Source organism: Roseateles oligotrophus (assembly GCF_025717515.1).
GTDB classification, from domain to species: Bacteria; Pseudomonadota; Gammaproteobacteria; order Burkholderiales; family Burkholderiaceae_C; genus Paucibacter_A; species Paucibacter_A oligotrophus.
On record NZ_JAJIRN010000005.1, the window covers coordinates 1 to 461,373 of the forward strand.

Below are 461,373 nucleotides of genomic sequence, written 5' to 3' on the forward strand. Positions count from 1 at the left end.
GCGACCAGCATCTCGTTGACGACGCCCAGGACTTGCTCGGCGAGCTTGTGCTTTTCCAAGCGATGGCGGAATCGCAAAATGGTGGACTCATCGGGCAGGCGACCCCACGCATCCAGCTTGGCAAACTCACGATAGATCGGGGTATCGAAGAAGGCCTCTTCCATGGCCAAGTCGCTCAAGGTGAACCACTGCTGCATGAAATGGGTACGCAGCATGGCCTCCAAGGAAAACGGCGGCCGGCCGGTGCGACCTTCGGGGTAGAACGGGGCGATCAAGTCGACCAGCGCCTGCCACGGAACAACCAATTCCATCTGTCCAAGGAACTCGGATTTACGAGTTCTCTTGACGCTGAGGTTCATGTCAAAAGAGGCCTGTTTCATGGGGAGAATTTTGCCTCTGTGGGCTTACGTCTACCTCACAACTCAGGGAGTTATGCAGGATTTCCTAAGCGCTTCGACTTGATCCATGGCTACAATCCGCGCATCAGCAACGAACAAGGGCGAGAAAGGCATCATGGTTATGACACCGCGAACTACGACCACACCCCGACCTGGGTTTAGTCGGCCGCGCCTCGTCACGACTTAAAACTTTTTCCCCTTCTCAATTAAAGCGCGGCACTGTCCGCGTTTTTTTTCGACCTCGAACATCGTCCCGCCGCATTCTTCAGGAGTTTCTTCATGATCGCTATTCAATTGCCCGATGGCTCCAAGCGTGAGTTTCCGCAAGCCGTCACCGTGGCCGAAGTGGCTGCCTCGATCGGCGCCGGTCTGGCCAAGGCGGCGCTGGCCGGTCGTGTCGGCGCTGGCGCGGATGCCAAGTTGGTCGACACCAGCTACCTGATGGAGGCCGATACACAGCTGGCCATCATCACCGACAAGGATGCCGATGGTCTCGAGGTCATTCGTCACTCGACCGCCCACTTGCTCGCCTATGCGGTGAAGGAGTTGTTCCCCGAGGCTCAGGTCACCATAGGCCCGGTGATCGAAAACGGCTTCTTCTACGACTTTGCCTACAAGCGCCCGTTCACGCCCGAGGATCTGGCCGCGATCGAGTCCAAGATGAGCGAGTTGGCCAAGAAGGATGAGCGCGTCACGCGCACCGTCTTGCCGCGCGATGAGGCGGTTAGCTATTTCAAGAGTCTGGGCGAAGCCTACAAGGCCGAGATCATCGAAAGCATCCCGGCGGATCAGGATGTGTCTTTGTACGCCGAGGGCAAGTTCACCGATCTGTGCCGCGGCCCGCATGTGCCGTCGACGGGCAAGTTGAAGCATTTCAAGCTGATGAAGGTGGCCGGCGCCTATTGGCGCGGTGACCACCGTAATGAGCAATTGCAACGCATCTACGGCACGGCCTGGGCCAGCAAGGATGATCTGCAAAAGTATCTGATCCGACTGGAAGAAGCCGAGAAGCGCGACCACCGCAAGCTCGGCCGCGAGCTCGACCTGTTCCACATGGAAGAGAACGCGCCGGGCTTGGTGTTCTGGCACCCCAAGGGTTGGACGGTCTGGCAGCAGCTTGAGCAATACATGCGCGCTGTCTATCGCGACAACGGCTATCTGGAGGTCAAGGGCCCGCAAATTCTCGACAAACATCTGTGGGAGAAGACCGGCCATTGGGACAACTACCGTGACAATATGTTCACGACCGAGTCGGAGAAGCGTGAGTACGCGCTCAAGCCGATGAATTGCCCCGGCCATGTGTTGATCTTCAACCAGGGCATCAAGAGCTACCGCGATCTGCCGCTGCGCTTTGGTGAGTTCGGCCAATGCCACCGCAATGAGCCGAGCGGCTCGCTGCACGGCATCATGCGCGTGCGCGGCTTCACCCAGGATGATGGTCACATCTTCTGTACCGAAGATCAGATCCTTGAGGAATGCATCGCCTACACGCAATTGCTGCGCAAGGTTTATGCCGATTTTGGCTTCACCGACATCATCTACAAGGTGGCAACGCGGCCCGAAAAGCGCGTCGGCTCCGATGCGCTGTGGGACAAGGCCGAATTCGCGGTGATGGAGTCGCTGCGCCGCTCGGGCTGCGAGTTCATCGTCTCGCCCGGCGATGGTGCGTTCTACGGGCCGAAGATCGAGTACACGCTGAAGGATGCGCTGGGTCGGCAGTGGCAATGCGGCACTATGCAGGTCGACTTCAATACCGCCGAGCGTCTGGGTGGCGAATACGTAACCGATGCCAGCGAGCGCGCGCACCCGGTGATGTTGCACCGCGCCATCGTCGGCAGCCTAGAGCGTTTCATCGGAATTTTGATCGAGCAGCATGCCGGCGCCTTGCCGGTTTGGCTGGCGCCGACGCAGGTGGTGATTGCCAATATCACCGACGCGCAGGCTGATTACGTCGCCGAAATCGTGAAATCTCTGCAGAAACAAGGGCTTAGGGTCCACGCAGATTTGCGAAACGAGAAAATCACGTATAAAATCCGTGAGCATTCTTTGCAAAAGGTTCCATATATCCTGGTCGTAGGCGACAAGGAGAAGGCAAATGGAGCCGTTGCGGTGCGCGCCCGTGGCAACCAAGATCTGGGTGTGATGGCCTTGGAAGACTTCATTGCGAAGATTTCCGCCGACATCACCCAAAAGGCTTGAGATCGCTGCACAGGGCGCGCTTTTGTTTTGTTTGGGCTCCTCGCCTTGGGGCTCGCTGAAAGGTATGCACCATCGCTACATTTGCTGACCGTCGAGCCATTCCTGAGCGCAAGCATCGGCTGAATCGCGAAATCTTGGCTCCCGAAGTCCGTTTGAACGGCCAAGAAAACGAGCCGCTCGGAATTGTGAGCATCCACGAAGCGCTCCGCATGGCGGGCGAGTTGGATGTGGACGTTGTCGAAATCTCCGCCACGGCCGTCCCTCCGGTCTGCCGTTTGATGGACTACGGCAAGTTCAAGTACATCGAGCAAAAGCGCGCTGCCGAGGCGAAGTCCAAGCAGAAGGTCATCGAGATTAAGGAAGTTAAATTCCGCCCGGGTACGGACGAAGGTGACTACCAGATCAAGATGCGCAATCTGCGCCGCTTTATTGCCGAGGATGGTGACAAAGGCAAGGTGACCTTGCGTTACCGTGGTCGTGAAATTACTCACCAAGACATCGGTATGCGTCTGCTGGAGCGAATCCGCGACGAGTTGTCCGATGTGGCCGTGGTTGAGAACATGCCCAAGCTGGAAGGCCGGCAAATGATCATGGTCCTGGCGCCAAAGAAGCGCTAAGACCGCAAAATTGACGCTACTGAAAACGTAGCGAGGAAGGCCAACTGCTAGGCGCACGGCGCGCAGCGACCGAAACATACTTTGGGTATGTTGAGGAAGCGAGCACCGCGCAACAACGCAGATGGCCTCCGCAGTAGTTTTCAATTCAGCCCGCTGATTTGGTCGTTAGCGGGCTTATTAGCCTCCAGAGGCCCCCAAGTTCTGCATGAGTAATGCAGACGCCCCTGGAAGCGTTCACAAGAAGGAGCAATCATGCCCAAAATGAAGACCAAGAGCAGCGCGAAGAAACGTTTTCGCGTTCGTCCGGGTGGCACCGTTAAGCGCGGCCAGGCGTTCAAGCGCCACATCCTCACGAAGAAGTCCACGAAGAACAAGCGCCACTTGCGTGGCACTACCGGCGTGCACGAGACCAACATGGGCCATATGGCTCAAATGTTGCCCGGCGCTGGCCTCTGATCGACTTCTGAAGGAGAAATACTATGCCTCGCGTTAAACGTGGTGTTACCGCACGTGCCCGTCACAAGAAGGTCCTGGCTTTAGCCAAGGGCTATCGTGGTCGTCGTAAGAATGTCTTCCGCATTGCCAAACAGGCAGTGATGAAGGCAGGCCAATACGCCTACCGTGACCGTCGTGCCAAGAAGCGTGTGTTCCGCGCACTCTGGATTGCCCGTATCAATGCGGCTTCCCGTGAGTTGGGCCTGACATACAGCAAGTTTGTGGCTGGCCTGAAGAAGGCTCAGATCGACATCGACCGCAAGGTCCTGGCCGATCTGGCTGTGCGTGATCCTGCTGGTTTTGCCAGCATCTTCGCCAAGGTCAAGGCCGCTCTCGCTTAATGCCCCTCTGCCGCCGCAAGGCGGTAGGTGGCAACCCCAAACCGGCTTGCTGGTTTGGGGTCAGCACCCAAAGGCCGCGCTCACTGCTCGGCCTTTTTTTTGCCCCCAAATTTTTCCCCTCAAGACTTGCTTGATGAAAACGGCTCCGCGATGAACGACCTCGATCAATTGCTGCAAACGGCTCAAGGCGAATTCGCCGCCGCGACCACGCCCGCCGACTTGGAAAATGCCAAGGCACGCTTCCTCGGCAAAACCGGTCGCGTGACCGAGTTGCTCAAGGGCATGGCCGCCTTATCGGTCGAAGAGAAGAAGACCCGCGGCGCCGAGATCAATGTCTTGAAGTCCGGCATCGAAGCCGCTTTGACGGCGCGCCGCCAGGCCCTGGCCGATGCCGAGTTGGCCTTGCAGCTGAAGGCCGAGGCCTTGGACGTCACATTGCCCGGGCGCCAGCGCGGCACGGGTGGCCTGCACCCGATCACGCGCGCGATGGAGCGCATCGAAGGCATCTTCGGTTCGATGGGTTTCGACGTGGCCGACGGCCCCGAGATCGAGAACGACTGGTTCAACTTCACCGCGCTGAACACGCCGGAAGATCACCCGGCCCGTTCGATGCACGACACCTTCTACGTTGAAGGGGGCCATGTGCTGCGCACCCACACCAGCCCGATGCAGATCCGCTACGCGGTCCAGCATGTCAAGCGGCACCGCGCCTTGATCGATGCCGGCCAGCCCATGCCCGAGATCCGCGTGATTGCGCCGGGCCGCACCTATCGGGTCGATAGTGATGCGACCCACTCACCGATGTTTCATCAGGTCGAAGGCCTGTGGGTCGGCGAGAACATCAGCTTCAAGGATTTGAAGTCGGTCTATGTGAACTTCCTGCAGCAGTTCTTTGAGACCACTGAAATGGATATCCGTTTCCGGCCCAGCTATTTCCCCTTCACCGAGCCGAGCGCCGAAATCGACATGATGTTCGCCTCCGGCCCGCTGAAAGGCCGCTGGCTCGAGGTGTCCGGCTCCGGCCAAGTGCATCCCCAGGTGATTCGCAATATGGGTCTGGACCCTGAGCGTTATATCGGCTTCGCCTTTGGCTCCGGCATCGACCGTCTGGCCATGCTCCGCTATGGCGTGGGCGATCTGCGCCAGTTCTTTGATGGCGATCTGCGCTTTCTGTCCCAGTTCAAGTGAACCACCCGTAGCTCGAGAGATATCCCATGCAATTCCCTGAATCCTGGCTGCGGGCCTTTTGTAACCCTGAGCTGAATACCCAAGAACTGGCCGAGCTGCTGACCATGTCGGGCCTGGAAGTGGAAGAACTCCGCCCGGTCGCGCCGCCTTTCCACGGCATCGTGGTGGCCGAAATTCTGACCGCCGAGCAGCACCCTAACGCCGACAAGCTGCGCATCTGCAGCGTCAATGCGGGTGGTCCGGAACCGCTGCAGATCGTCTGCGGTGCGCCGAACGCACGCGTCGGCATCAAGGTTCCTTTGGCGACCGTCGGTGCCGAACTGCCGCCTGGCGAAGATGGCAAACCTTTCAAGATCAATGTCGGCAAGCTGCGTGGCGTCGAGAGCTTCGGCATGCTCTGCTCGGCACGCGAACTCAAGCTCAGTGAAGAGCATGGTGGTCTGCTGGAGTTGGCGGCCGACGCGCAAATCGGCCAAGATATCCGCGCTCACCTGAATCTGGACGACACGCTGTTCACCCTCAAGCTGACGCCGAACTTGGCCCATGCCTTGAGCGTGTACGGCATTGCACGTGAAGTTTCGGCCTTGACCGGTGCACCGCTGCAAATGCCCGTTATTGCTCCGGTTGCGGCGGCGATCGACGACAAGCTGCCGGTGCGCATCGAGGCGGCCGATCTGTGTGGACGCTTCTCAGGCCGCATCATTCGCGGCGTCAACACCCAGGTGCAAACCCCTGCCTGGATGGTGGACCGACTGGCCCGCTGTGGTCAGCGTTCGGTCTCGCCCTTGGTCGACATCTCCAACTATGTGATGTTCGAGTTTGGCCGGCCATCCCACATCTTTGATCTGGACAAGATCCATGACGAGTTGGTGGTGCGCTGGGCCAAGCCGGGCGAAAGCCTCAAGCTCTTGAACGGCAACACCGTCGCGCTGGACGAGACGGTGGGCGTTGTTGCCGACTCTCAAGGCGTCGAGTCGCTTGCAGGCATCATGGGCGGCGATGCCACCGCAGTGTCGGACGACACCGTCAATATCTATGTTGAAGCGGCGTTCTGGTGGCCCAAGGCGGTGATGGGGCGCTCGCGCAAGTTCAACTTTTCCACCGACGCCGGCCACCGCTTCGAGCGCGGCGTTGACCCGGCCTTGACGGCCCAGCATGTCGAGCGCATCACGCAGTTGATTCTCGACATCTGCGGCGGTGCGGACACGGTTTGCGGCCCGCTCGACGATCAGACGACGCAGTTGCCGGCGCGCACGCCGGTCAGCCTGCGCGTGGCGCGAGCGTCCAAGATCATCGGCATGCCGGTGACCCAGGAAGACTGCGCCCGCGTCTTCACGCGGCTCGGGTTGCAGTTCGAGCAATCGCCAGGTGTGCTGACCGTGACACCGCCGAGCTGGCGTTTCGATATGCAGATCGAAGAAGATCTGATCGAAGAAGTCATCCGCGTGATTGGCTATCCGAACTTGCCGTCGACGCCGCCATTGGCGCCAGTGGTCGGCAAAGTCGCGTCGGAAGCGCGACGCTCGGTGCATGCCTTGCGCCATGCGGTCGCGGCTCGCGACTATTTCGAGACCATCAATTTCAGCTTTGTCGAAGCCCGTTGGGAGCGCGAGTTAGCCGGCAACGAACAGCCAATTCAGGTCTTGAATCCGATCGCCGCACCGCTGGCGGTGATGCGTACCAGCTTGCTGGGCAGCCTCATCAATACCTTGCGCTACAACCTGGCGCGCCGGGCCACGCGCGTGCGCTTGTTCGAAATTGGCCGCGTGTTTTTGCGTGACGCTTCGGTGCTCGAGAGCGACGCCAGCATTGCCGGTGTCGCGCAACCGATGCGCTTGTCGGGTCTGGCCTACGGTCCGGCCGAACAGCAGCAATGGAGTCAGCGTGACCGCAATGTCGACTTCTTTGACGTCAAGGGCGATCTGGAAGCGCTGTTTGCGCCGCGCCAGTTGCGCTTCGTGCCGGCCGAGCATGCGGCCTTGCACCCGGGGCGCAGTGCGCGCATCGAGTTGGATGGCCAGGACATCGGCGTGATCGGCGAGTTGCATCCCAAATGGCGCCAGTCTTATGACTTGCCGCAGGGCGGTGGTGCGCCGATTTTGTTTGAGCTTGATCTGGCGGCGACCCTGCAGCGCGTGTTGCCAGCCGCTCAAGCGATCCCGCGTCAACAAGCCGTGCTGCGCGATCTGGCGGTTATTGTGGGAGACAGCGTCAGCCACGACGGCCTGATGGAAGCGATCGCCAGCGCCCATGATGGCTTGATTCGTTCCGCCAAGTTGTTCGACGTCTTCAAACCGGCGCAAGCGAACGCCGACATGAAGGATGGCGAACGCAGCTTGGCCGTGCGCCTGGAGTTGCTGGATGACGAGGTGACGCTGACCGAAGAGCGTATCGAGCAAACGGTGGCCGCGGTGATCGAAGCCTTGAGTCAACGTTTGGGTGCGCGTCTGCGCGGCTGAGGGCAGGGCGATGAGTGACGACGACTCGGGCGGCAAAGACCAAGGGCCGGCGGCGCTGATGCTGCTGGCCAGCCTAGATACGCCGACCCTGACCAAGGCCGAACTGGCCGACCTGCTGTTCGACAAGCTGGGTCTGAACAAACGCGAATCGAAGGATATGGTCGAGGCCTTCTTCGACATCATTCACGGCAGCTTGGTGCGTGGCGACGAGGTCAAGCTGACCGGCTTTGGTAACTTCACGATCCGACGCAAAGCGCCGCGGCCGGGGCGCAATCCGCGCACCGGAGAAGCTATCCCGATCAAGGCTCGGGATGTGGTGACTTTTCACGCCAGCAACAAACTGAAAGCTTTGGTGCAAGGCGAGGTGTGTGCCGAGGATGACATCGAGTAGAGTCTGAGATCCCCACCTGAAGCCCTTGATTTCAATGGAAAATTCGCTGCCAGCGATACCAGCAAAGCGCTATTTCACCATCGGTGAAGTGAGTGATCTATGTGGCGTGAAGCCCTATGTGCTGCGCTATTGGGAGCAGGAGTTTACCCAGCTCAAGCCGATGAAGCGGCGCGGTAATCGGCGCTACTACCAGCATCATGAAGTGCTGTTGATTCGCCGCATTAGGGGGCTCCTTTACGACCAGGGTTTCACGATCAGTGGTGCCCGGAATCAGTTGGTGGATGGATCATCTGGGCCGAGAGCTTCCGAACAAAATACGGATGAAGCGGAGGAGTCGATTCTTTTCGATGCGTCGATCGAAGACGAAGACATCGGTTTGAATGATCTTGAGTTGCGAGCTCCGGTTGCGAGCGATCTGACTCCGCTCTCGCTTGATCAAGTTCGAGCCGAGTTGCTTTCAATTCGAGAAACGCTTTTTGCCTGATGGTTGAAATCTAGGCTATAATTTTAGGCTTAGTCGGGGCGTAGCGCAGCCTGGTAGCGCACTTGTCTGGGGGACAAGGGGTCGCAGGTTCGAATCCTGCCGTTCCGACCATATGAACAAGATTGGAATCAAAGGGTTAGCTCATTTCTGAGCTAACCCTTTCGGCTTTCTGGGGTGCCCGCGTGCTACGGGCGTCCTAGAAAAATTCAGGTGCTAGATCCATCGATCAAATGTGGCAGGTCGATCTCGACGAGTCCGCCCCCGAAACGCTTCGCGTGCCAATCCATGGCCATGGGGCTCACTTGACCTTCTCCAGCGCGACGCGGAACTCTTCCAGTCTGGCCTGGTAGTCGGCCGCGTCGCCATAGTCGAGAAAGCGGTTGTAGCGCCCATGCGTGCCGAGGATCTTGTGCGCATGTTTGATCGGGCAGAAGTATTGTTCGGTGCGGGCCAGAATCTCGCGCACATAGCTCATCAAGCCATTGCCGTATTCGCAGTAGGTGCAATGAAACTTCTCGATGACATTGAGGTAGGCGAGTTGGCTGCGGTCGAACACGAGGTAGTCGCCGCGCCGCACCTTGACGATGCCGTAGATCGGGAAGCAGGCCCATTGATAGAAGCTGACGCATAAATCCAGCATCAGCAGCGGAATGATCATGCTGTAGATGATCGGGCCGGTGATCAGATTTTGCGGCCGGTTGGCGATGAGCCAACGGAAGAGGTTTGTCTTCAGCTTGCGATGAGCGGCCTTCACCGACTGTTCGAACTCCACCCTTTTGCCCTTGATCTGGAAGAACATCCGGCTTTCCTGTTGGTGGACGGCCTGACGCAGTTCGTCCTCAAGCGCGGCCATGCGGGCCAGAATCTGGTTGATGTTCTCGTTCATGGAACTCCCGCGCAGTCGTCTTGAAGGTTCGCGCATTGTGACCAGTTTGTGCTTGAAGTTTGCGCGTTAGGGCTGCGGCGACCTGATCAATGACTGCGAGGGCATCGGGGCACGGATGCCTGAATCCTCCTCGGTGCCCCTGACCGGCGGCCAACGACTTCAAGGATGCAGCTTGCGATAGGTTCCGACAAGCTCGGCCTGGGCCAGCACATGACCCTTCATCGCCTGCTCCACCGCCGCCTTGGTGGGCCGCTGCAGCGCCGGCAGCCAGGTATCCAGCGCGTACAGTTTGAAAAAGTAACGATGCCGCCCGACGGGTGGGCAAGGTCCGCCGTAGCCGGTGCGTTGCCAGTCGTTCAGGCCGGAGCGGGCGCCGGGCGGCAGCGGCCGCCCGCCTGCCGGCAAGCCGGTGGTCGTGGGCGCAAGATCGACGATCACCCAGTGGACCCAGGTTCGCACCGGCGCCGCCGGATCGGGCGCATCCGGGTCGTCGACGATCAGCGCCAGGCTCTTTGCTTCGGGCGGAACACCGCTCCAGCGCAGCGGCGGAGCGCTGTCTTCGCCCTCGCAAGTATGCCGGCGCGGGATCTCGCCCTGGGCAGAGAAGGCCGGCGAGTTCAGTTCCATCAAACACTCCTCGAATGGGCTTTCGCGGGTCATGCCGAGGCCGGAAGACCCACCGTCTGCGCGAGCGCAATGCGCTGCTGACTCGACAGCCCCAGCGCCTTGGCCAAGCGCTGGCGGTCGATCAGTCCGCGCACCACCGAGGCGAGGCCGGCGACGGCACAAAGCAAGTACACGTTTTGCGCGATGCAGCCGGCATCGGCACCGGCCAGGAACTCGCGCTCCTCGGGTCGCGCGCCGGACATGCGCGTGAAATCGGCGACATACACGAGGTTCAGCGGTGCGTCGGCGACGAAGTCCTGCGTGCCGCTGGCGCCGCGAAGGTCTTCGGCCTTCACGAGCAGCAGCCGGTGGGCCTGCGGGTCATAGCGGTAGGCCCCTTCGCGAAGCACCACGAAGACATCGATCTCCTGCCAGTTGTGCGCCGAGGGCGCGGTGCGGCCAGCGCTGTCGCGTCGGTTGATGCCGAAGGCAGCCCACAGCAAGGCCGACAACTGCTCCAGCGTCAGCGCGTCGGGCAAGAAGTCGCGCGAGCTGCGACGGCGCTTCAGCGCCTGCTCGAGCGAGGCCGTGGGCGGCAGCTTGGGCGCAGGCAGCGCGACCATATCGGTTTCCAGATTGAGCGCGATGGTGGACATGAAATTCTCCGGCAGCATCGTCAACATTCGATCGCGGCCCCGGGTGCGCGGCATCCGTAGCGCAGCGCAAGCCGAAGATCCTGTTGCTGCGCAATCTTTGCCCATCGAGCGATTACGCGGATTGACCCGGCTCAACGCCGCATCGTGACACCGGCGCGGTCGACAGGAGCTCCAAACCCCAGGCTAGCTATTGCGCTAGACCACGGCAGGCTGCCGTCAAACTTCCTCCAGCAGGGGCGGCATCTGCCCTTCATTGGCATGCGCGCCCTGCGCGTCGGGTCGGCTCCAGGCATCGCACGCGTCGTGAACGAGTTGAAGGTCGAGACCTGAGTGCGCCGGACAAATCGGTGAGGAGCAAAGGGTGCAAGTCCTTCACAACAAAGACGCAGCGATTCATATTGTCCCCGAGTCATGCGTGACGTGCCGAGAAGTGCGCCGCGTGGTGCGTGGCGGAGCGTTGCCAGGGTTACGTACAGGCCAGTCATTGAGCCGCGATAGTCTTGATATTTCGGGTGCCGACGCTATTCAGGTGGCGGAAGGCAAAACATCCGAGCGCGCAATCGCAAGTGCATGTATGACCCGGCGTGGTCGTGGAACTAGGCACTTGGCACTTGGCACTTACGCACGCTCCTTGCACCCTCCGGGAGCAGCGAAATGCCGCAGCCCGCGCTCTGCGCAATCGCCGGCCCACGCCTGTTTCACCTTGACCCTGCCACCACCGCCGATGCCGTTAACGGGGGAATGCAGCCGCAATACACATCCCATCAATTCCCCATCCGGACATCACAATCGAATCGGGGCCCTCATCGGACCCTCATGAACGACAGGGCGCTTCGGCGCAACCGGGGTACTCCATTGACATCAATAAATGTCGGGACTGAGTCCGGGCGCTGCGTTTTTGGCCACGGTCTTTTTCGGCGCAATCGCAACCATGCAATTGGTGGTGAGTACCAGACTTGCAATCGAGGCCGCATTCTGCAAGGCCAGCCGGGTCACTTTGGCGGGATCAATAACGCCCATTTCCAACAGATCGCCGTATTCGCGCGTGGCCGCGTTGTAGCCGAAGTTGCGCGACTCCGCCTGATCAAGTCGGTCCAGCACGATGGACGGCTCATCCGCCGCATTCAGAACGATTTGGCGCAAGGGTTCTTCAAGCGCGCGCTGAACGATCTTGATGCCGGAATCCTGATCCAGGTTCTGCGCCTTCAGCGTCAACAAGGCCTTGCGTGAACGCAGCAGCGCCACGCCGCCGCCGGGCACGATGCCTTCCTCCACCGCCGCACGGGTGGCATGCAGCGCATCTTCGACCCGCAACTTGCGCTCCTTGAGTTCGGTTTCCGTGGCTGCCCCGACCTTGATCAAGGCGACCCCGCCCGACAGCCTGGCGATTCGTTCGTCCAGTTGCTTGCGCTCATATTCAGCGCCCAAGGACTCGCGTTCTCTTCTGAGGGCGGCGACTCGCTCCTTGATCGCTTCGGCATTGCCGGCCCCGCCAATCAGCATCGAGCTGTCTCTATTCACCTCGACGCGCCGGGCACGCCCCAAATGTTCCGGCGTGGCCTTGGCCAATGTGAGGCCCAGATCACCGGTGATCACCGTCGCGCCGGTCAGCACGGCGATGTCCTGCAGCATCGCCTTGCGGCGGTCGCCAAAGCCGGGCGATTTGACCGCGCAGGTCTTGATCACGCCGCGCACGCTGTTGATGACCAGCGTTGCCAAGGCCTCCGCATCGACATCTTCGGCGATCACCAGCAAGGGCCGGCCGGCCTTGGCCGTGGCCTCCAGCAGCGGCACCAGATCGGCGACCTTGGACAGCTTCTGCTCGCACAGCAAAATGGCCGCATCCTCCAGCACCGCAGCCTGCTTCTCGCCGTTGTTGATGAAGTAGGAGGAGAGGTAGCCGCGGTCGAACTGCAGGCCCTCGACGACCTCGAGTTCGCTGACCAGACCGGAGCCATCCTCGATCGAAATGGCGCCTTCCCGGCCAACCTTCTCCATTGCCGCGGCCAGCAGTTCGCCGATGGCGCGGTCGTTATTGGCCGAGATGGAGGCGACATGGGCAATCTCCTGGGCGCTCGTCAAAGGCTGGGCGATCCGCTTGATTTCCTTCACCAGCAAATCAACAGCCAGGTCTATGCCTCGCTTCAAATCCATCGGGTTCATGCCGGCCGCAAGATACTTCAAGCCCTCCTGAATCATCGCGTGCGCGAGCACGGTGGCCGTGGTGGTGCCGTCGCCCGCCATCTCGCTGGTGCGGGCCGCCACCTCGCGTAGCAGTTGTGCGCCCATGTTCTCGAACGGGTCTTCCAATTCGATCGCGCGGGCCACCACGACGCCGGAGTTGACGATCTGCGGCGGGCCGAATTCACGCTCAAGAATGACCGTTCGGCCACGCGGCCCAAGCGTCACCTTGACGGCATCCGCCAGCGCATCAACGCCGCGCCGAATCTTGTCTCGCGCTTCATCGCGAAAAAGCAATTGTTTGGCTGTCATGGCGACTCCCTATGCGCTATGCCTTCGAGGCTTCAGCGAACCATAGTCAAGCCTGGCCAAGCCGCATTGAGCATGAGCAAAGAGCCAAGGTGGAAGCACGATCATTGGCAACATCTCGGGCGTCAGGCACACCGCCACGGACAGGGCGAACAGAAAAGCCTCGAACCAGTCGCCTTTGCTCAGCCCGTTGATCAACATCACGATGGGCACCATCACGGCGGCAAAGCGGATCAGCAAGCAGCTCACGCTGTTGATGCCCGCCTGGAAGGCATTCGGAGCAAAGTCGACCGCAGTCACCCGCTCGGCGAGTGCACCGAAGTAGGTACTCGGGCCCGTGTTGACCACCAACACCGTGGCAGAGCCTGAGACGACATTCGTGCCCATGAAAACGAGGTTGCTTTGCTCGAACGGCCCCGTGCCTTCTGCTCGCCATTCCGCAAATTTCTCCACCGGCAGTGATTCGCCGGTCATTGAGGCCTGCGCGATGAAAATGTCGCGTGCGCCGAGTACTCGGCAGTCGGCCGGAATCATGTCTCCGGCCGAGAGCAAGACCAGATCGCCTGGCACCAACTTGGCGAAGGGGATATCCCGCTGCGCTTGGCGGAGCACGGTCGCGGTGTTGCTTACCAGCGCTTTCAGGCTCTCGGCAGCGCGGTTTGAACGATGCTCATGAGCGAAACGGATGGCGGTACTCAGGGCGACCATCATGCCGATGACGACGGTCGCCCTTGCGTCATTGCTCGAGTATGAAACGATGGCCAAGACGGTCAGCAAAAGATTGAACGGGTCCTTGTAGCAGTGCCATAGATGCTGCCACCAGGGCAGCGGCTTCTGATGTTCGACAAGGTTGGGCCCATGCCGAGCCAGTCGGGCTGCGGCCTCGCGCTTGCTCAAGCCCTCTGGGTGCGACTTCATCCGCGTGATGGCGGCATCCGGGTCATCACGCGCAATCAGCAGCAGGTTTTGGGCCACATCGGTATGGCCTGTGGTCTTGGCGCCATGGCCGGCGAAAGCATCCTGCAGAGGATGGCGGCTGAAATGCCTGAAGCGGCGGCTTCGCCGCAGAAAATGACTGAAAGCATGCGTCAAGCCATGCGGCATGGAGAGTCTCCTCTGCGGCCCGACCTTGATCCCAGGCTTCTTGCGTGGCTCACCCAATCATTGCGCGGGGCATCCCGGAGACAAGATCCCCGCGACAAGGCTTCGACCAAAAAAAGTGATCACGGTAACGATTGCGCCAGTGACCAATGCCCCGAGAAAATAGCCCCGCGTGGCACGCAACTTAGCTCCATCGAGTCGATCTTGGAAGGCGGCGTTCGGCAGCGCGTCGCCCTTGCCCTCGGCCAAGATGCTTGCCGTACCAGTCGTGATGCCAGCGGGATCAGTCGAAGGGGGCCACGCTCCTTTCAGTCCGGGGCTTTGTCTTCACCATCGAATGGTGGGCTGGCCAGTTCTTGCACATGCAGCTTGACTTGACCGCGGCGTCGGCGGACATAGTCCTCCAATTTGCGGCCCACCGCATCAAAAGCACCCCGCACAGCCAGCTCTATGCTTTCGTCCGCGTGATGCGCGCCGGCAAAGACCTCGGCCCCGGGCAGGCGCAGGTCAATCTTGACGCTGTAGATATGCCCCTGATGGTGCCGGTTACCCTCAGCCTCGACGGCAACGTGGCAACTCATCAAATTCGGCGCCAAACGCTCAAGTCGCTGAATACGCCGGCGGATATCACCCTCCAGCGAAGGCAATGGCACCAAGTCTCGAAAGACCACTTGAACCGGTAGTTTCATGGTGTGCTCTTCAGCAAGATGCGGGCAAGCTGGAGGATAGATCATCCAACCCGCCCGGGGCCTTGTTTCAGGCGGCAACCTTCAACTCATTGATGACGCTGGTGATGCCGGGGGCCGACCATGCTGCCGTGTCGGCGGCCGACCGTTCGGCCCAGGAATGCACATTGCCTCGCAGCGTCGCCGTCTTGCCGGAGATGATGACATCGATCTTTTTGGCTTCATCGTCCGCATGTCGAACCAGCGCCGCCTTGATGCGCGTAGCCACATCGCTCAACATCGCTGCCGGCTTCAAGGTGATGCTGTTCGTCACTCCGACAACGCCGGTCAGACTGCGTGTGGTGCGTTCGGCGTTATCGCGCTGGTAGTCCCAGTCGACCTCGCCCTTCAAGGTGACCCAGCCCTTCTCGCAGACGACCTGAATGCGATCGGCCGGTATCAAGGCATGCCATTTGAAGGCCGTTTCTGCCGCTGCAGCAATCTCTGAGTCACTGCGTTTGTGGCCGGGGTCCAGTTTGACATCAAGCTCCAATGCAATGGCTCGCACACCCGAGACCCGCATCACGGCTTTTTTTGCCGCCGACTTCTCTGCATAACTGTCCAAATGCCCGGTCAATGTCACTACGCCATCTTTGACCGCCACACCAATCTGCGTGGCGTTGATCGAGGGGGCAAACTCGAGTTCGGCATTGACATCTTTCTTCAGTTGCAAATCGGTTTTCATGGCCTGTCTTCCTTTCGTTTATGAAATGGTCAAGCTAAGAGGCACTGGCTATGCCACGGCGCCAGTCTAGGATTGACAAAAGGGCAGCAATTGAGCCGGCGCAACGACAGGCCGGCAAGCCGATTCGATGGCAATTGACCAAGGGCAATCGAGAGCGGAAGCCGCGGCCTATGTTTGGGGGCGCGTTGCTGCTCATTTTCGAGCTGCCCGTCGCAGGAGCCACAAGATGCCTCATTTCATACTCTTGACCCGGCTGACGCCGGAATCCTTGCAGCAAACCAAGTCGATCAAGACGCTGGAGCACCGCGTGGTCGACCAATTGCAAAGCCATTGCCCGGAGGTGGTCTGGCTCAGCAGCTACGCTTTGCTCGGCCCTTGGGACTATCTGGATGTCTTCGAAGCCCCCGACATCACGGTGGCCACCCGCGTAGCCGTTCTGGTACGGAGTTATGGTCAGGCGCATGCCGAAATTTGGCCGGCCATGGCTTGGCCTGATTTCAAGTCCATGCTGGACGAGCTGCCCAAACATCAAGGCAGCTGGGCAGCCAGGCGGGCGCTGATGGTCCGGCATATCCCGGTGCGCGACCCGCAGGCCGATTGAACTGTGATGGCAGAGCCCGAGCGGGCAGGACCGAGCCCACCGTCCCAAGATCTCGAATCGCCTCACCTTGGCGGCGCGCGCATTGCCGCCGCTCAATTGGCCTTGGCTTGCTTGGCTCGACGATCCACTGCAAGCCGGCGTTCGGCTGGCGTGTTTCAAATTTCACCAAGGAGTGCAGACATGAGCGACTGTCAGACAGAAGGCCGCTGGCTTGCCGGGCCAGACGAATTCGCAGAGGTGGGATCATGACTGCGGTGCTGGAACAATTGAAACATGGTGCCGAGCAGGCTTGGGCCTCGGTGTCGGACGGCTGGCATGACTTGAGGGCTCGTGCCAGTGGCGCCTTGACCCGGTTCCGCCATGACGACTCACAGTCTGAGCAGACCAATGCCGGCGTGGCGCGTTCGGCCTGGGGTTTAATGGCCGCCGACATCGTGGTTGAGGACGAACGCCTCATCGTCCGCATCGAGGCGCCCGGCATGAGCAGCGAGGACATGCAGCTCGATGTCAGCCGCGACCGGCTCAGTGTCCGGGGTCACAAACGCGTTGATCAGGCTTGGGATGACGGGCGCTACCGCCTGCTGCAATGCTGCTACGGCAGCTTTCAGCGTGAGCTGCCCTTGCCGCTGCCGGTCGACGCCGAGCGGGCCAAGGCGAGCTATCGGGACGGCGTGCTTCGGGTCGAGCTAGCCCGGCTTGAACGCGGCCGGCCGCATCACATCATGGTGCAAGGATCTTGAGGTGAATACAGGCACCGTGCCGGGCCGTGGTGCGGCCTTCGGCGCCTTGCTGACCGACTTCTATCAGCTGACGATGCTCGAGGCCTATCTGGCGCAAGGCATGCATGAGCCGGCGGTGTTCGAGCTGTTTGTGCGCCGCCTGCCGCCTGGTCGAAATTTTCTGCTTGCGGCCGGCTTGGAGCAGGCGCTCGACTATCTTGAGGCGCTGTCCTTCAGCCAGGCCGAAATTGATTGGCTTGACCGGCAGGGGTGCTTTTCAAAGCAATTGCTCGACCATCTGCAGACGCTGCGCTTCAGCGGTGATGTGCATGCGCTGGAGGAAGGCACGCCCTTCTTTGCCTCGGAGCCGCTGCTGCGGCTAACTGCTCCGCTGCCGCAGGCGCAGTTGGTAGAAAGCCGGCTCTTGAACATCTTGCATTACCAGACATTGGTGGCCTCGAAGGCGGCAAGGGTGGTGCTGGCGGCGCCCCACTCCACGCTGGTCGACTTCGGGATGCGGCGAGCCCATGGGGAGCAAGCGGCATTGTTTGCCGCCAGGGCGTCCTTCCTTGCAGGCTTTAGCGGGACGGCGACGGTCGAGGCCGGGCGCCGCTTCGGCATCCCGCTGTTTGGCACCATGGCCCATTCCTTCATTCAGGCCCATGACAGCGAAGCCGCCGCCTTTGAATCGTTCTTGCGTGTGCGAGGGCAAGAGCGAGAGCGACGGCAAGGCGCAACGACATTGCTGCTCGACACCTATGACAGCGAGGCCGCTGCGGCCAAGGCGATTGAACTGGCGCGCCGCTTGGCCCCGCAAGGCCTGCAATTGACCGGAGTCCGACTGGATAGCGGGGATCTGGCCGCGCAAGCCCGGCTGATACGCCGCATGTTTGATCAAGCCGGCTTGCCGCAGCTGACGATTTTTGCCAGCGGCGATCTGGATGAGCAGCGCATCGCCGACCTGCTTGCCGCAGGGGCGCCCATTGACGGCTTCGGCATCGGCACCGCGCTCAGCACCTCCAGTGATGTGCCGTCGCTTGACGCTGTCTACAAGTTGCAGAGTTATGCCGGACAGCCACGCCGCAAGCGATCGCAGGGCAAGGCCACTTGGCCGGGCATCAAGCAGTTGTACCGAAGGAGTTCGGAGCAAGGCATGATGAGCGGCGACTTGGTGGCGCTGGAGAGCGAAGGCGCGGGCGAAATCAACGGTGGCCGGGCCTTGTTGCAAGCCGTCATGCAGGGCGGCCGGCGTCTTGCCCCGGCGCCGAGCTTGGCTGACTTGCGCAGCCGGCAGGCCGCCGCCCGGCAAAGTTTGCCGCCCGAGCTATGTTCGCTGCAAGCTGCGGCCACGCCCTATCCGGTCGTGATTTCAGCCGGCCTGCGCTCGCTCGCCGAGGCTTTGGACCGGGCGAAGGTCTGACTCCTATCGCTCGACGTCGATCTGCGCACCCGCATCGCGCATCTTCTGCAGGGCCTGTTCGGCATCGCCGGGTTGGACATTCAGCGCCGCCACGGCAGCGCTCAAGAGCCGCACCGCAAAGCCGCGCTGCAATGCGTCGAGCACGCTGTTCAACACGCAATACTCGAGCGCCAGCCCGGCGACGCAAAGGCGGCGCACGGCTTGTTGGCGCAGGCTTTGTTCGAGCTCCGTACCTTCGAACGCAGAGTAGGCTTCGGCGTCTTGCGCTTGTCCTTTCGACACGACGATCGTTGCGGTGGGCAGTTGCAGATCTTTGGCGAAAGCCGCGCCCGGCGTGCCGGCCACACAGTGAATAGGCCAAGGACCACCTTGTTCGTGAAACGAAAAATGATGCGGTGGATGCCAGTCTCGCGATGCGTAGATTGGCAAGCCGGCTCGCCTGAAGCGCTCGATCCAGGCTTTCACATGGGGCAAGATATCTGCCCCTTGCGGCACTGCCAGACTGCCGCCCGGCAGAAAGTCGCGCTGCATATCAACCAGCAGCAAAGCATCGCCTGGCTGCGGACTCGCCGCGCTCACCTGCGGCGCCAATGCGTCGGCACAGCGGCTCTTGCTGGATAAGGTCTGATCCATGCTGATGGTCCTGTTCGTCCGGGCCGCTCAATGCTCAAGAAAATCAGTCCGAACTGCTGCCGAAATGACTCCCGGTGTCCGCGCTAAACGGCTTGGCGAGGCGATTTTGTGCAAGTCCCAACGAGAAAGCCCGCCATTCCTTGCGAATTGGCGGGCTTTGGTGAAGCTTCCCACTTTGCCGCTTTTGACCTGCAAAGGGTCTGAGATAGGCTCCATCCCCTATGGTCTTGCAACAACATAGACGCCATATTGCAGACGATCTCACCTTTACACCCCGATTCGGACATTTGCCCTATATCGAAGGGTGAAATCAGTTTAGCTAATGGATTATTTGTTGCCTTGCGTTTTGGCAATCAAGTGCAAATTGAGCAAAACCGGCTTGTTTGCTTGCCTGCCGACTTGGCATTTTCGGGCATCTAGCCCCATCAAGCAGTCGCCACAGTAGCGCGCAAAATTTCTCCTGTACTCGGGTCTTGTAGCGGGCATTGCAGTTCCCGGACGCCTTCTCGGCTCGGCGGTCCGACGATGAAGCCGAGCTTTAGGCCCAGCTTCAACATGGCCTTGTTCTCCGCCAGCACCGTCGCCAACAGGCGCTGGGTGCTGCGCTCACGCAGCGTACGCATCAGCTTGCGCAGCAGCAGCTCACCCAGCCCATGGCCTTTCTGGTCGGAGCGGACGATGAGGCCGAACTCGGCGTCGTGGTTGTCGGGGTCGGCGGTGGCGCGCACCACGCCCAGGGTCTGCTCAACGCCGTCGCCACCGCTGACCACGGCCACGATCGCGGTCTCACGTTCATAGTCGATCTGGGTCAGCCTGGCCAGTTCGCTGCGCTCGATGCTGCGCCGGCTGTAGAACACCCGCAGGCGCACATCCTCGGGGTCTAGATGAGCCAGGAAGTCCAAGTGCTGACCTTCATCCTCAGGCTTGATCGGCCGCAGGGTCAAGCGCCGGCCTTGCCAAGTGACGGTTTCGATCAGGTGAGCCGGGTAGGGCCGGATGGCGAAGTTCGAGATGCCGCCGGGCTTGGCGGCGCTCAGGCGGACGCGCGCATCAAGCGCGATCAAACCCTGGGCATCGAGCAGCAAGGGGTTGATGTCCAACTCGGCGAGTTCGGGGATATCGGCCAGCATCTGTGCGACCGTGATCAAGAGCCGGTGCAGCGATTCCTGGTCGGCGGCCGGCGTGTGGCGATAGCCGCCGAGCAGCCGCGCCACCCGGGTGCGCTGCACCAAGCTGCGCGCCAGCACGGTGTTCAGCGGCGGCAGCGCCACGGCGCGGTCGGCCACCACCTCGGCGGCGGTGCCGCCTTGGCCGAACAGGATCACCGGCCCAAAGACGCTGTCGATGCTGGCGCCGACGATCAACTCATGGGCCTGGTTGCGGCGCTCCATCTTCTGCACCGAAAAACCGTCGATGCGTGCGCCCGGCTGGGTCTGGGCAAGGCGTGCCAGCATCGCCTGCGCGGCGCCCCGCACATCGGCCGCATTGTCCAGGTCCAGCGTCACCCCACCGACATCGGACTTGTGGGTAATTTCGGCCGACACAATCTTCAGCGCGACCGGATAGCCGAGCTGGTCCGCCGCGCTGGCCGCCTGCGCCGGATTCGGCCCGACGGCGCGGGTGGCCACCACCGGGATGCGATAGGCGCTGAGCAGCGCCTTGGCCTCGGGTTCGGTCAGTAGCGCCCGGCCCTGGGCCAGCGCCTGAGCGACCAGCGCGCGCGCCGCGTCGACATCGGCGGGCTGCTGTGCGGACATTTGCTCGGCCGGCGGTGCCTGCATCAGCTGCGCTTGGTTGCGGCGGTAGATCTGCAACATCGAAAAGGCCCGCACCGCTTCCTCGGGGCTGGCGAAACCGGCAATGCCGGCATGCTGAAAAATCCGCCGCGCCTCCTCGACCGCGCCTTCTCCGAGCCAGCAACTCAGCAGCCTTGGCGGTCCGCTGGCCGCCTGCGCCGCCAGCGCGGTGGCGATCTCGGCGCTCGGCACAATCGCGGTCGGCGCATGAATGAGCAGCACGGCGCCGGTGCGCGGGTCGTCGGCGAGCAAGCGCATGGCCTGCACATAACGCTCTACCGGCGCGTCGCCGATGATGTCGACCGGGTTGCCTCGCGACCAGTTGGCCGGCAACACCTCGTCCAGACGCTTGAGCATCTGCTCGCTGAGATCGGCCAGCTTCACGCCCGCATGCGAGGCCGCGTCGGCCGCCATCACGCCGGCACCGCCGCCATTGGTCAGAATAGTCAGCTCTTCGGAGCGGTTGCTTTGAAAACGGCTCAAGGTCTCGGCGGCCAGGAACAACTGCTGCAGGGTGTTCACCCGCAGCATGCCGGCGCGTGCGATGGCGGCCTCGTAGACCAGATCGGAGCCGGCCAGGGCGCCGGTGTGCGAGGCGGCGGCGCGCTGGCCTTGGCGGGAGCGCCCGGCCTTGACCACGATGACCGGCTTGTTGCGCGCCGCGGCACGCGCCGCCGACATGAATTTGCGCGGCGACTCGACCGACTCGATATAGAGCAGGATGGCCCGGGTGCGGAAGTCGCTGGCCAGAAAGTCCAGCATGTCGCCGAAGTCCACATCGGCATGCTCGCCCAGCGAGACGATGTGAGAAAAGCCAATCGCACGCGAGCGCGCCCAGTCCAGCATGGCCGTCAGCAGCGCGCCCGACTGCGACACGAAGGCGAGTTCGCCGGCCAGCGCATCGGTGTGGGCAAAGCTGGCATTCAGACCGATATGCGGCGCCAGCAGGCCGATGCAGTTGGGGCCGAGGATGCGCAGCAGATGGGGCTTGGCGGCGGCCAGCATGGCGGCGTTTTGCTCGGGGCTCAGGCCGGCGCTCAGCACGATGGCGGCGCGCGTGCCCAGCGCACCCAGCTCCGAGATCAGTCCGGCCACGCTGGCGGGCGGCGTGCAGATCAGGGCCAGTTCGGGCACCAGCGGCAGATCGGCCGCCCGGGCAAAAACCGCCTGCCCGTCGAGCTCTTGATGTTTGGGGTTGACCGCCAGCAGCCGGCCCTTGAAACCGCCGCAGCGCAGATTGCGCCAGACCGTGGCGCCGACGCTGAAGGGCCGCGCCGACGCGCCGAACACGGCGATGGAGGCCGGGTCGAACAAGGAATCGAGATTGCGGATGCTCATAGGCTGGGCCGAGCCGGGGGCTTCACCACCGGGCGCCGGTCAGCACGCAGCCGCGCTGACTCAGGAAAAGACGGCATCAAACTTGCGCCCGTCGCTGAGTTCGCATTGCCCCTGGCCGCCCGCGCCCATGCCCTTGGCGGGTGCCTTCAGGTGCAGCACGCAGCGCATGCGCAAGTCGCCCGGCCCTTGCAGGCGCGCAATCACCCGGCCCGAGTAATGCGTGACCAGGTCGGTGCCGTTACCTGCCGGACCCCAGGCCGGCCAATCTCGCCAGCCATGGCGCCAGCCTACCCAATAGGGGTCGAAGTGACGAAGATGGGTTTCCCGCGTGACCTGCATGAAGGGCCCGCTGAAGTTGGCGCCGTTGTCCAGCGTGGCGCTGAGGGTGCCGGTGACGCCGCCATCCTCGCTGGTCCAGGCGAAATTGATGGTCTTGCCTTCGCTGGTTGAAACGCTGTCGGTCATCCGGTGCCCGAGACCCGCGCCGCTGGAAGTTGTTGCGCAACCCTGTAGCAGCATCGCAGCCAGAGCGAGCGTCATCAGCAGAACCGCTGCGCGCCCTCCGCAGCAGATGAAATCCGAATTCGACGTTTGCATCAGGATCTCCGGTAGTCGTTGGCTAGCCATGTTGGCGGCTCGGCCCGTACCGACGATGAGTTAGCTCAATAAAGCCGCCGCAGCACGGTATCTGACAGGCTGCTGAAATACATCACGCGACCACCACGAGTGCGCTTCAAATAGGCCTTGTCAACTGAGTCGTTCGCATTCCAATACTCACTGCGCTGCGGGCAACTTCACCGGAAACCTGCTGCAGGAGATGTTTCAACAGGTGCTCTATAGCGTGCACGCAGAGCGCCAATTGGCATGGATCTATTGCTGCGTCGTGGTCACTGTCGCTGAAGAGCGATAGGTCAAAGTCGGCGCCGACAAAGGCCGTGACGGGAGGCGGGATGCGTCAAGTGTTGGTGCGAGGACTGAACGACGAATATTTCGAATTGCAAAGATGAGGAGGTCTCGGGTTCCCAATATTCCCGAATTGGAAATTCGCAGCTCGTTTCAACATTTCAAGAAAATCCTTGCGCACCCACCAAAAAGCAGGCTAGAATAGTTGTCTTAGTCGGGGCGTAGCGCAGCCTGGTAGCGCATCTGCTTTGGGAGCAGAGGGTCGTGAGTTCGAATCCCACCGCCCCGACCAAGAACTTTTTAAAAGTTAGTTGATTTACCATTTTGAATGGCCTGTTGCGAGTTGAATTGCAGCAGGTTTTTTAATCTCAGTCGGGGCGTAGCGCAGCCTGGTAGCGCATCTGCTTTGGGAGCAGAGGGTCGTGAGTTCGAATCCCACCGCCCCGACCAAGAATATTTAAAGAAACCCGTTGCAAGCTTGCTTGCGGCGGGTTTTTTTATTTCAGAAACGATTTGCTTCATCCCTTGAGGTGCCCTGGGTATCCTCGGCTATTCCTGGGCGCGTCGTGCGGACAAAATCCGCAGCATTGGGCAACACCATGCCCGCAACCCATTTCTCTTTCCTCATGGCTATCCAACAACTGACCGACGAGCAGATACGCACCTGGACCCGGGCGCAAAAAGACGAATGGTGGTTCACAAATGTCTACCGAGGCAGCATGCCGCAGCTGACCTTGCGTGCCGCCTTGACCGGATTTCTACTCGGCGCAATTTTGGCCGCGACCTCGCTCTATATCGGTGGCAAAACCGGCATCGGCATCGGCGTCGGCTTGACCTCGGTCATTTTGTCTTTCGCACTCTTTCGTGCCTTGCACGCCGCGGGTCTGGCGGAGGACTACACCATTCTTGAGAACAACTGTACTCAGTCGATCGCAACGGCCGCAGGCTATGTGGTGATGCCGCTGTTCTCCAGTTTGGCGGCCTATATGTTGATCACCGGTCGCATCATCCCCTGGTGGCAGATGATGATCTGGATGGTGGTGATCTCCATCCTCGGCGTCTTGGTGGCCTTCCCGATGAAGCGGCGTTTCATCAACGAGGACCAGTTGCCTTTCCCTGAGGGGCGGGCCAGCGGCGTGGTACTTGATTCGCTCTATACCGGCGATGCCGCCGAGGGTGTCTATAAAGCGCGCTTGTTGGGCTTGGTTGCGGGCGCTACTGCCCTCTATCAGGCGATAGTCAGTGATGGGTGGATGAAGCTCTTGCAGTTCAAGATTCTGCGCATGGACCAATGGGCCGGTATGAAGGAGCCATGGCATCTGCATGAGCGAATGGACACCTACTACTACCAGGTTGCAGCCAAGGCTGAGCTATGGATGCCCAAGATCATGGGTGTGGATTTCCGCGTGCTGGGTCTGCGCTTTACGCTGGACGCCGCCATGCTGGGCGTCGGTGGCTTGATGGGGATTGCGGTCGCCAGCAGTTGCATGCTGGGCTCCTTCATCAATTTTGTGATTCTGGCACCCATCATGATCAATGCCGGCGAGATCGCTCAGCGCGTGTCGCCGACCGGCGCGATGGTGGCGATTTCGCGTGCCGAGATTGTCAACCAGTGGTCCCTCTGGTGGGGTGTGACGATGATGGTCACCGGTTCCATCGTCAGCTTGCTGGCCAAGCCGGAACTCTTCATGAGCATCTTCAAGTCATGGGGCAAGAAGACCGACGTGGCTCCTCAAGGCCCAGATCTTTTGGCGCATATCGAGGTGCCGCTGTGGATTTCTTATATCGGTGTGCCGGTTTTCGGCTTCTTGGGAGCTTGGGTCACCCATGTGTTTTTTGATGTGCCTATGTTCTTGGCCCTGGTTTCGCTGCCGCTGATCTTTGTGCTGACCATCATTTGCACCAATGCAATGGCTTTGACCTCATGGACGCCGACCGGCGCGCTGTCAAAGATCACTCAATTCACCATGGGTGCGATTGATCGCAGCAACCCCGCCAGCAATTTGTTGCCGGCCGGTATGACGTCCGAGATCGCCTCCAATGCCGCCAACCTGCTTTCCGACATCAAGCCTGGCTATATGTTGGGCGGCAAGCCCAGGCACCAGGCGATTGGCCATGTCATCGGTATTCTGGCTGGTGTGATTGCCTGCGTGCCCCTGTACTTCTTGCTGTTTTTGCCGGCCGACGCGAATGGGGTCAGGTCAACCGCCACCTTGGTGTCCGAGCAGTTTGCGATGCCGGCCGCTTTGCAGTGGAAGGGCGTGGCCGAGTTGATCGCCAAAGGCTTGCAGGGCCTGCCGGCTTCGGCCTTGGTGGCGATGTTTGTTGCCTTTGTCAGCGCAGTTGCGATCGAGGTGATGCGCATCATCACCAAGGGTCGCTTCCCGCTCTCGTCGGTCTCGATCGGCTTGGGCGTTGTGTTGCCACCTGAGTCCGTCTTCGCAATGTGGATCGGCGCATTATTGTTCTGGTTCATGGGCCGTAAATACAAGGCGGCCGGAACGCCGGGCAATCGCCTTTGGGTCGATGGTTGTGAGCCCATCTGCGCCGGGCTGATTTCGGGCGCAGCCCTGATGGGCATTGGCAATGCGATCGTCAACGTGTTGTTGAATTAAGCGCCTTGTTCGCTTGTGTGACAGGAGCGGGCATCAAATAGGGTCCAGCTCATGTCACAATCGCGGCCCTATTGAGCTGCAAGCAGTTCATGCCCGACCATAGCTCAACCGGATAGAGCACCCGCCTTCTAAGCGGGCGGTTGCAGGTTCGATTCCTGCTGGTCGGACCAATCAGACGACTGATGGTTCGGCGCGCACTGAAATGCTGTTTTTGATTCGAAGTGGGGCAATCGTTCTCACGTCAACATTGCTTTTTATCTGAGTCAAGCGGTGAAAGCACCGGTTCAGCCCCAGTCGTGGCCGAGTGTGTTGGCCGTGGTCGCATTTCGAGTCCCGGAAAAACGGAAAAACGAGTTCTGTGATCGCCTCAGTCTGCGCTTTCAACCCGCAGATTCAAAGGGGGTCGAACTGTCTGGAAGGCGGGTCACCCTATGGTCTTGTGAGCTTTTGAGTCCGCTTCACAGCGACTTTCTGGCCAAGCCAAGAGCCGCAACCATGTACTGGAAATGGCCTTTTTGTGTGACCCGCAAAAGTTGACCTTGAAGGCGCGCCTGCGACTGTGTCCAGTGTTTGAGAGAAGGGATCGCGCGTCGCAAATGCTGGTCTACGAATAGGGGAGCCGCTCTACATCAGCGAGCGTGACTTCGAATTCACACGGCTTGGACTTGATCGTCTCAATCCGCTGTTGCCAGGGCAAGCGATGGCAGAGGAGTCTCTATCGCAGTCGAGGGCGGATCATCGAACCTTGATCGGTCCAAGCCGCTGATTTGCGTTCAATCAATGCCGTCTATATTGCTTCTCTCCGAATAGATTTTCTCTCGCTTTTTCGTCGGTAAGTGGCTTGTGTTGTTCGGACATAACCCCCAGGCCACGCAGCACCGCTGGGCGGGCTGAAATTTCGTCGAACCACCCCTTCAAATGCGGGTAGTCGCTCAACTCGACGCCCTGATTTTTCCAGGATCTGAGCCATGGAAACACGGCAATATCGGCAATGCTGTAGTGGCTTCCGCCTAGATAGGTTGAGCCGGCCAGGCGCGTATTCATCACCTTGTAAAGACGCTGTGCTTCACTGCTGTATCGATCAATGGCGTATTTGATTTTTTCGGGCGCGTAGATACGAAAGTGGTGGGTCTGCCCGAGCATGGGGCCGACAGCTCCAATTTGAAACATCAGCCATTGCAAGACTTCGTACTTGCCTGCGGTGTCGCTAGGCAAGAACTTGCCCGTCTTGCCGGCCAAATACAGCAGAATGGCCCCAGATTCGAACAAGGAGATCGGTTTGTTGTCCGGCCCTGCGGGGTCGATCAGCGCAGGAATCTTGTTATTTGGACTGATGGAGAGGAATTTATGCTCGAATTGGGCGCCACTGCTTATGTCCACGGGGATCACCCGATATGGCAAACCGCATTCTTCCAACATGATGTGAACCTTGTGGCCGTTAGGAGTAGGCCATGAATACACTTCGATCATTTTGTTCTCCACCGGTCAAAGGAGGCGCGGTTTGCGTCTTCACCGTTCAGCGCATTGTCCTAGCTCATGTTTTTTAAGCAAGTAAAACACTGGTTTGTTGCTCGTGCGAGTTCGGCTCGCTGGCGACCCATTCACGACTGGGCGGAAAGCCGCAATGCGCATTTCCGTATCGCCAAGGACGGGCGAGGTTTCTTGATCGAGCAGCCCAAGGCCTTGCCCGGCAGTCTGCGCATCGAGTGGGGGCCGTCGCAGCGCGCTTACATCGAGGGCAATGAGTTGCGTATGCGCTGTGAGTTGCGCTTGCACGGCGATTTGCAGATGATGGTCTTGTGCCGGACTTTGATGGATCAGTTGGAGTCGGCGGTGTTTGAGGCCTATACCGACACCCTCAAGACCCGCGTCGACACCGACACGCCCGAGGAAATGCGTTGGTTGGTGATGTTCCCGAAGTTCACTCAAATCAGCTCCAAGCTGGTGCGCCAACGCTTTGGTGCCGTCGGCGTGAACAAGGAGTTGGTTGCAGCTTGGTTGGAGGGCGATTTGAGCGAAGTTCTGGCTCAGGCGAGCCAAGACTTGCTGCCCGAGGGCCAGCCATTTGTGTTGATGACAATGCGCGGCAATGCCTACTTGCGCACGGCCATGGCCGTGCCTTCTCTGCAGAGTATCCAGGGCCTGGTCAAGGTGCTGGAGTTGGCGTGTCGAGAGTTGCAGAAGGTGAACGAGAAGCTGACCGACCGCGGACCGTGGCCGACCACCACATCTATTGCTTGGCAGAGTTCGCGTCCGGACGAAGATCCGGCTCAGGCTTGACCAAGCGCCGAGCGAATACCCAGGCCAATTCCGCCAGCGGTTTGGCGCCCGCAGCCGCAGCGCGTGCCTGATCGCTTGAGGCCGTGCCGGCGCTGATTCGTTTGCCAATGCCTTGCAAAATTGCCGCGATGCGGAACAAGTTGTAAGCCAAATAGAAGTTCCAGTCCTGCTCTATCAGGGCAATGTCGGCTCGACCCGTTCGCTCGCAATAACGGCGTACATAGTCGGTTTCGGCCGGGATTCCCAGAGTGGCCAAGTCCAAGCCACCGAGTCCGCGGGCTGCGGCCGAGCTTTGAATATGCCAAGTCATGCAGTGGTAGCTGAAGTCGGCCAAAGGATGGCCCAGGGTCGATAGCTCCCAATCCAGCACCGCGATCACGCGCGCTTGTTCGGGGTGAAAGACCAAGTTATCTAATCTGAAATCGCCATGCACTATGGCGACCTCGCGCTCATCAAGGGCCGAGGCCGGAATATTGCCGGGGAGCCAGTCCATCAACTTGTCCATGGCTTCGATGGGTTCGGTCACCGATGCCAGATATTGCTTGCTCCAGCGGCTGATTTGCCGTTCAAAGTAGTTGCCGGGTTTGCCGTAGTTGGCCAGACCAATGGCTTGCGGGTCGACCCGGTGCAGGGCCGCGATCACTCGGTTCATTTCGTCAAAAATGGCCGCACGCTCTTGCGTACTCATGCCCGGCAAGGCGGGATCCCAAAGCACTCGGCCGGGCATGAACTCCATGATGTAGAACGCCCGGCCGATGACCGACTCGTCTTCGCAGAGCGCCAACATGGCGGGCACCGGTACCTCGCTGCCCGCCAGCGCTGACATGACCTTGAACTCGCGCTCGATGGCATGAGCAGAAGGCAAGAGCTTGACCATCGGTGCGGGCTTGGCGCGCATCACATAGGCTTGGCTTGGTGTATTCAGCTTGTAGGTGGGATTGGATTGGCCGCCTTTGAATTGCTCGATGCTCAATGGGCCTGTAAAGCCGGCAATATGCATCTTGAGCCAAGCGCTGAGCGCCTCGTTGTCAATGGCTTGTGTTGGTGCTCGGGTTCCGCTGAATTCGTCCATGAATCTCTTTAAAATTGATTGCAGAAATGGCCGGCACCGGTCAAGCGTAGATCAGCTATCGATTGGCGATGGCCATCAGCTTTTCTTTGCTCAGCACGACCAAGCGGGTGGGTTCGACGCGAACCGCCCCGTCGCGCTCGAAGGCCTTCAATTCTTGATTGACACGCTGCCGAGAGGCGCCCAGCAACTGCGCCAAATCCTCTTGCGCCAGTTGCAGGCCGATGCGGATTTCGTCGCCCTGCAATACGCCGTAGGAGCGCGCTAGCAGCAAGATTTGTTTGGCCAGACGCGAAGCGAGGGGCAGGGTGTTGAGATCCTCGATTGCATCGAACATCAGACGCAAACGTCGGCAATTCAGGCGCAGCAAGGCCTCGTAGAGTTCGGTGTGAAGCTGCAGCAATTCCCTGAAGTCCGGCTTGCGCACAATCAGCAGCGTGGTGTCTCCGTGGGTGGTCGCATCGTGGGTACGGGGCATGCCGTCGAATAGCGAAATGTCGCCAAACCATGTTCCGGGCTCCACATAAGTCAAAGACACTTGTTTGCCGGCCAATGAGACCGAGCTGATACGGACGGCGCCTTTGGCTACGCCCACCCATTCTTCGGCAGCTTCACCTCGGTAAGACAGTAAAGCGCCATCGTCCAATCGGCGCACCGTTGCGCGTGACAAAATATCGTTGCGCAAGGGCTCCGATAATCTGGCAAACCAAGAACCCGCATCAATCTTGCTGCGTTCGGTGAGTGTAAGAACAGTGCTATTCATGCTTTGTCGCTGACGTGACAACAGGGAGGTTGCCATCTTGCCGGCCATTGTCCATGAGCTGCGCGGCCTTCGCTTTGTGGGCAGTGATGGATGGGCCTCAAAGCGCTCACCTGCCTGGACCGGCTTGGCTGGGCGCTGTGTGCGGGCACATATACAACGTCGGTCTTTATGGCACGATTGAAGCCCGGCCAGCCATGCTAGAGTCAGCCGAAATAACATTGGCCCCCCCCGGCATGGACCGAGACACCGTAGCGCCCCCTTTCTTTTTGCGCGCCTCCAGCTTGGGCGTCTGCTTGCTGAGTACCTTGGCATTTGGCTTCATGGGCAACGCCCATGCGCTAGGTATGGGTCGCCCGCAAGTGCAGTCTGCGCTGGGTCGGCCGCTCTTGCTTTCGCTCCCGCTCAGCCTCAGCTCAGGCGAATCTTTGTCGATGGACTGCGTGTTTGTCGAGGTCACGGCCGGCACGAAAAAATTGCCGGGCAACTCGGTCAGTGTGCGACTTGAGGGCGAGAGCGAAAACACCCTGCGCTCGATCCTGGTGCTGAGTTCGGTGCCGATTGAGGAGCCCATTCTCAATGTGTCTTTGAGCTTGGGTTGCCCGGTGCGGTTGACTCGGCAGTTCAGCGCCTTGATGGATCCGCCGTTGGGGCATGACCAGACTGCGGCTGATGCTCGTTCTGTGGTTGCGAGCCCTAGAGCCCTGTCGCCGGCCTTGCGGGCGGCATTGGCCACTTCTGATGCCAAGCCCGAGGCCTTGATGGGTGCAGGACTGTCAGGCAAGGTTGGCCAAGAGCGTTTGATCTCCTCCAAAGAGTCGGCTCCGCAGATCGCCAAAGGGTCGAAGCAGCAGGCCAATAAGCAAGCAGACCCGCCAGCAAGCGGGGACGCCAATTCGCTTGACTCCGTCGGCTCGCGTAGTGCCCGCCATGTCAAAGCGGCTAGGCCGGCTTTGAAAGTGGCGACAGGCTTAAAAGCTAACGAATCGTTCGAACAGGTATCTGTTCCTTTGGCTGCGCCCAAAGATTCGGCACAGCCACAGCTGCGCTTGGAGTCCGTGGATGCAAGCCAAGCTCCGGCAGGCAGCTCGGCCTCGGAGGCTGAGGCGGCCATGGCCCGCTTACGAACAGTCGAGTCCGGTCTAATCAGCATGCAAGCCGAATTCCGTAGCAATGCTCAGAAGTTGATCGCATTGAAGGACGAGAGTTCCGGTGCAAGGACCGCTCACGGCAATGAAGAACTCAAGGTTTTGCCATGGGGCTTGGCTGCCTTGGCCCTTCTGTTTGGAGGTGGCTTGGGCTATCGTTTGCGTGGCCGAGGTGGCGAGCAGCGTGGGCAGGACCGCAACTGGTGGGGGCAGGAATCAAATGAAGCTGTGCCCGAGGGGGCAAAAGCCGGTGCGCTGCTTGTGGCCAGCAACGCACGACAGGAGCGTCAAGCCCTGGTTGAAGGGCAGCCCGGCGCAGACGATGGCAGCAAACCGGCCGAAGCGGATTTTGGCCCGGCCCGCACAGTCTCAATGGAAGAACATACGATTGCCTTGCCGCACAATGTCGATGCCGAGCCGGCTTTTGTACATAGTGCGTTGATGGCCGAGTTGCCGGACAAAGAGGTATCCGGCTTGGTGCGGATTTCCCAGTTGATGGGCAGTGAATTGAGCCTTGAGCCGCTGAGTGTGCAGTTCATTGACCCGGCGGCCCCCAAGGCTGTGGCGATCCAGGCTGGAATAGCTGAGCCGGGCAAGGCGCCGTCAAAAGGGCCGCATCTGGTCAGCGTCGAGGAGTTGATTGATCTGGAGCAGCAAGTCGACTTCTTCTTGGTCTTGGGCCAAGACGAGGCGGCGGTCGATTTGTTGCAGGCTCAATTGAAAAATGATGTCGCCGCTGGAGGCGGATCGGCCTTGCCTTATTTGAAGCTGATGGAGATCTGTCAGCAGCGCGGTGACGCGTTGGCATTTGCCGATATCGCGGGCCAATATGCGGTCCAGTTCAAGGCGCGGCCGCCGGCTTGGGATCTCGATTTGGAGCAGGGTCGTGGGCTGGAGGCTTATGACGATGTGATTCAGGGTTTGCAAGCGCGCTGGGCCGATAGCAGCGCCAGCATGTCAAGCCTGCAAAAGCTGTTGTCGTCCCGGGACGAGCGCTCGGCTTGCTTTGACCTGCCGGCGCTACGTGACCTCTTGTTGCTGTACAGCGTGGCCCGTGATCGCTCCGAACACGAGGTAAGAGGCGAGGAAATTGACCTCTTTTTGCCCTTGGACGCAAACGACGTGGCCGGCAATCCGACCGGCTTTGATCTGATGGCCACCATGGTGTGGCAGGGAAAAGCGGGCGCTAGCGCGCCGCCGGCGGACGTGGACATCTTGCTGGATGACTCGCGGGCCGGCTTGAGCTCGACGATTGCCAGCTCAGACAAGCCCTGATGCGGGCTTGAAAAAGTTCAAATTTCGAAAAGCCTGGCCATCGACAAAGAAGCTCGATTACAGGCTGTAATCACTGGCGTCGCCGTTCATGGCTCGCTCCAGCAAGTGGCGGTTCAGACGATCGGACAGCAACTCCGCAAAACTGTAGACATAGTTGCGCAGATAGGCGCCTCGCTTGAAGGCAATTCGGGTGACGTTTTGCCCGAAAAGGTGGCCCAGCGGACGAGACAGCAGATCCCCGCCCGGCGGATCTTCGCGCACCGCCATTTCGGCCACGATGCCAATGCCCATGCCCAAGCGAACATAGGTTTTGATCACATCGGAGTCGATCGCTTCCAATACGAAATTGGGGTGCAAATTGCGCGCGGCAAAGGCCTTGTCGATGCGCGTACGCCCGGTAAAACTGGGGTGATACGAGACGATCGGCTCGCCGGCCAATTGCTCCAATGTAGGGCGCTCAACTTGCGCCAGTGGATGGTGCTCGGGCACCACCAAAACATGCTGCCACTCATAGCAGGGGAGACTGACCAACTCATCGATATGGGCCAGTGATTCTGTCGCCAGCCCGACATCGGCGCTGTCATCCAGCAGCATGCGGACGACTTGATCCGGTGTGCCTTGATGCAAGCTGACCCGGACCAGCGGCAATTGGCGCCGCAGTTGTGCCACCGGCCCTGGCAAGACATAACGCGCTTGCGTGTGGGTGGTGGCAATCGAAAGGGTGCCGCTGTCCTGCTTTGAAAATTCCTCGCCAATGCGCTTCAAATTGCCGACTTCGCGCATGATGATTTCTATCGCCGCCAGCACCTGCTGGCCGGGCTCTGTGATGCGGCGCAGGCGCTTGCCATGGCGCGAGAAAATGTCGATGCCCAGCTCTTCTTCCAGCTCCAAAATTGCCTTTGAAACGCCGGGCTGCGAGGTGAATAAGGCCTTGGCCGTCTCGGTCAGGTTGAGGTTTCTCCGCGCGGCCTCCTGTACAAATCTGAACTGGTGCAGATTCATTCCTAGCCTTCGGACTCACGGCCAAGCCAAGCCAGACTCGACTCGGTCATCGCTTGAAGAACGGCTTCTTGTTCCCCAAGGGCCGTGTGCAACTGCCAGTCCACCGACGTACCAAAGTCGGCTCGCAGCCGCTCGAGCATGGGCGGGATATCGCGCCTCACATGACCGCCGGTGCCCAGGAACATTGGCACAATATGAATCCGCCGGCAGCCACGTGCAACGAGTGCGCGCGCCGCGGCTTCCAGCTCGGGCTGCATGAACTCAAGGTAGGCCAAGGCCAGCGGCAGTTGGGGGCGACTGAGCGCAATTCGCCGCGCCACCTCCTCGAAGGGCCTAGCCCATTCGGGGTCACGTGCGCCATGAGCAAAGAGTAGTAAACCGTCCATAAATTGTGTTTTCAGCGGTAACGCACCAGCCAGCCGAAGGCCGCCAATGACAGGGCAAGATAGAAGAGACTAGGCCCGGTAGCCACGATCCATGGCACCCAGTTTTGCAATATGCCGACATGGCCTGCAACGTTGTTGAGCAAGATAAAACTAATGCCCAGCATGATGCCGCCAAAAACCTTCAAGCTGATGCCACCGGCACGGCCGTGCAAATAGGCAAAAGGCAGCGCCAGTGCCACCATCACAAAGCAGGCAAAGGGGTAGATCGCTTTGCGCCAAAACTGAATCTTGTGCGCTTGCGCGGATTGCTCCTGCGCCGATAAATGCTGGGTATAACGGTAAAGCTCCAGTGTCGACATCGAGGTGGCTGGAAGCACTGCCGCCGCGATCACGCCGGCATGCAGTGAACTCTTCCAGTTCAATTCGTCCAGCTTGGTTTCGCGCACGACGCGCCTTGCATCAATGCCTCCGCCCATGCCGCCCTTGATGTCGCTTGAGTCGCTGGTTTGCTTGGCCGCTAACCAATCAGTTTGAGTGACGTCAGATAGCCTCCAGTAGCCCTTGGCATCAACGACCGCTTGTTTGGCGGCCAACCGAGAAACCAATCCCCCCGCGTCATCGAACTCGAAAATTCGCACACCTTGCAATCGGCCCGACGCGTCGGCTTGACTCACGTTGATCGAAAAACTCCGCTCTTGCCCGGCGATAAGTTGATGGTCTTTCAACCAGGCGCCACGGCTTCCTTGCGCCGATGCACCGACGAAACGAGTTCGCATGAGGTCGGCTTGAAGGTCGAAGTAGGGCACCACAAAGTCGCCGACGAAGAAGGTCAGCGCCGCAAAGGCGGTGGCCAGATAGGCGAGCAAGCCAAGCGCGCGTCCCGGCCCCAACCCACCTGTGCGCAAAATCGTGAACTCGCTTGACTGCGCCAGTCTGGCCAAGGAGAAGATGCTGCCGATCAAGACGGCAATCGGAAACAGCTGATAAAAATGACCAGGGATGTCCGTCAAGGCCAGCAGCGCAGCCTTTAAGGCGCCGGCCTCGATTCGACCAATGTTGTCGAGTTCATCAACAAAGTCGATGAAGAAGAACAGCGAAAGAAAAGCCAGCGAAACAAAAAACACCGCCCCGACGATGTCCCGGTACAACAGGCGGCGAACCGTTCTCATGCCCCCACTCCTGCGGGTTTGCGTCGAAAGAAGCCGATGCAATTGCCCCGGTCGCGCAACCACATCACCGCCAAGGCCAGCAGGAATATGCCGCCGTGGACCGCCAGCAAAGTCGTCCCCATGCTGCTTCGCCCATTGCTGACCCAGCCTTGACTCAGACCGATCAGGTTGAAATAGACCACAAAGCTAAGAAGCGCAAACAGCAGGTTCCAGTTGTTGGCCCGGCGCGGATTGGTGGCCGCCATGCCTATGCCCAAAAACATCATGTTGAAGCAAGCCAGGCTCATGCCAAAGCGCCATGTCAATTCGGCGTTATTGGCAGCGGAGGGCGCACGGAGCAGGTCCAGCGTGGGTGTCGCCTTGGGCTTTAATTTGTCAGCGCTGCGCAAGACTTGGCTGTCGGCCAAGATCCTGTATTGTTCAAATTTTGCAAGTGATCGCTCACCGGTCAACGCATTGGCTTCATTGCGCTGACCCTGGTTCAGCACCAGAAAGCGGTCGGTGTCGGTCAATTCAATGTGGCCCTTGGAGGCGGTGGTCACTGATTCGGTTTTGTCTTTGTTGGACAAGATGAATACATTGCGCCCGGTACGCTCGTCCTGGCTGTCGCGCTCGATGAAAAATACACTGTTGCCGTCGCGCGATGATTGAAATTGCCCTGGTGCCACTCGCGAGAGGTCGCTGCGCTTTTGATAGCGTTCACGCAGTTGAGCGCTGTTCTGATTGCCCCAAGGCCAGACAATCAACTGCAACACAATCACCACCAACAAGACCGGAAGGCTCATGCGCAACACCGGTTTGACGAAGCGGCTCAGACCAATGCCGCTGGAAAACCAGATAGTCATCTCAGACTCGCGGTACATGCGGCCCAAGGACGCCACGACGGCGATGAATAGCGACAGGGTCAGCATCGTGGGCAGATGAGACAGCGAGGCGTAGGCCATCAACAGCATCACGTCTTGTGGGGCGACATTGCCGCCAGCGGCTTGACCGAGGGTGCGAATCAACATCATCGTGAGCACGATGGTGAGGATCACCACAAAGGTGACACCGAAGCTGCGGGCAAGTTCTGATCGTACTGAGGAATCGAATAACATCCGGGCACTTTATCTATTCGGCGACATTATGGACTTTCGTACACAGACTGCCTCCTTCGACGCACTGGCCGGCATCAATGCTGATGCCTTGATCTTGTTGATTGCCGGTGAGGATTTGCCCTCCGGCATGGACGCCGCAATGGCCGCGCTCACCAAGGATGCGCTGAAGTTGGGTGACTTTGAGCTCAAGGCCGGCAAGGCGATTGTTTTGCAGCGCCCGGCGGGTGTCAAAGCGCCTCGCTTGATTTTGGCGGCAGCCGGCAAGCCAACTTTGAAGGCCGCCCGCGCTGCGCTTCAGTTGGCTTTGGCTCAGTTGAAGGGGCGCGGTGCCGTGCATGCGGCGGTCGCCTTTGTCGGCTTTGATGCAATGACCGAGAGTCTGGCCGAGCAATTCGTGTTGGCGGCCAGTGATTCGGCCTATTTGTATCGTCATACCAAGCCAAGCGCGCCCGCTTCGGGCAAATTGGACAAGCTGACTTTAATCATTGACAAGGCCGATGCTGCGGCAGCCAAGGTGAGCAAGATTGGCCTTGCGCGCGGTCAGGCGATCGGTGCCGGCATTGAATTGGCGCGCGAATGCGCCAATCGCCCCGGCAACTACGCCACGCCGACCTTTCTCGGCGAGCAAGTCAAGGCCTTGGGGCGCACGCATGGACTGAAGGTCGAAGTGCTGGATCAGAAGGCGGTCGAGAAGCTCGGCATGGGCTCCTTCTTGTCGGTGGCGCAGGGTTCGGACGAGCCACTTCGCTTCATCGTCGCGCGCTATGAAGGCGCGGCCAAAACTCAGGCGCCGGTGGTGTTGGTCGGCAAGGGCATTACCTTTGATTCGGGCGGCATCTCCTTGAAACCAGGCGCCGAAATGGACGAAATGAAATTCGACATGGGCGGTGCGGCGAGTGTCATCGGCGCGCTCCGTGCCGTCGCGGAACTCAAGCCCAAGCTGAATCTGGTGGCCATCATCGCCGCTTGCGAAAACATGCCCAGTGGCCGCGCGCTCAAGCCGGGCGATGTGGTGACTTCGATGTCGGGTCAAACCATCGAGATCTTGAATACCGATGCGGAAGGGCGTTTGGTCTTGTGCGATGCGCTCACTTATGCCGAGCGCTTCAAGCCGGCGGTGGTGGTGGATGTGGCAACCCTGACCGGCGCATGCGTGATTGCGCTGGGCGGCGTGCGCAGCGGCATGTATGCGAGTGACGACGAGTTGGCGGCCTCGCTGTCGGCTGCCGGCGAGGCCGCTTTGGATCCTTGCTGGCGCATGCCTTTGGATGATGAGTACGAAGAAGGCCTGAAGAGCAACTTTGCCGACGTGGCCAACGTCGGCTCGCGCGCCGGCGGTTCAATCACGGCGGCCAAGTTCTTGCAGCGTTTTGCGGGCAAGTTCCGCTGGGGCCATTTGGACATCGCTGGCACCGCCTGGAAGGGCGGCGCGGCCAAGGGCGGCACCGGCCGTCCGGTGGGCTTGCTGACCCACTTTGTGCTCTCACAAGCACGCTGATCTGGCTGCTTGCGATCTCGGCTGAAACGATGACTCAGGTGAGTTTCTACACCGGCGTGCCCGATCGACTGGCCTATGTTTGCCGACTGCTGCGCAAGGCGCAACAGTCGGGAGCAAGGGTCGGCGTTTGCGGCCCGCCGGCTTCTTTGCGACGATTGGATGCTGCCTTATGGGTATTCGAGCCGGCCGAGTTCGTGCCCCATTTGAACTTGTCGGCGGCCGCTGCCGACCCCATGGTGGCGGCGGCAACACCCATCTTGTTGATCGAACATGCTCTGAACCTCGGCCACCGTGAAGTCTTGTTGAACTTGGGGCTGGAAATGCCGCAAGGGTTTGATCAGTTCCAGCGCCTGCTTGAGGTGGTTTCCCAAGACGCTGAGCAGGTCCAAGCCGGGCGCCGACGCTATCGGCTCTATGAGGAACTTGGGATCAGCGTAAACCATCACAAGGTGTCTGCTTGACGCCCCCGCTGGCTCGCTTGGTTCCGACTCTGACCGAGGTGCTCGATGAAGCCGCCTTGCAGTTGCTTGAGCGACCCAAGGGTGAGGATCCGAAGCTTGAAGTTTTGGCCGAGGCTGATGTGGCCGATATGGTTGATTTGGCGGATGTCGCCGAAGCGACGGACTTGACCCTCAATGCAGCTTGCCAGAGCTTGTTGTCGGAGCTTGCGTCCCCAGTCGAAGCCGACATTGGGATTGACGGGCCGGTCAGATTAGAGCCGGACGATCGACTTAGGATGGAACTCCTCAACGCTGTTGATGCGGCCATCGATGATTTTCGTATTCAACTGCTCGCGCGGATCGAATCGGCGCTGAACAAGCCCTTGTACAAACCCATGGTCAAGCGGTCAGAGTGAACTTGAAATCACGGCAAAGCGGGTCAGTCTTTTTGCTCTGATGACAACAAGCCACAACGGACGCAGGAAGTCTTTGGTTTCCCATGGTTTCCCCATATAGGTTGACGCAGATTTTGGGGTATGTTCTGCGGGTTGAGAATTCAACAGCAAAAAGCTCTTCTTCTTCCTATCCGGAGGTAATTCATGCAAGTCAAGTTGAATGTTGTTGTGGGCGCTGTGGCGCTGCTGCTGAGCGGTACCGCTATGTCGCAAGACGTGCTCGTCGTAAAGATTGGCCACGTGGGCCCTACCAGTGGCGCCATCGCCCACTTGGGCAAGGACAATGAGTTAGGTGCTCGTATGGCGATTGCCGAACTGAATGCCAAAGGCATGACGATCGGTGGCAAAAAGGCCAAATTTGAATTGCTGGCTGAAGACGACGCCGGAGATCCAAAGCAAGGTACGGCAGCCGCTCAAAAGCTGGTTGACTCCAAAGTCAACGGCGTGATCGGTCACCTGAACTCAGGTACTTCGATCCCTGCGTCCAAGGTCTATAGCGATGCGGGCATTCCGCAGATTTCGCCATCGGCCACTAACCCTAAGTTCACCCGCAATGGTTATAAGACCACGTTCCGCGTGGTGGCAGATGACGTCCATTTGGGCGGCACGCTCGGCCGTTACTCGGTCAAGGAACTGAAGGGCCAGTCGATCGCCGTCATCGATGACCGCACGGCCTATGGTCAAGGTGTGGCTGACGAGTTCGAAAAAGGCGTCAAGGCTGCCGGCGGCAAGATTGCCGGCCGTGAATTCACCAACGACAAGGCAACCGATTTCACCGCCATCCTGACCTCCTTGAAGGCCAAGAAGCCTGATGTAATCTTCTTTGGCGGCATGGATGCCGTGGCCGGCCCGATGTTGCGTCAGATGAAGCAATTGGGCATTGAAGCCAAGTTCGTCGGTGGCGACGGCATCTGCTCGGGTGAGTTGCCGAAGTTGTCGGCAGGCACGATGGGTGACAACCAAGTCTATTGCGCCGAAGCCGGTGGTGTTGAAGAAGGCGAAGGCCGCAAGGTCTCGGATGCCTTCAAGGCCAAGTTCAAGGAGCAGTACAAGGTCGATGTGCAGATCTACGCGCCTTATGTGTATGACGCTGTCAACGTGATGGCTGCAGCCATGAAGAAGGCTGAGTCGTCTGATCCGGCCAAATATTTGCCGGTGTTGGCAAAGACCGAAGGCTACAAGGGCGTGACGGGTACTATTACCTTTGACCCCAAGGGTGACATCAAGAATGGTGCTTTGACAATGTACACATACAAGGGTGGTGAAAAATCACAGATCGCTGTGGTGCGTTAAGCACATAGGGCATCGCTTCGATCCGAAGCCTTTAGTCGAAGTTCCCCAAAAGCCCGCTCTAGCGGGCTTTTTTTTGCCACCTTGGTATTGCCTGGGTCGATTTGTTCGCCGTTTTCGCATGGAGCGGTCTTCGCGCAACCTCATTCAGTCATTCCCAGCGTGGAATACGCACGATAGCCAGGGACTAGCATCTGAAACATAGGCCAAACCTGAGCTCTACTCTTGGCTTGAATCATGGCTCAAGCGCTAAATAGCTCGGTGTTTAGGTCATGACTCTGACTTTTACACTTCGGCCCCCCCTTCAAATGGGGGGCTTTCAAGACGCTCTTGTGCAGGCATCATGTGCCCGCGATCGAGATGCGTTTGGATATGTTGGTGCGAGTCCTGAATTGAGCTCGGTTTTCGTAACAGGTGTTGCGACTCAGTTGCTCAATCTAGGAAGGTGCGGGGGGGGGCTTCTAGTCAGCCGCCGATCGGGCAGTGCATTGAATCTTTGGGATCGGGGAATGAAATGGTACGAATCTTTAGCCACTACTTGCATAGACAGACATTGCTTCACGTCTTGTTCGACCTTGGGTTGATCCTGTTTGCCGTGGTTGCCGTCGTGCTGAGTCAAGGTGATTCGGCTTCGTCGGTTATTCCCTTTGTGGCGTCACATGGTCTTTCGCTCGCCGGCTGCATGTTCGTCATCAATTCGGCCAGTGGCCTCTACCAGCATGTGCACAATCGGTCCATCACCGAGTCTTGTGCCCGTGCTTTGCTGGGTTTGATGTTTGGCTTGCCCTTGGCATATGCTATTTTCAGTTTGTTGCCGCTGGCGACGGGTCATCGTGAATTGGTCACCATGGCCGCTATGGCTGCTGTGGCTGCGGTGATGGTGCATCGGGTCTATGCGGCTCATTCCGGCGCCCAGTCTCGGCTGCGTACGCGCATTCTGATTTTTGGCTCCGGTGCTGTTGCCCGCACGGTTGGTCAAACCTTGAAAGAAGCGGATCCACACGCGCAGATCGTTGGCTATTTGGCTGGCCCCAATGAAGAGAATCCAGAGGTGCCATTGGCCGAGATGATCGACTCACGTGGATCTTTGACCGAAACGGCTCGCAGCCTTGGCGTCGATGAAATCGTGGTGGCCTTGTCCGAGCGGCGTGGTGGTTCGATGCCGTTGCGGCAACTGCTTGACTGCAAGCTTTATGGCATTCGAGTGGTGGACATTGCAACCCACTTCGAGAAGACCTTGGCTCAGATCAAGATTAGCCATGTCAATGCGGGTTGGCTGATCTTCGGTGACGGGTTCAATCAAGGCAGCATTCGCACTGCGATCAAGCGGGTGTTTGACATTGTGTTCTCGGCAGCTATTTTTATAGTCTCGCTGCCTATCATGGTCGTTGCCGCAATCATGATCAAGATGGAGTCCGCCGGTCCGGTGTTCTACCGGCAAGAGCGTGTGGGCTTGAACGGCAAAACTTTCAAGGTCATCAAATTTCGCAGCATGCGAACCGATGCTGAAAAAGACGGCAAGCCACGTTGGGCGACCGTCAATGATGACCGGATCACGCGCGTGGGCCGTTTCATTCGCAAGGTCCGCATCGATGAATTGCCCCAGTTACTGAATGTGTTGGTTGGCGATATGAGCTTGGTTGGGCCGAGGCCAGAGCGGCAGTACTTTGTCGATGACCTGGTCAGCAAGATCCCCTATTTCGCCGTTCGTCACAGCGTCAAGCCGGGTGTCACGGGCTGGGCGCAGGTCCGCTGCGAGTACGGATCAACGGTCGAAGAATCGATTGAGAAGCTGCAATACGATCTGTATTACGTCAAAAACAATTCGCTCTTTCTTGATATGTTGATCATGTTCGAGACGGTGGCCGTGGTTTTGACGGGCAAGGGCGCGCGCTGAAATAGCAAGCTCAATTGAACATATAAAAAATCGGCGTTATTGCCGATTTTTTGTTTTGCGCGACCGTGGTTCAATGCGCGATGAACTTTGGTGTATTGAAACTGAATTTGTTGGGTGATGGCTTGGCGGCGCTGGCCTATATGGCGTTCGCACTCTATTTCGCGTCGCGCGTGTGGTTGCGCCGCACGTCGCCCGCCAACTTACTCTCCTTTGTATTCTTGGCCGCCTTGGTCGGCAGTGCTTTGTGGGCCAGCTTCAGCGCGGCGGCAAAGTTGCATTTGTGGCCGGTGGCGGCCGACTGGTTGATCCCGGCGGCTGATTGGTTGCGTTATGCCTGCTGGTTCTGGTTTGTATTGTTGCTGTTGCAGCCCAAGCAGGACCAGGGCAGCGCATGGCGGCCGCCTCGTTTTGCCGATCTGGCCTACGCATCACTCGCCGGCTCCTTGCTGATGCTGGTGCTGCGTGAATTCAATAGCGATTTGAGCGTGAACCTGGCGCGAGCATCGGCCTTCACGGCACTCGGGCTCGCGGTCGTCGGTTTGATATTGGTGGAGCAATTGCTGCGTAATTCCTCGGGCGATTCGCGCTGGAATGCCAAGCCGGTGTGCCTCGGGCTTGCCGCTATCTTCGCCTTTGACGTCTTTGTCTACTCACAAGCGGCTTTGTTTCACGAGTTCGACGGAGACGCCTTGAGCGTGCGAACGCTGGCCCATTGCGCGGCCTTGCCCTTGCTGTTTTTGGCCTCCCGGCGCCATACCGATTGGCTGGAGAAGTTGCATGTCTCACGCACGGCGGTTTTCCACTCGGCCACTTTGATGCTGGTGGGCTTGTACCTGCTGCTGATATCCGCTTTGGGTTATTACGTCCGCTATACCGGCGGGGAATGGGGTAGGGCGCTTCAAATGGCGCTGGTGTTCGTGGCGTTGATAGGTTTGGCCCTGCTGGTGTTTTCGGGCTCTATCCGGTCGCAGTTGAAGGTCTATATCGGCAAGAACTTCTTCAGCTATCGCTATGACTACCGGGAGGAGTGGCTGCGCTTCACCGCGACCTTGTCATCCGGCGCATCGCCCCAGTTGATGGGGGAAACAGTGGTCCGGTCCTTGGCCAACCTGGTCGAGAGCCCGGCGGGAGCGCTGTGGCTGCAACAAGGGAGCAGCGGCGAGTTTTCCCAGGCAGCGCGCTGGAACGCCCCTCCCTTCGGCGGCGTGGAAGCGATGGCGGCAGGTTTTTGCAATTTCTTGCAGGAGCGGACCTGGATCATCGATCTAGACCAAGTGCGGCAGGGTGCATCCGACTACAAGGGTTTCGCCGCCCCCGCGTGGCTGCTTGAAGACAAACGTTATTGCTGGCTTATTCCGCTTATGGTGGGGGATAGCATCCTGGGTTTCGTATTGCTGGGCCGGCCCAGGGCCGATATTGAACTCGACTGGGAAGTGCGCGATCTATTGAAAACGGCCAGCAGTCAGGCCTCCGGCTACCTCGCTCAGATGCAGGCGGCCGAGGCTCTTTTGGAGGCTAAAAAGTTCGAGGCCTTCAACCGTATGTCGGCTTTTGTTGTACACGATCTGAAGAATATCGTCACTCAACTCTCGCTGATGATGAAGAACGCAAAGCGGCTCAAAGATAACCCCGAATTCCAGCAGGATATGCTGGATACTGTGGAGAATTCTTTGGAGAAAATGCGCCAGCTGATGCTGCAGTTGCGCGATGGAGAGAAACCTCACGGCATGTCTAGCGGCGTTGATCTTGAGGTCATTGCCAAACGGCTCGCCACTGCAGCCATCAGCAAGGGGCGTCAGCTTGATCTGCGGCTGAGTTCACCGCTCAGCACCAGGGGGCATGATGAGCGCATCGAGCGGGTTATCGGGCATGTTGTGCAAAATGCCTTTGATGCGTCGGAGGCCGACAGCGCGGTGGTGCTGAGTTTGGAGCGGGTCGGCAGTCATGCACAGGTTGAGGTTGCCGACAGCGGTTGCGGGATGAGCGAGGAGTTTATTCAACAGCGTTTGTTCAAACCGTTTCAAACGACCAAGGCGAGCGGGATGGGGATTGGGGCTTATGAGAGCTACCAATATTTACAGGAACTCGGGGGCAAGATCACTGTTGACAGCAAGCCGGATAGAGGCACAACGGTCAGGATTCTGTTGCCCTTGTTCCACGCCACAGACGGATTACGGTAGCGAATATTGAATGAGCAGTAGTAGTAGCAATACCAACAACAATAGTGGCAGCAGCGGCCTGGAGCGTCAGCAACCCTTGCTGATAGTTGAGGACGACCTGGCCCTGCAAAAGCAGTTGAAATGGTCGCTGGATCGCTTTGAGTCGGTTGTGGCCGACGATGTCGCCAGCGCTGTCTTGCAGTTTCGTCGCCACAGCCCGGCGGTAGTCACCATGGACTTGGGGCTGCCGCCCGATCAGGATTCGGTGACCGAGGGTTTCAAATGCCTGGAGAAGTTGCTTGAGCTTGATCCTGGCGTGAAGGTCATCGTATTGACCGGGCAGAACGATCAAGACAATGCCTTGCGGGCCATCCGCATGGGCGCTTACGATTTTTTGGCCAAGCCGGTTGATCCGGATGTGTTGAGCTTGTCCGTTGAGCGCGCCTACCGTCTATACGAGCTGCAAAAAGAAAATCAACGGCTGCAAAACCTGCACCGAAGCGATGCGTTGGGCGGTTTGATCACACGCGATGCCGGCATGTTGAAAATCTGCCGAACCATCGAGAAGGTGGCACCCAGCGACGCGACTGTGCTGTTACTTGGCGAGAGTGGCACCGGCAAGGAGGTGCTGGCGCAAGGGCTGCATGAAGCGTCAAAGCGCAAAGGGCGTTTTGTGGCGATCAACTGCGCGGCCATTCCCGAGAACTTGCTGGAAAGCGAGTTGTTCGGCTATGAAAAAGGTGCTTTCACCGGCGCCAGCAAAACCACCCTCGGAAAAATCGAAACGGCCAATGGCGGCACCTTGATGCTGGACGAAATTGGCGACCTTCCTATGAGTTTGCAGGCCAAGCTCTTGCGATTCTTGCAAGAGCGCACGATCGAGCGCGTAGGCGGCAGGCAAGAAATCCCGATTGATGTGCGGATCGTCGGGGCGACACATCAAGATCTAAAAGGTCAGATCAGTGAAGGCCGGTTTCGGGAGGATTTGTATTACCGATTGGCGGAGATTGTTGTGGATATCCCGCCATTGCGCGAGCGCACCGGAGATGCAGTGCTTTTGGCGCATGCTTTTTTGCGGCGCTACGCGGGCGAACAACGTCGCTCCGTTTTCACCCTGGCAACTGATGCCTTGCACGCGATTGAGGCTCATTCTTGGCCAGGCAATGTGCGTGAGTTACAGAACTTGCTCAAGCGGGCCTGCATCATGGCCGATGGTGAGCGTGTGAGCGCGGCAGATTTGGGCTTGAGGGTCAATGCCGAAAAGGTTGATGAGGAAGCGAATTCACTGGATTTACGTTTGGTGCGAGAACAGGCGGAGCGACTGGCTGTGGTGACTGCATTGGCCCGCGTCGATGGCAGTATTGCCAAGGCGGCAGATTTGTTGGGAGTTAGTCGCCCGACCCTCTATGATTTGCTCGAAAAACTTAAAATTAAGTAGTGTAAAAAACTGCATTCGTTTGTGTTTTGAAATTTTTCTGAATGCTGTGATGAACTTGTGGCCGCATTTTCAAAAAAACAGATGGGTTCAGTTTTATAAGAGGCGGTGGTGAAATGAGTGAAATTAAAAGGCGTAGTTTTAAAAAATTAATTCACCAATATACACGTTTGTTGTTCGGAAAGCTGCCGACGGATTTTAGATATCCACTGTATCGCCGGATGGTGGATTTCGATCCGGTTCCGGATATGCGGCTGGAATTGAAGATCGCCGAAACTAAAGAAGAATTGACTGGTTGTTTCCGAATTCTGCATGATGCCTATGTTTCCAGCGGCTTTATGCAACCTCATCCTTCGGGGATGAGGATAACAAAATATCATGCGCTGCCCACGACAACAACCATTTGTGCGAAATACGATGGGAAGATCGTGGGCACGATTTCAATGATTAGAGAGGGTGTTTTTGGATTTCCATTGCAGTCCGTTTTTGATTTGGCAAAAGTTAGGGCCAAGGGCGGGCGGATTGCAGAAATATCTGCGTTGGCGGTTCATCCGGATTTTCGGAAAACCGGTGGTGCCATATTTTTCCCCTTGATGAAGTTCATGCGAGAATATTGCGTTAATTTCTTTGAAACGCGACATCTGGTTATTGCGGTTAATCCGAATAAGATTGAATTTTACGAATCTATATTGTATTTTACGAGGTTGCAGGAGTCTGCGGTTGAGGAATACGATTTTGCCAATGGCGCTCCTGCGGTGGGTGCTACTTTGGATTTGAGGGAGTTGCCCGGATTCCTTCTGCAAGGTTTTAAGGGGCGGCCAAAAAGAAAAAATCTTTATGCTTACTTCTATGAAATAGTATTTAAAAACATAAAATGGCCTGAAAGAAAATATCACATCACCAATGATCCGGTCATGACGCCGGAGTTGTTGGATTATTTTTTCAATACTGAATCATCCGTTTTTAATGATTTGGATGATAGAAATAAAACGCTGTTGTGGTCGATTTATGATTTGGCGGAGTATCGGGGAATATTGCCGATGCTAAAAGGCTCGGTTGACCACGGGCATCCTTTGCGTAAGCACCAACGGTATTCGATTCGCTGCCCGGGAAGCTTGACTATCACGGTGGCCGGCGAGAAAAGAAACTTCGTTATTGAAGTCATTGAAATTTCAATATCGGGCTTCCAGGCGGAGTGTAAATTGCAGTTGCCCTTGGAGATTGACGGTATTGCCGAAATTGATCTGGGTTTACTGGAGCGTTCGACCGTCAAGGTCAGGTCTGTTCGAGTTCGGGAATCAGAGGCCGGTACTTTTTATGGCTTCAAGGTGAATGATTCCGATAGTACTTGGCGACAATGCGTCGCTTCCTTGGAAGTTGGTATCACGACCGGGGATCTCAGGTGAGAAAACACCGCGGGTTAGAATTTCTTGGTTTTGTGGTGTTTGGCTGCTTGTTGGCGTTGATAACCGCACAAGTGCGGGCGGCCAATTTCGAAAATATACCCGAGCTGATTCGCAGGGTTAAGCCATCGGTGGTGTTGGTGGGAACTTACGGCGAATTGGACAGTCCGCGCTTTACTTTCCGTGGCACGGGTTTTGCGGTCGCCGATGGCAGGCGAATTGTTACCAATGCGCATGTTATTCCGGATACGGACAGTAGCGGAGCGAGAGTTCTGGTTATCCGTATCAAAGGTGAATCGGGTGATTGGGTCAGCCGCAAAGTTGAGCATGTAAGTCTTGATAGGCCTAGTGATTTGGCTGTGATGGATATTGCGGGTGCGCCCTTGAATCCTCTGCCTTTGAAAGCGGTGGTTGTTCCTGAGGGGACGGCGGTTGTGTTCATGGGTTTTCCCATTGCCGGCGCTTTGGGGTTTTCTCATGTTGCGCACCGTGCGATGGTTTCTGCGCTGACGCCGGTGGCCTTGCCGGCCCCGACGGGCAGCAGCTTGAATGCCAGAAATATTTCACAAATACGTTCCGGTACATTCAATATCATGCAATTGGATGGCACGGCCTATCCAGGCAATAGTGGTGGGCCGGTATTTGACATCGAGACCGGCGAGGTGGTTGGCGTTATAAATATGGTGTTGTTAAAGGGCACGAAGGAGTCGGTGTTGAGCCACCCATCGGGTATCAGCTACGCGATCCCCGCTGCTGCCGTGATTCGACTGCTTGGGCCTTGAATTCGCTTGCCTGCGGCACAGAACTTGTGCGGTACCCGAGCCAAGTTTTGAAAAATTGTTTTGAGTAGAATTTAGTGAAAAAAATACTTTTTGTCGCAGAAGCTGTTTCGCTCGCGCATGTGGCTCGGCCAAGTATTTTGGCCCGGTCGCTCGACCGGGAAAAATACGAAGTTGTTTTCGCCAGTAACGAGCAGTTCAAGATATGCACCGAAAACTCCGACTGGCAAACTTATCCGGTGGAGAGTATCTCGCCGGAGCTTTTTATGCAGCGATTGGCGAAAGGTCAACCGGTTTATACGGAGCATGAGTTGGCGGCCTATGTGGCGGCGGACATCAGAATGTTGGAAGCGGTTCGGCCGGATGCCGTCGTGGGGGATTTCAGGCTCTCCTTGGCAATTGCCGCGCGCCTGCTGAAGGTTCCTTTGTTCATCATTTGCAACGCCTATTGGAGTGCGTTTGCGGCGGACCAGCGTATGCATGCGCCGGACCTGCCGGCGGCAAAAATTATTGGCTTTCCCATTTTTGATCGAGTGTTCCGCTTGGTTTGGCCGTTCGCGAGTCGGCTCCACTGCATCCCCATTAACCGGGTGCGGAAGAAATATGGCTTCAAACCTTATCGCTCGATACGCGAGTATTACGGGGATGGGGATGTGGTGATGTATTCGGATACGCCGGGCTTGGTGCCTGCGACGGCCAATCTTCCGCCGACGCATCATTACATCGGGCCAATCGTTTGGTCGCCGTCAATGGCGCTGCCGGCTTGGTGGGCCGAGGCCATGGCGATTGAGCGGCCGAGAGCCTATATCACCTTGGGTTCAACCGGGAGTGTTGATCTTTTACCCGAAATCGTGGCGGCCTGCCTGGAGGAGGGGTTGCTTTGCCTGGTGGCCACGGCCGGCAGGGGGCAATATACCAGCGATTCACCCTGGGTATTCACGGCGCCATTTTTGCCCGGCGACTTGGCCGCTGCGGCGGCTAGTCTGGTCATTTGCAATGGTGGCAGCCCGACGACACATCAAGCGCTGCAACAAGGGGTGCCGGTTCTCGGTATTTGCTCCAACCTTGATCAGGTGATGAATATGAGTGGAATTAAGCGGAGCGGTGCGGGTATTGGCATGCGGGCGGGGGAGTTCTCGCGATCTGGAGCTAGAAAGGTAATTTCGATTCTCCAAGGTGGGAGCTATTTTAAATTTAAAACTTCAGCACTGGCACTCGATTTCAATTTGCTAAACTCCGCTCAACAGTTTACTCAATTGCTTGCCAGGTATACCGCTTAGGTGATTGAAGTGAAAAGATTTTGGGGCCTTTTCAAGAAAACCCTAGGCCCATTTAAATGTTAAAAATACAAGGACTGTAACGTGCGAAATTTTTTTCTTGTTGTCGCTATTTTTCTTTCGGCATGTACCGGGGCAAGTGAGCAGGAGTTGATTGCTTCAGCTAGAAAGAGCTACGGTCAAGAAAAATATTCTGAAGCGGTTATTAAAACCAAAAACGTACTTCAAACAAACAAAAATTCTGCAGAGGCACGCTATTTGTTGGGCGCCTCTCTGTACGCAACCGGAGATTTAATTTCAGCGGAGATTGAATTGCGCAAGGCTATGGATTTGGCTCACCCTGACAGCGAGGTTGTTCCGGCGCTTGCCAAAGCTATGTTTGATATGCGCAATTTTAGACGTTTGACCGATGAATTTGGGAGTCTTCAACTTGCTGATGCTTTGGCCGCGAATAATTTGAAATCAACGTTGGCGATGGCTTACGCAGCACAGAACGACAATGTACGGGCCAATGACTTAATTGAGTCAATATTGCTTAAGACACCTGATTTTATTCCTGCGCTATTGGTGAAGGCCAGAATTTTGGCGGGGGAGGAGAAATTCGAAGAATCCGAGCATTTGATTGATTCGATATTGCTGAAAAATCCTGGTGATGCGGATGCGATGTTGATCAAGGCCGAAATAAGCCCTTACTTATCTAAAGACATAAGTATTTCAGAGGCGTTATACCGGGATGTTCTTAAGTTAAGAAAAAATGATATGACGGCGAACGATGCTTTAATGGCTATTTACTTTAGTCAAAATAACATTGTGGCTGCAAAGAAACATTTTTCGGATTTGATGAAGGTCGCACCCAATAGGTTCCAGACGAAATTTTATTCGGCTCAATTTGCATTTATTGAAGAGAATTACAAGAGTGCCAGGGAACAAATTTCGGCGTTATTAAGAATTTGGCCAGATAGCACGAAATTATTGCAGTTTGCCGGTGCAGTAGAAATGAAACTTGGCTCATTGTCAGAAGCAGAAGCACATTTTTTAAAAGCGCTTAGCTTGAACCCTGATTCGCCCAGCGTGCGCAGGACTTTGGCTCAGGTGTATCTTCGTTCGGGTCGAGCTTCGAAGTCGCTTGATGTCTTGAAGCCATTGCTTGCTCAATCCCCGGTTGCCGCCGAAACGATGTCGCTGGCGGCAGAAGCCTATGTTCAGCAAGGCGATCAAATCAGGGCGGAAGAATTTTTCCAGCAGGCAAACATGACCAAGCCTGGGGACGTAAAGATCATGACGGCCCTTGCGATGACGCGCTTGGGCGGGAAAAAAGAGAGCTTAGGTTTTGAGGACTTGAGTTCGATCGCCGCGAGCGACAAGGGTGAATTCGCGGATTTGGCTCTGATTAATGCCAGACTTGGGCGGAAAGAATGGGCGCTTGCGCTGGAGGCAATTGGTAATTATGAGCGAAAAATGCCGGACCGCCCGACGCCGCCTGCATTGCGTGGCAAGGTTCAGGAACGACAAGGTGACCTGGGTGCGGCGCGCAAGAGTTTCGAGCTCGCGCTGACTAAAGACAAATATTATTATCCTGCCATTGCGGCGCTGACTGACATGGAGTTGCGGGGCGGAGAACTCAAACATGCGGTTGAACGACTGGAAAGATTTACCAACGCCAATCCAAAGCATGTCATGGCGTTATTGTCATTGGCAAACCTAAAGAAACTACAGGGGGCTTCGGATGATGTTGTGACCGCAGTACTCAATGACGCTGTGCGTGGTAATCCATCGGACCCAGTTGCCAGAGTGGCCTTGATTTCAAATCTGAGAATGAAAAATGATTTCAAAGGCGCGTTAGCTGCTGCTCAGGCCGGTGTAGTAGCGGTGCCCGATAGCTTGGAACTTTTGGATACTTTGGGCTTTGCGCAAATGAATATGTCTGAGTGGAATCAGTCCTTGAGTACCTTCAAGAAGCTGGCAAGTTTGCAGCCGCAGTCTGTAAAACCGTATCTCCGCATGGCTGACGTGTATTCGGCGATGAAGGAAAACGATTCAGTCAAGAAAGTTTTGAAGAGCGCTCTGGAGGTTGATCCTAAAAATTTGGATGCAAGAATTGGATTGATTACGGTGGCAATGAGGGAAAACCAGCCGGCTGATGCGCTCCAAAGCGCTAGAGAGGTCCAGCGGCAGTTGCCCGGTGAAGCTATTGGTTTCTTGCTGGAGGGTGATATTTTTGTTGTGCAGAAAAAATACTCTGAAGCAATTGCAATCTACAAGGTTGGATTGAAGAAAAGTAATACTTCCCGCTTACCTAAGGCCTTGGTCGAAGCGTACGGGCAGGCAAATCGCATTGAGGATCAACAGAGCTTTGTGCTTGGATGGGTCAATGATCATCCGAAAGATCTGGCATTCTTGATCTTTGCTGGTGACCAAGCACTGATGCGAGGGGGGTTTTCTGAGGCGGAAGGGCTTTATCGCAAAGCTCTGGCCATAGACGCCAAAAATTTTCAGGTGATGAATAATATTGCGTGGTTAATGCTGCAACAAAAAAAGGGGGGGGCGGCCGCTATGGCGGCAACAGCCGTGGCTTTGGCTCCGAAGCATTCGGCCAGTTTGGATACCTATGCATTGGCTTTGCTTGATGAGCGCAAATATAAAGAAGCCTTAGCGGCTGAAAACTCGGCGATTGCACTGTCTCCAAATATCCCGGAATATCGATTGAATTTGGCAAAAATTTACATGGCCATGAATGATAAGAAGAAGGCTGTTGTCGAGCTTGAGAAGTTGAAGAGTTTGGGTGATCGGTATGGCAATCAGGCAGAGGTGGCGGGGCTTTTGCGTGTGGCCACCCAATAGTCGGTCGATCTTGTTGAAATTTCTGCTTAGCGCGAGCAGTTCGGCAATGCCGCTTGAGCGCAGCCTTGATCACCTCATCTGGCTGGATAGGGCGAGGGCGGGTTCTCGCTCGTTAGGGGTAAATGCGTAACCAAGGGCTTGCGAAAACTGGCGGCAAAGTGTCGGAATTCTTTACAGATGATGTCGTTGTGTTCTGCTCTCGACGCGAGTCTTTTGTGTTTTTGTTTTTTTTATTCTTATGAAACAACGACTTAGATAAATTTCATCTTCAATTGGCATGGTTGTTGCTTGCATGGAATCGTAGGGCCTTTTTCATTTCTCCAATACTTAGGAGTAGTTTTATGTTTAAACGTACTTTGGTTTCTTTGGCTGCAGTTGCTGCCACGTTTGTTGGTGGGTCTGCTTCGGCAGCTGTGTCGTTTGCCATGGGCGCTGGTGGCAGCAACATTTCTTTCACCGATATGGTCTGGCAGGCTGGTAACGCTGTGATCATTGACGCACAGTCAACGATGGCAAATCGGACCTTTGTGCCGATTGGGACAAACCCTGATGGCAGTACAAAATATGGCCAATTGCTGCATACGGTGGCTCAGGCTAGGTTGTCGGCTTTTACGCTCACTGATGGCTCAAACGCTTCGTATTCGGGTCAGCGCGAAATTACCTATCAAGCAGACTTCTGGGAAGTGGCCACGGGTATCGGCACGGCTAGCGCTGCGTTTTCGCTGGCGCCAGCGAGTTTGGGATTGAAAAGCACGATCAATTTTTACTACCAGGACGCAACAACGGGTCCTGGTTTGGGATTTTACGGCAACAACAACACTGGGGCTAACTATGGCACTGAAGGTGGCGCCACTCTGATTCTTTCGGGTGATCTGACCCGTTTGGATGGCTCGTTTAACGACACGACCATCGCAAATGGTTCCCCGCTGACGAATTTGGATACCAGTGCCGGCAATGATACTGCTCCTGGCACTAAGACACATCAAGGTACTGGTAATAATAATATCGATGTTGATGTTACGTATCAGAATAACGCATTCTTTTTGAGTAATGTGTCTGGTTTGACCTTGGATATGAATCAGAATGTGGGCGTCGGCGCTCCTTTTAATGTTGGTAACCCTTGGTCCCAGGTTGTTGGCCATGTTCCTCGTTTCACACTCGAGGCTGGCAACAAGCGGGTTAATATGTCGACTGGTTCCTCAACGACTGGCCCTTGTAATTTGGGTGGCCAGACTCAGGCTGGTGTGACAACTTTAGGGCATTGCGACATCTTGTTGCAAACTACCGGTTTGACCTCGTTTGTAGCTGCTGTGCCTGAGCCAGGTTCGCTGGCTTTGGTTGGTTTCGCTTTGGCCGGTGTTGGCTTTACAGCGCGTCGTCGTAAGGCTGCCTAAGAAGGCTTCGTTGCTTGCATACGGGTGGTAATTCGCTCGTTTGACGGAACTTAGGGAGAAGGGGCAAATGCCCCTTCTCCCTTTTTACGTTGAACTGAAGTCCTGGTTGCAATAAACAGGGCGCTATGTCCGCCATGAAGTCATGCTGCCCTGCGACCGCTGGCGCTTGGAAGCGGTTCTATGGCAAATATCAAGTCGTGACTTTGCCCGCTTGGTCAAGCGCAGCATTTTGGATTCCCTGAGAACTATGAAGCAACTGAACACGCAAGTGGACGTCAATGCCCCAATCTCGCAGGTCTGGGAGGCTTTGCTTGATCTGTCTAAATACGGAGAATGGAATCCATTTATCTATCAAGTCGACGGGTCATGCCGATTGAATGAAGTGGTGACGGTGCACATGCATATTTCCGGCAAGGGTTTCCAGCAGTACCGTGTCAAGCTTACGAAGATTGATGAGGCAGCAAAAGCTTTTTACTGGCTCGGCCATTTTCATGTGCGTGGATTGATCGATGGCGATCATCGTTTCGAGTTGCTCAGGCTACCGGACGGGCGAACCCGTGTGCGCCAGTACGAACTATTCCGCGGTATCTTGGTGCCGCTAGTCTGGAATAGCTATATCGTGCGCCATCTGTTGCCTTGTTTTGAGGCGTTAAATGAGAATTTGAAGGCCTGGTGCGAACATGCGCCACTGCCACATGCGCTAGCCAGACCTTAAGGTGGCCAGGCGGCGCGCTGCAATTTTTTGTCAAACGGTAGGTGCGGTCTGGCTGCCGGTCAAAAGGTGTGCGACCCGCAAGGCGTTTGCGGCGATGGTGAGTGACGGGTTGGTGCCGCCGCTGGACGGGAAGAACGAAGCATCAACCACAAACAGATTATCTAAACCGTGAGCCCGGTTGCTAGCATCCAACACACTATCTTGCTCGGAATTGCCGAAGCGAAGCGTGCCGCAGACATGGGCCAATCTCTGATTGTTGTTGGCCTGCTTGAGCAGGCGGTAGGGCATGGATTTGAAGCTTGTAGCGAGCAAGCGGCGCCATTCAGCCACTCGGCGCAGTTCGTGTGGCTTCAGTTGGTACTGGATCTGTAAGGTGCCATCGGACGAAGTGGTGATTCGATTGTCTGAGTAGGGCAGGTCTTCCATTGTCGAGGCCAGGATCAAGCTGTGTTGCTCCAAACCTGTCAGAGTTGACCTGAGCAAGGGCTTGGCAAGCGCGACGAGGGGCGCCGCTGCAGCGAAGGGGCTGTGTCGTATATCGTCGAGCAGGGATGCAAATAGCATGCGAACAGGCGGCAGGCGACCGAAGGACTGGACTGACCCGAGTTTGCGGCCAGTACTATCTGAATAGAAATCATTGAATGCCAGGACTTTCTGGCTATTGTTGGCGTCTGCGTCAGCCAAGTCTGGCGGGGTAATGGCATAGAGATCAATGCAATGCCGCATCAGATTGCGTCCGACCAGCCCCGACTTATTTGCTAAACCTGAGGGCCATTCGGGGGAGCTGGAGTCTAGTAGCAGTGCCGGAGACGACATGGCCCCCGCCGCCAGTGCAACGATATCGCCACGCAGCGTGCGCGTACTGCCATCAGGCAGTTTGCAGACTACCCCGGTAACCCGAGTGTTTGAGGCTTCCAGTCGCGTAACGCGGCAGTTGGCCAATAGTTGGGCGGCATGCTTGGACAATGCGGGCGTGATGCATATTCGGGCGCTGTCGTTCTTGCATGCGCGCGGGCAAAGATAGCCCTGGCAAGATTGGCAGCCGGGAACGAAGTCACAGGCCATTGGCAAGCGATAGGGGCTAAGGCCTGCAGCAGAAAGCCGCGCTTTCAGCCATTCATGCCCTGCAGACAGTGGTGGGGCCGAAGGTAATGGGCTTCTTTGCTCAAAGTTTGCTCGCAATGTATCAATTGCGCCGCGCACGCGGTAGAGCGACTCCGCCTCGGAATACCAAGGTCCTAGTTCCTCGTAACTTATTGGCCATGCCTCAGGCAAGGTGTTGTTAGCTGCATTTGGGAAATTTTTTCGAGGCTCAAAATCGCTGGGGAAAAAACGCTCCATGGCCATCCCGTACAAGGCACTTGATCCGCCGACACCGGACCCAATAAAGGGCAAGAAACGATGGGTGTGCTTTGGGCCAACATCGTCGAGGGCGTCGATACATCGTCCACCGCGCTGCAGTAGATTTAAATCTGCGGGCTTATGGCTTGCGATCGCATTGGACATCGATTCTTCAGGATAGCCCCCAACCAGCGACGGACTGGTTATAACTGGGTCTGACTGGAAAGCTGGCCCGCGCTCGCAGAACAGTACGCGACGGCCGGCTTGGGCCATGGCTAGGCCGAAAGTTCCACCGCCAATGCCGGTACCAACCACGATCACATCCCATGTTTGGTTAGCAGCGTCATCAAGTGAGATCAGTCCCGTGCTCATCAGTAAAACCCTGTCTGTTTGCTCGAGTCGAAGCTTTCAAGTGAGTGCTTTAGCAAGTGGAACTCCAATCTTGGTATGCGGGGGGGATTTCACTCAAGTGTCGAGTGCATGAGCAATTCTTCGAGTGGCCGCCTCACCGAGCGCGCGGTCGGTGGCTTGCCTGCACCGACTCGTCCCATGAAGACGGTACAAGCGGCCGCCGGCTCCCCAACTAAATTGTCCATCTGGTCGCGTACTTGAGTCGCCATGGCCAAATGCTTGGGGTCGGCAGCAAACCGCAGACCTTCTCTCGCGTACCTGCTGAAGACGAGGGGGGTCACTTCGGGTTGCAGCATCAAGCCCAGATGAGTGGCCGTCAGCCAGAAACGCTGCATGGCTCGGCCTGCGGCGACGTAGTCATCGATCGTGCGCGCGGGGGCCGTCGCCTTCAGAAAAAAATGTGCGGCGCAGGCGACGCTGGGAATGAAATCGAGTTGAATTCTCGGTGTCCAGGTGCCAGCGAGATACCGGTTGAAAATCTCAACCCGCGACCAGCTGTGCATGACAAAGCGCATCAAACGGGTCGTCAATGGGTCGGTGCCCAGGGCTTGATCCGGCACGCGGTCAATGCTGAATTGAGCATTCCATTCGATGATCTGCTTGTGAACCAGATAAGCCTCTGGCATGACGAGCCTTAACTTTGCCGAATGAAACAGCATTTTTGCGGTGCGCAGGCGTTCACCAAGGCTTGCAAGCCAGGTGACGGTGAATCCTTCGCCCATGCAAGTCTCTAATCTGCTTCGCTCGTCATCGCTTAAGGCGCGTGTTTGCAAGGGCCGGCGCTGCACGCTACGGCGCTTGATGCTGTCCACCAATGGGTCTCGGATGATGGAAGAATCGACGCTGAATCTCAAGTCGAACCATGGTTTGGTGTCGGCGTTTTCAAGCCGGCGGGTCGTAGACAGGCGGAGTCCGTGTGCGCTGGCCGCAATCGAGACAGTTTCAATTAGGCCGCCTATGGCGATTTGGCTCGGGTGACCATCCAAATCGTAGACGCAATGATCTCGGGTATCGAAGCCATGAACGATGACATGCAGTGGGTCAATAATTTCGAATCGCCAAGGTTGAGTGTTGTCGCCACTTGGCGCCCAGCGCGCTAGGTCGAGGATTTGTCTGACGATTTCTGTCGTGCTCATTCGGGCGACTTTCGGTATTGTTGAGGCTGAGGCATCTGGGCTGCTTGATCGGCAGGGCGGCGATGGGGTGGGGCAGTTCTAGCTTGGTTTACCCGCTTCGCTTGCGGCATGATGCGTGTAGTTGTGATTTTTGCTGCTCAAACAAAGGGTGTGATTTTGGATGCAAACACGAATTTTGATTATGACCGTGCATTTTCAAGAAATATCGGTTGGGTCACCGCAGCCGAGCAAGAAAAACTGCGCGGTGCGCGAGTAGCCATTGCGGGTCTAGGCGGTGTGGGCGGCGCGCACCTGCTAACTCTGGCTCGGCTCGGCGTCGGTAACTTCAATATCGCCGATTTTGATGATTTTGAGGTGCATAACTTCAATCGGCAGGTTGGGGCATTTATGTCTACGCTGGGCCGCCCCAAGGCAGTGGTGTTGAAGGAGCAAGCGCTGGATATCAACCCCGAGGCGGATGTTCGGGCCTTTGGCGACGGCGTAACGGCCGCGAATCTCGACGAGTTCCTGCGGGATGTAGATGTTTATGTCGACGGCATAGATTTCTTCGCGATCGAGGCGCGGCGCATGCTGTTTCGGGCTTGCCATGAGCGTGGCATTCCGGCGTTGACCGCGGCTCCTTTGGGCATGGGCGTGTCATTTCTGTACTTTCGCCCCGGGGGTATGAGCTTCGAGCAATATTTCCGCGTTGAGGGTCGCAGCCAACAGGAGCAATATGCACGCTTCATCGCGGGGTTGTCACCGTCTGCCTTGCACCGGGGCTATTTGGTTGCGCCGGAGGCGGTGAATTTCAAGGAAAAACGAGGTCCTTCCACCATGATGTCTTGCGATTTGTGCGCGGGGGTGATGGGCACTTCGGTGTTGAAGGTGCTGCTGAATCGGGGCTCGCTTCGTGCCGCACCTTGGGCAATGCAGTTCGACGCCTACAAGCAAAAACTCAGTTTTACATGGCGCCCGTTTGGCAATGCGAATCCGCTGCAGCAGCTATTGATGGCCTTGATTCGGCCGATGCTGAAAGGCTGAACTTTTGAGTTCCTTTTTGGGTGGCTCGCCGGCGCGTAGCCAAGTTGGCAAATATTCACGTCTCACCCGCATTTCTCGCCAATCCCCCTCAATTGAGGCGGCTAATATGCCGATGCTTTGTGGCATGATCCAGCCGCGCTTGAAGGGGCGGCTTATGGCGTTTTTCCGCGTGCATATGGCTCCGGCCCGAAGCGCCAGAATTTATTGACAATTGAGGAGTTGCCTTGAACAAGAGCATTCGTTTTATCTCGCAAAAGCTAGGCTTTGCCCTGTGTGCGGTAGCCGTGGTTTTGCTGCAAGGCTGTGCCAGTTCCTCAGCTAAGTTCCCGCCGGCGCCAACCGCCGCCGCCGCTCAAGACTACAGCTACATCGTCGGTGCCGGCGACAACATCAACATCATCGTCTGGCGCAATCCGGAGTTGTCGATGTCGGTGCCGGTGCGGCCTGATGGAAAGATCGCGACACCCTTGATCGACGAGTTGGTGGCGCAGGGCAAGAATCCGATCGAATTGGCGCGGGAAATCGAAAAACAACTCGGCAAATATGTTCGTGACCCGGTGGTGACGGTCATCGTTACGGGTTTTGTCGGCCCCTATAGCGAGCAAATTCGCGTGATCGGCGAGGCAGCCAAGCCGCAGGCGCTGCCGTACAAGCTCAATATGACCATCTTGGATGTGATGATCGCGGTGGGGGGCTTGACCGACTTCGCAGCCGGCAACGACGCAACGATTCTTCGCTCATCCGACGGTGGTAAGCAGTACACCGTGCGCTTGAAGGATTTGATCAAGCGAGGTGATGTTTCTGCCAATGTTGAAATGCGTCCGGGCGATGTGTTGATCATTCCGCAGAGCTTCTTCTGATTCGATTTTCCGCTGAATGCCGTATTGCTTGCCTCGCAAGTTCGCGCCCTAAGAACCTACTATTTTGTTGGCAATCTGAATCTTGATTGCCTGAACCTCACGAGATCACCCACAGATGGATTTACTGATTGCCCAGGCTCTTGCCATTGCCAAGCGAAGTTGGAAATACCGATGGCCAGGTTTGGCGATTGCTTGGCTACTTGGCATCGTCGGGTCGGTGGTGGTGATGGTGTTGCCTGACCGCTATGAGGCCAGCGCGCGGATATTTGTCGATACGCAATCGATTTTGAAGCCCTTGATGTCGGGGTTGGCGATTCAGCCGAATATTGAACAGCAAGTGGTGATGTTGAGCCGCACCTTGATCAGCCGCCCCAATGTTGAAAAACTGGTGCGTATGGCCGATCTGGATTTGAAGAATCAATCCAAGGCGCAGCAAGAGGCGTTGATCGAAACGGTGACCAAGAATCTATCGATTCAAAGCACGGCCCGTGACAACCTCTATACCTTGTCATACCGGGACTCAGACAAGGAAAGCGCCAAGCGGGTGGTGCAATCCTTTGTATCTATCTTCGTGGAGTCGAGCCTCGGTTCGAGTCGTAAAGATACGGCTACAGCGGCGACCTTCATTAACGAACAGATCAAAAATTACGAGGGCAAGCTGGAAGAGGCCGAGGGTCGCCTGAAGGAGTTCCGCCTGCGCAATCTCCAAACCATGAATGCAGACGGCAAGGATTCGGCTTCGCGTCTGCGCGAGATGAGTGCCGAGTTGGACCGTGCTCGGCTTGAGTATCGGGAGGCCGTCAATGGCCGGGATGCGGCCAAGGCGCAATTGGACGCGGAGCGCAAGGGCGTTTCGAGCACCACGCAGAGCTTGCTGCAAGAGTCGGCAATGAATTTGTCAACACCGGAATTGGATGCGCGTTTGGATGCGCAAAGGCGCAACTTGGACTCCTTGCTGCAGCGCTATACCGAACAGCATCCGGATGTTATTAGCGCGCGCAAGTCGATTGCCGACATCGAGGACGAGAAGCGTTTGAAGGTGAAGGAGTTGCGCAAGGCGGCCTTGGCTTCACCAACTTCGGCGGGTGGGGTGAATGGAAGCATTGCCGCGCAAGAAATGAGCCGCTTGTTAGCCTCGAGTGAGGTCCAGGTGGCCACTTTGAAAGCGCGGGTCGATGAGTATTCCGCCCGCTATGGGCAGGCCTTGGCGGGAGTGCGGACCGCGCCTCAGCTTGATGCCGAAGCGGCGCAGCTGAACCGGGATTACGCCATTCACAAGAAGAACTACGAGGACTTGGTGTCTCGGCGCGAGTCGGCCTCCATGTCGGGCGAACTCGACCTGGCTTCGGGCGTGGCTGACTTCCGCCTGATTGACCCTCCGCGTGTTTCTCCGAAGCCGGTCGCACCGAATCGCCTCTTGCTGTTGGCGGGTGTGATGGTTGTGTCGCTATTGGCCGGGGTGGCGAGTGCCTTCCTGGTGAGTCTGCTGCGGCCGGTATTTCATGATGCGCTTGAGCTGCGTGCGAGGATTGAGTTGCCAATACTTGGTGTCGTGACGCGACTGATTTCGGATGCCGAAGTGAAGCGCCAACGCAAGGATCTGCTTCGATTCGGTGCGGCGTCTGGAAGTTTGGTCGGGCTTTTTGTTTTGGGCCTTTCGGTAATGGCATTTTTGATGACAAGGCAGGTGGCTTGAAATGACTAGCTTGATCGAACAAGCCGCCAGAAGACTCGAACAGTTGCGCCAGGCCGGGGTAGTGCTACCCGACGAGCCGGCGGTCAGCGCGCCAGCCACAGCGGCGCTTACATCATTCGGGGACAAGACCATTCCCGAGGTCGAGTCGGCCCTCAAGGCTGCTGAAACGATTGCGGCCCCGAAAATAGCCGCTGCCGAAACACCTAACTCGTCTTCAAAGCGTGTCGAGTTGGACTTGGACGCCTTGGCTGCCCAGGGCTACCTCACGCCCAATGCCGAGCGTTCGCAGTTGGCCGACCAATATCGCGTGATCAAGCGGCCCTTGATCAAAAACGCGATGGGCAAGGGCGCTGCGTCCTTGAATCATGGCAACCTCATCATGGTGACCAGCGCCTTGGCCGGCGAGGGCAAGAGTTTCACTTCATTGAACTTGGCTTTGAGCATTGCCGCCGAGTTGGACAACACGGTGATGTTGGTCGATGCCGATGTGGCTCGCCCGTCGATGCTGCGCATGTTGGGTTTGCCTCAAGGACCGGGCTTGCTCGATGTGCTCGAGCAAAAAATTGATATGGCCGACGTGATGCTGCGGACTAATGTGGATAAGTTGACCTTGCTTCCCAGCGGAAGCCCGCATCAGCGTGCCACGGAGTTGCTGGCCAGCGATGCGATGATCAAGTTGCTGGACGATATGGCGAGGCGCTATCCAGATCGGATCATTATTTTTGACTCGCCGCCCTTGTTGTTGACCACCGAGTCTCGCGTGCTTGCTTCGCATATGGGGCAGATCGTCGTGGTTGTTCGAGCCGAGAGCACGTCTCAAAGCGCGGTGCAGCAAGCCTTGGCGACGATTGAATCTTGTCCGCTCAAGATGATGTTGTTGAATCAGGCCAGCGGGAATGCATCCGGCAGCTATGGTTATGGCACCGGGGCCGGTTACGGTTATGGCTATGGTTATGGCTATGGGGACAGCAGTGAAGCTGCCAAGGGCTGAGTTTGTGTCGGGTACGGGTTCAGCTGGCTTCAACTTCGGCACCGCAGTCTCACGTCTTGCTCTGATGGCTTTGGCTTTGACCCATGGGGCGAGCATTGCCCAGTTGACGGGTCTTGGTATCGGTATTGGCGCCGTCGGCGGGGGTGAAGCGGGTGGCGTAAGTTCCGGGCCCGGATTTCGGGTTCAACCTCGTATCAGTCTGACGCAAACCTGGACCGACAATTTGAGTCTGAATGACGCGGCCAAAGACGCAGCCCTGATCACGGTGCTCGCGCCAGGGATCAGCGTCAGCAGCAGTGCGGGGCGCTTGCGCGGCAGTCTTGACTACTCGCTCAATGGCCTGCTTTACACAAAGACCGATCTGCCGAACGACCACCACCATTCCTTGTCGGCAAATGGCACGCTTGAGTTGATCGAGCGCAGCTTTTTCGTCGATGCACGGGCAAGTTACGGCCAGCAGCAACAATCTGCCTTTGGCCAGCAAACCTCGGCTGAAAATGCGATTCGAAACCCGAACAGCTCGGACACGGCGTCCTTGTCGGTTTCGCCGCGCCTGCTTGGGCGCTTGGGCAACATTGCTACCTATCAATTGAGTGGCAATGTGACCGAGACCAAGGTCAAAGACTCGATTGCCGGGGACTCCCGCATAACAAGTATTTCTTTGAACTCGCAAGGCTTGGCATCGGGCCCTTTGAACTGGACTGCGTCGGCGACGACACAGAATTCGAGCTTTGATTCAGGTAAGGAAAACAGCAGGTCTTCGGCTACGGCCGGCTTGAGCTATCGGCCCGACGTGGATTTGACGTTTTCGGGCAATGCCGGTATGGAGCGAAGCGATTTGCAGACCGGGTCCAGGCAAGCCGGTCCGACCTACGGCTTGAACGCGCAGTGGACGCCAACGCCACGCACTTCGGTGCAAGGTAACTACCAAGGTCACGACTACGGTGATAGCCACACGATCAGTTTCAATCATCGTTTTCAACGCTCGTCGATTCGCTTTTCGGATACCAGCAATGTTTCCCAGGGCTTCAACAGCCAAGGCGGGCAGCAAACCAATTACAGCCTGTTCTTCTTTCAATTCGAGAGCAAAGAACCCGACCCGGTCAAACGCGACTTGTTGGTGCGGCAGTTTTTGCTGGAAAACGGCCTCAACCCGAATGCTGCAGCGAACTCCGGATTTGTATCCTCCTCCCCTTCCTTGCAACGGCGCCAAGAGTTGTCAGGCTCTTGGCAGGGCCTGCGCACCACGGTGACCACGACCCTATCGCAGAGTCGCAACAGTCGTATCGGGGCGCAGGTTCCTGGGTCGGGCGATTTGTCGCAGTCATCGCTGGTCCAAGAGCGCAACGCGAGCGCCACCTTGGCCTATCGTCTGACGCCGACAAGTTCGACCAATTTGACCGTGTCGGGGCGCCAAATCCGGGGCCAACTTGCCAGTCAGTCGAGTACTTTGCGTACCATCAATGCAAGTTGGAACGGTCGTTTGGGCAACCGGGGCTCGGTCAGCGTCGGTACGCGTTATTCCTTGTTTGAAGGCCCGCGCCCTTATCGTGAAAACGCTGTTTTTGCAACCTTGGTTCACCAGTTTTAATCCATGTATGAAGCGTTTTACGGCCTGAGCAGCAAGCCTTTTCAGCTCAGCCCAGACCCCAATTTCTATTTCGGCAGCAAGCAGCATCGCCGCGCCAAGGCGTATTTGGACTATGGCGTGCTGCGCAATGATGGTTTCATCGTCATTACCGGCGAAATCGGCGCCGGCAAAACCACCTTGCTGCGCGGTCTCCTGGACAGTCTGAACCGCAGCAATGTGGTGATCGGCAATTTGGTCACGACTCAGTTGGATGCGGAGGACACGCTGCGCATGGTGGGTTCGGCTTTCGGTGTGCGGGTGAAGGACCTGCCCAAGTCCGAGGTCTTGATGACCTTGGAGGCGTTTTTCGTCAGTCAAACCAGTCAGGGTAAGCGCTGCCTGTTGATTGTTGACGAGGCGCAGAACTTGACCTCCCGTGCGGTCGAAGAACTGCGCATGTTGTCAAACTTCCAGTTCAGCAATCAGTCCCTGCTGCAGACCTTTTTGGTGGGTCAGCCTGAGTTTCGCGGCATTTTGCAGCGCCCCGAAATGGAGCAATTTCGTCAACGCGTGGCGGCAACCTGCCATATCGGACCCCTCGACGAAGACGAGACGCAGCGCTATATCGAACATCGCTTGAAGTGCGCAGGCAGTACGGGTAAGCCGTCTTTTGCGTCCGATGCGTTTCCAGCTATTTTCAAAGCCAGCCAAGGCATACCACGGCGTATCAATTCGCTTTGCGACCGTTTGCTGTTGCTCGGCTTCATGGGCAACAAGACTCATTTGGGCCTGCTTGATGTGGAAGAGGCGCTGAGCGATATTGCCAAAGAAAGCGCTATTCCAACCAAACTCAGTGGTGCAGCCGGTGAGATGCTGACCGCGGCTGGCGAAGACCAAAGCTATGATTTGTCCCGTCTGCGACTGAGCACAGAGGAGGTCAGCAGCTTGTCAAATGACTTGGCTAATCTGAGTCTCGGGCAGCAAGGTGATCGACTGCAGCGCCTTGAATCCAGCCTGATGAGGTTGGAGCGGATCAATCTGCAAACCTTGGCGTTGATGCAAAAGTTGGTCGAGTCGATCAAGCAAGAGTGAGTCGGCCCGTCCGCCAGCTCGTCGGCACTCAACAATCCGTAGACATAACCTATTACGCCACGCTTTCCAGATGCTGATGCCAAGCCCCATCCCTCCGCTGCGCAATGCGATGACCATAGACGTGGAGGACTATTTCCAGGTCTCGGCATTTGCGCCCTATATTGCCCGGGGTGACTGGGATAAGTGTGAGTGTCGCGTGGAGCGCAATGTGGACAGGCTATTGGCGCTATTGGCGCAAAAGGACAGCAAGGCGACCTTCTTTACCCTCGGATGGGTGGCGGAGCGCTATCCACAAATGGTGCGAAGAATCGTTGAGCAAGGCCATGAATTGGCCAGCCATGGTTACGGGCATCAACGCGTCAGCGATCTGACGCCGGAGGATTTTCTGCAAGACATCGTGCGCACCAAGCACCTGCTGGAGGATCTCGGTGGCCATCAAGTCTTGGGTTATCGGGCACCGAGTTTCTCGATTGGTGCGGGCAATTTGTGGGCCTTTGATACCTTGCTCGAGGCCGGCTATCGCTACAGTTCCAGCGTGTATCCGATTCAACATGACCATTACGGCATGCCGGACTCGCCGCGCTTCGCTTATGCGGTGCGCGACGGCTTGCTGGAGGTGCCGGTGACGACGCTGCGTCTGTTCAACAAGAATTTGCCGTCCAGTGGCGGCGGCTATTTCCGCTTGCTGCCCTATGCCTTGTCGCGCTGGATGATTGGCAAGGTCAATAGCGTCGATCAACAGTCGGCGGTGTTCTATTGCCACCCCTGGGAAATCGATAGCGAGCAGCCGCGTGTGGCCGGCATTGACGGCAAGACCCGTTTTCGGCATTACGTCAATATTGATCGGACCCATGACCGCATTGCCCGTTTGCTGGGTGACTTCGCCTGGGGCCGGATGGATGAGATTTTTCTGGGTCGCCGCGCCGAGGCCTTGTCGTCCGTGTCCGCCGCAACGACAGCCTGAGCCCGCATGACGACCTCTGTACAGATCAAGCGCCTGAGCGCGCAGGACCCGGTCGCAGCCCAGCGTTGGGACGCCTTTGTGATGGCTTGCCCGCAGGCCACTTTCTTTCACCGTGCCGGCTGGCTGCGGATGGTCGAGCAGGTGTTCCGCCACCGGGGTTTTTTCCTTTACGCCGAACGCGATGGCCGGATCGAGGGCGTCCTGCCTTTGGCGCAGGTCAAGAGCTTGCTGTTCGGGCACTCGCTGGTGGCGCTGCCATTTGCTGTCTATGGCGGTGTGGCGGCCGAGTCGGAGGAGGCCGGCGCAGCGCTTGAGCAAGAGGCGCAAGCCATCGCCAAGCAACTGGGCGTCGATCACCTGGAGTTTCGCAATGTTCAGCCGCGTCATGCCGACTGGCCGGCGCAGGACTTGTACGTGACCTTCCGCAAGGAGATCCTTGCCGACGAAGAGGCCAATATGCTGGCCATTCCGCGCAAGGCTCGGGCGGTGGTACGCAAGGGGCTAAAGAATGAGTTGATCAGTCACATCGATTCCGACGTTAGTCGGTTTTTTGAACTCTATGCCAGCAATACCCACAGACATGGCACTCCCGCCATGCCCAAGCGTTATTTCGCGGCGCTGCTGGAAGAATTCGGCCCCGATGCCGAGGTCTTGACCGTGACGGATGCGCAGGGCCGGCCACTCAGTTCGGTGCTGAGTTTCTACTTCCGCGACGAGGTCTTGCCCTATTACGCCGGTGACGAAGAAGCCGCCCGCGACTTGGCCGCGAACGACTTCAAGTACTGGGAGTTGATGCGCCGCGCCTGCGCCCGTGGGCTCAAGGTGTTTGACTATGGACGCAGCAAGCAGGGCACCGGTTCCTACTCATTCAAGAAGAACTGGGGTTTTGAGCCCACGCCGCTGCATTACGAGTACTGCCTCTATAAGCGCGATGCCGTGCCGCAGAACAATCCGGCCAACGCCAAGTACCAGCTCTTGATCAAAACTTGGCGCAAGCTCCCCATCGGTGTGGCCAATTGGCTGGGCCCGATGATTGTGCGCAATCTGGGCTGAGCATATGCGACTGCACTCAACAATGAATGCGCGTATGAGTTTGCCAAAGTCTTGGAAGACCGCATTGCCTGGTTTTTTCCTGGCACTGCTCGCGACTCTTTTTCTTTATCGGCAGACCGGTCTGGCGATGGTCGATATATGGAATCGCTCCGAGACCTTTGCACATGCGTTTGTGGTGCCGCCGATCAGCTTGTGGCTGATCTGGCGTCAGCGAGCCGTCTTGGCCACGCTCAGCCCAAGCCCATCACCCTGGTTTTTGTTGCCCCTGTTGGCGATGGCTTTTTTATGGCTGCTTGGCGATTTGGCGGCCGTCAATGCGGCCACGCAACTGGCCCTGACAGCGATGCTGGTTTTGGTGGTGCCGGCCGCGCTCGGGTGGCCCGTGGCGAAGGCGATTGCCTTCCCCTTGGGTTTCTTGTTCTTTGCCGTACCCATCGGTGAGTTCATGACGCCGAAATTGATGGAATGGACGGCCGATTTCACCGTTGCCGCCGTTCGCTCCAGCGGCATTCCGGTGTTCCGTGAAGGCCAGCAATTCGTTATACCGAGCGGTAATTGGTCGGTGGTCGAGGCCTGCAGCGGGATTCGCTATTTGATGGCCTCGGTCATGGTGGGCACCTTGTTCGCCTATCTGAATTACCGGTCCTTGACGCGCCGCTGGATATTTGTCGGCGTCGCTTTCGTCTTGCCCTTGGTGGCCAACTGGGTGCGTGCCTACATCATTGTTATGTTGGGGCATTTCTCGGGTAACAAAATTGCCACCGGCGCCGATCACCTCGTTTATGGCTGGGTGTTTTTCGGTATCGTCATGATGATGATGTTCATGATTGGCGCGCGCTGGTCCGAGCCGGATGCTGAGCCGCCACAGGCTGTTGATGCCGCCACTTTGGCCTTGTCGGCCTGGGGTGTGCCGGCTTGGCTGTTCTCTTGGGCCGCAATCCTGCTTGTTTTGCTGACGCCGCATCTGGCGCTCAGGTCACTATTGTTGTCTGATGGTCCGGCCGAATTTTCCTTGGCTGCGCCGTTGATGGGCAATGGCTCTTGGCAGGTCGGGGCTACCGTCACGCCGAAATTCAAGCCGGTGATTGAAAACCCAAGTGCCGAGTGGCAGGGTAGTTTTCAACGGGTCGCCGCAGATAGCTCGCTTGTCCAGGCCAGCCCGGTAGGTCTGTATGTGGCGTACTTCCGCCAGCAGAACTATCAACGCAAGTTGATCAGCTCCACCCATGAGTTGGTCAAGTCCAATGATCTTGTTTGGGCCTTGGTCGGTCAAGAGCATCGCAGCCAGTTGGTGAACGGTGTGGCTTTGCCTATGCAAGCCGCCGAGTTGCGTCACTCGGGCGGAGCCAGTTTGGGCGATGAAAGTTCGGTCAATGATCGACTCAAGGTTTGGAGGATTTATTGGATTAACGGGCGCCCGATGATCAGTGAATGGCAGGCCAAGGCTTATGGCGCCTTCTATCGCTTGATTGGGCGGGGCGATGATGCTGCGATGTTGGTGTTCTACGCCGATAAGCTGGGCGGTGAGGCGCTGTTGACTTCCTTCTTGCAAGACAACTGGACCAGCCTAGACGCATGGCTGCGCAGCACCCGCGAGGCGGCCCGAGCCGGAACGGTGGCGCCGGCCGCAGCGGCAATGCCTGCAATGTCCTCTAGCGTGCCCGCCAGCCAGCCATGACGACCGATTCGCGCCCTCTGGTACTCCATGTGGTGTACCGCTTCGACACCGGTGGCCTAGAGAACGGGGTGGTCAATTTGATCAACCATATGCCGGCCGACGTTTATCGGCATGTGGTGCTGGCATTGACCGAGGTGACGGACTTTCGGCTGCGTATTGCTCGCGACGATGTTGAATTCATCGCGCTGAACAAGCCGCCGGGCCACGGGGTTTGGTTGTATCCGCGTCTGTATCAATTGTTCAAGCGCTTGCGCCCGGCCATCGTGCACAGCCGCAATTTGGCCGCGCTGGAGGTGCAGATGCCTGCTTGGGCGGCCGGGGTGCCGGTGCGCATACACGGCGAGCACGGCCGCGATATGGGCGATCTTGATGGCTCCAACCGCAAGCTGCAGCGGGTGCGCCGCGTGTACCGTCCCTTTGTCCATCACTATGTCGCCTTGTCGAGTGATTTGGGCGCCTATCTACAAGACGCGGTCCATGTGCCGCCCGCGCAAATCACCCAAGCCTGCAACGGCGTGGACACGGCTCGTTTTGCCCCGGGCGCGGCGGGCCCCGAGCGTTTGCCCGGCTGTCCGTTTGATCCGGCACAGCATTGGCTGGTCGGCACCGTCGGCCGCATGTCGACGGTCAAGGATCAGCTGATGCTGGCGCAGGCCTTCCTCTCGGCGCAGCGCCAAGCCCCAGCCCTGCGTGAGCGGCTGCGTTTGGTGATGGTGGGCGAGGGTCCGCTGCGTGCTCAGGCGCAAACGCTGCTGGCCGAGGCGGGGCTCGCCGATCTGGCTTGGTTGCCGGGTGAGCGGACCGATGTACCCCAAATCATGCGAACACTGCACTGCTATGCCTTGCCTTCATTGGCCGAGGGCATCTCCAATACCATCCTGGAGGCGATGGCCAGCGCTTTGCCGGTCTTGGCGACCGAGGTGGGCGGCAACGCGGAGTTGATCGTGCAAGGGCAGACAGGGCTGCTGGTGCCCGCCGCGGCACCCGAGGCGATGGCGCAAGCCTTGCTTTTCTTGGCTTCAGATCCCGACGCTGCACGCAAAATGGGCGAGCAGGGCAGGGCGCGGGTTGAAGCCAGGTTCAGTTTGCCTGCGATGATCCGCACCTATCAAAATCTGTACGACCAACAATTGAATCAACGTCGGCCGGCCCGAGTCGCGGCCAAGGAAGGCGTTCAAGTTGAGCGTTCAAAGTAGCAATCTAGGTCATCACTGAAGCTATGTGCGGAATAACCGGAATTTTTGACACCCGCGGCGAGCGCGAACTGAGTCGCGAGGTCTTGCAGCGCATGAACGACTCGCAGCTGCACCGCGGCCCCGACGAAGGCAGCCTGCATCTCGAGCCCGGTGTGGGCTTGGGTCACAGGCGTTTGTCCATCATCGACATTGCCACCGGCCAGCAGCCGCTGTTCAATGAGGATCACTCGGTCGTGATTGTCTTCAACGGTGAGATCTACAACTTCCAGTCCCTGGTGCCCGAGTTGGAGGCGCTGGGCCATGTTTTCCGCACCAAGAGCGACACCGAAGTCATCGTTCACGCCTGGGAAGCTTGGGGCGAGGCCTGCGTGCAACGCCTGCGCGGCATGTTCGCCTTCACGCTGTGGGACCGCAACAAGCAGACCCTGTTCATGGCGCGTGACCGGCTCGGCGTCAAGCCGATGTATTGGTCGCTGCTGGATGACGGCCTGCTGCTGTTCGGCTCGGAGCTAAAGTCCTTGCTTGCCTACGACGATGGCCGTGGCGGCATGAAGCGTGAAATCGATCCGCATGCGGTGGAAGAATACTTCTCGCTCGGTTATGTGGCTGAACCGCGCTGCATTTTCAAGCAGGCGAAGAAGCTCGCGCCGGGGCACAGCCTGTGCATTCGCCGTGGCGAGCCTATCCCTGAGCCCAAGCAGTTCTGGGATGTGCGCTTTACGCTTGACAACAAGGTCAACGAGCAAGACGCTTGTGCCGAGCTTCAAGCACGCGTGAAAGAATCGGTGCGGCTGCGCATGGTTGCCGAGGTGCCGCTGGGCGCCTTCTTGTCCGGTGGGGTGGATTCGAGCGCCGTTGTCGCGGTGATGGCCGGTATGTCGAAGGAGCCCGTCAATACCTGTTCCATAGGTTTTGATGACCCATCGTTCAATGAGTCGGCATTTGCTCAAACCGTGGCCGATCGCTACAAAACCAATCACCGGCTGGAGATCGTCAAGAGCGACGACTTCGATTTGATTGATATGTTGGCTCGCCTCTACGACGAGCCCTATGCCGACAGCTCGGCCATCCCCACTTACCGCGTCTGCCAATTGGCGCGCAAGCATGTCACGGTGGCTTTGTCGGGTGATGGCGGCGACGAGACCTTTGGGGGCTACCGCCGCTACCGCATGCACCTGATGGAAGAGCGCATGCGTTCGGCAGTGCCCGAAGGGCTGCGCAAGCCGGTCTTTGGCACGCTGGGACGGTTCTATCCCAAGGCCGACTGGGCGCCACGCATGTTCCGTGCCAAGACCACGTTCGAAGGTATTGCACGCAGTTCGGTCGAGGCCTACTTTCATTCCGTCTCGATCCTGCGCGGCCCTATGCGGGCGCAACTCTTCAGCCCCAAGTTCAAGTCCGAGTTGGCCGGCTACGATGCCCAGCAGGTGTTCAATCGCCACGCCGCCAAGGCGGGTACCGATGACCCCTTGGCCTTGATTCAGTATTTGGATATCAAGACCTATCTGGTCGGCGACATCAACACCAAGGTCGACCGCGCCAGCATGGCCCATTCGCTTGAGGTGCGTGAGCCGCTGATGGATCACGAGTTGGTCGAATGGTTGGCTACGTTGCCGTCTAACCTCAAGGTCAAGGGGCAAGAAGGCAAGTACCTGCTGAAAAAAGCAATGGAGCCGATGCTCTCGGACGACATCTTGTACCGACCCAAAATGGGCTTTTCCGTGCCCTTGGCGCGCTGGTTCCGCGGGCCCTTGAAGCAGCGTGTGCGTGATGCAATTCTGGGCGAACGCCTGGCGTCCACGGGTTGGTTCAACCCGGTCTATCTGCGTCACCTGGTCGACGCGCATCAAAGCGGCGCCAGCGACTACAGCGCGCCGCTCTGGACCCTGCTGATGTTCGAGGCCTTCCTGCGCCAGGTGGTGGATGGCGACAACAGCACATTGAGCCAAGCGGCTCGCTCCGCGGAAGCGGTGGCTTCGATATGAGCCTACGCATTGTTCATGTGCTTGACCACTCACTTCCCTTGCACAGCGGCTATAGCTTCCGCACCGCCTCGATTCTGCGCGAACAGCGCGCGTTGGGCTGGACGACTTTTCAGCTTACGTCACCCAAGCAAGGTCACGGCCCGGCGCAGGCTGAGGAAGCTGGCGGGTGGCATTTTCATCGCACGCCCAGCAAGCCTGGTACTGGTCTGATACAGCAGATGCAACTGACAGCAATACGACTGCGTGAGTTGGTGCTGGCCGAAAGTCCAGACCTGATTCACGTGCATTCCCCCATGCTCAATGCCTTGCCCAGCTTATGGGTCGGCCGGCGGCTACGCATCCCAGTGGTGTACGAGATGCGCGCCTCCTGGGAGGACGCGGCGGTCGACCATGGCACCACCACCGAAGGCAGCCTGCGCTACCGCGTTTCCAGGGCTTTGGAGAGTTTTGCGCTAGCGCAAGCCGATCAGATCACGACGATTTGCGAGGGTCTGCGCGGCGATATTTGCTCCCGTGGCATCGCCGCCGACCGCATCACCGTGATCCCCAATGCGGTCGACGCCGAGCTGTTCCAGTTTGGCGTCACGCCCGACCCCGCGCTGCGTACTCAGTTGGGCCTAGACGGAGCGACGGTGCTCGGTTTTGCCGGCTCGTTCTATGGCTACGAGGGCCTGCATTTGCTGCTCGATGCCAGCGCTAAGCTGCTGGCGGGTCACCCGCAGCTGCGCGTCCTGCTGGTGGGCGGGGGGCCGCAGGAAGATGCGCTGAAGGCCCAGGCGCAGCGGCTCGGCTTGCAGCGACAGGTGATTTTCACCGGTCGGGTGCCGCATGCCGATGTGCAGCGCTATTACGAGCTGATCGATGTGCTGGCCTATCCCCGTTTGCCAATTCGCTTGACCGAAATGGTCACGCCTCTGAAGCCGCTGGAGGCGATGGCACAGGGCCGCATGTTCGTGGCATCGGATGTCGGTGGGCACAAGGAACTGGTGCGTCACGGCGAGACCGGCCATTTGTTCAAGGCCGGCGATGTTGACGCTCTGGTCCGCGCCATCAATGACTTGCTGGCGCGGCGCGAGAGCTGGCCGGTGATTGCGGCGCAGGCGCGCCGCTTTGTCGAGTCCGAGCGCACCTGGGCCAGCAGCGTTGCGCGCTACAGGGAGGTTTACCGCCGGGCGCTGAGCCACTTTGGGCGCACGCTTCCCACTTCTTCCTGAGGCCCAGATTCCTATGTGTGGCATACACGGTATTTATCGCTTGGACGGCGCTCCGGTCGAGTCGGCGCATTTGAGCCTGATGGGCAATATCACTCAGCATCGAGGGCCCGATGACGAGGGTCAGCATATTGATGGCGACTGCGGCATTGCGATGCGGCGCTTGTCCATCATTGACTTGGCCGGCGGCCACCAGCCGCTGTCGAACCGGGACGGCAGCCTCTGGCTGGTCTGCAACGGCGAGATCTACAACTACCGCGAGTTACGTGCCGAGTTGCAGGCCAAGGGCTATCAATTCAAGACCGGCTCGGACAGCGAGGTGTTGCTGCACCTTTACGACGCAGAGGGTGACGACTTCGTGCTGCGCTTGAACGGCATGTTCGACTTCGCGCTCTGGGACGCACGGCGCCGGCGTCTGCTGATCGGGCGCGACCGCGTCGGCGTCAAGCCGCTCTATGTGATGCAAGACGGCCAGCGCCTGGCCTTTGCCACCGAGGCCAAGGCCTTGCTGGCCTTGCCCGGTGTGACCGCAGCCCTCGACCCCACCGTGGTGGCCAGCTATTTGCAACTCGGCTATGTGGCCGCGCCCGGCTGTATTTTCAAAGGCATACGAAAATTGCCACCGGCGACGCTATTGGCGGTCGAGAATGGCAAGATTCGTGAATGGCGTTACTGGCGCATCGCGCCGACGATACGCCATGACTGGAACGAGGCGCAGTGGATAGACCAGGTGCGAACCAGCCTGCAACGTGCAGTCAGTATGCAGATGGTCAGCGATGTGCCGATCGGCGCCTTCTTGTCTGGCGGCGTCGATTCGAGCGCGGTGGTGGCCTATATGGCGCGCACTTCGTCGGCACCGATTCGCACCTATGCGATCGGTTTCGAGGGTGGCGAGGCCGAGGCGCTCTATAACGAGCTGCCCTATGCGCGTCAGGTCTCCAAGCTGTTCGGTACCCAGCACCGGGAAATCCTGGTCAAGCCCGATGTGGTTGGCCTCTTGCCGCAACTGCTCTGGCATATGGACGAGCCGCTGGCCGACACCGCCTTCATTACCACCTATCTGGTCTCACAGTTCGCGCGGCAGGATGTGAAAGTGATCCTGTCGGGCGTCGGCGGCGACGAGCTGTTCGGAGGCTACCGCCGCTATATGGGCGGTCATTACGCGCGACGCTTTCAGGCGCTGCCGGGCTGGTTGCAGTCCGCCGTCGGTTTCGCCGCCGACCGCTTGCCGGCCGACCGCCATTCCGGCCTGCTCAATACCTTGCGGCTGGCCAAGGGCTTTGTCGCCTCGGCGGGCATGGCGCCCGACGCCCGCTACACCAGCTATTTGCAGGTGCTGGGCCAGGATCTGATCGCCAAGCTGATGCTGGGCGAGCAAGGCTGTGGCCAGCATCCGCTGGCTCAGGCCTTCGCCGACGCCGGCCATGAGGACGAGCTCAACCGCATGCTGGCGGTCGACGCCGAGACCCAGCTGCCGGATGACTTGCTGATGCTGACCGACAAGATGAGCATGGCGGTGTCCTTGGAATGCCGCGTGCCCTTCCTTGATCACGAGCTGCTGGAGTTGGCCGCGTCCATGCCTTCTGCCATCAAGATCCGCGACGGCCGGCTCAAGCATGTGCTCAAGCAAGCACTCAGCGATGTGCTGCCCGATGATATTTTGAACCGCAAGAAACGCGGCTTTGGCACGCCGATGGGCGCCTGGCTGAAGCGCGAACTGGCGCCTTTGCTGCGCCGCTTGCTCAGCTCCGAGGTGGTGAAAGCGCGCGGTCTTTTTGTGCCGGCCGTGGTGTCCGGTCTGATCGCCGACCACGAAGCCAATCGCATGGACGGCACCGACGCCTTGCTGTCGCTGATGAATCTGGAAATCTGGAGCCGGGTCTACTTGGACGGGCGCAGCAGCGACGATGTGGCGCTGGAGCTGAAGTCCTATCTCGCCTGAGCCCCCGAAGCTATGAAAATTCTCTATATCTGCCACCGCTTCCCGTTCCCGCCCAAGCGCGGCGGCAAGATCCGCCCCTTCAATATGATTCGGCACCTGAGCGCGGCCGGGCACAAGATAACCGTCTGTTCGCTGGTCCGCGCCGACGATGAAGGTGTGGAAGGGGAGGGCATCGCGCCGTATTGCGAAGCATTCCATATGGCTCGCGTGCACAACCCTGTGCAGGCGCTGCGCATGGTGGCGCGCCTGCCGCTGCGCACGCCTTCGTCGATGGGTTTCTTTTACTCGCCGGAGCTGCGCCGCAAGATCGACGGCTTGCTGGTCAGCGAGCGCTACGACTTGATCTTTGTCCACTGCTCCTCGGTGGCTCAATATGTCGAGCATGTGGACCATATCCCGAAGATCCTGGACTTCGGTGATATGGACTCGCAAAAATGGCTGGAGTATGCGGACGCCAAGCCTTTTCCGCTGTCCCTGGGCTACCGGCTCGAAGGCTACAAGATGCTGGCGGCCGAGAAGCGCTTGGCGAGGCGCTTTGATCTCTGCACGGCTACCACCCGGGCCGAATGGGAAACCCTCAATAGCTATGGCACCGGCGCGCGCACCGACTGGTTCCCCAATGGTGTCGATGCCGACTACTTTAGCCCCGATGGCTCGGCCTATGACCCGGACACAATCAGCTTCATCGGTCGCATGGACTACTACCCCAACCAGGAGTGCATGGCGCGCTTCTGCGTCGAGACTTGGCCGCTGATCAAGGCCCGGCGGCCGCAGATGAAGCTGACCATCGTCGGGGCCGACCCGTCGCTGGCCATGCGCAAGCTGGGCGAGATCGACGGGGTGACGGTGACCGGCTCGGTGCCGCATGTGCAACCCTATGTGCGCGGCTCGGCGCTGATGGTGGCGCCGCTGGCAATAGCTCGCGGCACCCAGAATAAGATTCTCGAAGCGATGGCGATGGGCGTGCCGGTGGTGACCAGCAGCATCGCCGCCGGCGGCGTCGACGCCGAGGCCGAGGCGCATTTGCTGGTGGCTGACACGCCGCAGCAATGTGCCGACGCGGTGTTGCGCATTGTTGAAAATCCGGCAGAGCGCGAGCGGCTGTCGGCCGCCGGCCGCGCCCGCATGCTCAGCCATCATGCGTGGCCGCGCTCGATGGAGCGACTGGACAAGATAATTGCCCAGGTACGCGACAACGTATCATCAAAAAAACAGGTAGGAATCGTATGAAGATCAGCATATTTGGTTTGGGTTATGTCGGCGCGGTGTCGCTTGCCTGCCTGTCAAGAGACGGCCACGATGTGGTCGGTGTCGACATCGAGCAGGCCAAGCTGGAGTTGATCAAGAGCGGCAAGACACCGGTGGTCGAGGAGGGCATGGTCGAGTTGATGGCGCAGGTCGCCGCCAGCGGCCATGTCAGCGTCACCACGGATGCCATGCAGGCGGTGCAGGAGACCGAGATTTCGCTGGTCTGCGTGGGCACTCCGTCAGCCGCCAACGGCAGCCAGGACCAGGGCGCGGTGCTGCGCCTGGCCGAGCAAATCGGCCTAGCGCTGGCAAAAAAGAGTGCCGTCCATGTGGTGGTGTTCCGCTCTACCCTTGTGCCGGGCACGGTCGAGGCTGTGCTGCGGCCCATCATTGAGCGCGCCTCGGGCAAGAAGGACGGGGTCGATTTCCACCTCTGCTTCCAGCCCGAGTTCCTGCGCGAGGGCAGCTCGATCCGCGATTACGACAAGCCGCCGTTCACCATCATCGGTGCTAACCACGACTATCCCATTGAGCGCCTGCAGGCTTTGTTCGGCCATCTGCCCTGCAAGTTCATCAAGACCTCGGTGCGCTCGGCCGAGATGATGAAGTACAGCTGCAACAACTTCCATGCGCTGAAGATCACCTTCGCAAACGAGACCGCCCGGCTCTGCGATGCGCTCGGTGTCGACCCTTTCGAGGTGATGGACTTGGTCTGCCAAGACACGCAGCTAAACATCTCGCGCGCCTATCTGCGCCCGGGCTTTGCCTTCGGCGGCTCCTGCTTGCCCAAGGATCTGCGCGCCACCACCTATCTTGCCAAGACCCATGATCTCGAGCTGCCGATGCTGGCCGGCATCCTGCCGTCCAACCGCCAGCATCTGGACCAGGCGCTCAACAAGCTGCTGGCCCAGGGCAAACGCAAGGTCGGATTCATCGGCCTGTCTTTCAAGACTGGCACCGACGACTTGCGCGAAAGCCCGCTGGTGACCCTGGCCGAGCAACTGATCGGCAAGGGCATGCAGCTCTCTGTCTATGACCCTGAGGTACATCTCGCGAGCCTGCTGGGCGCCAACCGCAGCTTTGTGCAAAAACACTTGCCGCATATCGGCGAGATGCTCAAGGCCGATCTGGCCGAGGTGGTGCAGGACTCTGAGCTCTTGGTCATGGGGCTGTCCGGCGCCGAGATCGCTAGAGCCGTGGCCGAATTGGCCGGTCCTCAGCACTATGTGCTTGACCTGGTGCGGGTGCCTAATCCCGGCTCCTTCAAGGCCAAGCTGGAAGGGCTTAGCTGGTGACTCAGCAGTCATCGGCGTCGGGCTGGCGCTGGTGTTGGCGCCTGAGTTTGCTGGCCTTGCTGGTCGGCCTTGGCCTGATCGCACCTTACCTGGGTAGCGCCACCGAATTGGTGCGCCTGCGCAATGCTTGGCTGCTGAACACGCAGTTCGACCCGCTGAAGCCCTGGACGCCAGCGGCCGTGCCGCCGGCATTTCTGAGCGAAAAGGCTGCGGCAACGCCCGAGATGGTGAGGCTTGTCGAATCGCTGGGCGTTGCCACGGCAGCCGACGATTGGGCGCGCGCTCGCCTGATCAGCCAGCACTTGCTGGGCAGTAGCTCAAAACTCAATGGCGGGGCGATCCAGGCAGACCTGCAGACCACCTACCGCCGCATCGTCGAGCAGGGCGATGGTTATTGCGCCGATTTTGTCCAGACCTTTGAGGCCCTGGCTTATGCGGCCGGCCTTTTCAGCCGCTCTTGGGCCTTCTCTTTCGATGGCTATGGCGGCCACGGTCATGTGTTCGCCGAGATCTGGAACCGCCAAGCCAGTCGCTGGCAGTTGCTGGACGTCTTCAATAACTACTACTTCAGCCTTGGTGAAGACGGTGTACCGCTTTCGGCGTTGGAGTTCCGTGCTGCGCTGCTGCGTCGCGACCCGGCGTTGCGCTTGCATGCGCTGCATGAAGCGGCGCGGCCGGGCTTTGTCATCGAAGCCAAGGCCTGGGACTATTTCCAACGCGGCGTCGGCCAGTGGTATCTGTGGCTGGGCAACAATGGATTGAGTTATGACCGGCAGCCAGTGGTTCATGCGCTGGGTCGGATCTCCGTGCATGCCGAGCAGCTGGCAGCGATCAGCCTAGGCCTGCAGCCTCAGCTCGCGATCCCGAGCAATGGCAGCCCGCCGGAGCCAATAGCCCGCTTGCAGCAATTGCAACAGCGCCTACTGCTACTGGCCTGGCTGATGCCGGCGGCGCTGCTGCTGTTCCTTGTCAGCCATGGGCGCTTGCGCAAACTGGGCAAGATGCGCATCCGGGGGCAGGCCACTGGCGCGCCGACAGGTCCCATCCTGATCGTCGGGCCGCTGCCACCACCGGCCGGTGGCATGGCCAATCAGTGTGAGCAGCTGCTGCGCCTGCTGCGCGCCGAAGGCCTGGACGTGCGGCTGTTGCGCACCAATGCGCCCTATAGGCCTTCCTTTGCCGGTAAGCTGCCGGTCGTGCGGGCCCTGGTGCGCCTGCTGCCCTATCTGCTGCAGGCGCGCCGCCAACTGCGCGAGGCGGCGGTCGTTCACATCTTGGCCAATTCCGGCTGGGCCTGGCATCTGTTTGTTCTGCCGGTGGCATATATGGCGCGTCGCCGAGGCGTTCCTTTCATCATCAACTATCGGGGTGGCCTGGCCGACGAGTTCTTCAGCCAGGGGCCGGCTCATGTGCGCCGGCTGCTGGGGCAGGCGACGCTGCGAGTCACGCCCTCGGCCTTTTTGCAACGCGTCTTTGCCAAGCATGGGCTGACGGCCGAGATCATCCCCAATATCGTCGATCTGTCGCGCTTTGAAGCACGGCCGCAGCGCGATTTCGGCTCGGCGCCGTGCTTGCTGGTGGCGCGCAATCTCGAGGCCATCTACGATAACGCCACTGCGATTCGCGCCTTTGCGTTGGTGCGTGATCGGTATCCGCTGGCCACCCTGGTCGTCGCCGGTGAAGGGCCGCAGCGTGCCGAGCTGCTGGGGTTGGCGGCTCAGCTGAGCCTGGGTGAATCGGTCGAGTTTGTCGGCCGGGTTGACAATGCTGGCATGCCGCGTTGGTATGCGCAGGCCGATTGCGCCCTGAATGCCAGCACCGTCGACAATATGCCGATCTCGATCTTGGAGGCCTTTGCCAGCGGTGTTCCGATGGTCAGCACCAACGCCGGTGGCATACCCGATCTGCTGGAAGATGGCCAGACCGGTTTGCTTGTGCCTATCGGCGACCACCGGCGCATGGCTGACAGCGTGCTGCGCCTGCTGGCCGGCCGTGAATTGGCGCAGAAGCTGAGTGCTGCGGCCCTGCTGCAGGCGCAGCGCTACGCCTGGCCGCAGGTCCGGCCGCTGTGGCTGGACGCCTACCGACGCGCCATCAATTCGCGAGAAACGATATCTTGAGTAGCCTCTACACCGCTTTGTGCTCACACCTGCTTTTCCCGCTGCATGAGGTGGTCAAGGGCCATGCGAGCGTCGCCGTGCGAAAACGCCTGGAGCGCAGCCAGTGGCTGAGCCCGGCAGCGCTGACGGACGAGCAACTGAACCGGCTGCGGGCCTTCCTGAGTCAGGTCGGCCGCAGCGTCCCCTACTACCGGTCGTTGTTCGAGGCCCATGGTTTCGATCCGCAAGGCCTGAGCTCGGTGGCCGAGCTGGCCCACCTGCCGCTGCTGGACAAGACTCTGATTCGCCGCCATACCGAAGCGCTGAAGGCCGAAGGCCATGGGCCACTGACGCGCTACAACACCGGGGGCTCTTCCGGCGAGCCGCTGATCTTCTTCATGGGCAAGGCGCGCAAAAGCCATGATGTCGGCGCCAAGTGGCGGGCCACCCGCTGGTGGGGCGTGGACATCGGCGACCCCGAGCTGGTGGTCTGGGGCAGCCCGGTCGAGCTCGGTGCGCAGGACCGGGTGCGGCAGTTGCGTGACGCGGTGATGCGCAGCAGCCTGCTGCCTGCCTTCGAGATGTCCGAGGGCAATTTGGATCGATTTGTCGCCGAGATCGTGAGCAAGCGGCCGGCGATGCTGTTCGGCTATCCGTCCAGCCTGTCCCTGATCGCCGCCCATGCGGACAAGCGCGGTATCGCGCTCGGCGGATTGGGCATCAAGGTCGTGTTCGTGACCTCCGAGCGCCTCTACGATGACCAGCGCCAGACCCTAGAGCGGGCTTTTGCCTGCCCGGTGGCCAATGGCTACGGTGCCCGCGACGCGGGCTTCATCGCCCATCAATGCCCCAGCGGCAAGCTGCATATCAGCGCCGAGGACATCGTCGTCGAAATCGTCCGCGCCGATGGCACGCCGGCCGGCGCCGGTGAGCTCGGCGAGATCGTTGTCACCCATATGGCCACGGCGGACTTCCCTTTCATCCGCTACCGTACCGGCGATGTCGGCCGCCTGGGTCAGCAGGCCTGCGCATGCGGCCGCGGCCTGCCGGTCCTGGAGGAGGTGCAGGGCCGCACGACCGACTTCGTCTACGCCAAGGACGGCACCGTGATGCATGGCCTGGCGCTGATCTATGTGTTGCGCGATCTGCCGACCGTACAGCGCTTTCGCATCGAGCAGCTGAGCCTGGACGAGACCGTGGTGCAAGTGGTGCCAGGCGCCGGCTTTGACCAGGGGCTGATCGCACAGATCCAGCAAGCCTTCCAGCGTCGCCTCGGCGCCGATGTACGGGTGCGGGTCGACTGCGTGGACGAGATCCCGGCCGAGGCCTCGGGTAAGTTCCGCTATGTGGTCAGCCGGGTCAAGCCCGAACAGCAGGCCGAGAGGACCGCCGATGCGTGATATTGCCCTGCTGGCCGTCTTCCTGGCTGCCCTGCCATATGCCTTCCGCCACACCTGGGTCGGTGTGCTGCTGTGGACCTGGGTCAGCATCATGAACCCGCATAAGCTGGCCTTCGGTTTCGCTCAAAATATGCCCTTCGCTGCGATCGCGGCGGGCGTCACCCTGGTTTCCGTACTGGTGAACCGCGACAAGCTGAAGTTGGACTTCACGCCGCCGATCAAGGTGTTGTGCGTGTTTATCTTCTGGATGTGTCTGACCACGGCCTTCTCTGTGCACTTCGATCCTTCCCTAGACTATCTGAAGAAGGTGATGAAGATACAGTTGATGACGTTGATCGCAGCTGCTGCGCTGCGCGAACGCAAGCACATCGAGCTGTTCATCTGGGTCAATGCGATGTCAATCGGTTTCTACGGCTTAAAGGGTGGGCTATTCACGATCCGAAGCGGCGGCGGCGAACGGGTCTGGGGCCCTCCGGGCGGTTTTATCGAAGGCAATAACGAGCTGGCGCTGGCGCTGGTGATGACGATCCCGCTGATCAACTACCTGCGCATGGTGGCCACCGGCAAGCGCCTCCGGCTGGGCTTGTTGGTGCTGATTGGCCTGTGCGCGATCGCAGCGCTGGGCAGTCAGTCGCGCGGTGCCTTGCTGGCCATCGCGGCGATGGGCCTGGTGCTGTGGACCCGCTCGGACAAGAAGTTCGCGATGGCCGCCGTGCTGCTGTTGGCCGGTTTTCTGTTGTTGAGCTTCATGCCGGAATCCTGGTCGACTCGGATGAATACCATCAAAACCTATGAAGAGGACGGTTCGGCACTGGGGCGCATCAACGCTTGGTGGTTTGCCTTCAATCTCGCCAATGACCGCCCTCTCGGCGCCGGATTTCAAACAGCGACGTCCGAGCTTTTCAGTCTCTATGCACCTGACCCGACGGTGCCAAGGGCGGCCCATAGCATTTACTTTTCTGTGTTGGGTGAGCATGGCTGGGGCGGACTGATGTTGTTCCTGCTGCTGTGGATTTTTCTTTGGAAAATGGGCGCGGCGATACGCAAGCAGGCCAAGGATGAGCCGGAGCTGAGTTGGCTTTACCATCTGGCCGGCATGTGTCAGGTCTCCATAGCCGGCTACTTAGTCGGAGGTGCGTTTCTTAGCTTGGCCTATTTCGATCTCCCGTACAACATCGCCGTCATTTTGTCGACCAGCTATGTGTGGATGAAGGCCAAGCGCTGGCAGACCGACAAGCAGGGAGCCCTTGGCGCTGGCGCGCCGGTCAGCCAGATCCGCACCGCAGCGATAAAGAGGGCTCAGACTTGGTAATGAAAACCGCGTTCACGATGCTGTCGCCGCCAGGCGTGCGGGCACGGCTGTCTATCCTGATCTTTCACCGGGTGCTGCCGGCGCGGGATTCGATCTTTCCGGGGGAAGTTGACGCAACGCGCTTCAATGAGATCTGCTCCTGGCTGAAGGGCTGGGCCGAGGTGCTGCCGCTGGACGAGGCCGCCGCCCGGCTGGCTAGCGGCAGCTTGCCGGCGCGGGCCTGCGCGATCACCTTCGACGATGGTTACGAGGACAACCGCTCGGTGGCCCTGCCCATTCTGCAAAAGCATGGGCTCAGTGCCACCTTCTTCATCGCCACCGGCTTCCTGGATAGCGGGCGAATGTGGAATGATCGTGTGATCGAGGCCATCCGGCGCGCCCCGGATGGCATGTTGGACTGCCGCGAACTGCTAGGGAAGGAGGGCGCCAGCTTTGCGCTGGCCGGACCGGACAGCCGCCGCGCGGCCATCGAGACCATCCTGACCGCGATCAAGTACCGACCGATGGATGAGCGCCTCTCGCTGGCCTGTGAACTCGAGCGCAGGGTAGGCGTGCCCGAGTCGCTGCGCCTGATGATGGACGACAGCCAAGTCCGTGAATTGCGCCAGGCCGGCATGCAGATCGGCGCTCATACCTGCTCGCACCCAATATTGGCGACGCTCGACAGGACCCAGGCCCGCCGCGAGATCGGTGACAGCAAGCGCTATCTGGAGGATCTGTTGCGCGAACCGGTGTCGCTGTTTGCCTACCCCAATGGCAAGCCGGGTCGCGACTATTCGCCCGAGAGTGTCGACATCGTCAAAGAGCTGGGTTTCGAGACGGCTGTCAGCACCGCCTGGGGGGCTGCCTCGGGCCGCAGCGATCGTCTTCAGCTGCCGCGCTTCTCGCCCTGGGACCACACGCGCCTGCGCTGGCGTGCCCGCCTGCTCGGCAATCTGCGGAGGGGTTGAGCATGGCTGGGTCATTCCGTTGGGTCGCGGTGCGATGCCTGGCCTTGCTGATCGGTCTGGCATCGACGCTGAGCGCGGGCGCCATGCCGGAGGGCTTCGAACTAGGCGATGGATCGGTGGGCCCGACCTGTGCCAACTACCTCGGCATGGGGCCGATGGCCTGGCGCCAGCGCGGCGGTGATTGGGTCGATGCCAAGGGGCAGCCGCACGGCCAGCGTCCGTTCTCAACCATGGACGTGGCGCGCGGCCAAGGTAGGCCCTTTGTCGAGATGGATCTGACGCCGCTGCTGCGTGCCTGGCAGGCGCAACCGCGCCTCCCCCATATCGTCGTGCTGCGCAGCGTAGGCCAGTCCGCGGCCGGCAGCGATGTTATCGAATTTCATAGCCGTGAATCCAGTGATATAACGGCCCGCCCCCTGCTCAAGGTGACGCTCAAGGGTGGGAGCCGCCTGCGTTTAACGCCCGCGGCCGACACCTTCCTGGATTGCAGCTCGCTGAGCAGCCTCGGGCGCCGTGCGGAGCTCAAGACCGGTGGTGACCGCAGTGTGCTGCTGCGCTTCGAACTGCCGAAGAACCTGGCCGAGATCGAATCGGCCGCGCTCTTGCTGAGTAGCGACAAGCAGTACGGCGCCTCGGCCCAAACCATTGGTAGCTTCGCGCTTAAGCCTGCATTTTCCGAGGCCCATGAACCCCGGCAAGGCTTGGCGGCCGCAGCACCGGCCGACCGCGGACTGGAGGGCCATCCCGATGTCTTGTTCACCGCTGGTTTTGAGGAGTCGGCCTGGTTGGCGCGCTTCGGCGAACTGACTTTGCGCGGCGATGCTGAGAGCATCGATGCCGACAAGGCGGGTGGCTTTGTGTCCCTGTTCGGGCGTGCGCTCAAGGTGACGATGCGTCGCGGCAAGAACCTGGGCCTGGATCTGCGCTACCGCTTTGCTCGCCATGGCCAGGCGGAGCCGCAAGAACTCTACTTCCGCTACTACCTGCGCTTCGCCAAAGATTGGAACCCCAGTGGCGACGGCGGCAAGCTGCCCGGCATTGCCGGCACCTATGGCAAAGCGGGCTGGGGCATGCGCAAGCCCGATGGTTTCAATGGCTGGTCGGTGCGCGGCGGCTTCGCGCGCCGGCCCGCCGACGATCCCACGGTGACTCGGCTGAGCGGGCTGGTGTCCTATGCTTACCATGTTGACCAGAGCGACAACTCCGGTGCCGTCTTCGGCTGGGGCGAAGGACTGTCGGGTGTGCTCAGCAATGAGCGATGGTACTGTGTCGAGCAGTTCGTCCGGCTCAACGATCCTGGGCAGCGCAACGGCATCGTGCGCGCTTGGGTGGATGGCAGCCAGGTGCTGGAGCAGGGCGGCTTGCGCTTTCGCGACACCGACAAACTTGCCATCGAAGAGGTATGGCTAGATGTTTACCATGGCGGCGTCGCACCGGCCCCGCATGACCTGACCCTGTACATCGATAATGTGGTGATAGCCCGCCGCTACATCGGACCTACTATGGCCGTTTCGGCACACTGATCTAATTAGAACCTGAAACCCTGAAGAGACCAGCCTGACTTCACCTACTCAGGCGACAACTTGCTTGACAGTCGCCGCTAGCCACATCAAGCCACATCCATCGGATTGCTACAAGGGGTGAGGGCTTAAGCTCGGTGGATTGGTGCATACCCCCGACTCAAGGGGGGCGCAAGAAACGAAAGCTAGATAAAATCCGGATGCTGTTGGCGCAAGCACATCGGTTTGCTGCATTCCAGAATTTGCGAATTCCGGCATTCCAGCGAGCTGGAATTGTTTGATCATCAGTATTTGGTAGTTTTTGGATGGTGCACAGGGATAATTGAAAATATCCATGAGTTCAGAGTGAGTACTCGCGGATCCAGTAACTGCATTATTCTTCCAGTTTGTTTACGTATCATCACCCATGAATATCCCCTCCCAACTGCAATTCTGTCATTTGCTCCAATGGCCAAAGGGTGTTCTGCGCGGCGCTCCTGCGCTAGTGTTGGCGCTTGGCCTTACTGCGTGCGGAGGAGGAGGCACCGAAAAAGCCGATGGTATTTCGAAGATAGCTAGCGCGGAGGTTGACGTCTCCGGCAAACTTGCAGTCGGACTGAAAGATGAGCCGTATTCTGCGCAACTCGGCACTGAAGACAATGTTGCGCCTCATGATTATTCGATCGTGGACGGCGATTTGCCGCCGGGTTTGAGATTGGATACCGCGACAGGATCGATCACTGGCCGGCCGGCGCGAGTTGGTGAATACAGTTTCAATGTCCGCTCGCAAGACGCCACTGGGTTGGTGAAAATGCAACGGTTCACTATTTTCATCGATGAATCAGCGGGCTCAGCCAGCACCGCACCGGGATTGGCGCCTAAGCCGGCTGTTATAGATCGGGCAAAGCGCTTGTCCGCGCTTACCCCCGCCCCTACTGCGGCACCCGACGTCTCCGGACTGCTTACGATTGTTGCCGGCATGGCCGAAGGCGAGTGGCGTCGAGTGAACCTGAACGCGTACTCGTCAGTGTGGACGCCTGCAAACTTGCGTCCTTTGTTCGGATCAAGTAACCCTGATCCTTCAAAAATTATTCTCTCCTGGAGCGGATTTGCCTGGGATTCCAACCGCGCTGCGCTGCTGCTATATGGCGGCGGCCATGCCAATTACGGTGGGAACGACGTTTACATGTGGCGTGCCAGTACGCAGATGTGGGAGCGCGCCTCTCTGCCGAGCATGATGGTAAAAAATTCGCTGGGCCATATGAACGCGATCGACGGCGCGGCCAAAGCGCCGGCATCCGCTCACACCTACGACAACAATATTTTTCTGCCGATTCTTGACCGTATGCTGGTGTTGGGTGGCGCCGCAGACCCAAATGGCGGGCACTACCTCACTCAAGCAGCCGACTCATCTCAGCGTGTCACTGGGCCCTACCTTTTTGACCCGAGTCGGGCGCACTCTGACAAGGTGGGAGGAAGCACGGGTTCGCATGTCCAACGTGTGGCGCCGTACCCTGAAATTCTGGGCGGCGATATGTGGTCGAACCGCGAGTCGTGGCTCAACGGGTCGACAACTTCGAAGCCTCCCGTTGAATCCCTGGTCAATGGCTGTACGGGCTATTCCAAGGAGGCGGACCGTGACGTAGTGTATGTACGTACCGCGTACCGTCTTTATCGCTATGAAATAGGAGACCTGGGTAACCCTGCATCAGATGTTTGGAAACAGGTTGGTCAATACTACTATGGCGGGTCCGGTGGACAGAGCACCTGCGGTTATGACCCAGTGCGCAAGATATTCTTGTCGACGCACCTCAAGACGCCCTTCATCTTTTGGAATCTGGCCAATCCTGGAGTCGTGGTTCGGGACACGTTAGTAACACCAACCGACCCTAGCGGAGAATTTTCGACGCTACTGTCGAGCGGAGCTATATCGATGTCCAAGTGCGGTCTGGAGTTTGACCCCGTGCGCAGCAACTTTAAGCTTTGGTGCGGCGATGGCCGTGTCTGGACCGTGACACCTCCGCCGACGGCCACTGCTAGCGGCTGGACTATTGTCAAGGCGCCGCTGCTGGCGAGTGCGGTACCAACCGAAGGTACGGGCACCGGCATCCTTGGCAAGTGGAAATATGTGCCGAACCTCGATGTTTTCATGGGTCTAGCCGATGCAGTTCAGGGCAATATATGGATATACAAGCCGCTTGGCTGGGTGAATCCGGCCGGAACCGCTAATTTGCCGCCTTCGGTGTCGATCACCGCACCTGTCAATGGTGCAAATTTCACGGTGGGGGCACCAATTTCGATATCGGGCGCTGCAGCTGATGGCGACGGGAGTGTCGCCAAAGTTGAGTTTTTTGCCAACGGCACCAAGATCGGAGAAAGTCAGTCTGCACCGTTCGGCATGGTTTGGTCTGGCGCGATGGTTGGCATACAGACAATTACTGCAATTGCCACAGACAATGCGGGTGCCACCAAGACCTCGTCCTCGGTTGCGGTCACGGTCAACCCGGAAGTCGTGTTAAATAACCCACCTACCGTACTGTTGCTTCGGCCCTCTGTTGGTGCCACCATACCCTTTGGAACACCCATTCCGCTTGAAGCGTCTGCAGGAGACAGTGATGGCAGCGTGGTGCGCGTTGAGTTCTTTGCTGGAGCCAGCAAAATAGGCGAGGCCACCAACGCACCTTTCACGTTGGTCTGGACCTCTCCACCATTGGGCTCAAGCGCACTTTCCGCAGTTGCCACCGATGACAAGGGTGCGAGCACCGGTTCGGCAACGATTTCGATTAACGTAGTACCCGCTCAAGGCACCGGGACTGTCACGCTGCAACGCGGCTCTGGGCAGTCTGTTGTAGCCGATACCTACCTGTCAAATTACCACCAAACCTTGAACTTCGGGTCAACAACCAATGTCCAGGACCAGTCCAGCAATTACTCGTCGCTTGTCCGTTTCGCGATATTCGAGTCAGAAGGCGGTCCTGTTCCGAATACCGCGCGCATTACGTCTGCGACGCTTTCGTTGTATAAATTCTCGTCGTACGACGTGGTTTTTTCCTTGCACCGGGTGTTGCAGGACTGGTCGGAGAGTTCTTCCACTTGGATTTCTAGAAAACCGGGGATAGCTTGGTCGACTCCAGGCGCCAACGGCTTAGATAGGGATATCGCTTCGGTGCCCGACGCTTCGGCGGCCACTAATTTCGACCCAGGTTGGATTAATTTTGATGTAACTTCCAGTGTGAAGGATATGAGCATGGCAACAGCGCTCGACAACTACGGTTGGCGACTGAAGGCTGTGAGCGGCTACACAACTGCGATCAAGAAGATTTACTCGAGCGAGTTCACGGGCACGCCGTCACTTCGTCCGAAACTGCAAATCACTTATGAGTGAAGATGAGCGATTCACAATTGCCGAGTTAGTCGTATCAGCCATTTGCTAAAGTTCTGCAGTGCTTACGGCCGAGCTTGCCTTGAGTCCGTGCCGAGGGTTGCTCAGGCCATCCTGTATAGGTAGGCTCAGTCTGTTGTGTCGTTACTTGATTCCGGTGCATGACATGCTTTAGCAGCGGAGCCCTAAGCGATAATCTAACGGCGGGTTTCCCGCTTAAGGCCAAATTCTCAACGATACTTTCGCTTAAAACACGAGGGGACTTGGCATTGGCAAAGGGCGTGAGGCAGCGTTGGGCGCATCCTTTACGTTGGCTCGCAACCTAGGGTCAAGTTGGTGAGCGTCTTCGACAGGAGTTCTTCCGCGTTAAGGTATTCGATAGTTCGGGCTGTGCGCGCGCAACCATTGTTCAAGCATCATCAGTATCCATATTTTCTCGCCATAGTAGCCTGAATGCTCTAAAAGTCGTTCTTTCAGCAAAGAGTCGATGAATACTCGGTTGACAATGCCCCGTTGTGACAAGGTCTGAACTGAATCGCTGGCCAGTTCAAATAGTTTTGGGCTGCGAGTCAACCACACCCCAAATGGCAAACCAAAGCCTTGTTTCTTTTTGACCAAAATTTCGTCCGGCAAAAAGCCCCGTAGCGCTTCCTTGAAAAACCAGCGAAGTTTTAATCCGCGTAGTTTGTAGTCGTCAGGCAAGGTCAAAGAGAAGTCAAGCAGGGCTGTATCCAACATCGGAAAGCCAACACTGACACCGGCCATGCGAGTGGTCTCGCGTACCTTTGGCAAGTCACTCTCACCCAAGGTATATCGCCAGTCGAAAGCCAAGGTCGTGTTCAATTCGCTGGCAGGGCCAATCGAGTCCCAGACGCTTTGCTGGTGCTGGGCTGGGCCATTGACATTCACCTGATTCAAAAACTCGGGGGCCAGGACTTCGTCAATACCGAGGCGTAGCAGCAAGTTGTACATCTGCAAGCGGGCAGGCATGGCGACCTTGGCCTGTTCTACATAGCTATGGCCCTTTTTCAACAAATGAGTCCGCCCGGCCCAAGCGCTTTCAAGAATCGGTTCGAGCAAGCCCCTCCGCAGTGAACTCGGTACGTTTTGCCACCAGCCGAATACTCGTTGCTTGGCATAGCGGCTGTTGCCACCAAAAAGCTCGTCTCCCCCATCGCCGGCGAGAATCCGTGTGACACCATCTTGCTTGGCTTTTAAGGCGCAGTAATAGGCGGGCAAGGCGGAGGAGTTTCCGAATGGTTGGTCGTAATGTGCTGCAACCGAGGGAATGCTACGAACCAAGTCATCAGGTGTTACGTAATACTCGTGGTGCTCACTGCCAAAATGTTTGGCCGCCAATCGGGCATAGGACATTTCGTCATAGCCTTCGGCTTCAAAACCGATGGAATAGCTGGCCGCGCCTTGGCCGGTGGCTTCACGAATCATCCCCGCGACGGTTGAACTATCGGTGCCGCCGCTGAGGAAGCAGGCGGGCTTGCTGCCGTCGAGTTGGCGTTCAACCGAATCCTTCAGGATTTGGCGAAATTGGCCGCTAGCTTCGTTAAAATTTTTCGCACTTTCTGACTTGAAATTCGTCCGCCAATACTGAGCTACAGTCAGCTCACCATTTTTGAACGAGACATAGTGACCAGGCGGAATGCGATAGACGTTTTTATATATGGTCCGCGGCGACGGAATGCAATGGAAATAGATGTAGTCGAAAATTGCTTGCGGATCAATTTCACTGTTTGCTACAGCCAACGCACCTGCTGATGTGGCAAAACAGATTTGCCCATCGTCTATGTAATAGCACATTGTTTGGATGGCGAAACGATCTACGGCTGCGACTTGACTGCCATCCGGGAGAGTCACAGCAAACGCGAAGTCTCCGTCAACTTCTGTGAGTTTGTCGACACCTCCGTTCAGCAAAAACTGCTGCCATGTCCCTGTTGCACTGATCTTGTGGGCGGCCGCCAAGGCTGCGTTGCGGTAACGGGGGGCGCCGACGGCCCACTCGGAATTTTGAATGTGCATGGTTGCTGTCACTGTCAGACGATTGGGGTTAGCTTGAAATGCTGTGGATGGCATTATTTTTTGAGCGAAGACTCTCAAGAAAAGTATTGCCACGTTCCTAGGCGATAAATTTTCCAAGAAAATTCTTGAGGAGGCGGCGTAGCTCTGTGGCTAAAGGGTGTTTAGTCAAAAATACCGCACCGACGGCACAAGCGAGCCCGCAGGTGCCCAACGCCAGAAGGGTTAGCAATTGACTTTGGTGCAGGTGTTGAAAGTGGAAATACATGAGTGCAATGGGCAATGCCATGGCCAATATAGTTGTGATGGCACTCTGGCACAGGACGCCAAACAGTTCTTTCCAGCAAACTCCAAGAGTTTTACGTACGCTGAAGGCCCAGATAGCGGTGCTGCATAGTGATGCTAGCGCTATTAGCTGCCCCAAGGTCTCCAGGCTACTCATTGTGCCAACAAGCATTGCTGCGACCGTGATGCATCCCGAAAGGAAGGTTGCGCGCATCAGTAAATCGGATCGACCTGCCGCGGTACTGCCGATTTCGAACAGTACAACAGGTGCGCCCAGGGCGCAGCTGAGCGCTAACCATCGCGTTAGGTTCACGCTCTCTCCCCATTGATTCCCATACAGCACAACTGTGATCGGTAATGCGAGCAAGGCCAACAAGGCACAGAACATCCAGTTCAGCACGATGATATAGCTCATGGCCTTGAGTAATGCGGGTTTCATATCCTGCCCGGCGCGGCGCTGCTGCGAAAAAAGACTGAGGGCAACGCCTTGAACGGCGTCCATGATAAGTCTCGAAAACATTGAAACAAGGCCATTACTTCGCGAGTACAAACCGGCAGCATGCATGTCTTGAAATTTGCCGAGCAAGAAATCTGGCGTTGAAACTACTATCGTAGTAATCACTGAAGTGCCTGCTAAACGCCCGCTAAAGCCAATTACCTCGGGAATCCCCTTCACGCTCAAACCCCACGGCGTGCCTGTAGGCCGCATCCATAGAGCAACCAGCGCATTGGCGACTGTGGCAGCAAGACTGCCCCAGGCTAAGCTCATGACGCCATGACCGTAATAGGCCAAGCCTGTGGAAACGACGGCGCTAGACAGGGCTGCGGCAAGGCGCATCAACGCGACTCGTTCGAAGCGCATTTCACGCATCAATAATGCATAGGTGATGGAGCCGAACGGGTTGATTAGGTAGCCAACTGACATCACCACGAGAACACCGCTGATTTTCGGCTCTTGATAAAAGGCGGCGGCGGGTACGGCGATGGCGGCTGTCAGGATTGCCAATGCAGCGCCAATTCCAAGCTGAATGGTCCAAACGGCAGAAATGCCTTCGGACGTGAGTTGCTTGACTTGCACGATGTACTGGCCGGCCCCCATGTCGCGAACGGTATTGGCCAGCAGTAGCAACGCCATGCCAACCGAAAAAATCCCCATTTCACTAGGCGGCAACAAGCGCGCGATCGCCATGGAGGCGGCGATCGAAATGATCAATCCACAGTACCGATCCAGGAAGGAAAATAGCAGCGCCCGACGGGTGCTCACTTGCTTGCACCTTGGTGTGCCAAATCGTCTAGGAGTTTGGCCAAGATTGCGGTTCGACCTTTCCGCGATGATTCTTCAACAGCTTGCTGGGAGGCCATGGAAAGTAGTGGGTCTAAATTTGGAGCAACGACACTTAGCAATAGGTCGGCGATTTTGGATGCGTCATCCAGCGGCGCCAACGTTCGAATGTCGGCCGCAAACAGGGTGGCAGCCGTGTCTCCTTCGGGGTCTGTTAAACAGACGAGAGGGCGCCGAGCACGGAGATATTCGTACAACTTGGCCGGGATTTGTGCGTTGCAGTTGCGCGCTTGAAGAATCAACAGCCCATCTGCTCTTAGCATCTCGGATAGTGCTTGTTGATAGGGAACCGCAGGTAGCACTTGGAGGTACGCTGATACGCCATTTTCAATCGCTAAGCGATGGAGCATGTCTTCTGCGACGGCGGCACGAAAGCGCAGCTTAAGGCGGTCGGGATGGATGCGTCCGGCCTTATGTAGCAACGCAAGCGCCTGAATCAGTTGGGTCGGATCGCGCTCGCTGGGATAGACAATGCCGCTGTGCAGCAATGTAAAGGCTCCAGGATTGAGTGGGGTTTTGTCCGCCGAAGCCTCGGCTCGACTGAACGTCTCTTCGTCATAGCCATTCTCGAGCAGGCTAATTCTATGGGCCGCTTCAGGGTAGCGCTGTTGATACTCTTTACTCGCGCTGGGCGTTGTGAAAGTGCATCGAGCGGCCTTGGAAATCGCTAGGGTTTCAATACGCTTGAACGCATGCCAAGTCAAAGGATCTTCCGGGTAGCCGTTTTGCGCCATCGGGTCACGAAAGTCAGCGACCCAAGGCAGACCTGATCGTCGCTGCAGTTCAGCTCCGATCAAGTGGGCCGTGGCGATTGGGTAGGTACTCCAGAGTACATCTGGTCGGAACTCCTTGATCATTTTCATACCGACGCGTACGGCATCAAATTTCCAACTCGCCCAACGATCTGGTCTGGCCATTGCGCCAAAATAGCGGCCACCTATTGCCAAGTGGCGAGCGGCGTCTAGGGCTAGTGCTCTACGCACAATACTACCACTCGGTATCTCCTGGCTTAGGTCGTCGCTGGTTCTTTCATACGCAGTTGTTCTTGCCGTTAGAACCAGTGGCTGCCAACCTAGCATAGGGAGGTGTTGCGCGAATCGCAGCGTGCGTTGTATGCCGCTGCTGCCAGCCAGAGGCGGAAAATGAAAAGCCACCATCAAAACGCGTTTGTGTTTATTCACGACGAAATTATATATATGTTTGGCGTAAAGAACAGGTGAGTCTATGGTCAGGTGGCGTTGTGTTAATTGTCCGAAGGTGCTTGGTATGCTTCAAATAGAGGTGAATTCGCGCATTTTGCAAAGGAAAAGCTTTTTTTTTGTGATTTTTTTTTTGAATAGAATCGCCTCTGAATGAAGATCTGGCTATGGTGAAGGGGAGCGTTCGTCCGTCATTTTGGGTTCTGAGTTGCCAGAATCATTGCTGCTCGCAGTTGGTTCGTCCTCGTTCCATTCTCCTGCTGCTTCCAGACGTTTTCTTAAGCCGGTGTTTTTGAATCCTAGTGAAGATGCGCGGTGAGCTTGTTTAAGTGCCATTTTGAACTCACCAAGATCGGCATATATCATGCCAAGATTGTAGAGCGTAAATGGGTTGTCGTTGGTTTGTGCTAGGATTATATCTAAATGCTGAAGAGCTTCAGATTTGCGTTTATTTTTACCTAAATAGCCTGCGTAAATCATTCTTACAATATTGTCGTCGGGGCGAAAACGAATGGCTCTGTCTAGCCAACACTCAACGGTGTAGATCGAGCCGATCGGCTTGTCCCTTTTCTCGCGCTCGCCTAGCCGAATCATAGCGAGAAGAGCCTTTGGTTGATTTGGGATGGCACGCAGGGTATAGCCAATATCCGCACCGAAAGAGCTGGTCATGCTTTTTGTTAGAGATTCCACGGCAGGACTAAAGTGGTAATTGTATACTACCTGTAATTTGCCTAAATCGCTACGAACATCCCAGGGTCCGTAGCCATTTTCCAATTCACCGCACATGGATGTGTTTGCTTGGGTCGCTGGTGAGAGGGTGATCAATATTGAAAATATGGTTGATATGGTCGCAGTGGTGGAAGGTATTTTCATGTTTGGGGCGTGTTTCGTTGCTATTTGTTTCGACGGGGTAATGATATTTAATTGAATAAAAATTAATAATCTATATATTCGTCGGTTGTCAATATGATATATATTAATTGTTGATTTTGAATTAATAATTTAATCAAAATTCTGGATTTGCGTTGGGAATTTTATAGTAATTATCTGATCTTTGTATTTTATTGCGTGGCGTTATGTTTTTGATCATGGTGCCGCGTATGTGGGTCTATAATTTTTGATTGGTATAAATCAAGTTTTTAAACCTGCTTAGGGTATTTTACTTGGTTTTCATTTTAATCATGTTTTTATTGGAATTTTCAACTCAATACTTGGCGTCTGAGTCTTCGATAAAGTGATGTAAGGCAACTTGCGCCCCGGTAGTAATGCAATTTGCAGTGACCCCCATCTGAGAAAACTACAGGTTCCAATATGCACGGCGCCTAATCTTTCATGTGATTGAATTGACGCCGGATTGAAAATCGAAATTCTACTGAAGGTCCAAGAAATATTATTTTCCAGAAGATGCTTGTTGACCGTATCCCACAGAGTCTTGGCAACCCTAGTGAGGCGAAAATTTGGCGCGACATAGACGTCGTAGTCCCATACTCCCTGTGCGTTGTCTGGGAGGGTGAACTTGCAGTGAACTTCGTCTTCGTCGTAGTATTTAAATGCTAGCCATATATGTCCTGCGAAGCTTTCTTTCACAGTGGCGGCGAAGCAGACGTGACCTCTGGAAAAGCGACCGTTGTTGACTAGGTCATTTCTCGGAAATTGACTTGAAAGTGGGTTTGATGCATTAATCTTCTTGACTTCCGTTTTGTTGCTGGGATGCGGAAGAAGGTTGTTTTTTTTAATGGGTTGGGCACAAAGAAGATATACCTGAAAAATTGCCCGCCCATTCGTGCAGATTGATATCGCTCGGCTTATCCAATAAAGTAGCTTTGCCGAGCGACTTGCGGCCAATTTTGTCATTGGAAGCTTGGTTGCTGTTGCTAGCATTTTTCCGGAATTCAGCATGTCAATGTTTGTGACTCGTTAAATTATCATTAAGCCAAGATTGTATTTTTGTAATAATTTTCTCTTTTTCTGCGGAGGACGAAAATGTATGGTCGGCCGCTAGGGGATCTATGCGGCTTAATGTTGATTTAGATGAAAATCTTCTGGCACCTTTTGATGAGTTTGAGTATTCAATAAATTCTTTGGCTGTGTAGTCCTGTCCACTAAGTATTAATAAGATACTCAGCTTGTCGTTCGATAAGGCACGCGCCATGCGGGTTTGAAAGGAAGTATGCGCTATTGCTGGCGAAGATGAGGCTCGAGACGCTTGCTTAATATTTTCGCCTAAACCGCTGATGGCAGATGCCGGAACCTTTCCGCTGAATAGCTTGCGCCAGAACTCTGGCTGCCGAAGTCGTTGTAAATAGTAATATTTGACTTGCGTGCGTGCTAGGCTCTCTGCTGAACGCACCCAAGGATTGACGATTATTACGTTTTTGACTCGATCATCTAGGGTGTCATCGAAATATAGCAGGCTTGCGGAAGCGCCATCACAAAGGCCCCAAAGAGTGATTTGATTTAAATGAGGCTGGGCCTTCATTAATGCGTCAATTGCCGCCTTAATGTCGGGGGTAACCGCTAGAAAGTCACGAGCCAATCCACTGCTGTCTCCCATACCCCGGTAGTCAAAGCGCAGGGTGGCAAAACCTTTGCTCGCAAGCGACCGCGCTAGCTGCACGAAGAGTCGGTGGCTACCTGCTCGGTACTGCGGCCCCCCAACTACGATCACGACGCCAAGGTCGTTACTTGGGTGCGTAGGCTTTGGTGTAGACACAATGCCGAGTAAATTTTCTCCTTCGCAGTGAAAGTTAAGTACACTTTCAACATATGGTCGATTCATATCCTTGTAGCCCTATTTTTTTCAGATATTTCACTCTCAGTTAAGAAGGCGGCGCAAGTCGCTGTGACCAGTGCCGGGGCGTCTTCGATTTCTTGGGTCTGCCAAAACGAAGGGCCTTGAATCAGCTGGATTTGGCCAGCGAAATCCGCAGCGGCCCATTTCTTTAGGTGTTGCTGGTTAGCGGGCGTGGGTTCTGCGTCTTCGCGGCTGCTCAATTCAAACCACGCCAATCTGAAACTGTCAATGCTGTCGGCGGCACGGGTGGAAGGGGGCAGCAATGCCGCCTGTTCCAGACCTCGAGCCAATGCAGCCGACAAAGCGTAGCCGGCAATCTCCAGCGATTGCCCCTGCGCCAAAGCCAGTTTCATCTCATCCATCAAACCCTTGCTATTGCCGCTTAACATATCGGCGGCCAACTTGATCCGCAAGAATTGCTGCAGGATCAGTTTTCCGGATATCGCGGGCTGCCAAAAGCAGAAGTGACTCGGCTCGTTCAATTTGGCCGCAGCATCGACTGCGACCAAACACCCGGCGCGCAGACCCCATAGCCACAAAGGCGCATTGGCATGTGCCTCGTCACGTTCTGTCAACCAGTCGACCGCCTTCACCACATCGTTGACCCAGCCGTCCCAACTGGCGTCGCCAAAGTCACCCGAACTGTCGCCGCAGCCGTGCAAATCGATTTGCAAAACACTGAACCCGGCCGCGGCCAGTGCGCGCGATTGAATCGCGGCCATTCGGCGGGACTTGTTCATCTCTTCCGCAAATGGGTGCACATAGACCACTCGCCCGAGCACAGTGCCACCTTGCGAGGCGTGGAAGATACAGAAACGCTGGCCTGTGGAGGGCGGCGCTGCGGGCAAAAAGAAGGCGTGTGGCGCTTGGGTCACGGCAGAAGTTTGTTTCTCGTCTTTTCTAAGGATAGCTTGGTCAAGCAGCCAACTTGGCGGTCACGAAGTCGGTCAAGGAGCCTACGGTGCCAAAGGTTTCTCCGTCGATTTCGTCGTCATCGACCATGATGCCGAGTTGATCTTCTAGGCTGGTGATCAGGTTCACTACGGCCATTGAGTCAAGCTCGGGGATGGCTCCTAGCAAATGAGTGCTTCTATCAAAGCCGGCGCTTCGGCCGCCCAGGCTCAAGACATCATCCAAAATCCGTAGTATTTGCTGTTGCGTATCCATATATTGCTTGAAGTCCTGTTGTTGCTCGCTCGCAAAAAAACGTTGCGGGCAGGGCACACCAAACAAGTCGGGTGCCCATGAGAAGAGATTCGGCATCTTATCTGCTGCGCTGAAGTTTACGTGGGCAGTATTGCCGCCGCAGTTCGGTGAAATCTCACACGTTTTCATGCTTGTCGCGTCAATAGCCAGGGCAAATCGGTGTGCGATACTTTTCCGTCAAATTGTGCCCACTTCATATTCCACATCAGCATGCCCGAATCGATTCGTTTGAATGAGCTCTTGTCCTGCGCGGCGGAGCGATTTGCCGATGCGCCGGCGCTGCAATACGGCCAGAATCGGCAGAGCTATGCAGAGCTGAATGCCGAGGTCGATGCTTTTGCCTCCGGCTTGATGGCGCTGGGCGTGCAGCGGGGCGAAAGAGTTGCGATCTACCTGGAAAAGCGCTTCGAGACGGTGATCGCCAGTTTTGGTGCGCCGGCGGCAGGCGCGGTGTTCGTGCCGCTGAACCCCTTGCTCAAAGCCGAGCAAGTCGCATTCATCATGCAGGACTGTGATGTGCGGGTGCTGCTGACATCGCCCGAGCGCTACGCCTTGCTGGGCGAAACCTTGCAGACTTGCCCGGCGCTGCGCCATGTGGTGCTGACCGAGGGCGCGCAGAAGCCCGAAGCAGGGCAGGGTCATGGCCTGATTGGCTGGAGCGAGTTGCTGGCTGCGCCTGCATGTGCCGGCCACCGCGTCATCGACACCGATATGGCCGCGATTCTCTACACATCGGGTTCGACCGGCCGGCCCAAGGGCGTGGTGCTGTCGCATCGCAATATGGTGGCCGGCGCCAAGAGTGTGGCGTCCTATCTTGAGAACAATGCGCGGGACACCTTGCTGGCCGCTTTGCCTTTGTCCTTTGATGCCGGTTTCAGTCAATTGACCACCGCTTTTCATAGCGGCGCGCGGGTGGTGCTCTTGAATTACCTGATGCCTCGCGATGTGTTGAAGGCGATGGAGCGCGAGAAGGTCACCGGCCTGACCGCCGTGCCGCCGCTCTATATCCAGTTGGCGCAACTGGAGTGGCCGGCCCCCATCAAGGAGAACCTGCGCTACTTTGCCAACACCGGCGGGCGCATGCCGCGCGAGACCTTGGATAGGCTGCGCGCTCATGTGCCGGCGGCCAAGCCGTTTTTGATGTACGGCCTGACCGAAGCCTTTCGCTCGACCTATTTGCCGCCGACCGAGGTGGACCGCCGGCCCGACTCCATTGGCAAGGCCATTCCTAACGCCGAAATTCTGGTGCTGCGCGAGGACGGCAGCCCTTGCGAGGCGGAGGAGCCGGGCGAGTTGGTGCACCGCGGCGCCTTGGTCGGCATGGGCTATTGGAACGACGCCGAAAAGACGGCCGAGCGCTACAAGCTCTTGCCGGCAGGGGCTCCGGGTCGGCATTCCGGGCTGCAACTGCCCGAATATGCGGTGTTCTCCGGCGACACCGTGCGCCGGGATGCCGAAGGGTATTTGTACTTCATCGGTCGGCGCGACGAGATGATGAAGACCTCGGGCTACCGGGTTAGCCCGACGGAGGTTGAAGAGATTCTGTACGCCAGCAAGTTGGTTGGTGAATGCGTCGCCTTCGGTGTTGATCACCCCACTTTGGGTCAGGCGATCCAGGTGATCGCCACGGCGCCAAGCGGGGCGGCCGAGCTGGACATGGCCGCGCTGCAAGCGGCGTGCCGCCAGCACATGCCAGCCTATATGGTGCCGGCCGGCATCGAGGTGCAGGTGGGGCCCTTGCCGCGCAACCCCAACGGCAAAATCGATCGCAAGCTGCTGTCTACCGCGTGGGTAGAACGCCACCTCGCCTCCTGAATACTTTAGAGATACCCCAAGCCATGTCTGATGCAATTGCAGTGAAGCGTGCACCGATCCACGCGCCGATGGCGCAGTTCCAAGTTGAAGCAAGCGGCGAACTACGGGTCGGCGACCAGAACTTGTCCGTGCTGGCCGAGCGGGTCGGCCAAACACCGTTCTTCGCCTATGACCGCGAGCTCTTGCGGGCCCGTGTGGCTCAGTTGCGCGAGGCTTTGCCGGCGCAGGTGAAGCTGCATTTTGCGATGAAGGCCAACCCGATGCCGGCGGTGGTCGGCTTGATGGCGGGCCTGGTGGACGGTATCGATGTGGCTTCGGCCGGCGAGTTGAAGGTGGCCTTGGACGCCGGCGCCGACCCAGCCGAGATCAGCTTTGCCGGCCCCGGTAAGCGGGACATCGAGTTGCGGCAGGCGGTGGCGGCGGGTGTGCTGATCAATGTGGAATCGGCCCGTGAGTTGCCGGTGCTGGCCGAGGCGTCGGCGCGCTTGGGGCTACCCGCGCGGGTGGCGATCCGCGTCAATCCGGACTTCGAGTTGAAGGGCTCGGGCATGAAGATGGGCGGCGGCCCCAAGCAGTTCGGCATCGATACCGAGCAAATGCCCGAGTTGCTGGCCGAGGTGGGGCGCTTAGGGCTGGCCTTTGAAGGTTTCCATCTGTTTGCGGGCTCGCAAAACCTGCGTCCCGAGTCGATTTGCGAGGCGCAGCAGAAGTCCTACGAGTTGGCGCTGCGCTTGGCCGCACTCGCGCCGTCGCCGGTCAAGTTCCTGAATCTCGGCGGCGGCTTCGGCATCCCCTATTTCCCCGGCGAGCAGCCGCTTGACTTGGCGCCGATTTCGGCCAATCTGCAGGCCTTGGTGGCGCGCGCCGCGACCGAGTTACCGGAGGCTTCGCTGGTCATCGAGCTAGGGCGTTACCTGGTCGGTGAGGCGGGCATCTATGTCACAAAAATTGTTGACCGCAAAACCTCGCGTGGCCAGGTTTACCTGGTCACCGATGGCGGCCTCAACCACCATCTGGCGGCCTCGGGCAATTTCGGCCAGGTGATCCGCAAGAACTACCCGGTCACGATTGGCAACAAGGCCGGCAGCGTCGAGCGCGAATCGGTGTCGGTGGTCGGGCCGCTGTGTACGCCCTTGGATCTGCTGGCCGACCGGATGGATCTGCCGGCGGCAGAGATTGGCGATTTGGTGGTCGTGTTTCAGTCCGGCGCCTATGGTCGCAGTGCCAGCCCCGAGGGCTTTTTGGGGCATCCGGCCAGTGTTGAGGTGCTGGTGTAGTTCGGGCCCATCGCCACCGAGGGCATTCCTTGCCTGCAAGCCGCTCGCTTAGCTGATTGCCCGGGGCGGCAAGGGCCGCTGTGCGTGCGACACGGCGCGGCTCAAAGGAGCCCCAGCGCTTGAACCCTCTTTGTCCGGCAGCGATGCAGCCCTCGCACGCCATTCTGCTGATCGACGACGATGCCCGCAGCATCCGTCTCTTGTCCGAGATGCTGCGCAGCGAGGGTTATCGTCTGTTTGCCGCGCTCGGCGGTCGGGCCGGCTTTGATCAGGCCATGCAGATGCAGATGCCGTCTGTTCAAGGCCACACCTCGTCTGGCCGCCATCCCCATCATTTTCTTGACCGGTTCGGGCCGGCTTGCTCGTTCATCTGCGCCTGGCGCATCGGTCGGGAAGCGACTTGCGGGCCGAGGAGGATCGGAGCCCAGGTGCCGATGCCCTGGCGCAGAGCGAGGAACCTCAGCCACACGCCCACGCTGAGGGAATTGGCCCATGCCGTCGCGAGCAATGAACGCAGCCTGAGCGAGGTATTCCATCAGAACACGGGGCTGTCGGTATTCGAATTTTTGCGGCTAGAACGTTTTCGCGCCGCTTGCGATCTGCTGCTGCACAAGCGCGATGCCCATGAACCATATCGGCGAGGCGCTTGGCTTCAAGACCCAGACCTCGTTCTCGCAGGCGTTTCGCGCCCAAAGCGGTATGAGCCCGAAGGAATACCGCCTGAGTGCCGGGCTCTTGCCTGACATTGACCCTGTTCAAGACAACGAGCCGTCCAGCGAGCAAACGCGGTGAATTTTGCGACGCTCCCGCCCGCTCAAATAGAAGCCCGCACGAGGCCGTATTGGGCGCAAGCGCTGGCGGCGATATTGGGCTGAGTCGTGCTGGCCGGCTTGTTGGGTTGGCTGGGTCATGGCATGCAGGGCGTCGAGCGGCCGCCACTGAGCAGCTCGGTTGAATTGGCCGAGCTCAGCTTGTGCTGCCGGCAGCCGCGGACGGCAAGGCGGCCGAGCGCCCGCGCTTGAGCCCCGCCCAGGCGCTGGCCAGTGCCGATTGGCAGCTCCACTCACAGCCCGGTTTTCAGCCGGGCTCACAACAGGTCTAGCTGGACTGGACGCCGAAGCGCGTCTGGGCGCGGCTGGACATGCGCAACCGCAGCGCGCAGCCCTAGTCGCTCTGGCTCGAGGTCAAACCCTCAAACTTGAGCGAGGCCATTCTGCACAGCTAGTCGAGCGATGCTCAGCGGAGCAGCCTGTGCCGCGGTAACGGCGTGAGCGTGGCAAAGCGGCCGCTGAATCTGACCGGCTGGGCCTTCCATCTCGGACTGACCATGGGGGCGCCTTTTTTCTCTTGCTTCGGTAACCCAGCGGCCAGAGAAAACAGGTATGACAAGGCAAAAGGCCGCAGGTGCTGCCGTTCTCAGCCGAATTTTGAGTGCAGGGCTGCCAATCTCCGGCCGCAAATCGGCGATGACCTTCATAAGCCCGATGGGGGCTGGGACCACTTCGGCTCGATCTTTCCCCCTGCAATAGCCTCTTAACGCATCGTTCGGTCAAGCCCAAAAAAGGAACTGAAATCGGTGCTTATTGCGGGATCGATGGAAACCCTAGCCCGAAATACTCGATCTTGCGTTTTTGCAGCCGATTGAAGGCCCTCCCCGGGCAGTCGTAGCTTGCTAAGCGTGCCATTCAAGCAAGACCTTGCCAACCCTTGGAGTCCATTCATGAGTCATCAATCCAAATTTGCCTGGGCGCCCTCCAGACAGGCCGGACAAACGGGGGCCGAATACGCGGCACTTCCCTGCAAAGTCAGCAACAAAGGCTGCCGATCGATGTTCAAGAAAAGCCAATTCCTTGCCTGCCTGAGCGCTTGCTTTAGCGCCGGTTTGGCCATAGCTCAAACGCCGGGAGCCGCCAATCTACCCAGCGGCGCGCAAGTGGTTGCGGGCCAAGCGCAGGTCCACAGTGCGGGCAATGTGTTGACGGTGCAACAAAGCAGCACTCTGCTGGCGACCAACTGGCAAAGTTTCAATATTGGTGCGGGCCACACGGTCAATTTCGTTCAGCCCTCGGCCAATTCTGTGGCATTGAACCGCGTGGTGGGCAACGAGGTGTCGCGAATCCAAGGTGCTTTGAATGCCAATGGGCAGGTCTTTTTGCTCAATCCCAACGGCGTTCTGTTCACGCCGACCGCGCAAGTCAATGTCGGGTCCCTCGTTGCCAGTACCTTGAAGCTGGACAATAACGACTTTCTTGCCGGGCGCTACCATTTTGCGGGCGAAAGTAGCAACGCCATCATCAATCAAGGGCGAATTTCGGCAGCCTCCGGTGGCGCCGTGGCCCTGATTGCCGCCAAGATCAGCAATAGCGGCAGCATTAACGCCCCGGGCGGCCAGGTGCTGATGGGCGCGGGCTCCAAGGTCGTTATGGATCTGGGTGGCCCGGTGAAGCTGAAGGTGGCCAATGAACTCCTCGAAACGCTGATCGACAACGGCGGCGCAATCCGCGCAGACGGCGGTCAGGTCTGGCTGAGCTCGCAGGCCGCGAAAGTTCTGGCCAGCAGCGTGATCAACCACAGCGGTGTGATCGAGGCGCAAAGTCTAAGCAGTGGCGCGACCGGTAATGTGGTGCTGTTTGCCCATGGCGGCCAACTCAATCTGGCTGGCAGCATTCAAGCCCCAGGAGGCTTTGTAGAAACCTCGGGTGAGCATTTCTCGATGAGCGCGGCGGCCCGCGTGGCCGCCGGTCACTGGTTGATTGACCCGGTGGATGTCAATATCGATGCCTCGCTGGCGAGCAATATCGTCAGCGCATTGAGCGGTGGCGACGTGAGCATCACCACCAGTGGCAGCAACACGCCCAGTACCAGCAGCGGGGAAAGCGCCGGCAGCGGTGACATCAATGTCAACGCCCCTATCGCCTGGAGCAGCAACCGCACGCTGACGCTTTCGGCTCACAACAATATCAACGTCAACGCCAATATCAGTTCGTCCAACAGCTCGGCCGGCGGCGCGATCTTTCTGTTCGGGCAAGGCGCCGCCGGCGGTGGCAGCAGTGCCTACACGCAGGACTCGGCGGCCTCCGTCACCGGGTGGTCGCAACAATGGCGCAAGGGGAGCGATGCGAACAGCCTGCGCTACGCCAGCGTCAACGGCGACCTGTTCCTGGGCAACCAATATATCGAGATCGGCATCAGCAAGGCCCAAGGCGGCAAGTTCGGCTCCACCATCAAGCCCAGCCTGTTCTTCGGGCGCAAGACCGGCTTGTCGGGCGTGGGCATGGTCGGCGATGCCGACGGCTTTGGCGTGGGCACCGATCTGCGCATCGACTATTTCTTGCCTGGTTCTCCCGAGGAGCGCTTCACGGCCGGCTATGACATCGCTGGCGCCGCGAGCTCCGGCGCCAACTTCGCTACCACAGTTAATGGCGCCGTCTACCGTTTGTTGGGCATAGGCAGCGACAACGTGGCCAGCGCCCAGGTGAGCGCCACCTTGGCGAGCAAACTGAAGGTGACACAAACACTCAAGCTAGCCGCAGGTGAGAAGTACTTCACCAACGATGTAGGGCTGGAAAATGTCGGCAGCGTTGCCCTGGACAACGTCACCTTCATCCGCAGCTTTGACCCCGACAACACCGTGGACCGAGGCGGTAGCTACAACACTACCCAAACCATTGACCACACGCGAGCCGCCGGCGACGAGTTCAATGTAGTGTCGGCCACCAGCGCGGCGGGCGATGCCTACGCCACGCTGTCGGGCGGCAGCACGGCGAAGATCTTCTACTACTCTACCAATGCAAATTCCAGCGTTGGATTTGGAGGACAGTTCTTTGGTGGCACCTTGGCCAATATGGTGACCCGGGCTGCCACACAGGTCAAAGGCAATACCGAGACGGCCGATACTGGTATGGGCATACTCTTCAAGCCTGGGACCATTGCGCCAGCCGCCAGCGCGGGATTCACCTTCGCCACCGGGCTGGACAATCGCCCACTTTCCGTCGCGGTGGGAGGCATTACGCCGCCCAGCACTACTGCAATCAGCTACACCCTCTCGCCGCTTAGCGTCGTCTACAAAGGCAGCGCCTACGATTTGTACTCACTATGGTCTCCGAGCCTTATGTTCGGAAGCGGCTACACCGGCTGGACGGCAGGAACCGACTACCAGTTCAAACTTGGCGGCACCGTGGTCTCGAGCATCACATTGGCCGGCAACTACACGGGTTTGTCGGTGGAAGTGCTGAAATCGGGCTACACCACGGCAAGCTCCGGCAACACGCTGGGCAGCCTGTTGATCAGCCCTGCACCACTGACCATCTCGGCCAGCAATGTTCGTAAAACCTATGACGGCGTGGCCTTCAGCGGAGGCAGCGGCGTCAGCTACAGCGGCTTGGTGGGTGGCGAGACTGCTGGCGTACTTTCGGGCTCGCTCAGCTACACGGGTAGCAGTCAAGGCGCCATCAACGCCGGCAGCAGCTATGTCCTGCGGCCTCAGGGCCTGAGCAGCACCAACTACACCATTCAATACGCAGATGGAAGCCTGGCCATCGACCCTCGCCCCATCACTATTGCAGCGGACGCCAAGAGCAAGGTCTACGGCAATACCGACCCGGCTTTGACTTGGCAAGTCAGCAGCGGCAGCTTGGTCGGCGAAGACACCCTGTCGGGTGCGCTGACGCGGGCGGCCGGCAGCAATGTTGGCAGCTATGCGATCGATGCCTCGGCGCTGGCTAACAGCAACTACGCGATCACCGCCAACAACGGCACGCTGACAATCTCGCCCCGACCCCTCACCGTCACCGCCGACGCCAAGAGCAAGGTTTACGGCAATACCGACCCGGCCTTGACTTGGCAAGTCAGCGACGGCAGCTTGGTCGGCGAAGACACGCTGTCGGGTGCGCTGACGCGGGCGGCCGGCAGCAATGCCGGCAGCTATGCGATCGATGCCTCGGCGCTGGCCAACAGCAACTACGCGATCACCGCCAACAACGGCACGCTGACAATCTCGCCCCGCCCACTCACCGTCGCCGCCGACGCCAAGAGCAAGGTCTACGGTAATACCGACCCGGCCTTGACTTGGCAAGTCAGCGACGGCAACTTGGTCGGCGAAGACACGCTGTCGGGTGCGCTGACTCGGGCGGCCGGCAGCAATGCCGGCAGCTATGCGATCGATGCCTCGGCGCTGGCCAACAGCAACTACGCGATAACCGCCAACAACGGCTCGCTGACAATCTCGCCCCGCCCACTCACGGTCACCGCCGACGCCAAGAGCAAGGTCTACGGTAATACCGACCCGGCCTTGACTTGGCAAGTCAGCAACGGCAGTCTGGTCGGCGAAGACACGCTGTCGGGTGCGCTGACGCGGGCGGCCGGCAGCAATGTTGGCAGCTATGCGATCGATGCCTCGGCGCTGGCCAATGCCAACTACGCAATCACGCCGGTCAGTGGCGCCTTCAGCATTACGCCGCGTCCTATCATCGTCACGGCAGACAACAAGACCAAGACCTACGGAAATATCGATCCCTCCCTCAGCTACCAAGTCAGCGGCGGCAGTCTTGTGGGTAGCGACAGCCTTGGCGGCGCCCTCACTCGTGCCAGCGGCGAAAACATCGGCAGCCATGTCATCAGCGCGCAGGACCTGAGCAACAGCAATTACGCCATTACCGCGATCAATGGAGACCTCAGCATCACACCGGCCGTCAACGCCAACGTGATTGCCGGCAACACCCCCTCTGCCACCGCCGTCGTGGCAAGCACCCCTCCGGTAAGCGTAGTCAACTTTGGTGCCGGCGCGTTTGTCATGGTCGATGTCCCGGCCGTGCCAGCCGCCAATTCAAGCAGCGACCCTGCCGGCGCGCCCAAGCAAACGGCTGCGGCTACGCCCCCGGCCGGCGACATGGGTAGCTCGATTGGATCGACCGGCGTCTTGCGAATGCTGGTAGTCGCGGGAGGCATTCGATTGCCGGACTTGCGCGCCGTCGTCCCAAATGCTGTCCCAAATACCGTTCAAGAAGGCGGGAAAGAACAATGAATCAGGCCATGAATCATCAACACAACCTCACCACCGAGCCTCAAACCATGACGCCAGCTGAACCGCATGTCCTGCGCCTTGTGAGCATCGCCAGCCTGACCTTGATTGCCAGCATGGCAAGTTTGAGCGCTCACGCACAGACTCTGCCGGACGCCGGGCAACTGTCGCAAGAGCTCAGGCGGCAGCCGGAGCCGCAGCGCCAAGCCCCTCGACTCACGATGCCCACCCCCAGCACAGATCTTGTGTTGCCCGGAGGCCGGTTGGTGCAGCTCAACTCGGTGCAGATCGGCGGCAATACGGTCATTGACAGCGCGGCACTGGAGGGTCTGCTGGCAGATGCACAGGGCAAAAAGTTCGATTTGGCTGGCCTGCGCAGCTTGGCCGAACGGGTCGGCGAGTTCTACCAGCAGCGCGGCTTTCTGTTTGCGCGCGCCTACTTGCCGCCGCAAGATGTCAGCGAAGGCATCTTGCGCATCCAGGTGCTGGAGGGGGAGTACGGGCAAATCCGGGCGAATAGCAACAACCCTTCTTGGGCGGCACAGGCCGAACAGTTCTTGAGCTCGCTCCAGCCCGGCTCCGTCATCGCAAGCGCACCGCTGGAGCGCGCGACTTTGATTCTGGGTGATCAACCGGGGGTACTGGCCGTACCCTTGATGCAACCAGGCAGCAAGGTCGGGAGCGGCGATCTTGAGGTGGAAGTCACTCGCGCCAACACGCTGGTCGGGAGTGTCGGACTGGATAACCACGGCAACCGCTACAGCGGCCGAAATCGCTTGCAAGTCAATCTGGACTGGAACAGCCCCATGCGTTTGGGCGACCAAATCAGCCTGCGCAGCCTCGTAAGCGATGAAAAACTCTGGTTGGGTAGCCTGGCCTACAGCACACCGCTGGGCAGCCGAGGCCTGCGTGCCACTGTCAGCTATGCCCACACCGACTACCAATTGGGCAAGGAGTTTGCCAGCGCCGATGCGACCGGCACCGCCAAGGTCAGCAATATTGGGCTGAACTACCCCTTGCTACGCACAAACAATGCCAATCTGAAAGCCTCGACCAGCTATCAACACAAGCGCCTGCAGGATTCGAAAGCTGGCATTAGCGAAGGGAAAACCAGCGATGCCTTGGTGCTGACATTCGATTTCGACCGCCGAGACAACTTTGGACAGGGCGGCATCAGTTTTGGCAGCCTCAGCATGACGCCCGGCACGCTCAAGTTGGCCGAGTCCCTGGCTGCGGCAGACCACAACCGCACGGCAGGACGTTTCGCCAAAATCAACCTTGACATCGTGCGCATGCAAAATTTGACGACGGATTTGAGCTTTTTTGGCCGCTTCAGCGCTCAAATGGCGGACAAGAATCTGGACTCTAGTGAGCGCATCACGCTGGGTGGCGCGGGCGGTGTGCGCAGCTTCCCCAATGGCGAAGCCACTGGAGATCAGGGTTGGCTTACTCAAATGGAGTTGCGCTATGCAGCAGGGGCTATTCGACCTTACGCCTTTGCTGATATTGGCAAGGTGCAAATCAACAAAGCGCCGACGCCACAAACCGTACTGAACAGTCGCAAGTTGAGTGGCGCTGGCCTTGGCGTCCGGATGCAACTGAAGGCCTTGGAGTTGGATGGCGCTTTGGCTTGGCGAGGCAAGGGTGGTCCCCCGCAGGCGGATACCAGCACGGAGAAAAAACCGCTAGCCTGGGTCAGCGTAATCTACCGAATGTAGAAAGTTAACGGGGTTTACAGCCCTTCGTTTGAAGCGTGCCTGCACCCGGTGCCTCGGGGTGCAGAGCTTGCTTGGCGGGGTATAAGTGATCTTGTGATTGGCAAACGGCCCTCAAGCGCATGGCGACAAGGCACCGTACACACTTTCGGCAAAAGAAAACCTCGTGTGGTCAAACGGTGAAATTCCCTGGACAAGGTGTCGGTTCTGCCAACCCGTCTTGAGTACGCCGGTGCTGTTCAGGTGGGCCTCTCAGCCGGTACCCACCGGTGAGGCAGCATTTCCTCAAAGCGTTTGGCCGGCAAGGTCGGTAGTTTTCTCAGCAGCCGACTCGAAGAGTTGTTGCCACATTGTTTTGGACAGCCCCGCTCGAAGCTGCGTAATCCATAGCCTCGACTGCTGTCAAGAATGTGTTGGCTGGGGGGGCACAGCGCAACGTGTGATTCGTGTGAACAAAATTTTTCTGCTTAGCGAAGCAGAACAGGCTTTCGGCGAAGGTGTCGGCGCCTCGCATGAGTGTTGGAAGGTGATGGAAGTAGTGGGTAACGCCTGTTTTAATTGTGCTCGCGATGGTGTGAGGTTTTGCGGAAGGGGCGGTCGACTGCATCATCAAGCCTTTTCGGCCAAGGGGTCGGCCTCCCTTGCGAGTTCATCTGCCCCGGGAGCATCAGCCGGGCAATGACTTGCAGGTCGATGAGGCTGGACACTCAAACGTGCACCCGGTTGCGCAGCGTGAACTTCAGACCCGCTTGGCGCTTGGCAAGGTAATAGGGCAGGGTCATTTAATTGGCGAGTTCAAAGTGAGGCGCGCGCAATGGCACATGTGCCATTGCGCGCGTTGCGCTTTCACCGCCCTTTGTGCCTTCTTCAGTCGACCGACTTCATCAGATGAGACACCTGCGCCTTGAACTCGGGCGACTCGCGCAGCTTGCCCTGCAGGCGCCAGACATCGCGGGCCGTCTGCCCATATTGGGCAAAGAAGGGCTTGGAAAATATCGTGTAGTAGGCCTTCTCGACCAAGGGCGGCGAAACCCGCTCAACCTTGGCTTGCAAGGCCGGTAGGCTGGACAGAGAGTTGTCGGCCTCGGTGGTCTGCAGAGCCGCCGCCAAGTAGCGGCCGGACGCGACGCGGCCAAGCAGCTCATCTGCCGTTGGCGAGCTGTCTTCCACCTTGGCGCCCAGCTGTTTGAGTTGCGCGACGATCGAGAAGCCGGTTTGAGCCCCGATGGTGCCGCTGGCAGTCAAGGCCTTGCCGTCCCAGCTCAGAGCAGTGCCCTTGCCCTTGTACAGGGCATAGGTGGCGCGGTACATGCGTTTGGTGGCATCGGCTTCGCCGTCCAGCTTCAGCGGATATTGCGCAAATTCGGCTCGCTCGGCGTTGAAGCTGGCGTTCATCGCGCCGTCAACCTTGCCGGCCTTCAGATCGGCCAGACATTGCTTCCAGGGCATCGGCATTAGCTTGATCGGAATGCTGATTTGCTTTTCAAGCTGAGTCATCATGATCTGGCTGTAGCCGGGCTTGTCCTTCAGCAGCCAGGGAAAAGCGTCCTCGTTTTCATGGCAAACCCGGATGGCTTCGGGGTTCGCCTGAGCCTGCACGCTGGCGTTGCACAATAGAGTCAGGCTGCTCAGCAGCAAAAGTGGGGTGATCGTGATACGCATACTGTTCGGGTCTTTCCTGGGGTTTGTTGGAATACCAAATCGAGCAATCGGCTGCACTTCAACTGCATACCCGCAGCCCGGCTAGTCAGTGGCATGAGCTAAAAATTCATATTAATAGATCGCTCTATCGGTGCAGCGATCTATCAAGCTGACCTTTTCCCCTGTTTTTGCCGCTTGACGAATTGCTCGGGCTCAAATATGCGGCGGCGGGCTTGATGCTCCATGCTCGGTTTCAAGCACCTGTAGCAGCGCCGGGGGGGGCAGATTCGTCGAGCTGATAGAGTCGGCTGTTGCCCGCCTTTGGCAGGGCTTCAGCCAGAGGATCCCACGTTGACAGCTACACCTAGCCAAGCCGAGATTGCAGCCTTCTTGGCCGCCAGTTTCCCTCAAACCAAGTGCCGGGTGGAGTCTGTGTCCGCGGGTACGGCCACTGTCCGCCATCCGGTCGGTGAGGCCGAATTGCGCCCCGGCGGCACGGTGTCCGGCCCGGTGTTGATGACGGTGGCGGATGTGGCGCTGTATGTGGCCTTGTTGGGTCAGATCGGCATCATGCCGCTGGCCGTCACGACCAGCCTGAATATCAATTTCCTGCGCAAGCCGTCTGCGGACAGAGATATTTTGGGCGTCTGCCGAATGAAGAAGATTGGCCAGACACTGGCGGTCGGCGAGGTAGACCTGTTCTCCGAAGGCGAGTTGGAGCCGGTGGCGCATGCGGTCGGCACCTACGCGATTCCGCGGCCCTGAGTTCCGTTCTTTTTTAGATGTGGTTTCGCGCGTTACGAAGAGTAACTTGCTAATTCAAGCCAAGTCGAGTTAACCGCGAAGGGTTAAAGTCGCGCCATGCGGCTTGACCTCACCTCCCTCAACCTTGTGCTCGCGATTGAGCAAACGCGCTCGATCACGCGCGGCGCGCAGCAGGAGCATCTGGCGCTGGCGGCGGCGAGCAAGCGGGTGTCGGATCTGGAGGCCCGGCTGGGCGTGCAGTTGTTTGAGCGGCGCTCACGCGGCGTCGAGCCGACCGAGGCCTGCCGGGCGCTGGTGCGCCATATCCGCTCGCTGCATGCTTCGCTGCATGCGCTGGAGAGCGAGGTGGTGGAGTTTGCGCGCGGCATCAAGGGCCATTTGCGGATTGCCGCCAACAGTGGCGCGATTGCCGAATGTCTGCCGCCCGATCTGGCTGCTTTCAGCCAAGCGCACTCGCAGATTCGTATCAGCCTTGAGGACTTGACCAGCGCCGAGGTGCAGGCGGCGGTGGCCGAAGGGCGCGCCGATGTCGGCGTGTTCACCAGTCCCTTGCTGGACAACCGCTTGCAGGTTTGGCCCTACCGCAGCAGCCGCTTGGGCGTGTTGATCCCGAAGCGCCATGCCTTGGCCGGTCGCGCCTCGGTCAGCTTCAAGGACCTGCTGGACTTCGATCTGGTCGGCCTGCATGCCGGCGCGTCGGCGCAGCAGTTGATGCGCGAGCAGGCTTTGCTGCTGGGCCGTACGCTGAATGCGCGCTTGGCGGTGCGCGGCTTTGATGCGATTGCCCAGTTGGTCGAAGCCGGCCTGGGTGTGGCGGTCTTGCCGGCCGTGCCGGCGGAGCGCTTTTCGCGCGTCTTTGAAGTCAGCCTGCTGAGGCTGGATGAGCCCTGGGCCGAACGGGAATATTGCTTGGGTGTCGCCGCCCAAGAACGCCTGCCCGCCGTGGTGCAGCATTTTGTTGAAGCGCTGTGCCCGCAATCTATGAAAATTGAGAAGCTGAAAGGAATATCGCAATGACCGCTCGCACGCTCTACGACAAGCTCTGGGATGAACATGTCGTCCACACCGAGGAAGACGGCACCGCCACCCTCTATATCGACCGTCATCTGCTGCATGAGGTGACCAGCCCGCAGGCGTTTGAGGGCCTGGATCTGGCTCATCGCAAGGTCTGGCGCCTGTCCGCGAACTTGGCGGTCAGTGACCACAATGTGCCGACCACCGACCGCAGCGAAGGCATTGCCGACCCGGTCTCCAAGCTGCAAGTGGACACGCTGGATCAGAACTGCGACCGCCACCAAGTGACGCAGTTCAAGATGAACGACAAGCGCCAAGGCATCGTCCATGTGATCGGCCCGGAGCAGGGCGCCACGCTGCCCGGCATGACCGTCGTTTGCGGCGACAGCCACACCTCCACACATGGCGCGTTTGGCGCCTTGGCGCATGGCATCGGCACCTCCGAGGTCGAGCATGTGCTGGCGACGCAAACGCTGCTCGCGCGCAAGGCGAAGAACTTGCTGGTTCGGGTGGAAGGTATGCTGCCCGCAGGCTGTGGCGCCAAGGACATCGTCTTGGCCATCATCGGCAAGATCGGCACCGCCGGTGGCACCGGCTTCACGATCGAGTTTGGCGGCTCAGCTATCCGTGCCTTGAGCATGGAAGGGCGCATGACGGTCTGCAATATGGCGATCGAGGCGGGTGCACGCGCCGGCCTGATCGCGGTGGATGACACCACCATCAACTACTGCAAGGGCCGGCCTTTCTCGCCGACGGGTCATGAGTGGGAACAAGCCGTTAGCTACTGGCGTGGCCTGCATTCGGATGCCGGCGCCAAGTTCGACTTGGTGGTGGACCTGGACGCGGCGCAGATTCGCCCGCAAGTCACCTGGGGCACCTCGCCCGAGATGGTGTTGGGCGTGGACGAGCGTGTGCCCGACCCCGACAAGGAGAAAGACGCCGTCAAGCGCGGCGCGATCGAGCGGGCGCTGCAATACATGAACCTGGAGCCGAACAAGGCGATCTCCGACATCCACATCGACAAGGTTTTTATCGGCTCATGCACCAATAGCCGCATCGAGGACATGCGTGAGGCCGCCGCTGTCGTGCGGCGCATCGGTGGGCGATTGGCAGCCAATGTTAGATTGGCGATGGTGGTACCGGGTTCGGGCCTGGTCAAGGCGCAGGCCGAAGCAGAAGGGCTGGACGTGATCTTCAAGGCGGCCGGCTTTGAGTGGCGCGAGCCGGGTTGCTCGATGTGCTTGGCGATGAATGCCGACCGCCTGGAGGCGGGCGAGCGCTGCGCTTCGACCAGCAACCGCAATTTCGAAGGCCGCCAGGGCGCTGGTGGCCGCACCCATCTGGTCAGCCCGGCGATGGCCGCCGCGGCTGCGATGCAAGGGCATTTTGTCGATGTTCGTCGTTTGGTTTAACCGCAGGAGTTGATATGAAAAAGCTCGCAATTCTGTTCATGGGCTTGGCATTTTTGGCCGGCTGCAACACCGTCAACGGTTTCGGACGCGATCTGCAAAAGGTCGGCGAGAAGATCGAAGACACGGCCAAGAAGAAATAGACCGCAAGGACTTCACTATGCAGAAATTCACCCTCCACAAGGGCTTGGTCGCGCCGATGGACCGCGACAACGTCGACACCGACGCGATCATCCCCAAGCAATTCCTGAAGTCGATCAAGCGCAGCGGCTTCGGCCCTAACTTGTTTGACGAATGGCGCTATCTGGATGCCGGCGAACCGGGGCAAGATCCCGCCACGCGCCGGCCTAACCCGGACTTTGTGCTGAACCAGCCGCGTTATGCCGGTGCCTCGGTCTTGCTGGCTCGCAGCAATTTTGGTTGCGGCTCAAGCCGTGAGCATGCGCCCTGGGCGCTTGAGCAATATGGCTTCAGAGCCCTGATTGCACCGAGCTTTGCCGACATCTTCTTCAACAACTGCTTCAAGAACGGCATCCTGCCGATCCAATTGCCTGAAGCTCAGGTAGCGCAGCTGTTCGACGAGGTGCATGCCTTCCCCGGCTACCAATTGACCATCGATCTGGAGCGCCAGCGGGTGATCAAGGCCGACGGCAGCGAGTTGCCGTTCGAGATTCAGTCCTTCCGCAAGTTCTGCTTGTTGGGCGGTTTTGATGACATTGGCCTCACGCTGCGCCACGCCGACAAGATCAAGGCCTTTGAGGCCGAGCGAATGGCCAGCAAGCCATGGTTGAACAACCGCTTGATTGCCTGAGGAATCACCCCAAATGAAAATTGCAATTCTTCCCGGCGATGGCATCGGCAGTGAGATCGTCGCCGAGGCGGTCAAGGTCTTGAACGTGCTGGAGCTTCCTTTCGAGATGGAATCCGCCCCGGTTGGTGGCGCCGCTTACGAGGCCCACGGCCACCCGTTGCCCGACTCGACGCTGCAACTGGCCAAGGACGCCGACGCGATCCTGTTCGGCGCCGTCGGTGATTGGAAGTACGACAAGCTGGACCGCCCGCTGCGCCCCGAGCAGGCCATCCTGGGCCTGCGCAAACATCTGGGCCTGTTCGCCAACTTCCGCCCGGCGATTTGCTATGAGCAGCTGACTCATGCGTCCAGCCTGAAGCCCGAATTGGTGGCGGGTCTGGACATCCTGATCATCCGTGAGTTGACCGGCGACATCTATTTCGGCCAGCCGCGCGGGCGCCGCACCGCCGTGGACGGGCATTTCCCGGGCAGCGAAGAAGCGTTCGACACCATGCGCTATTCGCGCCCCGAGATCGAGCGCATCGCCCATGTGGCCTTCCAGGCGGCACGCAAGCGCGGCAAGCGTGTGACCTCGGTCGACAAGGCCAATGTCCTGGAGACCTTCCAGTTCTGGAAGGATGTGATGATCGAGGTGCACGCCGACTATCCGGATGTGGAGCTCGACCATATGTATGTCGACAACGCGGCGATGCAGCTGGTCAAGGCGCCGAAGCGTTTCGACGTGATGGTGACAGGCAATATGTTCGGCGATATCTTGTCCGACGCAGCGGCGATGCTGACCGGCTCGATCGGTATGCTGCCTTCGGCCTCGCTGGACAAGAACAACAAGGGGTTATACGAGCCCAGCCACGGCAGCGCGCCCGACATTGCAGGCAAGGGTATCGCCAATCCTTTGGCTACAATCCTCTCCGCTGCCATGATGCTCAAGTTCTCCCTCAACCAACCAGAAGCAGCCGCTCGAATCGAAGCGGCTGTTGGATCGGTGTTGTCCCAAGGTCTGCGTACGGCAGACATTTGGAGCGAGGGCACCCAAAAAGTGGGCACGCGCGAGATGGGTGATGCGGTCGTCAAGGCCATCACCACGATGAAAACCATTATCAAGGGCTAGTTCAGCTCCGGTTTGTCTCGCCCCTATCCCCCCGGCGACACAAGCCGGGGGAGAACAAGCTCAAACAGTAGTTCCAAACTCGGTTGAGATAGATAGAGGACGCAAGAAATGACAACACTAGTTGGATTGGTAGGCTGGCGCGGCATGGTCGGCTCGGTGCTGATGGACCGCATGGCGGCAGAGCGTGATTTCGACCTGATCGAGCCGCTGTTCTTCAGCACCTCGAACGCCGGCGGCGCTGCTCCCGCATTTGCCAAGAACGAAACCAAGCTGCAAAACGCTTTTGATATCGAGCAGCTCAAGCGCTGCGAAATCATCATCACCGCGCAGGGCGGCGACTACACCTCCGAAGTTTTCCCCAAGCTGCGCGCGGCCGGCTGGAATGGCCATTGGATCGACGCCGCCTCGACGCTGCGCATGGAGTCGGATGCCGTCATCATTTTGGACCCGGTGAATCTGCCCGTTATCGAGAACGCGCTGGCCAAGGGTGGCAAGAACTGGGTCGGCGGCAATTGCACGGTGTCCTGCATGTTGATGGGCGTGGGCGCGCTCTACAAGGCCGGTCTGGTCGAGTGGATGAGCACACAAACCTATCAAGCCGCATCGGGCGGTGGCGCTCAGCATATGCGCGAGCTGCTGACGCAATACGGCACGCTGAACGCCGAGGTTCGCAGCCTGTTGGATGATCCCAAGAGCGCGATTCTGGAAATCGATCGCAAGGTGATCGCCAAGCAGCGCGCCTTGACTGCAGCCGAGACAGCCAACTTTGGCGTGCCTCTGGGCGGCTCGCTGATCCCTTGGATCGACAAGGACTTGGGTAATGGCATGTCCAAGGAAGAATGGAAGGGCATGGCCGAGACCAACAAGATCATGGGTCTGGGCGAGGGCTTTGGCTCGGCGCCGATTCCGGTGGATGGCTTTTGCGTGCGCGTGGGTGCGATGCGCTGCCACAGCCAGGCGCTGACCTTCAAGCTGAAGAAGGATGTGCCGGTGGCCGACATCGAAGCGATGATTGCCGCCGACAACGAGTGGGTCAAGCTGGTGCCCAACAACCGCGAAGCGACGGTGCAAGACCTGACCCCGGTGGCGGTGTCGGGCACGATGACCATCCCTGTGGGCCGTGTGCGCAAGCTAGCCATGGGCCCCGAATATGTGGGTGCCTTCACGATTGGCGATCAGTTGTTGTGGGGCGCGGCCGAACCGCTGCGTCGCATGTTGCGGATCCTGTTGGCCCGGTGATGGCTCTCATCCCGTTGCCAGCACGCGACAAGCTTGTAACGGGGTGAATCAGAGCGGTGTCTATAGAGCTATTCAGCCTTTGCCTGAGCTTCTTAGCGTATATGCTTGCCGCTATTGATATTTCGATCGAAAGTGCGCATGTGGATGGCATCGTGAGCGCGGTTGAACTGAGAGTTAACATCGTCAAAAGAGGCGGACACCTTGTGGTGCCCGCCTTGTCGCTTTGGGGAACGCTTTGAAAAAATACATCAGCGCAGTGAATGACACGGACAGTGCCTCACCCAGCCTCCCCCAGAACGGTGTACAGGCATCGGCGTTGCGGCGCTTTGCCTTGTCCCGCACTGCGTTTTCCCGCTTCACTTTGTCGCATATCGCGGCGGCCGTGCTGCTTGTCTCCAGTAGCGGAGCCTGGGCCTTGGGGCTGGGGCGTTTGTCGGTGCAATCGGCCTTGGGCGAAACGCTGAAGGCGGAAATCGATATCACCAGTCTGAGTGCCGACGAGGCGGGTTCCTTGAAGGTGCGCATCGCGCCGCCGGAGTCCTATCGTGCCACCGGGGTTGAATACAACTCGGTGTTGACTAGTACTCAGGTGCAAGTCGTTAAAAAAGACGGCCGGACCTTTCTGCGCGTCAGCAGTGACCGTGCGGTGCAAGAGCCTTTTGTCGATGTGATCCTCGAGTTGACCTGGGCGAATGGCCGCCTGGTGCGCGAGTACACCTTGCTGTTTGATCCGCCGACCGCGACCCGGCCGAATGCTATTGCTGCTGCCACTCCTGTGGTGACGGCAGCGCCGGTGATTTCACAAGCTCCTGCCGCGCAAACCGAGGCCGTGCCTGCGCCAGCACCGGCGATGGCTGTGCCAATCCCGCCCAGCCCAAGCCCGGCTCCAGCGCCAATTGCGGTGGTGAAGGCTGCGCGTGAAGCGCCAGCGCCTACGCCAGCAGTGCCCGCTCCGCGCGCTGCTTCGGCGCCAGCGGCGGCGGCTTCCGCAGCCTCTGAGTACAAGGTCAAGCCGGGCGACAATTTGTCGCGCATTGCCAGCAAGACCCAAGTCGAGGGCATCTCCCTCGACCAGATGTTGGTGGGCTTGTTCCGAAATAATCCAGACGCCTTTCTTGATGGCAATATGAACCGCTTGCGCGCTGGCACGGTGTTGCAAGTGCCGTCCAGTGAGGTTTTGGCTGGCTTGCCGACCGCCGATGCGCGCCAGGTGATTCGAGCCCAAAGTGCCGATTTCAGCGCCTACCGTTTGCGCTTGAGCAGTGCGGCGCCAACCCTGCAGCAGGATCAAAGCCAGCGTCAGGCCAAGGGCAAGGTCGAAGCTGCGGTTGAAGACCGCAAGCCTGCGCCGGCGCCCACACCGGACAAGCTGACGCTTAGCAAGGCCGCCAGCGCGAACGCCGATGCCAAGCTGGCGCAAGCGTCCAAGGATGCCGAAAAGAAGGACGCGGCGGCTCGGATGGCCGAGTTGACGCGCAACGTCGAAGAACTGAAAAAAATCTCCAGCGCGGCCAAGCCACCCGCCGTTGCATCGGCTCCGATCAGCCCTCCGGCAGTCGCGCCGGTTGCAGTGGCTCCCGCACCAGCCCCGGCACCGGCACCGGCCGCTTCGGTGTCGGGCTTGCCGACCACCGTGGCTTCGGCTGCACAGCCCAAACCTGCCGCTCGGGTCGCTTCGGCCGCGAGTGCCGCTGCGCTGCCGGAAAAGGCCGAGCCGGGCTTGTTGGATCAAATACTCGAGAACCCTTTGTCCCTGCCTTTGGGCGCCGCCTTGTTGGCCGCTCTGGGCGGGCTGAGTTGGTATCGCTTGCGTGGTCGCAAGGCGGCAGCCAAGGCTGACACCGGTTTCCATGAAAGTCGTTTGCAGCCCGATTCATTTTTCGGTGCGACAGGTGGGCAACGAGTCGATACGCGCGACGCTACCGGCGCAGCGTCGTCGATGAATTATTCGCTCAGCCAGCTGGACGCGATCGGTGATGTGGATCCGGTGGCCGAGGCGGATGTGTATCTGGCCTATGGTCGTGACCTGCAGGCCGAAGAGATTCTCAAAGAGGCGCTGCGTGCCACGCCCGAGCGCATGGCGATCCGGCTCAAGCTGCTTGAGGTTTACGCCAAACGCCGTGACACCAAGGGCTTTGAGCAATTGGCAATTCAGCTCTATGCCGATACCCATGGCAGCGGAGAAGATTGGACCCGTGCGCAAGAACTGGGCCGGCAGATCGACCCCGAAAATCCGCTCTATCAACCCGGTGGTATACCTGGTCAGCAAAGCGATGGCCGTGAAGTGCATCCCGAACCCATGGGTGCTAGCACGATGCCGCATACGGTTGGCCATCTGGCAACCGAACCGGTCGGGCGCAATAGCGCCGCCGATGGCGCGCCTATGAGTGGTTTTGATCTGGATCTTGACCTCGACTTGGGTGCGCCGGCTGCGGTGCCAGCGCCGTCGCCAATCGCGATGGAGGCGACACAGGCGATGACGACGACGATTGAACAAGCCCCGTTCTCGATGGACTTCGATTTGTCGGAGCCGCCTGTTGCGCCAACTACTGAGGCCTCACCGGCCAGCACCGATCTTGAGTTCGATCTGGATGATTTCGGTAATTTGGACGACGTACCGCTGAACAGTCCCCCGCCTGCCGATGCCGGCAACGCGCTTGATTTCGACCTTGGTTCAATCGATTTGTCCTTGCCTGAGTTGCCTGATGCAGCGCAGGCCGAGACGCCTCTGCCGGTGGCCGAATCGGTCACGACGGATGATGGTTTCGGGGCCGAATTTGATGAATTGCTGAAGGCCGGGGAGACCATCGAGCCGGCTGCCGAGCCTTTGGCCGAGGCCTTCGATCTGATGGATGAGGGCGGCGATCCCTTGATGCGTCAGCTGGAGTTGGCCGATGAGTTCCGCCAGATCGGCGACACCGAAGGCGCTCGTGAAGTCTTGCAAGAGCTGATCTCCAAGTCCAGCGGCCCTCTACGCGACAAGGCGCAGGCGATGCTGAACGATTTGCGCTGATTGTTGCGAGACAATGCAAAGCGCCCGGCCTGGCCCGGGCGCTTTTTTTAATTGGGATGCGAACATTGAGTGCAGTGACATGCGTGTAGTCCTGGGGGTCAGTTACCGTGGTGGGGGCTATCACGGCTGGCAAGCCCAAGCCGACCGGCAAACCGTGCAGGATGTGCTGGAGGCCGCGTTGCAGAAGTTCAGCGCCACCAGCATTCGCACCGTTTGCGCCGGGCGCACCGACGCCGGCGTCCACGGCCTCAATCAGGTCGTGCACTTTGATACCGAGGTGATCCGCGATGCCGCCTCCTGGGTGCGCGGCACGAATTGCTTTTTGCCCGTTGATGTGGCGATCCAATGGTGCCGGTTCGCGGAGGAGCCCTTCCACGCACGCTTTGCCGCTCACGGTCGCCGTTACACCTATGTCTTGCTGGAGTCGCCGGTGCGGCCGGCGATCGAGTCCGGCTCGGTGGGCTGGGTCCATTACAAACTGAATGGCGAGGCCATGCGTGAAGCCGCCGAGATGCTCTTGGGTGAGCATGATTTCAGCGCCTTTCGGTCCTCTGAATGCCAGGCCGCCTCGCCGGTCAAGACCATGCGCAGCATCTCGATTGCCAAGCAAGGCGACTACTGGCGCTTTGACTTTGACGGCTCGGCCTTTTTGCACCATATGGTGCGGAACTTGATGGGCAGCTTGTTGGCCGTGGGCCGCATCGGGCGGGGCGGGCGCGATTTGGCCTGGTTTGCCTCGGTGCTGGCGGGCAAAGATCGCAAGTTCGCTGCACCTACCTTTCCTGCCGATGGTCTTTATTTCGTCGGTCCCTATTACTCGGCCGAATTTCAAATTCCAAGCCGAACTTCGGCGATGAGTTGGTTGCCGGGTGTGGAGCCCAAGCGATGAGTCGAACCCGCATCAAAATTTGTGGCCTGACCCGCGAGGCCGATGTGTTGGCGGCGGTCGAGGCGGGTGCCGACGCCATCGGCTTTGTCTTCTATGCCAAAAGTGCCCGTTATGTCAGCCCGGCGCGGGCCGCCGAGTTGGCCAGGCTGCTGCCGCCTTTTGTCACGCCGGTGGGCCTGTTCGTCAACGCGAGCGAGGCCGAGATCGAGGCCGGCTTGAAGGTGCTGCCGAATATGCTCTTGCAGTTCCATGGTGATGAGTCGCCGCAGGACTGCGAGCGGCCGGGCCGACCCTTTCTGCGTGCCGCGCGCATGGAGCCGGGCTTTGATTTGTTAGACTACGCCCAACAATATTCAGCCGCCCAGGCAATCTTGCTCGACGCCCATGTCGAGGGTTACGGCGGTGGTGGAAAGGTCTTCGATTGGTCTCTCATTCCAAAAAACCTGGGCTCTCCCCTCGTTTTGTCTGGTGGGTTGCATGCCGGAAATGTGCTGGCTGGGATCACGCAGGCGCGGCCCTGGGCCGTTGACGTCAGCTCGGGCGTAGAGGCGCAAGGACGCGGCCTCAAATGCGCCCGGTTGATGCGTGAGTTCTGTGAGGCGGTCGCTCAAGCCGATGCGCTCACAGCCAGCAATCCCGAAATCTGAGAGTTCCCCATGAATAGCTATTCCCAACCCGATGCCCAAGGGCATTTCGGTCCGGTCAAGGGCCAGACCTATGGCGGCAGTTTTGTCGCCGAGACCCTGGTCCATGCGCTTGATGAGTTGAACAGCGCCTACGCGCATTACAGCCAGGACCCGGACTTCATTGCCGAGTACAAAAAAGAGCTGGCCCATTTTGTTGGCCGCCCGAGCCCGATCTATTACGCCGACCGGCTCAGCCGCGAACTCGGCGGCGCGCAGATTTTTCTGAAGCGTGAAGACCTCAATCACACCGGCGCGCACAAGATCAACAACACCATTGGCCAGGCGCTATTGGCCAAGCGCATGGGCAAAAAGCGCGTGATCGCCGAAACCGGCGCCGGCCAACATGGCGTCGCCACGGCCACCATCTGCGCGCGCTACGGCATGGAATGCGTGGTCTATATGGGCAGCGAGGACATCAAGCGCCAGTCGCCCAATGTCTACCGCATGCATTTGCTCGGCGCGCGAGTGGTGGCGGTGGAGTCCGGCAGCAAGACCTTGAAGGATGCGCTGAACGAGGCGATGCGCGACTGGGTCACCAACGTCGAGTCGACCTTCTACATCATCGGCACCGTGGCCGGCCCTCATCCCTATCCGATGATGGTGCGCGATTTTCAGCGCGTCATCGGCGATGAATGTCTGGTTCAAATGCCCGAAATGATTGGTCGCCAGCCCGATGCGGTGATCGCCTGCGTGGGCGGCGGCAGCAACGCGATGGGGATTTTCTACCCCTATATCCAGCATGCCGGCACGCGCCTGATCGGCGTCGAAGCGGCCGGTGAGGGGATTGAGACCGGCAAGCATGCGGCCACGCTGTCGGTCGGCAGCCCCGGTGTCTTGCATGGCAACCGCACCTATTTGCTGCAGGACGAAAACGGCCAGATCATCGAGACCCATTCGATCTCGGCCGGCCTGGATTACCCCGGCGTCGGCCCCGAGCATGCCTATTTGAAGGACATCGGCCGGGCCGAATATGTCGGCATCACCGACGCCGAGGCCTTGGCGGCTTTTCACCGCCTGTGCCGCACCGAGGGCATCATCCCGGCGCTGGAGTCCAGCCATGCGCTGGCCTATGCAATGAAACTGGCGCCGACGCTGCCGGCTGAGCAGCAGTTGCTGGTCAACCTTTCGGGGCGCGGAGACAAAGACATCGGCACCGTGGCCGATTTGTCGCAGGCCGAGTTCTTCTGCCGTCCGTCCTGTAAAGGCCAGTCCGTCAAAGGCGGAGATGCTGTTGTGGCGATGCCGTCGAAAGGAGGCCAGCCATGAGCCGCATCCAAGCGACCTTTGCTCGCCTTGCCGCCGAGGGCCGCAAGGCCTTGATTCCCTTCGTCACCGCCGGTGACCCATTTCCGGACGTGACCGTCGAGCTGATGCTGGCGATGGCCGAGGCCGGCGCCGATGTGATTGAACTTGGCGTGCCCTTTTCCGACCCGATGGCCGACGGCCCGGTGATTCAGCGCGCCGCCGAGCGCGCCGTCAAGGCCGGTGTTGGGCTGAAACATGTGCTGGCGGATGTGCAGGCGTTCCGTGAAAAGAACCAAACCACGCCCGTGGTCTTGATGGGTTATGCCAACCCGATCGAGCGTTACGGCGTGGATCGCTTTGTGCTCGACGCCAAAGCGGCCGGCGTGGACGGCGTCCTAGTGGTCGACTATCCGCCCGAGGAATGCGAGCGCTTCGCCGCCTTGCTCAAAGCGCAGGAGATGGACCCGATCTTCTTGCTCGCGCCGACCTCGACCGATGCGCGCATGCAGCGTGTCGGCCAGGTCGCCAGCGGCTATGTCTACTATGTTTCGCTGAAGGGCGTGACCGGCGCCGGCCACCTGAACACGGCGGCGGTGGCCGAGATGATTCCGCGCATTCGCCGCCATGTTGCGGTGCCGGTCGGGGTCGGTTTCGGCATCCGTGATGCGGCCACGGCGCGCGCGGTGGCCGATGTCTCGGACGCGGTCGTCATCGGTTCACGTCTGGTCGAGTTGCTGGAGGTCCAGTCGCGCGATAATGTCGCGTTGACGGGTGCTCAGTTCATCCGCGAAATTCGCAGTGCTTTGGACGCTTAGGGTGTTCAAAACGCTAGCTATCTTTTAGTTAAAAGGAGTCTGCTTGTGAGTTGGCTTGAAAAACTTCTGCCGCCGAAGATGCAGCAAACCGACCCGACCGAGCGTCGCATGGTGCCGGAAGGTTTGTGGATCAAGTGCCCGTCTTGCGAGACGGTCTTGTACAAGACCGACCTGGAGCAAAACGTCAATGTTTGCCCCAAGTGCAGTCACCACCACCGCATCGGCGCGCGCGCGAGGCTGAACGCCTTTCTCGACGGCGAAGGCCGTTACGAGATCGGCCAGGAGGTCTTGCCGGTGGACGCCTTGAAGTTCAAGGACAGCAAGAAGTACCCCGACCGGCTCAAGGATGCGCTGGAGCAAACCGGCGAGACCGACGCGCTGGTGGTGGTGGGCGGCGCCTTGATGACCATCCCGGTGGTGGCGGCCTGTTTCGAGTTCAACTTCATGGGCGGCTCGATGGGTTCGGTGGTCGGCGAGCGCTTTGTGCGCGGCGTCGAGACGGCGATCGAACAAAAGACGGCCTTCATTTGTTTCACCGCGACCGGCGGTGCGCGCATGCAAGAGGGCTTGTTGAGTCTGATGCAGATGGCCAAGACCAATGCGTCCTTGACCCGCTTGGCCAAGGCCAAACTGCCCTTCATCAGCATCTTGACCGACCCGACCATGGGCGGCGTGTCGGCCAGCTTTGCCTTTGTCGGCGATGTGGTGCTGGCCGAGCCCAAGGCCTTGATCGGCTTTGCCGGCCCGCGGGTGATCGAGAACACCGTGCGCGAGAAGTTGCCGCCGGGTTTCCAGCGCGCCGAATTCTTGCTCGAAAAGGGCGCGGTGGACATGATTGTCGACCGGCGCCAGTTGCGCGAAACCGTGGCTCGCCAACTGGCGATGCTGCAGCGCATGAGCTCGGACGCGGTTGCCTGAAAAGCCTGCTGATCTTGCGATAGAACCACAGCGGCCAGGCCCACAAGGTCTGGCCGTCTTGTTTTGCGGAAAACAAATGTTGCCCAGTAACCTAGACGAATGGCTTGCTCACTGCGAGCGCCTGCACCCCAAGACCATAGACATGACGCTGGACCGCGTCATCACGCTGCGCGACCGGCTGGGCCTGAAGTTTGAGCCGCCGGTGGTGATGGTGGCCGGTACCAATGGCAAGGGTTCGACCTGCGCGATGCTGGAGTCGATTGCGCTGCAGGCCGGCTACCGGGTCGGCCTCTACATCAAACCGCATCTGGTGCATTTTCAGGAACGCTGCCGGGTGGGCGGCGAGCCGGTTTCGGCGGCCTCCTTGCTGCCCTATTTCGAGGAGGTCGAGGCGGCGCGGGGCGAGTTGACGCTGTCCTATTTCGAGTTCACAACGCTGGCCATCATGCTGCGTTTGGCGGCCGAGCCGCTTGATCTGGTGATCCTGGAGGTTGGCCTCGGCGGGCGCCTGGATGCCGTCAATGTGATCGATGCCGATTGCGCCGTCATCACCAGCATCGATCTGGATCACACCGAATATCTGGGGCCGGACCGCGAGTCGGTCGGGCGCGAGAAGGCCGGCATCATGCGTGCCGGCCGCAGCGTGGTTGTCAGTGACCCAATGCCGCCCGCTTCGTTGGCTGCCAGGGCCGCCGAGATCGGCGCCGATTTGCGTCAACTTGGACGCGACTTCACCTACAGCGGCGACCGCCAGCAATGGCAATGGTCGGGCCGCGAGCGGCGCTTCAGCGGCATGGCTTATCCGGCGCTGCGTGGCGTCAACCAGCTGCTCAATGCGGCCGGCGTGCTCGCAGCATTTGAGGTCTTGTACGAGCGCTTGCCGATCAGCGCACAGGCGGTGCGCAACGGCTTGGCAATGGTCGAGTTGCCGGGGCGCTTTCAGGTCGTGGCCGGCCAGCCCAATCTGGTGCTGGACGTCGCGCACAACCCGCACGCGGTGGCCGCGCTGGCGCAGAACCTTGATCAAATGGGATTCTTCCCACGTACCCATGCGGTCTTCGGCGCAATGGCGGACAAGGACTTGGCCGGGATATTCCAGAAAATGGCGCCTTTGGTCGACAGCTGGCATTTCTGTGATCTTGAACTGCCTCGCGCGGCCAAGTCCGAATCCTTGCTGGCGGAATTTGAGGCGCTGAGGGCGGCCGCAGGCGTGAAGCCGCCAATGGAGCTGAGCTTGCATGTGCATGCGAGCCCCGCCGAGGCGCTGGCCGCAGCGACGGTCGCGGCCGACCCCGCTGATAGAATTCTGGTCTTCGGTTCATTCTTCACCGTTGGGGGTGTGCTCAAGAATGGTGTGCCGCGTTTGCAGGCCGGCAAGCCGCCTCAAACAAGCCGCTCTTTGTCTTGAATTCAGGGCTTCGGATTCGAAGCCTTTCACCTGTTACACGCCGGCTCACGCTGCCATTCTTGCCATGGGTCTGTTGTCTTTCTTCAAACGCGGTGAAGCCAATTCAGCCGCCAGTTCGAACGTCAAGTCCGGAGCCAAATCCGGCGCCAAGCCGGTCGCCGACGCCGCCGACGCGGTGCAACATTTGCGTTTGCGCGCGCGTCACCGCCTGATCGGCGCGGCGCTCTTGGTCGGGGTGGGCGTGATCGGTTTCCCCTTGCTGTTCGAGACCCAGCCGCGGCCGATCCCGGTCGATCTGCCGATCAATATTCCCAGCAAAGAGGCCTTGCCGCCGCTGCAGGTGCCGGCGCAGTCTCAAGGGCAATCGCAAGCGCAGTTGCAAGCACCGGTCTTGCCGCCCTTGGCTGCTGCCGAGGAGGTCGTGACTGAAAAGTCGCCTGCGCCTGCCAGCGCCCAAAAAGCCGAAACGGCCGCCACTGCCGCAGCGCCAGTGCAGCCACCGGCTATTGTGGCCAAGGCCGAAACCGCAAAACAGGAGCCCAAGCCGGTCGCAAAACCCGGCGAAAAGCCGGCCGAAAAGAAGGCCGTTGAACATCACCCGGATAGGCCCGCGTTGCAGCAAGAGGCCGCCCGTGTGCAGTCGTTGCTGGAGGGCAAGCCCGCTCAAGCCAAGGCCGCTGACTCGGGGCTGCGCGCGATTGTTCAAGTGGGCGCCTACGCCGATGCGAACGCCGCTCAGGAAGTTCGGCTGAAGGTCGAGAAGCTCGGTCTCAAAACTTATACGCAGGTGCTTGAAACGCCAGCCGGCAAGCGCGTACGGGTTCGCGTTGGGCCCTTCGCCAGCAAGGAAGAGGCCGATAAGGCCGCCGCAAAATTGCGTGCCAGCGGCCTGTCGCCGGCTGTGTTGACGCTTTGATTGATGCCTGGCTTGAATCGCGGTGGTCTTGTTTGAGTAACGTGACGAGTTGGCTTGACTGGGTATTGCTGGTCTTGCTGGTCGGCTCGGCCTTGCTGGGGCTATGGCGAGGCCTGGTGTTCGAACTTTTGTCGATCGCCGGTTGGTTGATTGCTTACTTTGGGGCCCCGGTCTTGGCGCCGCTGGTGGAGGCCTGGCTGCCGCAGCAACGTTTTGAAGCCGGTCTGCTGCATGTGCTGGGCCTGAGCTTGAGTTTCATATTGATCTTGCTGGTTTGGAGTTTGGGGGCGAAGCTGGTGCGGGCCTTGCTCCATGCCACCCCCTTGAGCGTGATCGATCGTTTGGCCGGTTGTGTGTTCGGGTTTTTGCGTGGCTTGCTGGTGTGTTTGATCTTGGCGGTCTTGGTCGGCATGACGCCGGCCAAGGACTGGTCAACTTGGCAAGAGTCGCATTTGGCCTCCGGCTTGCAAAAAGTTCTGCATGAAATTCGTCCGGTGCTGCCGGATGAGTTATTGAAATTGATCCCGGCCTGAGCATCCGCTCGGGCCTTGAATTTTGTTCTGTCCCTTCAAGACAAGGAAATACCATGTGCGGCATCGTCGGCGTGATCTCTCGCTCACCGGTTAATCAACTGATTTATGACGGCCTGCTGCTCTTGCAGCATCGCGGTCAAGATGCCGCCGGCATCGTCACCATGCAAGGCAATAAATGCTTTATGCACAAGGCCCGCGGCATGGTGCGCGACGTTTTCCGCACCCGCAACATGCGTGCCCTGCCGGGCAGCATTGGCCTGGGTCAAACGCGCTATCCCACCGCCGGCAATGCCTATAACGAGGAAGAGGCGCAGCCCTTCTACGTCAATGCGCCGTTTGGTCTGGTCTTGGTCCACAACGGCAATCTGACCAATGCGCAAAGCCTGAAGACCGAGCTGTACGACATCGACCGCCGCCACATCAACACCGAGAGCGACTCCGAAGTGTTGTTGAACGTGCTGGCCCATGAAATCGAGCAGGTGGTCCGGGATGCGCCGCTCAGCCCCGAGGGTATGTTCAAGGCCGTCGCCGCCGTGCACAAGCGCATCAAGGGTTCTTACGCTGTGATTGCCTTGATCGCCGGCCACGGTATGTTGGCGTTCCGCGACCCCTTCGGCATTCGTCCTTTGTGCTTCGGTCAGGCGGCGGATGGCGAGTACATGGTGGCCAGCGAGAGCGTCGCGCTCGAAGGCACCGGCTTCAAGTTGCTGCGTGACGTCGCCCCCGGCGAAGCTCTGTTCATCGACATGAGCGGCAAGCTGCACACCCAGCAATGCGCCGAGAACCCGACCCTGAACCCTTGCATGTTCGAGTTCGTCTACCTGGCGCGCCCGGACTCGGTGATGGACGGCATTTCGGTCTATCAGGCGCGCTTGAATATGGGCGAAACGCTGGCTCAGCGCTTGATCTCGACCATGCCGCCGAGCGATATCGATGTGGTGATTCCGATACCGGAATCCAGTCGACCGTCCGCCATGCAGTTGGCGCATCGGATCGGCAAGCCGTACCGCGAAGGCTTTGTGAAGAATCGCTATGTCGGCCGGACCTTCATCATGCCGGGCCAGGGTGAGCGTAAAAAATCGGTGCGTCAAAAGCTCAATGCGATCGGGCTTGAGTTCAAGAATCGCAATGTCTTGCTGGTGGACGATTCGATCGTGCGCGGCACCACCTCGAAAGAGATCGTGCAGATGGCTCGCGAGGCCGGTGCACGCAAGGTCTATCTGGCCTCCGCCGCGCCGCCGGTGCGCTACCGCAATGTCTACGGCATTGACATGCCGACCAGCGAAGAGCTGATCGCGCACAACCGCAGCAATGAAGAAATTCGCCAATTCATCGGCGCCGATGCCTTGATCTATCAAGACGTTGATGCGATGAAGCGGGTCGTCGCGGCCTTGCAGCCGGCCTTGCATGGTTTCGAGGCTTCTTGCTTTGACGGCGTTTATGTGACCGGCGACGTCAGCGCCGAGGACTTTGCCAAGCTCGAGGCGCAGCGGCGCAGCCAGGGCGAAGAAGAAGACGGCCCGGCGCGCACTCGCCTGGCTCTGCAAAGCGGAGGTGATGGCCAATGAGTAGCAAGGAAGAGGCCCGTCGCCTTTCTCGCGCTCAACTTCCGGACGGACTGCGGCCCGAGACCTTGGCCGTGCGCATGGCGCTGGCGCCTAGCCAGCATGGCGAGAATTCCGAAGCGCTGTTTCTGACCAGCGCCTATGTTCAACCCGATGCCGAAACTTCGGCGCAGCGCTTTGCCGCGTCGGAGGACTTCACCTACTCGCGCACCAGCAATCCAACCGTGCGCAGCTTGGAGTTACGCCTAGCCGCAATGGAAGGCACGGAGGCCGCGATCGCCACTTCGACCGGCATGAGCGCCATCCTCCTGCTCTGCATGGGGCTGCTCAAGGCGGGCGACCATGTGGTCTGCTCGCGCTCGGTGTTCGGCTCGACGATCAATCTGTTCGCCAAAGAATTCGGCAAGTTCGGTGTCGAGACCAGCTTTGTTTCGCAAACCGATCTGCAGGAATGGCGCGAGGCCATCCGGCCGACCACGCGCATCTTCTTCGCCGAAACGCCGACCAATCCGCTCACCGAGATCTGCGACATCCGCGCGCTGGCCGATATGGCGCATGAGTCCGGCGCCTTGCTGGTGGTCGACAACACCTATTCCACGCCCGCCTTGCAGCAGCCGGCCAAGCTCGGTGCCGATCTGGTCATGCATTCGGCGACCAAATACATGGACGGGCAAGGTCGGGTGATGGCGGGAGCTTTGTGCGGCCCTAGCCATTTGATCAAGGATGTTTTCGGCCCGGTCCTGCGCACCGTCGGCATGACGCTGGCGCCCTTCAATGCCTGGGTGATTCTCAAAGGCCTCGAGACCTTGAGCCTGCGCATGAAGGCGCAGAGCGAGCAGGCGCTGGCCGTGGCGCGCTGGCTGGAGGCGCGTCCCGAAGTGGCCCGTGTCTATTGCCCGTCACTGCCTTCGCACCCTCAGCATGAGTTGGCAATGCGCCAGCAGTCGGGGCAGGGCGGGGCGGTGCTGTCGTTCGAACTGCGTGCGCCAACGCCCGAGGCGGCGCGTGCGGCAGCGTTTCACGTCATCGACAGCACGCGTGTGCTCAGCATCGCCACCAATCTGGGCGACACCAAATCCATCATCACGCATCCAGCCACGACCTCGCATGGTCGTCTCAGCGAAGCCCAGCGCCAAGCCGCCGGCATCAGCCAAGGCCTGATTCGTCTGGCCGTCGGGCTGGAGCATGTTGATGACATCACCGACGACCTGCTGCGCGGACTTTCTACCTTGCCATCCCTATGAGTCAGAACCCAACTACCCCCGTCCGCACCCGTATCGCGCCTTCGCCCACCGGCTTCCTGCATCTGGGTACCGCCCGTACGGCCTTGTTCTCCTGGGCTTATGCGCGCCACTTTGGCGGCAAGTTTGTGCTTCGAATTGAAGACACCGACGTTGCCCGCTCGACCCAGGACTCGGTCGAACAAATCTTGGCTTCGATGAATTGGTTGGGCCTGGACTATGACGAGGGTCCGATATATCAAATGCAACGCCTGGAGCGATACAGCGCCGTTGTTGAACAACTGATCAATGAAGGCAAGGCCTACCGCTGCTACTGCTCGCCGGCCGAGTTGGACGAGATGCGCGAAGCGCAGCGTGCGCGCGGTGAAAAGACTCACTACGACCGCCGTTGGCGGCCGGAGCCGGGCAAGGTCTTGCCGGCTGCCCCCGAAGGCGTGCAGCCGGTCGTGCGTTTCAAGAATCCGCTCGAGGGTGATGTGACTTGGGTCGATGTGGTCAAGGGTTCGATCACCATCAATAACCGCGAGATCGATGACCTGATCATCGTTCGGCCGGATGGCGTGCCGACCTATAACTTCTGCGTGGTGGTGGACGACTGGGATATGGCGATCAGCCATGTCTTCCGCGGTGATGAGCATGTCAACAACACGCCTTGGCAGATCAATATCTTCAACGCGCTTGGCGCACCCTTGCCGCAGTTTGGCCATGTGCCGGTGATTCTGGGTGATGACGGTCAAAAGCTGTCCAAGCGCCGCGGCGCGGTCAGCGTGACCGCCTATGAAGAAGCCGGCTATTTGCCCGAGGCGATGTTGAACTATCTGTCGCGCCTGGGCTGGAGCCATGGGGATGAAGAGCTGTTCTCGCGCGAGCAATTGGTGGCCTGGTTTGATGGCTCGCACCTGAGCAAGAGCCCGGCGCAATGGGATCCGGCCAAGCTGGAGTGGGTCAATAGTCAGTACATCAAGCAAGCCGATGATGAGCGACTGGCTGTTCTTGTTGCTGCCCAGTTAGTCAAGCGAGGCTTGAAAGTCGATGCGGCGACCTTGGTGCCGATGTGTGCGCTGTTCAAGGATCGTTGCGCGACAACGGTCGCCCTGACGGATTGGCTGAGCATGTACTTCGCGCCGGTGGCAGCATCAGCGGAAGACTTGGCGGCGCATGTGACCGAGGCGGTCAAGCCGGCTCTGCAAACCCTGGCCGCGAAGCTTAGCGAGGCGGAATGGAACAAGGTCGGTATTGCCGCCGCGATCAAGGAAACCATCACCGCCCATGGCATCAAGATGCCTTTGCTGGCCATGCCGGTGCGTGCTTTGGTGTGCGGACGGGTGCAAACACCGAGTGTCGACGCCGTGTTGGCATTGTTTCCAAAAGAAATTGTGATCGAACGCTTGCGCAATACATGAAATCCGTACTACAATCTACGTCTTGCTTGAACAGCGCAAAACAACAAGGTTGGGCGAATAGCCGGGCTTTGTGGTTTTAAGGGGGTATAGCTCAGCTGGGAGAGCGCTTGCATGGCATGCAAGAGGTCAACGGTTCGATCCCGTTTATCTCCACCAAATTTTAGTAGTAGAATATTAATAGCAAGAAATATTAATATAATTTGGTTGGCGCGCGGTTCAAGAAAGTAGAAGCAAGAAAGAAGGATTAGTCCCCTTCGTCTAGAGGCCTAGGACACCACCCTTTCACGGTGACTACAGGGGTTCGAATCCCCTAGGGGACGCCAAGTTTTACAAAGCTTGGCAGTTGTTGAATATTTTAAACAACTGCAAATTTGTTGAGTATATATGTGATAAACTTATATGCATGGAGTGGTAGTTCAGTTGGTTAGAATACCGGCCTGTCACGCCGGGGGTCGCGGGTTCGAGTCCCGTCCACTCCGCCAATATTATGACGTTCAGCAATATGCTGAATTGGTTTTTTAAGCAGTTATTTATAACTTGCTGGGTTTTGCCAGAGGCGGCCAAGAAATTGGCCGCTTGCTTTTGAGAGTTTCATGATTGAGTAATCAAGCTTGAACAGCGCGATGCCCGGAATTTGGGGGTATAGCTCAGCTGGGAGAGCGCTTGCATGGCATGCAAGAGGTCAACGGTTCGATCCCGTTTATCTCCACCATTGACTTTAGAGTTGATGTTTGGCGCGCGGTTCAAGTTGTTTTTAAATAGAAGGTTTAGTCCCCTTCGTCTAGAGGCCTAGGACACCACCCTTTCACGGTGACTACAGGGGTTCGAATCCCCTAGGGGACGCCAAGTTTGACAATGCTTGGTATTCATCGGATAGATGAATACAAATTTTGTTCGGTGCAGTGAAGTGATTCATTGCATTTGGAGTGGTAGTTCAGTTGGTTAGAATACCGGCCTGTCACGCCGGGGGTCGCGGGTTCGAGTCCCGTCCACTCCGCCAATATTAAAAGCCCCGAGAACGCGAGTTATCGGGGCTTTTTCTTGTGCGCCTTGAAATCAACCTTGGTAGATACCTATTATTACCTCGCCATGCAGCGTAACTTGCTCAGGCAAGGTTTACTCCTTCGTTAAGTCGAGTTTGTATGGAGTGCAAACTCGGGGCGAAAACTACTCAAAGAAACATCTGGTTTCTGATCAAACCAACCGCCAGGCCCTCAAGTGTGAAGTTCTCGTCGCCTGACTTGATCAGAATAGGCTCGAACTCGGGATTCTCCGGCAAGAGTTCGATCCCGCTGCGACTACGCTTGAATCGCTTGACCGTCACCTCATCTCCAATCCGGGCAACCACAATCTGCCCATTGCTGGCCTCGCTGGTTCTTTTTACGGCCAGCAAATCGCCGTCCATGATGCCAATGTCCTTCATGCTCATGCCGCGGACCTTGAGCAGAAAATCAGGTTGACGAGCGAACATATTTGCCTCGACGGTATAACTTTGCTCGATATGTTCCTCCGCCAGGATGGGGTGCCCTGCCGCCACCCGGCCGACCAAAGGCAAGGTCAGTTGCGCCAGACTCGCGAGTGGGAGGCTGAATTGTTTGCCGAGTTGTTTGGCAAGAGAAGCCGAAGTTTGCTTGGCCTCATGAACCTCACGCGCATCGCGGGCCTCATTCAAGGCGCGCAATGTGTCAGACTTCAGCCTGATACCTCTCGAGGTGCCGCCGACCAATTCGATCACACCCTTGCGTGCCAAGGCTTGCAAATGTTCTTCGGCAGCATTGGCTGAGCGGAATCCAAGTTCTCGGGCGATTTCTGCGCGAGTTGGTGGTGCTCCTGTTTGCTCAACGGCCTTGCGCACCAAGTCGAGAATTTGCTGCTGGCGGGCGGTGAGTTTGGGGCTGACATCCATGGCTTATCCTCTATTGCTTGACTGAACGTTTATCCAGTAACTGTATTTTCATCCAGGTTGACGAAAATTGCAAAACACAAATGAATCTATTCGAATCTTGAGCGCGCCAAACAGCGCGGACTTGGTGGTCATTCTGGGCACCGGCGGCACGATTGCCGGCACCGCTGAGGAAGCGACGGACAACGTTGGCTATCGTGCCGCGCAACTCGGTGTCGCGCAGTTGCTGCAAGCGATTCCGCCGCTCGGAGCGCGTCGGCTTGAAACCGAACAAGTGGCGCAACTCGATAGCAAGGACATGGACTTTGCGACCTGGCGCCAACTTGCCGGACGCGTGGCTGCTCATTTGGCCAGACCCGAAGTCGCCGGCATCGTGATCACGCATGGCACCGACACGCTGGAGGAGACGGCCTACTTTTTGCAGCGAGTGCTGGCGCCGACAAAGCCGGTTGTGTTGACCGCGGCGATGCGGCCCGCCACGGCCCTGCAAACGGACGGACCACAAAATCTGTTGGACGCCGTCAATGTGGCGAGTGATGCGGCTGCCAGCGGCGTGTTGGTCGTCTTTGCCGGGGTGGTGCATTCCGCCGAGCAGGTGCGCAAGGTGCACAGCTACCGGGTGGATGCCTTCGCCTCCGTGGACGGAGCAAGGCTGGCGGTGGTGGAGGAGGGGATGATCCGTTGGTTGGCTGCGCCCGGTTCACGCCCCGCTGGCATGGGTCTGACTTTGCTGGATCGGCCGCTGGGGCAGTGGCCGCGGGTGCACATCGTGATGAATTACGTCGGCGCCGACGCTGCGGTGGTCGACGCCCTATTGAGCCAAGGCGTCGACGGTTTGGTGCTTGCCGGCACCGGCAATGGCAGTTTGTCGCAGGGTCTGGAGTCCGCATTGCGTGCCGCCCAGTCGCAAGGCGTGGCGGTGCTGCGTAGCACGCGCTGCGATGCCGGCCCCGTGACCGAATCGGCCGAGGCATTGCCCAGCGCCGGCGCCTTGAGCCCGGTCAAGGCGCGGGTCGAGTTGCTGTTGAAACTACTGGCGGCGTAAGCGTAGCCGCCTTTTGTCTTTCTGACCCTTAGACCAGGGTCAAGGTCACATCGATATTGCCGCGGGTGGCGTTCGAGTAGGGGCAGACCTGATGGGCGGCTTGCACCAGTTGCTCGGCCGCCGCGCGCTCCATGCCAGGGATGCTGATATTCAGCGCCACCTGGATGCCGAAGCCCGCGGGGATCGGGCCGATGCTTACATCGGCCGTGATGGACAAGTCATCCGGCAGCGCCAGTTTTGTCTTGCCGGCCACCGCCTTCATCGCACCGATGAAGCAGGCGGAATAGCCCGCCGCAAACAGTTGCTCGGGGTTGGTGCCGGGGCCGCCGGCGCCGCCCAATTCCTTGGGCGTTGACAAGGTGACGCTGAGGGCGCCGTCGGGGGTGGCCGACTTGCCTTCGCGGCCGCCGGTCGAAGTGGCGTGGGCGGTGTAGAGAACTTTATCGAGAGCCATTTTTGGGTCTTTCTTCATGGGTTGGTGGGAAGGTCGGTCGTCAAACTGAGCTGCTCGCGCAGTTGATGTAGTCGCTGTGTCAGCGAATGGATTTCTTCCATAGAGCAGGCGGTCGCACAGGCGATCTGTGGCGGAATCTTGCGAGCCTCTTCACGCAGCGCTTGACCCGCTGCGCTCAGGAAAATGTCAACCCGGCGTTCGTCATCGGCGGCGCGGCGCCGGCTGATCAAGGCGTTAGCCTCCAGGCGTTTGAGCAGCGGCGTCAAGGTGCCGGAGTCGAGCGACAAGCGCTGGCCCAGGCTGGAAACACTGACGCCGTCCTGCTCCCACAACAGCAACATCACCAAATACTGCGGGTAAGTCAGGCCCAGCGCCGCAAGCAAGGGTTTGTATTGCTTGGTCATGGCCAAAGAACTGGCATAAAGCGCAAAGCAGAGTTGCCGATCCAGACGCAGCCATTCGTCGGGGGCTGAGGGCGTGGGTTTTGGGCTTGATTTGCGAGTTCGCATGGGCTGAAGTATGGCTCACAATTAAATTGCACACAATCAATGTGGCTATTTTAGTGATGGAGGAAGACTCAATGACGATGATCGCCAATGCATTGCTGGCCCTGGTGGCCGCCTTGCACATCTACTTTCTGGTGTTGGAGATGTTTTTGTGGACCAAGCCCTTGGGGCTCAAAACCTTCCGCTTGACGCCGGAGTTTGCCCAGGCCAGCAAGGCGCTGGCCGCCAACCAGGGGCTCTATAACGGTTTCCTGGCCGCGGGCCTGCTCTGGGGTTTGAGCCAAGGCGTGGCGGGCCAGGCGGTGCAGCTGTTCTTCTTGGGCTGCGTGGTGGTGGCGGGCCTTTTTGGCGCCGCCACCGTTAGCCGCAAGATTGCTTTTATCCAGGCGCTGCCGGCCGCTTTGGGAATGGCGGCCGTGCTGCTGAGTGCCTGACTTAGTTCGCGGCGTGCAGCGCGTCGACCTCCGCGCTCAGCTCCAGCCAGCGCAGCTCGGCCGCCGCGAGTTCGTCGTGGATGGCCTTCAGGCGCCGGCCCGACTCGGCGATTTGAGCCGGCGAAGCGGTGCCCGCACCGAGTTGCGCCTCGACCGCCGTGCGCTCGTCCGCCAGCTTGTTCAGCGTGGCGTCAATGGCATCCATCTCGCGGCGCAGCGGCTTCGTTAGCTCGGCCAGTTTTTGACGCGCTTGGCCGCTGATCTTGCGATCCATAGGCGCTGCTGCTGCCACCGGCGCAGCCGCCGCCGCCACCGCCACCGGAGCGACAGGTTTAGCGGCCTGCTTTCCGAAGCTCTTGGCCGCAGCCTTGGCGGCTTCCTTGGCGGCCTTAGCAGCCTCCTTGGATTGCTCCAGCAGCCATTTCTGGTAGTCGTCCAGATCGCCATCAAACGGCGCGACCACGCCCTTGGCCACCAGCCAGAACTCGTCGCAGACCTCGCGCAGCAAGGCGCGGTCATGGCTGACCAGCATCACCGTGCCCTCGAACTCGTTCAGCGCCATTGACAGCGCCTCACGGGTGTTCAAGTCCAGATGGTTGGTAGGCTCGTCCAGCAGCAGTAAGTTGGGGCGCTGCCAGACCAGCATCGCCAGCACCAGGCGCGCCTTTTCGCCGCCGGATAAGCTGCCGACCTCCTGATTCACCATCGCGCCGACAAAGCGGAATTGGCCCAAAAAGTCGCGCAGCTCCTGCTCGCGCGCGCCGCCGCCGCCGTTGGCTGCCATGTCTTTGGCCAGCCTGACCATATGCGAGAGCGGGCCCTCGTCGGGACGCAAGACGTCCATTTCCTGCTGCGCGAAATAGCCAATCGTCAGGCCCTTGCCTTCGGTGATCTTGCCGCCCATCGCGCGCTGAGCGCGGGCGACGGTCTTCACCAGGGTCGACTTGCCCTGGCCGTTGGCGCCCAAGATACCGATGCGTTGGCCTGCTAGCACCGAGCGGTTGATGCCGCGCACGATCACGTTTTCGCCCTCGTCGGTGTCGTAACCGCAAGCGACCTCATCGAACATTAGCATCGGATTCGGCAGGTTCAAAGGCTCGCGGAACTCGAATGAGAAGTCGGCTGACGCCAGCACTGGCGCCAAACGCTCCATCCGCTCCAGCGCCTTGACCCGGCTTTGCGCCTGCTTGGCCTTGCTGGCCTTGGCCTTGAACCGGTCAATGAACTTTTGCAGATGTTCGATGCGGTCTTGCTGCTTGCCGAAGGCGGCCGCCTGCAAGACCATGCGCTCGGCGCGCATCGACTCGAAGGCGGTGTAGTTGCCGCCGTAACGCATCAGCTTGGCTTCGTCCAGATGCAGGGTTACTTTGGTGATCGCGTCGAGGAATTCGCGGTCATGGCTGATCACGATCAGCGTGCCTTCATAGCGCATCAGCCAGGCTTCCAGCCAGACCAAGGCGTCCAAGTCCAGGTGGTTGGTCGGCTCGTCCAGCAGCATCAGCTCGGCCGGGCACATCAAAGCGCGCGCTAGCTGTAGACGCATTCTCCAACCGCCCGAGAAGCTGTTCACCGGGGCGTCAACCTGTGCCCCCTTGAAGCCCAGGCCCATCAGCAAGGCTTGTGCACGCGGACGCGCGTCGAACGCGCCGGCGTCGCTGAGCATCGCGTGGGCATCGGCCATCGCGTGGCCATCTTCGGCGGCTTCGGCCGCGTCCAAGGCCATGCGCGCTTCCATCAGGCGGCGGTCGCCTTCCAGCACATAGTCTGTGGCCGGCATTTCTGTCTCGGGCATGTCCTGGGCAACTTCGCCGACCGACCATTGGCGCGGAATGTCGACCTCGCCCTTGTCGTTCTGCAGGCGATGGGTCAGCATCGCAAAAAGGCTGGACTTGCCCGCGCCATTGCGGCCGACCAGGCCGATCTTTTCACCCGGTTGCAGGGTGACGGAGGCGTCGTCGAGGACAACCTTGGTGCCGCGCCGCAGCGTGATATTGCGTAGCGTGATCATGATGCGAGTAGGGCCTTTTCTTTTCTCAATGCTGCAGGGGTAACGATTAACACTTGATAGTCTCCGGCCGATGTTGCCATCCAAGCCACTTCGAGCTGCGGGAATGCCGCGTAGAAATACTCGCACTCATTGCCGATTTCCAGCACCAGCAGGCCGTTCTCGGTTAAATGCTCGGCGGCTTGGCTGAGCAAGCGGCGCACAAAATCCATGCCGTCCGCGCCACCCGCCAAGGCCAGCTCCGGCTCGGCGCGGTACTCGGCCGGCAGCGTCGCCATCGCGTCCGCGTTGACATAGGGCGGGTTGCACAAAATCAGGTCGTAACGCGTACCTTCGGCGGTGGCTGGGGCCAGCCCATCTCCTTGCAGCAAGCGTATGCGCTCGCCCAGACCATGCTTGTCCACGTTGATCCGTGCCACGGCAAGAGCGTCGGCGCTGAGGTCGATCGCATCGACTTGCACTTCGGGCCAAGCCATCGCAGCGAGCACGGCCAGCGAGCCGTTGCCGGTGCACAGATCCAGCACCCGTCGGGTTTTATCCGACAACCAGGAATCGATCGCCTCATCGGCGATCAACTCGGCGATCAGGCTGCGCGGCACGATGGCGCGCTCGTCGATGTAGAAGGGCACGCCTTGCAACCAGGCTTCCTGGGTCAGGTAGGCGGCCGGCTTGCGGGTGGCGATGCGCTGCGCAAGCAGCGCGTCTGTCTTCGTCATCTCTGCCGGGGTCAAGTCTTGCTCGGCGTGTTCGTCCAGGCTGTCCAGCGGCAAGCCGCAGCTCCACAGCACCAACCAGGCGGCTTCATCAAAGGCATTCATGGTGCCATGTCCAAATGAAACGCCCGCTTCGGTCAAGCGGGCGGCGCTTTGTTCAATACAGTCAATCAGCTTCACAGCAGTAAGTTCTCCAGCGTCAAGCGGTAAATATTTTTCAGCGGCTCCAGGCTGTCGGCGGGTAAATACTCGTCGATCTTGTGGATGCTGGCGTTGATCGGGCCAAACTCGATCACCTGGGGGCAGATCTTGGCGATGAAGCGCCCGTCCGAGGTGCCGCCAGTGGTGGAGAGCTGAGCGTTCAGGCCGGTCTCTTGGCGAATCGCCGCGCAGACGGCCTCGCTCAAGGTTCCGACCGGCGTCAAAAACGGCTCGCCGCCCAGCGTCCAGTCCAACGCATATTCGAGACCATGGCGCTCCAACAAAGCCAGGACGCGGGCCTTCAGACCTTCGGGTGTCGATTCGGTCGAGAAGCGGAAATTGAAGTCCAAGACCATCTCGCCCGGGATCACGTTCGTGGCGCCGGTGCCGGCGCTGATGTTGGAAATCTGGAAGGTGGTGGCGGGAAAGTAGGCGTTACCTGCATCCCAGACCATGTTCGCCAACTCGGCCAGGGCCGGTGCGGCCTGGTGGACCGGGTTGCGTGCCAATTGCGGGTAGGCGACATGACCTTGAATGCCCTTGACCCTGAGCTTGCCACTCAGCGTGCCGCGGCGGCCGTTCTTCAGCATGTCGCCGACGCTGTCGACCGAGGTCGGCTCACCGACGATGCAGTAGTCCAGCCTCTGCCCGCGTGCTTGCAAGACCTGGCAGCAGACCTTGGTGCCGTCGATCGACGGGCCTTCCTCGTCGCTGGTCAGCAAGAAGGCAAGGCTGCCCGCATGGTCGGGATGGGTGGCGACGAATTCTTCGGCCGCCACCACCATTGCCGCGACCGAGCCCTTCATATCGGCGGCGCCGCGTCCGTAGATGCGGCCGTCGCGGTAGCTTGGCACAAAAGGGTCGCTGGCCCAGGCATCCAGCCGGCCGGGTGGCACTACATCGGTGTGGCCGGCGAACATCAGCACCGGTCCATCCGATCGGCCACGCTTGATTGCCCATAGATTGCTAACGCGGAAACTCTCCGGGCCGCTGTCCATGCCTTCAATCTCGAAACCGATCGCGGTCAAGCGGGCGGCAATCAGCTCTTGGCAGCCGGCATCGAGCGGCGTGACGGACGGACGCGCGATCAGCGCCTCCAGCAGGGCAAGGGTGTCGGACATGTTTATGTTCTTCTGAATGCGGCGTCTTCAGTCCTGGCGCACGTCCAGGGTGATCTCGGTAAAGCTGGCTTCGTTGCTGGGCGTGGCTTCTGGCTGTTTGGCCGAAGGTTTGTGGGCGCCGGGTGCATCGTTTTGCAAGCGCCAGAGCAGATTGGTTGGCGAGTCGGCAAAGGCGAGACCTTCTTCGCGGGTGATGGTGCCGTCGACGATCAGCTTGGCGAAATGCTCTTCGTAAGTCTGCGAGCCTTCGGCCATGGACTTTTCCATCGCCTCCTTGACGCCGGCAAAGTCGCCATGCTCGATCAGCTCCGAGATCAGCTTGGTGTTGAGCAAGATCTCGATGACCGGAATACGCCCGCCGGCCGAGGCCCGCACCAGACGTTGCGAAACGATAGACTTCAAGCCGGCCGCCAAGTCATTCAACAGGGCCGGGCGCGACTCCGGCGTGTAGAAAGACAGAATCCGGTTCAGCGCGTGATAGCTGTTATTGCCGTGCAAGGTGGCCAGCACCAAATGACCCGACAAGGCATAGGAGATCGCCGCCGTCATGGTCTCGCGGTCGCGGATCTCGCCGATCAAAATGCAGTCCGGGGCCTGGCGCAGCGCGTTCTTCAACGCGATTTGCAGCGAGGCGGTATCGCGCCCGACCTCGCGCTGGTTGACGACCGAGCGCTTGTTGGTAAACAGGTACTCCAGCGGATCCTCGATGGTCAGGATATGGCCGCTCATGCTCTGATTGCGCTGCTCCAGCATTGACGCCAGCGTGGTGCTTTTGCCAGTGCCAGTGGCGCCCACCATCAAGATCAGGCCGCGCTTTTCCTGCACCAGCTTGCCCAAGACCGGCGGCAGGTTGAGGCTTTCCAGCGAAGGGATGTTGTGCGGAATATGACGGAACACGCCGGCAATGCTGCCCCGTTGGCGAAAGCCCGAGAGCCGGAAACTCCCGACCTTGCTGACCGCCACGGCCATGTTCAACTCACCCGTGGCATCCAGTTCGGCCAGCTGCGCCGGCTCCACCACCTCGGCGATCAACTGACGCGGTTGGGTATGCGTGAGCACCTGATCGGACAGCTGCACGATCTGCCCGTTCAGGCGGATCAAGACCGGCATATTGGCCGACAGATAAACGTCAGACGCGCCTTTGTCGGCCATCAGCCGCAGGATGCGCTCCATGTTTCCGGACATTTTTAGCTTTCGCTCGCTTCGCGACTAATCAGGCGCGCAAGAGGTCATTGATGCTGGTCTTGGCGCGTGTGCCGGCGTCGACCTTCTTGACGATGATGGCGGCATACAAGCTGTATTTGCCATCGTTCTTGGGCAGGCTGCCGCTGATTACGACCGAGCCGGCCGGCACGCGGCCGTAAGTGACGGTGTCGAGTTCGCGGTCATAGATCGGCGTGCTCTGGCCGATATAGACGCCCATCGAGATGACCGAGTTTTCTTCGACGATGACGCCCTCGACCACTTCGGAGCGGGCGCCGATGAAGCAGTTGTCTTCGATGATGGTCGGGTTGCCTTGCAGCGGCTCCAGCACGCCGCCGATGCCGACGCCGCCGCTCAGGTGCACGTTCTTGCCGATCTGTGCGCAGCTGCCCACCGTCGCCCAGGTGTCCACCATCGTGCCTTCATCGACATAGGCGCCGATGTTCACGTAAGACGGCATCAGGATCACGTTCTTGGCCAAAAAGCTGCCGCGCCGAGCGACGGCCGGCGGCACCACGCGCACGCCCATCGCGCGGATCGCATCTTCGGACAAGCCGCCGAACTTGGTCGGCACCTTGTCGAAGAAGGTCATGTCTCCGGCACCCATCAGGCGGTTGTCGTTCAGGCGGAAGGACAGCAAGACCGCCTTCTTGACCCACTGATGCACAACCCATTGACCGACGGATTGACGCTCGGCAACGCGCAGGCGGCCGGCGTCCAACTCGGCCATCACCTGCTCAACGGCTTCGCGCACCTCGGGTGCATTGGCAGCATTGATGGAGGCGCGACCTTCCCAGGCCAGATCGATGGTGGATTGCAATTGTGTGGTCATGAATCAGCTCGAAAGAAGTCGGGGAAATTAGGTGGAGAAGAAATTCAGGGTTCGGCCTTGAAGGACTGCACGAAGGCTGCGATACGCTCGGCCGCCTCCATGCATTCGCTCTGCTCTGCCACCAGGGCCAGGCGGATTCGACCGGCCCCGGGGTTGATGCCATGCGCCTCGCGCGCAAGCAAACTGCCCGGCAGCACCGCGACATTGTATTGAGCCAACAGGGCTTGGGCGAAAGCGACATCGTCGCCGGCGTGAATATGGGCTGGAACCTCGGCCCAGAGATAGAAGCCCGCGTCGGGCAAAGCGACCTTCATATGCGCCGCCAGCAAGGGCGTCACCTGGGCGAACTTGGCGCGGTACTGCGCCCGGTTGGCGATCACATGGGCCTCATCGTTCCAGGCCGCCACGCTGGCCGCTTGCACGATGGGGTTCATCGCGCTGCCGTGATAGGTGCGGTAGAGCAAGAAGCGTTTGATGAGGCGGGCATCGCCGGCTACAAAGCCCGAGCGCAGGCCCGGCACATTGGAGCGCTTGGACAGGCTGGTGAAGGCGATCAGATTGCGGTAGTCGCTGCGGCCCAGTTTGGCCGCCGCTTCCAGCCCGCCCAAGGGCGCGGATTGCGGGCCTTCCTCGCCAAAGTAAATCTCCGAGTAGCACTCGTCCGAGGCGATCACAAAGCCATGCTGGTCAGACAGCTCGAACAACGTCTGCCATTCGCTCAGCGGCATCACCGCACCCGTCGGATTGCCGGGCGAGCAGACATAGAGCAGCTGGGTCTTTGCCCATGTCGCTTCGTCAATTTCGCTCCAGTTGGGGGCGAAATTTCGTGCCGGGTCGCTGTTGGCAAAAGCGGTCTGCGCGCCGGCCAGAAGCGCCGCGCCTTCGTAGATTTGATAGAAGGGATTCGGGCAAACCACCGTCGCGCCGGGCCGGCTGGGGTCGATCACCGTTTGCGCCAAGGCAAACAAGGCCTCGCGCGAGCCGTTGACCGGCAGGACCTGTGTCGCCGCATCTAACTGCAAACCATAGCGGCGCAGCAACCAGGCGCAGATCGCTTCGCGCAAGACCGGCTGCCCGGCCGTGGCGGGGTAGGCCGACAAACCCTTCAGGCTGGCCATCAGCGCGTCTTCGATCAGCTTGGGCGCCGGGTGTTTGGGCTCGCCAATGCCAAGGCTGATGGGGCGGTAGGCAGGGTTGGGCTGGATGCCCGCGTTCAAGGCATTCAGGCGCTCGAAGGGGTAGGGGTGGAGCTTGTCCAGCAGCGGGTTGTGAGTTGCGGTTTTCATCTTGTCGGAACTTGTTCGACCCCTGTGGGGCGCTAAAACTAAAGCCAGCCGCTGCAGCCCGGCTGCGCGCAGCGACAGGCCAATCGGCCTTCATGGTGGGTGGCGCCATAGGCCACGGTGATCTCGTCGCCGACGGCCAGGTCGCGCAGCGCAAAGAACTCGATGGCCCCGTCTTGCACCTGTATGCGGGCATTCGGCGAACAGGAATGGTTGGTGAAGCGCATCGCGTCCGCCGAGCGGGTGGCGTCAATTGCGCGACTGGCCGACAACTCCACCAGCATGATGCGCTGCCGCCCCTGCGCGCGGCGCCTGGCCTCGGCCACGCTGATCGCCTCGCCGGTCAAGGCGCCGAGTTTGGCGCCCAGCGCTATCGCCTCATCCGCAAACACGCCGTAGCCGTCGATGCGGCTGCGTTTGACCCTGACGGCCCGGTCTTGATTGCTGCAGTTGGTGGCGAAGGACATCGGCCGAATCAGGCCAACAAGCCGGACTGAAAGCCATGCGCCGGCAGGTCCACGCGCGGCAGTGGCGCCCAGCCCTTTTGGCGGTGCTCGACCACCACATTGGTGTAGATGCCGCCGCGCACATACCATTTGGCGGTGATGCGGATGAAGCGCGGATCGGTGACCTTGACGATGTCGTTCAGGATCGTGTTGGTGACCTTCTCGTGGAAGGCGCCTTCGTGGCGATAGCTCCAGAAATACATCTTCAGGCTCTTCAGCTCGACGCATTGCCGGTCGGCAATCATGTCGATGGTGAAGTGGGCGAAGTCGGGTTGGCCGGTCAGCGGGCAGTGGCAGGTGAACTCGGGCACCTGGAACTGGATCACATAGTCACGCTCGGGCGCAGGGTTAGGAAAAACATGCAGCTCCTTGCTCGGCCGCGAAGGCGGGTTCGGCGGCATCTCGCGTTGCTTGGGCGCCATCGCCATGCTGACGGCCGGGGCCTTGCTGGTCTTGACCGCTTTGGTGGCCGGCTTCGCGGGTTTCGGCTCCATTTTCAGCACCTTGCGGGTCTTGGCCTCGAGCTCAAGCGTTTGGCGGGCCTTGCCGCTGGACTTGAGGCCGGGTTTGGCGCTGGACTTGACGGCGGACTTGGAGGGAGGGCTGATCTTGGCCATGGATTCAATGCGACGCGGGCCGCCCAAGTGCCGAAGCTCCAGGATGCGCGCGTATCTGAGTAGAAGGGGGAGGGCGCGATGGTATCATCCAGGCCCGATAAAGTGCCCGTTTGTGGCGCTTTTGTTTAAATAAATCAACGGCTTAGCAGTGGTTTTCGAAGTTCGCGCTGGTTTGCTTGGCGCGCTTTTGAGGCTTGCTGTGGTGTTTTCGCGTCCATGCGTCTGAATTCCATCAAGCTTGCGGGCTTCAAGTCCTTTGCCGATCCGACGGTGTTCCAACTGCCCGGGCAGTTGGTGGGCGTGGTCGGGCCCAATGGTTGCGGCAAGTCCAACATCATGGATGCCGTGCGCTGGGTGCTGGGCGAAAGCAAGGCCTCCGAGCTGCGCGGCGAGTCGATGCAGGACGTCATTTTCAATGGCTCCGGTAACCGCAAACCGGCCAGCCGCGCCAGCGTCGAGCTGGTGTTCTCGAACGAAGACGCGCGTGCGGGCGGGCAGTGGAACCAGTTCGCTGAAATCGCCGTCAAGCGTGTGCTGACGCGCGACGGCAGCTCCAGCTACTACATCAACAACCAGCCGGTGCGCCGCCGCGATGTGCAGGACGTGTTCCTGGGTACAGGCTTAGGGCCGCGTGCCTACGCCATCATCGGCCAGGGCACGATCAGCCGCCTGATCGAGAGCAAGCCCGAAGAGATGCGGATGTTTCTGGAGGAAGCCGCCGGCGTCTCCAAGTACAAGGAGCGGCGCCGCGAGACCGAGAGCCGGCTGCGCGACACGCGCGAGAACCTGACCCGCGTCGATGACATCCTGCGCGAGCTGAACAACAACCTCGAGAAGCTGGAAAAGCAGGCCGAAGTGGCGGCCAGTTACCGCGGGCTGCAAGACGCCGGCACGCTCAAGCTGCATCAGCTGTGGTTCTTGAAGCAGCGCGACGCCGCCGCCGAGCAGGGCCGCGTCAAGGCCGAGCATCTGGAGGCCACCAATGCGCTGGAGTCGCGGCTGGCCGAGCTGCGCCATGTCGAGGCCGAACTCGAGACGGTGCGCCAGGCGCATTACGCGGCCGGCGATGAGTTGCATGCTTCGCAAGGCCGCTTTGCCGAGGCGCAGCTGGAGGTCAGCCGGCTGGAGGAGCGCATCCGCTATGTGGTCGAGGGCCGGCGGCGTGTCGAGGCGCGCTTGATCGAGCTGCAGGCGCAAAACCAGCAATGGGAGGAGCGGGCGCTGCAATCCAAGGACGAGCTGGAAACGATTGCCGAGCAGATCGCTGCCGCCGAAGAGCAAAGCGAAATCCTGGCCGCGCAGGCCGAAGAGCAGGGGGGCAATCTGCCCAATGCCGAGGACGGCGTGCGGGCCGCGCAGGCGCGTGCTAATGAGCAGCGCGCCTTGGTGGTGCAGGTGCAGCAGCAGATCCAGGTCTTGGCGGCCGAAAGCCGCAGCGTCGAGGAACAGACGCGTCAGCTGCGCACGCGGCGCGAGCGCCTGGCTGCCGAGCGCCAAGGCCTGGTCGCACCCGATCAAGACAAGCTGGCCGAACTCAAGCGCAATAGCGAGGCTGCAGATGAGGCCCGCGATATGGCCGACGCGCGTCTGCATGAGCTGGGCGAGCAGGTGCCCCAGTTCGAGGAGGCCAGGCGGGCCGCGCAGACCGATGCCAATCAGCAATTGGCCAAGCAATCGACGCTGTCGGCGCGTTTGGACGCGTTGCGCGCCTTGCAAGAGAAGGTCCAGACCGAGGGCAAGTTGAAGCCTTGGCTGGCCAAGCATGGGCTGGACGGGCTGGCCGGTTTGTGGACCCGTTTGCACATCAAGCCGGGTTGGGAGAATGCGCTCGAGGCCTCGCTGCGCGAGCGCATGACGTCGCTGGAAGTGGGCCGCCTGGAGACGGTGCGCGCCTTCGAACAAGACGCGCCGCCGGCCCGCTTGGCTTTTTATTCGCCGGCGGCCGGCGCTATCGCCAATAGTCATCACACCTTGGCGCGCTTGAGCGATTTGCTACGCCTGGATAACGCGGGCCTCAGTGCCTTGCTGAACGATTGGCTGGAGGGCGTCTACACCGCCGCTTCGTTGGATGAGGCGCTGGCCTTGCGGCCTCAGCTGAGCCATGGCGAGCTGATCATGACGGCCCAGGGCCATGCGGTCAGCCAGTTCGCGGTGAGTTTTTATGCGCCCGACTCCGAGCAGGCCGGCATGTTGGCGCGGGCGCAGGAGATCGAGCAACTGGTGCTTGAGCTGCGTGCCCAGCAACTGATTGCCGAGGAGGCTAAATCGACGCTGGTGCGCGCCGAGGCCGCTTATACCGAAGCGTCACAGCGCCTCTTGGGCCTGCGCCGCGAGGCAGGTGAGACGCAAAACCGCGCCCACCAACTGCATGTCGAGTTACTTCGGCTGACCGGTCAGGCCGAAGCCGCCAGCAGCCGCCGCACGCAGCTGGAAGATGAGCTGTTCGAGATCGACGCCCAGGCCGAAGAACTGCAAGAGCGCCGGATGACCGGCGAGGCGCGTTTCGAAGAACTCGATATGCAGCTGGCGACGACGCAGGAGCGCCATGCCGAGCTGGAGGATGCGACGCTGCTGGCCGAACGCCGCCTGGGCGAGGCGCGCGAGCAGTTGCGCGGCCTCGAGCGGCGTGCGCAAGAGGCTCAGTACAGCGCCCGTGCGCTGGCCTCGCGCCGAGCCGAGTTGCAGCGCGCGATCGAAACCGCCGCGCAGCAGCTGCAGACCAACCAGCAGTCGATGGAAAGTCTGCAGCGCGAGATGGACGCGCTCAATGACGCGGCCGCTCAGGCCGGTCTGCAAGATGCCTTGGCGCTGAAGATGGAGCGCGAGCAGGCGCTGGCAGCGGTGCGCAGCGGCTATGACGACTTGAGCCTGCGTCTGCGCCAGATGGATGAGCAACGCCTGGCATTCGAGCGCAGCCTGGACCCCTTGCGCGAGCGCCTGACCAAGCTGCAACTGGAAGAGCAGGCCGCGCAGCTCGGGGGCGCGCAATATCTGGAGCAGTTGATCGCCGCCGCCGTCGACATGGAGGCGCTGGCGCAAGGCATAGAGGCGGGTCAAGTCAAGCTTTACGGCCTGCAGGGCGAGATCGACCGCATCAATCGCGAAATCGCGGCACTCGGCGCGGTCAATCTGGCCGCCCTTGACGAGCTGACTTCGGCGCGCGAGCGCAAGACCTTCCTCGATTCGCAATGCGCGGATCTGATGTCGGCGATGGCCACGCTGGAGGACGCCATCCACAAGATCGATCTCGAAACGCGCGATCTGCTGTCGGCCACCTTCGAGCAGGTGAATATGCATTTCGGCCGCATGTTCCCGATTCTGTTCGGTGGCGGGCAGGCCAAGCTGATGATGACCGGCGACGAGATTCTCGACGCCGGCGTGCAGGTGATGGCGCAGCCGCCGGGCAAGAAGAACAGCACGATTCACCTGCTTTCGGGTGGCGAAAAGGCGCTGACGGCGATCGCGCTGGTGTTCGCCATCTTTCAACTCAACCCCGCCCCGTTCTGTCTATTGGACGAGGTGGACGCACCACTGGACGACGCCAACACCGAGCGCTATGCCAAACTGGTGGCCGAGATGAGCAGCGGAACCCAGTTCCTTTTCATCTCACATAACAAGATCGCAATGGAAATGGCAGAACAATTGATTGGTGTGACCATGCAAGAGCAGGGCGTTTCACGCATCGTGGCGGTGGATATGGACAAGGCTCTGGCCCTTGCGGAGCTGACATGACTTTGACTGAAATGCTGGCGGTGGCTGGTGGCGTGGTCTTGGCCGGCGTCGTCGCTCATGGTGCCTGGACCGCCCGCAAGGCCGGCCCGCGCCGTGCCGATGCGCAGTTGGAGCCGATGATGGACGGCGCCAGGCAGGAGCCCGGCCTGGATGCCTCGCCTCTTGATGGCGAAGTCACCTCGCTGGACGCGACGATGCCTGCCGTTGGGCGGGTGCCGCGCCCACCGCGCAAACCCTCCGCCCGTATCGATGCCTTGATCGATGCGATCGCCACCATCACGCTGGACGCCCCGGTGAGCGGCGAAATGGCGCAATCGCATTTGCCCGGCAGCCGGCGCGCCGGCACCAAGCCTTTTCATATTGAAGGCATGAATGCCGAAAGCGGCGAGTGGGAGCTGCCCGCGCCGGGTCAGCGTTATGGTGAATTCCAGGCCGGCGTGCAAATGGCCAATCGCAACGGTGCGATGAACGAGATCGAATACTCCGAGTTCGTGCAAAAAGTGCAGGGTTTCGCCGACGGTGTCGGCGCGTTTGTGCAGTTCCCCGACATGCTGGATGTGGTCGGACGCGCGCGCGAGCTGGACCATTTTGCCGGCGACCATGACGCGCAATTGGCGGTGGTTTTGCGGGCCAAGTCTGCCGCCTGGACCTTGGGTTATGTGCAGCAGGTGGCGGCTCGCCATGGCTTTGTGCCGGGCGCCATGCCGGGCCGCCTGGTGCTGGCCTCCGAGGAAGAGGGCGCGCCGCCCATCCTGGCCTTGAGTTTCGAGGCGCAGGCGGCGCTGGCCGAGAACCCGCAGCAATCCTCCTTGCGTGAGCTGTCGCTGTCCTTGGATGTGGCGCAGACGCCGGAATCACTGGAGCCGTTTGCGTCCTGGCAAGAGGCGGCGCGTGGTTTGGCGCGCGACATCGAGGCCGATGTCTGTGACGATCGGGGTCAGGTCTTGAATTTGCATGCCTTTGCATCGATTGGGCAGGACCTCACCACGCTCTACCGCGCCTTGGCCTCGCGCGACTTGGCGGCTGGCACTCTGGTCGCTAGGCGACTGTTCAGCTAAAGGGGAACTCCATTGACCACCAGCTTGTTGCTGATTGCCGCCCTGATCACCGCCAGCGCTTTCTTTTCGATTGCGGAATTGGCGCTGGCCGCTTCTCGCCGGCTCAAGCTGCAGCAGCTGGCCGATGAGGGCGATGCGCGCGCCGAGCGGGTGCTGGCGGTGCAAGAGCAGCCGGGTCATTACTTCACCGTGGTGCAGATCGGCGTCAACACGGTCGCGATTCTGGGCGGCTTTGTCGGTGAGGGCGCCTTGACGCCGCATTTTGAAGCGGCCTTGGGCCTGGTGATGAGCGCCGAGCAGGCCCATTCGATCGGTTTTGGTTTGTCGTTTTTGACCATCATCAGCTTGTTCATCGTGCTCGCCGATCTGGTGCCCAAACGCTTGTCGATGAACGAGCCCGAGCGCATGGCCTTGGTGGTGATTGGCCCGATGCAGGCGCTGGTGACCTTGCTCAAGCCCCTGGCCTGGGCCTTCAGCGCGATGACCGAGGCCTTGATTCGCTTGATGGGCCGGCCCGCGCAGCGCGACAACTCGATCACCCATCTGGATATTCTGGCGCTCGCCGAGGCCGGCAATCTGGCCGGCGTGGTAGCCGATGCCGAGCAGCAGATGATTGAAAACGTCTTCGAGTTGGATACGCGCCGGGTTGAAAGCACGATGACCACCCGCGAGCACATCGTGTTCTTCTCGATCGAAGACGATGACGCCCTGATTCGCAACCGGATTGCCGAAGAGCCGCATTCCACCTATCTGGTCTGTGACGGTGATATCGACAAGATAGTCGGTTATGTCGACGCCACCGATCTGTTTCAAGCGGTGTTGCGCGGCGAGGCCATTGACCTGCGCGCGACGCTGTCCGCCGGCCTGTTGAAAAAGGTCTTGATCGTGCCGGACCGGCTGACGCTGTCCGAGGTCTTGGTTCAATTCAGGCAGGTGCATGAAGACTTTGCCGTCATCGTCAATGAGTACAGCCTGGTGGTCGGCGTCATCACCCTCAATGATGTGATGAGCACGGTGATGGGTAGCCGCGCCGTGTCGGCCGAGGAGGAGCAGATCGTGCGGCGCGACGACGGCTCTTTCCTGGCCGACGGCATCACGCCTATTCTTGATGTGCAGCGCGCCTTGGAGTTGGAGACCTGGCCCCATGCCGGTCAATACGATACCTTGGCCGGCTTTTTGATGGTGATGTTGCGCCGCATCCCCAAACGCACCGACCAGGTGGTTTGGGAAAACTGGCGCTTCGAGGTGGTTGACGTCGATAGCCACCGGGTTGATCAGGTGATGATTACCCGAGTGCTGGTGCCGAGCGGCGAGACGGTCCCAAGTTGAACGAACGCATGAGTCAGACCGATATTTTTGCCGGCGCCGAATTGCCCAATAGCCAAGAAGCGTTCAAGCGCGCGGCCGAGTTGCGCGCCAGCCTGAACCATCATGCCCATTTGTACTATGTGCTGGACGCGCCGACGCTGCCGGACGCCGAGTACGACCGGATGTTCCGAGAGTTGCAGGCGCTGGAGGCGGCCTACCCGGAGTTGCTAACGCCTGACTCCCCGACCCAGCGCGTGCTCGGCAAGGTGCTCGAGGGCTTCACGCCGGTGCGCCATGCGGTACCGATGCTGAGCATTCGCACCGAGACCGACACCGAGCCGACCGGTGCGCTCAGCTTTGATCAGCGCGTGCGCAAGCAATTGGAATTGGCGGACGATGCGCCGCCGGTCGAATACGCGGCCGAGCTGAAGTTCGACGGCCTAGCCATCAATCTGCGCTACGAGCATGGTGTGCTGAAGCAGGCCGCCACACGCGGTGACGGCGAGACCGGCGAAGACGTCACGCAGAACATCAAGACCATCGGTCAAATTCCCTTGCGCTTGATTGGTGTAAGCGCACCGGTGATCGAGGTGCGCGGCGAGGTCTATATGCGCCGCGATGATTTTGAAGCCTTGAACGAGCGCCAACGCCAAGCGGGCGAAAAGACCTTCGTCAACCCACGCAATACGGCGGCCGGCGCGGTGCGGCAGCTTGACCCGTCTTTGGCCGCGCAACGTCCCTTGAGCTTTTATGCCTATGGCCTGGGCGAGGTTCAGGGCTGGGAGCTGCCGCCCACGCACAGCGCCCTGCTGGATGCCTTGGCCAAGATGGGTCTGCCCGTCTGCGCCGACCGTACGGTCGCGCTTGGCGCGGCCGGCCTGGTGGCTTTTCATCAAGCGATGGGTGCCAAGCGCGACAGCCTGCCTTTTGATATCGACGGCATCGTCTACAAGGTCAATAGCCTGGCTTTGCAGCAACGCCTGGGTTTTGTCAGCCGCGAGCCGCGTTGGGCGGTGGCGCATAAATACCCGGCGCAGGAAATGATCACAAGGCTCAATGCGATCGAAATTCAGGTCGGCCGCACCGGCAAGCTGACGCCGGTGGCCAAGCTGGAGCCGGTGTTTGTCGGTGGCACGACGGTCTCCAATGCGACGCTGCATAACGTCTTCGAGCTGCGGCGCAAGGGCGTGCGGGTTGGCGACCAGGTGATCGTGCGGCGTGCCGGTGATGTGATCCCCGAGGTGGTGGGGCGCGTGGCTGAACCTAGGGCGGCCTATGTCCCGAATTTCCGCATGCCGCGCGAATGCCCGGCTTGTGGCAGCGCGGTCGTGCGTGACAAGGGCAGCGTCAGTCACAGTTGCAGTGGCGGCTTGTTCTGCCCGGCCCAGCGCAAGCAGGCCTTGCTGCATTTTGCCGGCCGACGGGCGCTGGACATCGAGGGGCTGGGCGATAGGCTGGTGGATCAACTGGTCGACGAAGGTCTGGTCACCAGCTTGGCCGGCCTGTACAAATTGGGCGTGGCCAAGCTGTCGGCGCTGGAGCGCATGGCCGACCGCAGCGCCTTGAACTTGCTTGACTCGCTGGAGAAAAGCAAGCAAACCACCTTGGCGCGTTTCCTTTTTGGACTGGGCATACGCCAGGTCGGCGAGGCGACGGCGAAGGAGTTGGCTCGCCATTTCGGCAGTCTTGATGCCTTGATGGATGCCAGCGTCGAACAGCTCTTGCAGGTGCGCGACGTTGGGCCTGTCGTGGCGAAGAGCATTCATACTTTTTTCGCTCAGGCGCATAACCGCGAGGTGATTGAGCAGTTGCGCGCGGTCGGCTTCAAGTGGGCGGAGGGCGGCGGGGCGGCGGCCGAACAGGGGCCTCAGCCCTTGCTGGGCAAGACCTTGGTGCTGACCGGCACGCTGCCGACGCTGTCGCGCGATGCGGCCAAGGATCTGATCGAAGCGGCCGGCGGCAAGGTCAGCGGGTCGGTGTCCAAAAAGACCCATTACGTGGTCGCCGGCGAGGAGGCCGGCTCCAAGCTGGACAAGGCGCGGGAGCTGGGTGTGACGGTGTTGGACGAAGCGGGGCTGCAGGCCTTGCTGGCCGGAGCGGCTTAATTAAGGCAATAAGGCCAGAATGTCGCTGGCCATACGCGCGGCCGCGCCGCGGTGTGCGGCGGCAAACTGGCGAGCATGTTCGGCGCGTTGACCGCTGGGCTCTTTACAAATAATCAACGCCTGCGCCAGACCTTGTCTGATATCGGTCACTCGAATCGCCGCACCGGCCGCCTCGGCCAACTCGGCCGCCTCCGCAAAATTGAAGGTATGCGGCCCCATCACGACCGGGCAGCCGCAGGCAGCTGCCTCGATCAGATTCTGGCCGCCGAGTGGCGCGAAGCTGCCGCCCAGCAGCGCGACATCGGCAGCGGCGTAATACAGCGCCATCTCACGCATCGAGTCACCGAGCCAGACCTGAGCTTGCAAGTCTTGTTCGGACGGCTGTTCGGTCCAGCCGCTGCGGCGGGCCAGCGTCAGGCCGGCTTTCTCGACCAAGGCCGCCACCTCATCGAAGCGCTGCGGGTGGCGCGGCACGATGAGCAGCAGGGGCAGGTCTTGCGGCTTGAGCTGGCCCCAGGCCTGCAAGAGCATCGCCTCTTCGCCCTCGCGCGTCACGGCGGCCAAGAGCAGCGGCCGGCCTAAGGCTTCGCGCCAACGGTGCCCTTGCGCCAGCAAGCCGGCATCCATCTGCATATCAAACTTCAAATTCCCCTGCACCAGCACCTTGGGTGCGGCGCTGGCCCTCAGGCGCTCGGCATCGGCCTCTGTCTGCGCCAAGGCAAGCGCCAAACGCCGGCCGGCCGGGTGCAGCAAGGCCTTGAAGCGCTCACCCCGGCGCTGGCTGCGCGCGGACAGGCGCGCATTGGCCAAGACCATGGGAATCTGCCGACGCGCCGCTTCGAATTGCAATTGCGGCCAGATCTCGGTTTCCATCAAGACGCCGACGGCCGGCCGCCATTGGCGCATGAAGCGCCGCACGGCGCCCGGCGTGTCGTAAGGCAGCCAGGCCTGCGCATCGCCCGGCTGCAAGAGGCCCAAGCCGGCGGCACGGCCGGTGGCCGTGCTGTGGGTCAGCAGCAGGCGGGTGTTAGGCCGCTGCAGTCGCAGCTGATCGATCAGCGCGGCTGCCGCACGGGTTTCGCCGAGCGACACCGCATGCACCCAAACCCAGCCACTCGATCTGGGAGTCGAGCCATAGAAACCCAGGCGCTGCAACATCCATTGGCGATACAGCGGCTCGGCCTTGCCGCGCCGCCACAGACGCAGCAGGTAGAAGGGCGTCAGCAGCCGCAACAGGCTTGTATAGGCCCAGCGGCTGAGTCGCTCAGACCATGTCTCCGGGCTGGTCAATCAATGCCCGGCCGCAAAGGTGGCGTCGGGCTTGACGCGCTTGAGTTGGGCCAGCACGTCATGCTGGATGCGTTCGAGCGCCTCGGGCGTGTGACCTTCAAAGCGCAGCACCAGGACCGGCGTGGTGTTGCTTGCCCGCACCAGACCGAAGCCGTCTTCGTACTCGACGCGCAAGCCGTCGATGGTGACGATCTCTTTCGAACCTGGGAACTCGGCCACTTCGAGCAGCTTCTTGACCACCGCATGGTGCTCGCCCTCGGCGCAAGGCACATTGATCTCGGGCGTGTTGAAGCTGGTCGGCAGCGCGTGCAGCACGGCGCTCGGGTCGCTGCTGCGCGAGAGGATTTCCAGCAGGCGGGCGGCGGTATACATCGCGTCGTCAAAGCCGTACCAGCGCTCCTTGAAGAAGATATGGCCCGACAACTCGCCGGCCAGCGGTGCGCCGGTTTCGCGCAGCTTGGCCTTGGCCAGGGAATGGCCGGTCATCCACATCAGCGGCTTGCCGCCATGCTCGCGAATCCACGGTGCCAGGCGCTGCGTGCACTTGACGTCGAAGATGATTTCGGCGCCGGGCTTGCGCTTCAGAATGTCGGCGGCGAACAGCATGATCTGGCGGTCCGGCATGATCATGACTCCGTCCTTGGTGACCACGCCGAGGCGGTCGCCGTCGCCGTCGAAGGCTAGGCCTAACTCCGCATCGCATGCATGGACGATGCGCTTGAGGTCTTCCAGATTCTCGGGCCGTGATGGATCGGGATGGTGGTTGGGGAAGTCACCGTCGACCTTGGAATAGATGTCTATCACCTCGCAGCCAAGTGCGCGCAGGATCGCCGGTGCGGTGGCGCCGGGGATGCCGTTGCCGGAGTCGACGACGATCTTCATCGGGCGCTTGAGCTTGCAGTCCTTGACGATGCGCTGGCTGTACTCGGCCACGATGTCCATCGCGGCCGCGCGACCCTGGCCGGTCTTGTAGTCCTCGGCTTCGATGCGGCGGCGCAGACCCTGGATCTGCTCGCCATAAACGGCCGCGCCCTTGAGCACCATCTTGAAGCCGTTGTAGTCCTTGGGGTTGTGGCTGCCCGTGACCATGATGCCACTGCGGCAGCCATGTTTGGCGCGGGTGGCGGCGACGTAATACAGCATCGGCGTGGTGACGGCGCCGAGGTCGACTACGTCCAGGCCGGTCGACTGCAAGCCGCGAATCAAGGCAGCCACCAGGCCGGGGCCGGAGATGCGGCCGTCGCGGCCGACGGCAACCGCCTTCTCGCCCAGAGCGCGGGCCTCGGTGCCGAAGGCGCGGCCGAGGTGCTCGGCCAGCTCTTCGTTCAATGTGGTGCCGACCACACCGCGAATGTCATAGGCCTTGAAGATGGATGCGTGAACTTGCATGTGGAAATCCCTGGAGTAAACAAGCTAAAACTTAGGCGCGATTGTAGGCAAGGGATTTGACGCTTCATCGCACCGGCTGTTGATTCGTCGAAGCTGCGGGACTTGGCAATGCCGGCCTTGCCTACACTGCGGCGCATGGATAAGTTCAAAACCGAATTGCGGCAGGCTTGGCGCTCCTACCAAACACTGAAGAAACACCGGAGTGAGAAGGCCTGGGCGCGCTTGTTGATCAGTGCGGGCATCGGTTTGGCCTTTGCGCTGGGCTTCAGTCTGATCGGCGGTTTGGTGAGTGGCCAACTTCTCAATGCGTCCGTGATGTTGAACGCGCTGCAAGCCAATTTATTGATCAGCATGAGCGTGTCTTTTTCGATTCACGGCTTGTTTCGCGGCCTTGAGTTGCTGCTGCCGCAAGCCCGAGTTGACGAGATCAGCGGCTGGCGGGATTGGCGTTCCGGTAGTTTCTTTGGCGGCGTCGCCATCGCCGGCACCTTGATCGGATTTGCGGTCGGCTTGTTGCTGGTCGGGCAGGTTTTTGCCTTTGATGCCTTGAGCAAGTTCGGTGGCGACCCTCGCATTCAGCTCAGCTTCGTGGTGATTACCTTGGTGATCACGGCGGTCAACTGGATTTGGTTCAAGTGGCGCTGGAAGCAGCAAGCGCTGCAGCTGAGTGCGACCGAAGCGCGGCTGAGCTTGTTGCAGGCGCAGATAGAACCGCATTTCTTGTTCAATACACTGGCCAATGTGCAAAGCCTGATCGATGTGGATGCACCGCGGGCCAAGCAGATGCTGGAGGCCTTCACCGACTATTTACGGGCCAGCCTGGGGCAGTTGCGCCAAGCCGATGCCAGCGTGGCGACCGAACTGGCGATGGCGCAGAGTTATCTGCAGCTGATGCAGATCCGCATGGGTGAGCGGTTGAGTTTTGAGATCGAGGCCAGCGACGAGGCGCGCAGCGCGGTGCTGCCGCCTTTGCTGCTGCAGCCCTTGATCGAAAACGCCATCCATCACGGCTTGGAGCCCAAGCTTGAGGGTGGCCATATTCGGGTCAGGGCTTGGGTCGAGCAGAGCAGGCTCAGGCTGGTGGTGGAGGACAACGGGCTGGGTCTGGATGCGCGGCGCCGGCCGGGCAGAAAGGGTGGCGCCGGCATGGCCCTGGAGAATATCCGCGCACGCCTAGCCAGTCGTTACCCGGACAATGCAAGCTTGAACCTAACGCCGCAAGAGATCGGCACCACGGTGAGTCTAGACTTGCCCTATATCTTGAAACGAGAAACGCCCACATCATGACCATGACCCGTGCCCTGATTGCCGATGACGAGCCCCATCTGGCTCAATATCTGAAGCAGCAGCTCGCTGAATGCTGGCCGGAGCTGCAGATTGTTGCGGTCGCCAAGAACGGCATTGAGGCGGCCGAGCAGATCAATGCGCTGCAGCCGGACATCGCTTTTTTGGATATCCAAATGCCTGGCCTGACGGGGCTGGAGGTGGCCCAAGGCATAGAGGGCGACACGCGGGTGGTGTTCGTGACTGCCTATGACGAATATGCGGTCGAAGCCTTCGATGCGGCGGCGCTCGACTATTTGCTCAAACCGCTGAAGACCGAGCGCCTGAAGAATTGCGTGGCTCGCATCAAGGCCGCGCTGGACAAACCGCCGGCCGCCGATCCATCTCGTCTGCTTGAAGCCATACAGCGCTTGATGCCGGGCGCAAGAGAAACTACACAGCCAAGATTGCGCTTTATTCGCGCTACCAGCGGCGATCTGATGCATCAAGTTCCGGTGGGGGACGTGCTGTTTTTCTACGCCGACGACAAGTACACGGTCGTGAAAACGGCGAATGGCGAGCATCTGATCCGCACCACCATCACCGATCTGGCGGCGCAACTCGACCCCGAGCAGTTCTGGCAGGTGCACCGATCGACGCTGATCAATTTGGCACATCTGGCCGGCACCAGGCGCGATGAGTTGAGCCGCTTGTTTGTGCGCATCAAGGGCCATGCGCAAGAGCTGCCGGTCAGCCGCGCCTATGTGCATTTGTTCAAGGCGATGTAGAGTCGGTGGCAAATCAGGGGGCTGACAACAATCCATACAGGCCCGATCATGAGTTCTATCTCGCGTATAAGCCGAGGGCGTTCGCCCTGGCTTTTGGTGCCCACAATGTTCTCAGCGCTGCTGATCTCAAACGCGGCAAGAGCCGCCCCGCTGGAGTGGCTGGCAGGGGAGTTGCCGCCCTTCGTCTGGCAAAGCCATGACGGCCCGCAAGGTTTGGCATATGAGTTGGCGGCGCAAATGTCGGCCAAGGTCGGCCGCCCCATGGCCTTGTCGTTTTACCCCTGGGCGCGGGCGGTTCGTATGACAGAAGGTGGCCCGAACTACGGTGTGTTTCCGCTTGCCCGCACGCCGGATCGGGAAGCTCAATTCAAATGGCTGATCCCGTTGGCGCATGTGAACTACACCTTCTTTGGCCGCAGTGGGAGCAGCGTTGACCTGGATGATTTGAATGCCTTGCGCGCGCAACGCGTGGGTGTCTTGCGCGGCTCGCCCATCATCAATAACTTGCAGGCCGAGAGGTTCCAGCATGTTGTGCAAGCCAAAGACTACAAGGAGCTTCTTCGCCTCTTGGCTGAAGGCATCGTTGCTGCGGCCTATGCGGGTGAGCCGATGCTGCGCGCCGCGATTGATGAGTTCAACTTCAAGCCGCAGGACTTTCGTTCGGGGCTCAGCCTCAAGTCCGCCGAGCTGTATATGGCGACTTCATTGACCCTAGATCCTGCGGAAGAAGAGCGTTGGCTGCAGGCCTACCGGGCGCTGCAATTGGACGGTACGGTGGCACGCTTGCAGAAGAAATACTTGCAGCGGGAGCGCTGAGGCTTTGGCAGGCATTGCGAGCGCATTGCAAGAAGTCCAATACCCTCCGATGGCGCAAGTGTTGGCGGGCATTATGCTCAGGCTTCCCTCCGTGAATGCGCTTGATGAAAACCTTTGACCTTGCCGAACTGACCCTGCTGGCCGCGATTTGGGGCGCCTCGTTTCTATTCATGCGACTCGGTGCGCATGAATTCGGACCGGTGGCGATGGCCGCCTTGCGAGTGGGCGGTGCCAGTCTGATGCTGCTGCCGCTGTTGGCCGCACGACAGGGGATGGCGGAATTGCGCCGTGAATGGCGGGCTCTGGCCATCATCGGTCTGTTGAACAGTGCATTGCCTTTTGCCCTTTTCAGCTTCGCGGCGCTATCGATTTCGGCCGGTTTGTCCAGTATCGTCAACGCGACCACGCCCTTGTGGGGCGCCGTGATCGCCTGGGTCTGGCTGGCTCAACGCCTCAACCGCCTGCGCATTGTCGGCCTGGCTCTGGGCTTTGCCGGCGTGCTGTATCTGGCCTGGGACAAGGCCTCGTTCAAGCCCGGAGCCGATCACAGCGCGGTCTGGGCGATGGTGGCTTGTTTGACTGCGACCTTTTGCTACGGGCTTGCGGCCAATTTCAGCAAACGCTATACGGCGCATATTGCGCCGCTGACGGTGGCTACCGGCAGCCAGGTCTATGCCGCGCTGATGTTGGCCGTGCCGGCGCTGATCTTTTGGCCGACCGTGGCGCCCAGCGGCCAAGCCTGGGCGGCGGTCACGGCCTTGTCGCTGCTGTGTTCGGCGATTGCGTACATCTTGTACTTCCGCCTGATGAGTCGAATCGGCCCGACCAACACGATTGCCGTGACCTTCTTGATCCCGGTCTTCGCGGTGCTGTGGGGCTTTCTATTCCTGGGCGAAGTGTTCACATCGAAGATGCTTGCCGGCTGCGCCGTGGTGCTATTTGGCACGGCACTGTCCCTCGGTCTGCTTAGACGCCCGCTTGCCTGAGTCTGACAAGACCAGTGGCCCGAGCCTTCAGTTCACTGCGGGAGCCGGCACGTCTTTGAGCTTGCGGTACAAGGTGCTGCGGCCAATGCCCAGCTGCCTGGCCGCTAATGCCAGGTTGCCTCGGCAGTTCAGCACCGCCGCCTGAATGGCTTGCAGTTCGGTCTGGCGCAGCGTCGCGGCTTCAAGCAAGGCATTGCTGTCGGTCTTGGCGAGTGGCTGGGGCGCGCTAAGCAACTGGCTTCGCTGGCTTGCGTTGACAAGCGCATCGGTGCTTGTGGTGAGCGCGGCTGCATGCTCCAGGGCCGCGCTTGCTGCCGCTACAGCCTGAACATTCGGCCCAATTGCAGCCAAGCGTTCGGGCGCAGCCTGCGCAAGCCGATTGAATGAAGGTGCGACTGAAGGGTTGGATGCTTGCCCAAGGCTCAGTACGCCGTGCAGACATTGCGCGGGCGCCTTGCCGCCGGCCTCGACATGGGCCGCAACCAATAGCTCACCGATGCCCTTGGCCCCTGCGGACTGCGAAGCCTTGGGCAGCGCCAATTGCAGCGGCTGATTGGGATGACCATGGGTGTGCTCAAGCATGCCGGCCAAATCGATGCCAAACAAAGCGGGCAGGGCGCTACGCCTCAGCTGTGTCGCGGTCTGCCCCAATATTTCTATCGCACTGCGGTTGACGCCGACCACTCGGCCTGTTTCATCGAGCGCCAAGACGCCTTCGCGCAAGGTGCCCAAGTTGGCCGAGCTGGGGTGGATATGCAGACGCAGGCTTTGCCGAAACAGGTCGTTGAACCATTGCGTCTCGACCATGCGCGCGGCCATCAACGCCAGGGCCAGCGTGTGTGGGTGATAGGTGCGGCGATCGCCGGACACATTGATCACCCCCAGCAAGGCGCCTTTGTGGTCAAAGATAGGCGCGGCCGAGCAGGTCAGAAAATGGAATTCGCGCAGATAGTGGTCTTGCCCGTTGACCAGGGTCGGGGCCTCGGTCATCAAGGCGGTGCCGACGGCATTGGTCCCTTTGACGGCCTCGGACCATACCGCACCGGGTGTCAAAGCGACGCGCTGGGCGCGCTCCAGAAATGCCGGGTCACCCAGCGCATGCATGACCACGCCGCTGGCATCGGTCAACAGAACCATGCTGTGAGCATGGATCAGTTGCTCGTAAAGCATCTCCATGATCGGTAATGCCTGCGCGCATAACCTCGCATTGCGCTGCAGTACTTCGACCAGGCTGGCTTGGCTGAGGCAGCTCATGTCGGCGCGCTGCTGGGGCGAGAGTCCGAATACCTGGCAGCGTTCGTGGGAGCTCAACATCGAGCGCTGGTGCTCTGCCATTCGCTCCGCTTGCCGATCGGGCGGTGGAATAGCCTTCGCGTGCGACCCAATCGATGGACCGCTACGCTGCGTGTAGTTCGTTGTTATCAATCCTGCCCCCCTGCTGTTTTATGACAGCCTAACATTGGGCTTAGGCCAATCGGACCTTGGAGTTAGGGATGGGAGGGTCAGGATTTGCCCTAGTTGTGCAACTTGCTGAAAACTCCTCGCGCTGCCTTCAAATAACCTTATCAGGCGCCATCAGGCGTTGCTGGTAGCTCGAACCTCACTCATGGTAGTGACGCCTTGCAGGACCTTGGCGATGCCGTCCTGACGCAGCGATCGCATGCCCTCAGCGAGCGCGGTTTGCAGCAACTCTTCGGCCCGCGCGCCGGTTTGTATCTGGCGGCGCAAGGTCTTGGACATCATCAGCAATTCGTGCAGGCCGGCGCGGCCCTTGAAGCCGCTTTGATCGCAGGCCTCACAACCGGGGCTGTGAAATTTCATCAGACGGCCGTTGTCACCGAAGTTGCCCAGCCAGTCGCTCAGCACCGCTTCACGCGAGGGCCGCTGTTCGGGGTCGAATACATGCAGGTAATCATCCAGCCACTCGTCTTGCTCGGCTTCGGTCAGCGCGCTGCTGACCCGGCACTGCGGGCACATGCGTCGTACCAGGCGTTGCGCCAGCACGGCCAGCAAAGAGTCGGCAAAGTTGAACGGGTCCATGCCCATGTCCAAGAGTCGGGTGACCGTCTCGGCCGCGCTATTGGTGTGCAGCGTCGACATCACCATATGTCCGGTCAGCGAGGCCTCGACGGCAATCTCGGCGGTTTCTTCATCGCGGATTTCTCCGACCATGATGACGTCCGGGTCGGCCCGCAAGAAGGCCCGCAAAGCCTTGGCAAAGGTCCATTCGATGCGCGGATTCATCTGCACCTGGCGCAGACCGGCTTGGGTGATTTCGATCGGATCTTCGGCCGTCCAGATCTTGCGATCTGGCGTGTTGATCTGGCTTAGGGCCGAGTGCAGGGTCGTTGTCTTGCCCGAACCGGTGGGGCCCACGCACAGCACCATGCCGTAGGGCCGGCTGATCGCATATTTCAAATTCTTCAAATTGTTGGGCGACAGGCCGAGCTTCTCCAATGGGATCGGCTTTGACGAAGACAATAAACGCATCACCACATCTTCCAGACCATTATTGGTCGGGATGGTTGCAACCCGCAGCTCCAATCTGTGTTGCGGCGAAAAGCGTGCAAAATTAATCTTGCCGTCCTGCGGTTTTCGGCGTTCGGAGATATCAAGATCACACATGATCTTGATGCGCGCAATCATGGCGTTGCGGTAGGTGTTCGGTAACTCCAGATAGGGCTTCATCACGCCGTCACGGCGGAAGCGGATCTTCAGCTTCTCGGTGCCGGGGTGCGTTTCGATATGGATGTCGGAGACGCCTTGCGCGCTGGCGTCGATGATCATGGTGTTGATCAGTCGAACCAGCGAGTTATCGCTTTGCTCGATTGGCGGGCCTTCGTCGCGCTGGCTCTGCTCCAGGCCTTCGCGCTCCAGGGTCTCCATCAATTGATCGGCCTTGTCGAGCGAGAAGTCGGCTTGCAAGGACGGTAGATTCAATTCACTGCGAGCCACCGAGTCACCGCCCAGGCGCTCATAGGCTTCCGGAATGGCGAACTGCAGCGAACCAATCTTGGTCAGCGTTGGCGTGACCTTGAGTTGGGAGATGAACTCGATTTCGTCCAGGGCATCGCGCCGGGTCGGGTCTTCCATCGCCACGATCAAACGGCCATCACGCAGCAACAGTGGCAATACCTCTAGCCGTTTGGCCACGGCAAAGGGCAGCTTTCGAATGGCCTCGGGCTCGATCGAAAAGTTCTCGACATCGACCAGCGGATAGCCCATCTTGCGCGCCAACGCCGACTGCAGCGCTTGGCGAGTCACCACCCCATTGCGCACCAGCAACTCGCCCAGCGGCACGGAGCGGTCGGCTCTTTGCAGCTCAAGCGCTTGGTCCAGTTGGGCCGGCGAAATCAGCTCCAGCGCCAATAGCGCCTCACCGATGCGGACCATGGGCATCCGCGCCTGCTGTTCTATCGCCAACATCAGTTGATCGGCGCTGACGATATGTTGAGACACCAGAATGTCGCCAACGCGGCGTGAGCGCAGGCCCTTTTGCTCGGTCGCGGCCGCGTTGATCTGATCCGCAGTGGCCAACTTCTCCTTCAGCAACAAGTCGCCTATGCGCTCGCCAATATCAAAGTGCGCCAGCACCTCGCGCGGGATGAAGAGGCGAAAGACAGAGTCATCGGTATCACTCAGCGGCTCAAACAAGAACAGGCCCAACTCGTCTTGGCTATGCCCAATCGTCACCCCTTGCAATTCGCCGCCGCCGGCAAAGTAGAGCTTGAACTCGCTGCGTGGACGTTGATCGAGTTGCAATAGATCGGCTGAGTCAGCGACATCAACGCTTGATGGCTCGACAATGATGGGCCGCAGCAGCTTCAGTAGTCTGAACTGAGCAAACTTCAAGGGCATCGCATTGCGAGCCGGCGGCACCAGGATTTGCGCCAAGCGTTCATGTTCGGCTAACGAAACCAATTGGCCGGCACTGCGGCGATTGTTGAGGCCAAGAATTTCACAAGGCTCCGCCGAAGTTGGGGGTTGCTGGCGCGGGTAGGCAGCATAGGGCGGCACCGGCCAGCAGAATTCACGCGGTCTAGCACCGTCTTCCCCAACCGATTCAACAGGCGACAAAGGGCCGTCTTGCTGGGGCCAGCTCAGTGGGGTGGACAGATCGATCATGCATTTCTCCGAATTCGATTGAGCAGGCCTGGACCAGAGGGGCCGCAGCGTCTCATTGAATGCATGCTACGCGTTCGCGAGTCACGCCAAAGTGCAGAAATGAGCGAGGCAGACCCGGCAGTTGTGCGGCTACGTGTTAGAAACGCCCTTTATGGTGAAGGGGCGGCCTGCCCGCGCAACTGTTGGCTCACCCGTAGGCACATTAGGAAGCTTGGATGAAGACAATTTTACTGACCGGGTTTGAACCGTTTGGCGGAGAGTGCATCAACCCCTCTTGGGAGATTGCGCGTGCATTGGATGGACAACTGATAGGCGACGCGCGCATCGTCGCCAAGTGCTTGCCCTGTGTGTTTGGCGGCGCATTGACGAGTATGCGCGAGGCCTTGCATCAATTGAAACCCTGCTTGGTGTTGGCATTAGGCCAGGCCGGAGGGCGCGCCGAGCTTTCGCTGGAGCGCGTGGCCGTCAATATTGATGACGCCCGCATCTCCGATAACGCTGGCCACAAGCCTATTGACGAAGCCGTGATCGAGGGTGCGCCGGTGGCATATTTTTCGAGCCTGCCAATCAAGGCAATGGCAGCAGGGCTGCGCGAAGCAGGCTTTCCAGTCGGCATCTCTCAAACGGCCGGCACGTTTGTCTGCAACCATGTGTACTTCGGGTTGCAACATTATTTACGTGACAGCCCGGTGCGCAGCGGTTTTATGCATATTCCCTTGTTGCCGGAGCAGGCGGCAAAGTTCCCGGGTCAAGCCAGCATGGCACTCGCCACCATGGTGGACGGTGTCCGAGTGGCGCTGAATATTGCCCTCCATTCGGGCGCCGATTTGCGCGAGTCCGGGGGCACTATTTGTTGAGGCCGCAGAGGCTGCAAGCGTCGTCAGTCTTCGGAGTAATTTCGCCAGCGCCTACTTGCCTTGTTCATCAGCGCGACTTGCTTGCCGAAGTTGGTGCAAGCCTTGCAGATCAACCAATGCGCCCGAACGATGAGCCGTTCATTGAGGCTGAGCCGGCGCTCTTGTCCCTCCAGCACGATTCGGGTGATGCCCTTGCATTTCGGTAGCGATATCACGCTGTATCTCCCGCCTGCTCGGCTCGATCGTTGAATGTATTTGGTCGTAGGCAGTCAGATTTTCACCTGACTGCCTTGCAAACTTCTGAGCTATTCGTCGGGTTGATGTTCAATTCCTTACAGAATTTTTCCAGACTCGAAGCTTGGCAGTTGCGCATTACAAAGTAGAAGCGCGTTCCGCCGGTTGGGGCGCTGTGCGCGCAGTCTGTTGAGCTGGACCGCAGGGCTGTCACGGCTTCTTTCAATTGGAGCGAATATTTTTGCGCGCCATGTAAGGAATCAAGCTTGACTTGCGACCGAAGGGAGTCAACGGCATGATGCTTTGGCTTCAAGCTATCTGCTTGAGGTCTTTTCGAACCGCTGTTCTACTTTTGATCACTTTTAAACCGTCGGAGTCATTCATGAAATCAAGCTATCTCGTTTCTTCCGCAGTCGCCGCAGCTCTGGCCATGGGCTTGGTGGGTCAAGTGGCCGCCCAGGACAAGGCCGCCAAGGAGAAATGTTTCGGAATCGCCAAGGCCGGCGAGAACGACTGCGCAAATCTCAGCGGCAGCCATTCTTGCGCCGGACAGTCCAAGGTCGATATGGGCGTTGACGAGTGGAAATTCGTTGCCAAGGGCAGTTGCAAGGGCATGTCGGGCATGAGCGCCGAAGAGGCCAAAGCAAAGATGAAGAAGTAAGACCAACGTGATGCAGTTGGGTCAAGCGGAGTAGGTGCAGCGTATGACTGGGAATATGGCAGGGAACGTGGTGGGCAGCACGGCTGCGAGCATGGCGTCAAGACAACAGTCGATACAGGCGCAGCTTGGTATTGGCTGGCGCCAGCCTCATTACGATTTGCTGCTGCAGACGCTGCCTCCGCTTGGCTTTCTCGAATTGCATTCGGAGAATTTTTTCGCCGATGGCGGCGCGCCTTTGGCCGTGCTGATGGCCGGGCGCGAGCATTACCCCATCAGCCTGCATGGGGTCGGCCTGTCGCTGGGTTCGGCCTGCGGCCTTGACCCCTGGCATCTTGACCGGCTGGCCGCTTTGGTCGAGCGAGTCGAACCGGTTCGTGTGTCTGATCATGCCAGCTTTGCCAGGGTGGCTGGTGCAGGTGCACGCACCGATGTCCATGCCAGCGATTTGCTGCCGATCGAGTTCAATCGATCTAGTTTGGATGTCATGGTCAGCCATGTGCAGCAGGTGCAAGAGAGACTGAATCGACAGATTTTGGTGGAAAACCTCAGCGCCTATATTGGCTGGGACGCCGATGACATGTCCGAGCCCGAGTTTTTCAATCAACTGACCCAGCGCAGTGGCTGCGGCTTGCTGCTGGATGTGAATAACCTGGTCGTCAATGCGCGCAACCGTGGCGCCAACAAGGGCGAAGCCGCGCAGCAAGCACAGACCTGGGTCGATGCTGTTCGAGTCGGCAGCGTTGGTGAGCTGCATTTGGCGGGTCATGCCGAGTTGCCCGGCATCGTTATTGATGACCACGGCAGCCGTGTCTCCGCAGAGGTGTGGCGCGTGTTTGCCCATGCTGTACGCCGGTTTGGGCCGCAGCCGACTTTGATCGAATGGGATACCGATGTTCCAGCGCTGGAGGTTTTGCTGGGCGAGGCCGACTTGGCTCGTCAAGTGATGCTTGATAGCTTGGATCCGGTGGCTGCATGAGTGCCGCCTTGATAGCGCGCCAGCGGGCCTTGCTTGAGGCGCTGCTGGGGCGGGCCGATGCGTCTTCTATCGGCCTGCTCGGCTTGCCCGGTGTGCGAGATGAGCAGGGTGGGGCGGCCGCGCAGCGCGGGCTGCGCGCCTATCGTCTGAACGCGCAGGTCTTGGCGGCCAAGACGCTGGGGGCCGTGTTCGGGCGCATTCAGCAGGTCTTGGGTGATGAGTCCTTTGCAGCCATGGCTTGGTCTTTTTGGCGCCGTAGCCCGCCCGAGCGGGGCGACTTGGGGCTGTGGGGCGAGCGTCTGCCGGAGTTCTTGGCCGGGCAGGACAGCATGGATTTGTGGCTCTGCGATCTGGCTCGACTCGAATGGGCCGCGCATATCGCCGAGCGCGCTGCGGACAGCGAGCTCGACGCCGCATCGTTGACGCTATTGAGCGAACAAGAGCCGGAACGTTTGAGTTTGCGCATGCGGCCCGGCCTGCAGTTGCTGCGGGTGCAGTCGACGGCCTGGGCCTTGTGGTCGGGCAGCGATGACGCAGAGGATGACGCAGAGGATTGCGGAGCAACGGTGACGGTTGTCATGGCCCGTAAAGCATGGCGAGCCGAAGGGTTTTGCCTGCCGCTGGGCGCCTCGGCACTGATGGACGCTTTGCTTGGCGGGGCGAATTTGGATCAAGCCGTGCAACAGGCGTTTGTTGCCGAGGCTGATTTTGATTTTTCGGCATGGCTGCAGTCAGCCCTGCTGAATGGTTGGCTGCAAGGCGCCGAGCATCGAATCTGATGGTCTCGATTCAGACATTTTGAGACGTTTGAACTTGGCATTAGCCCGGTTCGCAAACAAGGAATATCGCAATGAAATCAATCGCCGGACTCGCTCTGCGAGCTTTTACCGACCCTGGCCAGAGCGCCAACCAAAAGTCGAGTTTTCCACCGCAGTTAGTCGCAATGTTGGAGCATGCGCAATCCTTGGCCTTGTTGTTGGCCAGGCTCTATGTTGCGCAGGCCTTTTTTCTGTCCGGCTTGACCAAGTTGCGCGATTGGTCAACGACGCTGGCGCTGTTCGAATCCGAGTACATGACGCCCTTCTTGTCGCCCGAAGTAGCGGCTTGGATGGGCACCGGTGGCGAATTGCTGCTGCCGGTTTTGCTGGTTTTTGGCTTGGGCGGGCGCTTCGCCGCCTTGGGGCTGTCCGTCGTCAACGTGATGGCGGTGCTCAGCCTGAGTGAAATCGCGCCAGCGGCGCTGGCAGGCCATCATCTCTGGGCTGTGTTGCTGTTGGCGGTGGCGCTATGGGGCGTGGGCCGCTGGTCGCTCGACGCCTGGCTACAGCGCAGACTCACTCCAAGGGCTGGAAGCTAATCACCAAAACCGGCGGCACCCGGCCGTCAACATCGCGCGGCAGGGTTTCGGTCTTGTCGACCGCCCGCAGCACCGCCTTGTCCCATTCGGTATCGCCGCTGGGCTTGACGAGCTTGCGCGAGATGATGGTGCCGTCGGGGGCTACACGCACCTCAACTTCCGCCACCGGGTTGCCGCTTGGAGTGTCGGTGAAGATGATGTTAGGGCGTATGCGTGCCTTGATGCGCCCGCCGTAAGTTGCCGATGGCCCCGAGCTTTTCAGGGCAGTGCCGGTCGCATTGGGTGCGCCATTGGCGCCGGCCATGCCTTGAATGCGGCGCAGGTTTTCCTGTCGTTGAGCGTCAAGCTTGGCGTCGGCTTCCTTCTCCAGCTTGAGTTGCTTGTCTTTCTTGTCTTTGTCGAGCTTGGCTTGCTTGAGTTTGTCTTCCTTGCGCTTCTCGTCTTTGAGCTTCTCGTCCTTCAGTTCCTGCTCCAGTTTTTCCTTGGCGAGCAAGGCTTCGCGCTTCTTGCGCTCGGACTCCAACTCGGCTGCGCGTTTCTTTTTTTGCTCGCGGGCGATGGCGATCTCCGCGTCGCGCTCCGCTTGCGCCGTCTCTTCAACTGGCTTTTGTACCGGCTTGGGCTCGGGTTTTTTGAAGACCTCGGGTTCCGGTTCGGGCGCGGGCGGTATGACTTCCTTGGGTGCCGCAGCCTGCGGCACGGCCGACCATAATTCGGCCTCAAACACTGGCGGCGCCTTGGTGCGCCAGTTCACCCCGGCACTCAGCGCGGCCACCAGCGCGGCATGGGCAATGATGGCGAACACGAGGCCGCGTCCCATCAGCGGCGTTTCGGGTGGCCGTAGCGGATCGGTAGGGCGCAAGAACAAAGCCGACATCGCTGCTGCTTCAGTTGCCGGCGCTGCCGGAGTTGCGCACGGCCAAGCCGACCCGGGCCACCCCGGCGGTCTGCAAGACATCCATCACCTTGACCACCGCCTCGTACTTGACGTTCTTGTCGCCCGAGATCACCACCGGTGTCGTCGCCTCACCTGCTTGCGCCTGTTTGACCTGCTCGGCAAGCCGGTTCAGGGTCAGCGGACGTGCCTCTTCCTTGTCCAGCTTGATCTTGATCTTTTCGTCCGAGCCAACGATGACATGAATCACATGTTCGGGTTGCGCACGGCTTTTTCCCACGCTGGGCAGATCGACGAGGCCGGTCGTGATCATCGGTGCGCTGACCATGAAGATGATCAAGAGCACCAACATCACGTCGATGAAGGGCACCATATTGATTTCGTTGATGGTGCGGCGGCGGCGCGAGCCGCGTGCGCTGATGGCAGCCATTGCTCAGCGCCCCTTCAACGGCCGGCCGGGCCTGCCGGGGCAGGTTGGGCGGCGTTGCGTTGCAAGATGTTGGAGAACTCTTCGATGAAGGACTCCAGCGTGATCGCGCTGCGGTCGATCTGGCGGGCGAAGCGGTTATAGGCCAACACCGCAGGTATCGCCGCAAAGAGGCCGATGGCCGTCGCCACCAAGGCTTCGGCGATGCCGGGTGCCACGGTGGCCAGCGTCACTTGCTGCACATTGGACAGGCCGACGAAGGCGTGCATGATGCCCCAGATGGTGCCGAACAGGCCGACATAGGGCGACACCGAGCCGACCGAGGCCAGGAACGACAGATTGCTTTCCATCGCATCCAGCTCGCGTTGAAAGCTCGCCCGCATGGCGCGGCGGGCGCCGTCCAGCAAGGCGCTGGCCTCGGTGACGCGGCGCTCGCGTGACTTCAAGAATTCGCGCATGCCGGAGGCAAAAATACGCTCCAGCGGCGCGCCGTCGGGCTTGGTCGAGACCGCGCCGAACAGTTCGTTGAGGTTCTTGCCGGACCAGAACTCCTGCTCGAATGCCTCGTTACTTGACTTGATGCGAGAGAGCGAAATCAGCTTGCTGAAGATCACACTCCAGCTCGCCAGCGAAACCAGCAGCAGCGCGGCAATCACCAGCTGCACGGTCAGGCTGGCGTGGGCAATCAAGGAAACAATCGAGAGGTCTTGATTCATGGGTGGAATGGTTCAGGGGTTCAAAGGTTCAAGGGCCCGCGTCAAGGCGGCCGGCATCCGGGTGGGCAGCAAATCGCTATGCTGAGCGCTGCCGCTTTGGCTTTTCACGCAGGCAATGCGGATCTCGCCCTCGGCCAGCAAACGTTCGCCGCAAAAAGCCTGCTGAAATAGCAGCATGCTGGCGCGGCCCATTTCGCGCAGCTCGACGCTGACCTGCAGCAGGTCGTCCAGTCGAGCCGGGCGCAGGTAGCGGGTCTGGGTGCTACCGACGACGAACATCACGCCGTCTTGCAAGCGCATCAGCTCTTGCGAGAAGCCGAGCTCGCGCAGCCATTCGGTGCGTGCGCGTTCGAAAAATTTCAGGTAGTTGGCATAGAACACCACGCCGCCGGCGTCGGTGTCCTCCCAGTAGATTCGCATCTCGCGTTTGAAGACGGTTGTCATTTGCGCTCGGCCAAAAAGGCCGCCATCCGGGCCACCGCTTCTTGCAAATCGGCCATGCTGCTGGCGAATGACAAACGCATCCATGACTCGGTGCCGGCGCGGCCAAAATCGCGCCCCGGCGTCAAGGCGATTTGCGCCTTGCTCATCAACTCGAAGGCGAAGTCCCAGCTGTTGGCGCAGACCGCCGAGCAGTCAAACCAGACATAGAAAGCCCCATCCGGCAGCACCGGTACCTTGAAGCCGAGTGCTTGCAAGGCCGGCACGATGTAGTCACGTCGCTCACGCAAGGTCTCGCGGCGGCGCTCGAACTCGGTGATAGCGTCCGGCTCAAAACAGGCCAGTGCCGCGTATTGGGCGATGCTGGAGGCGCAGATAAAAAGGTTCTGGGTCAGCTTCTCGATCGGGGCGACCAAGTCGGGCGGCAACACCAGCCAACCCAGGCGCCAACCGGTCATGCCGAAGTATTTTGAAAAGCTATTGACCGAAATGACGTCGTCGCCGAACTCCAGCGCGCTGCGCTGAAAGCGTGCGTCGAAACTCAGGCCCAGGTAGATCTCGTCAACGATGGTGACGCCGCCGCGCGCACGGACGGCAAGGGCGATCGCCTGCAATTCATCCGGGGCGATCGAGGTGCCGGTCGGGTTGCTGGGTGAGGCCAGCAAAACGGCGCGGGTATTGGCGTCCCAAGCTTCATCGACTTGCGCGGCGCTGGGCTGAAAACGCTGTTCCGGCCCACAAGGCAGCAGCACCGGCAGGGCGTCGGCGGCGGCCACAAAATGGCGGTTGCAGGGGTAGCTGGGGTCGGGCATCAGCACCCGGTCGCCACGCTCGAACAGGGCCAGGCAAACAAGTTGGAGGGCGGCCGAAGCGCCAGCGGTGATGACGATGCGCTCGGCCGCAATGCTCAGACCAAAGCGTTGCAAATACCAAGTCGACAAGGCCTGGCGCAAGGCCGGCAAACCGGTGGCGGCGGTGTATTGGGTCAGGCCGGCTTTGATGCAGGCTTGGCCCGCTGCTTGCACGGCGGGAGGTGCGACGAAATCGGGTTCCCCAATATTGAGGTAGATCATCTTCCGCCCGCCCAGGGCGATATCGCAGAGCGGGCCGCGGGCAATCTCCGCGGCCGTCTTGGCGCACTCCATCACATAGAAAGGCTCGATCCGGTCGAGCCGACCCGCCAGTTTCATTTCGTCGAGTCGGGCGCCGACGCTGGGCTGCTGCGATTGGAGTTGCGGGCCGCCACTTCGACCGGGCGGAGGTCGCCGGCAGAACGGTCGAGCACACCGTTGACATATTTGTGACCGTCGGTGCCGCCAAATGACTTGGCCAACTCGACCGCTTCGTTGATGACGACGCGGTAGGGAATGTCCATGCAATGCTTGAGCTCGTAAGCGCCAATCATCAGCACGCCATGTTCGATCGGCGACAGCTCGGTGGTCTTGCGATCAACATGACGGGCCAGCACGGCATCGAGATCGCCGGCTTCGAGAATGCAGCCATTCAGCAAGGCATCGAAGTGGGCACGGTCAACCTTGTCGAACTCATCCAGCTCACGCATATGGGCGTCGATGGTGGCCACATCGTCGCCGGTCACCAACCATTGGTAGAGGCCTTGCAAGGCGGCTTCGCGCGAGCGCCGACGGGCCGATTTCGGCTGAGGCCTTTTGGCGGTGGTTTTGGTGCTGGTTTTGGTGGCGCTTGATGTTGCAGCGGCTTCGGTCTTGGCGTTGTCGTTGTTGCTCACTGCAGTTCTTCCATCAAATTGGCCATCTCGACCGCCACACGTGCCGCGTCGCGGCCTTTTTCCTCGGCGCGCGCCCAGGCTTGATCTTCGTTCTCGACCGTCAAGATCGCATTGGCAATCGGAACTTGATTGTCCAGTGAGACGCGGGTGACGGCCGCGCCACTCTCGTTGGCGACCAACTCGAAGTGATAGGTTTCACCCCGAATGATGCAGCCGAGGGCGATCAAGGCGTCATAGTCTTCGCTATCGGCCATCGCGTTCAGGGCGATGGGGATCTCCAGCGCGCCGGGCACGGTGACATGGCGGATATGCTGTTCGCTAACGCCCATTTGCAGCAGCTCTGCAATACAAGCCTCGGCCAAGCGGCTGGTGATGGCGTTGTTGAAGCGCGCTTGCACGATGCCGATGCGCAGATCTTGGCCATTCATATCGGCCAGCGATTTGGCCGATCCCTTGTCGGATGCTTGCATGAGTTCGAGTCCTTAGTTCTTATTGTTCGGGGCCAGGAAGCCGGTGACCTCAAGGCCATAGCCGGTCATGCTGGGCATGCGCCTGGGGCTGCCAAGCAAACGCATTTTTTGTACGCCCAGATCACGCAGAATTTGGGCGCCGACCCCGTAGGTACGTAGATCCATCACCTTGGGTGCGGCCTCCAAGGGCGCCGCATTCAAGCGAGCCAACAAGCCGGCGGCCTGTTCACCGCAGTTGAGCAGAACGGCGACACCTTGTGGCGCCTGCTTGAGCTCGGCCAAGGCGGCTGGCAGCGGCCATGCGTGATCGCTGCTGCCGACATCCAGCAGGTCCAGCACCGACAGCGGCTCATGCACGCGCACCAGCACGTCATCGTTGGCGCTCCAGCTGCCATGCGTCAGCGCCAGATGGACGCCACCGGTGCGGTCGCTGTAGACGGTGCACATGAACTCGCCTTGCGCCGTCAGCAGCGGGCGCTGCGACTGGCGGGTGACCAGTGACTCATTGCGGCTGCGATGTTCGATCAGCGCGGCAATGGTGCCGATTTTCAGGCCATGTTCCTTGGCAAACTCGATCAGATCCGGCAGGCGCGCCATGGTGCCGTCGTCCTTCATGATCTCGCAGATCACGGCGGCCGGCTCCAAGCCTGCCATGCGGGCGAAATCGCAGCCGGCCTCGGTGTGACCGGCTCGCATCAAGACCCCGCCGTCCTGCGCCTGCAGGGGGAAGATGTGACCGGGTTGCACCAGATCGCGCGCCTCGGCACCGCGCGCCACGGCCGCTTGCACGGTGCGCGCGCGGTCGGCGGCCGAAATGCCAGTGGTGACGCCGGTGGCCGCCTCGATCGAGACGGTGAAGGCGGTGGCGTGTTTGGTGCCATTGCGGCTGGCCATCGGCGGCAGCTGCAGGCGTTCGCAGCGTTCTCGCGTCAGGGTCAGGCAAATCAGGCCGCGGCCAAACTTGGCCATGAAGTTGATGGCTTCGGGGGTGACGTGCTCGGCGGCCAAAACAAGGTCACCCTCGTTTTCGCGATCTTCTTCGTCAACCAGGATAACCATGCGGCCGGCGGCCATCTCGGCAACCAGCTCTGAAACAGGTGATATGGGCATAAGCCCGATTGTAAAGGGCGCCGAGGAACTCGTCGGTAATCTCAGGGGGTGAGAAATTTTGCAGCGAGCGGCCGGCAGGCTAGGCGGGCGGGGCGCAGGAACGGAACGTACTCCATGTACGTGAGGATTGCGAACACTCGACCAACAACGCCTGGCGGTCGCGCAGTAAAAAGTTCTCACCCTCTCAGCGCGGCCGGGCGCGCAGTCGCAAGTCTTCACCGATCAGGCCGCAGTCTTGCCAGCGCCAAGTCAGCGCCTGCTCGAGTGACTCGAACGGCCCGAGTGAAGCCATCTCAAGCCCCGCTCCCAGCATTTTGGGCGCCATATAGATCAGCAATTCGTCGACCAATCCTTCCCGCAGCCAGGAGCCGTTGAGCTTGTGGCCGGCCTCGATATGCAATTCGTTGATGCCGCGTCGGCCCAAGTCGCTCAGCACGGCGGCGAGATCCACTTTGGCCTTTGGCCCGGCCAGATGCATCAGCTCCGCCCCCTGGGCACGCAAGGCCTCAGCCTGGGCTTGCGCATGCTCGGCTTGTGGCTCCATCGCGCAGTAAATCAGGACCTGGCCGGGCGGCGCTAACAGCCGCGCGTCGGGCGGTGTTTCCAGTCGCGAGTCAATCACCACCCGCAGTGGTTGCAGCACCGTCGGCAGCAGCCGCACATCGAGCCGGGGATTGTCATCCTTGACGGTGCCGATGCCGGTCAAGACGGCGCCGGCGCGGCGGCGCCAAGCGTGGCCATCGGTGCGCGCCGGGCTGCCGGTGATCCACTGGCTGACGCCGTTCAGCAAGGCGGTACGACCGTCCATGGAGGCGGCAATCTTCATGCGCACAAAGGGCCGGCCGGTCTGCATGCGCGAGAAGAAACCAATATTCAATTCGCGCGCCTCGTCGGCCAACAACCCTAGGCTGGTCTGGATGCCGGCCGCCGCCATGCGTGCGATCCCTTGTCCGGCAACCAATGGGTTGGGGTCCGCAATCGCCGCCACGACGCGGCCCAGGCCAGCGGCGATCAATGCATCGCAGCAGGGCGCTGTGCGGCCCTGATGGGCGCAGGGTTCGAGCGTGACGAATGCGGTCGCGCCGCGTACCGACTCGCCACGCGCATGAGCATCGCGCAGTGCCATCACCTCGGCGTGAGCAAGACCCGCCGCCTGCGTGTGGCCGCTGCCCAGCAGCCGCCCGCCGGGAGTCGCGATTACGCAGCCGACCCTCGGATTTGGGTCGCTCAAGCCAATTGCGCGCTCGGCCAAGGCCAGCGCGTGGCGCATGGCGCTCAAGTCATCCGCAAAATTGGCGGGGCTTGGGTCGGGCATCAGAGTCAATCCCAAGGAGCGGGTTCGGCCGATCCGGCGGTGGCCGGCTGTGCTTCATTTGCTGGCCGCGTCGCCACGGCGGGCAGCTCGGCCAAGGCGGCACCGGCCGCCAAAAAGTCATGCTCGCCGCCCAAACCATCGATCAAGTCGGGGATCAACTTGCACAGCTCACCGGTTGCAATGGCGGCGTCGGCGTCAAACGCTTCGTCCTTGTCGCTGGAGTCGCGGCCTTCGAAGACGACATCCAAGAAGCTGATCTTCTTGATCTGCAAGGTATCGGTGAGCATGAAGGAGACGCGGTCGCGCCAGGTCATGGCCAGCCGAGTGGGCGACTTGCCGCCGCTCAGGTGCTGCCTGACTTCTTCGATGTCGAGCGAATGGCGGGCATAACGCACCACCGACTTCATTTCGTCGACGCTTTTGAGCTCGCATTCGCGGTCTATCGTGAAGCCTTCGGGCGGCACGCCGTCCATCAACCAAGCGGCCATGCAAGTGGCGGGCGCCTCGGCGGTTTGAATCAAATGCAGATTCAGCCCGGGCAATTCCTTGATCAACAAGGTCACCACTTCTTCGGCGCGGCTGGCACTGCCGGCATCGATCATCAACAGCCGCTGGGCCGGCGCAATCCAGACCCGAATCGCCGACTGCTTGGTGAAGGCCATCGGCAGCAACTCCAGCGTCGCTTGCTCTTTGAGGTCCTTGGTCTGCTTTTTACCGGGCTTGCGGCCGGTTTCGGCCTCGATCCGTTCGGCCATCTCGTCGGTGCGGCGCTTGACGACCGAACTGGGCAGCACGCGCTGCTCAATCATCAGCTTGAGCAACCAATGGCCACCAATGTCTTCGATCAGCGGTGCATGCTCTATACCGCGTGGTGGCGCCCAACCCATTGATTGCTGCTGGGTGGCGCCGGTTTCGACGAAGGTCGTCTTGGCCAGGCTGTCTTCGATTTGTTCGACCGTGGGCTGCCACTCCTGCCCGACGCGGTACACCATCAAGTTCTTGAACACTGCAGGCAATCCTTGTTCGCTAGGCCCGCTGTCAGAGTCGAGCGGGCAAAAGCGTAGATTGTCTCATTCAGGCGAGATCAAATTTGCCAGACTTAGGGTTGATGTTGGACGGTGGCTGTATTGGTGAAAAAACCAGCCGCTGGGTCGACGGCATGGCCGGCCGGGCAGCTCTCGGCCGCGTTGATGACGAGGAAATTTTGCCGAGCCAAGGCGCCACCAACGTTGACGTAGCTTGCCGGGTGTTCGGCATTGGAGATGGCGCCGTTGCCGTCATAGTCGGCCGAGTAGCGGCAAATCATGCGCGGATTGGGGTCGCCGGCAGCGAGCGAAATGCCTGCAAGATTGAGGCGAGCAGACCAGACCGCCGGTACTGCATTGTTCGGGTAAACAATGCAGTAATAGCTGATGGTGGATCCCGACGCCGCCGTGACTTGGGCGCTATCGTCGTAGCATTCATGCGCTGGCGGCATGTCTATGAGTCCGACGTCTAGCGCCAGGGCTGCACTGTTTGGCGAACTCGAATCGGGAGGTGAGGTGAACGAGAATCGCACGAAACCGCTGAGTAAATAGCCAAAGGCGTTGTTGCTGCAGGAGAGCACATCGGTCGGTGTCAATCCTGCCGCCAAGGTCCCCGTAGCCACCGTGCATTTCCCGACGATGATGCCGCTCAGATTGTTGAATACCCAGGCCACGGTGTCGATGCTCGTGGGCACAAACACGCTGCGGCCATTGCCTAGATCCTTGGCGCCAACCGGAATAGAGGATTCACGCCCGGCCGGGCGATGAACGGTGAGGGATGTGGGCGGCACCGTCAAGGCGGCACTCAAACCCGGGTCGGCTCGGGAGATGACGCTGTCTATCATTACGAACTGAGGGCCTGCGGCCCGGTCCAGCCAGTCAACGCGCACCCGCACCGCGGTTTGTGGCGACTGATCTTGTGGCCAAGGGCTTACCGAGCGCGTGAGGGCGAAGACAGCATTGCTGTTGGGGTCACCGGCATCGGCGTTGGACTGAGAGGCAATGTCCGCAAAAGCCAATACGCCTGCCACCGGATTGACGGGGTCCGGATGGGTCAGCACCGAATAGGCGCGCAGGGTTTCCATCTCTTTTTGGGCCAACCGAATCGCTTCACCACGCTGCTTTGAGAGGTCGGCGCCGCGCCTCAAATTGCCCTGCAGTCCGACCAAGGCCAACATCCCGAAAGCCAAAATCAACAGGGCGACCAAGGCTTCGATCAAGGCGACACCGTTACTGGCATGCCTTTCGCCGGGAGACTTGGACCGGTCGGCCTTCATCTCAGTTCCACCAACTTCCCTGAACACGCACAAAACTGCCGGTCCGGTTCTTCAATTCGTCCATCACATTGGGTTGGTACAAGATGTCGACGGTGCCGCCAATCGTCAGATTTCCGTCCACCAGCAATGCGCCCTTCAATAAACCGGGTGCACCCGTGCTATTGCTCCACTCGGTATTGCCCATGACATAGAGCAAGCCTGTCATCTGCAGGTCCCCGTCAACGCGAACCGCGCCGCTGGCGATGACCAGCATCGGGCTGGTGTCCGCACCCAGCACGGTGGTGCTGAAAATGTTGAGCGGCCCATCGACCCAAACCATCCTGGCCCCAATGGCATAGGCCGCCGCCAGCGTCGGCCCGCAGTCGCCGTTGCAAGTCACCTTGCGGATGGCTGGCTGATTCAAGTAGCGAGCCGGCGACATGCCGAAGAACATTGCAAACATCTTCTCCGAGGAAGCGCCCAAACCGGTATCGCCCAAGACCAAAGCCTGTTGAACCGGAGTGCCGGGCAAGGTGTCCAGCCTTGTCTCCACCAAATTGGGCACGACCGCGGCGGTGGTCAATAAAAGAAGACCATGGCTGAGCGGGTCGCTGTTATGCAGGCCGACACCGTTAACACCCAAGTTGATGGCACCCTTGACGGTCAACGGTGTTGCGGGCGGGACCTTCAAGGCGCTCAGCAAAGCAGCGTCGAGTTGAACGACCGAGCGGGACAAGGCCATATCGCTGGATGTCGCGTCGTCTTCGCATTGCGAAACCACGCTGCCGGTACAACCGACAGATTCAATGCGCAAATTGCCGGCTCGATTGCCTACCGGCGAAATCAGACTGACTCTAAAACTTGGCTGCATATTGGCCGCCGCAGCCGGCGCAGGCGAGGCCGTCCAGGCGCCGGTCGGGCAATTGCAGACCCAGCGCCCCTGAGCCTCTGAATGCACACAATCGGCGACGATGGCCTTGTTAGCGGTATTGGGCTTAATCACCATGCCGGCGGGGACGATCTCTCGGCTTGTCGCCGAGATGCTCAAGTAGCGCTCGCGAAAACGGTTGGTGACGGGACCATCGGCCAAGCAAGATTGATTGATGTCGAGCCCATTGAGCATGCCTAGCGCCCACTCCGTGCCTGCTTCTGCAGTTTCCAGTGACACACCGGAGCGGTAGTAATTGCCCCCGGTTCGCTGCTCAAACACCATATTCCGATTGGCGTAAGCGGCCATCATGGCCATGATCAGAAACAGCACCATCACCACCACCAAGGTCACCGCACCGCGCTCGGCCCGATGCAATGTCGAGTTCACGAGCAGGGCCCCAGCAGTTGGTCATTGCGGATGCGACTCGTGACCTTGATGGTGCGCTGAACCCTGGCGTCATGGGCAGCGCGGCCCGTCAATGCAATGTCAAATCGGCGCAGCAATTGACGGGGAGGGCTGCTTGCACTGCCTGCTGGACAAGCAACGCCATATAAATCGTCCAAGGGAATCTGCTGCTCCTTCAACTGGACATCGAAGGCCGTAATGATCAAGACCTCCTTGTCCGTCAGCGGCTGCCATCTGTCGCCGATTCGGAACTTCAATATGCCGCCATCCTCGATTTTGAATCCGAATTTCTCTGTGCTCGAGCTCATGATGTTGTCTTCAGCATCGGCGATCGGGGTGGCGCCGGTGGATCTGCCTCGATCTTTGTGACGTGAATAGCTGTATTCAAGGATCGAGCTGCCATGCGCTGCCGTTAAAGCCGTATCGGCATAGTCATTCACCATAGGTGCCGCTGCGGCGCCGGGCGACCAAACACCATTCTGGGGAACTGCCCAAGAGCCCGCACGGCGCAGATCGCGCAGCATCAAATCGGCCGCCGTCCGCAAATCTTGCTGCACCTGAGTCTCCAATGTCAGTCGCCTATGTTCGGCCAATTGACTGGTCATCATGACGCTGGCTCCGGCCACGACAATCATGCCGACGGCAATGCCCACCATCAACTCGATCAGGCTGGTGCCTCGGTTTTTCTTGCGGGAATAGTGTGTCATGGTGACGGACATGCAAAAACAGCACTGAAAATGCCATCTGTCGGTGCGCAGCTTGTGACTCGCCCAATGGCATTGAATTGAACCTGTAATTCGCAAGGTCCCAGGCCCTCCATCGCAACGGGGAAGCCTTCCGGCATGGTGTTAGTCACGCGCGGTGCTGCAAGCGAAAATTCGTTTGGCTGGCCCGCAACGCTCTTGGTCATGCTCGCACCCACGCGGCCGGGCATTTGCAATGGCTCCAGTTTCGTGTCGCGGCAAGCAGTTCCGGACGGGCTACTGCAAAGACAGATATCAAGCCCTGCGGTGACGCCGATCTTGTAATAAACCATGTTTGCGGGCCGAGAAAATTCGACAAGGACAGCTTCATTCCTGCCCAAGTCGGCTCCAGCCCGGGCTATCGAAACTCCACCATCACTTTTGTCAAAGTGATGCCAGGTTCCATTTGCTGATTTATCTGGGCCAACATTGCGCAGAGCTGTCTTGGTTTGCATGGTCTTTGGCCTCATAAATGATCTTGCCGCCGTCGACTCGTATAGACATTTCTTTGCACTCGTCGTCACCAGTTTGCAGGCTGAGCGAGTCCGGGACGGCCTTGGCAATGAAGCCAAAATTGAAGCTGGCTGGATTCCTAATACCGCTGAGACTCAAGTTGTAGTGTTTGTGTTCAGACTGCGTACTCAAGATCAACTCGGTGTCCAAGTCGGACGCATAAGCGACGCGATTGCTACGCCAGCGTTCCTGCGCCTGCAAGATCACTGAAAGGGCAGAGATCGCATCGGCGCGCCGCCCCTTGGTCATTTGCTTTTGAAAGGCCGGCAGAGCAATCATGGCCAGAATTGCAACAATGATCGCCACAATCATCAATTCGATCAAAGTGAATCCCTCCACGAATGACGGTAGGGCTCGTGGCTTGAAGTCAGCAAAGGGCGTAGGAGAATATTCCGAACTCATCTTGCCATTATGGGAATTTGGTACTCCCACCCGGTTGCTTTGTGCTGCCGTCTGTCGGTCGAGGAAAACCTTTGATCGCGTCCCCGTAATCAGGGGGTGGCGAGTCAGCAGCGTGGAAATCCGTGCATTTCTGCGCTCGGCGAGCAAGACCTTACGCGGCCGACAATGCTGACCACGTGGCGTATGGTGTCCCCATTGGTCGAGCTGATGTCTATGCTGCCGGTGCTGGTTACTGCTCCTTGGCGCGCTTGGAAACTCATATTGGCGACGTTGGCTCGGACGGAAATATTTTGAGCCGATGGTATCCACTCGAGCTTCAAAATCCGTTCGGTCGAATCACAAGCCGCTTGACCATCTGCTTCGCAATGACATTGTCCAGACGCTCCCGTATGCAGGATGTAGCAACTGCCATTCGGGTGGCGGCTGAATCTCAGCTGTACGGCATCTGCACGGCTGACGGCTTCGCTGCGCGCTTGCTGCAGATTTGCCATCACGGTTTGAGCAACCAGTTCAAGGCGTTGGCGCTGCTTGAGTTGGTCAAAGGACGGCAAGGCGATGGACATCAGCACGGCGATGATGGCGATGCAGACACAAAGCTCGACCAAGCTGCAGCCGCGGGAATTCGAAGTGAAGTTGAACATGGCGGGCTTTCATGTATTCAGTGAGGGCTGAATACAATTTAGGCCGAAAGCCCTGCATCTTCTGTCCCACTCGTGGGGGCAGTACCCCCCCATAAGAGGGATAGGGCTAAATTTCCCGAATCAACTGCCTGAACTCATCCACATCTTCAAAGCTGCGGTAGACCGATGCAAAGCGCACATAGGCCACTTTGTCGATCCGTTTAAGCTCACGCATGACCAGCTCACCCAGGCGGGTGGAGGGCAACTCACGAGCACCACTGGTGAGCAGCGTTTCTTCAATTTTGGCCAATGCGGCGTCAATCTGTTCAATGCTCACGGGTCGTTTGCGCAGGGCCAGTTGCATTGAAGCGCGCACCTTTTTCGGATCGAAATCGGCGCGCGTACCATCCTTCTTCACCACCACAGGCAGGGCTATTTCAGCTCTTTCATAGGTGGTGAAGCGCTTGTCACAGCCCAGGCAACGTCGCCTGCGACGCACCACATCGCCCTCGTCGGACTCCCGGGTCTCGGCGACCTGGGTCTCGGCATGGCTACAAAATGGGCATCGCATCGGTTGTGCAGGCGGCGCTATTTATCAACGAAATATCAACGGTAGACGGGGAAGTCGCGGGCAAGCGCGGCAACCTTGGCCCGCACCGCATCCAGATTGGCTTCGTCCGTTGGGTTGTCAAGCACATCGGCGATCAAGTTGGCGGTCATGCGAACCTGCTCTTCCTTGAAACCACGCGTGGTCATGGCCGGCGTACCCAAGCGAATACCGCTGGTGACCATAGGCTTTTGCGGGTCGTTAGGAATACCGTTCTTGTTGCAAGTCATATGGGCGCGGCCCAAGACGGCTTCGGCTTCCTTGCCTGTCATGTTTTTAGGGCGCAGATCGACCAGCATCACGTGGCTCTCGGTACGGCCGGAAACAATCCGCAGACCACGCTTGATCAGTTCCTCGGCCAATACCACCGCATTCTTCAAAACCTGCTCTTGGTAGGCCTTGAACTCGGGCGTCAAGGCTTCCTTGAAAGCTACCGCCTTGCCCGCGATCACATGCATCAAGGGACCACCTTGGATGCCAGGGAAGATGGCGCTGTTGATTTGCTTGGCGACGTGATCCTTCATCAGGATGATGCCGCCGCGCGGCCCGCGCAGGCTCTTGTGGGTGGTGGAAGTCACCACGTCGGCGTGGGGCACCGGGTTGGGGTAGACACCGGCGGCGATCAATCCGGCGTAGTGCGCCATGTCGACCATGAAATATGCGCCGATTTCCTTGGCGATCTTGGCAAAACGTTCAAAGTCGATACGCAGGCTGTACGCCGAGGCGCCGGCGATGATCAACTTGGGCTTGTGCTCGCGCGCCGTGCGCTCCATGGCTTCGTAATCAATGGCTTCGTTGGCATCCAGGCCGTAGCTGACGACCTTGAACCACTTGCCGCTCATATTCAGCGGCATGCCGTGGGTCAGATGGCCGCCTTCGGACAAGCTCATGCCCATGATGGTGTCACCCGGCTGCAGCAAGGCAAAGAACACACCTTGATTCGCTTGTGAGCCGGAGTTCGGCTGCACATTGGCATTCTCGGCACCGAACAATTGCTTGATGCGGTCAATCGCCAGTTGTTCGACCACATCAACATATTCGCAGCCGCCGTAATAGCGCTTGCCAGGGTAGCCTTCGGCGTACTTATTGGTCAGTTGGCTGCCTTGCGCCTGCATGACTGCCGGCGAGGTGTAATTCTCCGAGGCAATCAGCTCGATATGGTCTTCTTGGCGCTGGTTTTCATTTTGAACGGCGGCCCACAATTCGGGGTCGACAAGCGCGAGGGTGGAGGTGCTTCGATCAAACATAAATGGGTGCAATGCTCAAAAAGTGGAGTCCCGGTCTTGACTGGCCTGGATTAGGCTGACGGACCAGGTTGCCCAGGCGAACGGCTGAAAGCAGCTTCAGGAGACCCAAAGCAGTCCGCGCTTCCAGGTGGTCCACCACCTCGGGATGCCCCTATTTTGGAGAACTTTGCTCAGCAGCAAAGCACCGTTTTAGGTGCGCAACCTTGATCGCCAGTTGCGCGGAATTGGGAGTGTAGCGGTTGCCGGAGTTAGGCCGGTGAAGCGCAAGTAATTCGGCCGGTGTGGCAAATGAGGTCGAATTGATCAGCGGGCCAGTGCGACTCGCTCGTTCAAGGTTGTGGGCTCTAGCTCTGCCGGCGCGTTTTTCGTTGGCGTGCTGTCCCTCAGCGGCTTGTCGATGGGCTTGCGGCCGGCGGCAACGGCTTTCATTTGCTCATGCATCGCCAGCACCCGCTGGGCGTAGCCGCCGTCGTCTGGAAGATTGGCCGCGCCCACATAGTGCTTGAGACCCTCGTCGACGCTTCCGGCTCGCTGAATGTTCTCCTTGAGCACTTGAACACCAACCCGCAGATTTGTGATGGGGTCAAAGGCAGCGAGATTTCCGCCGAAAGCCTTGTATTTGTCGTTATGCACGCTGGTCAGAACCTGCATCAAGCCTTGTGCCCCTACCGAGCTTTGGGCAAATGGATTGAAGCTGGATTCAATCGCCATGATGGCCAAAATCAAGGTTGGCTCTACCTGTGCGCGTTGGCCCACGGACCAAGCTTCTTGGACTAGGCGGCTGATCGGCTCCGGTGCGACCCGGTACTTGCCGGCCAGCCAATGAGCAATGGCGGCTTGTTGCCGAGGCAAGTCTTTTGGGTCCGAGGCAGTTGCCCGGTTCACCGCATCAGGCTCGTTGCTGCCGAACAGGGTATTGCCTTCGGCCAAGGCGCGGGCTTCTTCGCGGTCATGCAACCAACCCAAAGCATGACCTTCTAGGCGCTGCTGCAAGTCGACCTGGCTGGCAAAGGTGAAAACAAGGGCAACTACGGCCAATCCGACGAGGGCGAGGGTGTTATGGCTTACAACCAGCAATCCTTGGCCGATGTCGCGAGCAAACAAAGACATTGCGGCACCGGTATTGCGTGCCAGGGAAATAATTTCTAGACGCGCTGTCATGCGACTCCTTTGTTCTCATCCACATGCAAGCCATGCGCTGGTGCGCGAGGACTGCCTGCGGAAGTGATAATGGGCCGGCCCAAATGTTGTTGAAGCGACCTGGGTCGCCTCTTGCATCGGATTGCCGTCCATTGGCAGCGGGGCGCCTTCGCCCTCCCTAGGCAAAGACACGGGTTTACCCTGGACTAACAGGGCAGTCGGATTCTAAGGTCCAAAGATAACCCGTCAAGCCTGTAAATCGATTTTTAAATTACTTTTAGTTATGAAGTACCGTGATCTACGTGAATTCATTCACGGTCTGGAGGCTATGGGCCAGCTTAGACGTATTGCCGAGCCGGTTTCTCCCATTTTGGAAATGACGGCCTTGAGTGATCGCGTCTTGCGCGCCAGCGGTCCAGCGCTTCTGTTTGAGAGCCCTGCAGGTCATAAGACGCCGGTACTGACGAATTTATTCGGTACGACGGAGCGTGTCGCGCTGGGCATGGGCGCACAGAGCCTGCAGGACTTGCGCAATGTCGGGCATGTGCTGGCCAATTTGAAGGAGCCCGAGCCGCCGAAGGGAATCAAAGATGCGGGGCGCTTGCTGCATATGGTCAAGTCGCTTTGGGATATGAAACCATCCGTGGTTCGCAAGGCCGCCTGCCAGCAAGAGGTGCTTGAGGGGGCTGAAGTCGATTTGAAGGCGTTGCCGATTCAAACCTGTTGGCCCGGCGACATCGGCCCGTTGATCACCTGGGGCTTGGTGGTCACGCGCGGCCCGCAGAACATCGCGCAAGCAAGGCAGCGGCAGAATTTGGGGATCTATCGGCAGCAACTGATAGGGCGCAATCAGTTGATCATGCGCTGGTTGGCGCACCGTGGTGGCGCCTTGGACTTTCGGGATTTTGCGTTGGCCAATCCGGGGCAGCCATTTCCGCTGGTGGTCGCACTTGGTGCCGACCCGGCGACGATTCTGGGTGCGGTGACACCCGTACCGGACTCGTTGTCCGAATATCAGTTTGCGGGTCTGCTGCGGGGCTCGCGCACCGAGCTGGTAAACAGTGGTGCGGGTCAGGATGGGCGAATGTTGCAGGTGCCTGCCAGTGCCGAGATTGTTCTTGAAGGCTGCATACCAGTGGCAGCCGAAGGCTATCGCGGCGTGAGTGATGACGGCGTACGCTTGATGGAAAAGGGTGGCTATTTGCATGCGCTTGAGGGCCCGTTTGGGGATCACACAGGCTATTACAACGAGCAGGATTGGTTCCCTGTTTTCGAGGTTAGCCGTTTAACGCAGCGCACCGACCCGATCTACCACTCGACCTACACAGGCAAGCCGCCGGATGAACCCGCCATACTCGGCGTGGCCTTGAATGAGGTGTTCGTGCCGATCTTGCAGAAGCAATTCAGCGAGATTGTCGATTTCTACTTGCCACCCGAAGGTTGCAGCTACCGCATGGCCGTGATCTCGATCAAAAAGGCCTATCCGGGTCATGCCAAGCGTGTGATGTTTGGACTGTGGAGCTATCTGCGCCAGTTCATGTACACCAAGTTCATCGTGGTGGTTGACGATGACATCAACATTCGCGATTGGAAGGAAGTGGTCTGGGCGATCACGACCCGAATGGACCCGGTTCGCGATACGACCTTGGTCGACAGCACGCCGATTGACTATTTGGACTTTGCCTCGCCGGTGAGTGGATTGGGTGGAAAGATGGGTTTAGATGCGACCAATAAATGGCCAGGCGAGTCCACGCGGGAATGGGGCTTGCCTATCGTCATGTCGGCCGAGGTGCAAATGCGAGCCGATCTGTTGTTCGAGCAACTGTTCAAAACGACAGATTCGGGTTTGTCTGGGGCTTGAAAGCTTGCCGAGCGTCGCCTAGAGTTGCACTGCCTGTTTAAGGCATAACCTCTGGCGCAATATTTGCGCGCCAGGAGCCCTTCGGCAAATTGCCTTAGAGCCCCAAAGGTGGCGTAAGCCACCCACCCTCCGCCGCCTTCGGGCTCCGGAGGGTTTCTCGTTTTGGGCGGCTATTTTTTTGAAGTTAGGCGTCGAGTCGCACAAGCTAAAGCAGTCTTACTTGATGTCGGTGCGGCGGCTCAGGATTGGTAGATAGGCCTTTTGGGCAATGTCGCCTAGGCCGATCACGGTTAAGCGCAAAGATGAGGCTCTTCAAAAACTGGAGTTTGGTCAGCGTGACAGCTAGTTCGATCAGGGCTTACTTAGAACTGCTCGCGGCAGCCAGTCCGTTGTCAAAATGCTCGCGCATCAAACGCGCCGCGTCCTCGCCACGGCGCTGTGACAAGGCGGTCATCAGCGCCCGGTGTTCCTGGAGCGACTCATCCAGTCGCCCTTGCTTGAACAGCGAATGGTGGCGATTGAGCTTCATCACCCGGCGCAGATCGGTGACGATTTGCTGGCGCCAGCGGTTGCCCTCAATCTCCAGCAGTCGCAGATGGAACTGCTCATTGGCGGCAAAGAAGGCATCGCGCTCGCCGGCTTGGCGTTCCAGCGCCTGATGCAGCAACTGCAATTCGGCGAGCTCGCTTTCTTCGGCGCCGCTGGCCACCCGCGCCGCCGCATCGCTCTCCAATAGTGCCAATAGTTGGTAAGCCTCGCGCACATCGCGCTCGCTCATCTCGGTCACATAGGCGCCGCGCCGCACCTTCATCGTGACCAGGCCTTCGGCGGCCAGAACCTTTAATGCCTCGCGCAGCGGCGTGCGACTGATGCCCAGTTCGGCGCAAAGTTTGAGCTCGTCGATCCAGGCGCCGGGCTCCAACTCGCGGCCGAAGATTTGTTGGCGCAAACGCTCCGCCACCTCTTGATACAAGGCGCGTGGGGCGAGCGTGAGCGGGGCGGACATGTCGAAAAGTGACTTTAGCTTGTCAGTGTAGCGTCAATTTTGAATTTATAATTATGAATGATTGGCGCGCTATCATGCGGCGTCTGCAGGAGTTTGCCCCATGTCTGAAGCGTCAAAAAATGAATTTCCATCGGCCTCCATGGCTGACTGGACGAAGGCGGCCGCCAAGTCCGCTCCCGGTGGCGATCTGTCCGCCTTGAATTGGCTCACGCCCGAGGGCCTGACCGTCAAGCCGCTGTACACGGCGGCCGACACGGCGAACCTGCCGCATGCCGACACCTTGCCCGGTTTCGAGCCCTATCTGCGCGGTCCGCAGGCGACGATGTATGCGGTGCGTCCTTGGACGATTCGCCAATACGCGGGCTTTTCAACCGCCGAAGAAAGCAATGCCTTTTATCGCAAGGCCTTGGCCGCCGGCGGGCAGGGTGTGTCGGTGGCGTTTGATTTGGCCACCCACCGCGGCTATGACAGCGATCACCCGCGCGTGACCGGCGACGTCGGCAAGGCGGGGGTGGCGATCGATTCGGTCGAGGACATGAAGATCCTCTTCAACGAGATTCCGCTCGACAAGGTCTCGGTCTCTATGACGATGAACGGCGCGGTGCTGCCGGTCTTGGCCGGCTATGTGGTGGCGGCCGAAGAGCAGGGCGTTAGCCAGGATAAGTTGAGCGGCACGATCCAGAACGACATCCTCAAGGAGTTCATGGTCCGCAATACCTACATCTACCCGCCCGAGTCGTCGATGCGCATCATCGGCGACATCATCGAGTACACCGCGCAAAACTGCCCCAAGTTCAACTCGATCAGCATCAGCGGTTATCACATGCAAGAAGCCGGCGCGAATCAAGCGTTGGAGTTGGCCTTCACGCTGGCCGACGGCAAGGAATATGTAAAGACCGCGCTGGCCAAGGGTTTGAACGTCGATGAGTTCGCGCCGCGCCTGAGTTTCTTCTGGGCGGTGGGCATGAACTTCTATCTGGAGATTGCCAAGATGCGGGCCGCGCGCCTGCTCTGGTGCCGCATCATGAAGGGCTTTGACGCCAAGAACCCCAAGAGCTTGATGCTGCGCACGCACAGCCAGACTTCGGGCTGGAGTCTGACCGAGCAAGACCCGTACAACAACGTCGTTAGAACCACGATCGAGGCGATGGCGGCGGTGTTTGGCGGGACGCAATCGCTGCACACCAACTCGCTCGACGAGGCGATCGCCTTGCCGACCGAGTTTTCCTCCCGCATCGCCCGCAATACGCAGTTGATCATCCAGGAGGAGACGCATATCACCAGCGTGATCGACCCCTGGGCCGGCAGCTACATGATGGAGTCGCTGACGCAGGACATGGCCGACAAGGCCTGGTCCATCATCGAAGAGGTCGAGGCGATGGGCGGCATGGTCAAGGCGGTGGACTCGGGTTGGGCCAAGCTCAAGATCGAAGCCAGCGCGGCCGAGAAGCAGGCGGCAATAGATTCCGGCCGCGATGTGATCGTCGGCGTCAACAAGTACAAGCTGGCCAAGGAAGATGCGATCGAGATCCTGGATGTCGACAATGTGCGCGTGCGTGACGGCCAAATCGAGCGGCTGCAAGCCATCAAGGCGAGCCGCGACTCGGCGGCCGTGCAAGCCGCCTTGAACGCGCTGACCGAGGCCGCGCGCTCGGGCGCGGGCAATCTGCTGGATCTGAGCATCAAGGCGATGCGCTTGCGTGCGACGGTCGGTGAAATCAGCGACGCGCTGGAGCTGGTCTATGGCCGCCACCGGGCCGACACACAAAAAGTCTCGGGCGTCTATGCGGCGGCCTATGACTCGGCCGAGGGCTGGGCCAAGTTGCAGGAAGAGATCGCCGCCTTTGCGGTGGAGCAGGGCCGCCGGCCACGCGTGATGGTTGCCAAGTTGGGGCAGGACGGCCATGACAGGGGCGCCAAGGTCGTGGCCACCGCCTATGCCGACCTGGGCTTTGATGTCGACATCGGCCCCTTGTTCCAAACGCCCGAGGAATGCGCGCGCCAGGCGATCGAGAACGATGTGCATGCGGTCGGCATTTCGACGCTCGCCGCCGGGCACAAGACCCTGGTGCCGGCCATCATCCAGGCGCTGAAAGCGCAGGGCGCCGATGACATCATCGTGTTTGTCGGTGGCGTGATCCCGGCGCAGGATTACGACATGCTCTATGAAGCCGGGGTCAAAGGCATTTACGGGCCCGGCACGCCGATCCCCGCCAGCGCCAAGGATGTGCTGGAGCAGATTCGCTTGAGTTTGGGATGAGCAACTTTAGTTTCCAGCCGGTGCAGGCCGAAGATTTTGAAGCGATGCTTGCACTGCGCATGACGGCCTTGCGCGAGAGCCTGGAGCGGCTGGGGCGGTTTGATCTGCAGCGCGGGCGCGAGCGTTTTCAGGCCGCGTTCGCGCCCGAGTTCATGCAGCACATCTGCTGCGGCGCCGAGCGCATCGGCTTCATGACCTTGAAACCCGACGGTGCCATGCTCAAGCTTGAGCAGTTGTATGTGGCGCCTGAGCGGCAAGACCAGCGCGTCGGCGCCTGGGTGATCAGCTGGGTCAAGGACCGCGCCCGCGCGGCGGGGCAAGACGTGACGCTGTCGGCGCTCAAGCAGAGTGACGCCAATCGTTTCTATCTGCGCCATGGTTTTAAACAAGTGGGCGAAAGCGATTTCGATATCGACTATCGCTGGACATGTGAGGTTGCGCGGTGAGCTTGGCCGCCGCTCTTTTGGCCGGCCCCGGTGCGCCACAACGCCGTGCGATGGCCAAGGCGATCACGCTTTTGGAGTCCACGCGGCCTGACCATCGCGTGCAAGCGGACGCCTTGCTGACCGAGCTGCTGCCGCATACTGGTAAATCGTTTCGCCTGGGTATTTCCGGCGTGCCCGGCGTGGGAAAAAGCACCTTCATCGAGGCGCTGGGCCTGTTCTTGATAGAGCGCGGCCACCGCGTTGCGGTGCTGGCGGTGGACCCGTCCAGCAGCCTCTCGGGCGGCTCCATCCTGGGTGACAAGACCCGCATGGAGCGCTTGTCCATGGATGAGCGCGCCTATATTCGCCCCAGCCCCAGTAGCGGTACCTTGGGCGGGGTTGCAGACAAGACCCGCGAAGCGATGCTGGTCTGCGAGGCGGCCGGCTTTGACATCGTCATCGTCGAGACCGTCGGCGTCGGCCAGAGCGAGACGGCGGTGGCCGGCATGACGGATATGTATGTGTTGCTGCAACTGCCCAATGCCGGCGACGATTTGCAGGCGATCAAGAAGGGCGTGATGGAGCTGGCCGATCTGGTCGTCATCAACAAGGCCGATCTGGACTGGGCCGCGGCCACCCGCGCGCAGGCGCAGATCGGCTCCAGCCTGCGCCATTATGGACACTCGGGCCAGCAGGCCAGTCATCCGCGCGTGTTACAAGTTAGCGCGCTGAAGGCCTCGGGACTCGACGAATTCTGGTCGGCGGTGGAGTTGTATCGCAAGGAGCAGGCCTCGAGTGGCGGGCTTGAGGCAAAGCGCCGGGCCCAAGCGCAGGACTGGATGTGGGAACGCATCCACAGCGGCCTGCGCCAGCAGTTCGCCGAGTCGCCGGCGGTGCGAGACTTGCTGCCCGAGGTCACCGGCCAGGTTTTGCAAGGCCAAATGGCGGCATCGACCGCCGCCCGCCAGTTACTGAATCGATTTTCTGGAAAGGTTTGAATATGCATGACATCCAACAACGGCTGGAAGAGAAACGTGCCCAGGCCCGCCTCGGCGGCGGCGAGAAGCGCATTGCCGCGCAGCACGCCAAGGGCAAGCTGACCGCGCGCGAGCGGCTCGAGCTGCTGTTTGACGAGGGCACTTTCGAGGAATGGGATATGTTCGTCGAACACCGCTGCGTCGACTTCGGCATGCAAGACAACAAGATCCCCGGTGACGGTGTGGTCACCGGTTACGGCATGATCAATGGCCGCCTGGCCTTCAGCTTCAGCCAGGACTTCACCGTCTTCGGCGGAGCCTTGAGCGAGTCGCATGCGGAGAAGATCTGCAAGGTGATGGACCAGGCGATGAAGGTCGGCGCGCCGGTGATCGGCCTCAACGACTCGGGCGGCGCGCGCATTCAGGAGGGTGTGGCCTCGCTGGGTGGCTATGCCGATGTGTTTCAAAAAAATGTGCTGGCCAGCGGCGTGATCCCGCAGATCAGCATGATCATGGGGCCTTGCGCGGGCGGCGCGGTCTATTCGCCGGCGATGACGGATTTCATCTTCATGGTGAAGGACTCGAGCTATATGTTCGTCACCGGCCCCGAGGTGGTGAAGACGGTCACGCATGAGGAAGTGACGGCCGAGGAGTTGGGCGGTGCCGCCACCCACACCAGCAAGAGCGGCGTGGCCGATCTCAGCTTCGAGAATGATGTCGAGGCGATTCTGATGTTGCGGCGCTTCTTCAACTATCTGCCCTTGAACAACCGCGAGAAGGCGCCGACGCGCCCCAGTGGCGACCCCGGCGGCCGGCTCGATCATTCACTCGACACCTTGGTGCCGGACAACGCCAACAAGCCCTACGACATGAAGGAGCTGATCCTCAAGGTGGTTGACGACGGCGACTTCTTCGAGCTGCAGCCCGAGTATGCGAAGAACATCCTGACCGGCTTTGCCCGCATGGAAGGCCAGACGGTCGGCATCGTCGCCAATCAGCCGCTGGTGCTGGCCGGTTGCCTGGACATCAAGAGTTCCATCAAGGCGGCGCGCTTTGTGCGCTTTTGCGATGCTTTCAATATCCCGGTGATCACCTTTGTCGATGTGCCCGGCTTCATGCCCGGAACGTCACAGGAGTACGGCGGCATCATCAAGCATGGCGCCAAGCTGCTTTACGCCTATGCCGAATGCACGGTGCCCAAGGTCACCGTCATAACGCGCAAGGCTTACGGCGGCGCCTATGACGTGATGAGCTCCAAGCATCTGCGCGGCGACGTCAACTTCGCCTGGCCTAATGCCGAAATCGCGGTGATGGGGGCCAAGGGCGCGGTCGAAATCATCTTCCGCGAGGACAAGGGCGACCCGGCCAAGCTGGCTGCCAAAGAAGCCGAGTACAAGGCACGCTTTGCCAACCCCTTTGTGGCAGGAGCGCGCGGCTTTATCGACGATGTGATCCAGCCGCATGAGACCCGCAAGCGCATCTGCCGCAGCCTGGTGATGCTCAAAGACAAGAAGCTGGAGAACCCGTGGCGCAAACACGGCAATATCCCTTTGTGAAGGCTTTGGCCTTGTCCGCGCTCTTGATCACGATGCCTGCGCTTGCCCAAATAGTCGATTGCGCGGCCGAGCATGAGCTGGCCGGCGAGCAGGGCAGGGCCGGTGAGCAGGATCAAGATGCCGCCGACGCCAAGGGCAAGCAAGAGGCCAAGGCCGCGTTTGAGCGCTGCGCGCTGCTTCGCTATGGGCCAAAGAGTGCGCCCTACATCGAAGCCTGCGAGGCCGATTTGTTCAGCCTGCCGGTGATCTTGCTGTTCCGTGTGGATGGCCAGTCACGCTCGGAAGCAATGGCTGATTTGAAGCGAGAAGATGCGCATGAGGACGCAAGGGCTAAAGCGATGTTGGCCTTCGCCTACCAGGGTCGCGGCCCGGCCAAGAGCCAGGGGCCGGTCTGGATGGCAGAGCGGGTCAAGGAATGGACCGATCGCTGCCTGTCGGGGCGGCTACGTTTTTCTCAGAATTGAAGCGGGAGTTCAAGCATGTTTACAAAGATCCTCATTGCCAACTGCGGGGAAAAGGGCCGCCCAGCGGGCCTTTCGGCGAAGCCAACTCGCCTGGTGAACGAAGTGAACGGCGATCGAGCCGCGGGAGTACGGTGATGTTTACAAAGATCCTGATTGCCAACCGCGGCGAGATCGCCTGCCGAGTCATCAAGACGGCCCGCAAGATGGGCATCAAGACGGTGGCCGTGTACTCCGAGGCCGACAAGGATGCGCTGCATGTCGAGTTGGCCGATGAGGCCGTGCTCTTGGGTCCAGCACCCAGCCGCGAGTCCTATTTGGTGGCGGACAAGATCATCAAAGCCGCGCTGCAGACTGGCGCGCAGGCGATCCACCCCGGTTATGGTTTCCTGAGCGAGAACGAGGACTTCGCTCGCCGGGTCGAGGAAGCGGGCATCGCTTTCATTGGCCCCAAAGCGCATTCGATTGCTGCGATGGGCGACAAGATCGCGTCCAAAAAGCTGGCGAATGCCGCGCAGGTCAATACGATCCCCGGCCACAACGAGCCTATCCTGTCGGCCGAAGAGGCAGTGCAGATCGCCGCGGGCATCGGCTATCCGGTGATGATCAAGGCCAGCGCCGGCGGCGGCAAGGGCCTCCGAGTCGCCTTCAACGACAAGGAATGCTTCGAGGGCTTCACCAGCTGCCGCAATGAGGCGCGCAACAGCTTTGGCGATGACCGCGTCTTCATGGAAAAGTTCGTCGAGGAGCCGCGCCATATCGAGATCCAGGTCTTGGGCGACAGCCAGGGCAACGTGCTCTATCTGTGGGAACGCGAATGCTCGATCCAGCGCCGCCACCAGAAGGTGATCGAAGAAGCGCCGTCGCCGTTCATCTCCGAGACGACCCGCAAGGCGATGGGCGAGCAGGCGGTCGCGCTGGCCAAAGCGGTCAAGTACCAAAGCGCCGGGACGGTCGAGTTTGTCGTCGGCAAGGACCAGAGTTTTTACTTCCTGGAGATGAACACAAGGCTGCAGGTCGAGCATCCGGTCACCGAATGCATCACCGGGCTGGACCTGGTCGAGCAGATGATTCGCGTCGCCGCCGGTGAGGCCCTGGCCTTCACGCAGAGCGACTTGAAGCGCGAGGGCTGGGCGATCGAATGCCGCATCAATGCCGAAGATCCGTTTCGGAATTTCCTGCCCTCCACGGGGCGCCTGGTCAAATACCAGCCGCCGGTGGCGACCATGGCCTCTGCTGACGATGCGCGTTACGGCGTGCGCGTCGACACCGGCGTGACCGAGGGCGGCGAGATCCCGATGTTCTATGACTCGATGATCGCCAAGCTGATCGTGCATGGCAAAGACCGCCCCGAGGCGATCGCCAAGATGCGCGAGGCACTGAATGGTTTTGTGATCCGCGGCATCTCCAGCAATATCCCCTTCCAGTCGGCGCTGCTGGCGCATGCCGACTTCCAGGCCGGCAACTTCAATACCGGCTTCATCGCCCAGCACTATGCTGCCGGCTTCAGGGCCGAGGATGTGCCGCATGCCGACCCGCTGTTCCTGGTCGCGCTGGCCGGCTTCATCCGCCGCAAGGCGCGCGAGCGCGAGGCCGGCATCACCGGGCAATTGCCGGGCCATGAGGTGCGCATCGAGCATGATTACGTGGCCCTGGTCAGCGAAGGATTGCTTGGCGAGCAGTCCCGCCACGAACTGCATATCTCCGAGTTCGTCGGCCATCTGGGCGAGGCGCTGGTGCGTGTCGGTGAGCAGAGTTTTCGCATCGTCTGCAACTCGCGCCTCAACGATATTCGCCTAACGGGCACCGTCAACGGACAGCCCTTCGTGGCGCAAGCCGAGCGCGGCGCCCTTCGCCAGCCGCTGGCCTACCGTTTGCAGCACAACGGCTATGCGATCGTCGTCAATATCTTGTCGCCTCGTGCGGCCGAGTTGCAGGCCTTGATGCCCTACAAGGCGCCGCCCGACACCAGCAAGTATTTGCTTTCTCCGATGCCGGGCTTGCTGGTGCAGATTGCTGCCGAACCGGGCCAAGTGGTGCTGGCCGGCGAGCGGCTGGCGGTGATTGAGGCGATGAAGATGGAGAATATCCTCTTGGCCGAGCGCGATGTGAAGATCGCCGAGGTGCTGGCCAAGACAGGCGAGAGCCTGGCGGTGGATCAGCTGATTTTGAGATTCGAATGATGAATAGCGCCAAGCCTTACCGCATCCTCGGCATCCAGCAAATCGCCATCGGCGGCCCGGACAAACAGGCACTTCGCCGGCTCTGGGTCGATGTGCTGGGCCTGACGGTCACCGGCAACTTTGTCTCCGAGCGCGAAAACGTTGATGAGGACATCTGCGCGATCGGGACCGGCCCGCACAAGATCGAGGTCGACCTGATGCAGCCGCTGGATCCGGACAAAAAGCCCGCCGTCCACAACACACCGCTCAATCATGTGGGCCTGTGGGTCGACGATCTGCCCCGCGCGGTCGAGTGGATGGCGGCAAACGGGGTGCGCTTCGCGCCGGGCGGCATCCGCAAGGGCGCCGCCGGTTTCGATATTTGCTTCATCCACCCCAAGAGCAATGCCGAATTTCCGATTGCCGGGGAGGGCGTGCTGATCGAGTTGGTTCAGGCGCCGGCCGAGGTGATCGCGGCCTTGGGCTGAAGGCCGGCCCGCCCTATATGCCCTATACGCCCTATAGAAACTCCGCCCTGATGTCCACCGAGGACTCGACGCCGACCTTGGCACCATGCTGTTCCAGCCAGGCAAAAGCCTGCTGACGGCCGGCGTCGCGCAACTCGGTCAGATAGGGCCAGGCGGTGTCGATCTTGCTTTCCACCGCTTGGGCCGCCATCAACTCATCGCAGCGAATCGAGTGGATGCGCATGCGGCGGGCGTCTTCGGGCTTGAGCTGGCCGCGGTCGATCAGCGCGGTGACGAAGGCGATCGCGCGCATCTCGCGCATCAGCGAGGAATTGAAGCTGATCTCGTTGACGCGGTTGGCGATCTCGGCCGAGCTGCGCGGCACGCCACGGCGCAGTATGGGGTTGACGTGGACGATCAAGACATCGGCCGCCAAGCTGTCGTAGATCAGCGGGAAGATCGCCGGATTGCCCATAAAGCCGCCGTCCCAGAAAAACTCGCCGCCAATCTCCACCGCTTGAAACAGCGTCGGCAAACAGGCGCTGGCCAGCACCGCATCAAGGCCGATGTCGGCGCCGCTGAAGACGCGGATCTTGCCGGTTTCGACATTGGTGGCGCTCAGGAATAGCTTGATCGGCGAGGCCTGCTGCAAAGCGGCGAAGTCGACCTGGTTTTGCACAATCTGGCGGAGGGGATTCAGATTGAGCGGGTTGAGTTGATAGGGCGAAAAGAGCTGCAGCATCGCCGTCGCCCAAAGGTGCGGTGGCGACCATTCCCTATGCGCTGCCTGTTGAACGCCGTGCATAAATGCATCCAACCAGGGCGGTTGCAGCGGATTGAGTCGGCCCGCATCGGCAACCGCGCGCCACAAGTCTGCCAAGGCCTGGCGCGCCCCGTCTATGCCACCCTTGCGCAGGCCGTCGGCCAAGACCACCGCATTGAGGCTGCCCGCGCTGGTGGCGCTGACGGCCTCCAGCTGCAGGCGGCCGTCCTCCAACAAGGCATCCAGCACGCCCCAGGTAAAGGCGCCGTGCGAGCCGCCGCCCTGCAGCGCCAAATTGATGGTTTTGGGCTTGTTGCTGGATTCAGGGGCAGTCTTGCGGCGAGTAACCATGGCGGCGAGCTCCAAGGGTTTGGTTTGTGAACCCTTGCGGCCAGTATGCCCTTGCTCGCAGGTTTCAGGGTGTGTAGTTGACCTTCAGCGTTACGCCGTTGTAGGCGGCGTAGGCAAACAAGCCGATATAGGCATAACCGGCCGGAGGATTGCTGAGGCTGCAGCTCTCGCTATTGCCATTGCTTTCCTTGGCGCAGACGTTGTTGCCGGCATCGGGCGCTTGACCGTACTGCACATACAGATCCAGGTCGCCGCTGCCGCCGGAACTGTTGACCGAGAAATTGCTGGTGCCTGCCGGCAGTTTGATTTTGTAGAAAACCCAGGCGTTGGTCGCGGCGCTCAGGCCGCTCAAGATTTGCCCGTTCAACAGAACCGGGATGCCGTCGGCGGCGACCGTCACGTTTTTGCTGACGCTGGCGGACTTGCCTTCGTCGTCGGTAACGTTCAGCGTCACCGCATAAGTGCCGTCGGCGGCGTAGTCATGCGTCGGGTTGGCCAGGCTTGAGCTCTGGCCGTCACCAAAGCTCCACTGGCGTGCGGTGATCGTGCCGTTGTCCAGGCTGCGGTCGGTGAAGCTGGCGCTGCGCTCGATGCTGCTGACGCCAAAGGCCGCCACCGGCGCGGTCGAGGCCGCCGAATCGATGTTGATGAAGGCCGCGCTAAAAGCGCCCCAGTTGTTGGCGGCGTCGCGGCCGCGCACATAGACCAGATGCTGGCCGCTGCGCCAGTGGCTGGTATCGATACTGCCGCGTACCGCCTCGATAGGGGTGTCGAAGGCGCCATCGGTGGCCGACATCGACTGTGCCTTGCTGCCACGCAACCAGGGCGGTAGGTCGACGTAAACCTCGGCGCCGGCGATGGCCTGGCTGGGCTCGACGCCCTTGCTATTGTTGTAGCGGGTGTCGTTGATTTTGGCCGTTATGACAACGGGTGTGCCCGGCGTGATGCCCACCGAGGCCAGTCCGCTGACGCTGACATTCAGCGCATCCGGGCCCGCCGGCGTCTTGTAAGGCGTGCGCAGGACCTTGGCGGCATAGATCAAGGCCTGCAGATTGCCCGGCAGCAATGTGTTGTTGTAATAGCTGCACTGCTCGAAGAAAGCGGTGCCCAGCTCAAAAGTATAGGCAGCCACGCCCAGCTCGCCATAGCTCGGGCCGTCGCTGGTGCCATCGGTCTCGTAGAGGTCGAGCGAGCGTTCCGGCGTGTGATTATTGAAGAATGCGAACTTGCGGCCCAAGGTCGCCAGTTGCTGGTCATTGGCCGAGGGGCTGCCATTGCTGCCCCAGGGCCAGAGCAAGAGGCGGCCATGGCTGTGGATGTCGAGATGGATGCCGCCGGTGTCTGGCGGGGCCGGGTCATTGCGGTTGGGCCCGCGCTTGTCGGTCCAGAGGCTGCGGATATAGGCCTCGACCGCTTGGGTCTCGGGCTCGGAGGCGGCGTTGGGGCCACGGTAGGTCTCGGCGCAAGCATTGCCGCTGGAGCCGGCGGGGGTGCCGAACCAGTCAAAGCCGAAGTTGCGATTCAAGTCGGCGCCGCGCGAGTTGCTGTTAGCCCCGCAGTAATTCGTGTTGGTGTTTTTGCGCCAGAGCAGGCCGGTCTCGGCTTTTTTACGCCCATCGGGGTTGGTCACCAGCAGCAGGTGGACTTCGTGGTGGTCAAGAATCCAGCTCATGTCGGCGTCGACACCATGGCCGTTGACCAAACGCTTGGCAAATTCCAGCACCAGCGGTGTGGTCGCATATTCACGCGCGTGGATGCCGGCGTTGATGAAGAGCTTGGGCTTGATGCCGCCGACGGCTTTGTTCGTTAGCTTGAGCACCCTCAGGTCATAGCCCTTGATACTGTTTTGCTTCTTCTCCCAGGAATCGCCGATGTCGATCCAGGACGCCAAGCTGGGCTTGGCCGCGATCAAAGCGTCGGCGCTGCTGAATACTTCTTCAACGGTGGGGTAGCAGGTGTAGGAGGGGATGCCGGCAAAAGGTTCGGGGCTTGTCACGCCGCCCTGACCCTGCTGGCGCAGTCGTTGCTGGCTTTCAAACCTGGCCTGCGCTTGTTGGCGGGCCAGCCATTTGGGGTCGGGCTCCAGACTGAATCCGAGGGCGCGCAGTTCGCGCAGCTCGCTCGGGTTGACATTGACGATGACGTAGCCGCGCTCGTACTTGGACTCGAGGGTTTCAAAGCGGCTGTGTGCGATCGCCTGCGCCTGCGCGATGTCGCGGAAATAGGCCCGCATGACGACGCGCGGCTCGCTGGCCTGCCCGCTGATGCTGTGTGCTTGTGCGGCTGCGTCGAGGGTGAACTGAGGCAGCGCTTGCAAGGCCAGCAGGGCGGCGGTGCCCAGCGCGCTGCGCAGCAGCGCGGAGGTTTGACGGTTCTTGTTCATGCAAGCTCCCTGGTGTTGGGTCAACGTAGCGTCGCTCGACGGCCCCAGGTCGGGTAGAACCTGGCCATCGATCGGTCAGTGTCTGCAGTCGCCCTGATCGACGCCAGCGGTGAATACCCGTGAGGGAATATCCGGGTGGAATTAAAGTTAGGGTAGGGTCGCGGAGGGGTCAGAGTGCCGCGCTCTTGCGGGCGGTGGCGCTCGCTAAGATATGCCGGCTTGGCCGCCGCCAAGAATGGAATAAACCGAACCCTGCCAAGATGCCCGAACTGCATACACCTGCCGCGAAAATTGACCCGCGCGCTTGGGTCACACCGGATGATTTGAATGTTGCGCCGAGCTTGCTCGGTTTGCCACTGGCGACACCGCGTCAACGCCTGCTCGCGATGGGCGTTGATTTGGCCTTGCTGGCCACGGCCAATCAACTGGGGAATTTCTGGTTGTTGCTGGCTGCCGGTCTGGCGCTGTGGCTCTGGTTGCGTCAGCACCGGCCCGAAGTCTTTGGCCAGTCGCGCTGGTTCGGGCGCAAGTCGGCCAGCGGCCCGCGGCCTTGGGCTTGGCTGCTGGTGGGCGTTTTTGCGCTCGGCGGATTGATGCAGGCTTGGCAAGATGTGCGGCAGCAGCCAAAACCGGCGCTCGAATCGGCCGCAGATAACGTCGAGCATGCGACGGACTTGGTGGACCTTGCGGATCATGGGGATCCTGCCGCTTCGGCCGCCTCAGCGGCCTTGCTCAAAGAGGCTGGCGATGGCGCGGAAAAGGCATCCGACAAGAGCTCTGCGAAGTCCGAGACAGCCGAGAAGGCTGAAAAACGCGCCCGTGCACAGGCGCGCAGGATCGAGCGCTTGGAGGCTCAGCTCGAACGGGCCCGGGCACCGGTACTCTATGCGTTGAGGGATGAGTTCAATTATTGGGTCGACAAGATCGGCTTGAGCTACTTTTGGGCCGCGGTCTATTTCACCCTGCTGCCGCTGCTCTGGCCGGGCCAAACGCCGGGCAAACGTCTGCTGGGGCTGCGCATGATCGAGTTGACCGGCAAGCGCTTGACGCCGCTGATTTTGTTCAAACGCTTTGGTGGCTATGCGGCCGGCCTGTTCACCGGCGGCTCGGGCTTTGTGCAACTGATCTGGGACAGCAATCGTCAGGCAATTCAGGACAAGACCGCGCACACGGTGGTCATCAACGCGCGCAGTTCGGCCCGTCTTACCGAGTTGGCTGCAGGGGCCGATGCATGAGCGGCGCCGGCCTGCGTATCGGCGCACTGGCTCGCCTGACGGGAGCCTCGCCGAAAGCCTTGCGCTTGTATGAGGAATTAGGTCTGCTGCCGACGCCACGCCGCAGTGGCAGCTACCGGGTGTTCGAGCAGGAACATGTGGATGCGGTGATGCTGATTCGGCAGGCGCAGAGCTTGGGTTTCAAGCTGCGCGATTTGCAGTCGCTGGCTACGCAAGGCCCGCTGGTGGAGGCGGTCAGCCTGAACTTGGCTCTGCAGGCGGTGCAATCAAAGTGCGCGGAGTTGGCCGAGCAAATCGCCGCTTTGCAGGAGCAAGCGCTGCGGCTGGCTCAGTTCCAGACCGCCTTGGCGGGGGCACATGAGTTGGCTTGCGCCTGCCCGCAACTGCAGGCGAGCAGGTCGGATAAAAAATAAGGCTTGACTCTGCCCCATGGGGCAGACTGCATGCTTGCGACTGTTCAAACAGCGAGTCCCTGCATGCAAGCCAAACGAATTCTCATCATCAATGGCAACCCCAAGCCGGCCAGTTTCAGTCAGGCGCTGGCCGAGCGCTATGCGCAAGCCGCCGAGCAGGCCGGCCACAGCGTGCAAATCATCCATCTGCGTGACTTGCAATTCTTGCTCAGTCTCGAGCAGGGCTATCAGGGTAAACAGGCCTTGGAGCCCGATTTGCTGCGTCTGCAGCAGGCGATCCTGGCGGCCGAACATCTGGTCTGGGCCTATCCGGTCTGGTGGGGCTCGGTGCCGGCGCTGCTCAAGGGCGCGTTGGACCGCATCTTGCTGCCCGGTTTTGCCTTCAAATATCACCCAGGCAAGGCCATCCCGGAGAAGCTACTGAAGGGGCGCACGGCGCGGCTATTGGTTTGCATGGATACGCCGCCTTGGTATTTCAAGTGGTTTCAGGGCGCGCCGGCGCACCGCATGATGCGGCAGACGGTGCTGGAGTTTTGCGGCATCAAACCGGTGCGCATCAGCGAGTTCGGGCCGGTCTTGCAGAGTTCGCAAGCGCGGCGTGAAACGTGGTTGGAGCAAGCCGCCAAGTTGGGCGCGGCGGCGGGTTGACGCACTATGTCAGTTCGCCCAAGCCACTGATGCGAAAGCGATTCTTGCCCTCATGCTTGGCCTCGTACATGGCCTGGTCGGCCTGCTGAAGCAACTGAGTGGCGTTCACCTCGGCGGCCTGCGGGTAGTAGGCAACACCCAAGCTGGCCGAGATCTGCAAGCTCAGCCCGCTGCAATTGACCGGCGCGGAGGCTGCGCCCAAGATGCGTTCAAGCATCGGTCCGCAGTCGCTTTGCTTGTAGATGTCGACCAGCAAGACGATGAACTCGTCGCCGCCCAAGCGGGCCAAGGTATCGCCTTCGCGTAGTGCCAGCTTGATGTTCTTCGCGATGCCGACCAGCAGGGCATCACCGATGGCATGGCCGTGCCTGTCATTGACGCTTTTGAAACCATCCAAATCGAGGTAGACCAGCGCCAGCATGTCCTTGCGCCGCTTGCTCTGCAACATCGCGTGCTGCAGGCGGTCATTCAGCAAGAGCCGGTTGGGCAAGCCGGTCAAAGCATCGTGATAGGCGATGTTCTTCAGCTGCGACTCATGTTCCTTGAGCGTGGTGATGTCGGAGAACAGCGACAGATATTGCTTGACCTGACCCTGCTCGTCGCGCACCGCGCTGATGGTTTGCATCTCGGCATAGATTTCCCCGGTCTTGCGGCGGTTCCAGATCTCGCCTGTCCACATGCCTTGATTCAGCAGCGCATTCCAAAATTCAATATAGAAGACCTTGTCGTGGCGGCCCGAGCTGAGCAGGCGGGGGTTGCGCCCCAATACTTCGTCGCGGCTATAACCGGTGATCTGGCTGAAGGTTTCATTGACGTCGATGATGGCACCAGCCGGATCGGTGATCATGATGCCTTCACGCGCATGGGTGAAGACGCTGGCGCTCAATTGAAGTTGAGCCTCGGCCTGCTTGCGCACCGCCACTTCATGCCGCAACTCGCTGACTAAATCGACCGCCATTGCGTCGAAATGGGCCGACAACTCGCCGAATTCATCCTGTGTGCGGGTGGCGCTGCGCTGCGTGAGGTCGCCCTGCGAGATGGCGCTGACGGTTTCTTCCAGATGTTTCAGGGGTTTGAGAATCCGCCGATTCAGCAGCAGCGCCAGCCAGGCCAATATCAGCAGCATCAGCACCGGAATCGCAATCGCCAGGCGGCGAGTGTTCTTCTCGAGTTGGCTGCGCCTTTGGTCGGCGTGGTGACCCCAACGCTGTACCGAATCCGTCAAGACCTGCGAGTTCAATAGCAGCTGGTCCAGCAATAGCGCGCTGCGTTGACGCTGCAAATCTTGCGTCGCCTCATTTGGAGGCTGGGCATCAACTGGCTCGTTGGTTTCCAGCAATTGGGCAAAGATAGTGCCCAAAAGTTCGGCGCTGGCGAGCGACTCGCTGGCCTCTTGCGAGTCTGCCGAGGACTTCAGCTTGTTTTGCAGGTCTTTGACAACCTGGGCATGCAGCAGGCGCCATTGTTGTGCCGTTCTGGGCTCTCGGTGCAGCGCGAATTCATGCGCCAGCACCAGCAGGGAGGAGACTTGCTGCGAGCGTTTCCTGGCCTGCTGCTCCCGCTGCGCCAACTCGCCGCTCTCGGTAGCCAGCCGCCCGATGCAGGCGCCCAGCACCAGCGTCAGCGACAGGGCCGCGGTCATGAACGAGAACAGCAAGCTGCGTATGCGCATCGTTCTAGTCAATCAGGTTCACAGCAGCCGTGGCGGCCTTGCGCAGCGGCTTGGCGAAGATCAGGTCCAGATAGTTGGGCGAGGCATCGCCTTTTTCGAGGCCCTTGATATGACCGCCTTGACGGGCCCAGCGTGCCTCGGCCTCCAGGCTGGACAGCAGCCATTGATCAAGGCTGAGCCGGTAGTGATAGCTGGGCCAGATCCAGTCGACGAAGGCTTGATCGAGCTTGAGTCGCTCGCGCAGCAGCGCTTGAGCCTGTTCGGGCTTGAGCGCAATAAAACGCTCTGCGCGTTCGAGTGCCACCAGCAATTTTTGCAATTCTTCATCGCGCTGCCCAGCCAAGGCCTTGGCCGCGATCAAATTGAAACTCAGCCGATAGCTGCCGGGCGTCGGCAGGATCTGGCTGCCGGGCACCGACTGCAAGAGCTTGAAGGGCAGTGGCTCCCAGATCGCCACTGCGTCGACTTCGCCGCTCTTCAATAAATCGGCCATCGCCTCCGGCTGCAGGTGAATGATTTGCACGCTCTTGGGGTCAACACCGCTGGCCAGCAGGGTCGTGTCCAGCATGTAATGGCTGGCGGTGCTCAAAACGGTGCCAATACGCTTGCCGAAGAGGTCCTTGACCTGCTTGATTCCGGTGTTAGGGCGTAGCACCAGCTTGATGTCATTGCCGCTGCTGACGAAGCTGGCCAACAAAGCAAACTGGGGCGACTTGAAACTATTGAACATCAGTACTGCCTCTGAAGCGGTGGCCAGGTCAGCCTGGCCCTCCAGCAGCAACTGCATCGCGCGGTGCCCGCCGACCACTTCTTGCAAGCGCAACCGCAGCCCCGCTTCGGCAAAATAGCCCTGCTGCTCGGCCACAAAGATCGGCAGCGACAAGGGTGTCATCGAGACCGCCAGGCGCAGCGGCTCGGCGGCACCGGCTGGGGTCATCCCCAGGCTCAGCAGCAAGGCCAAGCTCAAGGCCAAGCCCGACAAGCTCCTGGCGTAATTGTTGAGCTCGGCTTCAATGCGTGTCATAACTCCCGCCTTGATAGGCTTTGTTGGCGCATTCTGGCATGGAGAATTTACCCAGGCGCAGGAAACTGCGCACAGACTTTAAGCGAGAGGGTCGGGTGTTGCCAGCTTGCTGCGGACCAGCTCCACATGCTGGCGCAAAGTGTAGACACGGTCGCTGAAATCCAGCGGGAAGCGGGTCTTTTGGATGTCTTGCTCGATCCGGCCAAGGTGCTCACTTGCTCGGCTGCGGTCGGCGCTACTCAACTCCCGCGTCAGCAGGTCTTGCTCGAGAAACTTCAGCTCGCCGTAATGCCGATACAGGCGCCGGCCCTGGCGCCAGCTTCGCAGCAAAGGCAATAAACGCAGCAGCGGCAACATCAATGCCAGCAGGGGCAAGATCAGCAATGCCAGACGTTGGACCCAATTGGCCAGCCAAAAGGGCAGATAGGTTTGCAGGAAGGGCCGGCCATTTTTGAAGTAACGGCTTGACTCATCGGCCAATGGGAAGTCGGTGCCCTGCGGGCTGGGGAATTCGCCCGGCCCAGCCAGTAAATTTGGCGAACGATGAATCTGACGTGCCGACTCCAGGAGCAGATAGGCCAGAGCGGGATGCAAGTCCTCTTGCACGACCAAGTTGGAACTGGTGGTCAGCAAGGTGATGTCCTGGGCCGGGCGGTCAAGCAGCGGGTTGACCGAGCCGCGCTTCAAGGTGACGGTCTGAAAATAGGGCAGACGGCGCGCCAGACCTTCGGCATGGTCGAGTGCGGCCAAGCGCAGACCATCGGCGGCCAGCAGCTTTTGCACCGCAGGAGCCTGCACCGAAGCCACCAGAATGAAAGCATCGAGTTCCTTTTTGATCAGCAGGTCAGCGGCGGCCAAGCCGCCTACAGTCAGCAATTCGGTGTCGCCCAGCGGCTCCAGGCGAGCGTTCAACAAACCATAGCTTGCCAACAACTCCAAGGCGATCTTCTGGTTGCCGCTGCCTGCGACACCGACGGCCACGCGCCGGCCTTTCAATGCGCCCAGGCCCCCCGATAGCCTCGGCTCGCGCGAGAAGATCCAGACCGGCTCATGGCCGGTGGTGGCCAGCGAGCGCAATGACGTGGCCTGTTCCGCATCCTCCTCCAGCGCTTCGAAGTTCCCCGTTGGCTTGTGTGAGGCGGCCAGCGGACCCAGCCCGCCTTGGACAAAGCCGACATCGGCTGAGCCGTCGTTCAGGCGTTCCAAATTCTCTACCGAGCCGGTCGAGGTGCGTAGCGTTAATCCGATCCCATGCTGTTTCAGCAAGGCCTGGTATTTGAGGCCGAACTGGTGATAGGCCCCGTCCGCGCTGCCGGTCGTCATCACCATGGATCTTGGCGGTGTCGGGCTTATTTTTTTTGCCATCAGCCAGAAACCGATGAAGGCGGCCACGCCGAGTGCGAGCCAGAAAAATAGCCAGCCGTAGGGATGCTTGCGCGCTCTTGCTTTTAGATTTGGCATCATCGGTGGCGATCAGTCGCGTTGGTATTCGGGCAGCGGCGCGCCGCAATGGCGGCAATAGTGCGAGTCGGCCTGAAGACCTTCGCGCAAACAGGCGTGGCAGGTGCGAGTGGTTGGCGTGGGGGCTTCGCCCGTGCCACTCATCCCGCCCGCTCCCATGGCTTCGCTCATACGCTGAGCGGCCATTTCGGTCGTCATGATGCCTGTCGGCACGGCCAGCACGCCCCAGCCCAACAGCATCATCAGCGAGGCAATCGCGCGGCCGAGGTCGGTCTTGGGCGTGATATCGCCAAAGCCCACCGTCGTCACGGTGGAGATCGCCCAATAGACACTGACGGGGATGCTGGTGAAACCGTTCTCTGGCCCCTCCACCACATACATCACGGTGCCCATGATCAACACAATCATCAGCACGGCCGACAAGAACACCAATATTTTTGTCGAACTGGCCCGCAACGCCCGGCCCAAATTCATATAGGCCGCAACATAGGCATTGAGCTTCAGGATGCGGAACACGCGCAGCAGGCGCAGCACCCGCACGTCGACCAGCGCATACATCTCCGGGACGAAGAAGGCCAGATAGATCGGCAGCACGGCCAGCAGATCGACAATGCCGAAAAAGCTGGTCGCGTAGCGCAGCGGCCGGCGCACGCAAGCCAGTCGCATCAGGTATTCGAGCGTGAAGAGGGCGGTAAACGAGTATTCCGCCCAAGTCAGCCAGTGCTGATGGGGCGCCCTGAAACTGGCCACGCTTTCCAGCATCACCAGAGCCAGGCTCAGCAATACGGCGGCTATCAGAGCCAGGTCGAATAGCCGGCCGGCCTTGGTGTCGGCCTCAAAAATGATGGTGTAAGCCTTCAAGCGCCAGCCTTGCAGCGGGCGGCCGAATTCGGCCGTCTGAGCGGCGGCATTGACGGCCGTTTTGATTGTCGTCTGAGAATTCATGGGGCGAAGCGTAACCGAGCGCGAACGAGGTTTCGGCCAAGCAGGATTGCGCTGCTGCGCTTGCCGACAGCAATGACTGAAACCGAGGGATAAACGGCGGTTTTGCGGGGATCAAAGATGTAGCGCCGCCGCGCTCACAGCAGTAGGATTTGAGTGAGTCGTATTGATGGTCGTCCCATCTTTTCCTGTCAACACTCCGAGTAAGGAGCCGCCATGAAGTCCTGGATCCACTCATTGACCGGCCTTGTGCTGTGCCTTCTGCTGTCCGCGTGCGCCACCGCGCCAATGCCGGCTGCACCCGTGCAACTGTTCCACGATGCCTTGTTCAAACCTTCGGCGGAGGATTTCAGCGCCGAGCGGGTGTTCGCTTTCAGTCCGGCGATGCAGGACTATCTGGACATCGGCATGCGCACGCAGTTGCGCAGCAAGGGTAGTCGCCAGGGCTTGCTGGATGCGCTTTACAACAAGAGTTCGCTGCAACTCGAATACGACGCCAGCTACACCCGCGACGCCTCTCAAGCCTTCGCCGACCGTCGCGGCAACTGCCTGTCGCTGGTCATCATGACGGCGGCCTTTGCCAAACAGCTGGGCCTGCCGGTGCGCTATCAAAGCGTCTATGTGGATGAGGTCTGGAGCCGAACCGGCGATCTGTACTTTCTCACCGGCCATGTCAACTTGAGCCTGGGACGCAGTCTTTCCGAGAGTCGCGAAACGCTCGCCGATGGGAGTATGTTGACGATTGACTTTTTGCGCCAAGAGCCCGGCAGCCGCCAACGCAACCAGGTGATCGAGGAGCACACCATCGTGGCGATGTTCATGAATAACCGTGCCGCAGAAAACCTGCAGGCAGGCCATATCGATGAGGCCTATTGGTGGACCCGCGCGGCCCTGACCGCCGACCCAAAGCTGCTGGCCGCTTACAACACCTTGGGCGTGGTCTATAGGCGGCATGGCGACTTGGTTTTGGCCGAGGCGCCGCTGCGCCATGTGTTGGCGCAAGAACCCGCCAATACGCAAGCGATGTCGAATCTGGTCTTGCTGCTGAAGGACCTGGGGCGTCCGGGCGAGTCGGCACAGGTTGCGCAGGTATTGGCGCAGTTGCAGCCCTATCCACCTTATAAGTTCTTTGACATGGGGCTAGAGGCCATGCGCGCGGGCGAGTTCCAAAAGGCCAAGGACTTGTTCAGCAAGGAGATAGAGCGTTCGGCCTATTTCCATGAGTTTCATTTTTGGCTGGGTCTGGCCAATTACGGCTTGGGTGACCTGGCAGGGGCGCGTAAGCAACTGAGTTTGGCGGTGGAAAACAGCCCCACGCAAGGCGACCGGCAGCTCTACACCAGCAAGCTCGATTTGCTCAAGGTGAGGCGATCGCCCCTTGATCACATGAGGTGAACTACAGCGGCGCCAGCCCGTGGCGCGCTCTAGCGCGTGCGCAAGCCTCGTCCCCAATACCCATGGGGGCGCGTAGGCCAAACTCGCGGCAAGGCGCGGGCCGCCACTCATAGATGCCGCAGCCGGCTTGCACGCCGAGCGTGCCGACCAAGGCCGCGCAGCGCGGCGCGGCATGGTCGGTGCCGCGCATCCGGAACAGGCGTGCGTTCAATTCGACCGTCAGGCCGTCGGGTACGCAGCCGCCTTCGCTTTGCAGCTCTTCTTTGGCGAAGTCGACCCGAAAACTGGCGCAACATGCGCCACAGGTGAGGCAGGGGTTGCTGGCCATTTCAAAGATCCTGTGAAACTTCCCGCACCACGGTGACCGTGCAGGCCGATTGCGTCACCACCTGTGCCGATACGCTGCCCAGATAGCGCCTCAGAGCGGTTGCGCGGCGGGCACCCATCACGATGTGGTCGGTGCCGCTTTTGGCTGCGAATTCGAGAATGGCGGTGGCGGCATCGGGGGCCTCCAGCACATGAAAGGTCAGGCGCCCATCACCCAACTCCAAGGCGCGGCTGATCGGCCTGGCCCAATGTTTGAGGGCAATCAACTGCTTGACATGGACGCTCTTGCCCTCGCTGTCGGTCAACTCGTCCATGCCGATCCGGTGTGTCCTCATCACGCTGACACAGGCCAGGCGGGCACTCGGTTCGGCTTGCACGATCCGGCGCACGGTTTCGCGCAATTTTTCCAGCAAGGCGGGTGTGGCATTTTGAGTATCGACGGCCGCCATGATGATGGGGCTGCGGGCCAAATGAGCCGCCACGCCGAGCTGTGCCACGGGCTCGGCGCCGAGCGCGAAGAACCAGCGTTTAAGTCGCGTCAAGACGCCGCTGCTGCTGATTTTTTCGCTGCGCTTGGTCAACGCCACACCTTCGGGGTGCTGCAAATCCAGCGCCAATTGGGCCGCACTTTGATAGCGCCGCTCGGCCTTGACCTCCAGACAATGCAGCACGATTTCTTGAAACCAGGGCGGTAACTCGGGGTCGATCGCGCGCGGCGGCACCGGCTCGATATAGAGCCGGCGCCGCAGCCCGCGCACCGATGAGGGCTGACCGAAAGGCCGCTCACCGGTGGCCAGGTGATAGAGCATCACGCCGAGCGCAAACAGGTCGCTGCGCGGATCGTTGCGCACAAATTGCACCTGCTCGGGCGACATATAAGGCCCGGTGCCCATGGGCAGCGAGAACTCCTCCTCCAGCAGATCGGGCAGATGATCATGGCGAGACAGACCGAAGTCCACCAGCACGGCGGTGCCGTCCGGTCGGAACATGATGTTGCTCGGTTTGATGTCCAGATGCACGACATGCTGCAAGTGCAAATCCTGCAAGGCAAGCGCCACCTTGATGCCAATCTCGACGACCTCGCTCAAGGCCAGCGGCGCTTCATCAAAACGCGGCCGCAAGGAGGCGCCGTCAATCCGCTCCATCACGATATGGGCCTGGCGCGTCCAGTCGCCGCGGGCGACAAACTTGGGCACATGCGGGCCCTTCAAGGCCGGCATCAGCATCTGCTCGGTCTCGAATCCGACTATGGTTGCGGGGTCTTCGCCGCCCTTGATGCGCGGCACCTTCATGATCAGCGGGAAGTCCTCCCCGGCCAGCGGCGTAAGCCTCGTCACGCGCCATAAATTGGCCATGCCGCCCTGATGCAGGCGCTCCTCCAGGCGGAACCCGTCCAGCACCAGACCGGGCTCCAGGGGACCAATGGGAGGGGGCTGGGTGTTGGCGGCGCCGAAGGTGGACTCCGCTGCGTTGCGCTTGGTATGAGGCATGCTATTCGCCTTTCAGCAGGCGTTCGGCCAATCGTTCGGGCAGACCGGCGGCGCGGATGCTGGCGGCGGCGGCTTCAACGTCATAGGGCACGCGCTGAAAATTCAATTCGCCGCTGAGGCTGTCAAAGGTCGCGTAACAAGCGGCCGGATTGCCATCCCTAGGTTGGCCGCAAGAGCCGGGAATCACCAGCCATTGGCGGTTCGGCAGCAGGGGAATGCTCACGCCGGCGGTCGGGGTGAACTCGCCGGCCTTGCCGGTGCTAGAGAGGTGATAGAGCATCGGCTCATGCATATGGCCGCAAAAGGTGAAGCGGCAGGTCGTGGCGTGCAAGCTGCGCATCGCTTCGAGTCGACCCTGGACATAGGCCCAGCCGGCCGGATCAAAGGCATTGGCATGCACGAACAGGCGATCTTCGACCGTCACGCTGAGTGGCAGTTGACGGAGAAAGGCCAATTGAGCGGCATCCAAACGCGAGTGGGTCCATTCGACGGCGGCGCGCGCCTCGTCTCGCATCGTCGGTGCCTCGCCCAAGGCAGCGGCCGCATCATGGTTGCCCAGCACCGCCACCGCGCCGGCGCTGACCAATTCACGTACTTTGTCGAGCACCCAAGCGGGGTCGCCGCCATAGCCGACAAAGTCGCCCAACAAGGCGTAATCGGTAACGCCTTGGCTCCGCGCATGCTCCAGTACAGCGGAGAAGGCTTGGGCGTTGGCGTGCAAATCGGTGATGAGAGCAATTTTCATAGGCAGAGGAGCATGCCATGCTTGGCTGACGGCAACAGTACAGCGCGAGAATAACTGCTTGGCCAGAAAGCGACGGAGTTGCCGTCTTCCGGCTGACAATGCGGTTTTGCGTGGCTTTGCGCGGTTTTTGCTCGAGGCGTACTGGGTGGCTCGCATCCTTAGCCAGCTATCTGTCAACAAGGCCTCTCCACAACCGTAGAATTCCCTGCAAAGCAAGGTAGACCAAGCGTTCTTGTGTCTGCTCGGCATCCCATCCCTATGTCAGCGGGCACCGCAGCCAGCGCAGGAAAAATTCATATGTACTCAGCCGTCATCAGTGGTACCGGCCTCTATCAGCCCCCGCACATCATTAGCAACGCCGAACTGGTGGATGCCTTCAATGCCTACGCCGATTTGCAAAATGCCGAACATGCCGACGCTATTACCTCCGGGGCGCGGGTTGCCATCACATATTCCAGTGTCGAGTTCATCGAAAAAGCCTCCGGTATCAAGCAGCGTTATGTGATCGAGAAGACCGGCGTGTTGGACCCGACCCGCATGTACCCGCGCTTCACCGAACGGGCCGACAACGAGCTGTCGCTGATGGCCGAGATTGGCGTAGACGCATGCCGCAAAGCCTTGGCGGCTGCGGGCAAACAAGCCGGCGATGTCGATGCAATCTTCTGTGCCAGCGCCAATATGCAGCGCGCCTACCCGGCGATGGCGGTTGAAATTCAAGCCGCGTTGGGTGCCGGCGGTTACGGCTTCGATATGAATGTGGCCTGTTCCTCGGCCACATTTGCCTTGGAGCAAGCGGTCAATGCGGTGCGTTCCGGCGCCAGCAAATGCGTGCTGGTCGTCAACCCCGAGATCACCTCGGCCCATCTGGAATGGCGCGACCGGGACTGCCACTTCATTTTCGGTGACGTCTGCACGGCGATTGTGATCGAGCGGGCAGATCTGGCCAGCTCGGCCGATCAATGGGAGATCGTCAGCACCAAGCTGGCGACGCAGTTCTCCAACAATATTCGCAACAACTTCGGTTTCATGAACCGGGCCGAAGACAGCGACCCGCTGGCACGTGACAAGACCTTCCGCCAGGAGGGCCGCAAGGTCTTCAAGGAGGTGGTGCCGATTGCCGCCGCCCATATCGAAGCGCATCTGGCCAGCGTCGCGGCCGTGCCCGCGGATGTCAGGCGTTATTGGTTGCATCAGGCCAATCTGGGCATGAACCAGTTGGTGATCAAGAAGCTAATTGGGGAAACCGGCGCCACGGCGGGGTCAGATGTTGCGCCGCTGATTCTGGATACCTTCGCCAACACGGCATCGGCCGGCTCCATCATTGCCTTCCACGAACACCGGGCCGATTTGAAGCAAGGTGATCTGGGTGTGATCTGCTCCTTTGGCGCCGGTTACTCGGTCGGCAGTGTGGTCGTGCGCAAACGTTGAGACTTGCTCATGGGCTGGGTGGCGCGGCCGATGCCGCCTGGCTGGGGGAGCGTGCTTCGAGCCCCAAGGTTCTGATGCCGGCCTCACCGGCAAATTCTTCGAAACTCCAGTCACCATGGCTGTGCACGACGCCGTCGACGGCTGAAATCTCGCGCACCGGCTGATTCTTCAAGGCCACGGCCATGTATTCGATCCAGACCGGCAGCGCCAAGCCGCCACCGGTTTCGCGGTCACCCAGGCTGCGCGGCTGGTCATAACCTATCCACACCACGGCCGCCAGACCGGGCTGAAAACCGGCGAACCAGGCGTCCACCGAGTCATTGGTGGTGCCCGTCTTGCCGTACAGATCGGGGCGACGTAACTGCGCCTGCGCACGGGCGGCGGTGCCGCTGCGCGCCACTTCCTGCAGCAGGCTGCTGGTCAGAAAAGCATTGCGCTCGGGGATCACGCGGGTTTCTTCCGAGACGCTCGCCTCGGTGGCCTGGAAGACGACTTCGCCCTTGCTGTCGACGATCTTGCTGATCAGCAATGGCGCCAACTTGTGGCCACCATTGGCGAACACCGCATAGGCGCTGGCCATCTGCATGGGCGTGACGCTGCCGGAGCCGAGTGCCAGCGTCAAGTTGTCGGGCTGGCGCTCGATGTCCAAACCGAACCGTGCCGCCCAGTCACGCGCCTGGGCAGGGCCGATCAGCTCCATCAAGCGAATGGTGACCATATTTTTTGAGCGGGCCAAGGCCCGGCGCACGCTCATCGGGCCGTCAAACGTGCCGTCGTAGTTCTTCGGCGCCCAGTCGCCAAACTCGAGCGGCGCATCGTTGACGATGGTTGTCGGCGTAATGCCTTGTTCGAGCGCAGCCGAGTAGACAAAGGGCTTGAAGCTCGAGCCGGGCTGGCGCCACGCCTGCGTCACATGATTGAACTGATTCTTGGCGAAGTCGAAGCCGCCGACCAGGGCGTGCACACGACCGGTCGCCGGCTCCAGGGCCACAAATGCACCTTCGGCCTCGGGCGCTTGGACGATCGTCCATGCTCCCTTGGGTTCGGCCTTGGTCGGCGCAGCACGCAGCACCCGGATGATGGCGCCGGGGCGAATCCGCAGGCTGTCTTTGGCCTTGTCCGACAAGGCCGCTTGCAGGCCGCGCAGGCCGTCGCCGCCAATGCTCAGCTCTTCACCGCTTTGCAGGCTGGCCGAGACTTTGCCCGCGCTGACTTGGGTCACCACGGCCGCGCGCAGTTCATCGTTATCCGGGTGCTCGGCCAGGGCTTGTGTGATGGCGGCGTCTTGTTTGCTCGCGTCTTTGGGCAGGTCCACAAACCCCTCGGGTCCACGGTAGGCCTTGCGTCGCTCCAGGTCCATCAGGCTGCGCCGCAGCGCCCGGTAGGCGGCGGCCTGCTCGGTCGAAATCAAGGTGGTGTAAACCTTCAGACCCAGCGTGTAAGCCTCTTCGCCGTATTGGGCGTGCACGGCTTGCCGGGCCATTTCGGCGGCAAATTCGGCGTGCAAGCGCGGGTCCTGGGCGCTGCGGATGTGCAGGGGCTCAAGCTTGGCGGCCTGCGCTTGGGCGATCGAGATCACGCCCAAGTCCGCCATGCGGTTCAGCACCACATGCTGACGGCGCTTGGCGCGTTCGAAATTGACGATCGGGTTGGCGTAGGCCGGATTCGGCGGCAGGCCCGCCAACATCGCGGTCTCCGCGACCGACAAGGCCTTCAATGGCTTGCCAAAGTAGGCCGCGGACGCCGCCTCGAAGCCGTAGGCACGCTGACCCAGATAGATCTGGTTCATATAGATTTCGAGAATCTCGCGCTTGCTGAGTTGGCCCTCCATCTTCAGCGCCAGCAGCACCTCGACGAACTTGCGCGAATAGACTTTCTTCTTGCTCAAATAGAAGGTGCGGGCCAATTGCTGCGTGATGGTGGAGCCGCCCTGGCTGCGCGGCTGCAAAATATTGGCCAGCACGGCGCGGGCGATGCCGGTGTAATAAAGCCCGCCATGCTGATAGAACTTGTGGTCTTCGACCGCCAGCAGCGCGTCTTGCATCAGCTTGGGGATCTGATCAAGCGTTTGGAAGTCGCGCCGCTCGGCGCCGAACTCACCCATCTGCACGCCGTCGGCGGTGAACACACGCAGCGGCTGTTTGGGCTGATAGTCGCTCAGCTCGGAAATATCGGGCAGGGTAGGGTAGACCAAGACGCCTGCCACGGCTAGCAAGAGTGCCAGCAGGCCAAGGCCAGCGGCGCCATAGATCAGCAGTTTCTTCAAGGGCTGTGTGCGCGGTTCAGGCGTAGGCGTTTAGGAAGCTGCGATTATGGCGGCCTGGGGACGAGGTGGAGTTCCGGCGCTGAGGGCGCGGCAAACGCCCCTGTCGGTATCGATTTTCAACAATAAAAGAGGGGGCTGTGGCTCGTGCAACGCAGAATTTTATTGAGCGCCGGACTGGCGCTGCCGATCGGCTCGGCCTGGGCCTCGCCCGAGCGGTTTCCCGCGCGCCCGATCACGCTGATCTGCCCTTGGCCGCCTGGAGGCTCCAGCGACGCGGTAATGCGCGCCTTTGCCGAAAGTGCGGCGGCGGCCTTGGGGGTGCCGGTGGTGGTGGAAAGTCGCCCAGGCGTCGGCGGCACGCTGGGCGCCACGGCGATGCTGCGCGCTGCGCCCGACGGTTACACGCTGACGCAACTGCCCTTGGGTATCTACCGCCTGCCGCATATGCAGAAGATGCCATTTGACCCGCTCAAGGACCTGACTCATGTTATTGGCCTGAGCGGCTACACCTTTGGCCTGGCGGCCATGTTGGACGCGCCCTACAAGAGCTTGCAGGAGATGGTGGCCTGGGCGCGCGCCCATCCGGGCATGTTGACCTATGGCCATACCGGCACCGGCACCACCCCGCATCTGGCGGTTGAGGAGTTTGCGCATCTGGCTGGCTTCAAGACGCAGGATGTTCCCTTCAAGGGCTCGGCCGAAATCACTCAGGCGATCTTGGGCGGCCATGTGCAGATGATGAGTGGTACGCTTGAGTTCGCGCCCCATGTACGGGCCGGCAAGCTACGTCTTTTGGCCACCTTGGGCTCGCAGCGCACCAAGGCCTTCCCGGATACACCGACGGTCAAAGAAAGCGGTTGGGACACTGTCACCGAGTCGCCGTTCGGCATCGGTGGCCCCAAGGGCATGGACCCGGCGGTGGTGCGGGTCTTGCATGATGCCTTCAAGAAAACGTTGATGGATCCCAAGGTCCTGGAAACCTTGGATAAGTTTCAGCAACCCGTGATTTATAAGAGTACCGAGGAATACGGGCGTTATGCGGTACGCATCTTCGAGGCCGAACGCCTGACAATTGCGCGCATGGGTTTGGCGAAAAAGGGCTGAGAGGTTCAGCCGAGGGCAGCAAATGATTTCCTGCACTGAGGGTCATTGATGTGGAAAGTTCGGGTGGCAAATAGAAAAAGCCCTGAAGCGCTAAGTCGTTGATTTGACTAGCATTTCAGGGCTTCTAATCCACTGGCGGAGAGGGCGGGATTCGAACCCGCGGTGGGGATAAACCCACACACGCTTTCCAGGCGTGCGACTTAAACCGCTCATCCACCTCTCCGAAGCCCTCCATCATAGCCCAAATTTCTATGTCAAAGCCGAAGTCATGAACTTTGTTTGGGTTTGCCGCTTGTTCTTGCTGCTTGTTGGCTTCACGCTGTGAGTTCAGGTTTTGGCGCTAACGCTTTTCATCAGCGCCATTGCAGTTCCGATTAGCCCGGATACTTCACCCATGTTTCCAGGCACGATCATGGTGTTGTTGGTCTTGGCCAATTGAGCGTAGGCATCAACGGCTTTTTCGGCCACCTTCAATTGCACCGCTTGGTCGCCGCCGGGCTGCTGAATGGCCGCCGCAATTTTGCGGATCGCGTCCGCCGTGGCGTCCGCCACCGCCGTGATGGCGGCTGCCTCGCCGACGGCCTTGTTGATTTCGGCTTGTTTCTCTCCCTCCGAGCGTGCAATGGCAGCTTCGCGGGCACCCGTTGCGATATTGATTTGCTCTTGGCGGCGGCCTTCGGAGGCAGCAATCAAGGCGCGTTTTTCACGCTCGGCGGTGATCTGCGCTTGCATCGCATGCAAGATGACGGCGGGCGGGGTCAGATCCTTGATCTCATATCTCAAAACCTTGACGCCCCAGTTCAGCGCCGCTTCATCCAGGGCCTGGACCACCGAGCTGTTGATGATGTCGCGCTCCTCAAAGGTGCGATCCAGCTCCATTCGCCCAATGACCGAGCGCAGAGTGGTTTGGGCCAATTGCGTGATGGCGACGATGAAGTTGCTCGAGCCATAGCTGGCACGCATGGCATCCGTGACTTGAAAATAGAGGATGCCGTCGACCGTCAATTGCGTGTTGTCTTTGGTGATGCAGACTTGGCTTGGTACATCGAGTGGAATCTCCTTCAGCGAATGCTTGTAGGCCAGTCGGTCAACAAAGGGCCAGAGGAAGTTTAGGCCGGGCGTCAGCGTGCCGTGGTATTTGCCCAGGCGTTCGACGACCCAGGCGTTTTGTTGTGGCACGACTTTGACCGACTGAACGATGAACACGACCGCGACAACCAGTAAAACAATTGCGAACTCCATACCTGCTCCCTATAGTGCTTCTTGATGATCCAGCCGCAGGCGGCTGCCTTCGATGGCTCGAATGACGTAAGGTCCTGGCGTCGGTCCCGGCACGGCGCTGCCTATATAGCTGGCTTGCCAAGAAGCGCCGCGATACTTGACGCGAGTGGATCCATCGGCCTCCCAGCTTGCGACCTCAACGGTCTGACCGATATCCATATTGGCGTCGGCGTTGGCACCTGCCGGCGATGCGCCAAGGGCGTTGCGCCTGAGCAGATAGCAGGCTGCCACCGCAGCCCCGCCGATTACCGCTGCACTCAGCATCTGGCGCGACTCACTTAAACCCAAGTGGGATGCAACTGCGCCGGCGGCGCATCCCAGGGCGAGCATCAATAAATAGAATGTGCCGGTGGATAGTTCCACGGCGACCAAGATGCCGCATGCCACCCACCAAGTACTGCCCAGCGTCATCTCCATGTCACTCCCTTTGGCTCATGATGTGAAACGAGTGTATCGCCCCGTTTGGGTAGCCTTGGTGCCTATGTTTTGCGGATTAATTTCAAGTTAACGTTGTTCTTGCGGGACTTGGCTCTACACTTCGCGCCTTTCATTTTTCTCTGTCCCAGCCCTGGAGGCTCACGATGCTTCGTTTTCGTTTCCCCATCGTCATCATCGACGAAGACTATCGCTCCGAAAACACTTCGGGTTTGGGTATCCGCGCGCTGGCCGACGCGATTCAGAAAGAGGGCTTCGAGGTGTTGGGCGCCACGAGCTACGGTGACCTGAGTCAATTTGCGCAGCAGCAGAGCCGTGCGAGTGCCTTCATCTTGTCAATCGATGACGAGGAGTTCACGCCCGGGCCGGAGCTCGATCCGGCGGTGCTGTCGTTGCGCAAATTCATCGAAGAGATCCGCTTCAAGAACGCCGACATCCCGATCTATATCTACGGTGAGACGCGTACTTCGCAGCATCTGCCGAATGACATCCTGCGCGAGTTGCATGGCTTCATTCACATGTTCGAGGACACGCCCGAGTTCGTGGCACGCCACATCATCCGCGAGGCCAAGAGCTATCTTGATGGCTTGGCGCCACCGTTTTTCAAGGCGCTGATGGACTATGCGCAAGACGGGTCGTACTCCTGGCATTGCCCTGGGCATGGCGGCGGCGTGGCTTTCTTGAAAAGTCCGGTTGGGCAGATGTTTCACCAATTTTTTGGCGAAAACATGTTGCGCGCCGATGTCTGCAATGCGGTCGAAGAGTTGGGGCAGTTGCTTGACCACACCGGCCCGGTCGCGGCCTCGGAAAAGAACGCGGCGCGCATCTTCAATGCCGATCACTGTTTCTTTGTCACCAACGGCACGTCGACCTCCAACAAGATGGTCTGGCACCACACGGTGGCGCCGGGCGACGTGGTGGTGGTTGATCGCAACTGCCACAAGAGCATCTTGCACGCCATCATCATGACGGGTGCGGTGCCGGTATTCATGACGCCGACGCGCAATCACTACGGCATCATCGGCCCGATCCCGGAGAGCGAGTTCTCGCCGGAGGCGATTCGCAAAAAGATCGCCAAGAACCCCTTGTTGAAGGGGGTTGATGTTGATACGGTCAAGCCGCGCATCATGACACTGACTCAGTCGACCTATGACGGCGTGCTGTACAACACCGAGACGATCAAGAAGAAGCTCGATGGCTGGATCGATACGCTGCATTTTGATGAGGCCTGGTTGCCGCATGCGGCCTTCCATAGCTTCTATGGCTCCTACCATGCGATGGGTAAAAACCGTCCGCGCCCGAAGACGGCGATGGTCTATGCGACGCAGTCAACGCATAAGTTGTTGGCTGGTTTGAGCCAAGCGTCGCAGGTCTTGGTGCAGGATTCTCAGAACGTCAAATTGGACAAACATCTGTTCAATGAAGCCTATTTGATGCACACCTCGACCAGCCCGCAATACTCGATCATTGCGAGCTGCGATGTGGCGGCGGCGATGATGGAGCCGCCGGGCGGCACTGCCTTGGTCGAGGAGAGCATTTCCGAGGCGCTGGATTTCCGCCGAGCGATGCGCAAGGTCGACGAGGAATATGGCAAGGACTGGTGGTTCAAGGTCTGGGGGCCGGACAAGCTGACCGAAGAGGGTTTCGGGAAGCCCGCCGATTGGATGCTCAAGGCAAACGAAAAGTGGCATGGCTTCGGCAAGATCGCGGCCGGCTTCAATATGCTGGACCCGATCAAGTCCACCATCATCACGCCCGGCATGGATATGAGCGGCAAGTTCGCCGAGACCGGTATTCCGGCCTCCATCGTGACCAAGTTCCTGGCAGAGCATGGCGTGGTGGTGGAGAAAACGGGGCTGTACTCGTTCTTCATCTTGTTCACCATCGGCATCACCAAGGGGCGGTGGAATACCTTGTTGACGGCCTTGCAGCAGTTCAAGGATGACTACGACAGGAATGCGCCAATCTGGCGCATCCTGCCTGAGTTTGCGGCGGCGCATCCGCGCTACGAGCGGCTGGGCTTGCGCGATCTGTGTCAAAACATCCACGAGATGTATGCCAAGGGTGATATCGCGCGCTTGACCACCGAGGTGTATTTGTCTGACTTGCATCCGGCCATGAAGCCCAGCGATGCCTATGCACATATTGCGCATCGCCGCACCGAGCGCGTGCCTATTGACGACTTGGAAGGGCGCGTGACGACGGTGTTGTTGACGCCTTATCCGCCTGGTATTCCTTTGTTGATTCCGGGTGAGCGTTTCAACAGGAAGATCGTCGATTATTTGAAATTCACAAGGGATTTCAACGGCAAATTCCCTGGTTTCTCGACCGATGTGCACGGCTTGGTTGAGGTCAAGGGCGAAGATGGCCGTTCCAGCTATTTCGTTGACTGCGTGCAAGCCGATAAATAGCTGCTTTCAAGTCAAAAAAACGGGACCCTCGGGTCCCGTTTTGCATTGGCGAGGGGAAATCTCAATCTTCGTCCGTCAACGCTACTTGGCTATAGCCGCCATCCACATAGGTGATTTCAGCGCTGATGCCGGCGGCCAGGTCGGACAGCAGGAAGGCGGCCACATTGCCGACGTCCTCGATGGTGATATTGCGGCGAATCGGCGTGTTGGCAGCAAATTGCGTCAACAGCTTACCGAAGTCCTTGATGCCCGAAGCGGCCAAGGTCTTGATCGGCCCGGCCGACAGGCCGTTGACTCGAATGCCGCGCTTGCCCATTGATTGCGCCAAATAGCGCACGCTGGCTTCCAGCGAGGCTTTGGCCAAACCCATGGTGTTGTAGTTCGGCACATAGCGGGCAGCGCCCAGGTAAGACAGGGTCAGCAGTGCCGCACCCGCGCGCAGGCGTGGTGAGGCTAGCTTGGCCATCGCAGGGAAGCTGTAGGCCGAAATGTCGTGAGCAATTCGGAAGTTCTCCCTCGTTAGGCCGTCCAGGAAGTCGCCGGCAATCGCATCCCGGGGGGCGAAGCCAATCGAGTGAACGAAGCCGTCAAACTCGGGCCAGACCGCGCCCAGATCGGTGAACAGCGCCTCCATTTGCGCGTCATCCGACACGTCGCAGTCAAAAATAAGCGTGGAGTCAAACTCGGCGGCAAATTCGGTGATGCGATCCTTGAAGCGCGCTCCTTGATAGCTGAACGCCAGTTCCGCGCCCTCGCGGTGGCAAGCTTTCGCAATGCCATAAGCGATGGATCGGTTGGACAGAAGGCCTGTGATCAGCAATCGCTTGCCTGCCAGAAATCCCATAGTGGCTCCTTTGATTTGAAACAATCGATGATTTTCGCATGGCTCAGCGTATTAGCAAGCATGTTGCTTGTCTGGGGTCTGCTTGCATAGTACAATCCCGGCTTCGCTGAGTCAGCTCAGTGACTCGCTCAGACTCATTTGCTTTGTTCAGTAGGCCTGATCCTTGTAGCAGTCTTGTGTTTGAGTCGAGTTGGTCCGGTGTTGATTCCTTTTCGGAATGGGCGCCAAGGGCTGAGTGGAATCTCGAGTTGGGAAGTTGGGCGGATTCATCCAGCCCATTTTTTTTGCTTGAACGTTCTCCTTTGCATAAAGTTTTAATCGTTACGCATTACTCCAGATACAAGAAAATATACCGCGCATGAATTGGCAAGAGGCTGTTGAAAAGACGGTAACCGGATTGGGTTACGACTTGGTGGATTGCGAGCGCACTCCGGCTGGTCTGGTGCGCGTGTACATCGACAAGTTGCCTGAGTTGGCTTTGGCCGGTGGTTTGATCGATGTTGAGGATTGCGAGCGCGTGACGCGTCAGTTGCAGTATTTGCTGGAAGTTGAGGCTTGCCCTTACGAGCGCCTTGAGGTTTCTTCTCCCGGTTTGGATCGTCCGCTGAAGAAGTCGGCGGACTACGCCCGTTTTGTGGGTGAAGAGATTGAGATCAGCTTGCGCATGCCGTTTCAGGGTCGCAAGAAATATCAGGGTGTGTTGGCCGTTGCGCCGGCCGCTGAAGCCGCCAAGATTGAAGTCGAGGGTGCTGCCGAGTCGGCACCTGTGGCGGCTTGGCGCATAGTTTTTAATGATGGCAAGGCCGATCAGGCCTTGGATTTTGCCCTCGAAGAAATCCGCGAGGCACGCTTGGTGCCGGTGGTGAGTTTCAAGGGTCGCGGCGTAAAACCCGAGTCGGCCAAGAAGCCGAAGCGGGCCAAGGCCGAGAGCAAAGATGACAAAGTAGACGGAGGTCCTGATCAATGAACCGCGAACTGTTGATGTTGGTGGACGCGATTTCTCGCGAGAAAAGCGTCGAGCTCGACGTAGTGTTTGGTGCTGTCGAGGCGGCGCTCGCTTCGGCTACTAAAAAACTTTGCGGTGGCGAGGCCGATATTCGCGTTTCAGTTGACCGCGAATCTGGCGCCTATGAGACCTTCCGTCGCTGGCATGTGGTGCCCAATGAGGCTGGCTTGCAAAACCCGGATGCAGAAATTCTGCTATTCGAGGCGCAAGAGCAGATTGCCGACATCGAAGTCGAAGATCACATCGAAGAGCCAATTGATTCGGTGCCTATCGGCCGCATTGGTGCGCAAGCCGCCAAGCAGGTGATCCTGCAGAAGATTCGTGATGCCGAGCGTGAGCAGTTGTTGAACGACTTCTTGGCGCGTGGCGAGCAGATTTTTGTCGGCACCGTCAAACGCCTGGACAAGGGCGACATCATTGCTGAATCCGGCCGGATTGAAGGCCGCCTGAAGCGCAGTGAGATGATCCCCAAGGAAAACCTGCGCACCGGTGACCGGGTGCGTGCGGTGATTTTGGGTATTGACCCCACCCAGCGTGGCCCGCAGATCATGCTGTCGCGCAACGCCCCGTCCTTCATGACGGAGTTGTTTTCGCAAGAAGTGCCTGAGATCGAGCAGGGTCTGCTGGAGATCAAGAGCTGCGCGCGTGATGCGGGTTCGCGTGCCAAGTTGGCCGTGCTGTCGCATGACAAGCGGGTTGATCCGATCGGCACCTGCGTCGGCGTGCGTGGTTCGCGCGTCAATGGCGTGACCAACGAATTGGCCGGTGAGCGCGTCGACATCGTGTTGTGGTCCGAAGATCCGGCGCAGTTTGTCATCGGCGCTTTGGCTCCGGCCAACGTGCAGTCGATCGTTGTTGATGAAGAGCGCCATGCGATGGATGTGGTGGTGGACGAGGAAAACCTCGCCATCGCCATCGGTCGCGGTGGGCAGAATGTTCGTTTGGCGTCGGAGCTGACTGGCTGGCGCATCAATATCATGTCGGCCGAGGAATCGGCCGTCAAACATGAGCAAGAATCAGAGTCGGTGCGCAAGCTCTTCATCGAGAAACTCGATGTCGATGCGGAAGTCGCCGACATCTTGATCGCCGAGGGTTTTACCAGCCTGGAAGAAGTGGCCTACGTGCCTATGCAGGAAATGCTGGAAGTTGAGGCCTTCGACGAGGACACGGTCAACGAATTGCGCACCCGAGCCAAGGATGCTTTGTTGACCATGGAGATTGCCCGCGAAGAGAAGGTCGAGGACGTGTCCCAAGACCTGCGCGATCTGGAAGGCATGACGCCTGATCTGGTCGCAAAACTCTCCGCTGGCGACATTCATACCCGCGACGATCTGGCCGATTTGGCCGTCGACGAACTCGTTGAACTCGCTGGCATGGATGAGGGCTTGGCCCGCACCATGATCATGAAGGCTCGCGAGCATTGGTTCACGGCCTAAGCCTAAAGGCTTTTGCTCGACCCAATTCTCGCCCAGCACCGAACGCATAAGTTAAGGATTTAACAATGGCTGTGACCACCGTCGCCCAGTTTGCCGCAGAGCTACAGAAGCCTGCGGACACACTGCTTGAGCAGCTCCATGCTGCGGGCGTCAAGATGGCGTCTACCGAAGACGTCTTGAACGAAGCCGACAAAGAGCGTCTGCTCGACCACCTGCGTACCTCGCACGGTACCGGCGGCGCCGACCGCAAGAAGATCACGCTGACTCGCAAGACGAACAGCGAGATCAAGCAAGCCGATGCCAGCGGAAAGTCGCGCGTCATCCCTGTGGAGACTCGCAAGAAGCGGACCTTCGTCAAGCTTGATGGCACGCCCGGCTTAGAAGACGCCGGTGTGGCTGCGGCCGAAGATGCCGAACTGCATCGCCGTGAAGAAGAGGCTCAGGCTCAAGCCGCCTCGCTGCGTCAGCAAGAAGAGGAATTGGCCTCCCGAGTGCGTGAGCGAGAAGAGGCGGATCGCCTTGCTCGTGAAGCGGATGAGAAGCGTCGCCAGGAAAAAGCCGCGGCCGAGGCTCGCGCTGCTGAAGAAGCAGCCGCTCGCGCTGCTGCCGAGGCTGCAGCAACAAAGGCCGCAGCCAAGGCGCCCAAAGCACCGCGTCCAACCGCTGAATCCGTGGCCAAAGAAGCCGCTGCGATCAACAAGGCTGCTGCCGCTGCGCGCGCCGCACCTGTTGCCGCGCCGGTTCCCGCCGCCGCGGTCGTCGCAGCGCAAGTTGTTGAAGTCGCTCCCGTTGTGGCTGTCAGCGCGCCGGTCGCTGCTGCAGTCCCAGCAGCGGCACCAACTGCAGCAGCACCTGCGGAGCCGGCCAAGCCTGCGCTGCGCGTGGTGAAGGCGGTTGATGTGGTGGTCGAAGAGAAACAAAAGCAGCTTGACCTGGCGCGTCGCCGTCAAGCCGCCGAGGCCGAAGCGGCCGCCATCCGCGCGATGATGAATGCACCTAAAAAGGTCATGGTCGCGAAGAAGGAAGAGCCCAAGCCGGTTGAGCCGCCCAAGGATGCCATCAAGGGCACCATCCACAAGAAGCCGGGTGTGCCAGGCGCGCCGGCAGCGGCGGGTGCAGCGGGTGCTGCCAAGCCGGGTGACAAGAAGTCGGTCAAGTCGGAGAAGCTGTCTTCGACCTGGTCCGACGACAAAAAGCGTGGCGGCGTCAAGCCCGCCGGCCCAGCCGCCCCGGGTGGCGCGCGTCCGGCCGCCGGTGCATGGCGTGCGCCGAGTCGTGGTGGTGCGGGTGGCCGTCGTGGCGCACCCGATCGCAACGCGGATCGCCGTGGTGGCCCGTCGACCTTTGTCGCGCCTGCAGAAATGCAAGTCCAAGAAGTGCATATCCCAGAGACCATCTCGGTAGCCGATCTGGCTCACAAGATGTCCATCAAGGCGTCCGAGGTCATCAAGCATTTGATGAAACTCGGCCAGATGTGCACGATCAACCAGCAATTGGACCAAGAAACGGCCATGATTTTGGTCGAAGAAATGGGCCACAAGGCCTTTGCCGCCAAGCTCGATGATCCGGATGCATTCCTGGAAGAAGAGGGAACCACGTCCGAGCAAGCGCATGAGTCAACGGCTCGCGCGCCTGTTGTTACCGTCATGGGTCACGTTGACCACGGCAAGACCTCGCTCTTGGACTACATCCGTCGTGCCCGCGTTGCGGCTGGCGAAGCGGGTGGCATTACGCAGCATATCGGCGCCTATCACGTCGAGACGCCACGCGGCATGATCACCTTCCTGGATACCCCGGGTCACGCGGCGTTTACCGCCATGCGTGCTCGCGGCGCCACGGCTACCGACATCGTCATCCTGGTGGTGGCGGCGGACGACGGCGTGATGCCGCAGACCAAGGAAGCGATTCACCACGCCAAGGCAGCCGGTGTGCCGCTGGTCGTGGCGATGAACAAGATCGACAAGCAAGGCGCCAATCTGGAACGCCTGAAGGGCGAGTTGGTTGCTGAAGGCGTCGTGCCCGAAGAGTTTGGCGGCGACACCCCGTTTGTGGGCGTCTCGGCCAAGACCGGCGAAGGCATCGACAGTCTGCTGGAGCAAGTCCTGCTGCAGGCCGAGGTGCTGGAGTTGAAGGCGCCCGTCGGTTCGATGGCCAAGGGTCTGGTGATCGAAGCCCGCTTGGACAAGGGCCGTGGCCCGGTTGCCACCATCCTGGTTCAGTCGGGTACCTTGAAACGTGGCGATGTCGTGCTGGCGGGTTCTACCTATGGCCGCGTGCGCGCCATGCTGGACGAAGACGGCAAGGCTTGCAGTGAAGCCGGCCCATCGATTCCGGTCGAAATTCAAGGCTTGACCGAAGTGCCGCGTGCCGGTGATGAGTTCATGGTGCTGAGCGACGAGCGTCGGGCGCGTGAAATCGCCACCTTCCGCTCCGGCAAATACCGTGACGTGAAGTTGTCGCGTCAGCAGGCTTCCAAGCTGGAGAACATGTTCGAGAACATGGGCGCCGGCGACGTGCAGACCTTGGGCATCATCATCAAGAGCGATGTGCAAGGTTCGCAAGAAGCGCTGGCTTCTTCGCTGCTCAAGTTGTCTACCCCCGAAGTCAAGGTGCAGATCGTGCACGCGGCGGTGGGCGGCATCAGCGAATCGGACGTCAACTTGGCGATCGCCTCCAAGGCCGTCATCATCGGCTTCAATGTGCGGGCCGATGCCGGCGCGCGCAAGCTGGCCGAAGGCAATGCTGTTGATCTGCGCTACTACAACATCATTTACGACGCAGTCGATGAGGTGAAGGCAGCAATGACCGGCATGTTGGCGCCGGAGCAACGCGAAGAAATTATCGGCATGGCCGAGATCCGCACCGTCTTCGTGGCGACCAAGATCGGCACCATTGCCGGTTGTATGGTCACCTCGGGTGTCGTCAACCGCTCGGCTCGCTTCCGTTTGCTGCGTGAAAACGTGGTGATCTACACCGGCGATATCGACACCCTCAAGCGCATGAAGGACGATGTGCGCGAAGTCCGCGAAGGCTTCGAGTGCGGTATCAAGTTGAAGAATTACAGCGACATCGCCGAGGGCGATCAGCTGGAATTCTTCGAGGTCAAGGAAGTGGCCCGAACGCTCTAAGGCGGATTTGCCCTCACCCAGAGCAAACCCCGCCCTCCAAAGAGTGGCGGGGTTTGTTTTTGATGGGCGGTGCAAATAAGCGGCAAGAGCAGCAGGCAAGGAGTTGAGCATGCGACATAAACGAGTAATACCGAATCGGTCCTTCCGCGTGGCGGATCAGATTCAGCGCGATTTGGCCGAGTTGATTCGTGAGTTGAAAGACCCGCGGATCGGCATGGCCACGGTCAACGCCGTTGAGGTGACGCCCGACTATGCCCACGCCAAGGTGTTTTTCTCGGTTTTGGTCGGTGACCCAGTCGAGACCGGTGAAGCGCTCAACGAGGCTGCGGGCTTTTTGCGTAACGGCCTGTTCAAGCGTCTGCAAATTCATACCGTGCCGAGTTTGCACTTTCACTATGACCGCACGATCGAGCGTGCGGCCGAGTTGAGCGCCTTGATCAACAAGGCGAACGCGACGCGTGCCTTGGATGACGAAGCTGTACCTGCGAACTCAGACGATGCCGCTGCAGATTTGCCAGCGGCCAAGACCGAGACGAACGAGTAAGCGTTTTGATGACGAATACCCCAAGCCAGCGAGTCAAGACTCCGCGCCGTGCCGTGCATGGCGTGTTGCTCTTGGACAAACCGCTGGGTCTGTCCAGCAATGATGCACTGCAGAAAGCCAAATGGCTGCTGCGGGCGGAGAAGGCCGGCCATACCGGTACGCTGGACCCCTTGGCCACCGGCTTGTTGCCACTGTGTTTTGGCGCCGGCACCAAGTTCAGTCAGGTCAGCCTGGATGCCGACAAGGCCTATGAGGCAACCTTGTTTTTAGGTTTGACGACGACCACCGGCGACGCCGAAGGTGACGTCTTGGATCGGAACGAGGCGGCCGCTCTCGCAGTGACGCGCGAGCAAATCGAGGCCGCCTGTGCAAGGTTCACCGGGCCGATTGACCAAGTGCCGCCGATGTACTCGGCGCTCAAGCATGAAGGCCGGCCGCTGTATGAATACGCCAGAGCCGGCATCCATATCGATCGCCCCTCGCGCCGCGTGACAATTCATTCGATTGACATCGTTGACTGGCAAGCTGAGCAGTTGACGATTGCCGTGCGTTGCAGCAAGGGCACCTATATCCGCACCTTGGCCGAAGACATCGGCCGGGTGTTGGCTTGCGGTGCCTCGCTGAGCGCGCTGCGCAGGACCGGATCTGGTCCGCTCAATGTCGCTCAGGCGATCAGCCTGGACGCCTTGGCGGCTTTGACCGAGATCGAGCGGGAGGCTTTGTTGCGCCCGCCGGACTCATTGTTGGCGGACTGGCCCGAGCTGCGTTTGGACAGCGCGGAGGCGGCCCGCTTCTTGACCGGTTTGCGGCGCCGTTTGGCTGCGGACCAAGGCGCTGAAGATGTGACGCATGTGCGGGTCTACGGACCCGAACCCCAAGCCTTTTTAGGCAGCGCGCACATCACAGCCGGTGAATTGATCGCCGACCGATTGTTGAGTCCCCAAGAGGTCGAAAGCCTCCTGAGTACCAGTACCAGATTTTTAGAAAGTGTCGTATGAGTAAGCAGATTCGTAATATCGCCATCATTGCCCACGTTGACCATGGCAAAACCACCATGGTTGACCAATTGCTGCGCCAGAGCGGTACCTTTGCCGAGCACGAAAAAGTGGTCGACACCGTCATGGACAACAACGCCATCGAGCGTGAACGCGGCATCACGATTCTGGCCAAGAATTGTGCCGTGAGCTGGGAAGGTACCCACATCAACATCGTTGACACCCCCGGCCACGCGGACTTCGGCGGTGAAGTCGAGCGCGCCTTGTCGATGGTCGACGGTGTGGTGCTGTTGATCGACGCGCAAGAAGGCCCGATGCCACAGACTCGCTTCGTGACCAAGAAGGCCTTGGCCTTGGGTCTGAAGCCCATCGTCGTGGTCAACAAGGTCGACAAGCCGGGCGCCAAGCCCGATGCCGTGATCAATGCCGCTTTCGACTTGTTCGACAAGCTCGGCGCGACCGATGAGCAACTGGACTTCCCGGTGGTCTATGCCTCCGGCATCAATGGCTGGACTTCGCTGGAAGAAGGCACACCGGGCGAGCAGTGGGGCCCCGACATGTCGGCCCTGTTCAACACCGTTTTGCGTCACGTGCCACCTCAGCAAGGTGACCCGGAAGCTCCGCTGCAGCTGCAAATCTCGGCGCTGGACTATTCGACCTTCGTCGGCCGCATCGGCGTTGGCCGCATCGGCCAAGGCACGCTCAAGCCCGGCATGGACGTGATGGTCATGGAAGGCCCGGACGGCAAGGCCAGCAAGGGTCGTGTCAACAATGTGTTGACCTTCCAAGGTCTGGACCGGGTGCAAGTCACCGAAGCCGGCCCTGGCGACATCGTCTTGATCAACGGTCTGGACGAGATCGGCATCGGCGTTACCGTGACCAGCGCTACCAACCCGGCACCGCTGCCGATGTTGAAGGTCGATGAGCCTACGCTGACGATGAACTTCTGCGTTAACACCAGCCCCTTGGCCGGTCGTGAAGGCAAGTTCGTCACCAGCCGTCAGATCTGGGATCGTCTGCAGAAAGAGCTGCAGAGCAATGTGGCCTTGCGCGTTTCGGAAACCGACGAAGACGGTATCTTTGAAGTGATGGGCCGCGGTGAATTGCACCTGACCATTCTGTTGGAAAACATGCGCCGCGAAGGCTATGAGCTGGCCGTCAGCAAGCCGCGCGTGGTGTTCCATGATGTGGCCGGCGTCAAGCATGAGCCTATCGAGTTGGTCACGGCCGACGTCGAAGAAGCGCATCAGGGCGGCGTCATGCAAGCCTTGGGCGAGCGCAAGGGCGAGTTGGTCAATATGGAGCCGGACGGCCGTGGCCGCGTGCGCCTTGAGTACCGTATTCCGGCCCGTGGCCTGATCGGTTTCGCCAACGAGTTCATGAACTTGACCCGTGGTTCGGGCTTGATCAGCAACATCTTTGACGGTTACGAAGCTCACAAGGGCGAGATCGCCGGCCGCAAGAACGGCGTGCTGATTTCGATGGACGCGGGTGAGATCTTCACCTACGCCCTGGGCAAGCTGGATGACCGCGGCCGCATGTTCGTGAAGCCGAATGATCCGGTTTACGAAGGCATGATCGTCGGTATCCACAGCCGTGAAAACGATCTGGTCGTCAACGCCACACGTACCAAGCAGCTGACCAACTTCCGCGTCAGTGGCAAGGAAGACGCGATCAAGATCACGCCTCCGATCGACTTGACGTTGGAATATGGTGTCGAGTTCGTTGAGGACGACGAGTTGGTCGAAATCACGCCCAAGAGCGTGCGCCTGCGCAAGCGCTACTTGACCGAAAACGAGCGCAAGCGCAATTCGCGTTAATGGAATTGCAGCGCTGGGGCTGGCCAAGTTCCGGTCGCTGAGACCATGAGTCACCGTCGCGCCGTCTACCTGATGCTGTTGGTCACCTTGCTGTGGAGTACAGCCGGGGTGGTCACCCGGCATCTGGAGGCGGCGCGCGGCTTTGAGCTAACGTTTTGGCGCAGCGGCTTCAATGCCATCGCTTTGCTGATTGGCCTGCGCTGGCTGCGCGGGCCGGCCTTGTGGGAGCAAATGCGCACCGCGCCGCGCTTGGTGTGGCTGTCGGGGCTGTGCTGGGCGGTGATGTTCACCGCCTTCATGGTGGCCTTGAGTTTGACCAGCGTCGCCAATGTGCTGGTGACCATGGCCCTGGGGCCCTTGTTGACTGCCTTGCTGTCCAGGCTGGTGTTGAAGCAGCCGATGGCGGCGCGAACCTGGTGGGCCATCGCCTTGGCCAGCGCCGGCATCGCCTGGATGTTCGGTCACGAACTCGGGCAGGGTGCTGCGCCGGTGGCGGAGCCCGGTGACCAAGGTGTGCTTGGCATGTTGGTCGCCCTCGGCGTGCCTGTGGCCGCTGCGGTCAATTGGGCGGTGTTGCAGCATGTAGGCCATGGCGACCAGACTAGCGATGCGGTGGACGATATGCCCTTGGCCGTCTTGTTTGGCGCCTTGATTTCGGCTCTGACGATGCTGCCGCTGGCCTGGCCCATGCAGGCCAGCCTGCATGACCTGACCCTGCTGGCGGGCCTTGGTGTTTTTCAGCTCGCTATTCCCTGCCTGCTGGCGGTGCGCTTGAGTCGGGTGCTGAGCGGCCCGGAGTTGGCGCTGCTCGGCCAGCTTGAGTTGGTGCTCGGCGTGCTGTGGGCCTGGGTCTGGGCGGGGGAAGCCCCGACTTCCGCTGCGCTGTTAGGTGGTGCTATGGTGCTGCTGGCCTTGCTGGCCAATGAATTATTGGCCTGGCGCACGCGAGCCGAATAGCCCGCCTGCCCACGAACCACAAATGAATCAACCCAACATTCCCGGAGAGAGGCATGAAGACGCCCGCGCAATTCCCTGAACTTCAGTCCGATGGCCATGTGCTGGCCGAGGTCAACGGCTGTTTGGGCCTGATCACGCTGAACCGCCCCGAGGCATTGAATGCCTTGTCCTTGGCGATGATTCGTGACCTGACGGCCTTGCTGAAGGCCTGGGCGCTCGATCCAGCCATCGAAGCCGTGGTCATCCTCGGTGCTGGTCGGCCGGGCAAGCCGGCGGCCTTTTGTGCCGGCGGTGATATCCGCTTTTTTCACCGCGCCGCCTTGGCCGGGGACGAGGCGCTGGACGCGTTTTTCACCGAAGAATACGCGCTCAATCACCTGATTCACAACTTTGCCAAACCCTACATCGCCCTGATGGACGGTGTGGTGATGGGCGGCGGCATGGGCATCAGCCAAGGTGCCAAGTTACGTGTGCTGACCGAGGGTTCAAAACTGGCGATGCCGGAGACCCATATCGGGCTTTTCCCCGATGTCGGCGGGGGCTATTTTTTGAGCCAATGTCCCGGCCATGTCGGTGAGTGGCTGGCGCTGACCGGGCATGCGATTGGAGCCGGCGATGCGATCGAGCTGGGTCTGGGCGATGTCTATGTGCAGAGCGCGGCCTTGCCGACCTTGGTCGAGGCCTTCAGGCATGGCGAGCAATGCAGTGCGGAGCATGTCGTGGCGACGGTGATGGAGCATGTCGATCTGGCGCCTGCGGCCGACCCCAGGACCTTGCGCGGCCGCATCGATGAACATTTTTCGCTGGCCGATATGGCCGCCATCATGGCCTCACTGGAGGCGGCCGACGACGCCTGGGCGCAGCAGACCCTGGCGACCCTGCGCAAACGCTCGCCCTTGATGCTGGCGGTAACGCTGGAGCAGTTGCGTCGTGCGCGCAGCATGAGCCTGGCCGATGACCTGCGCATGGAGCGCGACATCGTCCATCACTGTTTTCACCTCAGGCCTGGTGCTGCGAGCGAGACCGTTGAGGGCATTCGTGCCTTGGCGGTCGACAAGGACCACCAACCTCGCTGGCAGCCGGCCGGAATCGAGGATGTCGGCCGCGCCCAGGTGCTGGCCTTTTTCGAGAGCCCTTGGGCGCCCGCGCAACACCCTTTGCGCGAGCTGATTTAGCGGCAAATCAAGCTCCATAATCGCGGCAAGGTCTTACCGGACCTTGCCGTTTTTTTTGTTTTGGACCAAGCTCAATACAAGGACGCCAGGATGCCCACCGACATCGAAATTGCCCAAGCCGCTACCCTGCAAAAGATTCTGCCGCTGGCCAGTCGCCGGCTGGATATCCCCGAGGATTCGCTCAGCCCTTATGGTCACTTCAAGGCCAAGCTGAGTCTGGATGAGGTCAAACGCCTGAGCGGCCGCCCGGATGGGCATTTGATCCTGGTAACCGCGATTTCGCCGACCCCGCCTGGTGAAGGCAAGACGACCACCACGGTCGGTCTGGGCGATGGCCTGAACCACATCGGCAAGCAGGCGATGATCTGTCTGCGTGAACCCTCCTTGGGCCCATGCTTCGGCATGAAAGGCGGCGCGGCCGGCGGAGGGCGTGCGCAAGTCGTGCCGATGGAAGACATCAATCTGCATTTCACCGGCGACTTCCATGCCATTGGCCTGGCCAATAACTTGTTAGCCGCGCTGATCGACAATCACATCCACCATGGCAATGCGCTGCAACTGGATGTGCGCCGCATCACCTGGCGCCGGGTCGTTGACATGAATGATCGCTCGCTGCGCGATATCAATGTGGCCTTGGGTGGGCCGGGCAACGGCTACCCGCGGCAAGACGGTTTTGACATCGTGGTGGCCTCCGAGGTGATGGCGATTGTTTGCCTGGCCACCTCGCTGGCCGATCTGAAGCGGCGCCTGGGCAATATCGTGGTCGGCTACACCAGCCAGAAACAGCCGGTGACAGCGCGCGATTTGAAGGCCGACGGCGCGATGGCGGCCTTGCTGAAGGATGCGTTGGCGCCGAATCTGGTGCAGACCCTGGAGGGCAATCTGGCCTTTGTACACGGTGGGCCTTTCGCCAATATTGCGCATGGCTGTAACTCCTTGATCGCGACTCAGACGGCGCTGAAGTTGGCCGACTATGTGGTCACCGAGGCCGGCTTTGGCGCCGACCTCGGCGCCGAAAAATTCATCGACATCAAATGCCGCAAGGGCGGCTTGAAGCCGGCCTGTGCGGTCTTGGTGGCAACGGTGCGCGCCTTGAAATACCACGGCGGCGCCGACCCCAAAAAACCCGGCAGCGACAGCTTGGAGGCGCTCGAACATGGCTTGGAGAATCTGCGACGCCATGTCGAGAACATTCAAAGCCATTACGGTTTGCCGGTGATCGTCTCCATCAATCGCTTTGACAAGGACCAGCCCGACGAAATCGCCCTGATCGACGGTTTTTGCGCCGAATTGGGTGTTGCCTGCGTGCTGGCCACCCATTGGGCCGATGGCGGGGCAGGCGCGGCTGATCTGGCCCGCGCCGTGGTTGAGGCCTGCGAGCAGGGCGCAGCCAAAGCGGCCGGCCTGTACGCCGATGCCGACAGCTTGGCCGACAAAATTCGCTCGGTGGCCAGCAAGATCTACAAGGCTGCCGAGGTCGTGTTCGAGCCAAAAGCGCAGGCGCAAATGCTCGAATGGCAGGCCGCCGGCCACGGGGGATTCCCGGTCTGCATTGCCAAGACCCAGTATTCTTTCAGCACCAACCCGATGTTGCGTGGCGCTCCCAGCGGGCACACCTTGCATGTTCGCGAGCTGCGTCTGAACGCCGGGGCCGAGTTTGTTGTCGCCATTTGCGGCGACATCATGACCATGCCCGGCCTGCCCAAGCTGCCCTCGGCCGAGCGCATTGATGTGGATGATGGCGGCCGCATCTCGGGGCTGTTCTGAGCCTAGCCCAGGGCGGCGATACTGGGGGCCGAGTCAAACTTTCATCATGGGTTTCACAGATGCATATCGGACTGGCTGAAGACGATCCCGAACAACTGGCGCTGCTGAGCTTGTGGCTGACCGACGCCCAGCACACGGTTCAGGGCTATGGCACCCGCGCCGACTTTATTGCCGCCTTGGGCAAGGAACGTTTTGATCTGCTCTTGGTCGACTGGATGCTGCCGGATGGCACCGGCGCCGATGTCTTGCAATGGACGCGGACGAATCTGGGCTGGGAGTTGCCCATCTTGGTGTTGACCGTGCGCGATGACGAGCAAACCGTGGTGATTGCCTTGCAAGCGGGTGCCGATGACTACGTCGTGAAGCCGGCCAAGCCGCTGGAGTTGCTGGCCCGTGTGGCCGCATTGGGCCGGCGCGTGCAGCGGGGCGCCTTGCCGGTCTTGCGTCTGGGTGCGTTTGAGATCGATATTCAGCGTCAGCGTCTTGCCTTGGATGGTGAGCCGGTGGCGATGACGCAAAAGGAGTTCGATCTGTCGGTCTATCTGTTTCAGAACCCCGGCAAACTCTTGTCGCGGGATCACCTGCTCAACAAGATTTGGGGCCTCAACACCGAGGTCGATACCCGCACGGTGGATACCCATATCAGCCGCTTGCGCAAGAAGTTAGGGCTGGACGGCAGCAAGGGTTGGAAGCTGGTGCCGGTTTACGGTGTCGGCTACCGTTTTGAGCGAAGCACCGAGAGTCTCTAAGCAGTCTCCGAATTTGCTCATTCCAGGCGAGGCAAGCCCATTTCTGCCTGTGTCGCAAGCAACCAGCGGCGCAGCGAGCGGATATGTTCGGGCTGAATGCCGATCAGCCGCGCACCTACCGTGCAGCAGTTGCCCGCGGCCACGGTCAGCAGTCGCTTGTGCACCACTTGGAGCAAAGGAATCGGCAAGTCGTCCTGACCCAGATGCAGCCGCACTTGCTTGAGATCCGTCGGCCCCTGCCACTCTTTGGCCTTCAGCAAGAGCCCGGCGCCTTCTTCGCTGAGGTCACGCAAGGCCAGCTTCTCGGTCAAACCCTGGCAGCTGATGCTGGCATGCTGGAGCAGGCCCATGCTGCCTTTGCCGCAGAGCCGAAAGTGGCGGCGCGATTGCATGCGGAGCAGTTCGGTTGGCAGGTTCGCGGCGACCAGCCAATTGCCTATGATTCTTGCGCCATGCAGCGAGAACAGCAGTACGCCGGATTCGCTGGCGGCACTGATATTGACCCTGGCCAGCGCAGCCTCAGAGAAGGTGACCGCAGAGAGCAGGCAGTCCTCATGAACTCGCACCGCCAGACCATGTTCGCCATAGGTCTGCAGGTCGCCGGTGGCCATCAGGCGGCCGTCCTTGCTTTGCAGCACCACTTGGCGGCGCGACCGGGAGATTGCGCTCAGCAGTTGGCCAATTTGCCGCGCGTCGCGCAGCATCAATTCATCGGCCGGGATATGCGCTTGAGGTTCAGCTTGGGAACGCCAGAGTTGTCGCAAGCAGCGGATAGGGTTGCCGATTTTCATAGGGCCTCCTGCAGCGCGGGTTGACGATGTTTGATGCGTGCGGGCACGCCGACTGCCAAAGCGCCGGCGGGCACGTCACAGAGCACGACCGCATTGGCGCCAATCACGGCGTCGGCGCCAATCCGCACCGGCCCCAGAATCTTGGCCCCCGCGCCGATGTCGACCCGGTCGCCTATCACCGGGGCGCCGGGCACGCCGGTGCGACGCAAACCCAACGTGACGCCGTGGCGCAGCGTCACGTCATCTCCTATCACCGTATCCCCACTGACGATGATGCCGCCGAAATGCTCAATCAGCAGGCGCCTGCCTACCCGCGTTTCGCAGGGCAGATCCACCCCGGTTGTGATTTGAATCCAGATCTTCAAGAATTTGTACAGCAGCGACAGTGGCCGCCGCAGCAGGGCGGGGCGCACCTTGTAGCGCCAGCGCCCGAAGCGGTAAACCGCCATCACCCAGACACCCTGGCGCCAGGGGTCGCGCTGGTGCGCAGCAAAGTCTTCGCGCAAATTATTGAACATGATCGTTCTGCCGCTGAGTTTGATCGTTCAGGGCTACCAGGGCCGGGGCGGCGCTACCCGTCCGCCCAGGGTGTCGCGCCAGGCCCGCGCCAGCAGGCCCTGCTGCAGCGTGGACTCTTGCGCCTTTTCCGTTTGTCCCTTGCGCAAGGCCAACAGGGCACGCAGCGCATGCCAGCCGCGTTCCAGACGGTTTACACACCAGGCTGCCAGCCAACCGTGATTCTTGCGGTAATAGAGCAGGCCGCTGCGGGCTCTCCACAAGGTCAGTTGGGCGCCGGCCTTGGCGACGGTTTCGCCCTGCACCGTGCGGGCCGACTCGCCGCCGATGTGGCGCACCCTCAGCTCTGGCCAGTACATCACGCCGTAGCCTGCGGCCTGAATGCGGCGGCATAAATCCACCTCCTCGTAGTACAAGAAGAAGCGTTCATCAAAGCCGCTCAAGAGCTCGAACAGATCATGCCGAATCAGCGCAAAAGCACCCGGCACCCAGTCCACCGCAGCGCTTTTAGCCGGGTCGGCCCAGCTGCGGTCCAGATGCCCGAACCAGCGTGAGCGAGGGAACTTGGCCGCCAGTCCGCTCAGCACAATCGCCTCCTGGGGCAGACTGGGGAACATCCGTGCGCTGGGCTGAATGCGCCCTTGTTCGTCCCGCAGTTGGCCGCCAGCCAAGCCGACTCCCGCATCGCTATTCATCAAGGTCAGGCCGCGTGCGATGGTGCCGGGCTCGGGCAGCGCGTCCGGGTTGAGTAAGAGCAGATGGCGGCCCGTGGCGGCGCGAGCCGCCAGGTTGTTGGCGGCCGCAAAGCCAAGGTTATGGGCGCTGCGCAGCAGGCGCACCCAGGGAAAGTCTTTCTCCACCAACTCGGCACTGCCGTCGTGTGAGGCGTTGTCTACCACCAGCACTTCTGCATTCAACGGCGCCAACTCATGCTTCAATAAATGCAGCAAGGCGGGCAAGAGACGGTGTGAGTTGTAGCTCACGATCAGAACCGACAAGTCTTGGCTGTACATCTTGGGCTCCTTCAGTTTTGACGGCGGGCGCTGCGCACCCATTTGGCGTTAGGGCGGGCATTGCGCCAGATGCTGGCCAGCAGACTGAGCTTCCACAGCAGATAGCCGGGCACGGTCAGCAAGGCCCTCAGATGGGCGCGGCCGGCGCGGATCAGCAGCAAGGCCAATCCGACATGCAGGCTCAGGGTCACCAAGCCCGCCACGGCCACTGCCTGCAGCAGCGATCCGGCCAAGCCCAGCCCCAAGAGCAGCAAGGCCAGGTGCCAGGCCAGTGGCAGCAGGCACAAATCCATCAAGGGGTCCAGCGCCCGCCACTGCCCGCGCAATAGCGCGCCCATCAAGGGGCCCGCATGTTCGCGCAGCAAGCGCAGGCGCCCACCTTCCCAACGGGCACGCTGCTGAGCGGCCTGAGCGCGGCCTTCGGGCATATCGCCTCTGACCTGCGCATCGTCGACCCAATGCACCCGCAGACCCGCCTGCACCATCATTTGGTGGTATTCCACATCCTCGACGATGGAGCGCGCGCTATAGGGCAAATGCTGGAGCGTGCGGCGCGACAAGGCAAAGCCATTGCCCAAGATGCCGGCCGACAAGCCGAGTGCCGAGCGGCCGCGCGGGCGCAGCACATTCCAGGCGCCCAGGGCCACATCGCCCAAGCTGGCGCGCTGACTGCTCAAGGGGTCGCGCACGCCATAGCGGCATTGCAGCGCATCGACCTCGGCGCCCATGTGCGCGCGCATCGCTTGCAAGAAACCGGGCTCCACATCGGTGTCGGCGTCGATGATGATGAACCAATCGGCGTTTTGAATGCGCTCGAACGCGTATTGCAGCGCGTGGCCTTTGCCTCGTTGTGCGGCATCAAAGCGTTCCAGCACCGTAACGCCGAAATCGCGTGCCAGTGCCGCGGTATCGTCGTCGCAATTGTCGGCCACTACCACGATGCGGGTGCTTGCTTGACTGCCGGAGTCGCCGCTCAGATCCGCGCGCAGGCTCTGCAAGGTGCGCAACAAACCGCTCGATTCGTTGTGCGCAGGGACCAGCACGACAATCTTGAGTGGCTGACGCTTGCTTTTTCCAGCGGCTCCGTTTGCCGGCCAAGCCGCGGCCAGACTGAGTGCGCTCAGGTACAGGCTGCCAGGTATGGTCAGGGCGCTGGCCAAACCGCCGATGCATTGCAGGGCGTCCATCAAATTGCTCCTTGGGTGCAAACTGCACCGCCGGCCTTCAAGCTGGCGCCGACCCCGACCCCGACCCCAACCCCAACATCCGGCAAGGTGCTGAAAATTTCGGCCAATGCGCCAATGTTCTTGCGCAGCTGAAAGCCGCGCTCCACTCGCAAGCGGCCTTCGGTGGCCAGGCGCTGGCGCAGGCCGGCGTCTTCGATCAAGCGCTGCAATTGCCGGGTCAATGCGGCCACATCGCCGGGCGCGGCCAGCAAGCCACTGCGCTCATGTTCGAGCAGCTCCGGGATGCCCATCACCGGGCAACTGACACAGGGCAGGCCGCTGGCCATTGCCTCCATCAGCACCACCGGAATTCCCTCGGCCAGGCTCGGCAAAACAAAGGCATCGGCGCGGCCCAGTTCCCCGCTGACCTGTTGCTGGTTCAGCGAGCCGGTGAAGCTGACGACGCTGCTCAAGCCGAGCGTTTTCACGCTGTCTTTCAAGCGTGTCATATCGGGCCCGTCGCCCACCAGGGTGAGGGCAAAGTCGAGCCGGCGCTGGCGCAATTCCGCGCAGGCTTGCAAGAGCAAGACCTGACCCTTGGCGGGAGTCAAACGACCGATGCACAGCAAGCGCAGCGGCCCGGGTGCTCGCTCCTCCAGCCTGGGGCGAAAGCGCGCCAGGTCCACGCCCAGCCGGCACAGCTGCAGCTTGGGCCATTGCGTGGGCGGGGTCAGGCGCATCAACTGGCTGCGAGCGAACTGGCTGATGCAGACAACCTGGTCGGCGCTGTGCACCTTCTGGCGCAACAGTTGGCCGGGCACATCGTCGAACTCGTCCGGTCCGTGAATCGTGATGGACAGGCCGGCGCCGCTGAGCGTCTTGACCAGCATGCCGACCGTTGCCGCCGCATTGCCGAAATGGACATGCAAATGCTTGAGTTGGCGGCGCTCCATCCAGCGCACCACCATGGCGGCCTCGACCGCATAGGCCAGCGCATAGAGGCGCTTGAAACCCTGGCCCATGCCCAGCGCCCCATAAACGGTGCGGGCCAGGGCCAGCGGTCTTGTCAGCAGCATCTTCAACAACGCCAACAGCGCGCCGGGCAGGCCATGCTGCTTGATGCCGTAGGTGTGGCTCGCCTCCTCGTGCTCGTCCGGGCTCATGTCGGCGCGGTCGCGGTCGGGGGCGTTGATGGATGCCACCTCGACGCGCATGCCCAGCGCGCGCAAGCCCATCACCTCGCGCAGGATGAAGGTATGCGAGACGGCCGGATAGCGGCTGACCAGATAGGCGATGGCGCCGAGCTCCTCGTCGGCGACGCCGCGAGTGCTTGGGGGGCGGGGGTTGTGCATGGGGGCTTCCTTGCTCGAACTGCCAGGGCTTTGGCATGACTCGATTAAAGGGCTTGCGAGGTCCGAAGTTGTGGCAAGACTGCAAACCCTGCCGGCTTGCTGCTCAAGCCGGCGTCACGCTGGCCAAGACGTTTGAATACACCGCCTCGGCCGCATCCAGCTTGGCGGCCCAGCTGTGCCGGGCCAAGACGCGCTGGCGGCCACACTCACCTTTGGCGCGGGCCAGTTCGGGGGCGGCGTGGGCCTCAAGAAGTGCCGCCTGCAGCCCGGCAACGGCCGTCTCGGTGTCATCCATGGGCACGCACCAACCCACTTGCTCGTCCACGATCTCGGCCGGTCCGCCAAACTTCATCGCGATGACGGGCCGCCCGCAGGCCATCGCTTCAAGCAGCACGGCGCCGCCCGATTCGCGCACCGAGGGCAGGCAAAAAACCTGGCAGCGTTGCATGGCCTCGGCCACCCCCGGCGCAGCCAGTGCACCGCGCCAGTTGATGCAGCCGCTCAAACCCAATGCTTCGGCATCGGCCTGCCATTGCGCCCGCATCGGGCCCTCGCCCACCACCTCCAGCTCAAAGCGGGTGCCGCCTACCTGCAGCCGCGCCATCGCCCGCAGCAGCAGCGGCAAGGCCTTGACGGCAACCAGGCGGCCGACGAAACAGATCCGTAACGCATTGCCTTGGCGGTAGGAGTGCGCCGGTACCGCCGCGCAATTGAAGGCCTGCGGATCAACGCCGTTCTCCAGCATATTGATGGCGCTGGATCGCTGGCGGGATGGCAGCGCGGCGCGGGTGGCGGCGGTTGCCACCAGCACCGCCCGGCTATGGCGCAACGAGCCCAACACCGCCTCAAGCAGACGCGGCAGCAGCCGCAAGCGGCTCAAGCCCATTGCGTCGTCGCGCAGCAGGCTCTCAAAACCCGCCGGTACCGGCAAGCCGCAGTTGAGCGGGCCGCGCACCACCGGCAAGCCCAGTCGGTGCAGCCGGGTCGGCGCCGACACCGTCACCGGGGTCACCAGGTGCAGCAATTGCCAGGCCTGGCTTGCGGCTTGCTGCCCTTGCAGCAAGCTGAGCCGGCGCAGCGCCAAGGCGTCGAACAAAAACCAGTCCAGTTGCGACAGCATGAAGACCGCATGCTCGCTGCGCGGAAACAGGCGTTTGGCCAAGCGGTACAAGGGGCCGGCGAACCATTCGGTGTCGATATAGATGACGCGCGCCTGGGCCGGCAAGGGCGGCGCGGCCTCGATGGCGGCGCGGTTGCGCACATGGGTGACCAGGGTGGTCGGGCGGCGCTCAGTCATGCCGCTGAACCATTGCCAGCCGATCTGCGACACCGAGCCCAGGCCGGGGCCGCATTGGTAGGCCACCATCAGCAAGGGGGCGGCGGCGCTCATGCGGCCTCCACCTTGCGTCTCGCCAAGGGGCGGGCCGGCACACCGCCGACCCGCTCGCCGGCCGCCACATCCCGGTTGACCACCGCATTGGCGGCCACCACCGCGCCGTCGCCGATGCTGACGCCGGCCAGAACCACCGCACCGCGCCCGATCCAGACCTCGCGCCCTATCGTGATCGGCGCCGCGAGGTGGCCGCAATCGCGCAGCGGCCCTTGCCCGCGCAGGTGGTTGGCGTCGCGCAGGCTGGCGTATTCGCCAATCATGCTGCCCGCGCCGATGCTGAGCCCGGCATAGGCAACCAGATGTACGCCGCGTGACAGCACCACCCGGTCGCCGATGCTGATGTGGCCGGCTTCGCGGGTCTCCCAGTACTGGCCCGGGTAGAGGTAGAGCTGCCGGCCCAGGTCGATGCGGCGCGTGCCGTGCAGTTCCACCGTCCCCAGGCTGACCACCGAGGAGTCGACTGCAGGGCCCAAGTCGGCCCGCAGTCGGGCGTGAGACCACAGGCGCAGGCAGGCCGGCCCGAGCCGATTGCACAGCCGCGCCAAGGGCAGAAGCAAAGCGGTCAACAGCGCTTTCATCACATCACCTGCTTGTATTCGATCAGGCTGGGTGCTTGGCGCGTGCGCTGCAAACGCCACCAGTGCAGTTGGCCGAACAAGATCGGGATCTGCTGCAGATGGGAGTGCAACGCGTAACACCAAGCCAGCACGGCGCTTTGCGGGCATTTCCAGCGGCAGCGCTGTGCGGAGCGCCCCAGTAAAAAGAGGCTGAACAGCAGCCAGGCAGCAGCCAGCCAAGGCAGCCATGCCAAGCTCATCCCGAGCACCAGCGGCCAGGCCAGCAAGGCCGCCGCATGGCGGCGATTGCGCTGCACCTCGGCCGACCAGAGCGGGTCGGCCGTGCGCCGATAGCGCGCCGCGACCTGCGCGTAGGCCAGTCCGGCCCGTTCGGCCCGCCGCCACCAGGCGCGCAGCGTCGTGATGGCCAGATCATGCCTGGTCATCGGCGTGTCGAGATGCTCGATCTGCCAGCCGAGTTCGCGCAGGCGCCGGCTCAGTTCGGGCTCCTCGCCGGCCACCAGTTGATCGTCAAAGCCGTCAACGATAGCCAGTGCAATCCGCCGCACCAGCGCATCGCCGCCGAAGTAGGGCACGCGCCCGGCATCAAAGATCCAGTCGAGATCCAGCACCCTTGTATAGATCGATTGGCGTGGATTCATCTCCCGTCTGTGGCCCCAGACCGCCGCCACGCAGGGGTCGGCCAAGGAGGGCAAGGCTTGCGACAGAAAGTGCGGCTCCAGCAAGGTGTCGCCGTCCAGGAACAGCACCAGATTTCCTCTTGCGGCCCGCCAGCCGATATTGCGGCCTGCCGCGGCGCAGGGCTTGGCGTCACCCAAGCCATAGACCGCAGCGCCCATGCTGCGCGCCAAGGCCGGGCTGCCGTCTTGCGAATGAGAGTCCACATAGATCAGCTCGCGCCGCAGGCCTAACCAGTCGGCCGCATGGACCGATGCCAGGCAGGCCTGCAGGCGTTCGCCTTCGTTGCGGCCTATCACCACCACCGAGATGTCAATGGTCGGGTCTTGATGGTTCATGCTGCACCTCGCAGGAGTTGGACATAACGTGGCAACAGGCGCCGGGGGTTGAAATCCTGCTCCAGCGAGCGCTGGCCCGCTGCGGCGCGCCGGTTCAAATCAGCCGCGCTGGCCCGGCTGATTTGCAGCAGGCGTTGACCCAGGGCTACGGCGTCATTGGCGCTGAAATGCCAGCCGTTATCGCCATGGCGAACGATTTCGGCGGCGCCGCCGCTGTTGGGTACCAAAACCGGCACGCCGGCCTCGAAGGCCTCCAGCAAGACCAGCCCGAACGGCTCCTCTGGGCAGGTGTGCAGCAGCAAATCTGCCGTGGCCAAGGCCTGGGAAGCGTCGGCCACAAAGCCGTGCAGACGGACATTGGGGTGTTTGCGGGCGCGCTGGCGCAGCAGCTCGGCCTCCTCGCCGGAACCGTAGACATCAAAGTGCAGCTGGCTCAGCTCGGGCGTGCGGTCCAGCGCATCCAGCAGCAGGCCGACACGCTTGATGCGGTCCAACCGGGTGAGCATCAAGACGCGCCTGAGTCCGCCCTGTTCGAAGCGCGGGCGCAAGGGCCTTTTTTGCTGCGCTTCATCACGCGGGGGGAGGAAGTTATGGATCACCTCGATCCGGTGCTGTGGCACCCCATGTGCCAACAGGCGCTGGCGCACGAAGTCTGAAACCGCGACTTGCTTGATTTGCCAGCCGGACAATAGACGTTTGCGGCCATAACTTAATAATTCATCGGTTCCTCCGTGCACCATATGCAGATGCGCACCGCGCCCGAGGCACAGGCGCTGCAGCAGCCGACCGGCAATCGCCTGCCAGACGCCGGTCGTCAATAAAGCGCTGTGCGGATGCTTGAGCAAATGCCGCAGCAGCATGATCAGCATGGATGCCCGGCTGTGCGCAACCTGGCTTCGCAGGCCGGCGCTGCGGGCGGCTTCATGCACGGGGCCCGGCGGGGCGATCAGCAGGCCGTCAAACTGCTCGCGCAGCGCTTCGACGGTGGCCAGCGCCATGCGCTCGGTGCCGAACAGTTGTCCGCTGTGCAGGACATAGGCCAAGTTGGGCAGCATGTGAAGCCTCCTCGCGTGATGTGCAGGACTTCATTTAAGCGCCGCCGCCCTGAATAGATGTCACAGCATTGCAAACTGTCTGGTCTTGGCGCTCGCTGCGCGCCCGGCCGAGCCGCTCAGTCGCTCAGCCGCTTGTGCAAACGCAGCGTGTTGACGCCGTCGACGTGCAAATAGTCCACCCGGTCACTGGCGCCTCGAATGATGGCTAGGCCAAAGCCACCTTCGGGATAGGCGTCAAAATCGGTCGGTGTCAGCTCCTGCGGCGCCTCAAAAGGGGCACCCAAGTAGACCAACTCGAGCTGCAATTCAGCGTCCTTTTGGCGGGCCAGCAATTCGGCCGGTGCGTCGGCCAGCAGTTGCTGGCCATGCCGCACCACATTCGTGAAGGCTTCCACACAAGCCACTTCCAGCAAACCGCTTGCCAACTCGTCCAGACCGGCGCGGGCGGTCTGGCGCAGCACGAACTCACGCAAGGGCCGCAGCGAGCCCATGCTGAGAGGCAGCTCGATCCGGTTGCTGCTCCGCTTGTCTTGCTGTTTCACGACCACCAGGGTTACATCGTCCTGCATGCTGACCGCCGGCCCCAGCAAGTCGCGCCGCAGACTGTGCAAGACGGCGGCCGGGCTTGTGTGCAGGAGCGCCTGGCGTTGCAGCGCGGCCTTCATGCGCTCATGGCCAACCCGCTCGCCGTCGGCCCGCATGGCGTCGGTGACGCCGTCCGAGCACATGAATAGCAACTCGCCGGGCGCCAGCGGGCGCGTGTCCTGCATATAGTCGGCCGCGTCCAGCACGCCCAGGGGCGGGTGCTGGTTGGGCAGCATCACGCATTGACCATCGGGGCCGACGGCGATGGTTTCTTCATGACCGCAACCGACCCAGGTGATGGTCTGGCGCTCGGTATCGATGCGCAAATAGCACAGGGTGACGAAGGCATCCAGGCTTTGCAGCGCCGGCGTCATTGCGCGGTGCACCGCCGCCACCACATCGGCGGGGCGGGGCAGGTCGCCCGGCGTGCGAGCCTGTGTGAGTAACTCGGCAATCGAGCGGCTGAACTGCAGCTTGGCGCCGGCGCCCATCATCGCTGCAGCCAGGCCCTTGCCCATTACATCGCCGGCGATCAGGTCGACGCAATGCTCGCCCATCTGCATTACCTCGACAAAGTCGCCGTCAATGCCTTGCGAGGCCTGGCTGAAACTGCTGATCTGCAGGCCCTGCAGCTGCGAGGGCGTCGGCGTCACCAGCAGGGTTTGCTGAATCCGGGCACCGACCTGCAGCTCGCGCTGGCGTGCCGCCGACAGCTCGGCCTCGACCCGCCGCCTGGCCGTGATGTCCTGGATGGCGCCGCTCAGCCGCACCGGCCTACCGTCCTGCATATCGGCGCGGCTGACGGCGCGCACCCACAGCTTGCGCCCCTTGGCGGTGATCAGCGGCAGCTCCAGATCGAAGCCCTCGCCGCGCGCAATGCTCAGCTGCATCGCCTCGCGCAGCTGCGCCTGCGCCTCGGGCGCGAAGAACTCGATCGCCTCTTGCAGCGTTGGCTGCTGGCCGGGCTCCAGGTCATGAATGCGCAGGGTTTCGTCGGTCCAGCGCAAATCATGCGATTGCACATCGAACTCCCAGCCGCCGACGCCGCCGATGCGCCCGGTCTTGTTCAGCAATTCGCGGCTGGCGCGCAGCGCCTGCTCGGTCTTGAGCCTTGTGCTGATGTCGCGCAGCGTGGCGGTGAAAATTTCTCCCGCCTCGGTCTTTACCGGCACGATGGTCAGTTCGACCGGGATGTGGCGCCCGTCCGCGCACAAGGCCTCGACTTCGATGCGCTGGTTCAGCAGCTTGGAGATGCCGCTGAGGCGATAGCGATTCATGCCGGCTTTGTGGGCGGCGCGGTGTTGCTTGGGAATCAGGAATTCATGCATGGGCCGGCCCAGCACCTCGGATTCGGCGTAGCCGAACATGCGCTCGGCGGCCGCATTGAAATCCAGCAGCAGGCCAGTTGCGTCGATGCTGACGATGCCGTCGAGCGAGCTCTGCAGCAAGGCCAGCTTGCGGCCATCGCTGTTGCGCGTGGCGGCTTCGGCCCTTGTGAGCTCGCCCCGCATCTTCTCGTCGCTGAGCAGGGCGCGCCGCAGGGCCATGGTGCCGGCCGCCAACATCAGCCAGCCGATGGACATGAAGGCCAGCACCCAGAGCCGCAAATGCTTGAGCTCGGACCAGCTGTGCGCGTCGATCTGCGCTTGGGGCGGCATCTGCAGGCCGATGTGCTGCGTGCCTTGAATGCTCAGCTCATAGAGCTCATAGGCAATGAAGGCGGCGGTCAGCGCGCCCATCAAGCCCGCCATCAGCCAGGCCGCCGTCAGCAGTTGCCGCAGGCGTGGTGTGCTCACCTTCTTGGTCTGGGCGCTGCGGTTTTCCATGCTCAGTGTGACAAAGCGAGGGTCGATTGATCTTGCATAAACTCGGACGAGCTCAGTTGCCGAGGGCCAGGCCCAGGGTCAGGAACGACAAGCCGGCCGAGAGCTGACGCGTAACATAACCGAACTCCGCGATGCCGCTCTTGGGAACAAAGATGACATCGCCTTCTTCGAGCGAGTAATTGACCCGGCGGCTGCCGTCGATCAGCGTTTGAAGATTGATGACTTCGACCTCCTTGCGGGCCGGGCGGTAGATGCCAATTTGCTTGGGCTGCGCATCTTCATTGGGGCCGCCGGCGGTGGCCAGGGCATCCAGGACCGACATGTCGGGGGTCAGGCGATAGGCGCCGGGGCGATGGACGGCACCCAGCACATAGACCATGGTGTCGGCGGAGTCCGGGATGTAGATCAGGTCGCCCGGTTTCATGCGCAGATTCAGGCGCACATCGCCGCCATTGAGCAGGCGCTTCAGGTCGACCCAGATCAGTTTGTCGCGGCCGCGGATGATCGCGCAACGCGTCAGCGTGGCCTGCTTGTCGATGACGGGCAGGGAGCCGGCTTTGGCCAAGGCCTCAAGCAGCGTGGGCATCTTGTCAAAACTGAGCAAGCCCGGGTTGGCCACCCGCCCCAGCACGGTCAGGCGGTTCGAGGTGTATTGCTCGACAGTGAACTGGACCTGCGGCGCCATGTAGAAGCGGTCCAACTGGCGGCCCGCCAGCAAGGCAGCCTCCTCACGCGTCAGCAAGCCGACCTTGGCCGGGCCCGCCAAGGGCAGGGTGATCACGCCGTCGGGGCCCACCACATGGCGCCCCGTCAGCTCGGGGCGACCCCAGACCTGCATGGACAAGATGTCGCCCGAACCGAGTCGGTAGACCGGATCGACCGGCCCCTCCAGCTCCGCCAGCGACTCCGGCGTCGGAAAGTCCACCGATTTGTCGACCGCCTTGAACGGCGGGCTGCGGTTCAGGTCGGGCGGCGCCTGGGTGCTGGAGCAAGCCTGCAGCAAGCAGGCGGCCAGGCAGAGCATGGCGGTCAACAGTGTTTTCATGCGAGTCTCCAAAGGCGCTTTGGCAGGCAGCGCCGGGCGATTGCGCGGCGCTCTGCCGCCTTCAGCAAGAGCGTGCTCAGCAGCAGGGGCAGCGCCAAGCTCCAGAGCAAGAAGGCCAGGCCCAGGCCGAGCAGCAGTTGCGGGCGCTGCGCCGGCGCGGCGAGGCTTTGGCTCAAACTCGAAACCAGACCTTGCGTCAAGACCTGTTCGAGCATGAAGGCCAAGGCATAGGCGATAAATGTGGGCAGCAGAACTTGCCGCGCCAGGTCGACCCATCTGCCCTGCAAATGGCGGTGCGCCCAGGCCAGAAAACTCAAGGCGGCCGCGCATTGCGCCAGGCATAAGGCCATGGCCAGCGGCATCAACTGGATGGCTGGCGCGGGCTGGCCGGCCGAAGACGGCGATAACAAACAATAGGCGATGGCCAAGGCGAGGGCGGCCAGCCGCAGGCCATGGTAGATGAAATCGGGGCCTAACTCGCCCCGCCCACGTGCCACGGCGGTGGCCGGGCCGGTCAGCATATGGGCATGCAGGCCTATCGTCAGCCACAACATCAGCGGTGCAACCAGGGCAGAAGCTTCGCCCGGGCCCAACCACGCATGCACCAGCGGCTGTGCAAACAGCGCCAAGAATGGCATCACCCAGGCCAGGCTCGCCACACTCAGGCGGCTGGCATCCTCATAGACCCGGCGCAGCGCGGCGCGGGCCTGCGCGTTGTCGCTCGCGTCATGCCGGGCCGCCGCCGACACGGCCACCCCGCTGACGCTGGCGGTGGCGGCCGAGGCCGTCACCGGCAGCTTGGAGGCCAGATCGAACAAGGCGGCGGCCTGCGGGCCGATCAGGCTGCCCGCCAGCAAGCGATCGATCGACTGCAGCCCGGTGGCCAACAGGCCCGACAGCTGCATGCCCGCACCATAGGCGAAGAACTGCTTTAGTAGCGCCGGCTCAAACTGCCAGGGCGACAGGCGCAGACCCGGCAAGGCCCGGCAAGCCAACCAGGCATTGGTCAGGGCCGAGAACAGGTAGCGCCCCGCAAAGGCGGCCAGCAAGGCGCGCACGCCCCAGCCCAAGCGCAGGAACAAGACGATCAACAAGGCTTCGACGACAAAGGCTGCGACCCAGACGCGCTGTTCCTGGCGCAGCCGGCCCACCGCATGCAGGACATTGGCAAAGGCACCCAAGCTCATATCGGCGAGGAACACCGCCACCGCGCCGAGCCAGAGATCCCGCGCCAGCTCGCGCTGTTCGGCGGCCACCTTGAACAGGTCCAACAAATGCGGCATGGCCAGATACAGGCCCAGTAAGAGCAGCAGCGCCAGGCTGCCCATCGCCAGCATGCCGGTCGACAGCAGCCGGCCGATGGCGGCCACATCGCCTTGTTGATGGTGCAGGGCGGTCTGGCGTAAATAGATCAAGGAAAAGCCCGAGGCGCACATGCCGATATAGCTGACCAGCACAAAGCAGGTGGACCACAGGCCGTAATCGGCCAGGCCCATATGCAGCAAGGCCAAAGGGGGCAGGGCCACGCGGGTGGCCGCGTAGAGCAGCTTGGCGCCCATGCCGAAGCACATATCGCCGATGCTGCTGGCTGGGGGCGATGGCGCTTGGGGCGGCGCCGGCTGAGGGGCTGGCGGCGAGTTGAGCGTGGCGGTGTTCATGCCTTGCATTGGGCGCGCCGCGATGCGGGCAAGCTTGGCATAACTGTGAACAATCGGGCCCGGCGGCTAGGCAAGCGGGGTCGGTGCCGGGACACTGCACACATGAGCATGATTGTCTATCTCGCCCTGATTGCCGCCGCCGTGGTGGCCTTGCGCCATGGGCCGGGGCAGGCGCTGCTGAGGGTCTATTTGCCGGTCTTGCTGCTCTTGCCCGATGCCTACCGTGCCATCACACCGGGTCTGCCCGACCCGAATTTTCCGCAGGCCGCCATCTTGCCTATCGTCTTCTTGGCCCTGCTGCGTTATGGGCGGGCCTGGCGACTGGTCTGGATGGATGGCTTGATGCTGTTGTTTGCCGTTTGGGTCGCTTATTCGGACTACATCGGGCGCGGCTATGCAGACGCGCAGAACCTGATGTTCGCGATGATCAGTTCGGTGTTTGCGCCCTATGTGGTGGGCCGGTTGGTGGTGGCGGCCGAGCAGTTGGATGTGGCCTTGGGCCGGCGCTTCGTGACTCTGGTGTTCGGCGTGGCTTTGGTCGGGCTGTGGGAGTTCCGCTTTGGCTTCAACCCTTTTCTGGCGATCTTGAATCCCTTCTTTCCGGGTCAGGCCGATGGTTGGGTGACGACGTTTCGGCATGGCGTGGCGCGCGTCGCCGGCCCCTATTCCCATGCCATTCTGGCCGGCATCATGATGGCCATCGCCTATCGCTTGCAGCGCTGGCTGCATGAAGCGGGCTTGTGGGAGGCGAGGTTCCGGCATCTGCCCTGGGTGCCCTGGCCGAAGGCGCGTGTGATCACCGCGGTGCTCCTGCTCGGCCTCTTGATGACGGTGGCGCGCGGCCCCTGGCTCGGCGCGCTGATTGGCGGCGGCCTGGCGATGGTCGGGCAGGCCAGCAACCGCCCGCGTGCGCTGTGGATCAGCGCGGCACTGGTCGCGGTTGGCGCGCTGGCCGGCGCCTTTTTTATGGCCGATTACCTCGATATCAAACCCGGGGCCACCATCACCGCCAGCCAAGAATCGGCGCTCTACCGCAAGATCCTGTTCGAGAAATATCTGGACATTGCGCTCGACCATGCCTGGTTCGGCTGGGGGGTGACGACCTGGCCCAAGGTGCTGGGCATGGAGTCCATCGACAACTACTTTTTGCTGCTGTCCCTGATGCATGGCGTGCCGGCGATGCTGATGCTGGTGCTGATGCTCTTGGGCGCCAGCGTGCAGTGCGTGCGGCGCGGCCTTGCGGAGCCGGCCGATAGCGGCAGCCCGGCCTTCGCCTTTGCCGGCATCTTTGTGACGATCTTCGTCTCGCTGGGAACGGTTTTTCTTGGGGGTCAGGTCTTGCCGGTGCTGTTTTTGGTGCTGGGTTGGTCGCAGGGCTGGCTGCAAGCGGAGGGCGGCCGAGTTCGGCCCCTGCCGGCGCAACCTTCGGCGCCGCCAAGGCCCGAATTCAGGCATGTCATTCGTTAGCTTGAAAATCCGCCGATCGGCCGGCGATTGAAGCGCGCGCTCAGGCGCTTGTGGCCGGGGGCATTTGCGTGGCCTTGATCCATTTCAGGATGTCTCGCCAGCTCAATATGCCGACCGGCTTGAAGTCTTTGTCGACCACCGGCAGGCAAGATATCTGGTGATCGAGAAACAGTTCGATCGCCTCTGAAATCGGGGCCTCGGGCCGCAGCGTGATGGGCTTGCGGCTCATCACTTGGTGGACGCGCTTGTTCAAGGTGGCCACATCCCTGGCGGTTTCCGTCGTGCTGTCAATATAGGGGCTGAGCGCCTTGAACAAATCCCGGTCCGAGACCACGCCAAACAGCCTGGACTCCTCAACCACCAGCACATGGTGGAACTTTGACGCGTCAAAAATCTTCTTGATGACCTCTAGCCTGTCATCCAATTCGACCGTGACAACCCGCGTCGACATGATGTGCTGAATCTGCATGAATCTGAACTCCATGGCTTGAGTTGCGGCGGCAATCCTGCGCCAGCTTTGAGTTTAAAACGGGGCCGTCCAATTCGAATGTTGACAATGGGCATGGCGGCCTCCGGTCAAGCCGGCCCGGCCACTGGCAGCCAAACCGTGAAGCAACTGCCGACCCCAGGCGTGGATTCCAGCTCGATCCTTCCGCCATGCTTCTTGACGATGGCAAAGCTCAGCGACAGGCCCAGGCCGGTGCCCTGGCCGACCGGCTTGGTGGTGAAGAAGGGGTCAAAAATTCGCCGCTGCAAATCGGGCGCAATGCCGCAGCCGTTGTCCTGCACGCTGACCAGCACAAAGCCGTCCACATGCCGGCTGCTGATGCGGATCTCGCCGCCCTGGCCAACCGCCTGTGCGGCATTGACGATCAGATTCATGAAGACCTGATTGAGCTGGCCGGCCAGGCAGCGCACCAGCGGCAAGCGGCCGAAGTCGAGCTTGACCTCGGCCTTGTACTTGACCTCGTGGCGCACCACATTGAGCGTTGTCTCCAGGCCCTGGTTGATGTCGGCGTCTTGCCAGTCGGCATGGTCAACGCGGGAGAAGTCCTTCAGATCCTGAACGATTTTTTTGACCCGGCTCAGGCCTTCCTCGCTCTCGCTGAGCAGCTGCGGCAGGTCTTGCTGCATGAAGTCCAGATCGGCCAGCAGTTGCAGCTGTTCAAGCTGCGTGCGCAGCTGTGCCGGCTGGGCCGAAAGGTCCAGCGTGCCGTATAAAGTGACCAGCTTCAGCAGCGGCTCCAGATAGCGGCGCAAGCTGCCCAGATTGGAGCTGACGAAGCCGACCGGGTTGTTGATCTCATGCGCGACGCCGGCCGCCAACTGGCCGATCGACGCCATCTTTTCGGACTGCAACAACTGGCTCTGCGCCTCCGCCAGCTTGGCGTGGGTCTGCTTGATGTCGCGGTAGTTGTTGACCAGCTCGCGCTGCGCGCGCGTCACCTCGCTGCGGTCCTGCAGCAGCCACCAAACCCCCGCATGCGGGTCCGCCGGGTTGGCCGGGTAGGCAATCATCTGCACCCAGATGCGCCTGCCGCTTGCCGTCAGCATCTCCATCTCATGCATCAGCGATTGGCCGCTGCCGAGCACCGGTGCGGCAATGCGCAAGAGCTCGGCATAAGCGGCCGGGTCGGTGAAAAAGCGCTCCGCTTGCAGGTCCGCCATGGCCTCGGCATCCAACTCGAAGATCTCGGCGAATTTTTTGTTGCTGCGGGTGATCTGGTGATGGCAGCTGAAGATGATGGCGACCGACGCGTTTTCCATGAAGGCGGCGAGTTCCTGGTGGCTGCGTGACAGCTCGGTCGTGCGCTGCTCGACCATCGCCTCCAGCTCGCTTTGATGCTTGCGCAACTGCTCCTCGGCCAGCCGCCGCTCGCTCACATCCAGCAAGGTGGTGATGGCGCCCACCACCTCGCCCTGCGCGTCATAGAGCGGCGCGGCGGTACAGAAAATCCAACGCCCGAGCTCGCCGAATTGGGGGAAAAAATCCTCGGTCTCATAGGCCCGCAACACCAGCTTGGATGGCCGCAGGTTCTGGCCATAAAGGCGCTCGCGCTCGGCCGCCACCGTGCCGTCAACGATCAGGTCCACCAGCAAGGGCCTTGCCTGGGCATAGAACGGCTTCCAGGCCTCGGCGCGGCCCAGCACGGCCCGCGCCTCGACGCCGGTGAGCTGGGTGCAAGCACCGTTCCAATGGCTGACGCGGTGATGTTTGTCGATCACAAAGGTCGGCACCGGGCTGTTCTCGAGGATCTGCTGCATCACTTGCCCAACGTCCAGCAAGCTCTTTTGCACATAGCGCATATCGCTGAGGTCCTGGCAGCTCAGCAAGACCAGCTTGCCCTGCGGGCCGGCCATGCCGCGCGCGGTGATCTCGATAAAGCGCACCGCGCCGGTGGCCGTCATCGCCTCGCATTCCAGCGTCGGCAGCTCCGCCTCTTCGGCCAGGCAGCGCTCGCCATAGCGCTTGAGCTTGTCGATGTCGCAGTCATTCGCCCAGCTGTAATGCTGCAGGCTTTGAATCTGCGCCAGGTCATAGCCGAGCAGCCGCTGCATCGCCGCATTGGCATAAAGGATCTCGGCGCCGCCATGCACCAGCAAGGGCGCGCTGACGGCGTCCAGCGCCTGCACCTGCAAGGCATCCAGGGGAATCGGCCGGCTCTGCATATTCGGCTTGCGCGGCTAACTGCGCGCGCCACCGGAGCGTTTCGGGTCGGGCGGCTTCCTGACGAAGAAGCTGAACGGGTGCTCGAGCTTTTTCTCGAACTCCTGCACCTGCTTGATCACCGGCGGCGTGAACTTGAAGGCCGCCGGCAACAGCACCTTGCCGAGCGGGCTCAAGACCGGCCGGCTCAGCACCATGCCCGATTTGAGCTCGCTGGACGGCAGCTCCACATCGGCATTCGCCTCGGCCGTCAGCTCGACCAGCACCGCATCAAAGGCCTCGATCACCGCGGCCTCGTAGCGGCTGGCCAGTCCTTCATGCACGGCCGCCGCCGCCTCCTCGGTCGAAAATACCTTTTCGGCCAGGCGCCCGCTGATCAGCGACTCATAGGTGGCCGCCAGATTGACGATCTGCGCGCCCAGCGGCACCTCGGCGCCGCTCAGGCCATCGGGGAAGCCCTTGCCGTCGATGCGCTCGTATTGCGAGCGGATGATCTGCGCGCTTTGCTGCAGGCGCCCCAGCGGCAGCAGGGCCGCCTGCGCATGCTGCGGGTGCAGCTTGTAGAGCGCAAACTCCTGGCCCGTCATCAGCGCCATATTCTTTTGCAGCAAATGGTCGGGCAGGCCGATCTTGCCGACCTCATGCAAGAGGCCGGCGTTGTAGATGTCGGTTTCTAGCGTGGCGTCCAGGCCCAGCTTGCCGGCGATGCGCCGCGCCAGATCGGCGACCCGGTGGCCATGGCCCGAGACGCTGCCGTCGCGCAGCTCCAGCAGCCCCGAGAACACGCTGATCGAGAGCGCAAAATTCTCCTCCAGCTGCAGATTGGCCGCGCCCAGGGCCTGGTTGGCCTGGGCCAATTGAGCGTTTGACTGTTCGAGCTCCAGCGTGCGTTCCTTGACCCGCAACTCCAACGCTTCATTGACGCCTTGCAACTGCCCATTGGCGTCTTGCAGCTGTGTGTTGAGTTCCAGCAGCTGCGCGTTGGCCTCTTGCAATTGCAGGTTCTGTGCCTGCGTCAGCGCGACCAGGCGGCGGTTTTCGCGCTCCAGCCCTTGGCGCTTGAGGCCGTCGCTGACCGACAGCAAGATGTCCTGATCATCCCAGGGCTTGGCGATATAACGGTGGATTTCACCGCGGTTGATGGCGTCTATGGTGGAGGATATGTCCGCATAGCCGGTCAGCAAGATGCGCACCACCTCGGGCCAGCGCTCGCGTACCTTTTCAAGAAACTGCACGCCGTCCATCTCCGGCATGCGCATGTCTGAGATCACCAGATCGACCGGCTCCAGCCCCATCAAGGCCAGGCCGGCCGCGCCGCTGTCGGCCATCAAGACCTTGTAGCCATGCGGGCGAAACAGGCGCCGCAAGGCGCTCAATATCGAGGGTTCGTCATCGACAAAGAGAATCACGACCGCCGATTCCGGCGCGGCTTCTTGCATGGACTGCATCCTTGAGTAGTGAGGATCTGGGCGAGGCTTGGCGGCACAAGCCAGATCAGCTGTCATCGGCCAAATAGGCGCCGGCTTAAATTTGTTGTGCGGTCAACCAGCCATGGGCGGGCAAACTGAGTTCGAGCCGACCTCGCTTGCAGGCGCTAACTGGGCCGCTGCCGGCGGCGCTGCTCACCCGCATCGCCGCCGCGCAGGGCAGGCTCAAGCGCAAGGGCCGTGCGGCCGAGTTGGTGATGATCCAGCGGCGCCCGTCGGCAAAGGCCAAGGCAGTGAGCTCCGGGCAGGCCTGGCCTTGACAGGCGACCGCATGGGCGCTGCCCCCAACCACCTGATTGATCGCCTGCAAGGCTTGGCCGGTGGGCCTCCATTGGGCCGCCTGGCTCAAATCGCGGGTGATGCCGAAGAGCTCGACCAAGCCGCGTGGCTGGCCTGCGCCCAGGCTGCCCATATAGGTGTCAAAGCCGCTCAAGGAATAGACCGCCTGGCGCCTTACGCCCAGCAGGGCCGCCTGCAGCAAGCGGCGCACCAGCGCCGTGCCCGCCGCCGGATCGGCCAGCACCGCGTTGCGTTGTGCGCCGCTGGCATTGCCGCCGGTGGTGTGGAAGTTGACCTCGTACACATCGACCGAGCGCTGCCAGGCGGCCGCCATCTTGAGGGTCGTTTGCAAAGGCTCGGCGCCTTCATGCAGCAACTGGGGCAGGATCTGCGCGAGGGTCTGGGCGCTGTCTTGTTCATAGTGGAAATAGGGCGCCACCGCGACGCCTTCGCTGTGGCGGCTGAGCTTGAGCAAGTCGGCGGCCGTGGCCGGGTTGACATATTGGCTGCCGATCACCCGGTGCAGCGCCACGGCCGGCCCAGCGCCTTGCTTGAGTGCCGCAAACACGCGGTCAGCGACCTCGGCCAAGCTCGCCGCCTTGGCAATGCCGGCCGGCAGGAAGATGCTGTTCCAATGCTCGTTGCCATGTTCGACGACGATTTCGTCGAAGCCATATTGGCGCTGGCTTTCTGCCAGCAGGCGGCCCAGCCGCTGCGCGTCCTCCGGGCTGCTGCTGCTCGGCAGCACCAGCCAGGGGCGCGCGCCGATCAAGCCACAAAGGCGCAGGAATTCGGGGATGGAATAGGCAAACAACTGCTCATTCGGCCCCGGCCGGTAGCGCGTCGGGCGGCGCGCCAGGGGCTCGGCCAGCCGGTTGCTCAGGCTGTCGCCCAACTGCCCCTGCCAGTCGCGCAGATAGCCGGGCCTGAGCTGCTGCAAGGTCTCGATCAGCTCGGCGCGAAAGCCGGTCTGGGCCGCATGATCGAGCGGAGGGGCGAGCTTGGGGGTCAGTTCGATGTCATCCAGCAAGACCTGACCCCGCTCGATCTGCAGCGCCAGTTGCAGCGGCCCGGCGGGGCCCTTGTCGTCGCCGTCAAAGTCGAATTGATGCTGTTGCCATTGCGCACCGGGGCTGAGCTCCCGCTGCAGCCAGTCGCTCCGGCCCTGGCGGCCAAAACTCAGCCGCAACATGCTCGGCGAAGCGCTTGGATTGCGGGCCCAGAAACTCAGCGTCCAGCGGCCATTGATCGGCAGCAGCTTGCCCGCTCTGGCGCCCAGCGCATCGAGGTGATGGAACAGCGCGGCAGGCTGGGCGCTGCCGGCAATCAGATGCAGCGCGCGTTGGCCGGGGCTGCCGGGGCGCGGCTCGGCCACCGAACGAACGAGACCCTGGGTCCACCACAGCGGCGCGGGAAGGCGATCCTGTTGGCCTTGCAGGGCCAGCACATCGCCGGGGCGCAGACCGGCCGGTGGCGGCTCGAGTTGCAGCAGGTCACCGCGATTGCGATCGCTGGCGGCAGGGGGGCGATTGTCCAGCACCCGGCCGCGCTGGCCGGCCGCTGCGCCGCTGAGCACTTCGAAGTTGGCGCCGGCCCAGAAGCCGGCAGCCCGCGCCGTCCAGCGGTGTTCGTCTTGCACGCCATCCGGCAGCGCCCGGCCGACGATCAGCAAGGCGCCGTCATGGCCCAGCTCCAGCCCCGGGTTCTGCAAGATATTGCGGATCAGCTGATCGGCACCCCAGACATTGCGGGCGCCCAGGTTGACGCCGAAGCGCGGCAGTTCGCCGAGCGCTTGGCCGACCGACAACTCGAGCGCGTGCTCCTGCAGGTCTGCCTTTGCTGCGCCGCTCGCCATCGTTGTCGCCAGGCAGAGCAGACTCAGCAAGCCCAGGCGGCGATTCATGGCAGGTATTCCTTGATCAACTCGCTGCGATGCCGGAACACCGCCTCATCCGAGAAGGCCTGGCCGCAGCGCAAGGCGTCCTGACTCATTTGCCGGCGCTGCGCCGGTGCCCGCAATTGCTGGCCCAGCAAGTCGGCCAGCGCCTGCGTATCACCAATGGGCACAAAGCGCCCGCCGCCGGGGCAACCCGCCACCAGGTCTTGCGCATAGGGGCTGGTATAGCCAAGCAAGGGCAGGCCCGACATCAAGGCCTCGATCAGGCAGCGGGGCGACTCCGGCGTCAGATGGCAGAACAAGAACAGATCCAGCTCGCGCAGAAAGCCCAGCAGCTTTTGCCGATTGGACTCATTGCCGGGGAAGTGGATGTGCTCTTGCAGGCCCAACTCGGCCACGCGCTCGCGTGCGGCCTCCAGCAAGGGGCCGTCACCCAGCCAGGTGGCATTGATCCGCTGGCCGCTGGGGGCGCTGCGAATTGCGCCGGCGACCGCGTCTATCCATTGCAAGGGCCCTTTCATCGAATGCACCCGGCCGGCATAGCCCACCTGCAAGGTGTTGTCGGGGCGGGCCAAGCGGCGCTGCAGCCTTGCGGGGTCGATGATGTCGCCGCGCTTGAGGTGAATGTCATGCACGATATGGGCCTGGCGGCAATAAGGGGCGTAGGCCTGATGGACCGAACTGCCGTGGAACAGACCGAGTGCCGCGTTGCGCACCGCACGCAGGCTGTTGCGCTTGAGCATGCCTAGCTTGAGCCGACCGAAGGCCTGCCGGGCCAGGCCGCCCGGCTCGGCGTCGGGCATTTCATGCAGCACCCAGTCGAGCCAGACGGCGTAAGCACGCTCTGCGCGCTTGGCCTCATCGGCAGCAATATTGCCCCAGCTGCCCAGCCAACCCAGGTTCGCAAAGCACAGATAGCGGTGCTCCGGGATCAGTCGGCGGAACAGCTTGACCACGTGGGTCTGGTGCTTGAAATGCTGCGCCGGGTGATAGCCCCAGGGCAGCGGATAGAGGGTCAGTCGACCGCCGGCCAGCAAGTCGCTGACGGGTAGCCAGCTCATCGCACTTTCGGCCGAATCGTTGGCCTCGTCCGGCAGCAAGGGCGCGCACAGGCTGATGCGATCAAAGTTATCAAGCCATCGGGCAATGCCGTTATGGGCTTGCGCTTCGACATGAAGCACCCCGTCGATTTGCTTGAACGGCACCGGCAATTCAAGCAGCAGGCTGGCGTGAGCGGGTTTCATTTCAGACCTTTCGAGGCGACAAACAAGGGTGCGGCCGCATGGGACAGGGCGCTGACCAGCAGCAGGCACAGCAGCCTGGCGAGGCGATTCATGGCAGGTATTCCTTGATCAGCTGGCTGCGATGCTGGAACACCGCTTCGTCGGAAAAATGCAGGCCGCAGGTGCGCGCGTCGATGGCCATCTGGCGGCGCTGGTTCGGCCGGGCCAGATGCCGGCCCAGCAGCTGAGCGAGCGCCGCGCTGTCACCAATGTCCACGAACTGAGCGGCGCTGGGGCAGCTGGCGACCAGGTCGCTGGCATAGGGGCTGGCATAGCCGAGCAGCGGCGTGCCGGACATCAAGGCCTCGATCAGGCAACGCGGTGACTCCGGTGTCAGGTGGCAGAACAGGAAGATGTCGAGGCCGCGCAGAAAGTCCAGCACCCGGCCGCGCTCGGTCTCGGCACCGGGAAAGTGGATCTGCTCTTGCCGGCCCAACTCGATCACCCGGCGGCGTGCGTCTTCCAGCAGCGGGCCGTCGCCGATCCAGGTGGCCTCGATGACTTGGCCGGGGGCGGCCGCGCGGATGGCGCCGTCCACCGCAGCTATCCATTGCAGCGGGCCCTTCATCGGATGCAGGCGCCCGGCATAGCCGATGCGCAGCCGGCCGTCGGAGCGACTCAGTCTTTGCTGCAGTTGCGCCGGGCTGATGATGTCGCTCCGTTTGAGATGGATGTTATGCACCAGCTCGGCTTGAGCGCAATGCGGCGCATAGGCCTGGTGCACCGAGCGGCCGTGGAACAGACCCAGCGAGGCATTGCGCACCGCCCGCAGGCAGTTGCGCTTGAGCATGCCCAGCTTGATGCGCCCGAAGGCCCGTTTGGCCGGCCCACCGGGCTGGCTGGCGGGCATTTCATGCAACACCCAGTCGAGCCAGACGGCGTAGGAGCGGCCGGTGGCCTGGGCCATATCGGCGGCGATATTGCCCCAGCTGCCGAGCCAGCCGAGATTGGCAAAGCACAGATAGCGGTGCTGCGGAATCAGGCGTTGAAACAGCTCGCGGACTTGGCGTCTTTGCTTGAAATGGTCAAGCGGGTGATAGCCCCAGGGCAGGGTTTGCAGATTCAGCCGGCCGTCGGCCGTCAAGTCGCTGACCGGCAGCCAGCTGATCGAGCCGTCGATAAGGTCTTGCTCGTCATCCGGCAGCAAGGGCGCGCACAAGGTAATGCGGTCGAAATTGTCGAGCCAGCGGCTGATGCCGTTATGGGCCTGGGCTTCGACATGCAGGACCCCGCCTATGCGCTTGAAGGGCACCGGCAATTCGAGCAGCAGGCTGTTGATGGCGGTGTTCATTTCAGGCCTTTCAACAGGGTGAAGCCTTGCGAGCTCAATTGGGCCGGACGGTTGATGCGGTGGATCAGCCTTGCGCCCAGCCCGATGCCGGGCCGCTCGATCGCCAGGCCCAGCAAGCGCGCCGCGCCATAGGACAAGAGCGTGACCAGGCCGAGTGCGAGCAAATAGGCGAGGTCGCCTTGCAATGGCTGGACGGACTGCAGCGCATGCAAGCCATGCCAGGCGAACAGGATGTGGATGATGTAGACGGCATAGGAGGCGCGGCCCAAGGCGAGCAGCGCGGCTGGCAAGCGGCTCCACTGGCTGCAGAGTTGGCCCAGCGCCGCAAAGCCCAGGCCGGCCGTCATCGGCAACAGGGCAAAGGCCAAGGCCAAGCCGCTGCGCCAGAGCAGCGCCGTCACCGCGAAGGCCAGTCCGGCGATCAAGCATTCAAGCGCGGGCTTCGGCGCCATTTGGCTTGCGGCCCCGCGCTGCCACTCGAACCAGCTCAGGCCGATCAGAAAGACCGCGATCTGATTGATCGGGTGAAAGTAGGCCGCGCTGTTATTGCCAACGCTGCCGGTTTGCCAGAGCAGATTCAGCCCGCAGGCAATCGCCACCAGCAGCGGGCCGGTCCAGCGGCCCAGCGTGGGAAGCAAGCGCAAGTGCAGCGCCAACAGGGCCGGGAAGAGCAGATAGAAAACCATCTCGACGCCGATCGACCAGCCGCCGGGCACGACCGAGTTCTGCGCCGCCGGCAGCAGGCCATGGACAAAGAAGACATTGGCCCAGATATTCGCCCAGTTGTAGGGCGAGCCCGTCTGTTGTTCGGCCAAGAGCAGGCCGAGGCCAAAGAACAAGGCAATCGCGAACCAGTAGAGCGGGGCGATGCGAAAGAAGCGGCGCAGCAAGAAGGACAACAGCGGCCGCCGCTCGTTGCCCCGGCGTTGCTGCCAGGACAGGCACAGCGTGTAGGCCGAGGCGACGAAGAACAGCTGCACGCCCATCTGCCCAAAGCTGGCCAGCGCCCGGAGGGGGCCGGACAAGCCCGGCACTTGCAAGGCCACATGGTTGGCCAAGACCATCAGAATAGCGAGGCCTCGCATGGCGTCGATCCAGGGCAGCATGGTGGTCTCCTTGTGCGGCCTTGGCCGGTCAAGCGGCGCTGCGGATGCCGCGCAACAGATGTTGGCTGATGAAGAGCGGTGCCAGCAGGCCGCCGGTGAACAGATTGCGCCAGAAGTCGCGGTCACCTCGGCGCAGACCGGTGCTGGCCTCGGCCGTGACCTTGAAGCCCGCATGTTCCAGCAGATCCAGCGCGCCCTGGCGGCTGAAGAAGCGCAGATGGGTGCGGTCCATGATGCCGGCCTCCTGGTACTCGAAGCGTCCGGCCAGCAGCAGCGGCAGCACGACCCGATGGTTTCTGACATTAGGCAGGCTGACGATGACGGTGCCGCCGGCGCGCACGAGGCCGCGCAGCTGCTGCATCACGACCCAGGGGTCGACCAGATGCTCGAGCACGTCGAGGCAGAGCACCAGATCGAAGCTCTCGGCCGGCAGCTGCGACAGCAAGGCCTCGGCCGGGCCTTCCAGCACCCGGTCGACGCGGCCGCGTGCCACGCTCGCCGCGTCCGCCATCGGCTCGATGCCGGTGGTGTGGCCGGCGCGGCCGCTCTCCTTCAGCCAGTTCAGCGTGGCGCCGGCCGCGCAGCCGATCTCCAGCACGCGCTCGGCGCGGGCCGGCAGCAGCGTCTCGATGTCGCGCCGCACGAAGTTGAAATACCAGGCTTGCTTGTCCTCATACATGGCAGTCTCCTTGGGGTGTCAGAAGCCGGCGGCAAGGCGCCGCCAGCCGTTGCGCATGGCCCTTGCCAGCGGGGCCAGGTTCGGGATCGGAATGTTGTCCAGCCAGGACGGGCCGATGATGTCGCTGCGCGAGCTGCGCTGGCCGGCCAGCGAGCGGCTGGCCAGCAGGGTTCTGAGTTCGGGATGCTGGCGGCGCAGCAGGGTCAAGGCGCCGTCGTAATGCATCGGGCTGCCGAGCGGGTGGCCGCTGGGGCGCGACAAGCAGGCCTGCAAATGGGCAATCGCCAGCGGCAGCGCCTGGGCGTGCAGCGCGTAGCAATGCGCGCAGACCAGCGGCGCCTGGGTCAGCACCCAGCGCAGCGGCCCGGCCTCAGCTTCCTGCACATGGCCGGGGTAGGCAATATGCCAGGCATCGCCTTGCAGCGCCGGCAGCAGCGCGCTGCTGTCGCCCTTGTGTGGCATGAACATCACATCGTCTTCCAGCACCAGCAGCCGCTGCACGCCGTCGGCCTGCGCCGCCAGCAGGATCTGCAGATGGCTGAGAAAGCAGCCATGGGCGCCGATATTGGGGAAGCCGGCGGCGTGGCTGGGCCGGATGCCGTTGACGAAGCGCACGCGCTGGCCGTCGACCTTGAGTCCCAGCCTCGCGAACTCGTCGATGACGGCCTCGCGGCGGTCACGCCGTTCGGGCAGATTGATGATGCAGATGCGGTCAAAGACCTGCAGAAGATCGGCGTTCATACGGAGCTCCTTGCTTTCAGTTTGTTGCTGGTGCGCAGCCACCAGGTCGACAAAGCGAGTCGCCACTGGGGGGTCGAAAAGAAGGTGTCGGCGCGCCGGCCGGTGACCGACTCGATCATCAAATCGTGCAGATAGCCGCCGCCTGTGAAGGCCTCTACCCGGTTGACAAGCCAGCCGACCGCTTGCGGGTCCAGCGTTTGCAGCAGCCGGCGGGCGCGTTGCACCTCGCCGGTGGTGACGGCGCCGGCCTCGATCACCAGCAACACCTGACCGACGGTGCGCACCAGTAATTCGGCATCGGCACTGACCAGCAGCGGCGGCATATCGACCAGCACAAAGTCGGCATCTGCCGCCCATTGCCGCAGCTGGGCGCCGAGCATGTCGAGGCGCTCGAGTGCCACGCGACCATGCCCGCCGACCGAAACGCGTGGCGGCAGATCGGCGCAGGCCGGCGCGATCACCTCGCTGCCCTTGGCCTGATCGCGCAGCAGCTCCTGCAGGCCGGGCCGCTCGCTGGCAAAGCGGGCGTCGCGCGAGAAGCCGTTGGCCTCGACCGTCAAGACCTTGAAGCCCAGCGTGCGCAAGGTGTTGGCCAGCTCCAGCACCAGGGTGCTGGTGCCGGCGCCGGGCTTGCAAGCGCTCAGGCCGAAAATGCCTTGTGCGAGCTGGTTTGTGGAAGCTTCGCCGCGCTCGCGGCTGCGGATCAGCGCGGCTGCCAAACGGCGCAATTGCTCGTCGGCAAACACCTGGCTGGCCAGGCCTTCGCGTTGCAGTTGCCAGCCGGCCGGTGCCATGCCCATCAGGCGCTGCGCATCGTTGACGGTGCGCACGCGGCGATCCAGCATATCGCGCAAGATCGGCGCAATCAGGCCTGCCGCGCAGGCGGCGAGCAGCACCATCAGCAGCAGCTTCTTGCGGCCCGGTCCGAAGGGCAGCTCGGGCAACAGGGCCGGTGTGACCAGACGCAGGAAGCCGAAGGAATTGCTTTCGATGCTGAGGAAGTTGACCCGTTCGCGCACCTTGTTCAATTCCTCGCGCATTTGCCCGATGTCGGAGGACAGGGTCTGCGCGTCCTGAAACAGCTTGGCGAAGCGGGTGGCTTGGGGCTCAAGTTCGCTCAGCTCGGCCCGCAAGCCCTGCTCCACGGCGGCGGCCTGTTCTGCCGACCCTTGCAAGCGGGCTTGCATATTGAGGCGCACGCCACGATCGAGGCGGCCGCCCTGGTCCTGCAATTCGAGTTCGATTTCGGCCAACTCGCGCTCGGCCGCCACGGCGCCGGGGTGGTCGGCGCGCAGGCCGGACTTCTGCACCAGCAAGGTGGCCCGGCGCGCGCTCAGCGCCGACTTCAGACCATTCAGGCCCGGATCGCTGAGCACCGCTTCCTGCACAGAACGGGCGGCCAAGGTGGTGTCGCCGCGCTGCATGAAGGCGCTCAAGGCCGCGTCGGCATCCATACGGCGCTGGCGCGCGTCGGACAGCTTGGCACGCAGGCTGGCGACCAATTGATCGTAGGGATTGGGCGTGCCCTCGGCGAAGGTGGTCAGGCTCAACTCACGGGCGATTTCGCCGCGCTGATCGACCTTGGTCGAGATGCTTTCGACCAGCTCCCCTTCGCGTGCGCGCAGGTGGCGGCTGCGTTCGTCGGCGCCGTAAATCTCCTCGCTCTTCATCCGCTCGATGAAGGTGGCCGCGACCGCATTGACCATCTCGGCCAAGCCCGCAGGCTGCTCGCCCTCAAGGCTGAGCCGGATCAGATAGGTGTCGGAGACGGCGCTGACCTGCAGTTGCTTGCGCAGCTTTTCAACCGCGGCGCGCTCGCTGTCTTTGGGGCCCTGCCACTGCTTGCGCTGCTCGCCCACGCGCAGCAGCGCGTCGCGCAGCACATCGTGGCGGCCGATGCTTTGACGCTGGTGCTCGACGAACTGGCGGTATTGGCTGTTTGATTGAAAGTCCAGCTCCTGGTCTTCACGCAGATTGCGCATATAGCGCGGTGCAATCTGGATCGAGGCCTCGGCCAAGTAATGCGCCTCGCCCTTGACCCAGGCCATCGGCAGGCCGGCCAGCAAGGTCACGACAAAGGCCGCCAGCGCCAAGCCGCGATGAGCCAACAGGCTGCTCAAGGGCTTGATGCCCCGTCCGGCCAGCAGGGCCGGCACATTGGGCAGGGGCAGGGCGGCGGCCGCATTGTTCATCAGCGTGCTCCGAGGGCCGCGCCGCGCGGCGTCTGATGGGCGGCGTGGATGCGGGCCGGCCATTTGGCCAGCGCGCTGCCGTCCCGGCATAGCCGGCTCGCTTGCCAGCCGAGCAAGCCCAGCCAATGGCCGGCGCGCAGGCTGGCGGCCGGCCCCAGGTCAAGCGTTTGTGCCAGCACACGGCGCAGCAGCGGCAGGCTCAGGCCGAGCGCGCGCACACCGGCCGGCGGGCTGTCACAAGGCACCCACAGCGGCCGCCGCGCCGAGCGGGCATCCAACTGCCCTTCGTCATGCGCCAGATAGAGCAAGTCCCAGGCCGAGTTTTCCAGGCCTTCGATCAAGGCGTCGTCATGCCGACCGAGGGCCGCATCGGCCGGCAGATCGGCGCTCAGCAGCAGCAAGCCCGGCGCGCCGCTCAACTCGGCGTCCCGGCTGGCTTGAGCCAGCTGTCGGCGCGCGCCGCTGTCCTCATCCGCATCGGCCCAGCGGCTGTGCACGCCCAGGCTGAGCAGGCCCGTCAAGGCCGGGCAGGGCAGCGCCGCTCCGTTGCCTATCACCAGCGCTTCGCTCAGATATTCGCAGAGGTTCATGATGGTCCTTTCGGGCAATGCGGCGGCTCGCCTCGGCGCTGTTTGAGAGCGCCGGCGGTGGCTGGGTTTGACGATGGGTGGCGGGCGCCTAACTGAAGCTGGCGACGGCGTCGGAGCGGGTGTCGTGGATATTGAAAACCCGGTGCATGCGCATCAGCTCGAACAGCGCCCGCACCGTGCGCGACATCTCGCAAAGCCTGAAATCACCGCGCCTGCCGTTGAGTTGGCGCAGGCAGGAAATCAAGGCGCCTAGGCCGGAGCTGTCGACGAACTTGACGCCCGACATGTCCAGCACCACATGGCTGTGTTCCAGCATCAGCGATTGCGCCGCGTCGCGGAACTCGCGCACATTGCTGGCATCCAGGTTGTCCTCGCGCAGTTCGATGACCAGCACATTGGGACCTTCGATACGACCATTGAGTTCCATGCTGCACTCCTGTGAGGTGGGGATTCGATGGTTGAATTGAAACGCGATTGGGCCGCAGGAGTGTCACGGATTTGTGACGCTTGCGGCGGCGATCATTCGCTCGAGCTCCTGCAGTGCCGGCTCCAGGTCGGGCAAGCGGCCCTGCTCCAGGCTCAGCTCGGCTTTTTTGGCGGCCTCACCCAGCGCGGGCAGGCCATAGCTGCCGGCGGCGCCGGCCAGGCGGTGCAGGGCGGCTTGCTGCAAGGGCGCCGGTGCGGCCGCGATCTCCTGCCAGCGCTCGGGCAAGCCGGCCACAAAGCGCTGCCGCAATTGACCAAAGGCGGCCACCGCCGCGTCTGATAAGCCCTCGGTCTGCGGGTCACGGTTGGGCATGCGGGATTCAGCCACGGCCATGCTCCCAAAAAGGCAGGATGTCGGCCGGCAAGCGCATCGGATCAAAGGGCTTGACGATCAGCCCGGTGGCACCGTGGCCCAGCAACTGTTCCAGCTCGTCGGGCATGGCCTTGGCCGTCAAGAACACGATGGGCACGCCCTTCATCAGCGGCAATTCGCGCAGCGCGGCCAGGGTTTCGGGCCCGCTCAACTCGGGCATCATCACGTCCAGCAGCACCAGCTGCGGTTTGAATTCGGCCACCGCCGCCAAGGCAGCACGCCCGCCCGCACAGGCCTTGACCTGGTAGCCCCCGACCGTGCCGAGGCTGAACTCGAGAATCATGCGGATGTCCGGGTCATCGTCGACACACATCACGCGTTGCAACTCGTTCATGGCTTTGCTTGCTCCTTGGCTTGTTGGGAGGCTGCCGGCTTCATCAATTGCTGCACCATAGCAAGCAACTCGGCCGGGCCGCTGCGCGCCGGGCTCAACCAGGGCAGACCGGCCTCTTTGCAAAAGGCCTGGTCGACCGAATCACCATAGAGCATGGCCGGCCGGCCTTGGGCCAGACGCCGCAGGCCGGCGCAAAACGCCAACGCGGCGCCTTGGTCCTGCGGGCTGCCGATCAGTAGGCGGTAGGGTGTGTCCGCATGCAAGGCCAGCAGCGCGTCGGCTTGGCCGAGATGGGCCGCGCTGTCCACCAGCGCTACCGGGCTCAGCCAGCGTTGCACGCGCTCGCGGATCTCCAGGTCGGCATCGATATGCAGTATCCGGGGTAGCGCCGTTACTTCAGTTTGAGCGCGGCCGGCCAACTCGAATTCCACGCTGAAGCAGGCACCGCTGCCGGCGTCTTGCGGCTCATCGGCGCTGATGCGCCCGCCCATGCGCTCCACCAGCAGGCGGCTGATGTAGAGCCCAAGGCCGGTGCCGCCTTGGGCGCGCCGGTCGCTGCCATCGGCCTGCGAGAACTTCTCGAACATGCGGGCGCGAAAGGCCGGTGCGATGCCGGGGCCGCGGTCGCGCACGCTGATGCGGGCGCAATATGCGTCGACGCTGACAATTAGGCGCACCGCCTCGCCGGGCGGCGAATGCTTGATCGCGTTGGACAGCAAATTGGCCATCAGCTGCAAAAAACGCTCGCCGTCAAGGCGCAGTTCGGGCCCGGCCTCTTGTTCAGGGATGCCGTGCAGCAGCCGCACCCCGGCCCGGTCGGCATAACCTTGGTTGGCGGCCAGCGCCTCGCGCAACAAGGGGTAGAGCGGCTGGGGCCGCAGGTAAAGCTGCAGACGGTCACCCTCCAGCTTGGTGAGGTCCAGGACATCGTCGATCAAACCGCTCAGCCGCTCACCATTGCGCTGCGCCACTTGGGCCAGGGCCAGCGCCGGAGCAGGTAAGGCACCGGCGGCACCGCCCGCGAGCAGGCCCAAGGCGCCCAAGACCGAGGTCAATGGTGTGCGCAGTTCGTGGCTGACCGTGGCCAAAAACTCGTCCTTCATGCGCTCGACCTGGCGCTGCGCGCTCAAGTCGTGCAGCACCACCGTGTAATGCACATGCAACGCCTCGCGCCATTCGCTCAGACCCAGCTCGAACGGGCGCAGCGTGCCGTCGGCAGCGCGCAACTGGCACTCGGGCTGGGCCAGCAAGGCGGGCAGATCGAGGCCCAAAACCGCGAGGCATGCGTCGCCCAAGCGCAAAGGCTGGCCGTCTTGGCGCAGCAAACCAAGCGCGCTGCGGTTGCACTCCTCGATATTGCCGCTGGCATTTAGCGTTAGCACGGGGTCCAGGATATTGTCCAGAATATCGCGCTCGCGCTGCGCGCGCCTGGCCAGCCTTGACTGCAAGGCCAGCACCGCGCCGTAATGGCGCAGCTTGGCCTCCAGCAAATGCGGGTTGACCGGGCGGCTGAGGTAGTCATCGGCGCCGCTCTTCAGCGCCTGAATCACATGCTCCTCGCCTTGCAGGCCCGAGGTGGCGATCACCGGCACCCAGTGGCGCCCGGTCAGCTCGCGCAAGCGCCTTGTGACCTCGAAGCCGTCCAGCTCAGGCATTAGCAGGTCGAGCAACACCAGGTCCGGCAGTCGGTGCTGCAGCAAGGCCAGCGCCGCCATGCCGCTATCGGCCAGGCTCACCCGGTGGCCAAGTGCCGTGACTTGCTCGGCCAACTCGTGGCGCGATTCGAAAATGTCGTCAACGATCAGGATTTCGAGAAACATGCCGGCAACTTTTGTGGGGTGAGTCGATTCTAGGGATCGATGGCTGGCTTTGAGTCGCTGATGTGCCGACAAGGCCTTGATTTGACAAAGCTGCCACAACTTGAGCGGCCCGCCGCCCTGTAATGGGCTCCATTGCATTTTGGAGTCCGCCATGTCTACCACTCCCGCCTTGTCAAATCCTCGCATCAACCGCTGGCGCGCCCGCCGGGCTTTGTGGGCCTGGCGGCTGCTTGTGCAAGGCCCGGCCGCAGCCAAGCGCGGGCTGGATCTGCTGCTGGTGCTGCCGGCGCTGCTCTTGTTGACGCCCTTGCTGCTATTGGTCGCGCTGGCGATTTGCTGCTGCGATGGCGGGCCGGTGCTGTTCTGGCAGACCCGCGTGGGGCGCCATGGGCGGATATTCAACTTCCCCAAGTTCCGCTCGATGCGGGTGGACGCCGAGGCGACGCGTGCGCAGTTGCTGGCGGCCAACCAGCATGGTGCCAGCGGCGTGACCTTCAAGATGGCGCGCGACCCGCGCATCACTCCGGTGGGCCGCTGGCTGCGGCGTTTCAGCATTGATGAGTTGCCGCAGCTGTGGTGCGTGCTCTGTGGTCACATGACTTTGGTCGGGCCGCGCCCACCCTTGGTCAGCGAGGTGGCGCGCTACACCTTGCGCGAGCGTCAGCGCTTGACGGTGACGCCCGGTCTGACCTGCATCTGGCAGGTCAATGGCCGCTCCGAGGTGCCGTTCCCGCAGCAGGTGCAGATGGATCTTGACTACATCCAGCAAGCCTCCTTGTGGGCGGATATCAAGCTGATTCTGAAGACCTTGCCGGCGGTCATTCGTGGCCGCGGCGCGTACTGAAGCTCGTCAGACACCGAGGAGAAACAAGATGAGCACCTGGATATCCGAGACCGATGGACCGCTTGCGAGCAGGCAAGTCAAGCCTGGCGGGCAGGCCTTGCTGAGGCTGACCGATGTGGCGCTGGCGGGCCTGCTGTTGCTGCTCCTGGCGCTGCCGCTGCTGCTGGCCTGGGCCTTGGGGCGGCCGCGTCGCGAGGCCGTGCTTGGCGTGCATGGCCAGCCTTTCGAGCGCCTTGGCCTGATGCTGCCCAAGGGCTTGCTGGGGCGAGCGCTGGCCGGCTTGGGCGCCGCTGATTGGCCGGTGCTGTGGCATATCCTGCGTGGTCAGATGGCCTGGGTGGGGCCGCGGCTGCGAAGTAGCGGGGAGGAACTTCCCGCCGCCTTGGCCGGGCTGCGTCCCGGGCTGATCAACCCCTGGTTCATACGCCGCCACACCGCCGTGGACTTCGGCAGCGAGGCGGATGCAGATGCGCAGTACCTGGCGCAGCGCGGACCGCGCCATGATCTGGGCTTGCTGCTGCGCGGCGCCTTGGTGGCGGCGCTGCCGGCGCGCCGCGGCCTCAAGCCGGCGCGGGTGCAGGTCGGTGATGTGGTGTTCGACAACGTGACGATGAACGAGGCCTTGTCGAGGGTGCGTGACATGCTGGATGGCGGCACGGCGCAGCAGGTCAGTTTTGTCAATCCGGCCTGCGTCAATATCGCCGCCGGACATCGGGGTTATCGGCGCACGCTGGCGCGTGCCGGGCTGGTCTTGCCCGACGGCATCGGCATCAAGATCGGCAGTGATCTGCTCGGCACCCCGCTGAAGCAAAACGTCAACGGCACCGACTTGTTTCCGCGTCTGTGTTCGATGCTGGAGGCGCGCCGGTCCAGCGTTTTTCTGCTGGGTGGGCAGCCCGGCGTGGCCGAGGCGGTGGCGGCCGAGATCGCCAAGAACTGGCCGGGTTTGCGGGTGGCCGGCCTGCGCCACGGCTTCTTTACGGTGGCCGAGGAGGGCGCCGTGGCCGCCGAGGTGCGCGCTACGGCGGCCGACTTGCTGCTGGTGGCGCGCGGCGTGCCGGCGCAAGACCTGTTCATCGACCGCTATTTGCCCCAGCTCGGCGTGAAGGTGGCGATGGGCGTGGGGGGCTTGTTCGACTTTGCCTCGGGCCGTATTGCCCGGGCACCGCAGTGGATGCGTGAGACCGGGCTTGAATGGGTCTACCGCCTGATGCAGGAGCCGGGCCGGATGTGGAGGCGTTATCTGATCGGCAACTTCAGCTTTCTGGCGCGGGTGATGCTGCAGCGACTGGGCCTGCGGCAGCCGGCGGGCGATATTGAGCCGCCGCATGCAAGCGGACCGGCCATCGAAGCCCAAAGGCCAGGCTTGCGCGCGGTGTTGTTTGCCAATCGGCGGGTACCGAGTGATCTGCCGTTGCCGGCGGATCACCCCGCAGCGGCGCTGCCGCTGGGCTGCCAAAGCATCATCGAGCATCTGATGGATCAGCTCTCGCAAGCGGCCGTTACCGATGTCGACCTGGTGGTCAGCGATCGACCTGAATTGCTGCGCGGTCTGCTCGGCGACGGCGAGCGCTGGGGGCTGACGCTGCATTGGCATCTGGCCAAGGACCCCGGCCGGCCCTACGGCATCTTGGCCGGCCTGGCCGCCAAGGGCGCGCGCCGGATCTTGATCGGGCATGCCGATGTGGCGCTGGCCACGCGCGACTTGATGCGCTTGTCTTGTCTGAATGCGGTCAGCGTGCAGGCCGATGAATTGCAGGGTTCGCGTTGGTCGAGCTGGGCCTGTGTGACGCCCAGGCAGCTGGGCGGTTTGCCCGAGGATCTGGACAGCGCCGCTTTGTACCAAGCCTTGCTGGCAGCGGGCGTACCGCCGCTGATGGGTTGTGAAGTCTCGGTATGGCTGGACTCGGCCAAAGCGCTGTTGCAGGCGCAATTCGGCGATGGCGAGCGTGACCTGCAGCGGGTGCCGGCCGCCTGGCTGCGGCATCGCTGGGGCGCCATGAGCCCGACGGCCCGTGTGCATCCCTCGGCCACCATGATAGGCCCGGTCTTGATCGGGCCGGGCTGCGTGGTCGAGGCCGGCGCCAAGGTCGGGCCCCATGTGGTGCTGAGCCGCGATGTCATCGTCTCCAGGGGCTCAAGCGTCGAGCACAGCCTGCTTTTGCCGCAAACCTATGTGGGTGCCGAGCTGGACCTGGCGCATAGCGTGGTCAATGGTTCGCGCGTGCGCCATGTGCTGTTGGATGTGGATGCCTCGCCGGCCGCCGCCGATGCCTTGTTGCTGAGTCTGACAGCCGACAAACGCCGTCAGCACGCGGGGCGTCTGATGGGCCGCGCGCTGGCGGGCCTGGCCTTGCTGCTGTTGTGGCCGCTGTTGGCGCTGCACCTCGGCCTGTGCCGCTGGAGCGGGCGCTCGAAGGCTTGGCTTTTGCGGCCGGTGGTCAGCGGGCGCCATCAGCTGAGTCTGGAGCCGCAGTTCAGCCTGCTGCATTGCCCGAACCGGGAGGGCAGCAGGCTGGGCCGCGTCTGGGCCGGAGCGGCCGGGCTGATCGATGTTGCGCGGGGCGCGCGCAGCTGGATTGGCATGCGCCCACGCAGCCGCAGCCAGTGGTATGCCTTGCGACCCGAATGGCAGCAGATTCTGGCCAGCGCGCCGGTCGGCCTCTTGCATGCCCCGGTCTGGATCGATGACCCGGCGCTGCTGGACGAGGCCAGTGCGGCGGCGGATGTGTTCTGCGCGGTGCAGTCCCCGCTTGGACGCTTGAGGCTGGCTCTGCGCAGCGGCTGGTTTGGCGCCGCCAAAGCCAAAGCCAAAGCCAAAGCCAAAGACTAGGCCAAGCTCCCAGATCAGCCACAAGCTCCTTGCCGGCGCGGGATAATTGCCGCCCCGACCGCCTGTGCCAGCATGAACTGCATGTCCACAAGCGCGGTCTCTGGCGAATTGATCTGAGAATTTGCGGTCTGAAATGAGCGATAAGTTGTTGTTGAGTAATCACAGTCCTTGGCGGCTTTGGGTCGCGCCTATGCTCGACTGGAGCTGTGCACAAAAAAGCGCGTCGTAGACAACACTTCAAGGTTGATCGACCGGAGGGGGACTTTGTTGCACCGGCGGTTCTCCGCAGGGCACCGATGCAGCAGGTAGTTGCATCGGCCGCTCGGCGCAACTGACTAAGCTCAAGCGTAGGCCGCCGAAATAGTTGCTCTGGGAGGCAATATGAATCAAGGGCTTGGCGGAACCGCGCCAAAGGAGCTACTCGCCCGGCGTCACAGTTGCTGCGACGGACCTAGCAGTCGGCCAGAGTGGATGCGACTTCAGTGGAACCAATCCAGTTTCAATGACAGCCTTCACACTCAACGGAGCCGGTCGTTCTGTGGTCGTCAGTAGTGGCAACGTGCCCATACCGGGTATTCAGTCGCCGTGCAACTTTGCCAACGGCCCGTTCCAGCCCGATACATCAATCCACTCGGATGCTGTGTATCAAGGCGCGCGTCTTTGATGACTCTGCCTCATGCATACCATCTCAGCGCGCCGGCAGGGGTTGTAGCATCCCTATCCTCGCCAGCATCAGCGGGCGGTGACGGACAGACAAGCTGGCAAACAAGCCGAGCCAAGCACATCTACCGAACCCACGGCTAGGCTTTACAACCCTTGGCATCCAGAGCAAATCTTGCGCTACCGGACGGTGGCCGAGCATTACGAAACTTGGCTCGACCTTGCCAGCCGCGGCCAGTTTGACGGCTTGGGTGCTTTGCACACTGATTGGCCTTATCAATATCGCCAGATTGGCATTACCAATAAGCCGATGTGAACCTATGCTCCAAACTCCAAAACTGGAACATGCAGATAGATGCCAACTGACATTCAAGCCATCAATCACCAAGGACTGGAACGATTCCTGTCGGCCTGGTCAACTCGCGATCCCGAGGCGGTGCTGCTGGCCGCTCATCCTGACTTCGTCTATCAGGCGTCGGTCGGCCCAGAGCCGGGCTCCCGCTGGAGCAGCCCTGCGGAGCTGCGTCAGGGGCTGGCGGCCATGTTTGCCCATGATCAAGGTGCCGAGGTCGATATCCTGGAATGCAAGATCGACGGCGATGCCGGCCACTTGCTGTGGCGCTATCGTTTCAAGCGCGCGGATGGCACCGAGGACATGCAACTGGGCTGCGATCTGCTGCGTTTTCGCGACGGCCGGCTTGTTCTGAAGGACTCGTATCGCAAGGTCAGCGCCGCCCGGTTGACGGCCAGCACAGCGGGCGCGGAAGGCCCGGCCGTGACCACGCAGCAGCAGTTTCCCCGGTATCAGCCGCGCCGGTTCTTCCAGCAAGGCAGATGGTCAGTCAACGGCCTGCAACTCAAGGTGTCGGGCATCAAAACTGACGCAGGCGAGATTGCCCAGACCACCTGGCAGGCTGCTCGCAGGCATGTCGAACAACGTTTGTCAGATATCGAACAGGCCGGTGAGCACCATGGCCTGGGTTTTGTCATTGTGCATGAGGGCAGTCAAACCACCTGGCTTTTGCTCAACTGGTGGGCTCATGGTGATATACGCTGCCAGTTGCTTTCCTCACTCCCGCACGACTGCGCCGGTCGGGAGTTCGCGGCCGAGCCGCGACCCCTGTCAAGCTGCGTGTGGGAGGAACTGGTGATCAAGGCCGAACGCGATGCCTGGGTGAACTGCATGTTGACCGGCAGCCCTTTTGCGCCCGCCTACCTGGCAGCGACGCTGCCCGACGGCTGGTACTGATCAGGCCAGGGGCGGGCGCGGTCTTGTGGGTTTTCTTCTTGAACTGATCAGACGGTTTCGGTCCCGGCGTATTGAACTTCTCTTCAATGGCGTCGAGAAAACGCGCGCCGTGGCTTCCGCCAGAGCTGGGACTGTTTAGTGCGCCCTTATGCCGCTTACTCTGCGCATCCGAATGACAGGAGCTGGCCGGGTGCGTGAGGCCGCATCACCGCCAGTAAGCCGCCGTTGACCAAAACGACGGCGAACCGGACGCCAGCTGTGCGGTGCCTGCTCGAACTATCGGCCTAGCGCGCCGGTACGATTCGGGGTCAATGATTGCGAGGCAACGCTGTGCCCGAAGCGGAAGTTCGCTGGCGAAAAAACTGCCCAAGGAATAGACCTGCCCTTCAGGTTCAAGGCCTGGCCCGATACTGTTCCTTTGAGAAAAAAATAGCGTAGATTCAGATGGGATGTCTTCAGAGAAACGTTGTGCCCAGCAAGGTTTTAGCCATCCACACATGCGCGTCGGATTGGGCGTAGTTGCTGTGACTGAAGAGCTTGATGCAATAGTCAGGGATATGAAATGGCGGCTCATGAATTTGGATCTCCGCGGCTTGAGCCAAGGTGGTGGCGGCTAGGCGGGGCAGGGTCATCAACATCTCGCTGCTGCCGACGATGAAGGGCGCCGCCAGTACCGTGGGCAAATACACCGCAACATGGCGTTTCAAGTTCAAGTCCTCGAGCAACTGATCGATTTCGCCACGCGCATGGTTCCACGGAGTAACGACCACATGCTTGGCGGCCAGATAGGTCTCCAGGCTCAAACCCTGGGAGCATGCCGGATGGCCTTTTCTGGTGATCACCACGTACCGATCGGTGAACCAGTCATCCGCCTGGATGTCGGGCGGAGTTTCACTGGTCAGCATGGTGTAACCAATCGAAAAGTCGACCTTGCCGGTACGCAGTTCCTCCACCGGGATGCTGTGGTCGGCGTAGCGAATACGTGTGCTGACCTGAGGGGCAACTTTCTCGATGGCTGCGATGCAGCGGGGCAGCACCGCAAACGCGGTGAAGTCGGTCGCTGTGAAGATGAAATTTCTGCTGCTCACCCGAGGGTCAAACGGCCCGGCGCGCTGCAGCGTTTCACTCAGTAATTTGAGCGCCAAGGAGATGGTGTCGGCGATCTCGATCGACTTCGCGGTAGGCACCATCTGCGCTCCTCGGCGTACAAATAGCACGTCATTGAGGCTTGTCCGCAAGCGGGTCAAGCCATGGCTGAATGCTGAAGGGCTCATGGCGAGCTCATAGGCTGCGCCGCTCACCGAGCCATGCTTGTACAGCGCGTTGAACAACTGCAACAGGTTGAGGTCGATGCGCTTGAGGTCAAGATGAACATTGTTCATATAGTCCTGAGATAAATGCACTTGATGCATTTTAAGGGCGCCCCTACCATCGGTAGCTGGAACGACTTTGTTCCGTCAACTGACCATTGGATTCAACGTGACGCTCGTGATTCGACCCGCTCAAGAGGCTGATGCCGCCGCCATTCATGCCTTCATCGTGGAATTGGCCATTTATGAAAAAGCGGAGCACGAGGTGATTGCCAGTGTGGCAAACGTTGCTCAGAGCCTTTTTGCCAAGGACTCGCCTGCTCGCGCATTGATGTGCGAGCAGGACGGCAGAGCCATCGGTTATGCGGTCTATTTTTTGAGCTATTCCACCTGGCTTGGGCGTCAGGGCATGTACCTGGAAGATTTGTACATCTCGCCGAGCCACCGCGGTGTGGGTGCGGGCAAGGCCTTGTTACGCCAATTGGCCAAAATCGCCGTAGACAGCGACTGCGGACGCCTGGAGTGGAGCGTACTGGACTGGAACGAGCCCGCCATCGAGTTCTACCAGTCGCTCGGGGCTAAGCCGCAAAGTGAGTGGGTGCGATATCGCATGACGGGAGACAACTTGACTCAATTTGCCAGCGGACAATAACCTGAACACAAGCACCCGATCGCCTTGTCGTACTGCAAAGAGCTGTCGTAGGCTGATGTCGGAATATCACCGCGGGCATACGGTCTTGCGGCCGGCTCGCTGCAAACGGAGCCCTGGCAAAACAACCATAGGGTCGCTTTTGGCAATCAAGATTCCAAGAATCTGTATGCCCTGCCGAATCTGATCGACCGTCAGACTTGCGTCGCCCAGAATAAACCCGCCTGAACGGGGATGCAGCTGGGAAGATGCGCTGATGAACAAAGGTGAAACTGGGTAGATGCCCACGCCAAGCGCACGGGCAGCCGCCACCCATGCCAAATCGTCATGGGGACTATGCGAGGGCAGCCGCAGCAGCAGATGCAATCCAGCCGCCGTACCGCTGAGCTCTGCGTCATGTGGAAGATGGCTGGCCACGGCCTCCAGCAAGGCCACTCGGCGGCGTTCCTTTTCGCGACGCATGCGCCGAACGTTGCGCTCACACGCCCCGGTGTCAATCAAGGAAGCCTGCACCCGCTGCTCCAACACCGGCGCATGCCGATAGGTCTAGTTGGACCGAACAGTTCCACTAGTAGCGTTTAAACCCCCGGAAATGCCCCAGAATACAACCCGTCAATAGTCCGTAAAGACATGGAAATCAAAGAAAATCAACAACTTATCTCGAAAATGTCGCCCTGGCGGTTAAGTGTGGCGCCGATGCTCGACTGGACCGATAAGCATTGCCGCTACTTTCATCGCTTGCTGACGCAAAAGACGCGGCTTTACACCGAGATGGTGACCACCGGCGCCTTGCTGCATGGCGATCAGCCGCGTCATCTCGACTTCAATTCAGAGGAGCATCCGGTCGCGCTGCAACTCGGCGGCTCGGAGCCGGCCGATCTGGCCGCCTGCGCCAAGCTGGCCGAGCAATGGGGTTACGACGAGGTCAATCTGAACTGCGGCTGCCCCAGCGAGCGGGTGCAGCGCGGGGCCTTTGGCGCTTGCTTGATGGCCGAACCGGCGCTGGTGGCCGACGGCATCAAGGCAATGCGGGACGCGGTCAGCATTCCGGTCACGATCAAGCACCGCATCGGCATTGACCGGCTCGAGAGCTACGACTTCGTGCGCGACTTTGTCGGCGCGATCTCGGCATCGGGTTGCGAGGTCTTCATCGTCCATGCCCGCAATGCCTGGCTGCAAGGCATCTCGCCGAAGGAGAACCGCGAGTTGCCGCCGCTGCGCTATGAGTTGGTGCATCAACTGAAACGTGATTTCCCCGCACTCACCATAGTGCTCAATGGCGGCGTCAAGACCGACGAGGAGATCGCCGCTCAACTCGAGCATGTGGACGGCGTGATGGTCGGCCGCCAGGCCTATCACGAGCCTTGGCAGATGGCCGGCTGGGACCAGCGTTTCTTCGGCACAGCCGGACCTGCCCAAAGTCGTGAGCAGGTCGAGGCCGAATGGCTGAAATATCTCGAAGCCCAAGTGGCGAGCGGCCGGCCCTGGTCGCAGGCGATGCGTCATGCGCTGGGCCTGTGGAATGGCCAGGCGGGTTCGCGGCGTTGGCGGCAGATTTGGTCCGACCATCAATACAAGGCGATGGCGGCCGCGGCGGTGGCGCGGCTGGCGACCGAGTCGCGCACCGGCATTGCCGCGCATGTGGCCGAACATCAGGCACAGACCGAGGCCTTGCGGCAGGCTTCCACCGCCGTCTGAGCATGTTGCAATTCGCCTGCTTCGATACCGCCCTGGGCTGCTGCGGCATCGCCTGGAGCGAGCAGGGCATCAAGGGTTCGCAACTGCCGGAAGAGAACGCCGGCCTGACCCGCGAGCGCATGCGGGTGCGCTTTCGAGCGGCCATTGAGGGGGAGCCTAACGCTCAGGTCTTGCGGGCCATCGATGCGATTCAGCGTTTGCTGGCCGGCGATCCGACGGCGCAGGCCGACTTGCTGGATGTGCAGTTGGATCAGAGCGAGGTGGCCGAGTTCAATCTGAACGTGCACGCGATCACGCGGCAAATACCGCTGGGTCAGACCATGACTTACGGCGAGATTGCACGCCGGCTGGGCCAGCCGGGAGCCGCGCGAGCGGTCGGCCGGGCCGAAGGAGACAACCCTTTTGCGCCCATCGTGCCTTGCCACCGGGTCTTGGGATCGAATGGCTATAGCGGCGGCTTTTCGGCCCCTGGCGGCGCACAGACCAAGCAGAAGTTGTTGGCGATCGAGGCGGCAGCAACGGGGCAAATGGCGGCCGAGCAGCAGGCTTTGTTTTGAGTCGATTCTCTGGGCCTTAAAATCCGGCCTTGTTTCTCGCCCAAGGCCTGTTCATGTCATTTGCTACGCTGGGCCTGTCGCCCGCCCTCATACGCGCGGTGCGCGAGCAGGGCTATCACGCCCCCACCGCAATTCAAGCCGCCGCAATTCCGCTTATTTTGCGTGGTCAGGATGTGCTGGGCCTGGCGCAGACCGGCTCCGGCAAGACCGCGGCCTTTGCCTTGCCGCTGCTGCAAAACCTGCTGCTGCAACGCGGCGCCGGCGTGCGTCAGACCCGCGCCCTGGTGTTGGTGCCGACACGTGAATTGGCCGCGCAGATTGGCGAGGCGCTGCAGGCGCTGGCGCAGGATTTGCCGACGCCGATCAAGGTCGCCACCGTCTACGGCGGCGTCTCGATCAACCCGCAGATGATGGCCTTGCGCGGCGGCGCCGACATCGTTGTGGCCACGCCCGGGCGCCTGCTCGATCTGCTTGACAACAATGCGCTGCGCCTGTCGGCCGTCACGACCCTGGTGCTGGACGAGGCCGATCGCTTGCTCGATATGGGCTTTGCCGACGAGTTGCAGCGGGTTTTGGCGCTATGCCCCAAGGGCCGCCAAAACCTGTTCTTCTCGGCTACTTTTGCGCCGGCGGTGCAGGCGCTGGCCGACGGGCTGCTGAACAATCCGGAGCGCATCACGATTGAGGTCGAACCCGAGCGGGCCGCCGCCATTCATCAGCGCTCGATTCAGGTTGACGAGAGCCGCCGCACGCCCTTGCTGCGCCATTTACTGGAGAGCGAAGGCTGGACGCGGGTGCTGGTGTTTGTGGCGACCAAATACGCGACCGAACATGTCTCGGACAAGCTCTGGAAGCAAGGCATCAAGGCGGCGGCCTTGCACGGTGAGTTGAGCCAGGGCGGACGCACCAAGGTGCTGGCCGCGCTGAAGAACTCCGAGATTCAGGTGCTGGTGGCCACCGATGTGGCGGCGCGCGGCCTGGATATTCCGGACCTGCCGGTGGTCTTGAATTACGACCTGCCACGCTCGGCGTCTGACTACACGCACCGCATCGGCCGCACCGGTCGGGCCGGCCAGAGCGGCGTGGCGATCAGCTTTGTCAGCGGTCACAGTGCCAACGGCGAGGCGCATTTTCGCTTGATCGAAAAGCGTCAGGCGCAGCGGGTTGTACGCGAACAAATCGCGGGCTTCGAGCCGACCGATCTTGACTCGGCACCGTCCGCCACCGGCGGTGTCAAGGGCCTGCGCAAGAGCAAGAAGGACAAATTGCGGGAAGCCGCAGCGGCTGCTGCAGCAGCTGCCAATTCAGCGGTAGCGTGACCAGAGCAGGGTGGCCGACAGCGGCGCGCTGACGGTGGCTGCAGTATTGCCGGGGTCGAAGCCGCTGGGCAGATTGCGCAGGTCGATCGAGGTGCTGGCGCCCAAGCTGCTGCCGCTCGGTATCGAGGCCAGGTTGGCTGCGGACACATAGCCATGCACGACCGTGCTGCCCGAGGTGGTCAAGTCATCGCCGGCCAAGACCGACCCATAGACGTCGTTTGACGCCGACAGGTTGATCTTGCCGCCCTTGTAGACCGCGCCGACCAGACCTCCGGCGCCATAGGCGATATTGCCGGCCGCGATTGGCTGCAGCTTGCTGGTGTCACTCGCCTTGCAGAAATTGCTCGGTGCCAACGTTGGGAAAGCGCTGTTGTTGCAGGTGTTGGCATAACCGGCGTAATTGACGGCATAGGTGGAGTTGGTGCCGGCGGTATTGATGTTGCCGGTGGCGATCCAGCTGTTGTAGTAGGTTCCGGTGCCGGCTTCGACATCGCCGTCGAACCAAATCACGCCTGGGGCCATGGTTGTCCCGGCAACCGTCCACTTGCCATTGCTGTAAGTGAAACAGCTGTTGTAATCGGAATAGCCCTTGCAAATCCTTGCCAAACAGGTGGCCGCGCTATAGCTGCTGGTCGTGCATAGATAGTCCTGCGTGGCGTCGGTCCCGGCCAAAAAATAGGTGGCATTGGGAATCCCGCTGACGTTGTTGACGGTCACCTTGGTACTGCTGCCGACGCGCTCGAATACATAGTTGGCCAAGGCCTTGTAGGGGAAGGCATCAAACGCTGGCGTGGTCACCGTAGAGGCCGTCAGCGGCGCGATGTTGACCACCAAGCCGGCCACGCGAGTCATTTTGACTTTTGTGTTCCAGCCCGGTGTGCTCAAGCTGCCTCCATAGTTGCCGCTGCCCACGCTGCCGTCGGATGACTCGGTGTAGTTGCCCACCACCTGCGCATCGCCGCTGATGACCAAATTGCTGCCGACCACATTGCCCTTGGACTTCAAGCTGCCGAGTTTGGCGCTGCCGGTCGTGACATTGCCGATCGCATTCAAACTGGTGACAGCGTTGCTTGACAGGGTCACCGCGCTGTTGGCCGTCAGGCTGGCAACGCTGACGGTGCCAGATAGGCTAACGTTCTTCATCGACTGCACGCTGCTGTACAAGGCGCTGCCGGAGAGGTTGATATTGCCTTCGGAAAACAAGACATCGAAACCGACTGCTCCGCCCAGGGTGATGTCACCGGTGGCATAGAGGTTGGAGATGCCGGTCAAGCTGCCGGACCCATTGACCGTGCCGTCGACCACCACCTTGGTCTGGGCATCGCCTTGCACCTTCAGGTCGCCGCCCAGCTGCAGATTGCCTTTGATATTGATGGCCGGTATCTTGCCGGTGCCGGCCGGCGTTCCGCCATTGCCCTTGGCACAAAAGGTCGCGGCCAACAGCGCATTGGCGCCGCCGCTGCTGCCGGTGATGTTGAAACCGACACGGGTGCCGCCGCCGCAATTGACCGAGTCAGCCGCCAAGACATCCACCACCGTGGCCGTGATGCCGCTCAGGGCCGTGAACGACACGGCCTGGTTTGCCGTCAGCTTGGCGGCCTCGGCAGCGCCGAGTTGATACAGGTGTTGGCGCACCGCCTCGGCGCCACTCCAGGCCTTCAATTGCGCTTGCGTCAGCGCGTGCACCGTCACCGACTGCGCTTGCAAACCGCGCACATAGTAGATTGCTCCGAACACCATTGCGCCCAGCGACATACCGCTCAGCAGCATGAACAGCACCGAGGAGATGCCGCGCTGGCGACGGCGGGGGGCTTGAGAGCGTTCGGCGCAAAGCATGATCAAGAACTCAGGTTGGCCAGGCAGCTGGTGTAGGTGTTGCTGGCGCCGGTCACGCTGCCGCTATAGCCCAGCTTGACCATCACCGACGCGGCCGGCGGGTCGAAGCTGCTGATGGTCTTGGGCACCGCGCCATAGGGCCAGCAATTGCTCGCATTTTGAGCGCTCAAGGTGACGGCTTGCGCCTGCACATTGGCGTCCACCAGGGTGCGGCGCAACCAGGTGATGGTGCTCCATTGCGTTGTCAATGGAGAGCAGGCCCCGCTGGACTGAATCATGTACAGCGCCTTGGTGCTGGTGTCCGACACCAAGCCCAGGCAACGATAGTCGGCGCTGTTGGCCGACAAGCCCGGGTTGCTGATCCAGACCAGCGCGTTGCCGGATTTGGCCGTGGCATTGATGGCGACGACCGTGCCGCTGAGCACCAAGGTGTCGGGGTTCAACAAGGCATTCGATAGCAGCAGCATGTGCGTGCCGGTGGCCGGCGTGGTGATGCCGTATCCGGCACCTTGCAGGGTAATCTGTGCGCTCAGCAGGCCCGAGGCCAGTTGGCCGTCTTGCAGCGAACTGCGCACCAGGCCGCCATCGCCGAACACCGTTTGGGTGGTGCTGCGATACAGCGCCAGCGCTCCCAGCACGGCAAACATCGAGATCGCCATCCCCACCATCAAGCTGATCAGGCTCACGCCTGCTTGTACGCGCGGTCGGATTGGCGTGGCTGCTTTCATCAGTTGGTGACGGTCAAGGTGCCCGGCCCCAGCAGCGTGTCGGCGTCAACGGCAAAGCGCACGATGGGCAGGCTGGCGCTTTTGGCGACGCCGTTGATGGTCACCGTGACGGCGGTCACGGTGCAGGTTTTTTGCAGATCGGGCAGTTGCAAATTGCTTCCCAGCGTCAGCGTGCTGGTGACGGTGGCATTGCCGCTGACGGGGCAGCTATTGGCAACGCCATTGCCCTGCAGATCGGCGCGGATGGCTTGAATCGCCAGACTTTGGCCCTTTTGATATTTTTGCGCGACCATGGCCCGACCGACGGCATAGACCAAACCAAGACCAATCACGCCAAGCAAGACCATGGCCACCATCGCCTCGACCAAGGCGTCGCCGCGTTGCTGTTTGCGGGTAGGGCTAGTTGAGCGTGCCACTGCTGCTCTCCGAACCCTTGCTGATGCTGAAGCTCATCAGCGTGCCGCAGGCCACGCCACCAACGCTGGCCGCCAAACTCATGCCGGCGCTGTCCAGCGCAATGCATTGGCTGGCTGCACCATTCAACTGGATGGCCGCCGGTGGCAGCGCCGACCAGTTGACCGTGCTGCAGTCCAAAGCGCTTGGCAGACCCTCGCGCACACAGAGCTTGCCGGGAATGCTGACCAAGACCGCCGCCGCCGTGGCGCTGGCCGCTGTCGGGTTACGCAAGGCGGTTGACTTCATTTGGCTCATTGCTTGATTCAAGAGGCTCTGGGTTTGCCGCACCGCCGCTTGGTTGCCCCAAGCGACCGAAAACGGCGCCACCGCCATCGCCAACAGCATCATGATGGCGATCGTGACCATCAGCTCAATCATCGAAAATCCGCTCTGCGAACTCACCACGCTGTAAAACCGCAGGCGCTGCTCGCGGTTCTGGCGTTGAGGTTGTTCAGCGAAAGCGTGCAGCCGGCCGAATTGCCCTTGCCGGTGGCGGTCAGCGTGTAGCTGCTGGCCGTGCTGACCATGGTGTAGTTGAAGTAGCTGGACTGAGTGGGCGACCAGGCGCTGAAGATGGCGTTGGTGGCGGCCGTGTTGGCGGCGTAAACCGGGTAGCTCAGCTGCAGCTGAAAGCGGTTTTCCATATTCAATGCCAAGGCCGCAAGATCGGCGCTGGCGCTCTTGGCGCGGCTCTTGTTGATATAGCTGGTGTAGGCGGGCAGGGCGACTGCAAGCAAGATCGCCAAGACCACGGCGGCCACCATCAACTCGATCAAGGTGAAACCGGCCTGCGACTTGTTCGCGCGGGGCTGGGCATTGAATTGGACGGCTTGGTTCAAGTTCATTCCTCTACGGCGATGGCGCTACATGGTGTTTCGGCGATTGCAGACCACGTTTGGGGTTGCTGACCTCATCGAAAGTCCACTTTGATACCAATTGTAATGAATGCCTTCATCGTCGTCAGTGCCGAATTTCACGGACGCCGCGCTTGCGTGATCAAGTATGGCGCCCTTCAAAGTTGTTGCCAATTCCGAAATCGGCAATTTCGCACTTGTGGCGTGCAGCGCAAACGGCGGGCGCAAGCCCCCAGGAGACTTGGGCGCAGTCGGGCCCAACCGGCTTGCCCGAGAGCAATACAAGTTCGGCGTACTTCGTGGATGGGGGCGTCCTGCCCGGCGCTGAAGTCCGGGTCGCTCAGGCCGCGCAGGCTTTTGGTCTAAGCCAGTTCGATCACCACCGGCGCGTGGTCGCTGGGGCGTTCGTTCTTGCGCGGCAGCTTGTCGATCACACAGGACTTGACCTGATTTTTCAGCGCCGAGTTGACCAGAATATGGTCGATCCGAAGACCTTGGTTTTTGCGGAAGGCGAGGTTGCGATAGTCCCACCAACTCCAACTCTTCGGCGCCTGCTCGAAGAGTCTGAAGGCGTCGACCAGGCCACCCTCCAGCATCGCCTGGAAATGCCCCCGCTCCTGCGGCGTGCAATGAATTTGGCCGGCCCAGGCGACGGGGTCATAAACATCGGCATCGGTCGGGGCGATGTTGAAGTCACCCATCAACACCAGCTTTTCATGCGTTTGCAACTCGGCGCTCAAAAACCGCTGCAGCGCGTCCAACCAAGCCATTTTGTAGGTGAACTTGTCGCTATCGGGTGCCTGTCCGTTCGGGAAATAGGCGCCGATGCAGCGCACGCCCGCTACCGTTCCGGCAATCACGCGGGCCTGTGGGTCATCAAAGCCGGGCAGGTTTTTGATGATGTCGGTGGCTGCACTGCGGCTCAGCAGCGCGACGCCGTTATAGGTTTTTTGGCCAAACCATTGCACCTGGTAGCCAGCGGCCTCAATCTCGGCGGCCGGGAACTTGTCATCCGTCAGCTTGGTCTCTTGCAAGACCAGAACATCGACCGGATTGGCCGCCAGCCAGTCCAGCATTTGCGGCAGGCGGACATTGAGTGAGTTGACGTTCCAGGTGGCGAGCCGCATAAGACGGGAATTCCTTTGTGAAGCAATAGCTTGGTGAATTTGTTTCTCTGTCCGGCTACGCCGAAATCGGTGGCCAGAGCTAGCGGGCCACCCAGCCGCCATCCATGGGCAAGGACACGCCGGTCATTTGCGCTGCGGCGTCGGAACATAGGAAAACGGTCAAAGCGCCCAGTTGTTCGGGTGACGCAAACTGCAAGGAGGGTTGCTTCTCGCTCAGCAGCTTTGTTTTCGCCTCTTCGGTGCCGATATTTTCTTTCGCCGCCAGTGCGTCGATCTGCTTTTGCACCAGCGGTGTCAACACCCATCCAGGGCAAATTGCGTTGCAGGTGATGCCGCTCGTAGCCGTCTCGAGAGCCACCGTCTTGGTCAGGCCGACCACACCATGTTTGGATGCCACATAGGCCGACTTGTCCGCCGAAGCGACAAGGCCGTGCACCGACGCGATATTGATGATGCGACCCCATTTGCGCTCCCGCATGATGGGCAAAGCGGCGCGGGTGGTCAGGAAGACAGCGCTCAGATTGATGGCGATGATCGCATCCCAGCGTTCAATCGGGAACTCATGCACCGGCGCGACATACTGAATACCTGCGTTATTGATCAGCACATCGACGCTGCCGAGTTCGCGCAGCGTGCTTTCGATCAAGCCGGTGGCCTGGGGCCCATCCGACAGGTCGGCGCCGTTGTAGGCCACCCGCACACCATAGCTGCTGGCGAGTTCCTGGCGCAGCGCTTCAATTTCGGCGGCGTCGCCGAAACCATTGATCATCAGGTCGGCGCCGGCCGCAGCAAGTTGGCGTGCGATACCCAAGCCAATGCCACTGGTCGATCCGGTGACGACGGCAACTTTATTCCTCAACATGTAGATAACTCCCTGTGAATACGATGACGGTTGGCTGGAAATCTAACAACGCGGCACTTGGCTTGGTGCTGATGGAAATCAGTCTAGCATATTTGACTTTATGCTCAATAAATACAATAGGCTGGTCATCTGTTTGGTTTTTTATTTGCCCGTTGTTGTGCATTTTGGGGCTTGCATATGTTTTGTTGTGATGAGTTTTTTGATAATTTAATCAAATACTATTTGCATTGAAAATCCATGCGCTTTGTCTGCTTGAGCGCGTTCGATTAAATCAAGCAGTTTTGGTTTGTCGCCGCTGTGTTTTTCATGTGACCTTGGTTGGTGCTATTTCATGATTGTTATTTCAAAATAACTTGATCAAAGAATCTTTCCCTCACTTTGTTGATAGCGCACAGCCGAATACTTCGCTTACGGTCATTTTGGCCATTCTGTCGGCTCCCCTTGTTCGCTTGGATGCGCGACTTCGATTCTGTTGATATCGTCGCCGCGCTTTCAATTAAGGTTCATGAGCCATGCTGTGGTGTTGCCCCCTTGGTATTGGAATTTCCCGGCGATACCCAAACTCGTGAGATGCCCGGCGGATATCCGATGACCGGCGCGCTACAGGCTGGCAGTGGCGCGGCGGCACCTTGCGTTTGCCTGCATTGCATTTGCCGGCATTGCGCCCAACCGAAAATCCGCCTCAAACTGTCCTCGCTGGGGCGCCTCTTGTTGTCGCCTCCATAGCCTTTTTCGCCATTTTCGTTGCGCAGACGTCTAGGGAATATCCACGCCAAGCGTCAGGTATCTATCCGATGGCCTGAGTCGCCAAGACTATCTACAGTAGCTTGAAATACGGTGCATCGACTTGTCGAACGTCCGGTTCACGGGCGGGTCGAGTTGATCGCCTTGCCCTGCGAGAGGGCAATATTCACAGCAACGGGGGGAATGACTTGATGATCAGTCAGGCACGGTCACCGAGCGGAGAGGACTCAGATGAGCAAACTTGGCAGACTCCGTCGAGCTTTCGTGCTTGCCTGCGTGCATTGACCGCTCACGCGCGCGCGCTGATGCTCCTGTCGGCAGTTGCCTTGCCGATCGTCCTCGCAATCGGAGTCATGCTCGCTTGGTCCGGCCTGGAAGAGTTGAAGTTGGTGCACGAACAAGCGCTGGCCAAGGTCAAAGTGTTGGCAACCGTCACGGCCAAGGGGTTGCAGCAAGAGATTGGTCGGGATCTTGCTGCCCTCAGGCAGGCGGCCCGCGAGTCGGCCGGCCAGCAAGACGGTGCTGCGGCTTGCTCGCGCTTGGCCGCCGACTTTTCAGGGCTTGGCCCGGCGTTGGTCAATCTCACTGTGCGTGATGTCCGTGGTGATTTGATTTGCGATGTCGCGAGCCCTGTCGTGTCGATGCAGCAGAGCTTGCAAACATCCTTTGCCGAACCTGGACGGGCGGGGCATCAACAAGGTTTCAGCGTTGTGGGGCGATCAAGCTGGCACCCCAATGGGCGATCAAACGGGCGCTGGCTGACCTGGTTGAATCAAGCATTGTTCGATGACGGCGGCAAGCGCTTGGGCTCACTGAACTTGCAACTCGATCTGGTGCGGCTGAGCGAGGGGCTGCGTGCTTCGGTGCCAAGCAATGCGGTGGTGGAAGTCTTGAGTCGTCAGCAGACGATTGTGGCCCGCTCGGTCGACGAAGCGGCTTTCATTGGGCGGGTCCATGCGGCCGCCGATCTTGTGCGTGGCTTGCACGAGGGGCAATTCAGTTCGATATCGGAGCGGGACGATGGCCGGTTCGTGAACTACTTTGTGACCATTCCCGGCACCGATTGGCGCTTGCTGGTCGGCCTGCCCGAGGCCGAGGTCTTTGCCGACTATGACCGGCTGCTGCAGCGCAGTCTTGGCCTTGGCCTTGCGTTCTTATTGCTGATCACTTGGCTGAGTTGGCGCATCGGTATATCGTTACTTTGGCTGACCATAGGCGCGACCAGGCCCGCGCTGCCATCTGCCCGGTGAGGGGTTGATTACAGCGCTGCATCCTCCAGACGCGGCGCCTTATTTGTCCTTGATGCAGGAGCGTTTTTTTGCCCAAGTTTGGATTCCTCCGCTTAAGGACGCTCAACACGCGGCTGACCTTGTTTACCTCGGCGCTGGTGGTGCTGAGCATCTGGTCTTTGGCGATTTACGTCGGCAAGATCATGCATGAGGATGTCCGGGCTGTCTTGAGTGAGCGTCAACTCGACAGCGTTGGCCTGCTGGCGGCGGAAATCAATGACCAGTTGAGCGTGCGGATGGCTGCGCTTGAGGCGGTTGCCAAAGACGCTGGCAGTGTTGGTGCTAGCTCAACGAGCGCTGACGCCATCGCTGCACAAAGCTTGCTCGATCAACGCCCGGTGTTGCAGTCTTTGTTCAATGGCGGCGTGGTTTTCATCAACAAGTCTGGGCAGGCCATCGCCGATGCGCCCGTCTTGCCGGGGCGGGTGGGGAGCAACTATCTGCACAATGCCGACCTTGTTGCCAGCCTGACCGATGGCCGTTCCCGGGTGGGGCGCCCGGTGATGGGACGGATCTTGAAGACCCCGGTTTTTGGTCTGATCGTATCGATTCGTGACGCCAACGGCGCGGTGCAGGGGGTCTTGGTCGGCCTGATCAATATGGCTCGGCCGAGTTTTCTGGATCCCATCACTGCGCGTCGCTTTGGCCGGGCCGGGCATTACTTCCTGGTCTCGCCCAAGGACCGCTTGACCATTACCTCCAGTGACCCAAGCTGCGTGATGCGGGCCTTGCCGCCCTTGGGGGCGGTTCCCTCGATCGACCGTTTTGCAGCCGGCTACGAGGGTACTTTGATGTATATCAACCCAGCCGGCATCGAAGTGTTGGTGTCGCTGACCGCGGTGCCCGTGGCGAACTGGGCTGTGGCCGTCTCATTGCCGACCGACGAGGCGTTTGCGCCATTGTTCGCGTTGCAGCGGCATATGCTGCTGGCCGCCATGGGCCTAAGTTTGTTGGCCGGTTTCTTGATGTGGTGGCTGTTGCAGCACCAGCTTTCGCCGCTGGCGCAGGCGGCCAAACAATTGGCCGCTACCGCCGCCAGTTCCACGACCGGATTGCCCATGCAAGCCTTGCCGATCAAGCGGACGGACGAAATTGGCCTGCTGATTGCCGGCTTCAATCTGCTGCTGGCCGAACTGGGTCAGCGCGAAGCCGCCTTGGCTGAGAGCGAAGCTCGCTACCGGACGATGATCGAATGGTCACCCGAGCCCATCGCCGTGCACCGCGATGGGCGGCTGATATTCGTCAACCCGGCGCTGGTCAAACTATTGGGAGGACGGTCGGCGCAGGACTTTGTCGGCGAGCCGGTGCTTGACTTCATTGTCCCTGAAGGGCGGGCGAGGGCGCTGGTGCGCATCAAACAGGCCGCCGAAGGGAATCCGCCCGAGCCGCTGTTCGAGGAGCGTTGCCTGAAGTTGGACGGCACGCCTTTTGATGCCGAGGTGCAGGGCGAGGCAATCGTGTTTGACGGCAAGCCGGCCAATCTGGTGCTGCTGAGTGACATCACCGAACGCAAGCAAAACCGCCTGGCCCTGCAAACCTCGCTGCGCGAAAAGACCGTGCTGCTCAATGAGGTCCACCACCGGGTCAAGAACAATCTGCAAGTGGTCAGCAGCCTGCTGCGGCTGGAGGGTGGACGTTGTGCGGAGCTGCGCACAAAAGAGGTGTTGAGCGATATGCAGGGCCGCATCAGGGCGATGGCCTTGCTGCATGAGTCGCTCTACCGCAGCGGCTTGTTTGCCAGCGTGAACTTGGCCATCTATCTGAAGGACTTGGCCGTGCAGGCCTGTCGCGGCCACGGCAGTAGCAAGGTGCGCCTGCAACTGAATTTGGCCCCGGTGCAGGTGAGCCTGGATCAGGCCACGCCCTGCGGATTGCTGCTCAATGAGCTGATCTCGAATGCGTTCAAGCATGGCTTTCCCGCCGGCCGGGACGGCGTCTTGACGGTCGAGCTGCAGCCTCTTGCCGACCCTGATCAGACGGCGCAATCACCTGATTGGCGCTTGCGTGTCGAAGATGACGGCATCGGTTTGCCGGCCGATTTCGCCATCGAGCAGAGCCAATCGCTGGGTCTGCAATTGGTTCGAGACTTGTCCTGCCAGCTCGGTGGGCGATTGACGGTCGGACCCTTGCCCCATGCCGCGTTCGAGCTGCGTTTTACGGTGCAAAAGGAGGATCAGCAAGATGAGCGCTGACGTGATAGGCATCGCCGCGCCACCAGCCATATTGAGTGAGCTCGAGGCCTACAAACGCGCATTGGATGCCCACGCTATCGTGGCCATCACCGACGCGCGCGGTCTCATCACCTATGTGAACGACAATTTTTGCGCGATCTCCAAATGGTCGCGTGAGGAGTTGCTGGGGCGCGATCACCGCATCATCAATTCCGGCCATCACCCAAAGGAATTCATCCAAGGCCTGTGGGAGACGATAGGCAGCGGCCGGACTTGGAAAGGTGAGTTGAAGAATCGCGCCAAAGACGGCAGCATCTACTGGGTCGATACCACCATCGTGCCCTTTCTCGGGCCCGATGGCCTGCCGCTGCAATATGTGGCTATCCGCGCCGAAATCACCGCCCGCAAGCTGCTCGAGGAACATAACGCCGAAATGATGCTGGAGCTGCAGGCGGCCAACCGTGAGTTGAATGACTTCGCTTACATCGTTTCGCATGACTTGAAGGCCCCGCTGCGAGGTATCAGCAGCCTTGCCAGTTGGTTGCTGGCCGACTATGGCGACAAATTGGGCGCCGAGGGCGCGCAGCAACTCGGCCTGATCGACAACCGCGTTAAACGTCTGGGCTCGTTGATCGACGGCATCCTGGCTTACTCGCGGGCCGGGCGCGGGCGCGAGGAGCGCCGGCCGGTGGAGCTGGACGCCATGGTTCGAAACTGCATCGATCTGCTGGCGCCGCCGCCGCACCTAACGATTGAAATAATCGGAACCTTGCCGAGCGTGTTGATCGACCCCTTCAAGGCCCAGCAGATTTTTCAGAACCTGCTTTCCAACGCGATCAAATACATGGACAAACCGGCCGGGCGGGTGACCGTAGGCTGTGTGGCCGACCAGGATCACCCGGCGATGTGGCAGTTCACGGTCGCCGACAACGGCCCCGGCATCGAGCCCAGGTTTTTCGACAAGATTTTTCAATTGTTCCAAACCCTGGCCCCGCGCGACAAGGTCGAGAGCACCGGTGTCGGCCTGGCCTTGGTGAAGAAGATTGTCGAACTCGAAGGCGGCCGCATCTGGCTTGAATCAACGCCCGGCGTGGGCAGCGCCTTCCATTTCACGCTGCCCGCCGGCGGTGTTTAGCCATACGTTTGAAGTGAGGCCCGGTACACCATGCAAGCGCAACAGCATATTTTGTTGGTTGAAGACGATGATGTGGATGTGATGACGGTGCGCCGCGCGCTCAAGGATGTGGGCGCGGCACATCCGCTCGATCAGGTCTCGGACGGCGAGGACGCACTGGCCTTTTTGCGCGACCCGAGCAAATCCAAACCGGGCCTGATCCTGCTCGACCTGAATATGCCGCGCATGAACGGCGTCGAGTTCCTCGCCGAGGTCAAGCAAGACCCGCTGCTGAAGCGGATCCCGGTGGTGATCTTGACCACCTCGCAGGAGGAGTCGGATCGCTTGGCCAGTTTTAATCTCAATGTGTCGGGCTATATGCTCAAGCCGGTCGACTACCCTCAGTTCGTTCGAACCATGCAGGTGATTCGGGACTATTGGTCCACCAGCGAAGGGGCGCCGCAATGAATATGTCGCGCGTCCCAGCTTTTGACGCCGAGGCCGAGGTCAGGGTGCTGTTGATCGAAGATGATTTGGTCGACGAGATGGCCTTGCTGAAAGCGGTCAAGGATCAACACCTGCCCTATCTGATCAGCATCGCGCGCTCGATTGCTCAAGCGAGGGCCGAGTTGGCCAGGCAGCAATTCGACATCATCCTGGCCGACGACAGCCTAGGTGACGGCACCTGCTTTGACTTGCTCGACGCCTTTGCCGGGCAATTGGTGGTGCTGGTGGCCGGCATGGGCGAGGAGCAAATCACCGCGCGGGCGATGGAATTGGGCGTGCATGATTATTTGCTGAAGGATTCGCAGCGGGGCTATTTGAAGCTGCTCAAGTGGCGTGTGGCTGCGGCCCTGCGGCAGAGTAATCTGGCCAGGCAATTGAGCAGCAGCCAAGCCAGTTTGCGGGCGACCCTGGATGCGGTGCCCGATCTCTTGTTCGAAATCGACGCACAGGGCCGCTATCACGACTTTCATTCGGCCCGCAGCGATCTGCTCTTGGTGCCGGCCGATGTGTTGATGGGGCGTCTGGTCGCCGAATTGATGCCGCCCGAAGCTGCGGCCGTGGTCATGGCCAGTTTGGCGCAGGCACAGGCCACCGGTTCATCCTATGGTCAGCAAATTCAGCTCGACCTGCCGCAGGGGCCGATGTGGTTCGAACTCTCGGCGGTGCGCAAGGCCGACTCGGCCGCCGACGACCCGCATTTCGTGGTCTTGTCGCGCGACATCACGGCACGCAAGCGTAGCGAACAGGCCTTGTTCCAGAGCTTGAAGGACAAGGAAGCCTTGCTCAAAGAGGTGCATCACCGGGTCAAGAACAATCTGCAGGTGATCACCAGCTTGTTGCGCCTGGAGAGCGGCCGAACCGAGTTGGCCGACACCAAGCGGGTGCTTGACGATATGCAGGGGCGGATCCGGTCGATGGCCTTGCTGCACGAGACCTTGTATCGCTCGGGCGTCTTTGCCGGCACCGATCTGGCCGCCTATCTGAGCCAGGTCGCCACCCAGGTATTTCGCATGTTGGCGCGCGGCCGCCTGAGCCTGAAGCTGAATCTGGCGCCGCTCAAGGTCGGCATGGATCTGGCCACCCCTTGCGGCCTCTTGCTGAATGAGTTGCTGACCAATTGCTTCAAACATGGCTTTGCGGACCTGGATGGGGCCTCGGCCGAGGGCGAGGTCAGGGTGAGCTTGCAAGCGGTTGCGGGTGGGCCGCGCTGGCGTTTGAGCGTCAGCGATACCGGGCAGGGCCTGGCGGCGGATTTTGAAGCCAGGCGTGGCCAGTCGCTGGGCTTGAAACTGGTGTCCGACCTGGCGCGTCAAATGGGCGGGCAGCTCGAGATCGGCGCCGGCCCGGCGGCCGAGTTCAGCGTTGCCTTTACGCCGGCATGAGGATAGACCGAGCCTCATGGTTGGGCAGCTTGAGGCGGCTTGCCCATGCATGAAATTGTTTGGCTCGATCTGGTCGAGCTGCTATTGGCCAGCGGTTTTTTGATCTTGCTGCGGCGCAGCGAGGAGAGCTTGCGCATCACCATCGATGCTAACGGCCTAGTTACTCGCATGAATAGAATGGCCGAGGCTTTGGGTCGCCCGCTGCCCAAGCTGTTTGAGCTCATCGGCACCATCAGCGACCGCGCTCGCGACAATCCCGCGCAGCGGGTCATCGCTTTCGGGAAAATGCTGGCGTCGGCCCATCACACCACCTTGCTGGCCGGTGGTGGCGCCCAGTTTCAAATCGCCGACATTGCCATGCCAATTCGCGAGGCCGACGGCCGACCGCCAGGCGTGGTGCCGGTGTTCAGTGCTGTCAGCGAGCCCTATCGTTTGCAAGCGGACTTGGCTACCGGTACCGAGTTGCTGGAGCGCTCTGGCGCGCTGGCGAAGGTCGGTGATTTGTTCGCGCCCGAAGCCCGGCCGCCGATGGTGGCTCGCACGGGTGGCTCAGCGACGACGGCGTGGGTCTGGGCGCTGGGGCTGAATTCGAGGCCCGCTGTGAACGGTCCTTGGGCTTGAAGCTGGTGCTTGATCTGTGCCGTCAACTTGGCGCCACACTCAGCATAGGGTCGCCACCTTTGGCTATTTTTGAGCTGGTGTTTATGTACGATGCAAACTGTCCAGATATTCACACCCGCCCGGCCCCCTTGAATTGATCCAGGCATGAATAAACCCCCGTCAGGTCAACGCATCTTGGTCGTCGAAGACGAGGCCCTGGTTGCGCGCGACATCGAGCAGCAATTGCGTGAGCTCGGTTATCAGTCTGTGGGCCATGCCAGCCATGGCGACGAGGCGATCCGCTTGGCGCAGGAACTGCGGCCCGATCTGGTCCTGATGGATATCCAGCTTGCCGGCCCGATTGACGGCATCGGCGCGGCGCAGGCGATCCGCGAGCAATGCGGGCTGCCGGTGGTTTTTTTGACCGCCTATGCCGCCGACGATGTGCTGGCAAGGGCCAAATTGACCGAGCCTTTTGGCTACATCCTCAAGCCCTTTTCGGAGCGCGAGTTGCGGACGGTGCTGGAGATGGCACTGTACAAATCCAAGAGCCAAACACGTTTGCGCGATAGCGAAGCGCGTTACCGGGCGCTGGTCGAGTGGTCACCCGAGGCGCTGGCGGTGCATCGCCATGGTCGGATCATTTATGTCAATCCGGCGGCGATCGAATTGTTCGGCGGCAAGTCGGCGCAAGACCTGCTGGGTGTCAGGGTGCTGGACATGGTTCACCCCGACTCGCACGAGCTGGCCCGAGCCAGCTTGGCGGACGTGAATGTGGACGGCGGCAAGTCGGCGCTGATCGAGCAGCGCTTCATCAGGCTTGACGGCCGGGTGATCGATGTGGAGGTGCTGGGTACCAACATTCCTTTCGACGATGAATCGGCCGTGCATGTGGTGATACGCGATATCACCCAGCGCAAGCTGGCCAAACAAGAGCTGCGCAAGCTTTCCTGGGCGGTGGAGCAAAGCAGCGAGGCCATCTTCATCACCGATGTGAATGAAAGCATCGAGTATGTGAACGCGGCCTATATGGCCGCGACCGGCAGCACGCGTGCGGAGTTGATGGGCAGTCGACCGGCCTTGTTCACGTCGAGCGCGGTACCCTTGCTGGCCATTCGCGCCGCGTTGCAGCGAGGTGACACCTGGCGCGGGCTGATTCATCCCGAGGCAGGAGCCGAGCGCAGCGACTTCGCCATCATCAGCCCGCTGCGACAGACCGACGGCCAGATCAGCCACTATGTTGCAGTGCTGGAGGATGTCACCGAGCGCACCCGCATGGGCCGCGAGCTTGACAGCCATCGCTTCCATCTGGAGGAATTGGTCACTCGGCGCACGCATGAGTTGGCGGTGGCACGCGAGCAGGCCGAGGCGGCCAGTTTGGCCAAGAGTGCTTTTTTGGCCAATATGAGCCATGAAATTCGCACGCCGATGAACGCGATTCTGGGGCTCAACTATCTGCTTCGCCGCGATGCTCCCGCGCCTGAGCAAGTAGCTCGCCTGGACAAGATCAATAGCGCGGGTCAGCATTTGCTGAGCCTGATCAATGACATTCTTGACCTCTCCAAGATCGAGGCCGGCCGGGTCCAGCTCGAGAGAATCGACTTCCATCTGGGCGCACTGCTCGATCAAGTCGAGGCGATGATCACGGAGACGGCGCAGAGCAAGGGCCTCAAGATCAAACTCGTCAACGAGGGCGTGCCGATCTGGTTGAACGGCGATCCCACGCGCCTGCGTCAAGCGCTGCTCAACTATGCCGGCAACGCGGTCAAGTTCACCGAACAAGGTGGCGTGACCTTGCGCGTGAGCCTGCTGCCGAGCTTGCAGGGCTCCGTCGAGGCGACGCTGCGATTGCGCTTCGAGGTTGAGGACAGCGGGCTTGGTCTGAGCGAAGAGGCGGTCGGGCGGCTGTTTCAGATCTTCGAGCAGGCCGATGCATCGACCACGCGCAAGCATGGCGGTACCGGGCTGGGCCTGGCGATCACGCAGCGCCTGGCTCATTTGATGGGCGGCGAGGCAGGCGTCAGCAGCCGCTTGGGGGAGGGCAGTTGTTTCTGGTTCACCGCCGAGTTGCGCACGGGTCAGGCCCACAAGCCCGACTTTGCTTCGCTGCCGGGCTTCGAGGACGCCGTCGATGTGCTGGGTCTGGAGATGCAGGTGCGCCGTCTGCATGGTGGCGCCCATGTGCTGTTGGTGGATGACAACGAGGTCAATCTGGAGGTGGCGCTGGACATGCTGCATCGCCTGGGCCTGCAGGTGTGCACCGCCACCGATGGCGCCGCCGCCGTGGCCTTGGTAGAGCAGATGATGCAGAGCCATCCTTTCGATCTGATTCTGATGGATATGCAGATGCCGGTGATGGACGGTTTGCAAGCCTGCCGCTTGATCCGAGCCTTGCCGGTTGGCGGCGCGACGCCGGTGCTGGCCTTGACGGCCAATGCTTTCGACGAGGACCACCGGGCCTGTGAAGCGGCCGGCATGAATGACTTTATTGCCAAGCCGATCGAGCCGCTGCAACTCTATCGGGCGTTGTTGAAATGGCTGCCGACCACACAGCAGCGCGGCAACCCGGAAGCCGCGCTGGGCGTTTGCGCACCGCCGGTTTCGGGCCCGAGTGCAGACACACCGGCCAACGAGGCCCGCTTGAACCGCTTGGCCCTCTTGCCCGGCTTGAACCTGGCCAAGGGCTTGGCGGCGCTGCGAGGCAATAGCGAAAAATACCTGAATTTGCTGACGCGCTTGTTGCAGTCCAATGCGCACAGCGCGGCCGCACTGGCGACACAATTGGCGGCCGGGCATCCGGCCGCCGCCCGCCACATCGCGCATACCTTGAAGGGCACAGCGGCGGCATTGGGTGCGCTGCAGTTGGCCGATACGGCCGCCGCCATCGAGGATAGATTGCGCGGCATCGAGGCCGCACAGAACTCCGATTCAGGTCCTTGCGACGGCGATATGGCGGCCTTGCTAGGCCCCGATATTGCGTTGATGGAATCGGAGTTGCAGGCCCTGGCCGAGGCGATGGCCGGGGGAGGCGATGAAGCGGGGCTGGCGCCGCAGAGCTGCGGTTCTGCGGCGGTTCTGCGGCAACTGGAGTCTTTGCTGGCCGATGGTGATATTGCCGCCATCGTCCTGCTTGAAGATCACGCCGTCTTGCTGCGGGAGGCGCTGGGTCAGTCCTTCGACGCGATCGAGAACTTGATCAGTCAATTTGAATTTGCTCAAGCGCAGGCGATGCTGGGTTTGATCATTGACAATGATCAGAGTTGAGTGTTTTTTCTACTCGCGGTCCTCGCCGCGTTGAACCTATTGCCCGCCATGCCCATGACGCCACCGATGCCGCCCAAAATTCTGATCGTGGAGGACGAACATATCGTCGCCCGCGACTTGCTGCAGCAGTTGCAGGAGCTCGGCTATAACGCAATCGGCCATGCCGTCAGTGGCGAACAAGGGATCGAGTTGGCCTCCCGCTTGAAGCCCGATCTGGTGCTGATGGATATCCAGCTCAGCGGCGCCATCGACGGTATCGAAGCTGCGCAGCAGATTCGCGCCAAGTTGAATCTGCCGGTGGTGTTCTTGACCGCCTTCGCGGCCGACGAGGTACTGGCGCGTGCCAAGCTGACCGAGCCCTTTGGCTACATCCTCAAGCCCTTTACCGAGCGCGAGTTGCGCACCGTGCTGGAGATGGCGCTCTACAAGCACAAGGCCGAGCAAGGCCTGGCCGAAAGCGCCGCGCAATTGCGCGCCTTGTCGCGGCGGGTGCTGGAGGTGCAAGAAACCGAGCGCCGGCGGCTGGCGCTGGAGCTGCATGACGAGTTGGGGCAGTCGCTGACGGCGATCAAGATCAATCTGCAGTCGCAGGCGCGCTTTCGGGCGATCTCGCCGGAGGCGCTTGGGGCCGAAAACATCCGCATCGTTGACGACGCACTGCAACAGGTGCGCCGACTCGCGATGGCGTTGCGCCCCTCAATGCTGGATGACCTTGGCCTGGCACCCGCGCTGCGCTGGTTGGCCGAGCAAGCCGCCGAGCGGAGCGCTTATGAGTTGCAGTTTCAGGCACTGATGCCGCCCGAGCGGCTCGCGCCGGAAATAGAAACCACTTTTTTCCGTATCGCCCAAGAGGCGCTGACCAATATCGCCCGGCATGCACGTGCCACCCAACTTGAAGTGGTTTTGCAGCAAAGCAAGCAGGATTTGGTGATGACTATTCATGACAACGGCTGCGGTTTCGACCCCGGCATCTCGCGTGATCAAGCGATGGCCGGTGCCAGTTTGGGTATGTTGGGCATGCAGGAGCGAGCGATGCTGATAGGGGCCAATCTGACCATTGAGTCCAGCCCGGGCCGGGGCTGCATGCTGCTGTTGAATTGTCCCTTGCGGCCAGCGGAGGTGAAGCCATGATTTGCCGAGTCTTGCTGGCCGACGATCACACGCTGGTGCGGGCAGGCTTGCGCAAGCTGCTTGATTCGCTGCCGGATGTGGAGGTCGTTGGTGAGGCGGCCGATGGCTTGGCCGTGCTGAGCCTGGCCGAACAATTGCGTCCCGATTTGATCGTGATGGACGTGGCGATGCCGGGGCTCAACGGGTTGGAGGCCACTGCTCGGCTCAAGCAGGCTTGGCCAGAAGTTCAGGTCTTGATTCTGTCCATGCATCAAAACGAGGACTATGTGCGCCAGGCCTTGCGCCAGGGGGCAGCCGCCTACTTGCTCAAGGACGCGGCCCCGACCGAGTTGGAGGCCGGCGTGCGCGCGGTCTTGCGCGGTGAGACCTATTTGAGTTCGGCGGTCTCCAAGGGCGTGATGAGCGACTATGTGAAGCGCCTGCGCGGCGACCAGCCCAGCGGCTCGCAACTGACGCCGCGCCAGCGCGAGGTGCTGCAACTGATTGCCGAGGGCAATAGCAGCAAAGAGATCGCCCGGCGGCTCGACCTCTCGATCAAGACCGTGGACACCCACCGCAGCCAGTTGATGCGCCAACTTGATATCCACGAGGTCACCGGCCTGGTTCGCTACGCGCTGCGCTGCGGTTTGATCTCGGCCGATTCCTGACTGACACGCCCCGCCTCGGGCAATTTCCCCCCTTGCTTCAGGTGTCTTGCTGATAGGCCTGCAGCGATTGACTGCCTACAGTCAAAGCAATGATTCGGGAAGGTCCCAAAATGGATGCAGCGGGCAAGGCGGCAATGGCGATAAAGATCTTATTGGTGGATGACAACCCGACCTTTGTGGCGGCCGTCTCGGCTTTTTTGGAACAAGTGCCCGGTGTTCTGGTCGTGGGTCACGCAGCGGATGGTCGCGAGGGCCTGACGCAGATCGAGCTGCTCAAGCCGGATCTGGTCTTGCTTGATATTGCGATGCCGGAGATGAATGGGCTGGAAATGGCGGCGCGCCTGCGTGGCCAAGCCGAATGCCCACGGCTGGTGTTTTTGTCCATGCATGACAGCGGTGGCTACCATATGGCGGCGCATGGTCTGGGTGCGAGCTTCGTCAACAAGGCCAATTTCGTCGATGGCCTGCTACCCATCATTACGGAGATGCAGCAAGACAGACAGGACAGCCAGGACTAAGGGCCGGCCACCATGCAAACGCCCGCCAGCAAAGCCAGGATACTCGTTGTCGAAGACGAGGCCATCGTCGCTCGCGACCTGCTGCTGCAACTCGCCGAACTCGGCTATCAGACGGTTGGCCATGTCACGCGCGGTGAGGCCGCGATTGAGCAGGCGGGTCTGTTGCGGCCCGATCTGGTCTTGATGGACATTCAGCTCGGCGAGGGCATGGACGGCGTCTGTGCAGCACAGGCGATTCGAGATCAGTTTGGCCTGCCGGTGGTGTTCTTGACCGCCTTCGCCGCCGATGAAACCTTGGCTCGCGCCAAGTTGACCGAGCCCTTCGGCTACATCCTCAAGCCCTTCTCGGAGCGCGAGTTGCGCACGGTGCTGGAAATGGCCTTGTACAAGCATGGCGCCGAGACCCGGCTGCGGGCCTCGGCGATGCACAGCCAGACCATTCTGGACAATATGCTGGATGGCGTGATCACCATTGACGAGGTGGGGCAGGTCCAGAGCTGCAACAAGGCCGCCTGCGCGCTGTTCGGCTATGCCGCCGATGAGTTGCGGGGCTGCAATGTCCGGGTTCTGATGCCCGAGCCTCATGCCGCCCAACATGACGGTTATCTGCAGCATTATCGTGACACGGGCGAGGCCCGCCTGCTGGGCAAGGCACGTGAGGTCGAGGGGCGCCACAAAGACGGCCATCTGCTGCCGATCAGCTTGCTGGTGTCCGAGATCAGCGGCGCCAAGACCCGCAGCTTCATTGGGCTGGTGCGCGACATCGCGCCGGATCGCCAGCATATCGAAGAGCTGCACCGGTTGGCCTATTACGACAGCCTGACCGGCTTGCCGAATCGCCGTTTGCTGACCGAGCGCCTGCAGCATGCGATGCAGGCGGCCTCGCGCAGCGGTCGCCATGGGGCGCTGATGCTGCTGGATCTGGATCACTTCAAACAACTCAATGACACGCAGGGCCATGGTGTCGGGGACGAGCTGCTGCTGCAAGTCACGCAGCGTTTGCAGGCCGAGGTGCATGCTGTCGCGCATCTCGGCGCCTTTGTCGGCAGTCACGCGGCGGGCAGTCTGTCCGCGGGCTTCGGCGATGGCTTGGTTGCACGGCTCGGCGGCGACGAGTTCGTGGTCTTGCTGGAAGGCTTGAGCAGCCAGGATCATGAAGCGGCGACCCAGGCCGAACTGCTCGCCAACAAGATTCTGTCGAGCCTGCGTCAGCCCTATCTTCTGCGCGGCCAGAGCTATCAGGGCACGCCCAGCATAGGCATCGTGGTGCTCACGCAAGAGCATCAAAGCAGTGATGAGTTGCTCAAGCGCGCCGATGTGGCGATGTACCAGGCCAAGTCCGCAGGGCGCAACACCATGCGCTTTTTCGACCCCACTCTGCAAGCGATTGCGAATGCCTTCATTGCCTTCGAGCTCGATTTGCGGCAGGGCCTGGAGCGGCAGGAGTTCGAGTTGCACTACCAGATCCAGGTCGACGACGCCGGCGTCAACACCGGCGTGGAGGCCTTGTTGCGCTGGCGCCGAGGTGGCAAGGAGATGGTGCCGCCGGCCCAGTTCATCCCGATTGCCGAAGCCAATGGTCTGATTCTGCCGCTCGGCCAATGGGTGCTTGAGACCGCCTGTGCCCAGTTGATGCGCTGGGCCGAAGAGCCCGGTCGCGCGCATTGGACGATGGCGGTCAACGTCAGTGCTTTGCAGTTGGCGCAGAGCGATTTTGTCGAGCGGGTCGGCCGGGCGCTGGGCAAGACCGGTGCGAATCCGGCGCTCTTGAAGCTGGAGCTGACCGAGAGCATGTTGGTCGGCGACATCGAAGACGTGGTGGCCAAAATGAAGGCCATCAAGGCTTATGGCGTGGCCTTCTCGCTTGACGACTTCGGTACCGGCTATTCCTCGCTGTCCATTCTCAAACGCCTGCCCCTGCAGCAGCTCAAAATAGATCAATCGTTCGTGCGCGACATCTTGATCGACCCCAATGATGCGGTGATTGCCCGCACCATCGTGGCCTTGGCCCATAACCTTGACTTGCGTGTGATTGCGGAAGGGGTTGAGTCGGCCGAGCAGCGCGACTTTCTGGCCGGCATCGGCTGCGATGCGTTTCAGGGTTATTTCTTCGGCCGGCCCATCGCGGCGGGCGAGCTGCCCAAGGACTGATCGGCGCGGTCTTAGCCCAGGCTGGCAAAGGCAGTCGCGACCGCGTCGCGCAACTGATGGTCCTCAAAGGGTTTGACCAAATAGCCGGCCGGCTCGCATTGCTTGGCCCGCCGCAGGCTGTCGGGGCCGTCAAAGGCGCTCAAAAACAGGCTGGGAACGGCATATTGCGTACGAATGAGTTGAGCGGCGTCGATGCCGTCCATGTGCCCCGCCAGGTGGACGTCCATCAGCACCAGATCGGGCATCAAGCTGTTGGCCATTGCAATCGCTTGCTCGCCGCTGCTGGCCGGGCCCAGTACCGCATAACCCAAATCGCATAACTGCATGGCGATGTCGCGCGCGATGATGGATTCGTCTTCAACCACCAGAATGCGGCCTAGCTTGCTCATGGTGGCATCACCAGCGCGGCGGGCGCCAGTGCCTTGAAAACGATGTTGAATTCCGCCCCCTGGCCGGGGGCGGACCGAATGCTCAATGTGCCGCCAATTTGGCGGGTCAGATCGTCCACCAGTTGCAGCCCCAGCGAGGCTTGGCGCCGGGTCTCGTAATCGGCGGGCAGGCCGACGCCGTTGTCGCTGACGCTCAAACACCATTGCGCGGCCCCACCGTCATGGGCTTGCAGGCCGAGCTTGATTTCACCCGCAGCCCCGGTGGCTTCGGTTGAAAACCCATGTTTGAGGCCATTCGAGATCAACTCATTGATCAACAAGCCGCAGGCGGCGGCTTGGTCCATGCCGACCAGCACCGAGCCCATGTCCAGTGACAAACGCACCGAGCAGCTGTCCATCAGGTGCGCCCGAAAAGCCTGCGCCCCCACTTGGCCCAGGTAGGAGCCCAGGTTCACCGAGGCAAAAGTGCCCGAGCGGTACAGCGACTCATGCAGCTGCGCCATCGCCCTTATGCGCCCCTGCATGGCCTGCAATACCGCCTTGGTATCGGCCACCGCGCTGCGCCCGGCCTCCAGACGCAAGAGGCTGGTGATGACCTGTAAATTGTTCTTGACCCGGTGATGCACTTCCTTCAGCAGCGCCTCTTTGTCCCTGAGTGAGCTCTGCAAGGCCGCGGCGGACTCGCGGCGTGCCGAGATGTCACGCAAGAAGACCACGAAGCCGCCCTCCGCGCTGTCATGCAGGGTCACACTGACTTCAACCGGCCACACCGAGCCGTCGCGCCGTCGGTGCAGGGTTTCGAACTGATCGCTGCCCTTGTCCAGCACCCGCTGAATACGCGCAGCGGACTCGGCGGTGTCCGCCAACATATCAAAATCTTGAGCCGGCCGGCCCAGCAACTGCTCGCGGGTGTAGCCCGACAATGCGCAGTAGCGATCGTTGACATCGAGCAGGCCGCAATGCTGGTCGACGCGCCAATAGCCGTCCAGCGTGGCGTGCAGGATGCTGCGCAGCGTCTGGTCGCTCTCGCGCAACGCGCTTTCGGCCAGCAGGCGTTCGCTGATGTCGATATCAACGCAGAACAACTCGGCCTCCTGGCCCGGTTTCTGCAAGAGCGCATGGCTGGAGATCACCGACACCCGGCTGCCGTCTTTGCGCTTCAGCGTCAACTCGCCGGCGGGGATAGGCTGGCCGGTGATGGCCATTTGCCGCATCGCGTCGGCCACGGTCGCGTGCATTTCGGGCGGGATGATCAGGTCGAGCAAATTGCGCCCGAGCGCCTCGTTGGCGCTATAGCCATAGAGCAGCTCGGAGGCGTAGTTCCAGTAGCTTGCGCGGCCATCCATGCGGTAACCCTGCACCGCCACCGTGGAGACCGAGCGCAACACCTGGTGAAAGCGGAACTCGCTTTCATGCAGGGCAGTTTCGGCCTGGCGGCGTTCGCTGATGTCGGTCAGCACCACCCGCAGCTTGTCGGCCGGCATGTCGGCAGCCTGTCCGGCGCAATGCAGTCGCACCGGCAGCGGGTTGCCGTCGGCACGGCGCAGGATCAACTCCAAATTGGCTTTGGCATCGATAGGCTCCGAATTTTTACGCAGGCGAATGTTCAATTCCCGCCAACGCAATCGGTCTTGATCGACGACCAAGTGGCTGAAGTTCTTGCCCAGCAGTTGCTTGCGCTCATGGCCCAGCAGCTTGATGGCGCAGCCGTTGATCTGCTCGATGAAACCCCCGGCGTCCAGCGTTAGATAACCAACCGGTGCGAACTCATACAGCTCGACGTAACGGTCGCGTGAGGCCTCCAACTCCCGCTGCGCCTCCCGCAAGGTTTCGTTTTGCATTTCGAGTTCGATCTGGTGGACGCGCAACTCGTGCAGCAGGCGCCGCTGTTGTTCGATTTGCATCTGCGCGCCGCTGACGGTCGCCTCTCCCAAGGCCCTGGCTTCGGCCTGCGCGCGCAGCGCTGCTTGATTGGCTTGCTGAGGCTCGTCGTTCATGCTGTAGGCTCTGGCTCCGCTTCTTCATCCAGATAGTCTTGCAAGGCGTCGATCGGCAGTGGGCGGCTGAACAAGAAACCCTGGCATTCATCGCAGCCCTGGGTTCCCAGAAAATCGCGCTGCGCCTCGGTTTCCACACCTTCTGCAATCACGCTCATATTAAGGCCTAAACCCATGGTGATGATGGCGCGGGCGATAGTTTCGTCCTTGGCCAAGCCGGGCAGCTTGGCGACAAAGGATTTGTCGATCTTGAGTTGATCCAGCGGCAGTTGCGCCAGATAGTTCAAGGATGCGTGGCCGGTGCCAAAGTCATCCATCGAAAAATGCAGGCCCAGACCCTTCAGCGCCAGCATGGTGTCTATGGTGTCGCCGATGTCGTCCAGCGCCAGGCTCTCGGTCAGCTCCAGTTTCAGGCGCTCGGGCCTGCAAGCGCTGACGGCCAGCAAGGCCTTGATCTGCGCGACGAAATCGATCTGCCTGAACTGCATGGCGCTGACGTTGACCGCCATTTGCAGGCCGGCGGTGCGCGGGTCGGCCTCCCAGCTTTTGAGTTGGGCACAGGCGGTCTGCAAGACCCATAGACCGATCGGCAGGATCAGGCCGCTGTCTTCGGCCAGCCCGATGAAATCATCGGGCAGCAGCAGGCCCAGGCGCGGATGCTGCCAGCGCAGCAGCGCCTCGACGCCGACCATGCGCCGACCTGCGTCCACCTGCGGCTGGTAGTAGAGCCGCCATTGACCCAGCTCGGTGGCGAGCCGCAACTCGGTCTCCAAGACCATGCGCTGGTCTTGCGCGAGTTGCATGGCGGGGTCGAAAAACCGCAGCCGGTCACGGCCAGCGCTCTTGGCCTCATAGAGCGCCAGATCGGCATGCTTGAGCAGCTCCGCCACCGTGTCGGGAGCGCGAAACAGCGCCGCGCCAATGCTGGCCTTGCAATGGTATTTGAAGCCTTCCAGATCAAAGGGCGGTGCCAGCAGCCCAGGCAGCGAGCTGCCGATCAGGCCAGCCGCCTTGGCCGCCTGCGCTTGGTTGCTGCCCAAATCGCGCACCAGCAGCACGAATTCATCGCCGCCCTGGCGCGACACCGTGTCCTGCTTGCGCAGCGCCTCGCGCAGGCGTTGCGCCACCCCGACCAGCAGCAAATCTCCCATGTCGTGGCCGCGCGAATCGTTCAATTCCTTGAACTTGTCCAGGTCGAGGAAGAACAGCGCGCTGTACTGGCCACTGTCGACGCTGGCGGCCAGCGCCTGCTCCATATGCAATTGCAGCAGGCGGCGATTCGGCAATTGGGTCAGGGCATCGTGAAAGGCCAAATGCTGAATCTCGGCGGCGCTGCGCTTGCGCTCGCTGATGTCGCGCGAGACACCGACAAAATGCGTCAGCTGGCCTTGTGCATCCAGCAGCGGCGAGATCGTCAGCTCGCTCCAGAAGGCCTTGCCGTCCTTGCGGTAGTTGAGAATTTCACCGATGAACTGGCGGCGCTCGCGCAGCGATCTGCGGATTTCGGCAATGGTTTTGGGGTCGCTGTCCGGGCCTTGCAAAAAGCTCGGCTTGCGGCCTATGGCCTCGGCCGCGCTATAGCCGGTGATGGCCTCGAAGCCGGCATTGACCGAACATAACCGGCCATCGGGGTCGGTAATGTGGACACCCTCGGTGATGGCCCCGAGCGCGGCGTCGCTGAGGCGCAGCCTGGCTTCGCTGGCGCGCAGCGCCGACACATCGCTGATCAATACCGCCAGCCCCGCGCGGGCTTGCGGGCCCTCGCGCGGCCGCTGGCCGCATTCCAGATGGGCGAGAAATTGGCTGCCGTCGCGGCGCTGCAGTAGCAGCTCGATCTGCTCCCGTCGCTCGAACTCCTGGCCTTCACCTGCGCGGCGCAGCCGCAGGCAGAGCCCGCGCCACGCCACTTGCTGCGCTGGCGCGACCCAGGCGATGAAACTGCGACCCAGCAGCAGGCGGCGCTCCTGTCCCAGTAGCTTGACGGCGCTGAGATTGGCTTCCTCGATCAGCTCGTTTTCGCCCAACAAGAGGTAGCCGACCGGGGCAAATTCATACAGCTCGGCAAAGCGGTCGCGCGAGGCCTCCATCGCCCGCTTCGCCTCGCGCAAGGCACCGTTTTGCATCTCCAACTCGATCTTGTGGACCTGCAGTTCATGCAGCAGCTCGCTGCTCGCCGATTGGGGCCCGAGTGCAGCGGCCTCCGCCTGCGTGGCCGCCGCCCAGGCCGCCTCGGCGACGAGGCGCAACGCGCGGCGGGCTTGGGCGGTATCTGCATCGCGGTCGGCATCAGGGTCGGCGGGCTGCATGATGTTTCGCTTCTTGAACCTATCCGGCGCTCTGCGCCTCGATGGCGACCATCGCCAGCAGGATCAACTCGGTGTCGCCGCCGGTGGTGACGATGCGATGCGCATTCAACACCATCCGGCGCGGCCCCAGGCCGGGGAAGTCATGCTTGATCTCATAGCCGTCCATCGCTTGATGCTTGGGCAGGATGTTGTCCAGCAATTCGCGCAGCGCGGGGATCGCCCATTGGCCATTGCCCAGCTCATAAACCTTGCGGCCTATGGTGTCGGCGGGCATGGCTTTGAAATAGGTATAAAAGCTGCGGCTGGCCGACACCACTTGCAACTGCGCATCCAGCACCAGCAGCGGCTCGCTGATGGTGTTGACGATGCCCTCGGCCAAGTCACGCGCGGTTTGGGTGGCGGCTTGCTTGGCGGCGCTCAGCTGCGCGGCGGCCTGGGCGGCAGCCAGATGGGCCTTTTTGAATTCGCTCACATCGGTAAAGGTCACCACCAAGCCCTCGATCACATTGTCCAGCGTGCGGTAGGGCTGGATGCGGCTGAGGTGCCAGGCGCCATCGGCCGTGCTGACCTCGCGTTCGATCGGTATCAGGCTGTCCAGCACGGTCTGCAGATCGGCCTGCATGGTCTGGTGCTGGGCGGCATCGAGGTTGCAAGTGATGTCGCTCAAAGGGCGGCCGACATCGCTGCCAATCAGGCGATAGATCTTCAGCGTGGCCGGCGTGAAACGGCGTATGCACAGCTTGTGGTCAAGGAAGAGGGTGCCGGAGGCGATGCTGTCCAGCAGGTTCTTCATATCGTTTTGAACACCGGTCAGCTGCTCGATGCGGCTGTTCAATTCGGCGTTGACGGTGATGGTCTCCTCGTTCAGCGATTGCAGCTCCTCCTTGGAGGTCTCCAGCTCTTCGTTGGAGGATTGCAGCTCCTCGTTGGTGGATTGCAGTTCTTCATTGGTGGACTTCAGCTCCTCATTGAAGGCCTGCTGCTCTTCGTGGGTGTTTTGCAGCGTCTCGTTGGCGTAGGCCAGCTTGAGCTCCAGCTCCTTGATGCGTGCATGCTCAGAACTGCCGTCGCCGGCGGCTGCGGGAGCGGCCCCTTGCCCGCTTGGGCCGGGCGCTTGTGGCACTTCTTGAAAGCTGACCTGCAGCATTGGCGGCTGGTTGCTCAGCCTGAGCAGCGCACGCACGGTGAAACGAACCGGCGAAAACCCCCCATTGGTCTTGACCGACACCTGCTCGCTCGGCCAGCCGGGGCCTGCGCCAGCACTTTCCGCGCCATCCGAGCCTGAGCTTCGCGCCCCAGCGGCGGCCTGCAGCAGCGCGGTACGCAAGCTCGGCAGCAGGCCCTCGCGCGCCATCTCCAGCACATTGAAGCTGGCCGGGCCTGGGGCGGGGCGCAGGTAGCGGCCGGTGTCGCCATGGATGTAGAGGATGTTGCAGTCGAGGTCGGTGGTGACCGAGGCCGGGGCGAAGGTTTGCAAGAGCGCTCGGTTGCTGATTTCGGCAATCTGCTGGCTCAGCTTGTCGGTGCTGGGGAGGGGGGCGCTTTTGGGGTTCACTTCGGCTCCTGGGGTACCGGCTTGCGGGGCCGTGGCAAGCAAAGACACTTCAGACATGGGCACGAGTTTGCGCTGGCGCTCGTCATGCCGGGCTTGGTAGAACTTCCACTTGCGATCAATTGGCGAGAACAGTTCGGGCTGCGTGGTGATGCTCTCCGAGGTGGAGATCAACAACAGGCCATTGGGCCGCAGCGCGTAGTGAAAGGTATTGATCAGCCTCTGCTGCAGCTCGGGCTCCAGATAGATCATCAGATTGCGGCAGCTGAGCAGATCAAGCCGCGTGAAGGGCGGATCCTTGATGACGTTCTGCACCGCAAACACGACCATGTCGCGGATCTCTTTTTTGACCTTGTAGCTGCCGTCTGGCTCCTTGCTGAAGAAACGGCGCAGGCGCTCGGGCGTGACATCCAAGGCGATGCTGGCCGGGTAACGCCCGGCACGAGCTGCGGCGATGGCCTCATCGTCGAGGTCGGTCGCGTAGATCTGAAAAGCCAGCCCGGGCACATTGCCGGACGAGAGCTCGCCCTGCAATTCATGCAGGGTCATGGCGATGGAATAGGCCTCTTCGCCGCTGGAGCAGCCGGCCACCCAGACCCGGAACACGCTGCCCGGCGGCTTGGCCTCCAGCAGCGGCGGCAGCAGGGTCTGCTTGAGCGTCACAAAGGCCTCGGGGTCGCGAAAGAAGCTGGTCACATTGATCAGCAACTCCCGGAACAAGAGCTGTGCCTCGGCGGGGTTCTCCTTCAGGTAGCGCACATAGACGATCTCTTCATCGATTTGATGCAGCGTCATGCGGCGCTGGATGCGCCGGCCTATAGTGCTTTTCTTGTAGAGTGAAAAATCAACGCCGGTGCTCGCGCGCAACTGCTGCAAGATCTTGTTGAGGGCGTTGGCGCTTCTGATCGGTGGCGGTGCCGCCCGCTGGGGCTTCAAACCGGTTTGCGAGCCCAAGCGCTGCAGCAGCGCCGGCATTTTGTCGGGTGCCAAGACATGGTTGGCTACGCCGGCATCGATGGCGCTGCGCGGCATGCCGTCATAGCGGGCGCTGCCGGGTTCTTGCACCAGGCTGGCGCCGCCGGCGTCGAGAATGGCGCGCAGACCCAGCGTGCCGTCGCTGGCGGTCCCCGACAAGATGACGCCGATGGCCCGCGCGCCCTGATCGGCGGCGAGCGAGCGCAGAAAGCCGTCGATAGGCATGCGCTTGCCGCGCGCCACATCCGGCAGCGTCAGTTGCAGCGCGCCGCCCAGAATCGCCATGTCCCGGTTGGGCGGAATGATGTAGACGCTATTGGCCGCAACAAAGGTCTCGTCCATTGCCTGCAGCACCGGCATGGCGGTGCTGCGCTGCAGGATTTCGACCAGCAGGCTTTCATGGCCGGGGTCCAGATGCGAGACCAGCACAAAGCCCAGACCGGTGTTCAGCGGGCAGGCCTTGAAGAAGGCCTCGAAGGCTTCGAGGCCGCCGGCCGAGGCGCCGATGCCGACGATGGCGGAGGGTGAGGACGGTGGGGTGGCCGAGCCGCTGAGGCTGTTCGAATCGGCCGACGGGTCTGCCGGGGCTTCGGAGCTTTTCGAGTCCCGCTGCGCGGCTTTGCTCATATCGGGACTATTTTCAGGCGTCATGAAGGCTTGAATAGGTTTGGGCTGGCGAAGTATGGCGCTCCCCGCCACGCTCTCGCCAGCTCAAGCAAGCAAATCACGGGCAAACCCTTGAAAAATTTCAAGTGATCGCTGATCCACGGCGTTAGCTTCGCCTTCAAACAACACTGCACTAGATATGCAACCAGGCCAATGCGCCGAGCACGATGCCGACGCTGCCCAAGCCGACGGTCACAAAGGTCATCCAGCGGTTCTTGGTCAGCAGCGCAATCGCGGCCATCGCAATCGAAACCTGCAAGACCGTGGTCGCCTGGGCCCAGCGGTGATGCAGATGAATTTGCTCATCGCTTTGGTGGTTCCAATCGCTGGACTCGGCTTCGAGCTTTTCGGCCTTGTCCTTGATCTCGACTTTTTCCTTCTTGTAGCGTTCGATGTCTTCCTTGAAGCGCACCTTTTTGTCCTCGCCGACCAACTCCACTGCCAACTCGGCCAGATTCTGCTTGCTGCTCTTGGCCTGGTAATAGGCCCATTGGTTGGCGGCCTCGGTCTTCTTGATCGCGGCCTCGTTTTTGTACAGGCCGGCATTGGCCTGCGTGGCCCCGCCCATATAGGAGAAGCTCGCACCTATGGTGGCCAGAATGGCGGTCAGCACCGCCAGCTTGCCGGCGATCCCCTTGGGCTCGTGTTGGGCCGCATGTTCCATTTCATGGTCATGCGGGCCATGGACGTGAAAACCATGTCCTGACATTTTGAATTCCCTCTATGAGTCAGATATGTTGATAGCTAACGAAGTCGTAGCGCAAGCCATCCTGGCTTATGCCTGTTTCGCGTGACAGTGTTTTGAAGCTCGCGCTATCCCAGGCCGGGAAGAAGCTGTCGGCGTCCGGATAGTCTTGTTCGACCTCGGTCAGCTCCAACCGGTCGGCCAGGGGCAGGGCGAGCGCGTAGATCTCGGCGCCGCCGATCACGAACACGCGCTCCTGACCCTCACAGGCAGCCAGCGCCGCGTCCAGGTTGCCGAACTGCTCGGCGCCGTCGACTTGCGCGTCGGGATTGCGCGTCAGCACCAGATTGCGCCGGCCGGGCAGCGGCCTGAATTTGGCCGGCAGCGAGTCCCAGGTCTTGCGGCCCATGATGACGGCGTGGCCCAGCGTCAGCGCCTTGAAGCGGGCCAGGTCTTCTGGAAGGCGCCAAAGTAACTGATTAGCCCGACCGATGGCACCGCCCTTGGCCACGCCCGCGATCAGGCTGATTTTGGGCCGACTCATACCGCCACCGCGCCCTTGATGGCGGGATGCGGGTCGTAGTCGCTGAGCTCGAAGTCGTCGAACTCGTAATCAAAGATCGTGGCCGGCCGGCGCTTGATCGTCATCAATGGGTAGGCGCGTGGCTCGCGGGCGAGTTGTGTGCGCACCTGCTCGAAATGGTTGCTGTAGATATGGCAGTCGCCGCCGGTCCAGATGAAGTCACCCAGGGCCAGGTCGCATTGCTGGGCCAGCATCTGCGTGAGCAAGGCGTAACTGGCGATATTGAAGGGCACACCCAGGAAGATGTCGGCGCTGCGCTGGTAGAGCTGGCAGGACAGCTTGCCCCCGGCTACATAAAATTGGAAAAAGGCATGGCAGGGCATCAGCGCCATCTGGTCCAGATCGGCCACATTCCAGGCGCTGACGATGATGCGGCGCGAATCCGGGTTGGTTTTGAGCTGCTTGACGACCTCGGCGATCTGGTCGATATGACCACCATCGGGTTTGGGCCAGTTGCGCCATTGCACGCCGTAGACGGGCCCGAGGTCGCCGTCCTCGCGCGCCCATTCGTTCCAGATCGTGCAGCCGCGCTCTTGCAGCCATTTGACGTTGGAGTCGCCGCGCAAAAACCACAGCAGTTCCAGGATGATGGACTTCAGGTGGACCTTCTTGGTCGTCACCAGCGGGAAGCCTTCATTCAGATCAAAACGCAGTTGCTGGCCGAACACACTGCGCGTGCCGGTGCCGGTGCGGTCGGTCTTGGCCGCACCATGCTCAAAGACATGGCGCATGAAGTCCTCATACTGGCTGCGGACCGGGCGTTGATGAATGCTTTGGATGGGACTGTTCATAGGGGAGGAATTCTAAAGGGATGCGGTATTCTGTCGGTCAGTCCAACAAGCAGCGCAGGTGCCATCATCAAAGCCATAGTTCTACTCATCGGCCTAACGGTCGGTCTCATCGGCCAAGTGCAGGCCAATAGCAATCTGCGGGCGATGAATAATTCGGCCTTTTCCCGCTTTGGTGTGGCCGATCAAGCGCTGCTGCGGGCCCAGATCGACAAGGCCGTCGTGGCCGAAACCGATGGTCAGACCTTCGAGTGGAAGAGCGACAAGAGCCGGGCCTCGGGCGTGGTCACCGCGCTTGCCCGGGCGAAGTTCAAAGAGAAGGACTGCCGAAGCCTGCGGATTCAAAACAGCTGGGGCAATCAGCGCGACGAGGGCGTGTTTCGCTTTTGCGCGCAGCCGGCCGGGAAGTGGCTGTTGGTCGGACCTGTGCTGGACTGAGCGCAAGCTGCTGCATAAATTGGCGCCCGGGCAACTAGCCTTGCGGCGTCCACCCCCCGCCCAAGGCCCGGTACAGCTCGATCACCGCCGCATAAGTGCCGCTGCTCAGCTGGGTCAGCTGCAGCTCGGCATCGAACAACTGGCGCTGTGAATCTAGCACCTCGAAGTAACTCGATATGCCGTTGACATAGCGCAGATCAACCAGGCGCAGTCGCTCCTGGCTGGCCCGGACTATGGTCTGCATCGCGGCCTGCTGCTCGCGCAGGCGTTGAAAGCGCAGCAAGGCATCTTCCACTTCGCGCAGCGCGCCTTGGGTGGTGCGGGCATAGTCCTCCAGCGCGATCGCCTGCTGCGCCTGCGCGCCCTGCAAATTGCTGTCCAGCCGCCCGCCGCTGAAGAGCGGCAGCGTGATGGAAGGCGAGACCGTGTAGGCCCGGCGGTCTCCTTCCAGCAATTGGCTCAGCTGCGGGCTGATAAAGCCCAGAAACCCGGTCAGCGAGATGCTGGGCAGATAGGCCTTGCGCGCGGCGTCCACATTCGCGCGTGAGGCCGCCAGGCTCAGCTCGGCGGCCCGCACATCGGGGCGGCGCTTGAGCAGGTCTGACGGGATGCCGGCCGGCAGGGCTGGCGGCAGCTCATATTGACTCAGCGGCTTATTGACCCGCAAGGGGCCCGGGTTGCGGCCGGCCAGTTGAGACAGGGCGTTTTCTTGCAGACCGCGCTTGAGTTGCAGCTGGGCATAGGCGGCCTCGGCCTGCGCCAGCGAGGTCTCGGCCTGCGTCACGTCAACCTTGGAGACGACCCCGGCATTGAAACGCAGCTTGACAATGCGCAGCGAACCGGCCCGCGAGACGCGGGTGCGCTCGGCGATCTGCAAGGACTGATCGTATTCAAGCAGGTTCAGCCAGCCGCTGGCCACCTGTGACACCAGCCCGACCTCGACAAAATGCTGCAAGGCCTCGCTGGCGCGCAGATGGCTCAAGGCAGCGTCCGACAGCGAAGCGATGCGGCCCCAGAGGTCGATCTCCCAGGCCGGCATCGCCAGCCCCAGCCGGTAGCTGCTGGCGCTGAGGTTTTCGGTCGCGCTCAAGCCGCTGGGCGCTTGTTGGCGGGTGGCGCCGGCGTCTGCCGCCAGGCTTGGCCAGCGTGCGGAATTCTGCACGCCCCACTGCGCCCGCGCCAACTCGACACGCTGTGCGGCGATGCGCAGATCGCGGTTATTGCTCAACGCCTCCTTGATCAAGGCCTCCAACTCGGCATCCTTGAAGACCGCACCAAATGGCCGCTCGGCCAGGCTGCTGGCCGGGTTGGCCGGCCCGTTCCAGGCGGCGGGCATTTGCAAGGGCTGGCTTGCTGCCGATTGATCCTTGGACGGCGCTGCGCAGGCGCCGCACAGCAAGGCGATGGCGAGTGCCGCCCAAGTCAAGCGCGGGGACTTCCTCATGGCTTCACCTCCGCGCTTTTTTCTGGTTTGGGTTCAGGTTTGGGCTTGAACAGACTCATCATCGCCACATAGAACAGCGGCGTGAAGAACACACCGACCAGCGTGGCGGCCAGCATGCCGCCGAGGATGCCGGTGCCGACCGAATGCTGAGTCGCCGCGCCCGCGCCCGAGGCCTTGACCAGCGGCAGCACGCCCAGGATAAAGGCCAGCGAGGTCATCACGATCGGGCGCAAGCGCTGGCGGCCGGCTTCGATGGCGGCGTCCATCACGGGCATGCCGGCCTCGAATTGCTGCTTGGCAAATTCGACGATCAGAATGCCGTTCTTGCCCGCCAGGCCGACCAGGGTGATCAAGCTGACCTGGAAGAACACATCATTGGGCGAGCCGCGCAGCAGCAGCGCCAGCAGGGCGCCCAGCATCGCGATCGGCACGATCAGGAACACCGCCACGGGCAGCGACCAGCTCTCATAAAGTGCCGCCAGGAACAGGAACACAAAGACCAGCGAGAGCGCGAAGATGCCGGCCGATTGCGAGCCTCCGGCGCGCTCCTGCAAGGACTGGCCCGACCATTCGAACCCGACACCCTCGGGCAGATGTTGGCTGGCGATCTCCTCCATCGCGTCCAGCGCCTCGCCCGAGCTGCGGCCCGGGGCCGGCCCGCCATTGATCTGCACCGAAGGGTAGCCGTTGTAGCGCGTCAGGGCGATAGGCGCCGAGCGCCATTCGGTGCGCATCAGCGCCGCCAGCGGCACCAGCTCACCCGCGCCATTGCGCAGCTGAAAGCGCTCCAGCGCGGCCGGGTCCGAACGGAAAGACTGCTCGGCCTGCATCTTGACCTTCAGATTGGTGCCAAAGGCGGTGAACTGGTTGATGAAGCTGGAGCCCATCAAGGTGCCCACCGTGGCATAAAGATCGGGCACCGACACGCCCAGCGACTTGGCCTTGTTGCGGTCCACATCCAGGAACAGCGTCTGCACCTCGGGCGCGGCCACGCTGCGGCTGCCGACCAGGCGCTCGTCCTTGGCGGCGGCGCCGACCAGGGCCTGCGTGGCGGCATTGAGCTTGGCGCGGTCACCGTCAAGCGAGACCAGGCGCATATCGAAGCCCGCCACATTGCCCATACCGGAAATCGGCGGCTCGTTGAGCGCAAAGACCCGCGCTTCGGTGATGGTGGCCAACTTGCCATTCAGGCGCTTGAGCAGGCCGGCCACCTGCGTCTCGGGCGTGTTGCGCTCGGCCCAGGGTTTGAGCGTGGCGAAGATAAAAGCCTGGTTGGCATAGCGGTAAAAGATCGAGAAGCCCAGAATCGCGGTGGCGTCCCGGATCGAGTCTTCGCTGGCCAGAATCTTCTCGGCCTTGATCAAGGCCTCGCGGGTGCGCTCGGGTGAGGCGCCTGCGGGCAAGTCCACCGCGACAAAGATCGAGCCCTTGTCTTCCTCGGGCACAAAGCCGCCGGGGATGGCGCCGAACAAAAAGATCACGCCGGCGATCATGCCGCCGTACAGCCCCCAGGCCAGTAGCTTGCGAGCCAGGAGCAGCTTGACGCCGGCCACATAGCCGCCGGTGACGCGCTCGAAAAAGCGGTCGAAGATCTGAATCGGCTTGAGCTTCTTGACCCCCGGTTTGAGGATCAATGCGCACAGCGCCGGCGTTAGCGTCAGCGCCGTGATCGCCGACAGCAGGGTGGCGAAGGTGATGGTGATGGCGAACTGCTTGTAGAGCGTGCCGGTGACGCCGCCCAGAAAGGCGATCGGCACGAACACCGCACAGATCACCGCCGTCACGCCGACGATGGCGCCGCCAATGCCTTGCATCGCCTTGATGGCCGCGCTGGTGGCGTCCAGGTGTTCGTCATGCATGATCTTTTCGACCGCCTCGACGACGACGATCGCGTCATCGACGACGATGCCGATCGCCAGCACCAGACCGAACAGCGTCAGCATATTGATCGAGAAGCCGGCCAAGAGCAGGCCGGCCATGGTGCCGACGATGGAGACCGGAATCGCCAGCAGCGGGATGATGGTGGCGCGCATGCTGCCCAGAAACAGATAGACCACTACCAAGACCAGGATGAAGGCTTCGATGAAGGTGTGCACCACCAACTCCACCGAGGCGGTGACAAACTTGGTGGTGTCGTAGCTGATGGTCCATTTGATTTCGCGCGGGAAGGAGGCCGTCAGCTGATCCATCTTGATTCTTAAGGCCTTGGACAGCTCCAGCGCATTGCCGCCCGGGCTCAGATAGACACCGATGGCGACGGCCGGTTTGCCGTTCAAACGCGACTCGAACTGATAGTCATCTGCGCCCAGTTCGACCCTTGCGACATCGCGCACCCTCACCACCGAGCCGTCGGCCTGCGCGCGAATGACGATGTTCTTGAACTGCTCCACATCGGTCAGGCCGCCGGCCGTTTGGACCGGGAAGGTCAGGGTCTGGCCTCTGTCGGCGGGCGACTGGCCGATCTCGCCGACGGCGAAATTCTGGTTCTGCTCGCGCACCGCGTTGCCGACATCCGCTGAAGTAAGCCGGTACTTGGAGAGCCGGTCCGGGTCCAGCCACAAGCGCATGGCATAGGGCGCGGCAAACAAGCTCACATCGCCGGCACCGGGCAGGCGCTTGAGCTCATTGATGACCTGGCTATTGGCCAGATTGGCGATATAGGTGCGATCAAAGCGCGGGTCATCCGACTGCAGTACCAGCACTTGCAGGATCTGCGGATTGGTCTTGTCCACCCGCAGGCCGTTGCGCAGCACCTCCTGCGGCAGCAGCGACTCGACCCGCTTGGCGCGGTTGTTCACTTCCACGGCGGCCAGATCCAGATCGGTGCCGGGCTGGAAGAAGATCTGCAGCTGCATGCTGCCGCTGGCCGAGCTGGTGCTCTGCATATAAAGCAGGCCGCTGATGCCGTTCATCTCGCGCTCCAGCGGCGCGGCAACGGTGGTCTCCAGGGTCTCGGGGCTGGCGCCGGGGTAGACGGCGCTGATCTGCACCTGCGGGGGTGCGACGTTAGGGTATTGCTCCACCGCGAGCTGCGTGCTGGCCAGAATGCCGATCAGCATGAAGAGCAGCGCGATGACGGTCGCCATGACCGGACGCTTGACGAAGAATCCCATTCTGAGGCTCCCGGCTTAAGGTGCGGCAGCGGAGGCGGGTGCTGCGGCTGCCCAAGGCGAGGGCTTGACCGTGGCGCCTTGCTGCAAGCGCTGCAGGCCTTCGACCACGACCGACTCGCCCGCGCCCAGGCCCTTCTCGACGATCCAGTCGTTCTTCAGCCATTCGCCCACCACCAGATCGCGGCGCTCGACCTTGTTTTCGGGCCCGACCACCCAGGCCACATGGCCGGTCGGCGTTTTGGTGACGGCTTTTTGCGGGATCAGAATCGTGTTGGGCCGCTCGCCCGAGGTGTAGACCACCCGCACATACATGCCGGGCAAGAGTTTCTGACTCGGGTTGGGCATCACCACCCGCAGCGTGATGGTGCCGGTGCTGGGGTTGACCTGCGACTCGGAGAAATCGAGCTTGCCGCTGCGCTCGAACTCGCTGCCATCGGGCAGGAAGATGCGCGCCTGCGCGCTGCCGGTGCCGGCGCCCGCCTTGACCCTGCCCGTACTCAACTCGCGGCGCAGGATCAGCGCGTCGCGGTCGGCGACGTTGAAATTGACATAGACCTGATCGAGCCGGTCGACCGTCGTCAAATGGGTGGACTCGCCGCGCCCGACCAAGCGGCCCTCGGGCACCAAGGCCGCGCCGATCTTGCCCGACTCGGTCGCCAAGACCTTGGTGTAGCCGAGATTGGTCTGCGCGCGTTCGACGTTAGCGGCGGAGACCGCCAACTGCGCCTCGGTCTGTTTGACGGCGGTGACCGCGTCTTCATAGTCTTGCTGGCTGATCGCGTTCTCCTTGATCAGCGGCGCCAGGCGTTTTTCTTTCGATCGGGCGCTGGCCAGATTGGCGGCCGACCGGGCCTGGTCGGCCACGGCGTCGTTCAAGGCAATGCGGTAAGGCGTCGGGTCTATCGTGTAAAGCAATTGGCCTTTTTTGACCTCGCTGCCTTCGACGAAATGGCGTTGCTCCAGAATGCCCTCGACCCGCGCGCGCACCTCGACCGAGCGAAATGCAGCGACACGGCCGACATATTCATTCACCACCGGCACGGTCTCCGAGCGCGAAGCGACGACCCGTACCTCGGCCGGCGGCGGCTTGGGCGGGGCAGGCGGCGCCTTCTTCTGGCAAGCACTCAGCACCAAGGTCAATAACAAGGGCGTCGACACGAGCTTGATCAGGCCCAGGTACTTTTGCATGGTTTTGTATCTTTCTCTGCTGCCAATTCGTGGACGGAGGCCGCACGAAAATCGACCGTGCTTGCACATCTGTTTGCCTACACCGGCAGCTCCAATGGGCAGCGGGCCTGTTCAGTTAGCATATACGGCATGCTCAGACCCGGCCAAGATGGGTTAACCCCATGGATCAAACCGACGGACACCGAGCAGGTGACTTGCTCGCCAAATCACCGAGACAAAAAAGGAAGGAAGATCGAAATGAAATTCTCACTCAAAGCAAGACTCCTGACCCTGGGCTTGACGGCCTTGCTGCTGGACCTGAGCGGCTGCGCCAGCGGCCCCGAGGTCCGCGTCAGCCAGGACAAGACGGTCGAGTTCAGCCAGTTCAAGACCTACGGCTTTGTCGAGCCCTTGGGCACCGACCGCGGGGGCTATCAAAGCATCGTCAGCCAGCATCTGAAGGCGGCGACGCAAGCCGAAATGGAGGCCCGCGGCCTGCGTCTTGTGAGCGCAAACCCGCAACTGCTGATCAATTTCAATGCCTCTTTGAATGAAAAAATGCGCGTCAGCAGCGCAATGCCACCACCGCCGATTTCGGGCTACTACGGCTACCGCGTCGGCATGTATTCGGCCTGGCCGATGTATGCCGACCAGAGCCGGGTCAGCAGCTATACCGAAGGCACGCTGAATATCGACGTGATTGATGCGGCGCGCAAGCAGTTGATCTGGGAAGGCGTGGTGACGGACAGCGTCACCCAAAAAGATCTGGATCAGTTGCAGAGCAGCATCAACACGGCCGTCAAGTCCGCTTTCGCCAAGTTCCCGCTGGCCGGGCCGGCGCCGAGCAAGTCGCCTTAGATTGCGATGGTGTCGGCGGCCGGCTGCAGATCAAACTGCAGTGCGGCCAGCCGTGCGTAGAGCCCGCCGCGTGCCGTCAACTCGGCATGTGTGCCGATATCAACGATGCGGCCATGCTCCATAACGACGATGCGGTCGGCGCGCTGCACCGTCGCCAGTCGGTGTGCGATCACCAAGGTGGTGCGGTGCTGCATCGCCGCTTCAAGCGCCGCCTGTACCATGCGCTCGCTCTCGGCATCGAGTGCGCTGGTTGCTTCGTCCAGCAGCAAAAGCGGTGGGTTTTTCAGCATCGCGCGGGCAATGCTGATGCGTTGGCGCTGACCGCCCGACAGACGCACGCCGCGCTCGCCCAGAAAGGTCGAATAGCCCTCGGGCAGGCGGCGGATGAATTCGTCGGCAAAGGCCGCCTCGGCCGCCTTGATGACCTCGGCATCGCTGGCTTCGGGTCGACCATAACGGATGTTCTCCAGGGCGCTGGTCGAGAAGATCACGCTGTCTTGCGGCACCAGGCCTACGCCCGCGCGCAGCGTCGTCAGGCTGATCTGATCGGACGGCACACCGTTCAGGCGAATGCTGCCGGTCTGCGCGTCATAAAAACGCAAGAGCAAATGAAACACCGTGCTTTTGCCCGCGCCGCTGGGGCCGACCAGGGCAATGGTTTCGCCCGGCTTGATGTCGAGATCAAAGTCCTGCAGAGCGGCTTGAGTGGGCCGAGAAGGGTAGTTGAAACTCACCCCCTGCAAACTCAGTCCGGTGCCGCCGGCCACCGTCGGCAAGGCCAGCGGTGCTTGCGGCTCGGCCACGGCCGATTGGCTGGCCAGCAACTCCATCAGTCGCTCGGTCGCACCGGCCGCGCGCAGCACATCGCCGTAAACCTCGGCCAGCACCGCCACGCTGCTGACCAGCAAGATCACATAAACGATGGTCTGGCCCAGGTGACCGGCGGTGATATTGCCGGCCAACACCGCCTGCGTGCCCTGGTAGAGGCCCCACAGCAGCGCGCCAAAAGTGGCGGTGATGATGAAGGCAACCAGACCCGAGCGAACCAGCGCGCGTTTGCGGGCGGTGTCGAACGCGTTCTCGCTGGCGAGCGCGAATCGCCTTGTTTCCGCGGCTTCCTGCGTATAGCTCTGCACCACCGGCACGGCGTTCAAGACCTCGGCGGCAATCGCGCTGGTGTCTGCCACGCGGTCTTGGGCCGAGCGGCTGAGCTTGCGCACCCGGCGGCCGAAGAAGATCGCCGGTAGCAGCACAAAGACCAGAATCCCCAGCACCTGCGTCATCACCACCGGGTTGGTGGCGATCAACATGCCCATCGCGCCTATGCCCATCACGGTGCTGCGCAAGCCCATCGAAAAGCTCGAACCGACGACGGTCTGAACGACGGTGGTGTCGGTGGTGATGCGGCTCAAAACCTCGCCGGTCTGGGTGGTCTCGAAGAACTCGGGGCTTTGCTTCAAGACATGGCCATAGACGGCATTGCGCAGATCGGCGGTGACCCGTTCGCCCAGCCAGGTGACGCTGTAAAAGCGCGCCGCCGAGAACAGGCCGAGCGCCGCACCGACCGCAAACAGCGCCAGAAAATGCTCGCGCATCGCCATCAGGCGCTCGCCGTTGTTACTGCCGCTGCTGCTGCCACCACTGCCGCCGCCCATGCCTTGGTCGACCAGCCCGCGCAAGGCGAGCGGGAATGCCAGCGTGGCCATCGCGGCCAACAGCAAGAACAGCAGGGCGATCAAGATACGGCCACGGTAGGGCCGCAGAAAAGGCATCAAGCCGCTGAGTGAGCGAGGGTTGCCGGTCTTGATGGCGGGATTTGCTTGGTTTTTTGGCATGGGCCGCAGTGTATGCGGCCCATGAAAGTTCAGACTTCTAAAGGTTGCTGGCGAACAGCCTGCGCACAAATAGATCTTTGAAACTCTTGGCGTCGGCCAAGCCGAGCCGCTCCAGATAGGCCGTCGGCACCGGCTTTTCGCTGCCCAGGCTTTGCAAAATCATGCCGACCAATTCAACCGGGTGCTGGCTGGCATGCTTGAGCTTTTTCAGCGCCCGCACGATGGTGAGTTCGTCGACGGTCAGATCGGTACCAAACGGGAAGTCGGGCAGCACGCCGCTATTGCGCCAAGGCCGCAGCTGCTCGCGCAGCATTTCGGGGCTGTTTTGGCGGGCGCTGGGGGGGATGTCGTAATCCGCCTCCAACTTGCCATGCGCCTTTGCTTCATGCATCAGTGCGGTCTGGAAGCGGGAATCGGCAATGGCCAACAGGCGCTTCACGCATTCCGCGTCGGTGCAGCCGCGCAGGTCGGCCACGCCATATTCGGTGATGACGATGTCGCGCAGATGGCGCGGAATGGTGCAGTTGGCATAGCTCCAAACGATATTGCTGCGCAGACCATCAACGTTGTCATGGGTTGAGCGCAGCATCAGGATGCCGCGCGCATCCGGCAACGCATGCCCCATGGCGACGAAGTTGTACTGACCGCCGACACCCGACACCATCTGCCCCGATTCCATGCCGTCGGAAGACGCCGCGCCCAGCAGCGTCACCTTCATCGTCGTGTTCATTAAGCGGGCCTTGGCGCGTTGCGCCCGCTTCAACGCCTCGCTGCCCTGGGCATCCCCGAACAGCTCGTTGATGAAGCCGATGCGGGTCATGTCGATCAAGCCGAGTTGCTGCTCGGGCAGATCGCGCAGGCGCTGATAGAAGTCGCGCGGCCCCAGGAAGAAGCCGCCATGCATGATGGCGACGCCCAACCAGCGTGGCCCCAGTAAATGCTGCTCGATGGCGGCCAAGGCGCCGGCATCGCTCAGATCATTGCGGATGCTTGTCTCATCCAGCAAGAGTTGACCCCCAAGCGCGCTCACGCCGGCCTTGAACAGCCCATGCTTGACCAGATAGTCGATATCCGATGCGCGCAGCGGCGAGGCAATACGGCCGCGCTGCAGCAAGTCTTGCAAGACTTGCAGGCCAGGCGTTTCTTGGACGCGGCCTTGCAGCGCCAACTCTTGCAGATCGATGTCATTGAAGACGCGCCGGCGTATCAGCCCGGCGTCGATCAAGCGCATAAAACCGTTGACGAACATCTCCGAGCAGCCATACAGGCCTTGCTCGAACTTGCCGATCTCGCGCCCGCTCAGATCGCCATGGCAGAGCGGGCCGAGAATGTTGGCGAAGGCCTCGGGTTGGGCGTCGCGCACGATCAAGGCCTGGGCAATCGCATCGCCGAGCGAGCCAATGCCGATCTGCAAGGTCCCGCCGTCCGGCACCAGGCTGGCCGCATGCAGGCCGATCGCGTAATCGGCCCAGGTGATGGACGCATTGGGCGGCGCGAAAATTGTGTGGCTGCAACCGGGGCCGTCCAGCACCAGGTCGAACAGACCGGCCGGTGCGACCGCGCTGCCGGGCATGAAAGGCAACTCGTGGTTGACCATTGCCACCGCCAGCAAGGGCCGCCCTTGCGCTTGCATACGCTCGATCAAATCGAAGGTGAGGTCGGGGTTGCAGGACAAAGACAGCTGGGTCTTGCCATCGCCGCCCAGCCGGCTCGCGACGGCCTGGGCAATCACATTGACACCGTGCGACATCATGTCGCGCACCGCGAAGCTGTAATTGGTGCAGACAAAACCTTGCTGCGCGACGGCATTGCCCAAGTAGTCACCGGTCTTCATGAAAAACTCATGGACCTCGATATTGGGCGGCAGCGTGCCGGCTCGCAAGGCCTTCACATAGTCGAAGTCCGGGTAGTCGCCAAATACCCGTTCCACCAGCGGCTCCAGGAAATGCGCCTCCAGCGTCGACTTGCCCTGCGGTTTCTCGAGCGACAGCGCGGTAAATAGTTTCAGCCGACGCTCGGGCATGGCGGCGATACGTCGATACAAGGCGTTCACCAGTGGGTTCGGTTTGCCCAGGCCCAAGGGTATGGCCATCACGATGTCGCCGCGCACCCGCTGCAGGATCTGCTCGACGGTGAGCTCCAGGCTAGACAGGCAAATGCTTTCGCGGTTGCCCTTGCTGCCTTGGCTGTCATTGATGTTGTGCATTTTGGTCTCCTTGTTCTAGGCCGGTTGGCTTGATGTTGTCATATCTTTGTCAAATTCTGATTCAAGCGGAAGTCGTTGAATTTGATAAATAACAAGCTTGGTTTCAAGCGAAACAGCGCATACCGTTTCGCAAAGGGTTATCCCTTGTGCATTGCCTGTGGTGAAATAACACGAGTGAACTTTGGGTTACTAATCGCACATGTTTAAAGAATTGACGCCTCCAGCTTGGTTGCCGGAGCTGAATCGATGGGTTCAGCGTCTGGGGCCACGCTATGCGCTGCTGCTATTTTGTGCGCTGGTCTTGCTGATGGCCTTGGCCTTGTCGCAGTTGCTGGTTTCTCTTCTGGGCTATGGTGATCGCACGGTTGCGGCGATTTGCGCCGGCATGGCGGCGCTCGGTGTCGGCAGCTTGCTGGGTGCGATGTTTCTGAGTTTGCATGCTCAACTCGAACAGTCGCTGCAGCAATTGAAACGCTGCTCCGACATGGATGCCTTGACCGGCGTGGTCAACCGGCGCGCCTTTCTCAATTTGATCGAGCGCGAATGGGCGTTGGCGCGGCGCTACGAGACGACTTGTGCCTTGGTGCTGCTCGACGTCGATCATTTCAAAAGCGTCAATGACAGCTTTGGTCATCGCTGCGGCGACATGCTTTTGCGCCAGATTGCCGAGGCGAGCAGCGAAACGCTGCGCCAAGGCGATGTGCTGTCCAGATTTGGTGGTGGGGAGTTCATGCTGTTTTTGCCGCATACCGATCCCTTGGGTGCTCTGGATGTGGCCGAGAGGATTCGCGAGCGGGTCGAAGGGCTTGATTTTTGCTGGAACGGACAATGCATTCCGGTCAGCGTCAGCTTGGGCGTCGCTGCGCTGCAAGCCGATCATGGCGAGCTTGACCAGTTCGTCAACGCGGCCGAACTGGCCTTGCAGGCCGCCAAGGAATCAGGGCGAAATTGCGTGCGGGCTGGTGACGCGGCAAGTTCGAATAGGCCGAGCAGGCCGGGCCGGCCGGCCGAGCTCAAGCGCTGAACTAGTCCGCAGACTGCAGCAGTTTCATGGCGCCGGCATAACCCGTCATTTCCAGGTAACCAAGACCCAGGCGCTTGCCAGCGAGCGTCAGCAACTCGCTCGCCCCCTCCCAATAGCGCATGCCGGTACTGGCGCGGGCATCGATTTCTTGAGGGTCGAGCAGGGCGCGCAGAACTTGGCTTCCCATTGGCGTGCTGATCTGCCATTCGACCGGGTAGTTGGCCCCGCTGTCAGGGCTGAGCCAATGCCGGCTCGGCGTCATCTTGACGTCCGTAGGCGCGAAGTCGACGGTCACGCCGCTTGGGGCCCGCCAACTCCCGCCCGCCCAAAGCTGCGAGCCATCGGCACGGCGCAGCCTGAAGACGGTCAGCGCTCCGCCATCGGCCAAGTTGATGCCGGCCCAATCCCAGCCGACGGCTTGTTCGGCCGCAGCGCTGCGCCCGAGCAAGTTATCGCTCCACTCATGGTCAAGCCAGGAGCGGCCACTCAGCTCGAACTGCTTGCCCTTGAGTTGCAACCGAGCCTCGGTTTGCAGTTGCACCTGGCTGTAGTAATGGCTGAACTGCGCGGGGTCAGGACCCTTCCGGGACAGGCCTTGCTGGCCTTGCAGCAGCGGCGCTTGGCTGGCTTGCAGGCGCAAATCGAGCGCGAAACCGGCCGCCGGGCTGCGCAGGCTGGCGCGGTAGCCGGCCGCATCACGGCGCAGAGTCCAATCGCGTATATGCACATCGGTGTCGGCTTCGCTGGCCTCGGCCACGGCCATGCCGGCGCGCGCCAGGCGTTGGTCGTGGTGCAGTTTTCCGGCGCCCAGATCGCTGATGGCGGCATGGGCGAGCAGCAGGTGACGTGCGGCAAAGCGACTCGGATGGTCCGTCGGCGCCGGGCCCAAGAGGCGAAAGAAGGTCAGCTGATAGCCAAAGCGCGGCGGCCCTTGCTTGGCCTCGCTCAACACGCCGGTCAGATACCACCACTCAAGGCGCTGGGCCGGATGGGCACCAAAGTCGCGCGGGAATTGCAGGCCTTGGGCCTGAGCCTGGGCTAAACCCGCCGGTGCGGCGGCTAGGCCTATCGTTTGCAGCAGCGAGCGGCGGCGCAAATTACTTGATGCCGGCATCACCAGTCCTCCTTGACCGCCTGCACCACGTCGGCGCCGGTAGCGCGCCAGGCCGCCAGCATCGCCGCCGATAGACCGGCCAGAAACACCGCGCCCAGCAAGGCGAATAAGCGAGGCCAGGGCAGGCTGATGTCCATGCTCCAGTGAAAGCTCTGCGGGTTGACGACCCAGACCAAGATCGCACTCAAGGCCAGACCCAAGCCCAAACCGGCCAAGGCACCTACGCCGCTGAGCAGCGCCGCCTCGAGCGCCAGCAGGCGCAGCACATCGGCGCGTGTCAGCCCCAAATGCAGCAATAGGCCGAACTCGCGCCGACGCGCCAAGACCTGCGCCGATTGGCTGGCGGCGATGCCGAACAAGCCGATGCCCAATGCCACCGCCTGCAGCCAATGGGTGACGGCAAAGCTGCGGTCAAAGATGCGCAGCGACATGGTCTTGAGTTCGCCAACCGCCGCAAACTCCAAGTCCTCGGGATTCGTTTTTTGCAAGGCCTTCAGCTTTACACCGGCGTCTGCCGAGGCGATGCCGGGCTTCAACCAGACATAGAGCTCGGTCAATTGCGGGTCGCCGCTCCAGCGCCGGTAGTCGCTCAATGGCAGCATCAGCGCGCCACTCTGGCGGGCATAGTCGCGCCAGACGCCGCGTACAAACACGGCCTGAGTTGGGCCAGCGGGCGTCAAGCGCAGGCTCAATGCCTGGCCAGGCCGCAGCCGCAATTGATCGCGCAGATGCTCATTGATATAGATGGGCAGGGCGTTCTCCGAGCGATCCAAAGCGGCAGCCAGCGGCCCGGCCAAGGGGAGTTGATCCTCTTGAACAGCGCGGGCCATCAAGTCGATGGCGTCGCCATGGCCTTCTATCCAAACCAAGGCGCTGCGTTGCCCCGCGACTTTTTCGGCCCAGCCGCTGGCTCGCACCGCGTCCGCATAGCCGGGCGGCAGCGGCGCCCCCTGGCCCGCTTGCAGGCGCAGGCTTGAGCGCACATAGAAATCTGCCGGCAGCATCTGCGCCAACCAGCTATGCAAAGAGTCTCGAAAGCTGCCCACCATCACCAGCATCGCCACCGACAGGCTCAAGGCCACCAAGACCCCGGCCAAGGCGCGGCTGGCCTCGGCGGATTGATCGCGGGCGCGCTCGCGCACCAGCGCGACGGTGGCGGAGTCGCTCAATCCTTGCGGCAACCAATCCAGCAAGCCGAGAGCCCAGCGCAGCAAGACCGGCACGCAGGCGATGCCGCCCAGCAGCAGGAAGAACATCGCCGCATAGGCGGCCAGCGGCAGATCGGGCCATTGCGGCAGCGGCGGCACGAAGGCGAGGGCGAAGCCCGTCACCAGCAGCGCGGGCCCCAGCCAAGTCGGTAAGGCCGGCTCTAGCTGATTGCCCAGGCCCCGCAGGACTTGCGCGACCGGCATGCGGCGCACGCTCCAGGCGGGCAAGGCCGTTGCCGCCAAACTGACCAAGAGGCCCAGGGCCCCGAAGAGGGCGGCGGCTCGAATCTGCTCGGCGTCCAAGGCCAAGCCTTGACTCGCGTGCTTGCCGACGCCGATGCCGAGATCGGCGCCCAGCATTTGTTGGCCGAGTATGGCTAGGGCATAAGCCAACGCCAAGCCGGCCAAACTCCCCAGCAAGCCCAGGCCCAAGCCCTCGCTGATGATCAGCCCGACCCGCTCTTTTGCGCTCATGCCCAGCACGCCCAACAAGGCCAATTGAGGCTGACGTTGCGCGACCGAAAGAGACATCACCGCAAAGACCAGGAAGCTACCGGTGAACAAAGCCATTAGGGACAGGACGCCCAAGTTGACTCGGTAGGCGCGCGTCATGGCGCCCAGGCGCGAAGCTTCGTCGGGCGGAGGGGCGGCGCTTGCGCCGGGCGGCAAGGGGTTTTGGCGCAGCCATTGCTCGGCCGACTGGCCGACTTCAAGGCGCAGATCGATGCGGTCCAACTCGCCGATGCGACCGAGCAATTGCTGGGCCCCCGCCAAATCAAGCACCGCCAGCGGTGAGCCCGCCGCGCCGACGCCGGGACCGACTGCAAAGTCGAGGTTTGCGGCCGCACCCGAGGCGTTGGCGGCGCGCAGGTTCAGTTGCTTGGCATCGGGGGGCAAACGGGCCATTGCTGCCGGATTCAGGGACAAATGCCGGGGGTCGAGCAAGGCGCCGATGGACGAAATATTGCTCGGCAACAGGTCGGGATTCATGGCCCCCGACTGCAAAACATCGTGCCCGATCACGCGCAGGCCAAAGGGTTTTCCATCTGAGCCAAGGGCCTGCGCATGGCCTTCCAGCACCGGTGACACCAAGGCCAGCCCGGGCAGCGCAGCCACTTCGGTGTAGACGCTTTCGGGCAGCGCGCCTTGCTTGCCGCGCAGCACCAAATCGGGCCGGCCGTTGAGGCTGGCGGCGGCGCTCGAGAATTCGTTCAGCGCGCTGCTATTGAGCAGATGCACCGCATAGGCCAGGGCCACGCCGAGCGTGATGGACAAGAGCGCCAGCAGTTGCCGGCCGGCCTGATGGCGCAAGGCCGGCCAAGACAGCTGAGCCAACCAGGACCAGCTCAAGTGTGTGCCTGCACGTTGTGTTCGACGATGCCTTGCTCGGTCATCAGCAAGCAGCGATCGGCGCGAGCTGCGGCGCGCTCTGAATGCGTCACCAGCAGGCAGGCCGAACCCTCGGCATGGACCTGCTCCAGCAGCAAATCGAGCACCGTTGCGGCGTTGCGGGCATCGAGATTGCCGGTCGGTTCATCCGCCAAGACCAGGGCAGGGCGGTGCACCAGCGCACGCGCAATTGCGACCCGCTGCAATTGGCCGCCGGACAACTGGCGCGGCATACGGGCACCCAGATCGCCCAGGCCCACCGCGTCCAGCATCGCTTGCACGCGCCGTGGGTTCTGGCGCTTCAAGAGCAGCAGCGGCAGGCCGACATTGGCCGCCACGCTCAAATGTGGCAAGACGTGAAAGGCCTGGAAGACAAAGCCCAGATGCTGGCGCCGCAACAGCGCGCGCTCGCTCTCGTTCAAGTCGGTCAGTACGGCGCTGGCAAGGCGAATGCGGCCGGCGCTGGGTTCGTCCAGCCCGGCCAGACAATTCAGCAAGGTGGATTTACCCGAACCCGACTCGCCCAGCAACGCGACCATTTCGCCGGCCTGCAGGCACAAATCTATGCTGGCAAAGACCGGCGTCGCGCCATAGCTTTTGGCCAAGCCAAAGGCCTCAAGTACCGGCATGACTAGTCGTCAGCAAGCGCTGCAGGCAGGCCAGCAGATGCAGCTTTGCCTGTGGGTCATCGCAGGCGATCACATGGCGCTGCGGGCTGGCGCGCAACCAGGTCAGCTGGCGCTTGGCCAATTGGCGGGTGGCGATGGTGCCGCGCTCGGCCAGGTCCTTGAAGTCGTTCGACTCCAGCGCTTCCCAGGCCTGGCGGTAGCCGACGCAGCGCATCGAGGGCAGTTCCGGGTTCAAGTCGCCGCGTGCGCGCAAGGCGCGCACCTCATCGAGCAGGCCTTGCTTCAACATCAACTCGAAGCGCTCCGCCAGACGCCGGTGCAACCAGCCGCGATCATTGGGCTCGAGCGAAATCATCGGCCAGTCGACGCCGCCGTCGCGCTGCTGGTGCAGATCGCTCATGGGCCTGCCGGCCAACTGGCATACCTCCAGCGCACGTTGAATGCGCTGTGAGTCATTTGGCGCCAGACGCGCCGCCGTGATGGGGTCAAGTCTTGCCAATTCGGCATGCAGGGCCGGCCAGCCGAGTTCGGCCGCGCGCGCGTCCAACTCGGCCCGCAGTGCGGGGTCGGCCTGCGGCATCTCGCTCAAGCCGGTGCGCAGCGCGTTGAAATAAAGCATGGTGCCGCCGACCAACAAGGGCAGGCGTCCACGTGCCAGCACCTCGCCGGCAATTCGCTTGGCCGCGATGACGAACTGACCGGCCGAATAGGCGTCCAGCGGGTCGATCAGGTCGATCAAATGATGCGGCACCGCGGCCTGCTCGGCCGCGCTCGGCTTGGCCGTGCCGATATCCATGCCCCGGTAGACCAAGGCAGAATCGACGCTGATGATCTCCACCGGCAAGACCTGCGCGATCTCCAGCGCAAACGCCGTCTTGCCCGTGCCGGTCGGCCCGGCCAGACAAATCGGACTCTTAAATGGGGTCAGGTTCATTTAAATCCCCATCGACTTGCTTGCGCCATCATCAATCAAAGCGCTCCCAAGGCGTCAGGAATCGCCATTGGCCGACCGGCAAATTGCCCAAGTTGATGCGCCCGATGCGCACGCGCTTGAGCCCCACCACCTTCAGGCCGACCTGCTCGCACATGCGGCGGATCTGGCGCTTGCGGCCTTCGCGCAAGACAAAGCGCAGCTGGTCCTCATTCGCCCAGCTGACCTTGGCCGGCTTCAACTGAACGCCGTCCAATTCCAGGCCATGGTTGAGCAGGGCCATATCGGCGGCCGGGAAGCTGCCATCGGCGCTCTTGACGCCGTCGCGGCCGTGGTACTCGACCCGCACCAGATATTCCTTCTCGATCTTGGAGTCTTCGCCGATCAGGAGCTTGGCGATGCGGCCGTCTTGGGTCAACACCAGCAAGCCGGTCGAGTCGATGTCCAGGCGCCCGGCCGGTGCCAAGCCACGGCTGTGACCGAGGTGGTATTTGATGCCGGACGTGTCTTCCGCCCAATGGCTGTCGGACTTGATCAAGGTGGACGCGTTCTCATAACCGTCTTCGGCCTGGCCCGAGACCCAGCCGATCGGCTTGTGCAAGAGGATGGTGACGCGCTTGGCCTGCTCCTTGTTGGCCAGTTGATCGACCTCGATCTTGACGCCCGGCAGCACGCGCTGGCCCAGCACCGCCATCTTGCCGTCAACGCGCACCCAGCCGGCGGCGATCCACTCGTCCGCTTCACGGCGCGAGGCCATGCCGAGCACGCCCATATGTTTGGACAGACGCACGCCCTCGTCGCGCGAGTCCACACAATCTTCATCCTCGTCGTCATCGCCGAGCTGACGGCTCAGTTGAGCGGCGGCCGCGCGCAAATGCTCGGGCAGTTGGCGAGCAGCGGCCTGGGAATAGCTTGAAGGGGAGGTCGGGCCCCGTGATGGCTCACGTGACTGCCCAGGCCTGGGGCCGCTGGCGCGGCGCTGATCCTGGCGGGTGAAGTTGCTTTGCCCCGGCTCTTCGCGCTGCTGTTGATTGAAGCCGCCTTGGCCACCTTGCTCGCCTTGCCCGCGATAGCCACCCTGGCCACGGTCCTCATAGCGCGGCCGCTGTTGCTGATATTGCTGCTGCTCGCGAGGGTCTTGCCGGTAAGAACCTTGTTCGCGCGGCGCGTTGTAGCCACCGCCACCGCCGCCTTGATACTGCTGACGTGGGCGCTGCTCGCTATAGCCTTGCTGATCCTGACGCGGCCGGTCGTATTGCGGACGGCGCTCGTCGAAACGAGGCGCTTGATCGCGTGAATCTCGGAAATCCCGTGAATCCCGTGAATCCCGCATCGGCGGACGCTCATTCGGCCGCTGGCCTTGATAGCCGCCGGGGCGGCGCTCCTCATAACGCGGAGCCTCATCGCGTGGGCCGCGTGGGCCGCGCGAGTCATAGTCGTTCGGCCGGTCGTAGTTGCCCTGTGGGCGACGGTCCTCGTAGCGAGGGCCTTCGTCACGCCGAGGGCCCGCGTCGCGGCGCGGGCCGCCTTGATAGCTGCCTTGATGCCCACCCGGGCCGCCGCGGCCACCGCGCTGCTCGGGCGCACCGTGGCGGGGGCCGGCCGGCGGGCGCGCACGTTCGTCGCGTGAGCCAGCAAATTGACCCGCAGAAGCCGGCCGCTCCGAATTGAAGCCTCCCTGGCGCTGCTCGTACTGCGCTTGCCGCTCTTGCCGCTCGGCTTGCGCACGCTCCAGGCTTTGGCGTGGGCGCGAAACGCCCTTGCCGCGCACCGGCGGGCGGCGTTCGCCATCGGGTCGACTGGAACCATTCGGGCCAGATTTTTTCTTATTGTTCAATTTCAAGGTGGCCATATCGGGCTCCATCACAAAAAGCGGTCGCTGATTTCTTCATGCAACAAGCAAAAGCTTCAGCGTCCGCGTAAAAACAAGGCATCAAGTTCGCGCATGGTCAATTGCCGCCAAGTCGGCCGGCCATGATTGCACTGATCGGCGCGTTCGGTGCGCTCCATATCGCGCAAGAGGCCATTCATTTCTTCCAGCGTCAGCTGGCGATTGGCGCGCACCGCACCATGGCAGGCCATGGTGGCGAGGATCTCATGCTGAGCGCGCTCGATGGCGTGGCTGGCATCAAACTGCGCCAACTCGGCCAGCACGCTGCGCACCAGCTCCACCACATCACCGCCGGCCAGTGCCGCCGGCCGCGCCCGCACCGCCAAGACCTTGGCCGACAGCGGCGCCACATCCATGCCGAGCCGCTCCAGCGTGCCCGCATGGGCCTCGGCGGCGGCAATCTCTTGCGCCGTCGCGGCAAAGGTGATCGGGATCAGCAAGGGCTGCGACTCGATCGCCGCCGCCCCCAGGCTGGCCTTGAGCCGCTCGTAGACGACCCGCTCATGGGCCGCATGCATATCGACAATGATCAGCCCTTGGGCGTTCTCGGCCAGCACGTAGACGCCTTGGATCTGCGCGACGGCGCGACCCAGCGGCCAATCATGCTGGGGCAGGGCCGGCTGCGCGCCGGGCATGGGGTCGGGTCTTGCCTGCGGCTTGAATTCAGCCTGACCATAGAGCGTGGCCACCTCGGCCAGCCCCAGCGAAGCCTGCGCGCCCTGGCCGATCGGCGGACGCCAGCTCTGGCTTGAGGCTGGATTGGCATAGCCGGCCGCCGGCTCATTGACTTGCCCCGGCGAATGCGTCTGCGCAAACCAGGCCGGCGGATTGCCGGGCGAGGGGCGATAGCCGGGCACGCTCGCTGCGGCGGCAATCGCTTGCTGCGCCTGCTCGGCCGGGCTGGGCTCGATGGCCTCGGCAGTGGTGCTGCGTGACAGCGCCAACGCATCCTGCACCGCATAGCGCACCTGCTGATGAATCTCGCGGCCATCGCGAAAGCGCACCTCGATCTTGGTCGGGTGCACATTGACATCGACCCGGTCGGGCGCGATCTCGATGAAGAGCACATAGCTGGGCTGGCGATGGCCGTGCAAGACATCTTCATAGGCCGAGCGGATGCCGTGCGCAATCAACTTGTCGCGCACAAAGCGACCGTTGACATAGACATATTGCATGTCGGCACGGCTGCGCGCCGCCTCGGGCAGGCCGGCCCGGCCGTAGACACGCAAGGGCCCGCGCTCGGAGAACACCGCCCGGCTGGCGGCCAAGAATTCAGCGCCCAAAACATCGCTCAAACGCTGCTCCGATGAAGCGATCCGCCATTGCTCGACCAGCTTGCCTTCATGCCAGACGGTGAAGCCGACGTCGGGCCGGGCCAACGCATGGCGGCGCACCGCCTCCAGGCAATGCGCCAATTCGGTCGCATCGGTCTTCAGGAATTTGCGTCGCGCCGGGGTGCTGAAGAACAGCTCGCGCACCTCGATGCTGGTGCCGCGCGAGCGCGCCGCCGGGGCCAACTCGCCCGAGCGGGCATCGAGCCGGTGCGCGTGGGCGGCGCCCTCGCAGCGGCTCAGCAAGGCCATCTCGGCGACCGAGGAGATCGCGGCCAGCGCCTCGCCTCGGAAGCCCATCGTCGCGACCGACTCCAGATCATCGAGCGAGCGGATCTTGCTGGTGGCATGGCGCTTCAGCGCCAGCGGCAGCTCGTCGACCGGGATACCCAGGCCGTCATCCTCGATCACGATGGCGCGCACGCCGCCGGCCGACAACTTGATCTGAATCTGCGTGGCACCGGCGTCGAGCGCGTTGTCGACCAGTTCGCGCACGACCGACGCAGGCCGCTCCACCACCTCGCCGGCGGCGATTTGACTGATCAGTTCATCGGGGAGTTCGCGAATGCTGCGCCGGCTGGGCGCGGCCGCTGTGGCATCTTGCTGGGGCACAGGCTGGGCGGGGAGGGACAAATCCATACGTAATTTTACCTTGGGGCCGAGCCTGCTCGATAGGCGTTCGCCAAAAGCCTTGTCTCAGGTGTTTTCGCTCAGGTCGCAAGGTATAGCGCCGATAGCCTCGAACAAGGCCGCCGCCATATATTGGGGCGCTATTTTTGCATCCGCCATTTCACGCCGAGAGCCAACGATGACAAATCAAGATTCAGCTTCGTCCCAGCCAGAACATATGACGCGGCCGTCTGGAGGCTCGACTCCGAACTTACGGCTTGCTTGAGTGCGAGGCTGACCGAGGGGCAAGTCCGCATGAAGCAGCCCAGCCACAACAAGCAAACCGGCCAGCCGTGGCGCAAGCTGCTGCCGCTGGCCGGTTTGGCCTTGCTCTTGCTGATCGCCGGGGAGTGGCCAGTGCTCTCGGAGTCCTATCCCAGGGACTTGCCGGTTTGGCTCTGGTTCATGTTGAGGCTGAGTGGACTGGCTTTGGGCCTGCTGTGGGTGTGGGTCTATCTAGGCCGGACCCACCAACAGACCAGCGAGCTCGTACAAGCGCGCGATGACGAGTTCAAGCGCGACAACGAGGCCTTGCTGACAACCTTGAATCAGCATGCCATCGTCTCGGTGGCCGACCGTGCCGGCCGCATTACCGCGGTCAATGATGCGTTTTGCACGATCAGCGGCTACAGCCGCGAGGAGTTGATCGGCGCCAACCACCGTATCGTCAATTCGGGCGAACAGTCGGCAGAGTTCTGGGTCGATATGTGGGCCGACATCTCCAGCGGCAGGCCTTGGCGGCACGAGGTCTGCAACCGCGCCAAGAATGGCTCACTCTATTGGGTCGACACGGTGGTGGCGCCCTTGCTGGGCGCCGACGGCGAGGTGGAAAAATACATCTCTATCCGCACCGACATCAGTCGCAGCAAGACCGACGCGCTCAAGTTGTCGGCCGCGCTGCGCGACAGTCAGGCGCTGTTGAGCACGCTGCACCTGCATGCGATCGTGTCGGTGGCTGATCGGGCCGGCCGCATCACCGAGGTCAATGATGCTTTTTGCGCCATCAGCGGCTACAGCCGCGAGGAGTTGATCGGCGCCAACCACCGTATCGTCAATTCGGGAGAACAGTCGGCAGAGTTCTGGGTCGATATGTGGGCCGACATCTCCAGCGGCAGGCCTTGGCGGCACGAGGTCTGCAACCGCGCCAAGAATGGCTCACTCTATTGGGTCGACACGGTAGTGGCTCCTCTGCAGGGCGCCGACGGCCGGGTGGAAAAATACATCTCGATTCGCACCGACATCAGCGCGCACAAATTTGCCCAGCAGGCGCTGACCCTGGCCAAACAGCTGGCCGATGCGGCCAACCAGGCCAAGAGCGACTTCCTGGCCAATATGAGCCATGAGTTGCGCACGCCGATGAATGCCATTCTGGGCTTGCTGACCCTGCTGGGCAAAACGCAGCTGAGCAGCCGCCAGCTTGATTACACCGAGAAAACGCAGGGGGCGGCGCGCTCCCTGCTCGGCCTGCTGAACGAGATCCTCGACTTCTCCAAGATTGAGGCCGGCAAAATGACGTTGGATCCGCAGCAGTTCCTGTTCGAGGATGTGTTGACCGATTTGTCGGTGATCTTGTCGAGCAATCTGGGTGCCAAGAAGAAGGTCGAAATCCTCTTCGACATCGACCCCGAGTTGCCGCCCAGCCTGATCGGCGATGCCTTGCGGCTCAAGCAGGTCTTGATCAATCTGAGCGGCAACGCGCTCAAATTCACGGCCGAGGGTTCGCTGGTGTTGGCGGTCAAACTGATGGAGCGCAATGCCTCGGTGGCGACGTTGAAAATCAGCGTGCGTGACACCGGTATCGGCATTGCGCCGGAGAACCATCAACGCATCTTCAGTGGTTTCTCTCAGGCCGAGAGCAGCACCACGCGGCGTTACGGCGGCACCGGCCTGGGCGTCGCGATCAGCCAACGTCTGGTCGCGCTGATGGGTGGCAAGCTCGAGCTGGAGAGCGCACTCGGCCAAGGCAGCTGCTTCTATTTCACCATCAGTCTGCCGCTGGCAATGGACGAGGAACTGCCGCCGGGTTTGTCCCATGCCCCGGTCGACGCCGCAGCAAATTCGGCCTCCACGGCCGCGGCGCCACGCGTGCTGGTGGTGGAGGATGACCCGCAGGCGCGCGACTTGCTGGCCCGCATGTGCGCGTCGCTGGGCTGGGCGGCCGAGGTGTTGGGCAGCGGCGAAGCGGCGCTGCAGCGGCTGGCCTTGCTGGGCAAGCGAACTACTCAGACCCCGCGGGGCGTCGAGGCTTGCCCTTATGAGGCGATCTTCGTCGACTGGCAGTTGCCGGGCCTGGATGGCTGGCAAACCTGCCAAGGCGTGCGCGCGCTGGGTGCGCGGCCGATTCCGCTGCTGCTGGCCCTGGTGACGGCGCAGGACCGCGAGCTCTTGGCGCAGCGCAGCCCACAGGAGCAGGCGCTGCTGGATGGCTATTTGGTCAAGCCGGTCACCAGCGCGATGTTGTCCAACGCGCTGTCTCAGGCGCGGGCGCTGAGGAGCAGGAGTGGCACGGCGGGCTTGGCCGTGATGGAGTCAACAGCCGCCACCCCAAATGAAGCGGCTGTGCTGGAGCGCCGCTTGGCGGGTCTGCGCCTGCTCTTGGTCGAAGATAACCTCAACAATCAGCTGGTCGCGCGCGAGTTGTTGGAAGACGAGGGCGCGACCGTGCAAATTGCCAACGATGGTCAGGAAGGCGTGGCCGCCGTCGCCGCGATGGCGCCGCCCTTTGATGTCGTCTTGATGGATCTGCAGATGCCGGTGATGGACGGCTTGACGGCAGCGCGCACGATTCGACAGGACTTGCGTCTGCTGAATCTGCCGATTGTTGCGATGACGGCCAACGCGATGAGCTCCGACCGCGAAGCCTGCCTGGCCGTGGGCATGAATGACCATATTGGCAAGCCCTTCGAGTTGGATGACTTGGTGCGGGTTGTGCTGCGTCTGGCCGGTCGCCAAGCGCAGGCCGGGCCAAGGCCGAGCGAGCCTCAACTGGATTCGGCCTTGAGCGCGCAGGCGACTGCGGCCGGCGTAGAACTGGCCGAGGCCTTGCAGCGTTTGGGGGGCAAGCAAGAGATCTATGGCCGCATGTTGCGCAGCTTCGTCAGCGATCTGGCGCGCATGCCCGAGCAATTGCGCTCGGCGCTGACGCAAGGCGACCGCTTGGGTGCAATACGCCAAATGCACACCTTGAAGGGCTTGGCGGCGACGCTGGGCGCGGTCCCGCTGAGTGCCGCCGCCGCGCGGGCCGAGAAGCAATTGCTGGCGCTCGCGGCGGATGACCAGGACCAAAATCGGGACAAAGCCCGCCAGCAGGCGCTCGACTTGGCGCGGCCGGTCTGCAAGGCGATCGAGGCCGCGTTGCCGGGCTTGACTGGGCTGCAGGCCACCTTGCAGGCAAGTTCGCAGGCCATTGCCGCGATCCAAACTGCACAAGCCCGGGCCCAGGCCTTCGATGTGACGCTGTTGCGCACCGAGTTGCAGCGGCTGGCCTTGCTGCTGCAGGACGCCGATATGGCGGCCATGGACCATATGGCGCAGGTTTTCAAAAGCTACTGCGTTCAGTCGGGGGCAGCCAAAGAGCAAGAGGAAATCAGTGCAAAGATGCGCGCGCTTGACGATGCCGTTGGCATGCTAGATTTCGAACTCGCAATGCGGCTTTGCGCCGAACTGATCGAGGGGCTGTCGACATGATGGAGTCCGGTGTTCCAAGGGACGAAGACAAAGACGAGGTGATCGCTGCGCTCAATCTGCACTCGATCGTGTCTATCGCCGATGCGGATGGCCGCATCATCATGGCCAACGATGAGTTTTGCCGCATCAGCGGCTATAGCCGCGAAGAGCTGTTGGGGCAGGATCACCGTATTGTCAATTCCGGCCACCAGCCGGCGGGCTTCTGGGCCATGGTCTGGCAACAAATCAGCGCCGCGAAACCTTGGCGCGGTGAAGTCTGCAACCGCAGCAAGAGTGGCGCGCTGTACTGGGTCGATACGCTTATTTCGCCGGTTATGGGTGCGTCCGGCAAGGTCGAAAAATACATCTCGATCCGCACCGACGTCACGGCCGCCGCGATGGCCGCACGCGAACTCGGGCGCGAACGCCTGGCGCTCAACAACATCATCGAAGGCACCCATGCCGGTACCTGGGAGTGGAATGTCGAAACCGGCGAAACCAAGTTCAATCAACGTTGGGCCGCAATCGTCGGCTACACGCTGGAGGAGTTGGGCGCCACCACCATCGAGACCTGGAGCAGTTTCAATCACCCGGACGATGTGACGCGCGCCGCCGTCTTGCTGGGTCGGCATTTCGACGACGAGACGCCTGCCTACGAGTTCGAAGGCCGCATGCGGCACAAAAACGGTTCATGGGTCTGGGCGCAATCGCGCGGCAAGCTCTTCAGCCGCAGCAGTGACGGGCGGCCGCGCTGGATGGCCGGCACGCTGATCGACATCACCGGGCGCAAGCAGGCCGAATATGAGCTGCATGAAAGCCGCGCCTTCCTGGACCGCACGGCCAGAATCAGCGGCATGGGGGGCTGGTCGGTCGATTTGCTCAGCAACGAGATTCAGTGGTCGGACCAGACTTGCCTGATCCACGAGGTCGAGCCCGGCCATCAGCCCACTTTTGCCGATAGCCAGCGGCCGTTTTCGGCCGATTCGCGGGCCTTGATGTCCGAGGCGCTGCGAGCCGGCATCGAGAAGGGCGAGGGCTTCGATCTTGAGATGCCCTTCACCACATTCAAGGGGCGGGAGACCTGGGTGCGCGCGGTCGGTGAGGTCGAGTTCAGCGACAAAGGTGCCGCCAGAATGGTCGGCACCTTGCAGGATATTGGCGCCCGGCGCCAGATTGAGGCCGACCTTGCGCGCAGCACCAAATTGCTGCGCGGCTCGATCGAGGCGATTGACGGCTCCTTCGTCCTGTTCGACCCCGACGACAAGATGGTGTTGTGCAATCGCAGTTTTGAGCAGTTGTTCGATTACGTGCCCGGCCTGATCGTGCCCGGCGTCAGCTTCGAGGAAATGATGTACGCGGGGGCCCGCAGCGGCAAGTTTCCCGACGCGGCCGGGCGCATCGAGGAATGGGTGGCCGAGCGAGTCGCCGTGCATCAAACCGGCAACAGCAGCCTGGTGCAGAGGCTGGACGACGGCCGCAGTGTGCGCAATGTCGAGCGCAGGATGGCCGACGGCCATATCGTCGGGCTGCGGGTCGACGTCACTGAATTGGTCATTGCCACCGAGGCCGCTCAAGTGGCCTCACAGTTCAAGAGCCAGTTCGTGGCGAATATGAGCCACGAAATCCGCACGCCCATGAACGCCATTCTGGGTATGTTGACGCTGCTGCAGCGCACCGAATTGACGCCCCGCCAGGCCGACTACGCGAGCAAGACCGAGGGCGCGGCGCGTTCCTTGCTGGGTCTGTTGAACGAGATTCTGGATTTCTCGAAGGTCGAGGCCGGCAAGATGACGCTGGACCTACAGCCCTTCAGTCTGGACCGACTCTTGGCCGATCTGTCGGTGATCTTGTCCGCCAATCTGGGCACCAAGCCCGTCGAATTGCTGTTTGACATCGACCCCGGCTTGCCGGATCAAATGGTCGGCGACGCGATGCGCTTGCAGCAGGTCTTGATCAATTTATGTGGCAATGCGATCAAGTTCACGGCCAAGGGCGAGGTGGTCTTGTCGGTGGTGCTGAAGGAACGCGACGCGGAGTCGGTGACGTTGGAGTTGTCCGTCAAGGACTCCGGCATCGGCATCGCGCCGGAGAATCATGAGCGCATTTTCAGCGGCTTCTCGCAGGCCGAGGCCTCGACCTCGCGCCGCTTTGGCGGCACCGGGCTGGGCGTGGCCATCAGCCAGCGCTTGGTTGGCTTGATGGGCGGGCGACTGGGCCTGGAAAGCGCGCTGGGGCAGGGCAGCCGCTTTTGCTTCACGCTGAAGCTGCCCTTGGCAACGACCGCGGTGGACGAACTCTCGCCAGAGTCGCTCACGGAAGTGGAGGGCCGGCCGGTCTTGATCGTCGAAGAGAATGCCGACGCCCAGCGCGTGCTGGCCCGTTTGGTGGAAAGCCTCGGTTTGGAGGTCGCGTTGGCGGCAAATCTGGAGCAAGGACTGACGATTCTGCGGGATTTGCAAGCGGCCGGGCGCAGCAGCCGAGCGGTCCTGCTGGACTGGCGCATCGGCGCCCATGCCAGTGAAGACGATGGCTGGAAGTCCTTGCAGCGTTTGCGTGAGCAGCATCAGCAGGGGCAGGCTCGAGCTCCTGCTGGCATGGCCGATCAGCATCCCTTGCTGATCGCGGCGCTGGTGACCTCGCAGGATCAGGAATTGATTTCAAAGCACAGCGAGGTCGAGCAGGCCAGCATCGACATCATTTTGCTCAAACCGCTGACCGCAGCGATGTTGCGCCGCGCCTTGCTCGCTCATCAACGCGAGGCCAGGCATGCCGCCGCCGCGGGCCCGCGCAGCATCGCCGCGCCTAAATCCCAATCCGGTCAACGACCCTTGGCCGGCATGAGGCTGTTGGTGGTTGATGACAATCTGAACAATCAGCAATTGGCCAAGGAGCTGCTCGAAGACGCGGGTGCCGAGGTGGACTTGGCCGGCGATGGCCAGCAAGCGGTGGACTTGTTGCGCGCCGATCCGCAGGCCTACCGGGTTGTGCTGATGGACATGCTGATGCCGGTGATGGACGGCGTTACGGCCTGCCTGATCATCCGCAGCGAGCTTGGGCTGCAGAACCTGCCCATCGTCGCCATGACTGCCAACGCGCTCGCCTCGGATCGGCGCGACTGCTTGGCGGCCGGCATGAACGAGCATATCGCCAAGCCTTTTGACGTGAATAAATTGATCGACCTGGTCCTGCGTTTGGGCGCCGCGGCCGCAATGCCAAAGGTGGTGGCGGTGGCACCTTTGGCTGCGCTGCCCGCTGTGGCTGCTGTCAGCCGCACGCCCGCAAGGCCGATTGCGGAGCCCGAGCCGGCGGCTCCGGCCGAACGAGTCTTCCCGAGCCTGGTGGTGCCCGCTGACCTGCGCGCCTTGGCCGCCGCGCAAGGCTTCGATGTGCAGGCCGCGATGGATAGATTCATGGGCAAGACCGGCCTGTTTCAGCGCATGGCGACCTCGCTGGCGGCCTCGGCCCTGCAATTGCCCGAACAACTGCGGGCTTGGTTGGAGGCCAAAGACTTCGCCTCGGCGGCGCTGGCCGTGCACAGCTTCAAGGGCTTGGTCGCGACGCTGGGCGGCGATGCCTTGGCCCTGTTGGCGGCGGATGGCGAGGCCAAGCTCAAACAGAATGAGGCACCCGACGCGGTCTGGCTGGCCGAATTCGCCGCTCAAAGCGCCGCCGGAGCCAAGGCTTTGGAAGGGCTGTCGCAGGCCTTGAACACTTTGAAACCGTCGGCGCCGGCGCCCGCAGTTTCTGCTCCGGCCCTTGCTCCAACTCCAGCTCCGGTTCCGGTTCCGGTTCCAGCGCCTGTCCAGGTTGCTGCGCCCACGCCTGCCGTACCCGCCGAACGCGTCTTCCCGACGCTGGCGGTGCCCGACGAGCTGCGTGCCTTGGCCGCAAGCCAGGGCTTTGACGTGCAGGGCGCGATGGACAGGATGATGGGCAAGGTAGGGCTGTTCCAGCGCATGGCCAGTTCGCTGGCTGCCAGTGCCTTGCAATTGCCCGAGCAGCTGCAAGCCTGGCTGGCGGCCGAGGACTTCGGCCAGGCGACGATTGCGGTCCACAGTTTCAAGGGCTTGGTGGCGACGCTGGGCGGCGATGCCTTGGCCAAGCTGGCCGCGGCCGGCGAGGCCAAGCTCAAACAGAACGAAAAACCCGACGCGGCTTGGTTGGCCGAGTTTGCCGAGCGCATTGCGGCGGGCGCGGCGGCACTGGACGCTTTGTCGGTGGCGCTGAATGCCTTGAAACCCAGCGCTGCTGCGGCGGCCAAGCCGGCCACCGCTGTGCCCGCTCCAACTCCCGCTGTCTTGGTTCCTAGCGCCCCGGTGGCCGAGCCTGGCCGTGCCAGGCCCGAGCGGCGCCTGGCCGGCCTGCGCTTGCTGCTGGTCGAAGATAACCTCAATAACCAACAGATCGCGCTAGAGCTTCTTGAGGATGAAGGAGCGATCGTGCAGGTCGCCAATGATGGGCAAGAGGCGGTGGAGAAGCTGGCCGCAAGCCGGCAGTCCTTTGACCTGGTCTTGATGGACTTGCAGATGCCGGTCATGGACGGCTATACCGCCACCCGCCATATCCGTGAAGACCTCGGCCTGACGGAATTGCCCATCATTGCCTTGACCGCCAATGCCTTGGACAGTGACCGCGCAGCCTGTTTGGCCGGGGGCATGAACGAGCACATGGGCAAGCCCTTCGATATCAATAAGCTGGTCGCTTTGCTGCTGCAGTTGCAGCGGCCTCGTGCCTGATGTTTTTGGGCCGCAAGGGCTTGGGCGGTCGGGTCATGTCAAACGGCTGCAGCATAATCCGCGGCCATGGAACTCCTAAGCACCCTGATTGACTTCATCGTCCACGTCGACCGCCATCTGGCGACCTTTACCGGGCTCTATGGCGGCTGGATTTACGGCCTGCTGTTTTTGATCATCTTTGTCGAAACCGGCTTGGTGGTGATGCCTTTCTTGCCCGGTGACTCGCTGCTGTTCGTGGTTGGCGCAATGTGCGGTACCGGTTTGCTGAGCCTGCCCATTGCGATGGCGGTGATGCTAACGGCGGCCGTCGCCGGTAACCAGACCAACTACACGATTGGGCGATTTTTCGGCCCCAAGGTGTTCCAGTGGGAGCACTCGCGCTTTTTCAACCGTGACGCCTTCAACAAGGCGCATGAGTTCTATGAGCGGCGCGGCGGCGTGGCGCTGGTGATTGCCCGCTTCATGCCATTTGCGCGCACCTTTGCGCCGTTTGTGGCGGGTGTGGCGCAGATGACCCGGCGCAAATTCACCTTCTATGACATCACCGGCGCCTTGCTCTGGGTCGGCAGCGTCACGCTGGCCGGTTATGCCTTTGGCAATGTGCCGGCGGTCAAAAACAATCTGGAAAAAATCATCTGGGCCCTGATCATCATTCCGGGCCTGGTCATCATCGTCGGCGGAATCCGGACCAAGCAAAAGAAGCACGCGGCCGCTGTTGCCGCAAACAAAGGCTGAGCTCCGGCATGAAATGAATTCGATCCCGCTTGACGACGGCGCGCAACGAAGACTGATGGGGCCGCCAGGGCCGGGCTGATAGCTATTTCGGCCGATCCGCGGACCAGCGATGGCGACCTTGTCGGCTCACCAAGCGCGGTTCAAGCGCGGTTCAAACCCGCGGAATGCCGCAACTTTGCGAGATGCGGCCGGGCTGGCCGTCTTATCGAGCAATCAAGGCCGGTAATGCGGGCTACCGTGCAAGCACATATTGCCACCATGGAAATCCGCATGAGCTCAAACCTGACGCCGTCTCCGGTCAAGACCTACCAAGACATTGTTCCGGACTACCAAACCTATGTCGGCTACCAGACCGACAAATGGGCTTCCCATGAAATCACGGTGCCCAAATGGGAGCAGGGGCAGCAGCGCTATCTGCATGCTGTCTTTGCGGAGGTTCCTCGCAAGCTGCGCATCGCCGACATCGCCTGCGGTGACGGCGTGGGCCTGCGCCATTTCAAGCAAATGGGGTTTACGGACGTCGTTGGGGTGGAGCTCAACCCGTCCAAACTGGACATGGCCGAGCAAAGCGGCTACCAGGTGGTCGAGCGCGACATGCACGATCTCTGCTGCTTCGAGGCGCAGTCTTTTGACATCGTCTACTCCTCCCATTCGCTGGAACATGCCTACCAGCCGAGCAAGGTCCTGGCGGAATTCCACCGCATCTTGCGACCCGCTGGCGCGCTATTTGTCGTGCTGCCCTACCCGGATATGGGGGACTGGAATGACGAAGCCCATGGTGCCAAATACGAGCTTGGCACCAATATCAAGGACAACGGAGCCAGCGTCGTGCAGTACTTCGAGCGCGCCGGATTCAAGTTACTGAGTTCAAGCTTTGACAGTTTCCGCGAGCCCGAGATTTGGCTCAAATTCGAAAAAAACTGACAAGCGCGGCTTGATGCGCTTTGCCGCCAGGCTAAGTCAGCGCCCGGTGCCTGGCTAGCGGTGGGTTCTTGGCGAAGTAACGCGCAATACCGGTGGCCAGTGCTTCGACCAACTCGGCTTGATAGTCGGGGTCGCGCAGCTTGGCTTCTTCCTCCGGGTTTGAAATGAATGCCGTCTCGACCAGGATGGACGGCACATCGGGCGCCTTCAGAACCGCAAAACCGGCCTGCTCGACCTGACGCTTGTGCAGATTGCCGACCCGGCCAATCTGCCCCAAGACCTCGCGGCCGAGCTTGAGGCTGTCCTTGATCTGCGCGGTGGTGCTCATGTCCAGCATCGCCTTCAACACGCCGGCATCTTTGACCGCTCCCGCATTCACCCCGCCGACCAGATCGGCGGCGTTTTCCTTGCTGGCCATCCACTTGGCCGCTTGACTGCTGGCCGCCCCGTCGCTAAGGACGAACACCGAAGCGCCGCGCGCTTTGGGTGTAAAAAAAGCATCGGCATGGATGGACACGAACAGGTCGGCTTGGACCCGTCGCGCCTTGTTGACGCGCTCATGCAGCGGCACGAAGAAGTCGGCGTCGCGGGTCATCATCACGCGGATATTCGGATTGCTATTGAGCCGCTCGCGCAGTTTCAGGCCGACCGCCAGCACCACATCTTTTTCACGCAGGCCGGAGGGGCCAATCGCGCCGGGATCCTCACCGCCATGGCCGGGATCGATGGCGATCACGATCAGACGGTCGAGGCGGGCTTGATTGAAGCCGGGCAGGGGCTCGGGCTTGGAACCCGCTGCCGCTGCCGATGCAGCCGGGAAAGCCGGCAATGGCACCGGTGTCTGCACGACGAGTGGCGGCTGCTGGGGCGGGAGTAGCGTTGTCGGGGCTTTGTCGATGCGCCCGATCAACTCGCCCAGCGCGTCTTGCACCGACTGCGCGGCGGCCTGTTCGGCCTGTTCTTTTTCCTTGAGCAGGGCCAACAAGGGGTCGGCTGCTTGCTTGGGGTAGAGGTCGAACACCAGCCGGTGCTGGTAGGCCGCCACCGGCGCCAGCGTGAAGATCTGCGGCGCCACCGGCTGTTTCAGATCGATTACCAAACGGACCACGCGCGGGGTGTTCTGGCCGACTCTAACGCCGCCGATAAAGGGGTCATCGGCGCGCACCTTGCCGAGCAATTCGCGCAGGCCGGCGCTCAGCTCCAAGCCCTCGATATCGATCACCAAACGGTCCGGGCTCTCGACCAGAAAATGCTTGGCCTGCAGCGGTTTGTCGGACTCCAGCGTGACGCGGCTGTAATCGCTGGCCGGCCAGACACGCACCGCGATGATGCTGCTGAAGGCGGCGGCCGCCTGCGCCGGACTGGGCAAGCGCAGCGCCAAAGCCAGGGCGCCCATCGCGCGCAGCGCCTCACGTCGGGCGCTCATGGCTTGGCCCCCAGACGGTGCAAAACATCGACGGCCCAGGCGCTGCCGGCGAGCAGGCGCACGCTGCGGCTGCCGTCTTCCTGCACCTCAAGCCAGATTTGCAGGTCGGCCGTCGGCAGCACGCCGACAGCCTTTTCGGGCCATTCGCTGAGCTTCAAACCGGGCGCGGCAAAGATGTCGCGAAAGCCGGCGTCTTCCCATTCGCGCGGGTCGCTGAAGCGATAGAAATCAAAATGGCTAACTTCACCGACCTGCGGTGCGCTGTCGCTCAAGTCATAGCTCTCCATCACCGCGTAGCTGGGGCTTTTGATGCGCCCCTCAACGCCAAGCGCACGCAGCAGGTGGCGCACCAGGCTGGTCTTGCCGGCGCCGAGTTGGCCATGCAGCTCGATGCTGGCATTGAGCGGCTCAGCGTCGGCGCACAAGGCCTTGGCAAATGAGCGGGCAAAAGCCTCGCAAGCGGCCTCATCGGGCCAAAGCAGTGACTGAGTTTCTAGAATGCGCAAATGACGCAAGCTCCACAGAAGATGAATGATGAGTTCGATGCAAAAACCTTGGCCGAACTGCTGGAGCAGCTGCGCGGCTGGGCGCGTGAGCTGGGATTCTCCCAGATCGGCGTGGCCGATATCGATTTAAGCTCGGCCGAGCCCGGTTTGCTGGCCTGGCTGGAGGCCGGCTTTCACGGCCAGATGCACTATATGCAGGCGCATGGCCTGAAGCGTGCCCGGCCGGCCGAACTGGTGCCCGGCACCATTCGCGTGCTGACCGCGCGGATGGACTATTTGCCGCGCGACACATCAGCCGATTGGCAGGCCATCGAATGGCAAGGCCTGGCCGACCCGCTGCGCGCTCAGCTGTCGATCTATGCCCGAGGGCGCGACTATCACAAGGTTTTGCGCAGCCGCTTGCAGCAGTTGGCGACCAAGCTGGCCGGTGTGATCGGCCCTTTTGGCCACCGCGCGTTCACCGATTCGGCGCCGGTTTTGGAGGTCGAACTGGCCTCGCGCTCGGGCCTGGGCTGGCGCGGCAAGCACACGCTGACGCTGCACCGCGAGGCCGGTTCGATGTTTTTTCTGGGCGAGATCTATGTCGATCTGCCGCTGCCGCTGAGCGAGGCCGTTACGGCCCATTGCGGTCAATGCACGGCCTGCATCGATGTCTGCCCGACCCAGGCCATCGTGGCACCTTACCGGCTTGACGCAAGGCGCTGCATTTCCTATCTGACGATAGAGCATGCCGGCGTGATCCCACTCGAATTGAGACCCTTGATCGGCAACCGCATCTATGGCTGCGATGACTGCCAACTCGCCTGCCCCTGGAACAAGTTTGCTCAAAAAGCTTTGCTGCCGGACTTTGATGCCCGCGCGGCCTTGCAAGCGCCGGGTCTGCTGCAACTCTGGGCCTGGGACGAGGCCGAGTTCCTGCGCCGCACCGAGGGCTCCGCGATCCGCCGCATCGGCTTCGAGCGCTGGCAGCGCAATCTGGCCGTGGCGATGGGCAATGCCTTGCGTGCGGCCGATCATGCGGAGCTGCGTACCGCCTTGATGCAGGCGCGTGCGGGCGCAAGTGACTTGGTGGGCTTGCATATTGATTGGGCCTTGGCGACTTGAAACGAGGTCTTGTTGTGGCATGCTCTCGCCCGGTCGCTTGTGTTGCGAAAATTCAGAATGGAGATCGACATGAATCGTCGTCATTGTTTGTTAAGTGCGAGTGTCTTGGTGCTGGGCTTAGCTGGCGTGCAGCCTGCCGTGGCGCAGACCTATCCGACCAAGCCGGTGCGCTTGGTGGTGCCTTTTGCGCCGGGCGGCACGACCGATATCGTCGCCCGTGTGGTGGCCGAGAAGCTGCATCTGGCCTTGGGCCAGACCGTGGTGGTCGAGAACAAGGCCGGTGGCGGCGGCACGATCGGTGCCGGCGAGACGGTCAAGGCCGCACCCGATGGCTATTCGCTTGGCATGGCCACGGTGTCGACGACGGCCGCCAACCCGGCCATCAACCCCAAGATTGCCTACAACCCCATCACCGACTTCACACCCATCATCAATGTGGCGGCCACGCCCAATGTGATTGCCGTCCACCCCTCGTTTCCGGCGCGGGACTACAAGGGCTTTTTGGCCGAGCTGAAGGCCAATCCCGGCAAGTACAGCTTCTCCAGCAGCGGCACCGGCGGCATCGGCCACTTGCAAATGGAGTTGTACAAGAGCTTGGCCGGGGTGTTCGTCACCCATATTCCTTACCGCGGTGCCGGCCCGGCGCTGAACGACACGGTGGCCGGCCAGGTGCCGATGATTTTTGACAATCTGCCCTCCGCCTTGCCCTTCATCAAAGATGGCCGTTTGATCGCCATCGTTGTCGCCGCCCCACAGCGCCTGAGCCAGTTGCCGAATGTGCCGACCTTCAAGGAAATCGGTTTGGAGCCGGTCAACCGGATGGCTTATTACGGCATCTACGGTCCCAAGGGACTGTCCAAAGAGGTCGTCGACAAGGTGAACGGTGCGGTCAAAAAGACGCTGGAATTGCCGGATGTGAAGAAACGCATCGAAGATACCGGCTCCATCATCTTGGCCAACACGCCCGAGCAGTTCGCCGCCCAGATCAAGGCGGAGTTCGAGGTCTACAAGTCGGTGGTCGCGCAGCAAAAGCTCAAGCTGGAGTGATATCGCAGGCTTCCAAAGGCGCCGCCAGCCAACAAGCGATCAATGGCTTTATCGAGGCGCTGTGGCTGGAAGACGGGCTTGCCGCCAATACCCTGGAGGCCTATCGGCGCGACCTCAGCCTGCTGGCCGACTGGTTGCTGGCCCGGCCGGACTGTCCCGCGCTGACGCTGGATGAATGCAAGGAGCCGGACCTGCTGGCCTACGCGAGCGCCCGCCATGCCGGCAGTCGCGCCACCAGTTCGAACCGGCGCCTGAGTGTGTTCAAACGCTATTTCCGCTGGGCGCTGCGGGAGCAGCGGATACAAGCCGACCCGACGCTGCGCCTGCAAAACGCCCGCCAAGCGCTGCGTGTCCCCAAGCTGATGAGCCAGCTGCAGGTCGAATTGCTATTGGCCGCGCCCGACACCGCCACCGCGCTCGGTCTGCGTGACCGCGCGATGCTGGAGCTGATGTATGCCAGCGGCCTGCGGGTGACCGAGTTGGTGACGCTCAAGAGCGTGCATGTCGGCTTCAAAGAGGCGGCGCTGCGCATCACCGGCAAGGGCAGCAAAGAGCGGCTGGTGCCCTTCGGTGAAGAAGCGCATGGCTGGCTAATGCGTTACTTGCAGGAAGCCAGAGCCAATTTGCTCAAAGGCCTGCGCTGCGACGAGTTGTTCGTGACCGTGCGCGGCGCCGGCATGACAAGGCAGATGTTCTGGACGCTGGTGAAGAAATACGCGCTCGCGGCCGGCATCACCAGCCCTTTGTCCCCGCATACCTTGCGCCATGCGTTTGCCACCCATCTGCTCAACCATGGCGCCGACCTGCGCGCGGTGCAGTTGCTTTTGGGTCATGCCGACCTGTCGACCACGCAGATCTATACCCATGTGGCACGTGAACGGCTAAAGGCTATTCATGCCCAGCATCATCCGCGCGGTTAAGTCGATTCATTGAGGGCCCGCACCGGCAGCGGCGAGGGCGGCTTGATCTCCTCCAGGCAGATCATCGAGCGCACATCGTCTACCCCTTTGATTTGCATTAGCCGGTCGGTCAGGAACTGCGACAGCGACTTCAGGTCTTGCGCGACTACTTTGAGCAGATAGTCGCAGTCCCCGGAGACGGTGTGGCATTCGAGGATTTCCGGGAAGTCGCGGATCAGCGTCTCGATCTCCCTTACCCGATCAAAGGCCTCGCCGGCGATGTTCAGGCTGACATAGGCCGTAACGCCCAGGCCCAGCGTCTGCGGCGCCACCAAGGCCCGATAGCCGCGCAGCACGCCACGATCCTCCAAGGCCTTGACCCGCCGAAAGCATTGCGGGGCCGACAAGTGGATTTGAAGCGCCAACTCCACATTGGAGGCACGGCCGTCGCGCTGCAACACTTCAATGATCTTGCGGTCGATGGCGTCGAGCTGTTCTGTTTTCATCGTGGTCGTCATTGTTTTTCTTGAACGGGCTGGTTTTGGCCCGAGGATAGCTGCAGGGGCCGCCACTGGCGGCGACAATCACTCATGGACCATAGCTTTCTCTCCGCCTTCATCCTGCTCTTGCTGGTTTTGGACCCGCTCGGCAGCCTGCCTATTTTTGTCTCCATCATGAAGACCGTGCCGAAGGAGAGGAGGGCGCGGGTGGCCGGCCGAGAAGTCGGCATGGCCGCTATAGCGCTGCTGGGCTTTATGTTCTTTGGCGATGTGTTCTTGCGGGTGATGCATTTGTCCGAGCGCTCGCTCGAGGTGGCCGGTGGGGTGATTCTGTTGATCATCGCGATCAAGATGATCTTCGGCGCGGCCGGTGAGTCGGCCTATGGCCTGGAGCCGGGCAAGGAACCCTTCATCTTCCCACTCGCCGTGCCCTTGTTGGCCGGCCCGTCGGCGATGGCGACGGTGCTGTTGCTGGCCTCGCGCCAACCCGAGCGTATCTGGGACTGGATCGGCGCCTTGGTCGCGGCGATGTGGGTTTCGGGCCTGACGCTGTTGATGGCCGACCGTATTCGTCGCTTGCTCGGCGATTCGGTCATCTCCGCGATCGAGAAGTTGATGGGCCTGGTGTTGACTGCGATCGCCGTCGAGATGGTTCTGGCAGGTTTGAAACGCTATTTTGTCGGTGGGCTCTGAGACCGACCTGTTGAATTTTCGACAAATTCCGTGATGTGAAATAACGCTTGCGCATCGTGAATTGAAGTCATGCTGCACTGCCGCAAATTTTCTCATTATGAAGAATTGCATTTCATAATCAGAAATCAATGCGTTAAGCTATTGATTTTCAAGGAAAATGTTTTTAGTCTTATATAAGACATAAGTCTCCCTGCGGAAGGGCGGTGGCGCTAATCTTGAGTCCAGCAAGCAAGAGATCGCTGCCGTCCTTTTTAGGTTTCTTTCTTTCATCACCCCGCAGGAGATTCAACATGACGACCTTGACCCGTGACCAGCAAATCGCCGCCCTCGAAAAAGACTGGGCCGAAAACCCACGTTGGAAGGGCATCACCCGTGGCTATAGCGCCGCCGACGTCGTGCGTCTGCGCGGCTCGCTGCAGGTCGAGCACACGCTGGCCAAGCGCGGCGCCGACAAGCTCTGGGGCCTGATCAACACCGAGCCCTTCGTCAACTCGCTCGGCGCGCTGACCGGCAACCAGGCGATGCAGCAGGTCAAGGCCGGCCTGAAGGCGATCTATTTGTCCGGCTGGCAAGTCGCCGGTGACGCCAACAGCAATGGCGAGATGTACCCGGACCAGTCGCTCTACTCGGTCGACTCGGTGCCCAAGGTCGTCAAGAAAATCAACGCCACCTTCGCCCGTGCCGACCAGATCCAATGGTCGGAAGGCAAGAATGACATCGACTACTTCGCCCCCATCGTCGCCGATGCCGAAGCCGGTTTTGGCGGCGTGCTGAATGCGTTCGAGTTGATGAAGGCGATGATCGAAGCGGGCGCTGCGGGTGTCCATTTCGAGGATCAATTGGCCGCCGCCAAGAAATGCGGTCATATGGGCGGCAAGGTTTTGGTGCCGACGCGTGAGGCGGTGTCCAAGTTGGTCGCCGCTCGTCTGGCCGCCGACGTGATGGGCACGCCCACGATTTTGTTGGCCCGCACCGATGCCGAGGCCGGCGATCTGGTCACCAGCGACATCGACGCCAACGACAAACCGTTCTGCACCGGCGAGCGCACGGTTGAAGGTTTCTACCGTACCAACAACGGCATCGAGCAGGCGATCAGCCGCGGCCTCGCCTATGCACCCTATGCCGACATGATCTGGTGCGAAACCGGCAAGCCCGACCTGGCTTTTGCCAAGCAATTCGCCGACGCCATCCATGCCAAGTTCCCCGGCAAGCTCTTGGCCTACAACTGCTCACCGTCGTTCAACTGGAAGAAGAACCTCGACGACGCGACGATCGCCAAATTCCAGCGCGAGTTGGGTGCAATGGGCTACAAGTTCCAGTTCATCACGCTGGCAGGTTTCCACAGCCTGAACCACTCAATGTTCGAACTGGCTTACGGCTACGCCCGCAACAATATGAGCGCCTTCGTCGAGTTGCAGGAGAAGGAATTCGCCGCCGCCGAGCGTGGCTTCACGGCCGTCAAGCACCAGCGCGAGGTTGGCACCGGCTATTTCGATGCGGTCACCACGACGATCGAACGCGATGCCTCAACCGCGGCCTTGAAGGGCTCGACCGAAGATGAGCAGTTCTTCGATGCCAAGCATGGTTGATTGATGGGCCGATCAAGTTCGGCTTTGATCGAAAAAAACCCGGCCTCGGCCGGGTTTTTTTATGCGGAAAGTAGTTTCCGCTCAGGCCGATGCTTGAGCGCCCATGCGCCGCCGAGCCATGAAGCCGACAAGTCCCAGTCCCAGCGCCATCAAGGCATAGCTCTCGGGTTCGGGTACGGCGGAAGGCATCACCGTACCTGCACCGGTGATCGAATTGGCGTAGGCGCCGAAGTTTGTATTGCCAAAGCCGGTCGTCACGACGACGTATTCCTTGCCGGTGATCAGATCGGCACTAAAGCCGGCGCTACCGATGCCAAGGCCTGGGGCGTCATCATTGCCCTTGAAGGCGTTGGCCATGGGGGCAGCGGGGTTGAAACTGTCCTTGTAGAGAAACAGGAAGTTGTCCCACTTTAGCGTGGCCGTGCTTAAAAAGGCATAGCTGCCGGCGGTGTCTACTTGGAAACTAAAGGTTTGGTAAGCGACGGCCGTGCCCACGCTCGAGAGCCCGGATAGACCGACCAGCAGGCGGTTATAGGTCGGCGCACCCGTGGTGTCACCGACATAGTCGTAGGTGGCGGCCTGCGCGCCGCCGAACAAAGCAAAAACTGCCGCAGCTGCGGCGACTTTTCGAAATTGCACGCGAAAGTTCATTGAGAATTTCCCCAAATGCGTCGTGACGCTAGTCGATATTGATGGCGCCGCCGCACTTGCAATCTAACTCAGTAACGGGCCATTCGCGCGGCTGATCCCACGTGCTAGGGGCAGGACATTCCCGCAGCAAATTCGGCCGCTGCGTGGCCCTATGCTTCATTTCGAAACAGCATTCACCAGGACGCTCGCAGCATCTCCAGATAGTCGGCGGCGCTGGCTTCGCGCGGGTTGGTTTTGTGGCAATGATCAAGCAAGGCCGCCTTGATGACTTGAGCGAAGATCGCCATGTCGACGCCCATCGCGGACAAGCCTGACGGCAGACCCAGGCGAGCGTTCATCTCGCTAACGGCCCTTGCCAACGCCACCCCGTCGAGCTTGGCGCCGTCCTTGCCCAGATCCATTGCCTGCGCCATGCGTGCGATCCGCTGGTCGCGCTGCATGCCTTGCGCGGAGGCATTGAAACGAATCACCGCCGGCAGAAAGACCGCGTTCAAGCTGCCGTGATGCAAGCGCGGGTCGGCCGCGCCCAGCGCATGACTGAGCGAATGCACGCAACCCAGGCCTTTTTGAAACGCCAGCGCACCTTGCATGCTGCAACTCATCATCTGCCAACGCGCCTCGCGGTCTTGTCCGTTGCGCGTGGCCCGCTCGATATGCGCCCAACCACGGCGCAGACCGTCCAAGGCGATGCCGTCGGCCGGTGGGTTGACGGCATCCGACATAAAGGTTTCCATGCAATGCGCGATTGCGTCCATGCCGGTGGCGGCCGTCAAGCCGGGCGGGAGGCTCAAGGTCAATTCGGGGTCACACAGCGCGAACTTGGGCACCAATGCCCAGTTGTGAAAGCCCAGCTTGCGACCGTCATCGACGATCAAAATCGCGCCGCGCGCCACCTCGCTGCCGGTGCCTGCGGTCGTCGGCACGGCGATCACCGGCAGCACCGCAGCGGTGATGTTGAGGCTGCCGCCTTCGATGGTGGCGAAGTTCTTCAGCGGCCCTTGGTGCGTGGCGGCGATGGCCACGCCCTTGGCCAGATCCATGCTGGAGCCGCCGCCGATGGCGATCAAACCGTCGCAATGGCCCGTATGGCATAACTGCACGGCCCAGCGTACGGCGGCCTCGGTCGGATTGGCGGGGGTTTGGTCAAACACCGGCGGCGCATGCTCGCCCCAAGGCGCCAATGCGCGCCCGATGACGCCGGCCGCCCGTACGCCGGCGTCGGTGATGACCAAGGGGCGGTGGATGCCGGCCTGCTCGCAGACCTGCGGCAACAGCCCGACGGCGCCAAATTCGAGCTGGATCTGGGTCAGGTATTGGATCAGGGCCATGTTTATTCCTTGGGTGATGTGAAAATCGCAGCCTGGCGCCTAGCCTAAACCCTGGAGTTCTGTTTGAGTAGCACCTTGTTGACACCGAAGATGGCCGGCGTTTTGAGCCGCATTCACCGCGCGAATCGCCCGGCTTTTCACAGCCTTACTCCTAAGCAAGCGCGGATTGGCTATCTGATGGGGGCGGAAATCCTGGACCTGCCGCGCGCGCCCTTGGCCCGGGTCGAGAATTTGCAGGTGCCGGGTGCCGAGGGGCCGCTGGCCGCGCGCCTCTATGCGCCGAGCGATGAGCGTCTACCTGTCTTGCTGTATCTGCACGGCGGCGGTTTCACCATTGGCAGCCTGGATACGCATGACAGCCTGTGCCGCCAACTGGCGCTGCGCAGCGGCGCGGCGGTGCTGTCGCTGAATTACCGCTTGGCACCTGAGCATCGCTTTCCGGCGGCAGTGGATGACTGTTGGGCTGTGATGACCTGGCTGGCCAAGGCGGCTGAGAGCTACGGGCTGGACGGCACGCGCATTGCCGTCGGGGGCGACAGCGCCGGCGGCACGCTGGCGGCCGTCTGCGCGCTGCATGCGCGTGACATCGGTCTGAAGCTGGCGCTGCAGTTGTTGATCACGCCGGGCACCACGGCGCATGCTGACACGGCCTCGCACAAGCTGTTCGCCAATGGCTTTTTGCTTGATGCCGCCTCGATCGATTGGTTCTTCAATCACTACATCTCGCACCATCACAAGCGCGATTGGCGTTTTGCACCACTCGAGGCCGACGACCACAGTGACCTGGCGCCCGCCTGTGTGTTGCTGGCCGAATGCGACCCGCTGGTCGATGAAGGCATTGCCTACGCCGACCAGCTGCGCGCCAATGGCGGGCGGGTGCAGCTGGAGTTGTACCGCGGTGTCACCCATGACTTCATCAAGATGGGGCGGGCGATTCCTGAGGCCTTGACCGCGCTGGCGGCCTGTGGCCTCGCCGTCAAAGAGGCTTTTCAAGCATGACAACGAAGACCGAAAACGAGCCAAGCCCCCAACCACGGATTTCTAAGCCGGGCCCTACCGAAGTGCGCTTGGGTCCATGGTCGGAGCTGGGGGCTGCAGCCGGCGCGATCCGCCAGACGGTGTTTGTCGAGGAGCAAAAGATTCCGGCCGAGATGGAATGGGACGCGGCCGACGAAGGCTGCTTGCACGCGGTGGCCTTCAATCAACAGGGCGTGGCGCTGGCCACAGGCAGACTGCTGCCGCATGTGCCGGGGGTGGCCAAGATCGGCCGCATGGCGGTGCTGCCTGCTTTGCGAGGCGGCGGCATAGGGCGTGCGGTGTTGGACGCGCTGATGCGGGAAGCGCGCGTGCAAGGCTACCGCGAGGTGCTGCTGCACGCGCAGGTCTCGGCGGCGGGCTTTTATACGCGCGCCGGTTTCACGCAGCGCGGCGCTGTGTTCGAGGAGGCCGGCATCGGCCATGTCGAGATGGTCAGGGCGCTTTGACTTGAGGTGAGTGAGCCGGGCGCAGAGGCAAGAAGCGCTCGATATGACGGGCGCCGCTGATGTAGGGCGCTAGCAATGCAGCCAGCTTTGCCTCGCTCTCTTGGGCCTGGGCACCGCAGTGAATTTCCATCCAGGTTTGTTGGCCGGGCGACTCATGCTCGCGACGCAGCAAGCGCGGGCCATTGAAGCCAAGCCCGGCCTGATCGAAGGCCCGCAAGGCAGCCTCGGCTTGGGCCGCGTCTACACGGTAATAGACATACAGCTCAGGCAACAAGCCCGCAGTGTTCACTGTGGTTCCGTCAGCTCGTAGGGCAGGGCGATAGGGCTCAACAAAGGGCCATCAGCCGACCCCAGGTGCAAGCTGCCACTGGCGAGTGCGGCGATCTTGGTTTCGGCCAACAACAGCGATTGCCCACCCTTGCTGGCGGCATTGGCCACCAATCCTGCCGGCTGAGCGGGGTCTTCGCTGTGGAAAATATCCTGCCCTGGCAAAACCTGACCCTCGGTCTCGAACAAGAAGGTCCGACGCTTGAGCGTGCCGCGGTATTGCATGCGCGCCACCACCTCTTGGCCCGGGTAGCAGCCTTTTTGGAAGTTGACGCCGCCGAGCAGTTCCAGGTTCAGCATCTGCGGCACGAACTGTTCGGTGGTCGCGCCTAGCACCCAGGGCTGGCCGCTGAGCAGTTCCAGCCATTGCCAATCGGCCTCGCTCGATGCGGGCAGCGGCGGTGCGGCGTCCTCGGTCGTTTGGGACAGTAGGAAGCGGGCATGTTCAGCCAAGCCGGGCAGGCGGATTACATTGGCCGCGCCGACCTTGGCGCTGGCCCAGCGCTGCGCTGGCGCCGCGTCCCCCAGCCAGGCTTGGGCAATGTCTCCGCTCAGCCCCCAGAGCTGCACCTCGGCGCTGGCATCGCTGAGCTTGCATTTGGCCCGCATCACAAACATCGACAGGCGCTTCAGGATCGATGGCAATAACTCCGCCGGCAGGGCCAGCAACACCTCTTGCTCGCTGGTCTTCCAGCCGATCATGGTTGCCAACAGCCGCCCTTTGGCCGAGCAAAAGCCGGCCAGACGCGCTTCATGCAGCCCCAGCAGTGCAAAGTCCTGGGTCAGTTGGCTGTGTAAGAACTTGGCCGCTTCCTCGCCTTGGGCGCGGATCACGCCCCATTGCGTCAAACGAGCGGCGCCATTGATGGTGTGGGTGCTGAATGTAGTCATGGCGCGATTATCATCAGCCCCCGAATCAGGGCGTGGGCAAAAGGGTATTGGTGATGAAATTTTTGGGCAAATTGCTGGCGAGCCTGCTTTTGCTTGCCGCGCTACTGGGCACAGCGGCTTGGTGGTGGTTGCAAGCGCCTCTGAGCCTGGCAGCGCCGTCGGTCGAGTTGTCGATCGAGGCCGGCAGCTCACCGCGCGAGGTCGCGCAGGCCTGGGTCAATGCGGGCGTGCAGACCGACACCCGCCTGCTGTATGAATGGTTTCGCTGGTCGGGGCAGTCCCGTTTGATTCGTGCCGGCAGCTACGAGATCCACCAAGGCGTCACGCCGCGCGAGCTGCTGGCCAAGATGGTGCGTGGCGACGAGGTGCTGGAACAGCTGCGTTTGATCGAGGGCTGGAATTTCCGCCAGGTGCGCGCGGCGCTGGCCAAGGCGCCGGCCTTGAAGCAAAGCACGGCCGATTTGTCTGAGGCGCAGTTGATGGGCTTGCTCGGTGCGCCGGCGCAAGCTGCAAAAGCCGCAGAAGGACGCTTCTTCCCCGATACCTATGCCTATAGCCGTGGCGTTAGCGATCTGACGGTGTTGAAGCGCGCCTATAAAGCGATGCAAAAGCGTTTGGATAGCGCCTGGGCGGGCCGCAGCGAAGGCCTGCCCTTGAAGAGTGCCGATGAGGCGCTGGTGTTGGCCTCCATCATTGAAAAAGAGACCGGCGCGGCCGCCGACCGGGGGCTGGTGGCCGCCGTCTTCATCAACCGTTTGCGTATCGGCATGCCCTTGCAGACCGATCCTACGGTGATTTATGGCCTAGGCCCGAGCTTCGACGGCAATCTGCGCAAGCGCGATTTGCAGGCCGACACGCCCTTCAATACCTATACCCGTGGCGGCCTGCCGCCGACACCGATCGCGATGCCGGGCAATGCCTCGCTGCTGGCGGCGCTGCATCCGGCACGCAGCCGGGCGCTGTACTTTGTGGCCCGAGGCGATGGGTCGAGCGAGTTCAGCGACGATCTGGCCGCGCATAATCGCGCGGTCAACAAATTCCAGCGCGGCAAATAGTCCAAGCAATCTCAGTGAAATCCAGATTCATCACCTTCGAAGGCATAGACGGGGCCGGCAAGTCGACCCATATCGCGGCCTTGACCGAGCGCTTGGCGCAAGGTGGCGCGGCCGTCGTCAATACCCGTGAACCGGGCGGCACTGTCTTGGCCGAAACCCTGCGCGGCCTGTTCCTGCACAGTGGCATGGACAGTCTGACCGAAGCATTGCTGGTGTTCGCCGGTCGACGCGACCATTTGCAGCGCGTCATCGAGCCCGCATTGGCGGCCGGCCAAACCGTCTTGTGTGACCGCTTCACCGACGCCAGTTTTGCTTACCAGGGCGCCGGGCGCGGCATGGACCTGAGCATATTGGAGACGCTGGAGGATTGGGTGCAAGAAGGGCGCCAGCCCGACCTGACCCTGTGGTTTGATCTGCCCGCGCTGATGGCGGCGCAGCGTCGTGCGGCGGCCCGCGAGGCCGACCGCTTCGAGCAGCAGGACTTGGAATTTTTTGAGCGCGTGCGGGGCGGCTACGCGGAGCGTGCCGCCGCAGCGCCGCAGCGTTTTGCGCGTATCGATGCGAGCTTGTCGGTGCCCGAGGTGGCCGCGCAAATCGCCGCCGTGATGGAGGCGCGCGGATGGTAGGCGGCGCTCAGTCACAGCCGCTGCCCTGGTTGGCGGAGCCCTTGCGGCAAGCGCTGGCGACGGCCCGCTCGCATGCCCTGCTGGTGCAGGGGCCGGCAGGGGTGGGGCAGTTCGATCTGGCGCTGCTGCTGGCGCAGGCCTGGCTGTGTGAGGCACAGCCCGCGTCCGTACATCAAAGACCGGGCCAGGCCTGCGGCCACTGTGCCAGTTGCCTGCTGTTTCAGTCGCATACCCATCCGGATTTCCAGTTACTGCTTCCCGACGCGCTGCGTGAGTCCTTGGGCTGGGCGCAAGAGGCTGAGCCCGGCAAGGACGGCGAGCCCAAAGCCTCCAAGACCAAGCCCAGCCGCGAAATCAAGATCGATGCGGTGCGCGCGATGCTGGGCTTCACGCAGGTGACTTCGGCGCGTGGCCGCGCCAAGGTGGTGGTGGTCTATCCGGCCGAGGCCTTGAACAATGTGGCGGCCAATGCCTTGCTCAAGACGCTGGAGGAACCGGGCGGCCTGCTGCGGTTTGTTTTGGCCAGCAACTCGCCCGAGGGTTTGCTGCCGACCATTCGCAGCCGTTGCCAACCCTTGCCGCTGGGTCTGCCGGCCCAGGCGCCGGCGCTGCAATGGTTGAGCGAACAGGGCGTTGACGGCGCGGAGGTCTTGTTGATGGCCGCCGGCGGGCGCCCTCAGGAGGCGAAAGACTGGTTCGACGCGGGTCTGCGTGCTAACGCCTGGCAGCAGTTGCCGCAGCGTTTGGCCCGCGCAGAGGCGGCGGCCCTGGCCGACTGGCCGCTGACGCGCGCTATAGACGCCTTGCAGCGCCTTTGCCATGATCTGGTGCGGCGAAGCCATGGCGCTGCGCCCAGCTATTTCGCGGTCGAGTCATTGCCCAGCCCGAAGATCGCCGCACCCTTGCATGCCTGGGACGCGGCGCTGCGCCGTGCTGCCCGCCATGCCGAGCATCCCTTGAATGCCGGCTTGCTGATGGAGTCGCTGTTCGCGCAAGGGCGCCAAGCCTTGATGGAGGCCACGCCGCGCCGTGCTTGATGCTCGTTTGGAGCCCCTTTTCGCGCGATAGCAAGCCGGCGCAGTCGCTACACTTGACCCCATGAGTGATCTGCCCTCCAAATCCATCGGTGCCGCCCTGGCGAGCGGCCAGCCTGCCGCCCCGCTGGCGGCCTCGGCCGGTGCGAGACCGAGCGTGATTCAGTTGGCCTTCAAAGAAAAGGGCGCGCTGTACGCCGCCTATATGCCGGTGTTTGTGGACGGCGGCCTGTTCGTGCCGACCAATCGCGAGTACCGGCTCGGCGAAGACGTTTACCTGCTGCTGGCCCTGCCCGATGACAATCAACGTTACCCGGTGGCCGGCAAGATTGCATGGCTGACGCCGGCCAATGCCTCCGGCGGACGCACCCAAGGCATCGGTGTGCGCTTCCCGGCGGACGAAAAGAGCCGCATGGTCAAGATCAAAATCGAAGAGATTTTGGGTACCCAAATTTCCTCTTCGAAGCCGACCCAGACCATCTGAGCCAGCCTCGCCGAGGCGGCCTCTTGCTGTCGTTCAACTCCTTTGCCCGCGTCCATGTTCATTGATTCCCATTGCCATCTGAGTTTTCCCGAGTTGCAGTCCCGACTGCCGGAAATTCTTGCCGAAATGGCCGTCGCGCAGGTCGAGCAAGCGATCTGCATCTGCACCACGATGGAGGAATTCCCGCTCGTTCGGAGCCTCGCGCACCAATACCCGCAGCTATGGGCCACCGTCGGCGTTCACCCGGACAACGAGGATGTGCATGAGCCCAGCGTAGAAGAACTGGTGGCTGGCGCGGCCGACCCCAAGGTGGTAGCCATAGGCGAGACCGGGCTTGACTATTACCGCCTCAACGGCCGCAGCATCGAAGCCGATATGGAATGGCAGCGGGAGCGTTTTCGCACCCATATACGCGCCGCTCGACAAGCCGCCAAGCCGATGGTGATCCACACCCGCAGCAGCGCGGCCGACACCTTGCGCTTGCTGGACGAGGAGGGCGGCGAACAGGCCGGCGGCGTGTTTCATTGCTTTGCCGAGAGTGTCGAAGTGGCCTTGGCTGCCGTCGAACGTGGCTATTACGTCTCCTTCTCCGGCATCCTGACCTTCAAGAGCGCGCAGGATTTGCGTGATGTGGCCGCGGCGCTTCCGCTGGAGCGTTTGCTGATCGAGACCGACAGTCCTTATCTGGCCCCTGTGCCTTACCGGGGGCGCACCAATAGCCCGGCTTACGTGCCCCATGTGGGCGCGGCCTTGGCGGCGGTCAAGGGGATATCGATTGCGGAGTTGGCGGCGCAAACCTCGGCCAATTGCCGCCGCCTGTTCGGACTGAATTAAGAGGGGCAAGAGATGCGCAAGCTCGGCATGTTGGGGCCGCATGGGTTCGGGTTCGGGCTCGTGTTCGGATTGGCTATGGTTGGCGCTTGCCGCGCGGCTCCGATCGATGATCTTGTGATGGCGGCGGAGCTGGACAACGGCTACGTCTTGTCCAAGCTGCTTCAGGGCGGCGTTGACCCTAATGCACGCGATGCACGGGGACGTTTGGCGCTCAGCATGGCCTTGCGGGAGGATTCGGATAAGGCGCTGGACAGCTTGCTCGCCTATCCGAAACTGGACATCAATGCCGTCAATGCGAACGGCGAAACTGCGCTGATGCTGGCGGCCATCAAGGGGCGACTCGACTGGGTTCAGAAGATCGTCAAGAAGGGCGCCACCATCAATACCGCGGGCTGGACGGCCTTGCATTACGCCGCCAGCGGCCCCGATAACGGCGTCAGCGCTTGGCTGCTGAGCCAAGGCGCCGATATCAATGCGCGTTCACCCAATGGCAGCACGGCCTTGATGATGTCGGCCCGCTACGGTGCCTTGGATCTGCCATCGGTCTTGCTGAAGGCCGGCGCCGACGTCAACTTGGCGAATGACAAGGGACTCAGCGCTGCTGACTTTGCCGCCACCGCAGGCCGCGATGAATTGAAGGCCAAGCTGCTCAAGCTAATGGCCAAATCGGGCGGCTAGGCATAAGCTTCCGCTCGTTCGCTGCAGCAAACGACTAGGAGTTTGTCTGACAAGCGCATTGGCGCGGCCCCGACTATGCCAAACCGGGTCGGCTCCCTACAGTTGCTTACATCTTGAAACGTAACGAAACCGGAGCACCACCATGTTGAGCACCCAATTTGCAAGCGCCTTGTTCAGCCCTTTTGCCATGCTGCTCAACCCCGAGGAGGTGGTCTCGGCGATGGAACATTCCGAACGCCTGAACGGCCTGCACAGCCGCGTCTATCGCCCGCTGGACAAGCCCTTGATCCCCAAGGGTAAATTCGCCGCTGCGGACTTTGACCGCATGATCGATGAGACTCCCGATGAGATGGATCTGATCGAACAAATGATGTGATGTGCAGCCGAGCCGGCCGGCTCGACGTTTTTGAAATGATCGGCAAAATTGGTTCCGGGCCGAGAGTTCGATGCGAAGCCTTCTCTTTCGAGTCGCTGGCATCTGAGCCGCTTTATTCCCCTGCTATTTCGCCTTCACACAGACCTTGCCTTCAGGGCTCGCCTTGTCGTTGGCAGCCTCGCCACAACTGGCTCATGTCCTGAGTCTGGAGCAAGCCCTGCAATGGGCTGGGGCCAATAGGCCGGCCATAAATTTCGAGGCGCTGTGGGGCTACATTAAGCCGCAGCCCAGGGCAAGGCCAAACAGAGAATCGTCCCGCCATGCGAGCTTGGCCGGGTGCTGAGGCTGCCGCCATGCAAGGTGGCAATGCGCTGGGCTATCGCCAAACCCAGCCCGCCAAAGCCGCCGCCCGGGCGAGGCATTAGCGGCTCGCGCACGCCTTGGCCGCAGTCCAGACGGCGGGCCAGCTCGGGCGGCAAGCCCGGTCCATGATCCTCCACGATCACCGTGATCCGCTCGGGCTCTTGTCGCAGGCTGACTTCAACCGGCTGCTCGCTGGGCGCATGACGCAAGGCGTTGTCGATCAAGTTGGTCAAGGCGCGTTCGATCAGTTGCAGGTCGCCTTGTAACTCAATCGGGCCGGGCGGCGGGCCTCCCAGCGAGACGGTCGGGGCTGCGGCGCTATAGGAGAATTTTTGTACCGCATCGGTGACCAACTCATCCAGACGAAAACGTTCCACGTGCAGCACTTGCTGACTGGACTGCAGGCTGGCCAGCTCGAAGAGCTGCTGCGACAAGCGACGCACCTTGTTGCTTTGCGCCAGCGCAATGCCCAGGTGCCGCCGGCCAGCCTCGGGCGGCGGCGCGCTGCCCAAACGTTCAAGCGCTTCGAGATGACCATGCAAGGCGGTCAAGGGCGTGCGCAAGTCATGCGCGACGTTGGCCACCACTTCGCGGTGCTCGGCCTGCGCGGCGGCTTGCTCGAGCAGTTGTTGCTCGATGCGTTGGGCCATCGCCTCAAACGAGGCCGAGATGGCTTGCACCTCGTCGACCGCGATTGCCGGGCCACCAGATTGCGACTGACCCGCGCCGGGGCCGAACGCGTGCATGCGAAGTGCCAGGCCACGCAGCGGTTGGGTCAGCCGGTGGAACAAGCTCAAGCCCAAGGCCAAGGTGATGAACAAGGCGACGCCGAGCAGCAAAGCCAGGCTCTTCCATATCCGCAGCAGGCCGACGCTGCCCGCCACCTGCTCGCGCGCCTGACCCTCCAGCACGACGTAGAGATAGCCGGGCGGTTTACTGTCACCGGGACGGGGTGGGAACATCGCCGCGCTGAATATTTTTTTGCCTTGGCCCAAGGCCTTCGGATCACTGCCCATCAGCGGCAGCGCCGCGCCTCCCAGAAAAGCGCGCACCGGTTCGAGATCGATCTGCGCCCGCAGCACAGCCTTGGGGTCGCCCAGATAGGCTCGCACCCGGCCTTGGCTGTCGAGCACATAGACCTCGATGGCCGGGTTGACCACCATCAGCATGCCCAAGACCTCGTCAAGGGCGAGCCGCTCGGCTGCGCTATTGCTGCTCTGAGTGACCGTGGGCCAATGCTCGACGATGTGCTTGGCCAGGCCATGTGAAAGGCTTTGCAGCGTTTCCATTTCCTGCTTGATCAGAACCTCACGCCCGACCAGCCCGACCAGAAGGCCGAAACCACAAAGCAACAAGGCCAGCACCAGGCTCAGGCGACGTGAAAAACTCAAACGCATAGTGGATATTCCAGGTCAAATTCCGGCGTTTTCGCCTTTGCGCGCGAGGCCAAATTTGTAGCCCACGCCCCAGACCGTTTCAATCAAACGCGGCTGTTGCGGGTTCTCTTCGATCTTGGTTCGCAGGCGGTTGATGTGTGAGTTGACGGTGTGTTCATAGCCGTCAAAGCCGCTGCCCCAGACGCGGTTGAGCAGATCGGTGCGGCTGAAAACCTGGCCCGGATGACGCGCCAAGAAATACAGCAGATCAAACTCGCGCAGCGTCAGGGCAATCGCCGCATCACCGCAGCGCAAGCCCCGACTGACCGGGTCCAGCCGATGCTGCTTGCCAAAATACAGCTCGGCCGTCGAGGCGGCGGGTTGGCGCATTTTTTCGACCCGGCGCAGCAGCGCACGCACCCGCGCCACCAGTTCCAGCACCGAAAACGGCTTGACCATATAGTCATCGGCGCCCAGTTCCAGCCCCAGCACCCGGTGCGCCTCGGCCGAGCGAGCGCTGACGATGATCAAAGGCACTTGCTGGTGTTTGGCGTGCAGAAAACGACAGACCTCCCAACCATCCGCGCCCGGCAACATCAGGTCCAGCAAAACCAGGTCATAACGCTGGGCTTCAATGGCCTTCATGGCCAGCAAGCCATCTGCTTCGCGCTGAACCCGATAACCGGCCTCCGACAACTGTTGTTGCACCAGATCGGCAATCGCGTCGTCGTCTTCAACCAGCAGAATTGTTTGCTTCATCAAAATATGTCGAGCTAGAGCGGGCTTTCCTTACAGACGAGATTGGAATATTTTTCGCCGAGCCAGTCCTCACGTCGCCGTGAAGTTTGCTTGATTTTTGCGAGAGGACTGCAAGCCGATGTTTGCTCAAGATCCGGGCCGCGAAAAGAACCAGACAACGCGGGATAAAACAAATTGAACGGCGTCGCGCACAAGGTGATAGGCAATCCCTACACCCGCTCCGTTGGCAAAGACCTGGTGCAGGGCTATGTAGCAGGGCCATCAGTACGAGAGGTTCAACTGGACTTCAATGCGGCCGGCGCTTTGGCTCCCATCGACATTGATGTGGCCGCCGCGGTGCCGGAGCCCGAGACCTACGCGATGATGCTGGCGGCTTCGGCGGACTTGGGCTTCGTCAACCGCCGCTGCGGTTGGCCTCGCTCAGACCGATTGCGTCAGCCCTGGCGTTTGGCGCGTGCGCGCGCCAGCGCCGCTTCGATGACGGCCCGTTTGGCGTCCAACGCCGTCGGTTCAGTGAGTTTGGACACCGCCGCCAGATCGACCAGCTTGGCCTCGGCCTTGGCGACCAAGCGGGCGCTGTTTTCTTGCTCGGCGCGGGTTTGATTCAACTGATGAAACCGATAGCGCTCGCGGGCGGCATCCGCTTGCGGCGCGCCCCAGGCCGCCCAGCCGCTGAGCTCGGGCTTGAGTGCCACGAGCGAAATGCAATCGACCGGGCAGGCCGGCACGCAGAGCTCGCAACCCGTGCATTGCTCGGCCACCACCACATGCATTTGTTTGGGTGCCCCGACGATGCAGTCGACCGGGCAAGCCTTGATGCACAGCGTGCAGCCTATGCACCAGGCTTCATCAATCACCGCCAGCTTCAGCGGCCCTTCGGCACCATGCTCGGCGCTCAAGGGCAAGGCGCTGCGTCCGGTGATTGCGGCCAAACGCCTGATGCCCTCGGCGCCACCGGGCGGGCATTGGTTGATTTGCGCCTGCTCGGCCGCCACTGCCACGGCGTAAGCGTGGCAGTCGGGGTAGCCGCAGCGGGTGCACTGCGTCTGCGGCAGCGCAGCGTCGATGGCAGCGATGAACTGCTGCAGGGCCGCTGACTTTGCTTGAGTCGTCAAGTGCGGCTGCGGGCTTTACGTGCGGCCGGGGGCGTACCCTCCACCGCTTCCAAGGCATTTGGACGGTCGTATTTGCCGATAAAAGCCTTCACTTCCGGATAAACATTCTCGCGCCAGCGACGACCCGAGAAGATGCCGTAATGGCCCGCGCCGACGGCGTCGTAATGGTATTGATGCTCGCTTGCAATGCCCGAGCAGAGCTCATGCGCCGCGCGGGTCTGGCCGGCGCCGGAGATGTCGTCACGCTCTCCTTCCACAGTCAGCAAGGCGGTGCCGTGAATGTCTTGCGGGCGTACCAGATGTCCCTTGACGTTCCAAGTGCCATTGACCAGGGCAAAGTCTTGGAACACGGTCTTGATGGTGTCGAGGTAATACTCGGCCGGCATGTCCAGCACGGCGTTGTACTCGTCATAGAACTGGCGGTGCGAGTCGGCGCTGTCGTCGTCGCCGCGCACCAAGTCGAGGAAGTAATCGTAGTGCGAGCTCATATGCACATTGGGATTCATCGCGACAAAGCCGGTGTGCTGCAAGAAGCCCGGATAGACCGCCCGGCCGGAACCTGGGAAATTGGTCGGCACGCGGTAAATCACATTGTTTTCGAACCAGCTGTAAGGCTTGTTCATGGCCAGGTTATTGACCGCCGTCGGGCTCTTGCGGGCGTCGATGGGGCCGCCCATCATGGTCATGCTGCGCGGTGTTGGCTCGCCGGCGGACGCCATCAAAGAAATCGCAGCCAGCACCGGCACGGTCGGTTGGCAGACCGAAATCACATGGCAGTCGGGGCCGACCAAGCGGATGAACTCCTGCACATACTCGATGTAGTCGTCCAGATGAAAGGCGCCAACTTCCTTGGCCACCATGCGGGCATCGGTCCAGTCGGTGATGAAGACCTTGTGGTCCTTCAGCAATTGGCGCACGGTGTCACGCAACAAAGTGCTGTGGTGGCCGGACAGGGGAGCGACCACCAGCACGGTGGGCTGGTCTTTCATCTTGGACAAGACCGCCAGATCGTCGGTATAGCGCTTGAAGCGCATCAGACGGCAGAAAGGCTTGGTCAGCGGCACCAACTCCTGCACCGCCACTTCAACCCCGTCGACTTCCACGCCGCGAATGCCGAACTCGGGCTTCTCATATTCCTTGGCCAGGCGATGCATCAAGTCCAGCCCGGCCGACACGCGCTGCGACATCGGCGAATGCGAGAACGGCGACAGTGGGTGGGTGTAGAGCTTGGCAGATGCGCTGGAGAACTCTGCAAACGGACTCATCAACGCGCGTTGAGTTTCGAAAAGCTGATACAGCATGGTGTGCCCTTGGGTTCAAGTGAGGCGCTGGCTGATGGCCGACGCAAGCGGTGCAGGCTCAATACTGCTAGATTTTGTGCGTTGCAGCATTTTACGACTAATTCGATTTATTCGTTCGAAAGTAAAAGGGCGTCAAAAGGTGAGCTGTGCCTATGCTGCAGCGCAATTATGGCGAAGGTCAGGGTCCGACTTCGCTCAAATAACCCTGTAAAGATGCGGTTGCTGACAGCACGGTGGCAGTAGCAAGAGCCAAGCCTGTCGACGCCTTGGCCGCGTCTGCGCTAATCTGTCGGGTTGCGCAGATCGCTTTTTCAAGGCGGATTGGCGCCAAATTCCAGGGAATACCCGATGCAAGATTCAGATCGCCTCATAGACAAAAAAGACGCTCAAGTGGATGCGCCGGACGACGCGCCCAAAGGGGAGTTCGTGTCTTTCGAGGGCTCGCCTTTTCAGTTGTTCCAGCCTTTTCCGCCTGCGGGCGACCAACCGGCGGCCATCGACAAGCTGGTCGAGGGCATCAATGACGGCCTGAGTTTTCAGACCTTGCTGGGTGTGACCGGCTCGGGCAAGACCTTCACGATGGCCAATGTGATTGCTCGGCTGGGCCGCCCGGCCATCATCTTTGCGCCCAACAAGACCTTGGCGGCGCAGTTGTATGGCGAGTTCCGCGATTTCTTCCCGAACAATGCGGTCGAGTATTTCGTCAGCTATTACGACTACTACCAGCCCGAGGCCTATGTGCCGCAGCGCGACCTGTTCATCGAGAAGGACAGCGCGATCAATGAGCATATCGAGCAGCTGCGCCTGTCCGCCACCAAGAGCTTGATGGAGCGGCGCGATGTGGTGATCGTCGCCTCGGTGTCGGCAATTTACGGTATCGGCAACCCGGTCGACTATCACCAGATGGTGATGACGCTGCGCAGCGGCGACAAGATGGGTCAGCGCGATGTGATCGCGCAGCTGATCCGTATGCAGTACACCCGCAACGAAGTTGAATTCAGCCGCGGCGCCTTCCGGGTACGCGGCGACACCATCGATGTGTTCCCGGCCGAGCATTCGGAGCTGGCGCTGCGCATCGAGCTGTTCGACGATGAGGTCGAAACCTTGCAGCTCTTTGATCCGCTGACCGGCAAGATCCGCCAGAGAATCCCGCGCTTCACCGTCTACCCGAGCAGTCATTACGTGACGCCGCGCGAGCGCGTGTTGGCCGCGATGGACGGCATCAAGGAAGAGCTGCGCGAGCGCTTGGGGCAGTTCATCAAGGACGGCAAATTGGTCGAGGCGCAACGCCTGGAGCAGCGCACCCGCTTCGATCTGGAAATGCTCAACGAGGTTGGGCACTGCAAGGGCATCGAGAACTACACCCGCCATATCTCGGGCGCCGAGCCCGGCGAAGCGCCGCCGACCTTGGTCGACTATCTGGCCAAAGACGCGCTGATGTTTCTGGACGAAAGCCATGTGCTGATCGGCCAGTTCGGTGGTATGTATAACGGCGACCGGGCGCGCAAATCGACCTTGGTCGAATATGGCTTTCGCCTGCCCTCGGCGCTGGACAACCGGCCGCTCAAGTTCGCCGAGTTCGAGCGCAAGATGCGCCAGGCGGTGTTCGTGTCGGCGACGCCGGCCGCCTACGAGCAGGAGAATTCGGGGCAGGTGGTGGAGCAGGTGGTGCGCCCGACCGGCCTGGTTGACCCCTTGGTCGAGGTGCGTCCGGCGACCCATCAGGTCGACGATGTGCTGCAGGAAATCCGCGAGCGGGTCGAGCTGAGCGAACGGGTCTTGATCACCACGCTGACCAAGCGCATGGCCGAGCAGCTGACCGATTACTTGAGCGACAACGGCTGCAAGGTGCGCTATTTGCACTCGGACGTTGATACGGTCGAGCGGGTGGAAATTCTGCGGGATTTGCGCCTGGGCGTGTTTGATGTGCTGGTCGGCATCAACTTGCTGCGGGAAGGCCTGGACATCCCCGAGGTGTCATTGGTGGCGATCCTGGATGCCGACAAGGAAGGCTTTTTGCGTTCCGAGCGCAGCTTGATCCAGACCATTGGCCGGGCGGCGCGCAATCTCCGCGGCAAGGCGATTCTGTACGCCGACCGCATCACCGAGTCGATGAAGAAGGCAATCGGCGAAACCGAACGCCGGCGCACCAAGCAGTTGGCCTTCAACGAGGCTAACGGCATCATTCCGCGCAGCATCAACAAGCGCATCAAGGACATGATTGACGGCGTCTACTCCGAGAAGAGCGGGCGCGACGATCAGAAGTTGCTGCAGGTGGCCGCCGTTGAACAAATGAGCGAGAAGGATCTCAGCAAACGCATGGGGCTGCTTGAGAAGCAGATGCTTGAGCATGCGCGCAATCTCGAGTTCGAGAAGGCAGCACGCGTGCGTGATCAGTTAGCGCAGCTGCGCGAGCAGGCCTTTGGCGCGGTCGTGCATGACCATTTATAGCCCCTCAGGCGCTCGATTTTTTGCCCTCGCCAGCAAGCTTGGTAATAATTGAGTAAAATAGTCGGAATTGATCCAGGGTAAACCCGTTTACGCGGAATCACCTTGGATGGGGCGCTGTGATGGCGCCGCCGATTCATGCTCATGTGGGCCCAAAGGAGAGTTTATGCGTCTCACCACCAAAGGTCGTTTTGCCGTCACCGCGATGATTGATTTGGCCTTGCGTGAAAACGGTGGGCCGGTTGCGCTGGCCGCGATCAGCCAGCGTCAGCAGATTTCGCTCTCGTACCTGGAGCAGCTGTTTGGCAAGCTGCGTCGGCATGAGCTGGTTGAAAGCACGCGCGGCCCGGGCGGCGGCTACTCGCTGGGCCGTAAGTCCAGCGAAATCACCGTCGCCGACATCATCGTTGCGGTGGACGAACCTATCGACGCGACCGGCTGCGGTGGGCATGAGAACTGCATGGGCGAAAATACCGGCCGCTGCATCACGCATGAGCTGTGGACCAGCCTGAACGCCAAGATGATCGAGTATCTGGACTCGGTCTCGCTGCGCAAGCTGGTCGAGGATCAATTGGCCAAGGGCGTGACGATCGAAGAGTCGCCGCTGAAGCGAGCGATTTCGTCGCAGCCGGTGCTCAAGCCCATCCGCATCACGGCACCCAATTCGGTCTTTGCCCTGGGCAATACCTTCAACAAATAAGCCTCATTGAACAAGCAATATTGAACATGGACATGACCCCACATTTCCCCATTTATCTGGACTACGGTGCCACGACGCCGGTTGACCCGCGCGTTGTCAGCGCCATGGTGCCTTGGCTGAGTGAGCATTTCGGCAACCCCGCCTCGCGCAGCCATGCCTGGGGCTGGGAGGCCGAAGCGATTGTCGAGAAGTCGCGTGAAGAGGTGGCGGCGCTGATTGGCGCCGACCCTCGCGAAATCGTCTGGACCTCGGGGGCCACCGAGTCGATCAATTTGGCGATCAAGGGTGCGGCGCAGTTCTACAAGACTCGCGGCAAGCACATCATCACCCTGAAGACCGAGCACAAGGCGGTCCTGGACACCTGCCGCGAACTGGAGCGCCAGGGTTTCGAGGTGACCTACCTCGATGTTGAAGCGAATGGCTTGCTCGACCTGGGTCGATTCAAGGCGGCGATTCGCCCCGACACCATCCTTGCTTCGGTGCTGTTTGTCAGCAATGAAATCGGCGTGATTCAAGACATCCCGGCGATCGGCGCACTCTGCCGCGAGCACGGCATCATCTTTCACGTCGATGCCGCTCAGGCAACCGGTAAGGTCGCGATCAATCTGGCCGAGTTGCCGGTCGACTTGATGAGCCTGGCCTCGCACAAGACCTATGGTCCCAAGGGCATTGGTGCCTTGTATGTGCGCCGCAAGCCGCGCATTCGCTTGGAAGCGCAGATGCACGGCGGCGGGCAAGAACGCGGTATGCGTTCGGGCACGCTGGCCACGCATCAGATCGTCGGCATGGCCACCGCCTTCCGGCTGGCGGGCGAAGAGATGGCGGTCGAGGGCGAGCGCATCCGCATGCTGCACAAGCGCTTGCTGGACGGTTTGAGCGATATCGAACAGGTCTTCGTCAATGGCGATCTGGAGCGCCGCGTACCGCATAACCTGAACATCTCCTTCAATTATGTGGAGGGCGAATCGCTGATCATGGGCGTCAAGGGCTTGGCGGTGTCGTCCGGTTCGGCCTGCACCTCGGCCAGCCTGGAGCCCAGCTATGTCTTGCGCGCCTTGGGCCGCAGCGATGAGTTGGCGCATTCCTCGCTGCGCATGACGATTGGCCGCTTCACTACCGTCGAAGAGATTGATTATGCGATCTCGACGCTGCGGGACCGGGTCGCCAAGTTGCGTGAGTTGTCGCCGCTGTGGGATATGTACAAAGACGGCATCGACATCAGCACGATTCAGTGGGCGGCACATTGACCCCCCGGCTGCGGGGTACCGCAGCCACCCCCCGAGGGGGTGCGGGACCGCTTGGGGCGGCCCGGCGCTGGCTCCGCTTGGGGCTGGTTTAACGAATATTTGAAATCAGGAGAACACCATGGCTTACAGCGATAAGGTCGTTGATCACTACGAAAACCCCCGCAATGTCGGCGCCTTTGAAAAGGGCGATGACTCCGTCGGCACCGGCATGGTCGGAGCACCCGCCTGCGGCGACGTGATGAAGCTGCAGATCAAGGTCAACCCGGCCACCGGTTTGATCGAGGACGCCAAATTCAAGACCTATGGCTGCGGCTCCGCGATTGCATCGAGCTCGCTGGTGACCGAATGGGTCAAGGGCAAGTCACTCGACCAGGCTTTGGACATCAAAAACACCCAGATCGCCGAAGAACTGGCGCTGCCGCCGGTGAAAATTCATTGCTCCATCCTGGCCGAAGACGCCATCAAGGCGGCGGTCGATGACTACCGCGCCAAGCATGCTTCGTCAGCGCCTGCCGCTCAAGCAGCGCAGTAATCGAGGGTTGCCCGCATGTCCGTGACGATGACCGAAGCAGCCGCGCGCCATGTGACGCGCTACATCACCAAGCGTGGCCGGGGCGTTGGCGTGCGTCTGGGCGTCAAGACGACCGGTTGCTCGGGCTTGGCCTACAAACTGGAATATGCCGATGAAGTGGCGCCCGAGGACATCGTCTTCGAGGGCCATGGCATCAAGATCCTGATTGACCCCAAAAGCCTGCCTTATCTGGAAGGCACCGAGCTGGACTTTGTACGCGAAGGCCTGAACGAGGGCTTCAAGTTCCGCAATCCACGCGAGAAAGACCGCTGCGGTTGTGGCGAGTCTTTCCGCGTGTAAAGTCCTGCACCGTTGATGTCGGGCGCGGCTGCTTGCCGCGCCTTTTTTTCTTGACGCCGAAGACGCAAGAACCTTTGACCGCCAGTACCGTAGCCGATGAAACTTGACGACGACGATTTCAGCCTGTTTGGCTTGCCGCAGCGGCAGGCCCAAACGCGTGCCGAGATTGATGCCCGCTGGAAAGACTTGCAGGCACAGGTCCATCCGGACAAATTTGCGACCCAGGGCGCGGCCGCTCAGCGCATTGCGATGCAATGGGCGGTGCGCGTCAATGAAGCGCACCAGCGCCTGCGTGATCCGCTCAAGCGTGCGGCCTATCTGTGCGAGTTGCGCGGCGCGCCCCTGCGCTTGAACGAGAACACCCGCATGCCGACGGCATTTTTGATGGAACAAATGGCATGGCGTGAGGCTTTGGATGAAGCCGGCGGCGCCGCCGAGGTGCAGCAGCTGGATGACGAGTTGGCGCAGCGCGAAAACGAATTGCTGGCCGAGGTGCAGCTTTTATTGGATGAGCAGGGCCGCACCGAAGCGGCCGCCGAGCAGGTCAGGGCGCTGATGTTCATCGCCAAGTTCCGCTCCGATATCGACCGGCGCTTGGACGCCCTAGGACAATAACAATGGCTTTGTTGCAAATCTCCGAACCCGGGCAGTCGCCCAACCCGCATCAGCGCCGCATTGCCGTGGGCATTGATCTGGGGACCACGCATTCGCTGGTGGCGGCCGTGCGCAGCGGCGTGGCCGAATGCCTGCCGGATGAGCAGGGTCAGGTCATCCTGCCTTCGGCCGTGCGTTACCTTGAAGATGGACGGCGCCAGATCGGTGCAGCCGCGCTGGCTGCGCAGGCCGAAGATCCGCTCAACACCATCGTTTCGGTCAAGCGTTTGATGGGTCGTGCTTTTGCCGACATTGCCAACCGCGAGCATCTACCTTATCAGTTCGAGGACACGCCGGGCATGGTGTCGCTGCAGACCCGCGACGGCGCGAAGTCGCCGGTCGAGGTGTCGGCAGAGATCCTGGCAACGCTCAGATTCAGGGCCGAGGACAGCTTTGCCGAAGACGTGTTCGGCGCGGTCATCACCGTGCCGGCCTATTTTGACGACGCGCAGCGCCAGGCGACCAAGGACGCGGCCCAACTTGCCGGCCTGAACGTGCTGCGCCTGATCAATGAGCCCACGGCCGCCGCGATTGCCTATGGTCTGGACAATGCCAGCGAAGGTCTTTACGCTGTCTACGACCTGGGCGGCGGCACCTTTGACATCTCCTTGTTGCGTCTGAGTCGCGGGGTCTTTGAGGTCGTTGCGACTGGCGGCGATGCGGCCCTGGGCGGCGATGATTTTGACCGTCAATTGGCTGAATGGGCGCTGCAGCAAGCCGGGCTCGGCGCCAACACCGCGCATGACAAACGGGCGATTCTGGTGGCGGCGCGGGCGGCCAAAGAAGCGCTGTCCGGCGCCGACAGCGTGTTCTTGCGGGCCCATCTGGACTGCGGCGATTTGAATGTGTTGGTAACGCGCGCCCAGTTCGAGGCCCTGAGCCAGGCCTTGCTTGACCGCACGCTGGCATCGGTGCGGCGGGTCTTGCGCGATGCCAAGGTCAAGCCGGATGAGGTCAACGGTGTGGTGATGGTTGGCGGTTCGACCCGCATGCCTTGCGTGCGCGCGGCCGTCGGCGGCTTGTTCGGCCGCGATGTGCTGACCAATTTGAACCCCGACGAAGTGGTGGCCTTGGGGGCCGCCATCCAAGCCAATCAGTTGGCCGGCAATGCCGCCGACGGCGATATCTTGTTGCTCGACGTGATCCCGCTGTCGCTTGGGCTGGAGACGATGGGCGGCCTGGTCGAACGCATCATCGAGCGCAATGCGACGATTCCGGTCGCGCAGGCGCAGGACTTTACGACCTTCAAAGACGGGCAGACGGCGATGGCCTTGCATGTCTTGCAGGGCGAGCGCGAGTTGGTCAGCGAATGCCGCTCGCTGGCGCGCTTCGAGTTGCGCGGCATTCCGGCGATGGTCGCCGGCGCGGCGCGCATTCGGGTCACTTTTCAGGTCGATGCCGATGGCTTGCTGAGTGTGTCGGCCAAGGAGTTGGGCTCGGGTGTGGAGGCTGCGATCGTCGTCAAGCCGAGCTATGGCCTGAGCGATGAACAGATCGCCGGCATGCTCAAAGACGGCTTTGCCAGTGCCGAGGTCGATATGGCCGCGCGCAAATTGCGGGAGGCGCGTGTCGAGGCCGAGCGCATGACGCTGGCCACGCATTCGGCGCTGGCCGCCGACGCAGACCTGCTCAGCGCCGGCGAACAAGACGAGATCGCCGCCCTCCTGCAAGCCTTGGCGCAAACGGCCGCGGGCGAGGATGCCAACGCCATCGATGCGGCCGTCGAGACGCTGGCCAAGGGCACCGAGGCCTTTGCCGCAGCGCGGATGAATCGCGGTATTCAGCGAGCCCTGACGGGCCGAAACATCGAGCAGCTCTGAACAGAGCGAGCAAGGACAACCATGCCAGTCATCAAAATTCTTCCTCATGCCGAGTATTGCCCGGAGGGCAAGTCGGTGAGCGCACCGTCCGGCACCTCGATTTGCGAGGCCTTGCTGGACAACGGCGTCGCCATTGAGCATGCCTGCGACATGGTCTGCGCCTGCACCACCTGCCATGTGATCGTGCGCGCGGGCATGCGCTCGCTGTCCGAAATGGAGGAGGGCGAGGAAGATATGTTGGACCGCGCCTGGGGACTCGAGCCGGATTCGCGGCTGAGCTGCCAGGCCATCCTGGGCCAGGCGGATGTGACGATCGAGATCCCCAAATATTCGATCAATCACGCCAAAGAAAATCACTGAACGCCATGTTGGTGCTTGGCTTCGAGTCGTCTTGTGACGAAACAGGCGTCGCTTTGATCGATGTGCCGGCCGCCGCGGCGCAGGGTGCTCCGCGCCTGCTGGCGCAAGCCTTGCACAGCCAGATCAGCATGCATCAGGCCTATGGCGGCGTGGTGCCCGAGCTGGCCTCGCGCGACCATATTCGGCGTGTGTTGCCGCTGACGCGCGAGGTGCTAGCGCAGGCCGATGTGCAGCTGGCTGCCGTGGATGTGATCGCCTATACACAAGGGCCGGGTCTTGCCGGCGCCTTGCTGGTGGGCGCCGGTGTGGCGGTGGCCATGGCGGCGGCCTTGGGCAAGCCAACCTTGGGCATCCATCATCTGGAAGGCCATCTGCTGTCGCCGTTCTTGTCGGCGGACGCGCCCGAATTTCCTTTTGTGGCGCTGCTGGTTTCTGGCGGCCACACGCAGCTGATGCGTGTCAATGATGTGGGCAGTTACGAAATGCTCGGCGAGACGATTGACGATGCCGCCGGCGAAGCCTTTGACAAGAGCGCCAAACTGCTGGGCTTGCCCTATCCCGGCGGGCCGCATCTGGCTCGTTTGGCGCTGAGCGGTGACGCCAAGGCCTTTGATTTGCCGCGCCCGATGTTGCGCAGCGGCAAGCCCGACTTCAGCTTTGCGGGATTGAAGACGGCGGTGCTGACGCAGGTCAAGCGCCTGGGCGAAGTGCCGACCGAACAGCAGCGCGCCGACTTGGCCGCCGCCACGCAGGCGGCGATCGTCGAGGTGCTGGTGCGTAAATCACTGCTGGCGCTGAAGGAGACCGGGCTCAAGCGCCTGGTGGTAGCCGGCGGCGTGGGCGCGAACACGATGCTGCGCGAGCACCTGAACGCGGCCTGCGGCAAGCGCGGCATTCGCGTCCATTACCCCGAACTCAGTTTGTGCACCGACAACGGTGCGATGATTGCGATGGCCGCCGCCATGCGTTTGCAGCGCGGCATGGCCGACTTGCATAACGATGGCGGCTTTGCGATCAGGCCGCGCTGGACCTTGGGCAGCGCCTGAGCCCGCTCAGTTGGCGCTCAATTGACAGTCAGGTGGCTGGCGCCGACTGACTGGCGCTTGACCAAGGTCAGCGTCAACACGCCGTTCTCCAATTTCGCATTGGAGTCCGATTGATTGACCTCTGCGGGCAGAACGATGCTGCGAGAGAAGCGCGTCAAGGCCCGCTCGCGGTGCAGCACACGCTCGGCCGCTGTTGACGTTTCGGCCGCAGGCGCCGGCCCGGCCTGCCCCGCATCGATGCTGACGCGGCGGCCCTCGATGGTGATCTTGACGGCCTCCTTGGTGATGCCGGGTAGGTCCAGTTGCAAGATATAGGCTTGATCGGTTTCGCTGACATCCAGCGGCGGGGTGCGCAATGCCACGGCATCGCGCTCGGGTTTGGCCAAAAGACGCTCGATTTGACGCGTGAATTCAGCGGAATGACGGCTCACGGGAATCACAAACATGGCTAGCTCCTGGGGAGGGTTGCATCCAACGCCTTGAGAAGTCAAAGCGCCGCAACCCCCATGGATTCGAAGTTTGGCGCTGAATTGGGCGATTCAAGAGGGCATAAAAATAGAGTTTTTGGGCTCTTGGAAAGCGTTGAACCGGCGCCATTTCGGGGACGCTCGAAAGTGCAAATCAGCGCATCGAAGCCATTGAACGGCCGGATGCATACTTGGGTCTTGAGTCGCTTCTGTTCATGCACTCGTGATCTTGGTCTATAATCAGCGGGTTTTGTTGGTTGGGGCTCGGGCGACTGGGTTTTCGATCGGCGAGCAAAGGCACGGCTCGGGTCGGTTTCACCCGTGACCGCAAGTGAAACAATGGGAACCGTTTGTGCGTCAGGCTCTTTAGCCTTGAATTGCCAGCGGCTTCCGTCATCTAGGAACGCATCATGGCAGTCGAAAGTTTCAACAAAGCAGAAGTCGTTCAATCGAACGCACGCAGCGCCAACGACACAGGTTCGCCTGAAGTTCAAGTCGCGCTGTTGACAGCTCGCATCAACGCGCTGACCCCTCACTTCAAGGCCCATATGAAGGACCACCACGGTCGTCGCGGTCTGCTGAAGATGGTCAATTCGCGCAAGAGCCTGTTGTCCTATCTGAAGTCCAAGGACGCTTCGCGTTACCTCGCCCTGATCCAGAAACTGGGTCTGCGCAAGTAATTTGCGAGTGAGATCAAGGAGCCTGTCTGGGTCTATGTCCAGCACAGGCTCTTTGTCTTTTGAAGATCGTATTTGATTCACTTTGAGTTGAGCTGACGTGGCGCTGCTGTGTCATTCCAATACCTTGCCGTACCGCAGAAGCGGATGCTGGCGATGTTCTGGAATGGCATCCCGCCAAACCCAGACCCACTCTCGGTCAAGTCGCGGCGCCGCAAGCCGCTTCAAAACAGCCAATTTTCGGGTACTTGAGTCCTGCAAACTAGGCCTAGAGGAGAGACACAATGAGTTTGTTCAATAAAGTCACCAAGACCTTCCAATGGGGTCAGCACACCGTCACGATGGAGACCGGCGAAGTAGCTCGTCAGGCCAGCGGTGCCGTGATCGTCAATATCGATGACACCGTGGTGCTCGCCACCGTGGTCGCCAAGACCGATGCCAAGGCCGGCCAGGATTTCTTCCCACTGACCGTTGACTATCTTGAGAAGACCTACGCCGCCGGCAAGATCCCCGGCAGTTTCTTCAAGCGCGAAGGCCGCCCAAGCGAGTTGGAGACCTTGACCAGCCGATTGATCGATCGCCCGATCCGCCCGCTGTTCCCTGAAGGCTTCTACAACGAAGTGCAAGTGGTCGTCCACGTGCTGTCCTTGAATCCTGAAGTTCAGGCCGACATCGCCGCGTTGATCGCCTCGAGCGCCGCTTTGGCCATCTCGGGCATCCCGTTCAATGGCCCGATCGGTGCGGCGCGCGTCGGTTATGTCAATGGCGAATATGTGCTGAACCCGGGCAAGACCCAGTTGGCCAATAGCAAGATGGACCTGGTGGTTGCGGGTACTCAGGCTGCGGTCTTGATGGTTGAGTCCGAGGCCGATGGCCTGAGCGAAGAAATCATGTTGGGCGCCGTGGTGTTCGGTCACCAGCAAGGCAATATCGCGATCGCTGCGATCGACGAGTTGGTGCGCGATGCCGGCAAGCCAAGCTGGAACTGGGTTGCCCCGGCCAAGAACGAGCCGCTGATCGCCAAGGTTGGCGCGCTGGCCGAAGAAGGCCTGGCCGCCGCTTATCAAATCCGCAACAAGCAAGCGCGTACGCAAGCTTGCCGCACCGTGACCGCCAATGTGATGGCCGGTCTGAAGGCTGACGGGGTTGAATTCGACAAGGTCGAGGTCGAAAGCTTGCTGTTCGAGATCGAAGCCCGCATCGTGCGCGGACAGATTCTGGCCGGCGAGCCGCGTATCGACGGGCGCGACACCCGCACCGTGCGTCCGATCGAGATCCGCAATTCGATCCTGCCGCGCACCCATGGCTCGGCCCTGTTTACCCGTGGTGAAACACAGGCGCTGGTGGTGGCAACGCTGGGTACTAACCGTGACGCTCAGCGCATCGACGCGTTGGCCGGTGAGTTTGAAGATACCTTCATGATGCACTACAACATGCCTCCGTTCGCCACCGGCGAAACCGGTCGCGTGGGTAGCCCGAAGCGTCGTGAAATCGGCCATGGCCGTCTCGCCAAGCGCGCGCTGATCGCCGCGCTGCCAAGCAAGGAAGACTTCCCCTACTCGATGCGCGTGGTGTCCGAGATCACAGAGTCGAACGGCTCCTCGTCGATGGCTTCGGTCTGCGGCGGCTGCCTGGCTTTGATGGATGCCGGCGTGCCGATGAAGGCGCATGTGGCAGGCATCGCCATGGGCTTGATCAAGGATGGCAATCGCTTTGCGGTCCTGACCGACATCCTGGGCGATGAAGATCATCTGGGTGACATGGACTTCAAGGTGGCCGGCACGACAGGCGGCATCACGGCGCTGCAGATGGACATCAAGATCCAGGGCATCACCAAGGAAATCATGCAGGTCGCATTGGCGCAGGCCAAGGAAGCGCGTCTGCACATCCTGGGCAAGATGGTCGAGGCCATGGGTGTTGCCAATACCGAGGTGTCGCAGTTCGCGCCACGTCTGTACACAATGAAGATCAATCCGGAAAAAATCCGTGACGTGATCGGCAAGGGCGGCGCCACCATCCGTGCGTTGACCGAAGAAACCGGCACCACCATCGACATCACCGAAGACGGCACGATCACGATCGCGTCGACCGATGCGGAGAAGGCCGAGTACGCGAAGAAGCGCATTCAGGAGATCACCGCCGAAGTCGAAATCGGCAAGATCTACGAAGGCCCGATCACCAAGATCCTGGACTTCGGCGCGCTCGTCAACCTGCTGCCCGGCAAGGACGGCCTGCTGCACATCAGCCAGATCGCACACCAGCGCGTCGAGAAGGTGACCGACTTCCTCAAGGAAGGTCAGATCGTCAAGGTCAAGGTCATGGAGACCGACGAAAAGGGCCGTATCAAACTGTCGATGAAGGTCTTGATCGACCGTGATGCGGCGCCGGTTCAAGTCGTGGGCGAAGCTCAGTAAAAAGCCAGGCAAAGCTCGAGCAGTCGACATGAAAGCTATTCGCATCGCCCAACCGGGCGGCCCGGAAGTGCTGCAAATCGTCGAGCTCCCCGACCCGCAAGCCGGGATGGGGGAGTTGTTGATCGCGGTTGAGGCCTTTGGCATCAACCGACCCGATGTGCTGCAGCGCAAGGGGGCATATCCGCCGCCTGCCGGGGCGAGCGATTTGCCGGGCCTTGAAGTGGCCGGGCGAATTGTTGGCGGCGATCCGCTTGAATTGGCGGCGGCTGGCTTCAAGCTGGGTGATGCCGTTTGTGCCTTGACGCCGGGTGGCGGCTACGCGCAATTCTGCGTGGCACCGATCGGGCATTGCCTGCCGGTTCCGGCCGGTTGGAGCATGCTTGAGGCGGCCAGTCTGCCCGAGACCTTCTTCACCGTTTGGTCGAATGTATTCGAGCGGGCGGCCTTGCAACCAGGCGAAAGCCTGCTGGTGCATGGCGGCAGCAGTGGTATCGGTGTTGCTGCGATTCAGATCGCCAAGGCAATGGGCGCGCGGGTCTTCGTCACGGTCGGTAATGCATCCAAGGCCAAGGCCTGTTTGGCCTTGGGGGCGGATCTGGCCATCGACTACAAAGAGCAGGACTTCGTTGCCGAGGTCAAGCAGGCGACCGATGGCGTCGGTGTCGATGTGATTCTGGATATGGTGGCAGGCGCTTATATCGAGCGCGGTGTTCAGTGTCTTGCCAATGATGGCCGTTTGGTCATCATTGCGGTACAGGGCGGTACCGAGGCCCGCATTGATGCAGGAGCGGTGTTGCGTCGGCGTTTGACGATCAGCGGCTCGACCTTGCGGCCCCGTTCGACCGCCTTCAAGACCAACATCGCTCGGGCGCTGCATCAACGCATCTGGCCTTTGCTTGCTTCGCGAAGCGTGATCAAGCCGGTGATTTATCGCAGCTTTGCTGCCGACCAGATCGCCATGGCGCATGCCTTGATGGAGTCGGGTCAACATGTCGGCAAGATCGTAATGAGTTGGTGAGATTGGAGTTGGCAATGCGCAAGAAACTAGTCGTCGGCAACTGGAAGATGCATGGCAGTCGGGCCGCGAATGCGGCGCTGCTGGGTGCGCTCAGAGAGGCGGGCCCTTGGAGTGCTGATGTGGCGGTCTGTGTGCCTTTCCCCTACTTGGCGGAAACCGCTTTGGCCTTGACCGGTCAAGCGGTGATGTTGGGCGCCCAGGATTGCTCGGCCCACGAGCAAGGCGCCTTTACCGGGGAGGTGTCCTCGGCCATGCTTGCCGATCTGGGCTGCCGTTATGTGCTCGTCGGTCATTCCGAACGGCGGGCTTTCCATCATGAGAGCGATCAATTGGTGGCGGACAAAGCCAAGGCGGCCTTGGCACATGGTGTGACGCCAATTGTTTGTGTCGGCGAGACATTGGCTGAACGCGAGGCGGGGCAGACCGAAGTTGTGGTTAAGCGCCAACTGGCCGCGGTGATTCACACCTTGACGCATTGCATCGGTGAAATTGTCTTGGCCTACGAGCCGGTTTGGGCGATTGGTACGGGTTTGACGGCCAGCCCGGAGCAGGCTCAGGCGGTGCATGCGGTGTTGCGCACGCAATTGCATGCGGCAAGCCAGAAGTCCGCCAGCATGCGAATTCTTTATGGTGGCAGCGTCAAGCCGGACAACGCCGCGCAATTGTTCGCTCAGCCGGATATCGACGGCGGTTTGATCGGTGGCGCAGCACTGAAAGCGGCCGACTTTGCGGCCATTTGCCGCGCCGCGATGTAATTTTTTAACCACAGCTTCGGCCGCGAAGGGCGAAGCTGTCGAAGATTCTTTGGAGTGTTTGAAATGCAATTTTGGATGAATTTGGTGTTGGTACTGCAGTTGCTGAGTGCTTTGGCGATGATAGGTTTGGTCTTGGTTCAGCACGGCAAGGGTGCGGATATGGGGGCGTCTTTTGGCAGTGGGGCCTCGGGTAGCTTGTTCGGCGCCACTGGCAGTTCGAATTTTCTATCGCGCAGCACGGCGGTGTGCGCGACCGTGTTCTTCGTGAGTACCTTGGCAATGGCCTACTTGGCCAATCATCGTTCGGGTGCCGGTAGCAAGGACACCATTCTGGATAAGGCAACGCCAGTGGCTATTGCTGCCTCGGGTGCTGCAGCCATTCCTGGTGCTCCCGTCGCGCCAGTAGCGGCCGCTGCGTCAGATTTGGCTCCGAAGTGATGGTTGTGGCCTCGATCAAAAAATAGATAATTTCTCTCCAGCTTGTCTGGAGGGCTAAATTTTCAGTATAGAATTCGAGGCTGACTAGATAGCAAATCCTCTTGCTGTTAAAAAAAATAGTCGAAGATTCAAAGTATTAGCCGTCGTGGTGAAATTGGTAGACACGCTATCTTGAGGGGGTAGTGGCGAAAGCTGTGCGAGTTCGAGTCTCGCCGACGGCACCAAATCATCGGTTAGTATCTCGGGGTTGGAGCCCTGAGATATTTGCCCTTGAGCATCATCGCAAGCCAAAACCCAAAGTGATTGGGTAAAGCAAGTGGGTCGTGCAAAACGGGCGTAGTTCGTAGGCGAGAAATCGTCGGCGTCGCGCCCGTAGTTTTTTCTTCTGAATTACTTCTGAAACATGGCCGGGGCCTGGAGGCGAACGGCGGTTTTTAAAGAGCGTCACCCATGAACTTGGATCAGTACTTACCCGTCATCCTCTTCATCCTGGTCGGCGCCGGCGTCGGTGTGGCGCCTCAGGTGCTCGGCTTTCTGCTGGGCCCGAATCGGCCCGATGCGGCAAAAAACTCCCCTTATGAATGTGGCTTCGAGGCCTTTGAAGATGCGCGCATGAAATTCGATGTGCGCTATTACCTCGTGGCGATTTTGTTTATTTTGTTTGACCTGGAAATTGCCTTTCTTTTCCCTTGGGCCGTCGCGCTGAAGGAGATTGGCCCGGCTGGTTTCTGGGCGATGATTAGTTTCTTGAGCATTCTGGTTGTGGGCTTTGCCTATGAGTGGATCAAAGGTGCTTTGGACTGGGAGTGATATAAAGCCCCTCGCCCAAGGCTTGCCTTGGATGATCCCTTCGGGGGTGCCGGCCTCGCGGCCGGCAGGCGGGTCGGATTGGTTGTGACCCGACGCTCGGCCTTGATGGCTACAGACGTTTGAAAGCTTGCAATGGGTATCGAAGGCGTTTTGAAAGAGGGCTTTGTCACCACCTCGGTGGACAAGCTGATCAACTGGTCCAAGACCGGTTCCTTGTGGCCGATGACCTTCGGTCTCGCATGCTGTGCGGTGGAAATGATGCATGCGGGCGCGGCCCGTTATGACATCGACCGTTTCGGCATGCTGTTCCGGCCCAGTCCGCGTCAGTCCGATTTGATGATTGTTGCCGGTACGTTGTGCAACAAGATGGCGCCGGCGCTGCGCAAGGTCTACGACCAGATGGCCGAGCCACGCTGGGTGCTCTCGATGGGCTCCTGCGCCAATGGCGGCGGCTACTACCATTACAGCTATTCGGTTGTGCGCGGCTGTGACCGCATCGTTCCGGTTGATGTCTATGTACCCGGCTGCCCGCCGACAGCGGAAGCGCTGCTCTACGGCATCCTGCAATTGCAGGCCAAGATTCGCCGCGAAAACACCATCGCGCGCTGAATGGAATCAAGCACAGATGAGCAAACTTGACACCCTGCAAGCGGCCCTCAAGGCCGTCTTTGGCGACAAAATTCAAAACCTCAAGACCGAGTTTGGTGAGATCACCATTCAGGTCGCGCCGGCGGACTATTTGGCGGTAGCCACGCAACTGCGTGATCACGCCGATCTGCGTTTCGAGCAACTGATTGACCTTTGCGGTCTCGACTACAGCGGATATAAAGATGGCGGCTATAGCGGCGCGCGCTTTGCCGTGTCAACGCATTTACTGTCGGTCAGCAAGAACTGGCGCTTGCGTTTGAAGGTGTTTTGTGCCGAGGATGACTTCCCGCGCGTGGACGCCTTGACGCCGATCTGGAATTCGGCCAACTGGTTCGAGCGCGAAGCCTTCGATCTGTTCGGCATCATCTTTGAAGGCCATGACGACCTGCGTCGAATCCTGACCGACTACGGTTTCATCGGTCACCCGATGCGCAAAGACTTCCCGACCATGGGCAATGTCGAGATGCGCTATGACGCCGAGCAAAAGCGCGTGGTCTACCAGCCGGTGACGATTGAGTCGCGTGAAATCACGCCGCGGATCATCCGCGAAAACAATTACGGCGGAATCTAAAAATGAGCCCCCACACTCGCGGCTTTGCCGCTTCGCTGCCCCCCGAGTGGGCGCTGTCCTCCCTTGGGGCGGCCCTGCGGGAGTCCAATCATGGCTGACATCAAAAACTACACGCTGAACTTCGGTCCCCAGCACCCAGCCGCCCACGGCGTGCTGCGCTTGGTTCTAGAGTTAGACGGCGAAGTCATTCAGCGCGCCGACCCACATATCGGTCTGTTGCACCGCGCCACCGAAAAGCTAGCCGAGAGCAAGACCTATATCCAGTCGCTGCCCTATATGGACCGACTCGACTATGTGTCGATGATGGTCAATGAGCAGGCCTACTGCCTGGCGATCGAGAAGATGCTGGGTGTGGCCGTGCCCGAGCGAGCGCAATACATCCGCGTGATGTTTGCCGAGATCACGCGCTTGCTGAATCACCTGATGTGGTTGGGCGCCCACGGTCTCGACTGCGGCGCGATGAATGTGCTGATTTACGCTTTCCGCGAGCGTGAAGACCTGTTCGATATGTACGAAGCGGTGTCGGGTGCGCGCATGCACGCGGCCTATTTCCGCCCGGGCGGTGTCTACCGTGACCTGCCGGACACGATGCCGCAGTACCGTGTCTCCAAGATCAAGAATGCCAAGACCTTGGCCAAGATGAACGAGAACCGCAGCGGCACGCTGCTGGACTTCATCGAGGATTTCTGCAAGCGTTTCCCCGGCAATATCGATGACTACGAGACCCTGCTGACCGACAACCGGATCTGGAAGCAGCGCACGGTCGGCATCGGCGTTGTGACCCCCGAACGCGCCTTGAACATGGGCTTCACCGGCCCGATGTTGCGCGGCTGCGGCATCCCCTGGGACTTGCGCAAGACCCAACCTTACGACGCCTACGCGAAGTTGGACTTTGATGTGCCGGTCGGCACCGAGGGCGATACCTATGACCGCTATGTGGTGCGGGTTGAAGAGATGCGCCAGAGCAATCGCATCATCCAGCAATGTGTGGCTTGGCTGCGCGCCAACCCCGGCCCGGTGATCACCGACAACCACAAGATTGCTCCGCCTTCACGGGTCGATATGAAGTCGAATATGGAGGAGCTGATCCATCACTTCAAGCTCTTCTCCGAAGGCTTCCATGTGCCCGAGGGTGAAGCTTATGCGGCCGTCGAGCATCCGAAAGGCGAGTTCGGCATCTACATCGTCAGCGACGGCGCCAACAAGCCCTATCGCCTGAAGATTCGGGCACCTGGATTCGCGCATCTGGCTGCGCTGGATGAAATGGCGCGGGGTCATATGTTGGCCGACGCGGTGGCCATCATCGGCACGATGGACATCGTGTTTGGTGAAATCGACCGATGAGTAATTCGATGATGAGCACTGAAGAATACATTCTGAGTGAGGCCACCGCCGCACGCTTTGCGCGTGAGGTCGCCAAGTACCCGGCTGACCAAAAGGTTTCGGCCGTGATGGCCTGCCTGTCCATCGTGCAGGACGAAATCGGCTTTGTGTCACGGGCCAGCGAGGACGTGATCGCGGCCTACCTGAGCATGCCGCCGATTGCCGTTTACGAAGTGACGACCTTCTACAACATGTACAACCAGCGCAAGTTGGGTCAGTTCAAGTTGAACGTCTGCACCAATCTGCCATGCCAGTTGCGCGATGGCCAGAAGGCCCTGAACCACCTGTGCGAGAAGCTCGGCGTGGAAGAAGGCGGCACCACCACCGACGGTCTGTTTACGGTGCAAAAGAGCGAGTGCCTGGGCGCTTGTGCCGACTCGCCGGTGATGCTGGTGAATGACCGGCAGATGTGCAGTTTCATGAGCAATGCCCGGCTTGACGAACTTGTCGATGTGCTCAAGGCGCATGCCGCTGCACAGTCGGCTGTAAAGAACTGAGGAAGAGGAAAGAAGCATGCTGGACCTCTCCAAGTTTCAAAGCCAGGGAACGGAAACCTGTTTCCATGATCGCCATCTCGGCGCGCAAATCTATGACGGCCTGAATGGCAAGAATTGGAGCCTGCAGGACTACGTTGCGCGTGGCGGTTATGCCGCGCTGCGCAAGATCTTGAAAGGCGAGGGCGCTCCCGAAGGCGCGCCGCTGACGCAAGACCAGGTGATTGCCGAGGTCAAAGCCTCCGGTCTGCGTGGTCGCGGCGGCGCGGGCTTCCCGACCGGCCTGAAGTGGAGCTTCATGCCGCGCCAATTTCCGGGTGCCAAGTACCTGGTCTGCAATTCCGACGAGGGCGAGCCCGGTACTTGCAAGGACCGCGACATCTTGATGTTCAACCCGCACATCGTCATCGAAGGCATGGCGATTGCCGCCTTCGCGATGGGCATCAAGACCGGCTACAACTACATCCACGGCGAAATCTTCGAGGTCTATGAGCGCTTCGAGGCTGCGCTTGAAGAGGCCCGCGCGGCCGGCTTCCTGGGTGACAACATCATGGGCTCGGACTTCAGCTTTCAGCTGCACGCCTTCCATGGTTTTGGCGCCTATATCTGCGGCGAAGAAACCGCCTTGCTCGAGTCGCTCGAAGGCAAGAAGGGCCAGCCCCGCTTCAAGCCGCCTTTTCCCGCCAGCTTTGGCCTGTACGGCCGGCCGACCACGATCAACAACACCGAAACCTTCGCGGCGGTGCCTTGGATCATCCGCAACGGTGGCCAGCCCTATCTCGAAATCGGCAAGCCCAACAACGGCGGCACCAAGATCTTCTCGGTCTCCGGTGATGTGGAGAAGCCCGGCAATTACGAGATCCCGCTCGGTACCCCGTTTGCCAAGCTCTTGGAACTGGCCGGTGGCGTGCGCAAGGGGCGCAAGCTCAAGGCGGTGATTCCCGGTGGGTCTTCGTCGCCGGTGTTGACCGCCGACGTGATGATGGACTGCACGATGGACTATGACTCCATCGCCAAGGCCGGCTCGATGCTGGGCTCGGGCGCTGTCATCGTCCTGGATGATTCGCGCTGCATGGTCAAGAGCCTGTTGCGCCTGTCTTACTTCTACGCGCATGAGTCCTGCGGCCAATGCACGCCCTGCCGTGAAGGTACCGGCTGGATGCACCGTGTGGTGGAGCGCATTGCCAATGGCCATGGCAAGCCCGAAGACATCGACTTGCTGAACTCGGTGGCCGACAACATCCAGGGTCGCACGATTTGCGCCTTGGGCGATGCGGCCGCGATGCCGGTGCGCGCGATGATCAAGAATTTCAAAAACGAGTTCGTTCATCTGATCGAACACAAAACGGCTCTGGTGCCGGCCTCTTTTTGAGGCAGGACAGGACAGAACATGATTGAAATCGAACTCGACGGTCAGAAGCTGACGGTTCCGGCCGGCAGCATGGTGATGCATGCGGCCGAGCAAGCCGGCACCTATATTCCCCATTTCTGCTATCACAAGAAGCTCTCCATCGCCGCCAATTGCCGCATGTGCCTGGTCGACGTGGAGAAGGCACCCAAGCCGATGCCGGCCTGCGCAACCCCTGTGACGCAGGGCATGATTATTCGCACCAAGAGCGAGAAGGCGCTGAAGGCACAGCAAGGCGTGATGGAGTTCTTGCTGATCAATCACCCGCTTGATTGCCCGATCTGCGATCAGGGCGGCGAGTGCCAGTTGCAGGACTTGGCGGTCGGCTATGGCGCCGGCAAGTCGCGCTACACCGAAGAAAAACGTGTGGTGTTCCAGAAGAACGTCGGCCCGCTGATCTCGATGCAGGAGATGAGCCGCTGCATCCACTGCACGCGCTGCGTACGCTTCGGCCAAGAGATTGCCGGCGTGATGGAGTTGGGCATGGCGCATCGCGGCGAGCATGCCGAGATTCAGACCTTTGTCGGCCGCACGATCGACTCCGAGTTGTCGGGCAACATGATCGACATTTGCCCGGTCGGCGCGCTCACCAGCAAGCCTTTCCGCTACAGCGCCCGTACCTGGGAATTGTCGCGCCGCAAGAGCATCAGCCCGCATGACAGCACCGGTGCCAATCTGGTCGTGCAGGTCAAGGGCAACCGGGTGATGCGCGTGGTGCCGCTGGAGAACGACGCCGTCAATGAATGCTGGATCGCCGACCGCGACCGCTTCTCCTACGAAGCCTTGAACAGCGATCAACGCCTGACGCAACCGATGATCAAGCAAGGCGGCGCCTGGAAGCAGGTCGACTGGGGCACCGCGCTCGAATATGTGGCGAATGGCTTGAAGCTGATCCGCGCCGAGCATGGTGCGGCCGCCATCGGCGCTTTGGGTTCGGCCCACAGCACCGTCGAAGAATTGCATTTGCTGGCCAAGCTGGTGCGCGGTCTGGGCAGTCAGAACGTCGACTACCGCCTGCGCCACAGCGACTTTGGCAATAGCGCCGCCGCCGGCCAAGCCCATTGGCTGGGCCTGCCGATTGCCGACCTGAGCCAATTGGACCGTGCGCTGGTGGTGGGCTCCTTCTTGCGCAAGGACCATCCGCTGTTCGCGCTGCGCCTGCGTCAGGCGGCTCGCCATGGCGCGCAGATCATGAGCATCCACGCCAGCGAAGACGATTGGCTGATGCCGGTCGCTGCCCGCATCACGGCGGCGCCAAGCAGCTGGTTGCAGGCCTTGGCCGATGTGGCCAGCGCCGTTGCTGCGGCCAATGGCGTCAGCGCCCCGATGGCCGGCAATGCCAGCGAGGCCGCTCAGGCGATCGCCAATGCCTTGCTGTCCGGTCAGCACAAGGCGGTGTTGCTTGGCAATGCCGCCGCGCAACATCCGCAGGCCAGCAGCTTGTTGAGCCTGGCGAACTGGATTGCCGCGCAAACCGGTGCCAGCGTCGGCTATCTGACGGAAGCCGCCAACACGGTCGGCGCGCAGCTGGTTAACGCCTTGCCTCAGCAGGGCGGTTTGAATGCCGCTCAGATGCTGGGCGATGCGGGTTTGAGAGGCTTGCTGCTCTTGAATACCGATCCGGTGCTGGATTCGGCCAACGCGGCCGCCGCGGCCAAGGCGCTGGCCGGCGCGGAAATGGTCGTCGTGATGAGCCCGTTCAAGACCGGTCTCGACTACGCCGATGTCTTGCTGCCGACCGCGCCGTTCACCGAGACCTCGGGGACTTTTGTCAACGCAGAAGGTCTGGCGCAGAGCTTTGTCGGTGTCGTCAAGGCGCTGGGCGACACCCGGCCCGGCTGGAAGATTTTGCGCGTGCTGGGCAATTTGCTGGCGCTTGACGGCTTTGGCCAAGACAGCTCCGAGCAAGTGCGCAGTGAGGCGCTGGGTGTCGATGCCGACCTTGGCGCGCGCTTGAGCAATGCCGGCTCCGCTCAGCTTCAGAGCGCTTCGCCATCCGCCATCGAGCGCTTGGCCGAGTTGCCGATCTATGCGTCCGACCTGTTGGTACGTCATGCGACATCGCTGCAACTGAGCCATGATGCGCGCCAGGCCGCGGTGGCCAGTTTGCCGACGGCTTTGTGGGAACAGTTGGGCTTGAGCGAAGGCAGCTCCGTGCGTATCACCCAAGACGGGGCGGGCGCGGTGCAATTGCCGGCCAAGCTGGATGCGAAGCTGCCGGCCAATGTGCTGCGTGTTCCGAGTGGTTTGCCCGAAACGGCGGCCTTGGGTTCCATCTTTGGCGGCTTGAACGTCAGCAAGGTCTGAGGCGAGAACAGCAATGATTGAAACCTTCTACCAAAGCGGATCGCAGTTGTTCGGCGGGATTTCCCCGCTGATCTGGCCGGTGCTCTGGAACCTGATCAAGATCATCGCGGTGGTCGCACCCTTGATGATTTGTGTCGCCTATCTGACGCTCTGGGAGCGCAAGGCGATTGGCTGGACGCAGATCCGCCCCGGCCCGAACCGGGTCGGCCCCTACGGCTTGCTGACTCCGATTGCCGACGCGGTCAAGTTGATTTTCAAGGAAATCATTGTTCCGACGGCGGCCAACAAGGGCCTGTTCTTCCTGGGCCCCATCATGACCATCATGCCGGCCTTGGCCGCCTGGGTGGTGATCCCCTTCGGACCCGATGTGGCGCTGGCCAATATCAACGCAGGCCTGCTGTTCTTGATGGCCATCACCTCGCTTGAAGTCTACGGCGTCATCATCGCCGGTTGGGCCTCGAATTCGAAATACGCCTTCCTCGGCGCGTTGCGTGCGTCGGCGCAGATGGTCAGTTATGAAATCCCGATGGGTTTCGCGCTGGTGATCGTGCTGATGGTCAGTGGCAGCCTGAACATGAGCGACATAGTGATGGGGCAGGGCAAGGGTCAGTTCGCCGATATGGGCCTGTCCTTCCTGTCCTGGAACTGGTTGCCGCTGCTGCCTATCTTCCTCGTCTACTTCATCTCGGGGCTGGCAGAAACCAATCGCCATCCCTTCGACGTGGTCGAGGGTGAATCCGAAATCGTCGCCGGCCATATGGTCGAGTATTCGGGTATGTCGTTTGCGATGTTCTTCCTGGCCGAATACGCCAATATGTGGTTGGTGTCGATTCTGACCGTCACGCTGTTCCTGGGCGGATGGTTGTCGCCGATCGCCGCGCTCGACTTCATCCCCGGCTGGATCTGGTTGGGTGCCAAGACTTTTGCGGTTGTCACCATGTTCTTGTGGATCCGCGCCAGCTTCCCTCGTTATCGTTACGACCAGATCATGCGTCTGGGTTGGAAGATCTTTATTCCCGTGACTCTGGTCTGGCTGCTTGTTGTCGGCTTCTGGATTCAGTCGCCCTACAACATCTGGAAGTGATGAGGCGCCCCATGTCTGCAGTTAGCTTCATCAAGAGCTTCATGCTCATCGAGCTGTTCAAGGGCCTGGCCCTGACCGGCCGGCATTTCCTGTCCCGCAATATCACCGTGCAGTTCCCGGAAGAGAAGACGCCGCTGTCGCCTCGTTTCCGTGGCTTGCATGCCTTGCGTCGTTACGAAAACGGCGAAGAACGCTGCATCGCCTGCAAGCTGTGCGAAGCGGTTTGCCCGGCGATGGCGATCACGATCGAGTCCGAGGTCAGGGACGATGGCTCGCGCCGCACCAGCCGTTACGACATTGATCTGACCAAGTGCATCTTCTGCGGTTTCTGTGAAGAGAGCTGCCCGGTCGACTCGATTGTCGAGACCAGCATTTTTGAATACCACGGCGAAAAACGTGGCGATCTGTACTTCACCAAGGACATGCTCTTGGCCGTCGGCGATCGATTTGAACCCGAGATCGCAGCCCAGAAGGAGGCCGACGCCAAGTACCGCTGAGTGGCGCAGGGCTGACCGCCGGTCGGACCTGAACCGCAAAGTCTGCTTGCAGGAAGACGCATGGAAATTACCACTGCCTTGTTTTACATCTTCTCAGCCGTGCTGCTGGGATCCTCGTTTCGGGTCATCACGGCGCGAAGCACCGTGCATGCCGCGCTGTTTTTGATCCTGGCCTTCTTCACGGCCGCCTGCATCTGGATGCTGCTGAAGGCCGAATTTTTGGCCATCGCCCTGGTGCTGGTCTATATCGGTGCCGTGATGGTGCTGTTCTTGTTTGTGGTGATGATGCTGGACATCAACTCCGACGGCATGCGTGATGGCTTCTGGAAGCATCTGCCGCTGGGCGGCTTTGTTGGTGCGGTGATCGCCTTGGAGATGGCGGCCGTGTTGATGGGCGGTTTCCGCTTGAGCACAGCCCCCGAACTCAGCGCCGCCGCAATCCAGATGGGCAACACCAAGATGCTGGGTATCGCGATTTACACGCAGTATCTGTACCCGCTTGAAATTGCCGCTATTTTGCTGCTCGTGGCCATCATCGCAGCGATCGCGCTGACCTTGCGCAGCCGCAAAGATGCACGTACGCAGAACCCGTCCGAGCAGGTCAAGGTCAAAAAGGCCGACCGACTGCGCATCATCAAGGTCGCGCCGACAGTGGAAGTGGTCACAGCACCCGTCGAAGCGGCGGCCGAGCAAGGAGGAGCCAAATCATGATGACATTGACGCTGGGCCATTTTCTGACGCTGGGGGCGATGCTGTTCGCCATCGCCGTTGTCGGCATCTTCATGAACCGCAAAAACCTGATTGTGCTGCTGATGGCGATCGAGTTGATGCTTTTGGCCGTGAACCTGAACTTTGTGGCCTTTTCTCACTATCTGGGTGATATGGCCGGTCAGGTCTTTGTGTTCTTTATTCTGACCGTGGCGGCAGCCGAATCGGCGATTGGCCTAGCCATTCTCGTCGTGCTGTTCCGCAACCGCGCCACCATCAATGTCGAAGAGCTCGACGCGCTGAAGGGCTAGGCATGAATACCCCCACGTCACTTCGTTCCTGCCCCCCGAGGGGGCGCTCAGCCGCCTTGGGGCGGCCCTGCGGCGTCTGAGATCCATATGACAACACTCTCACAGAATATGCTTTTGGCGGTGCCGCTGGCGCCGTTGGTCGGCGCTATTGCGGCCGGTTTCTTCGGCAAGCAAATCGGCCGCGCCGGCGCTCATACCGTCACCATTCTTGGCGTCTTGATCGCCTTCATTCTCTCGGCGATGACCTTGAGTGCTGTCGTCAATGAGGGCGCACGCTTTAACCAGACCATTTACGAATGGATGGTGGTCGGCGGCCTGAAGATGGAAGTCGGTTTCCTGGTCGACGGCCTGACCGCGATGATGATGTGCGTGGTGACCTTTGTGTCGCTGATGGTGCACATCTACACCATCGGCTATATGTCGGAAGACCCCGGCTACCAGCGCTTCTTCAGCTACATCTCCTTGTTCACCTTCAGCATGCTGATGCTGGTGATGAGCAACAATATGCTGCAGCTCTTCTTCGGTTGGGAGGCCGTGGGCCTGGTCAGTTACTTGCTGATCGGTTTCTGGTACACCAAGCCGACGGCCATCTTTGCCAATATGAAGGCCTTCCTGGTCAACCGTGTCGGTGACTTCGGCTTCATTCTGGGCATCGGCCTGCTGGTCGCGCACAGCGGTTCCTTGAACTATGCCGAGGTCTTTGCCAAGGCGCCGGAACTGGCCAAGATCGGTTTCAACGCGCCGCTATGGGGCAGCGAATGGATGATGTTGTCGGTCGCCTGCATTTGCCTGTTCATCGGTGCGATGGGCAAAAGCGCGCAGTTCCCGCTGCACGTCTGGCTGCCCGATTCGATGGAAGGCCCAACACCCATTTCCGCCTTGATCCATGCCGCCACGATGGTGACGGCCGGCATCTTCATGGTGGCGCGCATGAGCCCCTTGTTCGAGTTGTCGGACACTGCCTTGAATTTCGTGCTGATCATCGGTGCGATCACCGCCTTGTTCATGGGCTTTCTCGGCATCATCCAGAACGACATCAAGCGCGTCGTTGCTTACTCGACCTTGTCGCAGCTAGGCTATATGACGGTGGCGCTCGGTGCCTCGGCCTACTCGGTGGCGGTGTTCCATCTGATGACGCATGCCTTCTTCAAAGCGCTGCTGTTCCTGGGCGCAGGCTCGGTCATCATCGGCATGCACCATGATCAGGACATCCGCAATATGGGTGGGCTGCGCAAATACATGCCGATCACCTGGCTGACCTCCTTGCTGGGCTCGCTGGCCTTGATCGGTACGCCCTTGTTCGCTGGTTTCTACTCCAAGGACAGCATCATCGAAGCGGTGCACGCCAGCCATCTGCCTGCTGCGCCTTATGCCTATGCCGCCGTCATCATCGGCGTCTTTGTGACCGCGTTCTATTCTTTCCGCATGTACTTCCTGGTCTTCCACGGCAAGGAGAATTTCCGCCACAAGCCATTCCCCGGTGAGCATGACCACCATGATGATCACGGCCACCATGAACCCCATGTGCCGCACGAGTCGCCTTGGGTGGTTACCGCGCCGCTGATATTGCTGGCCATCCCTTCGGTCGTGATTGGTTATCTGACGATTGGGCCGATGCTGTTCGGCGACTTCTTCAAGGATGCGATCTTCGTCAATCACGAAGTTCACCATGCGATGGAAGAGCTGGCGCACGAGTTCCACGGTGCTGCCGCGATGGCCATGCATGGTCTCAGCACCTTGCCGTTCTGGCTGGCCCTGGGCGGTGTGGTGACGGCCTATGTGTTCTATATGGTCGCACCGAGCATCCCGAAGACGATTGGCCGCGTCCTGTCACCGGTCATCAATGTGCTGGAGAACAAGTACTACCTCGACTGGTTCAACGAGAACGTATTGGCCAAGACCGCGCGCGCGATGGGCCTGGCTTTCTGGAAGGGCGGCGACGGTGCGCTGATTGACGGTGTGTTGATCAATGGGTCGGCGCGCATGGTGGGCCGCCTTGCAGGTGTGGTGCGCTTGGTGCAGACCGGTCATTTGTACTGGTATGCCTTGGTGATGATTCTGGGCGTGCTAGGTTTGATGACGTGGCAGCTGTGGCCGTTTATATGGCCCCAATTCAAGACCCTGGCTGGTCTTTGATCAAGGGCGGAGATCTTATGTTGCTTAGTCTTGCCATTTTTCTACCCATCGCTTGTGGTTTGATCCTCTTGGCCTTGGGCCGTGACGATCAAGTCAAAACGGTACGTTGGTTGGCGCTGATTGCTGCGCTGGCCTGCTTCGCCGTGACCTTGCCCTTGATCAGCGGATTCGATAACTCGACCGCCGCAATGCAGTTCGTCGAGAACCAACCGTGGATCGGGCGCTTCAATGTCCGCTATCACTTAGGTCTTGACGGCATCTCCATGTGGTTTGTGCCGCTAACGGCCTTCATCACCGTCATCGTGGTCATCGCCGCCTGGGAAGTGATCGAGTCGCGCGTCAACCAATATATGGGCGCCTTCCTGATTCTGTCGGGTCTGATGATTGGTGTCTTCTCGGCGCTGGACGGTTTGCTGTTCTATGTCTTCTTCGAGGCAACCTTGATCCCGATGTACATCATCATCGGCGTCTGGGGTGGACCCAAGCGTGTTTACGCGGCGTTCAAGTTCTTCTTGTACACGCTGGCCGGCTCCTTGCTGATGTTGATCGCCTTGCTCTACCTGTATCTGCAGTCGGGTGGCTCCTTCGACATCCTGACCTGGCACAAGCTGCCGCTGACCGGTGGCGCACAGACGCTGTTGTTCTTCGCCTTCCTGGCCGCCTTCTCGGTCAAGGTGCCGATGTGGCCGGTGCACACCTGGTTGCCCGACGCCCACGTTGAGGCGCCCACCGGTGGCTCGGTGGTGCTGGCCGCCATCATGCTGAAGCTTGGTGCTTACGGCTTCTTGCGTCTGTCCATGCCCATAGTCCCGGATGCCGCCCATCAATGGGCTTGGTTGATCATTGCGATGTCGCTGATCGGCGTCGTCTATATCGGCTTGGTCGCGCTGGTCCAGCAAGACATGAAGAAGCTGGTCGCCTATTCTTCGATTGCGCACATGGGTTTTGTGACGCTCGGTTTCTTCATCTTCAACCAGCTCGGCGTTGCCGGTGGCTTGGTACAGATGATCTCGCATGGCTTTGTGTCGGGCGCGATGTTCCTGTCGATCGGCGTGCTCTATGACCGCGTGCATTCCCGTGAAATTGCCAGTTATGGCGGTGTTGTCAACACCATGCCGAAGTTCGCCGCCTTTGCGCTGTTCTTTGCGATGGCCAATTGCGGCCTGCCCGCAACCGCGGGATTCGTCGGTGAGTGGATGGTGATTCTGGGTGCGGTGCAGTACAGCTTCTGGATCGGTGCCATCGCAGCCACCGCCTTGATCTTTGGTGCCGCTTATTCCTTGTGGATGTACAAGCGCGTCTACTTTGGCCCGGTCACCAATGACAACGTCAAGAACTTGCAAGACCTCAATGCCCGCGAATTCCTGATGATGGCGGTGCTGGCGATTGCCGTGCTCTGGATGGGTATCTATCCAAAACCATTTACCGATGTAATGCAGGTATCGGTGACCGAGTTGCTCAAGCATGTGGCAACTTCCAAACTGATCCCCGGTTGATTCTTAGGGCCACTGACAAATGACTAATATGAATTGGCTCGCGGTTTATCCCGAAGTTGCACTGTTGCTGATGGCTTGCGTGATAGCCATGGTGGATCTGTTTGTGACGGATCCGGCCCGCCGCCCGACCTATTGGTTGACGCAGTTGACCTTGGCGGTGGTGGCCGCGGTGCACTGGTCTTACTTCCAAGATGGTCAAACCGTCTATGCCATGCAAGGCATGGTGGTATCCGACCCGATGGGGCATTTGCTGGCCTTCTTCGCTTGCGTCGCCACCATAGTCACCTTGGTCTATGCAAGGCCTTATGCGGCCTCCCGCGAGTTGCTCAAGGGCGAGCTATTCAGCCTGAGCCTGTTCTCGCTGCTCGGCATTTGTGTGATGTTGTCGGCCAATAATTTCCTGGTCATCTATCTGGGCCTGGAGTTGATGAGCTTGTCGCTCTATGCCTTGGTGGCCTTGCGGCGTGACCATGCGCTGTCGACCGAAGCGGCCATGAAGTATTTTGTGCTGGGTGCCTTGGCCAGTGGCTTCTTGCTTTATGGTTTGTCGATGATGTACGGCGCCACCGGTTCGCTGTCCATTCCGCAGGTCTTCGATGTCATCAGCACCGGCGTGCCAAACAAGTCGGTCTTGATCTTCGGCACGGTATTCGTGGTGGCGGGTCTTGCCTTCAAACTCGGTGCCGCACCGTTTCATATGTGGGTGCCCGACGTCTATCAAGGCTCGCCTACCGCAGTGACCTTGCTGATCGGTGCCGCACCGAAGCTGGCTGCATTTGCGATCACGATTCGTCTCTTGGTCGAAGGCATGATCGGTTTGGCGGTGGATTGGCAGCAGATGTTGATCGTGCTGGCCATAACATCGCTGTTCGTCGGTAACTTCGTAGCGATCGCACAGACGAATCTGAAGCGCATGTTGGCCTATTCGACCATCGCTCAAATGGGCTTTATGTTGCTCGGCTTGGCCTCCGGCGTTGTCAATGACAACACCTTGTCGGCCGCCAATGCCTATAGCTCCGCCATGTATTACGTGATCATCTATGTGATGAGCACCTTGGGTACCTTCGGGATGATCTTGCTGCTGTCGCGTCAAGGCCATGAGGCCGAAGAGATCAAGGACTTGGCCGGCTTGGCCAAGCGCAGCCCTTGGTACGCGACCGTGATGACGATCTTCATGCTCTCGCTCGCGGGCGTGCCGCCGACGGCCGGTTTCTACGCCAAGCTGTCGGTATTGCAGGCCTTGATGGCCACCAATGTGAAGGGCTATACCGCCTTGGCGGTGATTGCGGTGGCGGTGTCCCTGATCGGTGCCTACTACTATCTGCGTGTCATCAAGGTGATGTTCTTTGACGAGCCAAGCGACCACGCGCCTTTGGCAGCCCCCGCCGATGTGCGCGTGGTGATGTCCTTGAACGGCGTGGCTGTATTGATGTTCGGTGTCTTGCCGGGTGGCTTGATGGCCTTGTGCGCTCACGCCATTGTCAAGACGCTGGCCACTTGATGCTTTGAGACTTAGCGACTGCTGCTGACACGATGGAATCCCAAACAGCCGTCTGGCTGGTCTTGATTGCTGCCTTGGTGGCGGCCAATTTGCCCTATTTCAGCCACCGATTGCTGCTGGTCGGCCCGCTGCGCCGGCCCAAGCCGGTCGGCTGGCGCTTGCTGGAATTGGCATTGCTGGCTTGTTTGACTTTGGCCCTTGGTTTCGCGATAGAGGCCAAGCTCGGGCAACGCCATCCACAGGGTTGGGAGTTTTATGGTGCGGCTCTGTGCTTGTTCATAACGCTAGGGTTCCCTGGCTTTGTCTGGTGCTATTTGCGCAGGGGACGGCATGAAGCCTGACGCCGACGAACAAGGCGACGCGCATCTGTACGAGCATTGCCTGGAGTCAAAGTCGGTCTATGAAGGCAGCTTTCTAAAGGTCAAGCGCGACATCGTGCGCCTGCCCGATGGTGGCCAGGCCAGCCGCGAATACATCGTTCATCCGGGGGCGGTGATGATCATCCCGATTCTGGACGATGGCCGCTTGTTGCTGGAGCGACAGTATCGCTACCCGATGGGCCGCGTGATGCTGGAGTTTCCCGCCGGCAAGCTCGATGCGGGTGAGTCGCCCTTGAATTGTGCGAAGCGCGAATTGCTTGAAGAAACGGGCTATAGCGCCGCTAATTGGGCCCATGCAGGTGTCTTGCACAACGCCATCGCCTATTCGGACGAGGGCATTGAAATCTTTTTCGCCAAAGGAATGACGGCCGGCCAGCGCTCGCTTGATGTCGGCGAATTTTTGGACCTCGCCATCCACAGCACGAGCGAACTCGACGGCTTTGCGCGGTCCGGAGCCATGACCGATGCCAAGACGCTGATTGGCCTGCTTTGGCTGACGCGCTGGCAGCGTGGGGACTGGGCACTCGCGTGGCTGCCCGCTTGATTGGCAGCCTAGCATCGCCATGCTGGTATTGAATCTTTGCTGCGGCAACGACCATCGCTTTGAAGGCTGGTTCGGCTCGGCCCAAGACTTCGAGTCACAAGTCGAGCGCACTTTGATTGCCTGCCCGATCTGCACCGATCACCGAGTCAAGCGTCTGCCTACGGCGCCGCATTTGAACGTTTCACATATACGGGCCGGCACCAAGGCGCCGGAAGCGATCAAAGCAACACAAGCAGCAACTTCGGCGCCGATCACAGCGCAGGCGCCTCAAGGCGAGTTGCAACGCAAGATGCAGGAAGCCGTCGCGCAGGTCTTGGCCAATACCGAAGACGTCGGAGATCGCTTCGCTGAGGAAGCCCGCCGCATTCACTACGGCGAGACCGCGGCGCATGGCATTCGGGGCCAAGCCAGCGTCGCCGAGGTCGCCGATCTGGTCGAAGAAGGCATTGCCGTCTTGCCGTTGGCGCTGCCCGCGGCATTCAAAGGGCAAATGCAATAGCGTCCTAAAGGCCATGACCTTTGGAAGTCTTGGGCTTGTCGCGTATGCTGGCGCGCTGCTGCATTTGTATCAACGCAACCCCCAATTGGAGTCCGTCAGATGGCGCGTCCTTTCTTGCCTGCCTTGCCAGTCCTGCTGGCCCTCGTCGCCGCCATAGCGCTCAGTTCCTGCGGTAAAGATAGCGGCAAGAAGGATACCGCTGCAGACGCAGCCCAAGCCGCCAAATCAGCCACTCCCTTGTTGATCGCGCCAGAAGATCAGCTCAGCATGAGCATGGGCACTTTTTCATCCGGCCCGGTGATTACTGGCTCTATTCAACCCGAGAAGCGTGCCGATCTGCGCGCCGAGGTGTCGGCCGTGGTGCTGCAGGTGTTGAAGGAAAACGGCGAAACCGTCAAGCGCGGTGATTTGCTCGCGCGTCTGGATGACAACTCGATTCGCGAGCAACTGACCTCGGCCGATGAGTCCGCGAGGGTCTCGGCACAATCGTTCGAGCAGGCCGAGCGGCAGTATCAGCGGCTGAAGACTTTGCAGTCTCAGGGCATGAGTTCGCTGCAGGCCACCGAAGACGCCGAACAGCGGCGCAACAACGCGCAGGGCGACCTGGTCGCGGCCAAGGCTAGGGCAGCGCAGGCGCGCCAGCAATTGCAACGCACCGAGGTGAGGGCGCCGTTTGACGGCATCATCAGCGAGCGCAAGGTTTCTGCAGGCGACACGGCCTTGGTTGGCAAGGAGCTTTTCAAGGTCATGGATCCGCGCAGCATGCGTTTCGAAGGCTTGGTGTCCGCCGACCGCATGAGTGATTTGAAGATCGGTCAGACCGTAACGTTCCGCGTCAACGGTCTGGACGAGAAGAGCTTCGACGGCAAGATCCGCCGCATCGAGGCGGCCGCAAATGCCACCACCAGGCAGTTGGAAGTGCTGGTTGACTTCGCGCCCGGTGCGTCGCCAAAGGTTGCCGGCTTGTATGCCGAGGGTCGCGTCGAGAGTGGCAGCGTCAGCACCTTGATGCTGCCGGATAGCGCCGCCCAGCGTGCCGGCGACGAGGCCTTTGTCTGGTTGATCAACGGCGATTTGCTGAAAAAAACCTCCATCAAACTCGGCGAGCGCGATGCCCGGCGAGGTGAGTTTGTGGTGCTCGGCGGTTTGAAGGCAGGGGACCGCATCCTGCGCAAACCGGGCTCCAATTTGCAGGATGGGCAAAAGATTCAATTGGTGGCTTCGGCACAGGCCAGTATTCCGGCCGGCGCTGCGAAAGCCGAGCAAGTTGCCGCCGCAGCTTCAACAGGGAAGTAAGCCATGTTTCTTTCCGATTTCAGCATCAAGAAGCCGATCGCCACGATCGTCATCATCATTTCGCTGATGTGCTTGGGGCTACTGGCACTGAAGAAGTTGAAGGTCAACCAGATCCCCGATGTGCAGGAGCCGGTGCTGGTGGTCGGCATTGCTTATCCGGGCGCTTCGCCCGAGACGGTTGAACGCGAGGTGATCAATCGCATCGAAAAATCGATGCAAAGCATCTCCGGCGTCGATCGCGTGCGCTCCACGGCCTCCGAGGGTTATGCCCAGATCGTGCTGATCTTCAACTTCAACAAGAATTTGATCGAAGCCTCGGACGAGGTGCGCAATGCGATCGATACCGTTCGTTACAAGTTGCCGACCGAAATTCGCGAACCGGTGGTTGAGCGCAACGACCCGGCGGCCGAGCCCATCATGCAGTTGGCGCTGTCCAGCAGCCAGCAAAGCCATGCCGAGATTTCGCGCATTGCCGAGGATCAACTGGCCGACAAATTCCGCGGCATTGCCGGCGTGGCCGTGGTGTCCGTCAACGGCGGTCTAAAGCGTGAATTGAGCGTGCTGCTGCATGCCGAGAAGCTGCGCGAGAACAATGTCTCGGTGACCGAGGTGGTGGCGGCCTTGCGCAACCAAAACAGCACCGCGCCGGTCGGCAAGGTACGGGGCAATTTGGAAGACCAGAGCATCCGCTTGATCGGGCGACTGGAGTCGCCGGCGGATTTTCAGCAAATCGTCGTCAAACGGCGGGGCACGGAGTTGGTGCGCTTGTCCCAGGTCGCCAGCATTGAAGACGGCTTTGCCGAAATCAGCCGCATCAGCCTGCGCAATGGCAACCCCAATGTGAACATCGCGGTGACGCGCTCGAAGGACGCGTCGACCGTCACGGTCGCCAACAAGGTCCGCAAACTGGTTGACGAGATCAACAAGACCTTGCCCAAGGGAGCCAAGCTCGAGGTCACGCAAGACGGCGGCAAAGACGCGCAGAACAGCCTCAACAACGTCGTCGACTCGCTGGTTCTGGGTGCCGGCTTGACGATTTTTGTGGTCTATGTATTCCTGAATTCCTGGCGCTCGACGCTGATCACCGCCTTGGCCTTGCCCACTTCGGTGATCGCTGCGTTCATTGCCGTTTGGTTGGCCGGCTTCACGTTGAACTTCATGAGTTTGCTGGGCCTGTCGCTGGCAATTGGGGTCTTGATTGATGATGCCATCGTGGTGCGTGAGAACATCGTTCGCCATATGGAGCGGGGCTCGGATCGCCGCACCGCCGCGCTCAACGGCACCGCCGAAATCGGCCTGGCTGTCGCCTCGACCACCTTCGCCATCGTGGCGGTGTTCATTCCCGTCGCTTTCATGCCGGGCGTGTCGGGCGAATGGTTCCGGCCCTTCGCCTTGACGGTGGTGGCCTCGGTGATGGTCAGCCTGTTCATCTCTTTCACGCTTGATCCGATGATGTCGGCCTACTGGGGCGACCCGCCGAACCAGCATCTGGCACCCAAGAATGCGATCGGTAGGCTGTTGTCGCGCTTCAACGATTGGTTCGATCACCAGACCGATCGCTACGGTCATGTGATCGCCTGGGCTCTGCATCACCGTATCTGGATGGCCGTCTTTGCGGTGCTGAGCCTGGTCGGCGCGCTGTTCCTGCAAGGTAAATTTGGCGGTTCGAGTTTCTTGCCGGTCACCGACTCGGGGATGGTGGCAGTTGAGGTGCGCACACCGGCCAGCAGCAGCCTGGAGTATTCGCGTCTGAAGTTGGAGGCGGCGGCCCAATTGGCCCGTGCGATGCCCGAGACGGTGGCGACCAACAGCAATGTCAACGTAGGGGGTGGCCGCATTTACGTGGATATTGGCAAGAGCAATAAACGCAAGCGCACGGCCACCGAGGTGGCCAACGATCTGCGCGAAAAGGTCAAGAGTCTGGTCGGGGCCGAGTATGCCGTTTCCGATGACTTGAACGGTGGCGGTCGCAAGCCGGTGCAGATCCGTTTCACCGGCACCGATTCGCGCAAATTGCTGGACATCACCAATGCCTTCATGGCGCAGATGCGCGGCATCAAGGGTGCGGTCGATGTGGGTCTTTCCGAGCAAGATCCGCAGGATGAATTGCAGATCGAACTGAATCGCGGTTTGGCTAATTCGCTGGGCATCTCGGTAACCGACGCGGCGCAAGCCTTGCGCGTGGCCTTCGCCGGTGTCGAGGTGGGTGATTGGGTCGACCCCGCTGGTGAAACCCGCGATGTGGCGGTGCGCCTGCACCCGAGCGACCGCGTCGACGCCAGCAATATTGAGCGCTTGCCGATCGCGGTCAGCGGCAGCAATGTGATGGTGCCGCTGGAGCAAATCGCCAGCGTCACCATGGGAAAGGGGCCGAGCAAGATCCAGCATGCCGACGGCAAGCGCACGATCGCTGTGGCCGCCAATGTGCAGGGCCGCTCACCCGGCGAGGTGACGGCCGATGCGGTCAAGATCGCCAAGGCCATCAACTTCCCTGCGGGCTATGGCCTGGAGTTGGAAGGCGACTCGCGCCAGCAAGAAGTCGTGTTTACCGAGATGGGCATTGCTCTGGTGTCCGGGATCGGCCTGATGTATCTGGTGCTGGTGATGCAGTTCGGCAGTTTCACCGCGCCGCTGGCGGTGATGCTGTCGCTGCCGCTGTCCTTGATCGGCGTGGTCTTGGCCTTGCTGCTGAGCAAGAGCACCTTGAACCTGATGAGCTTCATCGGCGTCATCATGTTGATGGGCTTGGTCGCCAAGAATGCGATTTTGTTGCTGGATGCCGCGCGTCAGTTGGAGTCCGAGGGCATGGACCGGGAGGAAGCCTTGATGACGGCCGGCCGCAAGCGCCTGCGGCCGATTCTGATGACCACCTTTGCGCTGATCGCGGGCATGTTGCCGGTCGCCATCGGCCTGGGCGAGGGCAGCGAGTTCTATCGCCCGATGGCGGTGGCCATCATCGGAGGCACCATCACCTCGACCTTGCTGACGCTGTTGGTGATCCCGACTTTTTACGACAGCATCGAAATCGCGCGCGATCGCATGTTCGCCAAGTTCAGTCGCCGCTCGGAACGCTGGAATGGACTGGTCGCGTTTGTGATGACTTTTGTGGAAGCCATTTTGACCATCGTGCTCTTGCGTTTTGTCTGGCGCATGTTGGCTAAGTTGGTTGCTCTGATTCGCCGCAAGCCCGCCATTGCGGCGGCGGAAACCGTTAGCATCGCTACGCTTGGACAGTAAATAGCCAAGCTGCTGAGGGCTTTGTCCTAGGGCATGCCCCAGGGTGCTGCCGGTTCTGATCCGCTTACAGTCCGCCCCACATTGAGCGATCACAGCTCGGGAGGATGATAAGAATGAGTGTTTTCAGAATCGGCCGGCGTGTGCTGGCAAAGGCCTTGCTATTGGTTTTCTGTGGCCTTGCTGGCGCCAAACCGAGCCCGAGCTTGCCGGCCATAGAGGATTTTTTCCGCCTACCCATGTACCGCGGCGGTGTGCTCTCGCCGGACGGCCGTTTGATGGCCATCGTCACCTCGCCCGAGGGGCGGCGCACCCAGCTAGCGGTCGTCAATCTGCAGGATTTCTCGGCCTCCAAGGCCGTGATCGGCCTCGGGGATACCGACATCAATCGGGTCTTCTGGGTCAATAACAAGCGACTGGTGTTTGACGTAGCGCAGTTGCAGGAAGCGAGCGAAAAGCCGGTCGCCCAAGGGCTGTGGGCCATCGATGTGGACGGCGAAAACCTCAAGCAACTGGTCAACGCCGAGAGCAGCCGCCCCAGCGTCAATGCGGACGGTATCGCGGCGCTGAAGAACTCGATGTTCAAGGAGCGCCGCGAGGAGTTACTGCCTTGGACCTGGCATCTGCACCGGGTGCTGGAGGATGGCAGCGATGATGTCATCATTGAAGAGAACCGCTACAACGGGCTGGGCGAATTCACCTCGGCCGTGTTGGCACGGCTGGATACACGCAACGGCCGCAAGAGTTCGGTGCTGGACAACGCGCCGCCCCATGTCTACACATGGCTGGTCGACAAGACCGGGCGCCCGGTGGCGGCCACGGCGATTGACAAGGATCGCTACGCGATGTACCTGCCCTCGGCCGATGCTCGCAGCTGGACCTTGTGGCGAGAGGACGAACGGTTCAACAGCAGTCTGCCCAGTTGGTACGAGGCCGGCCCACACGGCCAGCTTTACCTGGTCGGCAACCCGAGTCAGCCTACCGGCACCCAAGCCTTGCTGCGCATGGATTCGGCCAAGCCCGAGGCGGCGCTGCAAGATGTGATGAACATCAAGGGCTATGACTTCAGCGGTGAGCTGGTGTTTGATGACAAGACCGGCCGCCTGCTGGGGATTCACTATGAAGGCGAGTCGCGAGATAGCGTCTGGTTTGACGGGCAAATGAAGGCGCTGCAGGCTGCAGTCGACAAGGCGCTGCCCGCCACCGTCAACCAAATCGACTGCCGCGATTGCCTGAACTCCAATCTGGTCTTGGTCAAGTCCAGCTCCGACCGTCAGCCGACTATTTTCAGCAGCTTCCAGCGCGACAGCTTGGCCCTCAAGCCCTTGCTGTCCGCGCGCTCTTGGATCAAGCCGCAAGAGATGGCCAGGCGCGAGCCTATGCGCATCAGCACACGCGATGGTTTGAGCCTGCCCCTGGTCGTGACTCGCCCCAAGAGCATGCCCACCGGCGCCAATAGCAAGGCAATGATGCCGACCGTGCTGCTCGTGCATGGTGGCCCCTATGTGCGAGGCAATCATTGGGAATGGAGTGCCGAGGCGCAGTTCCTGGCCTCGCGTGGCTACTTGGTGATCGAGCCCGATTTCCGCGGCAGCAGTGGCTACGGTACGGCCCATAGTCGGGCCGGCTGGAAGCAATGGGGACTGGCCATGCAGGATGACTTGGCCGACGCTGTGCAATGGGCGGTCAAGAGCGGCTCGGCGGACCCCAGTCGCATTTGCATTGCCGGCGCCAGCTATGGCGGCTATGCGGCCATGATGGGTCTGATCAAGCAGCCCGAGTTGTTCCGCTGCGGCATCAACTGGGTCGGAGTGTCCGATCTGAAGCTGCTATTCAGCTCGCTCAACAGTGACGCCAGCGAACTCGGGCGCAGTTATGACTTGGTCAATTTGATCGGCCACCCGGACGCTGACAGCGAGCGCTTGGACGCCACCTCGCCATTGAAACAAGCTGCCCGCCTCAAACGCCCGCTGCTGATGGCCTATGGTGCTTTGGACCGCCGTGTGCCAATGGAGCATGGCCTGCGCATGCGCGACGCCTTGGCGGCCACCGGACACAAAAACGTCGAATGGGTGCTCTACCCAGAGGAGCGCCATGGCTGGCGAGCGCTGGAAACAAACAAGGACTTCTGGGGCCGGGTCGAGCGATTTTTGCAGCAACACATTGGCACGCCTCCCTGAGGTTGGCAAGTTAGCTCAAAGCACGCGCCCCGGATTCATCAAGCCTTGGGGATCCAGGGCTTTTTTGATGGCACGCATCATCTGCAAAGCGACCGGGTCTTTGCGCGCCGCCAACTCGGCCCGCTTCAGCTGGCCGATGCCATGCTCGGCCGAGAAGCTGCCGCCATGCAGGGCCACCGCGTCATAGACGATGCGGTTGATCGCCGGTTCATGCCGGCTCAAGAATTCCTTAGCCGGCACGCCCTCGGGGGCCTGCACGTTGTAGTGCAAATTGCCGTCACCGAGATGACCGAAGTTGACCAGGCGCACACCGGGGAAGCCTTGTTGCAAGGCCGCATCGGTGGCTGCCACAAAGCCCGGAATGGCCGAGACGGGCAGGGCAATGTCATGTTTGACGTTGAGCCCTTCTTGCGCCTGCGCCAGCGGAATCGACTCGCGCAGCTGCCACATCGTTTGCGACTGCGCCCGGCTTTGCGCCATTGCAGCATCCTTGATCACGCCGGCCTCAAGCGCCGCCTCCAGCAGGCCTTCGAACAAGCCGCCGGCATGCGCTTCACTCTCTGCGTCGGACAACTCCAGCAAGACGGTCCATGGGCTGCGCGCCAAGGGTTGCTGCAACTGCGGGAAATGCTTGCCGACCAAGTCGAGCGAAAACGCATTCATCACCTCAAAGCCACTCAGGCCCGCGCCGGTGCTTGCCTGCGCCATGCCGAGCAATCGCAGCGCCGCATCAAGCGTGTCGCAAGCCGCCAGCGCGGTCATCTGCGCCTTGGGCGCCGGGTAGAGCTTCAAGGTGGCGGCGGTGATCACACCCAGCGTGCCCTCGCTGCCGATGAATAGATTGCGCAGGTCATAGCCGGTGTTGTCTTTGCGCAGGCCCGACAGGCCGTTCCAGACCTCGCCATGCGCGGTCACCAGCTCCAGGCCCAAACACAGCTCGCGTGCGTTGCCATAACGCAGTACCTGCGTGCCACCGGCATTGCTGGCGAGATTGCCGCCTATCGTGCATGTGCCTTCGGAGGCCAGGCTCAAGGGAAACAAAAAACCCTGCTCTGCGGCCGCGTCCTGCAGCGCTTGCAGCACGCAGCCGGCATCGACCGTGATGGTCAGGTTGGCCGCGTCAAGGGCGCGCACCTTGTTCATTCGAGACAGGCTCAGCAGCAGTTGATCGCCGGAGGCATCGGGGGTGGAGCCGCCGACCAGGCCGGTATTGCCACCTTGCGGCACCAGGCCGACTTGGTGCTCGCCGCACAGCTTGATGACGGCCGCGACCTGCGCGGTGTCGGCAGGCCTGGCCACGGCCAAGGCACGGCCTGCATAGCGGCGGCGCCAGTCCAACTCGTAGGCGCTCAGGTCGCCATCACGCAACAGACCCGCATCGCCCAGAACGGCGTGCAGCGCGTTTAAAAAATCATGCCGGCTCATCGCCCGCCGTGTGAGCTTTGGCCGCGGCCAGGCGCAGGCGTACCTGCATCGCGCAAGCGACAAAAATCAGCACGCTCAAAAACACCTCGACCATCGCCAAGCGCATGCCGACGCCGCCTTCGCTGGCGGCGCGCACCGCCCCTTCGGCAAAGTAGAGCCAGATCATCAAACTGAGCCAGCGAAAGGTGTAGAGCCGGTAGCGCCACAGGCCCAGCATAGGCAGGGCCAAGGGCAGGGCCTTGATGGCCAGCGTGCCGCGGCCGGTCGGGGCCAACCAGAGCTCCCAGGCCAAACTCAATATGAAAAGGGCGATCAGGGCGCCGAGCGCCAAATTGCGAGAGAAAGCCTCGCGCGAGCTGGCTTGGGTGCGCTGCGATTGAGGCGGGGAGGGCGGATTCTGGGAGGAGTAGGCAGACATGCTGGCATCATAGCCAGCATGCGCAATCCTTCCTCCGACAAACTCGACCTGAAAAGTTGGGTTCGGCTCTTTCTCGTGACCCTGAACCGCTGGCCTTGGCGGCAAACCGTGCAAAGCCTGCGCCTGCGATTTCGCGAGGGCCATCTGGGCCTGACCGCAGGCAGCCTGACCTTCACCACGCTGATTTCCTTGGTACCGCTGCTGACGGTGATGCTGGCCCTGTTCACCGCCTTCCCGATCTTCTCGTCCTTTCAAACCGCGCTGGAGCAGTACTTCGTCAAGAGCCTGATTCCGGCCAATATTGCCAAGCCGGTCTTGGGTGCGCTGACCCAGTTCGCGTCCAAGGCGAACCGGCTGGGTGCCGTCGGTTTGTTCTTTCTGGGCATCTCGGCGCTGGCCTTGATGTTGACGATAGACCGCACATTGAACTCGATTTGGCGGGTGCAAAGGCCGCGTCCGATGGCGCAGCGCGTGCTCGTCTACTGGGCCACGCTGACCCTGGGGCCTTTGGTCTTGGGTGGCAGCCTGGCGCTGACCAGCTATGCGGTGTCGACGGGGCACGGCTTGTTCATGAATTTGCCCTTCAGCGTCGGCGTCATGTTCAGTGGCATCGAATTCCTGTTGATGGCCGGCGGCATGGCCGCGCTGTTCCACTATGTGCCCAATACCGATGTGCGTTGGCGTCATGCGCTGGCCGGAGGGGTCTTCGTGGCCTTGGGTTTCAACGTCGCCAAGAGCAGCTTGGCCTGGTACTTCAAATCGGTGCCGACCTTCTCGACTCTGTACGGCGCCTTTGCGACCGTGCCGATTTTCCTGGTCTGGCTCTATGCCGGTTGGGTGATTGTGTTGCTGGGTGCCTTGTTGGCCGCCAATGCGCCGAGCCTGAGCAGCGGCATGTTGAGGCGCCCCGATATGCCGGGTCTGGCGCTTGAGCTGAGCTTGGGCGTGCTGCGCGAATTGCGGCTCAGTCAGCAACTCGGTGAGGGTGGCGCCAGCAGCTTGACCTTGGCGCAGCGACTGCGCGTCGACCCCTTGCAACTGGAGCCTGTGTTGGATCAACTCGGCGACTTGGACCTGATCGGGCGGCTCGAAGAAAGCGGCACCCAGCGCCTGGTCTTGCTGGCCGTGCCCGAGCAAACGCCGGCCGCGCCCTTGTTAAATGCTTGCCTGGCCCAGCGCTCGAACTGTCTGGCGCCGCTCTGGCAGCGCAGCGACTGGGAAAAGCTCAGTCTGGCTCATTTGTTAGGGGTGTAGCACCACCAACAAGGCCACGGCCGCTTCGGTGGCGGACTTGTTGCGAATCGAATGCGGGCCGTCGACCGCATAACGAGCGGTTTCCCCGCAAAGCAGCGGCTGGCTGCTGCCACCGGCGCTGATCTCCAGGCTGCCGCTGAGCACGCTCAGATGCTCGCGCGAACCGGGCTCATGGGCGGCCGAATCCAGCGTGCCGCCCGGCGCTACCGTCAGCTGATACCACTCGAACTGGCCGGCCAGATCGATCGGCCCCAGGATGCGCAACTGGCACAGCCCGTCCGGGCTGCTCATGCTGGGAATCGAATGCGCGGCGACCCGCTCGATGGCCGGCGCCGGCGGGCGCTCGGCCCCCAAGAGCTCGGACATCTCGACCCTCAGCGCATTGGCCAGGCGCCAGACCACGGCCACGGTCGGGTTGGCCTGATTGCGTTCGATCTGCGACAGCATCGATTTGCTGACGCCGGCGCGGCGCGACAATTCGTCCAGCGACAAGCCCTGTAATTGCCGCAAGGCCTGCAAGGTGGCGCCGACCTTGGGTGGCTCTAGACTCTCTAAATTCGGAACTGACATGCTTGACCTCGGATCGGCAATCTTGGATACTGCACGCCGGTTCGATATATCGAACAGCGTCCAATTTAACGAATTGTGCATCAGGAGACCTGCAATGACCAACGCCGCCGCTTTCTACGCCCATCTGAACACCGAGTTGCAGGGCATTCGCGAGGCCGGGCTGTACAAGAGCGAGCGCGTCATCACCGGCCCGCAAGGCGCGCTGGTGCACACGCAAGACGGCCGCGAGGTGATCAACCTCTGTGCCAACAACTATCTGGGCCTGTCTTCCCACCCGCAGGTCATAGAAGCCGCCCACGAGGCCTTGCGCACGCATGGCTACGGCCTCTCGTCGGTGCGCTTCATCTGCGGCACGCAAGACCTGCACAAGACGCTGGAGCAGCGCCTGGCGCGCTTCCTGGGCACCGAGGACACCATCCTTTACGCGGCGGCCTTTGATGCCAATGGCGGCCTGTTCGAGCCGCTGCTCGGCGAGCAAGACGCCATCATCAGCGACGAGTTGAATCACGCGTCCATCATCGACGGCATCCGCCTGTGCAAGGCCAAGCGCTTTCGCTACAAGCACAACGATATGGCCGACCTGGAGCGCTGCCTGCAAGAGGCCAAGGCGGCGGGCGCGCGCTTCACGCTGGTCTTCACCGACGGCGTGTTCTCGATGGACGGCACGATCGCCCAGCTCGACAAGATCCGCGAGATCACCGATCGCTATGGCGCGCTCTTGGGCATCGACGAATGCCATGCCAGCGGCTTTGTCGGCAAGACCGGCCGCGGCACGCATGAATACCGCGATGTCTTCGGCAAGATCGACATCATTACCGGCACCTTGGGCAAGGCGCTGGGCGGCGCATCGGGCGGCTTCACGACCGGGCGGCGCGAGGTGATCGAGTTGCTGCGCCAGCGCTCGCGCCCTTATCTGTTCTCGAACACGGTGGCGCCCAGCATCGTCGGCGCGTCGATCGCCGTGCTCGATCTGCTGGAAGGTTCGACCGCGCTGCGCGACAAGCTCGAAGCCAACACCGCCTATTTCCGCGCCGCCATCCAGGCGGCCGGTTTCGAGATCAAACCGGGCACCCATCCGATCGTGCCCATCATGGTTCATGACGCGGTGATGGCGCAAAAGCTCAGTGCACGCATCCTGGAGTTAGGCATCTACGCGGTCGGTTTCTTCTTCCCCGTCGTGCCCAAGGGGCAGGCGCGCATCCGCGTGCAGGTGTCGGCCGGCCATGAGCGGGCGCAACTGGAAAAGGCGGTCGCCGCCTTCACGCAAGCCGGCCGCGAGCTGGGTCTGATCAAAACTGCCTGAGCAGGTCAATTCAATGAGTAATACCAAGATTCTGATCATCGGCGCCAACGGCCAAATCGGCTCCGAGCTGGCCCAAGAGCTGGCGCTGCGCCATGGCAATGCCAACATCATCACCAGCGATCTGGCGCCCGAGGGCCGGGTGCCCCAGCTGACGCATGAAATGCTCGACGTGACCGATGCGGCCGCCTTGGCCACGGTCGTCAAGCGCCACGGTATCACGCAGATCTACCACTTGGCCGCCGCTTTGTCCGCGACCGGCGAAAAGCATCCGATGTGGGCCTGGGACCTGAATATGAAGGGCCTTTTGAATGTGCTGGAACTGGCGCGCACGCAAAAGCTAGACCGCATCTTCTGGCCCAGCTCGATCGCTGCTTTTGGCCCCTCGACCCCGACGCTGGACACGCCGCAAACTTGCGTGATGGACCCGACCACCGTCTACGGCATCTCCAAGCTGGCGGGCGAACGCTGGTGCGCCTGGTATCACAAGAATCACGGTGTTGATGTGCGCAGCCTGCGCTACCCCGGCCTGATCAGCTTCAAGACGCCGCCCGGCGGCGGCACCACCGACTACGCGATCGAGATTTTTCATTCGGCGCTGAAGACCGGCCAATACAGCTGCTTCCTCGAAAAGGATCAGGGCTTGCCGATGATGTATATGCCCGACGCCTTGCGCGCCACCATCGAGTTGATGGAAGCGCCGGCAGAAAGCATCAAGCAACGCGGCAGCTATAACCTCGCCGGTGTCAGCTTCACGCCGGCCGAGATCGCGGCCGAGATCGCCTTGCAAATTCCGGGCTTCGAGATTGCTTACGCGCCGGACTTCCGCCAGGCGATTGCCGCGAGCTGGCCGCAGCGTATCGATGACAGCGAGGCCGTACGCGATTGGGGCTGGCGGCTCAACTACGACCTGCGGGCGATGGCCACCGATATGCTGAAAGAATTGCGGCCGATCTTGGGCATTACTGCCTGATTCGAGCGCAATTCGGAGCGCATCACAAGGCCTGGCGAGGCTAAGCTGGGTCATGCGCCCCAACCCAGTGTTCTCAATACTGGCCTTGTTGCTCTGTGCCGGCTCAAATGCAGCGGCGCAGGACCAGCCACAAGACCCGGTCGAAGCGCTGCTCAAACAACCGGTGAAGGCCTTGCTGACGGTGTTCGAGCTCGGTGCCCCGCATGCCGAGCTGCGCGACCAGGACTTTCGCTATTTGCTCGGAGCCACGCTGCAACAAGGCCCCGAATACTGGGGCGCCAAACAATACAAGCTTGGTTTGAAGCCGGTCTGGGCAATGCGCTGGGGCAAATGGCGGTTTTCGAGCTCGGGCGGTGCCGCCTTGATGGGGTTTGGTCAAGAGGCCATAGGCCCCGGCGCGGGTGCTAGCCGCGACTTGTTCGATAACGACCGTTTGCGCCTGGGCCTGGGTCTGCGCCTGGACGGCGGGCGCGGCCGCAGCGATGAAGGCGTGACCGCCGGCTTGCCCGAAGTGCGGCGCACCTTGCGCGGACGCGCCTACTCGAGCTATGCGCTGCTGCCGGGCTGGCATCTGTCGGGCGCGCTGAGTCTTGATTTGGCGGGCCGCGCTGGCGGCGCGATCGCCAATCTCGATCTGAGTCATGTGCTTTACCGTAACGCCAATTCGGAACTGCTCGCCGGCATTGGTCTGAGTGCTGGAGACTCCCGCTATATGCGAAGTTACTTCGGCGTGCCGGCGGGGAGCCCCGGCGCAGCCCGGTTGAGGCAAAGCTTCGAGCCCGCAGCCGGCCTGCGCGACGTCAATTTCAAGCTGGGTTACACCTATGCATTCTCAAGGCATTGGATGGGCTTCGCCGGCGTGGGCGTGAGCCGCTTGCTTGGCCCTGCCGCCGCCAGCCCGATCACGCAGCAGACGCTGGACCACAACGCCGGCCTGAGCCTGGCCTATCGCAATTAGGACGCTATTGCCGAACGCAGTGCCGCCAACAAGGCATCCGGTACTTCGCCCATCAAGGAATGGCCGGCCGGAAGCAGCATGGTCTTGGCGTTCAGCGCTTCGGCCAGCGACTTGCTTTGTTTGGGCGCCGTCATCTGGTCACGCGCTCCCAGGATCAAGGTGCTGGGGCACTTGACTTGGGCCGCCGCTTCCAGCCCATGCGCATAGGCATCGCATAAACGGAAATCATGCTCGAACAGATTGAGCAAGGTTTGGCTCCCCTGTATGCGCCGCTTCAAGGCGATCTCGCCGCCTTGTAGCCAAGCCCCCGGTCCTGGGAAGGAGGGCTTGCTGGCCCAACTCGAAAAAGAGAACTGATTGACCATGGCAATCGCCTTCAGCGGCTGCTCGCGCGCCGTATTCAGCAGCGCCTCGGACACCTTCATCGGATAAGCGGTCGCCAGCAGCGCCAGATGGCTGGCGCGGGCGGGCTGGCGGGCCGCGGCTTCCAGGGCGATCAGCGAGCCCATGCTGTGGCCGACCAGCGCCGCTTGCTGCTCAACACCCGCAGCGTCGAGCAAGGCCCAGACCCAATCGGCCAGGTCCGCGATGCTGCTCAGAGCCGGCCCACTGCTGCGGCCATGGCCGGGTAGATCGACCGCTAACACCGCATGCCCATGGTGGGCAAACCAACGTGCCAGCAGCGTCCAAACGCTGTGGTCATTGAGTGCGCCGTGGATGAAGACGACCGCGGGCAGGGCAGGGTCCAGCGGCTTGCCGCCGGTATAGACATAGGCTTCAAAGCCATTGACGATAAGTTTCATGGGCTGTGCTCCTAGGCCTTGGCTGCAATCTTCAGCGCGCGCTTCAAGTCCGCGATCAAATCATCGGCGTCTTCCAGCCCGATCGACAGCCGGATGGCGCCGGGCGCGATCCCTGCCAGGGCGAGTGCGGCGTCATCCATGCGGCTGTGCGTGGTGGATGCCGGGTGGATCACCAGCGAGCGGCAATCGCCGACATTGGCCAGATGCGAAAAAATCTGCAGCGCCTCGATGAAGGCGCGGCCCTGGGCTCTTGTGCCCTTCAGATCAAAACTGAACACCGAGCCGCAACCACGCGGCAGCAAGCGTTGCGCCAGCGCATGGCTGGGGTGGCTGCTCAGGCCCGGATAGCCGACCCGCTCGACCATGTCGTTAGCGGCCAAGAACTCGGCAATCTTCTGCGCGTTTTGCACATGACGCTGCATCCGCAGTGACAGTGTTTCTATGCCTTGCAGAATCAGCCAGGCGGTGTGCGGGCTCATGCAGGCACCAAAGTCGCGCAGGCCCTCGCGGCGCGCCCGCAGCAAAAATGCACCGACCGTGCTTTCTTCGGCGAACACCATGTCATGAAAGCCGGCATAGGGCTCGCACAGCTCAGGAAACTGGCCATGCTTGTCGTGCGCGGCCTGCCAATCAAACGCCCCGCTGTCCACCAGCACGCCGCCCACCACCGTGCCGTGGCCGGACAAAAATTTGGTCGCCGAGTGATAGACCAGATCGGCGCCATGTTCGAAGGGGCGCAGCAGATAGGGCGTCGTCAGCGTCGAGTCGACCAAGAACGGCAATCCGGCCTCATGGGCAATCGAGGCGATGGTCGGGATGTCCAAGACGTCGAGGCCGGGGTTGCCCAGCGTCTCGCCGAACAGCAGCTTGGTGTTGGGGCGGATAGCGGCACGCCAGCCGTCGATATCGCCGGGGCGCACAAAACTCGTTTCAATGCCGAAGCGGCGCAGCGTGTAGTGCAGCAGATTGTGCGAGCCGCCGTAAAGCGCGCCGGACGAGACGATGTGCGAGCCGGCGCCAGCCAGGGTCGCAATGGCCAGATGCAAGGCCGCTTGGCCGCTGGCGGTGGCGATGGCACCCACGCCGCCCTCGAGTGCCGCGACGCGCTCCTCGAACACGGCGGTGGTCGGATTCGACAGGCGCGAGTAGACATGGCCGGCCCGCTCCATATTGAACAGCGAGGCCGCATGCTCGGCGTTTTCGAACACAAACGAGGTGCTCAGATGCAGCGGCGTGACGCGTGCGCCGGTGCTCGGGTCGGGGGCGGCCCCGGCGTGTAGCGCCAAGGTATCAAAAGCGGGGTCGGCGTAGCCTGACATGGTGTCTCCCAGGTGTTGGTTGGCGGGATTGTGTGCTATGTTTATAACAGTCAAAAATTTCGGGTGAAGGCCAGGCCATTTGCCCGCTCATTCAGGAGTCAGCGTATGAAAGTCGTCGATATTTTGCGGGTCAAGGGTGGCACGCTGTTCACCGTGACGCCGGATGAATCCTTGTCGCAGGCCGTCACCACCATGGCAGAGCGCGATATGGGCTCTTTGGTCGTGATGGAGCATGGCGATCTGGTCGGTATGCTGACCTTCCGCGAGGTCATCGTTGCGGTGGTCAAGAATGGCGGCTCGGTCGGCACCCTGCATGTGCGCGGTGTGATGGACGACCACCCGCTGACCTGCACGCCGGAGACCGAAATCGACGAGGTGCGACGCATGATGCTGGGCCGCCACGCACGCTATATGCCGGTGCTGAACGGCAAGACCTTGATGGGCGTTATCTCCTTTTACGACGTCGCCAAAGCGGTGGTCGATGGTCAAGATTTCGAGAACCGCATGCTGAAGGCCTATATCCGCGACTGGCCGCTGGAAGATAACCCCGAGAGCGCTGGCGAATCGAAGCTCTGAGCTTGCACCGAGGAGTCAGATGGGCGACCTGCGGGTCGCCCGTTTTGTTTGTGCGCAGGATCGCCCGATAGAATCCAGGCGCCCCCAAGCTAAACAGGTTCCCCATGTCAGGCAGTACTTTCGGCGAATTGTTCCGTGTCACCAATTTCGGCGAAAGCCATGGCCCCGCGATCGGTTGTGTGATTGATGGCTGCCCACCCGGCATGGCCCTGAGCGAGGCCGATATTCAGCCCGAACTGGATCGCCGCCGGCCCGGCACTTCGCGCCATGTCACCCAGCGCAATGAGCCCGACACGGTCGAAATCCTCTCCGGCGTCTATGAAGGACTGACCACCGGCACGCCGATCTGCCTGCTGATCAAGAACCAGGATCAGCGCAGCAAGGACTACGGCAATATCCTCGACACCTTCCGCCCCGGCCACGCCGACTACAGCTATTGGCGCAAATACGGCCTGCGCGACCCGCGCGGCGGCGGCCGCAGTTCGGCCCGCCTAACGGCGCCCATGGTCGGTGCCGGTGCGGTGGCGCGCAAATGGTTGAAAGAAAAATATGGCTGCGAATTTCGGGGCTGCATGACGCAACTGGGTGAGCTGGAGATCCCGTTCGAGGGCTGGCAGCATGTCGCCAACAACCCATTTTTTGCCGCCAATACCAGCAAGATCGAAGAGCTCGAGGCCTATATGGACGCGCTGCGCAAGTCCGGCGACTCGGTCGGCGCGCGCATCCGGGTTGAAGCCACCGGCGTGCCCGTCGGCTTGGGCGAGCCTCTGTTTGACAAGCTCGACGCCGACATCGCCTACGCGCTGATGGGCATCAATGCGGTCAAGGGCGTCGAGATCGGCGCCGGCTTTGGCGTCGTCGCCCAACGCGGCAGCGAGCATGGCGATGAGCTGACACCGCTGGGTTTTGCCTCGAACAATTCCGGCGGCATGCTGGGCGGCATCTCGACCGGCCAGGACATCGTTGCCAGCATCGCGATCAAGCCAACCAGTTCGATCCGCACCCCCAAAGCGTCAATCAACCGGGCCGGTGAGGTGTCCAGCGTCGAAACCTTTGGCCGTCACGACCCTTGTGTCGGCATCCGCGCGACGCCGATTGCCGAAGCGATGCTGGCCTTGGTCTTGATGGATCATGCGCTGCGCCACCGCGCGCAATGTGGCGATGTGGTGTTGCCGATTGAAGCGATAGCGGCTGCTGCGCCAGGAGTTTGATGTCTGATACCGCCGCGTCCAAGCGCACGCTGACGGCCTGCAGTGCGCTGTCTTGCGCCTACTTCGCGGCGATCGGGGGCTTCAATCCTTATGCGCCGCTTTGGTACAAGGAACTGGGCCTGTCTGTCGTAGTGATCGGCTTGCTGGTCTCGCTGGCCAGTTGGACACGCCTCTTTGCGCCCTATGCCTGGGGCGCTCTGGCCGACCGGCGCGGCCAACGGACCCGGATCATTCGTTGGGCTGCCGCGACCAGCTTTGTCTCGGCACTGGGCTTCCTCGTGCCACCGCCTTGGGCCTCGGTGACGACGCTGGCGGCCGCCACCTTTTTGATGTTCACCTTCAATGCGGCGATCGTGCCGCTGATGGAAACGGTCGTCGCCGCACAACTGATGACGGCCGCGGGCGGCATGGATGCTCGTCGTTATGGGCAGGTGCGGGTTTGGGGGTCGGTCGGTTTCTTGGCCACCGTTTTGCTGGCCGGCTGGTGGTTCGAACATTTCGGAATGCAGGCTTTTGCGTTCACGACCTTGGCCTTGCTGTTCTTGGTGGTCGTGATGGCCTGGCGTTTGCCTGAACAGGCCGAGCAGGCTCATTCGGCGCATGTGCCCAGCCCGCCCATCGCCGAGGTGATGCGCCGCCCCGAGGTGCGCTGGTTCTTTGCCGGCGTGTTCCTGACCGTCCTGGCGCATACGGCGCTCTACACCTTTTTCAGCCTCTATCTGGACTCGCTCGGCTACGGCAAACAGATCGTCGGGCTGTTGTGGGCGGCCTCCGTGGTGGTCGAAATTGCCTGGTTCGCTTTTCAAGGCCGGGTAATGGAGCGCGGCAGCCTGCATCACTGGTTGATCGCGGCGGCGCTGTTGACGGCCTTGCGCTTTGGCCTGACCGGCGCGTTTGCCAACAGCCTGCTCGTTTTGTTTCTGGCCCAAGGCCTGCACGCGATCACGTTCGCGGCCCAGCACACCGCCTGCATCGCCCTGGTGACGCGTTATTTCCCCGGCCAGTTGCGTGGCCGTGGCCAGGCCTTGTACACGGTCCTGGGCTATGGCTGCTCGGGCGTATTGGGCAGCCTGGCCGGCGCTTGGCTGGTGTCCTATACCGGCTATGCGGCGGTGTTTGGGGTGGCGGCGCTGGCGGCCTTGGCGAGCGCGTTTTGCTGCTGGCGCAGCCTGGTCTTGGACCGCAGCGGCGACTGAGCGGCCTCATCCGACCCCGCCCTTGTGCAGGTCGTGCCCCGTTTTCTGCAACTCGTCATTACAGCCCTCGCGCCGGGCAAGCCCCGTCCCTACACTGCGGCCACTTTGGCATCAGATGAATTGGGAGACTCCATGCGCGCAAAATGGCTGATAGGTTCGATCACCACCTTGGTACTGCTGGGTGGCGCGGGGGTGGCGGTATTTGCCGGCAAGACGAACGGGCAGCCGGGCAAGCCAGCCGAGGCGCGCAAGGCCGGCGATGACAAGGTGGCCGTGGCGCTGGAGTTCGTACCCAGCGAGGTCATCAAACCAAGCCTGGCCAGCATGCCGGAGCAGATTCAATTCTCCGGCCCTTTGGTGGCGCCGGGCATGGCGATCGTGCGCGCCAAATCTACCGGCACGCTGTTGAGTTTGAGCGTGGGCGAGGGCAGCCGCGTCAAGGCCGGCCAAGCCTTGGGTCAGCTTGATCTGGAGGAGTTGCGTTACCGCGTCGCCGAGCGCAGCGCCAGCGTCGAATCCGCGCGCGCGCAGCTGGACCAAGCCGAGCGCCAGTTCAAAGCCAACCAAGGTCTGGCCGAACAAAAATTCATCGCCACGACCGCGCTCGACACCTCGCGTGCCAGCCTGGAGACGGCGCGCGCGCAGGTCGCCACGGCCAAGGCACAGCTCGACACCATGCAGGTGACGCTGCGCCAGGCCGCCCTGGTGGCACCGATCAGCGGCGTGGTGTCCAAGCGCCATGCCTTGCCGGGCGAAAAGCTGTCGCCCGAGCAGCAAATTTTGAGCATTGTGGATTTGAGTCGGCTGGAGCTGGCCGGCTTGGTCGGCACCCATGAGGTGAGCCGTTTGAAGCCCGGCATGCCGGTACAGATTCGGGTGGAGGGTTCGGACAAGCCCGTCGAAGCGCGCATCAGCCGCATCGCACCGGCGGCCGAACCCGGCACCCGCTCGATCGGTGTGACGCTGGAATTGGCCAACCCCAAGGAAGAATTCCGCGCCGGCCAATATGCGGTCGCCAAGGTCGAGCTACCCGACGAGGTGCAGCGTTTGACCGTGCCTCAAGCGGCCGTCACCAGCAATGCCGGCCAAGACGGTGTCTGGCTGATCGAAAACGGCGCCTTGCTGCGCCGCATCGTCACCACGGGCCGCAGCGATGCGCGCGAAGGCCGGGTCGAAGTGTTGCAAGGCCTGACCCCCAACGCGCAGGTGCTGGCGGCGCGCTTTGACAATCTGCGCGAGGGGGCCAAGGCCTCGGTGGTCGTCAGCAAGACCAAGGTGGCCGAAGCCGAAAAATCTGTCTCAACGGCCGCAACCGTCTCGAACTGAGGATCAGACCATGTGGATGACCAAAGTTTCGATCCAGAACCCGGTCTTCGCGACCATGGTGATGGTGGCGCTGTGCGTGTTGGGTATTTTTTCGTACAGCAAGCTGGGCGTGGAGAACATGCCCGATATCTCTATCCCGGTCGCCTCGGTCGATGTGCGCTATCCGGGCGCCTCCCCCGAGGCGGTCGAGCGCGAGGTGGCCAAGCCACTGGAAGAAGCGCTGAACACGATCGCCGGCGTTGAGAAGGTGATGTCGCGCAGCTTTGAGGGGCGTGTGCAGGCGCAGGTCGAGTTCGGCCTGAATACCGATATGGGCCGCGCGATGCAGGAGGTGCGCGACCGTGTGGCCGCCGCCCAAGCCGCCTTCCCCAAAGACGTCAAGACGCCGACGGTGGCACGCGCGCAGATCGAGGACAACCAGCCCATAGTGCTGGCCGCCTTGATGAGCAAGACGCGGCCGGCGCGTGAGCTGTCGATGATGAGTGAGCTGGTCATTGCCAAGCGCCTGGGCCGGGTTGACGGTGTGGCGCGGGTCGATGTCAGCGGCATGGTGCAGCGCGAGGTGCGCATCGATCTGGACCCGCTGCGTCTGCGCGCCTATGGCGTGACGCCGGCGGAGATTTCGACGGCGCTGCGCGAGGCCAATACCGACCAGCCGGTGGGTCTGATCTCGGACAAGACGGCCGACGCGATCCTGCGCGTCGAAGGCCGGGTCAAGGACCCCAAGCAGTTTGCCAATATCGTGGTGGCCAGGCGCGGCAATCTGGTGCTGACGCTGGGTGACCTGGGCACCTTGGTCGAGCGTGAGCGAGAGCCCGACAGCCTGGCGCGCATCAACGGCTCGCAAGCGGTGACCTTCAACGTCTTCAAACAGCAAGACTCCAATATCGTGACCACCGGCGAAGGGGTCAAGGAGGCGATGGAGGAACTGCGCAAGAACCTGCCCAAAGACGTCGAGCTGAACCTGATCTATGCGTCCAGCGACAACGTCAAGAATTCGCTGGAAGGCCTCAAGCACACCTTGGTCGAAGGCGCTTTGCTGACCGTGGCGATCGTGTTCTTGTTCCTGCACAGCTGGCGCTCGACCATCATCACCGGTCTGACGTTGCCGATCGCCGTGATCTCCAGCTTCATCGCCGTGCACGCGCTTGGCTTTACGCTGAACTTCATGACCATGATGGCCTTGAGTCTGTGCATTGGCCTGCTGATCGATGATGCGATCGTCGTGCGAGAAAACATCGTGCGCCATGTCGGCATGGGCAAGGACCACCGCACCGCCGCCTTTGACGGCACCAACGAGATCGGCCTGGCGGTGATGGCCACGACCTTCGCCATCTGCGCGGTGTTCGTACCAATCGCCTTCATGGGCGGCATCATCGGCAAGTTCTTCTATCCTTTCGGCATCACCGTCGCGGTCGCTGTGCTGGTGAGTTTGTTCGTTAGCTTTACGCTCGACCCTATGCTCAGCTCGATCTGGAAAGACCCCCCGAGCCATTACCTGAAACGCGTGCCGGTGATCGGGCATTTGATTCGGGCCACCGACCGTGGCATGGACTTCCTGCACATCGCCTATGAGCGCGCGATACGCTGGGCTTTTTCGGGCCGACGCTACCGGATGTTTGCGCTGCCTATCCCGGTCTGGGGGCGCCCGTTTGATGCCAACGGGGTGCGTGACCGCAGCCAGCCGCGCTGCCTGCGTCTGGCAACCATCACGCCGCGCGGCTTGGTGATGGCGATTGGCGGGGCCAGTTTTGTGCTGGCCCTGGGGCTGACCCCCTTGGTCGGCAGCGAGTTCGCACCCAAGACCGATGACAGTTTCATCCAAGTCAATCTGCGCATGCCGACCGCCTCCAGCTTGGAGCGCAGCAATATCAAGGTCGCACAGATCGAGGAAATCCTGTCCAAGTACAAGGAGATCAAGACCATCTCGACCAGCGTCGGTGGCACCGGCGAGGGCATGAGTACGGGGCGCAATCAGGCCACCTTGAGCATCGCTTTGGTCGACAAGAAGGAGCGCAAGCGCAGTCAGAAACAGTTGGAAGACGCCTTCCGTGCCGACATCGCCAAGCTGCCCGGCGTCGACGCCAGCGTTGGCGGCGACCGCTCAATCTGGATCACCCTCCTGGGCAACGATCCGACCGTCTTGACGCAAGTCGCCAATGATTTGGTCGCCAAGATCAAGAAGGTGCCCGGCGCTGTCGATGTCGAAACCACCGTCAAGCAAGGCCTGCCGGCCTATGCGGTCAAGCTGAAGGAGTCGGCCGTGCGCGAACTGGGCCTGACCGCGCCGCAACTCGCCGCCTCGCTGCGCGCCTATGTCAATGGCGATGTCGCCACCTACTGGACCACGCCGGACGGCAATCAGGTCGAGGTGCTCTTGCGTCTGCCGGTCGAGCAGCGTCAGCGGGTTGATCAGATGCTCAAGCTGCCGGTCGCATTCGCCAAGGACGGCTCACCGATCTCGCTGGATCAGGTCGCCACGATCGAGTCGGTCTTCAACCCCGAGGTGATCCGCCGCCAGAACCTGCAGCGCCGCGAGGCCGTCTTTGCCGGCACCGAAGGGCGGCCGTCCGGCGACGTCAACGCCGATGTGCAGAAGATGATCAAGTCCATGCATTTGCCGCCCGGCGTGACCTTTAATGTCGACGGTGCCGGCAAGCAGCAAGCCGAGGCCTTCAAGGGCTTGCTGGCGGCGATGGGTTTGGCCGTTATCTTCATCTACATCGTGCTGGCCAGCCAGTTCGGCAGCTTTGTGCAACCGATCGCCATCATGGCCTCGCTGCCCCTGGCCTTGATCGGCGTGATGCTGGCCCTGCTGCTGACCGGCTCGACGCTGAATGTGTTCTCGATGATTGGCCTGGTGATGTTGATGGGCTTGGTCAGCAAGAACGCGATTTTGCTGATCGACTTTGCCAACCATGCCCGCAAGGGCGGGGCGACCATCCCCGAGGCCCTGCTGCAGGCCGGCCTGGTGCGTATGCGGCCCATCATCATGACGACGGCGGCGATGGTGTTCGGTATGTTGCCGATGGCCTTGGCCTTCAACCAGGGTGGCGAGATCCAAGCGCCGATGGGCCGCGCCATCATCGGCGGCGTGATCACCTCGACGCTGCTGACGCTGATCGTGGTGCCGGTGCTGTATTCCTATCTGGTGCGGGAGCGCAAGCCCAAAGCGAAGCCAGCCAGTGAAACCTCCATGGCGGGTTTGGTATTGGCACCGGGCGGGGATGATTGAAGCGCGGTGAGCGTCTGCTAGGGAGTAGAGCGCTTGCCGTCCTTGCGTGATACCCCTCCGAATGCTGACCACCCATCCAGGGGATAACTAACGGCATGGGCCGTTCCGCTCTATAGACTGCACTGGCTCGGGCGTTCAGGCCGAGTTTGGTATCCCAGGGGGGGCACAAAATCTCGCCCCATCAGTGTTTCTAGATAGAGAGTCATTACTTTGAACGCGATGAAGAAAATTTCTGCAGCCTTGCTGCTTTGCGGCTTGGCCGCCATGGGTGCGGTACAAGCTTCGCCGACCAACTTCTCTTATGCCGGAACCTTCAGCAAAGACGACAACGTTCAGCTTTTCAATTTCTCGACCAATGGCACGTCCTTGGTCTCGTTGTTGTCATACTCATGGGCCGGCGGTACGCAGTCCAATGGCAATGTCGTCAGCGCCGGTGGTTTCGACCCTATCTTGGCGCTGTTCAATGCAAGCACAGGCGCTTATATCGATCAGAACGATGATACCGGTTCAGACTCCTGCGGCGGCGTAGCCATCGGGAGAGATAGCGGCAGTCGCTATGACGTTTGCTTCAGCGCCACCTTGGCTGCCGGCGACTACACCGTGGCGATCATGGAATACGCCAACTTCGCGGTCGGAGGCAACTTGTCCGCTGGGTTCACAAGAGCAGGTCAGGGTAATTTTACCGGTGCGGATTTCGGTTGTTCGAATGGTAGTTTCTGCGCTACACAAGCTCGCAATCGCAGCAATGCCTGGGCTTTCGACATCCTGGGTGCTGAACAAGCAAGCCAGACTACGGTCCCCGAGCCAAGCTCGCTGCTGCTGGTCGGCTTGGCCTTGGCTGGTGTTGGCGCTATGTCGCGTCGCCGCAAGGTCTAAGTTGCGCGAGACTGTGCGCTGACCGTCGAGGTCGGTGCTCACAAAAAAAGGCGGCCCAAGGGTCGCCTTTTTTGTTACAGACCGCTACTTGCTTGCGCTTAGCGCTCACGCGCGGACACGAAGTGGCCTTGTCCCTGCCGGCGAAGTGCAAGCGCCTCGCCGCGCTGCTATTCTCGAGGCTTGATGGACAAGCCCCACCACTTCCATAGCCTCGCAAAGCAAGCCCTGTTTGCTATTGCGCTGGCTTGCGGCCTGATTTCGACCAGTCATGCCGACTTGCGTTTGTTGAGCGAGGAGTTCCCGCCGATCAACTTCACCGAACAAGGCATGCCGCGTGGCTTGGCCGTCGAAATCGTGCAGGAGATCCAGCGCCGCGAAGGCTCGGCGACGGCGATTGAATTCATGCCCTGGGCCAGGGCATTTCGCGAGGCCAAGGGGCCGGGTGAAACCGCGTTGTTTGGGATGGCCCGCACGCCCGAGCGTGAAAAGCAGTTCAAGTGGGTGGGCCCGATCGTGACCTTCTATAGCTCGATCTATGCGCCAGCCAAAGACGGCATGCGTCTGCACAGCATGGATGACGCCAAACGCGCGTCGGCGGTGCTGGTAGTGCGCGACTGGTTCACCGCCGAGGAGTTAAAAACCTTGGGTTTTCAAAACCTGGTCAGCGTCACCGACCCCGTCACCGCGATCAAGATGCTGCTGGCCAAGCGGGTTCCTTTCTTCGCAACCGAGCGACTGTCGATGCCCGACATTCTGGCCAAGGCCGGCATCTCCCCCAACTCGCTCGAAATTGTCTATAGCTATGCGAGTTCCGATGGCTATATCGCTTTTTCGCTCGATACGCCCGATGCCACGGTCAAGGCCTGGGCCGAGCGCCTGCGCGAGATGAAGCGGGACGGCAGCTTCCTCAAGATCTATCGCCGCTGGCTCCCCAAGGACAACCCGCCGATGGGCATCATGCCTTGAGGGTCAGGCCGGCCCGCTCCCAATCGATTTTCAGCACTCAACGATATTCACCGCCAAGCCGCCGCGCGCGGTTTCCTTGTACTTGGTCATCATGTCGGCGCCGGTGTCGCGCATGGTTTTGATGACCTTGTCCAGACTGACGAAGTGCGTGCCGTCGCCGCGCAAGGCCATCCGGGCGGCGTTGATCGCTTTCACCGACGCGATCGCATTGCGTTCGATGCAGGGGATCTGCACCAGGCCGCCGACCGGATCGCAGGTCAAGCCCAGATGATGCTCCATGCCGATCTCGGCCGCGTTCTCGACCTGTTCCGGCGTACCGCCCATCACCTGGCAGAGTGCGCCGGCCGCCATCGAACAAGCCACGCCGACCTCACCCTGGCAGCCGACCTCGGCGCCCGAGATCGACGCGTTTTCCTTGTACAAGATGCCGATGGCGGCGGCCGTTAGCAGGAAGTCGATCACGCCGTCCTCATTGGCGCCGTGATAGAAGCGCGTGTAGTAATGCAGCACGGCGGGCACGATGCCGGCCGCGCCATTGGTCGGCGCCGTCACGACGCGGCCGCCGGCGGCGTTTTCCTCATTGACGGCCAGCGCGTACAGATTGACCCAGTCCATCACCTGCAAGGGGTCACGCAAGGCCGCCTCCGGGTTGGCCGTCAGGTCACGGTGCAGCTGTGCGGCACGCCGCTTGACCTTGAAGCCGCCGGGCAGGATGCCCTCGGTCTTGCAGCCGCGCACCACGCAATCCTGCATCGTCTGCCAGATCTTCAGCAGGCCGCTGCGGGTCTCATCATCCGTGCGCCAATGGCGCTCATTGCGGCGCATGATTTCGGCAATGCTGATGCCTTGTTCTTTGCAGATCGCGAGCAAATCATCGCCGCTGTGGAAAGGGTAGGGCAGCACTTGAGAGTCGGGTGCAATGACTTTTTGCTTGCTGCCGTCGGCCGCCACTTCATCGCTGACGATGAAACCGCCACCGACCGAGTAGTAGGTGCGCTCTTGAATCTCCACCTCATTCACATCGTAGGCAACGAAGCGCATGCCATTGGCATGAAAAGGCAGGCTCTGGCGGCGGAAGAACACCAGGTCCTTGGCCTCATTGAAGGCGATCGGGTGTTCTCCGAGCAAGCTCAGGCTGCCATTGCGGATACCGTCCAGATAAATCTCTACCTGCTCGACATCGACACTGTCGGGTTCATGGCCGGCCAGCCCCAACAAGACCGCCTTGTCGGTGCCGTGGCCCTTGCCGGTGGCGCCCAAGGAGCCATACATCTGCGAGACCACGCGGGTGGTCTGTTCCAGCAAACCCTCATGGCGAAGCCGCAGCGAGAACAGCCGTGCGGCCCGCATCGGGCCGACGGTGTGCGAGCTGGAGGGCCCGATGCCGATCTTGAACAAGTCGAAAACTGAGACGGCCATAGCGGGCCTCCATCAAGAGAATGCGTGCGAAAAAAAACCGACGGCGCGGCAATCAATGCGCGCTGTCGGTTCGAGTGGCTAGGGGCTGATCAAGCCTCGTAGTCGCTCATGGGAGGGCAGGAGCAAGACAAGTTGCGGTCACCCCAGACGTTGTCGACTCGGCCGACCGGCACCCAGTATTTCTGGCGACGCAAGGTGGCAACCGGGTAAGCGGCTTCTTCGCGGCTATAGCCATGCGTCCACTCGGCCTTCAGCAAAGCCTCTGCCGTGTGCGGCGCGTTGACCAGCGGGTTGTCTTCGCGGGTCCATGTGCCGTCGGCCACCTTGGCAATCTCGGCGCGAATGGCGAGCATCGCATCGCAGAAACGGTCGAGCTCGAACTTGGACTCGCTCTCGGTCGGCTCCACCATCAAGGTGCCGGCGACGGGGAAGGACAGCGTCGGCGCGTGGAAGCCGTAGTCGATCAAGCGCTTGGCCACATCTTCCGCGCCCACACCCGTCGCATCTTTCAAGGGGCGAATGTCCAGGATGCACTCATGCGCAACCCCGCCGCCCTTGAGGCTGGCAACATTGCTGCTGAAGTGAATGTCGAAGGCATCCGCCAAGCGAGCCGCCACATAGTTGGCCGACAGGATCGCGACCTCGGTTGCGGCTTGCAGGCCGTCGGCGCCCATCATCCGGCAGTACATCCAGCTGATCGGCAAGACCGCCGCATTGCCCAGCGGGGCGGCCGAGACCGCGCCGATGGCTGTTTCGCTGACATAACCGCCGGAACGGTGTGTCGGCAGATAAGGCACCAGATCGGCCACCACGCAAACCGGGCCAACGCCCGGGCCGCCACCGCCATGCGGGATGCAGAAGGTCTTGTGCAGGTTCAGGTGCGAGACATCGCCGCCAAACTCGCCCGGTGCTGCCACACCGACCAAGGCGTTCATGTTCGCGCCGTCTACATACACGCGTCCACCATGGCTCTTCACCAGCGCGCAGATGTCCTTCACATGGGTGTCGAACACGCCGTAGGTAGAGGGGTAGGTGATCATGATGGCGGCCAGCGATTGGCTGTGCAACTCGCACTTGGCCTTCAGGTCGACCAGATCAATATTGCCTTCCTTGTCGCATTTGGTGACGACGACGGTCATGCCGACCATCTGGGCCGAGGCCGGGTTGGTGCCATGGGCCGATTCGGGAATCAGGCAGATCTTGCGATGACCCTCATTGCGAGCCTCGTGGAAGGCCTTGATCGCCAGCAGACCGGCGTACTCACCCTGCGAGCCGGCGTTCGGCTGTAAGGAAATACCGGCATAGCCGGTCGCTTGGCAGAGCCAGGCGGTCAGCTGCTCGTTCAGCAGCGCATAACCCTTCAGTTGATCGTGTGGCGCAAATGGGTGAATATTGGCGAACTCGGGCCAGGTGATCGGGATCATCTCGCTGGTGGCGTTCAGCTTCATCGTGCAGGAGCCGAGCGGGATCATCGAGCGGTCCAGCGCCAGGTCCTTGTCCGACAAGCCGCGCAGGTAACGCAGCATTTCGGTTTCGGAGTGGTAGCGGTTGAAGACCGGATGAGTCAGGTAGGCGCTGCTGCGCAGCAAGTCGGCCGGGATCAAGCTGGCCACACCCTTCTCGAATCCGCCAAAGTCTGCCACCGCCTTGCCGCCCGAGAACACCGCCAGCAGAGCCTGCAGATCGGCGCGTGTGGTGGTTTCGTCCAGCGAGATGCTGACGCAATCGAGCGCGGCGCGGCGCAGATTCATGCCGGCGGCGACCGCTGCGGCGAGGATGCCATCGGTCTTGCCGCCGGTGTTGATGGTCAGCGTATCAAAGGCGCTCGCGTTGACGACCGTCCAGCCCAAGCCTTGCAGGCTTTGCGCCAGCACCGCCGTGTAGCTGGCGACGCGCTGGGCGATGCGCTTCAGGCCGGCCGGGCCGTGATAGACGGCGTACATGCTGGCGACGACGGCCGGCAGCACCTGCGCAGTACAGATGTTCGAAGTGGCTTTCTCGCGGCGGATATGTTGCTCGCGCGTCTGCAGTGCCAGGCGGTAGGCCGGCGCGCCATGCACATCGATGCTGACGCCCACCAAGCGGCCGGGCAGGCTGCGCTTGTACTCGTCCTTGCAGGCCATGTAAGCGGCGTGTGGACCACCGTTGCCCATCGGCATGCCGAAGCGCTGGGTATTGCCCACGGCGATGTCGGCGCCCATCTCGGCGGGTGACTTGATCAGCGTCAGCGCCAGCAAATCGGCGGCGGCAATCAGCAATGCACCTTGGCCGTGGACCGCGTCGGCGGCGGCCTGCAGGCTGCGCACATCGCCGTTGACGCCAGGGTATTGCAGCAGCGCGGCAAAGCACTCGCTCTTGCCCGCGTCCGCGGCAGCGCCCACTTGCACCGTCAAGCCCAGCGGCTTGGCGCGGGTCTGTACGACTTCGAGCGTCTGCGGCAGCACGTCATCGGCGACAAAGAAGACCTGCGACTTGCTCTTGCCCATGCGCAGCGCCAACGTCATCGCCTCGGCGGCGGCGGTCGCTTCGTCCAGCATCGAGGCATTGGCGATGGCCATGCCGGTCAGGTCGGTGACCATGGTCTGGAAGTTGACCAGGGCCTCCATGCGGCCTTGCGAAATTTCGGCCTGGTAAGGCGTGTAAGCGGTGTACCAAGCGGGGTTTTCAAGGATGTTGCGCAGGATGACGCCCGGGGTCAGGGTGTCGTAATAGCCCTGGCCGATATAGCTCTTCAAGACCTTGTTCTGCTGAGCCAGAGCCTTCAGCTCGGCCAGCGCCTGAGCTTCGGTGGCGACCGCCGGCAAGGCCATCGCCTGCCCGCGCTTGATGTTGGCGGGCACCACCGCATCGATCAGCGCACGGCGCGAGGCGGCGCCGATGACCGACAGCATGCCGGCCTCGTCGGCGGCATCGGGGCCGATGTGGCGGGCGTGGAATTCGGTGGCGTTCTCGAGCGCAACCAGGGGCTTGTTAGCAGACATCAACATGGCAAATCCTTGAAGGCCAGGCTGCACTTGTGGTGCCGCCAAGCCCATTTCTTTTTTCTCTTCAAGCGCCGGTCAGCAGGATGCCGGCCGGCGCGGGCAAAGCAGCGATTAACTGTTCTTGACCAACTCGTCGTAGGCGGCGCTATCCATCAAACCGTCGAGTTCAGCGGCATTGCTGAGCTTGACCTTGAAGAACCAGCCGGCTTTCAGCGGGTCGGTATTGGCCAGCGACGGATCGTCACGCAGTGCTTCGTTGACCTCGGTGATCTCGCCGCTGACGGGCATATAGACATCGGCCGCGGCCTTGACCGACTCGACCACGCCGGCCACTTCCTTGGCGGCGAAGCTCGTGCCGACCGAAGGCAGGTCCACAAACACCACATCGCCCAGCGCGTCTTGCGCGTGCACGGTGATGCCCACGGTGACAACGCCGTCGGCTTCGATCTGGACCCATTCGTGGTCGTGCGTGTACTTGATGTTGCTCATGCTGATGTGCTCCGTGTAACGATGGAAAAAGGGGAATTAACCGCGGAAGTAGCCGTTAGGTGTGAAAGGCGTGCTGCTGACCGTCATCGGCGTGCGCTTGTCGCGCACGATGGCGAAGACCTCGGTGCCAATGGCCGAATATTCTTTGCTCAGATAGGCCAGCGCGACCGGCTTAGCCACAGTGGGGCCCAGCGTGCCGCTGGTGACGATGCCGACTTCGAGGCCGTCTGCGTTGACCAACTTCGCACCTTCACGCACCGGCATACGCTCGCTGCTGACCAGGCCGACGCGCTTGCGTGCCGCACCATTGGCGAGTTGGGCGTCCACCACGGCCGCACCGGGGTAACCGCCGGCCCGCGCGCCACCGGCGCGGCGAACCTTCTGGATCGCCCAGGTCAGCGAAGCTTCGACCGGGGTGGATTCGGTATTGATGTCATGGCCGTACAGGCACAGGCCGGCTTCCAGGCGCAGCGAGTCGCGTGCACCCAGGCCAATCGGCTTGACTTCTGGCTGGGCCAAGAGCTTGCGGGCCAGGGCCTCGGCTTGATCGCCGGCCACCGAGATCTCGAAGCCGTCTTCGCCGGTATAGCCGGAGCGGGTCAGGAAGGTCACTATGCCGTCCAGATTAAAGAAGCCGCCGGTCATGAAGGTCAGCTTGGCAACATCGGGGTTCAGGCGCGACAGCGCGGTCACCGCCTGCGGGCCTTGCAGCGCCAACAGCGCTTGATCGGGCAGGGGCAAGACCTGGCACTTGTCGCCAATCTTGGCCTGCATATGGGCGATGTCCTGCACCTTGCAGCCGGCGTTGACAACGACGAAGAGGTCGTCCGGGCGGCGCGCAATCATCAGGTCGTCGAGGATTCCGCCGGCGTCGTTGGTGAACAGCGCGTAGCGCTGCTTGAACAGGCCCAGGTCGATCACGTCGACCGGCACGATGGTTTCCAAGGCGGCGCTGGCGCCGTCGCCCTTGAGCAGCACCTGGCCCATGTGCGAGACGTCAAACAGACCGGCTTGCGCGCGGGTGTGCTTGTGTTCGGCCATCACGCCCATCGGGTACTGGACCGGCATGTCGTAGCCGCCGAAAGGCACCATCTTGGCGCCGAGTTCGATGTGCAGCGCGTGCAGCGGGGTCTTCAGCAGCGGAGTGTTTGGGGTGTCGGAGCTAGACATGGCGGGAATCCTTCGAGGGCAGTCAACTGACCTACTCCCAAAAGGAGTAGGGGGGATGCCCTCGCTGTCCGCTTTACTTGAGAGATTGGCCACCGGCGTATCGCCCGCAGCTTGCCCCTTCAGTGGACGGGCTCAAAGACCCGTCTCTCTCCAGTGAGGACGCCCGACGTTTTGTGAACGGGCGTTTTATCAGTCCTTTTGCCTGAGCGTTCGCAGCGTGGGATCACCAGTGCCACTGCGCCTTCGGCGGCTCCCTGCTAGGGAACTCTCTCCTGACCGGGCGCATTGTAGCCATGGATTCGGCCCTCACTCAAACACTTGACGACAGCAGATCGAGAAACTTCGCACCAAAGCGCGGCTAGCTAGCGGCGGGGCCACAGCTCATGCGAACGCCGACAAAATTGCTGGCGATTTGACTTGCTTCATTGCGCTTTGTGCAGCGGCAGAGTTCACTATCCTCGGTGGATCTGGGCTTGCAGCCCCAAATCTTGCCTCGGAAAGACGCGTCCATGAGCTCGACTCTCGATATCCATCTGTGTATCCAACAACCCGTCGGCTATGTGCATTCGCTGGGTTTGCTGGATCAGGCCAGGTATTTTCGCTACCAGTTTCGGCGCCTTGGCGCCAAGGTCAGCATGTCCAAGAATCGCCTGCGCTATGACGCGATCAATTTCGTTTTTGGCGCGCATCTGGGCTTCGAGGCCTCACAAGTTCTGAGTCATGCCTGTGTGTTCGTCAATCTGGAACAGCTGGGCGAGGGCGGGGCGCCGGTGTCGCCCGACTACCTGAACTTGCTTTCCACCCAAGCGGTGGTTGACTATCACGCCGGCAATTGCAGCGCCTATGCGGCCCGGCCCAGCGAGGTGCCCGTGCTGCCCTTGCTGTACGCGCCCTATCTGAAACCGGCGCAAGCCATCCCGCTGGAAGAGCGTCCGATCGACCTGCTTTTTTTCGGCAGCATCAATGAGCGCAGACAAACTTGGCTGGACCGGATCGAAGCGCTGGGCTTGACGGTGGCCGTGTTTGACGGCCCGCTATACGGATCCGAGCGGGATGAATTCATCGCCCAAGCCAAGGCCGTGATCAATATGCACTTTTATGAGAGCAGCCGCTTCGAGCAGGCTCGGGTCGCGCACTGCATGTCGCTGGGCACACCGGTGATTTCCGAGCGTGCGCCGCATACGGACTTGCCGGTGCCCTTTGACGATACGGTGTTTTGGCTGAAAGACGAGGAGCTGGAGGCCTTTTTTCGGCAGGAATTCAAGTCGCCGGCCTTTTTTGAGCGGGCGCGCCAGGCCTTGCAAAGGTTTGAGGAGGCCGATCCCGTCAAGGCCTATGCCAACTTGCTCTTGTCGGCCTGCAAGACGGCCGAGGACCATCATCGGCGGCGCACCGCAGGCGCCTGGTCGCCGCCCTGCATCAATCTTGAGGCCGGGCCTGCCTACCGGGCCGGCTGGTTGAACCTTGACATCCAGGCCTCCAGCGAGCCGGACTGGATACTGGACTTGACCGAGCCTCTCGCCTTGCCGCTGTCGACCCATACCGCCCACCAGGGGCAGGTGGAGTTACGCGAGGCCGCAGTAGATGTGATTCAGGCCGGGCGACTGGGTGCCGACGAAGGCAAGCTGCGCGCTTTGCTCGGCAATGCCTTGCGTTTGTTGCAAGTGGGCGGCGAGTTTCAATTCGACCTGCCGGGTGCATTCGGATCTGCCGACGGGCTGGCCGATGCGTCCACGCAAGCCTTGCATGAATGCGTCGGGCGGGCTTGCAGCGACTTCTTTTGGTCATTGGACTGGTTTGAACATCGCTTCGAACTGCTGGAAAACATAGCGCTGGACCTCGACGGCAAGCCTTGTGAGCCGGAGCGAGCGCGCTTCTCTCGCCTGGTTCTGCGCAAGCTGGAAACCTCACTGCGCGAACGCACGACGGCGCGAAGCAGGCAAACCGATCTGCGCCTACCCGGCGACGAGGTGGCTGCTGAGCAGATGATGGTTTCAAATACCCGCAGCCAAACACAGGCCAGTGGCGAGCCCCGCAAATTCAAATGGTCGATCCTCGTTCCGACGCTGCCGGCAAGGCGAGAACTGCGCAAGCGATTGCTGGACATTCTTGAGCCCCAAGTGGCCCGCTACCCCGATGTCGAGCTCTTGGTGCTGGAAGACAACCGCAGTCGCCAATACGGTCCCAAGCTGCAGGCCATGATAAACATTGCCCAAGGGGAATATGTCAATTTTGTCGATGATGATGACCTCATTTCGGATCACTATGTCGAGACCATCTACCCGCTGTTGACCGGCGTGGATTGCGTCGGCTTTTCGGCGCAGGTCAGTGTCGAGGGCGGGCCCTTCAAATCGGTCTTCTACAGCATCAAGAACAAGGTCTGGGTCGATGCCCCGGAGGGCTATTACCGCAACCCGCAGCATCTGACGCCGATTCGCCGCGAGCTGGTGTTGCAGGTGCCCTGGGTCGGTCATTACGGCGCCGACCGCACCTGGTCGCACAAGATGGCGAGCAAAGGGCTGCTGAAAACCGAGAACGTCACGAACGAGGTTCTCTACACCTATTACGCCACGCAGAAGGAAAATCGGGAAGGCGTTTGGCGCTGAATGGCGCGCGGGGTTGATACCTTCGCCAAGCGGCCTTGGCGAACAGCTAAAGATATGCTTCATCACTTGAATGCATCAATAATGCCCGCCATGCGCCTCACCTTCGCCGCCCACCTATTGCTTCGATTTCGGCTCGCCGCGCGTGCTGCTGTCGTCTTTGTGCTGTTGACTGTCTGCCTGGCAGGGGCTCAGGCGGCTTCTTTGGCCATCGTTTCCCTGCTGGAGGGTGAGGCGATTCTGCTGCGCGACAACGCCCGGTTTTCGCTGTCCGAAGGTGTCAGCTTGAGCCGGGATGACATCATCGAGATGGGCAGCAAAGGTCGTTTCATATTGCTTGAATTTAGCGATGGCAGCAGCCTGGCACTTGGCCCCGCCTCAAGCGTGCAGCTGGCGCCTCGTCTGGCCGCCGAGCGCGGCAAGATCGATGCGCGTATCTACTTGCTGCAGGGCTGGGCCAAGGTGAGCGCAGCCAAGAGTCATCCCTGGGCCATCAATTCAAGCTCGTTCGACCTGTCCGGCCTCTCGCAAGACGCGGTGCTGATGGTTCAAGGCCTTGGCGGCCAGGCTTTTGCGGAGGCGGGGGAATTGAGTTTTCGCCCCTTGCTCTCTGGCGGAGCCAACACGCTGCGGCTGTCCAGTGGTGAGTTTCTGAGCTGGAACGGGCAAAACAGGCCCGAACTCGCGCAGCGGCCACCCGGCAGTTTTTTGCAGAATATTCCCAAGGCGTTTCAAGACAAGTTGCCGTCCCGTGCGGCGCTGTTTCAAGGCAAAGACATCGCCCCTAAACGCCTGGGTGAAATCTCCTACGCCGATGCGCAAGCCTGGCTGAACGCCGAGCCGGCACTGCGCAAAGCCAATCTCGGTCGTTGGAAGCCACTCGTTCGCCAAGCGGAGTTTCGCAAGGGCTTGGTGGCCGAGATCAAGAGTCACCCCGAGTGGGAGTCCCTGTTGTTCCCACCTCAGGCCGCATCTGCGCCGCCACCCTATTCAAGCGCAAGCGCAGTAGCTAACTAGAAGCCACGGCAGAACCAACCCTGGAACAAGACATGAAATTGCTACTCAAGTTCAATCTGACTTTTCTGTTTGTTTTCGCAATAGGTTTAGCGGCGTCCAGCTTTGTCGCCCGGGACCTGTTGCAACGCGCGGCACAGGAAGAAATCGCCGACCGGGCAAGGCTATTGATGGAGAAGGCAGCCGTCGTCAGCGCGTATACGTCGACACAGATCAAGCCGCTGCTGGAGACGCAGATGAAATATGCGTTTTTGCCCCAGTCGGTGCCGGCCTATTCAGCCGCCGAAGTGATAGCCGGTCTGCAAAAGTCCTATCCCGAGTACAGCTTCAAGTCGGCGATGCTGAACCCGACCAACCCGCGCGACCGCGCCGTGGCTTGGGAGGAGGATGTCATTTCACAATTTCGCAGTTCCCCTGAATTGAAGGAATTCATCGGCAAGCGGGAAACGCCGACCGGCAGTTCCTTCTATATTGCTAGGCCAATCAGACTCAGCAACCCGGCCTGCCTCGCCTGCCACAGCACGCCCGAGAGCGCTCCAAAGACCTTGCTGGATCGTTACGGCCCAAACAACGGTTTTGGCTGGAAGCTCGGTGAGGTGCTCGGTGCCCAAGTCGTGTCGGTGCCCATGACGGTGCCGCTGCAACGTGCCGACCGTGCCTTGATGGTGGTGGTGGCGGTATTGACGGGCGTTTTTTTCTTGGTCGGGGCTTCGCTCAACTTCATGCTTTGGAAGCTGGTGATTCGGCCGGTCAGCCAGTTGTCGGCCTTGGCAGACAAGGTCAGCATGGGCGAGGAGGCGCCGGAATTCACGGTTAGCTCCAAGGACGAAATTGCCGTACTTGCCGAATCCTTCGGACGCATGCGTAAAAGCTTGGCCCATGCCATGAAGATGCTGGAAGGTTGAATTGACTCGCATGAACATTCCCGAACGAATTGGCAAGTACCCGATCGAGGCCGTGCTTGGCCAAGGGGCGATGGGCACGGTCTACAAAGCCTTTGACCCGCATATTCATCGCCCGGTCGCCATCAAGACCGTGCATAAAAACTTGCTCGGCGAAGAGGCTGGGCAAGCAACATTTGCGGCGCGCTTTCGCAATGAAGCGCAGGCGGTCGGACGCTTGCAGCATCCCAATATCGTGGCCATCTACGAGTTTGGTGAAGATGACGCGACGGCCTATATCGCGATGGAATTCGTTGAAGGCAAGAGTCTGGACCAGGTCCTGCTCGCCACACCTTTGCTGCCCGAAGCACAGGCGCTGCGCGTAATGGAACAACTGCTCGATGCCTTGGATTGCGCCCATCAGCATGGGGTTTGGCATCGTGATATCAAACCCGCAAACCTGATCCTGACCGCACAAGGCCAGGTCAAACTGACCGATTTCGGCATTGCCAGGATTGAAGACTTGGGCTTGACCCAGGTGTCGTCGATGATTGGTACGCCGGGCTATATGGCGCCCGAGCAATATATTGGCGAAGGCATCGATCACCGGGCCGATTTGTTTGCCTCCGGCGTGCTGTTCTATCGTTTGCTGACCGGCGTGCTGCCCTTCACCGGTTCGGTTGAAACGGTGATGTACAAGATCATGAATGAGCAGGCCAAGCCGCCCAGCCAGCTGAGCCAGAGCAGGCAAGTTGGCCCAGCCAATACCTATGACGCCTTGCTGCACAAGGCTTTGGCCAAGGACGCGGGTGACCGATTCCAAAGCGCTCAGGAATTTCGCTTGGCCTTGATTGCGGCGAGCAAGTGGGCCGAAGCGCCACAAGAGGCCGCCGACGAGGCCACGGTGATCGTTCCGCAAGCTCATTGGGCGCAAGCGCTCGACGCGGCCTCAAAGCTGCCCGAGCACAGTGCCAAGCCCTATTCCACCACAGGCACATCCGCCTCCATGGACGGCAGCGCGGCGCATCCCACGGGTTGGGATCCGGTGGCTTTGAGCCGTATCGAACGTGCCTTGGCCGTCCAGATCGGGCCGATGTCGAAGCTGATCGTGCGCCAAGCGGCGCAGCGCTGCGCCGACTTGCAGAGCTTGACGCAGGAGTTGGGGCAGCATATCGAGCAGGATTCGAAGCGACGTGATTTCATTCGTGAAGCAAGCTCGGCTTCGCAAGCCACGCCGCTTGCGGCCGGCGCCCCTTCTTCGGCCCGCGCTATTGCATCTTCGACCGCAAACCCTGTCCCGGGTCGATCCGGCGCCAGCGCCATGGAGCCAGTCACCGAAGCCTTTAAAACGCAGGCCACCGCGGTCTTGACTCGTTATATTGGCCCGATCGCCAAAATCATCATCAAACGCAGCGCCGAAAAGGCCCATGGCAAAACGGAATTTGTCCGCCTATTGGTCGAGGCGTCCGGTGAAGCGGATTCGGCAAGCCTTGAGCGCGAGCTCAAACTCCTTGGCTGACACGGAGCCTGTTTTTAGGCCGCTGCGGTCTACGCTGCCTCAGGGCGATTCAAGCCAAGAAAAGGCTGCGGCCCAAGCATTGAAGGGAATATTGCCGCCATCAATTGAGGATCCAATCTAAAGGCGAGTTAGCATTCCACTACTTCCAATGGCGCAGCGTTGCAACAAGGCTGGCTACTTGGGTACAGAAAATTAGCTCCCGATGAACGAAAGCCATCTCCCCGATTTTTGCTCGTTTGATGATCTCAGCATGACCGAGATCATTCGCATGCAAAGCCAGTTGCAGCAGGTGCTGACTCGGCGTTTCGAGCGACAGTCGGTGCTGTTGTTCTCTGACGTGGTGGGTTCCACGCAGTATTTTTCGCGCTTCGGCGACGCGGCCGGGCGGCAATTGCAACAGCTGCATTTCGACTTGTTGGCACGCTGCACTGCGTCCTACGGCGGGCGCATCGTGGACACCGCAGGAGACGGTGCGTTCATGGTTTTCTCAGAGGTCAACTCAGCCTTGGACGCGGTCCGTCAGATGCAAGAACTGGTCAGCCATGAAAACCTGTCGAGGGCAAGGGTGCAGCAATTGCAATTGCGCACGGGCCTGCATTGGGGGCCGGTACTCACAGACGGCGAATCTGTCAGTGGCGACTCGGTGAACTTCTGCGCACGCGTCGCGAGCTCGGCAGCCGCGGGAGAAATACGTCTTACGCGCGAGGTCTTTCTGGAAATGGACTCGGCCCGGCGTGTGCAATGCCAAGCTGTTCCCTCCGGTGAGCTGAAGGGTGTGAGTCGAACTGTTGAATTATTTGCGCTGAATTGGCGTGAAAACGCTCAGCTGCCGACTCATCTCAAGGTGCTTGAGACTTCGGAATTGATCGACTTGCCTTTGTCGGACATCATCAGCTTTGGCCGTTTGCGGGAGCACGAGGGATCGCAGGCGAACGATGTGGTGCTGACGCCGCAAGATCCGGCCTTGGTGCGGCAAATCAGTCGCTGGCATTTCGAGCTGCGCCGGGGTGCGGCGGGCTTTTTCCTGCGCGCCTTATCGGACAGCCCGACCGAGGTAGACGGCGTGCTTGCGCCCAAAGGTCAGGACGTACCGATTGCGGTCGGTAGCCGCATCGGGGTGGCAAATGCCTTGACCTTGGTGTTGGTAGCGCCACGCCAAATGGACGCCGGCACCCAGCTGAGTCTGGCGAAGCCACGCTAAGGACGCTCTGCGACCTTGCGTTTTTTGCCCTGAGCCGTGGCTATCGGCTATCGGCTCTTGGTGGCCGGCTCCGCCACCGTCTGCATCCTCATCACCGTGATCGCATTGCTATGCCTATGGCTCATCAATGGCATCAGCCCCGCCGCCAACATGGCTTGCCCTGCTTCTTCACTCATAAAGCGCTCCGCACAGGCTTGCAGTTCGCGCTCGCCGTCGTGCAAAAAGGTAAACGCCGGTAGCCCGCCGATCTCGCGTTCATCGCCGGGCTCGAAATCCCAGCCGCTTGCGTTGAAGGATCGGCCGATCAACAGTGCCACAGCCAGCGCGCCATTGCCCCACAAAAATTCCTCATGCACCGGCGAGGCATCAAATTCTTCAAAAGCAAATCCCGCGACCGGGTCGCTCTTCTTGCCATAAGGCAGACGCAGCAGCACACGCGGCGCGGCCAAACCTATCCAGGGCGCGGCTTCGCTCTGGCGCAAGGCTTGCCAGTTGCCCTGCTGGCTCGACTCTAGCGCGGCCAAGCCAGGGTCGCCGCCTGCCAGCAAGGGCCCGCCGGCTTGGCTAGCCAACAGCCCCAAGGCAGCCAACAAACCGACATCCGCATCCGAGGCTCCGAATTGATACAAGCCGACCAAGGCCGACCAGCTCTGTCCACCGGGCAGATTGCGCCAGCGGTCGGCCAATGCGTGGTGCAAGCCAGTCCGCGCCAACTGGCCCTTTGATGCGACGATATCGGCCAGCAGTTCTTCGCGTGACACGTCAAACAGATGCAACTCCAGTTGGTCGTCCAACTCTAAGTTGGCGATCAGCCATTGAACGCCGCGCCAAGCCGCTTCCAGGCTTTGGAATGCGGGGTCGTGCAGCAAGCGCCGCATTTGTTCAGTGATGACCGAATCCACGGCCGCGTGTTGCGCCTGCAGGCCGGCCGTTTGATCGGGGACGATGTGCGGGGCGACCAGCTTGCGGATCAAATTGTCTAAGCCCGGGGAGCCTGACTGAGCCGTCCCAAGCGAGTTGGGGCCAGGTCTTGCCTCGGTCGATGTTGTCGATTTGCCGAGCAACTGATCCAGCAGACCTGGAGCGCTGCCGCTCTCGATGGGCCGGCTACGCGCTTCCCGCAGGTCCTGAAACAGCTGCAAGCGAGCATAGAGTTGCTCGGGGTGAAAGTCGTCGATGCTTTCAAAACCAATATCGCCCGCAGCCAATTTGAATTGCGGGGCGAGCCGCAGCATCACCCTGTCAAGATTGTCCAGATCGACCCGGTGGCTGGGGCGCTCCGTCAACGGCGGCCTTTGGCTTGCAGGCTTGGCGCTGAAGTCTCCCAGCAGCAAGAGGCGCATAGGGCCGCGTTTCTTGCTGGGGCTTGAGTCGCTTGGGCCGAACGAGAAACCGAACTCCATTCGCTGAGGCATTGTGGGCTCCGAAGCTTTTGACAGGCGGCCAGGCTAACGGCCCATATCCGCAGATTGCCGCCTAGCATACTTTGCTTCAAAACCGAGCGACTGCGCAATCCCAAAAAGTACCTAAGTCATGGCCGCTTGCTCGGTGATTTTTTTGGTTACAAGGCCGTTATAGTCTCCCGGCTAGGCACAGGTGCTTGCATGCCGAGTTCAGGTCAGCAGATTTTTGGATTGAAAATTTATGGCAGCATCGACGGCGTTTGAAATGGGCATGGTCAGCGCGGCAGGAGATGCCTTGGCCTTTCGGTCAATGCAGGCCTTCGAAGAGGTGTCGTGCCCGTTTGAGTTTCAGATCATTGCGGTCTCCGACGATGCGACCCTCGCGGCAGATGATTTGCTGGGCACCACGGCAGCGGTTTGGGTCGCCGCCGGCGATGCCGGTCCGCGATGGTTCAATGGTGTAGTGACGGCCTTTGGTTTCGAAGGCATGGACGGCCGCCAATACAAATACCGGCTGTGCCTGCGGCCTTCGCTGTGGCTATTGACCCGGTCGGCAAATCTGCGCGTATTCCAGGATAAGTCGGTTCCCGACATCCTCACGCAGGTGTTTTCGACCTACACCGGGACCGTAACGCAGGAGCTCAGCGGTACCTACGCGGCGCGCACCTTTTGCGTCCAGTACCGCGAGACCGACTTCAATTTCGTCAGCCGCTTGATGGAAGAGGAGGGTATCTTCTATTTTTTCCGCCACAGCGAGGACAAGCATGAGTTGGTGATCGCCGATGCGGCCAGCGCGCATGTGACCACGGCGGGTTTTGAGACCGTGCAATATTTAGCCGCCGGCAATGCCAAGATCAGCCAGGCTGCCATCAATGAATGGCAGATGCGCCACGAGGTGCAGACCGGCAAGGTGGTGCTGCGCGACTACAACTTTCTGACGCCCGATACCGATCTCACCAGCGCGCCCGCTGCGGGCAGCCGCAGCCATGCCGAGGCCGCGCTGGAGGTGTACGACTATCCCGGGCTATATGCGGCCAAGGCCGACGGCGATGCCCGTGCCCTGATTCGGCTTGAGGAGGCGCAGGCCAGGTTCGGTCGCTTCACCGGCCAGGGCAATACGCAGGGTTTGGCGGCCGGCGCACGCTTCACGCTGGCGGCCCACCCAAGGGACGACCAGAACGCCGAGTACATCGTTTTGTCCACCCGTATCGAGATGAGCTTGTCGGCTTACGAATCGGGTGCTGACGAGTCCTCGTTTGGCTGCAGTTTCACCTTGCAGCGCTATGACGAGCCTTTTCGACCGGCCCGCAACACCCGCAAGCCGGCGGTGGCCGGGCCGCAGACGGCTGTCGTGGTCGGCGAGGGCGATGCCGGCGATATCGTGACCGATGAGCATGGTCGGGTCAAAATTCAATTTCACTGGGACCGCATCGGCAAAAATAAGGCGAATAGCAGCTGCTGGGTTCGGGTGGCCAGCCCCTCGGCCGGCAATGGCTTTGGCATGATTTCGCTGCCGCGCTTGGGTCAAGAGGTGGTGGTCGACTTTTTGGAAGGCGACCCGGATCAGCCCTTGATCACCGGCCGGGTCTATAACGCGAGCCAGAAAACGCCCTATGAGTTGCCGGTCAATGCGACCGTCAGCACGATGAAGAGCCGCAGCAAGCTGGGCGGCGCGGCCGAGTTCAATGAGCTGCGCTTTGAGGACAAGAAGGGCAGCGAGTATTTGCTCTTCCATGCCCAAAAAGATCGCTTCGAGTTTGTTGAAGAGACGCTTAAAAGCGAAATCGGCAAGGACGAACACCGCACCGTCAAGGCCGACCGCAAGGAAAAGATCGAGGGTGAGTACCACCTCAGTGTGGTCAAGGATTTGAAGCAAAAAGTCGACGGCAAGTTCAGCTTGGGTGTCGGCAAGGACCTGCTCTTGAAGGGCGGCGGCATCTTCAGCCTGAAGACCGCCAAGGACATCACCGCACAATCCGGCGCGGCTATTTCGTTGAAATCGACGGCCGATCTGCATCTCAAGATAGGCACGAATATCGGTGCCGATGCCGGGCAAAACGTACACATCAAGGCCGGCATGAATGTGGTCATCGAAGCCGGTGTGCAGATCAGCATCAAGGCCGGCGCGTCGTCCATCGTGTTGGGTCCGGACGGGGTGTCCATCACCGGCTCGATGGTCAAGATCAACTCGGGTGGCTCACCCGGCGCAGGCGCCGGCGCCAGCCCCGTGGCACCGACCGACCCGGATGCGCCCGACGCACCCGAACTGCCCAAAGACCCCTTGACCCATCGCTAGAGCGGCCATGCAGCCGATCGATACCGAAGCCCTGGAGCTGGCCGCCTGGCATGACTTTGTGCGGCGACTCTCCCATCAATTGGCCGGCCTTTGGCCTGCGATGGAAGCCCTGCTGGGCGAGCGTTACGAGGTATTCGTCAAATTGGCGGTGGAGCAGGCTGGCAAGCTCGGCTTGACTCACGCCGCCAGTGTTGCCCGTTATGTCGATCTCTGCTTTGTGTGGGGGCCTGCCTTTCAAGACAAGGCAGGGTTTGAATGGGCGCTCGAGGCCTTGTCCAGGGCGGGTGAGTTTGAGTGGCTGAGCGTGCACCAATTGGTACAGCGTTCGCTGCTTGAGTTGCAGCGCCTGCCGGGCAGCAAGGTCGAACCGCAAGCCTTGACGGCGGCCGATGCAGCCCTGTTGAATGAGTTTGAAGTTCTTGGCCGACAAGGAGCGATGTTGGCAGCCATCGCGCAGGCCTTGCCTCGTGCTGCCTGTGATCTGGAGGCGATGGAATTACGCCTGCTGGAGGCCGATGGCGACAATGCAACTGGCCCGCAGGAATACCGGCTCGAAAACAATGGCTGGCAGCGCGCCAAGATTGCCTTGCCGGCCGCCTTGCTTGTCGACGCGAATCGGCCGCTGCCGGCCTTGATTGCGGTGTTGTCGCCGTTGAAGGGGCAGGGGCGTGCGGCCAAGCTGCAACTGCGTGCGCGCAGCCACGCGGTTTGTGCTGCTGATATTCATCCGGCGCTGTCTTTCAGTGGCCCCCTCGCTCGCTGGGACTGGGCGGGCCATGAGACGCGTGCGGTCAGTTGGCCGGTACTGGCACGCGAGCAGCCTGCGGCTTTGCCTGGACCGGGCTGCGTGATTGCCGAAGAAAGCTCGCCGGAACTGTACAAACTGGAGCTGGCGGTTTGTGGTTTGCGCGATGAAGGCGCGGCACTCGGGAGCATGCAGACCCTGGTCTACGCATGGCCGGCGGCGCAATGGTGGATGGAGATTCAGCGGGCGCGGCCGGACCCGACGCAGCCGCAAGCTTTGCTGCCCGGCGCAAGAGCTTGGGCTCGCGGCATCAGTCGCTGCCGGGTCGAACGCGATGGCGAAGCCCAGGACAGTGTGGCCTTGCAGCAGCAATTCGAACTCGGGCTAGACGGCGCGGTCGCCGATGGGCTGCAAAAGCTGGCCCTTGCATGGGAGCAAACGACTGGGCTGAGCGATGCTCGCCTTGGGGTCAGTCTGGGTTTGCTGGTCGGCAAGATGGCCTGCACCTGGGGTTGGCGACTCGGCGCCGGCGGGCTGAATGGTCGGGCCTTGATGCGCTTGGTCGCGCTGATTGAAATGGAAGCCTGCATCGCCCGGCTTGAATTCGGAGGCGAGCTGATGTTGGCCGACTCGCGCACGCGCATCAACCTGCTTTGCTCCGGGCAGGCCGCATTGCAGCAACGGATTCAGCATGAAGTGGCAGGGCCGGCTCTGAGCGAGGCGCTGCTGAGCGGCGTGGTGAGCTGGAGCTTTGCCTTCGAACTGAGCCTGGAGCCAATTGCCAACGATGCGGGATGCTTGTTGCAGCAGGCCGGGCCGCTGACGGGCGCGCTGGTCGGTGAGGCCGGTCTACGGCCCAATTCCAGGGGCGGCAGCGGTTGGGAATGGTTTATCGGGCTGCGTATCGAGGCGGTGACCGCCTCATTGCAATGGACCGACCCTTTGCTGGGTCAGACGCAGCAACTTGTGCCCTTGCTGCCGGCCATGACGTTGCTTGACTGGAGCATGGGCTGATGGAGCGCTTGCTGGTGTTGCGCCTGGAGGCGGTGGGCTGCAGCGCCGAGGCGATGCTCAACGGCGTGCCTTTGCTGCGCGTCGGCGGCAAGCAATTGCTGGCGAGCGTACCGGTGCATGAATTCACGCTGGCGGGCGGCAACGAGATCGCGCTGACCATCAACCCGCCGACCCCGGGTGCGCAAGATGGAGGGAGCGCGGCCATGTCCGAACTTGCGGGCGAGCCCTGTCTGTCCGACGGCAAGGTTGGGGCAAGCCTGCGCTTATTGCTGCCGCGCGTGGGCGGCGTTGCGCATCCGGCCAATGCCCGCACGCTGGCGAGCCTCGACTGGGCACCGGCGGCCGATGAGGTCTACCGCTCACCCATACGTTTGCAGCAGCGCGCCGAGCTACCGATTGTCTTTCCGCGTTGGCGCTGGCTGGACGCTCCTGTGATCGCCGTCAACGACGGCTTGAAAGAAGAACTCGCCGCCTATTTGCTCAAAATTGCGCTGGGTTTGGCCAAGGGCAATCCCGAGCCTTTGATTCAGGCCTCGCGCTTGCGCCTGGAAGAATTGGCGCAGGCTTACCAGCGCAATCTGGTCGATGATGTCAGCCGTCTGCGCGCCCATTTGCTGCAGCTGCACGGCGCCCAAGCGCTCAAACCTAGCTTGCCGGTTGCGGCCAAGATGTTGTTGCGGCCCGTGGCCGGTGGGCGCTTGCTTGAATGTTTGGCGCCAGATGGGCTGCCCTTGTTGCGCAGCCCTTGTGCGGGCGGCGGCCAGATCATGTGGCCACTCAGAGTCTCCGCCATAGGCGGCGAGTTCTATGTCTTGCGTTGAGATGGGATTCGTTCAAGTGTTTGATGATTCCCGCTGCGGCGCTGGCTGCCGCTATGCTGTGCCTTTCAAGAGTTTGGGAGTTCTCGCATGATCTTGCTGACCGTGCTCAGCTTCAATGGCGCGCCGACGACGGGCTTGGCAGCAAGCTTTGATGAGTTGGGCGGCACGATTGGCCGGGCAGATAACAATCAGTTGGTTTTGCCCGACCCAGAGCGCAGCATTTCCCGGGTGCATGCGCGGATCGTGTTTCGGTCCGGGGCCTATGTGATCGTGGACAGTGGCAGCAACCCGATCTCGGTTAACGGGCGCACCCTGGGCCCGGCGGTAGAGCAGCCGCTCAAGCCCGGAGATCAGTTGCAAATTGGAGGCTATTTGCTCTCGGTATCGGCTGCGCTGGCGGCCACTTCGCGAGCCAGTAGCGACCCGTTTGCGGACTTGTTTGGGGATATCGGCAGCGGCTTGGCGGCGCCGCAGCCAATGAGCTTTGCGCCTTCCCCTGCTGCGGCCTATGCGCCCGCTCAAGCGCCCGGGCCGGTTCAGCAGGTGAACTACGCGCCAGGGCAAATACCCGACGATTGGGATCCCTTCGCCAGCCACCCAACGAACGAATCACAGTCTGCGCCAACGGCACCGAACAGTCTGACCAAGCCGTTTGGCCCTGGGTTTGGTGATCTTCAGCTCGGTGCTGCTGCGCCCGATTCCTTGGACGCAATGTTTGGTCTGGGTCCGGCTTCGACCTCAGCCGATCCATTTGGCGCCTTGCCCGCAGCGGCCCTGCCGGCGAATACAGCCGCCCATGCCGACCCGCTGCAGTCGCTATCGCGCCAAGCCGTCATCGGTGGGGCGTCGCTTGGCAATCATGGCTCTGAGCTCAATGCCGCAATGCCGCAAATTCGCGCGCAGATGCAGGTGCCGACCGCACCGGCGCCGGCGCCGGCGCCAGTCTCCGTGCCGCCGGCCGGGGCGGTGTTCTCCTGGCAAGAGCCTGCCGGCGAAGTTCCGCACACCGTGCCAAGCTTTATCAGCCGGCCCAAGCCCAGGCCCGAACCTGCCTATAGCCCCGCCTCAAGCGCCGCACCCGCACCCGCACCCGCGCCTGCAAGCTCTCGGACACAGACAGAAGCTTGTGCGCCAACGTCGGCAAACGCCGCACCCGCCACGGCCGCCTCAGGCGAGCTCGCCTTGTTGAGTGCCTTGTTGGACGGCCTGGGTTCGCCGGGCCTGCGCATTGAGGCCTTGACGCCCGATTTGATGCGCTTGATCGGCAAGCTGTTGCGCGAAGCAACGCGGGGCTCGGTCGAATTGCTGGTGGCGCGTGCCGCCGTGAAACGTGAAATGCGCGCCGAGATGACGATGATCGTGGCGCGCGAGAACAATCCTTTGAAATTCTCTCCTTCGGCCGAGGTGGCATTGCAGTATTTGCTGGCGCCACCCTTGCCTGGCTTTATGGAGGCCCAACCCGCCATGCGTGACGCGTTTGATGACTTGCGGGCCCACCAATTGGCGGTCATGGCGGGTATGCGCTCGGCCCTTGAGGGCGTGCTGCAGCGTTTCAATCCGCAACGGCTTGAGGGGGAGTTGACGCAACGTTCGGCAATAAGTTCACTGCTGCCGGCGCTGCGAAAAGCGCGCCTCTGGGATTTGTTTCAAGAGCTCTTTGCGCAGCTGTCGAGCGAGGCGCAGGATGAATTCGAGGATCTGTTCGGGCAGGCATTTTTGGACGCCTATGAGGATCAATTGGATCGCCTGGCCGCAGAGCCGAGGCAGCCATGAGTGTCGGCCTGAAGTACACCGTGGCGCTGCTGACCGATCGCGGTGGGCGGAGCTATAACGAAGACGCTTGCGGCCATTGGCAGTCGCCGAGCCAGCTTTGCTGTGTGCTGGCCGATGGCGCCGGCGGCCATGGCGGCGGCGATGTGGCGTCCAAGCTGGTGGTGCAAGAATTGATCGGCTTGTTTGCCCGCCAGCCCTCGCATGACGGCGCGGCCTTGGCCGCCTTGATGCGTCGAACTAACGAGTTGTTGCGGGCACAACGCGAGCCCGGCACCGAGCGTCAAGACATGCACAGCACGGTGGTCAGCCTGGTCCTGGATCTGGACAACGCAAGCGCGCATTGGGCCCATGTTGGAGACTCACGCTTGTACTGGTTCAGTGGCGGTCGGATTGTGCGGCGTACCAAAGACCACAGCATGGTGCAGGCGCTGGTCGATGCCGGCATCTTGACGGCCGATCAGATGAGCAGTCATCCCAAGCGCAGTGAGCTGCGCTCCGCGATGGGCCTGCCCGACGACGCGCTGGAGCTCAGCAGTGGCGATGGCGATCAAGCCGTTCAAGCGCATGATGTGTTTTTGCTTTGTACCGACGGCATCTGGGAATACCTCGATGACGATCTGCTGGAGCGCACGCTGGCCGAAGCGAGCACTCAGCAAGCCTGGCTGGAAACATTGGGCAAGGAAGTGCGCCGTCTGGCCCAGCACAAGGCAAGTCACGATAATTTCACCGCGCTGACCGTCTGGGTCGGTGCTACTTGAAACGAAAGGGATCAAGCTCATGCCCATTCACACCTGCACCGGCGCACAGATGATGTGCATGATGGGCATGGCCCCATCGGTCTTCAATGCGACGCCCAAGAATGTGCTGACCAGCTTCAAGCCGGCGGGCAATATCATGGACAACAAGCCGTTCATGAATATCCCTCCCTTTGGCATGTGCCAGAGCCCGTCCAATCCGACCGTGGCTGCGGCCACCGCCGCAGCGCTTGGCGTGCTAACCCCGATGCCTTGCGTGCCGATGACGCCCGCGCCATGGGCGCCCGGGTCATCGACCTTGCTGGTCGCCGGCATGCCCGCCCTCAACAACACCTCCACCTTGGCATGCGCCTGGGGCGGTGTGATCAAGATTGTCAACCCAGGTCAGTTCACCGAGATGATTCCATGACAGGCCTTGCGAACAAGCCTAAACCCCAAACCGATCGGGTCTTTCTATGACATGGCATAACAAAGTGATGTGGACGGAGGGCATGTTCCTCCAGCCGCAGCATTTCCAACAGCAAGATCGCTATGTCTCTCGCCAGATGGACGGGCGCGTGGCCGCGCTCGTCGCGTGGGCTTGGGGTTTTGCCTCGCTGCAGGTCGACGACGCCGCGCTGTTGCAAGGCCGCATTGCGCTCAATAGCGGTCGTGGTGTGCTGCCCGATGGCTTGGTGTTTTCGGTGCCTGCGGATGATCCGGCGCCCTTGGCTTTTGAAGTGCCGGCGGATGCCCGCGACCAGATCGTGGTGCTGGCCGTGCCCTTCGCGCGCCCCGGCGTGGCCGAGAGCGATGTGGAGGTCAGCGAGGCCGCGATGCCCCCGCGTTTTCGTGCCATCGATATCGAGGCGGCCGACAGCCATGCCGCCAGCCTGCGCGAAGCTCCCCTGCAAATCGGCCGGTTGAATCTGCGCCTGATGCTGGAGCGCGATGCGGGTGAGGGTTATGCCACCTTGGGCCTGGCCCGCATCATTGAGCGGCGTGCCGATGGCCGGGTCGTTTTAGACAACAACTATGTGCCGCCAATGTTGCATGCGCCGGCTCATATGGTGCTGGACAGCTATCTGCGCGAGGTGCACGGCATGCTGCATCAGCGCGGTGAGGCCTTGGCCGCAAGGCTGGTGCAACCCGGGCGGGCCGGCGTTGGCGAGATTGCCGACTTTTTGTTGCTGCAGACGGTCAATCGGCAGCAACCGCTGTTCGCCCATCTGCAGCGTTTGCCGGTCTTGCACCCCGAACGCTTGTACGAGCAATGCCTGGAGTTGGCGGGCGACCTGTCCACCTTTAGGGAGCAGCGTCGGCCGGTCGTCTATCCGGAGTATCGGCACGACGATCTGGCCGGCTGCTTCCGCGCGGTGATGGCCGATCTGCGTCAGTCACTGTCCATGGTGCTGGAGCAAACCGCCATTCCGATCGAGTTGCAGGACCGTAAATTCGGCATCCGCGTGGCCATCATCCCGGACCTGGAATTGCAGCGCAGCGCCAGTTTTGTGTTGGCGGTCAATGCTCAAATGCCGGGCGAGGTGTTGCGGGCCCGCTTCCCGACACAGGTCAAGATCGGCCCGGCCGAACGGATCCGCGACTTGGTCAATTTGCAACTTCCCGGTGTCATGCTGCGGCCCATGCCGGTTGCACCCCGGCAGATTCCGTACAACGCCGGCTTCACCTATTTCGAGCTGGAAACACGTGGCAACGAGTTGTGGAAGCAGCTCGAAACGTCGGGCGGCCTGGCCATGCATATTGCCGGCGACTTCCCTGGCCTGGCTTTGGAATTCTGGGCCATTCGCGCTTAAGGAGCAGTGATGAGCGAACCAGACCACGATCCTTTCGCTGCCTTCGAATCTGATCGCACCATCATCAAGCCGAGCGGCAACCGAGCCCGAGCAGAGCCCGGCGCGCCCGCATCCGCAGCGCCTACGTCAGCATCGGCGAGCGCCGGCCAGCCGCGCGCCGCGAGTTTTGATGGCGGCCCGCCCGGCTTGGTCGGATTTGCCGACTTGCCCGATCACGCCAGTTTGAATCCGCTGGTTCAAGCTGCCGCGCCCTTGCTGGCGGCGGCCCCCCGCTTGCGCGCGATGCCCCGCCAACCTAATCCTCAGGCTTTACGGGCCTCCTTGGGCGAAGCCATCAAGCGTTTTGAATCAGCGGCCAGGGCACAAAACCTGCCCAATGAACAAGTCGTCGCGGCGCGCTATATCTTGTGCACCTTGCTGGACGAGTCGGCATCCAGCACGCCTTGGGGAGGGGCAGGGGCTTGGGGCGCGCAGAGTTTGCTGGTGCAGTTTCACAACGAGAGTTGGGGCGGCGAAAAGGTCTTTCAGTTGCTCACCCGCCTGGCCGAAAGCCCGGCCCAGCACCGCAATTTGTTGGAGCTGGTCTATATGGCCATGTCGCTGGGTTTCGAAGGGCGCTACAAGGTTTTGGACAATGGCCACGCCCAACTCGACAGCGTGCGCGAACGTCTGGCGCAGATGTTGCGTCAGCTGTCCGGGCCCGCCGAGCGGACCCTGTCGACTCAATGGCAAGGCGTGCAAGAAGCGCCTAAACGCCTGCGCGACGGCATCGCGCCTTGGGTCGTGGCGGTGGCTGCCGCGCTGCTCTTGCTGATCATCTTCATCGCCATGCGTTTGAGCCTGAGCGCGCAGACGGATCAGGCCTTCAGCGCGCTGCATGGCTTGCAAGCAAAAGCAGTTGCGGCGGCGCCCCCGCCGCCGGTTGCCGCTTCGCCGGCGCCGCGCCTGACTCAGTTGCTGCAGGCCGATATCGATGCGGGGGCGGTGCAGGTGAAGGACTTTGCCGACCGCTCTGTCGTCACGGTGCTGGGCGACACCATGTTCGATTCGGGCAGTGCGGACGTGGTAGCAAGGGCCACGCCATTGTTCGGACGCATAGCGGCGGCGCTCAATCAGGTGCCGGGGCGGATTCTGATCAGCGGCCACTCCGACAACCAGGCGATTCGCTCGCTGCGCTTTCAATCGAACTGGCATTTGTCGATGGCGCGTGCGCAGAGTGCGCGCAGCCTGCTGGCCGCCACGGTGGCACCCGAGCGCTTGACGGCCGAAGGCCGCGCCGATACCGAACCGGTGGCCGACAACGGCAGCGCCGAAGGGCGCGCCCGCAATCGTCGGGTCGAGATTGCGCTGACGGTGGCCGCGCCGGACTGAGGCACGGCCCTTTCACATCATGCACGCCATGACTTTCACCGATTGCCCGCAAGCCGCTGGTTCAAGGCAAGGAATTTATCTATGAAGCGATTTTTTCAATGGCTGTTGAGCCCTGCGGTGCTCGGCACGCTGGCCCTCTTGGCCTTGTCGGCAATGATCTGGTGGCTGGGCCCGATGATCTCCGTTGGCCAGGCGGCACCCCTGGGCGGCGTCTGGGTTCGGGTGATCGTGCTGCTGCTGATCTGGTCGATTTGGCTCGGCCGCCTGGCCTGGGTTTCCTGGCAGCGGCGCAAGACAAACACCGCTTTGTTGGCAGGTTTGGGCGCTGGCCCCTCGGCCAGCGACAAAGAGGCGCAGGTCTTGGCGCAACGCTTTGCCGATGCCGGCCAGCGCCTGAAGGCCACGGCCGGCCGCTCCTGGTGGGGCGGGGAACAATATCTGTACGAACTGCCCTGGTATATGTTTGTCGGCGCACCCGGCTCCGGCAAAACCACCGCCTTGATGAATGCCGGCCTGCAGTTTTTGCTTGCCGACAATGCCAAGGGGGCGAATCTTGGCTCGGTCAAGGGCGTCGGCGGCACCCGCAACTGTGAATGGTGGTTCACTCAGGACGCTGTTTTGATCGATACGGCGGGCCGTTATGCGACGCAGGAAAGCGACCGCGACGTCGATGCCAGCGCCTGGGATAACTTCTTGTCTCTGCTGAAGAAGACGCGCCCGCGCCAACCGATCAACGGCGTGCTGCTGACCGTCAACATCCAGGACCTGCTGCAGCAGGGGCCGACCGAGCGCCAGGAACATGCCGCCAAGCTGCGTGCCCGTTTGCAAGAACTGCAGACCAAGCTCGGCGTGCGCGCGCCGGTCTATGTGCTGGTGACCAAGGCCGACCTGATCGGTGGTTTCAACGAAAGTTTTGAGTCCCTGGGCAAGGAAGAACGGGACCAGGTCTGGGGCTTTACTTTCGACAGCGCGAGCGCTGCAACGGATGATCCGCTGCGCGACTTCGGATCGCTCTATCAGCAGTTGCAAAAGCGTCTGGTCGAGCAATTGGTCGACCGCCTTGAGGGCGAGCGAGATGTGCTCAGACGCAATGCGATGTTTGCCTTCCCGCAGGAGTTTGCCGCGCTGCAAGCGGTGCTGGCCGACTTTTTGCGCCTGGTGGTCTCGGGTGGCGGCAAGCTCGAGGCCGCGCCGCTGCTGCGCGGCGTCTACTTCACCAGCGGCACGCAAGAGGGCTCACCGATAGACCGCGTGATGGGCGCTTTGGGCCGCTCTTTCGGCATCGACGCGCGCGCTGCGTCGCCCGGCGCTCGCGGCAAGAGCTTCTTCCTGCATCGCTTGCTGCGCGACGTCGTGTTCGCCGAGCGTGGCCTGGGTGCCGTGTCGGCAAGCGCTGTGCGGCGCCGCCTTCTGCTGCGCGGCGCGGCCTTTGGCTTCATCGGTCTGGCTTCGGTGGCGATGCTGGGCGGATGGCTGGTCAGCCGCTCCCGCAATCTGGACTACGCGAGCCAGGTGATCGAGAGATTGCCGGCCTTGAAGGCCTCGCTGGACGCGCTGCCGCCGGCCAATACGGCCGACGTAACGCCCTTGCCGGACGTGTTGACGCAGCTGCGCAGCGTTGCTCATGGCGAGAGCTTCGAGCTTGCCGATCCGCCCTTGTTGAATGGCCTGGGCCTGTATCAAGGCGACAAGCTCGACGCGGCGGCGCAACTGGCCTATGCCCGTCTGCTTGAAACAGCATTAATGCCACGCGTCGCGCGTCGCCTTGAGGAACGCCTGCGCTCGGCGTCCAAAGACAATCTTGAATCGGCCTATGAGGCACTCAAAACCTATCTGATGTTGCACCTGCCGGAGCAATTCGACGCAGCAACGCTGCGCGCCTGGATCACGGTGGACTGGGATCAGAACTACGCCCGCATGGCGCCCGAGCAGCGTCAAGCGCTGGATGCCCATTTGGATGCCTTGCTGGCCCTCGGGCCGTTGCGCCCGGCCGTCGCCAAAGATGAGGCCTTGGTGGCCAACGTGCGAGACATGCTGGTGGCCTTCCCGCTGGAGTACCGCGTCTACAGCCGCATCAAACGCCAATATCGGCCGGGCGAAATTCCCGAGTTCAGTGCGGCGGCGGCAGGTGGGCCGAACGCGGCGCAGGTATTCATGCGCAATAGCGGAGAGCCATTGACCAAGGGGGTGTCGGGCCTCTACACCAAGCAGGGCTATGAGAAATTGATCAAGCCGGCGGTGCAAAAGACCACCTTGAAACTGGCGCAGGAGGAGCCTTGGGTCTTGGGTATCAAGAACGATGCCGCCCGACTGAAAGACCTCGCGGTGGGGACGCAACTGACCGACAAGGTGCGCAGGCTCTATTTCGAGGACTACATCAAGACCTGGGACAAGTTCCTCGCCGATGTGCGCTTGGTCAAGTTGGCCGGCTTGGAGCGCAGCATCGCGGCGGCGCGAATCCTGTCGGCGGTTGATTCGCCCTTGGCGGCCTATATGCGCGGGGTGACGGCGGAAACAAGGTTGGTGCCGCCGGCAGGTGCCGGCAACGCCTTGGATAAATTGGCCGCCCAGGCCAAGAGCGAGGCCGCCAACCTGGCCGGCGCGGCGCCAGCGGATTCGAGCGGCGCGGGCGGCCCCTTGGAACGCATGGTCGATGATCACTTTGCCAATATTCACCGCCAGGTGACGGGGCAGCCGGCACCGATCGATGACACCCTGAAAATGTTCAATGAGCTGTACACCCAGCTCAGTGCCGTCGACGCGGCGCAAAAGAGCAAGTCGCCACCGCCCCCCGGCGGCGCGGCCGAAAAGGTCAAGGCCGCGGCGGGCCAGCAACCCGAACCGATCCGCGCAATGCTCGAGCAATTGGCCGATGCCGGTGCCAATCAAAGCCGCGGGGCCGAGATTCAGGGCTTGTCGGCCGAACTCAAACCGATCTCCGAGTTCTGCATGCGGGCCATCAACGGACGCTACCCCTTTGCCAGCGGTGCAAGAGCCGATGTCCTGCCGGAAGACTTTGGCCAGCTGTTTGGCGGCGGCGGCTTGATGGACGATTTTTTCCAGCGCCGCTTGTTGAATCTGGTCGACACCTCGGCCGTCAACTGGACTTACAAGCCTCTGGCAGATGGCAGCAAACCGGTTGCGGCGGCCGCGCTGGCCGAGTTCCAAAAGGCGGCACGCATTCGTGAGGTTTTCTTCCGCAGCGGCGGCAAACAGCCGGCCATGAAGATCGAGTTGCGCGTGGCCGAGATGGACCCGGCGCTAAAGGAGCTGCAACTCGATGTGGACGGCCAAGTCCAAAAGCTCGTAGCGGGCGGTCAGTCCATCAGCGTCGCTTGGCCCAGCCAGCGGGTGGCGGCACAGATCAAGCTGAGCAGTGGCGCGGCAGGTGCGGCGACTCCGATCCTGTTTGAAGGGCCTTGGGCCTTGTTCCGCCTGTTCGATCGCTTCGGCATCGAGCCTTCGGCGGTGCCCGAAAAGTTCAGTATTCCTATCGTTGTGGACGGCAAGAAAGCGCGGGTTGACGTCATCGCGGCCAGCGTTTTCAACCCCTTCCAATTGAAGGAAGTCAAACAGTTCCGTTGCCCGGCGGGCTTGTGACCGTGCTTGCACCTTTGCCAGCTTGGTACGGCAAATTGCCCGCCCTGGGTGACTTTGCCTCTCGGCGCCTGGATCCGGCCTTCATCGAGCTTTGGGATAACTGGTTAGTCGAAGGCATGTTGAGCCTGCGAGAACGTGACCCCGCCACATGGCTGGATGCCTATCTGATCAGCCCGACTTGGCGCTTCCTCTTGATGCCAGGTTGTTTGCCTGGCGCTTTGGGTGAACAAGCCTGGGCGGGCGTGCTGATGCCGTCGGTGGACCGTGTCGGCCGCTATTTCCCGTTCACGCTGGTGCGGGCAATGACGCAAGCGCCGGTGACTTTGCATGCTTTGCAAGCACTGTGGCAGGAACTGGGGCGTCTGGATGACTTGGCTGCCGATGCCTTGCAAGACGATTGGAGCGCCGAACGCCTGGAAGCCGAACTTGCGAGCTTGGCTGCGTTGACTCCGAATGCTCACGCAGCTGAGTCGGGGAAGTCTGCGGAACTTCATTCGCTTGAGCCCGGTGAATTAGTCGAATTGACGAGCGAGTTGGATGGGGCGGGGCAGATCGCCGGTGAAGCTTTGCAGCTTTGGGGTGCCCGAGCATGGGGGCGTTCATATTGGTATGCCGGCGCGGCGCAAGTGCCTGCGCGTTGGAAGGTGTGCAAGGGTTTGCCACGCTCTTGTGGGGCTTTGCTCTCAACCGGCAAGGCGACCGAACCCTTTTGACGGATGCAGTGTCAAGCTCTCGCATAAAGGCTTTGTCCTAAGCAATGCTCCCTCGACTCTTTCAACGGCTGCGCTCAAAGCGCGACCTTAAGTCTTGCAATTGCGAAGGCGTTACGCCCAGGTTACTCGCATCAAAGGCTCGCGTATCAGGGGTGTGCATCAGCACGGCCTGGGTTTCGTTGACCATCAAAAGCTCATTGTTGGAGTCGTAGTCCATGCCGGCCAGCAAGCGACGAAACATCGCCCGCTCGGCCTTACTCAGGCTCATTTGCCAAAACTTCCAGCTTTGTTTTTGATAGGCCGGTCGCGTGAAAAACTCGCCGTGACTCAGTTCATGTCGCAGCGTCGACTCTCGCCGTACGGCATCCACTCCTTCATTGGCCTTTGTCGCAGGATCATCGAACTGCAAGGCACTGAAACTGATGACCGCTTGCTGCCCCGGAGCATGCAGGGTGTTCGCTCCGTTTGATTTTGATCGGCCTTCGTCTAGAACCTTGGCCGCCAATAAAAGCGCGCGCAGCCGCAACTCTTGTGTGTTCAAAACTATGTCTTGCTTCTTCGCCTGAGCAAAGAACTGCCGCATCTGCGCGCCCGTGTAGTCGTGACCAAAATAGAAAGTCTCGGCGGTGTCGCCGGACTGCTTCACCAGTTCGGCCAAGTCAATGTCGGGTAAAACTCGGTCACGCGTGCTACGGCTTTTTTCGATATAGGCGGCGGCTCGGTTGAAGCTCAACCCTTGCTCCAGCAGATTCGGAAACTCAATCACCAGCACCGCTGCATTGCCTTGCAATCGGGCTATGCGCCAAGCGCCGGGCTTGTCGCCGCCAGCTAGCAACTGCTCAACCGAAGCGGTCTCAATTGTTGGCCTTTGCGTAACAGAACGGGCAAGCGGGGCCTTTGAGCTCGGGGCTGTCTCTGATTCGGCTTTGATGCCCGCGCTTAGAACTGTTGTGCCGGCCTGAATTGAATCTGGAGTTGCCAAGCTGTTGGGGCTAGATCGGCTCAGCCCCCACCACAGCATCATGCCAAAGAGCAGCGCTGCCGAGCCCAAACCAATCCATACCAGACGGCGCTGCGGCGCCGCGTTGCGGGCTCTTGTGGGCAGTGCATAGGGCGGCTTGTTGCTGCTGCGTCGACGCGCACCCCGTTTCGGGCGGGCCCTGGGGGGAAGATCTGCGCCAGAACTGCTTTTGGGTGGAACTGGGGCAGTTGACATCAGTCGCCAATCGTAGTTATGCGGGTCGGGCAATTCACTCGTCAACACCGTTCAATGCAAGCAGCAAACCTTGCAACTTTGGCAGCCCGGGCATGGCGGTAGCAACGCTAGCCTCCCCAGCATTACCCGAGGCAAGCAATCAGTTCTTGACGGTCACGATGGTGACCCGGCGGTTTTCTGGCGCATCGACACGGGCCTTGTTTAGCGGCTCGGATGAGCCCTTGCCGACTGAATTCAAGCGCTCAGGCAGCAAGCCCTGCGCTGCGACCAAATAGTTGGCTACCGACTCTGCGCGCAACTGCGAAAGCTTCAAATTGCTGTCTGCATCACCTCGCGCGTCGGCATGTCCTTCAACATTGAACGAAAAGCCGGCCAACCGATCCGATTGCATTGCCCGGGCCAACATGTCCAAAGTGCCTCTGGATTCTGGCGTCAAGGTCGCCGAATTAGTCTCAAACGTCACTTGGAGATTGGCTTTGCCAGCATTGGGATTGACCGGTTTAGAGACATCACCGGGTTTGACAGGACGAAAACCTCTGGTCTTGGCTGCGCCATCGGAGACCTCGGACGAGTCGACCGCCAATGCATCAATCAAGGCCTCCTCCGTTAGCTGTGGCCCGCTCAGAAGCGCGGAATTGGCTTGCTTGTTGGCAGTTTGCGCCGCTACATTCGTGCCGCCAAGGCTGATCAGCAAGGACGTAAATATCAGTTTCAGGGTTGTTGGTTTCATGGGTGCTTCAAGTCCGATCAAGAAAAACAAAATGCCGAACAAGGGCACCTGGCCGCGAATGAAGCCGCGGTCTTGGGCTTATCCTGCGCGGTTGAATCCGGCTGAGTTTCGACTCTCTGCTCGTCCTTCAACCGACCATTTACTATTGGCTGCATTTTGAATCAAGCAATTGCTTCATGGTGTCGTTCAAAAGGGTGGGCAGGAAATATTTTTGCTGTGGGCATGCTTGGCATATGGGATCAAATTTGAACAACCCAGCAGGGGAGGGAATGGCCGTGAGAGTTCGTTGTTACTTGTACGGTTTGACGCCACCGCAATACAGCTCATTGCGCGCGACAATAGTTATTGATAGGCCAGAAATTTCCGCCGAATTGTCGCTGCGCGGATCTCCAGCGCCAGGACTTACATAGGGAACAAAAAGCACGCCATGAGCAGCCAGACTCCTGACGACGACCGCACCGTCATTCGCCCAAGCTTGAATGACGAGCCAACAATCGCGGTGCCTCAAATGGCTGCAGTTACGCCGCCTGCTCAGGCGACCGTCATGCCCTCAGTAAGCTCCATCGCCGCGGCCGCCGCGTCAGCCTCAAGCAGCAATAGCGCGGCCTCGAGTGCAGGAGAAAGTGGTAACGCTTTGCCCATAGGCACCTACGTGGGCGAATTCGAGTTGACCGGCGTGTTGGGTGAGGGTGGCTTCGGCATCGTCTACCTGGCCTGGGACCATTCGCTTGAGCGCAAAGTTGCGCTAAAGGAATACATGCCCTCGGCGCTGTCGGCACGGGTCGGCAATACGCAGGTTCAGGTCAAGTCGGCCCGCCACAGAGATACGTTCGAGGCCGGTCTCAAGAGTTTTGTGAACGAGGCCAAGTTGCTGGCCTCGTTTGACCACCCTTCCTTGGTCAAGGTCTACCGCTTTTGGGAAGCCAATGGCACCGCCTATATGGTGATGCCCTTTTACGAAGGCATCACGCTGAAAGACAAATTGCGAGAAATGGGTGCACCGCCCGACGAGCAGTGGCTGATGACCTTGTTGGCGCCGTTGACCGAGGCGCTGGCCGTCATCCACTCCGCAAGCTGCTTTCACCGCGACATCGCTCCGGACAACGTCATTCTGCTGGGCCAGAGCCAGAAGCCCTTGCTGCTGGACTTCGGCGCGGCCCGTCGTGTGATCGGCGACATGACGCAGGCTTTGACCGTTATCCTCAAACCCGGCTACGCGCCGGTGGAGCAATATGCGGAAGCGCCAAATATGAAGCAGGGCGCTTGGACCGATGTCTACGCCTTGGCGGCCTCGGTGCATTTCGCCATCATGGGGCGCACACCACCGACATCGGTTGGCCGCTTGATGAGCGACAGCTATGTGCCGTTGGAGCAATCGGCCGCCGGTCGCTACAGCCAACGGTTCTTGCAAGCCATTGACCGTGCTTTGCGGGTGCGACCCGAAGACCGTACGGCTTCGATTGCAGAAATGCGGATTGAGTTGGGGCTTGGCGAGGCGGCAAATGCCGAGGCTTTACGGCCGCAAAGCCGGTTCGATGCCTCGGCACACGAGGCCACCCAATTCGGCAGTCCAGCTGTTCATGTTTTGGCACAGTCGTCCGTGCCCCGAGCCGCCCAGGCCGAGCCTGAAAAGGGAGGCAGCAAGGGCCTCTGGGTGGGCTTGGGGTTCGTGCTGCTGGCAGCGGCAGGCGGCGCCTATATGTTCAACAGCCCAAGCAAGCCAATTGTCACGCCGCCCGGCGCCAAGGAATCGGCCAAGCTTGCTGCTCCCGAGCTTGCCCCAACAACCGCCTTGGTCGCCGCTGCTCCTGCCAGTTGGGATGCGCGCGAAGAGTTCGAGAAGATCATTCAGGGCCAAACGGCGGGCTTCGCGGTCGAAGCGGTGAGCAGCAAACCGCAGTTTCAAATCGAGAAAGATTTTCTTGGCTTTAGTGTCAAGTCCGCACGCGATGGTTTTATCAATGTACTGATGCTGGAACAAGACGGCTCATTGTCATTGATATTCCCCAGCCCACAAGCGCCCAATAATCGCATCAAGGGTGGCCAAACTTTGGCCTTGCCACAGCGCAGTTGGGCGCTAAAGCCCGCCGAGCCGCCTGGCCCGCAGCGGTTTTTGGTGATCGTCAGCGCGCACCCGCGTGACTACAGCCAACTGAGCAAGGAAAGGGACGAGATGCTGCTGAAGCTGCCGACCGGCGAGACGGCCGCAGCTCTTGCCCTTGCGCTGAATATCGCGGCGAAGGCGAATGGCAATGCCGCTTCGTCGCTGTTGCTGGGCAGCAGCGGCAATTGCACGGCGAGCGACTGCGGCGATTACGGCGCAGCGCAGTTCGGCGTCGAAATAGTTCGCTGAACTGCTTCGCGAGCGAAGCGGGGTAGGCGGCATGGGCCGCAACTTCAGGTGCAAGTGCCGCGCGCCTTGGCGTTGCTCGGGAGAGCATCGTTGCGGTGCGCCATTTTTTTCGTCTTGTTAAGCTGTCACTCTTTCACCGTAGGCTCTACAGCCTGGTTTTTTTGATAAAGAACATGGTGTTTTCCCGCCCATGGATTTTTAGAAAAACTTAATGTTCACCGGCATCTTCTTGCCTTAAAGTGCACCTCAGTTGAGCCGTACAACTTTATTGACTCAGCTCAAAGCTTCGCCCAATAAACCTAGTGAGCGCATCATTGATGAGTGATTTCGAAGCTATGGGAAACAAGGTCGACGAGTGGCTGTTGCCCATTTCGGACGAAGCCGCGCCCTGCGGTCCCGACCTTGAGTATGACAATGAATTTCTGGCTTTGACGCAGGCCGCCGCGGGCAAGCCTGAGTCTCAATTCGGGCCAGCGGAGGCGCCCGTCTGGCGCAATGTGGTCGCTATGGCCGAAGCGTTGATGGACCGCTCGCGCGATCTGCGGGTGGCTATTACTTGGCTGCGTGGGTGCCTGCATATGCAGGGTTATGGCGCGTTGCCTGTTGGCTTGAAATTGCTGCACGGCTTGATTGGCACGCAGTGGGCCCATGTCCATCCCTTGCCGGATCCTGATGATGGCGATCCTTATGCGCGAGTCAATGCCTTGACCTTGTTGCGCGAGAACGAGGGCTTGCTGGGGGATTTGCGGGCATCCTTGTTGATAGAAGATCGCAGCATCGGCGTGCTGAGCGTGCGCTCGGTAGAAGTCGCACTTGGACTTGCTCCAGCCCGCAGCGATGAAGAAGTGATGAGCCAGGGGCAAGTCAGCCAGATGATGGCTGCGGCTGGGGGCAAAGAAGACGGCTTGCGGATCCGTTGCCAGGAGGCGCTTGCGCAAACGCGCCAATTGATGTCCTTGCTGAATGAAGCGCTCGGCTCCGAGTTGGCGCCTGATTTGCGGCCGCTCTACGTTTTGGCCAATGGCGTGCTTTCTTGCCTCCCTGTCGAAGTGGAGGCCGAGGTCACAAGCGACGAATCCGCAGGTGAAAACGGCGGCGATCAGGTCGGTGGCCCTGCCGCCGTTTCGAGCAAAAAAGGTTTATCCGGAAGTGTGAACTCGCGTGAAGATGCGATACGAGCCATTGCCATGGTTTGCGAGTATTTGGAGCGTGCAGAACCCGCCAGTCCGGCGCAGCTTTTCTTGCGCCGAGGTAGTCAGTTGATCAACCAGAATTTCTTGCAATTGATGAAGATGCTGGCCCCCGATGCGCTGCCTGGCGTCGCTGGTTTGGTTGGGGTCGACCCTTACAGCATTGATAACCCTGAATAGTGATGATTCACCACTGTTTCAATGGTTAGTTTTTTTCTATTTTGTAATTCTTCACCGTCGCACAGGAGCTTGGAATGAGTAGCAGCCAAAAATTCATCGCGCGCAATCGCGCACCACGGGTTCAGATTGAATATGACGTCGAGGTTTACGGCGCCGAGAAAAAAATTCAACTCCCATTTGTGATGGGCGTGATGGCCGATCTGTCCGGTAACCCGGCCGATCCCTTGGCACCAGTGGCGGACCGCAAGTTTCTGGAGGTGGATGTCGACAACTTTGACGCCCGTATGAAGGCGATGAAGCCGCGTGTGGCCATGCAAGTGCCGAACTCCCTGACCGGCGAAGGCAATCTGAGCGTCGACATCACCTTCGACAGCATGGATGATTTCACGCCCGACGCCGTGGCTCGCAAGGTGGATTCGCTGAGCAAGCTGCTCGACGCGCGCCAGCAATTGCAAAACCTGGTCACCTATATGGACGGCAAGGGCGGCGCCGAAGAGTTGATCGGCAAGTTGATCAACGATCCAGCCTTGCTGGGTGCGCTCGCTTCGTCCGCCAAGCCGGCTGACGCCTGAGTCGCCGCCGACCTTCTGCCGCAAACCTTTATAAAAGTACTGGAGAAATAGATGGCCGACTCCCAAGCCTCCCAATCATCTGCCGCGCTGGCCAGCGTTGCGATGGAAGGCAGCGACCTCGCTTCGTTGCTGCAAAAAGAATTCAAGCCCAAGTCCGACGAAGCAAAAAGCGCGGTCGAACAAGCGGTACAGACCTTGGCCCAGCAAGCGCTGAGCCAGACCGCGCTGATCGGCAGCGACACCGTCGCTTCGATCGAGGCGATGATTGCCGCCATCGACAAGAAGCTCTCGGAGCAGATCAATTTGATCTTGCACCACCAAGACTTCCAAAAGCTCGAAGGCGCTTGGCGCGGTCTGCATTACATGGTGAATAACACCGAGACCGATGAGTCGCTGAAGATCCGGGTGATGAACGTCTCCAAGGCGGAGTTGGGCAAGACGCTCAAGCGCTACAAGGGCACCAGCTGGGACCAAAGCCCGATCTTCAAGAAGATCTATGCCGAAGAGTTCAGTCAGTTCGGCGGCGAGCCTTTCGGTTGCCTGGTCGGTGACTATCACTTCGACCAAAGTGCGCCCGATGTGGAGCTGCTGTCCGAGATGGCAAAGATTGCCGCTGCTTCCCATGCGCCCTTCATCACCGGCGGCTCGCCGACCTTGATGCAAATGGACTCGTGGCAAGAGTTGGCCAACCCGCGCGACTTGACGAAGATATTCACCACGCCCGAATATGCCGCCTGGCGCTCGCTGCGTGAGTCGGAAGACTCCAAATACATCGGCCTGGCAATGCCTCGCTTCCTGTCGCGCATGCCTTACGGTGCCAAGACCAATCCGGTCGAAGCCTTCAATTTCGAAGAAGACACCGGCTCGGCCGATCACGGCAAGTACACCTGGGCGAATGCCGCCTATGCGATGGCGACCAATATCAACCGCTCTTTCAAGGAGAACGGTTGGTGCACGCGGATTCGCGGTATCGAGTCGGGTGGCGCGGTGCAAAACCTGCCCACACACAGCTTCCCGACCGATGACGGCGGCGTGGACATGAAATGCCCGACCGAAATCGCGATCGAAGACCGTCGCGAGGCCGAGTTAGCTAAAAATGGTTTCATGCCCTTGGTCCACCGCAAGAACAGCGACTTTGCGGCCTTTATCGGTGCGCAGTCGCTGCACAAACCGGCCGAGTATGACGACCCGGACGCGACCGCCAACGCCAACTTGGCTGCCCGCCTGCCTTACCTGTTTGCCACCTGCCGCTTTGCGCATTACCTGAAGTGCATCGTGCGCGACAAGATCGGTTCGTTCAAGGAACGTGCCGAAGTCGAAGCCTGGTTGACCAAATGGGTCATGCAGTACGTCGACGGCGATCCGGCCAACTCCTCCGAGCAGACCAAGGCGAAGAAGCCTTTGGCTGCGGCAGAGGTCGTGGTCGAGGAAGATCCGGCCAATCCGGGTTATTACAGCTCCAAGTTTTTCCTGCGGCCCCATTACCAACTTGAAGGCCTGACCGTCTCGCTGCGCTTGGTCTCCAAGCTGCCGTCGGTCAAGGGATAAACAACAGCTCAGGTTTCAACCTTCCCCGGTCGGCTGCATGGCTGGGGGCGCTCTCAGAGAGGGCGCTTTTTGCAGTATCTAACGCCCAATTTGGGTAACATTTCAGGAGAGCATCATGGCATTGGACATGTTCATCAATTTGGGCGCCACCATCAAGGGCGAGAGCCGTGACAAGGTTCAGGGCCCCAAGGGCGACGTTGATATTTTGGCCTGGAGCTGGGGCATGTCCCAGTCTGGCTCCACCCACATGGGCGGTGGTGGCGGTGCCGGCAAGGCCAACTTCCAGGATCTGTCCTTCACCAAATATGTCGACTCGGCATCAAGCGCCTTGATGGTCGCTCTGGCCAAGGGTACGCATATTGCCGAAGTTAAATTGTTGGTGCGCAAGGCCGGTGAGGGCCAGCAGAAATACATCCACATCACGATGAAGGAAGTGATCGTGACATCCGTCAGCACCGGCGGCTCGGGCGGTGAAGACCGGCTGACCGAGAACGTGACCTTGAACTTCGCCGAGGTCAAATACGACTACACACCGCAAGATTCCAAGGGCACGGTTGCCGGCGACAAGACCTTCGCCTGGAACATTGCCGAGAACGTGGCAGCGGGCTGATCGGTTTTTGTCACTCGCGCTCCGCCTGCCCATTGGATCCAGGCGGAGTGAGGCGGTAAAGAATTCAAACGATCGGCATCGCCGGCCGTTTGAATTGCCCTCCTTTTTTATTCTTAACTCACGCAGACTCGCCTCGACCATTCTTGCTGGATCCGCCGCTTCTCGAGCGGCCGCGATGGCGGACCGAAGGTGTCAGGTTTGCGGGGGATCATGATTTGCCGGAGTTCCCATGTCCCATCCCGGCGCAGCCGAACAAGCCCTCAAAGACGGTGATGCGAAAGCCGCTCTCAAGCTCCTGACCGAGCAGATCAGGTCAAAGCCGCAAGATGCCAAGCTGCGCGTCTTCCTGTTCCAGCTGCTCTGCGTCACCGGTCAATGGGAGCGTGCGCTGAATCAGCTCAATGTCGCGCTCGAACTTGACGCCGGTATGCTGCCCATGGTGCAAACCTACCGCGAGGCGATCGCCTGCGAGACCTTGCGCATGAAGGTGTTTGCGGGGCAGAAGGTGCCGATGCTGTTTGGTGAGCCCGAGCCTTGGGTCGCCTTGCTGATTGAAGCGCTGCTTCGTGAAGGTCGAGGTGAACCAGACGCCGGACGGCAGCTGCGCGCCGAGGCGCTGGAGCAGGCGCCCGCCACATCGGGTACGGTTGACGGCCAAGCCTTCGCCTGGATTGCCGATGCCGATAGCCGGCTTGGGCCGGTAATCGAGGCCATCATCAATGGCAAATATTACTGGCTGCCCTGGAACCGGGTGTCCCAAGTCGACATCGATCCGCCACAGGATCTGCGCGACGCGGTCTGGATGCCGGCGCACTTCCAGTTCATCAATGGCGGCGAGGTCGTCGGCCTGATCCCGACACGCTACCCCGACACCGACCTGGCGCCGGGCGACTTGCTGGCCTTGTCGCGCAGCACCGAATGGCGCTCGCGTGGGGCAGATGAATTCATCGGACTCGGCCAGCGCTTGTTCGCAACCGATGTGGCTGATTTCGCCCTGATGGATATCCGCTCCGTCGTCTTGAACACGGCGGACTGAGCATGACCCAACTCCGCGCCCGTGACCGCCTCCAGCCCGCTTTGCTGGACAGGTTGACCGACGACGAACCCGAGTCGATGGTTGAGAGCAACGAGGCTCGCGTGATCGGCCGCAATCAGTTGCGCGAGATGGTTTTGCGTGACCTGGCCTGGCTGTTCAACTCAACCGCGCCGGGCGACTATATCGATTGGTCGCAGGCGCCGCATGCGCGCAAGTCGGTGCTCAATTACGGGCTGCCGCCCTTGTCGGGCAGCAGCGCCTCCAACATCGATCCGCTGATTTTGCAAGCCCGTGTCAAGCAGGCCATCCTCGACCATGAGCCGCGCATCCTGCCTCATACCTTGACGGTGGAGACGGTGATCTCTGACAAGCAGTTGGACCACCACAATCAGATCGGCTTCCGTATAGCCGGCCAGTTATGGGCTCAACCGGTGCCGTTGGAGTTGCTGCTGAGAACCGATATCGATCTTGAAACGGGTCGGGTCGCAGTGCGCGAACTCGATCGCTGAAGGGCCCAGCATCATGGACCCACGCCTGCTGCGTTACTACAACGACGAGTTGCGCCATCTGCGCGAAATGGGCGCCGAGTTCGCGCAGCAATTCCCCAAGATTGCCGCGCGCTTAGGCATCGAAGGGCTGGAGGTGTCCGACCCCTATGTCGAGCGCTTGCTCGAGGGCTTTGCCTTTTTGGCCGGCCGCATCCAGCTCAAGCTCGACGCCGAGTTTCCGCGCTTCACGCAGACGCTGCTGGAGATCGTCTACCCGCAATTCCTGGCGCCCACACCGGCGATGTTGATCGCACGCGTTGTCCCTGATCTCGCCGACCCCAGCCTGGCGACCGGCTTGACGCTGGCGCGCGGCAGCGTGATGCACAGCCTGGCGGGCAAGGCGGGCGCCACCGCCTGCGAGTTCCGCAGCGCGCATGAGCTGAAGATCTGGCCACTGGAGTTGACCCAGGTCGAGTATTTCAACCAGGCGGCAGACCTGCCCATGGCCGCCGTGCCCGAATGGCGCAAATACCGCTCGGGCCTGCGCCTGCGCCTGCGTGCCACCGCCGGCTGTGATCTGAGCCAGCTCTCGCTCGACAGCCTGCGCCTGCATTGCACCGGTTTGGATGACGTCGCCTACCGCCTGCACGAGCTGATTTGCGGCCATGCGATGGGCATATTGGTGATGCCGACCAAGCGCCCGGCCGATTGGCACGAGGCACTCGATGCTGAAAGCATCGGCCCGGTCGGTTTTGACGATGACGAGGCTTTACTGCCACCCACCCTGCACGGCTTCGAGGGCTACCGCATCGTGCAGGAGTATTTCGCCTTCCCGCAGCGCTTTTTGTTTTTTGACCTGCACGATATCGGCGACGCGATGCGCGAACATGGCGGCAGCGAGGTCGACATCGTCATCCTGTTCTCGCGCGCCGACAACGCCTTGTTGCAGCAGATCGATGCCAGCAGCCTGGCCTTGAACTGTGTGCCCGCGATCAATTTGCTGGAGCGGCGCTGCGACCGTATCCAGGTCAATCCGGGTGACACCGAATACCACGTGGTGCCCGACCGCACCCGGCCTATGGACTACGAGGTGCACACCGTCACCGAGTTGATCGGCTACGGCAGTGGCGGAGGCGGAGCAGGCCCCGCCAAAGACAAGGCCACCGAGTGGCGCTTCTTGCCCTTCTACAACGCCTTTCACACCGAAGCGCGTTCGCACAATGCCTATTTCTCGGTGCAGCGGATGCCTCGCCTGCTGTCGCAGCTGCAAACCCGCGAAGGCCCGCGGTCCAGCTATATCGGCAGCGAGGTCTATGTGTCGGTGGTGGATTCGGCCGAAGCGCCATTCTCCGCCGATCTGCGCCAGCTTGGCGTTAGGGCCTTGTGCAGCAACCGCGATCTGCCGATCTTGATGCCGACCGGTAACGCCAAGGGTGATCTGACCTTGGCGCAGACCGCGCCGGTCAAGTCCATCCAGGTGCTCAAGGGCCCATCGCGCCCGCAGTCGGCGTTGCGCGAGGGCAATATCGCCTGGAAGATGATCAACCAGCTGAGCCTCAACCATCTGTCCTTGACCGATACCGATGCCGATCAGGGTGCGGCGGCGCTGCGCGAAATCTTGCGCCTTTATGCGCCCAGCGGCGACGCCGGTGCACAGCGCCAGATCGACGGCCTGCGTTCGGTCAAGCTGGCCTCGGTGGTGCGGCGTCTGCCCATGGCCGGCCCCATCACCTTCGGGCGCGGCGTGGATGTGCGGGTGGAGATCGATGATCATGCGTTTGAAGGCGGCAGCGCCTTCTTGCTCGGCCTGGTGCTGGAGCGATTTGTCGCCCGCCATGTGTCGCTGAATGGTTTTACCCAACTGCGCCTGCATTCGCCGGCGCGCGGCGACATCCTCAGCGGACGCCCGCGCTGCGGCACAAGAGCGATTCTGTAGTGGACTCGCAAAAGAATGATCGCCCAGACCCGATCCACGAGATCGCGGCCGCCGCGCACAGCTTCGATTTTTATCAGGCCATGCGCTTGATCGATGCCTATAACCTCGACAAGCCGCGCCTGGGCACCGCCCGGCGCCCGGTTGACGAGGCGGTGCGCCTGGGTCAAGCGGCCGACCTGAGCTTTGCGCCGTCCAGCCTGAGCATGGTGGACCCGTCCGACCGCAGCGGCCGCCCGCGTGTCGAGGTACGTTTCTTCGGCCTGTTCGGGCCGAACAGCCCGCTGCCGCTGCACATGACCAGTTATGCCCGCGAGCGCCGCATGCACAAGGGCGATGAGACTTTCGGCCGTTTTGCGGATATGTTTCACCACCGCCTTTTGCTGCTGTTCTACCGCGCCTGGGCTCAGGGTAAACCGGCCGTTAGCCTGGACCGCCCGAACGAAGACCGCTTTGCTTCCTTTGTCGGCTCGCTGATCGGCGTGGCCGGGCCGGAACTGCAAAACCGGGACGCCGCGCCCGACCATGCTCGCCTGGCCCATGCCGGCGTCTTGTCGCGTCAGGTGCGCAATGCCGAAGGCCTGGGCTTGCTGCTGTCGAGCTATCTGGGCATGCAGGCGCGCATCGAGCAGTTCTATGGCCGCTGGATGCCGCTGCAGCCCGAGGAGCGCACCCGCATCAAGCGCCTCAGCCGGCGCGGCGCGTCCAGGCGGCTGTCGACCGCGCAACTCGGCGTTAGCGCCGTGCTTGGGCGGGCTGTGTTTGACCGCCAGCACCATTTCCGCATCCATGTCGGCCCGCTGGACCTGCCCGCCTTTGAGGCGCTGCTGCCGGTCGGCAAGGCCTTGCCTGCGGTGCAAGCCTTGGTACATCAATACATCGGCCTGGAACTCGGCTGGGACTTGGCCTTGCAGCTCAAGCAAGAGCAAGTGCCGGCCTGCCGACCCGGCGTCTATGGCCGCCTGGGCTGGACCACCTGGCTGGGCGAGCCGCCGGGGCAAGGTCCCAGAAAGCGACCCGCAGTCTTGAATTTGAACCCGAAGCTGGCGCAACTTTAGGTCAGCGTGAACTGAACCTTTCCGAACCGAATCGCAACCCTCGTCAAAAGGATTCACCATGGCAGACATCAACCGAGTCACTCTCTTCGGCAAGTTGAACAGCGCGGCCTACAAGGCGGTTGAAGGGGCCACGGTATTCTGCAAGTTGCGCGGCAACCCTTATGTGGAGTTGGAGCACTGGATTGCGCAAATCCTGCAAATGGCCGACTCCGACTGGCACCGCATCATCAAGTACGGCCAGCTTGACCAGTCCGCACTCGCCAAGGACCTGACCGCCGCACTCGACCGCCTGCCGCGCGGCGCCACCAGCATCTCCGACATTGCCGAGAACATCGCCGACGCGATCGAGCGCGGCTGGGTCTACGGCACGCTGCTTTACGGAGACAACACCGTGCGCACCGGTTATGTGCTGATCGGCATGCTCAAGACCAAGACCTTGCGCAACGCGCTGATCGCCATCAGCCGCCAGTTCGAAAAGCTCAAGGTCGAAGACCTCAGCGACAACCTCGCCAAGATCCTGGCCGGCTCGCCCGAAGAAGGCCTGGGCGCCACCGATGGTTCATCTGCCGGCGGCAGCGCCCCAGGCGAAGACAGCGGTGCCATGGCCCCGGCCGCCATGGGCAAGCAAGAAGCCTTGAAGAAATTCACCGTCGACCTGACCGAGCAGGCGCGCAGCGGCAAGATGGACCCCATCGTCGGCCGCGACGACGAGATCCGCCAGGTGGTTGACATCTTGATGCGTCGCCGCCAGAACAACCCCATCCTGGTCGGTGAGGCCGGCGTCGGCAAAACGGCGGTCGTTGAAGGCTTTGCCCAGCGCATTGCGCGCGGCGATGTGCCGCCGAGCTTGAAGGATGTGGAACTGCGCTCGCTCGATGTGGGCCTGCTGCAGGCGGGAGCCAGCATGAAGGGCGAGTTCGAGCAGCGACTGCGCTCTGTCATCGAAGAGGTGCAGGCCAGCGCCAAGCCCATCATCTTGTTCATCGACGAAACCCACACCCTGGTCGGTGCGGGCGGTGCCGCCGGCACCGGCGATGCGGCCAATTTGCTGAAGCCCGCCCTGGCGCGCGGCACGCTGCGCACCATTGGCGCGACGACCTTTGCCGAGTACAAAAAACACATCGAAAAAGACCCGGCGCTGACCCGGCGCTTCCAGACCGTGCAGGTCGATGAGCCGGACGAAGCCAAGGCGATTCTGATGATGCGCGGCGTTGCCAGCACGATGGAAAAGCACCACAAGGTGCAGATCCTCGACGAGGCGCTGGAGGCGGCCGTGCGTCTGAGCCACCGCTACATCCCGGCGCGCCAGTTACCCGACAAGTCGGTCAGCCTGCTCGACACCGCCTGCGCCCGCGTCGCCGTGAGCCTGCACGCCACCCCCGCCGAGGTGGACGACTGCCGCAAGCGCATCGAGGCGCTGGAGACCGAGTTGGGCATCATCGCCCGCGAGAAAGCGATCGGCATCGACATTGGCAAGCGCGAGAGCGAAGCCAGCGAGTTCCTGGCCAGCGAGCGTGTGCGTTTGGCGGGGCTGGACGCCCGCTGGGCCGAGGAAAAAGCGCTGGTTGACCAACTGCTCGACCTGCGCGCCAAGCTGCGCGCCGGCATCCGCCCGGTGGAAGGCACCGGCAGCAAGTTGGAGGCCGAAGCGGCGGCCGAGGCTGTCGCCGAAGGCCTGACCGATGGTGACCGCGAGGCTGAGCGAGTCGCCCTGCTGGCGCAATTGAACGAGGTGCAAGCCAAGCTCAGCACGCTGCAAGGCGAAACACCGCTGATCCTACCCACGGTGGACTACCAGGCCGTTGCGGCGGTAGTGGGCGACTGGACCGGCATTCCGGTCGGCCGCATGGCCCGCAACGAGATCGAGACCATTCTGAAGGTGGCCGACGCCTTGGCCCAGCGTGTGATCGGCCAAGACCATGCGATGGAGATGATCGCCAAGCGCATCCAGACCTCACGCGCCGGCTTGGATAACCCGAACAAACCGATTGGCGTTTTCATGCTCGCCGGCACCTCGGGCGTGGGCAAGACCGAAACCGCCCTTGCATTGGCCGAGGCCCTGTATGGCGGTGAGCAGAACATGATCACCGTCAATATGAGCGAGTATCAAGAAGCGCACACCGTCAGTACCTTGAAGGGCGCGCCTCCCGGTTATGTTGGTTATGGCGAAGGCGGCGTCTTGACCGAAGCGGTGCGCCGCAAGCCTTATAGCGTGGTGCTGCTGGATGAGGTTGAAAAAGCCCATCCGGATGTGCACGAGATGTTCTTCCAGGTCTTTGACAAAGGCTTTATGGAAGACGGGGAAGGGCGGTTTATTGACTTTAAGAACACGCTGATTCTGCTGACGACCAATGCGGGTACAGATTTGATCGCAGGTTTATGCAAAGACCCCGATTTGATGCCCGATCCGGAAGGTATGGCCAAGGCTTTGCGTGAACCTTTGTTGAAGATATTCCCACCGGCATTGCTGGGTCGTTTGGTGGCAATTCCTTATTACCCGCTGTCGGATGAGATGCTCGGCAAGATTGTGGTGCTCCAGTTGAACCGGATCAAAAAACGGGTTGAGGCGCGCTACAAGATTCCGTTCAATTACAGCGACGAGGTGGTGAAGCTGGTGGTTAGCCGCTGCACCGAGTCGGAATCGGGCGGGCGGATGATCGATGCGATTCTCACCAACACCATGCTGCCGGATATATCGCGTCAGTTCCTGACTCGAATGATGGAGGGGAGGGAGATTGCGGCGGTGACGGTGGATGTGGCGGACGGGGAGTTTGCTTACACGTTCGCGTAGGACGGGTTGCTCGGGACGGGGCCGTAGATTCAAAACCTGCGGCCGCTTATCCTCGTGGCCCCATCCTTCCTCGCGGCGAAAACCGAGTATGCGGACTGGGTCGGCGTGCGCACCG

377 protein-coding genes, 12 tRNA genes, 5 pseudogenes and 3 riboswitches are annotated in these 461,373 nt (G+C 61.0%); of the genes and pseudogenes, 236 read left to right on the top strand and 158 right to left on the bottom strand.

The genetic code is table 11. From position 1 onward, the window contains the following. A partial coding sequence (locus LNV07_RS11320) for a transposase (RefSeq protein WP_263571280.1) occupies positions 1 to 380 on the bottom strand: 380 nt, incomplete at its 3' end. A 297-nt stretch (positions 381 to 677) separates the two neighbouring features. Here LNV07_RS11320 and thrS point away from each other — a divergent pair. From thrS to LNV07_RS11365, 9 genes are all read left to right on the top strand, one after another. Beyond that, entirely contained in the window at positions 678 to 2,597 is a 1,920-nt protein-coding gene (thrS, locus tag LNV07_RS11325) for a threonine--tRNA ligase (protein WP_263571281.1), read from the top strand. 71 nt (positions 2,598 to 2,668) lie between these two features. Next, positions 2,669 to 3,214, top strand: coding sequence for a translation initiation factor IF-3 (gene infC / locus LNV07_RS11330; protein WP_263571662.1), 546 nt, complete (start codon positions 2,669 to 2,671; stop codon positions 3,212 to 3,214). 252 nt (positions 3,215 to 3,466) lie between these two features. After that, positions 3,467 to 3,670 (top strand): 50S ribosomal protein L35, encoded by a 204-nt coding sequence (gene rpmI, locus LNV07_RS11335; RefSeq protein ID WP_263533140.1) that lies wholly within the window; start codon positions 3,467 to 3,469, stop codon positions 3,668 to 3,670. Between the two features lie 23 nt (positions 3,671 to 3,693). Further along, positions 3,694 to 4,050 (top strand): 50S ribosomal protein L20, encoded by a 357-nt coding sequence (gene rplT / locus LNV07_RS11340; RefSeq protein WP_263533139.1) that lies wholly within the window; start codon positions 3,694 to 3,696, stop codon positions 4,048 to 4,050. A gap of 150 nt (positions 4,051 to 4,200) precedes the next feature. Beyond that, positions 4,201 to 5,238 (top strand): phenylalanine--tRNA ligase subunit alpha, encoded by a 1,038-nt coding sequence (locus LNV07_RS11345; protein WP_263571282.1) that lies wholly within the window; start codon positions 4,201 to 4,203, stop codon positions 5,236 to 5,238. Positions 5,239 to 5,264: 26 nt separating this feature from the next. Then, entirely contained in the window at positions 5,265 to 7,697 is a 2,433-nt protein-coding gene (gene pheT, locus LNV07_RS11350) for a phenylalanine--tRNA ligase subunit beta (RefSeq protein WP_263571283.1), read from the top strand. Positions 7,698 to 7,707: 10 nt separating this feature from the next. Next, positions 7,708 to 8,088, top strand: coding sequence for an integration host factor subunit alpha (locus tag LNV07_RS11355; protein ID WP_397545558.1), 381 nt, complete (start codon positions 7,708 to 7,710; stop codon positions 8,086 to 8,088). A gap of 34 nt (positions 8,089 to 8,122) precedes the next feature. Next, positions 8,123 to 8,572 (top strand): MerR family transcriptional regulator, encoded by a 450-nt coding sequence (locus LNV07_RS11360; protein ID WP_263571284.1) that lies wholly within the window; start codon positions 8,123 to 8,125, stop codon positions 8,570 to 8,572. 34 nt (positions 8,573 to 8,606) lie between these two features. Continuing rightward, positions 8,607 to 8,683 (top strand) — tRNA-Pro (locus tag LNV07_RS11365). A 187-nt stretch (positions 8,684 to 8,870) separates the two neighbouring features. On the opposite strand, the gene LNV07_RS11370 is transcribed toward LNV07_RS11365, so the two are convergent. The 3 genes from LNV07_RS11370 to LNV07_RS11380 form a co-directional block, all read right to left on the bottom strand. Continuing rightward, a complete protein-coding gene (locus LNV07_RS11370) occupies positions 8,871 to 9,458 on the bottom strand; it encodes a hypothetical protein (protein ID WP_263571285.1) in 588 nt (195 codons plus the stop codon). Positions 9,459 to 9,617: 159 nt separating this feature from the next. Next, positions 9,618 to 10,085: a YbhB/YbcL family Raf kinase inhibitor-like protein gene (locus tag LNV07_RS11375; RefSeq protein ID WP_263571286.1), complete on the bottom strand. Its 468-nt coding sequence runs from the start codon at positions 10,083 to 10,085 to the stop codon at positions 9,618 to 9,620. 29 nt (positions 10,086 to 10,114) lie between these two features. Continuing rightward, on the bottom strand, positions 10,115 to 10,720 hold the full coding sequence (locus tag LNV07_RS11380) for a nitroreductase family protein (RefSeq protein ID WP_263571287.1): 606 nt from the start codon (positions 10,718 to 10,720) through the stop codon (positions 10,115 to 10,117). On the opposite strand from LNV07_RS11380, the gene LNV07_RS11385 reads away from it, so the two are divergent. Beyond that, positions 10,719 to 10,868, top strand: coding sequence for a hypothetical protein (locus tag LNV07_RS11385; RefSeq protein WP_263571288.1), 150 nt, complete (start codon positions 10,719 to 10,721; stop codon positions 10,866 to 10,868). The genes LNV07_RS11380 and LNV07_RS11385 overlap by 2 nt on opposite strands. Positions 10,869 to 11,581: 713 nt before the next feature. Here the strand turns inward: LNV07_RS11385 and groL are convergent. The 4 genes and pseudogenes from groL to LNV07_RS11405 all read right to left on the bottom strand — a co-directional run bounded on the left by groL (position 11,582) and on the right by LNV07_RS11405 (position 15,721). Continuing rightward, positions 11,582 to 13,213, bottom strand: coding sequence for a chaperonin GroEL (gene groL, locus LNV07_RS11390; protein WP_263571289.1), 1,632 nt, complete (start codon positions 13,211 to 13,213; stop codon positions 11,582 to 11,584). A gap of 96 nt (positions 13,214 to 13,309) precedes the next feature. Next, positions 13,310 to 14,314: pseudogene (locus tag LNV07_RS11395) on the bottom strand (HAD-IC family P-type ATPase); the annotation flags it as partial. 305 nt (positions 14,315 to 14,619) lie between these two features. Continuing rightward, positions 14,620 to 15,000 carry an HPF/RaiA family ribosome-associated protein gene (locus LNV07_RS11400; RefSeq protein WP_263571290.1) on the bottom strand — a complete coding sequence of 127 codons (381 nt, stop codon included), beginning with the start codon at positions 14,998 to 15,000 and terminating at the stop codon, positions 14,620 to 14,622. A gap of 67 nt (positions 15,001 to 15,067) precedes the next feature. Further along, positions 15,068 to 15,721 (bottom strand): BON domain-containing protein, encoded by a 654-nt coding sequence (locus tag LNV07_RS11405; protein ID WP_263571291.1) that lies wholly within the window; start codon positions 15,719 to 15,721, stop codon positions 15,068 to 15,070. Between the two features lie 226 nt (positions 15,722 to 15,947). Between LNV07_RS11405 and LNV07_RS11410 the strand changes: the two genes are divergently transcribed. From LNV07_RS11410 to LNV07_RS11420, 3 genes are all read left to right on the top strand, one after another. Then, complete coding sequence (locus LNV07_RS11410; protein ID WP_263571292.1) at positions 15,948 to 16,322, top strand: GYD domain-containing protein; 375 nt, start codon at positions 15,948 to 15,950, stop codon at positions 16,320 to 16,322. A gap of 245 nt (positions 16,323 to 16,567) precedes the next feature. Next, complete coding sequence (locus tag LNV07_RS11415) at positions 16,568 to 17,062, top strand: Hsp20/alpha crystallin family protein (protein WP_263571293.1); 495 nt, start codon at positions 16,568 to 16,570, stop codon at positions 17,060 to 17,062. A gap of 16 nt (positions 17,063 to 17,078) precedes the next feature. Next, positions 17,079 to 18,461 carry a nicotinate phosphoribosyltransferase gene (locus LNV07_RS11420; RefSeq protein ID WP_397545567.1) on the top strand — a complete coding sequence of 461 codons (1,383 nt, stop codon included), beginning with the start codon at positions 17,079 to 17,081 and terminating at the stop codon, positions 18,459 to 18,461. 3 nt (positions 18,462 to 18,464) lie between these two features. On the opposite strand, the gene LNV07_RS11425 is transcribed toward LNV07_RS11420, so the two are convergent. The 3 genes from LNV07_RS11425 to LNV07_RS11435 all read right to left on the bottom strand — a co-directional run bounded on the left by LNV07_RS11425 (position 18,465) and on the right by LNV07_RS11435 (position 22,825). Continuing rightward, positions 18,465 to 19,094: an isochorismatase family protein gene (locus LNV07_RS11425; protein ID WP_263571295.1), complete on the bottom strand. Its 630-nt coding sequence runs from the start codon at positions 19,092 to 19,094 to the stop codon at positions 18,465 to 18,467. Between the two features lie 425 nt (positions 19,095 to 19,519). Continuing rightward, complete coding sequence (locus LNV07_RS11430) at positions 19,520 to 22,228, bottom strand: bifunctional acetate--CoA ligase family protein/GNAT family N-acetyltransferase (protein ID WP_263571296.1); 2,709 nt, start codon at positions 22,226 to 22,228, stop codon at positions 19,520 to 19,522. A 60-nt stretch (positions 22,229 to 22,288) separates the two neighbouring features. Beyond that, on the bottom strand, positions 22,289 to 22,825 hold the full coding sequence (locus LNV07_RS11435) for a hypothetical protein (RefSeq protein WP_263571297.1): 537 nt from the start codon (positions 22,823 to 22,825) through the stop codon (positions 22,289 to 22,291). A gap of 521 nt (positions 22,826 to 23,346) precedes the next feature. On the opposite strand from LNV07_RS11435, the gene LNV07_RS11440 reads away from it, so the two are divergent. The 4 genes from LNV07_RS11440 to LNV07_RS11455 all read left to right on the top strand — a co-directional run bounded on the left by LNV07_RS11440 (position 23,347) and on the right by LNV07_RS11455 (position 25,916). Then, positions 23,347 to 23,423: transfer RNA gene (locus LNV07_RS11440), tRNA-Pro, on the top strand. Positions 23,424 to 23,504: 81 nt separating this feature from the next. After that, positions 23,505 to 23,581 (top strand) — tRNA-Pro (locus LNV07_RS11445). A gap of 176 nt (positions 23,582 to 23,757) precedes the next feature. Beyond that, complete coding sequence (locus tag LNV07_RS11450; RefSeq protein ID WP_263571298.1) at positions 23,758 to 25,746, top strand: OPT family oligopeptide transporter; 1,989 nt, start codon at positions 23,758 to 23,760, stop codon at positions 25,744 to 25,746. A gap of 93 nt (positions 25,747 to 25,839) precedes the next feature. Continuing rightward, a tRNA-Arg gene (locus tag LNV07_RS11455) sits at positions 25,840 to 25,916 on the top strand. 607 nt (positions 25,917 to 26,523) lie between these two features. Here the strand turns inward: LNV07_RS11455 and LNV07_RS11460 are convergent. Further along, complete coding sequence (locus LNV07_RS11460) at positions 26,524 to 27,216, bottom strand: glutathione binding-like protein (protein ID WP_263571299.1); 693 nt, start codon at positions 27,214 to 27,216, stop codon at positions 26,524 to 26,526. Positions 27,217 to 27,282: 66 nt separating this feature from the next. Here LNV07_RS11460 and LNV07_RS11465 point away from each other — a divergent pair, with 66 nt between their 5' ends. Further along, positions 27,283 to 28,026 carry a hypothetical protein gene (locus LNV07_RS11465; protein WP_263571300.1) on the top strand — a complete coding sequence of 248 codons (744 nt, stop codon included), beginning with the start codon at positions 27,283 to 27,285 and terminating at the stop codon, positions 28,024 to 28,026. On the opposite strand, the gene LNV07_RS11470 is transcribed toward LNV07_RS11465, so the two are convergent. Then, on the bottom strand, positions 27,977 to 29,098 hold the full coding sequence (locus tag LNV07_RS11470) for a phosphotransferase (RefSeq protein ID WP_263571301.1): 1,122 nt from the start codon (positions 29,096 to 29,098) through the stop codon (positions 27,977 to 27,979). The genes LNV07_RS11465 and LNV07_RS11470 overlap by 50 nt on opposite strands. A gap of 55 nt (positions 29,099 to 29,153) precedes the next feature. After that, complete coding sequence (locus tag LNV07_RS11475; RefSeq protein ID WP_263571302.1) at positions 29,154 to 29,858, bottom strand: Crp/Fnr family transcriptional regulator; 705 nt, start codon at positions 29,856 to 29,858, stop codon at positions 29,154 to 29,156. A 233-nt stretch (positions 29,859 to 30,091) separates the two neighbouring features. Between LNV07_RS11475 and LNV07_RS11480 the strand changes: the two genes are divergently transcribed. After that, on the top strand, positions 30,092 to 32,278 hold the full coding sequence (locus tag LNV07_RS11480; protein ID WP_263571303.1) for a type IV pilus assembly protein FimV: 2,187 nt from the start codon (positions 30,092 to 30,094) through the stop codon (positions 32,276 to 32,278). Positions 32,279 to 32,335: 57 nt separating this feature from the next. Here LNV07_RS11480 and LNV07_RS11485 read toward each other — a convergent pair whose 3' ends face one another. From LNV07_RS11485 to lptF, 4 genes are read right to left on the bottom strand one after another with little or no spacing between them, the layout of a single operon-like run. Beyond that, positions 32,336 to 33,280: a CysB family HTH-type transcriptional regulator gene (locus LNV07_RS11485; RefSeq protein ID WP_263571304.1), complete on the bottom strand. Its 945-nt coding sequence runs from the start codon at positions 33,278 to 33,280 to the stop codon at positions 32,336 to 32,338. Positions 33,281 to 33,282: 2 nt separating this feature from the next. After that, positions 33,283 to 33,666 (bottom strand): sirohydrochlorin chelatase, encoded by a 384-nt coding sequence (locus LNV07_RS11490; RefSeq protein WP_263571305.1) that lies wholly within the window; start codon positions 33,664 to 33,666, stop codon positions 33,283 to 33,285. Positions 33,667 to 33,677: 11 nt separating this feature from the next. Then, positions 33,678 to 34,835 (bottom strand): LPS export ABC transporter permease LptG, encoded by a 1,158-nt coding sequence (gene lptG / locus LNV07_RS11495; RefSeq protein ID WP_263571306.1) that lies wholly within the window; start codon positions 34,833 to 34,835, stop codon positions 33,678 to 33,680. Then, on the bottom strand, positions 34,832 to 35,932 hold the full coding sequence (gene lptF / locus LNV07_RS11500; RefSeq protein WP_263571307.1) for an LPS export ABC transporter permease LptF: 1,101 nt from the start codon (positions 35,930 to 35,932) through the stop codon (positions 34,832 to 34,834). Before lptF ends, lptG begins: the two co-directional genes overlap by 4 nt. A gap of 28 nt (positions 35,933 to 35,960) precedes the next feature. Here lptF and LNV07_RS11505 point away from each other — a divergent pair, with 28 nt between their 5' ends. The 13 genes from LNV07_RS11505 to LNV07_RS11565 all read left to right on the top strand — a co-directional run bounded on the left by LNV07_RS11505 (position 35,961) and on the right by LNV07_RS11565 (position 53,515). Further along, positions 35,961 to 37,430, top strand: coding sequence for a leucyl aminopeptidase (locus LNV07_RS11505; RefSeq protein WP_263571308.1), 1,470 nt, complete (start codon positions 35,961 to 35,963; stop codon positions 37,428 to 37,430). A 29-nt stretch (positions 37,431 to 37,459) separates the two neighbouring features. Beyond that, positions 37,460 to 37,891: a DNA polymerase III subunit chi gene (locus tag LNV07_RS11510; protein ID WP_263571309.1), complete on the top strand. Its 432-nt coding sequence runs from the start codon at positions 37,460 to 37,462 to the stop codon at positions 37,889 to 37,891. A gap of 56 nt (positions 37,892 to 37,947) precedes the next feature. Continuing rightward, the gene (locus tag LNV07_RS11515) at positions 37,948 to 38,286 is read left to right on the top strand and encodes a hypothetical protein (RefSeq protein ID WP_263571310.1); all 339 of its coding nucleotides are present in this window, start codon (positions 37,948 to 37,950) and stop codon (positions 38,284 to 38,286) included. Between the two features lie 183 nt (positions 38,287 to 38,469). Then, complete coding sequence (locus LNV07_RS11520; protein ID WP_263571311.1) at positions 38,470 to 39,618, top strand: branched-chain amino acid ABC transporter substrate-binding protein; 1,149 nt, start codon at positions 38,470 to 38,472, stop codon at positions 39,616 to 39,618. Positions 39,619 to 40,060: 442 nt separating this feature from the next. Beyond that, positions 40,061 to 41,512, top strand: a complete 1,452-nt coding sequence (locus LNV07_RS11525; RefSeq protein ID WP_263571312.1) for a TIGR03013 family XrtA/PEP-CTERM system glycosyltransferase — start codon at positions 40,061 to 40,063, stop codon at positions 41,510 to 41,512. 80 nt (positions 41,513 to 41,592) lie between these two features. After that, the gene (gene prsK / locus LNV07_RS11530) at positions 41,593 to 43,692 is read left to right on the top strand and encodes an XrtA/PEP-CTERM system histidine kinase PrsK (RefSeq protein ID WP_263571313.1); all 2,100 of its coding nucleotides are present in this window, start codon (positions 41,593 to 41,595) and stop codon (positions 43,690 to 43,692) included. A 10-nt stretch (positions 43,693 to 43,702) separates the two neighbouring features. Next, on the top strand, positions 43,703 to 45,109 hold the full coding sequence (prsR, locus tag LNV07_RS11535; RefSeq protein ID WP_263571314.1) for a PEP-CTERM-box response regulator transcription factor: 1,407 nt from the start codon (positions 43,703 to 43,705) through the stop codon (positions 45,107 to 45,109). 113 nt (positions 45,110 to 45,222) lie between these two features. Then, positions 45,223 to 46,512 (top strand): GNAT family N-acetyltransferase, encoded by a 1,290-nt coding sequence (locus LNV07_RS11540; RefSeq protein ID WP_263571315.1) that lies wholly within the window; start codon positions 45,223 to 45,225, stop codon positions 46,510 to 46,512. Beyond that, positions 46,509 to 47,291 carry a S1 family peptidase gene (locus LNV07_RS11545; RefSeq protein ID WP_263571316.1) on the top strand — a complete coding sequence of 261 codons (783 nt, stop codon included), beginning with the start codon at positions 46,509 to 46,511 and terminating at the stop codon, positions 47,289 to 47,291. Before LNV07_RS11540 ends, LNV07_RS11545 begins: the two co-directional genes overlap by 4 nt. Positions 47,292 to 47,365: 74 nt before the next feature. Continuing rightward, positions 47,366 to 48,568, top strand: coding sequence for a glycosyltransferase (locus LNV07_RS11550; RefSeq protein ID WP_263571317.1), 1,203 nt, complete (start codon positions 47,366 to 47,368; stop codon positions 48,566 to 48,568). An 81-nt stretch (positions 48,569 to 48,649) separates the two neighbouring features. Continuing rightward, positions 48,650 to 51,406, top strand: coding sequence for an XrtA/PEP-CTERM system TPR-repeat protein PrsT (gene prsT, locus LNV07_RS11555; protein ID WP_263571318.1), 2,757 nt, complete (start codon positions 48,650 to 48,652; stop codon positions 51,404 to 51,406). Between the two features lie 341 nt (positions 51,407 to 51,747). Continuing rightward, complete coding sequence (locus LNV07_RS11560; protein ID WP_263571319.1) at positions 51,748 to 52,800, top strand: PEP-CTERM sorting domain-containing protein; 1,053 nt, start codon at positions 51,748 to 51,750, stop codon at positions 52,798 to 52,800. A 142-nt stretch (positions 52,801 to 52,942) separates the two neighbouring features. Beyond that, positions 52,943 to 53,515: an SRPBCC domain-containing protein gene (locus LNV07_RS11565; protein ID WP_263571320.1), complete on the top strand. Its 573-nt coding sequence runs from the start codon at positions 52,943 to 52,945 to the stop codon at positions 53,513 to 53,515. A 30-nt stretch (positions 53,516 to 53,545) separates the two neighbouring features. On the opposite strand, the gene LNV07_RS11570 is transcribed toward LNV07_RS11565, so the two are convergent. Together LNV07_RS11570 and LNV07_RS11575 are read right to left on the bottom strand one after the other, a co-directional pair. Then, positions 53,546 to 55,228 (bottom strand): GMC oxidoreductase, encoded by a 1,683-nt coding sequence (locus tag LNV07_RS11570; protein WP_263571321.1) that lies wholly within the window; start codon positions 55,226 to 55,228, stop codon positions 53,546 to 53,548. Positions 55,229 to 55,317: 89 nt separating this feature from the next. Then, positions 55,318 to 56,403, bottom strand: coding sequence for a nitroreductase family protein (locus LNV07_RS11575; RefSeq protein ID WP_263571322.1), 1,086 nt, complete (start codon positions 56,401 to 56,403; stop codon positions 55,318 to 55,320). A 156-nt stretch (positions 56,404 to 56,559) separates the two neighbouring features. On the opposite strand from LNV07_RS11575, the gene LNV07_RS11580 reads away from it, so the two are divergent. The 21 genes from LNV07_RS11580 to LNV07_RS11680 all read left to right on the top strand — a co-directional run bounded on the left by LNV07_RS11580 (position 56,560) and on the right by LNV07_RS11680 (position 86,852). Continuing rightward, positions 56,560 to 57,426, top strand: a complete 867-nt coding sequence (locus tag LNV07_RS11580; RefSeq protein ID WP_263571323.1) for a ThiF family adenylyltransferase — start codon at positions 56,560 to 56,562, stop codon at positions 57,424 to 57,426. A 224-nt stretch (positions 57,427 to 57,650) separates the two neighbouring features. Further along, positions 57,651 to 58,286: an XrtA/PEP-CTERM system exopolysaccharide export protein gene (locus tag LNV07_RS11585; protein ID WP_397545560.1), complete on the top strand. Its 636-nt coding sequence runs from the start codon at positions 57,651 to 57,653 to the stop codon at positions 58,284 to 58,286. A gap of 115 nt (positions 58,287 to 58,401) precedes the next feature. Further along, entirely contained in the window at positions 58,402 to 59,982 is a 1,581-nt protein-coding gene (locus tag LNV07_RS11590) for an XrtA system polysaccharide chain length determinant (RefSeq protein ID WP_263571324.1), read from the top strand. A 1-nt stretch (position 59,983) separates the two neighbouring features. Further along, positions 59,984 to 60,973 carry an XrtA-associated tyrosine autokinase gene (locus LNV07_RS11595; protein WP_263571325.1) on the top strand — a complete coding sequence of 330 codons (990 nt, stop codon included), beginning with the start codon at positions 59,984 to 59,986 and terminating at the stop codon, positions 60,971 to 60,973. A 64-nt stretch (positions 60,974 to 61,037) separates the two neighbouring features. After that, complete coding sequence (locus tag LNV07_RS11600) at positions 61,038 to 62,564, top strand: TIGR03016 family PEP-CTERM system-associated outer membrane protein (RefSeq protein ID WP_263571326.1); 1,527 nt, start codon at positions 61,038 to 61,040, stop codon at positions 62,562 to 62,564. A gap of 3 nt (positions 62,565 to 62,567) precedes the next feature. Further along, positions 62,568 to 63,635, top strand: a complete 1,068-nt coding sequence (locus tag LNV07_RS11605) for an XrtA/PEP-CTERM system-associated ATPase (protein ID WP_263571327.1) — start codon at positions 62,568 to 62,570, stop codon at positions 63,633 to 63,635. A 76-nt stretch (positions 63,636 to 63,711) separates the two neighbouring features. Then, positions 63,712 to 64,599 carry an XrtA system polysaccharide deacetylase gene (locus LNV07_RS11610; RefSeq protein ID WP_397545568.1) on the top strand — a complete coding sequence of 296 codons (888 nt, stop codon included), beginning with the start codon at positions 63,712 to 63,714 and terminating at the stop codon, positions 64,597 to 64,599. A gap of 6 nt (positions 64,600 to 64,605) precedes the next feature. Continuing rightward, positions 64,606 to 65,652: a FemAB family XrtA/PEP-CTERM system-associated protein gene (locus tag LNV07_RS11615; RefSeq protein ID WP_263571329.1), complete on the top strand. Its 1,047-nt coding sequence runs from the start codon at positions 64,606 to 64,608 to the stop codon at positions 65,650 to 65,652. A 34-nt stretch (positions 65,653 to 65,686) separates the two neighbouring features. Then, positions 65,687 to 67,330: an exosortase A gene (gene xrtA / locus LNV07_RS11620; protein ID WP_263571330.1), complete on the top strand. Its 1,644-nt coding sequence runs from the start codon at positions 65,687 to 65,689 to the stop codon at positions 67,328 to 67,330. Then, positions 67,327 to 68,526: a TIGR03088 family PEP-CTERM/XrtA system glycosyltransferase gene (locus LNV07_RS11625; RefSeq protein WP_263571331.1), complete on the top strand. Its 1,200-nt coding sequence runs from the start codon at positions 67,327 to 67,329 to the stop codon at positions 68,524 to 68,526. The genes xrtA and LNV07_RS11625 overlap by 4 nt, the downstream gene beginning before the upstream one ends. Before the next feature lie 23 nt (positions 68,527 to 68,549). After that, a complete protein-coding gene (locus LNV07_RS11630; protein WP_263571332.1) occupies positions 68,550 to 70,511 on the top strand; it encodes an XrtA/PEP-CTERM system amidotransferase in 1,962 nt (653 codons plus the stop codon). Continuing rightward, positions 70,508 to 71,725, top strand: a complete 1,218-nt coding sequence (locus LNV07_RS11635; protein WP_263571333.1) for a TIGR04063 family PEP-CTERM/XrtA system glycosyltransferase — start codon at positions 70,508 to 70,510, stop codon at positions 71,723 to 71,725. Before LNV07_RS11630 ends, LNV07_RS11635 begins: the two co-directional genes overlap by 4 nt. A gap of 13 nt (positions 71,726 to 71,738) precedes the next feature. Continuing rightward, complete coding sequence (gene asnB / locus LNV07_RS11640; RefSeq protein WP_263571334.1) at positions 71,739 to 73,664, top strand: asparagine synthase (glutamine-hydrolyzing); 1,926 nt, start codon at positions 71,739 to 71,741, stop codon at positions 73,662 to 73,664. A 12-nt stretch (positions 73,665 to 73,676) separates the two neighbouring features. Then, positions 73,677 to 74,894 (top strand): TIGR03087 family PEP-CTERM/XrtA system glycosyltransferase, encoded by a 1,218-nt coding sequence (locus LNV07_RS11645; RefSeq protein WP_263571335.1) that lies wholly within the window; start codon positions 73,677 to 73,679, stop codon positions 74,892 to 74,894. Further along, on the top strand, positions 74,891 to 76,207 hold the full coding sequence (locus LNV07_RS11650; protein ID WP_263571336.1) for a nucleotide sugar dehydrogenase: 1,317 nt from the start codon (positions 74,891 to 74,893) through the stop codon (positions 76,205 to 76,207). The genes LNV07_RS11645 and LNV07_RS11650 overlap by 4 nt, the downstream gene beginning before the upstream one ends. Then, on the top strand, positions 76,204 to 78,327 hold the full coding sequence (locus LNV07_RS11655; protein ID WP_263571337.1) for a glycosyltransferase family 4 protein: 2,124 nt from the start codon (positions 76,204 to 76,206) through the stop codon (positions 78,325 to 78,327). Before LNV07_RS11650 ends, LNV07_RS11655 begins: the two co-directional genes overlap by 4 nt. After that, positions 78,324 to 79,706 carry a phenylacetate--CoA ligase family protein gene (locus LNV07_RS11660; protein WP_263571338.1) on the top strand — a complete coding sequence of 461 codons (1,383 nt, stop codon included), beginning with the start codon at positions 78,324 to 78,326 and terminating at the stop codon, positions 79,704 to 79,706. Before LNV07_RS11655 ends, LNV07_RS11660 begins: the two co-directional genes overlap by 4 nt. Continuing rightward, the gene (locus tag LNV07_RS11665; protein WP_263571339.1) at positions 79,699 to 81,018 is read left to right on the top strand and encodes a putative O-glycosylation ligase, exosortase A system-associated; all 1,320 of its coding nucleotides are present in this window, start codon (positions 79,699 to 79,701) and stop codon (positions 81,016 to 81,018) included. Before LNV07_RS11660 ends, LNV07_RS11665 begins: the two co-directional genes overlap by 8 nt. Further along, entirely contained in the window at positions 81,018 to 81,968 is a 951-nt protein-coding gene (locus LNV07_RS11670) for a polysaccharide deacetylase family protein (protein ID WP_263571340.1), read from the top strand. The genes LNV07_RS11665 and LNV07_RS11670 overlap by 1 nt, the downstream gene beginning before the upstream one ends. A gap of 2 nt (positions 81,969 to 81,970) precedes the next feature. After that, on the top strand, positions 81,971 to 83,491 hold the full coding sequence (locus LNV07_RS11675; RefSeq protein WP_263571341.1) for a polysaccharide lyase: 1,521 nt from the start codon (positions 81,971 to 81,973) through the stop codon (positions 83,489 to 83,491). A 403-nt stretch (positions 83,492 to 83,894) separates the two neighbouring features. Beyond that, positions 83,895 to 86,852 (top strand): Ig-like domain-containing protein, encoded by a 2,958-nt coding sequence (locus tag LNV07_RS11680; RefSeq protein WP_263571342.1) that lies wholly within the window; start codon positions 83,895 to 83,897, stop codon positions 86,850 to 86,852. Between the two features lie 363 nt (positions 86,853 to 87,215). Here LNV07_RS11680 and LNV07_RS11685 read toward each other — a convergent pair whose 3' ends face one another. From LNV07_RS11685 to LNV07_RS25450, 8 genes are all read right to left on the bottom strand, one after another. After that, entirely contained in the window at positions 87,216 to 88,883 is a 1,668-nt protein-coding gene (locus LNV07_RS11685) for an asparagine synthetase B family protein (RefSeq protein WP_263571343.1), read from the bottom strand. Positions 88,884 to 88,980: 97 nt separating this feature from the next. Then, the gene (locus LNV07_RS11690) at positions 88,981 to 90,429 is read right to left on the bottom strand and encodes an oligosaccharide flippase family protein (RefSeq protein ID WP_263571344.1); all 1,449 of its coding nucleotides are present in this window, start codon (positions 90,427 to 90,429) and stop codon (positions 88,981 to 88,983) included. Further along, on the bottom strand, positions 90,426 to 91,664 hold the full coding sequence (locus LNV07_RS11695; protein ID WP_263571665.1) for a glycosyltransferase: 1,239 nt from the start codon (positions 91,662 to 91,664) through the stop codon (positions 90,426 to 90,428). The genes LNV07_RS11690 and LNV07_RS11695 overlap by 4 nt, the downstream gene beginning before the upstream one ends. A 207-nt stretch (positions 91,665 to 91,871) precedes the next feature. Beyond that, on the bottom strand, positions 91,872 to 92,579 hold the full coding sequence (locus tag LNV07_RS11700; RefSeq protein ID WP_263571345.1) for a tetratricopeptide repeat protein: 708 nt from the start codon (positions 92,577 to 92,579) through the stop codon (positions 91,872 to 91,874). A 306-nt stretch (positions 92,580 to 92,885) separates the two neighbouring features. Continuing rightward, positions 92,886 to 93,605, bottom strand: a complete 720-nt coding sequence (locus LNV07_RS11705) for a GNAT family N-acetyltransferase (protein ID WP_263571346.1) — start codon at positions 93,603 to 93,605, stop codon at positions 92,886 to 92,888. A gap of 1 nt (position 93,606) precedes the next feature. Next, complete coding sequence (locus LNV07_RS11710; protein WP_263571347.1) at positions 93,607 to 94,485, bottom strand: hydrolase 1, exosortase A system-associated; 879 nt, start codon at positions 94,483 to 94,485, stop codon at positions 93,607 to 93,609. Further along, the gene (locus LNV07_RS11715) at positions 94,482 to 95,348 is read right to left on the bottom strand and encodes a hydrolase 2, exosortase A system-associated (protein ID WP_263571348.1); all 867 of its coding nucleotides are present in this window, start codon (positions 95,346 to 95,348) and stop codon (positions 94,482 to 94,484) included. The genes LNV07_RS11710 and LNV07_RS11715 overlap by 4 nt, the downstream gene beginning before the upstream one ends. Before the next feature lie 67 nt (positions 95,349 to 95,415). After that, positions 95,416 to 95,835, bottom strand: coding sequence for an acyl carrier protein (locus LNV07_RS25450; protein WP_318013719.1), 420 nt, complete (start codon positions 95,833 to 95,835; stop codon positions 95,416 to 95,418). Positions 95,836 to 95,916: 81 nt separating this feature from the next. Here LNV07_RS25450 and LNV07_RS11725 point away from each other — a divergent pair, with 81 nt between their 5' ends. Together LNV07_RS11725 and LNV07_RS11730 are read left to right on the top strand one after the other, a co-directional pair. Next, the gene (locus LNV07_RS11725) at positions 95,917 to 97,521 is read left to right on the top strand and encodes an acyl-CoA ligase (AMP-forming), exosortase A system-associated (protein ID WP_263571349.1); all 1,605 of its coding nucleotides are present in this window, start codon (positions 95,917 to 95,919) and stop codon (positions 97,519 to 97,521) included. A 23-nt stretch (positions 97,522 to 97,544) separates the two neighbouring features. After that, a complete protein-coding gene (locus LNV07_RS11730) occupies positions 97,545 to 98,798 on the top strand; it encodes a pyridoxal-dependent decarboxylase, exosortase A system-associated (protein ID WP_263571350.1) in 1,254 nt (417 codons plus the stop codon). Between the two features lie 101 nt (positions 98,799 to 98,899). Here the strand turns inward: LNV07_RS11730 and LNV07_RS25540 are convergent, their stop codons facing one another. Beyond that, complete coding sequence (locus tag LNV07_RS25540; protein WP_397545561.1) at positions 98,900 to 99,334, bottom strand: hypothetical protein; 435 nt, start codon at positions 99,332 to 99,334, stop codon at positions 98,900 to 98,902. Positions 99,335 to 99,422: 88 nt separating this feature from the next. Here LNV07_RS25540 and LNV07_RS25545 point away from each other — a divergent pair, with 88 nt between their 5' ends. From LNV07_RS25545 to LNV07_RS11745, 3 genes are all read left to right on the top strand, one after another. Next, positions 99,423 to 99,590, top strand: coding sequence for a helix-turn-helix domain-containing protein (locus LNV07_RS25545; RefSeq protein WP_397545562.1), 168 nt, complete (start codon positions 99,423 to 99,425; stop codon positions 99,588 to 99,590). A gap of 1,036 nt (positions 99,591 to 100,626) precedes the next feature. Continuing rightward, positions 100,627 to 104,820 (top strand): MBG domain-containing protein, encoded by a 4,194-nt coding sequence (locus tag LNV07_RS11740; protein WP_263571352.1) that lies wholly within the window; start codon positions 100,627 to 100,629, stop codon positions 104,818 to 104,820. An 8-nt stretch (positions 104,821 to 104,828) separates the two neighbouring features. Then, entirely contained in the window at positions 104,829 to 106,535 is a 1,707-nt protein-coding gene (locus LNV07_RS11745) for a ShlB/FhaC/HecB family hemolysin secretion/activation protein (RefSeq protein WP_263571353.1), read from the top strand. A gap of 864 nt (positions 106,536 to 107,399) precedes the next feature. On the opposite strand, the gene LNV07_RS11750 is transcribed toward LNV07_RS11745, so the two are convergent. Then, on the bottom strand, positions 107,400 to 108,194 hold the full coding sequence (locus tag LNV07_RS11750; protein WP_263571354.1) for a substrate-binding periplasmic protein: 795 nt from the start codon (positions 108,192 to 108,194) through the stop codon (positions 107,400 to 107,402). 330 nt (positions 108,195 to 108,524) lie between these two features. Between LNV07_RS11750 and LNV07_RS11755 the strand changes: the two genes are divergently transcribed. From LNV07_RS11755 to LNV07_RS11875, 25 genes are all read left to right on the top strand, one after another. Then, complete coding sequence (locus LNV07_RS11755; protein WP_263571355.1) at positions 108,525 to 108,938, top strand: PaaI family thioesterase; 414 nt, start codon at positions 108,525 to 108,527, stop codon at positions 108,936 to 108,938. A 96-nt stretch (positions 108,939 to 109,034) separates the two neighbouring features. Next, complete coding sequence (locus LNV07_RS11760) at positions 109,035 to 109,955, top strand: LysR family transcriptional regulator (RefSeq protein WP_263571356.1); 921 nt, start codon at positions 109,035 to 109,037, stop codon at positions 109,953 to 109,955. Beyond that, positions 109,952 to 111,364 carry a 3-isopropylmalate dehydratase large subunit gene (gene leuC / locus LNV07_RS11765; RefSeq protein ID WP_263571357.1) on the top strand — a complete coding sequence of 471 codons (1,413 nt, stop codon included), beginning with the start codon at positions 109,952 to 109,954 and terminating at the stop codon, positions 111,362 to 111,364. The genes LNV07_RS11760 and leuC overlap by 4 nt, the downstream gene beginning before the upstream one ends. Before the next feature lie 14 nt (positions 111,365 to 111,378). After that, positions 111,379 to 111,504, top strand: coding sequence for an entericidin A/B family lipoprotein (locus LNV07_RS11770; protein ID WP_263571358.1), 126 nt, complete (start codon positions 111,379 to 111,381; stop codon positions 111,502 to 111,504). Positions 111,505 to 111,521: 17 nt separating this feature from the next. Continuing rightward, positions 111,522 to 112,172 (top strand): 3-isopropylmalate dehydratase small subunit, encoded by a 651-nt coding sequence (leuD, locus tag LNV07_RS11775; protein WP_263571359.1) that lies wholly within the window; start codon positions 111,522 to 111,524, stop codon positions 112,170 to 112,172. Positions 112,173 to 112,185: 13 nt separating this feature from the next. Further along, entirely contained in the window at positions 112,186 to 113,280 is a 1,095-nt protein-coding gene (gene leuB / locus LNV07_RS11780; RefSeq protein ID WP_263571360.1) for a 3-isopropylmalate dehydrogenase, read from the top strand. 108 nt (positions 113,281 to 113,388) lie between these two features. Next, the gene (gene asd, locus LNV07_RS11785; protein ID WP_263571361.1) at positions 113,389 to 114,519 is read left to right on the top strand and encodes an aspartate-semialdehyde dehydrogenase; all 1,131 of its coding nucleotides are present in this window, start codon (positions 113,389 to 113,391) and stop codon (positions 114,517 to 114,519) included. A 256-nt stretch (positions 114,520 to 114,775) separates the two neighbouring features. Next, a complete protein-coding gene (locus LNV07_RS11790) occupies positions 114,776 to 117,532 on the top strand; it encodes a FimV/HubP family polar landmark protein (protein WP_263571362.1) in 2,757 nt (918 codons plus the stop codon). A 79-nt stretch (positions 117,533 to 117,611) separates the two neighbouring features. After that, on the top strand, positions 117,612 to 118,421 hold the full coding sequence (gene truA / locus LNV07_RS11795) for a tRNA pseudouridine(38-40) synthase TruA (protein ID WP_263571363.1): 810 nt from the start codon (positions 117,612 to 117,614) through the stop codon (positions 118,419 to 118,421). Next, positions 118,418 to 119,068, top strand: a complete 651-nt coding sequence (locus tag LNV07_RS11800) for a phosphoribosylanthranilate isomerase (protein WP_263571364.1) — start codon at positions 118,418 to 118,420, stop codon at positions 119,066 to 119,068. Before truA ends, LNV07_RS11800 begins: the two co-directional genes overlap by 4 nt. Before the next feature lie 9 nt (positions 119,069 to 119,077). Next, complete coding sequence (gene trpB / locus LNV07_RS11805) at positions 119,078 to 120,373, top strand: tryptophan synthase subunit beta (RefSeq protein WP_263571365.1); 1,296 nt, start codon at positions 119,078 to 119,080, stop codon at positions 120,371 to 120,373. Next, on the top strand, positions 120,370 to 121,167 hold the full coding sequence (gene trpA / locus LNV07_RS11810) for a tryptophan synthase subunit alpha (RefSeq protein WP_263571366.1): 798 nt from the start codon (positions 120,370 to 120,372) through the stop codon (positions 121,165 to 121,167). Before trpB ends, trpA begins: the two co-directional genes overlap by 4 nt. Positions 121,168 to 121,212: 45 nt before the next feature. Continuing rightward, entirely contained in the window at positions 121,213 to 122,085 is an 873-nt protein-coding gene (gene accD / locus LNV07_RS11815) for an acetyl-CoA carboxylase, carboxyltransferase subunit beta (protein WP_263571367.1), read from the top strand. 76 nt (positions 122,086 to 122,161) lie between these two features. Beyond that, entirely contained in the window at positions 122,162 to 123,493 is a 1,332-nt protein-coding gene (gene folC / locus LNV07_RS11820; protein ID WP_263571368.1) for a bifunctional tetrahydrofolate synthase/dihydrofolate synthase, read from the top strand. Positions 123,494 to 123,557: 64 nt separating this feature from the next. Next, positions 123,558 to 124,409 carry an SPOR domain-containing protein gene (locus LNV07_RS11825; RefSeq protein ID WP_263571369.1) on the top strand — a complete coding sequence of 284 codons (852 nt, stop codon included), beginning with the start codon at positions 123,558 to 123,560 and terminating at the stop codon, positions 124,407 to 124,409. 41 nt (positions 124,410 to 124,450) lie between these two features. Next, the gene (locus tag LNV07_RS11830; RefSeq protein WP_263571370.1) at positions 124,451 to 124,942 is read left to right on the top strand and encodes a CvpA family protein; all 492 of its coding nucleotides are present in this window, start codon (positions 124,451 to 124,453) and stop codon (positions 124,940 to 124,942) included. 53 nt (positions 124,943 to 124,995) lie between these two features. After that, positions 124,996 to 126,510, top strand: a complete 1,515-nt coding sequence (gene purF, locus LNV07_RS11835; protein WP_263571371.1) for an amidophosphoribosyltransferase — start codon at positions 124,996 to 124,998, stop codon at positions 126,508 to 126,510. Then, positions 126,507 to 127,751 (top strand): O-succinylhomoserine sulfhydrylase, encoded by a 1,245-nt coding sequence (locus tag LNV07_RS11840; RefSeq protein WP_263571372.1) that lies wholly within the window; start codon positions 126,507 to 126,509, stop codon positions 127,749 to 127,751. The genes purF and LNV07_RS11840 overlap by 4 nt, the downstream gene beginning before the upstream one ends. Further along, a complete protein-coding gene (gltX, locus tag LNV07_RS11845) occupies positions 127,748 to 129,151 on the top strand; it encodes a glutamate--tRNA ligase (RefSeq protein ID WP_263571373.1) in 1,404 nt (467 codons plus the stop codon). The genes LNV07_RS11840 and gltX overlap by 4 nt, the downstream gene beginning before the upstream one ends. A gap of 80 nt (positions 129,152 to 129,231) precedes the next feature. Continuing rightward, positions 129,232 to 129,307, top strand: a tRNA-Ala gene (locus LNV07_RS11850). Between the two features lie 91 nt (positions 129,308 to 129,398). Beyond that, positions 129,399 to 129,474 (top strand) — tRNA-Glu (locus tag LNV07_RS11855). 82 nt (positions 129,475 to 129,556) lie between these two features. Then, positions 129,557 to 129,633: transfer RNA gene (locus tag LNV07_RS11860), tRNA-Asp, on the top strand. A 154-nt stretch (positions 129,634 to 129,787) separates the two neighbouring features. Next, a tRNA-Ala gene (locus LNV07_RS11865) sits at positions 129,788 to 129,863 on the top strand. A 58-nt stretch (positions 129,864 to 129,921) separates the two neighbouring features. After that, positions 129,922 to 129,997 (top strand) — tRNA-Glu (locus LNV07_RS11870). Between the two features lie 77 nt (positions 129,998 to 130,074). After that, positions 130,075 to 130,151, top strand: a tRNA-Asp gene (locus tag LNV07_RS11875). Positions 130,152 to 130,322: 171 nt separating this feature from the next. Here the strand turns inward: LNV07_RS11875 and lexA are convergent. Beyond that, complete coding sequence (lexA, locus tag LNV07_RS11880; RefSeq protein ID WP_263571374.1) at positions 130,323 to 131,057, bottom strand: transcriptional repressor LexA; 735 nt, start codon at positions 131,055 to 131,057, stop codon at positions 130,323 to 130,325. 97 nt (positions 131,058 to 131,154) lie between these two features. Here lexA and LNV07_RS11885 point away from each other — a divergent pair, with 97 nt between their 5' ends. Continuing rightward, complete coding sequence (locus tag LNV07_RS11885) at positions 131,155 to 132,099, top strand: asparaginase (protein WP_263571375.1); 945 nt, start codon at positions 131,155 to 131,157, stop codon at positions 132,097 to 132,099. Between the two features lie 28 nt (positions 132,100 to 132,127). On the opposite strand, the gene LNV07_RS11890 is transcribed toward LNV07_RS11885, so the two are convergent. Both LNV07_RS11890 and LNV07_RS11895 read right to left on the bottom strand, forming a co-directional pair. Further along, positions 132,128 to 132,553 (bottom strand): organic hydroperoxide resistance protein, encoded by a 426-nt coding sequence (locus LNV07_RS11890; protein ID WP_263571376.1) that lies wholly within the window; start codon positions 132,551 to 132,553, stop codon positions 132,128 to 132,130. A 14-nt stretch (positions 132,554 to 132,567) separates the two neighbouring features. Further along, entirely contained in the window at positions 132,568 to 133,062 is a 495-nt protein-coding gene (locus tag LNV07_RS11895; RefSeq protein ID WP_263571377.1) for a MarR family winged helix-turn-helix transcriptional regulator, read from the bottom strand. A gap of 71 nt (positions 133,063 to 133,133) precedes the next feature. On the opposite strand from LNV07_RS11895, the gene LNV07_RS11900 reads away from it, so the two are divergent. Further along, entirely contained in the window at positions 133,134 to 133,493 is a 360-nt protein-coding gene (locus LNV07_RS11900) for a DUF1304 domain-containing protein (RefSeq protein WP_263571378.1), read from the top strand. A gap of 1 nt (position 133,494) precedes the next feature. On the opposite strand, the gene LNV07_RS11905 is transcribed toward LNV07_RS11900, so the two are convergent. The 8 genes from LNV07_RS11905 to queF are packed head-to-tail and all read right to left on the bottom strand — an operon-like array spanning position 133,495 to position 141,758. After that, positions 133,495 to 135,501 carry an ABC-F family ATP-binding cassette domain-containing protein gene (locus LNV07_RS11905; RefSeq protein ID WP_263571379.1) on the bottom strand — a complete coding sequence of 669 codons (2,007 nt, stop codon included), beginning with the start codon at positions 135,499 to 135,501 and terminating at the stop codon, positions 133,495 to 133,497. Further along, positions 135,498 to 136,391, bottom strand: coding sequence for a 50S ribosomal protein L3 N(5)-glutamine methyltransferase (gene prmB / locus LNV07_RS11910; RefSeq protein WP_263571380.1), 894 nt, complete (start codon positions 136,389 to 136,391; stop codon positions 135,498 to 135,500). Before prmB ends, LNV07_RS11905 begins: the two co-directional genes overlap by 4 nt. Next, a complete protein-coding gene (gene dapE, locus LNV07_RS11915; RefSeq protein ID WP_263571381.1) occupies positions 136,388 to 137,533 on the bottom strand; it encodes a succinyl-diaminopimelate desuccinylase in 1,146 nt (381 codons plus the stop codon). The genes prmB and dapE overlap by 4 nt, the downstream gene beginning before the upstream one ends. A 27-nt stretch (positions 137,534 to 137,560) precedes the next feature. Continuing rightward, complete coding sequence (locus LNV07_RS11920) at positions 137,561 to 138,718, bottom strand: PilT/PilU family type 4a pilus ATPase (RefSeq protein WP_263571382.1); 1,158 nt, start codon at positions 138,716 to 138,718, stop codon at positions 137,561 to 137,563. A gap of 28 nt (positions 138,719 to 138,746) precedes the next feature. Next, positions 138,747 to 139,568, bottom strand: coding sequence for a 2,3,4,5-tetrahydropyridine-2,6-dicarboxylate N-succinyltransferase (gene dapD / locus LNV07_RS11925; RefSeq protein WP_263571383.1), 822 nt, complete (start codon positions 139,566 to 139,568; stop codon positions 138,747 to 138,749). Positions 139,569 to 139,612: 44 nt separating this feature from the next. Next, complete coding sequence (gene dapC / locus LNV07_RS11930; protein WP_263571384.1) at positions 139,613 to 140,854, bottom strand: succinyldiaminopimelate transaminase; 1,242 nt, start codon at positions 140,852 to 140,854, stop codon at positions 139,613 to 139,615. A 38-nt stretch (positions 140,855 to 140,892) separates the two neighbouring features. Further along, complete coding sequence (locus LNV07_RS11935) at positions 140,893 to 141,318, bottom strand: SET domain-containing protein (protein WP_263571385.1); 426 nt, start codon at positions 141,316 to 141,318, stop codon at positions 140,893 to 140,895. Between the two features lie 8 nt (positions 141,319 to 141,326). Continuing rightward, positions 141,327 to 141,758: a preQ(1) synthase gene (gene queF, locus LNV07_RS11940; RefSeq protein WP_263571667.1), complete on the bottom strand. Its 432-nt coding sequence runs from the start codon at positions 141,756 to 141,758 to the stop codon at positions 141,327 to 141,329. Positions 141,759 to 142,190: 432 nt separating this feature from the next. On the opposite strand from queF, the gene smc reads away from it, so the two are divergent. Genes smc through ligA form a run of 4 tightly spaced genes read left to right on the top strand, consistent with a single transcriptional unit; the run spans position 142,191 to position 150,177 of the window. Then, complete coding sequence (gene smc, locus LNV07_RS11945; RefSeq protein ID WP_263571386.1) at positions 142,191 to 145,706, top strand: chromosome segregation protein SMC; 3,516 nt, start codon at positions 142,191 to 142,193, stop codon at positions 145,704 to 145,706. Then, entirely contained in the window at positions 145,703 to 146,764 is a 1,062-nt protein-coding gene (locus LNV07_RS11950) for a cell division protein FtsZ (protein ID WP_263571387.1), read from the top strand. Before smc ends, LNV07_RS11950 begins: the two co-directional genes overlap by 4 nt. 12 nt (positions 146,765 to 146,776) lie before the next feature. After that, the gene (locus LNV07_RS11955; protein WP_263571388.1) at positions 146,777 to 148,093 is read left to right on the top strand and encodes a polyamine export protein PaeA; all 1,317 of its coding nucleotides are present in this window, start codon (positions 146,777 to 146,779) and stop codon (positions 148,091 to 148,093) included. After that, complete coding sequence (gene ligA / locus LNV07_RS11960) at positions 148,090 to 150,177, top strand: NAD-dependent DNA ligase LigA (protein ID WP_263571389.1); 2,088 nt, start codon at positions 148,090 to 148,092, stop codon at positions 150,175 to 150,177. Before LNV07_RS11955 ends, ligA begins: the two co-directional genes overlap by 4 nt. Here the strand turns inward: ligA and LNV07_RS11965 are convergent, their stop codons facing one another. Together LNV07_RS11965 and LNV07_RS11970 are read right to left on the bottom strand one after the other, a co-directional pair. Next, positions 150,178 to 151,467 (bottom strand): 3-deoxy-D-manno-octulosonic acid transferase, encoded by a 1,290-nt coding sequence (locus LNV07_RS11965; RefSeq protein WP_263571390.1) that lies wholly within the window; start codon positions 151,465 to 151,467, stop codon positions 150,178 to 150,180. After that, positions 151,468 to 152,856 carry a phosphomannomutase/phosphoglucomutase gene (locus tag LNV07_RS11970; RefSeq protein WP_263571391.1) on the bottom strand — a complete coding sequence of 463 codons (1,389 nt, stop codon included), beginning with the start codon at positions 152,854 to 152,856 and terminating at the stop codon, positions 151,468 to 151,470. A gap of 135 nt (positions 152,857 to 152,991) precedes the next feature. Between LNV07_RS11970 and LNV07_RS11975 the strand changes: the two genes are divergently transcribed. The 4 genes from LNV07_RS11975 (at position 152,992) to LNV07_RS11990 (ending at position 156,709) form a co-directional block, all read left to right on the top strand. Further along, the gene (locus LNV07_RS11975) at positions 152,992 to 154,143 is read left to right on the top strand and encodes a sensor histidine kinase (protein WP_263571392.1); all 1,152 of its coding nucleotides are present in this window, start codon (positions 152,992 to 152,994) and stop codon (positions 154,141 to 154,143) included. 2 nt (positions 154,144 to 154,145) lie between these two features. Then, positions 154,146 to 154,907, top strand: a complete 762-nt coding sequence (locus LNV07_RS11980) for a LytR/AlgR family response regulator transcription factor (RefSeq protein ID WP_263571668.1) — start codon at positions 154,146 to 154,148, stop codon at positions 154,905 to 154,907. Positions 154,908 to 155,012: 105 nt separating this feature from the next. Then, entirely contained in the window at positions 155,013 to 155,723 is a 711-nt protein-coding gene (locus LNV07_RS11985) for a substrate-binding periplasmic protein (RefSeq protein ID WP_263571393.1), read from the top strand. Positions 155,724 to 155,827: 104 nt separating this feature from the next. Further along, positions 155,828 to 156,709, top strand: coding sequence for a DMT family transporter (locus LNV07_RS11990; RefSeq protein WP_263571394.1), 882 nt, complete (start codon positions 155,828 to 155,830; stop codon positions 156,707 to 156,709). 27 nt (positions 156,710 to 156,736) lie between these two features. On the opposite strand, the gene LNV07_RS11995 is transcribed toward LNV07_RS11990, so the two are convergent. Further along, positions 156,737 to 158,023 carry a sigma-54-dependent Fis family transcriptional regulator gene (locus LNV07_RS11995; protein ID WP_263571395.1) on the bottom strand — a complete coding sequence of 429 codons (1,287 nt, stop codon included), beginning with the start codon at positions 158,021 to 158,023 and terminating at the stop codon, positions 156,737 to 156,739. 261 nt (positions 158,024 to 158,284) lie between these two features. Continuing rightward, positions 158,285 to 160,834, bottom strand: a complete 2,550-nt coding sequence (locus LNV07_RS12000; protein WP_263571396.1) for a GspE/PulE family protein — start codon at positions 160,832 to 160,834, stop codon at positions 158,285 to 158,287. 215 nt (positions 160,835 to 161,049) lie between these two features. Here LNV07_RS12000 and pcp point away from each other — a divergent pair, with 215 nt between their 5' ends. Further along, entirely contained in the window at positions 161,050 to 161,691 is a 642-nt protein-coding gene (gene pcp, locus LNV07_RS12005; RefSeq protein ID WP_263571397.1) for a pyroglutamyl-peptidase I, read from the top strand. Positions 161,692 to 161,714: 23 nt separating this feature from the next. Here pcp and LNV07_RS12010 read toward each other — a convergent pair whose 3' ends face one another. Further along, complete coding sequence (locus tag LNV07_RS12010) at positions 161,715 to 161,906, bottom strand: anti-sigma factor family protein (protein ID WP_263571398.1); 192 nt, start codon at positions 161,904 to 161,906, stop codon at positions 161,715 to 161,717. Positions 161,907 to 162,307: 401 nt separating this feature from the next. On the opposite strand from LNV07_RS12010, the gene LNV07_RS12015 reads away from it, so the two are divergent. From LNV07_RS12015 to LNV07_RS12030, 4 genes are all read left to right on the top strand, one after another. Further along, on the top strand, positions 162,308 to 162,586 hold the full coding sequence (locus tag LNV07_RS12015) for a BufA1 family periplasmic bufferin-type metallophore (protein ID WP_263571399.1): 279 nt from the start codon (positions 162,308 to 162,310) through the stop codon (positions 162,584 to 162,586). Positions 162,587 to 162,677: 91 nt separating this feature from the next. Beyond that, positions 162,678 to 163,562 carry a DUF692 domain-containing protein gene (locus tag LNV07_RS12020; RefSeq protein ID WP_263571400.1) on the top strand — a complete coding sequence of 295 codons (885 nt, stop codon included), beginning with the start codon at positions 162,678 to 162,680 and terminating at the stop codon, positions 163,560 to 163,562. Further along, the gene (locus tag LNV07_RS12025; RefSeq protein WP_263571401.1) at positions 163,559 to 164,341 is read left to right on the top strand and encodes a DNA-binding domain-containing protein; all 783 of its coding nucleotides are present in this window, start codon (positions 163,559 to 163,561) and stop codon (positions 164,339 to 164,341) included. Before LNV07_RS12020 ends, LNV07_RS12025 begins: the two co-directional genes overlap by 4 nt. Positions 164,342 to 164,412: 71 nt before the next feature. Continuing rightward, positions 164,413 to 164,919 (top strand): DoxX family protein, encoded by a 507-nt coding sequence (locus LNV07_RS12030; RefSeq protein WP_263571402.1) that lies wholly within the window; start codon positions 164,413 to 164,415, stop codon positions 164,917 to 164,919. Here LNV07_RS12030 and tolA read toward each other — a convergent pair. The 19 genes and pseudogenes from tolA to LNV07_RS12125 form a co-directional block, all read right to left on the bottom strand. Further along, a complete protein-coding gene (gene tolA, locus LNV07_RS12035) occupies positions 164,897 to 165,796 on the bottom strand; it encodes a cell envelope integrity protein TolA (protein WP_263571403.1) in 900 nt (299 codons plus the stop codon). The two genes, LNV07_RS12030 and tolA, sit on opposite strands and share 23 nt — an antisense overlap. 10 nt (positions 165,797 to 165,806) lie before the next feature. Next, positions 165,807 to 166,244, bottom strand: coding sequence for a protein TolR (gene tolR / locus LNV07_RS12040; protein WP_263571404.1), 438 nt, complete (start codon positions 166,242 to 166,244; stop codon positions 165,807 to 165,809). A 14-nt stretch (positions 166,245 to 166,258) separates the two neighbouring features. Then, the gene (gene tolQ, locus LNV07_RS12045; protein WP_263571405.1) at positions 166,259 to 166,957 is read right to left on the bottom strand and encodes a protein TolQ; all 699 of its coding nucleotides are present in this window, start codon (positions 166,955 to 166,957) and stop codon (positions 166,259 to 166,261) included. A gap of 12 nt (positions 166,958 to 166,969) precedes the next feature. Then, on the bottom strand, positions 166,970 to 167,401 hold the full coding sequence (gene ybgC, locus LNV07_RS12050; protein WP_263571406.1) for a tol-pal system-associated acyl-CoA thioesterase: 432 nt from the start codon (positions 167,399 to 167,401) through the stop codon (positions 166,970 to 166,972). Continuing rightward, a complete protein-coding gene (locus LNV07_RS12055) occupies positions 167,398 to 168,588 on the bottom strand; it encodes a pyridoxal phosphate-dependent aminotransferase (RefSeq protein WP_263571407.1) in 1,191 nt (396 codons plus the stop codon). The genes ybgC and LNV07_RS12055 overlap by 4 nt, the downstream gene beginning before the upstream one ends. Next, on the bottom strand, positions 168,585 to 169,145 hold the full coding sequence (nusB, locus tag LNV07_RS12060; protein WP_263571408.1) for a transcription antitermination factor NusB: 561 nt from the start codon (positions 169,143 to 169,145) through the stop codon (positions 168,585 to 168,587). Before nusB ends, LNV07_RS12055 begins: the two co-directional genes overlap by 4 nt. Continuing rightward, complete coding sequence (ribH, locus tag LNV07_RS12065) at positions 169,142 to 169,615, bottom strand: 6,7-dimethyl-8-ribityllumazine synthase (RefSeq protein WP_263571409.1); 474 nt, start codon at positions 169,613 to 169,615, stop codon at positions 169,142 to 169,144. Before ribH ends, nusB begins: the two co-directional genes overlap by 4 nt. Positions 169,616 to 169,627: 12 nt before the next feature. Then, positions 169,628 to 170,725, bottom strand: coding sequence for a bifunctional 3,4-dihydroxy-2-butanone-4-phosphate synthase/GTP cyclohydrolase II (ribBA, locus tag LNV07_RS12070; RefSeq protein ID WP_263571410.1), 1,098 nt, complete (start codon positions 170,723 to 170,725; stop codon positions 169,628 to 169,630). Between the two features lie 184 nt (positions 170,726 to 170,909). Further along, positions 170,910 to 172,040: a bifunctional diaminohydroxyphosphoribosylaminopyrimidine deaminase/5-amino-6-(5-phosphoribosylamino)uracil reductase RibD gene (gene ribD / locus LNV07_RS12075; protein ID WP_263571411.1), complete on the bottom strand. Its 1,131-nt coding sequence runs from the start codon at positions 172,038 to 172,040 to the stop codon at positions 170,910 to 170,912. 5 nt (positions 172,041 to 172,045) lie between these two features. Continuing rightward, positions 172,046 to 173,047 carry a recombination-associated protein RdgC gene (locus tag LNV07_RS12080; RefSeq protein WP_263571412.1) on the bottom strand — a complete coding sequence of 334 codons (1,002 nt, stop codon included), beginning with the start codon at positions 173,045 to 173,047 and terminating at the stop codon, positions 172,046 to 172,048. Positions 173,048 to 173,139: 92 nt separating this feature from the next. Continuing rightward, positions 173,140 to 174,342 (bottom strand): type IV pilus modification PilV family protein, encoded by a 1,203-nt coding sequence (locus LNV07_RS12085; RefSeq protein ID WP_263571413.1) that lies wholly within the window; start codon positions 174,340 to 174,342, stop codon positions 173,140 to 173,142. Between the two features lies 1 nt (position 174,343). Continuing rightward, positions 174,344 to 175,639: a pilus assembly PilX family protein gene (locus LNV07_RS12090; protein ID WP_263571414.1), complete on the bottom strand. Its 1,296-nt coding sequence runs from the start codon at positions 175,637 to 175,639 to the stop codon at positions 174,344 to 174,346. Positions 175,640 to 176,307: 668 nt separating this feature from the next. Beyond that, positions 176,308 to 176,376: pseudogene (locus LNV07_RS25550) on the bottom strand (hypothetical protein); the annotation flags it as partial. Then, positions 176,361 to 176,855, bottom strand: a complete 495-nt coding sequence (locus LNV07_RS12100; RefSeq protein WP_263571416.1) for a hypothetical protein — start codon at positions 176,853 to 176,855, stop codon at positions 176,361 to 176,363. The pseudogene LNV07_RS25550 and the gene LNV07_RS12100, both read right to left, overlap by 16 nt. Then, positions 176,815 to 177,315: a type IV pilin protein gene (locus tag LNV07_RS12105; protein ID WP_263571417.1), complete on the bottom strand. Its 501-nt coding sequence runs from the start codon at positions 177,313 to 177,315 to the stop codon at positions 176,815 to 176,817. The genes LNV07_RS12100 and LNV07_RS12105 overlap by 41 nt, the downstream gene beginning before the upstream one ends. 104 nt (positions 177,316 to 177,419) lie before the next feature. After that, positions 177,420 to 177,878: a GspH/FimT family pseudopilin gene (locus LNV07_RS12110; protein WP_263571418.1), complete on the bottom strand. Its 459-nt coding sequence runs from the start codon at positions 177,876 to 177,878 to the stop codon at positions 177,420 to 177,422. Positions 177,879 to 178,062: 184 nt separating this feature from the next. Next, complete coding sequence (gene nrdR, locus LNV07_RS12115; RefSeq protein WP_263557998.1) at positions 178,063 to 178,506, bottom strand: transcriptional regulator NrdR; 444 nt, start codon at positions 178,504 to 178,506, stop codon at positions 178,063 to 178,065. A 35-nt stretch (positions 178,507 to 178,541) separates the two neighbouring features. Then, positions 178,542 to 179,789, bottom strand: a complete 1,248-nt coding sequence (gene glyA, locus LNV07_RS12120; protein ID WP_263571419.1) for a serine hydroxymethyltransferase — start codon at positions 179,787 to 179,789, stop codon at positions 178,542 to 178,544. Between the two features lie 63 nt (positions 179,790 to 179,852). Further along, positions 179,853 to 180,017, bottom strand: a riboswitch (ZMP/ZTP riboswitch). A gap of 75 nt (positions 180,018 to 180,092) precedes the next feature. Continuing rightward, positions 180,093 to 180,950 carry a lytic transglycosylase domain-containing protein gene (locus LNV07_RS12125; protein ID WP_263571420.1) on the bottom strand — a complete coding sequence of 286 codons (858 nt, stop codon included), beginning with the start codon at positions 180,948 to 180,950 and terminating at the stop codon, positions 180,093 to 180,095. Positions 180,951 to 181,212: 262 nt separating this feature from the next. Between LNV07_RS12125 and LNV07_RS12130 the strand changes: the two genes are divergently transcribed. Beyond that, positions 181,213 to 182,790, top strand: a complete 1,578-nt coding sequence (locus tag LNV07_RS12130) for a UbiD family decarboxylase (protein ID WP_263571421.1) — start codon at positions 181,213 to 181,215, stop codon at positions 182,788 to 182,790. 358 nt (positions 182,791 to 183,148) lie between these two features. Here the strand turns inward: LNV07_RS12130 and LNV07_RS12135 are convergent, their stop codons facing one another. Further along, positions 183,149 to 183,796, bottom strand: coding sequence for a GntR family transcriptional regulator (locus LNV07_RS12135; RefSeq protein ID WP_263571422.1), 648 nt, complete (start codon positions 183,794 to 183,796; stop codon positions 183,149 to 183,151). A 100-nt stretch (positions 183,797 to 183,896) separates the two neighbouring features. Between LNV07_RS12135 and scpA the strand changes: the two genes are divergently transcribed. The 7 genes from scpA to LNV07_RS12170 all read left to right on the top strand — a co-directional run bounded on the left by scpA (position 183,897) and on the right by LNV07_RS12170 (position 192,125). Continuing rightward, positions 183,897 to 186,056: a methylmalonyl-CoA mutase gene (gene scpA, locus LNV07_RS12140; protein ID WP_263571423.1), complete on the top strand. Its 2,160-nt coding sequence runs from the start codon at positions 183,897 to 183,899 to the stop codon at positions 186,054 to 186,056. Next, positions 186,053 to 186,502, top strand: coding sequence for a GNAT family N-acetyltransferase (locus tag LNV07_RS12145; protein ID WP_263571424.1), 450 nt, complete (start codon positions 186,053 to 186,055; stop codon positions 186,500 to 186,502). The genes scpA and LNV07_RS12145 overlap by 4 nt, the downstream gene beginning before the upstream one ends. Next, entirely contained in the window at positions 186,499 to 187,479 is a 981-nt protein-coding gene (gene meaB, locus LNV07_RS12150) for a methylmalonyl Co-A mutase-associated GTPase MeaB (protein WP_263571425.1), read from the top strand. Before LNV07_RS12145 ends, meaB begins: the two co-directional genes overlap by 4 nt. Before the next feature lie 2 nt (positions 187,480 to 187,481). Next, positions 187,482 to 189,014, top strand: coding sequence for an acyl-CoA carboxylase subunit beta (locus LNV07_RS12155; RefSeq protein WP_263571426.1), 1,533 nt, complete (start codon positions 187,482 to 187,484; stop codon positions 189,012 to 189,014). Continuing rightward, complete coding sequence (locus tag LNV07_RS12160) at positions 188,984 to 189,478, top strand: hypothetical protein (protein ID WP_263571427.1); 495 nt, start codon at positions 188,984 to 188,986, stop codon at positions 189,476 to 189,478. The genes LNV07_RS12155 and LNV07_RS12160 overlap by 31 nt, the downstream gene beginning before the upstream one ends. A gap of 134 nt (positions 189,479 to 189,612) precedes the next feature. Next, positions 189,613 to 191,658 (top strand): acetyl-CoA carboxylase biotin carboxylase subunit, encoded by a 2,046-nt coding sequence (locus tag LNV07_RS12165; RefSeq protein WP_263571428.1) that lies wholly within the window; start codon positions 189,613 to 189,615, stop codon positions 191,656 to 191,658. Further along, positions 191,658 to 192,125, top strand: coding sequence for a VOC family protein (locus LNV07_RS12170; RefSeq protein ID WP_263571429.1), 468 nt, complete (start codon positions 191,658 to 191,660; stop codon positions 192,123 to 192,125). Before LNV07_RS12165 ends, LNV07_RS12170 begins: the two co-directional genes overlap by 1 nt. A gap of 31 nt (positions 192,126 to 192,156) precedes the next feature. On the opposite strand, the gene LNV07_RS12175 is transcribed toward LNV07_RS12170, so the two are convergent. Further along, complete coding sequence (locus LNV07_RS12175) at positions 192,157 to 193,218, bottom strand: patatin-like phospholipase family protein (RefSeq protein WP_263571430.1); 1,062 nt, start codon at positions 193,216 to 193,218, stop codon at positions 192,157 to 192,159. Positions 193,219 to 193,282: 64 nt separating this feature from the next. Beyond that, the gene (locus tag LNV07_RS12180) at positions 193,283 to 195,601 is read right to left on the bottom strand and encodes a M14 family zinc carboxypeptidase (RefSeq protein ID WP_263571431.1); all 2,319 of its coding nucleotides are present in this window, start codon (positions 195,599 to 195,601) and stop codon (positions 193,283 to 193,285) included. 260 nt (positions 195,602 to 195,861) lie between these two features. On the opposite strand from LNV07_RS12180, the gene LNV07_RS12185 reads away from it, so the two are divergent. The 3 genes from LNV07_RS12185 (at position 195,862) to LNV07_RS12195 (ending at position 197,897) form a co-directional block, all read left to right on the top strand. Continuing rightward, on the top strand, positions 195,862 to 196,836 hold the full coding sequence (locus LNV07_RS12185; RefSeq protein WP_263571432.1) for an RDD family protein: 975 nt from the start codon (positions 195,862 to 195,864) through the stop codon (positions 196,834 to 196,836). Beyond that, positions 196,833 to 197,249 (top strand): MerR family transcriptional regulator, encoded by a 417-nt coding sequence (locus LNV07_RS12190; protein ID WP_263571433.1) that lies wholly within the window; start codon positions 196,833 to 196,835, stop codon positions 197,247 to 197,249. Before LNV07_RS12185 ends, LNV07_RS12190 begins: the two co-directional genes overlap by 4 nt. Before the next feature lie 63 nt (positions 197,250 to 197,312). Then, the gene (locus LNV07_RS12195) at positions 197,313 to 197,897 is read left to right on the top strand and encodes an NAD(P)H-dependent oxidoreductase (RefSeq protein WP_263571434.1); all 585 of its coding nucleotides are present in this window, start codon (positions 197,313 to 197,315) and stop codon (positions 197,895 to 197,897) included. Between the two features lie 4 nt (positions 197,898 to 197,901). Here LNV07_RS12195 and LNV07_RS12200 read toward each other — a convergent pair whose 3' ends face one another. From LNV07_RS12200 to LNV07_RS12215, 4 genes are all read right to left on the bottom strand, one after another. Then, positions 197,902 to 199,569, bottom strand: coding sequence for a diguanylate cyclase domain-containing protein (locus LNV07_RS12200; protein WP_263571435.1), 1,668 nt, complete (start codon positions 199,567 to 199,569; stop codon positions 197,902 to 197,904). Between the two features lie 4 nt (positions 199,570 to 199,573). Further along, positions 199,574 to 200,593, bottom strand: coding sequence for an ABC transporter substrate-binding protein (locus LNV07_RS12205; RefSeq protein WP_263571436.1), 1,020 nt, complete (start codon positions 200,591 to 200,593; stop codon positions 199,574 to 199,576). 78 nt (positions 200,594 to 200,671) lie between these two features. Beyond that, a complete protein-coding gene (locus LNV07_RS12210) occupies positions 200,672 to 202,057 on the bottom strand; it encodes a TAXI family TRAP transporter solute-binding subunit (RefSeq protein WP_263571437.1) in 1,386 nt (461 codons plus the stop codon). A 9-nt stretch (positions 202,058 to 202,066) separates the two neighbouring features. Then, positions 202,067 to 202,999: an ion transporter gene (locus LNV07_RS12215; RefSeq protein ID WP_263571438.1), complete on the bottom strand. Its 933-nt coding sequence runs from the start codon at positions 202,997 to 202,999 to the stop codon at positions 202,067 to 202,069. A 213-nt stretch (positions 203,000 to 203,212) separates the two neighbouring features. On the opposite strand from LNV07_RS12215, the gene LNV07_RS12220 reads away from it, so the two are divergent. Beyond that, entirely contained in the window at positions 203,213 to 204,391 is a 1,179-nt protein-coding gene (locus LNV07_RS12220; RefSeq protein ID WP_263571439.1) for a tetratricopeptide repeat protein, read from the top strand. Position 204,392: 1 nt separating this feature from the next. Here LNV07_RS12220 and LNV07_RS12225 read toward each other — a convergent pair whose 3' ends face one another. The 3 genes from LNV07_RS12225 to LNV07_RS12235 are packed head-to-tail and all read right to left on the bottom strand — an operon-like array spanning position 204,393 to position 206,953. Beyond that, entirely contained in the window at positions 204,393 to 204,719 is a 327-nt protein-coding gene (locus tag LNV07_RS12225) for a YkgJ family cysteine cluster protein (protein WP_263571440.1), read from the bottom strand. A gap of 1 nt (position 204,720) precedes the next feature. Then, positions 204,721 to 206,208, bottom strand: coding sequence for a serine/threonine protein kinase (locus tag LNV07_RS12230; RefSeq protein ID WP_263571441.1), 1,488 nt, complete (start codon positions 206,206 to 206,208; stop codon positions 204,721 to 204,723). Position 206,209: 1 nt separating this feature from the next. Then, positions 206,210 to 206,953 (bottom strand): metallophosphoesterase family protein, encoded by a 744-nt coding sequence (locus LNV07_RS12235; protein ID WP_263571442.1) that lies wholly within the window; start codon positions 206,951 to 206,953, stop codon positions 206,210 to 206,212. A gap of 297 nt (positions 206,954 to 207,250) precedes the next feature. Between LNV07_RS12235 and LNV07_RS12240 the strand changes: the two genes are divergently transcribed. Continuing rightward, the gene (locus LNV07_RS12240) at positions 207,251 to 208,381 is read left to right on the top strand and encodes a beta-ketoacyl-ACP synthase III (RefSeq protein WP_263571443.1); all 1,131 of its coding nucleotides are present in this window, start codon (positions 207,251 to 207,253) and stop codon (positions 208,379 to 208,381) included. Between the two features lie 7 nt (positions 208,382 to 208,388). Here LNV07_RS12240 and LNV07_RS12245 read toward each other — a convergent pair whose 3' ends face one another. Next, entirely contained in the window at positions 208,389 to 210,647 is a 2,259-nt protein-coding gene (locus tag LNV07_RS12245) for a penicillin-binding protein 1A (RefSeq protein ID WP_263571444.1), read from the bottom strand. 144 nt (positions 210,648 to 210,791) lie between these two features. Between LNV07_RS12245 and LNV07_RS12250 the strand changes: the two genes are divergently transcribed. After that, complete coding sequence (locus LNV07_RS12250; RefSeq protein WP_263571445.1) at positions 210,792 to 211,751, top strand: tripartite tricarboxylate transporter substrate binding protein; 960 nt, start codon at positions 210,792 to 210,794, stop codon at positions 211,749 to 211,751. A gap of 133 nt (positions 211,752 to 211,884) precedes the next feature. Here the strand turns inward: LNV07_RS12250 and LNV07_RS12255 are convergent. The 3 genes from LNV07_RS12255 to LNV07_RS12265 form a co-directional block, all read right to left on the bottom strand. Continuing rightward, positions 211,885 to 211,974 (bottom strand) — tRNA-Ser (locus LNV07_RS12255). A 104-nt stretch (positions 211,975 to 212,078) separates the two neighbouring features. Beyond that, a complete protein-coding gene (locus LNV07_RS12260) occupies positions 212,079 to 212,993 on the bottom strand; it encodes an SPFH domain-containing protein (protein ID WP_263571446.1) in 915 nt (304 codons plus the stop codon). Positions 212,994 to 213,002: 9 nt separating this feature from the next. Further along, on the bottom strand, positions 213,003 to 213,449 hold the full coding sequence (locus LNV07_RS12265) for an NfeD family protein (RefSeq protein ID WP_263571447.1): 447 nt from the start codon (positions 213,447 to 213,449) through the stop codon (positions 213,003 to 213,005). A gap of 164 nt (positions 213,450 to 213,613) precedes the next feature. On the opposite strand from LNV07_RS12265, the gene LNV07_RS12270 reads away from it, so the two are divergent. Then, the gene (locus tag LNV07_RS12270) at positions 213,614 to 215,878 is read left to right on the top strand and encodes an arginine/lysine/ornithine decarboxylase (RefSeq protein WP_263571448.1); all 2,265 of its coding nucleotides are present in this window, start codon (positions 213,614 to 213,616) and stop codon (positions 215,876 to 215,878) included. Between the two features lie 61 nt (positions 215,879 to 215,939). On the opposite strand, the gene fabI is transcribed toward LNV07_RS12270, so the two are convergent. Then, positions 215,940 to 216,722 (bottom strand): enoyl-ACP reductase FabI, encoded by a 783-nt coding sequence (gene fabI / locus LNV07_RS12275; protein WP_263571449.1) that lies wholly within the window; start codon positions 216,720 to 216,722, stop codon positions 215,940 to 215,942. A 358-nt stretch (positions 216,723 to 217,080) separates the two neighbouring features. On the opposite strand from fabI, the gene rimP reads away from it, so the two are divergent. The 10 genes from rimP (at position 217,081) to LNV07_RS12325 (ending at position 230,299) form a co-directional block, all read left to right on the top strand. Continuing rightward, on the top strand, positions 217,081 to 217,689 hold the full coding sequence (gene rimP / locus LNV07_RS12280) for a ribosome maturation factor RimP (RefSeq protein WP_263571450.1): 609 nt from the start codon (positions 217,081 to 217,083) through the stop codon (positions 217,687 to 217,689). Then, a complete protein-coding gene (nusA, locus tag LNV07_RS12285; protein ID WP_263571451.1) occupies positions 217,686 to 219,164 on the top strand; it encodes a transcription termination factor NusA in 1,479 nt (492 codons plus the stop codon). Before rimP ends, nusA begins: the two co-directional genes overlap by 4 nt. A gap of 65 nt (positions 219,165 to 219,229) precedes the next feature. Beyond that, a complete protein-coding gene (gene infB, locus LNV07_RS12290; protein WP_263571452.1) occupies positions 219,230 to 222,292 on the top strand; it encodes a translation initiation factor IF-2 in 3,063 nt (1,020 codons plus the stop codon). 109 nt (positions 222,293 to 222,401) lie between these two features. Next, complete coding sequence (rbfA, locus tag LNV07_RS12295) at positions 222,402 to 222,836, top strand: 30S ribosome-binding factor RbfA (protein ID WP_263571453.1); 435 nt, start codon at positions 222,402 to 222,404, stop codon at positions 222,834 to 222,836. An 8-nt stretch (positions 222,837 to 222,844) separates the two neighbouring features. Beyond that, positions 222,845 to 223,834: a tRNA pseudouridine(55) synthase TruB gene (gene truB, locus LNV07_RS12300; protein WP_263571454.1), complete on the top strand. Its 990-nt coding sequence runs from the start codon at positions 222,845 to 222,847 to the stop codon at positions 223,832 to 223,834. Beyond that, positions 223,831 to 225,651, top strand: coding sequence for a translational GTPase TypA (gene typA, locus LNV07_RS12305; RefSeq protein WP_263571455.1), 1,821 nt, complete (start codon positions 223,831 to 223,833; stop codon positions 225,649 to 225,651). The genes truB and typA overlap by 4 nt, the downstream gene beginning before the upstream one ends. A gap of 45 nt (positions 225,652 to 225,696) precedes the next feature. After that, a complete protein-coding gene (locus LNV07_RS12310; RefSeq protein WP_263571456.1) occupies positions 225,697 to 226,608 on the top strand; it encodes a DMT family transporter in 912 nt (303 codons plus the stop codon). A 53-nt stretch (positions 226,609 to 226,661) separates the two neighbouring features. After that, positions 226,662 to 227,783, top strand: a complete 1,122-nt coding sequence (locus LNV07_RS12315) for an enoyl-CoA hydratase/isomerase family protein (protein ID WP_263571457.1) — start codon at positions 226,662 to 226,664, stop codon at positions 227,781 to 227,783. A gap of 90 nt (positions 227,784 to 227,873) precedes the next feature. Next, a complete protein-coding gene (locus LNV07_RS12320; RefSeq protein ID WP_263571458.1) occupies positions 227,874 to 229,550 on the top strand; it encodes a formate--tetrahydrofolate ligase in 1,677 nt (558 codons plus the stop codon). 59 nt (positions 229,551 to 229,609) lie between these two features. Beyond that, the gene (locus tag LNV07_RS12325; RefSeq protein WP_263571459.1) at positions 229,610 to 230,299 is read left to right on the top strand and encodes a response regulator transcription factor; all 690 of its coding nucleotides are present in this window, start codon (positions 229,610 to 229,612) and stop codon (positions 230,297 to 230,299) included. A 17-nt stretch (positions 230,300 to 230,316) separates the two neighbouring features. Here the strand turns inward: LNV07_RS12325 and LNV07_RS12330 are convergent, their stop codons facing one another. From LNV07_RS12330 to LNV07_RS12385, 12 genes are all read right to left on the bottom strand, one after another. Then, a complete protein-coding gene (locus LNV07_RS12330) occupies positions 230,317 to 231,090 on the bottom strand; it encodes a PilZ domain-containing protein (protein ID WP_263571460.1) in 774 nt (257 codons plus the stop codon). Further along, on the bottom strand, positions 231,087 to 231,608 hold the full coding sequence (locus LNV07_RS12335; RefSeq protein WP_263571461.1) for a serine O-acetyltransferase: 522 nt from the start codon (positions 231,606 to 231,608) through the stop codon (positions 231,087 to 231,089). Before LNV07_RS12335 ends, LNV07_RS12330 begins: the two co-directional genes overlap by 4 nt. Before the next feature lie 33 nt (positions 231,609 to 231,641). Then, positions 231,642 to 232,619 carry a glycosyltransferase family 2 protein gene (locus LNV07_RS12340; RefSeq protein WP_263571462.1) on the bottom strand — a complete coding sequence of 326 codons (978 nt, stop codon included), beginning with the start codon at positions 232,617 to 232,619 and terminating at the stop codon, positions 231,642 to 231,644. A gap of 11 nt (positions 232,620 to 232,630) precedes the next feature. Beyond that, positions 232,631 to 233,806: a glycosyltransferase family 2 protein gene (locus LNV07_RS12345; RefSeq protein WP_263571463.1), complete on the bottom strand. Its 1,176-nt coding sequence runs from the start codon at positions 233,804 to 233,806 to the stop codon at positions 232,631 to 232,633. Next, positions 233,806 to 235,137, bottom strand: coding sequence for a glycosyltransferase (locus LNV07_RS12350; protein WP_263571464.1), 1,332 nt, complete (start codon positions 235,135 to 235,137; stop codon positions 233,806 to 233,808). Before LNV07_RS12350 ends, LNV07_RS12345 begins: the two co-directional genes overlap by 1 nt. 103 nt (positions 235,138 to 235,240) lie before the next feature. Then, a complete protein-coding gene (locus LNV07_RS12355) occupies positions 235,241 to 236,527 on the bottom strand; it encodes a glycosyltransferase (RefSeq protein WP_263571465.1) in 1,287 nt (428 codons plus the stop codon). Continuing rightward, a complete protein-coding gene (locus LNV07_RS12360; RefSeq protein WP_263571466.1) occupies positions 236,524 to 237,108 on the bottom strand; it encodes an acyltransferase in 585 nt (194 codons plus the stop codon). Before LNV07_RS12360 ends, LNV07_RS12355 begins: the two co-directional genes overlap by 4 nt. Continuing rightward, a complete protein-coding gene (locus LNV07_RS12365) occupies positions 237,108 to 238,124 on the bottom strand; it encodes a glycosyltransferase family 2 protein (RefSeq protein ID WP_263571467.1) in 1,017 nt (338 codons plus the stop codon). The genes LNV07_RS12360 and LNV07_RS12365 overlap by 1 nt, the downstream gene beginning before the upstream one ends. Then, positions 238,121 to 239,179, bottom strand: a complete 1,059-nt coding sequence (locus LNV07_RS12370) for a glycosyltransferase family 4 protein (protein ID WP_263571468.1) — start codon at positions 239,177 to 239,179, stop codon at positions 238,121 to 238,123. Before LNV07_RS12370 ends, LNV07_RS12365 begins: the two co-directional genes overlap by 4 nt. 116 nt (positions 239,180 to 239,295) lie before the next feature. Further along, positions 239,296 to 241,590 carry a SpoIIE family protein phosphatase gene (locus tag LNV07_RS12375; RefSeq protein ID WP_263571469.1) on the bottom strand — a complete coding sequence of 765 codons (2,295 nt, stop codon included), beginning with the start codon at positions 241,588 to 241,590 and terminating at the stop codon, positions 239,296 to 239,298. Positions 241,591 to 241,642: 52 nt separating this feature from the next. Beyond that, positions 241,643 to 242,635: an SLBB domain-containing protein gene (locus tag LNV07_RS12380; RefSeq protein ID WP_263571470.1), complete on the bottom strand. Its 993-nt coding sequence runs from the start codon at positions 242,633 to 242,635 to the stop codon at positions 241,643 to 241,645. Then, positions 242,632 to 244,293, bottom strand: a complete 1,662-nt coding sequence (locus LNV07_RS12385; protein WP_263571471.1) for a lipopolysaccharide biosynthesis protein — start codon at positions 244,291 to 244,293, stop codon at positions 242,632 to 242,634. Before LNV07_RS12385 ends, LNV07_RS12380 begins: the two co-directional genes overlap by 4 nt. A gap of 102 nt (positions 244,294 to 244,395) precedes the next feature. On the opposite strand from LNV07_RS12385, the gene LNV07_RS12390 reads away from it, so the two are divergent. Further along, positions 244,396 to 245,760 carry an O-antigen ligase family protein gene (locus tag LNV07_RS12390; protein WP_263571472.1) on the top strand — a complete coding sequence of 455 codons (1,365 nt, stop codon included), beginning with the start codon at positions 244,396 to 244,398 and terminating at the stop codon, positions 245,758 to 245,760. A 40-nt stretch (positions 245,761 to 245,800) separates the two neighbouring features. On the opposite strand, the gene LNV07_RS12395 is transcribed toward LNV07_RS12390, so the two are convergent. From LNV07_RS12395 to LNV07_RS12465, 15 genes are all read right to left on the bottom strand, one after another. Next, a complete protein-coding gene (locus tag LNV07_RS12395; RefSeq protein ID WP_318013720.1) occupies positions 245,801 to 246,244 on the bottom strand; it encodes a CBS domain-containing protein in 444 nt (147 codons plus the stop codon). 92 nt (positions 246,245 to 246,336) lie between these two features. Continuing rightward, complete coding sequence (locus LNV07_RS12400; RefSeq protein ID WP_263571473.1) at positions 246,337 to 248,430, bottom strand: ATP-binding protein; 2,094 nt, start codon at positions 248,428 to 248,430, stop codon at positions 246,337 to 246,339. Positions 248,431 to 248,445: 15 nt separating this feature from the next. Continuing rightward, positions 248,446 to 249,867 (bottom strand): HD domain-containing phosphohydrolase, encoded by a 1,422-nt coding sequence (locus LNV07_RS12405; protein ID WP_263571474.1) that lies wholly within the window; start codon positions 249,865 to 249,867, stop codon positions 248,446 to 248,448. An 85-nt stretch (positions 249,868 to 249,952) separates the two neighbouring features. Next, positions 249,953 to 252,097, bottom strand: coding sequence for a hypothetical protein (locus tag LNV07_RS12410; protein ID WP_263571475.1), 2,145 nt, complete (start codon positions 252,095 to 252,097; stop codon positions 249,953 to 249,955). Then, positions 252,094 to 253,335, bottom strand: a complete 1,242-nt coding sequence (locus LNV07_RS12415) for a glycosyltransferase (RefSeq protein ID WP_263571476.1) — start codon at positions 253,333 to 253,335, stop codon at positions 252,094 to 252,096. Before LNV07_RS12415 ends, LNV07_RS12410 begins: the two co-directional genes overlap by 4 nt. Before the next feature lie 88 nt (positions 253,336 to 253,423). Next, positions 253,424 to 254,665, bottom strand: coding sequence for a glycosyltransferase (locus tag LNV07_RS12420; RefSeq protein ID WP_263571477.1), 1,242 nt, complete (start codon positions 254,663 to 254,665; stop codon positions 253,424 to 253,426). Further along, the gene (locus LNV07_RS12425) at positions 254,662 to 255,771 is read right to left on the bottom strand and encodes an acyltransferase family protein (RefSeq protein ID WP_263571478.1); all 1,110 of its coding nucleotides are present in this window, start codon (positions 255,769 to 255,771) and stop codon (positions 254,662 to 254,664) included. Before LNV07_RS12425 ends, LNV07_RS12420 begins: the two co-directional genes overlap by 4 nt. Before the next feature lie 28 nt (positions 255,772 to 255,799). Then, positions 255,800 to 256,450 carry a class I SAM-dependent methyltransferase gene (locus LNV07_RS12430; protein WP_263571479.1) on the bottom strand — a complete coding sequence of 217 codons (651 nt, stop codon included), beginning with the start codon at positions 256,448 to 256,450 and terminating at the stop codon, positions 255,800 to 255,802. A gap of 18 nt (positions 256,451 to 256,468) precedes the next feature. Then, on the bottom strand, positions 256,469 to 257,191 hold the full coding sequence (locus LNV07_RS12435; RefSeq protein ID WP_263571480.1) for a glycosyltransferase family 25 protein: 723 nt from the start codon (positions 257,189 to 257,191) through the stop codon (positions 256,469 to 256,471). Further along, positions 257,188 to 259,383, bottom strand: a complete 2,196-nt coding sequence (locus LNV07_RS12440) for a GumC family protein (RefSeq protein ID WP_263571481.1) — start codon at positions 259,381 to 259,383, stop codon at positions 257,188 to 257,190. Before LNV07_RS12440 ends, LNV07_RS12435 begins: the two co-directional genes overlap by 4 nt. Further along, entirely contained in the window at positions 259,383 to 259,973 is a 591-nt protein-coding gene (locus LNV07_RS12445; protein ID WP_263571482.1) for a hypothetical protein, read from the bottom strand. The genes LNV07_RS12440 and LNV07_RS12445 overlap by 1 nt, the downstream gene beginning before the upstream one ends. Positions 259,974 to 260,061: 88 nt before the next feature. Beyond that, a complete protein-coding gene (locus LNV07_RS12450; RefSeq protein WP_263571483.1) occupies positions 260,062 to 260,400 on the bottom strand; it encodes an STAS domain-containing protein in 339 nt (112 codons plus the stop codon). Positions 260,401 to 260,463: 63 nt separating this feature from the next. Beyond that, positions 260,464 to 260,787 carry an Hpt domain-containing protein gene (locus LNV07_RS12455; RefSeq protein ID WP_263571484.1) on the bottom strand — a complete coding sequence of 108 codons (324 nt, stop codon included), beginning with the start codon at positions 260,785 to 260,787 and terminating at the stop codon, positions 260,464 to 260,466. Next, positions 260,780 to 261,166 (bottom strand): response regulator, encoded by a 387-nt coding sequence (locus tag LNV07_RS12460; RefSeq protein WP_263571485.1) that lies wholly within the window; start codon positions 261,164 to 261,166, stop codon positions 260,780 to 260,782. The genes LNV07_RS12455 and LNV07_RS12460 overlap by 8 nt, the downstream gene beginning before the upstream one ends. Beyond that, complete coding sequence (locus tag LNV07_RS12465) at positions 261,163 to 262,986, bottom strand: ATP-binding response regulator (protein ID WP_263571486.1); 1,824 nt, start codon at positions 262,984 to 262,986, stop codon at positions 261,163 to 261,165. Before LNV07_RS12465 ends, LNV07_RS12460 begins: the two co-directional genes overlap by 4 nt. A 151-nt stretch (positions 262,987 to 263,137) precedes the next feature. Here LNV07_RS12465 and LNV07_RS12470 point away from each other — a divergent pair, with 151 nt between their 5' ends. From LNV07_RS12470 to LNV07_RS12485, 4 genes and pseudogenes are all read left to right on the top strand, one after another. Next, positions 263,138 to 263,830, top strand: a complete 693-nt coding sequence (locus LNV07_RS12470; RefSeq protein ID WP_263571487.1) for a sugar transferase — start codon at positions 263,138 to 263,140, stop codon at positions 263,828 to 263,830. 28 nt (positions 263,831 to 263,858) lie between these two features. After that, a complete protein-coding gene (locus LNV07_RS12475; protein WP_263571488.1) occupies positions 263,859 to 266,663 on the top strand; it encodes a WecB/TagA/CpsF family glycosyltransferase in 2,805 nt (934 codons plus the stop codon). A gap of 742 nt (positions 266,664 to 267,405) precedes the next feature. After that, positions 267,406 to 267,600, top strand: a pseudogene (locus LNV07_RS12480) (hypothetical protein); the annotation flags it as partial. 78 nt (positions 267,601 to 267,678) lie between these two features. Beyond that, positions 267,679 to 268,572 (top strand): nuclear transport factor 2 family protein, encoded by an 894-nt coding sequence (locus tag LNV07_RS12485; RefSeq protein WP_263571489.1) that lies wholly within the window; start codon positions 267,679 to 267,681, stop codon positions 268,570 to 268,572. 455 nt (positions 268,573 to 269,027) lie between these two features. Here the strand turns inward: LNV07_RS12485 and LNV07_RS12490 are convergent, their stop codons facing one another. Next, positions 269,028 to 269,954 (bottom strand): LysR family transcriptional regulator, encoded by a 927-nt coding sequence (locus LNV07_RS12490; RefSeq protein ID WP_263571490.1) that lies wholly within the window; start codon positions 269,952 to 269,954, stop codon positions 269,028 to 269,030. Between the two features lie 97 nt (positions 269,955 to 270,051). Here LNV07_RS12490 and LNV07_RS12495 point away from each other — a divergent pair, with 97 nt between their 5' ends. Beyond that, positions 270,052 to 270,534, top strand: a complete 483-nt coding sequence (locus LNV07_RS12495) for a GNAT family N-acetyltransferase (RefSeq protein WP_263571670.1) — start codon at positions 270,052 to 270,054, stop codon at positions 270,532 to 270,534. Between the two features lie 66 nt (positions 270,535 to 270,600). Here LNV07_RS12495 and LNV07_RS12500 read toward each other — a convergent pair whose 3' ends face one another. Then, positions 270,601 to 271,044, bottom strand: coding sequence for a hypothetical protein (locus LNV07_RS12500; protein ID WP_318013722.1), 444 nt, complete (start codon positions 271,042 to 271,044; stop codon positions 270,601 to 270,603). A 117-nt stretch (positions 271,045 to 271,161) separates the two neighbouring features. Between LNV07_RS12500 and dusA the strand changes: the two genes are divergently transcribed. From dusA to LNV07_RS12515, 3 genes are read left to right on the top strand one after another with little or no spacing between them, the layout of a single operon-like run. Then, complete coding sequence (dusA, locus tag LNV07_RS12505) at positions 271,162 to 272,229, top strand: tRNA dihydrouridine(20/20a) synthase DusA (RefSeq protein WP_263571491.1); 1,068 nt, start codon at positions 271,162 to 271,164, stop codon at positions 272,227 to 272,229. Between the two features lie 2 nt (positions 272,230 to 272,231). Then, positions 272,232 to 272,786 carry a methylated-DNA--[protein]-cysteine S-methyltransferase gene (locus LNV07_RS12510; protein ID WP_263571492.1) on the top strand — a complete coding sequence of 185 codons (555 nt, stop codon included), beginning with the start codon at positions 272,232 to 272,234 and terminating at the stop codon, positions 272,784 to 272,786. Positions 272,787 to 272,839: 53 nt separating this feature from the next. Further along, entirely contained in the window at positions 272,840 to 274,105 is a 1,266-nt protein-coding gene (locus tag LNV07_RS12515) for a DEAD/DEAH box helicase (RefSeq protein WP_263571493.1), read from the top strand. Here LNV07_RS12515 and LNV07_RS12520 read toward each other — a convergent pair. The 7 genes from LNV07_RS12520 to LNV07_RS12550 all read right to left on the bottom strand — a co-directional run bounded on the left by LNV07_RS12520 (position 274,091) and on the right by LNV07_RS12550 (position 279,968). Then, the gene (locus LNV07_RS12520) at positions 274,091 to 275,941 is read right to left on the bottom strand and encodes a FapA family protein (protein ID WP_263571494.1); all 1,851 of its coding nucleotides are present in this window, start codon (positions 275,939 to 275,941) and stop codon (positions 274,091 to 274,093) included. The genes LNV07_RS12515 and LNV07_RS12520 overlap by 15 nt on opposite strands. Before the next feature lie 2 nt (positions 275,942 to 275,943). Then, entirely contained in the window at positions 275,944 to 276,627 is a 684-nt protein-coding gene (locus LNV07_RS12525; RefSeq protein ID WP_263571495.1) for a PilW family protein, read from the bottom strand. Between the two features lie 41 nt (positions 276,628 to 276,668). Further along, positions 276,669 to 277,085: a type IV pilus modification PilV family protein gene (locus LNV07_RS12530; protein ID WP_263571496.1), complete on the bottom strand. Its 417-nt coding sequence runs from the start codon at positions 277,083 to 277,085 to the stop codon at positions 276,669 to 276,671. Continuing rightward, the gene (locus tag LNV07_RS12535; protein WP_397545563.1) at positions 277,069 to 277,530 is read right to left on the bottom strand and encodes a type II secretion system protein; all 462 of its coding nucleotides are present in this window, start codon (positions 277,528 to 277,530) and stop codon (positions 277,069 to 277,071) included. Before LNV07_RS12535 ends, LNV07_RS12530 begins: the two co-directional genes overlap by 17 nt. Beyond that, complete coding sequence (locus LNV07_RS12540; protein WP_263571498.1) at positions 277,524 to 277,964, bottom strand: type IV pilin protein; 441 nt, start codon at positions 277,962 to 277,964, stop codon at positions 277,524 to 277,526. Before LNV07_RS12540 ends, LNV07_RS12535 begins: the two co-directional genes overlap by 7 nt. A gap of 377 nt (positions 277,965 to 278,341) precedes the next feature. Continuing rightward, positions 278,342 to 279,106, bottom strand: a complete 765-nt coding sequence (gene xth / locus LNV07_RS12545; protein WP_263571499.1) for an exodeoxyribonuclease III — start codon at positions 279,104 to 279,106, stop codon at positions 278,342 to 278,344. A 79-nt stretch (positions 279,107 to 279,185) separates the two neighbouring features. Then, positions 279,186 to 279,968, bottom strand: coding sequence for a 3-hydroxybutyrate dehydrogenase (locus LNV07_RS12550; RefSeq protein WP_263571500.1), 783 nt, complete (start codon positions 279,966 to 279,968; stop codon positions 279,186 to 279,188). Positions 279,969 to 281,065: 1,097 nt separating this feature from the next. On the opposite strand from LNV07_RS12550, the gene LNV07_RS12555 reads away from it, so the two are divergent. The 11 genes from LNV07_RS12555 to LNV07_RS12605 all read left to right on the top strand — a co-directional run bounded on the left by LNV07_RS12555 (position 281,066) and on the right by LNV07_RS12605 (position 295,486). Then, positions 281,066 to 281,962, top strand: coding sequence for a hypothetical protein (locus LNV07_RS12555; RefSeq protein ID WP_263571501.1), 897 nt, complete (start codon positions 281,066 to 281,068; stop codon positions 281,960 to 281,962). Between the two features lie 68 nt (positions 281,963 to 282,030). Continuing rightward, entirely contained in the window at positions 282,031 to 284,193 is a 2,163-nt protein-coding gene (locus LNV07_RS12560; RefSeq protein ID WP_263571502.1) for a sensor histidine kinase, read from the top strand. Next, positions 284,183 to 285,307 carry a sensor histidine kinase gene (locus LNV07_RS12565; protein ID WP_263571503.1) on the top strand — a complete coding sequence of 375 codons (1,125 nt, stop codon included), beginning with the start codon at positions 284,183 to 284,185 and terminating at the stop codon, positions 285,305 to 285,307. Before LNV07_RS12560 ends, LNV07_RS12565 begins: the two co-directional genes overlap by 11 nt. Positions 285,308 to 285,337: 30 nt before the next feature. Further along, complete coding sequence (locus LNV07_RS12570) at positions 285,338 to 285,754, top strand: response regulator (protein WP_263571504.1); 417 nt, start codon at positions 285,338 to 285,340, stop codon at positions 285,752 to 285,754. Next, positions 285,751 to 287,175: a sensor histidine kinase gene (locus LNV07_RS12575; protein ID WP_263571505.1), complete on the top strand. Its 1,425-nt coding sequence runs from the start codon at positions 285,751 to 285,753 to the stop codon at positions 287,173 to 287,175. Before LNV07_RS12570 ends, LNV07_RS12575 begins: the two co-directional genes overlap by 4 nt. A gap of 45 nt (positions 287,176 to 287,220) precedes the next feature. Next, positions 287,221 to 287,796 (top strand): nitrogen regulation protein NR(II), encoded by a 576-nt coding sequence (locus LNV07_RS12580; protein WP_263571506.1) that lies wholly within the window; start codon positions 287,221 to 287,223, stop codon positions 287,794 to 287,796. A 144-nt stretch (positions 287,797 to 287,940) separates the two neighbouring features. Further along, on the top strand, positions 287,941 to 291,039 hold the full coding sequence (locus LNV07_RS12585; RefSeq protein WP_263571507.1) for a response regulator: 3,099 nt from the start codon (positions 287,941 to 287,943) through the stop codon (positions 291,037 to 291,039). Between the two features lie 48 nt (positions 291,040 to 291,087). After that, the gene (locus tag LNV07_RS12590) at positions 291,088 to 292,170 is read left to right on the top strand and encodes a response regulator (RefSeq protein ID WP_263571508.1); all 1,083 of its coding nucleotides are present in this window, start codon (positions 291,088 to 291,090) and stop codon (positions 292,168 to 292,170) included. After that, positions 292,167 to 292,817 carry a response regulator gene (locus tag LNV07_RS12595; protein WP_263571509.1) on the top strand — a complete coding sequence of 217 codons (651 nt, stop codon included), beginning with the start codon at positions 292,167 to 292,169 and terminating at the stop codon, positions 292,815 to 292,817. The genes LNV07_RS12590 and LNV07_RS12595 overlap by 4 nt, the downstream gene beginning before the upstream one ends. A 134-nt stretch (positions 292,818 to 292,951) precedes the next feature. Next, the gene (locus LNV07_RS12600) at positions 292,952 to 293,335 is read left to right on the top strand and encodes a LytR/AlgR family response regulator transcription factor (protein ID WP_263571510.1); all 384 of its coding nucleotides are present in this window, start codon (positions 292,952 to 292,954) and stop codon (positions 293,333 to 293,335) included. A 12-nt stretch (positions 293,336 to 293,347) separates the two neighbouring features. Beyond that, positions 293,348 to 295,486: a putative bifunctional diguanylate cyclase/phosphodiesterase gene (locus LNV07_RS12605; protein ID WP_263571511.1), complete on the top strand. Its 2,139-nt coding sequence runs from the start codon at positions 293,348 to 293,350 to the stop codon at positions 295,484 to 295,486. A gap of 11 nt (positions 295,487 to 295,497) precedes the next feature. Here LNV07_RS12605 and LNV07_RS12610 read toward each other — a convergent pair whose 3' ends face one another. The 7 genes from LNV07_RS12610 to LNV07_RS12640 form a co-directional block, all read right to left on the bottom strand. Continuing rightward, on the bottom strand, positions 295,498 to 295,875 hold the full coding sequence (locus LNV07_RS12610) for a response regulator (protein WP_263571512.1): 378 nt from the start codon (positions 295,873 to 295,875) through the stop codon (positions 295,498 to 295,500). Beyond that, positions 295,872 to 297,872, bottom strand: coding sequence for a PAS domain S-box protein (locus LNV07_RS12615; protein ID WP_263571513.1), 2,001 nt, complete (start codon positions 297,870 to 297,872; stop codon positions 295,872 to 295,874). Before LNV07_RS12615 ends, LNV07_RS12610 begins: the two co-directional genes overlap by 4 nt. Next, on the bottom strand, positions 297,869 to 300,178 hold the full coding sequence (locus LNV07_RS12620; RefSeq protein WP_263571514.1) for a putative bifunctional diguanylate cyclase/phosphodiesterase: 2,310 nt from the start codon (positions 300,176 to 300,178) through the stop codon (positions 297,869 to 297,871). Before LNV07_RS12620 ends, LNV07_RS12615 begins: the two co-directional genes overlap by 4 nt. 19 nt (positions 300,179 to 300,197) lie before the next feature. After that, a complete protein-coding gene (locus LNV07_RS12625) occupies positions 300,198 to 303,332 on the bottom strand; it encodes a CheR family methyltransferase (RefSeq protein WP_263571515.1) in 3,135 nt (1,044 codons plus the stop codon). Positions 303,333 to 303,504: 172 nt separating this feature from the next. Then, positions 303,505 to 304,080 carry a DUF4337 domain-containing protein gene (locus tag LNV07_RS12630; RefSeq protein ID WP_263571516.1) on the bottom strand — a complete coding sequence of 192 codons (576 nt, stop codon included), beginning with the start codon at positions 304,078 to 304,080 and terminating at the stop codon, positions 303,505 to 303,507. Between the two features lie 19 nt (positions 304,081 to 304,099). Then, complete coding sequence (locus LNV07_RS12635) at positions 304,100 to 304,600, bottom strand: dihydrofolate reductase (RefSeq protein WP_263571517.1); 501 nt, start codon at positions 304,598 to 304,600, stop codon at positions 304,100 to 304,102. Continuing rightward, positions 304,597 to 305,409 (bottom strand): thymidylate synthase, encoded by an 813-nt coding sequence (locus LNV07_RS12640; protein ID WP_263571671.1) that lies wholly within the window; start codon positions 305,407 to 305,409, stop codon positions 304,597 to 304,599. Before LNV07_RS12640 ends, LNV07_RS12635 begins: the two co-directional genes overlap by 4 nt. A 165-nt stretch (positions 305,410 to 305,574) precedes the next feature. Here LNV07_RS12640 and LNV07_RS12645 point away from each other — a divergent pair, with 165 nt between their 5' ends. Further along, positions 305,575 to 305,865, top strand: a complete 291-nt coding sequence (locus LNV07_RS12645) for a hypothetical protein (RefSeq protein ID WP_263571518.1) — start codon at positions 305,575 to 305,577, stop codon at positions 305,863 to 305,865. A gap of 34 nt (positions 305,866 to 305,899) precedes the next feature. Here LNV07_RS12645 and LNV07_RS12650 read toward each other — a convergent pair whose 3' ends face one another. From LNV07_RS12650 to LNV07_RS12660, 3 genes are read right to left on the bottom strand one after another with little or no spacing between them, the layout of a single operon-like run. Further along, entirely contained in the window at positions 305,900 to 307,309 is a 1,410-nt protein-coding gene (locus LNV07_RS12650; RefSeq protein ID WP_263571519.1) for an efflux transporter outer membrane subunit, read from the bottom strand. Beyond that, positions 307,306 to 310,422, bottom strand: coding sequence for a multidrug efflux RND transporter permease subunit (locus LNV07_RS12655; RefSeq protein WP_263571520.1), 3,117 nt, complete (start codon positions 310,420 to 310,422; stop codon positions 307,306 to 307,308). The genes LNV07_RS12650 and LNV07_RS12655 overlap by 4 nt, the downstream gene beginning before the upstream one ends. Before the next feature lie 15 nt (positions 310,423 to 310,437). After that, the gene (locus LNV07_RS12660; protein ID WP_263571521.1) at positions 310,438 to 311,610 is read right to left on the bottom strand and encodes an efflux RND transporter periplasmic adaptor subunit; all 1,173 of its coding nucleotides are present in this window, start codon (positions 311,608 to 311,610) and stop codon (positions 310,438 to 310,440) included. Positions 311,611 to 311,847: 237 nt separating this feature from the next. On the opposite strand from LNV07_RS12660, the gene LNV07_RS12665 reads away from it, so the two are divergent. Continuing rightward, positions 311,848 to 312,447 (top strand): DUF4136 domain-containing protein, encoded by a 600-nt coding sequence (locus tag LNV07_RS12665; RefSeq protein ID WP_263571522.1) that lies wholly within the window; start codon positions 311,848 to 311,850, stop codon positions 312,445 to 312,447. Here LNV07_RS12665 and LNV07_RS12670 read toward each other — a convergent pair. Both LNV07_RS12670 and LNV07_RS12675 read right to left on the bottom strand, forming a co-directional pair. Beyond that, a complete protein-coding gene (locus tag LNV07_RS12670; RefSeq protein WP_263571523.1) occupies positions 312,444 to 314,282 on the bottom strand; it encodes an ABC transporter transmembrane domain-containing protein in 1,839 nt (612 codons plus the stop codon). The two genes, LNV07_RS12665 and LNV07_RS12670, sit on opposite strands and share 4 nt — an antisense overlap. A gap of 37 nt (positions 314,283 to 314,319) precedes the next feature. Continuing rightward, the gene (locus LNV07_RS12675) at positions 314,320 to 316,488 is read right to left on the bottom strand and encodes an acetyl-CoA hydrolase/transferase C-terminal domain-containing protein (protein WP_263571524.1); all 2,169 of its coding nucleotides are present in this window, start codon (positions 316,486 to 316,488) and stop codon (positions 314,320 to 314,322) included. Positions 316,489 to 316,687: 199 nt separating this feature from the next. On the opposite strand from LNV07_RS12675, the gene LNV07_RS12680 reads away from it, so the two are divergent. Then, positions 316,688 to 317,512, top strand: a complete 825-nt coding sequence (locus LNV07_RS12680; protein WP_263571525.1) for a GGDEF domain-containing protein — start codon at positions 316,688 to 316,690, stop codon at positions 317,510 to 317,512. A gap of 1 nt (position 317,513) precedes the next feature. Here the strand turns inward: LNV07_RS12680 and LNV07_RS12685 are convergent, their stop codons facing one another. The 6 genes from LNV07_RS12685 to mutL are packed head-to-tail and all read right to left on the bottom strand — an operon-like array spanning position 317,514 to position 326,644. Beyond that, a complete protein-coding gene (locus LNV07_RS12685; RefSeq protein ID WP_263571526.1) occupies positions 317,514 to 318,626 on the bottom strand; it encodes a lipocalin-like domain-containing protein in 1,113 nt (370 codons plus the stop codon). Beyond that, positions 318,626 to 321,184 carry an FtsX-like permease family protein gene (locus tag LNV07_RS12690; protein ID WP_263571527.1) on the bottom strand — a complete coding sequence of 853 codons (2,559 nt, stop codon included), beginning with the start codon at positions 321,182 to 321,184 and terminating at the stop codon, positions 318,626 to 318,628. The genes LNV07_RS12685 and LNV07_RS12690 overlap by 1 nt, the downstream gene beginning before the upstream one ends. Beyond that, the gene (locus LNV07_RS12695) at positions 321,181 to 321,852 is read right to left on the bottom strand and encodes an ABC transporter ATP-binding protein (RefSeq protein WP_263571528.1); all 672 of its coding nucleotides are present in this window, start codon (positions 321,850 to 321,852) and stop codon (positions 321,181 to 321,183) included. Before LNV07_RS12695 ends, LNV07_RS12690 begins: the two co-directional genes overlap by 4 nt. Beyond that, on the bottom strand, positions 321,839 to 322,786 hold the full coding sequence (gene miaA / locus LNV07_RS12700) for a tRNA (adenosine(37)-N6)-dimethylallyltransferase MiaA (RefSeq protein ID WP_263571529.1): 948 nt from the start codon (positions 322,784 to 322,786) through the stop codon (positions 321,839 to 321,841). The genes LNV07_RS12695 and miaA overlap by 14 nt, the downstream gene beginning before the upstream one ends. A 31-nt stretch (positions 322,787 to 322,817) precedes the next feature. Then, positions 322,818 to 324,635 carry a pseudouridine synthase gene (locus tag LNV07_RS12705; RefSeq protein ID WP_263571530.1) on the bottom strand — a complete coding sequence of 606 codons (1,818 nt, stop codon included), beginning with the start codon at positions 324,633 to 324,635 and terminating at the stop codon, positions 322,818 to 322,820. 56 nt (positions 324,636 to 324,691) lie between these two features. Then, positions 324,692 to 326,644 (bottom strand): DNA mismatch repair endonuclease MutL, encoded by a 1,953-nt coding sequence (gene mutL, locus LNV07_RS12710; RefSeq protein WP_263571531.1) that lies wholly within the window; start codon positions 326,642 to 326,644, stop codon positions 324,692 to 324,694. A 285-nt stretch (positions 326,645 to 326,929) separates the two neighbouring features. Here mutL and LNV07_RS12715 point away from each other — a divergent pair, with 285 nt between their 5' ends. The 4 genes from LNV07_RS12715 to LNV07_RS12730 all read left to right on the top strand — a co-directional run bounded on the left by LNV07_RS12715 (position 326,930) and on the right by LNV07_RS12730 (position 336,735). Then, on the top strand, positions 326,930 to 330,361 hold the full coding sequence (locus LNV07_RS12715) for a PAS domain-containing hybrid sensor histidine kinase/response regulator (RefSeq protein ID WP_263571532.1): 3,432 nt from the start codon (positions 326,930 to 326,932) through the stop codon (positions 330,359 to 330,361). Next, positions 330,358 to 335,076 (top strand): response regulator, encoded by a 4,719-nt coding sequence (locus tag LNV07_RS12720; RefSeq protein WP_263571533.1) that lies wholly within the window; start codon positions 330,358 to 330,360, stop codon positions 335,074 to 335,076. The genes LNV07_RS12715 and LNV07_RS12720 overlap by 4 nt, the downstream gene beginning before the upstream one ends. A 66-nt stretch (positions 335,077 to 335,142) precedes the next feature. Then, a complete protein-coding gene (locus LNV07_RS12725; protein WP_263571534.1) occupies positions 335,143 to 335,811 on the top strand; it encodes a DedA family protein in 669 nt (222 codons plus the stop codon). Positions 335,812 to 336,081: 270 nt separating this feature from the next. Then, positions 336,082 to 336,735: a class I SAM-dependent methyltransferase gene (locus LNV07_RS12730; protein ID WP_263571535.1), complete on the top strand. Its 654-nt coding sequence runs from the start codon at positions 336,082 to 336,084 to the stop codon at positions 336,733 to 336,735. 31 nt (positions 336,736 to 336,766) lie between these two features. On the opposite strand, the gene LNV07_RS12735 is transcribed toward LNV07_RS12730, so the two are convergent. Together LNV07_RS12735 and tsaE are read right to left on the bottom strand one after the other, a co-directional pair. Further along, positions 336,767 to 338,161: an N-acetylmuramoyl-L-alanine amidase gene (locus LNV07_RS12735; RefSeq protein ID WP_263571536.1), complete on the bottom strand. Its 1,395-nt coding sequence runs from the start codon at positions 338,159 to 338,161 to the stop codon at positions 336,767 to 336,769. Further along, the gene (tsaE, locus tag LNV07_RS12740) at positions 338,158 to 338,667 is read right to left on the bottom strand and encodes a tRNA (adenosine(37)-N6)-threonylcarbamoyltransferase complex ATPase subunit type 1 TsaE (RefSeq protein WP_263571537.1); all 510 of its coding nucleotides are present in this window, start codon (positions 338,665 to 338,667) and stop codon (positions 338,158 to 338,160) included. The genes LNV07_RS12735 and tsaE overlap by 4 nt, the downstream gene beginning before the upstream one ends. Between tsaE and queG the strand changes: the two genes are divergently transcribed. From queG to xerD, 3 genes are all read left to right on the top strand, one after another. After that, positions 338,668 to 339,771 (top strand): tRNA epoxyqueuosine(34) reductase QueG, encoded by a 1,104-nt coding sequence (gene queG, locus LNV07_RS12745; RefSeq protein WP_263571538.1) that lies wholly within the window; start codon positions 338,668 to 338,670, stop codon positions 339,769 to 339,771. Between the two features lie 69 nt (positions 339,772 to 339,840). Then, positions 339,841 to 340,818, top strand: coding sequence for a tripartite tricarboxylate transporter substrate binding protein BugE (locus LNV07_RS12750; protein WP_263571539.1), 978 nt, complete (start codon positions 339,841 to 339,843; stop codon positions 340,816 to 340,818). Beyond that, on the top strand, positions 340,815 to 341,738 hold the full coding sequence (gene xerD / locus LNV07_RS12755) for a site-specific tyrosine recombinase XerD (RefSeq protein ID WP_263571540.1): 924 nt from the start codon (positions 340,815 to 340,817) through the stop codon (positions 341,736 to 341,738). The genes LNV07_RS12750 and xerD overlap by 4 nt, the downstream gene beginning before the upstream one ends. Here xerD and LNV07_RS12760 read toward each other — a convergent pair. Next, the gene (locus LNV07_RS12760; protein ID WP_263571541.1) at positions 341,735 to 342,223 is read right to left on the bottom strand and encodes an Lrp/AsnC family transcriptional regulator; all 489 of its coding nucleotides are present in this window, start codon (positions 342,221 to 342,223) and stop codon (positions 341,735 to 341,737) included. The two genes, xerD and LNV07_RS12760, sit on opposite strands and share 4 nt — an antisense overlap. A gap of 84 nt (positions 342,224 to 342,307) precedes the next feature. Between LNV07_RS12760 and LNV07_RS12765 the strand changes: the two genes are divergently transcribed. Next, positions 342,308 to 342,910: a MarC family protein gene (locus LNV07_RS12765; protein ID WP_263571542.1), complete on the top strand. Its 603-nt coding sequence runs from the start codon at positions 342,308 to 342,310 to the stop codon at positions 342,908 to 342,910. 290 nt (positions 342,911 to 343,200) lie between these two features. Further along, positions 343,201 to 344,499 (top strand): isocitrate lyase, encoded by a 1,299-nt coding sequence (aceA, locus tag LNV07_RS12770; RefSeq protein WP_397545564.1) that lies wholly within the window; start codon positions 343,201 to 343,203, stop codon positions 344,497 to 344,499. Positions 344,500 to 344,580: 81 nt separating this feature from the next. On the opposite strand, the pseudogene LNV07_RS25610 reads toward aceA, so the two are convergent. Both LNV07_RS25610 and LNV07_RS12780 read right to left on the bottom strand, forming a co-directional pair. Further along, positions 344,581 to 344,691: pseudogene (locus tag LNV07_RS25610) on the bottom strand (PEP-CTERM sorting domain-containing protein); the annotation flags it as partial. Between the two features lie 632 nt (positions 344,692 to 345,323). Beyond that, complete coding sequence (locus LNV07_RS12780; RefSeq protein ID WP_263571544.1) at positions 345,324 to 346,478, bottom strand: iron-containing alcohol dehydrogenase; 1,155 nt, start codon at positions 346,476 to 346,478, stop codon at positions 345,324 to 345,326. Between the two features lie 90 nt (positions 346,479 to 346,568). Here LNV07_RS12780 and LNV07_RS12785 point away from each other — a divergent pair, with 90 nt between their 5' ends. After that, entirely contained in the window at positions 346,569 to 347,477 is a 909-nt protein-coding gene (locus LNV07_RS12785; RefSeq protein ID WP_263571673.1) for an alpha/beta hydrolase, read from the top strand. Further along, entirely contained in the window at positions 347,474 to 347,962 is a 489-nt protein-coding gene (locus LNV07_RS12790) for a GNAT family N-acetyltransferase (RefSeq protein WP_318013723.1), read from the top strand. Before LNV07_RS12785 ends, LNV07_RS12790 begins: the two co-directional genes overlap by 4 nt. Here LNV07_RS12790 and LNV07_RS12795 read toward each other — a convergent pair. Further along, positions 347,949 to 348,251 carry a DUF4936 family protein gene (locus LNV07_RS12795; RefSeq protein WP_263571545.1) on the bottom strand — a complete coding sequence of 101 codons (303 nt, stop codon included), beginning with the start codon at positions 348,249 to 348,251 and terminating at the stop codon, positions 347,949 to 347,951. The two genes, LNV07_RS12790 and LNV07_RS12795, sit on opposite strands and share 14 nt — an antisense overlap. Beyond that, positions 348,248 to 349,180: a CAF17-like 4Fe-4S cluster assembly/insertion protein YgfZ gene (gene ygfZ / locus LNV07_RS12800; protein ID WP_263571546.1), complete on the bottom strand. Its 933-nt coding sequence runs from the start codon at positions 349,178 to 349,180 to the stop codon at positions 348,248 to 348,250. The genes LNV07_RS12795 and ygfZ overlap by 4 nt, the downstream gene beginning before the upstream one ends. A gap of 53 nt (positions 349,181 to 349,233) precedes the next feature. On the opposite strand from ygfZ, the gene mltG reads away from it, so the two are divergent. The 7 genes from mltG (at position 349,234) to LNV07_RS12835 (ending at position 354,267) form a co-directional block, all read left to right on the top strand. After that, positions 349,234 to 350,235 (top strand): endolytic transglycosylase MltG, encoded by a 1,002-nt coding sequence (gene mltG / locus LNV07_RS12805; protein ID WP_263571547.1) that lies wholly within the window; start codon positions 349,234 to 349,236, stop codon positions 350,233 to 350,235. An 8-nt stretch (positions 350,236 to 350,243) separates the two neighbouring features. Further along, positions 350,244 to 350,861, top strand: a complete 618-nt coding sequence (gene tmk / locus LNV07_RS12810; protein WP_397545569.1) for a dTMP kinase — start codon at positions 350,244 to 350,246, stop codon at positions 350,859 to 350,861. Then, complete coding sequence (locus LNV07_RS12815) at positions 350,855 to 351,898, top strand: DNA polymerase III subunit delta' (protein ID WP_263571549.1); 1,044 nt, start codon at positions 350,855 to 350,857, stop codon at positions 351,896 to 351,898. Before tmk ends, LNV07_RS12815 begins: the two co-directional genes overlap by 7 nt. A gap of 61 nt (positions 351,899 to 351,959) precedes the next feature. Beyond that, positions 351,960 to 352,379 (top strand): PilZ domain-containing protein, encoded by a 420-nt coding sequence (locus LNV07_RS12820; protein WP_263571550.1) that lies wholly within the window; start codon positions 351,960 to 351,962, stop codon positions 352,377 to 352,379. Between the two features lie 54 nt (positions 352,380 to 352,433). Then, entirely contained in the window at positions 352,434 to 353,213 is a 780-nt protein-coding gene (locus LNV07_RS12825; protein WP_263571551.1) for a TatD family hydrolase, read from the top strand. A 12-nt stretch (positions 353,214 to 353,225) separates the two neighbouring features. Further along, positions 353,226 to 353,891 carry an ankyrin repeat domain-containing protein gene (locus LNV07_RS12830; protein WP_263571552.1) on the top strand — a complete coding sequence of 222 codons (666 nt, stop codon included), beginning with the start codon at positions 353,226 to 353,228 and terminating at the stop codon, positions 353,889 to 353,891. 142 nt (positions 353,892 to 354,033) lie between these two features. After that, positions 354,034 to 354,267 carry a hypothetical protein gene (locus tag LNV07_RS12835; protein WP_263571553.1) on the top strand — a complete coding sequence of 78 codons (234 nt, stop codon included), beginning with the start codon at positions 354,034 to 354,036 and terminating at the stop codon, positions 354,265 to 354,267. A 275-nt stretch (positions 354,268 to 354,542) separates the two neighbouring features. Here the strand turns inward: LNV07_RS12835 and LNV07_RS12840 are convergent, their stop codons facing one another. Continuing rightward, the gene (locus tag LNV07_RS12840) at positions 354,543 to 356,027 is read right to left on the bottom strand and encodes a sensor histidine kinase (RefSeq protein ID WP_263571554.1); all 1,485 of its coding nucleotides are present in this window, start codon (positions 356,025 to 356,027) and stop codon (positions 354,543 to 354,545) included. Between the two features lie 15 nt (positions 356,028 to 356,042). Beyond that, positions 356,043 to 356,765 (bottom strand): response regulator transcription factor, encoded by a 723-nt coding sequence (locus LNV07_RS12845; RefSeq protein WP_397545565.1) that lies wholly within the window; start codon positions 356,763 to 356,765, stop codon positions 356,043 to 356,045. Between the two features lie 336 nt (positions 356,766 to 357,101). Here LNV07_RS12845 and LNV07_RS25555 point away from each other — a divergent pair. Beyond that, a pseudogene (locus LNV07_RS25555) lies at positions 357,102 to 357,167 on the top strand (PEP-CTERM sorting domain-containing protein); the annotation flags it as partial. 32 nt (positions 357,168 to 357,199) lie between these two features. Here the strand turns inward: LNV07_RS25555 and rsxB are convergent. Together rsxB and LNV07_RS12855 are read right to left on the bottom strand one after the other, a co-directional pair. After that, positions 357,200 to 357,880, bottom strand: coding sequence for an electron transport complex subunit RsxB (rsxB, locus tag LNV07_RS12850; RefSeq protein ID WP_263571555.1), 681 nt, complete (start codon positions 357,878 to 357,880; stop codon positions 357,200 to 357,202). After that, positions 357,877 to 359,181 carry a polyhydroxyalkanoate depolymerase gene (locus tag LNV07_RS12855; RefSeq protein WP_263571556.1) on the bottom strand — a complete coding sequence of 435 codons (1,305 nt, stop codon included), beginning with the start codon at positions 359,179 to 359,181 and terminating at the stop codon, positions 357,877 to 357,879. The genes rsxB and LNV07_RS12855 overlap by 4 nt, the downstream gene beginning before the upstream one ends. Before the next feature lie 348 nt (positions 359,182 to 359,529). Between LNV07_RS12855 and uvrB the strand changes: the two genes are divergently transcribed. The 9 genes from uvrB to tsaD all read left to right on the top strand — a co-directional run bounded on the left by uvrB (position 359,530) and on the right by tsaD (position 368,327). Beyond that, a complete protein-coding gene (gene uvrB / locus LNV07_RS12860) occupies positions 359,530 to 361,632 on the top strand; it encodes an excinuclease ABC subunit UvrB (protein WP_263571557.1) in 2,103 nt (700 codons plus the stop codon). A gap of 163 nt (positions 361,633 to 361,795) precedes the next feature. Continuing rightward, positions 361,796 to 362,329 carry a Fe-S cluster assembly transcription factor gene (locus LNV07_RS12865; protein ID WP_263571558.1) on the top strand — a complete coding sequence of 178 codons (534 nt, stop codon included), beginning with the start codon at positions 361,796 to 361,798 and terminating at the stop codon, positions 362,327 to 362,329. Between the two features lie 26 nt (positions 362,330 to 362,355). Further along, complete coding sequence (locus tag LNV07_RS12870) at positions 362,356 to 363,576, top strand: IscS subfamily cysteine desulfurase (RefSeq protein ID WP_263571559.1); 1,221 nt, start codon at positions 362,356 to 362,358, stop codon at positions 363,574 to 363,576. Positions 363,577 to 363,694: 118 nt separating this feature from the next. Continuing rightward, a complete protein-coding gene (gene iscU / locus LNV07_RS12875) occupies positions 363,695 to 364,108 on the top strand; it encodes a Fe-S cluster assembly scaffold IscU (RefSeq protein WP_263571560.1) in 414 nt (137 codons plus the stop codon). A 15-nt stretch (positions 364,109 to 364,123) separates the two neighbouring features. Continuing rightward, positions 364,124 to 364,447, top strand: a complete 324-nt coding sequence (iscA, locus tag LNV07_RS12880) for an iron-sulfur cluster assembly protein IscA (RefSeq protein ID WP_263535162.1) — start codon at positions 364,124 to 364,126, stop codon at positions 364,445 to 364,447. A gap of 96 nt (positions 364,448 to 364,543) precedes the next feature. Further along, positions 364,544 to 365,062, top strand: coding sequence for a Fe-S protein assembly co-chaperone HscB (gene hscB, locus LNV07_RS12885; RefSeq protein WP_263571561.1), 519 nt, complete (start codon positions 364,544 to 364,546; stop codon positions 365,060 to 365,062). A 2-nt stretch (positions 365,063 to 365,064) separates the two neighbouring features. Further along, on the top strand, positions 365,065 to 366,921 hold the full coding sequence (gene hscA / locus LNV07_RS12890) for a Fe-S protein assembly chaperone HscA (RefSeq protein WP_263571562.1): 1,857 nt from the start codon (positions 365,065 to 365,067) through the stop codon (positions 366,919 to 366,921). 21 nt (positions 366,922 to 366,942) lie between these two features. Further along, positions 366,943 to 367,281, top strand: coding sequence for an ISC system 2Fe-2S type ferredoxin (gene fdx, locus LNV07_RS12895; RefSeq protein ID WP_263571563.1), 339 nt, complete (start codon positions 366,943 to 366,945; stop codon positions 367,279 to 367,281). Between the two features lie 5 nt (positions 367,282 to 367,286). Then, entirely contained in the window at positions 367,287 to 368,327 is a 1,041-nt protein-coding gene (tsaD, locus tag LNV07_RS12900) for a tRNA (adenosine(37)-N6)-threonylcarbamoyltransferase complex transferase subunit TsaD (RefSeq protein WP_263571564.1), read from the top strand. 17 nt (positions 368,328 to 368,344) lie between these two features. Here the strand turns inward: tsaD and LNV07_RS12905 are convergent, their stop codons facing one another. Further along, positions 368,345 to 368,773 (bottom strand): Hsp20/alpha crystallin family protein, encoded by a 429-nt coding sequence (locus LNV07_RS12905; RefSeq protein WP_263571565.1) that lies wholly within the window; start codon positions 368,771 to 368,773, stop codon positions 368,345 to 368,347. Positions 368,774 to 369,204: 431 nt separating this feature from the next. Between LNV07_RS12905 and rpsO the strand changes: the two genes are divergently transcribed. The 26 genes from rpsO (at position 369,205) to LNV07_RS13035 (ending at position 397,583) form a co-directional block, all read left to right on the top strand. After that, entirely contained in the window at positions 369,205 to 369,474 is a 270-nt protein-coding gene (rpsO, locus tag LNV07_RS12910; RefSeq protein WP_263571566.1) for a 30S ribosomal protein S15, read from the top strand. Between the two features lie 281 nt (positions 369,475 to 369,755). After that, positions 369,756 to 371,885, top strand: a complete 2,130-nt coding sequence (gene pnp / locus LNV07_RS12915) for a polyribonucleotide nucleotidyltransferase (protein ID WP_263571567.1) — start codon at positions 369,756 to 369,758, stop codon at positions 371,883 to 371,885. Positions 371,886 to 371,913: 28 nt separating this feature from the next. Then, positions 371,914 to 372,903, top strand: a complete 990-nt coding sequence (locus LNV07_RS12920) for an NAD(P)H-quinone oxidoreductase (RefSeq protein ID WP_263571568.1) — start codon at positions 371,914 to 371,916, stop codon at positions 372,901 to 372,903. A gap of 14 nt (positions 372,904 to 372,917) precedes the next feature. Continuing rightward, positions 372,918 to 373,658, top strand: a complete 741-nt coding sequence (gene tpiA / locus LNV07_RS12925) for a triose-phosphate isomerase (RefSeq protein WP_263571569.1) — start codon at positions 372,918 to 372,920, stop codon at positions 373,656 to 373,658. A 63-nt stretch (positions 373,659 to 373,721) separates the two neighbouring features. Next, entirely contained in the window at positions 373,722 to 374,096 is a 375-nt protein-coding gene (gene secG / locus LNV07_RS12930; RefSeq protein ID WP_263571570.1) for a preprotein translocase subunit SecG, read from the top strand. 139 nt (positions 374,097 to 374,235) lie between these two features. After that, positions 374,236 to 374,320: transfer RNA gene (locus tag LNV07_RS12935), tRNA-Leu, on the top strand. Positions 374,321 to 374,546: 226 nt separating this feature from the next. Beyond that, positions 374,547 to 374,906: an NADH-quinone oxidoreductase subunit A gene (locus LNV07_RS12940; protein WP_263571571.1), complete on the top strand. Its 360-nt coding sequence runs from the start codon at positions 374,547 to 374,549 to the stop codon at positions 374,904 to 374,906. A 132-nt stretch (positions 374,907 to 375,038) separates the two neighbouring features. Continuing rightward, on the top strand, positions 375,039 to 375,515 hold the full coding sequence (locus tag LNV07_RS12945; RefSeq protein WP_046113908.1) for a NuoB/complex I 20 kDa subunit family protein: 477 nt from the start codon (positions 375,039 to 375,041) through the stop codon (positions 375,513 to 375,515). A gap of 16 nt (positions 375,516 to 375,531) precedes the next feature. After that, positions 375,532 to 376,125 carry an NADH-quinone oxidoreductase subunit C gene (locus tag LNV07_RS12950; protein WP_263571572.1) on the top strand — a complete coding sequence of 198 codons (594 nt, stop codon included), beginning with the start codon at positions 375,532 to 375,534 and terminating at the stop codon, positions 376,123 to 376,125. Between the two features lie 90 nt (positions 376,126 to 376,215). Beyond that, positions 376,216 to 377,469, top strand: coding sequence for an NADH-quinone oxidoreductase subunit D (locus tag LNV07_RS12955; RefSeq protein ID WP_263571573.1), 1,254 nt, complete (start codon positions 376,216 to 376,218; stop codon positions 377,467 to 377,469). A gap of 8 nt (positions 377,470 to 377,477) precedes the next feature. Beyond that, positions 377,478 to 378,005 carry an NADH-quinone oxidoreductase subunit NuoE family protein gene (locus tag LNV07_RS12960; RefSeq protein WP_397545566.1) on the top strand — a complete coding sequence of 176 codons (528 nt, stop codon included), beginning with the start codon at positions 377,478 to 377,480 and terminating at the stop codon, positions 378,003 to 378,005. A 16-nt stretch (positions 378,006 to 378,021) separates the two neighbouring features. Then, positions 378,022 to 379,374, top strand: coding sequence for an NADH-quinone oxidoreductase subunit NuoF (gene nuoF, locus LNV07_RS12965; RefSeq protein WP_263571574.1), 1,353 nt, complete (start codon positions 378,022 to 378,024; stop codon positions 379,372 to 379,374). An 18-nt stretch (positions 379,375 to 379,392) separates the two neighbouring features. Then, entirely contained in the window at positions 379,393 to 381,717 is a 2,325-nt protein-coding gene (gene nuoG / locus LNV07_RS12970) for an NADH-quinone oxidoreductase subunit NuoG (protein ID WP_263571575.1), read from the top strand. Between the two features lie 13 nt (positions 381,718 to 381,730). Continuing rightward, positions 381,731 to 382,801 (top strand): NADH-quinone oxidoreductase subunit NuoH, encoded by a 1,071-nt coding sequence (gene nuoH, locus LNV07_RS12975; protein ID WP_263571576.1) that lies wholly within the window; start codon positions 381,731 to 381,733, stop codon positions 382,799 to 382,801. Positions 382,802 to 382,812: 11 nt separating this feature from the next. Beyond that, a complete protein-coding gene (gene nuoI, locus LNV07_RS12980) occupies positions 382,813 to 383,298 on the top strand; it encodes an NADH-quinone oxidoreductase subunit NuoI (protein WP_263535144.1) in 486 nt (161 codons plus the stop codon). A 60-nt stretch (positions 383,299 to 383,358) separates the two neighbouring features. Beyond that, the gene (locus LNV07_RS12985; RefSeq protein ID WP_263571577.1) at positions 383,359 to 384,009 is read left to right on the top strand and encodes an NADH-quinone oxidoreductase subunit J; all 651 of its coding nucleotides are present in this window, start codon (positions 383,359 to 383,361) and stop codon (positions 384,007 to 384,009) included. Next, positions 384,009 to 384,317 (top strand): NADH-quinone oxidoreductase subunit NuoK, encoded by a 309-nt coding sequence (gene nuoK, locus LNV07_RS12990; RefSeq protein ID WP_263571676.1) that lies wholly within the window; start codon positions 384,009 to 384,011, stop codon positions 384,315 to 384,317. The genes LNV07_RS12985 and nuoK overlap by 1 nt, the downstream gene beginning before the upstream one ends. A gap of 87 nt (positions 384,318 to 384,404) precedes the next feature. Next, positions 384,405 to 386,453 (top strand): NADH-quinone oxidoreductase subunit L, encoded by a 2,049-nt coding sequence (gene nuoL / locus LNV07_RS12995; protein WP_263571578.1) that lies wholly within the window; start codon positions 384,405 to 384,407, stop codon positions 386,451 to 386,453. 17 nt (positions 386,454 to 386,470) lie between these two features. Then, positions 386,471 to 387,949 carry an NADH-quinone oxidoreductase subunit M gene (locus LNV07_RS13000; RefSeq protein WP_263571579.1) on the top strand — a complete coding sequence of 493 codons (1,479 nt, stop codon included), beginning with the start codon at positions 386,471 to 386,473 and terminating at the stop codon, positions 387,947 to 387,949. 19 nt (positions 387,950 to 387,968) lie between these two features. Further along, entirely contained in the window at positions 387,969 to 389,450 is a 1,482-nt protein-coding gene (gene nuoN / locus LNV07_RS13005; protein ID WP_263571580.1) for an NADH-quinone oxidoreductase subunit NuoN, read from the top strand. Between the two features lie 32 nt (positions 389,451 to 389,482). Then, complete coding sequence (locus tag LNV07_RS13010; RefSeq protein ID WP_263571581.1) at positions 389,483 to 389,791, top strand: DUF2818 family protein; 309 nt, start codon at positions 389,483 to 389,485, stop codon at positions 389,789 to 389,791. Further along, complete coding sequence (locus tag LNV07_RS13015; protein ID WP_263571582.1) at positions 389,781 to 390,374, top strand: NUDIX domain-containing protein; 594 nt, start codon at positions 389,781 to 389,783, stop codon at positions 390,372 to 390,374. Before LNV07_RS13010 ends, LNV07_RS13015 begins: the two co-directional genes overlap by 11 nt. Before the next feature lie 19 nt (positions 390,375 to 390,393). After that, positions 390,394 to 390,873, top strand: a complete 480-nt coding sequence (locus LNV07_RS13020; protein WP_263571583.1) for a DUF1178 family protein — start codon at positions 390,394 to 390,396, stop codon at positions 390,871 to 390,873. Between the two features lie 99 nt (positions 390,874 to 390,972). Further along, positions 390,973 to 392,169 (top strand): efflux RND transporter periplasmic adaptor subunit, encoded by a 1,197-nt coding sequence (locus LNV07_RS13025; protein ID WP_263571584.1) that lies wholly within the window; start codon positions 390,973 to 390,975, stop codon positions 392,167 to 392,169. A gap of 3 nt (positions 392,170 to 392,172) precedes the next feature. Beyond that, positions 392,173 to 395,406, top strand: coding sequence for an efflux RND transporter permease subunit (locus tag LNV07_RS13030; protein ID WP_263571585.1), 3,234 nt, complete (start codon positions 392,173 to 392,175; stop codon positions 395,404 to 395,406). 113 nt (positions 395,407 to 395,519) lie between these two features. Beyond that, positions 395,520 to 397,583, top strand: a complete 2,064-nt coding sequence (locus LNV07_RS13035) for an alpha/beta hydrolase family protein (RefSeq protein WP_263571586.1) — start codon at positions 395,520 to 395,522, stop codon at positions 397,581 to 397,583. 15 nt (positions 397,584 to 397,598) lie between these two features. Here the strand turns inward: LNV07_RS13035 and LNV07_RS13040 are convergent, their stop codons facing one another. After that, positions 397,599 to 399,008 carry an FAD-binding oxidoreductase gene (locus LNV07_RS13040; RefSeq protein WP_263571587.1) on the bottom strand — a complete coding sequence of 470 codons (1,410 nt, stop codon included), beginning with the start codon at positions 399,006 to 399,008 and terminating at the stop codon, positions 397,599 to 397,601. Continuing rightward, positions 398,995 to 399,426: a DUF2069 domain-containing protein gene (locus LNV07_RS13045; RefSeq protein ID WP_263571588.1), complete on the bottom strand. Its 432-nt coding sequence runs from the start codon at positions 399,424 to 399,426 to the stop codon at positions 398,995 to 398,997. Before LNV07_RS13045 ends, LNV07_RS13040 begins: the two co-directional genes overlap by 14 nt. Positions 399,427 to 399,444: 18 nt before the next feature. Here LNV07_RS13045 and LNV07_RS13050 point away from each other — a divergent pair, with 18 nt between their 5' ends. After that, positions 399,445 to 400,680 (top strand): YihY family inner membrane protein, encoded by a 1,236-nt coding sequence (locus LNV07_RS13050; RefSeq protein ID WP_263571589.1) that lies wholly within the window; start codon positions 399,445 to 399,447, stop codon positions 400,678 to 400,680. Here the strand turns inward: LNV07_RS13050 and LNV07_RS13055 are convergent. Beyond that, a complete protein-coding gene (locus LNV07_RS13055) occupies positions 400,669 to 401,250 on the bottom strand; it encodes a helix-turn-helix domain-containing protein (protein ID WP_263571590.1) in 582 nt (193 codons plus the stop codon). The genes LNV07_RS13050 and LNV07_RS13055 overlap by 12 nt on opposite strands. Positions 401,251 to 401,344: 94 nt before the next feature. On the opposite strand from LNV07_RS13055, the gene kbl reads away from it, so the two are divergent. Genes kbl through LNV07_RS13070 form a run of 3 tightly spaced genes read left to right on the top strand, consistent with a single transcriptional unit; the run spans position 401,345 to position 404,481 of the window. Next, complete coding sequence (kbl, locus tag LNV07_RS13060) at positions 401,345 to 402,553, top strand: glycine C-acetyltransferase (RefSeq protein WP_263571591.1); 1,209 nt, start codon at positions 401,345 to 401,347, stop codon at positions 402,551 to 402,553. A 13-nt stretch (positions 402,554 to 402,566) separates the two neighbouring features. Then, positions 402,567 to 403,523, top strand: a complete 957-nt coding sequence (locus tag LNV07_RS13065) for an NAD-dependent epimerase/dehydratase family protein (protein WP_263571592.1) — start codon at positions 402,567 to 402,569, stop codon at positions 403,521 to 403,523. A gap of 52 nt (positions 403,524 to 403,575) precedes the next feature. Continuing rightward, a complete protein-coding gene (locus LNV07_RS13070; RefSeq protein WP_263571593.1) occupies positions 403,576 to 404,481 on the top strand; it encodes a MipA/OmpV family protein in 906 nt (301 codons plus the stop codon). Here LNV07_RS13070 and LNV07_RS13075 read toward each other — a convergent pair. Both LNV07_RS13075 and LNV07_RS13080 read right to left on the bottom strand, forming a co-directional pair. Further along, on the bottom strand, positions 404,478 to 405,284 hold the full coding sequence (locus LNV07_RS13075) for an alpha/beta fold hydrolase (RefSeq protein ID WP_263571594.1): 807 nt from the start codon (positions 405,282 to 405,284) through the stop codon (positions 404,478 to 404,480). The genes LNV07_RS13070 and LNV07_RS13075 overlap by 4 nt on opposite strands. Before the next feature lie 11 nt (positions 405,285 to 405,295). After that, entirely contained in the window at positions 405,296 to 406,603 is a 1,308-nt protein-coding gene (locus LNV07_RS13080) for an O-acetylhomoserine aminocarboxypropyltransferase (protein WP_263571595.1), read from the bottom strand. Positions 406,604 to 406,708: 105 nt separating this feature from the next. Here LNV07_RS13080 and LNV07_RS13085 point away from each other — a divergent pair, with 105 nt between their 5' ends. From LNV07_RS13085 to LNV07_RS13115, 7 genes are all read left to right on the top strand, one after another. Continuing rightward, positions 406,709 to 407,179, top strand: coding sequence for a CBS domain-containing protein (locus LNV07_RS13085; RefSeq protein WP_263571596.1), 471 nt, complete (start codon positions 406,709 to 406,711; stop codon positions 407,177 to 407,179). A gap of 104 nt (positions 407,180 to 407,283) precedes the next feature. After that, the gene (aroC, locus tag LNV07_RS13090) at positions 407,284 to 408,390 is read left to right on the top strand and encodes a chorismate synthase (RefSeq protein WP_263571597.1); all 1,107 of its coding nucleotides are present in this window, start codon (positions 407,284 to 407,286) and stop codon (positions 408,388 to 408,390) included. Next, positions 408,390 to 409,586, top strand: coding sequence for an MFS transporter (locus LNV07_RS13095; protein WP_263571598.1), 1,197 nt, complete (start codon positions 408,390 to 408,392; stop codon positions 409,584 to 409,586). The genes aroC and LNV07_RS13095 overlap by 1 nt, the downstream gene beginning before the upstream one ends. 132 nt (positions 409,587 to 409,718) lie before the next feature. Beyond that, complete coding sequence (locus tag LNV07_RS13100; protein WP_263571599.1) at positions 409,719 to 410,912, top strand: efflux RND transporter periplasmic adaptor subunit; 1,194 nt, start codon at positions 409,719 to 409,721, stop codon at positions 410,910 to 410,912. A gap of 10 nt (positions 410,913 to 410,922) precedes the next feature. Beyond that, positions 410,923 to 414,147: an efflux RND transporter permease subunit gene (locus LNV07_RS13105; protein ID WP_263571600.1), complete on the top strand. Its 3,225-nt coding sequence runs from the start codon at positions 410,923 to 410,925 to the stop codon at positions 414,145 to 414,147. Positions 414,148 to 414,366: 219 nt separating this feature from the next. Then, a complete protein-coding gene (locus tag LNV07_RS13110) occupies positions 414,367 to 415,023 on the top strand; it encodes a DVUA0089 family protein (RefSeq protein WP_263571601.1) in 657 nt (218 codons plus the stop codon). A gap of 183 nt (positions 415,024 to 415,206) precedes the next feature. Then, positions 415,207 to 415,989, top strand: coding sequence for a substrate-binding periplasmic protein (locus tag LNV07_RS13115; protein WP_263571602.1), 783 nt, complete (start codon positions 415,207 to 415,209; stop codon positions 415,987 to 415,989). Positions 415,990 to 416,019: 30 nt separating this feature from the next. On the opposite strand, the gene LNV07_RS13120 is transcribed toward LNV07_RS13115, so the two are convergent. The 4 genes from LNV07_RS13120 to gcvT form a co-directional block, all read right to left on the bottom strand. Then, positions 416,020 to 417,408 carry an L-serine ammonia-lyase gene (locus tag LNV07_RS13120; RefSeq protein WP_263571603.1) on the bottom strand — a complete coding sequence of 463 codons (1,389 nt, stop codon included), beginning with the start codon at positions 417,406 to 417,408 and terminating at the stop codon, positions 416,020 to 416,022. Positions 417,409 to 417,497: 89 nt separating this feature from the next. Continuing rightward, positions 417,498 to 420,395 carry an aminomethyl-transferring glycine dehydrogenase gene (gene gcvP / locus LNV07_RS13125; protein WP_263571604.1) on the bottom strand — a complete coding sequence of 966 codons (2,898 nt, stop codon included), beginning with the start codon at positions 420,393 to 420,395 and terminating at the stop codon, positions 417,498 to 417,500. A gap of 108 nt (positions 420,396 to 420,503) precedes the next feature. Further along, positions 420,504 to 420,881 (bottom strand): glycine cleavage system protein GcvH, encoded by a 378-nt coding sequence (gcvH, locus tag LNV07_RS13130; RefSeq protein WP_263571605.1) that lies wholly within the window; start codon positions 420,879 to 420,881, stop codon positions 420,504 to 420,506. Positions 420,882 to 420,917: 36 nt separating this feature from the next. Further along, entirely contained in the window at positions 420,918 to 422,051 is a 1,134-nt protein-coding gene (gcvT, locus tag LNV07_RS13135) for a glycine cleavage system aminomethyltransferase GcvT (protein WP_263571606.1), read from the bottom strand. Positions 422,052 to 422,105: 54 nt separating this feature from the next. Continuing rightward, positions 422,106 to 422,215, bottom strand: a riboswitch (glycine riboswitch). Between the two features lie 16 nt (positions 422,216 to 422,231). Further along, positions 422,232 to 422,336, bottom strand: a riboswitch (glycine riboswitch). Between the two features lie 224 nt (positions 422,337 to 422,560). Here gcvT and LNV07_RS13140 point away from each other — a divergent pair. The 5 genes from LNV07_RS13140 to LNV07_RS13160 all read left to right on the top strand — a co-directional run bounded on the left by LNV07_RS13140 (position 422,561) and on the right by LNV07_RS13160 (position 429,269). Next, complete coding sequence (locus LNV07_RS13140) at positions 422,561 to 424,657, top strand: hypothetical protein (protein WP_263571607.1); 2,097 nt, start codon at positions 422,561 to 422,563, stop codon at positions 424,655 to 424,657. 90 nt (positions 424,658 to 424,747) lie between these two features. Next, on the top strand, positions 424,748 to 425,671 hold the full coding sequence (locus tag LNV07_RS13145) for a FecR family protein (RefSeq protein WP_263571608.1): 924 nt from the start codon (positions 424,748 to 424,750) through the stop codon (positions 425,669 to 425,671). Between the two features lie 32 nt (positions 425,672 to 425,703). Beyond that, positions 425,704 to 426,573, top strand: coding sequence for a Tll0287-like domain-containing protein (locus tag LNV07_RS13150; RefSeq protein WP_263571609.1), 870 nt, complete (start codon positions 425,704 to 425,706; stop codon positions 426,571 to 426,573). Positions 426,574 to 426,583: 10 nt separating this feature from the next. After that, positions 426,584 to 428,068 (top strand): serine/threonine-protein kinase, encoded by a 1,485-nt coding sequence (locus LNV07_RS13155; RefSeq protein ID WP_263571610.1) that lies wholly within the window; start codon positions 426,584 to 426,586, stop codon positions 428,066 to 428,068. 250 nt (positions 428,069 to 428,318) lie between these two features. Beyond that, entirely contained in the window at positions 428,319 to 429,269 is a 951-nt protein-coding gene (locus LNV07_RS13160; RefSeq protein WP_263571611.1) for an adenylate/guanylate cyclase domain-containing protein, read from the top strand. 47 nt (positions 429,270 to 429,316) lie between these two features. Here the strand turns inward: LNV07_RS13160 and LNV07_RS13165 are convergent, their stop codons facing one another. Further along, the gene (locus LNV07_RS13165) at positions 429,317 to 430,684 is read right to left on the bottom strand and encodes a type VI secretion system contractile sheath domain-containing protein (RefSeq protein WP_263571612.1); all 1,368 of its coding nucleotides are present in this window, start codon (positions 430,682 to 430,684) and stop codon (positions 429,317 to 429,319) included. Between the two features lie 229 nt (positions 430,685 to 430,913). Here LNV07_RS13165 and LNV07_RS13170 point away from each other — a divergent pair, with 229 nt between their 5' ends. The 10 genes from LNV07_RS13170 to tagF all read left to right on the top strand — a co-directional run bounded on the left by LNV07_RS13170 (position 430,914) and on the right by tagF (position 445,553). Beyond that, positions 430,914 to 432,968 (top strand): type VI secretion system Vgr family protein, encoded by a 2,055-nt coding sequence (locus tag LNV07_RS13170; protein WP_263571613.1) that lies wholly within the window; start codon positions 430,914 to 430,916, stop codon positions 432,966 to 432,968. Positions 432,969 to 432,975: 7 nt separating this feature from the next. Then, entirely contained in the window at positions 432,976 to 434,727 is a 1,752-nt protein-coding gene (locus LNV07_RS13175) for a hypothetical protein (protein ID WP_263571614.1), read from the top strand. Next, positions 434,727 to 435,548 (top strand): hypothetical protein, encoded by an 822-nt coding sequence (locus tag LNV07_RS13180; protein ID WP_263571615.1) that lies wholly within the window; start codon positions 434,727 to 434,729, stop codon positions 435,546 to 435,548. The genes LNV07_RS13175 and LNV07_RS13180 overlap by 1 nt, the downstream gene beginning before the upstream one ends. An 87-nt stretch (positions 435,549 to 435,635) precedes the next feature. Beyond that, positions 435,636 to 437,321: a type VI secretion system-associated FHA domain protein TagH gene (gene tagH / locus LNV07_RS13185; RefSeq protein ID WP_263571616.1), complete on the top strand. Its 1,686-nt coding sequence runs from the start codon at positions 435,636 to 435,638 to the stop codon at positions 437,319 to 437,321. Continuing rightward, positions 437,318 to 438,079, top strand: a complete 762-nt coding sequence (locus LNV07_RS13190; protein WP_263571617.1) for a PP2C family protein-serine/threonine phosphatase — start codon at positions 437,318 to 437,320, stop codon at positions 438,077 to 438,079. The genes tagH and LNV07_RS13190 overlap by 4 nt, the downstream gene beginning before the upstream one ends. Positions 438,080 to 438,098: 19 nt before the next feature. Next, complete coding sequence (locus LNV07_RS13195) at positions 438,099 to 438,485, top strand: DUF4280 domain-containing protein (protein WP_263571618.1); 387 nt, start codon at positions 438,099 to 438,101, stop codon at positions 438,483 to 438,485. Positions 438,486 to 438,531: 46 nt separating this feature from the next. Next, complete coding sequence (gene tssK, locus LNV07_RS13200; RefSeq protein ID WP_263571619.1) at positions 438,532 to 439,869, top strand: type VI secretion system baseplate subunit TssK; 1,338 nt, start codon at positions 438,532 to 438,534, stop codon at positions 439,867 to 439,869. A 9-nt stretch (positions 439,870 to 439,878) separates the two neighbouring features. Then, positions 439,879 to 441,240 (top strand): type VI secretion system protein TssL, long form, encoded by a 1,362-nt coding sequence (gene tssL, locus LNV07_RS13205; RefSeq protein ID WP_263571620.1) that lies wholly within the window; start codon positions 439,879 to 439,881, stop codon positions 441,238 to 441,240. Positions 441,241 to 441,321: 81 nt separating this feature from the next. Then, the gene (tssM, locus tag LNV07_RS13210; RefSeq protein WP_263571621.1) at positions 441,322 to 444,840 is read left to right on the top strand and encodes a type VI secretion system membrane subunit TssM; all 3,519 of its coding nucleotides are present in this window, start codon (positions 441,322 to 441,324) and stop codon (positions 444,838 to 444,840) included. A gap of 2 nt (positions 444,841 to 444,842) precedes the next feature. Next, on the top strand, positions 444,843 to 445,553 hold the full coding sequence (tagF, locus tag LNV07_RS13215; protein WP_263571622.1) for a type VI secretion system-associated protein TagF: 711 nt from the start codon (positions 444,843 to 444,845) through the stop codon (positions 445,551 to 445,553). A 61-nt stretch (positions 445,554 to 445,614) separates the two neighbouring features. Here the strand turns inward: tagF and LNV07_RS13220 are convergent, their stop codons facing one another. Next, a complete protein-coding gene (locus LNV07_RS13220; protein ID WP_263571623.1) occupies positions 445,615 to 446,319 on the bottom strand; it encodes a hypothetical protein in 705 nt (234 codons plus the stop codon). A 589-nt stretch (positions 446,320 to 446,908) separates the two neighbouring features. Further along, positions 446,909 to 447,541, bottom strand: coding sequence for an OmpA family protein (locus tag LNV07_RS13225; RefSeq protein ID WP_263571624.1), 633 nt, complete (start codon positions 447,539 to 447,541; stop codon positions 446,909 to 446,911). Between the two features lie 502 nt (positions 447,542 to 448,043). Here LNV07_RS13225 and LNV07_RS13230 point away from each other — a divergent pair. The 10 genes from LNV07_RS13230 to tssH all read left to right on the top strand — a co-directional run bounded on the left by LNV07_RS13230 (position 448,044) and on the right by tssH (position 461,258). Further along, complete coding sequence (locus LNV07_RS13230; protein ID WP_263571625.1) at positions 448,044 to 449,852, top strand: serine/threonine-protein kinase; 1,809 nt, start codon at positions 448,044 to 448,046, stop codon at positions 449,850 to 449,852. A gap of 317 nt (positions 449,853 to 450,169) precedes the next feature. Further along, positions 450,170 to 451,222, top strand: coding sequence for a type VI secretion system protein TssA (tssA, locus tag LNV07_RS13235; RefSeq protein WP_263571626.1), 1,053 nt, complete (start codon positions 450,170 to 450,172; stop codon positions 451,220 to 451,222). Between the two features lie 74 nt (positions 451,223 to 451,296). Then, positions 451,297 to 451,794, top strand: a complete 498-nt coding sequence (gene tssB, locus LNV07_RS13240; RefSeq protein ID WP_263571627.1) for a type VI secretion system contractile sheath small subunit — start codon at positions 451,297 to 451,299, stop codon at positions 451,792 to 451,794. Positions 451,795 to 451,845: 51 nt separating this feature from the next. Continuing rightward, positions 451,846 to 453,342, top strand: coding sequence for a type VI secretion system contractile sheath large subunit (gene tssC, locus LNV07_RS13245; protein WP_263571628.1), 1,497 nt, complete (start codon positions 451,846 to 451,848; stop codon positions 453,340 to 453,342). Between the two features lie 115 nt (positions 453,343 to 453,457). After that, positions 453,458 to 453,952, top strand: coding sequence for an Hcp family type VI secretion system effector (locus LNV07_RS13250; protein ID WP_263571629.1), 495 nt, complete (start codon positions 453,458 to 453,460; stop codon positions 453,950 to 453,952). A gap of 229 nt (positions 453,953 to 454,181) precedes the next feature. Further along, positions 454,182 to 454,988, top strand: a complete 807-nt coding sequence (locus LNV07_RS13255; RefSeq protein WP_263571630.1) for a type VI secretion system accessory protein TagJ — start codon at positions 454,182 to 454,184, stop codon at positions 454,986 to 454,988. A gap of 2 nt (positions 454,989 to 454,990) precedes the next feature. After that, complete coding sequence (gene tssE / locus LNV07_RS13260) at positions 454,991 to 455,497, top strand: type VI secretion system baseplate subunit TssE (protein ID WP_263571631.1); 507 nt, start codon at positions 454,991 to 454,993, stop codon at positions 455,495 to 455,497. A 13-nt stretch (positions 455,498 to 455,510) separates the two neighbouring features. Beyond that, positions 455,511 to 457,412 (top strand): type VI secretion system baseplate subunit TssF, encoded by a 1,902-nt coding sequence (gene tssF, locus LNV07_RS13265; protein WP_263571632.1) that lies wholly within the window; start codon positions 455,511 to 455,513, stop codon positions 457,410 to 457,412. Continuing rightward, the gene (gene tssG, locus LNV07_RS13270; RefSeq protein WP_263571633.1) at positions 457,412 to 458,467 is read left to right on the top strand and encodes a type VI secretion system baseplate subunit TssG; all 1,056 of its coding nucleotides are present in this window, start codon (positions 457,412 to 457,414) and stop codon (positions 458,465 to 458,467) included. The genes tssF and tssG overlap by 1 nt, the downstream gene beginning before the upstream one ends. A 58-nt stretch (positions 458,468 to 458,525) precedes the next feature. After that, on the top strand, positions 458,526 to 461,258 hold the full coding sequence (gene tssH / locus LNV07_RS13275; protein ID WP_263571634.1) for a type VI secretion system ATPase TssH: 2,733 nt from the start codon (positions 458,526 to 458,528) through the stop codon (positions 461,256 to 461,258). Positions 461,259 to 461,373: the final 115 nt, after the last annotated feature.

Bases quoted from the DNA above. Each gene is read 5' to 3' on its own strand.
- thrS (WP_263571281.1), top strand. From the start codon at position 678: ATGATCGCTATTCAATTGCCCGATGGCTCCAAGCGTGAGTTTCCGCAA.
- rpmI (WP_263533140.1), top strand. From the start codon at position 3,467: ATGCCCAAAATGAAGACCAAGAGCAGCGCGAAGAAACGTTTTCGCGTT.
- rplT (WP_263533139.1), top strand. From the start codon at position 3,694: ATGCCTCGCGTTAAACGTGGTGTTACCGCACGTGCCCGTCACAAGAAG.
- LNV07_RS11345 (WP_263571282.1), top strand. From the start codon at position 4,201: ATGAACGACCTCGATCAATTGCTGCAAACGGCTCAAGGCGAATTCGCC.
- pheT (WP_263571283.1), top strand. From the start codon at position 5,265: ATGCAATTCCCTGAATCCTGGCTGCGGGCCTTTTGTAACCCTGAGCTG.
- LNV07_RS11355 (WP_397545558.1), top strand. From the start codon at position 7,708: ATGAGTGACGACGACTCGGGCGGCAAAGACCAAGGGCCGGCGGCGCTG.
- LNV07_RS11360 (WP_263571284.1), top strand. From the start codon at position 8,123: ATGGAAAATTCGCTGCCAGCGATACCAGCAAAGCGCTATTTCACCATC.
- LNV07_RS11370 (WP_263571285.1), bottom strand. From the start codon at position 9,458: ATGAACGAGAACATCAACCAGATTCTGGCCCGCATGGCCGCGCTTGAG.
- LNV07_RS11375 (WP_263571286.1), bottom strand. From the start codon at position 10,085: ATGGAACTGAACTCGCCGGCCTTCTCTGCCCAGGGCGAGATCCCGCGC.
- LNV07_RS11385 (WP_263571288.1), top strand. From the start codon at position 10,719: ATGAAATTCTCCGGCAGCATCGTCAACATTCGATCGCGGCCCCGGGTG.
- LNV07_RS11380 (WP_263571287.1), bottom strand. From the start codon at position 10,720: ATGTCCACCATCGCGCTCAATCTGGAAACCGATATGGTCGCGCTGCCT.
- groL (WP_263571289.1), bottom strand. From the start codon at position 13,213: ATGACAGCCAAACAATTGCTTTTTCGCGATGAAGCGCGAGACAAGATT.
- LNV07_RS11400 (WP_263571290.1), bottom strand. From the start codon at position 15,000: ATGAAACTACCGGTTCAAGTGGTCTTTCGAGACTTGGTGCCATTGCCT.
- LNV07_RS11405 (WP_263571291.1), bottom strand. From the start codon at position 15,721: ATGAAAACCGATTTGCAACTGAAGAAAGATGTCAATGCCGAACTCGAG.
- LNV07_RS11410 (WP_263571292.1), top strand. From the start codon at position 15,948: ATGCCTCATTTCATACTCTTGACCCGGCTGACGCCGGAATCCTTGCAG.
- LNV07_RS11415 (WP_263571293.1), top strand. From the start codon at position 16,568: ATGACTGCGGTGCTGGAACAATTGAAACATGGTGCCGAGCAGGCTTGG.
- LNV07_RS11425 (WP_263571295.1), bottom strand. From the start codon at position 19,094: ATGGATCAGACCTTATCCAGCAAGAGCCGCTGTGCCGACGCATTGGCG.
- LNV07_RS11430 (WP_263571296.1), bottom strand. From the start codon at position 22,228: ATGAGCATCCGCAATCTCGATTCCTTGTTCGACCCGGCCTCCATCGCC.
- LNV07_RS11435 (WP_263571297.1), bottom strand. From the start codon at position 22,825: ATGCAAACGTCGAATTCGGATTTCATCTGCTGCGGAGGGCGCGCAGCG.
- LNV07_RS11450 (WP_263571298.1), top strand. From the start codon at position 23,758: ATGGCTATCCAACAACTGACCGACGAGCAGATACGCACCTGGACCCGG.
- LNV07_RS11460 (WP_263571299.1), bottom strand. From the start codon at position 27,216: ATGATCGAAGTGTATTCATGGCCTACTCCTAACGGCCACAAGGTTCAC.
- LNV07_RS11465 (WP_263571300.1), top strand. From the start codon at position 27,283: ATGTTTTTTAAGCAAGTAAAACACTGGTTTGTTGCTCGTGCGAGTTCG.
- LNV07_RS11470 (WP_263571301.1), bottom strand. From the start codon at position 29,098: ATGGACGAATTCAGCGGAACCCGAGCACCAACACAAGCCATTGACAAC.
- LNV07_RS11475 (WP_263571302.1), bottom strand. From the start codon at position 29,858: ATGAATAGCACTGTTCTTACACTCACCGAACGCAGCAAGATTGATGCG.
- LNV07_RS11480 (WP_263571303.1), top strand. From the start codon at position 30,092: ATGGACCGAGACACCGTAGCGCCCCCTTTCTTTTTGCGCGCCTCCAGC.
- LNV07_RS11485 (WP_263571304.1), bottom strand. From the start codon at position 33,280: ATGAATCTGCACCAGTTCAGATTTGTACAGGAGGCCGCGCGGAGAAAC.
- LNV07_RS11490 (WP_263571305.1), bottom strand. From the start codon at position 33,666: ATGGACGGTTTACTACTCTTTGCTCATGGCGCACGTGACCCCGAATGG.
- lptG (WP_263571306.1), bottom strand. From the start codon at position 34,835: ATGAGAACGGTTCGCCGCCTGTTGTACCGGGACATCGTCGGGGCGGTG.
- lptF (WP_263571307.1), bottom strand. From the start codon at position 35,932: ATGTTATTCGATTCCTCAGTACGATCAGAACTTGCCCGCAGCTTCGGT.
- LNV07_RS11505 (WP_263571308.1), top strand. From the start codon at position 35,961: ATGGACTTTCGTACACAGACTGCCTCCTTCGACGCACTGGCCGGCATC.
- LNV07_RS11510 (WP_263571309.1), top strand. From the start codon at position 37,460: ATGACTCAGGTGAGTTTCTACACCGGCGTGCCCGATCGACTGGCCTAT.
- LNV07_RS11520 (WP_263571311.1), top strand. From the start codon at position 38,470: ATGCAAGTCAAGTTGAATGTTGTTGTGGGCGCTGTGGCGCTGCTGCTG.
- prsK (WP_263571313.1), top strand. From the start codon at position 41,593: ATGAACTTTGGTGTATTGAAACTGAATTTGTTGGGTGATGGCTTGGCG.
- prsR (WP_263571314.1), top strand. From the start codon at position 43,703: ATGAGCAGTAGTAGTAGCAATACCAACAACAATAGTGGCAGCAGCGGC.
- LNV07_RS11540 (WP_263571315.1), top strand. From the start codon at position 45,223: ATGAGTGAAATTAAAAGGCGTAGTTTTAAAAAATTAATTCACCAATAT.
- LNV07_RS11560 (WP_263571319.1), top strand. From the start codon at position 51,748: ATGTTTAAACGTACTTTGGTTTCTTTGGCTGCAGTTGCTGCCACGTTT.
- LNV07_RS11565 (WP_263571320.1), top strand. From the start codon at position 52,943: ATGCTGCCCTGCGACCGCTGGCGCTTGGAAGCGGTTCTATGGCAAATA.
- LNV07_RS11570 (WP_263571321.1), bottom strand. From the start codon at position 55,228: ATGAGCACGGGACTGATCTCACTTGATGACGCTGCTAACCAAACATGG.
- LNV07_RS11575 (WP_263571322.1), bottom strand. From the start codon at position 56,403: ATGAGCACGACAGAAATCGTCAGACAAATCCTCGACCTAGCGCGCTGG.
- LNV07_RS11590 (WP_263571324.1), top strand. From the start codon at position 58,402: ATGGATTTACTGATTGCCCAGGCTCTTGCCATTGCCAAGCGAAGTTGG.
- LNV07_RS11595 (WP_263571325.1), top strand. From the start codon at position 59,984: ATGACTAGCTTGATCGAACAAGCCGCCAGAAGACTCGAACAGTTGCGC.
- LNV07_RS11600 (WP_263571326.1), top strand. From the start codon at position 61,038: ATGGCTTTGGCTTTGACCCATGGGGCGAGCATTGCCCAGTTGACGGGT.
- LNV07_RS11605 (WP_263571327.1), top strand. From the start codon at position 62,568: ATGTATGAAGCGTTTTACGGCCTGAGCAGCAAGCCTTTTCAGCTCAGC.
- LNV07_RS11610 (WP_397545568.1), top strand. From the start codon at position 63,712: ATGCCAAGCCCCATCCCTCCGCTGCGCAATGCGATGACCATAGACGTG.
- LNV07_RS11615 (WP_263571329.1), top strand. From the start codon at position 64,606: ATGACGACCTCTGTACAGATCAAGCGCCTGAGCGCGCAGGACCCGGTC.
- xrtA (WP_263571330.1), top strand. From the start codon at position 65,687: ATGAGTTTGCCAAAGTCTTGGAAGACCGCATTGCCTGGTTTTTTCCTG.
- LNV07_RS11625 (WP_263571331.1), top strand. From the start codon at position 67,327: ATGACGACCGATTCGCGCCCTCTGGTACTCCATGTGGTGTACCGCTTC.
- LNV07_RS11630 (WP_263571332.1), top strand. From the start codon at position 68,550: ATGTGCGGAATAACCGGAATTTTTGACACCCGCGGCGAGCGCGAACTG.
- LNV07_RS11635 (WP_263571333.1), top strand. From the start codon at position 70,508: ATGAGCCTACGCATTGTTCATGTGCTTGACCACTCACTTCCCTTGCAC.
- asnB (WP_263571334.1), top strand. From the start codon at position 71,739: ATGTGTGGCATACACGGTATTTATCGCTTGGACGGCGCTCCGGTCGAG.
- LNV07_RS11645 (WP_263571335.1), top strand. From the start codon at position 73,677: ATGAAAATTCTCTATATCTGCCACCGCTTCCCGTTCCCGCCCAAGCGC.
- LNV07_RS11650 (WP_263571336.1), top strand. From the start codon at position 74,891: ATGAAGATCAGCATATTTGGTTTGGGTTATGTCGGCGCGGTGTCGCTT.
- LNV07_RS11665 (WP_263571339.1), top strand. From the start codon at position 79,699: ATGCGTGATATTGCCCTGCTGGCCGTCTTCCTGGCTGCCCTGCCATAT.
- LNV07_RS11670 (WP_263571340.1), top strand. From the start codon at position 81,018: ATGAAAACCGCGTTCACGATGCTGTCGCCGCCAGGCGTGCGGGCACGG.
- LNV07_RS11675 (WP_263571341.1), top strand. From the start codon at position 81,971: ATGGCTGGGTCATTCCGTTGGGTCGCGGTGCGATGCCTGGCCTTGCTG.
- LNV07_RS11680 (WP_263571342.1), top strand. From the start codon at position 83,895: ATGAATATCCCCTCCCAACTGCAATTCTGTCATTTGCTCCAATGGCCA.
- LNV07_RS11685 (WP_263571343.1), bottom strand. From the start codon at position 88,883: ATGCACATTCAAAATTCCGAGTGGGCCGTCGGCGCCCCCCGTTACCGC.
- LNV07_RS11695 (WP_263571665.1), bottom strand. From the start codon at position 91,664: ATGGTGGCTTTTCATTTTCCGCCTCTGGCTGGCAGCAGCGGCATACAA.
- LNV07_RS11700 (WP_263571345.1), bottom strand. From the start codon at position 92,579: ATGAAAATACCTTCCACCACTGCGACCATATCAACCATATTTTCAATA.
- LNV07_RS11705 (WP_263571346.1), bottom strand. From the start codon at position 93,605: ATGCTGAATTCCGGAAAAATGCTAGCAACAGCAACCAAGCTTCCAATG.
- LNV07_RS11710 (WP_263571347.1), bottom strand. From the start codon at position 94,485: ATGAATCGACCATATGTTGAAAGTGTACTTAACTTTCACTGCGAAGGA.
- LNV07_RS25450 (WP_318013719.1), bottom strand. From the start codon at position 95,835: ATGAAAACGTGTGAGATTTCACCGAACTGCGGCGGCAATACTGCCCAC.
- LNV07_RS11725 (WP_263571349.1), top strand. From the start codon at position 95,917: ATGCCCGAATCGATTCGTTTGAATGAGCTCTTGTCCTGCGCGGCGGAG.
- LNV07_RS11730 (WP_263571350.1), top strand. From the start codon at position 97,545: ATGTCTGATGCAATTGCAGTGAAGCGTGCACCGATCCACGCGCCGATG.
- LNV07_RS25540 (WP_397545561.1), bottom strand. From the start codon at position 99,334: ATGGAATACCTCGCTCAGGCTGCGTTCATTGCTCGCGACGGCATGGGC.
- LNV07_RS25545 (WP_397545562.1), top strand. From the start codon at position 99,423: ATGAACCATATCGGCGAGGCGCTTGGCTTCAAGACCCAGACCTCGTTC.
- LNV07_RS11740 (WP_263571352.1), top strand. From the start codon at position 100,627: ATGTTCAAGAAAAGCCAATTCCTTGCCTGCCTGAGCGCTTGCTTTAGC.
- LNV07_RS11745 (WP_263571353.1), top strand. From the start codon at position 104,829: ATGAATCATCAACACAACCTCACCACCGAGCCTCAAACCATGACGCCA.
- LNV07_RS11750 (WP_263571354.1), bottom strand. From the start codon at position 108,194: ATGCGTATCACGATCACCCCACTTTTGCTGCTGAGCAGCCTGACTCTA.
- LNV07_RS11760 (WP_263571356.1), top strand. From the start codon at position 109,035: ATGCGGCTTGACCTCACCTCCCTCAACCTTGTGCTCGCGATTGAGCAA.
- leuC (WP_263571357.1), top strand. From the start codon at position 109,952: ATGACCGCTCGCACGCTCTACGACAAGCTCTGGGATGAACATGTCGTC.
- LNV07_RS11770 (WP_263571358.1), top strand. From the start codon at position 111,379: ATGAAAAAGCTCGCAATTCTGTTCATGGGCTTGGCATTTTTGGCCGGC.
- leuD (WP_263571359.1), top strand. From the start codon at position 111,522: ATGCAGAAATTCACCCTCCACAAGGGCTTGGTCGCGCCGATGGACCGC.
- leuB (WP_263571360.1), top strand. From the start codon at position 112,186: ATGAAAATTGCAATTCTTCCCGGCGATGGCATCGGCAGTGAGATCGTC.
- asd (WP_263571361.1), top strand. From the start codon at position 113,389: ATGACAACACTAGTTGGATTGGTAGGCTGGCGCGGCATGGTCGGCTCG.
- truA (WP_263571363.1), top strand. From the start codon at position 117,612: ATGCGTGTAGTCCTGGGGGTCAGTTACCGTGGTGGGGGCTATCACGGC.
- LNV07_RS11800 (WP_263571364.1), top strand. From the start codon at position 118,418: ATGAGTCGAACCCGCATCAAAATTTGTGGCCTGACCCGCGAGGCCGAT.
- trpB (WP_263571365.1), top strand. From the start codon at position 119,078: ATGAATAGCTATTCCCAACCCGATGCCCAAGGGCATTTCGGTCCGGTC.
- trpA (WP_263571366.1), top strand. From the start codon at position 120,370: ATGAGCCGCATCCAAGCGACCTTTGCTCGCCTTGCCGCCGAGGGCCGC.
- folC (WP_263571368.1), top strand. From the start codon at position 122,162: ATGTTGCCCAGTAACCTAGACGAATGGCTTGCTCACTGCGAGCGCCTG.
- LNV07_RS11825 (WP_263571369.1), top strand. From the start codon at position 123,558: ATGGGTCTGTTGTCTTTCTTCAAACGCGGTGAAGCCAATTCAGCCGCC.
- purF (WP_263571371.1), top strand. From the start codon at position 124,996: ATGTGCGGCATCGTCGGCGTGATCTCTCGCTCACCGGTTAATCAACTG.
- LNV07_RS11840 (WP_263571372.1), top strand. From the start codon at position 126,507: ATGAGTAGCAAGGAAGAGGCCCGTCGCCTTTCTCGCGCTCAACTTCCG.
- gltX (WP_263571373.1), top strand. From the start codon at position 127,748: ATGAGTCAGAACCCAACTACCCCCGTCCGCACCCGTATCGCGCCTTCG.
- lexA (WP_263571374.1), bottom strand. From the start codon at position 131,057: ATGGATGTCAGCCCCAAACTCACCGCCCGCCAGCAGCAAATTCTCGAC.
- LNV07_RS11890 (WP_263571376.1), bottom strand. From the start codon at position 132,553: ATGGCTCTCGATAAAGTTCTCTACACCGCCCACGCCACTTCGACCGGC.
- LNV07_RS11895 (WP_263571377.1), bottom strand. From the start codon at position 133,062: ATGCGAACTCGCAAATCAAGCCCAAAACCCACGCCCTCAGCCCCCGAC.
- LNV07_RS11900 (WP_263571378.1), top strand. From the start codon at position 133,134: ATGACGATGATCGCCAATGCATTGCTGGCCCTGGTGGCCGCCTTGCAC.
- LNV07_RS11905 (WP_263571379.1), bottom strand. From the start codon at position 135,501: ATGATCACGCTACGCAATATCACGCTGCGGCGCGGCACCAAGGTTGTC.
- dapE (WP_263571381.1), bottom strand. From the start codon at position 137,533: ATGTCCGACACCCTTGCCCTGCTGGAGGCGCTGATCGCGCGTCCGTCC.
- LNV07_RS11920 (WP_263571382.1), bottom strand. From the start codon at position 138,718: ATGTCCGGAAACATGGAGCGCATCCTGCGGCTGATGGCCGACAAAGGC.
- dapD (WP_263571383.1), bottom strand. From the start codon at position 139,568: ATGACCACACAATTGCAATCCACCATCGATCTGGCCTGGGAAGGTCGC.
- dapC (WP_263571384.1), bottom strand. From the start codon at position 140,854: ATGAAAACCGCAACTCACAACCCGCTGCTGGACAAGCTCCACCCCTAC.
- LNV07_RS11935 (WP_263571385.1), bottom strand. From the start codon at position 141,318: ATGTCCTTCGCCACCAACTGCAGCAATCAAGACCGGGCCGTCAGGGTC.
- queF (WP_263571667.1), bottom strand. From the start codon at position 141,758: ATGCCGCCGAACCCGCCTTCGCGGCCGAGCAAGGAGCTGCATGTTTTT.
- smc (WP_263571386.1), top strand. From the start codon at position 142,191: ATGCGTCTGAATTCCATCAAGCTTGCGGGCTTCAAGTCCTTTGCCGAT.
- LNV07_RS11950 (WP_263571387.1), top strand. From the start codon at position 145,703: ATGACTTTGACTGAAATGCTGGCGGTGGCTGGTGGCGTGGTCTTGGCC.
- LNV07_RS11970 (WP_263571391.1), bottom strand. From the start codon at position 152,856: ATGCAAGTTCACGCATCCATCTTCAAGGCCTATGACATTCGCGGTGTG.
- LNV07_RS11975 (WP_263571392.1), top strand. From the start codon at position 152,992: ATGGATAAGTTCAAAACCGAATTGCGGCAGGCTTGGCGCTCCTACCAA.
- LNV07_RS11980 (WP_263571668.1), top strand. From the start codon at position 154,146: ATGACCCGTGCCCTGATTGCCGATGACGAGCCCCATCTGGCTCAATAT.
- LNV07_RS11985 (WP_263571393.1), top strand. From the start codon at position 155,013: ATGTTCTCAGCGCTGCTGATCTCAAACGCGGCAAGAGCCGCCCCGCTG.
- LNV07_RS11990 (WP_263571394.1), top strand. From the start codon at position 155,828: ATGAAAACCTTTGACCTTGCCGAACTGACCCTGCTGGCCGCGATTTGG.
- LNV07_RS11995 (WP_263571395.1), bottom strand. From the start codon at position 158,023: ATGTTGAGCTCCCACGAACGCTGCCAGGTATTCGGACTCTCGCCCCAG.
- LNV07_RS12000 (WP_263571396.1), bottom strand. From the start codon at position 160,834: ATGATCGATCTGTCCACCCCACTGAGCTGGCCCCAGCAAGACGGCCCT.
- pcp (WP_263571397.1), top strand. From the start codon at position 161,050: ATGAAGACAATTTTACTGACCGGGTTTGAACCGTTTGGCGGAGAGTGC.
- LNV07_RS12015 (WP_263571399.1), top strand. From the start codon at position 162,308: ATGAAATCAAGCTATCTCGTTTCTTCCGCAGTCGCCGCAGCTCTGGCC.
- LNV07_RS12020 (WP_263571400.1), top strand. From the start codon at position 162,678: ATGGCGTCAAGACAACAGTCGATACAGGCGCAGCTTGGTATTGGCTGG.
- LNV07_RS12025 (WP_263571401.1), top strand. From the start codon at position 163,559: ATGAGTGCCGCCTTGATAGCGCGCCAGCGGGCCTTGCTTGAGGCGCTG.
- LNV07_RS12030 (WP_263571402.1), top strand. From the start codon at position 164,413: ATGAAATCAATCGCCGGACTCGCTCTGCGAGCTTTTACCGACCCTGGC.
- tolA (WP_263571403.1), bottom strand. From the start codon at position 165,796: ATGTCGGCTTTGTTCTTGCGCCCTACCGATCCGCTACGGCCACCCGAA.
- tolR (WP_263571404.1), bottom strand. From the start codon at position 166,244: ATGGCTGCCATCAGCGCACGCGGCTCGCGCCGCCGCCGCACCATCAAC.
- tolQ (WP_263571405.1), bottom strand. From the start codon at position 166,957: ATGAATCAAGACCTCTCGATTGTTTCCTTGATTGCCCACGCCAGCCTG.
- ybgC (WP_263571406.1), bottom strand. From the start codon at position 167,401: ATGACAACCGTCTTCAAACGCGAGATGCGAATCTACTGGGAGGACACC.
- LNV07_RS12055 (WP_263571407.1), bottom strand. From the start codon at position 168,588: ATGAAACTGGCGGGTCGGCTCGACCGGATCGAGCCTTTCTATGTGATG.
- ribH (WP_263571409.1), bottom strand. From the start codon at position 169,615: ATGCAAGCATCCGACAAGGGATCGGCCAAATCGCTGGCCGATATGAAT.
- ribBA (WP_263571410.1), bottom strand. From the start codon at position 170,725: ATGCCCATATCACCTGTTTCAGAGCTGGTTGCCGAGATGGCCGCCGGC.
- ribD (WP_263571411.1), bottom strand. From the start codon at position 172,040: ATGCCCGACCCAAGCCCCGCCAATTTTGCGGATGACTTGAGCGCCATG.
- LNV07_RS12085 (WP_263571413.1), bottom strand. From the start codon at position 174,342: ATGAAGGCCGACCGGTCCAAGTCTCCCGGCGAAAGGCATGCCAGTAAC.
- LNV07_RS12100 (WP_263571416.1), bottom strand. From the start codon at position 176,855: ATGCAAACCAAGACAGCTCTGCGCAATGTTGGCCCAGATAAATCAGCA.
- LNV07_RS12105 (WP_263571417.1), bottom strand. From the start codon at position 177,315: ATGAGTTCGGAATATTCTCCTACGCCCTTTGCTGACTTCAAGCCACGA.
- LNV07_RS12110 (WP_263571418.1), bottom strand. From the start codon at position 177,878: ATGTCCATCGCCTTGCCGTCCTTTGACCAACTCAAGCAGCGCCAACGC.
- nrdR (WP_263557998.1), bottom strand. From the start codon at position 178,506: ATGCGATGCCCATTTTGTAGCCATGCCGAGACCCAGGTCGCCGAGACC.
- glyA (WP_263571419.1), bottom strand. From the start codon at position 179,789: ATGTTTGATCGAAGCACCTCCACCCTCGCGCTTGTCGACCCCGAATTG.
- LNV07_RS12125 (WP_263571420.1), bottom strand. From the start codon at position 180,950: ATGACAGCGCGTCTAGAAATTATTTCCCTGGCACGCAATACCGGTGCC.
- LNV07_RS12130 (WP_263571421.1), top strand. From the start codon at position 181,213: ATGAAGTACCGTGATCTACGTGAATTCATTCACGGTCTGGAGGCTATG.
- LNV07_RS12135 (WP_263571422.1), bottom strand. From the start codon at position 183,796: ATGTCCGCCCCGCTCACGCTCGCCCCACGCGCCTTGTATCAAGAGGTG.
- scpA (WP_263571423.1), top strand. From the start codon at position 183,897: ATGTCTGAAGCGTCAAAAAATGAATTTCCATCGGCCTCCATGGCTGAC.
- LNV07_RS12145 (WP_263571424.1), top strand. From the start codon at position 186,053: ATGAGCAACTTTAGTTTCCAGCCGGTGCAGGCCGAAGATTTTGAAGCG.
- LNV07_RS12155 (WP_263571426.1), top strand. From the start codon at position 187,482: ATGCATGACATCCAACAACGGCTGGAAGAGAAACGTGCCCAGGCCCGC.
- LNV07_RS12165 (WP_263571428.1), top strand. From the start codon at position 189,613: ATGTTTACAAAGATCCTGATTGCCAACCGCGGCGAGATCGCCTGCCGA.
- LNV07_RS12170 (WP_263571429.1), top strand. From the start codon at position 191,658: ATGAATAGCGCCAAGCCTTACCGCATCCTCGGCATCCAGCAAATCGCC.
- LNV07_RS12175 (WP_263571430.1), bottom strand. From the start codon at position 193,218: ATGGTTACTCGCCGCAAGACTGCCCCTGAATCCAGCAACAAGCCCAAA.
- LNV07_RS12180 (WP_263571431.1), bottom strand. From the start codon at position 195,601: ATGAACAAGAACCGTCAAACCTCCGCGCTGCTGCGCAGCGCGCTGGGC.
- LNV07_RS12185 (WP_263571432.1), top strand. From the start codon at position 195,862: ATGCCCGAACTGCATACACCTGCCGCGAAAATTGACCCGCGCGCTTGG.
- LNV07_RS12190 (WP_263571433.1), top strand. From the start codon at position 196,833: ATGAGCGGCGCCGGCCTGCGTATCGGCGCACTGGCTCGCCTGACGGGA.
- LNV07_RS12195 (WP_263571434.1), top strand. From the start codon at position 197,313: ATGCAAGCCAAACGAATTCTCATCATCAATGGCAACCCCAAGCCGGCC.
- LNV07_RS12200 (WP_263571435.1), bottom strand. From the start codon at position 199,569: ATGCGCATACGCAGCTTGCTGTTCTCGTTCATGACCGCGGCCCTGTCG.
- LNV07_RS12205 (WP_263571436.1), bottom strand. From the start codon at position 200,593: ATGACACGCATTGAAGCCGAGCTCAACAATTACGCCAGGAGCTTGTCG.
- LNV07_RS12210 (WP_263571437.1), bottom strand. From the start codon at position 202,057: ATGATGCCAAATCTAAAAGCAAGAGCGCGCAAGCATCCCTACGGCTGG.
- LNV07_RS12215 (WP_263571438.1), bottom strand. From the start codon at position 202,999: ATGAATTCTCAGACGACAATCAAAACGGCCGTCAATGCCGCCGCTCAG.
- LNV07_RS12220 (WP_263571439.1), top strand. From the start codon at position 203,213: ATGAAGTCCTGGATCCACTCATTGACCGGCCTTGTGCTGTGCCTTCTG.
- LNV07_RS12225 (WP_263571440.1), bottom strand. From the start codon at position 204,719: ATGGCCAGCAACCCCTGCCTCACCTGTGGCGCATGTTGCGCCAGTTTT.
- LNV07_RS12230 (WP_263571441.1), bottom strand. From the start codon at position 206,208: ATGCCTCATACCAAGCGCAACGCAGCGGAGTCCACCTTCGGCGCCGCC.
- LNV07_RS12235 (WP_263571442.1), bottom strand. From the start codon at position 206,953: ATGAAAATTGCTCTCATCACCGATTTGCACGCCAACGCCCAAGCCTTC.
- LNV07_RS12240 (WP_263571443.1), top strand. From the start codon at position 207,251: ATGTACTCAGCCGTCATCAGTGGTACCGGCCTCTATCAGCCCCCGCAC.
- LNV07_RS12260 (WP_263571446.1), bottom strand. From the start codon at position 212,993: ATGGAGTTCGCAATTGTTTTACTGGTTGTCGCGGTCGTGTTCATCGTT.
- LNV07_RS12265 (WP_263571447.1), bottom strand. From the start codon at position 213,449: ATGGAGATGACGCTGGGCAGTACTTGGTGGGTGGCATGCGGCATCTTG.
- LNV07_RS12270 (WP_263571448.1), top strand. From the start codon at position 213,614: ATGCTTCGTTTTCGTTTCCCCATCGTCATCATCGACGAAGACTATCGC.
- fabI (WP_263571449.1), bottom strand. From the start codon at position 216,722: ATGGGATTTCTGGCAGGCAAGCGATTGCTGATCACAGGCCTTCTGTCC.
- rimP (WP_263571450.1), top strand. From the start codon at position 217,081: ATGAATTGGCAAGAGGCTGTTGAAAAGACGGTAACCGGATTGGGTTAC.
- nusA (WP_263571451.1), top strand. From the start codon at position 217,686: ATGAACCGCGAACTGTTGATGTTGGTGGACGCGATTTCTCGCGAGAAA.
- infB (WP_263571452.1), top strand. From the start codon at position 219,230: ATGGCTGTGACCACCGTCGCCCAGTTTGCCGCAGAGCTACAGAAGCCT.
- rbfA (WP_263571453.1), top strand. From the start codon at position 222,402: ATGCGACATAAACGAGTAATACCGAATCGGTCCTTCCGCGTGGCGGAT.
- truB (WP_263571454.1), top strand. From the start codon at position 222,845: ATGACGAATACCCCAAGCCAGCGAGTCAAGACTCCGCGCCGTGCCGTG.
- typA (WP_263571455.1), top strand. From the start codon at position 223,831: ATGAGTAAGCAGATTCGTAATATCGCCATCATTGCCCACGTTGACCAT.
- LNV07_RS12310 (WP_263571456.1), top strand. From the start codon at position 225,697: ATGAGTCACCGTCGCGCCGTCTACCTGATGCTGTTGGTCACCTTGCTG.
- LNV07_RS12315 (WP_263571457.1), top strand. From the start codon at position 226,662: ATGAAGACGCCCGCGCAATTCCCTGAACTTCAGTCCGATGGCCATGTG.
- LNV07_RS12320 (WP_263571458.1), top strand. From the start codon at position 227,874: ATGCCCACCGACATCGAAATTGCCCAAGCCGCTACCCTGCAAAAGATT.
- LNV07_RS12325 (WP_263571459.1), top strand. From the start codon at position 229,610: ATGCATATCGGACTGGCTGAAGACGATCCCGAACAACTGGCGCTGCTG.
- LNV07_RS12330 (WP_263571460.1), bottom strand. From the start codon at position 231,090: ATGAAAATCGGCAACCCTATCCGCTGCTTGCGACAACTCTGGCGTTCC.
- LNV07_RS12335 (WP_263571461.1), bottom strand. From the start codon at position 231,608: ATGTTCAATAATTTGCGCGAAGACTTTGCTGCGCACCAGCGCGACCCC.
- LNV07_RS12340 (WP_263571462.1), bottom strand. From the start codon at position 232,619: ATGTACAGCCAAGACTTGTCGGTTCTGATCGTGAGCTACAACTCACAC.
- LNV07_RS12345 (WP_263571463.1), bottom strand. From the start codon at position 233,806: ATGGACGCCCTGCAATGCATCGGCGGTTTGGCCAGCGCCCTGACCATA.
- LNV07_RS12350 (WP_263571464.1), bottom strand. From the start codon at position 235,137: ATGCACAACCCCCGCCCCCCAAGCACTCGCGGCGTCGCCGACGAGGAG.
- LNV07_RS12355 (WP_263571465.1), bottom strand. From the start codon at position 236,527: ATGAGCGCCGCCGCCCCCTTGCTGATGGTGGCCTACCAATGCGGCCCC.
- LNV07_RS12360 (WP_263571466.1), bottom strand. From the start codon at position 237,108: ATGAAAGCGCTGTTGACCGCTTTGCTTCTGCCCTTGGCGCGGCTGTGC.
- LNV07_RS12365 (WP_263571467.1), bottom strand. From the start codon at position 238,124: ATGAACCATCAAGACCCGACCATTGACATCTCGGTGGTGGTGATAGGC.
- LNV07_RS12370 (WP_263571468.1), bottom strand. From the start codon at position 239,179: ATGCTGCCCAACTTGGCCTATGTCCTGCACAGCGGACAACTGTTCGGC.
- LNV07_RS12375 (WP_263571469.1), bottom strand. From the start codon at position 241,590: ATGGAAAACCGCAGCGCCCAGACCAAGAAGGTGAGCACACCACGCCTG.
- LNV07_RS12380 (WP_263571470.1), bottom strand. From the start codon at position 242,635: ATGAAAACACTGTTGACCGCCATGCTCTGCCTGGCCGCCTGCTTGCTG.
- LNV07_RS12385 (WP_263571471.1), bottom strand. From the start codon at position 244,293: ATGAACACCGCCACGCTCAACTCGCCGCCAGCCCCTCAGCCGGCGCCG.
- LNV07_RS12390 (WP_263571472.1), top strand. From the start codon at position 244,396: ATGAGCATGATTGTCTATCTCGCCCTGATTGCCGCCGCCGTGGTGGCC.
- LNV07_RS12395 (WP_318013720.1), bottom strand. From the start codon at position 246,244: ATGGAGTTCAGATTCATGCAGATTCAGCACATCATGTCGACGCGGGTT.
- LNV07_RS12400 (WP_263571473.1), bottom strand. From the start codon at position 248,430: ATGCAGAGCCGGCCGATTCCCCTGGATGCCTTGCAGGTGCAGGCGCTG.
- LNV07_RS12405 (WP_263571474.1), bottom strand. From the start codon at position 249,867: ATGCAAGAAGCCGCGCCGGAATCGGCGGTCGTGATTCTCTTTGTCGAT.
- LNV07_RS12410 (WP_263571475.1), bottom strand. From the start codon at position 252,097: ATGAATCGCCGCCTGGGCTTGCTGAGTCTGCTCTGCCTGGCGACAACG.
- LNV07_RS12415 (WP_263571476.1), bottom strand. From the start codon at position 253,335: ATGAAACCCGCTCACGCCAGCCTGCTGCTTGAATTGCCGGTGCCGTTC.
- LNV07_RS12420 (WP_263571477.1), bottom strand. From the start codon at position 254,665: ATGAACACCGCCATCAACAGCCTGCTGCTCGAATTGCCGGTGCCCTTC.
- LNV07_RS12425 (WP_263571478.1), bottom strand. From the start codon at position 255,771: ATGCTGCCCTGGATCGACGCCATGCGAGGCCTCGCTATTCTGATGGTC.
- LNV07_RS12430 (WP_263571479.1), bottom strand. From the start codon at position 256,450: ATGTATGAGGACAAGCAAGCCTGGTATTTCAACTTCGTGCGGCGCGAC.
- LNV07_RS12435 (WP_263571480.1), bottom strand. From the start codon at position 257,191: ATGAACGCCGATCTTCTGCAGGTCTTTGACCGCATCTGCATCATCAAT.
- LNV07_RS12440 (WP_263571481.1), bottom strand. From the start codon at position 259,383: ATGAACAATGCGGCCGCCGCCCTGCCCCTGCCCAATGTGCCGGCCCTG.
- LNV07_RS12445 (WP_263571482.1), bottom strand. From the start codon at position 259,973: ATGAACCTCTGCGAATATCTGAGCGAAGCGCTGGTGATAGGCAACGGA.
- LNV07_RS12450 (WP_263571483.1), bottom strand. From the start codon at position 260,400: ATGGAACTCAATGGTCGTATCGAAGGTCCCAATGTGCTGGTCATCGAA.
- LNV07_RS12460 (WP_263571485.1), bottom strand. From the start codon at position 261,166: ATGAACGAGTTGCAACGCGTGATGTGTGTCGACGATGACCCGGACATC.
- LNV07_RS12465 (WP_263571486.1), bottom strand. From the start codon at position 262,986: ATGTTTCTCGAAATCCTGATCGTTGACGACATTTTCGAATCGCGCCAC.
- LNV07_RS12470 (WP_263571487.1), top strand. From the start codon at position 263,138: ATGTCTACCACTCCCGCCTTGTCAAATCCTCGCATCAACCGCTGGCGC.
- LNV07_RS12475 (WP_263571488.1), top strand. From the start codon at position 263,859: ATGAGCACCTGGATATCCGAGACCGATGGACCGCTTGCGAGCAGGCAA.
- LNV07_RS12485 (WP_263571489.1), top strand. From the start codon at position 267,679: ATGCCAACTGACATTCAAGCCATCAATCACCAAGGACTGGAACGATTC.
- LNV07_RS12490 (WP_263571490.1), bottom strand. From the start codon at position 269,954: ATGAACAATGTTCATCTTGACCTCAAGCGCATCGACCTCAACCTGTTG.
- dusA (WP_263571491.1), top strand. From the start codon at position 271,162: ATGGAAATCAAAGAAAATCAACAACTTATCTCGAAAATGTCGCCCTGG.
- LNV07_RS12510 (WP_263571492.1), top strand. From the start codon at position 272,232: ATGTTGCAATTCGCCTGCTTCGATACCGCCCTGGGCTGCTGCGGCATC.
- LNV07_RS12515 (WP_263571493.1), top strand. From the start codon at position 272,840: ATGTCATTTGCTACGCTGGGCCTGTCGCCCGCCCTCATACGCGCGGTG.
- LNV07_RS12520 (WP_263571494.1), bottom strand. From the start codon at position 275,941: ATGCTTTGCGCCGAACGCTCTCAAGCCCCCCGCCGTCGCCAGCGCGGC.
- xth (WP_263571499.1), bottom strand. From the start codon at position 279,106: ATGCGGCTCGCCACCTGGAACGTCAACTCACTCAATGTCCGCCTGCCG.
- LNV07_RS12550 (WP_263571500.1), bottom strand. From the start codon at position 279,968: ATGTTGAGGAATAAAGTTGCCGTCGTCACCGGATCGACCAGTGGCATT.
- LNV07_RS12555 (WP_263571501.1), top strand. From the start codon at position 281,066: ATGCTCGCTTGGTCCGGCCTGGAAGAGTTGAAGTTGGTGCACGAACAA.
- LNV07_RS12565 (WP_263571503.1), top strand. From the start codon at position 284,183: ATGAGCGCTGACGTGATAGGCATCGCCGCGCCACCAGCCATATTGAGT.
- LNV07_RS12570 (WP_263571504.1), top strand. From the start codon at position 285,338: ATGCAAGCGCAACAGCATATTTTGTTGGTTGAAGACGATGATGTGGAT.
- LNV07_RS12575 (WP_263571505.1), top strand. From the start codon at position 285,751: ATGAATATGTCGCGCGTCCCAGCTTTTGACGCCGAGGCCGAGGTCAGG.
- LNV07_RS12580 (WP_263571506.1), top strand. From the start codon at position 287,221: ATGCATGAAATTGTTTGGCTCGATCTGGTCGAGCTGCTATTGGCCAGC.
- LNV07_RS12585 (WP_263571507.1), top strand. From the start codon at position 287,941: ATGAATAAACCCCCGTCAGGTCAACGCATCTTGGTCGTCGAAGACGAG.
- LNV07_RS12590 (WP_263571508.1), top strand. From the start codon at position 291,088: ATGCCCATGACGCCACCGATGCCGCCCAAAATTCTGATCGTGGAGGAC.
- LNV07_RS12595 (WP_263571509.1), top strand. From the start codon at position 292,167: ATGATTTGCCGAGTCTTGCTGGCCGACGATCACACGCTGGTGCGGGCA.
- LNV07_RS12600 (WP_263571510.1), top strand. From the start codon at position 292,952: ATGGCGATAAAGATCTTATTGGTGGATGACAACCCGACCTTTGTGGCG.
- LNV07_RS12605 (WP_263571511.1), top strand. From the start codon at position 293,348: ATGCAAACGCCCGCCAGCAAAGCCAGGATACTCGTTGTCGAAGACGAG.
- LNV07_RS12610 (WP_263571512.1), bottom strand. From the start codon at position 295,875: ATGAGCAAGCTAGGCCGCATTCTGGTGGTTGAAGACGAATCCATCATC.
- LNV07_RS12615 (WP_263571513.1), bottom strand. From the start codon at position 297,872: ATGAACGACGAGCCTCAGCAAGCCAATCAAGCAGCGCTGCGCGCGCAG.
- LNV07_RS12620 (WP_263571514.1), bottom strand. From the start codon at position 300,178: ATGCAGCCCGCCGACCCTGATGCCGACCGCGATGCAGATACCGCCCAA.
- LNV07_RS12625 (WP_263571515.1), bottom strand. From the start codon at position 303,332: ATGAGCAAAGCCGCGCAGCGGGACTCGAAAAGCTCCGAAGCCCCGGCA.
- LNV07_RS12630 (WP_263571516.1), bottom strand. From the start codon at position 304,080: ATGTCAGGACATGGTTTTCACGTCCATGGCCCGCATGACCATGAAATG.
- LNV07_RS12635 (WP_263571517.1), bottom strand. From the start codon at position 304,600: ATGAGTCGGCCCAAAATCAGCCTGATCGCGGGCGTGGCCAAGGGCGGT.
- LNV07_RS12645 (WP_263571518.1), top strand. From the start codon at position 305,575: ATGAATAATTCGGCCTTTTCCCGCTTTGGTGTGGCCGATCAAGCGCTG.
- LNV07_RS12650 (WP_263571519.1), bottom strand. From the start codon at position 307,309: ATGAGGAAGTCCCCGCGCTTGACTTGGGCGGCACTCGCCATCGCCTTG.
- LNV07_RS12655 (WP_263571520.1), bottom strand. From the start codon at position 310,422: ATGGGATTCTTCGTCAAGCGTCCGGTCATGGCGACCGTCATCGCGCTG.
- LNV07_RS12660 (WP_263571521.1), bottom strand. From the start codon at position 311,610: ATGCAAAAGTACCTGGGCCTGATCAAGCTCGTGTCGACGCCCTTGTTA.
- LNV07_RS12665 (WP_263571522.1), top strand. From the start codon at position 311,848: ATGAAATTCTCACTCAAAGCAAGACTCCTGACCCTGGGCTTGACGGCC.
- LNV07_RS12670 (WP_263571523.1), bottom strand. From the start codon at position 314,282: ATGCCAAAAAACCAAGCAAATCCCGCCATCAAGACCGGCAACCCTCGC.
- LNV07_RS12675 (WP_263571524.1), bottom strand. From the start codon at position 316,488: ATGCACAACATCAATGACAGCCAAGGCAGCAAGGGCAACCGCGAAAGC.
- LNV07_RS12680 (WP_263571525.1), top strand. From the start codon at position 316,688: ATGTTTAAAGAATTGACGCCTCCAGCTTGGTTGCCGGAGCTGAATCGA.
- LNV07_RS12685 (WP_263571526.1), bottom strand. From the start codon at position 318,626: ATGCCGGCATCAAGTAATTTGCGCCGCCGCTCGCTGCTGCAAACGATA.
- LNV07_RS12695 (WP_263571528.1), bottom strand. From the start codon at position 321,852: ATGCCGGTACTTGAGGCCTTTGGCTTGGCCAAAAGCTATGGCGCGACG.
- miaA (WP_263571529.1), bottom strand. From the start codon at position 322,786: ATGAACCTGACCCCATTTAAGAGTCCGATTTGTCTGGCCGGGCCGACC.
- LNV07_RS12705 (WP_263571530.1), bottom strand. From the start codon at position 324,635: ATGGCCACCTTGAAATTGAACAATAAGAAAAAATCTGGCCCGAATGGT.
- mutL (WP_263571531.1), bottom strand. From the start codon at position 326,644: ATGGATTTGTCCCTCCCCGCCCAGCCTGTGCCCCAGCAAGATGCCACA.
- LNV07_RS12715 (WP_263571532.1), top strand. From the start codon at position 326,930: ATGAAGCAGCCCAGCCACAACAAGCAAACCGGCCAGCCGTGGCGCAAG.
- LNV07_RS12720 (WP_263571533.1), top strand. From the start codon at position 330,358: ATGATGGAGTCCGGTGTTCCAAGGGACGAAGACAAAGACGAGGTGATC.
- LNV07_RS12725 (WP_263571534.1), top strand. From the start codon at position 335,143: ATGGAACTCCTAAGCACCCTGATTGACTTCATCGTCCACGTCGACCGC.
- LNV07_RS12730 (WP_263571535.1), top strand. From the start codon at position 336,082: ATGAGCTCAAACCTGACGCCGTCTCCGGTCAAGACCTACCAAGACATT.
- LNV07_RS12735 (WP_263571536.1), bottom strand. From the start codon at position 338,161: ATGAGCGCCCGACGTGAGGCGCTGCGCGCGATGGGCGCCCTGGCTTTG.
- queG (WP_263571538.1), top strand. From the start codon at position 338,668: ATGACGCAAGCTCCACAGAAGATGAATGATGAGTTCGATGCAAAAACC.
- LNV07_RS12750 (WP_263571539.1), top strand. From the start codon at position 339,841: ATGAATCGTCGTCATTGTTTGTTAAGTGCGAGTGTCTTGGTGCTGGGC.
- LNV07_RS12760 (WP_263571541.1), bottom strand. From the start codon at position 342,223: ATGAAAACAGAACAGCTCGACGCCATCGACCGCAAGATCATTGAAGTG.
- LNV07_RS12765 (WP_263571542.1), top strand. From the start codon at position 342,308: ATGGACCATAGCTTTCTCTCCGCCTTCATCCTGCTCTTGCTGGTTTTG.
- aceA (WP_397545564.1), top strand. From the start codon at position 343,201: ATGACGACCTTGACCCGTGACCAGCAAATCGCCGCCCTCGAAAAAGAC.
- LNV07_RS12780 (WP_263571544.1), bottom strand. From the start codon at position 346,478: ATGGCCCTGATCCAATACCTGACCCAGATCCAGCTCGAATTTGGCGCC.
- LNV07_RS12785 (WP_263571673.1), top strand. From the start codon at position 346,569: ATGGCCGGCGTTTTGAGCCGCATTCACCGCGCGAATCGCCCGGCTTTT.
- LNV07_RS12790 (WP_318013723.1), top strand. From the start codon at position 347,474: ATGACAACGAAGACCGAAAACGAGCCAAGCCCCCAACCACGGATTTCT.
- ygfZ (WP_263571546.1), bottom strand. From the start codon at position 349,180: ATGACTACATTCAGCACCCACACCATCAATGGCGCCGCTCGTTTGACG.
- mltG (WP_263571547.1), top strand. From the start codon at position 349,234: ATGAAATTTTTGGGCAAATTGCTGGCGAGCCTGCTTTTGCTTGCCGCG.
- LNV07_RS12815 (WP_263571549.1), top strand. From the start codon at position 350,855: ATGGTAGGCGGCGCTCAGTCACAGCCGCTGCCCTGGTTGGCGGAGCCC.
- LNV07_RS12820 (WP_263571550.1), top strand. From the start codon at position 351,960: ATGAGTGATCTGCCCTCCAAATCCATCGGTGCCGCCCTGGCGAGCGGC.
- LNV07_RS12825 (WP_263571551.1), top strand. From the start codon at position 352,434: ATGTTCATTGATTCCCATTGCCATCTGAGTTTTCCCGAGTTGCAGTCC.
- LNV07_RS12830 (WP_263571552.1), top strand. From the start codon at position 353,226: ATGCGCAAGCTCGGCATGTTGGGGCCGCATGGGTTCGGGTTCGGGCTC.
- LNV07_RS12835 (WP_263571553.1), top strand. From the start codon at position 354,034: ATGTTGAGCACCCAATTTGCAAGCGCCTTGTTCAGCCCTTTTGCCATG.
- LNV07_RS12840 (WP_263571554.1), bottom strand. From the start codon at position 356,027: ATGCGTTTGAGTTTTTCACGTCGCCTGAGCCTGGTGCTGGCCTTGTTG.
- LNV07_RS12845 (WP_397545565.1), bottom strand. From the start codon at position 356,765: ATGAAGCAAACAATTCTGCTGGTTGAAGACGACGACGCGATTGCCGAT.
- LNV07_RS12855 (WP_263571556.1), bottom strand. From the start codon at position 359,181: ATGCTGTATCAGCTTTTCGAAACTCAACGCGCGTTGATGAGTCCGTTT.
- uvrB (WP_263571557.1), top strand. From the start codon at position 359,530: ATGCAAGATTCAGATCGCCTCATAGACAAAAAAGACGCTCAAGTGGAT.
- LNV07_RS12865 (WP_263571558.1), top strand. From the start codon at position 361,796: ATGCGTCTCACCACCAAAGGTCGTTTTGCCGTCACCGCGATGATTGAT.
- LNV07_RS12870 (WP_263571559.1), top strand. From the start codon at position 362,356: ATGGACATGACCCCACATTTCCCCATTTATCTGGACTACGGTGCCACG.
- iscU (WP_263571560.1), top strand. From the start codon at position 363,695: ATGGCTTACAGCGATAAGGTCGTTGATCACTACGAAAACCCCCGCAAT.
- iscA (WP_263535162.1), top strand. From the start codon at position 364,124: ATGTCCGTGACGATGACCGAAGCAGCCGCGCGCCATGTGACGCGCTAC.
- hscB (WP_263571561.1), top strand. From the start codon at position 364,544: ATGAAACTTGACGACGACGATTTCAGCCTGTTTGGCTTGCCGCAGCGG.
- hscA (WP_263571562.1), top strand. From the start codon at position 365,065: ATGGCTTTGTTGCAAATCTCCGAACCCGGGCAGTCGCCCAACCCGCAT.
- fdx (WP_263571563.1), top strand. From the start codon at position 366,943: ATGCCAGTCATCAAAATTCTTCCTCATGCCGAGTATTGCCCGGAGGGC.
- tsaD (WP_263571564.1), top strand. From the start codon at position 367,287: ATGTTGGTGCTTGGCTTCGAGTCGTCTTGTGACGAAACAGGCGTCGCT.
- LNV07_RS12905 (WP_263571565.1), bottom strand. From the start codon at position 368,773: ATGTTTGTGATTCCCGTGAGCCGTCATTCCGCTGAATTCACGCGTCAA.
- rpsO (WP_263571566.1), top strand. From the start codon at position 369,205: ATGGCAGTCGAAAGTTTCAACAAAGCAGAAGTCGTTCAATCGAACGCA.
- pnp (WP_263571567.1), top strand. From the start codon at position 369,756: ATGAGTTTGTTCAATAAAGTCACCAAGACCTTCCAATGGGGTCAGCAC.
- LNV07_RS12920 (WP_263571568.1), top strand. From the start codon at position 371,914: ATGAAAGCTATTCGCATCGCCCAACCGGGCGGCCCGGAAGTGCTGCAA.
- tpiA (WP_263571569.1), top strand. From the start codon at position 372,918: ATGCGCAAGAAACTAGTCGTCGGCAACTGGAAGATGCATGGCAGTCGG.
- secG (WP_263571570.1), top strand. From the start codon at position 373,722: ATGCAATTTTGGATGAATTTGGTGTTGGTACTGCAGTTGCTGAGTGCT.
- LNV07_RS12940 (WP_263571571.1), top strand. From the start codon at position 374,547: ATGAACTTGGATCAGTACTTACCCGTCATCCTCTTCATCCTGGTCGGC.
- LNV07_RS12945 (WP_046113908.1), top strand. From the start codon at position 375,039: ATGGGTATCGAAGGCGTTTTGAAAGAGGGCTTTGTCACCACCTCGGTG.
- LNV07_RS12950 (WP_263571572.1), top strand. From the start codon at position 375,532: ATGAGCAAACTTGACACCCTGCAAGCGGCCCTCAAGGCCGTCTTTGGC.
- LNV07_RS12955 (WP_263571573.1), top strand. From the start codon at position 376,216: ATGGCTGACATCAAAAACTACACGCTGAACTTCGGTCCCCAGCACCCA.
- LNV07_RS12960 (WP_397545566.1), top strand. From the start codon at position 377,478: ATGATGAGCACTGAAGAATACATTCTGAGTGAGGCCACCGCCGCACGC.
- nuoF (WP_263571574.1), top strand. From the start codon at position 378,022: ATGCTGGACCTCTCCAAGTTTCAAAGCCAGGGAACGGAAACCTGTTTC.
- nuoG (WP_263571575.1), top strand. From the start codon at position 379,393: ATGATTGAAATCGAACTCGACGGTCAGAAGCTGACGGTTCCGGCCGGC.
- nuoH (WP_263571576.1), top strand. From the start codon at position 381,731: ATGATTGAAACCTTCTACCAAAGCGGATCGCAGTTGTTCGGCGGGATT.
- nuoI (WP_263535144.1), top strand. From the start codon at position 382,813: ATGTCTGCAGTTAGCTTCATCAAGAGCTTCATGCTCATCGAGCTGTTC.
- LNV07_RS12985 (WP_263571577.1), top strand. From the start codon at position 383,359: ATGGAAATTACCACTGCCTTGTTTTACATCTTCTCAGCCGTGCTGCTG.
- nuoK (WP_263571676.1), top strand. From the start codon at position 384,009: ATGACATTGACGCTGGGCCATTTTCTGACGCTGGGGGCGATGCTGTTC.
- nuoL (WP_263571578.1), top strand. From the start codon at position 384,405: ATGACAACACTCTCACAGAATATGCTTTTGGCGGTGCCGCTGGCGCCG.
- LNV07_RS13000 (WP_263571579.1), top strand. From the start codon at position 386,471: ATGTTGCTTAGTCTTGCCATTTTTCTACCCATCGCTTGTGGTTTGATC.
- nuoN (WP_263571580.1), top strand. From the start codon at position 387,969: ATGACTAATATGAATTGGCTCGCGGTTTATCCCGAAGTTGCACTGTTG.
- LNV07_RS13010 (WP_263571581.1), top strand. From the start codon at position 389,483: ATGGAATCCCAAACAGCCGTCTGGCTGGTCTTGATTGCTGCCTTGGTG.
- LNV07_RS13015 (WP_263571582.1), top strand. From the start codon at position 389,781: ATGAAGCCTGACGCCGACGAACAAGGCGACGCGCATCTGTACGAGCAT.
- LNV07_RS13020 (WP_263571583.1), top strand. From the start codon at position 390,394: ATGCTGGTATTGAATCTTTGCTGCGGCAACGACCATCGCTTTGAAGGC.
- LNV07_RS13025 (WP_263571584.1), top strand. From the start codon at position 390,973: ATGGCGCGTCCTTTCTTGCCTGCCTTGCCAGTCCTGCTGGCCCTCGTC.
- LNV07_RS13030 (WP_263571585.1), top strand. From the start codon at position 392,173: ATGTTTCTTTCCGATTTCAGCATCAAGAAGCCGATCGCCACGATCGTC.
- LNV07_RS13035 (WP_263571586.1), top strand. From the start codon at position 395,520: ATGAGTGTTTTCAGAATCGGCCGGCGTGTGCTGGCAAAGGCCTTGCTA.
- LNV07_RS13040 (WP_263571587.1), bottom strand. From the start codon at position 399,008: ATGAGCCGGCATGATTTTTTAAACGCGCTGCACGCCGTTCTGGGCGAT.
- LNV07_RS13045 (WP_263571588.1), bottom strand. From the start codon at position 399,426: ATGTCTGCCTACTCCTCCCAGAATCCGCCCTCCCCGCCTCAATCGCAG.
- LNV07_RS13050 (WP_263571589.1), top strand. From the start codon at position 399,445: ATGCGCAATCCTTCCTCCGACAAACTCGACCTGAAAAGTTGGGTTCGG.
- LNV07_RS13055 (WP_263571590.1), bottom strand. From the start codon at position 401,250: ATGTCAGTTCCGAATTTAGAGAGTCTAGAGCCACCCAAGGTCGGCGCC.
- kbl (WP_263571591.1), top strand. From the start codon at position 401,345: ATGACCAACGCCGCCGCTTTCTACGCCCATCTGAACACCGAGTTGCAG.
- LNV07_RS13065 (WP_263571592.1), top strand. From the start codon at position 402,567: ATGAGTAATACCAAGATTCTGATCATCGGCGCCAACGGCCAAATCGGC.
- LNV07_RS13070 (WP_263571593.1), top strand. From the start codon at position 403,576: ATGCGCCCCAACCCAGTGTTCTCAATACTGGCCTTGTTGCTCTGTGCC.
- LNV07_RS13075 (WP_263571594.1), bottom strand. From the start codon at position 405,284: ATGAAACTTATCGTCAATGGCTTTGAAGCCTATGTCTATACCGGCGGC.
- LNV07_RS13080 (WP_263571595.1), bottom strand. From the start codon at position 406,603: ATGTCAGGCTACGCCGACCCCGCTTTTGATACCTTGGCGCTACACGCC.
- LNV07_RS13085 (WP_263571596.1), top strand. From the start codon at position 406,709: ATGAAAGTCGTCGATATTTTGCGGGTCAAGGGTGGCACGCTGTTCACC.
- aroC (WP_263571597.1), top strand. From the start codon at position 407,284: ATGTCAGGCAGTACTTTCGGCGAATTGTTCCGTGTCACCAATTTCGGC.
- LNV07_RS13095 (WP_263571598.1), top strand. From the start codon at position 408,390: ATGTCTGATACCGCCGCGTCCAAGCGCACGCTGACGGCCTGCAGTGCG.
- LNV07_RS13100 (WP_263571599.1), top strand. From the start codon at position 409,719: ATGCGCGCAAAATGGCTGATAGGTTCGATCACCACCTTGGTACTGCTG.
- LNV07_RS13105 (WP_263571600.1), top strand. From the start codon at position 410,923: ATGTGGATGACCAAAGTTTCGATCCAGAACCCGGTCTTCGCGACCATG.
- LNV07_RS13110 (WP_263571601.1), top strand. From the start codon at position 414,367: ATGAAGAAAATTTCTGCAGCCTTGCTGCTTTGCGGCTTGGCCGCCATG.
- LNV07_RS13115 (WP_263571602.1), top strand. From the start codon at position 415,207: ATGGACAAGCCCCACCACTTCCATAGCCTCGCAAAGCAAGCCCTGTTT.
- LNV07_RS13120 (WP_263571603.1), bottom strand. From the start codon at position 417,408: ATGGCCGTCTCAGTTTTCGACTTGTTCAAGATCGGCATCGGGCCCTCC.
- gcvP (WP_263571604.1), bottom strand. From the start codon at position 420,395: ATGTTGATGTCTGCTAACAAGCCCCTGGTTGCGCTCGAGAACGCCACC.
- gcvH (WP_263571605.1), bottom strand. From the start codon at position 420,881: ATGAGCAACATCAAGTACACGCACGACCACGAATGGGTCCAGATCGAA.
- gcvT (WP_263571606.1), bottom strand. From the start codon at position 422,051: ATGTCTAGCTCCGACACCCCAAACACTCCGCTGCTGAAGACCCCGCTG.
- LNV07_RS13140 (WP_263571607.1), top strand. From the start codon at position 422,561: ATGAGCTCGACTCTCGATATCCATCTGTGTATCCAACAACCCGTCGGC.
- LNV07_RS13145 (WP_263571608.1), top strand. From the start codon at position 424,748: ATGCGCCTCACCTTCGCCGCCCACCTATTGCTTCGATTTCGGCTCGCC.
- LNV07_RS13150 (WP_263571609.1), top strand. From the start codon at position 425,704: ATGAAATTGCTACTCAAGTTCAATCTGACTTTTCTGTTTGTTTTCGCA.
- LNV07_RS13155 (WP_263571610.1), top strand. From the start codon at position 426,584: ATGAACATTCCCGAACGAATTGGCAAGTACCCGATCGAGGCCGTGCTT.
- LNV07_RS13160 (WP_263571611.1), top strand. From the start codon at position 428,319: ATGACCGAGATCATTCGCATGCAAAGCCAGTTGCAGCAGGTGCTGACT.
- LNV07_RS13165 (WP_263571612.1), bottom strand. From the start codon at position 430,684: ATGCCTCAGCGAATGGAGTTCGGTTTCTCGTTCGGCCCAAGCGACTCA.
- LNV07_RS13170 (WP_263571613.1), top strand. From the start codon at position 430,914: ATGGCAGCATCGACGGCGTTTGAAATGGGCATGGTCAGCGCGGCAGGA.
- LNV07_RS13175 (WP_263571614.1), top strand. From the start codon at position 432,976: ATGCAGCCGATCGATACCGAAGCCCTGGAGCTGGCCGCCTGGCATGAC.
- LNV07_RS13180 (WP_263571615.1), top strand. From the start codon at position 434,727: ATGGAGCGCTTGCTGGTGTTGCGCCTGGAGGCGGTGGGCTGCAGCGCC.
- tagH (WP_263571616.1), top strand. From the start codon at position 435,636: ATGATCTTGCTGACCGTGCTCAGCTTCAATGGCGCGCCGACGACGGGC.
- LNV07_RS13190 (WP_263571617.1), top strand. From the start codon at position 437,318: ATGAGTGTCGGCCTGAAGTACACCGTGGCGCTGCTGACCGATCGCGGT.
- LNV07_RS13195 (WP_263571618.1), top strand. From the start codon at position 438,099: ATGCCCATTCACACCTGCACCGGCGCACAGATGATGTGCATGATGGGC.
- tssK (WP_263571619.1), top strand. From the start codon at position 438,532: ATGACATGGCATAACAAAGTGATGTGGACGGAGGGCATGTTCCTCCAG.
- tssL (WP_263571620.1), top strand. From the start codon at position 439,879: ATGAGCGAACCAGACCACGATCCTTTCGCTGCCTTCGAATCTGATCGC.
- tssM (WP_263571621.1), top strand. From the start codon at position 441,322: ATGAAGCGATTTTTTCAATGGCTGTTGAGCCCTGCGGTGCTCGGCACG.
- LNV07_RS13230 (WP_263571625.1), top strand. From the start codon at position 448,044: ATGCCCTCAGTAAGCTCCATCGCCGCGGCCGCCGCGTCAGCCTCAAGC.
- tssA (WP_263571626.1), top strand. From the start codon at position 450,170: ATGAGTGATTTCGAAGCTATGGGAAACAAGGTCGACGAGTGGCTGTTG.
- tssB (WP_263571627.1), top strand. From the start codon at position 451,297: ATGAGTAGCAGCCAAAAATTCATCGCGCGCAATCGCGCACCACGGGTT.
- tssC (WP_263571628.1), top strand. From the start codon at position 451,846: ATGGCCGACTCCCAAGCCTCCCAATCATCTGCCGCGCTGGCCAGCGTT.
- LNV07_RS13250 (WP_263571629.1), top strand. From the start codon at position 453,458: ATGGCATTGGACATGTTCATCAATTTGGGCGCCACCATCAAGGGCGAG.
- LNV07_RS13255 (WP_263571630.1), top strand. From the start codon at position 454,182: ATGTCCCATCCCGGCGCAGCCGAACAAGCCCTCAAAGACGGTGATGCG.
- tssE (WP_263571631.1), top strand. From the start codon at position 454,991: ATGACCCAACTCCGCGCCCGTGACCGCCTCCAGCCCGCTTTGCTGGAC.
- tssF (WP_263571632.1), top strand. From the start codon at position 455,511: ATGGACCCACGCCTGCTGCGTTACTACAACGACGAGTTGCGCCATCTG.
- tssH (WP_263571634.1), top strand. From the start codon at position 458,526: ATGGCAGACATCAACCGAGTCACTCTCTTCGGCAAGTTGAACAGCGCG.